The sequence below is a fragment of the Flavobacterium limicola genome, assembly GCF_003634755.1.
In the GTDB taxonomy this organism is placed as follows: Bacteria; Bacteroidota; Bacteroidia; order Flavobacteriales; family Flavobacteriaceae; genus Flavobacterium; species Flavobacterium limicola.
This window is the reverse complement of sequence record NZ_RBXA01000002.1, coordinates 1-461,373: the sequence shown is the minus strand read 5'-3', so window position 1 is coordinate 461,373 and position 461,373 is coordinate 1. Positions and strand designations below refer to the sequence as shown.

Sequence of the window (461,373 nt, the reverse complement as noted above, 5' to 3'; positions counted from 1 at the left end):
AAAAAATCTGCATTTTTTACGATTGAAATATTCTCATTTGAAGTTTCAATTTTGTCCCAAGCCGATGGATAATTGATATCATACGATGCATTTCCTTTTTCATTCAAAATAACGTTAACTAAGCCAGTTGGATAATTATCCTTTACTTGAACAGCATCGGTGTTAATTCCTGAAATATTCAAATACTCTATTAATTCTTTTCCGTTTAAATCGTTCCCTACTCCACTGATAACGGAAACCTCCCCTCCTAGCGAACTTAATCTTGAAGCCACATTTAGCGGAGCTCCACCAATTTTTTTATGCTCCAGAAAAACATCAAAAAGGATTTCTCCAAAACAAACACCGTTTAATTTCTTTTTCATTTGTTGTGATTTTTTGTAAAAAAAGCATTGAATAATTACTTTTTTTAGGTTTTAATTATAGTTAATTCGTATACCATTTTTCGACCATTTTCTTCATAAAAGCTAGACTGCCTTTGGCGAGATCTTCTGAGTTGTATTTAGAAGGTCTCCACAAAGAAGTTGGGCCAACCAATGCTGTGATTTCTGAAGAAAAATTCTCCAAAACCAGCGGACCTTGATAGTTAATGGCTGCTAAAGCTTTAAAAAAATCATCCCAATACACGTTGCCTTCGCCGGTCATACCACGATCACTTTCTGTTATATGTACATGTTTCAAACGGTTTCCTGCACGAATAATGGGATCGTAGAAATTCCGTTCTTCAATATTCATATGAAAAGTATCCAGGTGTAATCCTATGTTAGGTTTTCCTATAGATTCAATCATATCCAAAACTTCATCTGCTGCCGTGAATACATAACTTTCGTACCGATTAATGGGTTCGGGAGCAATTGTGATATTTCTTTTGTTGGCATAATCGGCAACTTCGGTAAATACTTGTTGAATGATGATTTTCTCCTCTTTGGTACAAGGATTTCCCGTAAATGTTCCTATGGCGGAATGCAAAACACCTCCTAAAAAATCACCGTCCATGTCAGCTACTTTGTCAAGAGCTGATTTTATTTGTGAAGCGGCTTGTTCCGGAAAGAAAGGAATGTGACAGTTTGCGGGTAGATTCAACGTGCAACGACCTAAAATGCGATTATCGTCAAGTAGTTTTTTTGTTGTTTTAGCATCGAAATCTAATGAACTTGGTAGGATAATTTCAAGCATATCAAAACCATATTCAGCGGTCTTTTCTATCGCAAAACGACCTCCTTCGGCACTCCATCCGGGGATAAATGATAAAATTGTTGTTCCAAAAATTGGCATATCTATATAATTTAAATTTATTTATTAAAATAACCACCATTCCGTTTTTACTCCAATAAAAGAGCCCCAACGTTTTTGGTTCACTTGTAAAAAAGGTGAATAGTTATTATTGCTAGCGTAATCGTTGTAGTGTGCTAACGTGGCTATAAGTCTGATGTGTGGACGGCTCCAAGGGTCTTTTTTTCCTAATGGTACAATGGTAGGAACAAAAGAAAATTTCCACATATTGGCTTCTGAATTATCACCATCTTTTCTTACGGCATAATGCACTTCTTCAATCAAGTGCAACCACTTCGTTACATAAAAGAAGCTTCTGAAACCAACTACGAAATCTGTTTTTTGATTGTACAACTGATTTCCGTTGAAGTATTCGTCCGTATTTGTACTGGCAGAACCGCCTTTGCTTTTTGTGAAAACGCCATATCCGTTGATACTGAATTTTTGCGAAAGGTTTAACAGAAAATGTTCCACTATGGTAAAGGAATACGCATTTGTATATTTGCCTTCAGAATCTGGGGCTCCGTAAGTTGCCCAGGTAAAAGTGTTTCCATTGTCACCTCCATTTGCAATTCCGGAACCATATCGTAAAGAAAGTTGATTGAATGAACCCGGTAAAGCAGTTTTGAATGGATTATTGTATTTAATTCCAGCTACCCAGCCGTTATCCGATGGATAGTTTTTAGAAGCATTTTTTGAGTTGGCAGCAACATAATGAAACTCCCCCAAAAGTTTAATTACATTATCATTTTTTAAGTGAATACTGTGTTCGCCAATCCAAACCATACGTTGGCGAATAGCAGGATTTGTTGCGCCGGCAACGGTAACTTCATAATTATAAGGATACACATTTGTTGAATCAGCAGAAGCTGGCATCAACATGGTTAGTTCTGTGTTTTTATGGCTTACGCCAAAACCTTGCGCGGAATGATCATCAAAATAAAAGTAATCACTGATATGAATGTCATCATAGCGACGAAAACGGGATCCTGCCCAAGCGGACCATTTACTTCCCATGATATTTCTGGCTTCAATATAAGCTTCGGGAAGAATAAAAGTCAACCCATTATTAGAACGGGAACTTACATTTCCCACAAACTGACCATTGGCAGAATACATTCCCAAACGCATTTGAAACGTTACGTTTGTGCTGTCTTTACCGTCAATTTTTGGAGAAAAGTGTATTGCAGGTAATATATCGATATAGTCCGTTTGTTCTAAACGTCCGCCTAATGATCCTTGGCCGGAAAGATTCAAAGGTTTCCACATATTTCCTTCACCATTTGGCGAAAGCCCAACCCCGATTCGACCCGTTGTGCCTAATGAAAAATTCGAATTAGTTATAACCACCTGTGAATAAATTGGAATGAACAGTATTGAAAATAGGAATATAAAAAGTGCTTTTTGCATAGAAGTTTTATTTTAAAAAATGGCTCAAATAAGTTTTTGGTGGTTTTAAATTTTATGAACGGTAACTATTATATACTTAAATTTTATTTTTTTATGCTCTTAATATATCAAATACTTGAATCTATTTCAGGTCAAAAATTTGATTTTACAATATTATAAAAGCTTTTTAATATTAAGCGTCATTTTGATTATTATTTTTCAAATGTATTATTTTTTTTTAATTAGCAATAAAAAAAACTTAAAAATTATCTATATATGGCAAATATTAGCATAATAATGTACTTTTTTAATAAATATGAATTTTTTTGTTATAAAATACATATAACGTAATAGTGACGTTTTATTACAAAAGTAATTCGTGTTTTAGAAAATATTTAATTATAAATAAATCATTAGTTTTGTAGTAGGAAAAGATGCTGCGTAACATTGCCTCTTTCAAAAATTATTTATATTCTCACTCTTTATTATGTCTAAAATAATTCCAAATATATCTGTAGACTGCGTCGTTTTTGGTTTTGACGGCACTACCAAATCACTTAACGTATTATTGATAAAACGCTATTTAGAATCTAATGAAAATCACGAGCCGTTGGTTAACGATTATGTTCTTACGGGCTACCATACATTTGAGCAGGAAACCATAGATGAAACTGCATCCAGAGTTTTGAAGGAGTTAACAGGACTTGATAATGTTTATAAAAAACAATTTAAAGTTTTTGGAGATCCAAATCGTTTGATGAATGAAAAAGATATTATTTGGGCTCAAAATGAAAATTTTAACCAACGTACCATAACAATTGCGTATTATTTTTTATTGAAAACTCAAGACGTAAATTTAGAAAATAACAAATATGAAGCGCAGTGGTTTCCTGTCAGTAATTTACCGGAATTGGGATTTGATCACAAAGATATTATCAATGAAGCCTATGCTGATTTAAAAGAAAAAGCACTATATAAACCTATTATTTTTGAACTTTTGCCTGATAAATTCACTTTCAATGAATTGCAGGATACGTATGAATCTATACTGGGAAATGAAATGGATAATCGAAATTTCAGAAGAAAACTGCTGACGAAAAAGTATATTATTGCCTTGGATGAAAAGCAAGTAGGTGTTTCAAAAAGACCATCCCAACTGTTTATGTTCAGCAAGGATGTGTATCAAAAAATTTATAAGGAATCTTATTTAATCAATATTTAAATTGCTGTTTTCTTTTTAAAGATTGATTGATTTCAATTTGTTATATAAAGCAGGAAAGTGTCTCGATTCGGATGTTAATTATTTACCTTTGCAAAAAATTAAAAAATCCCAATTTTCATGAGCGATTCCGAAATGACACAAACAAGATATATCAAATTGATCCTGATTTTAGGCTCATTAACAGCTTTAGGTCCTTTTTCAATAGACATGTATTTACCGGGTTTTGCTGGGATTGCAAAGGATTTAAATACTTCGGTTGCTAATGTTTCGATGACTTTATCCAGTTATTTTATCGGAATTTCCGCAGGACAATTGCTTTACGGACCTTTATTAGACCGTTTTGGTCGAAAAAAACCTTTATTTATAGGATTGTTAGTTTACATATTTGCGTCATTAGGTTGCGTTTTTGTAACTGATATTGATACTTTTATTGGATTACGATTTATTCAAGCTGTTGGTAGTTGTGCTGCTACAGTAGCTTCTGTTTCTATGGTTCGGGATTTGTTTCCAGTAAAAGATATTCCAAAAGTGTTTTCTTTATTAATGTTAGTTGTTGGGCTTTCGCCAATGCTGGCGCCGACTATTGGTGGTTACGTTACCGAAGATTATGGTTGGCATACCGTATTTTTTATATTGATGTGTATGGGAATTGTAATTCTAATTGCAGCCCAAATCGTTTTACCAAACAGCTATTTGCCTGATACTTCTATTTCTTTAAAACCAAAACCTATTATCAGCAACTTTATTAGCATTCTCAAAGAGCCTCAATTTTATACGTACGCTTTTGCTGGAGCAATCGCATTTTCTGGATTGTTTACTTACGTAGCAGCCTCTCCTATTTTATTTATGGATATTTTTGAAGTTGATGCAAAAACGTATGGCTGGATATTTGCCTTTATGTCTTTAAGTTTTATAAGTGCCAGCCAATTAAATTCATTGTTATTAAGAAAATTCAATAGTGAACAAATGATTCTAGGGGCTTTAGTTTTACAGGCAGTAATTAGTGTTTTATTTCTGATTTTGGCAATGAATGAGCTTTTGGGTTTATATGAAACTATTGCAATATTGTTTTTATTTCTGGCTTGTTTGGGTATCTCAAATCCCAATACTGCAGGACTTACACTTGCTCCTTTCTCAAGAAACGCCGGAAGTGCCTCCGCATTGATGGGTGCGATTCAGTTAGGTTTAGGTGCTTTAGCATCTTTTGCAGTCGGCGTTTTTGTAAAAAATTCTATGTTACCAATGGTTTGGATTATGACGGTTTCTACAATTCTGGCATTGATCATTTTAATTCTGGGGAAACGAAACATAAAAAAAACTATTACAACTTCTGGTGATGAAGAAATTGTAATAGTTCATTAATTGTTCACAAAAGAGAATGAAATTTGATTAATTCATTCTTTTTTGTTTTTTAATTGGTTTCTCTGTTTTTGAAAGTGCTTCATTTTTTGTCTGAAGTAAATGATTGGCTAACAACTTTTCTATCAATTCATCTTTAGTCAAATGATGAAAAACAGTTTTTATTTTTTCTTTAAATTCTGGAGCAACATCATGATTGGGTTTTGTTTTAAAGATTTGCTTAGCCCATAATAACGTATTGTTTTCTTCGATGCTGGCAACAGTAGGTTTTTTGAATTCTTTAAATTTTATTCCCAACTCTTTTTCAAAATCAGCGATTTCAACTACTTCTTCCGGTTGTAATACCGTCAAAGAAAGCCCCTTTGCTCCTGCTCTAGCTGTTCTACCACTACGATGTACGTAAGCTTCATAAACGTCCGGTAAATGATAATTAACCACATAAGAGATTTCCTTTACGTCAATTCCTCTTGCGGCTAAATCTGTAGCTACTAATATACTGATATGTCCTTTACGGAATTGCTCCATGATTCTATCTCTAATTCCTTGCGATAAACTTCCATGCAATGCACCCGAAGAAAATCGGTTGATAGCTAAGTTTTTAGCTAATTTATTGACTGCAGCTTTCGTTTTACAAAAAATAATTCCGCGTTCTCCTTCTTTAGAATTCAAGAAATGCATTAAAACATCTAGTTTTTCAATGGGATCCACCACAATATATTCATGGTCAATTCCTTGATTTCCTATTGTTTCCATGTTGGCACTAACTTGGATCACATTTTTGTTCAAATAGTTCTGAATCAATTGTTTTATAGTTCCTGGCATGGTTGCCGAGAATAAAAAAGTCTTATGCGCAACAGGTAACTCAGCGATTATTTCGTCTAAGCTTTCTTTTAATATTGTAACCATTTCATCGGCTTCATCGAGCACGAGAAATTTGGTTTCCTTTAAGTTTATTGCTTTGCGCTGAATCAAATCGATTAAACGTCCCGGAGTTGCCACAACAATGTGAGTAGGCAATGAAAGTCGTTCTATTTGTGGTTTGATTGGAATTCCTCCACAAGTTGCCGCAATAGAAACTTCGGGTAAAAATTTAGCAAAAGACTCTAAATTTTTAAATATTTGTTGTCCTAGTTCACGAGTTGGAACCAAAATAACGGCTTGTACAACTGGTTTATCAGTATCTATTAATTGCAAAATAGGCAATCCAAAAGCAGCTGTTTTTCCTGTACCTGTTTTAGCAAGTCCAACCAAATCCGTAGTATTTGATAATAATAACGGAATTGTTTTTTGCTGAATTTCTGTTGGTACAACAATTTTCAATTCGGTAATCGCTTTTAATATGGGTGCTAAAATTCCTAAATCAGAGAATTGTTTTGGCATTTTTTTTGGATTTTATATTTTTATAAAAAATAGTTGTTTTGTAAACGTAATTTTTAGCCCTGATGGAAACGGCATCCTGTTGTGGTCTCGTTTTTTTTTTACGAGACCACAACAGATATAGTGTACAGCGGGATTAGCTCCTTGAAAAAGAATTATTAATCTTCATCCGGTTCGTTCATGATTTTTTCACGATATTTTTTCCCAGTTAACAATACTAACTTTAATTTGTAATCGTCAACAAGCCATTCTCGGTAATTTTTACTGCATTGACTCAAACATTTAGAATAGCGTTTGATGCGACAATCGATATCATCATCTAACAGTTTACCTAATATTTTTGCCTCTTGTAATGTATCTGAATTGTCTACACACATGGCAGCGTGTTGTTCTAGCGATTTGTCAAGCACTTCTTTGGAGCGCAAATTTTGTTTAATAATGAGTTTGTGTTCTTCATCTACATCAAAAGTTACAACTTCCGTTTTGCTGAATTTAGCACGAATATCCGGCGGCATGCTGTATTTAAAATACAATTCAATTTCAGTATCGTCACGTAAATTTTCCAGATAAAACTCTGGTGATTTAAAAATGTGCTGCCAGTTTACAGGCTCGCTCCACAATCCAAATCGGGCTGCATTATTTCCTAAATCGATAACATTAAAGGTATCTTTATTAGGTAATTTTCTGGAACCACGACCAATCATTTGATAGTATAATGTCAACGATTTTGTTGCTCTATTTAAAATTATAGTTTCTACTGTTGGCTCATCAAAACCGGTTGTAAGAATCCCTACTGATGTTAGAATGGCATCAGGCGTATGCTTGAACCAATGTAAAATATCCTTTCTTTCCTCGTTATTACTGGTGTTATCTAAATGGCGAATGGCATAACCAGCTTCTCTAAAAGTTTCATACACATACAAAGAGGTATTGATACCATTATTAAAAATTAAGGTTTTCTTACCCAAAGATTTCTCCGTATAAGCATGCAACAATTTTTCCTGCATGGCCATATTTGTATATAAATCATCAGATGATTTTACCGTATAATCTCCGTTGATTCCCACTTTCAATGACGTTAAACCCACATCATAGCTATACGTAACTGCCTTTGCCAAAAATCCATTTGCAATCAAAGAACTTATGGTGTCTCCTACGATTAATTCATCGTAGCTTTCGTGCATTGGCAATTTAATATTTGAACTTAAAGGTGTTGCGGTAACTCCTAATATAAAGGCATTTTTGAAAGAGCTCAATAATTTGCGGAACGAATTGTAATGCGCCTCATCGATGATTACTAATCCTACATTATCCAAATGAAGTTTTTCATCATTGATACGGTTTTTCAAAGTTTCAACCATGGCTACAAAACAAGAATAATCGTTTTGGTCTGGAAGTTCTTTTACTTTACTGTTTATGATTTTATTTTTCACGTCAAAACCCTTCAACATTTTTGAAGTTTGCTTACACAACTCAATTCGGTGTGTTAGAACAACTACTTTTTTCTCGTGTTGTGATAAATAACGGCGTACTATTTCCGAAAAAACTACTGTTTTTCCACCACCGGTAGGCAATTGGTATAACAAATGGTGTTGTGGTGGTGCATTATCTATGCGTTCAAAGATGGCATCGATATCGCCTTTTTGGTACGCATAAAGTTCTTTTTTGTCTTCGATTTCTATTTCTAAAGTGTTTTGGGACATTGCTTATTGTTGGATTTTTGCAAAAATACACCTAAAAAACAGTTTAATTGTGATTTTTAATTAAAAAAAAAACGATTGATTAAATAAAATTGAATTATGAAACTATTCAATATTCAAATCGCTCAATAATGGCATTGAACTCGGGTTCGTTGTACCATTTCTGCACAATGGTTTCATCGTGTATGGCAATAATTCTTGGCTTGAAATCATTTAGAATTCCGTTTGAAATCAAGAAAATTACTGCTTGTTCAAAAGAATTTAACATACTTTTGAAAAACAAATCTTGTTTTATATCATGTTCGGATGAGAATGTTTGCGCAATTTCAATATTGTACAGCATGACATCAGCAATTACAAAGGGATCCACTCCTAAAACAAGGAAATGCTTGATATATTTTTGAGCAACAGAACGACGCATTTTCGGTTTGCTGCGTCTTCCTGCCTTTTTGAAAGGATAATATTCATTGGAAATTTTGAGTTTGCATTCCTGCAAAAGCGTTTCTTCCTTTGGATTAAAAACAAAATTATAATAGACTTTTACGGGACTGAATTTCTCGTACAATTCGATAATTTGTTCTTCGAGTTGCTCCTTATTTAGTTCAGCTAAGTATTTTTTTAAATCTCGTTTACTCATTATCAAAGTTTAAGGATACAAAAGTAATTTACTTTAGGAATCAATGTGCTAAAAATCAAACTTAATACTTAATTTTGGCACATTAAAACTAAATAAATTCAAATGCTTAAGATTTTTAAAATTACTGCAATAATAGAGGGGATATCTGCTTTACTATTGTTTTTCTTTGCTATGCCAATGAAATATATTTATAATGACCCTTTTTATGTTAAACATATTGGTATGGCGCACGGAATATTATTTACTTTATACATTGTCCTTGCAACAATTTTAAAATTTAAAGAAAAGTGGGATTTTAAAAAATATTTTATAATTTGTATTGCGTCAATTCCTCCATTTGGTACTTTTTACATAGAAAGAAAATACCTGAAAAATGTATAAATACATAGAAAAAATATTCACTTTTCTATACCCTATATTTAGAAAATGGGGATTTGGAAACAGTTTAGCTTCCTATTTTAGTTTAGTGCTGAATATTGTTGTTTTGTGCGTAATGGCGTATATCATATACGTGATTTTTAGACTTGTTCTAGTTACAATCATGGCTGTAATCGCACAGAAAACCAAAACCAAATTTGATGATTTGCTGGTAACCAACAAAACCGCGAAATATATCGCACACTTAATTCCGCTATTGTTTATTTACAAATCAGTACCAATTATTTTAGACCGATTTGAATATTGGGAAGGCTTTTTTGGGAAATTGGTTGGAATCTATATCATCATTCTGGTTTTATGGATTATACGTACGATATTCAATGCTTTACGCGATTATTTAAAACTAAAACCGAGATATAGCGATAAACCAATAGACAGTTTTATTCAGGTAATCATGATAATGCTTTGGGTTATTGGGATAACCTTAATTATTTCAAAATTATTTGATATTGATAAAAAGGAGCTTTTAACCATTTTAGGAGCAGTTTCGGCGGTGATAATCTTGATTTTCAGGGACACTATTTTAGGTTTTGTTTCTAGTGTTCAGGTTTCTATTAATGACATGGTTCGAATTGGTGACTGGATTACGATGGATAAATTTGGAGCTGATGGAGATGTGATTGAAATCAATTTAGCGACTGTAAAAGTTCGAAATTTTGACAATACCACAACCACAATTCCTACGTATAGTTTAAGTTCAGATTCATTTCAAAACTGGCGTGGAATGCTCAATTCTGACGGTCGTCGTATCAAAAGACACATTCTGATCAAAACAAGCAGTATTCGTTTTTTAGAAGAGGCCGAATTAAATGACTTAAAAAAAATTCATCTTATTTCGGATTATATTGACACCCGAAAATTAGAAATAGACGAATATAATTCCAGTAATAAAATTGACAAGTCCATTGCTATAAATGGACGAAATTTGACTAATTTAGGATTGTTTCGAAAATATATAACTGAATATCTTTTCCAATATCCCGGATTAAATCAAGATATGCTTATGCTTTGCCGCCAATTACAATCTACGTCGCATGGTGTTCCGCTTGAAGTTTACGCATTTTCCCATGACAAACGATTTGAAAATTACGAGTACATAATGTCTGATATATTTGATCATATCATTGCTTCAGTGGGATATTTTGACTTAGAAATTTTCGAAACAGCCACTGAGAATGAATTTCCTGGTTGATAGTGTTTTTTTTAATTAAAATTACAAAGACGTTTCTAATCCAATTTTCAAAAACTACAAACGATCTTTTACATATTCAATAGCTGTTTTGCCATGCGCTTTTGGTTTTCCATCGGCATCCAAATTGACCATTGTAGTATGATCTATTGTAATAATTGTTTCGCGGGTCATCATATTTCTTGCCTCGCACTTGAGCGTGAGTGAAGTATTCCCAAATTTTATAACATCAATTCCAATTTCGATAATATCACCCTGTCTTGCCGAACTTCTAAAATTGATCTCAGACATGTACTTGGTGACAATTCTGGTGTTTTCTAATTGAATAATTGTGTACAAAGCCAATTCTTCATCAATCCAAGCTAATAATTTACCTCCAAATAAAGTTCCATTTGGATTTAAGTCTTCTGGTTTTACCCATTTTCTAGTATGAAATCTCATAAATTTTTTATTTATAAATGTAAAAATAAGCTATTCCTATCGCATTTTTTTTTATTTTTAATGAAAAAATAATGAACATGCGGGATACTTTTTTAAAGGAATTTAGAGGACAAACAATAGGATCTGTAACAACTCAATCCTCATCTGATGAATCATTTCAAAATGAGGTACTTCGACCTATTTTGAAACTTCAAAATGACTTGTTTATAGCTTCATTTATTAATTATGTTAGTAAAAACAAAGCTGATTTTTATGGATATACTATCGAAAAAAAATTGTCAGTTATAGAAAATGCAATCCAAAAAGATAGCAAGTTTAGAAATACTATGAAAGGGATAATCATAGGATTATTTACCTCAGGCGAGTATGCAACTTATATAAAAAATTCATCTGGTATCAACAAAAGAATGATGAGCATGTTGGTCGAAAGATTGAAAAGCCAAGTGCAACTATTTGAAATGAAACCTTCGTAAATTAAAAAATTGTTTATTTATAATAAGTTGTTACTTTATAAAATATAAAGGCTGTATTTATAAGATATAAATACAGCCTTTTACTCCACTTATTGGATGGTTTTATTCCGTTATATTAAAACCAGCAACATAAAAGTTTTTATCTATTTCAAATTTTTGATTTTCAACTGTGACAGACATGGTGTTCCATTCCGTTTTTGGTTTGATCCATTCTTCTTTGTCATTCAAAGTCACTTTTACAGCCATATTAAAATCCGGAACACAATTAGTCCAACGATACCCCAGTTTGTTATCCTTAAAATAATATTCTAATGTTGGGATTCGAATATCTCTTAAATACTGATTGAAAAACGGGTTTAAATCTATTCCAACTTGTTGACTTAAATAACCCTCAATTTGTTCTGTTGTTACCGTTTGATGATAAAAAGTACTGTTTAATCCTCTTAATATAGTTCTCCATTTGGCATCGTCATTTACAATTTGGCGCAATGTGTGCAACATATTACCGCCTTTATTGTACATATCGCCAGAACCTTCTTGATTAACACCATATTTACCTATTATTGGAATGTCATTTTGAATGCCTTTTCTTATTCCTCTTACATATTCAAATCCAGCGTCCTTACCATAGTAATATTCTACAAAAAGACTTTCTGAATAGTTAGTAAAACTCTCATGAATCCACATATCAGCAATATCTTTATAGGTGATATTGTTTGCAAACCACTCATGTCCGGATTCATGAATAATGATGAAATCAAATTTCATTCCCCAACCGGTTCCGCTTAGATCTCTGCCTCTATATCCATTTTTGAAATCATTTCCATACGTTACGCAACTTTGATGTTCCATCCCTAAGTAAGGTGCTTCTACCAGTTTATAACTGTCTTCATAAAACGGATACGGCCCAAACCAATGCTCAAAAGCTTTTAACATACGCGGAACTTCTTTAAATTGTATTTTCGCCTTGGCTAAATTCTCTCTTAACACATAATAACTACAATCTAAATCTCCTTTTTCTCCTTTGTATTTTTCCGAAAAAGATACATAATCACCTATGTTTATATTTACACCATAATTATTGATGGGATTTGATACGTACCAATTATATGTTTTTGTACCATCTTTTAGTTGTTTTACGCTTTTCAAACGTCCATTGGATACATTGACCAGGTTTTTCGGAACATTTACGCTGATAAGCATATTGTCCACTTCATCATACATGTGATCTTTGTTAGGCCACCAGACGCTGGCGCCTAATCCTTGACAGGAAGAAGCTATAAATGGATTTCCATTACTATCTTTTTTCCAGGTTATTCCTCCATCCCAAGGCGGATTTACTGCTACCTTAGGTTTTCCTCCATAAAATACAGTTAGCTCTTTTATGAGTCCTGGTTTTTGAGAAGCGACCAATTCAACAAAAAAAGCATTACCTTCTCTTTTGTATTTTAAAACCTTGCCGTCCTGAACTACTTTGTAAATTTCCATTGGATTCTGCAAATCAATCTGCATAGTTTTGTATTCCTGAACAACTTGATATTTTATAGTATTTGAACCTGAAATTGTGCTATCCAAAGGATTTACTTTTATATCAAGATGATAGTTTTTTACGTCCCACCAGGCTCTTTCTTTTGTGATGCTTCCACGCAAAGTATCTTGTCGTGTAAAAGATTGTTCTTGCTTTCTAAGTAAACCTTGTGCATTTGCGCCATTAAAAACAAGAAATGAGAAACAAATAAAATTCAAATATTTTTTCATGATTAATTCATTTTAGACAAAAATAAACTTTATAACTTAAGAAATATAATCCCAAAAAAGTTATTTTTCAGGATAGGTTTGAACATGTTTCTGTAGCAATTTATTTTCTTTTCCACGAATTTCCATAATTAATTTATTCTTTTTAAAATCAAATTTTAAAAGTCCAAAATTTATTTCTTTGACGAATAAATAGAAGTATTTTTTTCATGTGAGGATACTATTGAATTCTTGAGGTTTTAAAATTTTATTTTTGCGAAGATATAAAAAACCACCTGTTAAAGGTTTAAGTAAACTTTAATAAAAAAGCGATTATCCCTTTTGAAATAATCGCTTTTTTAATTAAAATTTTGATACTCTATAAATTTTCAATGAATTTAGTCAATAAGTGTACACCATAGCCAGTTGCATGATTGCTTTTAGCAAATTCATCTTCATTAAATGTCACACCGGCAACATCTAAATGTGCCCAAGCAGTATGTTTCTGAGTAAAAAATTCCAAAAATTTGGCTGCGCTTATGGCTCCGGCTACCGTTTTTCCGTTAAAATTTTTTACATCGGCAATATCGCTTTCAATGTCCTGTTTATAAGCCTCCCAAAGCGGTAATGGCCACAAACGCTCTCCAATTGCATCTCCGTTTTCTTGTAGTTTCTTAGCTATTTCTTCATTATTCGTAAACAAAGCACCACACTCAGAACCAAAGGTACTAATACTGCTTCCAGTAAGTGTTGCTATATCAACAATATATTCTGGTTTAAAATTCTTGATTAAATACGATAATCCATCGGCTAATACAAGTCGCCCTTCTGCATCAGTATCGATTATTTCTATGGAATGTCCGCTGTAACTGTGAATTACTTCACTTGGCAAGAAGGATTTAGCATCAACAGAATTTTCGGCGCAAGGGACAATCGCGGTAACTTTAACGGGTAATTGCAAATCCGCAATCAATTGCATGGCGCCAAGTACTGCCCCGGCTCCTGCCATGTCGCACTTCATGTGAAGCATCCCAGATGTTTTTATATTTATACCACCAGTATCAAAAGTGATTCCCTTCCCAACTAGTCCAATATGTTTCATAGAATCCACTTCCTCTTTTGGGGTGTAATTCATAATTATAAATTGGGGTTCGTTTTCACTTCCTTTTCCAACTGCTAAAAAGGCTCCCAAACCTACTATTTTTGAAGCTTCATAACCCAAAACCTCTACTTCAAATCCATATTTTTCACCGGTATCTTTAGCCCAGGTCGCCAGGTATTTTGGGTTAACCGTGTTAGGCGGCAAATCGACTAAATGATGGGTTGCTAATTGTGCTCGGGCAATTTTGATTCCTTTGTTGGCTGCAGCCAAATAATCCTTTTCAGAAACTAAATTTAAGGTAAAATCAGGATTAAGAAATGGATGTAGCGTTTTATCCGACTTAAAATGACCTAAATCATACGTTCCTAAAAGCAGTCCTGAAATCATAGATTCTACTTGATTATCATCGAATTGTTGGGGTATAATTAAAGCAACATTAGAACTAAAACCTTCTTTTTGGTTTGAAGAAATACGACGAAAAATAGTCTTCAATGCTTTATAATCTATCGTTTTTCCCAGGCCAATAAAAACGTATGTATTGTTATTTTTTTCAGCAAGATAATGTGTGTCTTTTTTACCAAAAAAAACTTTTGATGTTACTTCTACTTCATTATAAATTATAGGAACAATACTTTTTTCATAGGTTTCGAAAACCGGAATCAAAATAGTGCCTGAAAAATTGTCTACGCTTGTTACTGTATTTGTTTTCATTTTTATCGTTATCAAATTGAAAAAAAGATAAATTTCAAAGTTTTATGAAATTTATCAAAATATATAGTAAATATAGTGGATTGCCATTGGAAATAAAAGAAAAAATAAAACCCAATAGCAAATGAATTTCCTATTGGGTTTTTTAAATGAAAATTAAAATAAATTAATTTTTCTTCTGGCGACTTTTCAAAACTTCAACAACATCATCTAATTTAAAACCTTTGGCTTGCAATAAAATAAGGTAATGAAAAAGCAAATCTGCACTTTCGCTCAAAAACAAATCATCATTGTCATCTTTTGATTCGATTACGACTTCTATCGCTTCCTCGCCTACTTTTTGGGCAATTTTGTTTATGCCTAATTTAAATAAGGAAGCCACATAACTTTTCTCAGAATCCGCATTTTCTTTTCGAAGTTGAATGGTATCTTCTAAATCTGAAATAAAACCATATTTTCCTTTATTTTCGCCATTCCAGCAAGTATCAGTTCCTTTGTGACACGTTGGTCCTTCAGGTTTCACCTGAATCAACAACGTATCATCATCGCAGTCGTTTTTAATGTCAATCAGATTCAAAAAGTTGCCGCTTTCCTCGCCTTTTGTCCAAAGTCTTTGTTTGGTGCGACTATAAAAAGTTACTTTTTTAGTATCAACCGTTTTTTGATATGCTTCAGCATTCATGAAGCCCAACATCAAAACCGTTTTGGTTTCGCTGTCTTGAATTATGGCTGGAATTAATCCGTCTGTATTTTTTGAGAAATCTATGTTCATATTTTTAAGTATTAAGTCGTAAATATTAAGTCGTAAGTACTAAGTTGTAAAATATTAAGTAGTTTAACCTTAATAATTCATACTTAAAACTTATTACTTAAATACGTACTTCGATATTGTTATTTTTAAGGGCTGTTTTTAATGTCTTGATTTCAATTTCTTTAAAATGAAATACGCTCGCGGCCAATGCTGCATCTGCTTTTCCATCTAAAAAAGTATCTACAAAATGCTGTATGTTTCCCGCACCACCGGAAGCAATTATGGGAATATTTACTAATTCCGAAAGTCTAGCCAAAGCTTCATTAGCAAATCCGTTTTTAGTTCCGTCATTATCCATTGATGTGAATAAGATCTCGCCTGCTCCACGTTCTTCGACCTCCTTTGCCCAATCAAATAAATTCAATTCGGTTGGCACTTTTCCTCCAACTAAATGAACAATCCATTGACCATCAATTTGTTTGGCATCAATTGCAACAACTACACATTGACTTCCAAATTTCTGTGCCAAATCATTAATCAACTGCGGATTTTTTACTGCTGATGAATTAATCGAAACCTTATCCGCACCGTTTTGCAACAATATTTCAACATCTTTTACAGATGAAATTCCACCGCCAACAGTGAACGGAATATTAATAGTTGAAGCGACTTTACGAACCAAATCAACTAAGGTTTTTCTTCTTTCTTCCGTTGCCGAAATATCCAAAAAAACCAATTCATCAGCACCTTCATCCGAATATATTTTGGCTAATTCTACGGGATCGCCGGCGTCACGCAAATCTACAAAATTTACACCTTTTACTGTTCTTCCGTTTTTTATATCTAGACAGGGAATAATTCTTTTTGTTAACATCTAAATTAAGTATTAAATTGTAAGGATGAATTATTAATTTTTTTTGATATTGTTTTTAGAAGTAATAATTATGCTTTTTATTAATTTTAAAACTTCTACACCATCGTTATTTAAACTTAAAAATTCTTCATTTGAAATATAATTTGTTGCTTGTAAAAGTTCAAGCCAATATAATGTTTCGTCAGCTTCTTTTTGAGAAATACCCATTTTATGAATAAAATCAGCTTTGCTTTCTGCATTTTTAGCCTCTCTAATATTTGCGCCTACAGAAGTGCCTGAACGTAAAATTTGTTTACTCATTACATATTCACTTCTACTATTTAAAATTCTATATAAATTAACAATTCTAATGGCAAAAGAAAAACTTTTGATTTTTATTACGTCTTCACTCATATTTAATACTTAATAATTCATACTTAAAATATAGTTTTTCAATTGTTTCAATGATATTCGTCCTTCGTAAATTGCCTTTCCTATTATTGTTCCTTCACAACCCAATTCAGCAAGCCTCGGTAATTCATCAAAAGTAGAAATTCCTCCTGAAGCGATCAATTTTATTCCTTTAGCTTCCGACAAAATTTTAGCGTACAAATCAAAACTGGGTCCTTCCAGCATACCGTCTTTGGCAATATCCGTACAAATTACATACTTTATTCCTTTGCTTTGGTAGTTTTGTATAAAAGGAATTAAGTCTTCATTAGAATCTTCTAACCAACCTGAAACTGCTACTTTTTCATTGTTAGCATCTGCTCCTAAAATGATTTTATCAGAACCATATTCTGCAATCCATTTCTCAAACAGCTCTCTATTTTTAACGGCGATACTTCCACCGGTAATTTGATTGGCACCACTTTCGAAAGCGATTTTCAAATCGGAATCCGATTTTAATCCACCACCAAAATCAATTTTCAATTTTGTTTGAGTAGCTATTTGCTCCAGTATTTTATAATTCACAATCTGGCTTGATTTGGCTCCGTCTAAATCAACCAAATGCAAATATTCTATTCCATGTGCTTCAAATGATTTTGCTACTTCCAGCGGATTCTCGTTGTAGATGATTTTAGTATTGTAATCGCCTTTTGACAGACGAACACATTTTCCTTCGATGATATCTATTGCGGGTATTATTCTCATTTATTTATAATTTAAAGATTTAAAAATTGAATTATTTAAAGATTTACATTGTTAGTTAAAGAAATTTTTGACTCTCTAATTTTTCAATCTTTGAATTTTTCAATTCTTTAATTTTAAGAAATTTGCCAAAATTTGTTCTCCAACGTCACCACTTTTTTCTGGGTGAAATTGTGTTCCATAGAAATTATCTTTCTGCAAAGCTGAAGCATATTCAACTTCATAATTCGTTGTAGCAATGGCTTCAGAACAATTTGGAGCATAAAAACTATGCACTAAATACATAAATTCATTTTCATTAATTCCAGTAAATAAAGGCGATTTCAAATTGTAAATTTGGTTCCATCCCATCTGTGGCACTTTAACTTTTGGCGTGAATTTGATCACATCAACATCAAAAATTCCTAATCCTATGGTATTCCCTTCCTCTGATTTGTTGCACATCAATTGCATACCCAAACAGATTCCCAAAACGGGTTGTTTCAAGGTTGGAATTAACACATCAAGACCGCTGTCAATAAGCATTTTCATTGCAAAACTAGCTTCGCCAACCCCTGGGAATATCACCCGGTCAGCAGCCTTAATTTCTGTCCAATCGTTACTCAAAACAGCCTCAAAACCTAACCTTTCAATAGCGAATTTTATGCTTTGAATATTTCCTGCGCCGTAATTTATGATTACTATTTTCATTTTAGTTTTGTTTCAAGTTTAATGTTTAAAGTTGCTCGGGTTAACCTGAAACTTTAAACTTTAAACAATTTTACAACATTCCCTTCGTACTTGGCAAAATCATCTTTTCCGTATCACGTTTTACGGCTACTTTTATTGCTTTTGCAAAAGCTTTAAAAATGGCTTCAATCTTGTGATGCTCGTTCGTTCCTTCTGCTTTGATGTTGATGTTAGCTTTAGCACCGTCCGAGAATGATTTGAAAAAATGATAAAACATCTCCGTAGGCATTTTACCCACCATTTCACGTTTGAATTCGGTTTCCCAAACTAACCAGTTTCTACCTCCAAAATCAATCGCAACTTGTGCTAAACAGTCGTCCATTGGCAAACAAAAACCATAACGTTCAATACCCAATTTATTCCCTAATGCTTTCGCAAAAACTTCTCCAAGTGCAATCGCTGTATCTTCAATTGTGTGGTGTTCATCGACTTCTAAATCACCTTTAACAAGGATTTCCAAGTCCATTTGTCCGTGACGTGCAATTTGGTCTAGCATGTGATCAAAGAACGCAATACCTGTTTCAATTTTGCTTTTTCCTGTTCCGTCAAGATTTAAATTAATGAAAATATCCGTTTCATTCGTTTTTCTAGAAATGGTTGCAGAGCGTTCTTCTAATTTCAAAAACTCGTAAATGGTTTTCCAATCAGTAGTTTGCAAGGCAATAACCGAATCCAATTCGTGTCTTTTAGACGATATTTCATCACCTCCCAAAGCTTCATCTTTGTTAATGAAAATCGCTTTTGAACCTAAGTTTTTGGCTAATTCTACATCTGTTATTCGGTCTCCAATGACGAATGAATTCTCTAAATCATATTCTGGATTATTAAGATATTTGGTCAACATAGCAGTACCAGGTTTGCGAGTTGGCACATTTTCGTGTGGAAATGTTTTGTCAATTAAAACTTCTTTGAAAACAACACCTTCATTTTCAAAAGCTTTCATGATCAAATTGTGAACCGGCCAAAAGTTAATTTCCGGGTGAGAATCAGTTCCCAAACCATCTTGATTGGTTACCATTACCAATTCAAAATCCAATTCTTTAGCTATTTTTCCAAGATATTGAAAAGCGTTTGGATAGAATTCTAATTTTTCAAAGCTGTCTAATTGGTAATCATGTGGTTCTAAAACCATGGTTCCGTCACGGTCTATAAAAAGTATTTTTTTCATTAAAAAAAGTTTAAAGTTTAAGGTTTAAAGTTGTTTTAACACCTCAATTAATTTCATATTTTCTTGTTTAGTTCCAACAGTAAAACGCAAACAATTATCGCATAATGGTTGGGTGGTGCGGTTCCGGATTACAATTCCTTTTGCAATCAATTCAGCGTATCTTTTATTAGCATCATCTACTTTTACCAAAATAAAATTAGCTTCGGTTGGATAAATTTTTTCAACAAATTTAACATCAAGTAATACTTTAAGTAATACTTCTCTTTGTGTTATAATAGAGTTAATTTCAGATTTTATTTTTTCCGGATTGTCCAACCGTTCTAAAGCTCTTTTCTGAGTCAATTCATTTACATTATAAGGTGGTTTTATTTTATTTAAAACCGAAATTACTTCCGCAGAGGCATAACAAATTCCCAATCTGATTCCTGCCAAACCATAAGCCTTTGATAATGTTTGGGTAATAACTAAATTTGGATATTCATCCAATTCATTGATCCAACTATCTTTCTTTGAAAAGTCAATATAGGCTTCATCAATCACTACTAATCCTTTGAAATTTTGCAAAAGATACGCTATACTTTCATCCGAAAAGGAGTTCCCGGTCGGGTTATTTGGAGAACACAAAAAGACGATTTTAGTGTTTTCATCAACAGCTTCTATAATTTTTTCAATTTGCGGCTGAAAGTCTTGTGAAAGCAATACTTCTTTGTTTTCTACAGCATTAATATTAGCTAAAACGCCATACATTCCATAGGTTGGTGGCAAAGTAACTACATTGTCCGTTTTTGGTTCGCAAAAAACTCTGAATAACAAATCCAACACTTCATCACTTCCGTTTCCTAGCAAAATTTGATTTGTTTTGACGTTTCTTTGTTTAGCCAAAACTTCTTTCACACTCAATTGTTGTGGATCCGGATACCTGTTCACACCATTTTCAAATGGATTTTCATTGGCATCCAAAAAAATCATGTCAGCCGTATCAAAATCCTCAAATTCATCACGAGCCGAAGAATAGGGTTTCATTTCCTTAACGTTTTCTCTAACCAAATTATTTATGTCGAAATTATTTTCCATCTTCAATCGCTTTTAATCGTAATGTAACTGCATTTTTGTGTGCTTGTAATCCTTCAGCTTCTGCCATAATTTCGATGGCTTTACCGATATTTTGTATGCCTTTTTGAGTTATTTTTTGAAAAGTCATCGCTTTGGTAAAACTATCCAGATTTACTCCGCTGTAATTCTTTGCATAACCATTTGTTGGCAATGTATGATTGGTTCCGGAAGCATAATCACCTGCACTTTCAGGGGTATAATTCCCTATGAATACCGAACCTGCGTTTTGAACACCATTGCTATAAAAATCATCAAATTCTGAGCAAATAATAAAGTGTTCCGGTCCGTATTCATTGATTAATTCTAAGGCAATTTTATCGTTTTCTATAAAAATCAATTTTGAATTCGCAATCGCTTTTTCTGCAATAGATTTTCTTGGTAAAGCTTCCATTTGCATTTGAATTTCAGTCTCTACAGCATCAATTAATTTCTTGGAAGTAGAAACTAAAATTACCTGACTATCCGCTCCGTGTTCTGCTTGGGATAACAAATCTGAAGCTACAAAAGCCGGAACTGCAGTATCGTCAGCAACAATCAGTAATTCCGATGGACCAGCCGGCATATCGATTGCGACACCAAATTGTGTAGCTAATTGTTTTGCCACAGTCACAAATTGATTTCCGGGACCAAAAATTTTATATACTTTAGGAATCGTTTCTGTTCCAAAAGTCATTCCTGCAATAGCTTGAATCCCTCCTACTTTTAATATTTTTGTCACACCACATAAATTTGCAGCATACAAAATCGCAGGATTTACAACTCCCTTTTTATCGGGTGGCGAACATAAAACAATTTCATTGCAACCCGCAATTTCCGCAGGAACAGCAAGCATTAAAACGGTAGAAAATAATGGAGCAGTTCCTCCAGGAATGTACAACCCTATCTTTTGAATAGGTCTTTTTTCCTGCCAGCAGTTCACTCCTTCAATTGTTTCTACAGCAACTCTATCCGTTTTTTGCGCAATATGGAATTTTGAAATATTAGACTTGGCTAATTCGATTGCTTCTTTCAACTCTGGGGAAACGGAAGCAATTGCCAAATCAATTTCAGCTTTAGAAACTTCGATGGTATCGATTTTTGCTCCATCAAAAAGCGATGTGTATTTTGCAACTGCAACATCACCTTTCTTTTGAACTTCACTAAAAATTTCTTTTACAGTGGCTTCAATATCATCAATAGTTTTGGTAGGACGCTCTAAAATTGAGGACCAAGATTCTGCTTTTGGATTGTATATTTTATTCATTTTAATTTTATTCAAAATTTAAAAAATAGAATTATTCAGTTCTTAAACTCATAATTCACAACTTGTAATTTAAAATTCTTACAGTACCATTTTTTCAATTGGACAAACCAAAATTCCTTCGGCACCAGCTTCTTTCAGTTGATCAATAACATCCCAAAAAGTATCTTTGTCGATTACAGAGTGAACGCTGCTCCATCCTTCTTGTGCCAAAGGCAAAACCGTCAAACTTCGCAATACAGGAAGAATTTTACCAACTGCCTCAATTTTGTCATTTGGTACATTCATTAAAATGTACTTCGATTTTCTTGCTCTTAAAACAGATTCGATTCTGAATTTTAACGTATCAATAATTTTTTGAGATTCAGGACTTACTTTTGGAGAAACAGCTAAAACCGCTTCACTTTTAAAAATAACTTCAACCTCTTTTAGATTATTCTTGAATAAAGTACTACCACTGGAAACAATATCAACAATGGCATCAGCTAGACCAATGTTTGGAGCAATTTCTACCGAACCTGAAATTTGGTGAATGTCGACTGTTACGCCTTTAGAATTAAAAAAATCAAGCACTGTTTTAGGGTATGAAGTCGCAATACGCATACCATTTAAATCTTGAACAGATTTGTAATCAAATGCTTTTGGGACAGCAACAGATACTTTACATTTTGAAAAACCTAATTTTTGAATTACTTCAATATCACCACCTTTTTCGACTAATAGATTATCCCCAACGATAGCAATATCTACAACTCCATCAATCAAATATTGAGGAATATCTGAGTTTCTTAAATATAAAACCTCTAACGGGAAGTTGGATGCTTCGGCTTTTAATTGGTCGATTCCGTTATCTATTGAAATACCTGCATCTTTTAAAATTTGAATGCTGTCTTCGTTTAAACGTCCTGATTTTTGAATTGCAATTTTTAATGTACTCATTTTGTTTTTTTTGTTTTTGTTTAAAATATTTTGATTGAGTACAAATATTGGGCAATAAAAAACCCGTTTGATGTACTCAAACGGGTTTTTAGAATATGATGATTTACACACATACCATTAACACATCGCTTGAGAGCAATAATGAAAATGATGATGATGCAATTGATTTGTAAACATGTGTTTTATTTTTCTCTGCAAATATAAAAGCTTTTTTAATTAAAAAGCAATTAATACTTTAACTTAATATAGTTTTTTTGTTAAAATATTTTTTTATTCCTTTTCCTCCTCATTTGTTGGATTGATTTTCTCTTTACTACTACCCACAGCAGTACTATCAGTTCTAATTTCAGTGTGACGAACTTCGCCTCCAGTTGTACCCGTTTGTTGTGCAAAAAACACGGCGATTATTGCAACTACTGTCGCGATATAAGAAACAAGCTTTGCTTTTGGTTTGTTTTTCAAATTAGAATAAAGGCCAAACAATGATGTAATTGCCAACGCATATAATACAATTGCTAATTTTTCAGCCATTTCTTCGTGTTCATGAATAATTGCTTTTCCTATTCCTGGGAAATCTTCCACCATTTCCTCTGCTCCTTCGCCAGTAGACATGCTAAAAAAGCCAAACACAGCTGCAATGACAAATAATACATAAGCTGTATTTTGTACAGACTTGTTCTTGAGCACTAATCCTGCGATTAAAATTCCGAGTCCAAGGATAGTTCCAATAATTGGAAAATGGTTTACAACCAGGTGTAAATGGGCATCATTCATAATTTTTTATTTAAAGTTAAATTGTATTTAATATTCCCTACTATGTTAATTTTTTTATCCTGCTAATGAAACTCCAATCAAGGAACCTATTCCATAAGTTACAGCTGCAGCCAGCAATCCAAAAGAAACTTGTCTAAATCCAGAAAATAAAATGCTTCTTCCTGTCAATAAAGTAATTGCGGCACCTATTCCAAAAAGGCCAACAACACTGCTTCCTACACTTAATAAAATGGCATTTTTTCCATCTAAAAACATAAAGGGATATAATGGAATAATAGCTCCAATGGCAAAAAGCACAAACGAAGCTGTTGCTGCTTCCCAAGCTGACCCTCCTAATTCTTCTTTGTCGATTCCCAATTCCTCTGTAATAATGGCATCAATTGCTGTTTGAGGATTTTCAAAAGCTTTGTCAGCCAGTTTTTGTGCTTCGACAGCATTCATTCCTTTGGCCTGATACAATAAAACTAATTCTTTTTTCTCTTCTTCGGGAGAAGCTTCCAATTCTTCTGTTTCCAAATCAATTTGGCGCTGGTTTAATTCTCTGGAACTTTGTACCGAAAGCCATTCGCCCAAAGCCATTGAAATTGCTCCTGCCAAAAGTCCTGCAATACCGGTTAACAATATCGTATCATTAGAAACGGCTGCTCCGGCAACTCCCATGACCAAACTCATATTAGAAACCAATCCATCATTAGAACCTAAAACGGCGGCACGCAAGGCATTTCCACCTACTGATTTATGCCTGCTTTCAAATTTAGACAATAAGCCTCCGGAAACATTCAAAGCAGCATTATTGTTTACCGCTTCAATAATGTTAAGATGATTGTGCTCAAAGCCTGTTGGTTTCTCTCCGCTTTTAAGTTTATTTTTAATTGAATTTACTGCAAACTGCTTTTCAATACTGGAAAGATTGCTAATAATAGAACTGTAACCAAAGATTTTACCCAACTTCAATTGGAATTTTGCTCTTCCTGAAGGCAAAGGCATTTTATAATTTGGTTCCAAAGTCAACACTTTATCAAACATGTGTTTCGCGTGTCCTTTTTCAATTTCACCCAAACTCAACAATACTCTTGAAAGATTATCATCCGATTGAATAGCAGCAATGCTATCATACAAAAAGGCAGTATCAACCTCTGTTTGCAACTGATCTTTAAGTTTTTTCAAGTCCATTTTATTTACTTTTTAATTAATTAGCCAAATCGAAAACACCTTTTGTCAAAATTCTTGAAGAAGCATTAATTACAGTATTTGGAAGTATTTCGACAAAATTTTCAGACTTCTCGCCTATTGTAACGCTTACTTTCTTGAATGAATACCCGTTTTTTTCATTGTCCAATAAAAGTACGAAATTTTTGTTGTTTTCAGTAACCAATGCTTCAGAAGGAATTGCTAAACCTTTTTTAGAATCAATGATTATTTCAGCTTCAACAAACATTCCTGTCAATAGCTTTTGCTTTATCGCATCGTCTAAATGCCCATGAATATTAATTGTTCTCTCATTCCCTTCTATTGATTTTCCAACCAAATGTACTTCGGCATTAAAAACATCTTTTGAAGCTTCAGGAACTTTAAAATGTATTTTTTGACCAATTTTTACATTCAAAATATCTTTTTCAAAAACGGCCAACTCTAAATGCAAGTGATCCGTATCTACAATTTCAAGAATCACATCCGAAGGTGCTACATACATTCCCACATTGGCATTCATGATTACGATATCACCCGTTATTGGAGAAAAAATAGTGATTGTTGAAGTCAAAATTCCTTTCTCTACATTTCTAGGATTAATGTTCAAAAGCACTAATTTGGCACGTAAACTTTGATGCATTGCTTTGGCTCTTCTGTAGTCGCTTTCGGCTTTTAAGTAGTTTTTTTGCGAAGTTATTTTTTCATCATACAACTTTTTTTGTCGGTCATATTCTGATTTCAAGAAATTTAGTTGCTCAGCCACTTCCATATAATCTTTTTGAATATCAAGAAATTCGGTATTTTGTAGCGTTAACAAAGCCTGTCCTTTTGTGACTTTATTTCCAACCAATAGCGTTGTGGATTTCACATAACCACCCATAAAAGTATTTACCTTCGCTCTGTTTTGTGGTGGTACGTCAATTTTTCCAGATGCTTTTACCGTAACATCAAAATCCTGTTCTGTTGGAGTGGCAATCTCCATTCCTGAAGATTTGAATTGAGCAGAAGTTACAGTTATCAAACCATTGTCTTTTTGTTCCACCTCTTCTGTTTTTGATTCTTTACAAGAAAATAAAACAAGAGATAAAGCTATTATATAGAGAGATTTTTTCATTAGTTGTATTTTAAAAATTTAGGTATTGTAAATCTAATTGGGTTTGGTTGAATTGCAAAATAGTATCTAAATAGTCCACTTGAATTGTTGTGGCATTTTCTAAACTTTGGATGTATTGGAAAAAATCAATTTCACCGTGTTTATAACTGTTGTTCCCTACTTTTATAATCTCATCCGATAATTTTTTTCCGTACAGATTGTAATAGTTTATCGCTTCCTGATGTTTGGCTAATTCGTTCTTTTTTTGATTGATGTACTTCTCTATTTTTACTTCCTCATTTTGCTTTTGTTGTTCCCAACTTTGTAATTCAAGTTGTGCAACTTTACTTTTAGCAACTTGTCCCGAGAATAAAATCGGTACTGCTAAACCAACTTGAAAACCATACAACGACTGTGATAAACCGTTATTTCTTCCTTGAAAATAATCCAAGTTAATATCCGGTAGCCAATGTTGTTTTTGTAACTCTATCTGGCTTTTATAATTTTTAGTAACACTTTCTAAATAAGTAGTATAAAATGATTTACTTGTTGCATCAGTAAAAGTATTTAAAGGTGTAATTGAATTGCTTTTTATTGCGATAATTTCATCGTTTTGAAGCAAGGATTGCAACAGTTCGTATTGTGCTTTTTTGTCATTCTCAATTTGCGAAAGCTTGGTTCTTATTTGTCTAAATTTAGCTTGAGCAGTAATTTTTTCCAGATAATTAGTTTCTCCTAATTCAAAACGTCTGTCGCTTGCTTTGGAGAAATTTTGGTACAAACTATCCAAATATTGATATAGTTTTTCTTGATGTTGCAAATAAACGATATGCTGATACGATTTAGAAACAGCTAAAGAAAGTTTGTTTTTTTGAATATCAAAATTGGCTTTTTCCCTTTCATATTCAGAAGAAAATACTTTTTTCTGCGCTCCGTAAACCGTTGGAAAAGAAAAACGTTGCTGTACACCAAATACTCGTAAAGGCTCGTTATTCAGTGCCAAATTATTTTGATCGTAACTGTAATAAATATTAGTTTTATCAAAAGTATTTGCCGTTTTGATATTGGCTTTTGTTTTATCCACTTGCAATTGAGCCGCTTTAATTCCTTTATTATTTTGAATTGCTTTCGACAATAAACTATCCAATTCCGGATTAGTATTTTGGGAAAAAGCCCACGAAGAACTCAACAATAACAAAATGATATAAGTAGCACTTTGATGCTTCTTAAACTTCGCTTTTTTGAAGGTTTGACTATCAAAAACCTTATATAAAATAGGCAGCACAATCATCGTCAAAATAGTTGCCGTAAACAATCCGCCAATGACTACCGTTGCTAATGGTCGTTGCACTTCGGCTCCAGCCGAAGATGAAATTGCCATAGGTAAAAATCCTAATGCGGCAGCCGAAGCGGTTAATAAAACCGGACGTAATCTATCGGTAGTTCCTTTTAAAATTAATGCATCGATGTCTTTCATGCCTTGGTGTTTGAGTTCTTTAAAATGTTCGATTAGGACAATTCCGTTTAATACTGCAATTCCGAAAAGCGCTATGAAACCAACACCTGCCGAAATACTGAACGGCAAATCACGCATCCACAAAAATAGAACTCCACCAACTGCTGATAAAGGAATCGCTGAATAAACCATTAACGCTTCTTTTACGGAGCCAAAAGCAAAATACAAAAGGATAAAAATCAAAAATAATGCGATAGGAACTGCAATCATCAATCGGGCTTTGGCGCTTTGTAAATTTTCAAATTGTCCGCCATATTTCACGTAATAACCGGCTGGTAATTTAATTTGATTGTCCACAATTTTCTGAATATCGGTCACTACACTTTGCAAATCACGATTTCGAACGTTGATTCCCACTACAATTCTTCTATTAGTATTGTCTCGAGAAATTTTTGCGGGCCCTTCGGTATATTCGATAGAAGCCAATTCACTCAACGGAATTTGTTCTCCGTTTGGCGTTGGAACATATAAATTACGCAAATCTTCAATATCATGGCGGTTTGCTTGATCCAAACGGATTACCATATCAAAACGCTTTTCTCCTTCAAAAACATTTCCAACGGTTTTTCCGGCAAAGCCCAGCGCAATCATTTCGTTCAAATCGGCAATATTTAAACCGTAACGAGCAATTTTCGAACGATCATAAACGACTGACATTTGTGGCAAACCTTCTGTTTTTTCGATAATAATATCCGATGCGCCTTCTACTTTTGCAATAGCATTTTTGATTTCATGCGCTTTCTGTGCCAAAATATTTAAGTCTTCACCAAAAACTTTAACTGCCACATCTGATCGGGTTCCAGAAATTAATTCGTTAAAGCGCATTTCTATCGGTTGCGTAAATTCGATTTCCATATTCGGAATTTGTTTTTCCAATGCTGCTTTTATTTTATCTGCCAATTCATCTTTGGAGGAAGCCGAAGTCCATTCTGATTTGGGTTTCAATTTTACAATAATATCACTTTCTTCCATAGACATTGGATCTGTAGGCACTTCGGCAGCTCCAATTCTGCTGACAACTTGTGTGACTTCCGGGAAGTTATTGAGGATTATTTTTTCTATTTTGGTCGTTATCGCTATTGTTTTTGTTAAAGATGTTCCCGTTTTTAAAACCGGCTGAATCACAAAATCACCTTCGTCAAGCGTAGGAATAAATTCTCCTCCCATGGTTGCAAATAATCCCATGGCCAGCAATAATAATCCTAATGCGCCATACATTACTTTTTTAGTATTGCTTACCGCCCAAGTAATAATAGGCAAATACCAGGAATTCAGTTTATGGATTAATTTACTGGACATTGAATTTGGATTTTCTTCTTTTGGTTTTAAAAATAAAGAAGAAACGACCGGAACATAGGTGAAACAAAAGATCATTGCACCTAATAATGCAAAACTAAACGTCATCGCCATCGGTTTGAACATTTTACCTTCAATTCCAGATAAGGAGAGAATTGGAATAAAAACAATCAGAATAATCAATTGGCCAAAAATAGCTGAATTCATCATTTTGGAAGCACTTTTATAGGTAATTTGATCAATTTCTAACTGACGTTCTTCCTTATTGAGATTCACTAAATGAGTTGATTTACTGGCTATTTGAAATGCAATAAACTCAACAATAATTACAGCACCATCGATGATAATTCCAAAATCAATAGCACCAAGACTCATTAAATTGGCATCAATACCAAAAATATTCATAAACGAAATAGCGAACAATAAACACAACGGAATCACAGACGCCACGACCAATCCGGAACGCCAGTTTCCTAATAACAAAATGACAACAAAAATTACAATTAAGCATCCTAAAATCAAGTTTTCGGCAACGGTAAAAGTTGTTTTCCCTACTAATTCGCTTCGTTCCAAAAATCCATTAATATAAACCCCATCAGGTAATGTTTTTTGGATTTCGGCAACTCTATTCTTAACATCATCAATTACCTGTTTAGAATTTCCGCCTTTAAGCATCATCACTTGTCCCAAGACTTTTTCGCCTTCGCCATTACCTGTAATTGCACCAAAACGGTTGGCATGACCAAAACGAACTTGTGCTAGATTCTTGATATAAACGGGCAATCCATTAGCATTTGCAACAACAATATTCCCAATATCTTCCAGCGAATTTACTTTTCCTTCGCCTCTGATAAAATAACTTTGGTTCACTTTTTCGATGTAAGCGCCACCGGCAATACTATTGTTTTTTTCCAGTGCTGTAAAAACATCAGCTGTTGTGATATTCATCGCTTTCAACCGTGAAGGATTGATGGCAATTTCGTATTGTTTTAAAAAACCGCCCCAAGTATTAATTTCTACAACACCTTTTATTCCCGATAATTGACGTTTTACCACCCAATCCTGTATGGTTCGTAAATCAGTAACGGAATAATTGTTTTTAAATTCTGGTTTAACTTCTAAAGTATATTGATAGATTTCTCCAAGGCCTGTAGTGATTGGACCCATTTCCGGCGTCCCAAAACCTTGTGGAATTTTCTCCGAGGCAGTTTTTATTTTCTCCGCAATAAGTTGTCTTGGAAGATAGGTTCCTAAATTTTCATCAAAAACAATCGTGACAACAGATAAACCAAATTTTGAAATAGAACGGATTTCTTTGACACCAGGCAAATTAGCCATTTCAATTTCAACAGGATAGGTGATAAACTGTTCGATATCTTGCGTAGAAAGGTTACGAGAAGTGGTAATTACCTGAACTTGGTTGTTCGTAACGTCTGGAACTGCTCCAATGGATATTTGGAAAACAGAAAACAAACCAAATCCGAAAACTCCCAAAGTAAAGAGTAAGACAATCAGTTTATTTTTTAAGCTAAAAGCAATAATTTTTTCGAGCATTTTTATCTTATTTATACTTCAAAAGTAAAGTTTAAAGATAAGGATTTCCTTAAGAACTACTTAAGGTCTGCTTCAAATAAACTTAAAATTACAGTGGTTCCAATATTTTCCTTGCTGCTAATTGCAATTTCAATATTGAGTAAAGAACATAATCTTTTTACGATAGACAATCCTAAACCTGTTCCTTTTATTTCTGGATGATTAGTGGATTTTGAGCGGTAAAACTGATTGAATATTTTTTCTAAGTCCTCAACGGGTATTCCAATTCCAGAATCAGTGATCTGACATTCAATTTTAGAATCCATAGTTTTTATTTTAACTTCCAGATTCCCGTTTTGATTCGAATATTTTAATGCATTCGATATCAAATTATTAATCACTATCGAAAACAAATAATTATCGGTTTCCAAATAATAATCCTGCGAAAATTCAGTCGAAACAGTGATTTTTTTGGATTGAATTACAGTAGAATATCGAGCAATTGTATCTAAAAATAAAGCATTTAGATATACTTTCTCCGTTTTTAAGGTTTGCTTTTGGTTTTCAAATCGAGCCAATAAGAGCAACTGATCTACCAAATGATTCAACCGATTAACCTCTGTGACACAAAAATTAATTTTTTCTTCATATTCTGCGTGATCTCTAGGTTTGCGAATCAAGACTTCCAAAGTTCCTTTGATTACCGTTAATGGCGTTCTTAATTCGTGTGAAGCATCTGAAGTGAATTGCTTTTCTCTTTCAACAGCAGTTTCTATCCGGTCTAATAAATTGTTGATGGTTTGTGATAATACAAACAATTCATCTCGATTTTGCGGTAACGGAATTCGGGAAGTAAGATTATCTTTGGTAATAATATTAGAAGTTGTGATAATGGAACTAATCGGTTTTATGCTTCTTCCAGCGAAAAATCGCGCAATAAAAAATAACAATATCAGAATTACAGGATAGGCAATTATCAATACTTCCGATAAATTGTTGAGTACCATCGTAGCATCTTCCAGTGACATGGCAATTATGATGTAGCCAATAATTTTTGTTTTTTGATAAATAGGAACTTGAATTTGACGGATAGCGTTATCGGCTAATTTGGTATCAAAAAGTTTATTTTCCGCATTTTCTTTGTCAAAAGTTAAAGTAGATTTTTTAAGATTAGGTGATTTTTCAATCACATTTTTATTTTGATCTACAAACTGGATAAATACCGGATTTACGTCCAGTGTATTGTGCTCCCGTTCCTTCCATTCTTCCTCATGAATCAAATGAAAACTATCACCAACAATTACAATTTCAGTAAGATGTTTGTCAACTTCACTCGTAATATCGTTATTGACATGGCTGTAAACACTGAATTTAACAATAGAATAAATGATAAAAAAAACCACAAAAATCAATAATGCTGTGGTAACAATATAGTTAGAAGCAATTCTATTTTTAAAGGAAAGTTGTTGCATTTTTATTTAATCGTTAGCAATATACCCTACACCACGAACTGTTTTTATGTAGTCTTGTTCAATTTTTAAATTTAATTTTTTGCGAATCGCATTCATAAAAACATCAATAACGCCGGTGTCATATTCAAAATGAATGTCCCAAACATCCTCAATAATCTGAGTTCTAGTACACACTTTTCCTTTGTTTTTTACCAAATACGTCAATAGTTCAAATTCACGCTGCGTCAATGCCACTTCAATTTCATTTACTAAAACGCGGTGTTGTGGAATATCAATTTTGATGGAACCAAGGGTCAGAATTTCATCTTCATTTTGGTTTCTGAAATGAATTTTGATGCGTTCTACCAATTCATCAAAACTAAAAGGTTTCTTGATGTAGTCATTGGCACCAGCTTTCAATCCTTCAATTGTTTCTTGAACGGTATCTTTTGCTGTCAGAAAAATGATTGGAGTCGAAGTATTTTTTAATCGAATGGATTTACAAAGTTCTAATCCAGTCATTTTTGGCAACATCCAATCCAATAAAATTAGATCAAAATTTTCCTTTTGTGACAACTCAAACCCTTTCAAACCATCCGAAGCGCTAGTAATTGTATAGCCTTCTTCCTCTAATCCTTGTTGCAGAAATTGAACAATTCCAGCTTCGTCTTCTACAATTAATATGTGCATTTTTATCTTTTTGTAAATTTAGGTTTTATTGCATCACAAATTTGAAAGCAATGGAAGCAATATTAGCATTCAGATTATCGCTACGTTTGTAATGGTTGAATCTAAAATCAATGTTTTTCAGACCAAATTTCCAGATTTTACCCGCAGTAAAAATATCGGTGTAATTTACGCCAAAACCATATTGATTTGCATCAAATGTTGCTAAATCAGCATCCGAAGTATAAAATTTTTCTGTTGACAAATGGGTTTCATATGGTGCATAATATTTAGAAGCCGTTTGTGTATAATAACGATACATTGGAAAAACAGTAAATTTTTCCGATAATTTCACAGGAAGTTCAATACTCGCCGTATGCGATTGAATGTTCCAGTTATCAGAATAAAAACGATAATAGGTTCGCACTATAAATCGCTCATTGATGTAATAATTTAAACGTGCTCCAACGGGAAGTTTAAAACGAGAATCCGGTAATCTTTCGATATCGTCTGCTAATTTGTAGACTCCAGCATTACTTGTACTTTCGTAATTGCTTATATATTGCGATTGTCCAATATAAAAATTCGCTTTATCAGCAAAATAAATACGGTGATAAGGAGACGACAATAATCCCTGCTGCTGCAATACATCAAAGAAAACAGAAACTTGTAATTTCTTGGTTAAAACCTGAGAAAGCCCTAAAGAAGCTGAGAACGAATTTCGGTTAACCGCATTTACTGTTTGAAACGCAGACGGCAAATAATTGGTTGTCGAAACTCCGTTTTGATCCAAAACCGATACTCCGCTAAAATAGCCTTGATTTAAAAAATTAGAACCATATTTTGAATATTCGTGCAGTTCAGTAGGATAAATAGGTCTCCATTGGTCCAAATATGCATTTACTTTCAAGCTCAATTCCGTATTTTTTTCATTAAAAAGACTCGCGATTCCTCCGCCAAAACCAACAGAAGTATAATCATATTCATTTGAAAAAGAAACATCTGTATTCCAAATAAAATTCCTGGAATCACTGCTGTGACTGTAATTTGCAACTACAGAAACCAGCTGATCACTTTTTGAAGCACCCGAAGAAGCTTGCCAAGGAGTTCCGTAAGGTCCAGTAGCCACCGCTTTATTTCCTGCTATTCTATCATCGTCACCGTCTTCGCCACCACCAGAAGCTCCAGTGGAATTAAATGGATTTATATTACTGGAAGATGCTGATGAATAGGCTGAAATTCCTAAATCAATAGTCAAAACATCATCATCATTCAAAGGCATTGCAACGACAATATTGGAGGCAACATCGGTAAGTTTCTCCGAACCAATTCCACCTGAAACGGCCGATCTTGATCCGTCTTGATTGTAATAACTGGCTAGAAAGTCAACTTCAGTACTTTCTAGCACTCTTTTTTTGAAAACTGGCTCTTTACCGTTTTCTTGCGAAAAAGCAGTTGCAGTAATTAGGATAAAAAGAGATAAAATTTTTATTTTCATTTTCTAATGGATTGAAATTTACAATCTGAATTGATACTTTAAATTAATTGCAACCGCAACCGCCACCTGATTTTCCCCCATTGGCACCTGCAGCAGCTTCACGATATACTTGAAAAGATGTTTCATACCGTTCTGCCGTTCTTGCGGAAAGCTTCATATCAGGATCATTTATTTTCTCTTTTTCATATTCTTTTACGGAGCTGCACGATTGCAAAATCAAAAGTGTAAAAAACACAAAGGCTATTTTTTCTTTCATAATTGTATTTTTTATTAATTATATTTTTTGATATCAATTCCTTTCGAAGAATGAATTTTGCCTTTATCGTCAACAATAATACATTCAAGCCCTTTAATTTGATTGACAAGATCCAACCCCACTTCAACTCCAAGCACAAAGATTCCAGTTGCCATTGCGTCAGCAATTTCTGTTTGTTTTGCAAAAACAGACACACTCACAATGCCGCTCGCCGGATAACCTGTTCTGGGATCAATAATGTGCGAATATCGGATTCCATTAAAATTTACATACTTTTCATAACTGCCGGAAGTTTCCACTGCACTGTCAACTATTGGAAAAGTGGCAAAAATTTTATTCTTATTCAAAGGATTTACAATTCCAACAGTCCAAGGTTTCCCATCTGGTTGTTTTCCCCAAGCATTAATGTCGCCCGAAACATTTATAATTCCTGAAATACAGCCTTTAGAAAATAATAAATGTTTCACTTTATCAGCAATATATCCTTGTCCAATTCCACCCAAACCTAATTTCATTCCTTCTAATTTCAAAAAAATGGTGTGTTCTTTTGGATTTAGAATAATATTCTTGTATCCAATTTTTGCTACTGATTTCTTTATAGCTTCTTCAGTTGGCATTGCTTTCATCGAACCATCAAACTTCCATATTTTGTCCATCGAAGCATACGAAATATCAAATGCTCCATTAGTAATTTGGGAGATTTTTATCGCTCTTTCGACCAATTCAAAAACTTCGGTATCGACTTTTACGGGTTTTAATCCTGCATTGCGATTGATTTCTGAAATTTGCGTCGTTGGAATCCAATCGGAAATTAAATTTTCAATTCTTTTTACTTCGGCTACAGCCAAATCAATATATTCGTTGGCTTTTATAGTGTCTTTTGCAACAGCAGTAACTTCAAAAGGACTTCCTAACATAAACAACTTTCTCTTGTGCGTAATTTGAGAAGTTGCTACTACCGTTGTAAATAAAAAAACTATGAAGAGTATTTTTTTCATTATTTTTCAAAGGAACGAATTATTTGAATGTATTCTTGCGGAGTTACGTTTTTGTAACCAGTGATTCCTAATATACTTCCCGATTTATCTAGAAGCACCACTAAAGGAAAATTTCCTGATTTGTTGTATTGCTCAGCTAATTTTTTATTGCTGGCAGTTAGTTCTGCTGATAACAAATTTGATTTCTTTTTAGGAAAATCAGCTTTATAGATTACCCATTTTTGCTCAGCCTCCTTTTTAAAATCTTCCGATTTCCAGATTGTATTTTCTAGTTTAATACAAGGTGCGCACCAATCTGATCCTGAAAACACAAGAAGAATATTTTTGTTTTCTTTATTGGCTTGCGCTTTTGCATCATCAAAATTCGTTTTCCAATTTTGAGAATAGCCTAAAGTTCCTATGAAAAGAAACAGAATTATAATATATTTTTTCATTGCATTACCGTTTTATATTTTAAGTAAAATTATTCATTTTGTACCAAATTAAATCTTTATTTCCCTGATTTTAAGCTAATATTAATTTTGATAAAATATTAAGCAATTCTTAAAAAATAGCGACAAAAAATATGCATACTTTTGTTTTTAAATTTATCATTATGAAATTGTTACAAAAAGTCTCTCCATTCTATTACTTATTACTGTTTTACATTAGCATAAGTTTTATTGTAAGAGTTATACTTTTCTTTCATCCCATAACACAAGCATCATTTATTTGGGTTGATACGCTGTCTTTATTTGTATTAGGGTTAATTTCCGATATATTTATATTTGTTTTAGTTAGTGGATTTTTATGGCTGTATCTTATTTTTATATCCAATGCAAAATATTATAAGCCCTACGGATATCTAATTTTTGGATTGTTGATTGCCTTATTGCTTTACGTTGCATTTGGAAACACTATTCTCAACGAATATGGAAGTGCTTTACCTAAAATTGTAATCGCTTTCCTGTCCATAAAAACGATTTTATTCGGGTTATTACTTTTTTTACCAAAATATAGAAACCAAATCAGGTTTTGGTTATTTTCATTCGTCATTTTCCTTTACGTCGTTTTAATTCTGCAAAACGCAATCAGCGAGTATTTCTTTTGGAACGAATTCGGGGTGAGATATAATTTCATCGCAGTAAATTATTTGGTTTACACCAATGAAGTAATTGGAAATATAATGGAATCCTATCCTGTTATTCCGTTGTTTTCAGCGCTGTTTATTATTGCAGGACTTGTTACTTATTTCATTGTAAAAAAATCAAAAAACTATATTGAAAGTATTCCTATTTTTGTGGAAAAAGTCAAAATTTCAGGAGTTTATCTGCTACTTTTTGGATTATCATTATTGGCAATCCCTGCTTTATCCGCCAAAGAAAATTCCCAAAATATATTTGCCAATGAATTGCAAGCAAACGGACTGTATAAGTTTTACATGGCATTTATGAAAAGTGAATTGGATTATTTTAAATTCTATAAAACAGTTCCTAATAACGAAGCGTTTGCGCAATTAAAACAACAAATTCCTTCCATATCAGGGGAAACGACTTTAAGACAAATAAAAAATGAAGCTGTCGAAAATCATAAAAATGTCGTTCTGATAACTATCGAAAGTTACAGCGCTGAATTTATGAAAATGTATGGAAACGAGGGAAATATCACTCCGTTTCTTGATAGTTTAGCAAACAAAAGTTTAGTTTTCACCAACCTTTATGCCGTGGGAAACAGAACGGTTCGCGGTCTTGAAGCCGTAACTTTGTGTTTTCCTCCTACAGCAGGCGAAAGTGTGGTAAAACGAGAAGATAATAAAAATAAATTTTCTACCGGAAGTATCTTTAAGCAAAAAGGCTATGCTGTAAAATTCATGTATGGTGGCGATTCCTTTTTTGATAATATGGGAGATTTCTTTTCAGGAAATGGTTATGAAATTGTAGACAAAAAAACATTTGAACCCAACGAAATCACTTTTGCTAATATTTGGGGCGTTTGCGATGAGGATATGTACAACAAAGCCATCAAGGAGATGAACAAAGAAGCAGCGGCAAATAAGCCGTTCTTCAATCACATTATGACCGTGAGCAATCACAGACCATTTACGTATCCCAATGGGAAAATTGATATTGCAGGTGATGCAAAATCTCGTGATGGCGGTGTAAAGTACACGGATTATGCGATGAAAAAATTCTTTGAAATAGCCAAAAAACAGCATTGGTTTACCAATACCGTTTTTGTAATTCTAGCCGATCATTGTGCTTCGAGTGCAGGAAAAACAGAACTTCCAGCAGATAAATACAGGATTCCAGCAATGATTTATAGTCCTGGTTTTGTTGAACCGAGGAAATATAACAATCTAATGTCGCAAATCGATGTAATGCCAACCGTTTTTGGGCTATTGAATTTTGATTACCAAAGTAAATTCTTTGGTCAGGATGTTTTAAAACCAGATTACAAACCTAGGGCCTTGATAGCTACTTATCAAGATTTAGGATTGATTAAAGACAATGTTCTGACGATTATTTCGCCAAAACAAACCGTAAAACAGTTTCAATTGACTTTGAAACCCAATCAAAAAGTAGCTTCTGATTTTCAAATATTTTACGATGAAACACCACTCACAAAAAAAAGAACGGATTTAGTGAACGAAACGATTTCCTATTATCAAACAGCCTCGGATATGTTGAAGAAAAAGAAATACCAAAAAATTAATTAGCAAAAAAAACGGGTAAAATTGAAGTTTCACCCGTTTTTTATTTGGAAATATAGCGTTACTCTTTTTCGTTTGATAAACCAAAAAGATCTCCTTTAGCATACGTCTTCATATCTTTTTTTAGAAGTTTGCTGTTTCTCTTAGTTAACGCTGGAGTATCAAGACCACTTAAATCGGGTTTACCCGCATTAACCCATGCAGTATACCAAAAACTTGCCGTAACTGTAATGGCTTTTCTCATTTGTTGTTGAACCATTCCGTTCATATCAGCATGCAATTGTTTGGCATACTCATCAGAATACATGGTTCCTCCGTATTTATTTTTTACAATTTCCCCACTAGCATCAGTCACAAATATTTTATTTTCAGGTGTCGCAGTTCTTAATTTTTTATCTATCGCTAATAGAGGCTCTACTAAACTATGAGTATCAAAAATCATGTCCCATGTTGCTTTTTCTACATTTTCAAGATAAACGCCTTGAGGTACGTTGAACTTATAATCCTTTGCAAACAATTCCGGCAAACGGCTTTCCCATAAAGAGTGAATTCCTTTTTGGTTGGTATTTTGCCCGTCGTGATTATCAGATGTGTGCAATGGCATGTGACCATCAGCAATATAATGTCCTAAATCACCTGCAATAAAAAGTATTTCATTTTTCCTTTTTTCCTTAAATGCTTTGGTAAGTTTCACCATTAAATCTTGAATATGCCAAGGTAAAATTCCGTTTTTGGTCAAGAATTTTTCGTCGTATTTTAGCTTCGCTTCGTCCATAGTCTTAGGAAATGTAGCCACATCTCCAAAGTTTTCCATATCAAAATAATGACGTGGTGGTTCCATTTTATCATTCAAAACATTTCTTCTTAAATCCGGAACGGTAGATTCCTGTGTAATGAAATCAATATGATTGTAAAAAAAGGTTTGCAATGGTTTTGGCAATGCCATTACTGCCGCTCTATTGATTCGTTCGTGACCGATAACGCCCCATGACAAAAGAAAAAGTGCAACTCCAAGAGTAGATAAAGTGATTAGTGTAGGTCTAATTTTAAAATTTTTCATTAAATTTATTTTTTTGAAGTACAAATGTATTTCTTTAAATCGTTATTAGAAAAAATTGGGTTTAAGATTCTGTTAATTAAATAAGAAAACTTACAAATATGTTTCGACATCAAGGAAAAAACAGAACTTTTATACACAATCTTCGTTTAGCCACTTTATTATCTTTTGTTGCCGGAATTGTAAATGTTACGGGAGTTTTATCGATACAAACATTAACAACAAATGTTACGGGACATTTCGCCTATTTTGCCGAAGAAATCATGAAGCGGGATTACGCAGCCGCAATCACCTTTTTTGTATTCACTATTTTCTTTTTGTTGGGCGCTTTTACCTCTAATTTTTTAGCCGAATTGATTTCGAAAAAACATCCCAATTTATCTCATGTCATTCCTATTTCATTAGAAATGATTATTTTGATTAGTGTTGGGATTTTCGGAGCACAATCATCATTGTCCAGCACAGAAGGAAAATGGATTGCTTTTTCGATGCTTTTTGCCATGGGAATACAAAACTCTTTGGTAACAAAAATTTCTCAATCTACTGTCCGAACAACCCATTTAACTGGACTTTTTACTGATTTAGGAATAGAGCTGTCGCAATTGTTCTTTTATAAAAAACCCGAAGAAAACAAGAAATTAAAAACCAGTATTTACCTCCGATTATCGATTATTATTTTCTTTTTTTTAGGCTGTATTTTGGGTGGTTTTCTTTATAATTTACTGGAAATGAAAACACTTTTTGTTGCTGCAACCTTTTTGTTGTTTGCGCTTTTGTATGATTATCTCCGATTGCAATTTCATGTGATTAAACGAAAAACCTTTCATCATAAAACTATTTTAGATAAATAATCGAGACTAAAGTTGCAATTGCAATAAATGTCCAGAGCAAGATTCCCTGCGCAAGTGGTTTTAATCCCACTGATTTCAAGACATTCCTATTTAGTCCGGCACCAATCAGAAACATAGTTATTGTTAAACCTATCTTGGCAACTGAAACAAAATGTGGTCCTATAATATCCATTTCTGGCAAATAGATATTGGCAATCATTGCCAGAATAAACAATCCGATAAAGTAAGGAATTTTTATTTTTCCAGATTTATTTTTAAAAATAATTGCCGTAATCAATGCTACAGGAATAATCCATAACGCACGGGCTAATTTTACTGTTGTGGCTATTTGCAAGGCTTCGGGGCCAAATTTACTCGCTGCTCCTACCACAGAACTCGTGTCATGAATAGCAATGGCGCACCATAATCCAAACTCTTTTTGTGTTAAATCCAACCAATGACCCACGGCCGGAAATAAAAACAGCGCTACCGAATTCAGAATAAATATCACTCCCAAAGCAACTGACGTTTGTTTTTCATTCGATTTAATTACGGGAGCAATAGCAGCGATGGCACTTCCTCCACAAATTGCAGTTCCACAAGAAATTAAATGCGATGTTTTAGTATCCGTTTTAAACCATTTTCCTAAAAAAGTTCCTAAAACTAAAGTACTCACAATAGAAATAATTGTAAACAAAAAGCCTTCTTTTCCTGAAGAAACAGCACTGTGAACATTCATTCCAAATCCTAAACCAACTACTGAAAACTGCAATAGATAATTGGTGGCTTTGTGATTTAATTCTAAAAAAGGATGCCCAAAAAGATTGGCTACAATCAATCCTAATACTAAAGCAATCGGCGGAGAAACAAAAATTGTGGTACAAAACAATAGCAAGACAACAAAAATAAGTTGCTGCAAAGGGGCATTTACTTTAAAAAAAATAAAAGATTCTTTTTGAATGACTTTTTGATGCGTTTCCAATGTAAAGTTGTTGAATTATTACAATACAAAGGTCAGTAGATAAATTTATTTATGCCAATCGCAAATTATAATCCGCTATAACTTTAAATTATAATGATTGGAAATGTTTTGGATAAACAAGTCCGATAGCGAATCCGTTTTTCCTTGTAACGTAATGACGTAAAAGAAACGTTCAATTACTAAGTCTTTAATATCTAAAATAGCTAATTCATTGTTTTGAAGTTCTTTTTTTATCGCATGAATCGATATAAAAGCCACGCAATCAGAGTTTATCAAATAGGATTTTATACTTTCGGTACTTCCTAATTGCATTTCAATTTGTAGTTCTGATAGTTTAATTTCAAATGGTTTTAACGCATGTTCAATAACTTCAAGTGTTCCAGAACCTTGTTCCCTCATTAAGAAATGCATCTTTTTAAGATCTTCCTGAGTCACTTCATCAAGACTTACTAACGGATTGGAACTCTTACAAACTAAAACCAATTCGTCTTTTAAAAACTCGGTATATTTAATGGATTTATTTTTTGATTGCCCTTCAACAATTCCTATTTCAATTTCCTGATTTAGTAAAGCATTTTCTATTTGTTCGGTGTTTCCATTAAGTAAACTCACTTTTACATCCTGTAATTTTTGATAGAAACGAGCTAAAAGTGGCGGAATTATATACTGAGAAATCGTTGTACTGGCGCCTAATCGCAACAATCCGGAACGTTGATTAATAAGCGTGCTCATATCAAAATCAATCTCGCGATATACTTCAAAAATGTTTTTGGTGTGTTTTAATAATACTTCACCAGCAATTGTCAATGCGATTTTAGAACCATTCCTGTCAAACAGTTTTATTTTATATTGCTCTTCTAATTCCTGAATATGTTTTGAAATCGCGGGTTGCGTAATGAACAATTCCGTTGCGGCTTTGGTAAAACTCAAACGATTGGCAACAGTATAAAATACTTTCAGTCTAAAATCCATGTTGTTTAATTGTATTACAGTAATCCGTTATATTTTCGAACAAACCATTCGGTTGCCAACAAAATTGAAATTAAAACCAATAACCAAATCCAATCAATTAAAGGAGTTTTAGTAACAATATTCTTCTCTATCGCTTTGTATTCGTCATTTTCTAAAAGCGTTTTAATCAACACATCAACTTGGTCTGGGAAAAAAGCTTTTCCTCGTGTTTGCGTGGCTAATTGTGTCAATTTCTCCACATCGGGATTGACGAATTGCTTTTCGATATCAAAATCAAGAATTTCAAAACTACTGGAATAGGTCGTTTTTGAGTTTAATTCTTTTACAGTAAAAGTATAAGAACCCGCTTTCAATCCGTCAAGATTGACTTTATAGGAATTATTTCCTTTTAGTAAATCGTAATTTTTAGTTTGCTTCGTTTTAGTATTGGTCACCGCAATTGTCAAACGGGCTTTTTCATCAAACTCGTAATTTTTATTGAAAAATTGAGTGGTTATTGCAATGGCTTCACCTGAATTATAGAAGCTTTCATGTTCAACCACCAGTGATTTTTTAGAATTATTAGAAGCCAAAAATTGAATAATCTTATCGATGAAAACATCATATTTTTCAAAGGATTGATTGTTGTCATGGGTTTGCAAACGCCATTTCCAACTGTTTTCTCCTAAAAGATAAGCGGCTCTTTTGCCCTGATTTTCGGCAAAAGCCAACAAAGGTGAATTGGTATCTATAGTTCTGATTTTGGACGAAAGTAAAACAGACACCGCTCCTTTTGTGGTTACGGTTCCAAAAGCATTTTGCAAAGGCGGTAAATTTTCAAACCCGATATTATCAGCTGCAAATAAATTAAACTGCCCATTAAAAACCGACAAATAATCTTCTTTTTGTCCGCTCATTTTAAAGTTCAAATTATCCTGTTGCTGATTCAGAAAATTAAAATCGGTGTTGTTTCCTGTTATGATAAACGTATTGATTCCGGCAGCTCTATTACTCTCAAAAATAGTTTTAAACTCGGTTGTTGGTTGATATAAAATCAAAACATTATAATCTTGCAATGTTTTGATTTCATTTGGTTTAACAATCGTTACTTTACGCTGTACATTCGATTCAATAGCTCTTTTCATCGCGCCTAAATCAGGATGATTTATAGCTGAAATAATAGCAATATTTGTTTTTTGGTCAATGACTTCAACCGCAAAATTCTTAGCGTTATTATACGTGTTTTTTTCTTTTTCTTTTGATGATATTGTAGCTTTAAAAACCTGTAATCCTATTTTATCAGCTGGTAAAAGTATGTTTATAGTTGCTGTTTTTTTGGAAGGTGAAAAGGCAATTGATTGTTTACTTAATACCGAATTACCTTGTGAAATAACAAAATCAGCTGTGATATTTTTAGTTCCTGAATACTGCAAAAAAGCTTCTACAGGAAATTTATTTTTGTGAAAAGCATATTTATTAACGTTCAGTTGATTGATTTTGAAATCTAAAAAAGTTGTCGTATCACCTACAATCACAGGATATACTTTATTTACAGCATCAAAACTGTAGACATAATCATTACCCGAAGTTTGATTTCCATCTGTAATCAAAACCGTTGGATATATTGCATTTTTATAAATGCTTTTAAGATTTTTGGCAACAACATCAACATTCGTTTGGCTTCCTTTGAAATCAAATGTTTCCGTAGGTTCAAAGTCATCAGAAAACTGATACGATTGCACATCAAATTTCTCTTGTAAATCAGAGTTTGATTGTATTCTTTTATACAATTCTGATGCTTTTTCATTGGCATTCAAAAAAGAAATAGAACTCGAATTATCAACAACAATCGGCAAAGGCGTTTTTACCGTTTCAAGCGTATTTTTGGTTATTATTGGATTAATCAACAACAATAAAATTCCAAAAATAGATGAAAAACGCAAAAAAGCCAAAAACCAACCGACTCTCGATTTGTTTTTGGCTTTGTAGATATATTGAAAAAACGACAAACCAGCAGCTATTAGTAAAGAAAGCAGTAATAATAGTAGCGTGTTTGTTGTCATTTATTCTTTATTAAAAGATTGAAGGATTTAATGATTAAAAAATTAATTATGTAGTTCAAAAATCTTTAAATCTTTAAATCTTTAAATCTTTGAATTTTACAATCTTTCAATTAAATTTTAAGTAAGCATTCCTCCACAAACATTCATAACCTGTCCCGTTACATAAGCGCTCATATCCGAAGCAAAGAAAAGACACGCATTAGCAACGTCTTCAGTGGTTCCACCACGTTTCAATGGAATTCCGTCTCTCCATCCTTTTACAACATCTTCGTTTAATTTAGCCGTCATTTCCGTTTCTATAAAACCCGGAGCAATTACATTACAACGAATGTTACGAGATCCTAATTCTAATGCTACTGATTTAGAAAAACCAATAACACCCGCTTTAGAAGCAGCATAATTAGTTTGTCCAGCATTTCCTTTTACTCCCACAACAGAGCTCATATTGATAATTGAACCAGAACGTTGCTTCAAGAACGTACGTTGAATGGCTTTAGTCATATTAAAAACCGATTTCAAGTTAACATCAATTACTTGATCAAAATCGCCTTCAGACATACGCATCAAAAGATTGTCTTTGGTAATTCCGGCATTGTTTATTAGAATATCAACCGTTCCAAATTCAGCTATAACCGCGTCTACAAGAGTTTGCGCTTCATTAAAATCCGCAGCATTCGATTGATAACCTTTGGCTTTAATTCCAAGAGCATTCAATTCATTTTCAAGAGCCAAAGCAGATTCTACTGATGAACTATATGTAAAGGCAACATTTGCACCATGTTTTGCAAAAACTTCAGCAATTCCTTTTCCAATTCCTCGACTCGCACCAGTAATTATGGCAACTTTTCCTTCTAGTAATTTCATATTCAAAAATTAGTTTAAATTTTATTTGGAGCTATTCCTGCTATTCGCTTCAATCTTTTATGACCGCTATCGCTTACATAAAAGGATTTTCACTACTATCAGGGCTATCTTACACTCGTCAAATATATAATAATTCCCTTTTTAAAAAAAATTCAAAAGCAATAACAGTCAAAATTCAACTCTTAAATTTTAAAGAATCGCTTTGTCCATTTGTCCCAAAACGAACTGTAAATAGCCACTAATGTAAAAACTAGTAAAAATAAATGATACCATGCATTACTAATTAAGTCAAAGAAATCTAATTTCCCGTTAGCGTAGCTCAATATAAGCAATACTTGAGCGCCATAAGGTAAAATTCCTTGAATTATACACGAAAAGATATCCAGAATTGCAGCTGTTTTTTTAGGATTTAAATTGTATTCATCGTTAATTTCTTTAGCAATTGGTCCTGTAATTACAATAGAAACCGTATTATTGGCAATAGCTAAATTAGCAAAACCTACAATAGCGCCAATTCCTGCTTGAGCTGATTTTTTACTTTTAATTCTTTTTTTAATCTGAACTAATAAATAGGTTATTCCGCCCGCTTTATCTACCATGGCTGCTAAACCACCTGTAAGCATTGACAATAAGAAAATATCAGTCATACTGGTAAAACCCTCGTATATCTTTTGAGTGAATTCCATAAACGTAAATGAACCACTAAAATATCCAATAATACCTGCTAATAAAGTACCAATAAGCAATGTTGAAAATACATTAACACCCACAACCGCTAATACGATTACTAAAATATAAGGTACAATTGCTATCCAGGAAAAATCACTTTTTGCAATGGCAACAGTCACAATATCCGAGTTCAAACCAAGATAAAAGAAAACCAGAATAGTAAAAACTGCAGCAGGAAAGGCAATGAACAAGTTGATTTTAAACTTATCTTTTAGATCACATCCTAATGATTGCGTTGCTGCGATGGTAGTATCAGAAATCATGGAAAGATTGTCTCCTAACATAGAACCACCTAATAAAGCGCCAGATATAAGCGGTAATGAAGCGCCACTTTTATCAGCTAATGCGACAGCGATTGGACCAATCGCTACAATTGCACCTACTGAAGTTCCTGTAGCAGTTGACAAAAAAGAAGCAATCAAGAAAATCCCTAACGGGAAGTAAGCAACGTCGATAGTATTTATTCCAAGATTCACTACAGCGTCAACTCCGCCCATTGCTTTACTTACCACTGCGAACGCTCCCGCTAGCAAGTAAATTAAACACATGGTCATGATTTTACTTTCGCCACAACCTGCGATTAACGTTTCAACTTTATCCTCAGTTGAGGATTTGAATAATAAAAAAGCGGCGATTATACCAACTAAAACAGCTACTGGAGATGGGAAAGCATAAAAATCATTCAAAATAATTCCCGCTCCCAAAAAAGTAAAAATAAAAACAAATAAAGGAATCAAGGCAAAGGCATTTCCTTTTTCTTTAGAAAATAAAGTCATAAAAATAATTTTAAATTAAAAATTATGACGAAAAACAAAGCTAAATATGGGAATGTAAACAACATTTTTTCCAAAGGATTTGGCTTATCGTTTTAGCACCTTGCTTGTTGTTGCAGGTTGCTATCCTATTGCAGGATTCGTGATAACGGGTGCAAAAGTAAATAATTATTTATGAAATGTTTTGAATTTCACTCAAAAAAATAATAAAACAAAAAAAAGCGCTAAATGGATACATAGCGCTTAATTATAAAATACTGAAAAACAGTTGTTAACTTTTAGAAAGCTACATTCCATTTTGGTAATCTTCCATTTTCATCAAGAAAGTTTTGCAAAACTTGTCCTTCTACGAACGTTGGAATCACTTTAGTTTCATCATTGAATGTTTCATACCAAACCACTTCAAGCGTGCTGATATCTTCAATTTTCATTTGTGCTGGCCAAGAATATTTTCTTCCTGTTTTTGCAAATTGGTGTCCTTCAACGATTTTATCTTTCAAACCACCATTTTTAATTTTCAAAGTTCCATTATTTTGAACAGTTCCAGTGGAACCAACCATAATTAACTCTTTTTCATCCCCAACTGAATACACTAAAAATACTCCAGAACCTTCTGATGCGTTGCAAACTTCTGCTAAACTATCTTCTGTAGTAAATGAAAACTGATTGGTAACTTTGAAATTTTTTAATTCTTTGTACATATTATTTTATTTTTATTTGAACTGGTTTTGACAAAAAAATACCCCACAAAATCGTGAGGTCCATTAGAAACCATTCGTTTATGTTTGTTCTTATTACAATTGAATCTGCAAAAACAGAAATATTTAATAAAGTGCAAAGATATTTCTTTAATTCAATTAATAATAAAAAAGCCCCACAAATTGTGAGGCTTCTAGAAATATTTAATTAGAGCTTTGATTAACCTAAAACTTCTTTTACTTTTTTACCAATTTCAGCTGGAGAATCTACTACGTGAATTCCACATTCTCTCATGATTTGTTTTTTAGCTTCAGCAGTATCATCAGAACCTCCAACGATTGCACCAGCATGTCCCATTGTACGTCCTGGAGGAGCCGTAACTCCTGCGATGAAACCTACAACTGGTTTACGGTTACCATCAGCTTTAATCCAATGAGCAGCATCCGCTTCTAATTGTCCACCAATTTCACCTATCATTACAATACATTCTGTTTCTGGGTCATTCATCAATAATTCAACCGCTTCTTTTGTAGTAGTTCCAATGATTGGGTCTCCACCAATACCAATTGCAGTAGTGATTCCTAATCCTTGTTTTACAACTTGGTCAGCTGCTTCGTACGTTAATGTTCCAGATTTAGAAACAATACCAACAGTTCCTTTTTTGAAAACAAAACCTGGCATAATACCAACTTTAGCTTCACCCGGAGTAATAATTCCAGGACAGTTTGGACCGATTAATCTTGCGTTTCTTTCTTTAACATAACTATTTGCTTTTATCATGTCAGCAACAGGAATTCCTTCGGTAATTGCAATAATTACTTTTATTCCAGCATCTGCAGCTTCCATAATTGCATCTGCAGCAAAAGCCGGCGGTACAAAAATGATAGTTGTATCAGCACCTGCTTGTTCTACAGCATCTTTTACAGTATTGAAAACTGGTCTGTCTAAATGAGTTGTTCCCCCTTTTCCTGGAGTTACACCACCAACAACGTTAGTACCGTACTCAATCATTTGAGAAGCATGGAAAGTTCCTTCGCTTCCTGTAAAACCTTGAACAATTATTTTGGAATCTTTATTAACTAAAACACTCATGATATATTTTTTATGTAGTTTTTAAAATGGTTATGCAAAAGTATAAAATAGTAAGCACTAATCAATCTTCAGCATTCAGTTTTTTGACACTAAATTATGATAATTGACTCATTTGATACCCTCGAAATAATTTATTGTCTTTTATTTGCCAAATAACAATAAAATGTGCCAATAACATCTCTTCTCTTGGATTCTCAATCGTTTTCACAAAATGAGAATACCGAACTGAAATTAAATCATTTTCAGAAATAATATGACTAATACGAACTTTAGAACGCACATACGCCTTGCTCAAATCATTGGATAAACTTACCAAAGAATCATAATTCAATTGAACTAATCCTTTGCTACTGTTCCATTCTACAATAACTTCAGGATGCAAAAAATCTTTTAGGACCTCGCTATCGATGAGAGCATCTGATTTGTAAAATTGCTGAACGATTTCTTTAGCAGACATATTACTTTAGTTTATTAAGAATTTCTGGTATCTTCTTGATATTAGCCAGTTGTTTCAATTTTTCTCTTGATTCTTCTATTGGAGTACCAAAATAGGATTTCCCACCTTCAACAGATTTTGTGACACCAGTTTGTCCCATAATCACTGCCTTCGCTCCTATTGTTATTCCGCTGGTCGTTCCTACTTGTCCCCAAATAGTAACTTCGTCTTCAATAATCACACAGCCTGCAATTCCGGTTTGAGAAGCAATTAAACATTTTCTTCCAATAACAGTGTCGTGTCCAACATGTACCTGATTGTCAATTTTTGTGCCTTCGCCAATAGTGGTATCTCCGGTAACTCCCTTGTCAATAGTACAGAGTGCTCCGATTCCAACATTATCTTTGATGACCACTCTTCCGCCGGAAAGTAGTTGATCATATCCTTCAGGTCGTTTCTTATAATAAAATGCATCAGCACCCAGAATAGTTCCTGCATGAATGATTACATTGTCACCAATAACGGTATAATCATAAATTGAAACATTTGAATGAATCAAACAATTCTTTCCAATAACAACATGATTCCCGATAAATGCATTTGGCTGTATTACAGTTCCTTCACCTATGAAAGCTGAAGTAGCTATTGATACATTCGAAAATTGAAATGGTTTGAAATAGTTTGTCAATTTATTGAAATCACTAAAAGGATCTTCAGAAATTAACAATGCTTTTCCATCCGGACAAGCTACGTTTTTATTAATTAAAACAATAGTTGCTGCAGAATTTAATGCCTTGTCATAATATTTAGGATGATCCACAAAAACAATATCTCCAGCTTCAACAACATGAATTTCATTCATTCCTGAAACAGGGAAATCAGCAGCACCAACATATTCACAGTCGATGATACTTGCAATTTCTTCTAAAGTGTAAACTTTTTGGAATTTCATTTATTTAGTATTCAGTATTCAGTAATCAGTGTCCAGTATATTTGATTACAGAACACTGATTACTGTAAACTATTCTTTAACTCTTTCCATGTAATTACCGGAAGTCGTATCTATTTTTATTTTGTCCCCTTCATTTATAAACAAAGGAACATTTACAGTTGCACCCGTTTCAACAGTTGCTGATTTTGTTGCATTTGTAGCAGTATTTCCTTTGATTCCAGGCTCTGCATAAGTAACTTCAAGAATTACAGATGCCGGCATATCTACAGAAAGAGGCAAATCAGTCTCTGTATTGATACTTACCATTACATTTTCTCCTTCTTTCAATAAATCCGGGGAATCAAGAATGTTTTTGTTTAAAGTAATTTGTTCGAAAGTTTCTGTATTCATAAAATGAAATTGATCACCTTCTGGATATAAAAACTGAAATTTATGATTTTCAACTCGAACTTCTTCGATTTTATGACCTGCTGAAAACGTATTATCCAAAACTTTTCCATTGGTCAAACTTCTTAATTTAGTTCTAACGAAAGCTGGACCTTTTCCTGGTTTTACGTGAAGAAATTCAATGATTTTGTAAATATCGTTGTTGTATTTAATACACAATCCGTTTTTAATATCTGATGTAGATGCCATTATATTGTTTATTTTTTATTACTATTTTTATTTTTTGGTAACTGAAATTACTTTATTTTTAGTAGTTCCCAGAGTATCCTTTCATTACTCCTCTTGATGAATTTCTGATAAAATCAATAATTTCGTCTCTTTCAGGCGTTGCTTCCATTTCTGCTTCAATAATCCCCAAAGCTTGAGTAACGTTATAATTTTTTTGATATAAAATTCTATAAATATCTTGAATTTCCCTGATTTTTTCAGATGTAAAACCTCTTCTTCTCAATCCTACCGAGTTGATTCCAACATACGACAAAGGTTCTTTTGCTGCTTTTGTATATGGCGGAACATCTTTTCTAAGTAAAGAACCGCCTGAAATCATGGCATGGTCTCCAACACTGATAAATTGATGTACAGCTGACAATCCTCCAACAATAGCATAATTACCAATAGTCACATGTCCTCCCAAAAGAACACCATTAACAATAATAGCATTATTTCCTACGTGACAATCATGAGCAATGTGTGCTGTTGCCATAATTAAACAGTTATCACCAATCACAGTTTGTCCCGAAGCGATTGTACCCCTATTAATGGTTACACATTCTCTAATGGTACAATTGTCTCCAATAATCACAAGTGAATCTTCTCCGCCAAACTTTAAATCTTGTGGAACTGCTGAGATAACCGCTCCTGGGAATATATTACAATTTTTTCCAATTCTTGCTCCCTCCATAATCGTAACATTGGATCCTATCCAAGTACCGTCTCCAATAACAACATTGTTATGAATAGTTGTAAACGGCTCAATTACAACGTTTTTGGCGATTTTAGCACCTGGATGAACATAGGCTAGTGGTTGATTCATCAGCTATTTTTTATTTTTATATTTTATCAGAATAAAACCAGAATTTTATCTATTTCAAATGATAAATTCTCGTTTTAAATCTGAATCTATTGTTTTTTTGCAATTTGCGCCATTAATTCCGCTTCAGCAACTAGTTTACCATTTGCATAAGCATTTGCTTGCATGTGACAAATCCCTCTTCTGATTGGCGTTATTAAATCACATTTAAAAATTAAGGTGTCACCAGGCAATACTTTATGTTTGAATTTGACATTATCAATTTTCATAAAATAAGTCAAATAATTTTCTGGATCAGGAACAGTACTTAATACTAGAATTCCTCCTGTTTGTGCCATTGCTTCTACTATCAAAACTCCCGGCATAACTGGTGCTTCTGGAAAATGACCAACAAAGAAATTTTCGTTCATCGTTACATTTTTCATTCCTACCACATGTGTTTCTGACATTTCAATAATTCTGTCAATCAACAAAAATGGTGGTCTATGAGGGAGAACCGCCATGATTTTATGAATATCCATTAATGGTTCCTGGTTCAAATCATAAACAGGAACATAATTTCTTTGTTCAATTTTTATGATTTTTGCCATTTTTTTTGCAAACTGCGTATTCACGAAATGCCCCGGTTTATTGGCAATTACTTTACCCTGAATTCTTGTTCCAATCAAAGCTAAATCACCTACCACATCAAGTAGTTTGTGTCTTGCAGCTTCATTAGGATAATGCAAGGTGAGATTGTCTAAAATACCATTAGGTTTAACTGTTAATTCATCTTTTCCAAATGCAATTTTTAAACTCTCCATAGTAGATTCAGATATTTCCTTATCTACATAGACAATTGCATTATTTAAATCACCACCTTTTATCAAACCGTTTTCTAACAACGATTCTAATTCGTGTAAAAAGCTGAAGGTTCGAGATTCTGATATTTCAGTTTTAAAATCAGCAATACTTTTCATGTTTGCATTTTGGGTTCCTAAAATTTTAGTTCCAAAATCAACCATTGCAGTTACACAATAATGATCGCTTGGCATTACTAAAATTTCGCTTCCTGATGCTTCGTCAGTAAAAGAAATAACTTCTTTGACTACATACACTTTTCTTTTTGCATTTTGTTCTTCGATTTCCGCTTTTTCCAGAGCTTGAACAAAATACTTAGAAGAACCATCCATTATAGGTAATTCAGAAGCATTTAGTTCTATGATAACATTATCCAAATCGCAACCAATCAATGCCGCCAAAACATGTTCCGGCGTTTGAATTTTCACCCCAAGTTTTTCTAAATTGGTACCCCTTTGTGTATTTACAACATAATTTGCATCAGCTTCAACAATAGGTTGCCCCTCCAAATCTACCCGAACAAAAGTAAAACCATTATTTACTGGAGCAGGTTTAAAAGTCATTTTCACTTCTTTACCTGTGTGTAATCCAACTCCGGTTAGTGAGATTTCTGTTTTGATGGTCTTCTGTTTAACCATTTTTTCCATTTTTTTGGTTTAATATTTCTTTTTTTAATTCTTCAATTTCCGCAACAATTTTTGGTAAATTCTTAAAATGAACATACGATTTACTAAAATTATTGTACCCAAATGCAGGACTTCCTTGCAAGATCTCATTATCTTTTATATTCCTTCCCACACCTGATTGCGCTTGAATTCGGACATTATTACCAATTGTCAAATGCCCTGAAATCCCAACCTGACCGCCAATCATTCCGTTTTTTCCAATTTTTGTAGAACCTGCAACACCCGTTTGGGCCGCAATAACAGTATTCTCTCCAATCTCAACATTATGAGCTATCTGAATTTGATTGTCAAGCTTTACTCCTTTTCTAATAATTGTAGATCCCATTGTAGCTCTGTCAACTGTAGTACAGGAACCAATATCTACATTGTCTTCAATGACTACGTTTCCTATTTGTGGAATTTTAGTGAATGTTCCGTCTGGATTTGGTGCAAAACCAAAACCATCTGAACCTATTATTGCTCCAGAATGAATGGTGCAATTATTCCCAATTATAGTTTCCGAATAGATTTTTGCGCCAGCGAATAATACCACATTATCCCCTATTACCACATTATCTCCAACGAAACAATTAGGATATATCTTTACATTTTCACCCAAAACAACATTCTGCCCCACATAACTAAAACTACCAAGATATAAATTATCTCCGTATTTCACACTTTGACAGAGAAAAGAAGGTTGCTCTATTCCACTTTTATTCAATTTCACCTGATTGTAAAATTCCAATAATTTAGAAAATGCCGCATACGCATCTTGTACTTTTATCAGTGTAGTGGTTAATTTTAATTCCGGAACAAAAGTATCATTAACGATTGTTACTGAGGCTTTTGTAGTATATATATAGTTCAGGTATTTAGGATTGGATAGAAAAGTAAGTGATCCCTCAGCACCGTCTTCGATTTTTGATAATCTAAAAACTTCAGCCATGGGATTCCCAACAACTTCTCCTTCTAAAATCCCTGCTATTTGTTCTGCTGTAAATTTCATCGCGACAAAAATATAAAAAAATAGATTTTAAATGGTGTTTTTATAACAGTTGTTTTGGGAAACAGATATAATACTTAGTTACCAATTTAGATAATGATTTCAAATTCAATTGGTCAGAGGCATCTACAACATCTTCAATTGTTTTATCTTTATTCAAAATCCGTATCGGTTCAGCTTCTTTACTATATGCCTGATTTTTTATTTTTCCTTTAAATATAAAGTAATTAGTTTCCAATAAACTAATATGATGCTCTAATGCAAATCGTTCTTTCAGAGGCTGTAATTCTTCTACTGTAACTTTTTCGCTGGTTAATTTTATTTTTAATAAATCTCTATTAACTATCATTTTACTCAGTGAAGACAATATAAAATCATCTTGTTTTTGCCAAGATTTTAAAGCGCTTATAATATCAAAATCATCTAATTGTGCAAAAAGATCCAATGTTGATGTGTCAAAAGTATCTATAGTAACTTTGTTCTCCATAAAAAAAGAGAGCGGTGCACTACATGGCAAATGAACTCCTTTTTGAGTTAATTCCTTAGCTCGTTTTAATATTTTTGTCAAAATAAGTTCAGCTACTAAACTGGTTTTATGCAAATAAACCTGCCAATACATTAAACGTCTTGACATCAAGAACTTCTCAACGGAATAAATTCCTTTTTCCTCAATAACCAAAACATCATCCACAACATTCATCATTTGAATTAACCGCTCTGAATTGACATTACCTTCTGAAACTCCGGAATAAAAACTATCCCGTTTCAAATAATCCATTCGATCCATATCCAATTGGCTGGAAATTAGCTGCAGCATAAATTTTCGGTCATATTCACCCTTAAAAACCTGAATTGCTAAAGTCAGTTGCCCCTTAAATTCTACATTCAATTGGTTCATAAACAATAACGAAATGGCTTCATGGTGCACATCCTCAACAATACTTCTTTCCATGGCATGCGAAAAAGGACCATGACCAATATCGTGTAATAAAATAGCAATGTATAAGGCATTTTCTTCCTCCTGAGATATAAGAATTCCTTTAAATCGCAAAGCATCAACGGCTTTTTGCATTAAATGCATACAACCTAAAGCATGATGAAAACGTGTATGATTGGCTCCGGGATATACTAAATAGGAAAGTCCCATTTGGGAAATACGTCGCAAACGCTGAAAATAGGGATGCTGAATTAAATCATAAATTAAGGCATTAGGAATGGTAATAAACCCATAAATGGGATCATTGAATATTTTTAGCTTATTGATTTGACTCACTATAACTTTATTTTTTGGTCAACAAATATATGCAAATTAGATTTTATAATTAAAGTTTACTGATATGGTAATCATTACTATAAAATAAAATGCATTTTGCCTAAAACAATGTGGTTGTTTGACCTATTCATTGAAAATACTTTCTTATGCATATGCTTGACAATCATTTATTAATCTATTGCTAAAATAGCATAACCGTAATTATCAGACCAGCCGGATGACAATGGTAATAATTTTCGGGTATGGGCTTCTCTTGTCATTCCAGTTTTTTCTAAAACGCTTATGGAACCTATATTTCCCACGGCACAACCCGCTTCAATCCGATGCAGATTAAGTTCACTGAAACCAAAACGGAGAATTTCTTTTAAAGATTCTGTGGCATACCCTTTGTTCCAATGGTCTTTGTGGAATTTAAACCAAACTTCAGCATTTTTATACTTCACTTTCCCCAAATTGATTCCAATTAATCCAATAATTTGGTTTCCGGCATTTAATTCGACCGCAAAAGTGAAATGTGTCGTAAGTGCTTTATTGTTTTCAAAAATCCACTTTTCTAAAACCCGTTTTGTTTCTTCGATATCTGATGGAATTCCTAAAGTATTGAATTTATCTGTTTCTTTCAAAGAATGCAATTCGTGAATATAATCCAAATCCAATAGCGTGATTGGTCTTAGTACTAATCGTTCTGTTTTGAGAATTAGGGTATTCATTTTTTTTTATAATACTAAAACAGCTTATATATTCTGTGAATAGGGATCATAACACCTTGCTTTAAAATAACATTTTTGTCTGTAACAGCCCAAACCGTAGTATCTACAACTTTTTTGGATTCGCTGTCTTCAAAGAAAATTTTAAGTTTTGAATGCTCTAAATTACCTAATGATAATGCTCTGTTAATTTCGCTTATTCTTATTTTTATTTCGTCAATGTCGTTTAGAACATCTGTTTTGGGAAATTTAAGAAGCGCAATATCTTCTTTATCAATGATTTTGAAATCTTCTGTCATAATGGTAAAAATTTAATTAATAATAAATTGCAGTACTGTGGCAATACAAAAACTTGACCAATTTTATTCGCCATAATACTACATTACAAAAATAAAATCTCCACGATTTGTTACTGCCAATTTTATATTAATTTTTTCTCGGCTCAACGTCTTATTTTCTTAATGTTATCAGTGTTAATAAGTCAAAAAATAAAACCCGAATTTAAATAATCCCTATTTTTCGGATGCTCAATAAACTCACCATTTTTTTCCTAAGTAATTCGAATCTAAATTAATTTACTCTAGTTTAAAAAAACCACCATTTCAAGAATGAAATTTATTGCTTATAACATAATTGATTAACAGATTTTTAGAAATGCTGAAACAATACTTTTAACAATATTTTTTGATGATTTTGTCGTTCTCAAAAGTCTCTTGATATTCTATTTGGTCGTTTTTATCATACCGATTAAAAGAACCGCTCGCCTTCCATCAATTCATTGCTAAAAGTGCCATTTGCTTTCACTTTTCGGTTGTCGTGGGATACAAAATTCTTAAAGCGTTAAAAATAGCTTGATGCGTTATCGTGGCGTTGTCCTCCGGTGGCAAGTAGTCAAAATTTACTTGTATTGTCTTAGATTTGTACTTTTTAACTTTTATGTTAATAGATTTGCATCTACTTCCATAACATGCGAAATCTCACTTGGTGCAAGTCCTTCTTTTCCAGCTCCTATGTAAATTTCAATTTTTTTATTGAAGTTTTCTTAATAAATAACTGAATTTTGATTCCTGTTTCTTCAAAACCACTGCTGTTTGTACCGGCAGTGGTTTTGTCTTTTATAATAATTGTTCTTTTGATAATTAATCCAAAACTTTATTTCAGTTGGATTGGAATCCAAATTTCCTCTTCGGAATCTGGATCGTTATTCTTGTATTTTTGTCCTAATAATTCAAAATGCATTCTGTCATCCAGAACATATTCTGAGTTGGGCAACCAAGTTCCGAAAATATACTCAAATGTTTTTGAAGCAGTCGTGACATCTCCTTTATGAATAAAAACTGCGTACAATCCTCCAGGCAAAATAATTGGTTCCATACCTTCTGGAATTTCATCGAAATCCGCTACAGCAATGGCGGCCCATTTTTCGAATTCAGTATTGGGGTTAAAAGCTTTGAAATAGGACGCATCATATTTTTGCATAGAATACAAATCGGTTCCAATACTATTTTGAATTTCCTTTCGTCTGGGCATAAAACTTTTCCACAGTTCAGCTGTTTTATTATTGGATAATGAAAGTGTAATTCGTTTGCCAATTAATTTTTTCTCTGGTAATATTTCAATTCTGGGATTCATATAACGTTGCTTTTTTAGATTGAACAAATGACTAATCAGTTGATAAAATAGCGTAACCGTAATTATCAGACCAGCCGGATGACAATGGTAATAATTTTCGGGTGTGGGCTTCTCTTGTCATTCCGGTTTTTTCCAAAACGTTGATGGAACCTATATTTCCCAAGGCACATCCCGCTTCAATCCGATGCAGATTCAGTTCATTGAAACCAAAACGGAGAATTTCTTTTAAAGATTCTGTAGCGTAGCCTTTGTTCCAATGGTCTTTGTGAAATTTGAACCAAACTTCGGCATTTTTATATTTCACTTTTCCCAAATTGATTCCAATTAATCCTATAATTTGGTTTCCCGTAATTAATTCGACCGCAAAAGTAAAATGGGTCGTAAGTTCTCTATTGTTTTCAGAAATCCACTTTTCTAACAGCTGTTTTGTTTCTTCAATATTTTCTGGAATTCCTAAAGTATTGAATTCATCTGTTTCTTTCAAAGAATGTAATTCATGAATATATTCCAAATCCAATAGTGTGATTGGTCTTAAAACCAATCGTTCTGTTTTGAGAATTACGGTGTTCATTTTTTATTTTTTAAAATTACTACAGTCAGTCCAATTATAAAAGTGCCTTTTACTTTTCCGTGCGCATCGGATACAAAATTCTCAAAGCGTTAAAAATAGCTTGATGTGTTATCGTGGCGTGGTCTTCCTGTGGCAAATAGTCAAAGTTTACTGTAATCGTTTTCGATTTTGTACTTTTTAATTTTTCTGTTAATAGATTTGCATCAACTTCCATAACATGCGGAATCTCAGTTGGTGCAAGTCCTTCTTTACCAACTCCTACGTAAATATCAATTTTTTTATTGAAGTTTTCTTGATAAATAACTGAATTTTGACGCAACAAAGAGCCATTATCCCACCACAAACTGGGACTTATGATGATGTACTTATTGAATAAATTTGGTTTTTGAAGTAAAATTTCGGTGGCCAAAAGTCCGCCTAATGATTGTCCAATAATGGTTTTTGAATCATTTGTTTTGTATTTTTTTTCAATATAGGGCTGTAATTCCTTTTCTAAAAATGAAATAAAATTTGCCGATTTCCCCGCAGTTGCATATCTTTTTTGGTCGGCTTCGATGGTGGTTTGATATGTAAAATCTCTTTTGCGATCCACATTTGCAATTCCAACAACAATTGATTTTGGAACTCTATTGATCCACGAAAAGCTGTTGAATTGAAAAAGCCCAACAACGTGAATAAAATCCTCATCTGCGGAACCATCCAATAAATAGACTACCGGATAAGTGATGGTATCATTTTGTTGATATTCTTCCGGTAAGTAAATATTTAGTATTCTTTTTTCGGATAATACTTTTGAATGTATTTCTTCGATGCTTCCCAGAACAAAAGGTTTACTATTCTCTTTTGGATTGTTATTTTGCGAATTTGAAGCTGTAGTAAAAAAGAGCACTATTAAAATCAGTATTGGTTTCATCCTTTTGTTTTTCTTCGAATATTTTAAAAATGAATGTGTGACATTCATTTATATAGTGCGTTTATTTGTAATTGTATTCAATTTTGTTTGCAGTCACGAGCGCGACGCTGACGCTGATAGGAAAATAAATTGAAGCTGTAAACATTTGTTATTTATAAATAGTTATTAATATCAGACCTAACTTGACTAAGATAAGTTTTTTGTATATTGAATAGTTCTGAATAATTGTCTTTTAATATTTTTGAATATTCTTTAATTTTATTCATTTTAATATCAATCTGTTATTTTGAATCTAATTCCTGTGGAATTAATTCAAATATTTTTTGATTAATTTCAAAAGTATTTTTGTTTATTTCCATTGCACGATTTTCATTAAAATCATAAAATATATTAATGTGATGATGCTCAAAATGAGGAAAAGCTTTTAATTTTTCAGAATAAAATTTAACTTCTTTCTCAATATTTTCAAAAAATTCATTTTGGTTAGCCTTTCCCAATTCATACATTTCAAATTGATGACGAACTAAATTTAAGAAATTCAAATTTTCCAAATAAAATTCAGAAGCTTTTTTTGCAGCATTTAGCTTTTCTTTCCAAAAAAAGGTTTTTAGTTCTTTGCTATATCTTCGATTCTCAATAAATATTTGAAAAATATTTCTACCAACCCAACCTAGCAAAGCAAAAACTGTAGCAATTGCTGTTGCAGATTCTGTAGGATAATCTTTTAGTAGTCTAGTTATATCCACTTTAATTTTAATAAGTTAATATTTAATTTTTTTACCATTTGAATTTTAGCAACTTATAAATCATAATAAAAAAAACCAACCCAATCCACATGAAATTGGCTCTCTTAGTCTAAAAAATATCAGATTATTGTTATTCCCAAATATATAATAAATTCATTACAAATAATATAATCCAAGTTAGTTTCCAGAAAACTCTTCATCTCAAGCGTAGTAATAAACCCCAATCATTCTCGCAAGTGCGTGAGGGATGGAAGCGGCATCCTTTCTTTTTTTCTTTAAAAAGGAAAGATACAGCGTACAGCCCGACCCGGACGGAGTTTACGGAGGATGGGGCACGCCCAGAACCAAACTTAAAACAAAATGAAAGGGAATTGTAATTTTGTAAAATTCAGCGAAAGTGTGTTAAAAAATTATCATAATATTAGCAGGTAGCCGTTGCAAAAAAATGTAATTTGGCGCTTTAATTTAGTACGTTAGAACACTTGTTGATACAATTATGGATAAAATAAAAATACTTTGGGTTGATGATGAAATCGACCTTTTGAAACCACATATATTATTTCTGGAAAAGAAAAATTACGAGGTAACAACCTGTAACAACGGGCTTGATGCCATTGGGATTTTTGAAGAAAATAATTTTGATATTGTTTTCTTGGATGAAAATATGCCCGGAATGAGCGGCTTGGAAACGCTGTCAGAAATGAAGGAGAAAAAATCTTCGGTTCCCATGATTATGATTACGAAAAGCGAGGAAGAATACATTATGGAAGAAGCCATAGGTTCTAAAATTGCTGATTATTTAATCAAACCCGTGAATCCAAACCAGATTTTGTTGAGTTTAAAGAAAAACTTGGATCATTCCCGATTGATTTCGCAAAAAACTACGCTGGATTATCAGAAGGAATTTAGAAAAATCACTATGGAAATGGCTATGGTGAATTCCTATGAAGACTGGATTGAGTTGTACAAGAAATTGATTTTTTGGGAACTGGAATTGGAGAATATCGATGATCAGAGCATGATTGAAATTTTGGAATCCCAAAAAACAGAAGCCAATTCGCAATTTGGAAAATTCATTGAGCGCAATTACGAGGATTGGTTTGCTCCAAAAGCAGATAAACCGGTACAATCGCACACGTTATTCAAAGAATTAGTACTTCCTGAACTCAAGAAAAAAGACAAGCCCATTTTGTTTGTCGTGATTGACAACCTGCGTTACGACCAGTGGAAAACTTTTGAAAGTGTGGTGGGAAATTACTATAAATTGGAAAAAGAGGTGCCTTACTACTCTATTCTTCCTACGGCGACGCAATATGCGAGAAACGCGATTTTCTCTGGTTTAACGCCACTGGAAATGGAAAAACAGTTTCCGCAATACTGGAAAAATGACCCGGAAGAAGGCGGAAAAAACCTTTTTGAAGCAGAATTTTTAACGGCGCAATTGAAACGTTTGGGTTTGAATATCAAGGAAGATTATTTTAAAATTACCAGTCTTGCCGGCGGAAAAAAATTAGCCGAAAGCTTCAAAGCCTTAAAAGATAATGATTTAGTGACCGTGGTATACAACTTTGTAGATATGCTTTCACATGCCAAAACGGAGATGGATGTGGTAAAAGAACTGGCCTCAGATGATAAAGCGTATCGCTCGCTAACGTTGAGTTGGTTTAAGAATTCCCCTCTTTTAGAAATTATTCAACAAGCCCAAAAAATGGGTTTCAAATTGATTTTGACTACCGATCACGGGACGATAAATGTAAAAAATCCATCGAAAGTGGTAGGTGACAAAAATACCAGTTTAAATTTACGTTATAAAACCGGGCGCAGTTTGACGTACGAACACAAAGATGTTTATGCGGTTAAAGAACCAAAAAATATTGGTTTGCCTACCATAAATATGAGTAGTTCTTATATTTTTGCAAAAAATGATTTGTTCTTGGCCTATGTCAACAATTATAATCATTATGTGAGTTATTACAAAAACACGTATCAGCACGGTGGAATTTCATTGGAAGAAATGATTATTCCGTTTTTAGTTTTTAACCCGAAATAAAAAAGTAGTCAGTCTCAGTTTTCAGTGTACGGCAAGAACCTTAAACTTTAAACTTTAAACAATTTTATAAGAATGAATATCATTTTTTCTATTGACCAACTCGAAGAAGTGGCGCAAAAAATAATATCTGAAAATCCCAAAAAAGTGATTCTTTTTCACGGAGAAATGGGTGTTGGAAAAACAACTTTGATTAAGCAATTGTGTAAAACACTTGGTGTAACTGGCGCTACAAGCAGTCCAACCTTTTCTTTAGTTAATGAATATGAAGCCGATGATAATCAGCTAGTTTATCATTTTGATTTTTACAGATTAAACAAAGAGGAAGAAGCTTTGGATATGGGTGTTGATGATTATTTATATTCCGGTAATTGGTGCTTTATAGAATGGGCGGAGAAGATTCCAAATTTGATTCCCGAAGTACATTCGGTTATCACTATTTCGCTGCTCGCTGATGGAAAACGTTCTTTAACTTTAAGTTAAAAGTAATTATGAATGTAGACAATACTATTGAAATCATACCTTTTTCTCCAGCTTATAAAGAAGCTATAAAAACTTTAAATCTGGAATGGTTGCAAAAACACTTTAGGGTTGAACCCAAATATGAAATTGTGCTTTCGGATCCGCAAGGTCAGATAATAGACAAAGGCGGAATGATTTTTTATGCAAAATATAAAGATGAAATCGTAGGAACAGTTTCCTTAATAAAAATTGACGATACGACTTTCGAACTGAGTAAAATGGCAGTTACAGATGGTGTACAAGGATTAGGAATTGGTAAGAAACTAATGTTGCATTGTCTTGCTGTTGCCGAAGCAAAAGGAATGGAAAAACTGATTTTATATTCGAACCGGAAATTACTGTCGGCTATTCATTTGTATGAAAAATTTGGTTTCGTAGAAGTACCATTGGAAGATGGCGTTTACGAACGAGCCGATATTAAAATGGAAAGAATCATTCGGTGAGATTCTGTTACATTACAAATGAATTTAACACGATTGAATTTGTACTGTTTATAAAACTTTTTACGTAAATTGTACCCTTAATTTAACAACATCAATGTCAATAACTATAACGCCATTCACAAAACAACAGCTTTTGCCACAAGAGGAAAAACTGGAGATTGCAAGACAAAAAAGCGAACTTTTTATTGGGATTCCAAAAGAAACGAGTTATCAGGAACGCCGAATTTGTCTTACCCCAGATGCTGTTAACTCGCTTACTTATCATGGCCATCGCGTAATGATTGAAGCGGGAGCGGGATTGAGTTCGAGTTATACCGACAAAGAATATTCTGACGCAGGTGCCGAAATTACTAATGACACAAAAAAAGTATTCAGTTGCCCCATGATTTTGAAAGTGGAACCCGCCACACTTGCCGAAATTGAAATGATGAACCCGCAAACAATTCTGCTGTCCGCCATTCAATTGAAAACGCGCAAGAAAACGTATTTTGAAGCGTTAACGAAAAAGAAAATTACCGCACTAGCTTTTGAATACATCAAGGACGAAGACGGAACGTATCCTGCGGTGAAATCCTTGAGCGAAATTGCCGGAACAGCATCCATTCTTATCGCTGCTGAGTTGATGATTACCAACGAATTTGGAAAAGGATTATTATTCGGGAACATTACCGGCGTCCCTCCTACTGATGTGGTCATTTTGGGCGCAGGAACCGTTGGGGAATTTGCCGCTAAAACCGCAATTGGTTTAGGCGCAAGTGTCAAAGTTTTTGATAATTCTATTACCAAATTGCGACGTTTGCAAAATAATTTAAACCAACGCATTTTCACTTCCACCATACAACCAAAAGCGTTACTAAAAGCGTTAAGACGTTGTGATGTAGCCATTGGCGCCATGCGAGGCAAAGAACGTTGTCCCGTTATCGTTACGGAAACCATGGTAGAACACATGAAAAATGGAGCCGTAATTGTGGATGTAAGTATTGATACCGGCGGTTGTTTTGAGACTTCGGAAGTGACTTCACATGAGAAACCTACGTTTATCAAAAACAATGTTTTGCATTATTGCGTGCCGAATATACCTTCCCGATATTCTAAAACGGCATCGCTTTCCATAAGTAATATTATATCGCCTTACCTGATGAAAATTGCTGAAGATGGTGGCATTGAAAGTGCTATTCGTTGCGATAAAGGATTGAAAAATGGCGTCTACATGTACCACGGAATCCTCACTAATACTTCCATAGGCGAATGGTTTGATTTACCTTATAACGACATCAATTTAATTGTTTTTTAAGAAAACTTTCTTCTACCTTTGCCAAAAATTTAATTCATGAAGTTTATACATCGTTTTGCCTATTATCTAGTAGGTTTAGTAATAGGACTGTTTTTTGTAGCGTTAGTTTTCAGTGGTAAAGATACCCGTTGTAACTATTTTCCAAATGCAAGAGTTTTAAATGATTTGAGAAACAAACCGTTTTATTATTCGGATAAAGCTTCAATGATTTTGGCTGAAAAATGGATTGACACTGCCGATATTAAAAACACATTGCAATTTGGTGACGTAGATTTTGACAACAGTAATATCGAACTTAAAAAAGGAAAGTTATACATCATCGAAGGAAAAACAATCAAAAACCAAGAGGTAACTTTGAAAGTCATTAATTACACTGATAAAGCTGTTTTAGAAGATATTATAAAAAAATAGGCATTTTAATTAGTTCTATTTACGGTTAATTTTTTCAAATAAAACTATTTTAATTTGGGCGTGACCCCTACAGATTACTCCGTCGTTCCTCCTCGCAACTTCGGGTCGTGCTGTACGTTCCCGCTTTTTTTGGAGGCTCAAACGCCTCTCAAAAAAGAGCTCCACTTCCATCACTCACGCAAAGCAGGTAAAATACCAATTTACGCTTTCAAAAAACACAATTAATCTACTGAAATCCAATTAATTAATTGTAATCCGTTTTGTTTTAAATATGCATTCGTTTTACTAAAATGCTTGTTCCCAAACCATTTTCCTTGATTGGCGCTCATTGGCGAAGGATGCCCGGATTCTAAAACCAGATGTTTGTTTCGGTCTATTTTTAGTCCTTTTTTATGGGCGAAATTACCCCAAAGCAAGAAAACAACATGCTCTTTTTCTTCCGAAATTTTCTGGATAACTGCATCCGTAAAAAGATTCCATTTCAAGTGTTTATGACTATTCGCATTGTCTTCTCTCACGGTCAGCGAGGCATTCAACAACAAAACGCCCTGCTTTGCCCAAGCTTCTAAATTACCGGAAGTGGGCATAAAAATAGTTTCCAAATCATCACTCATTTCCCGGAAAATATTGCGTAACGAAGGCGGAATTCGAACACCATCATTCACAGAGAAACACAAACCATTGGCTTCGCCCTTGCCGTGATAAGGATCTTGACCAATAATAACCACTTTTACATCTTTGAAACTGCAATAATTAAACGCAGCAAAAATCAAGTCTTTCGGAGGATAGCACGCATGATTTTTATATTCTTCATCAATAGTTTCCATTAATTCCTGAAAATAGGGTTTCTGGATTTCATCTGATAAAATGGATTGCCAAGTGGGATTGAGATTGATTTGCATAGTTAAATATTAAAAAGCAAAGATACAGAGAGAATATTTTTTTTGAATCATAAAAAGGATAATAAACATTCATTAATTCTTTGTGAAAGTCTATTAAATAGTCTTAACTATTAGCTATTTTTGTGTTGAAAAGAATTATACGATAAATGATATCCATCACTGAAAAAACATTACAAGATTTACAATTTCCAACGGTTCTCGAAACCATTTCGACCATTTGTAATACTGACATTGGAAAACAAAAAGCATTAGAAATAACCCCTTTTAAAGACAAGGAAACATTGATGCAAGCATTAATGCAAACCTCAGAATATGTTTCGTCTTTCCAAAATAACAATGCGATTCCCAATCATGGTTTTGATGCTATCACGCATGAAATAAAATTTCTGGCCATCGAAGACAGTTTCTTGGAAGTGGGCAGTTTTAGAAAAATTGCTACCATTTCTTCAACGGTAAATTTCCTGTTGAGTTTTTTGAGAAAATTCGAGGATTATTATCCAAATATAAACGCAAGAGCAAACCAAGTCGAACTGACCAAAGACATTATCACGATGGTGGACGAGGTAGTCGATAAATATGGCGAAATTAAAGACAATGCATCACCGGATTTATTGAACATCCGTCGCAGTATGAATGCTGTTCGCGGAAAAGTCAATCAAAGTTTTGGTACAGCATTGACTCAATACAATGCTTTAGGATATTTAGACGATATCAAAGAAAGTTTTGTGCAAAACAGGCGAGTTTTAGCAGTTTTAGCAATGTATCGCCGTAAAGTAAAAGGATCCATTTTGGGCAGTTCCAAAACAGGAAGTATAGCCTATATCGAACCCGAAGCTACTTTACAATATTCTCGTGAATTGAGTAATCTTGAATACGAAGAGAAAGAAGAAATTACCCGAATTTTAAAACAGCTATCCAATTATATTCGCCCATATTTGCCGCTCTTAATCAAATATCAGGATTTTCTTAGTGATATTGATGTAATTGCTGCAAAAGCAAAATATGCAAATAAAATCAATGGAATTTTGCCAACAATTACAGAGGAACGCCGCCTTTATTTTAGAGATGCTTTCCATCCAATTCTGTATTTGAACAACAAACAAAAAAACGAAATTACGCATCCGCAAACTATTGAATTAAATCAGGAAAGCAGAATCATAGTGATTTCAGGGCCTAATGCGGGAGGGAAAACTATTTCGCTAAAAACCGTAGGATTACTACAATTAATGCTGCAATCCGGAATGTTGATTCCAGTGCACGAACGCAGTGAAACGTTTTTATTCGATCGAATTTTAACAGATATTGGTGACAATCAATCCATTGAAAATCATCTAAGTACATACAGTTACCGATTAAAGAACATGAACTACTTTCTAAAGAAGTGCAATAGAAAAACCATGTTCCTTATTGATGAATTTGGTACAGGTTCAGATCCAGAATTAGGAGGTGCTTTAGCCGAAATTTTCTTAGAAGAATTCTATCATCGAGAAGCTTTTGGGATTATTACAACGCATTATTCAAATCTAAAAATTCTGGCGAACGAATTGCCTTTTGCCACCAATGCCAACATGCTTTTTGATGAAAAAACATTAGAGCCATTGTATAAATTAGTTTTAGGTCAAGCAGGAAGTTCTTTCACCTTTGAAGTGGCTTTGAAAAACGGAATTCCTTTCAGCTTAATCAATCGAGCGAAAAAGAAAATTGAAGTTGGAAAAGTGCGTTTTGATAAAACCATTGCTACCCTTCAAAAAGAACGTTCTAAAATGGAGAAAACTTCGCAAACGCTTAAAGAAGAAGAAACAAAAGCGCGTGAAGAAGGCAAGAAAATGGAAACTATCAATGTAAAAATCAAGCAAAAACTGGAAAGCTATCAAGAATTGTACGATAGCAACCAGAAAACCATTTACATTGGCCAAAAAATTGAAGACATTTCGGAGAAATATTTCAACAATAAAAACAAAAAAGAGCTCCTTGGCGAATTTTTGAAAATCATTGAAATCGAAAATTCAAAGCGTAAGAAAGCCACAACAAAAGAGACAAAAGCTCTGATTGAAAAGAAAAAAGAAGTCATTCAAGAAGTTACGGTTCAGGTTGAAGAAATAAGAAAAGAAAAGAAAGAAAAGAAATTGAAAGTTGTGGTTGAAAAACCAAAACCAATCCTAAAAGTAGGCGATCGCGTGCGAATGTTTGACGGAAAGGCAGTGGGAACGATAGATTCTATTGAAAAAAATAAAGTAACAGTGAACTACGGCGTATTTACTTCAAAAGTCAGTCTGGAAGCGCTGGAATTTGTGGAAGCCGGGAAGAAGTAAGGAGTGTTCAGACGAAAATAAATTTCAACTCCGTTAATTATTTTAAATGTTAAATTTTAAATTATGCTCAATATTCCTAAAGGCAAAAAAATAATTCTCTTTGACGGCGTTTGCAATCTATGTGATTCCGCGATGCAAACGATTATTAAGCATGATAAAAAAGATGTTTTCCGGTTTGTAGCCTTACAATCTGATTTGGGTCAAAAAATAATCAAACACTTGGGAATTGACACTCAAAAAACAGATAGTATTATTTTGTATCAACCTGGTTTTGCGTACTACTATAAATCTGAAGCTGCCTTAGAAATTGCTAAACATTTGGGAGGAATATTTTATTTTGCTTCATTATTTTCAATATTACCCACTTCTTTCAGTAACTATATTTATGATTATATCGCTAAGAACAGGTACAAATGGTATGGAAAAAAGGAAACTTGTCTGATTCCCACAAAGGACCTACAAGCTAAATTTTTAGATTAAACACCCAATCATGATAATTATCATGCCTTTTATTTTGCAAGAATAATATATTTGAAAAATCTTAAAAATAAATGGATCATGAAAGACACCACACTTTTTTCTTGGGATAACGGAACTTTTATAATGGTTGTCGTATTCGGATTAGTTATCGTAGGAATTATTTCGGCAGTTTTCATTATGATGAATTCCGACAGAAAAAAATAACAGCATAAAAAAGAGGATGCCTTTTTGGACATCCTCTTGCTGCTATTATCTATAATTAGAAAAACTAACTTCTAATTAATTTTCTATATTTCAATCGTTTTGGAGTTAAATCACCACCTAAACGTTTTTTCTTGTTTTCCTCATAATCAGAGAAACCACCTTCAAAATAATATACTTCAGAGTTTCCTTCGAAAGCTAGAATGTGTGTACAAATTCTGTCCAAAAACCATCTGTCGTGAGAAATAACTACCGCACAACCTGCAAAACTCTCCAAACCTTCTTCTAATGCACGAAGTGTATTGATATCCAAATCATTCGTAGGTTCATCCAGTAAAAGTACGTTTCCTTCTTCTTTCAAAGTCATCGCAAGGTGCAAACGATTACGTTCCCCTCCAGAAAGCATAGAAACTTTCTTGTTTTGTTCTCCACCACCAAAATTAAATCGTGACAAATAAGCTCTTGAATTTACTTGCTTTCCGCCCATCATAATCAATTCCTGACCGTCAGCGAAGTTTTCCCAAATTGATTTATCCGGATTTATGTTCGAATGTGCTTGATCTACATAAGCGATTTTTACCGTATCCCCAATTAAAAATTCACCTGAATCTGGTTTTTCTTCGCCCATGATCATTTTGAAAATAGTAGATTTACCAGCACCGTTTGGCCCAATAATCCCAACAATTCCTGCTTGTGGCAACGTGAAATTTAAATTATCATACAGTAATTTATCTCCAAATGCTTTAGCAACATTTTTAGCTTCAATTACATTTGTTCCTAAACGCGGACCATTTGGAATATAAATTTCCAGATTTTCATCCAATTGTTTTTGGTCTTCGTTCAATAATTTATCGTAGTTCTGCAAACGCGCTTTTTGTTTCGTTTGACGTCCTTTGGCACCTTGACGAACCCAGTCCAACTCACGTTCTAAGTTTTTTCTACGTTTTGACGCTACTTTTTCTTCTAATGCCATACGGCTTGATTTTTGGTCTAACCAAGAAGAATAATTCCCTTTCCAAGGAATACCTTCACCTCTGTCTAATTCCAAAATCCAACCAGCAACATTATCCAAGAAGTACCTGTCGTGTGTTACTGCAATTACAGTTCCTGCATATTGTGCTAAATGTTGTTCTAACCAAAGTACACTTTCAGCATCTAAGTGATTCGTAGGCTCATCCAAAAGCAAAACATCGGGTTGTTGCAACAACAAACGACATAAAGCTACACGACGACGTTCTCCACCGGATAAATTCTTAATTGGCGTGTCACCTTCTGGAGTACGTAATGCATCCATGGCGATTTCCAGTTTGGTATCAATTTCCCAAGCTCCCAATGCATCAATTTTATCTTGCAAAAGCGCTTGACGATCCATCAATTGCTCCATTTTATCAGCATTTTCATAGACTTCAGGTAAACCAAAACTATCATTGATTTTATTGAATTCATCTAAAACTGCCATTGTTTCAGCGACACCTTCTCGTACAATTTCAATAACCGTTTTACTATCATCTAAAATAGGTTCTTGTTCTAAATAACCTACTGTATAACCAGGTGCAAATACTACATCACCTTGGTAGTTTTTATCAACACCGGCAATAATTTTTAATAAGGAAGATTTTCCAGAACCATTTAATCCCAAAATACCAATCTTAGCTCCGTAAAAGAAACTCAAATAGATGTTTTTAAGTACTGGTTTATCTGCTCCTTGATAGGTCTTGCTCAGTTTTGACATTGAGAATATCACTTTTTTATCGTCTGCCATTTTTTATAGATTTTCAGATTATTATACTTTTAGATAATTAGTTCTTATCTAATTTTTTCAATTTTAAATTCGTAATTTTTGATAAACTAAAGTCTTCCCTTGAGTGAACTAAACACCCACGCATTAGCTAAAAAGCCAACACCTACTGCTGCGAAGCCCCATCCTGCTACATCATCATATCTAAAAGCACCTAATGCAATAAGCAATAAGCCCATGATTATCATTATCAGAGTGGCCCAACCCAGAATCGTATTTTTATTCATTGACATAATTGTGGAGTTTATTTTAATGATCCAATTCCGAAGCCTCGGAACGGGAGTGCAAATATCGGAAATTTTTGCCCTTTAATTAAATATTTTATAAAGCATTTCTCGTAACAAATCAGATTGGGACATCGCATTTGCGCCAACTCCTTTACTTTTGACATCAATGTCTCTTAAAGCACCTACAATTTGACTGACTTTCTTCATTGGATAATTTTTCAAAGCTACATCATACTCTTTCAAAAAGAATGGATTTACACCAATAACTGCTGCTACATTCTTGGGATTTTTGTCTTTCAAACCATGGTATTTCAATAATTGAATAAAGAAACCAAAAACCAGACTCGTCGTTACCACCATTGGATTATCTTTAGGGTTCTGGGCAAAATTTTCAGCAATCGTATAGGCTTTTAATTGGTTGCGTTCGCCAAGTGCTTTTCGCAATTCAAACACATTGAAATCTTTGCTGAACCCTATATTTTCCTCAATATCCTTTGGAGTTATCGTACTTCCAACTGGCAAAATAATTTGTAATTTTTCGAGTTCATTGTTTATTTTACTCAAATCTGTCCCAAGAAATTCCACCAACATGGCATTTGCTTTTGGCTCAATCGAATATTTTTTGCCTGACAAAACACGTTTGATCCAATCTCCTACTTGATTTTCATATAGTTTTTTACTTTCGTAAACGACACCGTTTTTCGCTAATAACTTGGTTACTTTTTTGCGTTTATCCAATGTTTTGTATTTATAGCAAAAAACCAAAACCGTTGTTGCCATTGGATTATCCGCGTAACTTTCCAGTTTATCTATGCTTCTGATTAAATCTTGGGCTTCTTTTACAATGACCACTTGACGCTCCGCCATCATAGGATAGCGTTTTGCAGTCGAAATAATATCTTCTATAGAAACGTCTCTTCCGTATAAAACCGTTTGATTGAAGCCTTTTTCCTCTTCGGATAAGACTTTTTCTTCAATATAATCTGATAATTTGTCAATATAATACGGTTCTTCACCCATCAAAAAGTAGATGGGTTTGATGTTGCCGCTTTTTATATCATTTACAATTTTTATAACCTCGTCCATTCCTTTTTGTTTAAAGTTTGAAGTTTAAAGTTTGTCGCTTCGAATGAAATTTTAAACTTTAAATTTTAAACTTATTTAATACTTTTGCTTTATGCAAAAACTAAATTTCCAACTTTATAACTTTCGGTTCAAAAATAGCGAAAATAAAGTCTCCATTTTTGATGAAATCAGGAAAAAATTTATCATTCTTACTCCCGAAGAATGGGTTCGTCAGCATGTAGTTCAGTTTTTATTGGAAGAAAAAAAATATCCAAAATCATTGATTAATGTCGAGAAAGTTTTAAAAGTCAATGGCTTGCGCAAAAGATACGATGTCGTGGTTTTCAATCCTGATGGCTCCATTTTTATTTTAATTGAATGCAAAGCGCCTGAAATCAAAATTGCACAAGCTACTTTCGACCAAATTGCCCGTTATAACATGACGATGAAAGCCCAATTCCTAATGGTAACCAATGGATTGAATCATTACTTTTGCCAAATGGATTTTGAAAATGAAAAATATCAATTCCTCCAAGAATTGCCAATGTATAAAATAATCTAAATGAAAATAGCAGTTGTCATCCTGAATTGGAATGGAATCTTATTGCTCGAAAAGTTTCTTCCATCTGTAGTTAATTATTCTCCACAAGCTACAATTTATGTTGCTGATAATGCTTCAACTGATGATTCTATTTCTTATATCAAAGCTTTTTTTCCATCGGTACAAATTGTAAAAAACGAAAGTAACCTTGGTTTTGCAAGTGGCTACAATGAAGCTTTAAAACACATTGATGCTGAAATATATGCACTAGTAAACTCTGATATTGAAGTAACAGAGAATTGGCTACAACCCATTCTTCAGACTTTCGAAAATGAACCAAAAACCGCTATCATCCAACCCAAAATATTAGATTATAAACGTAAAGAATACTTTGAATATGCTGGTGCTGCAGGTGGATTTATTGATCAATACGGATACCCTTATTGTCGTGGTCGAATTTTTGATACTTTAGAAAAAGATACTGGACAATATGATGACAATTGTGAGATATTTTGGGCTTCAGGAGCTTGTTTTTTTATCCGAAGTTCGGTTTATAAAACACTAAATGGTTTTGATGATGATTTTTTTGCGCATCAGGAAGAAATTGATTTGTGTTGGCGTGCCTTTAATAAAGGATATAAAATTAAATACAATTCTGGGTCGGTGGTGTACCATGTAGGCGGTGCCACTTTGCAGCAAGGCCATCCAATGAAAACCTACTTAAATTTTAGAAACTCCCTATTGATGCTTACCAAAAACCTTCCTAAAGAAAAATTATACACGATACTTTTAGGCAGAATGATTTTAGATGGAATTGCAGGAATTCAATTTTTAACTCAAGGTAAGTTCAAGCATTTTTGGGCAATATTAAAAGCTCACGGTGCATTTTACACCCTTTTTTCCATCACTTATAAAAAAAGAAGTAAATTTCAAAATCCTCAATACTATAATACAAAAAGCATCGTTTACTTCTATTTTATTAAGAAAATCAGTGTTTTTAACGATTTATTTGGAATTAAATAAATTTTAAAAAACTAACTTTGTCATTAACATTTTAATCAAATTATTACAACTTATGAAAAAAATAGTTATTGCATTATCAGTATTGGCTTTATTAACTTCGTGTGTCTCTAAAAAGAAGTACACTGATTTAGAAGCCAGAAACAAAGAAACTCAAGATTTATTGAATACAGCTACTGTAAAATTAAATTCTTGCTTAGAAGAAAAAGCAGGATTAACTGCAACTGTTGCTGGTTTGAAAGAACAAAATCAGGGTTTAATCAGTACCTCAAAAGATATGACAATATTGTCTACTAAAGGGGCCGAAAATATTGAGAAAGCTTTAGAATCTATAAAAGAAAAAGATTTAAAAATTAGTAGAATGCAAGATGCATTAACTAAAAAAGACAGTGTAACATTGGCTTTAGTAACTAGTTTGAAAAGTTCAGTAGGAATCTCGGATCCGGATATTGAAATAAATGTTGAAAAAGGAGTTGTATTTATCTCAATTGCTGACAAGTTATTATTCAAAAGCGGAAGCTATGAAGTAACAGACAAAGCAAAAAGTGTTTTAGCCAAAGTTGCAAAAGTAGTAAATGACAAACCTGATTTTGAATGTATGGTTGAAGGACATACCGATAATGTTCCATACAATGGTAAAGGAGTTTTACTAGACAACTGGGATTTAAGTGTAAAACGTTCTACTTCTATTATTCGTGTATTGACAGATCAATTAAGTGTAAATCCAGCACAGTTAATCGCGGCAGGAAGAAGTTCTTATATTCCTTTGGTTGAAAATGATTCTGCTGAAAATAAAGCTCGTAACAGAAGAACGCGTATCGTAGTTTTACCAAAAATAGATCAGTTTTATGATATGATCGAAAAAGAAATGAAAAAACAAAGACCATAATTTTTGTGAAAAATTTTTATTAAAAGAGGTTGTCTAAAAAAGACAACCTCTTTTTTTTTACTAATAAACAGAGTTATGTAGTCTCCTTTTTATCATTAAATAAAAATATCGTAAAATTATTTTACGCACTAAAAAAGAATATTTAATCTTTCTTAATTAGTACATGTTACTATCCATTAATTTATCTAAAATCATTCGATACATTGGAGTTGGAACAGCATACTTCAAACCTTCTTTAACTACAAATTCAGTTAAGGAATTCACTTCTATCTCATGTCCAGCCAACAAATCCCTATGCATAGATGATGTGTTATCTTGTGGTGATTTTTCGAGTTTAATGATCGTTTGAACAATAATATCATTTGGTAACGCTAATCCTTTAGCGAGAGCGACAGCAGTAATTTCATTGAGAAGTGAAATGTAAATTGTTTTGTTATCCGGATTATTCAAAATCCCACCAATATTCTCATTCAAATAAGAAGTTGTCGAAGCCAAAGCAGAAATAAAAATGAATTTTTCCCAAACTGTTTCTTCTATATTTTCAACAAGATAACTTTCGATGCTTGCATTTTCAAAAATAGATTGGAGTTCCTTTAATGAAGAAATTGAAGTATTTTTAGAACCAAAAAAAAGCTTTTCATAATGGCCTATTTTCTTTATTATTCCAGGTGATTCAATCATAGAAACAATATAAACGCAGCCTTGCAAAACTTTATTTTCAGGAAACATATTTAGTATGCGTTCCGTTGCATCAACTCCATTATATAAAGGTAAAATTATAGTTTTCGAAGTAATACAGTCTTTTATAGACTCAAAACTAGTTTCAATATCATAGGTTTTAGTGGCACAAATTAAGTAATCCAGTTTACCAATCTTTTCTACATCATCCGAAAGCAATTTTGGAAAAACAATCATTTCACTTTCATCCAAAATAATTTTTAAACCATTCGCAGCAATGGCCTTTTTAGTTTCGCCACGAGCAATAAAAACAATTTCGATTGTATCTGAGTAAGCATAAGCTTTGGCTAATAATCCCCCAAAAAAACCTCCTACTCCACCCAATCCTAAAATCCCAATTCTTATTTTCATATGTACAAAATTTAATTTTTAGCTGTCATATATGGTATCGCCTTTTATTTATTGGTGTTTGCTTACGCAAACTTGTTGTTATTGGCGATTTCATAACTACTAGTTAAAAATTAAACCATTAAGAAATTTAGAAAATTAAGCCTTTTGACTTAATGAAACTTAATTTCTTAATGGTTTTCTTTTAGATTTTACAATCATTCCTTTTATTAAATTTTTTAATAAAAAAATGCAGACCTATAAGCCGGATTCTGTCTCCAATAAATTAGAGCCTTATCATTTATCTAGATCCCGCATTACTGCGAGACTCAAGCTATCTACCCTTCAGCAACGGACGAGAAGCCCTTAAATGCTGATATACTTGATATTTCACCGCATAGAGTTTACCTGGTTTCACTACAGCATTACCTGTACATACTTTCTGTTGCACTTGTCCTAATCTCGTCCGTAAAGACGAGACCGACGGGTGTTACCCGCTATGCTTCCCTTTGGTGTCCGGACTTTCCTCCCTCTTGATTGCTCAAAACGGCGATAAGGCGGTCTGCAGGGCAAATTTACACTATTTAATTCTTTTTTTCATTTACTGTTGCTTACTTTAACAAGCCTTTTACAATCAATTCATAATAAAATAGTTACCTTTAGTACATAACTAAAAAATCTCTATTATGTCAAATATATATCATTATGCCACCGTTTCTAAAGCCTTAGACGATTTGAATGAGATGGGATTTACCTTTGATTTTAATCTTCATGAGGAAGATATTGTAAAAAATCCAAGCCACTATGAAATTCAACATATTTACCGTTACGAGGGTGACACCAATCCAGATGACGAGGCAACAGTTTATGGCATAAAATCAACTTCTGGCAAAAAAGGAGTATTTGTAGCGGGATATGCTGCAAATTCTGATAACGGTGCAGCAAAAGTATTAATTGATCTAACCATCAAAGGGAGAAACAAATAAATCCTTTTCTAAAAGAACTTAAATCAATTAGTTTTTCAGGAGCAATTTCCAGCTATTCGTTGCAATCTTATACGCCGAACCCCGGCGAATAAGGATTTTCACTACAAACGCAGTTCACTGAACTCCAATAAAATTATAGTACTGTGAAGTAATCTGGGCTAGGAGATTTGGGAAACAAAAACCATTCTGAAAATTATAAAATCTTTCAATCCTTAAATTTTTGCATCTTTAAATTAAAACCTATATTTGCTTTCGAATAAAATTTCTATGGAACAATTTGTTGTATCGGCCCGTAAATATCGTCCTCAAACTTTTAAAGATGTTGTAGGACAAAAAGCCATTACTAATACTTTATTGAACGCCATAGAAAGCAATCACTTAGCATCAGCATTATTATTTACAGGACCTCGTGGCGTTGGAAAAACAACTTGCGCTCGTATTTTGGCTCGTAAAATTAACCAGCCGGGATATGACGATCCCAATGAAGATTTTGCCTTTAATGTTTTTGAATTAGATGCCGCATCCAACAATTCTGTTGATGATATTAGGAATCTTATTGACCAAGTTCGGATCCCACCACAAACAGGACAATACAAAGTATACATTATTGATGAGGTTCACATGTTATCTTCGGCAGCTTTCAATGCTTTCTTGAAGACACTTGAAGAACCACCTAAGCACGCCATTTTTATTTTGGCAACGACCGAAAAACATAAAATTATTCCAACGATACTTTCTCGTTGTCAGACATTTGATTTCAAAAGAATTACCGTAAAAGATGCCAAAGAACATCTTGCCGAAGTAGCCACCAGTCAAGGCGTAGTTTTTGAAGATGACGCTTTGCACATTATTGCTCAAAAAGCAGATGGCGCCATGCGTGACGCTTTGTCTATTTTTGACCGAGTAGTTTCTTTTTGTGGAAAAGATTTAACACGTCAGGCCGTAACGGAAAACTTGAATGTGTTGGATTACGAAACGTATATCAACATCACTGATTTGATTTTGGAAAACAAAATCCCAGATTTATTAATGGCGTTCAACGAAATTCTGGCAAAAGGTTTTGATGCGCATCATTTTGTATCTGGATTGGCTTCCCATTTTAGAGATTTATTAGTTTCTAAAACACCTGCTACTTTAACTTTATTAGAAGTTGGGGAACAAGCACAACAAATGTATGGCATGCAAGCGCAAAAATGCAGTCAAGACTTTCTTTTGAAAGGAATTGACATTGCAAATGATTGTGATTTGAAATACAAAGTAAGTCAAAACCAACGACTTCTTGTTGAACTTTGTCTGATGCAACTTGCCTCTATCACTTTTGATGGAGAAAAAAAAAAGTTGAGCAATATATAATTCCTCCTACTTATTATAGAAAAAATGATTATTCAATAACGGTTCAACCGAAAATTGAAGATTGTAAACCTGCTATGCCAGTTATAGATTCTGTTCCATTAAAAGAACCGGATACTACAAATGCTGTTCAATCAATTCCAGTTCCTACTCCAGCAGCAAAAATAAACATTCCGCAATCCGATGGACCAAAGGTTTCTGCGTTTTCATTAGCCAGTATTCGTGCAAAAAAAGCATTGGAAGAAAGCAGTAAAGGAATCGTCAAAGAAGTGCTTCATTTGCCAACCGAGCCTTTTACAGAGACTGAAATGTTGTTGCAATGGAATAGATACGCACAACGTTTAGGAGATAAAGGCTATAGAATTATGGAATCTTTGTTACTTATTAACGATCCACAATTAAACGGAACCGCCATCACAATTGAATTGCCTAATGAAGGATCAAAATTAGATTTCGAAAAAGAAATACATGGACTTTTAGGACATTTAAAAGGGCACTTACACAATCATGACATTACAATTGAGGTTATTGTAAATGAAAGTATCGAAAACAAAAGAAGTTTTAATGACCAAGACCGCTACAACAGATTATTAGAAATAAATCCAAATATTGAGCTTTTACGCACAACATTTGGATTAGATTTAGACGCATAATCGGAATTAATATTAGATTTTTCCGTAGTACATTGCTTTTACAATTCCATCCGAAAGACCTATTTTAGGTACATAAATATTTCGTGCTCCACTCCACTTCATCGCATTCAGATAAATTCTTGTCGCTGGGATAATTACATCGGCACGATCCGGATTCAGACCTAATTCAGAAATTCTTTGTTCATAAGTAAGAGAATTCAAAAAAGCATATTGCGAATTCATATAAATATAGGAAAGTGGTTTTTCTTGCAATTTTCCAGACATTTTGAAAATTTTATTAATATTTCCACCAGATCCAATCAATGTAACTTCGTCGTATTCTTTAGTATTTACTTTTATCCATTTTTCGATTTCATCCCAGACAACATCGCAAACCATATCATTCAATAAACGAACGGTTCCTGCTTTGAACGATCTTGAATTGATCATTTTACCATTAGAAAACAGTGTAAACTCGGTACTTCCACCACCAACATCCACAAAAAGATAGGTTTGATCTGTTTTTAACAAATGATGTAAATCAGTTGATGCAATTATGGCTGCTTCTTTTTTCCCATCAATAATTTCTATTTTTATGTCTGCTTTTTTCTTAATTAATGCTACAACTTCCTTTCCGTTATAAGCCTCGCGCATCGCTGAGGTAGCAAAAGCCATGTAGCGCTCCACTTTATGAACCTTCATCAACAAGTTGAAAGCCTTCATAGCATCACACATTCTTTCGATATTTTCCTCCGAAATTTCACCAACTGTAAAAGCGTCCTGCCCAAGACGAATGGGTACACGAACCAAGGAACTTTTATTAAACTGAGGCTCTTTGCCCTCTTGTTCCACAATATTAGCAATCAACAAACGCATGGCATTGGAACCAATATCAATTGCTGCATATTTTTTTATTTTAATCATCTTCGTTTTGATTCGTTTTATTTCTTATTTATTGTTTGATTATTTTGTTAAAGTTCCCCTTTAATCATGAACAAACAATTATACTTTTTCTTCTTTATTTAATACTGAATCCAGCTTTTTTTGGTAGTATTTATAAGTCTCTAATTGTGCTCTAAAAATAGGATTATGATTTCTAGGGCGATACTTGTTATCTAATTTATAAGAGTGAAAACGAGCCTTGACATTTCCTTTCCAACCAATATCAAAATTATCAATCAGCTCGTTTTTTATACCTTGATCATAAATAGGACAGGTTACTTCGACCCTTCCGTCCAGATTTCTGGTCATAAAATCAGCTGATGAAATATAAACTTCCGTTTGGCCGGCATTGCCAAAAATATAAATTCTAGAATGCTCCAGATAATTATCTACAATACTAATTGCCTCAATATTATCACTCATTCCGGGGATTCCTGGAATCAACGAACAAATCCCTCTGACTTCAAGTTGAATTTTCACACCTGCTCTACTCGCTTCATATAATTTATCAATCATTGCAAAATCAGATAAGCTATTCATTTTTAGCTTAATATGTGTTTTCCTTCCTGCTAACGCGTGTGTAATTTCTCTGTCTATTAACTTGACAAATCTTGTTCTGGTATAATGTGGAGAAACAATAAGATGTTTGTAGCGATGAACCCTGTAATTGATGTCAAAGAACTCGAATATCCGCATGATATCTTTTAAAATCTGTTGATGACTGGTAAAAAGAGTAACATCGGTATATACTTTGGCAGTAGATTCATTGAAATTTCCTGTTGAAATAAAGCCGTATCTTTTTATTTTCTCATTTTCAATTCTTTCAATAACACAAATTTTGCTGTGCACTTTCAGGCCTTTTATTCCAAAAATAAGTTCAATACCTTCCAATTGCATTTGTTCTGCATAGGAAATATTGGAAGCCTCATCAAAACGAGCTTGCAATTCGATTTGAACGGTAACTTTTTTTCCATTTTTGGCCGCATTTATCAGCGAACTGATAATTTGAGAATTTTTTGCCAATCGATACAACGTAATTTTTATCGAAACTACTTTAGGATCTAACGCCGCTTCCCGCAAAAACTTAGTCAAATAGGAAAAGGATTGATAAGGCGCGTTTAATAAATAATCTTTCTCGCTTATTTTTTCGAGCATGCTTCCTTCAAGACTTAATCCCGGAATAGGAAGTGGATCGTTTGTTTGATATAATAAGTCATATCTACCAAGATTTGGAAAATCCATATAATCCCTTCTGTTGTGGTATCTTCCGCCAGGAATAATGCTGTCAGTAGAAACAATTTTCATTTTGTCCAAGAAAAAATTCAGAGTATCTTCTTCGATTAATTGGTCATAAATAAAACGTACCGGTTCTCCAATTCTTCTGTCTTTTACACTTAATGATATTTTTTCAATCATACTTTTACTTAAATCACTATCGATGTCAAGTTGCGCATCTCTGGTGATTTTTATCATGTGAGCCGAAACACTTTTGTAATCGAAAATATTGAAAATATTGCTCAAATTATGTCTGATTACATCGTCAAGAAGAATAATATACTGTTTTTCGTTTTGGGAAGGTAAGACCACAAAACGGTTAATCGTTTTTGGGATTTCGATAACTGCATAACAAACTTCAGAGTTTTTATTCATTACCAATTTAATAGCTAAATATCCTGAAGTATCTTTTAATACTGGAAATTCAGCTAAATCATTTAAGATAATGGTTACCAATTCAGGACTTACTTTTTGAATAAAAAAATCTTTCAGAAAAATTTCTTGTTCAATAGTAATGTCATTTTCCGTGATGATGAATATATTCTTAGTTTCGAGTTCCGTTTCAATATTGTTTAATATTCGTAAACTCTCTGATTGTTGCTGGATAACAATTTCGGTAATATCTTTTACTAATTGTTGTGCAGAAATTCCACCAAGGTATTTTTCGCCAGATATCCCAGTTAGACTTAATCGTCTGATAGCTGCAAATCTAACCCTAAAAAACTCATCTAAATTATTTGAAAAAATACCTAAAAACCGTAACCTGTCTAATAATGGGACTGAATTGTCACCTGCTTCTTGAAGTACTCGCGCATTAAAAGCCAACCAACTTTTTTCTCTATCAATATATTTATGTTCTACTACTTTATTCATTTTAAATCTTTGGGAAATATTATTTTTTCTATTTTACCTTTTTTAATTTTTTTCCAATCATCAGTATCAAATTTCAATGACACAAAACCAGCTGTAGGAACATTTTCAATAAAAACATCTCCAAATTTATTAACAAAATTTGTAATTGCTCCATTGTGCCCGAAAAGAATAACACTTTCGAAAATATTACTGCATGATTTGATGATTTTTTCTAACTTCTTTTCTTCAAAAGTATAAAGGTCGTCTTTGTAAACGATACATTCAACAGGATATGAAATATTTTGAGCAAAAATTAACGCAGTATGTGTCGCCCTTCTTGCACTACTAGTCCAGATTATATAGGTTTTGGGAATGTAATCACTTATGTGTGAAGAAACAATATGTGCGTCTTGAATTCCTTGAGTTTTTAAAGCGCGATCCTTGTCATGCAAGGGAGATTCCCAACTTGATTTTGCATGCCGTATTAATATTAAGTTTTTCATAATGAAAAATAAATTTGAAATCAATTAGCAAATCGTTCGAAATAATCAGATACAATTTACAAAACAAAAGCTAATCCTTAAACCTTTTATCATTATTTTATGAAAGTAGCACCTAAAAAATTAAAAAGGTATCAACCAAAATTTTAATGAAAATTTTATAGGATTTCAAAACCATAATTTTCAATAACTTACATTTTATTTAAATAAATATTTAAGTAACTAAATTTAAAAAAAATGAAATAATTTTGGAAATAAATGTCCTTATAATTGCTATATATCGGTCTAATTTAAATAAATTGAACAATAAAAAGCTTGAAAATTGATTCTTAAAAATCAGTAGAAAAGAATTCAAAACATGATCGTTTTGATATTCCGAATGTGAGTAGAAGTGTAGTTGATAAACTATAACAAAACAATCTGATAAACATTAAAAATCAGAATTGAATCTATTATAAAATTAAACTAAGACCATGGTAGATCATTTCATAATGTTTAATAGTATAAATAAAAAAGACTATCATTGGGGGATGATAGCCTTTTTCAATTAAAAAAAAATTATATTTTAACAAAAATATTTGTGTAATATTTTCTTCCATTAACTGGGTTTTCTCTTATAGAAATACCAAAATGAGTAAAATTTCCTTCTATATTTTCTTTATGTCCTAAACTTAGCAACCAAGCATCTATAACTGCTTGAGGTGTTCTATAATTATATGCTATATTTTCACTTACACTTTTAGCTCCTAATGCTTTAATAATATTTTGAGACCGATCTGCAAAATTATCGTGATTTACAATGTTATTTTCAATCATATAATCATCATGCTCTTCCGCTTTATAAGACAAGTGATTTATTTTTTGTAGAGCATTTAATCCTACACTTATTCTATATTCGTTAATCAAATTCATTGTTTCCAATTCAGATGTAGTATAAGTATAATTTTCAATTACTTCAGACTTAATTTCTGCTGTAGCTGTATCAGAATCAGACGAACATGAATTCATCATAAATATTACTAAAGAAAGTAATACTACACGGAGTAATTTTGTTTTCATAATTGTAGTAGTTTAAGTTTAAAGTAGATTGTGGGGCAAACTTCTTTAGGATTTAGACTTGTATTTTTTTATTTCACAATTAAAAGTATGAATAATATCGTTTAAGTACCTAATAATATCGATGAAATACATAAAAAAATAATTAATATATGTTTTTTCTTATATAAATATTAATAAAAATAGTGATTAATTGGAAATACTGTTTACAACATTAACTAAATAGAAATGTAAACCGGATTTTTCAAAAATACACTTTGTTAAGGTGCTAAGAAGTAGGTTAAAAGTTTTATAGCTTTGTAAACTTGAAATAAATTTAAAACTAATGTCAAAAGAACCATTACGATCGGAAAGAAATTGTCTTAACTGTAATCACGTGGTTGAACAGCGATATTGCCCTAATTGTGGGCAGGAAAACGCTAAAGTTCGCAAAACTTTTTATCACTTGTTTGTTCATTTTTTTGAAGACTTTACCCATTATGAAAGTAAATTTTGGAGAACCATCATCTATCTCATATTCAAGCCTGCAGCTTTAACTAAAGCTTATGTGTTGGGAAAACGTTTGTCCTTTTTGCCTCCTGTACGGCTGTATATTTTCCTCAGCTTTATTACTTTTTTTCTCATATCGCTGTTTCCGGATGAAAATTCTAAGGAAATAGTGAAAGCCGATAAAATTAAAATAAAAACAGAGAATGTACCTTCTCTTGACTCATTACATATTGATGAAAAAAGTGTCGATGGGCTTACCAAAGTAGGCTTGATTTCACAGAAAAACAACGATACAATTAAAAAGATACTCCAGGATACTAAAGATATTAATCCCAAAGAAATTACAGATTTTGGATATAAAAATACTAATGAACTGGATTCAATACAAATTCATGGTACTGAAAAAGTAAAAGTAAGTCCAACTGAATATTGGTTTCTCAAAAAGTGGCTGGCGGTAAAAGAAGAGAATACAAACGAGGAAATAATAGAAAAGTTCAGTCAGTCCTTTGCTAATAATCTACCTAAAGTATTGTTTTTATATATGCCGGTTTTTGCTCTTATTTTATGGCTTTTTCATGATAAAAAAAAATGGTACTATTATGATCACGGCATCTTTACATTGCATTTCTTTTCGTTTTTGCTGCTATTAATATTATTACTGTTTTTTATAGATAAACTCTTTTCGTTATCTGAAAGTTCAATTATTTTAAGCTGGATTCATCTTGGGATTAAATCCATGGGTATTCTCTGGATGTTCTATTATTTTTTTCCGGCACATCGACTCTTTTATGGTGAAACTTATTTCATTTCTGCTTTTAAAAGTACTTTGGTGTTTGTAATCAATTTAATAATTATCAGTATAATAATGGTTTTATACGCATTGTACACCTATATTAATTTAAACTAAAAAATCTATTTTTATAAAAATAATAAGCTTTGGCAATTAAAAACTATTCTATAAACCACTTTTAAAATCACATAATTACGGTTACTTTTGTAGTATGGATTCTTTTACTCAAATCGCTTTAGGAATTGCGATAGACGAAGTATGCGCTGGCAAAAAACTTAAAAACAAAACGGTTTTATACGGTGCAGTTCTGGGCACAATTCCCGATTTAGATGTTGTAGTAGGAATCTTTTTAAATCCAGTAGATGCAGTCCTGATACACCGTGGTATTAGTCATTCTCTTTTTCTTTTTTTGTTTTTATCGCCTATTCTGGGTTGGATTATTTCAAAAATAGAAAGAGACAAAATTAACTTCATTCAGGCATCAGGCATGGTTTTTTGGTGTTTATTTACCCATGTGATATTGGATCTATTTACTTCTTGGGGCACACAAATATTATGGCCTTTGGACTATCGGTTTGCGTTAAAAACCATTTTTGTAATTGACCCGCTGTACACTATTCCGTTGGTCATTTCGTTGATTACGGTCTGGAAAACAAAAGACACCATACTTCGTAAAAAATACATCATCAGAGGATTATTCATCAGCAGTTCCTATTTGCTTTTATCCTGTTTTATAAAAGTATATGCTTTGAACCAATTTGAAAAAGCGTTATTAAAACAAGGAATCGAGTATTCTGAAATTATTGTAAAACCTACCGCTTTCAACCTCATTTTATGGAATGCGAATGTTGCAACTCAGGAAAATTACTTATTAGGGGACTACTCTCTTTTTGACACACAGCCTATTTCCTTTACTGCTTACAGCAAAAATAAAATTTTAGAATCGCAATTAAATGGTAATTCGGATTTTGAGAAACTGAAAAAAGCCAGTGAAGGCTGGTATATCATTTCTCAAAAAAATCAATCTTTATACTTCAATGATTTGCGCTTTGGATTGTTAAATGACAACCCAAAAAACCCGCAATTTGCTTTCAGTTATCAATTTATTAGAAACAACGATGATTTAAAAGCAGTAGAAGTCCCTAAAAATAAAAGAGACGGAAAGCGACTGCTACAAAAAATAGTGATTCGATTGAAAGGAAACTAGAAGTTTTTTATAAATATCAATCACTCTTCAACCAACCTGTAATGCTCATTCGGGTATTTTGGGTAACCAAAACTTCATGAACTAATTCGTCACTCTTAAAGAAAACGGTTTTACCCTGAGTGGGCGAAATTTTTTGATTGTTATCCAATTGATGAATCAGTAATTCACCGCCGTCACTTTCTTGCCAATTGCTATTCAAATAGCTAATCATCGAATATTTCCGACTGGGATTATTTTTGAATTGATCCAGGTGCTTTAAATAAAAATCACCCGATTCATACAACGAATAATGAAACTCATAACCCGTAATTCCGGCATAACAACTTTGATTCAAATAAATAATAAAGGCTTCTATTTGGGCAAAAAATTCATTTTCGAATGTATTATTGTGTTTTTTATCCAACCAATAAATAGAATCACTACGTATCGCGCCATCATAAGAAACTTTCTCTGAATTGCCAATTCCAGCTTCCATCAATAGACTTTTTTGGTTTAAAACAATCAAATTTTGTTTTAAATTGTTGGCCAAATCGGTACTCAAAAAATGTTCAGATATTCCTACTTTATTTTCAATGTAAGAGGCAATTAAATCCTCAAAGCTATTTTCCATGACTTTTACATTGACTGAAAATACAGCCAACGGGACAAGGTAGACTAATAAAAATCGTTAAAGACTGATTCTGAAATAAATAAAAAATTTAAATGCTAAACTAACAGCTATAGCGAGAAAAATATAAAAATACAGTTTCAATTTTAAACACAAAAGTCACTTAAGAAACTACAAATGTTGATTTCTTAAATGACTTTTATGGTAAAAAATAGTACGTTCTTTATAGTTTACTAATAAAGCTACCGTAAATATCCTTGAACTGATAGCCTTCAGAAAAGCGGTCTTTGCTCAGTTTCTTGTATTCAACCAATCCCCAAAGAATAAATTCCTTCATGAAAAATTTATCTTCTTTTTCCAATTGCGGTTGGTACTTTTTGATTAAAATTTCAAGCGGAACAATACTACCCAAAATCCTTTCGTAATCTTCATCAGAACAATCATCTAATAATTCGAAACCGCTTTCGGCAAAAAACCATTCAATGATATCCGTATAGGCATTTTTGACGCCTTCTTTTTCTAATTTTTCAATTTTTGGAAAATAAGCAGGAAAGAAAGTATGAATCGCATCGCCCAATAAATGTTGCGCTACAGCGGCAGCTCCCTCCTGCTCTCCTTCGTAAACCAACTCTACTTTTCCGGTTATGGCAGGAATAATTCCCATAAAATCGGATAAACGTAGAGTTGTTTTGTCTGCTCCTGATTTCAGTGCTCTTCTTTCTGCGGTACTTAATAAGTTTTCGAAAGCAGTAATGCTCAATCGTGCACTCACACCACTTTTGTTATCAATATATTCGCTTTCTCTAGCTTCAAAACTGATTTGTTCCAATAAATCCCTTGCCAATGAAGGCACGTAAACCATATCATTTTGGGTTGCATCCAGTTTTGCTTCCTGTTCAGTAATAGTTCTGGCGATTTTAATGGTTTCCGGATAATGTGTCAAGATTTGGGAACCTATTCTGTCTTTTAAAGGCGTTACAATACTACCACGATTCGTATAATCCTCTGGATTTGCCGTGAAAACAAATTGCATATCGAGTGGCATTCGCAACTTAAAACCACGAATTTGAATATCGCCTTCCTGCAAAATATTGAATAGCGCTACTTGGATTCGCGCCTGTAAATCAGGTAATTCATTGATTACAAAAATACAACGATTCGCTCTCGGAATCATCCCAAAATGTATCACACGATCATCCGCATAAGACAGTTTTAAATTGGCTGCTTTTATTGGATCGACGTCACCTATTAAATCCGCAACGGTTACATCCGGCGTAGCTAATTTTTCGAAGAAACGGTCGCTTCTGTGCAACCAAGAAATTGGAGTTTCATCGCCTTTGGTTTCAATAATGTCTTTTGCAAAACGGGAAATCGGTTGCAACGGATTATCATTAATTTCGGAACCAGTCACAAACGGAATGTATTCGTCTAATAATTCAATCATTTTGCGCGCCAATCTGGTTTTGGCTTGACCACGAAGACCCAGCAAATTGATGTTGTGACGTGATAAAATAGCTCGCTCTAATTCCGGAATTACGGTGTTTTCAAAACCATGAACGCCATCGAATGTTGGTTTTCCAGATTTTATTTTTTCTCTAAGATTAGAACGCAATTCATCTTTAATGCCTTTGCTTTCATAACCTGATTTTTTTAATTCTCCGAGTGTTTTTATATTTTCTATTTTCATTTTTTTACTTTATTGTTATTTATTGGATCAACTGAACACTCAAATCTGAATACTGACCACTTATTTAATTCTCTTTTTTCGATTAGTTTCATAATCCTCAAAAATCATTTCGCCCAGTCCTTTTAATCCGGTATAAAATGCTTTACCCTGATTTGATTCCGTGAATTTATTTACGAATTTTTGCAGATACGGATCATTTGCAATCATAAAAGTAGTGATTGGAATGTGCAATTTTCGGGCTTGTTGCGCCTGATTGTAGCATTTATCAACGATGTATTCGTCGAGCCCGTTACTGTTCATGTAATAGGAACCGTCTTTTTCGCGAACACAGCTCGGTTTCCCATCGGTAATCATGAAAATTTGCTTGTTGGTATTCCGTTTACGACGCAAAATATCCATGGCTAATTGTAAACCTGCAACCGTATTCGTGTGATAAGGCCCCACTTTTAAATACGGTAAATCCCGAATTGCTATCGTCCAAGCATCATTACCAAAAACTAAAATATCTAACGTATCCTTTGGATAACGGGTCGTAATCAACTCGGCAAGAGCCATTGCTACTTTTTTGGCGGGTGTAATTCTGTCTTCACCATACAAAATCATACTGTGGCTGATGTCAATCATCAAAACGGTACTCATCTGAGATTTATACTGTGTTTCTTCGACAACCAAATCATTTTCGGTCAACATAAAATCCGCTACTCCATTGTTAATTTGGGCATTGCGCAAACTTTCTGTCAGAGAAATTCGTTCGAGTCCGTCACCAAAATGAAACTCCCGAAATTCACCGGTATGTTCGTCACCGTTTCCGGAATGTTTAGTTTTGTGATTCCCGCTTCCGGAACGTTTTAGATTACCAAAAATGTTATCTAAAGCTTGCTGTCGAATTGCGCGCTCCGTCTTAGCAGTAATTCCAATTCCCGAAGTTCCATCTTCTTTGAGTTCGTCGCGGATGTAGCCTTTTTTCTTTAAATCTTCTATAAAATCATCGATTGTGTAGTGTTCATCGGTGAGTTTATATTCTTTATCTAATTCTCGCAACCAATCGATTGCTTCATCAAAATCTCCTGAAGTGTGCGTAATTAACTCTTTGAAAATACCAAAGAGTTTATCAAACGGAGATTGAAATGGGGCTTCGTATTGCTTGAAATAAAATCCTTTTTTATTGTCATTTTTCATAGACAATAAAATTACATTAATAAAAAATGTACTCTGTACAAACGTTTATTAATTTTTAGTTAAAACAATACTGTGAAAAGGATACTGTAAAGCTAATTAAAAAATTGTCCATCTACATAGAACCAACTTCCATTTTCGAGTTTGAAAGTCGAAAGTTCATGATGAATTTGTTTTTGAAGTTTGCTGTCCAAAAAATAAGCTTTGAATTCCACCGTATTTTCTGTAGCATTTATAATCTCTAATTGAAGCCATTGATTTGAAGTTGCCCAATTTAGAATGTCGGATTTCGAATAGTATTTCCGTTCTGAAATATGTGTGGTTTTCAACAAATAATCGGCTTGATGAGTTGCATAAGCCGAATATCGGGAACGCATTAAGGATTCAGCCGTCGGCGCTTTCTGAATGCCTTTTATAATTGGTTCACAACAATCCTGAAAAATTTTATGGGAACCGCAATAACACTTATTTGTCATTATTTTTTGATAATAATCGTTTAAAGAGATTCTGTTACCTGACCATTAAGTCCTACTATTCGTTGATGCAGCTGATTCAATAATACTTGATAGCGGCTTATTTCCATTAAATCTTCATCTTCCTCAGCAAAATCAAGTAATTCATCCAATTCCTCGCTAACTTCAGCTAATTTATTTTTAGCTTCTTTGGCATTTTTCTGTGCAATAAAATCAATTATTTCCTGAACACCACTTTTTACTTCGTCAAATCTATTTTTTTCCATGATATGAGTTTATATTTTATTCTTCTGAAGCCTTATCTTCATTGAATTTTTTAGTGATTTGTTTTAGTTTTTCCTTTCGCAAAAGCACGGCTTGTTTGACTTTATCCTGTGCTTTGTGCAACTTATCATTGTGTTTTTTAATATTTCTTTCGTTATTTCTGCTCATACTTTTTACTTTTAAATAATCAAATCCGTTATATGATTCAATAATTACTGCAAAGTTCGCTTTAATTATTGAAATTAAAATTATTTTTAATTTGATAATTTATTATTTTTCACACTACTCTCTTTAATTGTAAACTTTATTTCTTCAAATCGTATCTAAAATTTCTTGTTTCTAGAGATACTTTCTTTACAATAATCACTATTAATTCAAAAATGAGAATTTAAAAAATTTAGAATATAACTATAATCTTAAAATAGTATGTTTATATGTATATAATTTTTTTATATATTTAATTTTTTTATATATTTATTTTTTGAATAATGAATTTCTAGAGAACGTACCTTATATGTAAATGAAGTCTGATAAAAAATACCCTAAATTCATTAGATGGTTCTTAAAGAGACCAAAAACAACAGGCTTTATAACATTTCTATTCTTAAGTTATGTAGCATGCTTTATAGTTTCGCAGCAATACAAATTAATAAAAGAAGATGAACAACGCGAAATGAATAACATACTTAATGTTGTTCATCAAAATATCGAACAAGCGCTTAAAAACTGCTACACAACCACTTTAACTTTAGCGTTAACTATTAACGACAAAGGCATTCCTGAAAATTTTGATTACGTAAGCGAGAAATTAATGGAATCAAATCACAATATTAATGCTGTTCAATTAGTACCAAATGGAATAATAAAATATATTTATCCATTAAACGGAAATGAAGCGGCCCTAAATTTAAATATTTTAACTACACCCAATCTTAAAAAAGAAGCCTTAAAATCAATTGCTAAAAAAAAGATGTATTTTGCAGGACCTTTTGAATTAAAACAAGGCGGATTAGGAATTGTAGGTAGATTTCCAGTTTTTCAAAATAATAAATTTTGGGGTTTTTCAGCGGTTATCATCAAATTAGAAAATTTTTTAAAAGCTTCGGGAATTAAAAACGTAGATGATTCAAAGTATTACTTCCAATTTTCAAAATATAATATAGAGGAGCAAAAAGAGATTTTCTACCTGACCAACAAAAGTGATTTTTCAAAAAATTATTACATTAGTACGGATATACCAGATGGTGATTGGAAAATCTATTTAATATCAAAAAATAAGAATTATCTTTATTCTCAAATTTTTATTCCTGGAATTATAGGAATCATTCTTGCTGCACTTTTTGGCATTTTAATATATACGCTTTTAAAAATACCGCGGGAATTACAATCGTTAGTAACTACTCAAGCGACTAAACTATTGAATTCTGAAATAAAATTTCAAGCTATTTTTGATCAAGCAGCAGTAGGAATAGCGCACATAGACTCGTTTACAGGCGATTTTATTGAAATCAATAATCAATATTGCCAATTATTAGGATACTCTCAACAAGAGATGAAGGAGAGAAATTTTCAATCCGTAACCCACCCGGAAGAATTAGAAGAAGATTTAATGAACTTAGAAAAACTTCGAAATGGAAAAATCAAAGACTATTCTATGGAGAAGCGGTATTTTACAAAATCAGGTGCTATTGTTTGGGCAAATCTTACCGTATCACCACTATTCAAAAAAAATAAAAAAGTTTCTACTCATATCTCAATTGTGGAAGACATTTCTCTAAAAAAAGAAAGTGAAAAGTTAATTAAAAAAAGTGAAATTCGTTTCAAAAGCTTATTCGAGGACTCACCTATTCCTTTGTGGGAAGAGGATTTCTCTGAAGTAAAAAATTATTTGCAAGAATTAAATCTAATTTATGAAAGTCCGGAGACTGTTGCTATTTATTTCAAAACACACCCTGATGTTGTAGAAAAATGCATTTCCTTAGTAAGAATTATTGATTTAAATGCAATGTGTCTAGACCTTCATAAAGTTAAAACAAAAAAGGAATTAATTTTAGGACTTTCGCAAATCATTGACAAAGATTCTATTCCAGATTTCACTAAACAACTGATTGCCGTAACACAAGGTCAAAAGCAATTGATTATTGATACTAAAATAAAAAACAGTCAAGGAGAATACCGAGATGTAAATTTAAGATGGAATGTCATTCGTGGCTATGAAAAATCATTAGGACGAATCATTATTTCCACTGAAGACATTACAGATCGGAAATACTCTGAAAAAATAATTCTCAATTCGCAAAAAAGAGTTGAATCGCTTATCAATACTATTGACGGGATTGTTTGGGAATGTGATTCTTCTAGTTTTACTTTCAATTTTATTAGTCAAAAAGTAGAAAACATATTGGGATATACTCCTGAAGAATGGTTGGAAAATCCAACTTTTTGGCAGGATCATATTTATTCAGAAGATAGAGAATGGGTGCGAAATTATTGCATGATCAAAACAAATGACAATCTAGACCATGATTTTGAATATAGAATGGTTGCAAAAAACGGTTCGATTGTTTGGCTTAGAGACATTGTAAATATTGTCATTGAAAATGGTAAAGCGGTAAGTTTAAGAGGCATTATGATTGATGTCACCAAAACTAAAGAAGCAGAAAAAGATTTGAATGATTCCTTTAATTTAGTAAAGGAACAAAATAAAAGACTACTAAATTTTTCCTATATAGTTTCTCATAACTTAAGATCACACACCAGTAATATTGCTTCTATTGTGGCTTTGATTGAATCCTCTGAAACTGAAGAAGAAAAAGAACAGCTAATTGAGTTATTAAAAACAGTTTCATGTTCACTCAACGAGACGATGCTTCATTTAAATGAAGTTATCAATATAAGAACAAATATAGGTTTAGTATCGGAACTACTAAACTTAGAGCAATATATCATCACGGTAAAAAATGTACTTTCTGAGCAAATCGCATCCCATGAAGTGATTATTTTAACAGAAATACCAAAAGACACAATGATTAATTATAATCCGGCCTATCTGGAGAGTGTTCTTTATAATATTATCTCTAATTCCATTCGTTACAAACATCCGTCGCGTAAAGCCATTATAACAATTAAATTTTTAATAGAGAATGACATGAAAGTTCTTCAAATTTCGGATAATGGGATTGGGATTGATCTTGTCAGAAATGCAGATAAAATTTTTGGAATGTACAAAACATTCTCTAACAATTTAGATTCAAAGGGAATTGGATTGTTTATCACAAAAAATCAAATTGACGCCATGGGAGGAAATATAACTGTGGAAAGCGAGCCTAACGTTGGAACTACTTTTAAAATCTATATTCAATGACAAAAAAAATAATCTGGGTTATAGACGATGATGCCATTTATCAAATTATTGTTAATAAAATTATTCAAAGATCCGAAATGTTTTCAGCAGTTTTTTCTTTTAAAAACGGAAGAATAGCAATAGACGCTTTACAGGAGACATTAGAAAACGAAACCGCTCTTCCGGATATAATTTTATTGGATATCAATATGCCAATAATGGACGGATGGGAATTTATGGAAGAATTGGCATTGATGAAATCAAAGTTTAATAAACAAATAACCGTATATATTGTGAGTTCGTCTATTTCAATTGAGGATAAAAACAGATCAAAAACCTATGCTGACATTTTAGGTTATTTATCAAAGCCAGTTACTATAAATGATTTAGTATTAATAGCTTCTAATGATTAAATATCTCAACTAAAAAATCATTAATATTTAAAAAAAACTTTTTTGATATCTTCCAAAGGTTTATTGGTAAAGATTAATTGATCAATAATTTTTTGTCTCAAAACATCTAAATCTTCGTAGTCAAAATACTTTGCCCATGAAGTTAAGTTAAATAAATTTCTAGCCTGTTTGATTCGTTTAGTAGTTTCAAAACTGGTTCTCAATATCGCTTTCTTATCATAATTTGGATTATTTTTATGCTGATAATTAACTATTTTCTTTTTGTAATCTGCCTCTAAATAATACAGTTCTTCCAAAGCATTATCAGGATAAAAAGCATCCCAAGAAGCAAAGCCCAATTTAATTTTAGAATCAGTTGCGGATTCTAAAGGTTCTAAACGCCATTTGCTGTTAGCCAATCGGCCCCAATGATTGGAAAATCGATACATTCCTAGTTTAGTATAATAATATTTACTTCCCGATTTACTGTCAAATTGAATTTTCAATCCAGATATTGAATCAATAGAAACTTCATGAAAAACACAGAAAGTATTTTTAAATGAATTTGGATTTGGTCTAAATATTTTTTCCATAGTACAAAAGTAATCAGAAAGCTCAAAACATAGCAAAAGATTCAATAATTGATTAACTTTGCAAAATAGAATTACATAAAACTAAATTGATTATGACAAAGTCTTCACAAGAACAAATGTTACAAAAAGGAGTTTACACTGGAATAATGGAAAAAGATGATAACAATAATTATTTTTGTGGTGAATATCTTTTGGATTATAAAATGGCTACAAAATATGCGGTTGGTGATTGGATTACGATAAAATCAATAATAGAAAATCCTAGCGATATCAGCTATAATAAATATCCGAAAAAATCGAAAAACTTTGATAAAGCGAACAATAAACCCCAACAATAAAACGCTCAAAGGCTATTTTATCTTTAAATAGTTAAACATTGAATACTTTTTTTTGAATATTTTTATGTCTTAAACAAAAAAAATAAAAAAAAGTGTACCTTTGCAAAAAATTTGTCGATTTTAAAATCAAATTACATTGATTTTATATTAGAAGACAAGTAGTTACCTTATTTATGAAAAAAATAGTTGAATACCGCAAACTGCTAAATGTAGACAAAACTGCAGAGCTTAAAGATTTGAAAACAATTTATCGAAATGCGATGAAAGAATCACATCCTGATAAATTTTCAGGTGATGAAGATGGATTGAAAGCTGCAGAAGAGAATAGTAAAAAAATTATTGAAGCGTACCATTTCTTGGTAAGCATCAATCCTGAAACTATAAAAGCAAACTTACCAGAATACACTGAGACAATCTCAACATCTACAATTTCTGATTACAAGTTTGTTGAAGGTAGATTGATTATCAATTTTTCAAATGGAAGTGTTTATGAATACATTAGTGTTCCTAAAGCGACTTATGTAAAAATGGTAAATGCTGATTCTCCTGGAAGATTTGCAAAAAGACATATCTTGAATTCATTTACTTGGAGAAAAACAATCAATCAAGACTAGTTTTTATTTAAGCATCAAACATATTTGAGCACTCTTTTTTAAGAGTGCTTTTTTATTTCTAATCATTTATAATAGGTATTTATACGTAATGATCAAATGCAATAAATGGAATAAAACAGTATTATAATATTACTTATTTTTAGTATTTTAGCATAAATTATATGCTATGAAAGACCTAAGTGTTCTGTATCAATCTCAATATAAGAAAGCAAAGGAAACTCTTGACATTCTTGAAAAACAAAGAGCTCAAATCGATTTTAACTTGCAGTCTAATCCTATTTGCTCCATTTTACACAAAGAATTAAGAACAATAAATTTAGACATAAAGATAACTGCAAATGAACTGGAGCATGCTGAATCCGCTATTGTCAAATACAATTTTTTAATGCAAGACAAGTAATCTCTTTAAATAACTTATTAGACTATCAAGAAATTTCATTTAGTAAGTTGACTAAATAAAACTTTGTAGATAACCTTCACCCCTTTTTTTTATTTATACATCCTTGAAAAAATAAGAATTTATTATTTTGGATTCAATTATATTTTCAAATTGAATCTAATTTCAAAAAAGAACTTTCTAAGCATCCATAAAATTTACACAATAACACTTCCTACTGCTCATTTATTGAAATAATTTCCAATACAACACATATTATACACAAATAATACTAAAATTATAACAAAAATTTAGGTTGCAATTTTATTTGTATTTTATATTTTTTAAATACTTTTGCACACTTAACTCAATTAACTAATTAATAATGAAAAAAATATTTTTTTTACTTTCGGCAGCTGTTGTATTGGTATCATGTACTAAAGATAAATACACTATTTCTGGAATCGCAACTGGAATTGAAAATGGTAAAACCATCATTCTTGAGACTCAAGATGCAAATGGAATGGGTCTAATCGCTGTTGATACTGTAAAAGTTGAAAATGGTAAATTTGAAATTGAAGGAAAAACTACTGAGCCTTCTTTTCATACATTACAAGTTGAAGGTGTTCAAGGTAAAGTGCCTCTTATCTTAGAAAATGGAGATATTGAAGTTGTCATCAACAAAGATAGCATACAAAAATCTAAAGTTTCAGGGACTTACAATAATGACGAATACGTAAAATTCAATGACGAAATCACTAAAGTTCAAAAGAAACTAATGGATTTCCAAAATAGTAACATGCAAGCAATGAATGCTGCGCAACAAACAAAAGACACTGTTGTTATCAACAAGTTGATGCAAGAATTTTCTAAGATACAAGAGGAAGTTGGTGTAGCTTCAAAAGCTAAATATATTTCTTATGCTGAAACACATCCAAAATCATTCATCTCAGCTTTGATTATTCAAGGTATGTTAAATGACCAAAGTGCCGATGTTGCAAAATCTGAAAAGTTATATAATAGCTTAGAGGAATCATTGAAAAAAACAAAACCAGGTTTAGCAATCAAAACTAAACTAGCTGAAATGAAAGCACCAGCTTCTGTTGGAGCTGCTCCTGCTGCATCAGCTCCAGCTGGTGACGCTAAATGAAGATCAGATTTTTCAGGTCCTAATCCTCAAGGGAAAATAATTTCTCTTAAAGAAAATTTAGGAAAGGTTACAATTGTTGATTTCTGGGCATCATGGTGTGGTCCATGTCGTCAAGAGAACCCGAATGTTGTGGCGCTTTACAAAGAGTTACACAGTAAAGGTCTTAACATTGTTGGTGTATCTTTAGATAAAGATGCGAAAGCCTGGAAAGATGCTATTGCAAAAGATAAACTAACTTGGAATCATGTTTCAAATTTAAAATTTTGGGATGAACCAATAGCAACTCAATATAAAGTTCAATCTATCCCTGCCACTTTTATTCTTGATGCATCAGGAAATGTAGTAGCACAAGATTTAAGAGGAGCTGAACTTAGAGCCAAAATTTTAGAGCTTTTGGCAAAATAAAGATCTTCTTTGATAGAAATAAAAAAAATCTCCATAGTGGAGATTTTTTTATTTTATTCAATACCAATACTTTAAAAATAATAGTGAAATTAAGTGCAAATATAGTTTGGAAACTTCAAAACTGTTCCTATATTTGCACCCGGTTAGCAAGATAGGCAATGCTTATTGAGACTTGGGGAGATACTCAAGCGGCCAACGAGGGCAGACTGTAAATCTGCTGTGTAAACTTCGCAGGTTCGAATCCTGCTCTCCCCACTAAAACTCTTCAAGCAATTGAAGAGTTTTTTTTATTCACACTAATTGATATTTTCATCATTTTGTATTTAGGTAATTCAAAAAAAAATTCCATCTTATTTTATCTAAGATGGAATTTTTTTGAATACAATTTTTAGTTTATTTATTCTAAAATAAAACTTACTGTTACATTAGCAGTAATGTTGATTTCTCCTACTGCAAGTGTTTCTCTTGTTGTATCAGCATCACTCCTTTCCATTGTTTTCATAGCAGCATACATTGGTTGCGGATAATACGTTTGTGAATTATCAGATATTGTCATACCGCGTCCTACTTTTTGTCCCAAAACGGAAACATAGTCTTCGGCTTTCAGTTTTGCCTCTTTCATCGCTAATTTTCTAGCCTCAGATTGATATTGCGCTAATTTTGAAGATTGAAAAGTAACATTGTCAATTCTATTAATTCCTTCATTTACCAATCCTTCCATCAGTTCATCATATTTTGATAAATCCCTCAATAGAATTTCTATGGTTTGAGTAGCATTATAGCTGTGTTTCTTTTTTTCATAATCGTATTGTGGATTCAATGAAACACGTTGCGTTTTATAATCTGCCGGTGCCAAGTTCATTTTTTTAATAAACTTTAAAACAGCATCAATCTTTTCATCATTTTGTTTTTTTACATCTTTAGCATTATTCCCTTTTGTCTCAACAGTTACTGCTATAGTAACTTGATCAGGAATAACCTTTACTTTACCTTCTCCGTTAACATTTATTTGAGGAATTTGCTTCACTTCCTGTCCATAAGACATAGAAACAAATAGAATAGTCAGAATCAATAGTGCTTTTTTCATTTTTATATAATTTAATTGTTTGTACTAATTCCTTTTCAAAAGTTATGCCATTATAGTTTTCCCATTTTTTCCATCACGAAAAGAATGATTATTGGAATAGCCAATAATATCACCATCAAAGTATGATCTACTAACAAAGTAGGTTCTTTTAGTAAAGTAATCAAATAACCTCCTACAGCACCTCCAAAATGAGCAGTATGACCAATATTATCATTCTTAGCCTTCATTCCGTAAATAGAATACAATAAGTAAAGGATTCCAAAAATGTAAGCAGGCATTGGAATAATAAAAAAGATGCCCAACATCATGTCCGGCTGTAACAATATTGCTGAATATAAAACGCCCGTTACTGCTCCAGAGGCTCCTACTGCCCTATAACCATAATCATTTTTATGAAAAACCATCGTCAATAAACTTCCAAAAATTAAACTTCCAAAATAGACAAGTATAAAGGAAAAATCACCTAAGTAACTAATAACTACTGGAGCAAAAAACCAAAGTGTCAACATATTAAAAATCAAATGGGCCATGTCAGCATGAAGAAAACCAGATGATAACATTCTAATTTGTTCTCCTGAGCGAATACTTCCAATATGGAATTCGTATTTTCTAAAAAAAGAAAGGTCATTAAACCCTTTGTAACTAATTAAAACATTTACTACAATTATTGCTATTAAAACGGTATTCATAAAGTATATTTATTGTGAATTGTAAAGATAGTCATTCTCAAATACGGATGCAGTAAGCTACCAAAATTTATATCTTTCTACATTTTTGACTTATATTTGCAAGAAAAATAACAGCATGCAATTTCTTGTTTTTATCTTAACCTTTCCGTTTTTATGGATTATTTCCATTCTTCCATTTAGGGTTTTCTATTGGTTCTCTGATTTCATCTATTTAATTGTTTATTATATCATTGGCTATCGCAAAAAAACCGTTAGGGAAAATTTAGCTTTGGCATTACCGCATTTTACGGATGAAGAACGACTCATCATCGAAAAAAAATCATATCATCATTTGTGTGATATGTTTATGGAAATGATTAAAACAATGACAATTTCATCAGAAGAAATGAACAAAAGATTTACAATAACAAATCTGGAAGTCATTCAAGAATATGAAAAAAAAGGAAAAAGCATTATGCTTATTGCCTCTCATTATGCAAGTTGGGAATGGTTGATTACATTGAATCAAAAAATATCTTTTCGAGGAGTAGCGGTTTATAAAAAATTAGCGAATAAATATTTTGATAAGCTCGTAAGAGACATTCGCTCTAAATACAACACGGAATTAGTACCAACCAGTAAAACAATTCCTTTGATTTCCGATAATCAAAAAAAAGGTATTCATTGTGTGTATGGCTTAGCCAGTGATCAATCCCCAAAAGCAGACCGAATATTTCATTGGAAAAGTTTTATGGGTATTGAAGTTCCAGTACACACAGGACCTGAAATGCTGGCCAAAAAATATGACATGACTGTTGTTTTTGCAAAAGTCAAAAAGGTAAAAAGAGGATATTATGAACTTACAATAATCCCAATTAGTGACAATCCAAACTCGATTCCTAATTTTGGTATTACAGATGCGTACATTAAGGAAGTCGAAAAACAAATTCTGGAAGCTCCAGAATATTATTTCTGGACGCACAAAAGATGGAAACACAGGCGATAGTGTTCAGTCGCTGTTTTCAGTTAAAAAAATCACTAATTCAAAAACATACGCTTTTGAATTAGTGATTTTTTTTATTTTTAAAAGTTAAATTCTGTTATAAAGAAAACCAGTTTTTAACCAATTCATCCTCTAAAGGTTGCGCGTTCTTATTTACGAACTCATTTGTAGAAGGATTATATGCGTAATCTAAAGCCCAAGTTTTATTGTTTTCAGCCAATGCTTTTATTCCGTTACAAACAAATTCAATTTCAGCATTTGTAGTTGTAGGATGAATAGACATTCTAATCCAGCCCGGTTTTTTGATTAAATCTCCAAGCGTAATCTCGTCAATTAATTTATGAGAGGTTTCCTGATCTACATGTAATAAAAAGTGTCCGTAGGTTCCCGCGCAACTGCAACCGCCACGAGTTTGAATTCCGAATTTATCATTCAGTAATTTCACACCCAAGTTAAAATGTAAATCTTCCACAAAGAAAGAAATGACCCCTAGCCTATCATGATGCTGTCCTGCAAGAATTTTAATATTGGAAACATTCCCTAATTCCGAGAAAATATAATCTACTATTTCGTGCTCTCTTTTTAAGATATTTTCAATCCCCATTTGCTCTTTCAACTGAATAGCCAATGCGGTTTTTATGACCTGAAGAAAACCAGGAGTACCACCATCTTCCCTATCTTCAATATTATCGATGTATTTGTGTTCTCCCCAAGGATTTGTCCAACTTACGGTTCCTCCACCAGGATTATCCGGAACTAAATTTTGGTATAATTTTTTATTAAATACTAAAATGCCACAAGTTCCTGGTCCGCCAAGGAATTTATGTGGCGAAAAGAAAATAGCATCCAAATAACTTTCAGTATCTTCAGGATGCATATCAATTTTCACGTAAGGACCTGAACAAGCAAAATCAACGAAACAGAGTCCGTTATGTTGATGCATTATTTTTGCCACTTCATGATATGGCGTTCTGATTCCCGTAACATTCGAACATGAAGTAATAGAAGCTATTTTAAAAGGTCGTTCTTTATATTTTTCTAATAAAAGTTCCAGATTTTCTATGCTGAACAATCCATCTTCCGTTGAAGGAATAACTTCAACATCAGCAATTGTCTCCAACCATGATGTTTGATTGGAATGGTGTTCCATGTGCGAAATAAAAACAATTGGTTTCTTTTCGGCTGGAATAGTGATGAAATTTTTTAAATTTTCGGGTACTTTTAAACCTAAGATTCGTTGAAATTTATTGACAACACCCGTCATTCCTGTTCCATCAGTAATCAAAACATCATCAGTACTTGCATTTACATGATGTTTAATAATGTGACGAGCCTGATGATACGCTTTAGTCATGGCAGTTCCTGAAACAGTGGTTTCTGTGTGCGTATTGGCCACAAAAGGACCAAATTGATTCATTAATTTTTCTTCAATAGGACGATACAAACGACCACTCGCCGTCCAATCCGTATAAATAATTTGTTTTTGTCCATAAGGAGATTCAAACTCTTGATCTATTCCGATTATGTTATCGCGAAACTGTTGAAAGTATTGCTCTAATTGTGTTGGCGCTTCTTTGGTAATCATTGTACGTCTAATTTGAGTCCAAAGATATTGATTTTTACTAAATAGTATTTTTCAAATTTTGTTAATACTGATTTTAAAAAAATTTGTAAACATCTCTCAAATGTAAAGTAGCTGACAAAGTGTGATTTTGATTCGTTTTATATTTGATTAACAAATCAAAAAACATTGTCACCATGAAAAAAATTGTTTTTGCACTATCTATTATATTGTTAATACTTTCATGTGAAGTTGAAGGCGATTTGACCCGTGATATTGAGTTAAGCTCTCCAATTACTGAAAATACTCCTCCTATTGCTACCGGTAATTTCATGCCAACCTCAGGAATTAAAGTTAGCGGTTCGGCTAAAATTTATTTGAATGGAAATCAGAATGAAGTGCGTTTAGAAAACTTTAGTATTTCCAGTGGTCCCGACTTAAAAGTATACCTATCAAAAAATGCTACACCTACAAACTTTGTAAATCTGGGCAATTTAACATCTTCTACAGTGTATTCAATTCCAACACAAGTAAATGTTTCTAGCTATAAATATGTGCTTATTCACTGTCAACAGTATAGCCATCTTTTTGCAGTAGCGCAATTGTCTCAAAATTAAAATCTAATTTATGAAAAAACTACTGCTAATAATCGCTCTTGGAATGTTTTCTAATTCCTTTTCACAAGGATGTAGCGATGCTGGAATTTGTTCTATTGGAAACAGTTTTCAAACGACAGATAAAGAATTAAAAAACGGCATTGAAATAGGTAGTATTTTTGGTACAGGCGAAGCAGATGTCACTTATATTTCTCCTTACATCACCTACACCAGAACTATAAACGAACAATTGTCACTAAGTTCTAAAATTACGTATTCTGTTGCAAGGGGCAGTTTTGGTGAACGAGGCGCTTTTGGTGATGCTTATTTGATAGGAAATTACAATTGGAAACCAAAAACGAATACACAATGGAGCTCACTTGTGGGTTTCAAAATCCCTTTTACGAGTTCAAATCTTAAAATAAATGAGTTTTCACTTCCTTTAGACTATCAATCTAGTTTGGGAACTTTTGATTTCATTGCAGGCCTTAATCTTAATTATAAAAAATGGGATTTTAATACGGCCGTTCAAATTCCTGTTTTCAATAACAATAAAAATTCGTATTTCAAGGAATTTTCTAATACAGATGATTTTCCTTCCACTAATTTATTGGAAAGAAAATCAGATGCTTTGTTTCGAACCACATATACGTTTCAAACCGCTAATAAAAAATTCACTTTTAAACCCAATGTTTTATTTATTTATCACTTAGGAGAAGATAGTTTTGAGAATGCTTTTGGACAAAGAGAAACGATAAAAAACTCTGATGGTTTGACCATAAACGGAAACATAATTGGCGCGTATGCAATTAATGTTAAAAACAGCATCGAATTATCTCTGGCCACACCATTTGTAGTTCGAGAGGTTCGCCCTGATGGACTAACTCGGGGATTTACCGCTGGAATAATTTACAAAGTCTCTTTCTGAAAATAGGTTAATCCTCTTTGGAAAAATATAGAAAATGCCCAAGAAATATTCTTGAGCATTCTTTTTAAAAAACAAATCAATTATAATATTACTTTTATTTCCCTCCATTGGCACGAAGATCTGCAATACATTGCGCATCTAATTGTGGAGCTGAACCACCTGAAACCATATTCCCAATTCCTCCTCCAATTTCAGATGACCAATACATTAAACACGTTTTTTCAATACAATGTTTTGGATGTTCTGCGTCTTCGTGATTGCTTTGCAAAGCCGTGCCAAGATTAGTCAATCCTAATATGTGCCCGAACTCATGAGTGATTACGGTGGTTTCTAATAAACTTCTGTTGGGTTCAAATGGGCTGTCACTAAGACCTTGAATGGTTTGCTGGAAAATAACAAAAGAAGTATTTCTATAAGCCGTTCCCAGAATAACTGACGTATCAGTGTCTTTTGAAGATTTTCCATCTGCAAAAAATGCCCAAACCGCTATTTCATCAGTATTATTGTATTTAGTTCTGTTTACATCTTCAATACTTGTAATCTCCTCATTAGTATAAGGTGAATTCCCCGGAGATGCTATAGAACGTTTTATAATACGAATTCCGTTTGGCTTGTATGTTCTTGCTGTAAGAAAGTTTACAAAATTATTAATAGCTGTAGTACTTGGTTCAAAACCGGCTACATAGACTACTTCAATAACCATGCTCTTGAACTTTTTATCAGACAATAAATCGTTGGAAGAACTTCCTGTTTGTTGTTTATTCGTATTAGGATTTATTGCAACTGGATTATTTAAGGGATCATCTTCTTTTGAACAGGATGCTACTGAGAGGAACAAAACAATTGCGAGTAATGTAAATATTTTTTTCAAAGTTTTTTTAAATTAGGAGTATTGATACTATCTTAATATAACATAAATTATATGTTTTTATTCATTTACGAAAACTAACGCCTTTTGGATTAAAATTATTGTCTTCAATAATTTTAATCCAAAAGGCAGACCATCATATCTCAAACGAAAAAACCCTTTCAAATGCTATTCTGAAAGGGTTCTTTTTATATAAAAATGCGTGATTATATTCCAGCCACTGCTTTTATTTCGTCAATGATTCTAAGCGCCAAAGCATCTGCTTTTTCTTGTGAAGCCGCTTCCGTATAAATACGAATAATTGGCTCCGTATTCGATTTTCTCAAGTGAACCCAATTTTCAGCAAAGTCAATTTTCACACCGTCAATTGTGGTAATGTCTTCGTTTTTATATTTTTCCGTCATCGCAACAAGAATAGCATCGACATCAATTTGTGGTGTCAATTCGATTTTGTTTTTGCTCATATAATATTCAGGATAAGAAGCACGCAAAGCAGAAACTGTCATTTTTTTGTTGGCCAAATGCGTTAAAAACAGCGCCACACCCACCAAACTATCACGACCGTAATGCAGCTCAGGATAAATGATTCCGCCGTTTCCTTCACCACCTATTACAGCGTTATTCTTTTTCATCAACTCGACTACATTCACCTCGCCTACGGCACTAGCCTCATAGCTTCCGTTATGAGCATTTGTCACATCACGCAACGCACGAGAAGACGACATATTCGATACCGTATTTCCTGGTGTTTTACTCAATACATAATCGGCGCAAGCCACCAAAGTATATTCTTCACCAAACATTTCACCGTCTTCGCAAATGAAAGCCAAACGATCCACATCAGGATCCACAACAATTCCTAAATCCGCTTTTTCTTTGACAACCAATTCGGATATATCAGTCAAATGTTCTTTCAATGGTTCTGGATTATGAGGAAAATGACCATTAGGTTCACAATATAATTCTACTACTTCAACGCCCATTAATTCCAATAATCTTGGGATAATAATTCCACCCGAAGAATTTACACCATCCACAACCACTTTAAATTTAGCAGCTTTAACGGCATCAACATCTACCAAAGGCAAATTCAAAACCTCGTCAATATGAATGTCCATATAAGCATCGTTAATCATAATTTCACCTAAATCATCCACATCCGAGAAATCGAAAGCTTCCGCTTCAGCAATTTCAAGAATTTTTAGTCCTTCTTCTCCATTCAGGAATTCTCCTTTTTCGTTCAATAATTTCAAGGCATTCCATTGTTTTGGATTGTGAGAAGCGGTAAGGATAATTCCGCCTTCGGCTTTTTCTAAAGGAACAGCCACTTCAACAGTTGGTGTTGTCGAAAGCCCCAAATCAATCACGTCAATTCCTAAACCAATTAAAGTATTTACCACTAAATTGTGAATCATTGGTCCTGAAATACGAGCATCACGACCTACAACAACAGTAATTTTTTCTTTACCAATATATTTTTTCAACCAAGTTCCATAAGCCGAAGCAAATTTAACGGCATCAACAGGCGTCAGATTATCACCTACTTTACCTCCTATTGTTCCACGAATTCCCGATATTGATTTTATTAATGTCATTGATTATTATTTTAATTTTTGAATTATAAATTTTAAATTGCTCACAAATATAATAATTGACGGTTTATAAAAGTCAATAAGAATTCAAAATTCATCATTTAAATTCCTAAATTAGGCGAATGAATTTTCTAGCACACATCTATCTTTCCGGTGACAATGATTTAATCAAAATTGGCAATTTTATGGCCGATGGAATTCGGGGGAAGCATTTTGAAAGTTATCCTTTAGAAATTCAGAAAGGAATTATTCTGCATCGTGCCATTGACACTTTTACTGATGCACATCCCATTTTCAGGCAAAGCACCAAAAAACTACATGAGAAATACCATCATTATGCAGGTGTAATTGTGGATGTTTTTTACGATCATTTTTTAGCTAAAAACTGGAATACATATTCTGATGAAAAGTTAGAAGAATTTGTAGAACGCTTTTACCAATCTTTGCACGACAATCACAGTATTCTTTCGGAGAGAACTAAGGGAATGATGCCTTATATGATTGAACACAATTGGCTGGTGAGTTATCAAACGATTGAAGGAATCCATCGGATTTTAACTCAAATGGACCAACGCACCAAAAACGAATCTAAAATGCGTTTTGCCACTCAGGAACTAACTGAATATTACTCGGAATTCGAAGCTCATTTCAGAGAGTTTTTCGAGGAATTAATCGCACATTCAAATACTAAAATAACCATTTTATGAAAAAAATAATTTTCCTACTTGCCTTAGCTGTTTTGGGTTGTAAATCGAATGAAAAAACGGTAGAACCTACTGGTTTAGTGACTTCAAAAGCTATGGTCGTTTCTGCTCGTGAAGAAGCTTCGCAAATTGGAATGGAAATCATGAAAAAAGGCGGAAACGCTTTTGATGCGATGGTTGCCACAGAATTGGCTTTGGCGGTTTCACATCCACAGGCGGGAAATATTGGCGGTGGTGGTTTCATGGTTTTCAGAAAAGCCAATGGCGAAACGGGTGCTATCGATTATAGAGAAAAAGCACCTTTAGCAGCCTCAAAAGACATGTTTCTTGACGAAAAAGGAAATGTAATTGAAGGAAAAAGCACTGCAACTGCTTTGGCATCGGGAATTCCGGGTACGATTGCCGGAATATTTGAAGTCCACAAAAAATATGGTTCTTTACCCATAAGTGAAATTCTGGAACCTGTAATTGCTTTGGCCGAAAGAGGTGTTATTGTCACTAAATTTCAAGCTGAAAGTTTGGCTTATTATAGAGCTTCCTTTAAAAAAAGTAATGGTAAGAATAGTTTGTTTTCCAAAGCATATAAAGAAAATGATACCATAAAATATACTGCACTAGCAGCAACATTAAAACGAATTGCCCAAAACGGTCGGGATGAGTTTTACAAAGGAGAAACTGCCCAAAAGTTAGTTTCTTTTCTGGCTAAAAAAGGGGGAAATACTACAATTGAAGATTTAAACAGTTATAATGCAAAATGGCGAACTCCAATTACTTTTCAATATAAAAATTTAAAAATCACTTCGATGTCTCCTCCAAGCAGTGGCGGAATTTGTCTTAATCAAATCATGAAAATGATTGAGCCTTTCAACCTTTCGCAAATGGGACACAACAGCGTAAAAACAATTCAAGTAATTACAGAAGCAGAACGACGAGCGTATGCCGACAGGAATTACTTTTTAGGCGATCCTGACTTTGTAAAACTTCCAGTAAAAGAATTGCTAAGTCCATCTTATTTAGAAAAAAGGATGAATGATTTTTCATTCGATCAAGCTTCTAAATCTTCGGATATTGCACATGGAAAAATTAAAGGATACGAAAGCAACCAAACCACGCATTATTCTATTGTGGATTCAAAAGGAAATTCAGTTTCGGCAACGACTACTTTGAATGATAATTATGGTTCCAAAATATATTGCGACGAGTTGGGTTTCTTTTTAAATAATCAAATGGACGATTTCAGCGCCAAACCTGGAGTTCCCAACTTATATGGACTTACTGGAAGTGAAGCTAACAGCATTGCGCCGGGAAAAAGAATGTTGAGTTCCATGACGCCAACGATTGTAGAAAAAGACAACAAACTTTTCATGGTTGTAGGAACCCCGGGAGGTTCCACCATTATCACATCGGTGTTGCAAACGATATTGAATGTGTATGAATTTGATATGAGTATGCAAGAAGCGGTAAATGCACCTCGTTTTCACCATCAATGGATGCCTGATGAAATTACTTTTGAACCCAATTCTTTCGATAAAGAATTATTGAATGGTTTAAAGAAAAAAGGATATATCATTAATGAAAAAAACAAAGAAATCATTGGTGAAGTAGACGCGATTTTGATATTACCAAATGGAAAACTGGAAGGTGGCGCTGACAAAAGAGGCGATAACAAAGCCGTTGGTTTTTAAATTTATACTATTTCGAATGAAAAAAATTATTATTCTATTGAGTGTTTTGTCAATTGGTTGTAAAACCCAAAAAAATATGATTCAGCCCACTGGGGAAGTTGCAAGTCAGGCGATGGTGGTTTCCGCAAGGGAAGAAGCTTCCAAAATTGGAGTTGAAATCATGAAAAAAGGCGGAAATGCTTTTGATGCGATGGTTGCTACCGAATTGGCTTTGGCTGTAGCCTATCCGTTTGCAGGAAATCTGGGAGGTGGCGGTTTTATGGTGTATCGAAAAGCAAACGGAGAAATTGGTTCTTTGGATTATCGAGAAAAAGCGCCATTAGCTGCAACTAAAGATATGTTTCTGGACGAAAAAGGAAATGTCATTAAAGGAAAAAGTACCGAATCTCCTCTTGCCATTGGAGTTCCCGGAACAATTGCCGGCGTTTTTGCAGTTCATAAAAAATTGGGTTCATTACCAATTGAAGAAATTCTAAAACCCGTAATTGCATTAGCCGAAAAAGGAGTTATTGTTACCAAAAAACAAGAAGATAGATTAGCTGCGTATCGAGACAAAATCATAAAAGTAAATGGCGATAAAACATTATTTGCAAATGCTTTCAAAGAAAATGATGTCATTCAATATCCTGCGCTGGCAACTACCTTAAAAAGAATTTCAAAAAATGGCAGAGATGAATTTTACAAAGGAGAAACAGCTAAAATATTAGTCAAATACCTTCAGGAAAAAGGAGCAATAATTACTTTGGAAGATTTGTCCAAATATGAAGCCAAATGGAGAATGCCGCTTACTTTTGATTACAAGGATTTAAAGATAATCTCAATGCCTCCACCCAGCAGCGGCGGAATATGTCTGGCTGAAATATTCAAAATGATTGCGCCTTATGACTTGGCTAAAATGGGTCATAATTCTACCGAAGCCATTCAAGTTATTGTAGAAGCAGAAAGAAGAGCGTATGCCGATAGAAGTTATTATCTGGGTGATCCGGATTTTGTGAAAATTCCTTTAAAAGCTTTAATGGCAGATAAATATTTGAAACAAAGGATGTCGAATTTTAGTTTTGAAAAAGCCACCTTATCATCGGATATTAAAGAAGGAAAAGTAACGTATAATGAAAGTACGGAGACCACCCATTATTCAATTGTAGATCAATTTGGTAATGCGGTTTCATCAACTACAACATTGAACGACGGGTATGGTTCAAAATATTATTGTGATGAATTGGGCTTTTTCCTTAATAATGAAATGGATGATTTCAGTGCCAAACCAGGTGAACCCAATATGTTTGGATTGGTGGGAAATGAAGCTAACAGTATCGCGCCACAAAAAAGAATGTTGAGTTCCATGACGCCAACAATTGTGGAGAAAAAAGGAAAATTATTTATGGTTGTGGGTTCTCCGGGTGGTTCTACAATTATCACATCGGTATTGCAAACGATATTAAATGTTTACGAGTATCGGTTGAGTATGCAGGAAGCTGTGAATGCACCTCGTTTTCACCATCAATGGTTGCCGGATTTAATCACTTTTGAGCCTAATACTTTCGACACTAAAACTTTTGAAACCTTGAAATCTAAAGGATATCTTATCAATGAGAAAACGACTCCCGTAATAGGAAAAGTGGATGCCATTTTGGTTTTACCAAATAAAAAACTCGAAGGTGGTGCTGATTTTAGAGGAGACGATAAAGCAGTTGGATTTTAGAGAATTTATAAGATTTTAGAGAATAGAAAAAAGAAAATTTCAGAAGCAGATTTTATGTTTACTTTTAAATTTTGTTTTTTGACATTGCCATTGAATTTTGCCATTGAAATTTACTATTTATGAACTTTATACTTGCCTTAGAAAACGTTTTTGAAGCAAATCAAAATCCTGAAAATGCTTTTGCCATGACAAAATACATGAAGAACAACTTTCCTTTTTTTGGAATAAAAACCGAGGAACGAAGACGCATTTTTAAGGAAATTTGGAAAGAAAACAAACAAGAAGTTACAGCAAATGCCAGAGCAATTGCATTAGAATTATATAGAAAACAAGAACGGGAATTTCAGTATTGCGCTATTGAAATTTTAATAAAAGAACTCAAAGGGAATTATAAAAAGGAGGACATTCAACTAATTGAAAAACTGATAACCAACAATTCTTGGTGGGACAGCGTGGATACCATTTCAAAGTACATTTTGGGCGAATATCTAAGAGAATTTCCATTGGAAACAGAAAATGTAATAATACGATTTTCAAATTCAACGAATATGTGGTTGAACCGAAGTGCAATTTTATTTCAATTGGGATACAAACAAAAAACCAGCGCTGATTTATTATTTTCCGAATGTTTAAAGCATTCGCATTCTAAAGAATTTTTTATTCAAAAAGCAATAGGTTGGGCGTTACGGGAATATGCAAAATCAAATCCTGAAGATGTTCAAGAATTTGTAAAAACCAATACTTTAAAGCCATTAAGCAAAAAAGAAGCGTTAAAAAATATGTGTTAGGATTAAAATAATAGTAGTTTTGTAGCCCTCTTAAAAAGTATCATGTTCAAAAAAGTAATAGCCAAACTAGAAGTAATAATTGCCGTAGCACAGTCTATATTGACTCCAAAACAGTTTATATTCTTATCTGCCGTTTTGGTTGGAATCTCCTCTGCATTTGCTGTAATAGTTCTGAAAACTTTTGCGCACTGGGTATTTTCTTTTGCTACTTATGTCAGCGGAATTTTAAAATTGGGATTTCTTAATAGTATCCTGCCTATAATTGGTATTTTACTGACTGTTTTAGTAGTTAAAAAAGTTTTGGGAGGAACCATTCAAAAAGGAACTTCACAAATTTTATATGCTGTTGCAAAAAAAGCGAGCATTATTCCAAAAAAACAAATGTACGCTCAAATTGTAACGAGCTCATTAACGGTTGGTTTAGGTGGTTCTGCAGGTTTAGAAAGTCCGATTGTAATTACAGGAGCCGCTTTTGGTTCAAACTATGCACAAAAATATAAATTAAGTTATAAAGACCGAACTCTACTTATAGGTTGTGGAGTTGCAGCCGGAATTGCAGCTGCCTTTAACGCACCAATTGCCGGAGTGTTGTTTGCTATTGAGGTATTATTGGTGGATGTTAGTATTGCTGCATTTACACCGATTATGATAGCGGCAGCTACAGGAGCTTTAGTTTCAGTAATTGCATTAAATGAGGAAATTTTGCTTTCGTTCAAACAGCAACAAAGCTTTGATTATCATAACATTGTTTATTATATTCTTTTAGGTTTATTTACCGGTTTCATCTCTGTATACTACTCTAGAAATTTCCAAAGAGTAGAACATTTTTTTGCAAGACTTAAATTATCACCTTATAAAAAAGCATTATTTGGTGCTTCAATTTTAGCAATACTTATTTTCATTTTTCCGACACTTTTTGGAGAAGGATATGAAAGTATCAAAACTTTATCTGAGAACGATCCCGGAAAATTATTAGAAAATACATTATTCAGTAGTTTTCGCGATAATAGTTGGGCACTTTTACTTTTTGTAGGTTGTACGATGATGATAAAAGTTTTTGCGACAGGAATTACCTTAGGAAGTGGCGGTAATGGTGGAAATTTTGCTCCTTCGCTGTTTTTGGGTTCGTATGTTGGTTTCTTTTTTTCCAAATTTTTAAATCTCACAGGACTTACTAAATTACCCGTTAGTAATTTTACTTTGGTGGGAATGGCAGGTATTTTGAGCGGTTTATTTCATGCTCCATTGACTGCGATATTCTTAATTGCTGAAATTACCGGAGGATATAACTTGATGATTCCGCTTATGATCGTAGCATCAATCAGTTTTGCAATTTCAAAACGTTTTGAAAAACACTCTATGGATGTGAAAAATCTAGTGCAAAAAGGGCATGCCTTTACCAGCAACAAGGACACTAATGTACTTTCTACACTAGAGACAAGTACCATTATACAAACTGATTTCCTAACCGTTACTCCTAATGAGAATTTAGAACGATTAGTTGATTTAATTTCTCATTCTAACCAAGTGATATTTGGAGTAGTTGATTTGGAACAAAATTTATTAGGTATTGTTCATTTTAATGATATCCGAGAAATAATATTCAATAATTACCGCGTTAAATATACATTAGTCAAGGAAATAATGCTGAAACCTGTTGAAACAATTTCACCGGACGACAGCATGGAAATGGTCATGAATAAATTTGAGAAATCTAAAAAAGCATTCTTACCCGTTATTAAAGACGGAAAATATTATGGATTTATTTCTAAATCTGTTGCACTTGAAGCTTACAGAACCAAACTAAAATCCATGACGATTGAATAAATTTTTAATACTTCTTTTAACATAAACTTCTAAACTGTTGTATCGAAAGAATAAATCAAAATGGTAACTTTGCTTTTTTGCAAAAATTATGCTAGACAAAGACAATACCATTGAAGTTCAAGGCGCTCGCGTTCACAACTTAAAAAATATAGATATTTCCATTCCTCGTGAAAAACTGGTTGTAATTACCGGTCTTTCGGGTTCCGGGAAATCCTCCTTAGCTTTTGATACCATTTATGCCGAAGGGCAACGCCGTTATGTAGAAACTTTTTCGGCGTATGCGCGTCAATTTCTGGGTGGTTTAGAACGTCCCGATGTCGATAAAATTGACGGACTTTCTCCAGTAATTGCTATTGAACAAAAAACAACTAGTAAAAGTCCGCGTTCCACCGTCGGAACTATCACTGAAATTTACGATTTTTTGCGTTTATTGTATGCTCGTGGCGCTGATGCATACAGTTACAATACGGGCGAGAAAATGGTTTCCTATTCTGATGAGCAAATCAAAGATTTGATCATTCAGGATTTTACTGGAAAACGCATCAATATTTTGGCACCAGTTATTCGCGCTCGAAAAGGACATTATGCGGAACTTTTTCAACAAATTGCTAAGCAAGGTTTCCTTAAAGTTCGTGTAAACGGTGATGTGCTGGATATTACTTTAGGGATGAAACTCGACCGTTACAAAACACATGATATCGAAATTGTAGTGGACCGAATGGTTATTGAAGATACTCCTGACAATGAAAAACGTTTGGCAGAAAGTATCAATACAGCCATGCATCACGGAGAAAATGTGTTGATGGTTTTAGACCAAGATTCTAATGAAGTTCGTTTTTTCAGCAGAAATTTGATGTGTCCAACTACGGGAATCTCCTATCAGAATCCAGAACCAAACTTATTCTCTTTCAATTCACCAAAAGGGGCTTGCGACCATTGCAACGGTTTGGGAACAGTAAACGAAATCAACCCAAAGAAGATTATTCCAAACCCAAAATTATCAATAAAAGCGGGAGGTTTTGCTCCATTAGGAGAATATAAATCATCCTGGATTTTCAAGCAATTGGAAATTATTGGTGAAAAATATGGCTTCAAATTGACAGATGCAGTTAACAACATTCCTGCTGAGGCGATGGAAATGATTTTGAATGGCGGAAAAGAAAAATTCACCATCAATTCTAAAGATCTTGGCGTTGCCAGAGAATACAAAATTGATTTTGAAGGGATTTCGCATTTCATCAAAAATCAACATGATGAAAGCGGTTCAACAAGCATAAAACGTTGGGCCAAGGAATTCATGGACGAAATAAAATGTCCGGTTTGTGAAGGTTCCCGTTTGAAAAAAGAAGCACAATTCTTTAAAATTAATGGAAAAAATATTACCGAACTGTGCGATATGGACATTTCGGATTTGACCACTTGGTTTCTTGATTTAGACAACCACTTATCTGATAAACAAAAGCGTATCGCTACTGAAGTAATCAAGGAGATTAAAGATCGATTAAACTTTTTGATGAATGTAGGTTTGGATTATTTGGCTTTAAGCCGAAGTTCCAAATCACTTTCCGGTGGCGAGGCCCAACGCATCCGTTTGGCAACACAAATTGGCTCACAGTTGGTTGGTGTTTTGTACATCCTGGATGAGCCAAGTATTGGTTTACACCAAAGAGACAACGAAAAACTAATTCATTCTCTGGAGCAATTACGAGATATTGGAAACTCTGTAATTGTGGTGGAACACGATAAAGACATGATTGAACGCGCGGATTATGTAATTGATATTGGACCAAAAGCAGGAAAATATGGAGGCGAAATCATCAGCAAAGGAACGCCTGCCGAAATCCTGAAACATCATACTATTACCGCCATGTACATGAATGGTGAAATGAAAATCGAGGTTCCAAAAAAGCGTAGAGAAGGAAATGGAAAATTCCTGAAACTGACCGGAGCAACAGGAAATAACTTGAAAAATGTTTCGATAGAATTGCCTTTGGGCAAAATGATTTGTGTGACTGGAGTTTCAGGTAGTGGAAAATCTACTTTGATTAATGAAACGCTCTACCCTATTTTGAATGCGTATTATTTTAATGGAGTCAAAAAACCACAACCGTATAAAAAAATTGAAGGATTGGAGCATATCGATAAAGTGATTGATATAGACCAAAGCCCGATTGGTAGAACGCCCAGAAGTAATCCGGCAACTTATACCGAAGTATTTACCGAAATCAGAAATTTGTTTACGATGACTTCTGAAAGTATGATTCGGGGATACAAAGCAGGCCGATTTAGTTTTAATGTAAAAGGCGGTCGTTGCGAAACCTGCGAAGGATCTGGTGTGCGAACGATTGAAATGAACTTTCTGCCAGACGTCTATGTAGAATGTGAAACCTGTCAAGGGAAACGTTTTAACAGAGAAACACTGGAAATTCGATACAAAGGAAAATCTATTTCAGATGTGTTGAATATGACCGTGGATGAAGCGGTTCCGTTTTTTGAAATGATTCCGAAGATTTATAGAAAAGTAAAAACGATTCAGGATGTTGGTTTGGGTTACATCACATTGGGCCAACAAAGCACAACGCTTTCCGGTGGTGAGGCGCAACGCATCAAACTGGCAGGAGAATTGTCTAAAAAAGATACCGGAAATACGTTTTATATTCTGGACGAACCTACAACCGGATTGCATTTTGAAGACATTCGAGTGTTGATGGAAGTGATTAATAAACTGGTTGATAAAGGAAATACAATTTTGATTATCGAACATAATATGGACGTAATCAAACTTGCAGATTATATTATTGATATTGGTCCTGAAGGTGGAAAAGGCGGCGGACAGCTTATTGCCAAAGGAACTCCTGAGGAAATTATAAAAATTAAGAAGAGTTATACGGCGCAATTCTTGAAAAAAGAATTACTTTAGTATTCCAGAGCCTAGCCCAGATAGAAGTGGAAATCCTTATGAGCCGGGGTTCGGCGATTAAGATTGAAACGAATAGCTGGAAGTAGCTCCAAAAAAAATAAGATTATAAAATAGAGAATATGAGATTAGAAGATTTTGATAATGACGAGGATAAAGTTATCCAAGACCGATTAAAAAGAAAGACGTGGAATGAGATTAGAACCAATGATAGTTGGGCGATTTTTAAAATTATGGCCGAATTTGTAAACGGTTATGAAAGTATGGGACGCATTGGTCCTTGTGTTTCTATTTTTGGTTCCGCACGAACCAAACCTGAAGATCCTAATTATTTATTGGCAGAAAAAATTGCATACAAAATTAGTAAAGCTGGCTATGGCGTGATTACTGGCGGCGGTCCTGGAATTATGGAAGCCGGAAATAAAGGTGCACATCTTGGCGGCGGAACATCAGTGGGATTGAATATTGAATTGCCTTTTGAACAGCATTTTAACCCGTATATCGACAACGACAAGAATTTGAACTTTGATTATTTCTTTGTTCGAAAAGTGATGTTTGTCAAATATTCCCAAGGTTTTGTAGTGATGCCGGGCGGTTTTGGTACTTTGGACGAAATGTTTGAAGCAATGACCTTGATTCAGACAAAAAAAATAGCCAAATTCCCTATCATATTGGTTGGAACCAGTTTTTGGTCGGGCTTGATTGATTGGATTAAAACAGTATTAGTAGAACGAGAAGGCACCGTTCATGCGGAAGATTTGAATTTGTTTAAAATTGTTGACACCGAAGATGAGGTCGTTGATGTTCTGAATACCTTTTATAAGAGATACGATTTATCACCTAATTTTTAAAAAAAAGAAGCTGCCTCAAAAACAGCTTCTTTTTTTTGCTTAACTTTAAGGACATTAGAACAATTATATCTAATTATAAGTATATTTATTTTTTTTTAATAAATTAATACCGAAATTTGAAAGCATACCTTAAAATTACAATTTATTTTCTTGTTTTATTAACTTCAGGAAATCAATATGCGCAACATCAGTCCAAGATTAGAGCAGAGCTTAATGCTGAAAATAAATCATTGATTATTAATCAGGAAATTATTTTCATAAATCAGTCCGATGATACGTTAACATCGATCGTTTTGAATGACTGGAATCATGCATTTTCCAATAAAAACACACCTCTTGCCAAACGATTTTCGGATGAATTTTACAGGGGTTTTCATTTAGCCAAAGATGAAGAACGTGGCAGTACAATAAATTTGATTGTTAATGATGGCACTCAGCAGTTTTTATTTTGGCAAAGAACAGTAAAAAACCCTGATTACATTGTTGTCCAATTAAAAAATCAGTTACTTCCAAACCAGAAAATTACTCTTTACCTTTCGTATATCAGCAAAATTCCCAGTGAAAAATTCACGAAATATGGCTACAATAACAACAGCACATTTAACCTAAAAAACTGGTATCTTACTCCTGCGCGTTATGAAAATCATACTTTTATAAAAAATAGTAATAATAATCTGGATGATATTGCCAATGGAGTTTCTGATTTTGAAATTAATCTTAAAATCTCAAAAAAATTAGAAGTCAGCTCAGACTTAAATAGCGAAAAGACAACTGGAAATAATGACTTTTCACATTACAGATTATCAGGAAATAATAGAACTGATTTCAGTCTTATTATTGAACCTAAATCCAGTTTTGAGAGTTACAAAAATAGCTCTGTTGAAGTGCTGACTGATTTAAAAAACAATAAATTAGATACTACTCAAAAAGCAATTGTAATTGACCGAGTTATAAATTTTACTAACGATTTAATTGGAAAATATCCTCATGAAAAAATCATTGTTTCTCAAACGGATTATGAAAGAAATCCTTTTTATGGATTAAATCAGCTTCCTTCATTTATAAGTCCGTTTCCGGATGAATTTCTTTTTGAAATTAAGTTTCTAAAAACCTATCTAAAAGAATATTTAAAAACGAGTTTGCATCTGGATCCCAGAAAAGACAATTGGATTTATGATGGGATTCAAGTCTATGCGATGATGAAATATATAGATAAAAATCACCCAAAAACTAAAATGGTTGGTAGTCTTTCTAAAATTAAATTATTGAAAAGTTTTAACTTAGCTAATATTGATTTCAATGATCAATACAGCTATTTCTATATGTTGATGGCTCGTAAAAATCTGGACCAACAACTAGGTAGTCCGAAAAATAATTTAATCAAATTTAATGAACAAATCGCCAGTAAATACCGGGCAGGATTAAGCATTCGCTTTCTGGATGATTACTTGCAAAACGATGCAGTTGATACTAGCATTAAAGCATTTTATAAAAAAAATCAGCTGACACAAGTGTCAAAATCCGATTTTGAAATGTTATTAAAATCAAATACAACTAAGGATATCAATTGGTTTTTTAATACCATTATTAATTCAAGAGACATTATTGATTATAAATTTTCGAGTGTAACAAAAACTAAAGACAGCATTACTTTTTCAGTGATAAACAGAACAGGAGCTCCTATTCCTATTCCAGTTTATGGTACAAAAAAAGGTAAAATTGTATTTAAGCAATGGTTGGACATTGAAGAATGTGACAGCACTTTTACATTTGAGAGAAAGGAAGCAGATAAAATTATTTTAAATTTAAAAAATGAAGTTCCGGAATACAATTTAAGGAATAATTGGAAAAAACTTGGCGGTTTTTTTCCAAACAATCGTCCTGTAAAGTTTGTGTTTATGAAAGATTTAGAAGACCCATATTACAACCAAATTTTGTATGTACCCACATTATCTTATAATTTATATGATGGTTTGACTCCTGGAGTTCGATTGCACAATAAAACTATTTTAGACAAACCTTTTATTTTCGACATTAATCCTTCCTATTCTTCTAAATCCAATAATTTATCCGGATCAGCTTCTTTTGTAGTAAATCAAAATTATAGAAACAGTGCCCTTTATAATGCCCGATATTCGATGAGTGGCTCTTACTTTCATTATGCGCAGGATGCCACTTATCTTAAATTAAATCCTACAGTACAATTGCGAATTAGAGAGTCAAACTTTAGAGACAATAGAAAACAATTAATCTTATTCCGCCAAGTAATTGTGAATAAGGAAAAAAGTGCTTTTGTTACTGAGAATTCCCCTCAAAATTATTCCGTTTTTGATGCTAGATATATCAATACAAAAACAGAAGTAACCAATCATTTTAACTTTAGTTCTAATGTCCAAGTTTCAGGGAAATTTGGAAAAGTTACCGGTGAAATTGAATATCGAAAACTATTTGAAGACAATCGCCAAATTAATTTACGCTTATACGCTGGAAGTTTCTTGTATAATAAAACGCAATCGGATTTTTTCAGTTTCGCATTAGACAGACCAACAGACTACCTATTTGATTATAATTATTTTGGAAGGTCTGAGAGCACGGGACTTTTCAGCCAACAATTTATATTGGCAGAAGGAGGCTTTAAATCGAAAATTGTCACACCTTTTGCGAATAGATGGATCACCAGTTTAAATGCAAGTTACAGTATCTGGAATTGGATTGAGGTATATGGCGATGTAGGTTTTATAAAAAATAATAGCCAAAATGAAAAATTTGTATATGATAGCGGAATTCGTCTCAACTTAGTGACTGACTATTTTGAATTGTATTTTCCGATATATTCAAATAATGGATGGGAAATTTCTCAAAACAATTACAATGAAAAAATTCGTTTTATAGTCACTTTCTCACCTAAAACATTAATCAATCTTTTTAATCGAAAATGGTTTTAATCTAATGTAATTATGAATATTAATTGTATTATTCTTATTAAATCATATGTAAAATTACATATAGCAAAAAAATAAAGTTCTTTTTAGTAGAATAAATTGAAATAATTTAATTCTATTTTTATAATCAATTATGAAAATCGCTAGTTTTTAAGTAAATTTGCCTCACAAAGTTATACTTTTCAATTATGATAAAAGAAAAAACCAGTACTGCATTGACATTTGAAGATTTCAAAATCGAAGTTTTGAATGATTATAAGATAGCTATAATAAGTAGGGAATGTAGCTTATTAGGGCGTAAAGAAGTATTGACCGGAAAAGCTAAATTTGGTATTTTTGGTGATGGAAAAGAAGTACCACAACTAGCCATGGCGAAAGCTTTCAAAAATGGTGATTTTCGTTCTGGATATTATCGCGATCAAACTTTTATGATGGCCATTGGAGAATTAACAATCCAACAATTTTTTGCCGGATTATACGGTCACACTGATATTGAACAAGACCCCATGTCAGCCGGAAGACAAATGGGTGGTCACTTTGCCACACATAGTTTAAATGAAGATGGTTCATGGAAAGATTTAACAAAGCAAAAAAATTCTAGTGCTGATATTTCTCCTACAGCAGGACAAATGCCAAGATTATTAGGTCTTGCTCAAGCATCAAAAATATACAGACAAGTTTCAGGAATACCAAATGCTTCCAATTTTTCAATTGAAGGAAATGAAATTGCATGGGGAACTATTGGAAATGCCAGTACATCTGAAGGGTTGTTTTTTGAAACCATAAATGCTGCAGGTGTTTTACAAGTTCCTATGGTAATGAGTGTTTGGGATGATGAATATGGAATTTCTGTTCACGCCAGACACCAAACTACTAAAGAAAATATATCCGAAATATTAAAAGGATACCAAAGAGAACACGATACCAATGGTTTTGAAATTCTAAGAGTAAAAGGCTGGGATTATGCGGACTTGATTGCCACTTATGAAAAAGCGGCCGATATTGCCCGAGAAAATCATATCCCTGTATTGATTCATGTAAACGAATTGACGCAACCTCAAGGACATTCCAGTTCAGGTTCTCACGAAAGATACAAAAACGCAGACCGATTGGCTTGGGAAAGAGATTTTGATTGTATTCGTCAAATGAAATTATGGATGATTGCGATTAATATTGCTTCTCCAGAAGACATTGATGCGATTGATGTACAAGCTAAAAAAGATGTTTTAGAAGGTAAAAAAGCCGCTTGGAATGCCTTTATAGAACCTATCGTTGAAGAGCAAAAAGAACTCGTTGCTTTATTGCAAACAATAGCTGAATCTAGTAATAATAAGGAGACAATATTAAAATTCATTGCTGATTTAAGCGGAATAAAATCTCCTTTGAAGAAAGAAATACTGGTTACTGCCCGTAAAGTATTGCGTTTAATCCTTAATGAAAATGGTAAACAAGAATTATCGCAATGGATTACAGACTATACAATTAAAACCCAAAAGAATTTTAGCAGCAACTTATTTTCAGAAACCGATTTAAATGTGTTTTCTGTTGAAAAAGTTTTACCGGTATATCCTGAAGATGCTAAAGAAGATACTGATGGACGAATGATTTTACGCGATAATTTTGACGCTATTTTCACTAAATATCCTGAAACATTAATTTTTGGAGAAGATGCAGGAGCTATTGGTGATGTAAATCAAGGTTTAGAAGGAATGCAGGAAAAATACGGAGAACTTCGCGTTGCCGATGTTGGAATTCGTGAAGCTACCATTCTAGGTCAAGGAATTGGAATGGCTATGAGAGGCTTACGCCCAATTGCCGAAATTCAATATTTAGATTATTTATTGTATGCCATTCAAATCATGAGTGACGATTTAGCTACATTGCGATACAGAACTGTTGGAAAACAAAAAGCACCACTAATCATACGTACTCGAGGACACCGTTTAGAAGGCATCTGGCACTCTGGCTCCCCTATGGGAATGATCATAAATGCCATACGAGGAATTCACGTTTTGGTTCCTAGAAATATGACACAAGCAGCGGGTTTTTATAACAGTTTGTTAGAATGTGACGAACCAGCTTTAGTGATCGAATGTTTAAATGGGTATCGATTGAAAGAAAAAATGCCGTTGAATTATGGCGAATTCAAAACTCCAATTGGGGTTATAGAAACTTTGAAAGAAGGAACTGATATTACATTAGTTTCTTATGGTTCGACTTTACGATTAGTGCAGCAAGCCGCTAAAGAGCTTCTTGAAGTTGGGATTGATTGCGAAATTATCGACTTACAATCTTTGCTCCCATTTGACATCAATCAAGATGTAGTAAAAAGTATAGCTAAAACAAATCGTTTATTGGTAATTGATGAAGATGTTCCTGGTGGTGCTTCGGCTTATATTTTGCAACAAATAATTGAGCAACAAGATGCCTACAACTATTTAGACAGTAAACCTCAAACGTTAACTGCAAAAGCACACAGACCGGCTTATGGAACAGATGGAGATTATTTCTCTAAGCCATCAACCGAAGATATTTTCGAGAAAGTTTATGCAATGATGAACGAGGTGAATCCCTCAAAATATCCAAATTTATATTAAGAATTAATACTATAAATTGAAATCCCAATCTTTACGATTGGGATTTTTTTTTTAAAATAGTAAAACGTTTTTCTCTTTTAAAGATTTAAAATAGTAAATTGTCAATCAATTAATGGGCTAATAACCTTAAACAAAAATAAATATGAGAAAAACAGCATTACTTTTAGGAATATTGTCAATGATTGTAATCGTTTCTTGCAAGAAAAAAGAAGAAACTCCCATGCCAACACCAACTGAAACATCAAGCGAAACAACAACTACTGAAGCTGCAGCAGTTTCTGGAGAAGCAAAAGATAGTACATCTATAAAAGTTAGTACTGATGGTGTAAATGTAACAACCAAAGATGGAGCCAGTAAAACAACTGTAAATGTTTCCGGTGGTGAAGCAAAAATTGAAGTTAAAAAATAACAGAAACTATTTTCTTAATTAAAAGTTATAATGCCAGCATAAGTTATTTATGTTGGCTTTTTTTATTTTAAATTTAAACTTTATAAAAATAATCGAATATGAAGGTTTTAGAAACAATTTTAAGGAACATACAAAATGTCAAAGTAATAGACAAATCCATTGACTACAGTCAATACATTCCTTTGAATTTATCAATTACAAACGATGTCCTTGCCAAAGAAGAAATTGCTGATTCATCTCATTTTGAAAAATACATTGAAAACTATTTAACCGAAAACAATGCAAAAGTAGCTTTTGGAGGTTATAATGAAATTAGAAATTTATACAAAAGAAGTACTGTTTTTAATGATCCTAAAACAGAAGAACGCAATATTCATATTGGTTTAGATTTATGGATTAAAGCAGGGACTCCTGTTTTGGCAGCACTTGATGGATTTATTCACAGTTTTAATTACAACACCGGCGTGGGTGATTATGGCCCTACTATTATTATAGAACACAAAATAGAAAAACAACGTTTTTATACTTTATACGGGCATCTTTCGTTAGAAAGTATCAGCAATATAGAAATTGGAGATATTGTTGAAAAAGGAATGCAAATTGGGACCTTAGGAGATGCATTAGTTAACGGAGATTATGCCCCACACTTGCATTTTCAAATAATAGAAGAAATTTCAAATACGTTTGGAGATTATCCTGGGGTTTGTAGCAAAAGTGATTTAGATTATTATTTAAAAAACTGTCCGGATCCTAACTTATTATTAAAAATAAAATAGATTATGAAAAAATTAATTATTGTCATGACAATCCTTTTACTCATTGGATGTAAATCAAAAAAAGGCACAACTGCTCCAGAACCAGAAAAAGCAAAAATAGTGAAACTAGCATTATCTGAAATAGATAATAGTCAAAAGAATAAAGCTTACGAATTAGGAAAGAGAGTTTTGATGACTTGTAATACCTCCAAGTTTAAACCTTTTAACGAAAGTGAGGCGACACTATCTGTAATTAAAAATACAACGGAGGAGAGACTGACAAAGACCTGTACTCGATTTCGTCAATATTACGGTACCTTTATTGATCTTCAGTTAATTGAAGTTTATAAAAATAATACCGATGGCACAACTGTTTTTCGTTACAAAGCATTATATACAAAAAAAGTAGCAAATAAAGAACTTCGTGTTTTACTTAATCAAGAAAATAAGGTTTCATCGATTAAATCATTGGATTGGGTTGACTCATTCAATTAATTTTTAATTTTAACTGATGTTTAAAGTTACCCGTTAATCGTATTTTAAATAAACATAAATTTATTTAAAATACGATTTTTTTATACAACTTCCTAACTAATTGCTCTTAATAGAACTCTAATTTCCCATATCTTAAAATCATATTTAGAATTATAATAAACTGCACAAGATATGTTCAAGGGAATATCCTATCAAAGATAAGTAGGTTTTTACATAGTAACAGAAAATATATCCTGAAGAAAAAGAGATTCCTAAAGCGTAATATTGGTATTTTACATAAAAATTGGAGCCTAAAAAATTAAAAAATAATACAAAATCAAAGCAGCAAACATAAGCGTAATATTCTAAAAAACAAATGTTTAAAAATCAATATTCACCAGACAAACAGGCATACTTAGTCAAATACAGTTTTTCTTTAATAACCATTTCTACTTAAAAAAGCAAAGTATTGTGGACTAATTTTTTAATTATATAATTAATTTGTAAAATTATATAATGTATCTTTAAACCGAATAAGTATTTTTGTCCTAACTGTAAAAGAAATATATTTGAAACTATACATAAAATACATGGTAAGTAATCGCTGTAAAATGGCGGTAAAAGAAGAATTAAAAAAGCTCAAATTACACTTTATGGTTGTTGATTTGGGAGAAGTCGAAATCATGGAAAACATTTCTATGGAGCAACGACAAAAATTAAAAGCTGCTCTCTTAGATTCAGGACTTGAATTAATGGATGATAAAAAATCCATGTTAATCGAAAAAATAAAAAATGTAATTATTGATATGGTTCACCATTCAACTGAAAATATTAAAATTAATTTTTCAGATTATTTAAGTCAAAAATTAAATCACGACTACACCTATTTATCAAACTTGTTTTCAGAAGTACAAGGTACTACCATTGAACAATTTATAATTAGCCATAAAACGGAACGCATAAAAGAATTGATTATTTATGGAGAATTGAATATAACTGAAATCGCTTGGAAAATGAATTATAGTAGTGTAGCCCATTTATCCAGTCAGTTTAAAAAAGTTACCGGACTCTCCCCTTCTCATTTTAAACAATTAAAGGATAAAAGACGCAATCCTATTGAAGAAGTTGGAAATTTAATTGAGGAAAAATAAGAGCATTTAATTGACCCATCCGTTTTTAATAAAAAAATAGAAATTATAAATAATCAAGTATCAAAATACGCCAGAAGTCTAATTGAAGCAAGTCTAGACCCTTTAATTACAATAAATACCGCTGGGAAGATTACGGACATGAATGAGGCAACTGTGAATATTACGGGTGTCAATCGAGAAAGATTAATTGGTACTGATTTCTTTGATTATTTTACTGAGCCCCAAAAAGCCAAAGAACTATATCAGGAGGCCTTTACAAAAGGTTCAATAACTGATTCTCCACTTACACTTCTCCATAGAAAAGGAAAACTAACAGATGTCTTATTTAACGGTTCAGTTTATAAAGATGATCACGGAAATGTTTTGGGTGTAGTGATAGTGTCAAGAGATATTGCTGGGCAAAAATGGGCATTAGATCTAAAAATTGCTAACAAAGAATTAGCGTATCAAAACGATGAAAAAGAAAAACGCGCAGCTGAATTAGTCATTGCTAACAAAGAATTGGCATATCAAAACGATGAGAAAGGAAAGCGAGCAGACGAATTAATTATCGCCAATAAAGAACTTCTTTTTCAAAATAAAGAAAAAGAAAATCGTGCTGCAGAGTTAGTTATTGCCAATAAAGAACTTCTTTTTCAAAACAAAGAAAAAGAAAAACGCGCAGACGAATTAATCATTGCCAACAAAGAGCTTCTTTTTCAAAATAAAGAAAAAGAAAAACGGGCAGCTGAATTAGTAATTGCCAACAAAGAACTTCTTTTTCAAAACGATGAAAAAGAAAAACGGGAAATTGTAAATAAAGAACTTAAAGAGCTTAGTAACACCGCAAAATTAGATTCGCAATATACTCTAAGTTTAATCGAAGCAAGTCGAGATCCTTTGGTTACTATAAATACCCAAGGAAAAATTACCGATATGAATGAGGCAACTGTAACTATTACAGGTATGTCTCGTGAAGAACTTAAAGATTCTTATTTCTTCGATTATTTTACAGAACAACAAAAAGCTCGTGAAGTATATCAGGAAGTATTTGAAAAAGGTTCCGTAGCCGATTCACCGCTTACTCTTCGCCATAAAAACGGGAAACTGACTGATGTATTGTTCAACGGTTCTGTTTATAAAAATGAAAAAGGAAATGTGATTGGTGTTGTTGTTGTTGCAAGAGATATTACAGATCAGAAAAAAATCGCTAATGAGTTAATTGAGGCACGGGTTTTTGCTGAGCTAGCCACTGAAATTGCTGAAGGAGCAAAAATAAATGCTGAAAATGCGACTTTTATAGCTGAAAATGCGGTAAAAGCAAAACAGCAATTTTTATCCAATATGAGCCATGAAATACGTACACCGATGAATGCAATCATTGGATTTACCAAAGTGGTTTTGAAAACAGACTTGACAACAAAACAAAAAGAATATTTAGATGCTATTAAAATGAGTGGCGATGCATTAATTGTACTTATTAATGATATTCTTGATTTAGCAAAAGTAGATGCAGGCAAAATGACATTTGAAAAAACACCTTTCAAAATGAAATCTTCTATAGCTGCTATGCTCCATTTATTTGAAACAAAAATTCAGGAAAAAAACTTACGATTGATTCAGGAATATGACAATAAAATTCCAAAAATTCTCATAGGTGACCCCGTTCGTTTGCATCAAATTATTTTAAATTTAGTCAGTAATGCTGTAAAATTTACAACAAAAGGAAAAATTACAGTCAGTGTCGATTTATTGCATGAAGATACTGATAACGTAATTATTCAATTTTCAGTAACGGACACTGGAATTGGTATTCCAGAAGAAAAAATAGGGAAAATATTTGAAAACTTTCAACAAGCATCCAGCGGAACTTCAAGATTGTATGGTGGAACAGGGTTAGGACTCGCTATTGTAAAACAATTAATAGAGCCGCAAGGTGGAACCATTCGTGTAAAAAGTAATCTTAATGAAGGTTCTACCTTTAGTTTTACGTTAGGTTTTCAAAAAACCAATATTGATCCAGAATTAGAAAATGAGATAATGGAATTAGATTCTGAAATAAAAAATATAAAAGTATTGGTAGTTGAAGACATTCCTCTTAATCAATTGCTTATGAAAACACTATTAGATGATTTTGGTTTTGCCAGAGATATTGCCGAAAATGGTAAAATAGCAATCGAAAAACTAAAAGAAAATGATTATGACATTGTACTAATGGATTTACAAATGCCAGAAATGAATGGGTTTGAAGCTACAGAATACATTCGTAATACAATGAATTCAAATATACCAATCATCGCATTAACTGCTGATGTGACAACCGTTGATTTGGCTAAATGCAGAGCTGTAGGAATGAACGATTACCTTGCAAAACCTGTAGATGAAAAAGTATTATACAGCAAAATTGTTGGCGCGTTAAAAAAGCCAAAACTTGCCAAAGTTACTACTGCACTTAATAAAAAAAGAGAAGAGGAAGAGATTGCAAAGAAAAAAATAAAGTACACAGACTTAGTTTATTTAAACCAAAGAACAAAATCGAATCCTACATTAATGATGGAAATGATATCTTTATATTTAGCACAAACGCCTCCTCTAGTTTCAACTATTAAACAAAGTTTAGCAGAAAAAAATTGGACGTTATTGGGTTCGGCAGCACACAAAATAATTCCCTCTTTTGCAATAATGGGGATGAGTCCTGATTTTGAAAACATGGCGAAAAAAATTCAGGATTTCGCAATATCACAAGAAAAAACAGATGAAATAGATGATTTGGTGCTAGAATTGGAAAACATTTGTTTACAAGCATGCATTGAATTACAAGAAGAATTTAACACAATAAAAAATACAATATGATGAATGACAACAACAATAAAGTAAAAATATTTCTGGTAGATGATGATGCATTGTTTTTGAAATCTTTAGAAATTGAATTTATGGAAAATGCTGATTTTACGGTTGAAACCTATTCAACAGGAGAACTCTGTATTGCCAATTTATCCAATAATCCCGATGTAATAATATTAGATTATCAACTTGATGGTATTGTAGCAAATGCGATGAACGGTCTTGAAACATTAGATAAAGTAAAAGCTTTCAATCCAGAAATTCCAGTTGTAATGTTATCTTCTCAAGATAAAATTGAAGTGGCAATAAACTGTATGCATCACAAGGCATTTGATTACGTAGTGAAAAGTGAAACTGCTTTTGTTCGCTTGCAAAAAATAATTACTGCTATTTTTAAATACCAAAAAATGGAAAAGGAACTAAATTGGTACATGGATCGTATGTAATCCATTTTACAATATAATTTTGTTTAAATTGAATCTATACATTTAAATTAATCACCCCTGATTTGGTAAAATTAAAATCAAAATTGTTAAAAAAATATGCGGTATAAAGACACCTCAGATTTAGAAATTTCATTGTTATTGGAGGCTATCTTCAGGAAATACGGGTATGATTTCAGAGAGTATTCCCAAGCCCATATCAGGCGCAGGATTATGAACAGAATGGCGGTATCTGGATTCGAAGATGTTTCTCAAATGCAATCTAAGGTTTTAAATGATGAAACTTTCGCTTCTGAACTCTTACAGGATTTATCAATAACAGTAACTGAAATGTTTCGGGACCCTATTTTTTATAAGTCATTACGAGAAAATGTCATCCCTATTTTGAAGACTTATCCCTTCATAAAAATATGGCATGCAGGCTGTGCTACAGGAGAAGAAGCTTATTCCATGGCTATTCTTTTGCAGGAAGAAGGCTTGTATGACAGAACAACCATTTATGCTACAGATTTTAACCAAATGGCTTTGAACCGGGCAAAAGATGGGATTTTTTCGAATAAAATGATTAAAGAATACACTTCCAATTATCAAATGGCGGGTGGAAAAGAATCCTTTTCGAGTTATTATACTTCCAATTATGATAACGTTATTATGAATCAATCCTTGAAAAAAAATATTGTTTGGGCTAATCATAATCTGGTGACTGATAGTGTTTTTGCAGAAGTAAACTTGATATTATGTCGGAATGTGCTGATTTATTTTGATAAAAATTTACAAAATAAAGTCCAGACTCTTTTTTATAATAGTCTCATTAATGGTGGTGTTCTTTGTTTGGGCTCTAAAGAGAGTTTACGTTTTTCAGATTTGTATGAACAATATTCTGAGTTAGACACAAAACAACGAATATTTAAAAAGAAATATTAAAAATGCAATATGAAGCAATTGTAATAGGGGTTTCTTCCGGAGGAATGAATGTGTTAAAAATTATATCCTCATCCTTACCGTTACATTTCAATATACCAATTATTATAGTGCAGCATTTAAGTGCTCATTCTGATAGCCATTGGATAAAACTTTTAAATGAAAAAAGTCATCTAAATGTAACAGAAGCGGATGAAAAAGAGAAAATTAAAAAGGGCAACATTTATATTGCTCCACCTAATTATCATTTGCTGATTGAAAAGGATAAAACTTTTTCCCTTACTATAGATGAGCGTGTAAATTTTGCAAGACCTTCTATTGATGTTTTATTTGAATCAGCAGCCGAAGCGTATACAAATAAATTAATTGGAATCGTGCTTACAGGTTCTAATAGTGACGGAAGTAAAGGAATTAAGCGTATAAAAGACTGTGGAGGTTTAGTCATTATTCAAGACCCAGAAACAGCCGAATCTGAATACATGCCAAAGTCAGCAATTGCTACAATTGTGCCAGATTATATTTTACCATTGGAGGATATCATCGAATTATTAATACAATTAGATCAACAAGAAAGATAAAAACCTAAACTTTATAAATAATAGCATGAAAATGAACTTAGGAAGAAAAATCGTAATAGGATTTATTGCTTGTGCAGTAGTACTTTTAGGAGTTGCAATGTTTTCTTTTAAAAACAGTGAAAAATTTGTTGCTTCAAATACTTTGGTAAATGTTTCCAATCAGGTATTGTATGAATTCGAACAAATATTATTGTCATCTGTTAATGCAGAAACTGGCGTTCGAGGTTATGTAATTACAGGTGATGAAGATTATTTGAAACCGTACAACACCGCTAATTCTAAAATCAATGAGAAGCTTGAAAAAATAAAGAAAATAACGCAAGACAATCCCATTCAGCAAAATAAAATCGAGAAACTTGCAAAAGTGATTAAATTGCGATTTGACATTTTGAATACATGCGTAAACCTCCGTAAAAATGATTTTGAAAAAGCAAGAGCGTTTATCGCTTCAGGCGAAGGCAAACAAATTCAAGATGAAATAAGAAAAATAATTAGTGAATCACAAGAATTAGAACGTTCGCTTCTTACTCAAAGAACACAAGATAGTAAGGAAGATGCCAGTAAGTTTAATATTGTTTTTGCGGTTTTATTGCTCGTTATTGTATTGATTCTTATTGTTGTCTATTCCATAGTTGCCACAAATTTAAAAGCGCTTAAAAATTCTGAATCGGAAACCGCCAGCAAAAACTGGTTGCTTACCGGTAACTCAGTACTTAGTGAAAAGTTAATAGGAGATCAAAGTATAGAACAGTTGGCAAACAATACCATAAGTTTTCTATGTTCGTATCTGAAAGCTAATATTGGTGCCGTTTATCTATTTAATGAAAACGAAAATGAGCTATTGCTTAGTGGCAAATTTGCTTTTTCATCTGCTAATGACACTAAAGTTAGTTTTAAATTAAATGAAGGATTAATTGGTCAGGCTGCCTGGGAACAAAAACAAATTTCATTAGCGTATATATCTGATGATCAAATTCGGATTACTTCGTCCGTATTAAACGCAAAACCAAAACATTTGCTGATTACCCCTTTTTTGCTTGACGGGAAAACCATAGGCGTAATTGAAATAGGCAAGCTTACCGAATTTAATGAAACCGAAAAAGAATTTGTAAATGTTGCTATGAGCAGCATTGCTATTAGTGTATACACGGTTCAACAAGCTGAAGAAAAAGAAATAAGAGCCGCGGAGTTGGCTGTTGCCAATGGAGAACTCGCCTACCAAAACGAAGAAAAAGAAAAAAGAGCTGCAGAGTTAGCGATTGCAAATGAAGAACTTGCTTATCAAAATGAGGAGAAAGAAAAACGAGCTGTAGAGTTAAGTTTTGCGAACAAAGAGCTTTCAAATCAAGCGGAAGAACTCCAAATACAGCAGGAAGAATTGAGACAGCTGAATGAAGAATTAGAACAACAAGCGCAAAATCTTAAACAACAGCAAGAGGAATTACAAATGACTAATGAAGAATTGGAAGAACAGACTCAATCATTAGAGGAGAAAAATAAAGAAGTTCAAGCTTCCAAAAATGATATTGAACAAAAAACCAAACAACTGGAGATTAGCAGCAAATATAAATCGGAATTCCTCGCAAACATGTCGCATGAATTAAGAACACCGCTTAATAGTTTGCTTATTTTATCCAAAGATTTATCAGAAAACAGAAAGAAAAACCTAGATGAAGTTCAGATTGAAAGTGCGGAAATAATTTATAAAAGTGGTCATGATCTTTTGGTATTAATTAATGAAGTATTAGACCTCTCCAAGATTGAAGCAGGGAAAATGGCTATAAATATTGAAAAAATAGCACTGAAAAATTTTACAGATAATCTTCTTCGCGATTTTAAACATCAGGCGGAACAAAAAGGATTAACGATACTTTGCAAATTGGCAGCTGGTTTACCCGAATTTATCCACACTGATTCACAACGTTTGAACCAGATACTGAAAAATCTTTTATCCAATGCTATAAAATTTACCGAAAAAGGAAGTGTAACTATTAGTATTGACCCAAATACAGAGACTACTTTGAACATTTCTGTTAGGGATACAGGAATTGGAATATCAGAAGACAAACAATCAGCCATATTTGAAGCTTTTCAGCAGGCCGAAGGAGGAACCTCCAGAAAATATGGTGGTACAGGATTAGGACTTTCTATTTCACGGGAACTTGCCAAATTACTGGAAGGAGAAATAATAGTAAAGAGCCATTTAGACAAAGGATCTACTTTTTCACTCATTATCCCCTTGGAAATATACCCTGTACAAGAGCCTGAAACTGAAAATCAGGTGAAACCTATTTCGTATACACCACGCTCACAAAATGATATCAACTATCTGAATCATCCAACCATAGAAGACGATAGAGATACAATGAACATAGATGACAAAATAGTACTCATTATTGAAGATGATCGTAATTTTGCTACTATACTTTTAAAACAAGCCAACAAAAAAGGATTTAAATGTTTGTCGGCTTCTTCTGGAGAAGATGGTTTATTGCTTGCTGCAAAATACAAACCTCAAGCAATCATTCTTGATATGGGTTTACCAGGAATCAATGGAAAACAAGTATTACATGAACTAAAAATAAATCCTTCTGTAAGACATATACCGGTGCATATTATATCGGCAAATGACCGTTCGCTAGAACCTATCAGAGAAGGTGCAGTAGAATATCTTATGAAACCGATATCTAAAGATGGTCTGGAGGAAGCTTTCATCAGGATTGAAAATTTTGTGAATAGAAAAATAAAAAACTTATTGATTATTGAAGATAGTGAAAATTCCAGAAAAGCAATGAAAGTACTCATTGGCAATGGTGATGTAAAATGTTATGAAGCAGGAACAGGAAAAGAGGCTTTAGAATTGTTTGAGCACAATCACATTGATTGTATCATTCTGGACATTGGATTGCCTGATATGACTGGCTTTGAACTGATCCATAAACTGGGAGATGTAAAAGCTCATAACCTACCCCCCATTATTGTTTATACCGGAAAGGAACTTACAAAAGAAGAAAATAATCTGCTTCACAAATATGCGGATAGCATTATTATAAAAGGGATAAAATCCGAAGAACGCTTGCTGGATGAAACTGCTCTCTTCCTCCACCGAACAATCACCAATTTACCAAAATCACAACAAATGATGATTAATAATTTGAATGATAAAGAAGCTATATTTCATTCCAAAAAAATATTATTAGTTGATGATGACATGCGAAATGTTTTTGCCTTATCTAAAATATTACAAGAACGCGGAATGGAAGTCATAAAATCAGAAGACGGCAAGAATGCATTGAATATGCTGGAAGTACATACTGACATTGATCTGGTATTAATGGATATAATGATGCCGGAAATGGACGGTTACGAAGCAATGAAACGAATACGATCTCAGATAAAATTCAGAAACTTACCTATAATTGCCCTTACGGCAAAAGCTATGAAAGACGATAAACAAAAATGTATTGATGCAGGTGCCAACGATTATATCACTAAGCCTATTGATGTAGAACGTCTGTTATCATTGATGCGCGTATGGTTAAGTAAATAATAAAATAACATCAAAAAGGCGGTACATCCCCAATCTCATTTAAGTTATATTTTTTTGTTGGTATTTTAATATTCTTTAGTAGATACTCAACATTCAAACTTTTATTTTACAATTAAAAATGAAAATAAATAGCCCTGTTAAAATTTTATTGGTCGATGATTTGCCTGAAAATTTGTTTGCCTTAGAAGTAATACTTTCTAATGAAAATTATTTATGTGTTAAAGCAAATTCTGGAAATGAGGCCTTAAAAATTCTGTTGCATCAACAAGATTTTGCCATCATATTAATAGATGTGCAAATGCCGATGATGGATGGATTTGAAACCGTAGAATTAATTCGCCAAATCGACAAACTGAAACATGTTCCGATTATTTTTTTAACGGCCAGTATGGATAATTCTCTACAAATTTTCAAAGGGTATCAGGCTGGGGCTGTTGATTATATGATTAAACCGCTTTCGCCTGAAATATTAAAAGCAAAAGTGGCTGTTTTTGTCGATTTACATACTAAAAATCAAGAATTATTAGTTCAGGCAGAACAACTGAAAAAACTGAATACCGATCTTACAGACCAAAAATTACGTTCTGACTATTCTCTTAGCCTTATTGAAGCGAGTCATGACCCTTTATTTGCAATTAGCCCCGAAGGGAAAATCACGGATATGAATAATGCATCGGTAGAGGTAACTGGTATCGCACGTCAGGAATTAATTGGATCCGATTTTTTTGATTATTTCACTGAAACGCAAAAGGCTCGTGAAGTGTATCAAAAAGTGTTTGAAAAAGGATTTATTGCGGATTGTCCGTTAATACTTTGTCATAAAAATGGTAAATTGATTGATGTATTATTCAATGGAGCAATATATAAAGATGATAAAGGGAATGTGCTGGGAGCAGCAATTGTTGCCAGAGATGTGACCAATAAAAAAAGGATTGAAACCGAATTAATTGAAGCTAAAATTTTTGCGGAATTAGCTACGGAAATTGCTGAAGAAGCAAAAATAAATGCTGAAAATGCCATGAAAGCAAAACAGCAATTCTTGTCGAATATGAGTCACGAAATCCGTACGCCGATGAATGCAATCATCGGGTTTACAAAAGTGATTCTGAGAACCGATTTGACAGAGAAACAAAAAGAGTATTTAAATGCAATTAGGACAAGTGGTGATGCATTAATCGTACTCATTAATGATATACTTGATTTAGCAAAAGTAGATGCGGGTAAGATGACATTCGAGAAAAAGCCTTTCAAAATGAAATCTTCCATTGCTGCCATGCTTCATTTATTTGAAAACAAAATTCAGGAAAAAAAATTAAAATTAGTTACGGATTATGACTGTAAAATCCCTGAAGTTTTGGTTGGAGATGCGATTCGTTTGCATCAAATCATTTTAAATTTAGTCAGTAATGCTATAAAATTTACATTTAAAGGAAAAATTACGGTAAGTGTTGATTTATTGCATGAAGATGATGATAAAGTAATACTCAAATTTGCTGTAACAGATACAGGAATTGGAATCTCCGAAGAAAAAATAGGAACAATATTTGAAAATTTTCAACAAGCAACAAGCGAAACGTCCAGATTTTATGGTGGAACTGGGCTAGGTCTTGCTATTGTAAAACAATTAATAGAACCACAAGGTGGTACTATCCGTGTAAAAAGTATTGTTCATGAAGGTTCTACATTTAGTTTTACATTACCATTTCAAAAAACAAATGTTGTTGTAGAATTGGAAAATGAGTTGGCAGAGATCGATTCGGAAATGAAAAACATAAAAGTATTAGTAGTGGAAGATATTGTTCTAAATCAATTGCTCATGAAGACACTTTTAGATGATTTTGGATTTGAGCGAGACATTGCTGAAAATGGGAAAATAGCTATTGAAAAACTCCAAGAAAATGACTATGACATCATACTAATGGACTTGCAAATGCCAGAAATGAATGGGTTTGAAGCTACAAAATATATTAGAAATACAATGCATTCAACAATTCCTATTATTGCATTAACCGCTGATGTTACAACGGTTGACGGAGATAAATGTAAAGCTGTGGGAATGAATGATTACATTGCCAAACCAGTTGATGAAAGAGTGTTATATAATAAAATTATTGGAACATTAAAAAAATATAAACTTGATAAAAAAGAAAAAATTAGTACTAATCAAGTTGAAAAGATAAAATACATTAATTTAGAATATTTACATCACAGAACTAAATCAAATCCAAAATTAATGATGGAAATGATAGCATTGTATTTAGTACAAATTCCACCATTAGTACAAACGATGAAACAAAGTCTGGCGGATCAAAATTGGTCTTTATTAGCAGCTTCGGCACATAAAATGATACCCTCCTTTTCAATTGTTGGAATAAGTTCCGATTATGAAAACATGGCGAAAAAAATTCAAGAATTGGCAACAGCTCCGGAAAAGTCAGAAGAAATACATGAGTTAGTGCAGCAACTTGAAGAAGTTTGCCTCCAAGCCTGTACCGAATTACAGGAGGAATTTGACACAATTAAAAATAGTTTGTTATAAAAGGCAATAATAAAATTTAGGAAATAATTTGTCCCTTTTTAAAATTCTAAAAAAACAATTTCTTGTTCCTTGGAAGTGTTAAGCCTCTTTATATAAAAATAAATATTTAAGATCTTTTTGAAAATACATAATAGTTGTTACCCACGAATTTTTCTATTGACTTTTTGAGAAAATCTTTTAACAAACCTAAATTTACTTAGATATAAAAAAAATTCTGTTCATTATTAGTAACATACAATTGATCACTTCAAATTTTGGATTTAATATTTTTTTCTAAACTGTGAATGATATAACTTTTATTAACAATTGTATAACACTTTGAGCGTACAATCAAAATACATTTGTAGTGTAATTATCACTTCTGCAAAAGGAGCTTTAATTATTTAAAGTGGATATCTTTAAACCAATGTGCGTTTAAAAACATCCGCTAAAAAAAGTATAAACCTTAAAAAAGAAAAATCATGAATCTTAAAAGAATATTTGGAGCATTACTTACTGCTCTTGGAATAGGTGGACTTATTTACACTGCAGTTATATTTGCAAGTACTTCAGGCGAAACAACGGATATTAAAGCGCTAATCATTTACGGAGTATTAGGTATACTATTCTTTGTTTCAGGAATTAGCTTAGTTCGTACAACAAAAGACGAATCATAAATTATATTGCTGCCTGTATGATTCTATTTATTTAAAATCAATTGAAACAAGCAAGCACAATAAATTGATTACAATCTATAACTTCCTTCTTATAATATAAAAGGAAGTTTTTTTATTTCCATAGCAATAGTTTTTTTTGCATTACCGAACTTAAAATACCAAAAAAAACCGCTCCATTTTTTTTACTCACAGCAGTTTGTTTTATAACCTACAAATATTCCTGTTTATTTCCAGAGTCTTTTCTGCTAATACTCTAATTTCATTTCATAATAATCCTGAAATTTATCAGATTAATAGAATTATTTTTATCAAAATCCTTTAAAAACAACTACTTACCTATCACCTATTAGAAGTTGTATCGCTTAAATCGTTCCTTTTTTTTTAGTAAATCTAAATGGCCTGAATACTGTAATCAGCATCGAAATTGTAAAGATTTCCTCCTGATTGATTTCAAAAGCTTAATTTGACAATATGTGAAAGATGTAATACATATGATTAATTGTGTAATACTTTAAAAGTTTTATAATCTCAACTTTACAATATCCAATTAATGTTCTTCAATAAAATAAAAAACAAATGAAAAGTACCATAACCAAAACTGATAAAAATATCACGCTAGAAAAAGGGAAAGGAAATTCAAATGAAACATCTTCCGAAACTAGCGAAGGCTGTCGAAATATTTTTGTAGAGGAATTAAAAGAAATTTACTTTACAGAAAAAGCACTGATAATCTCGATTCCCGTATTGATTAAAAATGCTGTCACTGATGAACTAGCAGAAGCACTCAAAGTGCACATGCAATTTACAATAGACCATATCAAACGCTTGGAAGAATTTTTCAATTCCATTGGCGAAAAAGACATCATTTTGCAATATGAAGCAATGTACGGTTTGGTTACCCCACAAAAAAAACAAGAAATTACAATTAATCCTTCTAAAAAATAAAAAATGGCTATTCAAACTGTTAATCCTTACACCAACAAAGTAGTACGCTCTTTTGAAGAAATGACTGATAAAGCTGTTGATATGTTGGTTGCGCAATCTGCAAAAACATTCAATTCATGGAAAGAAACTAATTACGAGCAACGTGCTCAAATATTGCACAAAGTAGCTTCTTTGATGCGTGAAAAAAAAGAGCATCTAGCTAAAATAATAACACTGGAAATGGGTAAATTAATTGCTCAAGCCGAAGGTGAAATTTTATTGAGTGCGGACATTTTTGACTATTATGCTACTAACGCTGCAGAATTTTTAGCAGATAAAGAGTTAAAACCTGAATTTGGAAGTGCCTACGTTCGTTGTAGCCCCATTGGTGTAATATTAGGCGTTGAACCATGGAATTTTCCGTTTTATCAAGTGGCGCGTTTTGCTGCTCCAAACCTTATGGTTGGAAACACGGTTCTTGTAAAACACGCATCAATGGTTCCTCAATGTGCCATTGCTATTGAAGATTTATTTAATGAAGCCGGAGCACCCAATGGTCTTTACACTAATCTTTTGATTTCTGGAAAAAGAGCATCTTCTTTGGTTGCAGACAAAAGAATAAAAGGAGTCTCTCTTACCGGAAGCGAGGAAGCTGGTGCAAGTATAGCATCAGAAGCTGGAAAATATTTAAAAAAATCAGTACTGGAATTGGGTGGTATCGATGCTTTCATCATTCTTGAAGACGCCGATATTGACAAAGCTGTTGAATGGGCAATTGTAGGCAGAATTAATAATAATGGAGAATGTTGTGTGGCGTCTAAAAGATTTATAGCTGTAGAAGCAATTGCAGATGAATTTATTGAAAAATTCAAAGAAAAAATGTCCAACTTAGTTGTTGGTGACCCGATGAACTCCACGACAGAACTAGGGCCGATGAGCAGCGAAGAAGCTGCCGTACACATTATAGATCAAATTAGGAAATCAGTTGATGCTGGAGCAACCATTTTGCTTGGTGGAACTCGATCTGATCTTCCAGGTGCTTTTGTACAGCCTACTATTTTAACCGATTTGAAGCCAGAAATTCCTGCTTATTATGAAGAAATATTTGGACCTGTAGCTTCTTTCTACAGAGTCAAAGATGAACAAGCGGCAATAACTTTGACAAATGATTCCAGTTTTGGATTAGGATGCTCCATATTTACTCAAGACATAGAACGTGGTAAACGTATCGCTGATAAAATTGATACTGGAATGGTATTTATCAATCACCCAACCTGGACCCAAGCTGATCTGCCTTTTGGAGGAACTAAAAATTCTGGTTACGGCAGAGAATTATCTGAATTAGGAATTCAAGAATTTGTAAACAAGAAACTCATTCGTATTAGCGGGCTTTCGGATCCACTTTAGAATAATTTAGGAACAAGATATTAGCCAAAATTCATATTACGGCATAAAATATATAAATAAAAATGACTACAAATCAAATTGTATTGGCCTCAAGACCAAAAGGGATACCCACTCTGAGTAATTTTAGAAATGAAAATGTAAAAATGCCCGAAATTAAAAATGGAGAAATTTTAGTAAAAGTAATATACTTTTCTGTTGATCCTTATATGCGTGGCCGAATGAATGATATACAATCATATATAGAACCATTTCAAATTGATCAGCCAATAAAAGGTGCCGCCGTTGCAAAAATAATAGAAAGTAAATCTAATAAATATAAACCTGGGGAAGTGATTGTTGGTATGCTGCCTTGGAGCCAGCACTACATTTGTTCCGAAAAAGAAATTAAAAAAATTGATACTTCTATTGCACCGTCAAGTTATTATTTAGGTGTTTTAGGAATGACAGGACTAACCGCTTATTTTGGTTTTATGAAGATTTGTAAACCTAAATCCGGAGAAACAGTTGTAATATCCGGAGCAGCTGGAGCTGTTGGTGTAGTAGTTGGACAGATAGCCAAAATTCAAGGCTGCAGAGTCATTGGAATAACCGGTTCCGATGAGAAAACAAATGTATTAAAGGATGATTTTGGTTTTGATGAAACTATCAATTACAAAACTACGAAAGATATCTCTAAAGCCATTGCTAAAATATGTCCTGATGGAGTTGATATCTATTTTGACAATGTGGGAGGTGACATTTCTGATGCTGTTATTGCAAATATTAATTTTCAAGGACGTATCGCTTTATGTGGACAAATATCGCTATACAATGCTATTAAAAAACCCATAGGACCCCGCCTCCAACCTATATTACTGAACAGAAGTGTACTCATGCAGGGCTTTATTATCAGTAATTATCAAAGTGATTTTCCTGAAGGTATAAAACAGCTGTCTACATGGGTCAAAGAAGGTAAATTGAAATTTACTGAAACTATAGAACTTGGTTTTGACCAATTACCAAAAGCATTATTGGGATTATTTAAAGGAGAAAATACCGGAAAAATGATTGTTGAATCACAAATGCATTAAATTTAAAAGACTTATTTATTGAGAAATACATTATTTTTAGCTATTTTAAATTTAAATAAATTAATTATAATTATCTTTATATCAATACTTTAAGACTATAAAATATGAAAACATTAAAATTATTCTTATCTAAAAAAGTTGGGGATTTAACATTAAAAAACCGAATTGTAATGGCACCAATGACAAGATGCCGAGCTATTGGGAATATTCCTAATGAATTGATGGCCGAATATTACAAACAACGTTCCGATGCCGGATTAATTATTACCGAAGGAACTTCTCCATCACCAAATGGGCTTGGTTATGCCAGAATTCCTGGAATATTTAGTAAGTTACAAGTAGAAGGTTGGAAAAAAACAACCAAGGCCGTTCATGAAAACGGTGGCAAAATAATTGTTCAATTAATGCACTCCGGAAGAATAAGTCATCCATTGAACATGCCTAAAGAATCACAAATTCTTGCTCCTTCTCAAGTGAAAGCCGCTGGACAAATGTGGACCGACTTGAAAGGCTTACAAGATTTTTCAATACCAAAAGAGATGACTGCTCAAGATCTTTTACATGCTAAAACTGAATATGTAGCAGCCGCTGAAAATGCCTTATTTGCAGGATTTGATGGTGTCGAATTGCATGGTGCCAACGGTTATTTGTTAGAAGAGTTTCTTTCCCCCATAAGCAATATCCGTACGGATCAGTATGGTGGAAGTATTGAAAATCGGTGCCGTTTTGTGATTGATGTTGTTGCCGCTGTTGCACAAGCCATTGGAAAAGAAAAAACAGGCATTCGTTTATCACCCTACGGTGTAGCCAGCGATATGCCTCATTATCCAGAAATCCATGAAACATACGATTACCTTACTAAAGAACTAAATAAACTGGACATTGCTTATGTTCATCTTGTGGATCATTCCGCTATGGGAGCACCTGCTGTACCATTGGAAATCAAGAAACTGATTCGTCATAATTTCAAGAATACTTTGATTCTTTGTGGTGGTTATGATAAAGAAAGCGCTGAGGCAGCCATTGAAAGTGGGCTTACTGACCTTGTCGCTTTTGGACGTCCTTTTATTAACAATCCTGATTTGGTGGAACGATTTAAAAATGACTGGCCTTTATCAGAAGATCTTAAAATGGATTTATTTTATTCGGCAGATGAAAAAGGATATACTGATTATCCAATTCATAAAACACAGTAATAGAATTATCACACCTATTAAACGTTGAAATATTTATATCTTACTAAACAAATGGTGTGTGAATAATGCAACTTATTTAATAAATTTTATAATTTTTTTTGGATGAATAAAATGAACTTTGTAATGTAAAATTTTAGTCTTAATTGCATTACACTGTTTTGAAAATTCAAAAAAAAAGAATTAGACAAAATCGTATTTAAGCACAAATAATTAAACAATAATAAAATTCAGAAATTATGAAATTACAAATAGGAATTACGCAAGAACATTTAAAAAACAGCATTTCAATTCTTTCTTCAACTTTAGCGAATGAAATGACTTTATACATCAAATTAAGAAAATTTCATTGGAACGTTTCAGGCGAAAGCTTTATGGAACTTCATAAATTATTTGAAGGTCAGTACACCCAATTAGAAAAATCTATTGATGAAGTAGCGGAACGCATTAGCAAATTAGGCGGGAAAACAATTGGAACAATGAAAGAGTTTTCAGATTTAACAATACTTAAAGAATCACCAAATCATTATCCTTCCCAAAAAGATATGATTAAAGAATTATTAGAAGATCATGAAACTGTTATTGTTCATTTAAGAAAAGATGTTGATGTTTCTGCAGAAGAAAATAAGGATGCTGGAACAGCTGATTTCCTAACTGGCTTGATGGAAGCACACGAAACAATGGCATGGACACTAAGAAGGTATTTAGAATAATTAAGACGAAATAAATAAAATGGAAAAATCAGAAAACGAAGTTTATTTAGCTTCTAAAAGTTATTGTAAAGTAGGTAAAATAACTCCTAGAGTCTATAACGAAGAAGATATAGCAAGTACAGAAACCAGTTTTGAAAGTTTTGACGAAACATTATGTATTAAAATGCTTTAGTTAAATAATTATGCTAGGTAAAATTTCCATTCTTTAAACTAAACTTTAACATGAAAAAATTAGAGAATAAAGTAGCGATTATAACAGGTGGAGCTGGAAGTATTGGTGAAACAACTGCAAAACTTTTCTTAGAAGAAGGTGCAAAAGTGATGTTGGTTGATTTAAATGAAGAAATACTTAAGGAGACTATTGAAAAACTAAAACATAAAAATGTCAAATATTGTGTAGCTGACGTATCAAAATCTATAGACGTAGCGAACTATGTTAATGAGACTGTAAAAGCTTATGGAAAAATAGACTTATTTTTTAACAATGCCGGTATTGAAGGTGTTGTCAAACCTATTACTGATTATCCAGAAGATATTTTTGACAAAGTTATTGCTGTTAATGTAAAAGGAACATGGCTGGGAAACAAATATGTTCTACCACAAATGAATGATGGCGGAAGTATTATCATGACCTCATCAGTAGCGGGAATAAATGGAAGTCCGAATGTAAGTGCTTATATCACCAGTAAACATGCTGTAGTAGGAATTATGCGAGCAACAGCTGTTGAAGCAGCACCGAGAAAAATTCGTGTAAACACTGTTCACCCTTCACCAGTTGATAACCGAATGATGCGTTCTCTGGAAGAAGGTTTTTCTGCAGGAAATGCTGCTGCAGTTAAGAAAAATTTGGAGGCAACGATCCCACTAGGTCGTTATGCTGAAGCAATTGAAATTGCAAAACTAGTCGTTTTTCTAGCCAGTGATGATAGTCAGTTTATTACTGGAACTACCCAAGTAATTGATGGAGGATTAAGTGTACAATAGATTTAGTAATGAAAGTTGGAAAAAATAACGTTTGGAATTAAAAACTCTAAACTGTTCAAAATAAGAATACAGTTCAAAAATGAACTACTAAAAATAATAAGATTAGGTTGGGTTTTTTGGTTAGGAAAAGGCTGTTGGCAACAACAGCCTTTTTTATGGAAATAAACTACTTATTTTTATTCCTTTTTTAACAAAAACCGTTTCAAATTCACCTTCAAATTAAGTACTATTTCAACATTTTTATGAATATATTTTGAATCATCATATCAAGATGGCGTCACTTCAATCTCATTATTGTAAATTCATTTAGTAAAATTCTTTTTAAATATGTGAATTTTATAATTTTTATGTAAATTTATATAAACATTTATTAAAATAAATACCTGAAATTTAGATTATTATAATTTATACTTAAATAAGTAACTAAAAATCTTCAGCTGTATTATCTAAAAAAGTTCATTATGAAAACAACCAAAAAATTAGGTGTCTGGATGGATCATTCCATTGCTTATTTAATGGAATTTACATCAAAACATTTTGAAATAGAAACCATTGAATCAAAGCTAACAAATCAACAGAAAAACATAAGTTTAGCTGAGTACGAAAGTTTAATAAAAAGTAAAGAAAAAAAACAGCTTTCTGATTATTATAAGAAAATAGGAGAAACCATAAAAAATTATAAACGTGTCATTCTCTTCGGCCCCAGTAATGCAAAAGTAGAACTGTTTGATTTTTTGAGTGAAGATGAGCGTTTTTTAAAAATTAAATTTGAGATTAAAAATACCGATAAAATGACGGCAAATCAGCAACATACTTTTGTAAAAGAATATTTTTCATAAGCATAATTCCAACTTTATAAAATAACTTTTAAATAAATAATAATAAACATGAAAACAAAAACCATAGGAATCGTATTGATTATTTTAGGAATAATAATGGTACTATACAATAGCTTCAATTTCACAACCACCGAAAAAGTAGTTGATATAGGTCCAATAGAAATAAATAAAGAAGTGAATCATCCAATGGCCTGGTCACCAGTAATTGGTATTGTACTTGCCGTAGGAGGTGTCGTTTTGATTGTGACGAGCAATAAAAAAAGTGCCTAAATTCAGTAACTGAAGCTCCTATTTTTCATCTGTGAATAATGTAACATTTTAAAATAGTTATATAACTCATTTTACTGCTAATATTATGAATTTTGTATGGTAAATACATTTAAATAAAAACCATAATGACAATTCAATTCAATTCAATTAGTAGCAAATTATTCACGGGTGTTTTAGTACTTATCATGGCGTTATCTTTACATTCTTGCGGAAAAAATGTTTCTTTTCAAACTTCTTCGATAGTTCCAGCAGCAGAGGGTGATGTAAAAGTGAATAAGGATAGCAACAAAAATTATTTGATTAAAATAAAAATATCAAATTTAGCAGAAGTTTCCAGATTAGAGCCTTCAAAAAATGTATATGTAGTTTGGATGGAAACTGATGAATCTCTGATCAAAAATATTGGACAGATAAAAAGCGATACCGGATTTATGTCGTCAAAACTTAAGGCTTCATTTGAAACGGTTACTTCATTTAAACCATCAAAAATATTTATTACCGCTGAAGACCATGCAGATGTTAAATCTCCTGGAATGCAAATGGTTTTATCAACAAACAGATTTTAGATTTTTTACTCAAATTATTAAATCAATTAATAATTTGAGTAATTTTTATAGGCTATTAAAATAATTATAAGTGTCAATTTAATTCAAGTGTAAGATGAATACAGCCAAATCAATTGTAGTATTAAACAATCTTATTGAGATCAATAACGATAGAATTGAAGGTTATGAAATAGCCACAAAAATAACGGAAGAAAATGATTTGAAAAATTTGTTTTCTGAATTTCAAGAAACTAGCATAAAATGCAAATCCGAACTTGTTGAAGAGGTTAAAAAAATGGGAGGAATTCCTATTGAAAAAACTAAAATTACAGCACGTTTATTAAAGTTTTGGCATAATTTCATGGCTACTCTCAACTATAGAGAAAGAGAAGATCTTTTAAATTCATGTGAATATGAAGATTTTGTAATCATAAAAAATTACAGGGATACTGTGTCAAATAATATTGAACATCTTCCCTATGAGTTACAAATAAAACTTAAAGCACACCAACTTTTACTAAAAGCAGACCACGATAAAGTAAAAGAATTAGGAGATTTAATGCTTGTCTAATCGAAAAAAACATCAGTAGACAAAACCTTTAATCCCTTATGAATGAATAATACTACTATTAATTTTATAGTTTTTTGGTATTGTATCTCTGATAAATCATAAAAAAATCAATTGAAATTGTTCTTATGATAGTATGTTTTTGATTCCTGAATTCTACAATAAGAATATAAATAATTTTAGGACTATTTTTTAATTGAATAAAAAGACAAATAGGCTAATACATTATAATCCTTACAAAATAGTAGCATACAATTGACTCGTTAGTTTATTCAAAATCCATAAACATCTAGCATACTCTTTAATTAAAAAACAATATAATGACAAATGAATAATATAGTAGCAGCTAAAAAAGAGAGCGTAATTAATTATATGAAAGATATTTTTAATGATGTAGGAAACGTGACAATATTTGCATTACGTTTTTTTAAAGAAGTCGTTAAGCCTCCTTATGAAATGAAGGAATTCATTAAACAATGTTATGTTATTGGATATAAATCTTTGCCATTAGTTACTATTACAGGTTTTATAATGGGATTAGTACTTACACTTCAATCCAGACCAACATTAGCTAAGTTTGGTGCAGAATCCTGGTTACCAAGTATGGTTGCCCTTTCTCTAATTCGGGAAATAGCTCCCGTAATTACCGCTCTAATCTGTGCAGGTAAAGTTTCTTCCGGTATTGGTGCTGAATTAGGTTCTATGAAAGTGACGGAACAAATAGATGCAATGGAAGTTTCTGCTATAAATCCCTATAAATATTTAGTAGTAACACGGATTTTGGCTACAACACTTATGATCCCACTTTTAGTGATTTATGCCGATGGAATTGGTATTCTTGGAGGATACGTGGGCATAAATATTCATAGTGATGTTAATTTTCATCGTTACCTAGCGCAAGTTTTAGAATCAATTACCTTTTTAGATATCTTTCCAGCGACAATAAAAACTTTTTTCTTTGGCTTTTTCATTGGTATGATAGGCTGTTATAAAGGTTTTAATGCGGCCAACGGGACAGAAAGTGTTGGTAAAGCCGCTAATTCTGCTGTAGTAACTGCTTCGCTAACTATATTTATTATTGATATGCTTGCGGTACAATTAACTGATTTATTTTTCTAATATGATACCAGAAAAAATAATACAAGAAACTACTCCAGTTTCTAAAACGGATACTGCAGTAATAGAAATAAAAGAACTCTATAAATCTTTCGGGAAAAACGAGGTTTTGAAAGGGGTCAATCTTACTGTGAAAAAAGGAGAAAACTTGGTCATTTTGGGAAAATCAGGTTCTGGTAAATCAATTACCATAAAATGCATCGTAGGATTATTGGCTATAGATAAAGGTGAAATAAACGTATTTGGTACTGATATCACTAAACTAGATAATGCCGGACTTAACGAAATTAGGGTCCGAATCGGATTTTTATTTCAAAATGCAGCTTTGTATGATTCTATGAGCGTTCGGGATAATCTTGGCTTTACTTTAAAACGACATGCAAAAGATTTATCTTCAGAAGAAGTAGAGAATCAAATTAAAGAAATTTTGGAAAGCGTTGGTCTGAGTGAAGCCATTGATAAAATGCCTTCGGAATTATCAGGTGGTATGCGCAAAAGAATTGGGCTTGCTAGAACTCTTATTCTAAAACCAGAAATCATATTATATGATGAGCCAACCACTGGATTAGATACTATAACTTCAAGAGAAATCAGTGAATTAGTATTGGAAATTCAGAAAAAATATAAAACATCATCTGTAATAATTACACATGATATGGCTTGTGCAAAACATACCAGTGATCGACTGATGATTTTAAAAGACGGTATCATCCATGCCGAAGGGACTTACGAAGAATTAGAAAAAAGTGACGACGAATGGGTACGTTCTTTTTTCATATAACCAATAAAAAATAAAAAATGAATAAAGAATCTGGATACCAATGGAAATTGGGAATGTTTGTAATTATAGGATTAGTCCTTTTTGTAGGAACCATTTATTTTGTTGGAAAACAAAAAAATTTATTTGGATCCACATTTGAATTGTATTCAAAATTTAACTCGGTCAACGGGCTTGAGATAGGAAACAACGTTCGATTATCAGGTATTAATATTGGTACTGTTGAAGAAATTGAATTTCTAACGGATACCTCTGTGGTTATTAAATTAGTTATAAAAGACGAAGTTCGTCAATACATCAAAAAAGATGCTTTTGCCAGTATTAGTTCGGATGGTTTGATGGGCGACAAAGTCCTCACAATTTCTTCTGGCAAAAATTCTTCGAACATTGTTGTAGAAAACAATGATTATATCGCTTCAAAGAAAGCCGTTGAAATGGATGATTTAATGAATGGGATTAAGAAGAGTGTTGATAATGCAAGCGTTATAACTTCTGAAATTGCCAAATTCAGTTACAGCATGAATAATGGAAATGGTGCTTTGTCTAAATTGGTTTCCGATGAAGAATTTGGTAACAGTATAAAAAACATGATTGGTAATCTTGAAAATAGCTCGACTGAATTCAAAAAATTCACCGTTAAAATGAACGATGGAAAAGGAGCGTTATCAAAACTGGTGAGTGATGAAAGAATGGGAAAAGTTATTGATTCTTCTTTAACGAATGTCAAATCAGCTACAAAAGGACTTAATGAAGTCATAGAGGCTGCCAAACATAATTTTTTGTTGAGAGGTTTTTTTAATAAAAAGAAAAAAGAGGAAGAAAAAAAGGCTGAAGAAGCTTTAGAATTAGAAGAGGCTGAAATGAAGAAAGAATTAAAAATAGATATTGAAAATGATTCTTTAAAATAATTTTTATTCTAAAAAATATTTAAAAATGGATACGTCTTTTTTTAGAACCTTCAAAATGTGAATCCTATAACATAATTCGGAAGTTCTATAATAATTCTAGATAAAGTGGTTAATATCTTTACCTAGTTGAAAAAACTTAAAACTAGAAAAATGAAAAAATTAAAAATTATTCTATCCTTTATCATGCTTGGATTATTAATAACTTCATGTAACAATGATGATGATCAAACCGCCAAGTATCCTTATGCTGTAAGACTAACTGATGCTCCAGGTCCTTATGATGAGGTAAATGTCGACATACAAGGAGTAGAAGTTATGGGTGAGGATGGTAAAACTGTCATACTAAATATAAAGAAAGGTATTTACAACTTACTTGAGCTTTCTAACGGAGTTGATGTGTTAATTGCAACCGACTCATTAGAAATGTCTAAAGTAACTCAAATTAGACTTATTTTAGGAACTGAAAACACGGTAGTCCTTGACAACGTAACATATCCTTTGAGTACTCCAAGTGCACAACAAAGCGGTTTGAAACTTCAAGTGAATCAATCTCTTCAAGAAGGAATATTATATAGTGTTCTTCTTGATTTTGATGCCAACAAATCAATAGTTAATCTAGGAAATGTAGGATATCAATTGAAACCGGTCATCAGAACTATAGAAAAAGCAACTAGTGGTTCTATAAAAGGCATGATTACTCCTGAAGTTATGGCTGTTGTTGAAGCAAAATCAACTACAACCCTACTGTCCTACTCCACTAATGTAAATGAAAATGGTGAATTTATGGTTATGGGACTTCCTCCAGGAGTTTATACCATAACTTTAACTCCCACTTTACCTCTATTACCTGTTATAAAAACTGATGTTGTTGTAACAGCTGGTCTGACAACAGACATCGGAATTTTAGTAGGTCTGTAAAAACAAAATACGGATTACTTTCAAAACGCTCCTTTCTCTAAAGAAAAGGAGCGTTTTCATTAATAGAATATCAATCTAATAAATTAAAATTACTATGAAAACTGAAAAAGAACTCAATGAAGCTATTCTCAAAATTACTTCCAAAATAAATAATGAATATCCTGAATTATCAAAATATTTATTAGAAATCCCAATAACGATTCCGGAGGTGAGTTCTCCAGAAATAAATAATAAAATTCTAACCGATTATTATGAAACCCTAGAGAATATTCTTAAAAAATACATTCCAAACCATAACTAGATTTGGAACTGAAAAAATAAAAGCCTCATTATCTTTATGCATTATTTTAAGCTTCTTCTTTTGAATCCAATAAATTTTTGAAAATTTTTGTTGATTTTAATAAAATCTGTGAATAAAACAAATTTTTTATAAAGTTATACAAGAGATTTTATCTCCAAACTGACCAACTTTGTAAAAGTGAAAATTATTTCACATGCAATGAACAAAAAAAATGAATACAATGGAGCTAGCGGGAAATTGGGGAGAACAAAAGGAAAAACTGAAACAAAAATTTGCAGCTTTGACTGAAAATGATTTATTTTTTTCAGATGGTAAGAAAGAGGAAATGATTGAAAAACTTAAAGTCAAATTGGGTATAACTAAAGAAGAATTACTTAAAATTATAGAAAAACTTTAAACAATCCCCTTTTACCAACAATTTACTAATTTAATAGTAGTTCCAATTAAAAAAAATCTTGGTTAACAATTACAATTTTATTATCTTTAATACATTATAACTAATTAAGCAAAAGCTATTTAAAACAAATTCTCTTACGAATTTTATCAAAAAAAATATAAAAATGAAAAAAATAATTTTTACACTTGCCATCACAACATTTATGGCTGGAACAGTTTTAGTAGGTTGTCAAGATTCCTCAAAAAAAGAAGAAGCTGCTAAAGATAATGTTGAAGAAGCAAGAGATAATCTTAATGATGCAAAAGAAGAATTATCAGATGTAAGAGCCGCTGCTACCGAGAAAGAATGGAATGATTTCAAAGAAAGTACGGATGCTACTATTAAGCAGAATGAAATGCGAATAGCAGAAATGAAAGCTAATATGAAGAATACTGGTAAATCAATTGATGAAGCCTATGCTAAAAAAATTGAAGAGCTAGAAGAAAAAAATAAAGAAATCAAACTTAAAGTTGAGACTTATAAAAATGATGCCAATAGCGATTGGGAATCTTTCAAAGAAGAATATAAACGTGATATGGATGGACTTGGCCAAGCATTAAAAAACTTGACAGTGAACAATAAGTAGTGAATTATAAAGGCGAGTTTTGAACTCGTCTTTTTTATTTTATATTGTTTACTATGGTAACAATCTTTAAAACGAAACAATTACAACACGTTGAGGTGTGAATAATATAAATTTAACTAAAAGTATTGTAACAATGTAGCGCTGTAAGATGTTGATATTTGTATTATAATAATTCAATAAAAAACAAATAAAATGAAAAATTCAAAAAAACTAATTTTCGCTTCATTAGTATTAAGCTTTATGTCTTTTACAGCTGTTCAAGCTCAAGAAAAAACTGCCTCTTTTGGTTTTAAAGGAGGACTAAACTTCTCAAATCTATATACTGATAATGTAGATGATAATAATGTATTAACAGGTTTCAACGCTGGGTTGTATGCTAAATTTCCTATTAGTAATAATATCGCGATTCAACCTGAAATTAGCTATACTACAAAAGGTGCTGAATTAGTTTACAATAATGCATTTGTACAAGGAACTGCTAAATTCAATGTAAACTATATTGAAGTACCAGTTTTATTAGTAATGAATATTACAGATAATTTTAATGTACATGTTGGTCCTTACGCTGCCTATATGGTAAGCGGAAAAACTACAAATGATTCCAATTTTAGTAGTTCCGAAAGCGAATTAGACACTAATGATTTCAATAAGTTTGACGCTGGTCTTGCTGGAGGTTTAGGGATTGATTTAGATGTAGTAAACTTTGGGGTACGTTACAATTATGGATTAACTAAAATTGGAAAAGACGATAGTTTTATTTCTTCAGACGCAAAAAACAGTGTTTTAAGCGCATATATAGGTCTTAGACTAAACTAAAAATTAATCATTAAAACTAAAAATCATGAGCAACCTTCTTTACACCATCGCAGTAATCTTAGTTATTTTTTGGGCAATTGGATTCTTCGCATACAGTGCAGGATCAATTATTCACATCCTTCTAGTCATTGCAGTTATAGCAATTCTATTTAGACTTATCTCAGGTAGAAAAATTTAATTCAATCACAATTGAAAACTTTAATAAAAAAATAATTAAAAATAAAAAATAATGAGCAATCTTCTTTATACCATAGCAGTAATATTAGTCATTTTTTGGGCTATTGGATTTTTTGCATTCAGCTTAGGATCAATAATACATGTTCTACTTGTTATTGCTGTAATAGCAATATTATTTAGACTTATTTCAGGTAGAAATATCTAATAAAATAATCAATTAATAAAATAAATAATTATGAAAGCAGATAAAATAATATTAGGAGTTTTAGGCGGAGTTGCCGTTGGAGCATTATTAGGAGTATTGTTTGCACCTGAAAAAGGCGATAAAACGAGAAAAAAAATAATGGATAAAAGCAATGACTATGCTGATGAGTTGAAAGACAAATTAGATACATTATTAGGTTCAATTACTCAAAAATACGAGAAAATTTGGAAAGAAGGAGAATCTTTAGTTTCTGAAGGAAAATCAAAGTTTTACGATGCAAAAAATGAAGGCGAAGCTTTACTTGCGGAAGGAAAATCAAAATTTTACGATGCAAAAAACGAAATAAAAAATACGAATATCTAATCTGATATTTAATTTTTAAAATTTCAATAAATAAGTACGTTTACAAATTATATCATGGAAAACAACGCAACAACAATAGAGATGCTTTTTAAACGAGCAGAAGATTACACTAGAACAACAGTAGAATTGACAAAGTTACATGCAGTCGATAAAGCTGCTGATGTTATGTCTTCTCTAATATCTCGATTGGCCGTTTCTATTGTTTTTGCAATGTTTGCCTTGTTGGCAAATATTGGTCTTTCCTTATGGATTGGAGAATTAGTTGGAAAACTGTATTATGGTTTTTTTATAGTATCTAGTTTTTATTTACTAATTGCTATTATTCTTTACATATTTAAAAATGAGTGGATTAAAACACCTATTAGCAATTTTATGATTGTTAAAATGCTTAAAAAAAATTAATATGAAAAAGATAAACCAAACAGAAATTCTTAAGGAAACTATCTTATTAATGAAAATGAAACAAGCTGACGAATTAGTACAACTTAAAGATCAGTATCATTATACCATTGAAAGTTTAAAACCTTTGAATTTAATCAAAAATGCTTTTGGTCAAATGGCTACAACTTCTGAATTTAAAGGTAATATCCTCAGTAATGTTATAGGGATATCAACAGGATACTTGGCTAAAAAAGTATTATTAGGATCAACCCATAATCCAATCAAAAGAATATTAGGAACGTTATTGCAATTTGTAATAACAAATGTTGTTACCAAACATTCCGATAAGTCTACAGATGAAAATTCACAAAATATTTAATTCTGATTTTATTTCTGGAATAAAAATGCTAAAATGAATTAAACAATTCATTTTTTTTTCTTTAACTAAAATAAATTCACTTGTAATACTCTTGTAAATTCTTTCGTTTAATAATATCAAATAAAAAATTTAATTTGAAAGTACATGGACAAAAGAATAAAAAAAGAGGCATTACTTATTGTTAATAATGAACTTGTTTTTCAAAACATAGAAAAAGAAAAACGAGCAGCAGAATTATTAATAGCCAACAAGCAACTTGTTTTTCAAAACCTAGAAAAAGAAAAACGAGCCGCTGAACTATTAATTGCCAACAAAGAACTTGCTTTTCAAAACCTAGAAAAAGAAAAACGAGCTGCAGAACTATTAATAGCCAACGAAGAACTTGCTTTTCAAAACCTGGAAAAAGAAAAACGAGCTGCAGAACTAATAATTGCCAACGAAGAACTTGCTTTTCAAAATCAAGAGAAAGAGAAACGAGCTGCAGAACTACTAATTGCGAACGAGGAACTTGCTTTTCAAAACCTAGAAAAAGAAAAACGAGCTGCTGAACTACTAATTGCTAACAAAGAACTTGCTTTTCAAAACCTAGAAAAAGAAAAACGAGCTGCTGAGCTACTAATTGCTAACAGAGAACTTTCTTTTCAAAACCAAGAGAAAGAGAAAAGAACGGCTCAATTAATAAAAGCTAATTTAGAACTCAAAAGAGCTAAAGAATATCAAAGTGAATATACCAATGGATTAGAGGAAATTATGTTCATGACTTCCCATAAAGTAAGACAACCCATTTCTAATATTTTAGGCATTTCTTACCTCCTGAATCAGCCTTCAAATTCACCCGAAGAATTGAAAGAATCCTTATTTTACATGAAACAATCTGCTTTAGCTCTTGATATCTATACTAAAGAACTAACTATTTTTATTTTCAACTTGAAACAAAAAGGAAAAAAAATCAATAAAATTGAGAATTAAAACTTTAATTTTTTTGTTCTATTCCAAAATACAATTCTGTATATTCAATCTTTTATTTTGACTATTTATAGTCTATTTTAATTACCCTCTACATTTTTTCCAATTACACCTTTCTTTCTAAAGTAGTGCTCTAAAATATATTTTTAGAATAATTACTTGCCTAATTTCCCAATTTTTTCAGAAAGTACCTTAACTTTTGTTAATACAATAAAAGAATAAGTTACTGATTTTTAATCAACTACCAACTATTCAATATTTGAAAGGAGTGAATTATACAAGTTATGTTTTTAATTGTATAATACTAACCGACGATAATAAACCAACCTTTGTTTTACAGAATACTTAATCCCCTAAATAAAAAAAAATGAAAACAAAAAAATTACTATTAACCTTTGCAATACTTTTTATTGCACTAGTTACCGGTTGCGCGAAAGATGATTTCCAAGAAATCGATGGCGTATGTCCAGTTGTGACATCGACTAGTCCAAATAATGGAGATATAAATGTACCATTAGACCAAACTATTAGTGTAATCTTTAATGAGGAGATGAATGCATCAACTTTTAACGAAAGTTCTTTCACACTACAAGGAACAACTTTAGTTGATGGAACGGTATCTTTTAATGGAACAACAGCAACATTTGATCCAACATCACCATTGTTAGCCAATACAACCTACACTGGTAAAATTAAAACATCGGTTAAAGATATGATGGGAAATGCATTACAAGTGGACTATGTTTGGACATTTAGTACCGGATCTACAGTTACACCTATGGTAATTGATACAGATCCTTTGAACAATGATACTAATGTGTTCCTTAATAAAGTGGTTTCGGCAGAATTTAATATGCCTATGAATCAAGCTACTGTAAACGCAACCAATTTTACCTTAAAACAAGGAACTACTTCAGTTGCAGGTTCAGTTACTTTCGACGGAACAAAAGCCTATTTTACCCCTAGTAGTCCTTTAACTACTAATACAGTGTATACTGGTACAATCACAACTGGTGTAAAAAATGTACAGGGAACATCACTAGCAAATAACTTTGTATGGACATTTACCACTGGTACTACTACTGGACCTACAGTAATAAACACTAGCCCTACTAATAATGCCTCAGGAGTTGCCCTTAATACTATTGTTACGGCTGAATTTAGTATGCCAATGAATGAAGCGACTATTATTAATAATACTACATTTACTTTAAAAGATGGGACAACAACAATTAATGGGACTGTTACTTATTTAGGTTCAACTGCCACATTTACTCCTAATAATGATTTATCCCCTGGAACTACTTATACTGCTAAAATCAGTACAGAAGCTAAAAATCCAGCTGGTGTATCATTAGCAAATGACTATGTTTGGAACTTTAGTACAAGTTCAGCTTTAGTTGGAAATACTGTAAATCTTGGATCAGCTGAAAGATTTGGAATCTTATCAGGTGTTGGAGTAAGTAATAATGCTGGATTCAGCATTATTAACAATATGGATGTTGGTATCAGCCCAGGAGTTCGTTCTTCAATTACAGGATTTCCTCCTGCAGTTATAGTGAATGGTGCAATTTATGCTTCTGATGATATTGCTCCTGTAGGAATTGCTGCCATGCTAACACAAGCAAAACTAGACCTTACTAATGCTTATCTTTTTGCAGAAGGAGCTTCTTATAGCGCACCAATTACTGTTTCTGGAGATCAAGGTGGAAGAACACTTGTTGCCGGTATTTATAAATCAACATCTACACTTTTAGTACAAAATGGTGATTTAACTCTTAGCGGTAGCGCAACTGATGTTTGGATTTTCCAAGTAGCATCTGCATTCACAACTGTTGGTGGAGCTGGTGGAAATATAAAACTTAGTGGTGGAGCTCTTGCAAAAAATGTCTTTTGGCAAACCGGAAGTTCTGCAACTATTGGAGACTATACTACATTTGAAGGAAACGTATTAGCCTTACAATCCATAACAATGGGCGCATATTCAACTGCAAATGGTAGAATGCTTGCTCGTAATGGAGCTGTAGTAATGACTCACACTAACAAAATTAATAAGCCATAAAAAAATGAAAACTAAAAATAATTTCAAAATAGGATCATGCGTTGCATGGTCCTCTAATAAACTGACTATCAAAAGTGTTGCAATAATTACTTTGACATGGTTAAGTGTTCAAACACCTTTACAAGCGCAAGAAGCACAAGCAGTTAAATATGCGAAACCTTCTTGGTACTTTGGTGTTGCTGGTGGAGCTAATTTTAATTTTTACCGTGGTTCAACAAATCAGTTGAATGCCGGTTTCACACCTCCAGCTACTTTTCATGATGGAGATGGTGTTGGGCTTTTCATTGCGCCACTTTTAGAATATCGTCCAGCTGATTCCAGATGGGGAGTTATGTTACAAGCAGGTTATGATAGTCGTAAAGGATCTTTTGATCAAGTGCTTACCGATTGTGACTGTCCAGCAGATTTATCTACTGATCTTAGTTACATCACTGTGGAACCAAGCGTACGTTTTGCTCCATTCAAATCTAATTTTTATCTTTATGGGGGTCCTCGTTTAGCTTTTAATCTGGATAAATCATTTACCTATCAACTAGGTATTAATCCAGCATTTCCTGATCAAGCGCCTTCTCCTGAAGTAACGGGTGAATTTAGTGACATTGAAAAAACTATTTTATCAATGCAAATTGGTGCAGGATATGATATTCCACTTTCTTCAGATAGTAACAAAACACAATTTGTATTGTCTCCTTTTGTTTCTTTCCAACCCTATTTTGGTCAAAATCCACGCTCAACAGAAACTTGGAATAACACGACCGTAAGAGCTGGTGTTGCGCTTAAATTCGGACAAGGATTAAACGTTCAGGAAGCTACTGATTTGTTAAAAGATCGTGAAGTGCAGTTCTCCGTAAATTCTCCTAGTAATGTTCCTGGAGAGAGAAGAATGACTGAAATTTTTCCGCTTAGAAATTATGTTTTCTTTAATGAAGGATCAACAGAAATTCCAAATCGTTATGTTTTATTAACGAAAAATCAAGTGAAAGACTTCAAAGAAGATCAATTGGAAACATTTGCTCCAAAAAACTTATCAGATCGCTCTAAACGTCAAATGACTGTTTATTATAACGTTCTGAATATTCTTGGAGACCGTATGCAAAAAAATCCTTCAGCGACAATTACTTTGGTGGGTTCCTCTAATAATGGCAATACAGATGGTCTTACTATGGCAGAATCTGTTAAAACCTATTTGGTAAATATATTTGCAATAAATGCAGCTAGAATTACTACAAAAGGTCAAGACAAGCCAAATATCCCATCAGAACAACCAGGAGGGACACAAGAATTAGTGTTGCTACGTGAAGGAGATCGTAGAGTTTCTATCGAAAGTAATTCTCCAGATTTATTGATGGAATTTCAAAGTGGTCCTGATGCTCCATTAAAACCAGTACAAATTATGGCATTGCAAGAAGCGCCTGTTGAAAGTTATGTAACCTTCAATAATAAAGGAGCTGGGGAAGCATTATCATCTTGGTCATTACAAATAGCAGACGAAAAAGGTAAAGTACAATCTTTTGGACCATACACTCAAGAAGAAGTTAAAATTCCTGGAAAATCAATTTTAGGTAGTCGTCCAGAAGGTGATTATAAAGTAAAAATGATTGGCCAGACTAAAAGCGGTAAAATTATAGAGAAAGAAACTCCGGTTCACATGGTGCTTTGGACTCCTGCAAAAATGGAAGAAGGTATGAGATATAGTATCATCTATGAATTTAATACGTCTAAAGCAATTACGATGTATGAAAAATACCTTACTGAAGTAGTTACGCCAAAAATTCCTGTTGGAGCAACCGTAATTATTAAAGGCCATACCGATATTATTGGTGAAGAAGTTTACAATCAGGATTTGTCATTAGCACGTGCAAATGATGTAAAAAACATAATCCAGAACAGTTTAACTAAAGCCGGTAGAAACGATGTTAAATTTGACGTGTCAGGTTATGGTGAAAATGAAAACAAATCTCCTTTTGAGAATAAAACTCCTGAAGAGCGTTTTTATAATCGTACGGTAATAATTGATATTATTCCTGCCACAAAATAAGTTGGAATAACACAGCATACCGTTTGATATGTTATAAAAGAGGATAGAAACTTAAAAGTCTATCCTCTTTTTTATTTAAAATTTAGAATTCAGTGAATATATCACGCTGAAAATCTCTTTTATCTTTCAAAATTAAGAATCAACTAGCATTTTATTTTTCTACATTACCTTTTAAAACCTAAATTTTAACAAAAAAATTATTATTTTTACTATTCACTTTATGTAAATATGAACGCAAACGAAAAAACCATTATTAAGTTCTATACTGCTTTTGCCAATGCTGACGCTTCAACAATGTGTGAATGCTATGATTCCAAAATTGAGTTTCGCGATCCTGCTTTTGGTTTATTAAAAGAAAATGATGTTTGCCAAATGTGGAAAATGTTAATTGAAAAAAGTAAAGGAAATATCAAAATTGAATTCTCAGATATAAAAGCAGATGAATACTTTGGTTCCGCACAATGGATCGCTACTTACAACTTTAGCAAAACCAATAGAAAAGTAGTAAATATTATTCGTGCGCAGTTTCAGTTTAAAGATGGATTAATAAAGAAACATACAGATAATTTCGACATTTGGAAATGGTCCAAACAAGCTTTTGGAATTACAGGATATTTATTAGGCTGGACTGGTTTTTTCCAACAAAAAATACAACAACAAGTACTATTATCATTGAAGAAATACAAAGAATCTAAAAATGCTAATTGAAAGTTTAAAAATACTTTTCAACCGAGATTTGAATAAGTTAAAAACCGAAATTGAGTTGTACCAAAATGAAAGTGATATTTGGAAGATTCAGAAAGGAATAGCTAATTCAGCCGGGAATCTCTGTTTACATTTGATAGGAAATCTTAATATATACATTGGAGCCGAATTTGGAAAAACCGGATATATCAGAAACCGAGCACTCGAATTTTCACTGAAAGATATTCCAAGAGCAGAATTAATACAAAAAATCGAAGAAACCATTGTTGTCGTTAACAATGCACTTAATATCATCTCAGAAGAAGAATTAAAAATGGAATTTCCATTTTTAGTTTTCGAAAATAAGACTTCTACTGAGTTTATGCTGATCCATTTGACCACGCACCTAGCCTATCATCTGGGACAAATCAATTACCACAGACGATTATTGGAATCTTAAAATATTCGTAATATCCGGCAATTTTATACCTTGTTACACGTTTTAAATTTATACTTTAACTAAAATAAAGAAGAGTAAGAAATAACGATTATAATATAAATTTGTATGTTACGATCTTCTAAAACACCAGTTCCATTTCAATCCAGCAGGAGATTTTCTGTTTTAGAAGTACTCCAATTTATAGTCTTGGCTTCTTTAATTCTGTACTTTGGCAAAACACTATTTATTCCGTTAAGTTTTTCGTTACTCATTGGTTTCATTCTATATCCAATCTGTAAATGGATGGAAACTAAAGGAATTAATAAAGGAATTGCAATTGTTATTTCTATTTTAGGTGTCACACTTTTGGTGGGAGCTGTACTTTATCTATTATTTGCACAGTTCTCGGAATTCTTGCAAGAATGGCAATCTTTAAGAACCAAACTAACCGAAACAATAAAACAATTGAGTCTTTTTATTTCAGAGCGATTTGATATTAGTTTGGAAAAACAAAATGATTTCATCAACAATACACTCAACAACTCTGGTTCGCAAGCCCTTTCAATCGTTCGGAACACCGCTTATTCTCTGTCTGAATCAGCATTTTTTCTAATCATGATTCCTGTTTTCTCAGCATTAATACTTTTCCATCGCCAGATGTTATCGAATGCTTTATATGAACTTTTTCCTCCTGAAAGAAAAAATACGATTCATGAAATCCTTGTTGAAACCATTCATGAATATTACAATTTCATCAAAGGAATGTTAGTGGTATATTTAATAGTTGGATTATTAAACAGCATTGGACTTTGGATAATTGGAGTGCCAAATCCCTTTCTATTTGGTTTTATTGCCTCAATCCTCACTTTTATTCCTTATGTGGGCATCATGATATCGTCCTTGTTACCCATTGCCGTTTCCTGGATAACATACAATTCTATTTGGTATCCATTAGCCGTTATAGCAGTTTTTTCTATTGTTCAAGTACTCGAAGCATATATTATATTTCCTTTTGCAGTAGGAAGCCGCTTGAAAATAAACACACTCGTCATTATAATTGTGGTAATTGTAGGAGGTATTATTTGGGGCGCTGCAGGAATGATTCTGTTCATTCCGTTCATAAGCATAATAAAGTTGATTGCGGACCGCACACCAAGTTTAAAAACATTATCCGTTTTATTGGGAGATGGCGAGCAAAAGACAACTAAGAAATAATCTCTTATAATAGGTCAAAATCAAACGCCCAATTCAACTCTTTTTTGTACCATAATTGCCCTTCTGAAACTTCCAGCGGGCAGTCAAAATTATTGGTATAAAGTGCTCCAGTTCCTAATCCCTGAGGCATCAAATTGTGTTGTAAAAAGGTCCATTGTGCAATCGCATTTAACCCAATATTACTCTCTAACGCCGAGGTAATCCACCACCCGATTTCATGCTTTTCAGCCAATGTAATCCATTCCTGTGTGCCTCGAAAACCACCTACAAAACTAGGCTTCAAGATGATGTATTGCGGTCTGATTTTCTCTAATAATTTCTCTTTTTCTTCTAATGCAAACACTCCTATTAGCTCTTCATCCAAAGTAATAGGAAAAGGACTGGTTTTACACAGCTCTGCCATACTGTCAGTATGGTTTTTTTGTATTGGTTGCTCTATACTATGTAGTTTAAATTCAGATAGTTGTATTAATTTATCTAAAGCTATATTTTCATCAAAAGCACCGTTCGCATCAACACGAATTTCGACTTGCTCCGGAGTGAAATGTTCCCGAATAAAGCGCAATAATTGCAATTCTTTATCGAAATCTATCGCTCCTATTTTGAGTTTTATGCATCGAAAACCCTCAGCCAGTTTTTCTTCAATTTGCTCTTTCATAAACGACTCCTCACCCATCCAAACTAAACCATTTATCAGTATCGATTTTGTTCCATTTGTAAAGTCCGAAGGAAACAACAAAAATGGACTTTCACTCACTAAAGATTGGAACGCCATTTCGACTCCAAATTGTATCGAAGGGAACTCCAATAACACTTCCCAAAGCTGATCTTTTCCCAAGTTAATATTGTCGCAAGTCCATCGCAATTTTTCTTCATAATCCGGTCGGTCATCAATACTTAATCCGCGAAGGATTCCGCACTCGCCTATTCCTTTTTTACCTTCTTGTTCCAAGACGATAAACCAAGTTTCCTTTTCATTCATAACCCCGCGGGAAGTTCCTGATGGTCGTTTGAAATTAAGAATGTATTTGTGGTAGGTTGCTTTCAAAAGTTATTAAGTATGAGTTATGAATTGTGAGTTGAAACAAACTCAATCAATTTTAATACGGTTGAATTAAAACATCTGTAGGAATGTTTAATTGCTCGTGCAATTGACGGATCATTTCCAATGAAAGTTTTCGTTTCCGATTTAAGATTTCACTCGCACGACTTTTAAGACCTATAATATTCGCTAAATCATTTTGATTGTATCCCATTTGCTCCATTCTGAATTTTATGGCTTCAATTGGGTCGGGCATGCCTATAGGAAAGTGCTCATTCTCGTATTGGTCAATTAAAATCCCAAGCACTTCTAATTCGTCGCCTTCAGACGAGCCTTTTTTAGCGTCAAAAATAACTTCAAGTCTTTCGAGAGCTTGATTATAATCGTTTTCTGTTTTTATAGGTTTAATTTCCATTGTAATTAAATTTTGTTGGCGTCAATTTTATCATATTCTGCATGCGTTCCAATAAACCGAATCCAAACCATTTGATGATCAAAATTTATTTTAACTATTAATCGGTAATTATTTCCTTTTATATTGAAGACAAACCGATTGTTATTTAAAATACTTGCACTTGGATATTGCTGTTTTATCATATTTGGATTTTCCCATTCTGCTTTGCTAGTTTCCTGAAACCAAGATTTTAATTGCTGTTCACAATCAGTATGCACAAGCCAGAAATCCCTTAATATTTTTTTCGCAATTACTCTCAAATTCTATTTATTTTACAAAGATACACAAAAAGTTCCCGTTTTGGGAATTTATTTTTTTAACAATAGAATTATAAGCTTAAATGTCTGATGTAAAAAATCGCTTCTTTAAAACATATAAGTCATTTAAGTTTTAATCTATTTATCCATCAACTTCAAAACTCTTTCAAAGTTGTTAGAAACTATTCCCGCTTTTTTGAAAGCTGCAAAATCTTGTTTTATTTTTTGAGTCCAACTTAAACTATCCGTTACATTTTGAGATTGATACTTTTTGTAAATAGCTTTCGCCGAAGCATAATTATCATTCAATAAATAGGCGTGCGCCAAATTTAGCTTTATCAGCAACTCCGTATCATCAAGCTTCTCGCCTTCTTTTAGGAATTTAATCGCTTTACCGTATTGCTTCGTCAACACATAACTACTTCCTATCGAGTTGTAATCCAAGGAAGTTGCTTTTCCATCATTGATTATAGTAGTCAGTTTCACAATAGCCTCTCCTTGTTTTGCTTGTTTTGCTAATACAGCGGCTTGTTTGCGCAAATCGTCATACACGCTTTTAGAAAGACTGCTTTCGCCAAAACAACTGTTACCAAAATCCTTGAACGCTTTAGCACGCTCTACAGCCAATAATTTTTGGAATTCCTTAAAGGTATACTTGGATTGAATTTTATCGAGAATACAAACGCAAAAATCATCTGAATTGGTCATTTTTTGAGCCAAATTGGAGGTTTTGCATTGATCGATGATTGCTTTTCTGTTTTCAATTGTCCAGCCACGACTGAGTTTATTATCGACCCATGGCACGACTTCCAAGATGATTTTTTGGTTCATAATCCAGTTTTTACTTTCGAAACCAAACCATAAATTCCCTGAATTGGATTGCATACAAGCCGATTTCTCTGTAGAAAGTCGCTTGGCGTCTTTACTTACTGGTGTGTCCTGAACCAAACACGCATCATCCGTTTTTCCGTTTTCTTTGTATTTTACAGCTAATTCAGCGCTAGAGAAAACAGCATACTTGCATTTGTCATCTCCTGAGATTTTTGACAAGATAAAAACCGCTCCTGCTGAACCTTGACTAATTCCCGTTGGGTCCGGAATTGCTTTTAAAACCGAAACTAAACTGCCCGCCATTTGCTGATTTTTATCCAAAAGCGTTATTCTGTAAACAACTTCTGTAGTTCCTTCGGGGAAATCTTGGGTCTTTATGATGATTCTGTCTCTTGCGGAAACCGATATTTCTTCAGTTGTAGCACGGGTTTTATCCCAATAGCCGTCTTTTTGAGAGAAAACGGTATTTGCAGTAATTAGCAACAAAAATAAAACGATAAAATTCTTTTTATGCATGATTGACTTGGAATTCTTTAAAATTTAAACACAAAGTTTTAGCAAAGTTGATAAAGTGTTACAGCAACGATTAACCTAGCCCTGATAGCAGCGGTATCCTTTACTTGCTTTTTTAAGCAAGTAAAGATACAAGCGAATAGCAGGAGATTGCTTCGAAAAACTCGCAATGACTTTACAAGTCTATGGAACTTCCTATTTCCAGTAGCATCAAATCTTTTCCTTTGTTGAAAAATTTACGAATAGATTCCTCATGGTCAATTTCGATATAACCGAAAGTATCGAAATGGTAACCCAGAATTTTATCGCAGTCCAAGAAATCAGAAGCGATTATGGCATCTTCGACATCCATGGTAAAATTATCGCCTATCGGCAAAATTGCTAAATCAAGTTTAGTGCGCATCGGAATGAGTTTCATATCCATTGTCAGCGCCGTATCACCAGCAATGTAGATGTTTTTATGTTCGCCTTCAATGACAAAACCACCCGGATTCCCCCCATAACTGCCGTCTGGAAACGAACTGGAATGAACGGCATTTACATATTTTAGTTTCCCAAAATCAAAATTCCAACTTCCTCCGTGATTCATGGGATGTGATTGAAACCCTTTTGCACCATAATAACCTGCAATTTCAGCATTGGAAACAATTACCGCATTGGTTCTTTTGGCGATTGCCTCCACATCCAGAATATGGTCTCCGTGAGCGTGGGTAAGCAAAATATAATCTGCTTTTAAAGTGTCAATGTCAATGTGCGCTGCATTTGGATTAGCCGAAATATAAGGATCTACAATAATGTGTTTTCCTCCAACTTCTATACTTAATGACGCATGACCGTAAAATGTTATTTTCATATTTATTGATTTAAAATGGAATAATTCCCTACTTGATTATTAATTTATCTGCCGCCTAAAAAAGTATTTACAATGATATCCGAAAAAAAGTAAATCATACCTAACGACAATAAAACCGAAAGTGCAAAAGTACTCAATGCAAGTTTTTTTAATTCAGGATCTAATTCCTTAGCGTTTTGATTTTTATAGACCGTATTTAAATGCTTTATTAAAGGTATGTAAGCCAATAAAAACAAATATTGATCAAAGTGAAAATCGTCAATAATAGCAAAAATCAAAACCAAAACCATCGCCGTTACAATCAAAATGTAATGGTATATTTTAGCTTTGGCTCCGCCAATTTTTACTACAATCGTATTTTTATTTGATTTTCTATCCGATACTTCGTCTCTCATATTATTCAAATTCAAAACACCCACGCTCAACAATCCAATAGCTATTGCAGGCAAAACCAACAACGCATCCAATTGTTTCGAGTATAAAAAATTCACTCCTAAAGTACTTACCAATCCAAAAAATACAAATACAAATACATCGCCAAATCCACGGTAGCCGTAGGCGGTATTTCCAACCGTGTATCGAATAGCAGATACAATGGAAAGAATTCCCAATACTAAATAGAAAAAGGAATACCATAGATTTGTATCTCTAAACGCATAATAAATCAACAACATCGCCGAAAGCAACGTCAAGGCTGATGTCATTATAATGGCTCGTTTCATGGCTTGTGGAGTAATCACACCGCTTTGTATCGCCCGTTTTGGCCCTACCCGATCTTCATTATCTGTTCCTTTCATGCCATCACCGTAATCATTAGCAAAATTGGACAGTATCTGCAATCCTAATGTTGTCAATATAGCAAATCCAAACAATCGCCAATTAAAGACCTCTGTTGGCGTTAATATACTATCTGTTGGGTGTGCCAAAGCATACATGCTTCCCACTATTATTCCAGAAACAGATAAGGGTAAGGTTCTTAATCGTGCGGCTTCAATCCAATGTTTCATATTTTTTTATTTAAAAATTTGCAGTTTAAAACTTAAGATTTGTTGCACAGACAACTTTAAACCTTACGCTTTAAACCATTTTGTTACATCCAATTGCTATCGGAAGTTTCTATTTCGTACAACCAAAGATTGACTTGTTGTTTTACTATTGAATAATTTGCTAACTGAAAAGCAATATTTCCTCCTGCAGTATGCAATGTTATGGAACCAATATTCAACTTTTTATGCCAGAAAAGCTGCGAAGTTGTAATTGCTTGTATTTTACTGGGCTCAATAATATCATTGCTGATGTCCCAAGCGCCACTTTGCTTTATTATAAAATTCTCGTGAATGAATAATCGGTTATTTTTAAATTTAAAATACTGGATTAATCCAATAACAACTACATACACCGGCACCACATAACTATATTCAAAAATTATAGGCTCAAGCCAATATCCAATCCCTAAAAATCCAAACAAAGTTAATCCTATTGAAAGAAAAACAGAAAAAATAAGTTTACGAAAATTAGGCTGAAGCATTACTCCTTTTTCAGGAATTTGATGAAACAATAATCTCAATATCGAATCTCTCTCTGCTTCACTACATCCCGGAATTTCTATAATCGACTTGCGTTCTTCTGTTTCACCGCTGGTCGCTTGTTTGATTTTCAGTTCTAAAATTCCCATTCTCTTTTGGAAATAATTCCTTTTAACGGTCGTAATCTGCACTTTTTCAGGTTTGATGATAGTACTTTTTGTATTCAACAATCCAAAAGATAATAACAAAGATCCTTTTTGTCGGGTTATTTTGTAATCATAGTATTTGAAAACAGTACGGATTACATTCACAACCAAAACCACTACAAACAATAGTATTATCGATGTTAAAATAGTTTGCAGCACTAAGTTTTTATCGATATATGAACCTACTTTTTCTTCATAAACTTTGCTTTCGTCTCCAAAATTTTGAAAATTCTCATATATTGTACTAAAGAAAATCACCAATAAAGCGATACTTCTCCCGTAATTAGAAGTTATTCCAACTTTCAGTAAACTCAAAAAACTGATTTTAATAAAAGGATGCGCAGCTTCAAATAGTTTTTGCTCAGTTTCCTCCAATGACGTTGTTTCAGTTCCAATTGTAGTCCTTAGTTCTTCATTTTCCAATAAACGAAATTTCAAGTCCAAAGCCAATTCATGCGAAATCGCTTTGATAGCGCCTTCTTTTTTATTGCTTCCGGCTGTATCCACATCCAATTCATAAACCCCAATTAACTTTTGAATAAAAGACTGATTGATATTTACCTGCTGGATTTTACGAAGCTGAATAGCAGTTTTAGTTTTATTGAAAACGCCTTCTGTAATGATAAATTCGTCGTTTTCGGTATCCAAAAAGAAAGTAAAATTCAGGTATTTCAAATAAGAAATAACCCCAATACTTACAAAAACGGTAAGCATTCCAAGGAAAAAATACAACTTATTAACCTCGTCAAACTTAAAAATCCAAATCACAATCATAGGCCACAAAGCTCTGGCGTATTGCTGAAGCGTATAAAAAAACATCACCAAAATCCCTATTGAAGATTGCCTTTGTGGCTGACTAAAATCGGCTCCCATTACAATTGCTTTTGTATTTTGCCCATCAACAATTGTTTGATATTTTCAGCTTGTTCTTTTTCGATTCCCGGAATTTCAATATCACTGGAACTTCCACCGGCAGTAAAAATTTCAATTTTGGTCAGACCAAAATAACGTGAAATTAACCTTTCATGCAAAGCCACGTGCTGTACTCTATTATAAGGAATTACAATTGTATTTGTAGCAATTATTCCGAACCTGAAAAGCACATCATGCTCTCGGAAAGCAAATCCTTTTTTCTTAAATCCAATAATAGAAAATGCTACCAACAAAACTGAGAATACAGGAATTACAATTCCTATAATCAACCAGACTCTTCCTAAAAACAATTCGGGTTTAAACAACGAAATCAATATTGGAACAAGAATAAGTATGCCAATAAATAACGCCAAATTAATCAATACCACCCTAATGTATTTAGGATGCAAATTCGTAAAAGTGACTTCCTCAAATTTTGGAAGTTGGCGCGTATCAATCGTTTCGTTTGTGAAATTTTCCATTTATAAAATTTAGTTTAAAGCGTAAGGTTTAAAAGTTTTAAAGTTCCTTTTCAAAACAACTTTAAACATTAAACATCAAACTTTTTACGGCAACCATTTTTTCTCAAAATTCGGTTTTCTTTTCTCTAGGAATGCATTTCTTCCTTCTTTAGCTTCTTCAGTCATATATGCAAGTCTTGTAGCTTCACCAGCAAAAACTTGTTGACCCACCATTCCATCATCGGTAAGATTCATCGCAAATTTCAGCATTTTAATTGCCATTGGAGATTTTTGCAAAATTTCCTGTGCCCATTCATAAGCGGTATCTTCTAGTTCAGCATGCGGAATCACAGCATTTACCATTCCCATATCCATTGCATCCTGAGCAGAATAATTGCGTCCCAAGAAGAAAATCTCGCGTGCTTTTTTCTGTCCCACCATTTTAGCCAAATAAGCCGAACCGTATCCACCGTCAAAACTCGTTACATCGGCATCCGTTTGTTTGAAAATAGCGTGTTCTTTACTCGCCAAAGTCAAATCGCACACCACATGCAAACTGTGTCCACCACCTACAGCCCAACCTGGAACTACAGCGATAACTACTTTTGGCATGAATCGAATTAAACGTTGTACTTCTAAAATGTTCAAACGATGTTGTCCATCATCGCCTACATAACCTTGATGCCCGCGAGCGTTTTGATCGCCACCGCTGCAAAAAGAATATACGCCGTCTTTAGACGAAGGTCCTTCGGCAGAAAGTAAAACGACACCAATGGACGTATCTTCTTGTGCATCGTAAAAGGCATTATACAATTCAGCAGTTGTTTTCGGACGGAACGCATTGCGCACATCTGGTCTGTTGAACGCAATTCTGGCAACGCCATTGCATTTCTTATAAGTGATATCTTCGTATTCTTTAGCAGTGATCCAATTCATCGTAATCAATTTAAAATATTTCAGTGTAAAAATAAATCATTTTTTACATTTTATCTATTCTATTTGCATAACCTTATGGTAATCCTTCTCTGATTAAAGGCTTTAAAATGTTAAAAAACAATAAAAAAATAGCATTTTAACAGTTGCCAATTCAAATTATTTTTAATTTTAGAACAAGCTAATCAGATGAATACAAATTCTTTATCTTGATTAATTATTGATTCTTCACTGATTTATTAACCTAAAAAAAGAATGTATTGAATGCAATTAAAAATGTTGTCGCTCCTTTTTCTACGGTAATAACTTATAAAAATATTTTCAAAGCCCCGATAAACGAGCTAATGATACTAGCATTTGCCCCAGCAGTAAAAAATAAAAAGTAACACCTACGGTTAAATTAAAGAGTTATTTTCTTGTCCTTGCAAAAGTGAGACATTAATAAACAATTGTTTAGAAAATTATCTTCCAATATATAGAAAACCAACGGCCTTATTGTGAAATTATTTCTTAACTCTTAAGCAAGTGATTGTACATTTAAAGACAAAACTATCTTTTAAAGTACTTACGCTTAAGTTAATATTTTTAAAATAGTATCAAGCATACTATTGCGCTTAGAAGCGGATAAAGCTACTTTGAACTTCAAATTTATTTTAATGTTGCCAGAATTTAATATTCTAAAACAGCATTAAAAAGAGAAAGACTAACCGTTACGATTAGTCTTTCTTTTTTTTATTCCTTAACCAAGTAAATTCCGTCTTCCTTGATTTCGATTAATTTCTCTCGATATAAAGCTCCTATCGCTTTCTTGAAGGTTTTTTTACTCATTTTCAAAACCGTTTTAATGTCTTCCGGATGTGAATTATCAGTCAAACGCAAGAAACCTCTACTCGCTCTTAACTCGTCTAGAATTTTCTCTGCATTTGGCTCAATACTTTGATAGCCTTGAACTTGCAATGCCACATCAATCTTATTATCCGGACGAATTGTCTTGATATACCCTCGCATGCGGTCTCCCGTGCGAATCGCATCATCATAAACTTCATCTTTGTACATCAAACCTTTGTACTTTTCGTTGATGATAACGTTAATTCCTAATTCAGTAATATGAGAAACAATTAAATCTACTTCTTCCCCTTTTTCAACCGTTAGGTGATCATTTTTTAAAAACTGATTCAATTTACTGGAAGCCACCAAACGATTAGTTTTCTCGTCCATATAAAGGTACACCAAGTAGCGTTTTCCTTTTTCCATAGGGCGTGCCTGCTCTTTAAACGGAACCAAAATATCTTTTTCCATTCCCCAATCCATAAAAGCACCAATCTGATTGGTATAATTCACACGCAAAAGTGCAAATTCATTTAATAATATATAGGGTTCTAACGTCGTGGCAACGGGTCTTTCTTCGTGGTCAAGATACACAAAAACAATCAACTCCTCACCTATTTCAAATTCGTTTGGTACGTATTTGTTAGGCAACAGAATGTCATGAATTCCTTCGGGATCTTTTTCTGGATTTCCCAGAAACAAACCCACTTTGGTATCGCGTAGTATGGTAAGCGTATTGTATTTTCCTATTTCAATCATTTTCTTTCAATTTCTAAAGCGCAAAGGTACGAAGTTTGAAAATAGTAAATTAAGAAACCGTCCACAAAAAAACAAAGCCTGAATCCGATGATTATTTTCTTTTTTAGGAGCATAACTTTCCGTTATTTCATCACGAATTGTCCCGCTGTCCGCAGTATCCACGCCCAAAAGCGTGGGATACTTGCTTCTATCGGGGCTAGATAAGGACGTTTTGTTTATTTAAATTTGCATAATCAAAGTTCAAAATTTCAATCCTTTTAATTCCTTTAAATCTGAAATGTCTTTCTTTTCCATCTCTCATAAAGCATTTAGCTTTAATATATTTATTTTTTTTAGAATCTGAATTTTCATCAACTAATCGATGATCTAGAAACTCACATTCTGAAATTGTTCTTGTTGATAAAACACCTTTTTTTGACCTATATTTTATCCTGAATATTTTATTTGATTTTTTTGGAGTTTCAATCTCTTCTTTAAGAAATTGTTTTATTTTTTTTGCAGACTCCAAATTACCATAATAAGGAGCGTAATCTTTAGAATATAAATCTAAAGAGTTTTCTTTTTCAAATTTAAAATCCAACAGCTTTAAAGTTTCATTCTTATTTGTTAAAAAATCAAAATACTCTAACTGATAATAACAATGATTGAAACTGATTTTGATTGGTTGACCAATTGTATTTCCAATATTATAAAATTTTAACTTAGGATTGTTAAATCTCATGAATTTATTATCTCTTATAAAACGTTGAATTACATCAATTAATTCTAAATCATGATCAATAACTAAATCCAAAGATTCGGGTGTAAAAAACTCTTCTGAAAAGGAATTTGTCAAAGGATTAAACCATCTACATTTAATTAAAATTTTAGCAAAAATTCTTTTTGCAGTTCCAGTTTTCTTGTCAAAATTCGATTCTTTTAACTCATCAGCTTTTTTAGCTCCAATAATAACCATAACTGGAGGTAAAAAACTCAAACATGCAGTAATTTTATAATGATTTTTATCTGAATAATTGTCATAGCTAAAACTAGATTTTTTCTTTCCTAATTCAATTTCCCAAGATTTTAAAATAACATTTTTATTAATAAATTCATTTATATCACTTTCTTTGTTTATTACAATAGCTTTTTCCAAAGGCAAACTCTGCACTTCTTCATTACTGTTTATGGGACTTATCTTCTTTATTTGATCTATTAAAAACCAATTACTTTCATATTTATGTGTTTTATTAGAATAAAAAACGCATTTAATTTTACTTGCATTTGATTCTTGAACACCAGACTTTTCATCAAAATCAAGTGTCTTTTTATAATCATTGTACACCTCTATAATCACCATTAATGGTGGAGTCATCGTTGCATCAGCAGTAATAAGTATTTTATTATTTGTAGAATAATAAGGATGATTTTTTAATGTAACTATTTCTCCGAGTGCAAAACTTCCCATAACGAATATTTTTTAGCTAATATAATAAAAAAATACTTACATTTGATGGCCTTGTATGATAAGCTGAAATTTACATTTGGATAGGACTATAAATTTCTAAAGTTTTAATGACTTTATGAAATTACTAGATAAAATTTATTTTATTTAGGAAGTGGATTATAAATTTCTGTGGCCTTCAGAAGAAGAACCAGAATCTCTGCTAATATAAGCAATTTAGAGCTAAATGTCAAGTCTATTGATGTCATGTCTACTATAAAGTTATTATTACAAATTATACAATGACTCATTAATTGGGTACTAGTCTGGCTCGCAAGAGAAGTATGTAAAACTAAATCATTATTGCTAGAGCAAATCATCACAAGGCATTTTTTAATATGAATTCTACAAATAAAGAGACATCAATTCCAATTTGGATAAAAGCAAAAGGATACATGCACCTCACTCCTAATATAAATGTTATCAGTAGTTGGCGTGAAATCAAATCTAAAATTGAAAACCAAAAATTCATTGAAAAATATGCATTTTATCCACTTATTCATTCCATAATAAAAGAAAGAAAATACAAAAAAATTGACACCAAAAAGTTTGAGAAAAAGAACGATAAAATTCGTTCTCATAAATTAAAAAGTATAAAAACAGGAAAAACAGAAAGTGCTGCAAAAAACAGACCTCTGCACTACGCCTCTCATTTCGACGCCCTAATTTACGCATACTATGCTTCATTACTTCAAAAAAAATATGAAGAAAAATTAGACTCCTACTTTGGACTTTCAGAATGTGTTACAGCTTACAGAAAAATAAAAATCAATCCAAATTTGCCTGATGATGCAAAAGGAAATGGAAAAAGCACTATTCATTTTGCAAAAGAAATTTTTGATACGATTACTGAAAGGTCAAAAAAGGAAAATATCGCTGCTTTAGCATTTGATATAAAAAGTTTTTTTCCATCACTTGATCATAAAAGGCTAAAACTTATTTGGGAAACTATTATTGATGTTGAAGAACTGCCAAAACATCATCTTAATGTTTTTAAAGCATGTACTAAATTTAGTTATGTTCTATTAGATGATTTAAGAATTTATCAAAAAAATAAAGGTAAAAAAGCAGGGTTTGACGAAAAAAAATTGTCTAATATCAGAAAAACAAAAGGTTTTAAATGTTTTTTTGAATCAAACCAAGATTTTAGAAATCATATAAAGTCAGGAAAACTAAAAATACATAAATTTCCATTTAGAAATAAAGAAACAAAAGAGATAATGGGTATTCCGCAAGGATTACCCATTAGTGCAGTTTTGGCGAATATGTATCTCTACTATTTCGATTTAAGTATTCTTGAAAACTTAGTAAATAATAAAGGTTGTTATTACCGTAGGTATTCCGATGATATTATTGTAGTTTGTAAAGTTGAACAAATAAATGAGGTAAAAGAATTTGTAGAATTACAAATGAAAGAAAATATAGTAGAAATTAGTAAAGAAAAAACTGAAACTTTCATTTTTAAAAATATTCAATTTAATAAAGCTAAAGAAGTAAGATTAACATCTATAAAAATAAATTCTGATGGTACAGAAACATTAGAAAGCCCATTAACATACTTAGGATTTGAATTTAGAGGATACAATACTTTAATAAAGTCTACTAATATTGCTAAGTTTTATAGAAGAATGAAAAGCATAATACGTAGAAGATCTAGAAGAGCAATATTAGGAATTCAAAAAGATCCTTTTCAACAAAAAGCAATCTATATTAATCAAATAAAAAAATTATTCAAAACTATTCCGAAGAAAAAAGATAGTGATAATGAAAACTCACAGTTAATTCGTTCAAGAAAAATATTAGTACCTAATCATAAGGGAGAATTTAACTTTGAAGAAGTTAGAACAAGTCCTAAGAAACAGAGTAACTATTTTTCTTATTTAAAAAGAGCTTCCAAAATTATGAATGAAGATAAAATCGAAAAGCAATTAAGGAAATCTAAGCATATTTTATATAGTTCTATTGCTAAGTATTTAAATAAATAGCATTTTTTATAAAACATATCAACTATGAAAATGAAAAACTTTAATAAAATGATTTAAACAAATCCTAAAATCCTGTTTCGCTTATACTTTCTTTTTCTTTTTTACTAACTTTGAGAAAACTAAAAAAACAAATTAATGAAACCAACCTCAATTCTCTGTTTGTTCCTACTACTATTCATTTCTCATACCAATTACGCACAAACCACAGTCGATGACCCCGAAATAAAAAAAATGGTTGCCGAAGTAAAATCGGAAAACATGGAAGCTACAGTTCGTAAACTCGTATCTTTTGGAACCCGACATACATTAAGCGATACCAAAAGCAACACCCGCGGCATTGGCGCAGCCCAACGCTGGGTAAAATCAGAATTTGATAAATATGCTTTGGCATCAAATGGAAGACTGACTTCTGTGATTGATTTTTTCACCATCAAAGCCGATGGAAGACGTATTGCCACCGACAGCCAGTTGGGTAATGTGATGGCAACTTTAAAAGGAACTGACCCTACAGATGACCGTGTATTGATTATAAGCGGCCATTTAGATTCCCGTGCTTCAGATGTAATGGATGCTAAATCAGATGCACCAGGTGCTAATGATGATGCTTCCGGAGTTGCAGCGATGATGGAACTTGCCCGAATTATGAGCCAAAGAGAATTTCCTTTTACCTTAATTTTTGTCGCTGTTGTTGGTGAAGAGCAAGGATTGTACGGAGCCAAACATTTAGCCGATGTTGCCAAAGATGGAAAATGGAATGTAATTGCGATGATCAATAATGACATGATTGGAAACAGTTTATCCAGCGGTACTTTATTGCGTGATAATACTAAAGTTCGCGTTTTCAGTGAAACAATTCCATTTTTAGAAACGGAAGCAGAATCAAAAATGCGTAAATCTACCAATCGTGATAATGACAGTCCATCCCGACAATTAGCCCGTTACATCAAAACAGTTACCAATCAATATGTAGAGCAACTGGATATTAATTTAGTGTATCGCAACGACCGTTTCTTGCGTGGAGGCGATCACACTCCTTTCAGTCAAAATGGATTTACAGCTATTCGTTTTTGTGAAATGAATGAAAACTATGACCACCAACACCAAAACGTGCGTAAAGAAAATGACATTCAATACGGTGATTTAGCTGAATTTATGGACTTTGAATACATGAAGAAAGTAACCTGTTCTAACTTGGCTACATTCAGCAATTTGGCTTGGTCCCCAAAAGCACCTACAAACGTAGGAATTGAAGTGAAGGATTTGACTAATTTCTCTACTTTAGTTTGGACCGCTCCTGAAGGAAAATCGGTTTATGGTTATAACATTCTGATTAGAGAAACATCCTCGCAACATTGGGAAAAAACAATTTTTGTCAAAGACACTAAAGCTGAAATCCCTTATTCTAAAGACAATTTTTTCTTTGCTGTACAAGCTGTAGATGCATTAGGACATTCTAGTTTACCGGTTTTTCCAATACCAATTCGCTAAAAAAGCGTTCAATACTAAATAAAAAAAGCGTTTGCCTGAGGCAAACGCTTTTTTTATGGATACTATTTACAAATTAAGTATTAATTGTAAACGCTTTCTTTTTTAAAATGAACAGCCAGTAAATAATAAATTACCACCCTGTATTTATTCCTGTTAGAACGACCGTATTTTTCCATAACGGCATCTATTGCAGCATCTAATTCCGGTCCGTCATTAAGTCCTAATTTCTTGATTAAGAAATTGTTTTTTACCGTATCTAATTCGGATTGCTGACTTCCGGCTACCGTTGCCGAATCAGCATTATAAATTGACGGCCCACAACCAATAGTTACTTTTGTCAACAAATCCATGTCTGGACTTACACCACATTTGTCTTTTAAATCAGCGGCGTACTTTACAATTAATTCTTCTCTTGCACTCATAAATTAAGGTTTTGTTATTGATTAATAGGTTTTTATATAATCAAATTTAAACAATAATTCATCTCATTTTACGAATTTGAAAAAAATATTAGACTAATTCTTTAAAATATTGCAGTAAAATGCTGTCATTTTTTAATGTGGGCGTGAAAACTTCCAAAATACTTGGTTTTTCATTTTGAGCATACAAAGCGGTCAAACTTGTTGCTAAACTCGCTTCGTCGCTGGCAATACTATATTCAAAGCCATACATTTTAGCCAAATGTTCCGCAGTTAAACAATGAGAAGTTTCAAAGAACGTATTAAAAACAGGACTTTCTTCGTGTCCTGGTAAAATCCTAAAAATTCCGCCACCACCATTATTAATTAGAATAATCTTAAAGTTCTTTGGGATATAATTGTTCCATAACGCATTACTGTCATATAAAAACCCAATATCTCCTGTTATAAAAACAGTTTGTTTATCATCTCGTCCTAAAGACGAGACAGCCGCACCAATAGCCGTAGAAGTACTTCCGTCGATTCCGCTGGTACCGCGATTGCAATATACTTCAATGGAAGGATCAATATCTAATAATTGTGCGTAACGGATTGCTGAACTATTGCTGATTTGCAATTGACTGTTAATCGGCAAAGACTGCATCACTTTTTCGAAAACTTTAAAATCCGAAAAAGGAATTTTGTCTAAATAAATATCACTTTTTAGCTTTCGCAATGCTTTTACTGCGTCTAATTGCTCGAAATAATTACTTTGTGTTGATTCCGTAAGTGGCAAGAAAGTGTCAAAAAATACATTTGGGTCAACTTCAAAATGTTTGGTCAAAGCGCCAAATGTATCATACGCTCTCCAAGAATCAATATGCCAATGGTGTTTTGGTTTGTATTTTCTTAAAAAAGCCTTGATTCGTTTTGAAACGACCATACCGCCAAAAGTGACTAAAATTTCCGGACGAAAATTTTCAAAATCTTCATTCGTAAAAGGCGTAATTATCGTGTCTATATTATTGATAAAAGTATCATGATGCAAGTTAGAAGTCGTTTCGGTCAACACTACAACCGACTCATCTTTGGCGAAAGCCTCAATTATTTTTTCATTGATTGCATTTGGATCATTCACCCCAACCAGAATCATTTTTTTGGTTGAATTGTTCCAAATCGTTGCGTATTCTGAAACATCTTCAATGGAAATCGTCTGAGTAGCATTTGCGAAAGCGACAGTATTCACTTCGACTGAAAGCTCCGAAACGGTTTCGTATAAAGGTTCTTCAAAAGGCGCATTGATGTGAACTGGACCTTTTTGAGTGATAGCCATATTGATGGCTTCGTTTATTTTTAAATCATTTTCGATTGAAACATCCTCATGCAAATTAGCATTGTAAAGCGAATGGTTTTCGAAAACATTTTCTTGTCTAATCGTTTGTCCGTCGCCAATATCAATTTTGCTTTGCGGTCTGTCCGCCGAAATCACAATCATAGGAATCTGGCTATAAAATGCTTCCGCATAAGCCGGATAATAATTCAATAATGCAGAACCGGAAGTACAGACCAAAGCCACTGGCTGCTTGGTTTGCTGTGCGATTCCCAATGCAAAAAAAGCGGCCGAACGCTCATCAGCAATACTGTAACATTGAAAGGCGGGATTGTTTACAAAACCAATTGTAAGCGGGGCATTTCGAGAACCCGGAGAAATAATTATGGTAGTGATTCCTTTGGCCAAACAAATTTCAATAATGCTTTGTGCTAAAGGTATTTTGGGGTAAATCATTGTGTAAATTTTCTGAAATACAAAGTTACAAACTTGCAACCCTTTTTCCTTTATTTTTAACGGTTATTTCTTAATTTTGAAGCAAATAATCAACACATGGAAATTAAATTACGAGCTTACAAAACGGAAGACACACAGGCAATTTTGGACATCATTAATTACAATATTTTGCACTCCACAGCGCTGTATGATTACAACCTCCGAACCTTTGATCAACAAAAAGCCATACTCGAAGAAAAAATTGGAAAAAACTTCCCGGTGATTGTAGCGGAATTAGATGGGACAGTTGTTGGTTTTGGAATGTATAGTGAGTTTCGTTTTCGCGAAGCCTATAAATTTACTGTAGAACATTCAGTTTATGTAAATCAAGACCACCATGGAAAAGGTATTGGAAAAATTCTGCTGCAGGAATTAATCCGTCTTGCTAAGAATCAAAAATTACATACGATGATTGCCGTAATTGACGCTGAAAATCAAAGCAGTGTAGAGTTTCATGAAAAATTTGGTTTTAAAACTGTAGGAATCATCAAGGAATCCGGTTATAAATTTGATCGTTGGTTGCACTCTGTGTTCATGCAATTGATTTTAGAATAAAACGAATTTTATCATCATGAAGTTCATTTTGTGCTATGTTTTGACTTTATGAATTTTATAACTTTAAGACTTGCTACTTTTTAGTATATTTGCGCAACTAAAAATTTCATGGATTATACCTTACTTTCATCTCCTTTACAGGGATTTACCGACTTTCGTTTTAGAAATTCCCAAAACAAATTATTTGGAGGAATTGACACTTTTTACTCTCCTTACATTCGCTTAAACGGAAAAATGGTTATCAAACCGTCTTACGAACGCGACCTGCTTCCGGAGAATAATCTTGATTTAGAGGTAATTCCACAAGTGATAACAAACGATGCCGATGAATTTTTATTTGTGGCCAAATATGTTCGAGAATTGGGGTATAAAGAGCTAAACTGGAATTTAGGTTGTCCTTATCCTATGGTGACCAAGTCAGGTATGGGTTCCGGCTTAATAAGTAATCCCGAAAAAATCAACAATATCCTTCACAGAGCACATACTGAATCTGACATTATTGTGTCTATGAAAATGCGTTTGGGTTACGACAACAGTGAAGAAATTCTTGATGTTTTACCTATTTTAGATACCTATCCTATTAAGAATATTGCGATTCATGCACGTATTGGGAAACAACTGTATAAAGGTGGCGTGAACTTAGATGCGTTTCAGCATTGTGTTGATAACACCAAACATAAATTGTATTATAATGGAGATATTACATCGGTGGCTAAATTTCATGAAATGCAACAACGCTTTCCAAGCATTGACCATTGGATGATTGGTAGAGGATTAATTTCGGATCCATTTTTACCAAGCATGATAAAAAACAATACTTCAGAATATCCTGCAAACAAAATAGAATTGTTCAGTGCGTTTCACGATACTTTGTATGCTATTTATAGTGAATCTCTTTCTGGTTCAACCCATATTTTATTGAAGATGTATCATTTATGGGAATATTTTTCAGCTACGTTTTCAAATCCCCATAAGGTTTTAAAGAAAATAAAAAAAGCCCAAAGCATCCGAAATTACGAAGCTGCTGTTGCGGAAATTTTCAAAAATGAAAAGTTTTAATTTGTAGATTTAAAAATAAAAAAAAGCGATTTTCAGTTTCCCGAAAATCGCTTTATTATTTTATTACTTCTTGATTATGCTTTAATCCAATTCAATACTTCTGGATCTGTTACTAAAGTTCTTGGAGCAATTACTTTTTCCAATTCTCCTTTTTCGTTGATTAGATATTTTTGAAAATTCCATTCTACAGTTGAATCTTGTAATCCATTTTTAGATTTCTGAGTCAAAAACTGATAAATAGCAGCCATATCATCGCCTTTTACAGAAACTTTATCCATCATTGGGAAAGTGACTCCATAATTCATTTGGCAAAAAGTTGCAATTTCTTCATTCGTTCCTGGCTCTTGTGACGCAAAATTATTAGCCGGAAAACCTACAATTACTAATCCTTTGTCTTTGTATTCTTTATAAACTGCTTCAAGGTCTTTGTACTGTGGTGTTAATCCACATTTTGAAGCGGTATTCACAATCATGATTTTTTTACCTTTCAAAGAAGCAAAATCAAAACTTTTACCTGATAAATCTTCTACTTTGAACTGATAAATCGTTTCTTTAGCAACTACTGGTGTACCCATTTTATTTTCAGATTTTTGTGGTTGTGCCTGGTTTTCACAACTAAATAACATTAAAGCGCAAGTCGCTATGTATACTAGATTTTTCATGATTGAAATTTTTTATAAAATTAGATAAAAATTTGTTTTATCAAAGCATTTTTTAGTTAAACAGTAGTTAAATAAAAAAGAAAACCTGACACTATGAAAATGCCAGGCTTCTAAACAAATAAACAACAAATCTTAATGTGGTATTTAAAATGTATAGGTAATTTTTCCTTTCATGAAGAAAGGCGTTCCTGGAGTAAAATGAATTTCTTCAACACTTTCAGGCTCATTTTGAAGCCTGGATTCAGTAGCAAATTGTGTTTCGTTCCAAGCCGTATCAAAAATATTCTCTACTGCAATTCCGAAATTGATATTCTTATATTGATAATTAACATTTAAATCGGAAATAAAATAACCTTTGGCAATAATAGAATTATCTTCATTCGCAGGGCGATTTTTTAAGTAACGATAGCGAATTCCTCCTGAGAAACCATTCACTTTTTGGAAACTTAATCCTCCAGTAGTAGTGAAATCTGGCGCTAGCGGAATGTAATCCTGACCTTTTGGTTCATCAATGCTTCTGGCATACGTATAATTTGCATCCGCATCAAAATATAACCAATCATTCAATTGGTAACGCAATCCAAGCTCTGCTCCCATACGTTTTGATTTTCCGCTTGGCTCAATAATTCCGGCATCTCCAACGTAAACAAACTCCTGTTCTAAAAACAAATACCATAAAGCTGAATTCACAATCAACTTAGGAAATGGTTTCCAAATGGTACCAATATCAGTTCCTATTGCCGTTGGTAAAATTTGTTTTCCACTGTTTTGAACAACAACACGAGCATCATTCGAATGGAAACCCATTCCTGATTTTACAAAAAATTGCAAGTTGTTATTTTGCGAGTAAATGAAATTCAATTTTGGAGAAAACTTAACTTTTGATTCAGATTGTGTTTTGTAATTCTCCATCAATTTATCCTGATAATTGAACTTGAAATAATCCAATCTAATGGCTGGATTAATCATTAGTTTTCCAAAATTGAATTCTGAATTCAAATAGGTAAACAAATTTGATTCATCAATATCTCCTAATTTTATATTTTCAAGAACCGTTCTTCTGTTTAAAGTGTGTGAAAGCTCAGTATCTGTTGTCGCATCTGCACGAAAACCAGCTCCAAATTGCAACAAAACATCTGTATCATTTATTTTCGTCTTCTTATTCAACTCCGCATTCATTCCATAGATATCGCGATTTTCTTTCTGTTTAATTTGGTCCCCATTAATAGGATCATCCAAAAAGAACGTAAAATTAGAATACAATTCAAATTGGTAATTCGAATAAAAAGCATTGGCTTTTAAGAATGTATTTTCATCAATTGGTTTGCTCAAACTCGCATTAAAATTAGTTCGTGATGTATTCCCTCCTTCGGTATCATCAACAGCTCCAAATCTCGAAATCGTTCCGTTATCGACCAAACGCTGCGGAATTTGTCCCGAAGCATCCCATTTGCTTGAAAAGCGAGAAGCCAAAATTGAAAACTTGCTGTTATCCTTCAAAATAGCGGAATATTTCCCTAACAAGTTTATTCTATTAAAATTTTGAGGAGAATCAAACGGACCATCTGTCAAGATATATTCTGTGGCAATGTAAGCACTTTGTGTTTTTTGGTTGCCCAAAAGATTAAAAAGTCCTACCGTTCTCAGCGTGTTAAATTGTCCTACTTCTACGCCAATACTACTTTTTTCTATTTTATCTTTAGTTTGGAAGGTAACGTATCCTGCCGTTGCAAAATCCCCTTTGTTAGCATAATACGTTCCTTTTCCAAAATCTATTTTTTCTACCGTTTCCGGAATAACAAAATGCAAATCTGCATAACCTTGACCATGTGCGTGAGACACCATATTTACTGGCATTCCGTCTACTGAAATGGCAATATCAGTTCCGTGATCAATGTCAAATCCTCTCAAAAATATTTGCTCTGCTTTTCCTCCGCCGGCATGTTGCCCGATGAATAATCCAGGAACTTTTCTAAGAATTTCCTGAGACGAATTCACTGGAGTGGTTTCTAAATCTATTTTCGAAATGACATTCATAGCCGATAGTTTCGGTTGAATTACGATTTCATTCAATCTAAAAATATCATCTTCAATGATAATTGTATCATCAGAGGAAACAACAGTATAATTAGTTTTTTTATATCCTAAGGCTGTTATTTTAAGAATATCACCAATATTTGTTTTGTCAATGCTAAAAAATCCAAATTCATTTGTATGTGCATGACTTTCTGAACTTGTGTTGATTAAATAAGCATTCTCAACTGGATTTCCATCCTTATCTAACACTTTTCCTTTTTGGATTTGGCCGAACGCAGCTACTCCAAAAAGAGTAACTAACAATAAAATAATATTTTTCATACGCTATAATTGATTTACCTTTTTCTCGAAATTAGGACCCAATTCATACAAACTGGATAGTAATTCTTCCTTAATAGGTTTCGTTTTGAGCGCTAAATTATTTGATTTGTAAATCATTGCCAAGTGGTATTGTACCTTTGGCTCAAAGGATTTTCCAACCACATGATTTTGAGCAATTTCTAATGCTTTTTTATTTTCTCCCACATTTAAATATGCCCAAGCCAATAAATCATAAGAATCAGCTGTAGGTCTGTGATCAACTTCAATTTTAGCAATTTCTAATGCTTTTTGAGCTGTTTGTTTATCATCAGCATAAATTAGAGCATTGTATTTGTTGTACATTGCACCATAATTATTCTTTTCCATCATAGAAAAATAGGCATTTCTATTTTTCATTTCCTCATTTTTATTTCCTTCAAATTGGGCAATTTGAGATTTTAATAAATAAAAATCAGGTGTATTATGAATTGCTGCAATAGCATCAATAATTCTATTAGCCTCGTTTATATTTCTTTCTTTAGAAAAAACAATCCATGCAATTCCTTTTAAAGCATATGAATAATTAGGATCTAGTGCTAATGTTTTTAAATAACTGTCGTAAGATTCCTTGATTCTTCCAGCATGTCCATAAAAATCACCCAAATTAGAATAGGACCAGATTTTTAGCACTTTATTGTCTTCTTTTTCAGCAATATCTCTTGCCTTTTCCATGAAAGTTATCGCCGTTTCTAAATCGCCTTTGTGATCGTTCCATTTAGCCAAGCGAATCAAATAATCAAAACTATTCATATCTCTTATGGCATTCAAATTTTTAACCGCTTCCGGATAATTTCCCAATTCCATTTGAACATCGAACAGTAATTTTTGAGTTTCTTTTTTTCCTTCGCCTATGGCTAATGCTTTATTGGCTAGTTCAAGTGCTTCCTTAAACCTATGTTGTGAAATATAATTTCTTGCCAATGATCGAACGGTTGAAACCCTTGAATAATTGTATGCTTCATTTGATTTAGTCAATAAATCTTCAGATTTATATAAGTTTTTGATATCTCCAGTATATTCAAAAAGTGTATTATAGTTTGCCGCAAGTTGACTTAAATAACTGATTTGGTTTGGTGCAGCGTTATATTTTTTCTGCCAAAAATCAATTTCTTTATGAGCAAAAGACAACGATTTATTATCTTTTAAACTCAAGTATTTAGAATAGTCTTCTTTGCTGGTAATTTCTTTTGATGTGGTTTCACATCCCAATAAAAAAAGGGTTGTGAGCACCATAAAAGATAAGGTTTTTAAAGTTTTCATACTCTAATTATTTTGTTTGTTTGTTTGTTTGTTTGTTTGTTTGTTTGTTTGTTTGTTTGTTTGTTTGTTTGTTTGTTTGTTTGTTTGTTTGTTTGTTTGTTTGTTTTATTAAAAAAACAGAGCGAATAGTATTGTTGTAAACGCTCTGTTTTTTTTGTAATTCTACCAAGCAGAAGCTAGGTAAGGGAAAGTTGTTCCAAATGCTTTATCATTTGCATTTACATTATCTTTAGTCAGACCTGGATTAGAAGTTCCCATCGGTCCACCGAAAATCAATAATAATTCAACATCTATTACGTCATCTGCCAAAGCTCTTCCTGTCAAAACATTAGTTCCGTCAAAGAAAGTTGTTGGCGCTGTTTTAGATACTCCTAATACATCTGTAGCTAAAAGACCAGTCAACTGAGCAGCAGTTTGTCCTAGAGCATTTGTAGTATACGCAGGATTCAAAGCCAATAATCTGGATTGAAAAATAGATTGGTATTTAGCTCCCATTGCCGATGGAATGGCAGCATTGAAATCATCTTTAGGTTGTCCTGAAGCAACGAATACTGTGTTGATTGCTGGTCTAGCCATTTGATCTTGCTGAACATAAGTTCCTGAAAAATCAAGGCTTACACTAGAATCACCGTTTGAATCGTCATTATCACAATTTACTGAAACAACTGCAGCTACTAGTGCGATTGTTATAATTTTGAATTTATTTGTTTTACTCATGATGTTTATATTTTAAATTTTTTTCGAAATCGAAAATCTTCGATTTCATGTTTTTGCTTTTTTTAATAAAATTAATTATTGTTTTTTCTTAGTTTCAGCCCAAACACCAACAGTACTTGATGAACCCAACATTGATTTTGGAACTTCAACAACTATAGACATTACATTAGTACCTGCAAATGTGTCTGTTCCCGGATTATTAAATCCTGTAGCTGTTCCACCAAGAATTGCTTGAAAGCGACCTAAATCAAAAAAGAAAGGATCGTCTCTTGGTCCTGCGAAAAATTTCATTCCGTTTTGCTCTGCTGTTAAAGCAGCTGTACCATATTTAGATATAGTAACACTTCCTGAGGCAGCAGCAGTTTTAACGGTACTTGAAGTTCCAGTTGTTCCTGGAGCTACAGGTCCAAAGAAATACATTTTGTCGTCTCTCTTAATTGCCTGAATAACTAAATCTTCAACATTGTCACCATTATTGTCAATGTTTATTTCCACCATCACATTATCTTTGAATGTGGCAGCACCAGTAGCATTAGGACTTAACAATCCTTGAGTGTTTACTGCAAATACTAAATTACTTGTGTTTTGCCCTTGAAAAGCATAAACATCTGTAATATCACCTGCGTCTCCTGACATTGTAGCCGGTGCATCAATGTGATCCGCTGCTACTAAAATTAAGCCCGAAACCGCCACTAGCGACAGACCTAAAAGCATTTTTGTTTTTTTCATTTTGTTTTAAATTAAAAGGTTATAAATGCATTTACGGGATTGTTTCCGATTTGGTTTTTTAAATACTAAAAAAAAATTAAAATAATACACAAAAAACTGATTATCAATATTTTAAAAACTTAAAAAAATTCAAATTATTTTTATTTTGATGTTGGCAACTAGATAATCTGTTATTTTTAAATAAGAATGTATAAATTTGTAATAGTTAAATAAATAAACGTATGAGTCAAGAAGAATTATTAGTATTAATTTACAAGAAAGACGAAAGAGCATTTACACATCTCTATGATATGTATTCCAAAAGTTTATTTTCGGTTATTAATGTTCTTGTAAAAAATAGAGAAGAGGCCGAAGATGTGCTTCAGGAAGTATTTGTTAAAATTTGGAAAAACATTGATTCCTACCATGAAAGCAAAGGAAGATTTTATACTTGGATTCTAAATATTGCCCGAAATACTTCTATTGATAAACTACGTTCTAAGAATTTTAATAACAGTCAAAAAAACCTTTCTACTGATAATTTCGTAAATCATTTTGAAGACAGTTCGAAACTGTCGGATAAAGTGGATACTATAGGTTTACAGGAATTTGTAAAAAGACTGAAACCAAAATGTATTCAAATAATTGATTTACTGTTTTTCAAAGGCTATACCCAACAGGAAGCTTCGGACGAATTGGTAATTCCTTTAGGAACGGTAAAAACGCAAAATAGAAATTGTATTAACGATCTACGAAATTATTTGAAAGTATAATGGAAACAAAAGAATATATTGAATCAGGAATTCTGGAACTTTATGTTTACGGTTTATTAAGTGAAACCGAAAACGAGGAAGTTACAGCTATGGCAAAAAATAACCCGGAAATAAATGCTGAAATTATAGCTATTGAAAAAGCGATTGTTGCACTATCATCTAGCTTTTCACCATTTCATTCAGTAGCTAATTTCGAAAAAATTAAAGGGAAATTAGAGCTGAAACATGCCGAAGTCATACAATTAGAACCTCGTAAAAACAGGTCTCAATACATTGGATGGGCAGCAGCTGTGTTATTATTGGTAGGTATTGGATACCAATACAATCAGTTGAACCAAACTAATACTCAAGTGGCGAATACTGAAATTGAAAAAGCAAAACTAGAGAAAGAGTTTAATGTCTTGAAATTAAAAAATGCGGCTAACGAAACAAGTTTAGCGGTTGTCAGAGACATTAAAAATACGGTTGTAGCTCTTGGAGGACAAGCAGTTGCTCCGGAATCTTCGGCTAAAGTGTATTGGAATCAAGATACCAAGGTTGTTTATATTGATGCAACAGGCTTACCAGAACCACCGGAAGGAATGGTGTATCAGGTTTGGGCATTGAAATTAAGCCCGCTGACTCCTACAAGCATTGGATTATTGGAAGACTTTGATGCAAATGAACAAAAATTATTTGCTGTAAATAATGCAAATGAAGCCGAAGCTTTTGGAATTACACTTGAACCGAAAGGTGGAAGTTTGACTCCTACAATGGAACAATTATATACGCTAGGAAAAGTCTAAAACTCTTTTCTTAGATACTAAAAAAGGTTCAACTTTGCGGTTGAACCTTTTTTAGTTTAAAAGTCTCTTATATTAATTAAGTCTTTTATATTTAAAAGTCACTCCACTAGTATCTTCGCTTAGATATTGAACGGCATAATAATTTCCACTATTTGTATGGTATATTCCAACGAAATCTGTTGGAGGTGTATCTACATTAAAACAACTCAAATTTGGATCACCAATATAATCACAATAATAATAATTAGCTATATCTGCTGATGTAAGATTATCAAAAGACTTATCATAGACCATTGCCATATCTGTATATTGATTATTCCACCACATTCTTGCACGTACTGTTCCCCCTCCTGCCGCAAATACAAGATCGTAATTTGAAGTTACAATATCAAAACAAGATCCACCACAAAGAGAACCTGCTTCCAAGTCAAAATATTCCTCAAATGGTATAGTTACTTGTGTAAAAAGAGTGATACTGGATGTTTTTGTTAATTTTATTTCTCCGTTTACACCTACTCCACTACTGGTACCATTAGCCCCATTTTTATTAACATAATTAGGTTTTATATTTGTTATTTCACCATTTTTGGTTACTACTGTAACGGCATTTATATTTAAATCAGCACTTATCGTATTGGATAAATGAGTAGCATCTGCATCCTGAGTAGCTGTTATTGTTGATACACCCGCAGCAACTATCGTAACTGTTGTACCACTAATTCTGGCAACATTGGTATCACTACTTACGTAAGAAAAAGCTCCGGTACTATCGGTATTAGGAGGGGTAATTGTAAATGAACCATCATATAAAGTTTTTGATAGCGGATTAAAACCACTTAACAAAGCTGGAGAATAAGGATTTGGCGTACTTCTTTCGTAACTAAATCCGCCGCCGCCGCCAGCAACCCAAGAAACTAATTTTAAATCAATATAAATATTATCCTCTATTAGGTGAAGTACAAAATCTTGCCCCACATTACAAGGTAGACAGTAATCCATTCCTTCACTAAACATTGCATCTCGCCAATTCGAAAAAGTTAATGAACCAAAATCAGCCATAGTGCCTTTAGACCATTCCGTAGCTAAAGGAGAGATATTATTATTATTATAGTTAGATTCTTGTGTAATATTAAAAAGTCCTCCACTGTAAGCTCTTGTAATTGTGACTTTATCAGTTAAATAATCTTGATTTTCTGGCAACATCCAATCAGATCCGGTACTTTTTTCAAAAGTAATTTTTGGCCCATTCCAAATTACGGGAATTGTGGTAATTTTAATTGCTCCTGATGGATTACTTACTAAAATGGTGTTATTTCCAGAAACCACAACGTAGTAATAACTAGTGCCTAAATCAGTACTTAGAGGTGTATAAGAATTGGTCGTAGCACCATTAATTAGTGTTCCGCCAGTATTGCTATTATTTAAGTTTTTGTACCATTGGTAAGTAATACTACTTCCAGTGGCTGTAACATTTAAACTGTTTGCGGAACTATTTTGAATTACTGTTTGATTACTATTGGAAGGCTGAGAAGTAATTTCAATACCTACACGAACATAGCCAGAAACATTGCTGGCACAAGTGGTTGTAGCGGAAGAAATAACTGCATAGTAATATAAAGTTCCTTCTGCAGCCGTACTTGGTGTATAACTCGTATTCGTTTCCCCTGGAAGAATTGTCCCCCCAGTATTTGACTTTACAGTATTGCTATACCACTGGTATGTTGCATCAGGATCGCTAGACAAAACACCAAGACTGGTAGGCGTACCTCCCAATATAACAGACTGGTTGTTGGAGCTAGGTTGAGTAGCCAATGTACAAACACTGTAGTAAAGTCCTTGTTTGTATTCAATTGTCTGGCGTGGATTGGTTAATACCGTTGGAAATAAGATTAACTCACTCACATTACCATTATAAAATACTTGTCCTCCAGTAAAAGTCTGATTGGCACCAATTGCTACCGATGTCACCGCAGAAAAAGTCCCGGTGTTAAGATTTGCAGTACCATCAATGGCTCCATTGGCATATAAATTTATTTGTCCAGTTATTCTATTTCTAGTCCAGGAATGTAACCGTATTGAATTATCGTTTACGGTTGTATTTCCTGCTATAGAATTATCCGACGGACCGTTACCTGCAGTGAATTTATTATTGTAAATGCCATATGCAAAGTCTGTAGTGCCACCGGGCTGCTCAGAACCAAATATACCATTCATGGTAAACCAGCTTCTAGCAAGGCCACTCCTATTATTAAAACTGGAGGCATTATAAACAAGACAACCTGTTAAATCATTATTAAATACAGTGGAATTAACTACTAAAAATTGCGATCCTGAAAAAATTATTGTTGGAAATCCATTTGATCTTTCAATAACTCCTGTAGTTATAATTTTTGGTTGATTTAAAAGTGCATTTTGAATTGCATTGTTTCCATTACCACTTTGGTCATACCAAATCGTCAAAAATCCATCTCCTGAACCAACGAATGATGTTAATGAATTTGCATCTAAATTTCCATTACTATCAAAACCGATATTTTGAGTAGTATTGTCAGTACTGCGTCTTACTTGTATGGCACTATCAAGGTAAGAGCTGCTCAATTTTCTCAAACTATAAGCTCCGGCGGCAGGTGTAGCACTCGTAAGCCCCAAATTGTCCAACGTGTTTTGAGAATACACATCAAAACTAGCAAAAATCAAAAAAAAGAGAACTATTTTTTTATAAAATCCCATGATATACCTGTATTGAAAGCTATTCATTAATAAAATAATCAAATTGAATTCTGTCATTTGCAGACAAGGAATACGAACCATTATTAGAGGGAATATAAGTTAATGTAGTTCCAATCCAACTATATGCTGAGTTACTAATCCTAATACCATTCACATACATTTTCACTTTACTATTAGGTGATGGAGTTTGAGATAAAGAAAAAGTCTCTACAGATTCAGTTAAATTAAATTCATCGGCAATTTCCATTACTACATCTGCTCCTGTTGAAACACTTCCATTGGCCATCAAATACTGCGAAGCGGTTCCACTTGGTGTTTTGTATCCAGTAGCCGTAATTACAGCACTTGTATTTACATTGGTTACAGCGGTGTAAGAACCACTTCCGTCAGAACCTAATTGAATAGTATTAGAAGCCGTTACTATGGCATTAGCACCGATGGCAACCGAATTTGTAATACCGTCAGAACTTACATCTGCACCATTACCAATAACAGCATTTGAATTTTCGTTAAATTTTCCTCTTCCTACTGTAACTCCATTAATAGTTGCATCTGAAGTAAAAATTTTAGTTCCCGCAATGATTTGATTCGTTGTTAAATCAACAAAATTTGTACTTGTATTTTCACTCATATCGGCAATAGCACTTGTAACAAAATTCGTTGTAGCAATTTGTGTTGTAGCAGTTCCAGCTGCAGGAGTTGGAGCGAAAGGTGTTCCCGTAAATGTTGGTGATTCCAAAGGTGCTTTTGAATCTAATAATGTTTGCGTTATGGAATTCGAAGTTGCAATATTTACATCCACATACGTTTTAGTCGCTTTTTCGGTTGGAAATTTAACATCCGAATTCGAAGTAAAACTTCCATCCGTACTTTTATTTATTGCATCCTCTTTTAAATTCAATGCTAATTTTGAAGCATCACTAATTGGTTTATTCAAATCGGTGGTATTATCTACATTTTCAAGTCCCAAATTAGTTTTAGCACCAAGAACTGTAATTGCATTTGTTCCTCCATTTTCTAAGGCCACAACACCTGTAACATTCAAAGCATTTGTTGACGAATATGCGAAAGGAACTGAGCTAAAAGGTTGATTGCTAATTTCTATAAATGAAGAACAGTCTCCACTAAAACTTATCCCAATCACCAAATTCTTTTCTACTGAATTCCAAGAAATTTTTTCAAAGGAAGTGGCATATCCTGCGGTTTGTGTTCCAGTTCCAATGATTAGATTAACCATTCCGTATGGATCTGTTTTTGTTTTAATAACTTCCTGATATTCAATATTTGAAAACTCATCAACAAATTTAAATAACATACAAATATCCTTACTCACTAAAGGTGAATTTGTGTTAGTTATAGTAGCTGCTTTTCCTTCTGTTGGATTTAGAATTAAAGCTTGGTAGGTAATACCATTGGTTTGCGCAAAACTCTTCGCACATAAGAAAAATATAAAAAGTAAAATTATTTTTTTCATGGTTCAATAATTTTTAGTGAAATGAATTTTAAATTCGATTAGTATAAAATGATAACTTTTCTTTAGCGTTATAAATAATATGTCTGGTTAAAAAAACAATATTATTAAAACCTGAAATGATTTTTAAGCCCTTCTTCCTTTTCTTAAATACGTGGTAGATCCTATGAATTCCAATTGAATTACTTCATTACTGTTTTTTGAGAAATGATTAAAACATAAAAAAAAGGAATGAAATCTAATTTGATTAAATGGATTCGTTAGAGTTAAATAATTAAAATTAATGTAGAAATTAGAGGTAATTAAATTTGCTTTCCCAAATGAAGTTTGACATACATCAGTATTCAAATTATTTTCTAAATTCCGGTAAACTCCTTTAGAAAAAACTTGACAAGTTGCAATAAGAGTAATAAACAAAAAGTATTTTTTTATCATATTTTGATGATTTTAGTGAAATGAGTAAAATTTGAAGTGCTTAATCGTACTAAATATTCTGAGCTTTGCAACAAAGGAAGTGTGATAGTCAGAATCAAACCATCAGGTTTTTTCTTTTGTTGAAATACTAATCGTCCGCCTAAATCAAATACATTTATATTTATTTCTTCCATAATGACTTTTGAAAATTCAAAGTTCACTGTTTGAACAAATGGATTAGGAAAAGTTTTGGTTTTGATTGTTTCAACTGTATTTGAAGCAATATACTTCCCCCAAAAACTTTGTTGAAAACCGTGCATCACAACATAGTTCTTGTTTGAAGTTCCAGTGAGACTTTGCTGACCAATTGTTTGGGATATCACCGTTCCATCTGACAAAATTTTAGAAGTACCTTGTGATGAAACCATTTGATGGTGTAAAACTTGGCCGTGAAAGGTGACCGTGAAAAGTATAAGTAAGTATCTCATGAAATTTATTTTAAACAATATTAATCTAAAATAATGTATTTCATCGATAAAATATGCATTTAAACGACAATTTAATTAATTAGTAAGAACTTTTCAGTTTTTAGTAACTCTAAAACTCTTGTATGAAAAGACGAAATGGCGAAATAATTGTAATCCGATGCATTAATTACGAATTCTAAACTTAAAAAATGCATTCCAAATTGAATGTGAGTAATTTTTCAATTTATAGTAACTTAGTAATTCAACTTTAAAAAAAAAATGTAATTTTAAATTCAGAAAAAATTAACAAAAATGCTTTCAAATTTACTTTTCATTATCACTGGATTAATTGGATTAATAACTACTTTTTTAATTTTTACTAATTATAAATCCAATAGAATAATGAACTTATACATCATTCTATTTATACTTATTATTTCTTTGCGTTTTTTCGTATCCGGTTTGACCAATTTCATTTTTGATTCCAATTTCAGAACAACTTATTTCAAATATTCAAACTTCTCACTGGTAGTAATCCCTATTTGCTATCTGTACTTTAAAAATTTATCTGAAAATAACAGGAAACTAAATTTAAAGGAGCTTTTACATTTTATATTTCCTTTAGCACTATTTTTTGCTATGATTAATCGAGAGCATTTCGATTTTGATGCAAAACAAATAGAAATAATATTATATGGGCTCTTTTTTATTTTTGCTGTAACGTATATTATTTTATGTTTTCAAATGTTAAGGACTACCATTTGGATTAGAAAAGGAGACATAAAAGTGATTCAGCAACAAAATAAATTAATAAATAAATGGACACTTTTTTTATTTATTGGACTAATACTCTCCATATTCAGGCTCTTCATATCAATTTCAATGGAAATCTATTTTGGTGAAAGCATTAAAGGACACAGTTATCAATGGATATCTGCCCTGATTTGGTTAACCATTTTATTTAAAATACTAAGTTCTCCAGAAATTCTTTATGGTTATAATGTGCTGCACCAGAAGATTAATGAGAATAAAAATAATACTTTAGTCTTGCATGATATTTGGAAGAAGAATACTACTATTGAATTGAATAACGAACAGCATTTGGCTCTTAAAGAAAAAATAGATTCAAATATTATTGATTATATCAAGGAAATTGAGTCCATTTCACTGAAATATGAATTGTTTAGAAATTCAAAACTTACAATCTCAGACTTAGCAAATAGTCTAAAAATTCCAAAAAGTCATCTTTCGTATTTATTTAAATACCACTCAACAATCTCGTTTTCTGAATATAAAAAAGTGATTCGAATCCATGACGCCATTAATCAAATTGAACAAAACTACCTAAAAAATAACACTTTAGATTCATTATCAAAAAAGGTTGGATTTACATCCTACAACCCTTTTTTTACAAGTTTTAAAGAAATTGCAGGCGTATCTCCATTAGAATATTTTAAAATGAATAAGGTTGATTTTGACCAATAAAAAAGCAATTTCATAAATCAATATGGTGTTACTTTTATGTGAATTTTATTTCTCTAAAAAAGAATAATAAAATTACAACGAACAAATTTTCTTATAAAACTAAGATTTTTTATTATGTGTCATAAATCTATCACTTTTTATATATTATTTATTCATCACGATTTATAAATCTCTAAGGAAATAACTATTTTTGCAATCTAAAATTTTAGTCATGCCAAACAAAAAATACAAAATAGCGGTCATTCAATTGAATCTTAATGATATTGCCGAAAACAACTTGAAGAAATGTATCAGTTGGGTTCGTGATGCCGCAAACCTTGGTGCCGAAGTGATTTCGTTACCGGAATTATATAGCAGTCATTATTTTTGTCAGAGCGAAGATGTAGATAATTTTGCTTTAGCAGAACCATTGTACAGTACTTCATTTATTGCTTTTAGCGCTTTGGCAAAAGAATTAGGCGTAGTAATTATTGTTCCTTTCTTCGAAAAAAGAATGGCAGGAATCTACCACAATAGCGCGTACATCATTGACACAGACGGTTCAGAAGCTGGATTGTATCGTAAGATGCACATTCCGGATGATCCTCATTTTTATGAAAAATTTTATTTTACTCCCGGTGATTTAGGTTTTAAAACTATTCCAACCAAAAAGGGAAAAATTGGAACACTAATTTGTTGGGATCAATGGTATCCTGAAGCAGCTCGTTTGACAGCTTTGCAAGGTGCTGAGGTGTTGTTTTACCCAACAGCAATTGGATGGCATCCACAAGAAAAAGAGCAATATGGTGAAAACCAACATGGCGCTTGGATGAGTGTTATGAAAGGTCATGCCGTTGCAAATGGTGTTTATGTTGCAGCAGCAAACAGAATTGGTTTAGAACAATACTTGCCAGATACGGCGGGAATTCAGTTTTGGGGATCCTCGTTTATTGCGGGACCACAAGGCGAAATTTTGGCGCAAGCCTCACACGACAAAGAAGAAATCCTGATTGCCGAAGTAGATTTAGACTTACAAGAAAATGTGCGTCAGAACTGGCCTTTCTTTAGAGACAGAAGAATTGATGCTTTTGGTGATATTATAAAAAGAGCAATTGACTAATGATGAATACTACCAAAAATAGAAGATTCCCTGCAGAGTGGGAAAAGCAACAAGGGATTTTATTGTGTTTTCCTCACAACGGTAAGGATTGGCCAGGAAAATACGAAGCAGTTCAATGGGCTTTTCTGGAATTCATTAAGAAAGTAGCCACTTTCGAAACTGTTTTTTTAGTGGTTGCCGATGAAAACCAAAAAGAAAAAGTCAATTCGATGTTGGAAACAGCTCATGTTGAACTAACTAACGTTTCGTACATCATTCATAAAACCAATAGAAGTTGGATGCGTGATTCGGGTCCGATAATAGTAAAAAACGGAACCGAAAGAGAAGCTTTGAACTTTAATTTTAATGGTTGGGCCAAATATAAAAACATTCAATTAGACAAATTTGTTCCTGCCAAAGTGGGTGAATTTCTGAATATTCCTGTTACTCAAGTCATGTACAAAGGAAAACCGGTAATTGTAGAAGGTGGTGCGATTGATACTAACGGAAGAGGAACTTTATTGACTTCAGAAGAATGTCTGATGCATCCTGATATTCAGGTTCGGAATCCAAATTTCACCAAAGCAGATTACGAAGCAGTTTTCAAGGAATACCTTGGAATTACAAATGTGATTTGGCTAGGCGAAGGAATTGAAGGCGATGATACGCACGGTCATATTGATGATTTATGCCGATTTGTAAATGAAGATACGATTGTAACTATTGTAGAAACAGATCCAACGGATCATAACTACAAACCATTACAAGACAATTTAAAACGCTTGCAAAACGCAAAACTGGAAAATGGAAAATCACCTGTAATTGTGGTTTTACCAATGCCAAAACGTTTGGAATTCGATGGCTTGCGATTGCCAGCGAGTTATGCTAATTTCCTCATTTTGAACAATTGTGTTTTGGTTCCTACTTTTAACGATAGTAACGACCGAAAAGCGTTAAACATCCTTGCAGAATGTTTTCCGGACAGAGAAATCATAGGGATTAGCGCTACTGATTTTATTTGGGGTTTTGGCACTTTACATTGCCTAAGCCAACAAATTCCAGAGTAGCTTTAGAAAAAATTGGTACTATAAAAAAAGACTTGTAACATTAATTGCTACAAGTCTTTTTTATTTTAATTGTATTTCTATATACTATTTATCTCTGGTAAAAGGTATTTTTTGTCCTTCAGGAACTGTCATGTCAAATCCATTTAAACTGTCATTAAATTCAAACTTAAGCCCAGCTTGTTTCGATTCGAAAGTGTTTTTCCCAATTGGTTCCACCGTAAAACTTGGATAATTCGTTATCAAAACATTTAACGCACCATTTTTCTCTGAAAATGTAATTTTTAACGGCGCCATTTTTGTAGAAAAAACTCCTAAATAACCATCTAGAATTACATCTTTTTCAATCAAACCTTTATCTGCAGTCCAAGTATTATTTGCTGTATTGGTATCCGGTAAAACATGATCAGGGTCTAATGTAATGCTCTCAATTTCTTCTGTAGAATTGTGTTTGAAAGACCAAGCTTTGTTTCTTTGCCAAACTTCAACTGGTAACTTAACACGCGTTAGTTGCCCGCTTTTCGTTTTCACATCTAAACTTACCGGCATTGCCATTTTTTCTAAGTTTTCAATCGAAATTACAACTCCTTGTTTTGGATCATTTTTAACGTATTTAATCGAATTAATTCCTTGGTCTAATCGCCAATTGTATTGGAACCAACCTCTCCAAAACCAACTCAAATCTTCTCCAGCAACATTTTCTATTGTTCTAAAGAAATCGTCTGGTTGTGGATGTTTGTATGCCCAACGCTCAATATAAGTTTTGAAAGCTAAATCAAAACGCTCTGGTCCAAGAACTTGTTCACGCAAAATCACTAATCCAGAACTTGGTTTAGAATACGCCAAAAGACCTATGTTTTTTTCCTTCATATTATCTGGCGAACTCATTATAGTTTCAAGATTCGGACTTGTATACACTTCCGCTCTTTGATGCATATCAACCGGCTTTTCTTTGTACTCGCCATTATTAAAATCTACAGAACTTAATGAATTAATAAAAGTATTAAAACCTTCATCCATCCAAGCAAACATTCTTTCGTTTGAACCCACAATCATAGGAAACCAAATGTGTCCAAATTCATGATCTGTAACGCCCCATAAATCCTCGCCTTTAGACTCCCAACTACAAAAAACAATTCCTGGATATTCCATTCCACCCTCGTTTCCTGCAACATTTGTAGCCGCTGGATACGGATATTCTAACCATCTTTTAGAGTAATTTTCTATAGAAGCTTTCGTATATTCAGTCGAACGTCCCCAAGCTGCTTCACCTGCACTTTCAACTGGATAAACGGAAACAGCCAATGATTTTTTTCCGCTAGGCAAATTGATTTTTGCTGCGTCTAAAATAAATGCCGCTGAAGATGACCAAGAAAAATCGCGGGCATTTTTAATTTTATAATTCCAAGTTTTAGTAGTTGCTGAAACAATTTTTGATGAATTTTCAACTTCGGCAGCAGTACGGATAAAAACCGTTTTATCACTTTGTTTTGCTTGTGCCAATCTACTTTGCTCCACAGTTGAATACACCGCTGTAGGATTAAGTAATTCACCTGATGCAACCACAATATGATTCGCTGGCGCTGTAATACTCACATCAAATTCACCATATTCTAAGTAAAATTCCGATGCCCCCAGGTAAGGGTTCGTATTCCAACCACGTACATCATCATAGACACACATACGCGGATACCATTGCGCGATGGTGAAAATCTTACCATTTTTAGTTTCTAAAACTCCCATTCTGTCTGATCCTTCAAAAGGTGCTATGAAAGAAAAGTCGATTTTGATTTTAACAGAACCACCTTTTGGGTTTAATCCCTGCGGAAGAAAAACCTGCATTCTAGTATCCGTAATGATGTACTTAGCTTCTTTTTCAGTTGCTACACCTTTTACAGTTGTGATAAGTTTCACCGATTTTATTTTATGACCACCATCAAAAACTTGGCCTTGAGCCCCATTTCGGCTTCCTGTCAAAGGCACAACAGAATTTCCACGAGAATCTGCTTTGAATAAATTCTGGTCTAAATTCATCCAAACAAAAGCCAATTTATCTGGACTGTTATTCGTATAGGTTATGATTCCTGTACCTGAAATTTCGTTGTTTTTTTCATCCAATTTTGCCGTTAATTTATAATCGGCACTGTTTTGCCAATATTCAGCTCCAGGCTGACCACTTGCGGAACGTGTACTTGTTCCATTTTTTGAATAAAAATGTGGAGCAAAAGCATCATGATAATCGTATTTTGAAACTGCATTACCAGATGCATTTGTTGGGGTTTGTTGCGCCCAAACGGACGTAACTCCCAATAATAAAGTCAAATGTAAGATGACTCCGAATCGAATATTTTTCATTTTCTTATGATTTATATCACAAATTAATGAAAAAAAAGAGGATTTTGAACTATTGAAATAGAATTGATTCCATTTAATTTCAATAAAATCAAGCTTAATCTTTATTAGAATCAAAAATTATAAAATATATTTACGCCACAAACCTATTATTAAATTAATCCGAAAAGATAATTTTGACAACTACGATAAAAAACGGTAATCTCTCTGCTGAAATCAAACATTTTGGCGCTGAATTAATTTCATTAAAAACAAATCAAAATAAAGAATACATATGGGAAGGAAATCCGGAATTTTGGGGCAAGCACTCTCCTATTTTGTTTCCAATTGTTGGGACTTTAAAAGATAATTCCTTTTATTACAATGGAATGGAATATCATTTATCGCGACACGGATTTGCAAGAGATATGGAGTTTGAATTAATAGATGTAACGCAAAATAGTGCTACTTTCTCTATACAATCTTCTGAAGAGACCTTAAAAATATATCCTTTTGAATTTGAATTACAGCTGATTTATACATTAGAGGAAAACAATTTATCGATTGCCTATAAAGTTATTAATAAGGGAAAATCAACTATGCCTTTTTCTATTGGAGCACATCCCGCTTTTGCTTTGCCAAATCACTTTGAAAATTATGCAATAGCTTTCGAAAAAGAAGAATCTTTAGAATATTATCTTTTGGAAAATGATTTAATTTCAAATCAAACGAAGAAATTAGAAGTTCAGAATAAACAAATTCCGCTGAATTTCGAATTATTTAAAAACGACGCTTTAATTTTTAAAGCATTACAATCCAAATCATTGACTATTTTAGAAAATAAAAATCCAATCCTAAAAGTCAATTTTGAGGATTTTCCAAGTTTAGGAATTTGGACCAAAATGAATGCGCCATTTCTATGTATCGAACCTTGGTTTGGCTATTCGGATACCAATGAAAATTCTGGTAATCTCTTCGAAAAAGAAGGCATTCAAATTTTAGAATCAAATGCAATTTTCCATTCAAAATTCACTATTGAAATACTTTAATTAAAAAAATTAAATATGTTAATAATAAATTTCAGTCCATTTCCAAATTTAGAAACGGAACGCTTGTTTTTAAGAAGAGTAAATTCTAATGATATAAAGGAGATTTTTGAATTGCGATCTAATCCCGAAACTATGAAATACATCCCAAGACCATTAGTCAAAACGGATGAAGACGCCTTAGAACACATTGCAATGATTGACAGTAAAATAGATAGTAACGAAGGTATCAATTGGGCTATTACGTTGAAAGACAACCCCAAACTTATTGGAGTTATTGGTCACTACAGAATAAAACCCGAAAATTATCGCGCCGAGTTAGGTTATATGTTGCTTCCAGAATATCATGGAAAAGGAATCGTTTCCGAAGCGGTGAAAGAAGCTGTAAAGTATGGATTTCAGGTGATGAAATTAAATTCACTAGAGGCAATTATAGATCCTGATAATTATGCTTCTGCAAAAGTTTTAGAAAAAAATGGGTTTGTCAAAGAAGCGCATTTAAAAGAATATGAATTTTATGAAGGGCGATTTTTGGATACAGTAATTTATTCTATTTTGAACAAATAGTGTCTTTCATAAATACGTATTTTCCTGTTTCTTTTTAAAACATTAAAAATTAAAACGAGAATTTTATAATTCAATTCTATCTATATTTGTCACCGAAAACTACGTTCTGTACTCAAAAAGCAGTTCGCTACTATAATTTTATGAAAAAAATATTTATTCTTACTATCCTTTTCTTTTCTATTCATTCCCAAAGTCAAACTTATGTAAAAGTAAATGCGATGACTACAATCTTTACCATTCCTAATGTCGGTATCGAAACCAGTATTGGGGAAAAATCAACATTTCAATTTGATGTTTTGGCTTCTTTTTGGAAATCAGTAGACGGTAAACCTAGAGAATTTTACACTTTTACACCTGAATATAGATATCATTTTAAAGAAAAACACAATGGATTTTATGCCGGTGCGCATATTGGTGCAAGTATTTTTAATTTTCAAAAATGGAATTACTTGAATACTGATTTGTATGAGAAAGGAATGGGTTATTTTATAGGCTCAACAATAGGATATCAAGTAAAAATCAATGATAAATTCATGCTAGATTGTTTCTTAGGCGGTGGATGGCATCAAGGATTTTATAAAGGATACGATATAAGTACTGGAGAACGTTACGAAAAAGTAAAGAATTATAACAAAAGTGGTGAGTGGCTTCCTTACAGAGGGGGCGTGATGGTTTCTTACAAATTAAATTAAATCAATTTTGTGATTTAGGCAATGATTTTATATACAAATCTTCTACTTGCTTTCTTGCCCAATCCGTTTTTCTTAAAAAAGTCAAACTGGATTTTATACTTGGGTTATCTGTAAAACATTTCACTTTAATGAGTTCTCCCAAAGTATCAAATCCATAATGATCCACTAGCTTTTCAACTATTTTTTGAAGTGTGATTCCGTGAAGCGGATCTTTCGATTTTAAGTTTTCCATTTTGCAAATATATAAAAACGGTAAATACTAATTTTTTAAATTCATTCAAATGAAAAAATTTCTCTTACTACTTGCCTTTTTATTTTTAAATATCAGTTTTGGGCAAAGCAACACTACAACCTATTACTTCATTCGCCATGCGGAGAAAGTTCATAATTCTCAAAATCCAGATTTATCTGAAAAAGGTTTGAAACGAGCGGAACTTTGGAACAAAATATTTTCGGAGATTAATTTTGATGAAATCTACTCAACGGATTACAAAAGAACTCTGCAAACTGCAAGTCCAACAGCAACAACAAAGAAAATTGAGATTAAATTGTATAATCCCAAAACAATAAACATTGAATCTTTCAAAAAAGAAACATTAGGAAAAAAGGTTTTGATTGTGGGACATAGTAATACCACAACAAAATTTGTCAATGATATTATCAATAAGCAATCATTTTCTGATATTGAGGATGAAACTTTTGGGAATTTGTATATTGTTACAATAATTGATGGAGTAATCAGCTCCCAAGTACTGAAATTACATTAAAGTATTGTAAAATCTTTAATTTTTGCTACCTTTGAATTCTATGTTAAAAACAATAAATATATTCAATAAGAGAGCCAGGTTCGACTACGAAATAATCGAAACATTTAATGCTGGAATTGTTTTGGCTGGTACCGAAATCAAATCTATTCGATTAGGAAAAGCAAATATTACCGAGAGCTTTTGTGAATTTAGCAATAATGAACTTTTTGCGATAAATACATATATTGAAGAATACACTTTTGGAAATCAATTCAATCACAAAGCAAGAAGCGAACGTAAATTACTTTTGAAGAAAAAGGAATTAAAAGGTTTGCTAAAAAGTGTTCAAGCCAAAGGACTTACAATAGTTCCTTTGAAGCTTTTTACCAATGAAAAAGGATTAGCTAAACTACAAATTGGCCTTTGTAAAGGTAAGAAAACCTATGACAAACGCGAATCTCTTAAAGAACAAGATACAAAACGCGATCTAGACCGAATCAAAAAATCATTTTAAATTAAAAGAAATTGGGGATTAATATTTTTATTTTAAAAAAAATGACTAAATTTGTCAAGACAATTTAAAACATTTTTAAAATGAAAACACTACTCAAAAATGCAAGAGAACAAAAAGGACTCAAAACTAGAGAAGTGGCGCAACTTTTAGGAATTGATCAAGCCCTAATCAGTAAGTTTGAAAGTGGAACCAGAAAACCCACTAGAGAGCAAGTTATAAAATTAGCATCTCTACTAGAAATACATTTTGAAACAATAATGGTCGCTTGGCTTAAAGAAAAAATTCTTTATGAAATTGGTCAGGATGAATTTGCTCTAAAAGCATTATTAGTTGCGGAGCAAGAAATTAGATATCAAAGTAAAACTTCGAAGAAAAAATTATCTACTACACTTCAAAAAATTTTAGATGAAATAGATACATTGAAGATAAAGCTAGATGGTTTTCGTCAGTATGACAGCTATCGAATTGCTCAAGCTCTAGAGCTAGAATATACTTTTGAAAGTAACCGTATCGAAGGAAATACCATGACGTTGCGTGAAACCGATTTGGTTATCAATGAAGGTTTAACGATATCAGGAAAAAGTATGCGAGAACATCTTGAAGTGATTAATCATCAAGAAGCGATTGCCTACATCAAAGATTTAATGCAAAGGAATAGTTCCATAAATGAACGTGAAATATTATCCATTCATAATCTTATTTTGAGGGGAATTCACCCTGAAGATGCAGGTCGTTATCGAAAAGTACAAGTGATGATTCAAGGAAGTAGCCACATGCCACCACAACCTTTTTTAGTCGCTAAAGAAATGGAAGATTTTTTTATTTGGTACGAAACTAATAAATCAATTCTTCACCCGATAGTTTTAGCTGCAGAAATGCACGAACGTTTAGTGACAATTCACCCATTTATTGATGGAAACGGCAGAACTTCACGTTTGGTAATGAACCTAGTTTTGTTGCAACATGGCTATATAATTGCAAATATCAAAGGAGATTATGAAAATAGAATGCGCTATTATCAATCGCTGGAAACAGCGCAAACTAAAAATAATAAAGAAGATTTTTTGTTATTCATTGCTCAAATAGAAAAAGAAAGCTTAGAACGGTATCTAACTATTGTTGGTCAATAAAAAACCAGTCTCGTTATTTAAACGAGACGGGTTTCTATTTTAATTTTTATCTTCTAATAAAGGAACAAATCGAAATTCTCCAAACTCATGTTTTTCGAATTGTGTTTCATTTTTTCTGATTAGCAAAGTCATAATTTGCACCTCTTCCCCTAACGGAATAACGAGCCTTCCTCCTATTTTTAGTTGTGCCATCAAAGGCTGTGGAATAAATGGTGCACCTGCTGTTACGATAATACTATCAAAAGGAGCATAACTTGGTAATCCTTTATATCCATCTCCAAAAGAAAGATGTTTAGGACGAATGTTAAGCTTTGGAAATAAAACAGAAGTTTGTTTAAACAATTCTTTTTGTCTTTCAACGCTAAATACTTTGGCTCCTAACAAACATAAAACAGCTGTTTGATATCCAGAACCTGTTCCTATTTCTAAAATTTTGTGTTCTTTTTTAACTTCTAATAATTGAGATTGAAAAGCTACAGTGTATGGTTGCGATATCGTTTGACCAGCTCCAATAGGAAATGCTTTATCTTGATAGGCATAATCTTCAAAACTGGAATTCAAAAATAAATGTCTTGGAATCTTTTTTATCGCCTCCAAAACACTTTTATCAGTAATCCCTTTTTGCTCTAAAACGCTTACTAATTGATTCCGAAGTCCTTGATGCTTGGCTGTGTCTTTCAAAGTTTACTATTTTATTTTGGTAAAAATAGAAAACAATTTCTGAATTCAAATGTTGGATTTTAAATTTTAAATTAACTGAAGAATTGTCCTGCATCAATAATAGATTAATCATTTTATTCCTATTTTTGTAAAAATTACATCATTATGCTGAAAATTGGAGTATTAGGTGCTGGTCATCTGGGAAAAATACATTTGCGTTTATTACAACAATCTGATAAATATGAATTAGTTGGTTTTTATGACCCAAATCAAGAGAATGCCGAAAAGGTTTCAAAAGAATTTGGCTATAAACATTTTAGCACAATTGCAACTCTAATTCATGCCGTTGATGTAATCGATATTGTTACTCCAACTCTTTCTCACTACAAATGTGCCAAAGTAGCCATCAAATCCGGCAAGCATGTTTTTATCGAAAAACCCATTTCAAATACGGTGGAAGAAGCCGAAGAAATTATCGCCTTAGCTAAAGAATATAATGTTAAAGGTCAAGTTGGGCATGTGGAACGTTTCAATCCTGCATTCATCGCTACCAAAAACATGATTGAAAACCCTATGTTTATTGAAGCGCATCGTCTTGCTGAATTTAATCCTCGTGGAACCGATGTTCCTGTGGTTTTAGATTTGATGATTCATGATATTGATGCTATTTTGAGCGTGGTAAAATCAAAAGTAAAAAATATTAGTGCAAGTGGTGTTTCAGTTATCAGCGATACACCAGATATTGCCAATGCAAGAATAGAATTCGAAAATGGTTGCGTTGCCAATTTAACCGCAAGCCGAATCTCGATGAAAAATATGCGTAAATCTCGTTTTTTCCAGAAAGACGCGTATATCTCCGTAGATTTTTTAGAAAAGAAATGTGAAGTAGTCAAAATGAAAGATGCTCCTGAAGTACCTGGAGATTTCGATATGATTTTACAAAATGCTGAAGGCGTAAAAAAACAAATCTATTTTTCTAATCCTGATGTAGAACAAAACAACGCAATTCTTGACGAATTAGAATCTTTTGCAGATGCCATAATCAATGATACAGAACCTGTTGTAACATTAGAACAAGCAACTGAAGCACTAAGAGTTGCGTACCAAATTATCGATTGTTTTAAAAAATAAATAAAAATGTACCTAAAGTTTAAAGTAGCTCTCGAAAACTATAGATTTTAAACTTTTAAAATTTAAACTAAAAATATGAAGACAATAGCCGTAATCGGAGCAGGAACAATGGGGAATGGAATCGCCCATACTTTTGCACAAAGTGGTTTCACCGTAAAATTAATAGATGTTTCTGAAAAATCTTTGGATAAAGGAATGGCAACTATCGCTGCAAATTTAGACCGAATGATTGCAAAAGGAAGCATTACTCAAGAAGATAAAGGTAAAACGATTACCAATATCATAACCTATACGGATATTAAAGACGGTGTTGTAGGTGTAGATTTAGTAGTAGAAGCTGCCACAGAAAATGTAGAATTAAAACTAAACATTTTCAAGCAATTGAATGAAGCTTGTTCTCACAATACGATTTTAGCAACCAATACTTCTTCTATTTCTATTACTCAAATTGGAGCGGTTGTGGCGCATCCAGAACGTGTTATCGGAATGCACTTTATGAATCCGGTGCCAATTATGAAATTAGTAGAAATTATTCGAGGATACAACACTTCGGATGAAGTGACGAAAATCATCATGAATCTTTCCGAGAAATTAGGAAAAACGCCTGTTGAAGTAAACGATTATCCTGGTTTTGTTGCCAATAGAATTTTGATGCCAATGATTAACGAAGCTATCGAAACATTATACAACAAAGTGGCCGGTGTTTATGAAATTGATACGGTTATGAAACTTGGAATGGGACACCCAATGGGACCTTTACAACTTGCTGATTTTATTGGTCTTGACGTATGTTTAGCCATTTTAAATGTAATGTACGACGGTTTCAAAAATCCAAAATATGCGCCTTGTCCATTACTTGTAAATATGGTTCGTGCAGGAAAAATGGGCGTGAAATCCGGAGAAGGTTTCTACGATTATTCTGAAAGCAAAAAAGCAGAGAAAATTTCTAAACAATTTATATAGTCTCTATGTTTAAAAGTCGTGAGTTTGAAGTTAGTTACTTTAAATTCTCGGCTTTTGACTTTTGACTTTTGACTTTTGACTTTTGACTTAATTATGGCTAAAATAGTTCCTTTCAAAGCAGTTCGCCCCACTCGTGATAAGGTTTGCCTTGTTACGTGCCGTTCGTATGAAGAATATATAAATGCGGAATTGGCGGCACAATTGGACTTCAATCCATTATCATTTTTACACATTCTAAAACCTGCTTACACCAATCAGGAAACTGTGTCTTTCGAAAAAAGATACCGACAGGTACATCAAAAATATGAGGATTTCAAAAATGAAATAATTCTTGTAAAAGACAAAAAACCTGCAATTTATATTCATAAAATTGTGACCAAAACACATTCTTTTACTGGAATTATTGCTGGAACAAGTGTAGCTGATTATTGTAATAATGTTATCAAAAAACACGAAGATATTATTGCGTTCCGTGTTCGATTACTCAAAGACTACATGAAATATTCTGAGTTCAATACAGAACCGGTTCTGATGACGTATCCGGATAATAAAACGATAGAAAATTGGATTTTTAATTGTACCCAAAAATTAGCTGATTTTGAATTTTCAACTACCAAAAAAGAAATTCATTACTTGTGGAAAATTGAAGATACTTTAGAAATAAATTGGCTTCAAAACATTTTCGAAAAAACAGATAGTCTTTATATTGCTGATGGTCACCATCGCACGGAAGCACTGAAATTATTATCCGAAGAAAATGATGATCCAGAAAATACAGCCAAAAATCATATCCTTAGCTATTTAATTTCTGAAAACAACGTAAAAATATATGAATTCAATCGCTTGGTAAAAGATTTAAACGGTTTTACCAAAGAAGATTTTTTAAAGGAATTAGAAAATAATTTTATTGTTACAAATAAATTTCAGCAACCTTTTCAGCCTTCTCAAAAGCATCAATTCGGAATGTATCTTGACAATACCTTTTATAGCTTGATTTTAAGGAAAGAAAGTGAAGTTTTCGATACCGTTTTGGAATGCTTAGATGCACAAATTTTATACAAAAAAGTATTGTTACCTATTCTTGCCATTGAAGATCTACGTAATGATGAACGAATCGAATATCTTTCAGGAAAACAATCTGTATTAGAAGTAAAAAATAAAATTGACCAAGGAGAATTCGAAATCGGTTTTATATTATTTCCATCCAATATAGGAGAAATAAAAGCTTTGGCTGATGCCAATTTAATAATGCCTCCAAAAAGTACGTACATTGAACCAAAGTTTAGAAGCGGATTAGTCGTTTATGAGCTTTAACACATTAAAATCAAAACATCAAAATGGGAATAGCGAATAATTTACTCCAAATAAAATCCACTTTACCGGAACACGTAACCTTAGTTGCGGTTTCAAAAACTAAACCTGTTTCAGATTTAATGGAAGCCTATGAAGCTGGTCAACGCATTTTTGGAGAAAACAAAATCCAAGAAATGGATGAGAAATGGGAACAAATGCCCAAAGACATTCAATGGCACATGATAGGTCACGTTCAGACGAATAAAGTCAGATTTATGGCACCATTTGTGAGCTTGATTCATGGTGTAGATAGTTTGAAATTATTACAGGAAATCAATAAACAAGCACTAAAAAACAATAGAATTATAGATTGCTTACTACAAATTTATATTGCGGAAGAGGAAACTAAATTTGGATTAGATGAGGAAGAACTTGCTTCACTCCTATCCTCGAGTGAATTTCATGAAATGAAAAACATTAGAATTGTTGGATTAATGGGAATGGCGACTTTCACAGACAATAGAGATCAAATCAAGAAAGAATTCCTGCATTTGAAAACAATTTTCGACAAGACAAAAGAACCAAAAACTGAAAACTGCCAACTGGAAACTATATCTATGGGAATGTCCGGAGATTTTCAACTTGCAATTGAATGCGGAAGCACTATGGTTCGAATAGGAAGTAGTATCTTTGGGGGACGAAATTAATTTTTGATTAACGCTTCTTAACATAGCGAGAGCGGACTGGCGAAGCATTTTAGATGTTTCTTAAATTGAAACATTAAACATTAAACAAAAAATTTGTACGCAATACTCGACATAGAAACCACTGGAGGACAATTCAACGAAGAAGGAATCACTGAAATCGCCATCTATAAATTTGATGGACATGAAATCGTGGATCAATTCATCAGCTTAGTCAATCCGGAAATTCCAATTCAGCCTTTTGTGGTCAAACTCACTGGTATTAATAATGCCATGTTACAATCGGCACCTAAGTTTTTTGAAGTTGCAAAACGCATCATCGAAATGACAAACGATTGTATTGTCGTTGCTCATAATGCCTCTTTTGATTACAGAATCCTTCGAACAGAGTTCAGACGGTTAGGATACGATTTTGAAGCCCAAACCCTTTGTACGGTTGAGTTATCAAAAAAATTATTACCGGAACAGCCATCCCATAGTTTAGGAAAGTTAGTTCGCGCCCTAGGAATCCCAATGGCAGACAGACATCGTGCAAGTGGAGATGCATTAGCAACAGTCAAATTATTTAAAATACTTTTAGAAAAAGATTTAGAGAAAGAAATTGTAAAAGATTTTATAAAGCTGGAAATCGAAAAAGGAATTGCGCCAAAATTACTGGATATTGTAGCAAAATTACCTGCCAAAACTGGTGTTTATTATATCCACAACGAAAAAGGGAATTTGGTTTACATTGGTAAAAGCCGAAACATAAAAAAACGCATCAATCAGCATTTTACAGGAACTTCTACGAAATGTAAAAAGATTCAAGCCGAAGTTTTCACCGTAACGTATGATGAAACCGGAAGTGAATTGATTGCTTTATTGAAAGAAAGTGAAGAAATAAAAATCAATAAACCCATCTATAACAGAGCACAGCGAAAAAGTATTTTTCAATTGGCTTTGTATGCTGAAAAAGATAAAAATGGTTACATCAATCTGAAACTTCAAAAATCAGATGGTCGAAAAAAAGAAATTACCTCTTTTACTTCGCTGCAGGAAGGCAAAAATGCACTGTTCAGAATCACTTCCCATTACAATTTATGTCAGAAACTGACCGGATTATATCATACTAAAACAAATTGTTTTCAATATAGTATAAAAGAGTGCGACGGCGCTTGTATTGGTATGGTTTCACCTAAAGAATACAATGCCAGAGTGCTCAGTTTTATCGAGAAAAACAGTTTCGAAAATCAAAACATGGTCTTGATTGATAAAGGAAGAACCATCAGCGAGCGATCAGCAGTTTTGATAGAAAACGGAATTTACAAAGGGTATGCTTTTTATGATTTAAACTATCAAATCAACAACATCGAAATACTGAGAAACATCATTATTCCGATGCAAAATAATCGTGATACCAAAAATATTATTCAAGGTCACATCCGAAAAAATAAGACCCTAAAAACCTTGAAATTCTAATCGATTGTTAATCGAATAAAAATTATGCAAAGAATAAAGTCGAAATTTGACGCTTTCAGACAAAAAACGAATATCGTAATTTACGGAACCAATACAGCTTCCGGACGATTATTTGATTTGGTACTTTTAGGTGTTATTTTACTCAGCGTTATAATTGTTATGCTGGAAACTGTAAAAGGTTTCGACGCTAAATACCATCTTGAACTTATAATTTTAGAGTGGGTTATCACCATATTTTTCACTTTAGAATATCTGCTTCGAATTATATCCATAAAAAAACCCTGGAAATACATATTTAGTTTCTATGGGATAATTGATTTGATTGCCACAATACCCATGTATTTTTCGCTGTTTTTTGTTGGAACAAGTGTATTAACGGTAGTCAGAGCCCTGAGATTATTGCGATTATTCAAGATTTTAAAACATCCGCAGTTCTCAAGTCAGTCCACACACCTAAAAGAAGCCTTGATTGCAAGCAAAGGAAAGATCTTGATTTTCATTTATTTTATGCTTATCAGCAGTATCATCATCGGCTCCGTAATGTATGTAGTCGAGGGAAAAGAAGGCGGTTTCACTAGTATTCCAATCAGTATTTACTGGACCATCGTCACGCTCACCACCGTTGGATACGGGGATATTTCGCCCATAACACCACTGGGACAAGCCATCGCTTCGGTAGTAATGATCATGGGTTACGGAATAATTGCCGTTCCTACCGGAATAGTTTCAGCTGAATTTGCCAATAGCAACCGCAAAAAACCAAGGTCCGAGAGAACCAATCCTTGTAATGAATGCGGTACTGAGGGACATGAATTTAATGCAAAATACTGTTTCCATTGCGGAGCAGAACTATAATTAATTAATTAATTGGAAGCAATTCCAGCTGTAAACTGCAACTCCTCATTATTTCAGTTGTTTTTCTAAGGCATAAAAGGAGCTTCCTCCAGTCGCTCTTTTACACCAAGAAAAACTAACTTCCATAACTCCGGGGTTTCCGTTTCCATCTGGGCTAAAAAAATATGAAATACTTAATCACTATTGTTGGACCTACAGCTATCGGAAAAACTTCCCTAAGCATTGTTTTAGCCAATTATTTTAACTGCGAAATTCTTTCCTGCGATAGCCGACAGTTTTTCAAGGAAATGACTATTGGAACAGCGGTTCCCAATGAATCAGAATTAGTTGCCGCAACTCATCATTTCATCCAAAACAAATCCATCTTCGAAAATTATACCGTTGGCGATTTCGAGAAAGAAGCTATAGCAAAACTTGACAAATTATTCTTAACCAATGATTACGCGATTTTAGTTGGCGGTTCCGGATTGTATGTTGATGCCATTTTAAAAGGTTTTGATGAATTTCCGGAAATTGACGCATCAGTTCGTACTGAAATAAATACGAATTATGAAAAACTGGGAATTGGATATTTACAGCAAAAACTCGAAGTTTTAGATCCTGATTATTTCAAAACTTTAGCTGCCGAAAATCCTCAAACTTTACAAAACCCGCAACGAATGATGCGTTTTGTAGAAGTCTGTTTGGGTTCCGGAAAACCATATTCTTCTTTTTTAAATCAAAAGCAAAACAGTCGCAACTTCACGCCTATTTTAATTGGTCTGGAAGCCGACAGAAAAGTCATTTACAACCGAATCAATCAACGCGTTGACATTATGATGAACGAAGGTTTACTAGCCGAAGCCAAATCGTTATTTCCAAATAAAGAGTTGAATGCATTACAAACAGTGGGTTATCGCGAGTTATTCAGTTATTTTGATAGAGAAATTTCATTGGAATTTGCCATCGAAGAAATAAAGAAAAACACCCGACGGTTTTCTAAACGCCAACTGACTTGGTTCAAAAGAAATGAAAACACCAAATGGTTTGATTTTGAAACTCCGTATGAAACTATTGTTGAATACATCAATTCAAAAAAGTAAACCAAAAATCAATATTTATAAAATAGAAATTCATAATTCATAATTCATAATTATTTATATGCCTATCTCTCCAAATTTCACTTCCATATTAAGCAAAGATTGGGAAATCAATTTTACACAATGCGCACCAAACGGTTTTTTAAAATATACTGACTTATGTAATATACTGCAATTAACGGCTGCTGCACATTCAGAAGTAGGTGGAATCAGTTTTTCGGATATGCAGGAATATGACCAAGCTTGGGTTTTGAGCAGAATGCGTGTCGAAATAAATAAATTGCCAAAATGGGGAGATATTGTAACTGTAAAAACATGGATCAATTCCCTGGAAAATTCCCGTTCCGTTAGGGCGCTGGAAATGCACGTAAATGGCGAAAAAATTGTGGGTTCTGAGACTTTTTGGGCGGTTTTTAATACTAAAAAGCGTCGGCCGGAAGGATTAGCGTTACCATTTGAACATTTTGAATTGTATCCGGAAAAAAGAGCTACTCTTGAAGGTTTTTCTAAAATAAATTTCAATAATGAAAAGGAAATTGTTTTTGAAAAAAGCGTCTTTTTATCGGATTTAGATATTGTAAATCATGTCAATAATGTCAAATATTTAGAATGGTGTTTGGATTTGGTAGATGAAAAATTAATTCTGAATCAAAAAATCAACAGTTTAGAAATGAATTTCTTAAAAGAATTATCATTAAAAGATAAAGTCATCATTCACGAAAGTATTTCAGAAAAAGAAACCGTTTTTAGTATTACAAAAGAAGATAAAACCAGTTTTGCATTACAATTGAACTGGAAATAAAGCACACTATTTTGCTCCAAAAAAAAAAGCCTCAATTTCTTGAGGCTTAAATCTATTTATTCTGCTACTTTGTTCTTAACCACTAATCTGAATCCTTCTCCGTGGATGTTCAAAATTTCTACATCTTCATCCAGTTTTAAATACTTTCTCAATTTAGCGATGTACACATCCATACTTCTGGAAGTAAAATAGTTGTCATCTCTCCAGATTTTTGTCAAGGCTAATTCTCTTGGCATCAAATCATTTTCGTGAAGAATCAACATTTTCAATAATTCATTCTCTTTTGGAGATAATTTTATTGGTTCTTCATTGTTAAATGTTAAAAAACGAAGTTTTGAATTCAAATGGAATTTTCCAATATTAAATTCAAATTGTACTTGTTCAGCTTTTGTATCCGATGATTTTCTTTGAATAATTGCTTTGATTTTCATCAACAATACTTCAGAATCAAAAGGCTTGTTCAAGTAATCGTCAGCACCTGCTTTATATCCTTTCAACACATCCTCTTTCATTGATTTTGCTGTTAAAAAAATGATTGGCACTTCATTATTTTTTTCTCTGATTTCTTTAGCTAATGTATATCCGTCTTTGTAAGGCATCATTACATCAAGAATACATAAATCATAAGTATCTTTTTTGAATTTTTCGAAGCCTTCCATACCATTTTTGGCCAAAGTAACATCAAAATCATTTAGCATTAAATAATCTTTTAAAACTGCACCAAAATTAAGGTCATCTTCGACTAGAAGTATTTTTTTATTTACATTTTCCATATTCTAATTTATTAATGGTAATTTTATTATGAAGGTACTCCCTTTTCCCTTTTCACTTTCAACATATACTTGACCATTATGGTCGTCAACAATTCTTTTTACGTACGCTAATCCTAAACCGTGTCCTTTCACATTATGAATATCTCCGGTATGTTCTCTGTAAAATTTTTCAAAAATTCTTTTTTGAGCAATTTTACTCATTCCCAAACCTTTATCTTTTACTTTGATAATAATCATGTCTTTGATATTTTCAGTAAAAATCTCAATTTCTGGAACGTTTGGAGAATATTTTATAGCATTCTCCAGAATATTAACAATCACATTGGTAAAATGAACATCATTAATTAATACTGTAGTTCTTACAGCATTGAAATGACAGGTTATTTTTCCTTGTCTATCTTCTAAAATCAAATTCACGTGATCTATTGCATCTTCAATAATTTCATGAATATTATTAGATTCTTTAGTAATATCTAATTCTTTCTTTTCTAATTTAGAAATTCGTAAAACATTTTCAACTTGTGCATGCATACGCTTATTTTCGTCCTTAATCATTTGGAGGTATCGCAGAACTTTCTCTTTATCATCAATTATTTTGGGATTCCTTATAGCATCCAAAGCTAAATTAATCGTTGCAATAGGAGTTTTAAACTCATGCGTCATATTATTAATGAAATCATTCTTGATTTCAGAAATTTGACGTTGCCTGATCAACTGATTCAATGCACTTGAATAGGCAATCAGAATAATAAGCGTAAAAACAATAGAAAGTACGGTTATACTAACCAACTCTGATAGTAAAAATTTCTTTTTAAGTGGAAATGTAACCAACAATTCGTATTTACTACTACCTTCATTATCAATGAAAACTGGAATAGAATAGGTAGCTTCTTTATCATATTTAAACTCATCTGATTTAATTTTAGTAGCTAAATTATTAGTATAAATACCAAATTCAAACTTAGTTTCAATGCCATACTCTTCTAATTCTTTCTTGATAAGTTTCTGTAAAACAGGCACAGAAACACGTTCCTCAAGTGGCATGGCTGACAATACATCTTTAGCTGAAATTTCAAAAAGAGCATTGTCTAAAATATCTAAATTTCCTGATTTTTCAATTCTAACATCTGGAATCAAACTTTGATTTACATCTGATTTATCAATGGAATTATCATTATAAACCTCTGTAGTTCGCTTAGAACTAAAACTTTTAAATTTTTCGGTATCAAATTTTTTATCAAAGAACGTTGGAGAAATATTGTAATCTTCAGAAATTATACTATTAGAATATATGATAGTTTTATTTGTTCTAGGATTTTTTTGAACATAATAAAATTCTAATATATCATCCTTCTTAGGAACTTTTCCAGTACTATCTTTATAATGATTTATTTTATCATAAAAATTATATGCTTCTTGCTTTTGAAGTTTATCGGCCACATTACCAATTACTTGCTTAACATGAAATTTAAATTGCTCATCATTGTTTTTAAATGAAGAATTAAACCAATATACCTGAACAAGAATAATTCCTATCAAGGATAAACTCATCAACAAAACAAGTAATCTAAAAAAAAGTTTATTCATCTAAACAAATTTAGTATTTTAACAATATATTAAATAATAGATTAACCAAACATTAACACCTAAGCTTGTTTTTGTTTAATCTTTAAAATTTTAAGAATTCGATCAACTTCTAACTTTGTAGATTCAATAGCGACATTTTCAATCACGAAATCGCTTTTTGAAATTCGTTTTTCATCGGTCCACTGAGCATTTATTCGTTTCAAAACAAGTTCTCGTGTCGTTTTATCTCGCTTGATAACCCTTTGAATCCTTGATTCTATTGGTGCTGTCACAGTTATAATTATATCACAGTCTTTATAACTCCCACTTTCAAATAATATAGCAGCCTCATAAATAACATAAGGAGCTTCTAGATTTTGTAAAAGCCATTGCTCAAAATGTTTTTTTACAGTAGGGTGAACAATACCATTGAGTTTCTCTAAACTTTCAGGATTATTAAATACAATTTTTGCCAATTTTTCTCTATTTAATATCTCATTTTCAAAAACATCAACACCAAATAAATCTTTTATAGCTTCCATAATATCTGCTGATTGCATGATTTTTCTGGCTTCATCATCAGCAATATAAACTGGAATTCCGTATGATTTAAAAAAATTTGCTACAGTCGTTTTTCCACTGCCAATACCACCGGTTAAACCAATAATTTTTGTCATACTATACTTTAAAAAATAATTCTGGAAAGGCCTCTTGCGGTTTTTGTCTCAAAATAATTACTTTATAATAAGAATACATAAAACCCATTCCATATCCATAGAATTGTTTCCAAATTGCAATTAGTGACAAATAACCTATTTTAATACTTTTATTCTGATAAGATGACACCAAAAACAGTACCAAAAAGTAAATGAAATACAATTGAAGCAGGTAATCAAAATTAAAAATCAATAACAATACAATTGAAGTAAAAAATCCAATAATGAAAACCGAAGGAAAGAAAAAAGTAAGTTTATTATATTTTGGATACCAACTATTTAAAATCGGTCGTGCTTTGCCAAATTTATTTACCTGAGTTGAAAACTTATCCCAATCGATTCTTCGCTTATGATATACAAATGCTTTTGGAAAAAGTTTGGTCTCAAAACCCAAGTTCCACAAACGAATTGACAAATCAGGATCTTCACCCGGATGGATGTTTCCAAAACCTTTGGATGCTTCAAAAGCTTTGCGAGACAATCCCATATTAAAACTCCGAGGTTGAAACTTATCAATTTTTTCAGAACCACCTCTAATTCCGCCAGTGGTTAAAAAAGAAGTCATCACAAAATTAATTGCTTTTTGTATGTCCGAAAAACTATCTAAAGCTCTATCTGGTCCTCCAAAACAATCCACATAATTTTGTTTTAAAGCCTTATCAACTTCTGACAAATACTCCTCCGGAATAATACAATCCGAATCGAAAATAATAAAATAATCTCCTCTTGCATTTTTCATTCCATAATTTCTAGAGTCACCCGGCCCAGAATTTTCCTTGTAATAATAGGAAATATCAAGTCTATCACCGTATTTGCTGGCAACATCCTTACAAATTAAAGTAGATCCATCTTCTACTAATACAATTTCAAAAATTTCTTTGTAAGTTGTATGGGACAAACTTTCTAAAAGTTCATCAACTTCGTCTGGCCTATTATAAACTGGGATTATTAAGGAAAATAACATAAATTAGAATGTGGTATTATTATTATATTTCAAGTGTTGAAAATTTTAACAAATATAATCTTTATCCATAAAAAAACCATCAACTATTAATTGATGGTTCTATAAATATTTTTTAATAAAATAGAGGATTATCCAATACTTTCGATGTTTACCACTTCATTAGTATCTGCTTTATAATCTACTCCCACTACGTCAAAGCCAAATAGATTGTAAAAATCTTTCCTATACCCTTCTAAATCACCTATTTCAGATAAATTTTCAGTTACAGCTTCAATCCACAATTTAGCCACTTTTTCTTGAACGTCAGGGCGCATTTCTAAATCGTCAATACGGATTCTTCCTTTTTCATCAACAGGAACTTCATTTCCAGTATATAATCTTTCTTGGTACAAACGTTGAATTTGCTCAATACAACCTTCATGAATCCCTTCTTCCTTCATTATTTTATACAATAAAGAAATATACAATGGAATAACTGGAATTGCTGAACTTGCTTGTGTTACTAATGCTTTGTTTACTGAAACAAATGCTTTTCCGTCAATCGCAGCAAGGCTGTCAGTGATGGCAAAGGCAGTTGCTTCAAGATGATCTTTGGCACGACCAATAGTTCCTTTTCTATAAACTGCTTCTGTCAATGATGGCCCAATATAAGAATAGGCAACAGTTGTAGCGCCGTGAGCTAATAGATTTTGAGCTTTTAATGCATCAATCCACATTGCCCAATCTTCACCGCCCATAACGGCAACAGTATTTTCAATATCGTCACCACTACAAGGCTCAATTGAGATTTCTGATACTTTACCAGAATGAAAATCAACCGTTTTATTGGTAAAAGTACTTCCGATAGGCTTCAAAACAGAGCGATGTAAAACACCGGTAACCGGATGCATACGAACAGGAGAAGCCAAACTATAGATTACTAAGTCTACTTGCCCTAAATCAGCTTTTATAAGATCTAATGTTTGTTGTTTTACTTCATTCGAAAACGCATCTCCATTGATACTTTTTGCATATAAACCTGCTTTATGCGCTTCCGTTTCGAAAGCAGCAGAATTATACCAACCTGGTGAAGCTGTTTTTCCTTCTGTTGGCGGTTTTTCAAAAAACACACCAATTGTAGCAGCATCAGAACCAAAAGCACTTGTAATTCTGGAAGCCAAACCAAATCCAGTTGAAGCTCCAATTACTAATACTTTTTTAGCCCCGTTTATAGGTCCTTTTGATTTTATGTATTCTATTTGATTTTTAACATTTTGTTCGCATCCTTTTGGGTGAGATGTCGTACAAATAAATCCTCTCATTCTAGGTTCTATAATCATACTCTTGGTTATTCGTTTTTTTATTTATTCGTGTAATCGTCTTATTGTTGATGCAAAAATCTTGTTTTCAAAAGTAAACAAATATAAAGTAAAAAATTAGTTCAGCAAGGCTTTAGCGTGATTTAAGGCCGAGTCCGAAACAATTGTTCCAGATAACATTTGCGCGATTTCGACAACTCTCTCTTCAATACTTAATAACTTCAATTCAGATTGTGTATCGTCCCCAACAGTCGATTTAAATACTTTGAAATGTGCATTTCCTTTAGCTGCAATTTGAGGTAAATGAGTAATGGCAAAAATTTGCATTTCCTGACTCATTTCTTTCATGATTTCACCCATTCTGATGGCGATTTCTCCAGAAACACCAGTATCAATTTCATCAAAAATTAAGGTTGGCAATTTTGAATATTGTGCCAATATCGCCTTAACAGCAAGCATAATCCTTGACATTTCTCCGCCAGAAGCCACTTTTTTTAGTAAACCAAAATCAGTTCCTTTATTGGCAGAAAATAAAAACTGCAGTTCATCTTTTCCATTTTGGAAATAGGTTTCAGTAGTATTTATATCAATATTGAAGCGAACATTTGGCATTCCTAAAGTTTCTAGAATGGTAATCAATTTTTGAGATAAAACCGGAATCGAATCCAACCTATTGTTATGAATTGTAGTCGAAAAAGCATCTAATTCAACTGTTTTTTGTCCAATAGAAATTGTCAGAGCCGCAATTTCTTCTTCCGTGTTACCTAATTCTAAAACTGAATTTTCTAGATTAGCTTGAATTTCCAATAGTTCATCAACAGATAAAACCTGATGTTTCTTTTGCAAAGTAAAAATAACCTGAAGCTTTTGACTGATTAAATCCAATTGTTCCGGATCATTAATCAGTTTTTCGGAACAGCGATTCATTTCATCCGAAATATCATCAAACTCAATTGTCAAGCTTGTAATCCTTTCTAACAAAGAATGATATTCCGTCGAAAAAGAGGCGATTTTTTGTAATGAAACCTTAATTTCATTTAAATTATGTAAAACTCCAATTTGTTCTTCATTGGCTATTGCCAAAGATTTATCAATCGATTCTTTTATAATCTCAACATTATTTAATTTTTCAAAATCAGCCTCAAGAGTTTCTTGCTCACCAGATTTTAATTGTGCTGCGACTAATTCATCCAATAAAAAAGTGTTGTATTCCTGCTCTTTCTTAGATTCACTTTGTCGTTTCAGCAAAGAATTTAATTTGGATTTATCTGATTTGTAGATTTTTAAAACCGATTGATATTCCAGAATTGTTTCTTTATTATTGGCAATTGCGTCAATGATTTCAAACTGTACATTTTCATCTGAAAGTTCTTGGGTTTGCTGTTGCGAATGAATATCAATCAAGAATAAGCTAAGTTCCTGCAATTCCTGAAGATTTACAGGACTGTCATTTATAAAAGCTCTTGATTTTCCTGAAGGAAGAATTTCACGTCTGATTATAGTATCATTTTCATAATCTAAATCATTTTCCTCAAAAAAAGGAAGCAAATTATACTTAGAAATTTCAAAATGAGCTTCAATGATACACTTTTCATCTTTGTTTTTTAAAGAAGTCAAGTCAGCTCTTTTTCCTAAAACCAGTCCTAATGCTCCTAAAATTATTGATTTACCAGCACCGGTTTCACCTGTAATTGTTGAGAAACCTTTTGAAAAATCGATAGTCAATTTTTCTATTAAAGCATAGTTTTTTATCGAAAGTGACGTTATCATTTTTATTTATTTTTTGTGATGATGAGCTGGAATTAAACTAAAAATTGGAAAACAATTAATATTTTATCAACGCCCATTTACTTGAATTTAAAGGAGATATTTTATTCAGATTATCGACTAAATCTGAAATTGTAATACTAGGTCCACCAGAGAATACAGAAACGATTTCATCTGATTTAGCATCGAAAAAGACACGGGTTAAAAAAGCATTGGGTCTTGAAGCATTTAGTTTAGCTAAGTCCATTAATGATCCTTTTATTTTTTCTTTAGAAACTTTTAAATCCTGACTCATTAGATCTAAACCAGTATGGTAATCAAACATGGTTTGTCTGATTTGCTTGAATGGAGGCGATAAAATATCATTTATCAAAAAATACCTAGTTTGGTTCCCATCAGCTTGGCTCCATCCTTTTGATCCACCTTGTTGCGCTACATTCGAAATATTTTGGGCTATTTCAAAACTTGGGGTACCAGATTCAGTAACAAATGTGTCTGCATCCATTCCTAAAATTACATACGTGTAAAATGCAAGTACAGAAACTAAATTAGAATCAAAGGAAGTTGGATTAAATATTAGATTTTCAAACTCTGTATATCTAAAATTAAAGTCTTTATCATTATAATTTAATACGGGAGATGAATAAGAGGAATTAAAAATAGGTCTGGAAGACTGTACTTGAATTGTGGCTGTAAATTGATCCGAACTATTACCAGAAATAGTGATATACATCGAACAATTAATTTTTTCGTTTTGCTTAAGTGTCTGACCTGTCCAATCGGTTTTATTTACAAACTCACTTATAGAAGTTTCTAAAGTTTTAAAAATTTGTTGATTTGTGACACTCAATCGTTGTGAATCAACCGTTACTGTACAATTTAGTTGTTGTGCTTGAGCAAATCCAAAAATAAAAAGCAGCAAAAAAGTAAATATTTTATTCATCTGTAGATTTTTATTATTTTGGTTTTATCTAAATCGCAACTATATGTGAGGTGAAATTACAAAATACTATATTCTTTTATCAAAGTAAACTACTATTTTGTTAAGGATATCGTCTGCTACTGCTTCTTTCGATTTTAATTGCATAGGTTCAATATTGAAAAACTTATCGATAAAAGTAACCTTATTGGTTGGCTTTCCAAAGCCCGCTCCTTGATCTTGTAGCGAATTTAAAACTATCAAATCTAAGTTTTTTTTCTGAATTTTTAGTTTTGCATTTTCAATTTCATTTTCTGTTTCTAACGCAAAACCTATCAAAAACTGATTTTTCTTTTGTTCGCCTAAAGAAGCTAAAATATCTTTCGTTTTTTCGAGTTCTATTGTGAAATTATCAGCGGCTTTTTTTATTTTTTGTTGGGCAACGTTTTTAGGTTTGTAATCTGCAACGGCTGCAGCTGCAATAGCAACATCCACGTCGGAATAAAACTGATGACAAGCCACATACATTTGTTCAGCTGAAACTACTGAGATAACATTAATTAGTGGATTTGAAACTTTACAATTTGTAGGCCCAGAAACCAAAATCACCGAAGCACCTAAATTCGCAGCGCTTAAAGCGATATCAAAACCCATTTTACCTGAAGAATGATTGCCTATAAAACGTACAGGATCTATTGCTTCGTATGTGGGACCGGCAGTAATTAATATTTTTTTTCCTTTAAGAGGTAACTTGCTATTTAAATCTCCTTCAATAAAAGCTACAATGTTTTCAGGTTCTGCCATTCTTCCTTCACCGGATAATCCGCTTGCCAATTCACCGCTTTCAGCAGGAATTATGACATTGCCAAATTGAGTCAGAGAATAAAAATTAGCTATAGTTGAGGGATGCTTATACATGTCCAAATCCATCGCAGGAGCAAAATATACCGGACATTTTGCAGACAAATAAGCTGCGATCAAAAGATTATCACAAATACCATTTGTCATTTTAGACAATGTATTGGCTGTAGCAGGAGCAATAACCATCAAATCAGCCCAAAGTGCTAATTCAACATGATTGTTCCATTTTTCATTCTCGTCGTCTTGATTATAAAAACTGGAATGTACAGGATTTTTGGACAACGTAGATAACGTAAGAGGAGTTACAAAATCCTTAGAAGCAGGTGTCATTATCACTTGGACATGTGCACCTGCTTTTATGAAAAGTCGTACTAATGATGCTGTTTTATAGGCTGCAATTCCACCAGAAATTCCAAGTAGAATTTTCTTACCGCTTAAAACTGACATAGTAACTATTATTTATTTGAATCTCTGTGGTAAATTTTACCATCTAACCATTCCTGAACTGCTAAAGCGTGTGGCTTAGGTAGTTTTTCGTAAAATTTTGAAACCTCAATTTGTTCTTTGTTTTCAAAAACTTCTTCAAGACTGTCATTATATGTAGCAAATTCTTCCAATTTCTCAGTCAATTCTTTTTTAATTTCAGAATTGATTTGGTTTGCTCTTTTAGCCATAATGGTTATCGCTTCATACACATTACCAGTAGGTTCTTCAATAACATTTTTGTTGTATGTTATTGTATTTACTGGAGCATTCGTCTTTTTTAAATCCATGACTTTATTTATTTAGTAAATTTTTGTAAATCTTTATCTATTCGAGCTAACATTTCGTTTGCTACTTTTTTGTATTTAGTTTCAGCATTAAATTTTATCAAATTTGATTGTGCAACTTTAGCTACATTTAATCGCTCTTCCATTTTTGAAGGAATACTATTAATGGCCAATTGATAGGCTGAATCTAATTTATAATACAATGCATCTTCTTTGTAAGGCGTTCCAGGATAATCAGCAACAAAATTATCTAAAGCTACAATAGCCGATTTATAATCTGAAATTGTATTATACCCTTTAGCGTTCTCAAATACTTTTTTCTCAATTTTTTCACTCAGCACTTTTACTGTTGCATTCGCTTCTGCCAAATACTCAGAATTGGGATAATTATCAATAAATGATTGTAATTTATCCAATGCTTTTGTAGTATCCGTTTGATCTAAACTATAAACTGGCGACAACATGGAATAACTTTTTGCTCCAAGATATGCAGCTTCTTGCAGTTTTTCACTTTTTGGATAACCCGAAACAAAACTTTCAAATTGATATCCTGCTAAATAATATTGTTTTGTTTTGTAATAGGATTGAGCAAACATATAAAATAATTTTTCCGCTTGAGGTTTTCCTCTATAAGCAGGAGCAATTTGTTCTAAAATACGAATTGCTTTGGTATATTTACCAGCATCATATAATTTAGTGGCCATTTCAAATTTGACAGCGACATCTTCGGTTTTTAATGCTTTCTGGTATTCGTTACAAGAACTGAAAACAGCAACAAGAAGCAATAGAGATAATATTTTTTTCATTTTTTTACTTTTTTTATGATTTCTTGATTGAAACAACCTACGAAATCATACCGAAGTTTCGGTGGCAAATTTAGTTATTAATTTAGCGACTTCAAAATATATTTTTGTTTAAAAAAAGACTGTTTTTTTACCCTTGTTTATTGACTTTTTTAACAAACTGATCAATCCTGCTTGCTAGCGAATCATCCACTTTTACTAATGGTAAACGCACTGTGTTTTCTGAAATTCCCAGTGATAGAAACACTTGTTTGATTCCAGCTGGATTTCCTTGCTCAAAAATCATATCGATACAATCCGCTAAAAGATATTGAGATTTGAAAGCTTCATCCACTTTGCGATTCAAACCTAATCGAATCATTTCAGAAAATTCTTTAGGAAAACCTTGACCGATTACAGATATTACACCTGATCCACCTGCTAAAACCATTGGTAAAGCAATCATATCATCGCCGGAAATCACAAGAAAATCTTTTGGTTTGTCTTTCAATAATTGCATCGCCTGAACAAGATCTCCTGCAGCTTCCTTAATAGCTACAACATTTTCAAAATCATTTGCCAAACGCAAAACAGTTGTAGGCAGCATATTACTTGCAGTTCTTCCCGGAACATTATATAAAATTACCGGAATTGGGGAGGCTTCAGCAACTGCTTTGAAATGTTGGTAAATCCCTTCCTGAGTTGGTTTGCTATAATATGGAGAAACAGAAAGTATGGCTGTAAATGCAGATAAATCTCTTGTTTTTAACTCTTCAACAACTTTTGATGTATTGTTACCTCCTACTCCCAAAACTAGTGGTAAAGCACCATTATTAGCTTCGATTACAGTACTAATAACTAATTCTTTTTCGTCTAGAGACAAAGTTGCATTTTCTGCAGTTGTTCCCAGTACGACAAGATATTCAATTCCTCCATCGATAGAAAAATTTACTATTCTTTTTAATGCTTCGGTATCAATTGAAAAATCTTCTTTAAATGGAGTTACTAGAGCAACACCAGTTCCTATTAATGATTGCATATTAGATTTATATTTTGTTTAATAATTTTAAATATTTAAATAATTCACTTATGAAAACGCTGTAATTATTGATTTCCGTTTTAATTATAAAATGATTTAATCTTTTGTCTATTGAGGAAAAGCCAACTTTAAATTTTGCTTTTGAATTATTCGTAATTTGCAATAGAATTGCTTTCTCTAAGTTGTAATAACTGATTAATAAATCAAATTTTTCATTGATAAAATCATTTATCTCAACCGATGCAATTTGTCCACTCCATTTAAGTTCTCCTGCACTAAATGTAGTATATTTTATTACTTGATTTTTCTTTACTACATCACAATAAACCATTGTTTTTATATTTTCCGGTAAAATTCCGTGTGCTATTAACGCTGCAATCAATAGTTCCGTTGCTGTAAAATCACTGGCATCAACAAGCAAACCAACTGTTTGTATAGTATCAGCAGAAACATTAGTTTTTAAATTTTGCAAGCTATTTTTTAATGTTTTTTTTACAAAAAAATTCTTTATATAATTTAAAAACATATTACTTTTACTTGATTACAAAATTAATTAATTAAGTCGCATTTAAAATGGTAAATTTAAAAAAGTATAACGACGTTTCTAAACTTTTTGTTATATTCTTAACATTTTTATTTGTTGCCTCTTGCAGCAAACAAAATTACGTCACTAAAATAGAAGGAAAACGAATCCCTATTACTGAAAAGGAAAATCAAGTTCCTGCAATTGAAAATTTTATAAAACCGTATCGTGAACATATCAACAAAGATTTAGATAGCGTTCTGGCGTATTGTCCTGAAACATTGGATAAAAGCACGGGTAAATGGCAAACAACAATTGGTAATTTGATGGCTGATGTTACCTTAATGAGAGGGAATCTTGTATTTCAAGCTAGAGAAAAAAAGAAAATCGATATTTGTTTACTTAACAGCGGCGGAATTCGTTCTATACTTCCAAAAGGAAATGTAACAGCCAGAACTGCTTTTGAAATCATGCCTTTTGAAAATAGTTTAGTGGTTATTGCATTAAAAGGTGAACAAATTTTTGAAATGGTCGACTTTTTTATTGCTGAAAAGAAACCACATCCATTATCAGGTGTAACCTTTACTATTGATAAAAATAATGTTGCCAAAAATATTTTAGTTCAAGGGAAACCTGTTCAAAAAGAGACCATTTATTATGTGGGAACTAATGATTATTTGTCTAATGGTGGAGATAATATGAATTTCTTCAAAAAAGGAGTTCAGAAATTTGATTTAGAATACAAACTACGAAATATCCTTATTGATTATTTTAAAGAAGTGGATACCATTCCTGTGATAAAAGATGTTAGAATCACGGTTGAATAAGTAATTAGAATTTAGTTAACAAAATAGTTTTAGAAAACGGAAAGCCCTAGCCCTGATTGAAGCGGCATCCCACGCTTTTTTTTGCGTGGATACAGCGTAAAGCGGGAAATAGCTCCAAAAAAATATAAAATGAAAAGAAGAGAATTTATAGAGAAAACAGCTGCTGGTTCAGCATTAATAGGTTTAGGTGTGTCATTGAGCAGTTTTGAGTCATCAAAAACCAGACAATTGACGGTTTTACACACGAATGATGTACACAGTTATATTGATCCTTTTCCAGCGGATCATCCCAGAAATGCAAATATGGGTGGCGTGGCGCGAAGAGCAGCCTTGATTGAAACGATCAGGAAAGAAAATCCAAATGTATTATTGCTCGATGCAGGCGATATTTTCCAAGGAACGCCTTATTTTAATTATTACGGGGGAGAATTGGAGTTCAAATTGATGAGTATGATGCAGTATGATGCGTCTACAATAGGAAATCACGATTTTGATAATGGTGTGGAAGGTTTGCATGCGCAGATGCCGCACGCCAAATTTGAGTTCATTTCCGCCAATTACGATTTTAAAAACACCGTAATGGATGGTTTTGTAAAACCGTATAAAATATTTCATAAAAACGGAATAAAAGTTGGTGTTTTTGGACTTGGAATAGAGCTTGCAGGATTAGTTGACAAAGCAATGTACAAGGAAACCGTCTACAATAATCCTGTTGAAACGTCTCAAGATATGGTTCGGATTTTAAAGAAAGAACAGCAATGTGATATCGTAATTTGTTTGTCGCATTTAGGATACAAATATAGAGACGAGCCTACTAAAATTTGTGATTTAAAATTAGCCGAACTGACTCAGGATATTGACTTAATTATTGGTGGTCACACTCATACTTTTCTGGATAAACCTACAGTTGCTAAGAACCTTGTGGGCAAAGAAGTTTTAGTAAATCAAGTAGGTTGCTACGGTATTAACTTAGGTAGAATAGATTTTTATGTAGACAATAATAAAGCTAAAGCTTTTGAAGGAAAATCGATTATAGTGTAGCTATAATCGATTTTTTTATGTTGAAAAAAATCAGCTAATTTGTTCGATACTTTCTTTTTCATTGGCATTCAATTTTTCGGCATCAATGACAAATTTGTAAAAAGCGAAATAACTTGTTACATACAAAATCATTCCCAATGGTCTAAAATAAGTTGGGGGCAGGTTATTTAAAAAAAGTTTCTCGATAAAAACGGTAAAATATAATCCTACCGATAGTACTCCAAAGATTGACAGCCAAGGTGTATTTGTAGTTTCATTCATAAAATAATTTGATAAAATAACTCCTCCAAGAATGGATACTAATATATTTTGGACTAACAAAGCGTAATAACTTCCCTCTGGAATTCCATCCGAAATAGAAAGCAAATAAGAAAAAATAAATATAAAAGGAATTACTGCTATAAGTATTGGTATAAAATCTTTGACCTTATTTAGCTTAACAATATAAACAATCAGTAATGTTCTATGAACTATAATTCCGGCTAACCCCAACACCAAAAAAAGTTGTGATTCTGAAATAATAAATATACTGGTAAGCAATAAAAAAAAGATAGTTATAAAAAAATACTCATTTCTTTCCTTGGAGGTAATCCAATAAAGATAGATTAGGATTGCGGCAACTATTGGTCTAAATGCAAACAAGATTATTTTGAATGAAAACAATTCTGCTAGAACTTCCACTATTGCAAAAGAAAACAAAAAACATACTAATGTGTTTTCCTGTATAAGATTATACTTTTTAGTCAATAGCCTCATCCGTTTCATTTATTAAATTCATAAAATCATCTTCAGAGATTATGGAAATATTTAGTTTATTGGCTTTATCTAATTTAGCAGGCCCCATATTATCGCCCGCTATAAGATAATCCGTTTTTACCGAAATGGAACTCCCCACTTTTCCTCCATTATCTTCAATTGCTTTTTTCAAATCATCTCTAGAAAATTTCTCAAAAACACCTGAAACTACAAAGGTTTTACCGGAAAGTTTATTGGTTGCATTTGGATTTATTTTTTCAATAATTTCAAATTGTATTCCATGTTGTTTAAGTCTTTCAATGATATTCCGATTTTCCTGATTATCAAAAAAATCAAGCACACTTTGCGCAATTCTTTCTCCAATTTCGTCCACTAAAATTAAATCCATCAATGTAGCCTGACTCAATGCATCAATACTTTTATAATGTTTTGCCAATTTTTTAGCTACTGTTTCTCCAACAAAGCGGATTCCAAGTGCAAACAGAACGCGTTCAAAAGGAATATGTTTTGAGTTAGCGACACCGTTTACTAAATTTTCAGCAGATTTTTGAGCCATTCGTTCCAAAGGAAGAATTTGCTCTACTTTTAATTCATATAAATCAGCATAGTTATGAACCAATCCGTTATTGAAAAGCAAAGCTACTGTTTCGCCTCCAAGACCTTCAATATCCATTGCTTTTCTGGAAATAAAATGCTGGATTCTCCCGATGATCTGAGGTGGACAACCATAAAAATTAGGACAATAATGGTTTGCTTCGCCTTCGGTTCTAACCAAAGCCGTATTACATTCTGGGCAATTTGTAATGTATTTTGTTGGCTCTGTATTTTCTGGACGTTTGCTTAAATCAACAGCAATAATCTTAGGGATTATCTCTCCTCCTTTTTCTACAAAAACAGTATCTCCAACCCGAATATCGAGTTTCTCAATTTGATCTGCATTGTGCAAAGAAGCGCGTTTTACAATAGTTCCGGCTAATTGTACAGGCTCTAAATTAGCTACTGGAGTTATAGAACCCGTTCGTCCAACTTGGTATGAAATAGAATTTAATTTTGTAGAAACCTGCTCTGATTTGAATTTATAAGCAATTGCCCAACGAGGTGATTTCGCAGTAAAGCCCAACTCTTCCTGATAATGAAAAGAATTAACTTTTACTACAACTCCATCGGTTTCATAAGGAAGATTATGCCTGTGCGTGTCCCAATAATCAATGTATTGAAAAACTTCATCTAAGTTATGAGCCAGTTTTGCTTCTTTAGGTGCTTTAAATCCCCATTGTCTAGCAGTTTCTAATCCCTCAAATTGCGATTTGAAAGGAAGATTATTTCCAATTAAAAAATACAACAGACAATCCAAAGGCCTTTTTGCAACTTCAGCGCTATCTTGTAATTTCAAACTTCCTGAAGCTGTATTTCTCGGATTCGAATAAGGCGTTTCGCCAATTTCAATTAATTCCTGATTCATTTTTTCAAAACCTGCAAAAGGCAAAATAATCTCACCCCGAACATCAAATTTATCAGGGAAATTCCCTTTTAATTTTAATGGAATAGACTTTATAGTTTTGATATTATTCGTCACATCATCGCCTTGAAAACCATCACCTCGCGTAACTGCACGCTTTAATTTTCCGTTTTCATAGGTAATACTGATAGAAGCTCCATCATATTTTAATTCACAAGTATATTCTAATGGAACATCGCCAAGAACTTTGTGAATGCGTTTTTCCCAATCGATTAATTCTTCTTTGGAATAGGAATTATCAAGAGAATACATTCGGTGTTCATGCGGTACAGTTTGGAAGTTTTTCGTTATCGTTCCTCCTACACGCTGCGTAGGTGAATTTTCGTCAAAGTATTCTGGATATTGACTTTCAAGCTCTTGAAGCTGTTTTAATTTCAAATCAAATTCATAATCAGAAATTATAGGTTTATCTAACACATAGTAATTATAATTGTGCTGATTTAATTCTTCCCTTAATTTTTGAATCGTATTTTGAATATCCATAGAAAATAAAAATTGGCTATTTTAGTTTTGAAAAAGTGTACTAAAATAACCAATTAAAAATAAATAGCAATACAATTATGACGCTATAATAGTATTTATTTGCTGGTACAAAAGGCCGTCACTTAAAAACGAACCTTGTTGTATCAATTCGAAAATTGAAATATTACGCTCTTCGGTAAACTCTTTTTTCCCCACTTTCATTTCAATAGTATCCGTAAACATATTATCGCTAAGCCATTGTAATCCATCCTTTGTTAAAAAATCAACCTCAGGAACTAACGATTTTAAAATTATCGATTGAACATACGTGTCAAAACAATGAAAGAGAAAAATATGGTTTTTAGAAAAATGTTCTAAATACGTTGCTTTAGAAAGAACACCTTCCCAAATCAAGTCTGAAAACACGTCTAGTTCTTGTTCCGCAACTTCTGGTTTCTCAGCTTTTATTTTATCCCACTCGGCTTTATCAATTGCTTGAGTAGCTAAAAAAGTACTGAATTCTTGGTTCAATTCCTCAAATTGCTCTTTTGTTAATCTTGAGTATTTCATTTGTGATGAATTTATTTCAGCATCTTATTATTTAAAATGCTCTTTAATTTATGAATTAACGAATCTGAAACAGGTTCAGTTTAAACAAAAAAAAATCCCGACTTCCATCGGGATTTAATTATATAAATTTAAAAAATTTATGCTTTTTCAGCAACAATTTCGTAATCTAATTCAACGATAACATCTCTGTGTAAACGAACACTAGCATTATATTTACCAGTACGTTTAACGATTCCGCTTGTGATGAATTTTCTTTCGATTTGTTGTCCACCTTTAGCTAAAGCTTCAGCGATATCAATATTCGTGATTGAACCGAATAATTTTTCACCACCTGCTTTTGCAAAGATTTTAATTTCGATAGCTTTCAAAGCTTCAGCTAATGCTTTTGCATCTGCCACCACTTTAGCTTCTTTGTGCGCTCTTTGTTTTAGGTTTTCAGCTAATACTTTCTTTGCAGAAGAAGTAGCTAAATGTGCATGACCTTGTGGGATCAAAAAGTTACGACCGTAACCGTTTTTTACCGTTACAATATCATCTTTAAAGCCTAAATTTTGAACGTCTTGTCTTAATATAAGTTCCATGTTGTTGTCCTTTGTTATAGAAGTTAGGTTTCATGTTTCAGAAAACCAACAACTGAGTTTAATTATTATTTTAGTAAATCCGCCACATATGGCATTAAAGCTAAGTGACGTGCTCTTTTCACAGCAACTGAAACTTTTCTTTGGTATTTTAATGAAGTTCCTGTTAAACGACGAGGAAGAATTTTTCCTTGCTCATTTACGAATTTCAATAAGAAATCAGCATCTTTATAATCAATATATTTGATACCTGATTTTTTGAAACGACAATACTTTTTAGTTTTGTTTGTTTCTATGTTCAAAGGCGTAAGATATCTGATATCCCCGTCTTTTTTTCCTGAAGCCGATTGTTGTAATGTTGCCATGATAATTAAGCTTTTGTAGATTTTAATTTAGTTCTTCTTCTTTCAGCCCAAGAAATAGCGTGTTTGTCAAGACTTACAGTCAAGAAACGCATAACTCTTTCGTCACGTCTAAATTCAGTTTCAAAAGCAATAAGAACTTCTCCAGCTACTTTGAATTCGAAAAGGTGGTAAAAACCACTTTTTTTGTTTTGAATTTCGTAAGCCATTTTTTTAAGGCCCCAGTCTTCTTTCGACACCATTTCTGCTCCTCTACTAGTAAGAAAATCTTCAAATTTGCTTACTGTTTCCTTTACCTGAACTTCAGATAAAACGGGATTTAAAATGAAAACAGTTTCATAATGATTCATAAATGTATATTTATATGTTAATTTGGGTGCAAAAGTAGTTAATTATTTTCAAATTCCAAGCACCAATTGTATAAAAATTATTTTTGAGTAAAAAAACTCAATAAATTTGTTCCGTAAAAAAAATAAAATTATATTTACTTACCCGAATTTAAAATATCAATGTTATGAAACTAAATTGTGTCGTTGTCGATGATAGCTCAATCCAAAGGATGATCATAGCAAAATTAGTGAATAATCATACCAATTTACACCTAATAGGTGATTTTTCCAATGCAATAGAAGCTAAAAATTGCATGTCAATAAATAATGTGGATCTAATTTTTCTAGATATAGAAATGCCTGTAATAAGTGGTTTTGATTTCTTAGATGGTTTAAAAATAAAACCACAAATTATATTTATTACATCAAAAGCAGAGTATGCAATGAAAGCTTTTGATTATGATGCTACTGATTATCTTCAAAAACCTATAGCTGTTGATCGATTCAACGCATCAGTAAAAAGAGCTATAGATTTATTTTCTTTAAGGAAAGAAAATAAAGAAGAAGAAGGCGAACACATCTTTATAAAGAGTAATCTAAAAAAATTAAAAATTTTCACCTCAAAAATAAAATGGATCGAAGCTTTTGGCGACTATGTTAAAGTAGTTACTGAAGATGACAGCAACCTAGTTCTTTCAACCATGAAATCCTTTGAAAATGATCTGTCTAAAGAAAAATTTATTAGAGTACACAAATCGTACATTATAAATATAGACAAAGTAGAACGCTTCAATAGCAAATTTGCTGAAATTGGGATTACTAAAATTCCTTTAAGCAGGAATAAAAAAGAAGATTTAGTAAAAGCGTTGTCTTTTGCTTAAAATTCTGAAATATAAATCTCAGATCTATTACACTCATAATGCCTAACTTTAGACAAATTCTAAAAAAAGTGGCTGAATATATTATACCGATTTTTATAAATAAAAAACCTCTAAAGCCAAAACTTTAGAGGTTTTTTCGTAAGCTTATATTTATACTAGCTCTATAAAATTAGCAAAATTGAGAATTAAAACTTTAGCAAAACTTCGTAGTCATTACTGCAGGAAAAACTTTATTTTCATCAAATAACCTCCAGTGTAAAGCCAAATATCAATTCCATAACCAAAATTAGTTTAATTCATCACGTACAAATTGAAACGTTATATTATCCGTTATTCCGAAAACGTTTGAAACTTCAAACTTTGCCCCTATCACCTTTGCCACCCGAAATAAAATTGATAAATTAGCCCAGTCAAATTTTATATAAAAAAACACAATGAAAAATACTGCGCTTACGCATATACACGAGAGTTTGGGAGCAAAAATGCTTCCGTTTGCCGGATACAATATGCCTATTTTATATGAAGGAGTGAATGCGGAACATGAAACGGTGCGCAATGCCGTGGGTGTTTTTGACGTTTCTCACATGGGTGAATTCTTGATTACCGGGCCAAAGGCATTGGCTTTGATACAAAAAGTAACTTCGAATGATGCTTCAACTTTAACCATTGGAAGGGCACAATATTCTTGTTTGCCAAACAATGAGGGTGGAATTGTAGATGATTTGATCGTTTATAAAATGAAAGATGAGCAGTATTTATTAGTGGTAAATGCTTCAAATATTGACAAGGATTGGGATTGGATTTCGGCTCATAATGATTTGGGTGTGGAGATGAAAAACCTTTCAGATGATTACTCATTACTAGCTATTCAAGGACCGAAAGCGGTTGAAGCCATGCAGTCCTTAACCTCAAAAGATTTATCAATGATTCCATATTACCATTTTGAAGTGGGTGATTTTGCTGGTATCGAAAACGTAATTATTTCGGCTACAGGATATACAGGTTCTGGAGGTTTTGAGATTTATTGTAAAAACTCCGAAGTTGAACAAATTTGGAATAAAGTTTTTGAAGCAGGTGCAGCTTTCGGAATCAAACCAATTGGTCTTGCGGCTCGTGATACGTTGCGATTGGAAATGGGTTTTTGTTTGTACGGAAATGATATCAATGACACCACTTCTCCACTTGAAGCTGGTTTAGGATGGATTACGAAGTTCACTAAAGAATTTACGAATTCTGAAAACCTGAAAAAACAAAAAGAAGCTGGAGTCACTAAAAAATTAGTCGCTTTTGAAATGCAGGAACGTGCAGTACCAAGACATGATTATGAAATCATAGATGCTTCAGGAAATGTAATCGGAATTGTAACTTCGGGAACAATGTCACCATCGATGAATAAAGGAATTGGTATGGGTTATGTAACTACAGAGCACAGCGCTTTAGACCGTGAAATTTACATCCGAATTCGTAAAAATGATGTTCCTGCAAAAGTAGTAAAACCACCTTTTTACAAGAAATAAAACAGATGAAGAAACTATTACTTGTCTTTTTGTTGACTACATTTTCACTTTTAGGTCAAAATGATACAAAGACTTGTGAAATACTTTCTAAAATAAATAATCTTATCCAAAGTGAACATTATCAACCAAAGCCGATAGACGACAGTTTATCGGTTTTCGTTTTTGATCGTTTTATTGACGAACTCGATCCTTCAAGAAATATTTTTCTGAAATCAGAATATGATATTCTTTCCCAAAAATACCGTTTGAATATTGATAATTTGATACAAGATAAAAATTGTACTTTCCTATCTGATATTTCGAAAATTTATAAAAATGACCTTTTAAGAAACAAAGCCATTTTAGAAAAGATTGACAGAGAAATATTTAATTATGAACTAAAAGATACGATTCGGTTTTATAAAAAAGCTTTTCCAATCTACATGTTAGATCCCCAAGTGGAGAAAGTTTGGAGAAAAAAAATAAAATATGAGGTTTTAGATGATATCGCCCAAAAAAGCAAAAATCTAGATTCTATTAGAGCTAATTTCAATAGTTTGGCAACACTTTCTAAAAATACAATAATCCAAAATGAACTTTGTAGAATAAATAGCCTTTTACAAAATGAATCTGGTTTACAAGAAAGTCTTTATAATCATTTTTGCAACTATTTTGATCCACACACTTCCTATTTTAGTGACGATTCAAAATCAAATTTTGTAGCTTCATTATCAAAAGAATATTTATCAATAGGACTAAATATTAGCATAAATGAAAAAAGTGAAATTATTGTAGATGAATTAAATCCAAATGGACCTGCATTTCATAGTGGAAAAATAAAAAAAGGAGATCAAATCATTTCGATTTCAAACCTAAAAGAAACGCTAGTAGTTTCCTGCACAACACTAAAATCTATATCCAACATGATTCTTTCAGAAGTAAATAAAAAAATTGTACTAACGCTAAGACACAGTTCAGGGAAAAACTTCGAAGTACTTATTGAAAAACAAATCATAAAAGACGAAGAAAATACTGTTTACAGTTTTATTATAGAAAAAGAAATCAAAATAGGATACATAAAAATTCCAAGTTTTTATTCCGATTTTGAAGGTAATAGTGGCAAAGGCTGTGCTCAGGATGTTGTCAAGGAAGTGATTAAATTGCAAAAAGACAATATCAAAGGATTAGTAATTGATTTAGTGGACAATGGTGGTGGATCCATGGAAGAAGCTATAAAATTAGCTGGAATGTTTATTGACTATGGTCCAATTTCTTTAGTAATTGATAATAAAAAATCACCTCTTGTAATTGACTATCCTTATAAAGGAATGATTTATAAAGACCCAATTGTAATTCTTATAAACGGAAATTCCGCATCAGCAAGTGAGTTTTTCGCATCGATTCTTCAAGATTACCATCGTGCATTACTGATTGGCAGTACTACTTTAGGTAAAGCTACGATGCAAACCATTGTTCCATTAGAAGAAAATGATACTGAAAATTTTCTGAAAATAACGATTAATAAATTTTACAGAGTGACAGGGAAAAGCCATCAAAGTTTGGGAGTTATTCCAAATGTATTATTACCCGAAATATACGAGACAATCTTCCAAAAAGAAAGTAACTTTTCAACGGCTTTTAAAAATGATAGCATCGAAACTTTTATTAAATTTAAACCTCATGCGAGAAATAATTTGATCCAAAAAATATCAGAAAAAAGCAGACTACGAATAACTAAAAACTCATACTTTAATACTATTCGAACTCTCAATAAAAAAATTGATGATTTAGTCAACGAACAAAAGAAAGAATTACCAATGACAATCGATATGATTTTTGAAGAACAAAATAAGATCAGTGCTTTGTGGGAAGAAATTAATTCTTTTGATTCCGAAAGGATTGATTTGAATGTATACAATTCTAATCTAAATGCATTTCATCTCTCTATCCATCCATCAGAGAATCTCAAAAATCAATTTCAATTGAATGCATTAAAAACAAATCATTATTTGAATGAGGCAATTACAATAATTAAAGATTTTAGCTCTTTAAAATAAATAATAGTATCAATTTATTTTTAATCAGATAAAAGAGTTTAATTTGATTTTGGTAAAATAACTAATAACTGTATTTTTGCAGTTCAAAATAATAAATAGAAATGGGAAGAGCATTTGAGTTTAGAAAAGGCAGAAAAATGAAACGTTGGTCAGCAATGGCCAAAGCATTTACCAGAATTGGTAAAGATATTGTAATGGCTGTTAAAGAAGGTGGACCAAATCCTGATGCCAACTCCAGATTAAGAGCCGTCATCCAGAACTCTAAGGCAGTAAATATGCCAAAAGAAAATGTAGAACGTGCAATTAAAAAAGCAACCGATAAAGATACGGCCAATTATAAAGAAGTTTTATTTGAAGGATATGCACCTCATGGAATCGCAATTCTAGTTGAAACTGCTACTGATAATAATAACAGAACTGTTGCTAATGTTAGAAGTTATTTTAACAAATGTAATGGTACAATGGGAACACAAGGTTCCGTTGAATTCATGTTTGATCACACCTGCAACTTTAGAATTCCTGCAAACGGAATTGATCCTGAAGAACTAGAGTTAGAATTAATCGATTTTGGCGCTGAGGAAGTTTTTGAAGATGAAGACGGTATCTTGATTTATGCTCCTTTTGGCAGTTTTGGAACCATTCAAAAAGAATTAGAAAACAGAGGGCTGGAAATTCTTTCTTCTGGATTTGAAAGAATTCCGCAGATTACAAAGAAATTATCGGAAGCAGAAATGGCGGACATCGAAAAGCTAATTGAAAAACTGGAGGAAGATGATGACGTAATGAACGTGTATCACACGATGGAAGAAGCTTAAACTTCGTTACAATTATACGTAAAACTCTAGCTTTGGCTGGAGTTTTTTTTGTTTCACAATTTATGATCTAACTATATAAATTCTTTCATTTCTTTCATTTCTTTCATTTCACTTTTCTGAAGTTTTTAAGAAACAAATCAATAGTGTATCCATACGATTTTTAATCAGCTTTTGCCTTCAAATTATTGCATAAATACCTTTTAAATAACGACCTTTAACTAAAAATAGAGGATTTAGCAAACGAGTATTTTTTAATATCTTTTTTACTGCTACCAAGTTTCTTATATTTGCTAACTTTTGCGAAATGCAACGCCTCAAAAACAAGCGAAATATAAAACCATTAGAAACACAATTATTTTTTGTGAAGATTTTCTACAAAAGATGATTCTTGATTGAATGAGTTTAGTTAGAAAGCAAATTATTCCCAATACAGAATATCGTTCTAAGGAACGCTTAAAATTATAACATATATGACAAACAATATTCTAATTGAAAATCAATATAAAAGAACCAGTTTATTTGAAAAAGAAAATGTAGACTATTTAGTTCGCATTTTAAAAAGATTTAATACCGTACCTAAGATAAATAATATCAATATTATCACGTCAACTAGTGCGCCCACTATTTTCAAAATTGTTCCTAACAAATCAATTATAATTGGTTCCTCTTTTTTGAATAAACCCATTTTAGCATTAGTCTATTTAAGATATGGAATCGAATGGCAGCTATGGTACAAAGCTTTAAATACCGAAAAACAGGATGTAGTTTTATGTGATAGTGCAGCTCTTGAAGTAACTCGGATATTTTATAATTTACTCCCTAAAGATGATAAAGAAAAATTAGAAAATCTTGATTATATTCTAATTAATTTAATCAAAAATGATATTTCTTTAAATACTGAATCTTCTTTAATAAATGAAAAACTCCAATCTTTTCATGGTTTAAAAAATTCAAACACTGAAATCAAAGAATCTTGGAAACCAATTATCGAAAATCTTGCAAAACCCACAGAATACATGTTGATGTCTGGCGGAGATCTTAGATTGAATATCGATGAAATTCATTTACTAAACAAATACGGATGTCGTCCATTCCCACGACCTGATGCATTTACTTTTGCTTCATCTACGGCTTCCAGCGTTTCTAATTTTGCTTTTGACAAAACAGATAAAGTGAGAAGTATATTAATTAGAAATAGCTTGAAAAAAGGTTTTCAAGATACTACGATCGAGTTTTCTGAATTGCTAAAAAATAACCTGAGACACATATTTAAATTAAATGAGGAATGTGAAATAATTTTTTCACCATCAGGTACTGATTCCTCTCTTCAAATAGCAGCCATAACGCAAATTATTTCCGATAAAGAAATTACACATATTCTGGTTGCCTCTGATGAAACTGGCAGCGGTGTGGCGGCGGCCTTAAAAGGGTATCATTTTGAAAATACTACTGCTTTAAATTATCCAATTAAAAAAGACACTAAAATAGAAGGTTTTAGAGATGTTGATTTAATACAAATCCCTTTTAGAGATCAAAATGGAGCATTAAAATCGTCTAATCAATTAGATGAGGAAGTATTTGATGCCATTATTAGGACCAAAAATCAAGGTAGGCATATAGTATTACATACTATGGACCAGTCAAAATTAGGGTATCAATCTCCCAGCGACGAATTTATTAAAAAACTAAATACACTTGAAGATTTATCAATTCAAATAATTGTAGATGGATCACAGCTAAGATTAGATCCAAAAGACATACAAAATTACTTAAACAAAGGATATATTGTGACCATTACGGGGAGTAAATTCTTCACTGGTCCTCCGTATTGCGGTGCATTAATTTTACCTAAAAATGTCAATAAATTAATTCAATCTGTAAAAAACACATTACCCAAAGGCTTAAACCAATATTATAATCGTTCTGATTGGCCGACTTCCTGGTTTTGTTCCAATGAATTATCTGACGGCTATAACTATGGTTCCTATATGCGCTGGAATGCTGCCGTAGTTGAAATGGACAGATATTATAAAACACCTATTTTATATCGAAATATGGGTATTGAGATGTTTTGCAATTTTGTAGATGACTCCATAAAAGAGGCCACTTTTTTACAGCCTATTTACGGGGACGAAACAAAAACCAAGAGTTACAGCAGTAAAGAATTTGGAATAAGAAATATCCGCACCATTTTTCCTTTCTTTATTTTTAAAAACAATGAAGTCTTAACTGTTGATAAAGTAAAGAAATTATACACTTTATTAAATTCTGATTTATCTGATCAGTTTGAAGGTTCTTCTTTAGAAATCATTCGACTTGCTGCCCAAAAATGTCATATTGGTCAAGCAGTTAATGTAAAATATACTACAGAAATTGAAAGTGCAATATTAAGAATTAGTTTGGGTGCCAGAGTTATTTCTGAAAGTTGGGTCAACAGAGATATTAGCCTATTTTTTAGAAACATAGAATTACAAATGAGTCAGATTACAATCACTATTAAAAAAATTGAATTGATACTTAATAATTCTGAATTATTGGATTAAATAAAATTGTTCTTCTTAATGTCAATAAAAAAGTCCCATTCGTAAAAGCAGATGGGACTTTTTAATTTATAATTTTCAAATTATTTTATCATTTCAATTTTTTGAACTTCTTCTTCGTTGATGCTGTCAAAGAAACCCTGTTCGTTCATCCAATCATCGCTAAATACTTTACTCATATAACGAGAACCGTGATCCGGGAAAATTGCGATTACATTACTGTTGGCGTCAAATTCACCTTCTTCAGCATATTGTCTTATCGCTTGCATTACTGCTCCTGAAGTATATCCAACAAATAAACCTTCTTTTCTGGTGATTTCTCGGGCAGCATGAGCGCTTTCCTCATCCGTCACTTTCATGAACTTATCAATAATATCAAAATCCGTTGCAGATGGAATCAAATTTTTTCCCAGACCTTCTATTCTGTATGGATAAATTTCATCATTATCGAATTCTCTGGTTTCATGATATTTTTTCAATACAGAACCAAAAGCATCCACTCCAAGAATTCTAATATTTGGATTTTGTTCTTTTAGGTATTTTGCAGTACCTGAAATAGTTCCTCCTGTACCACTACAAGCAATTAAGTGTGTAATTGCTCCGTTAGTTTGTTTCCAAATTTCCGGACCGGTAGACTTATAATGCGCATCAATATTCAACTCATTGAAATACTGATTGATATAAACCGAACCTTTCGTTTCTTCGTGCAAACGTTTGGCTACGTTATAATAAGAACGCTCATCATCAGCAGATACATGCGCCGGACAAACATACACTTTAGCACCTAAGCTGCGAAGCATATCTATTTTATCTTTAGATGATTTAGAACTAACAGCAAGAATGCAGTTGTAGCCTTTTATGATACTTACCATTGCTAAACTAAAACCAGTATTACCGGAAGTTGTTTCAATTATGGTATCACCCGGAGATAAAATACCTTTCTTTTCAGCTTCTTCAATTATGTATAATGCTATTCTATCTTTTGAGGAATGTCCTGGATTAAAAGCTTCTACTTTAGCGTAAAAATTTCCTTCTAAATTTTCAGTAACTTTATTTAGCTTAATAAGTGGAGTATTACCTATTAATTCTAAGACATTATTATAAGCTGTTATTTCTTTTTTCATAAAAAAATAGTTAGTCGTGGCAATTTTACATTAAACACGAATGTTGCAAATCTAACAAAAAAAATCTAATTAGTTTTTAATTCCTTCTAAATCTAATAAAAAACTATATTCTTTTGCTAATTCCTTAAGAGCTTCAAATCGTCCTGAAGCACCACCGTGACCGGCATCCATATTCGTATTAAGATATAAAACAGTATCATTTGTTTTTAGGGTTCGTAGCTTTGCAACCCACTTAGCAGGCTCCCAATACTGAACTTGAGAATCATGAAGTCCGGTAGAAACAAACATATTAGGGTATTTTTGAGCCTTTACATTATCATAAGGCGAATACGACAACATATAATCATACGATTTTTTCTCATTTGGGTTTCCCCATTCATCATATTCTCCAGTTGTAAGCGGAATCGTATCATCAAGCATCGTGGTAATTACATCGACAAAAGGCACTTGAGCAATTACTCCATTATATAGTTCCGGCGCCATATTGACTATTGCTCCCATTAACAAACCTCCTGCAGAACCACCTTCGGCGTATAAATGCTTTGGTGAAGTATATTTCTCCTGGATTAAAAATTTAGAACAATCAATAAAATCAGTGAATGTATTTTTCTTTTTCAATAATTTTCCGTCCTCATACCATTGTCTTCCTAAATCTTCGCCACCGCGAATGTGCGCTATTGCAAAAACAAAACCTCTGTCCAAAATTGACAAACGTGTTGATGAAAAATAAGCATCCATTGTCACTCCATACGAACCATAAGCATAAAGCAATACCGGATTATTCCCGTCTTTTTTCAATCCTTTGTGGTAAACCATTGAGATTGGGACTTTGGTTCCATCAGTTGCTGTAGCCCAAACACGCTCTTCGATATAATTATTTTTATCAAATTTGCCTCCTAGAACTTGTTGCTCTTTCTTGATTTCTTTCTCCTTAGTTTTCATATTAAAATCAATAACCGAAGATGGTGTTGCCAAAGATTGGTAACTGTAACGCAAAATATCAGTATCGAAATCCACATTTGTCGTTGTGTAAGCACTATATGTTTCACTCCCAAAAGGCAAATAATACTCTCCTTCTCCACTCCATGGCATGATGCGAATGTGATTCAAACCATTCGAACGTTCTTCTACAACCAAATAATTGCTGAAAATCTCAATATCTTCCAGTAGAACGTCTTTTCTATGGGCGATTACATCTTTCCAATTTTCTTTTGCAGTAGCGTTTTCAGGCGTCTTCATCAACTTGAAGTTAGTCGCTTTGTCCTTGTTGGTCATGATGTAAAAAGAATCCCCAAAATGAGAAATACTGTATTCTAATCCGCGCACCCTTGGTTGAAAAACCACAAATTCTCCGTCTGGATTATCTGAATTTAAAATTCTATATTCAGTAGTTAATGTACTTCCAGAACCTATTACAATGTATTTTTTGGACTTTTCTTTACCTACAGAAACGTTGAATGTATCGTCTTTTTCATTGAAAACCAACACATCATCGGCAGCATCTGTAGCTAATTTATGTTTGAAAACTTTATCAGAACGCAACGTAACTTTGTCTTGTCTGGTGTAAAATATCGTTTTATTATCATTAGCCCAAACTGAACTTCCGGTAGCATTTTCAATCTTATCTAAAAGAATTTCTCCTGTTTCTAAGTTTTTGATTTGTATTGTATAAATACGTCTTCCTACGGTATCGATACCAAAACTTGCAAATTTATTATCCGGACTTACGCTCAAACCTCCCAATTGAAAATAGCTTTGCCCTTTGGCCAAGTCATTACAATTGAATAAAATTTCCTCATTAGCGGTAAGACTTCCTTTTTTTCGAGAATAAATAGGATAATCTTTTCCGGTTTCAAAACGCGTAATATAATAATAACCATTGTATAAATAAGGAACCGATTGGTCGTCTTCCTTGATGCGGGCTTTCATTTCTTCGTATAATTCTTTCTGAAAACCTTTCGTATCCGCAGTCATAGCGTCATAATAAGTATTTTCCTGATTCAAATAATCAATCACTTCCGGGTTCTCTCTGTCGTTTAACCAAAAATAATTATCAATACGTTTTTGATTGTGTTTTTCTAAAGTTTTTGGAATTATTTTAGCTATTGGAGTCGAGATATTTTTTGACATTTGTTGTGCTTTAATTTTAGTAATTGATGCTGCAAAAATAATACAAAGACAACTTAAGACGAGTTTATTTTTCATTAATATTTTATTGATTATGACTATGCAATATAGTAATTTTGTAAATCAATTAATTTAAAAAATTAAAACATGGATTTAATGGGAATGATGGGCAAACTTAAAGAGACCCAACAAAAGATAGAAGACACAAAAAAACGTTTAGATACTGTTCTAATTGACGAGCAAAGTACCGATACTTTATTAAAAGTTACTTTGACTGCCAACAGAACTATAAAATCAATTACTATTGACGACACTTTATTAGAAGATAAAGATCAATTGGAAGATTATTTAATTTTAGTATTGAATAAAGCAATTGAAAAAGCGACTGATGTGAATCAGAGAGAATTGGATGCCGTAACTAAAATGGATATGCCAATGATTCCTGGTATGGAAGATTTGTTTAAATAAAAAAGTTTAACGTTTAAGGTTTAACGTTTTTTGATAGCGATAAAAACTTTAAACCTTAAACGTTAAACAAATTCCCTAAGTAGATTTACACTAACTTTTGTAAAGTTTCCAAAACATAAGTGTGCATCACTTCTTTATAATCAAGATGCGTGACTATTCTCAGTTTTCCATGGCCCATCGAACTAATTAAAATATTTTTTTGTTTCAACAATTCAATTAAATTATTCTCGATACAATTGGGAACCAAAGTGAATATCAAAATATTAGTTTCAACGGGTTCTACTGATGCCACCCAGCTTACGTTTTTCAAAACTTCAGCAATTTCTTTAGCTCTTCTGTGATCATCCGCTAAGCGTTCTATATTATTATCCAAAGCATAAATTCCAGCTGCCGCCAAATAACCTACTTGGCGCATTCCGCCTCCAAATATTTTTCTGACACGCAATGCTCTGTGAATCGTAGCTTTATCACCTAATAATACTGAACCAATAGGCGCTCCCAAACCTTTAGATAAACAAACTGAAATGGTATCGAATAATTTCCCAAATGCTTTTGGGTCTTGATTTTTGGCTACCAAAGCATTCCAGATTCTGGCACCATCCATGTGAAATTTTAAATTATTGGCATCACAAACTATCTTTATTTTTTGCAAATCTTCCAATTCGTAGCATGCGCCGCCGCCTTTATTGGTAGTGTTTTCAACACAAACTAAACTCGTTAACGGACTGTGGTAAAATTCCGGATCATTAATCGCCCCGGCCACTTGTTCCGCAGTTATCATTCCGCGATTTCCATCTAATAAACAACATGAAACACCACTGTTAAAGGAAACTCCACCACCTTCGTAATGATAAACATGGGCATATTTGTCGGCAATCAATTGTTCTCCCGGTTGTGTATGTAATTTTATCGCCGTTTGATTGGCCATAGTTCCGGAAGGAAAAAAAAGTCCCGCTTCCATTCCGAACATTTCTGCAACCTTTGCTTCAAGTTCAATAACCGTAGGATCTTGTTTATAAACATCATCACCTACTACGGCATTCAACATGTGAACCAACATTTCGCGTGAAGGTTTTGTAATCGTATCGCTAACTAAATTTATTTCCATATTATTTTTTTATTTTTGATAAGGAGAAGACACGACTTGTCCCTGCGTAAAATTTTTCTATTTTTGTGCCACAAATTTACACAATACCGTTTGTTAATTCCAACTAGTTCCGTTAAAACTAAACTAATTGTAGTACAGAGCGGCATTTTTGATAAATATTGAAAACAGACCTATTAAATTAATATAATTTTATGACAACTACCGAACAAATTAAAGGTATTGTAGAGCGCCTTGGTGCGTTGAGGAGGTATCTTTGACGTTGATGCCAAGCTAATTGAGATTTCAAACGAGGAAGAAAAAACTTTTGCGCCAGACTTTTGGAACAATGCCAAAGAAGCTGAACTTATTGTAAAAAACCTTCGAAATAAGAAAAAGTGGATTGAAGATTACAATAAAGCGGTCGAAATGACTGAAGAATTGCAACTCGCCTATGATTTTTACAAAGAAGGCGAACTTACCGGAGAAGAATTAGACGAACAATACATCGCTACGCAAGCGCACATTGAAGCCATCGAATTCAAAAACATGCTTTCGGACGAAGGGGATACATTGAGTGCCGTGGTACAAATAACTGCTGGTGCCGGTGGAACTGAAAGTTGCGACTGGGCCGAAATGCTGATGCGTATGTACATGATGTGGGGCGAAAAATATGGCTACAAAATCAAAGAGCTAAATTTCCAAAAAGGAGAAGCTGCCGGTATCAAAACCGTAACACTCGAATTTGAAGGTGATTATTCTTTTGGTTATTTAAAAGGAGAAAATGGCGTACATCGATTGGTTAGAATATCACCTTTTGACAGTAATGCCAAACGTCATACCTCATTTGCGTCAGTATATGTCTATCCACTTGTAGATGACAGTATCGAAATTGAGATAAACCCTGCTGATATCGAGATTACGACTTCGAGATCCAGCGGTGCGGGAGGGCAAAATGTAAATAAAGTAGAAACTAAAGTACAATTGTTTCATAAACCAACCGGAATTCAAATACAATGTTCTGAAACACGTTCGCAGCAAGACAACAGACAACGTGCCATGCAAATGTTACGATCTCAACTATACGAAATTGAGCTAAAAAAGAAACAGGCACAGCGCGCGGATATTGAAGCTGGAAAAATGAAAATAGAATGGGGTTCTCAAATCAGAAATTATGTGATGCAACCCTATAAATTAGTCAAAGATGTTCGTACCGGATATGAAACCAGTAATGTTGATGGCGTTATGAATGGAGAAATTGATGAATTCCTGAAAGCCTATTTAATGATGATGGGACAAAAAGAAGAATAAATTTATCCTACAATTAAAAAATATCCTACAATAAGCAAATCGCTATATTGTAGGATTTTTTTATTACTTTTGCTTTAAAATCACTCTTTATTAAATGAAAAAATTACTTCTTCTATTTGTTTTGTTATCCTCCATAACTTTTTATGCTCAGGAAAAAGTATATTTTACCGAGCACTTTAAAGAATTACCATCTGCGGAGAATGCAACTTATTATACTATTTATGAAGACAGTCCAGAAGAAACATTACGAACAACGTACTACCTAGATAATACCCTTTTTTCTAAAGATCATTTTTCCAATTATAAAAAACGAATTTTAAACGGTACATCTGAAAAATGGTATAAAAACGGCAAAAAAGAAATGCTGGCAATTTATGTTAAAGGCAAACAAGAAGGTATTCAGACTCGTTATTTTGAAAATGGCCAAATAAAACGTACCGAAAATTTTAAAAATGGAAAATTTGTTGACGGGAACTGTTTTAATGAAAATGGAACTGAAATAGAATTTTTTACTTACTATATAAAACCAGAATTTCCGGGAGGAATGAAAGCTTTTTATGATTACATAGCAAAAAATTTTAAATTGCCAAACAACTCCAAAGGCCTAATAAAAATAGCTTTTGTGGTTGAAAGAGATGGAACTTTAAGCGATTTTAAAATCATTGAAGGAATCAATTATGACATGAATGTTGAAGCAGTAAGAGTTTTATTTAATAGTCCCAAATGGATTCCGGGAAAAGTGGACGGTAAGGATGCACGTGTAAAATTTGACTTGCCAATTACCGTAAAATAATTTAGTATCTTGATCGTCTCAATATTTTTTTTAAACCTAAAGCCATTCAATCAAGGAGACTCCTATCCCAACAGTCGTTTGCAAATTATTATAATCAATCAGCGTTTCCCCATATCCATGAGAAACTAATAAATATCCCTTGAGATTATTTTTTATGGGATATGACCAGGAAAATGATGAATTCCCTCTTGCTTTTGAATTAAAATTCAAATTATGACTGCCAATAAAAGAAAATATATTGCCATTTTTGGTATAAATCACATTCACATCACCTCGCCCAACATATTCAGAAATATCCGGATTATCGTCTTTCGCTGCTGGCATACGAAACCAAGGCCTAACATAGATTGTCCAGTTCTTACGTTCCAATCCGGCATGAAGAATAATTCTGTTCCAACTTCTTGAAAATGGTTCACTTTTCCCATTAGATTGGTGATTTAATGCCACTCCAATCATTCGGGCTTTAAAACCCAAAAAATTAAATTTAACAGGAACATTCAGAATCAGTTCTGGTTCGTAATTAACTTCTCTAAAAGGTCGTGAAAGATCATTATTGTATATTTGCCAATGTGATATTTGTGTGTAAGCAACCCATAAATCACCATGGCCCCAAAAAATACCTTGTAAAACTTTGGTCTTAAAACTCAACTGAAATTTAGTCTCAATATTATCATAATCAACCCCCGGTGGAGCTACATAATCAGGATCCACATTTCCTGAAGAAGGTCTCTCATTCGGATTATTTGTCCATCGAATGGGTAGAACATACATAGGCTTGTAAGGAGTTACTAAAAATGTTCCTCTAACAGAAGTGGTATCTAATTCCCAACGTTCAGTCAAATCCCGAAGTTGTGTCTTACTATTGAACAAGGCCTGAAGTTGAGCATTCGCAATGAAACAAGAGCATAAAACTAAAAAGAAAGACAATTTTATTTGAAGCAATTTCATAACAAATACTGTTTGTATTAAGTTGCAAATGTACGCTATGAGTAGTCTATTATGTTATAGAATTGTATTCATAACTTACATAAATACTACTTTTACTCCTGTTAAAGAAATGTGTAGCATTAGGAATTTTAACACTAAATCCTTTTATTTGAAAATTATTAAATAACAAAACCCAATCTATACTTAATGAAATCCTACACAATTCAAGAAATAAATGAGATTCTAAAGGGAATTATTGTCGGGAATACTTCCGAAAATATTACTGCTCCAGAACAATTAGAAATGGCTTGTACTACTGAAATTTCATTTATTGGTAACAAAAAATATGAGAAATTTTGGTCAACATCCAAAGCTTGTGTGGCAGTTGTCAACGAGGATATTGCTATAGAACCCGGGGAAAACAGGGCTTTTATAAAAGTTAAAAATGCCGATTTAGCCATGTCTCAAGTATTGGAACTTTTTGCACCACCAACTCCATTATTTACTATTGACATTCATCCAACCGCTGTAATTGATACAACTGCAACTATTTGCAATGGTGCCCGAGTTGGTGCGGGATGTTATATAGGACCTAAAGTTATTATTGGAGATAATACGACAATTTATCCAAATGTTACTATTCTTGATGAATGTACAATAGGAAAAAACACTGTAATTTGGTCAGGAACTGTTATTAGAGAACGATGTCATATTGGGAATGATTGTATCATACATCCCAATGCTACAATAGGTGCAGATGGTTTTGGTTTTCGACCTGATCCTCAAAGAGGTTTGGTGAAAATTCCACAAATTGGAAATGTAATTATAGGCAATAGTGTCGAAATTGGTGCCAATACCTGCGTTGATAGAGGAAAATTCAGTTCTACCATTTTAGGAGACGGCTGTAAAATTGATAATTTGGTTCAAATTGGTCATAACAGCAAATTGGGGAAATTCTGTATTATGGCTGGAAACAGTGGACTTGCAGGGTCCGTAACTTTAGGTAACGGAGTAATTATTGGCGGAAGCGCTTCTATAAAAGACCACACCACTATTGGCGATGGTGCCATTGTAGGTGCTGGTTCAGGTGTTACAGGAGATATTCCCGCAGGAAAAACCATGTTAGGATATCCGGCTGTAGAAGCTCGAGATGCACTGAAACAATGGGCAATTTTGAAAAGACTTGTAAATGAATCCAAACATAAATAATTATTATTTTTTATTAAATTCATAAAAAAACAGCAGGTAACTTCTGTTTTTTTGTTTTAATATCAAAAAAAATTCCGTATTCTTTCTAAAGCAATCAAATAATAAAATTTATTTAGTTTGATTTTGTATTTTAGCACAAATTTTTTAACACTATTTCATCATGGATTTGAACTTCAACAAAAACGAGGATCACAATAAACTTTTACTTTCCGCATTGCGACAAAAATTAAGCGTAGTTAAATTAGGTGGCGGTGAAAAACGCATCCAAAAATTACATACCGAAGGCAAAATGACGGCACGTGAACGTATCGATTATTTATTGGATCCAAAGGCAAAATGTATAGAAATTGGGGCATTTGTTGGTGAAGGAATGTATGCGGAACATGGTGGTTGTCCCTCCGGTGGAGTTGTTGTAAAAATAGGATACATCAGAGGAAAACAATGTATTGTTGTTGCCAATGATGCTACCGTAAAAGCGGGTGCTTGGTTTCCTATAACCGCAAAGAAAAATTTGCGTGCACAAGAAATCGCAATGGAAAATCGGCTACCAATCATCTATTTGGTAGATAGTGCTGGAGTTTATTTGCCTTTACAAGATGAAATTTTCCCTGATAAAGAACATTTTGGACGTATTTTTAGAAATAATGCCCAAATGAGCAGTATGGGAATTACCCAAATTGCTGCCGTAATGGGAAGCTGTGTTGCCGGTGGTGCCTACTTGCCAATCATGAGTGATGAGGCCATGATCGTAGATAAAACAGGAAGTATTTTCTTAGCGGGAAGTTATTTGGTCAAAGCTGCCATTGGCGAAAGCATCGATAACGAAACTTTAGGCGGTGCAACAACACATTGTGAAATTTCGGGTGTTACAGATTATAAAGCCAAAGATGACAAAGACGCATTAGATAAAATAAAAAATATAGTTGACAAAATAGGTGATTTTGACAAAGCCGGTTACAGCAGAATTAAAGCAGAAAAACCCGCATTAGACGAAAAAGAAATCTACGGCGTTTTACCAAAAGCTAGAAATGAACAGTACGACATGATGGAAATTATCAATCGTCTGGTTGATAATTCTGAATTTGAACCGTATAAAGACGGTTACGGTCAAACCATTATAACCGGTTATGCCAGAATTGACGGATGGGCAGTGGGAATTGTTGCCAACCAACGAAAAGTGGTGAAAACTAAAAATGGTGAAATGCAGTTTGGAGGCGTAATCTACTCCGACAGTGCGGATAAAGCCACTCGTTTTATTGCAAACTGTAATCAGAAAAAAATTCCTTTAGTATTCGTTCAAGATGTTACCGGTTTTATGGTAGGATCTAAATCAGAACATGGAGGAATTATAAAAGACGGTGCAAAAATGGTGAATGCAGTATCTAATTCAGTTGTACCAAAATTCACAGTAATTGTGGGGAATTCATACGGTGCAGGAAATTATGCCATGTGTGGAAAAGCGTATGACCCAAGATTAATTTTTGCCTGGCCAAGTGCTGAATTAGCCGTTATGGGCGGAACACAAGCTGCAAAAGTATTGGCACAAATTGAAGCTTCTTCGCTTAAAGCAAAAGGCGAATTGGTTGATGAAACTAAAGAAAAAGAATTGTTTGATAAAATAAAAGCAAGATATGACGAACAAGTGTCTCCATATTATGCTGCTTCACGATTGTGGACAGATGCGATTATCGATCCTTTAGATACTAGAACTTGGATTTCAATGGGAATCGAAGCGGCGAATCACTCCCCAATTGAGAAAAAATTCAATTTAGGAGTTATTCAAGTTTAACACTGATTATCAAATACTTAAAATATTAATTTGTAAATTTATGGCTGCTGTACAACTCTTTTTTAGTAGTTGTACATCAGCCTCAATTTATTATATTATACTCAATAAATCTTAACCTAATTCATTTTATTAATTTAAAATTATAAAAAAATGAAAAAGATTTTGATTGTACTATTTAGTCTATTGTTACTAGTAAATCCTTTAAACGCACAAACAAAATTAGAGAATGATACTTCTAAAAAGAAAAATAAATCTATTTATCTAGAATCGGGCATCAATCTTTCATTGCCTGTACACATTCAGATGTATCGTTCCCACCGTCTTGCAATTGGATTTAATGTTAGAGCATGGAAAAATATTTCAAAAAAAAGCGAGCTGGGCATTAAAATCGATTATGATTATCGATTTATAAAAAAAAATACTAGAATATTAACCCCTGAAAGCACATTGGAGGAAAGAGCATTGCATAGTAACTTTAGTTTATTTTGTATAAAACCTAACATACAATTTAATTTAAACTCTAATTGGTACTTGGGTGCAGAATCAGGTGTTGGCTATGCGCTTTCGGATGAAGACGGTCAAATAGGACTTGGCTTTGTATCCGAATATTCAAAAAACCAGCAATTTGGAATATGTTCGGGTTTATATCTGGGTAAAAATTTCATCGTTGGCAGCAAAAAAAAAGTATTTGGAGTATCCTTGGATTTCACTCAATTTTTAGCACAATGGCACGCAGAAAATAGTCTTGGTTTAAAAATAAAATATCGCTTCATAAACTAATTCTATCGCAAAAAAGTTAGCTTAAATCAAAAAACCCCAACTAGCGTCTAACTTTTTGGGGGCAGTCTATTCGTTATGAGATGCTTTTAAAGATAAATACGTTAAATGCTTTCCAGAATCTCTTTCCGTTTTATCTTTCCGTTTTCGGTTTCAGTAAATTTTTCTACATAAAAAATTTCTTTTGGTTTTTCATATTTGTCTAAACCATCAAAAATGTTGTCATCTAATGATTGATTTTTACCTTCTATTATCAATACTAATTTTTCGCCAAGATCAGAGTCTTCTACTCCACTTACAAAAAATCTTGAATGAATTTTATGGGATAATTTAGCCTCTATTTTCTCTGGAATTAATTTGATTCCACCACTATTTATCACGTTATCCATCCGTCCTAAAAAGACAAATTGGTTTTCACCTACTAGTTCTACTAAATCATTGGTGACAATAACTTCATCTGAAATTGCTGGTGCATCAATCACCAGACAATTTCTTTGGTCTTTAGCTATTTTAATATTAGGCAAAACTGAGAAAGCCGTCTCACCTATTTCTTTTGCAGCGATATGAGTAATTGTTTCCGTCATCCCGTAGGTTTCATAGACCTTCGTTTTCAATTTAGAAAGCTCATTTTCAAGTAAAGCACTCATTTTAGCTCCTCCGATAATTAGCTTTTTAACATTTTTTAATGCAGTTAAAGAATTTTGAGCTTGTAAAGGTACCATAGCTACAAAATCATATTTAGTGCTATTCTCTACTATAGGATTTGAACTTGGTGCCACAAAATCAATATCAAGACCTAGAATAAAGCTTCTCACAAACATCATTTTTCCAGCTATATATTTTGTTGGCAAACAATGTAATGCTTTGTCTCCCGGATTCAAATCAAAAAAATCACCCGTGGCAATTGCTGAATTGACCATTGCTTGTTTATCTATTCGGATCAATTTTGGAGTTCCTGTTGTACCTGATGTATTCAATTCCAGATATGATTTATTGTCAAACCAATCGAGTATAAAATCACCCACAGCTTTTTCAAACTCTTCACCTTCTTTGATAAAGCTATACGCCACTTCGTATAAATCATTTCGATTCAAATGAAACCCATTAATTTTAAAACGATTATGTATATTTTGGTATGTTACGGTATCAGTCATGATTTAGTTAATTTTAAAATTAGTGAAAGATTATTTTACTTGGATTTTTCCAGTTAATTTTTCTTTCCAGTTGGTCCAGTTGTATTTTTTACTAAAGATAAATAAAAGTATTGGGTAAATTATAACAACTGGAAGAATAACATCTAATCCTGCTGAGGGATCTGAAATATCCTTAAAAATAGAATGAGTCTGAAAAGCGGACCAATCTGAAGTTACTAGCAAAGCTCCAATCAAATTATTAGCGGCATGAAATCCCAAAGCAAGTTCCATTCCCTCATCCATAAGTGTAATGATTCCCAAAAACAATCCAGTTCCGATGTAATAAACCAAAATTATAGGGCCAATTTTAGCAACTTCAGGATTATACCAATGCATTCCACCAAAAATAAGAGAAGTCATTAGTAGCGGAAACCATTTATTTTTAGCAAGATTAGCAAATCCCTGCATCAAATAGCCCCTAAAAATATATTCTTCGGAACTGGTTTGAATAGGAATAAGTATTATGCCGATTAAAGCCAAAATAGCAAATGGAACAGGTTTAAAATTGATCACAAAATCACTTGGGTTGTAATAATAAAATATCAATGTGGATACAATTGTAAATGCGGCCCAAATTAAAAATGAAAATACAATTCGGTTCCAATCAACTTTATTCCGAGAAGTTGTTACGGAAAGAATCGTTTGATGGTGTAAATAACGCACTACCAGAATGATCCCAAGCATAATAAAAACAAACGAAATCATGATCAAAAATAAAGTAAAGTTTGGTTCAAAAAAACGCATGATTGCCTCATTAGATGCAGGATAGGGTTTTCCATTTACAAATGTTTCATAAAGCAAAGTCACAAGAAGCGGAATCTGTCCCAACAATGAAGTGAAAATGATTATTACAGAACCTAAAATATACTTCCAAAACTTATTCTCTGATTTCAAACCTTGTTCTATAAACATGTATTTTTAGTTTAATTTTATACCTGATTAGTTTAACAAGTGTTATTTTTGTTACACTCAAAATAATCCTTTAATCACAATTTGCATTAATCAAAATACAAAAAAAATATGATACAAATATACCATAATTCCCGCTGCGGAAAATCTAGAAATTGTTTAGCACTTTTAGAAAATGCAGAAAAAGAGTTTGAAGTAATCAATTATTTGTCAAAACCTCCTTCTTTTGAAGAATTATCCAATATCATTCAAAAACTAAAAATGAAACCTATTGAATTAGTTCGCCAAAAAGAAAAAATTTGGATAGAAAATTTTAAAGACCAAAAAATGAATGACGAACAAATTATTCAAGCCATGATATCTAATCCTATTTTGATTGAAAGACCTATTGTTATTGTGGGAAATAAAGCAATTATAGGAAGAGATTTAGAAAAAGTAGCCGCTTTTATTTTATAAAAACTTACTTTTTTAATTAACATTAATTTGTGATTTGTAGTATTAAACCAAATCCTACTTTTGCAATCTAAAGGTTGTAACCAAAGTTTTTTTAAAATGAAAAAAATAAAATCTGTTTTAATTCTTGTTATCTTTTTTAATGCCCTATTCAGTTTTGCTCAAGAAGCTCCAAGCCAAAAAATTAAAATTACTGGTAAAGTAATTGAAAAAATTAGCAAACAGCCGCTTGAATATGCAACAATTACTTTTTTGATTCCAAACAATCCAAAACCAGTAGCCGGAGGAATTACAAACCCAAAAGGAGAATTTAGTATTGATATTAAGCCAGGTATTTACGATATTAAAATTGAGTTTATATCTTTTAAAGTGAATGAAATAAAACAAAAAACCTTTCAGGAAAGCACTAGTTTAGGCTTAATTAGTTTAGAAGAAGATGCCAATCAATTGAATGAGGTTATCATTCGTTCCGAAAAAACAACGGTTGAAATCAAATTAGATAAAAAAGTATACAACGTAGGAAATGACCTTATGGTAAAAGGAGGAACCGTAAGCGATGTTTTGGATAATATTCCATCCGTTTCCGTTGATGTTGAAGGAAACGTAAGCCTTCGCGGAAATGAAAACGTAAGAGTACTTATTGACGGAAAACCATCGAATGCGATTAATATTGCTGAAGCATTACGATTAATTCCAGCTGATGCGATTGAAAAAGTAGAAGTAATTACTAATCCGTCTGCGCGTTATGATGCCGAAGGTGGTGGAGGTTTATTGAATATTATATTAAAAAAAGGGAAAAATCAAGGACTTAACGGAACATTTATTGCTTCTGCAGGATACCCTGAAAATTATGGTTTAAGCGGAACCTTAAATTATAAATCAAAGAACTTCAATCTTTTTACAACACAAGGTTACAATGACCGTAGTAATCCTGGAAATGCATTTACAAATTCAAGATATTTAAATAAGGATAATACAACTCGAAATTATGTAAATGAAACGAGAGAAAACGAAAGAGACAATAAAGGGTACAATGGAAACTTTGGAATGGAATGGTATTTAAGCGAAAGCGTTTCATGGACTAATACTTTCAACTACAGAAAAAGTAATGGAATCAACGTGGATAACGTTTTCCAGAATAACTATGATGCAGGTTTTAATTATGACTACACTCGTAACCGTATCAATTTAGAAAATAGCGACAGTGAAAACGTAGAATTTGCAACTAACTTCACTAAGAAATTCAAAAAAGACGGTCATAAATTAACAATTGACGGTTCGTTCTCTACAAATGATGACATCAATGATGCTTTGATTACAGACACAGCAACAAACACAAGTGTAGTAAAATTTGACAATACCATCAACAATCAAACTCAAAGCAGAAATTTACTTCAAATGGACTATGTTTTACCTTTTGGAAAAGGAAGTCAGTTTGAAGCAGGTTACCGTGGTGATTTCTCGGAATTACTTACAGATTACAGAGTTGACAATGATGGCGTAATCAATGAAAACTTCACGAATACATTAGAATATAAAGAAAAAGTAAATGCGATTTACACTCAGTACGGAGTGAAAATCGATAAATTTTCAGCTTTATTTGGATTGCGTTTTGAAGATTCTAATATTGAAATCAATCAATTAGCAACGAACGATTTCAATACTAAAAAGTATAATAACTTTTTTCCAAGTGCGTTTTTCACTTATGAAATCTCAGACAAAAGTAGCGCTTCTGTAAGCTACAGCCGAAGAATTCAAAGACCAAGAGGAAGAATGTTGAATCCGTTCAGCAACTTATCCAGTAACATCAATATTTTTGTTGGAAACCCAGATTTAGATCCAGCATTTTCAGATGCAATTGATTTTGGTTACATTAAAAGATGGGAAAAACTAACTTTCAATACTTCCTTATACGTAAATAAAACAACTGATGTTTTCCAATTTGCAAGAAGAGAATCAGGTGATTTTGTTGTAGATATAATTGACGGTGAAGATACAGTTGTAAATGGAGAAGTAACACAAATTAATGGTGGTCAAGATACTCGTACACCTATTATCATTAGTTCACCTATTAACTTAGCTACAGAATACAGAGTAGGATTTGAATTCACATTAAACTATTCTCCATACAAATGGTGGAAATTAAACAGTAACTTCAATTTCTTCAGAAACGAAACTCAAGGAGATTTTACTTATACTGATTTTAAAAATAATGAAATTGTACAAAATTTTGATAACGTAGCAACTTCATGGTCTACAAGATTGACTTCAAAAATCACATTGCCATACAAAATTGACTGGCAAACTAATGCAACGTATAACGGTCCGCAAAATAATGCACAAGGAAGAAGCTTAGGTATTTTTGCAGCAAACATTGCATTCAGTAAAGACGTATTAAAAGATAAAGGAACACTTTCATTCAACGTGAGTGATGTTTTCAATTCAAGAAAAAGAATGATGGAAACTTTCCTTCCGGGAACTGTTGATTCTTACAGCGAAATGCAATGGAGAGTAAGACAATTTAATTTATCATTCACCTATCGTTTTAACAAACCTAAAAACGAAAGAGAACAACCTAAAAGAAATCAAGGGGATAATGAAGGTGATTATCAAGGATAACAAAATTAAGGACTCATGAAAATGGGTCCTTTTTTTATAAATCATTTAATCCAATAAAATTAAAAAAGTATAAGCATAAAAAAAAAGGGCCCATAAATGAGTCCTTTTTTTATTTAACAAAAAGATTAAACTGATTGTTCTTGCTTCTTTTTTGCTCTTTTCTCCTTGTATGCTTCCCAACTTGCTCCACCTACCCAATAGGATACGAAACCAACTAGAAAAAACATCAACCAAAATCCTATAGTAAGAATGGTTAAGAAAAGTAAAAAGCCTAAGTACTGTGAAAATTCAAACATGTTTTCCGGAATTTTGAATGTAGCCACAAATGTAAGTTTAATTCCTTTTCGTACCAATAAAAAACCATAAAAACTATCAATCAATTTTTATAAAAAAGGAATTATCCGTATTTTTGAACTCAGAATTTGGAGCTGTTTCCCGCTGTTCACTATAATCTTTTCTTTTTTAAAGAAAAAAAGAAAAGGATTTCCGTTGCCATCGGGGCTAAAAAGTAATACACAACATAATTATTCCTAAATAACAACAAAATGAAATTCAGAATAGAAAAAGACACCATGGGTGAAGTGCAGGTTCCAGCTGAAAAATATTGGGGCGCACAAACAGAACGTTCAAGAAATAACTTCAAAATAGGTCCATCAGCATCGATGCCAAAAGAAATTATTGAAGGTTTTGCTTATCTTAAAAAAGCAGCGGCTTACGCTAATTGTGATTTAGGAGTTTTACCAGTCGAAAAACGCGACGCTATTGCTGCAGTTTGTGATGAAATCTTGGCGGGAAAATTAGATAATGAATTCCCATTGGTGATTTGGCAAACTGGTTCAGGAACGCAAAGTAACATGAACGTAAATGAAGTTGTTGCTAATCGTGCACAAGTATTAAAAGGATTCAACATTGGCGAAGGCGAACAATTCATTAAAGCAAATGACGATGTAAATAAATCGCAATCTTCAAATGACACGTTCCCAACAGGAATGCACATTGCGGCTTATAAAGCAGTTGTAGAAGTTACTATTCCCGGAGTTGAAAAATTAAGAGATACACTTCATGCAAAAGCAGTTGAATTCAACAATGTTGTAAAAATAGGTCGTACGCACTTGATGGATGCTACTCCACTTACATTAGGACAGGAAATTTCAGGATATGTAGCGCAATTGAACTACGGCTTGAAAGCGGTTAAAAACACATTGGCACACTTATCAGAAGTGGCTTTAGGAGGAACTGCAGTAGGAACAGGATTAAATACTCCAGAAGGATATGACGTAAAAGTAGCAGAATATATCGCTGAATTTACTGGACATCCATTTGTAACTGCCGAAAATAAATTTGAAGCACTAGCCGCACACGATGCCATTGTAGAAACACACGGTGCCTTAAAACAACTGGCCGTTTCATTGAATAAAATTGCCAATGATGTGCGTATGTTAGCTTCTGGACCACGTTCCGGAATTGGAGAAATCCTTATCCCTGAAAATGAGCCTGGATCTTCTATCATGCCTGGAAAAGTAAACCCAACGCAATGTGAAGCATTGACTATGGTTTGCGCACAAGTGATGGGGAATGACGTAGCAATATCTGTTGGAGGAATGCAAGGACATTATGAATTGAACGTTTTCAAACCATTGATGGCTGCAAATTTCTTACAATCAGCGAGATTGCTTGGTGACGCTTGCATGTCTTTTGACGAACATTGCGCTCAAGGTATCGAACCTAACTACAAACGCATCAAAGAATTGGTTGACAATTCATTAATGTTGGTTACGGCTTTGAATACTAAAATTGGATACTATAAATCAGCTGAAATTGCTCAAACTGCACATAAAAACGGAACAACATTGAAAGAAGAGGCGGTTCGTTTAGGATATGTAACTCCAGAAGATTTTGATGCTTGGGTTAAACCCGAAGATATGGTGGGAAGCTTGAAATAATTATTTTTCAATGATGAATTATTAATTATAAGTATAAACCAAAAAACCCTGCAACTTACATTGCAGGGTTTTTAATTTATTTTAAATAATTGAGCTTCTTAAATGAACTTATATGACTTGTATGGTTTAAATGTATCAAAATACTAAGTTAATTTTAGTTAAAAAAAACATCCGAAATTCTACTACTTATTAATAGCATCCATGACTTCCTTCATGATTCGAATGCTTTTCAATTTGTCTTCATGATTAAAAATTGGGCTGGTAATCATCACTTCATCGATACGGGTATATTCAATAAATTGCTTCAATTCTGTTTCTAATTTCTTTTTACTTCCTACAAATGAACAAGCAGTCATTTGATTGACATGAAAATGTTCTTCTTCGCTCATAATTCCATCTAACGAATCAACTGGCGGCTGCAATGGCTTTCTGTCATTCCGAATCAAATTCAGAAACATTTGAGTCAAACTAGTTGCTAATTTTTCAGCTTCTTCATCGGTTTCGGCAGCTATTGCGTTTACACATGCCATTGTTTTAGGTTGATCTAAATATTCCGAAGGTTCAAAATTATCTCTATAAAACTCAAATGCCTGATGCATTTGTTTTGGTGCAAAATGTCCTGCAAAAGCATATGGCAACCCATTGGCAGCAGCCAAAGCAGCACTATCCATACTGGAACCTAAAATCCAAATGGGAACTTTAATTCCTTCCGCAGGGAAAGCACGCACTTTTGCAGTAGCATTATCCTCTGAGAAAAATTGTTGTAGCGAGGCAACATTTTGAGGAAAGCGTTGTGATTGTTCGAAGAAATCTTTCCGAATCGCTTGCGCGGTTAAACCATCCGTTCCTGGCGCTCTTCCTAATCCTAAATCAATCCGGTTGGGATATAAAGTTTCAAGGGTTCCAAATTGTTCCGCAATTATAAGTGGAGCATGATTGGGTAACATGATTCCGCCTGAACCTACGCGGATATTCTGGGTTTCACTGGCAATATAACCAATCAAAACAACTGTTGCCGTACTGGCTACATGCGCCATATTATGATGTTCGGCTAGCCAAAATCTGTTGTATCCTAAACTGTCAGCTAATTGCGCTAAAGCTTTTGTTTTTTGTAATGTTTCGCTTGCATTACTATTTTCGGTGATTATTGCTAATTCTAATATGGAAATTGGAATATTTTTAGTCATTATAAATTTCTAAATTTTGAACAAAATTAGGCAATTACGGAATCTCATTAAATTTTGAGGTGTTAATTGATTTATAATATTTAAAACCATCCAAAAATTGGAATATAAATTTGATTAAAAAAAGGTTTCCCAAATATCAGGATAAAGCAAAAAAAATCCCGTCTCTATTACAAAATGGAAACGGGATTTTTTTTGCAAAACAGTGAGTATAATTAGTTCTTACTCCACTCTGCAATACTGTCTTTATTCATTTTTACATAGTCTTGGTTTTTAGCAATTTCAGCCGCTGCAAGAGATAATTTTGCAGTTTCGATTGCTCCTTTTTTATCTCCAAGTTTAGCTTGAATCAATGATTTCAATCTGTTGTACCAAAACGGTTTGTCTTTAGACATATCTAACGCTTTATTTACATAAACCAATGCTTTTGCATTATCACCATTCGATTGGAATAAAAATTGAGCTGCTGAAAAATAATCTGCAGCAGTTGGTCCTGCTAATGCTTTCTCAATATTGGCAGTTGCTTTTTGTTGAGTAGGAACTTCAAATTTTACAGCTGCATACGAGTTCTCCCAGTATATTTCTAAAAAGGCAAAATTATTATCTAAACCACTAATTCCGATAGTGAATGTTTCAACGCTCTTATTTAAAGTCTCTGGTTTAACAGTTGCTCTAAGGGCTACATTTTCTTCTTTCCACTCTTCTGGATTCCCCCAGTTATCAGTAGTTTTATAAAATATTATTTCCCAACTTTCTATTTTTGGAACTGTATACAACGAATATTTTCCTTTTTTCAAGGTTTTACCATCAATAATAACATCGTCACTAAAAGATACGGTTGTATTTTCATTAGCTCCGGTTCTCCATACTTTTCCGAAAGGGACTAAATTTCCAAAAACGGCTCTTCCTCTGGCACTTGGTCTTGAATAATTAATTTCTACAGCTGTCAAACCTACTTCTTGTATGATGGTAGATTTTGGACTGGATTGAGGTGTTTTTACTTGTGCCTCAATAGTGAAATTTGCTATAATAATGGCAAATGCAATGATTATTTTTTTCATGTTTTAAATTTTTGTGTCTTCAAATTTACAAATTCAATGGCTTTCAAATGTTAATTATTCCTTAATTTAGAATCAATATTGGTAACAGCTTCAAAACCCAATTCGTTAAAATGATTAATTACAACATCAGCTTCCGATAAATCTTGTGCCTCAGAGTGAATACTGTTGTAACCCACACAGAAAATTCCGGCAGCTTTCGCCGCTTTTATTCCATTTGTACTATCTTCAATAACGATACATTTTTCTTTTGGTGCAATTGATAAACTTGCGGCATGTTCAAAAATTGCAGGATGTGGTTTTGATTTAGGAAAATCTTCACCGCTTACCACATGCGTAAAATACTCATGCAATTTAAACCTGCTAAAAACACGTTCAATAGTAACTTTGGATGCCGAAGAGGCCAAAATCAATTGCATGCCATTTTGATATAATTCTTTAATAAGATTTTCAACACCTTCCAATAATTCCAAATCAGCCTTACTATCAAAAGAATCATTAAATATAGTCCGTTTTCTTTGAATTAAATCCTCTACTTCCTGTTCTATAACAAAAACCTCTTTCAATTTCTGAAACGTATTTCGAGTAGAAAAACCGGTAAATGAAGTATACATATCTTCCGTAACAGTAATATTCAACTCATCAAATTGTTTGAAATAAGCATAACGGTGTACGGGTTCAGTATCGACAATTACACCATCCATGTCAAAAATTACGGTTTGTATCATTTTTTTTTAGATTATTAGACTTTATAGTTTTAAGACTTCTTAGATTTTTAGAACTGAATACTAAAAAACTGAATTCTGAACACTATTTTTTAAGTAAATAGCGAATAACGGTTTCTGCAGCGTACAAACCAAATAATCCCGGCATGTAACTATTTGTTCCGTAAAATGATTTTTTAAAATTAGATCCATCTGTCATTTTCAAACTCGATTCGTCCTGAATCTCAGAAGAAAAAACCACTTTCAGTTTATCAATTTTCACTTCTTTTAATCGTCTTCGGATGGTTTTAGCAAAATAACAATTCACGGTATTCGTGATATCCGTTACTTTCACTTTGGAAGCTTCCATTTTCCCACCAGCGCCCATACTGCTGATAATTTTGACTCTTTTTCGCTTGGCACCAATAATCAAATTCAACTTTGGAGTCACGCTGTCAATGCAATCCAAAACATAATCAAATTCCTCTGAAACAATTTCGAAAGCACGTTCCGGCGAAAGAAATTCCTGCACCCGAGTCAATTTCAATTCCGGATTAATGTCCATTAATCGATCACCAACAACAGTCACCTTAGGTTGTCCCACGGTCGAATGTAAAGCAGGCAATTGTCGGTTTATATTGGTAATATCAACTACGTCACCATCAACAATAGTCATCGTTCCCACTCCTGCTCTTGCCAAAAATTCAGCCGCAAAAGAACCAACGCCACCCAATCCTACGACCAGTACATTTGCATTTTTTAAATTATCTAAACCTTCTTTTTTGAATAAAAGTTCGGCTCTTTCTGTCCACTCTGCCATTGTTTTTTGTTTAAAGTTTAATGTTTTTGAAAAATTTTGAAATCAAAAACTTCATTAAAATTTGCATTCACTATTTCCTGTATTTCTTTAATAGAAATTCCTTTGTATTTTGCTGCCAATTCATAAACTGCTTCAATTCCTTCTTCAACCGTATCCGTTTCCAGAAAAAATCGATTATCAGGAACGCTTTTAAAAACAGCTTCCAGTTCTGAATTGAGTAATAAATATTTTCCAAAGGAAATATAAAATCCATTGTCCAGTAATTGTTTGGCGACTTGTATATTTTTCGAAAATCCATGAATCAATATTGGTACTGAAATATTCATTTTTTTCTTAATTGCAATCAATTCCTGAAAAGCCGCAACGCAATGTATTACCACTGGTTTTTTATGTTTTTGTGCCAAAAGCAATTGCTTTTCAAAAACCATTTGCTGCAATTCCATCGAGATTTCAATGCGTTTGTCTAATCCGCATTCGCCAACAGCGAGACAATTTACCTCTTGTAACTTACTTTCCATTATCGCCAAGTCAGCTTCTATTCGTTCTTCAACGATAAACCACGGATGAATCCCGATCGAATAATACGGAATTGTTGCATCAAATTCCTGAGGATATTGATTCACTAATTCCAACACATTCGGTTGATTAGTCCATTTATGCGTATGCAGATTAAAGAATTCCATTAGTCGTGAAATTTTTTAACTCCTGCTTTTATTTCTATATCCAAATCATTTTCCAAAGGAACTTTTGGACAAGAATATTTATGATTATAGGCACAATACGGATTGTATGATGTATTGAAATCAATCACAATCGTATCTCCTTTTGGAATTCTTAAATCGATATATTTCCCGCCAATGTAGCTTTCCTTGCCTGAAGTCAAATCGGAAAACGGCAGAAATAAATAGTCTTTATACTCCTTCTTTTTGGAAAGTTCAATGTTTTTATAGACATTTAGTTTAAAATCCCGACCATCAATTGTAAAAGAAAGTTCGCCATATTTGACATACAATGGCTTTCTGTCCGTAGACGTTTCCATTTCAAATGGCTTCTCTTTTTGTGTTCTTACAAACTTAGCCACCACAAAAAAAGTTTCGCTTGCAGGATAAAAGTCAAGTGTTTTGAAAACCGCTAAATCTTCCGCAGTCAACGGACTTTTCTTGGCATCCGCATATTCTTCGTTCAATTCGGTTTGGAATTTGGCTACAGCCGAAACATCAAATTTTTCTTGGCCAAAACCTAAATTCAAGTGTATTAAAAACAACAAAGTGAATAGCGTTCTCATGTTCTTATTTTTATGCAAAAATAGTTTAAAAGTTACTAGGACACAAAGGCGCATCGGAACAAAGTTTTCTACCTTTGCAAAATAATAACTCATTGTATGTTTCAAACAGCTTTTCAACGTTACATTAATAATTTCAAAGGCTTCACCAGAGAAATTTGGATACTTACCCTAATTACTTTTATCAATCGGGCTGGTACGATGGTTTTGCCGTTCTTATCAAAATATTTGAAAGAAGATTTAAGTTTTTCCTATGCACAAGTCGGGTGGATTATGGTCGCTTTTGGTTTTGGTTCTATGCTTGGTTCGTGGCTTGGCGGCAAATTATCTGATAAAATAGGTTTCTATAAAATCATGGTTTTCAGTTTGTTCACCAGCGGAATACTGCTATTTTTAGTACAATACATTCGTACATTTTGGGGATTATGCATTGGTATGTTCGTAATTATGACCGTTGCTGATATGTTTCGTCCCGCCATGTTTGTCTCTTTGGCGACCTACGCCAAACCTGAAAATCGCACCAGAGCATTGACTTTAGTTCGACTAGCAGTAAATTTAGGTTTTACTGCAGGACCGGCTTTAGGTGGTTTAATCATTATGAATTTAGGCTACAGCGGATTATTTTGGGTTGATGGAAGCTCGTGTATTATTTCGATATTAATTTTCACGTTATTAGTAAAAGAGCGCAAAAAACCAGCCGATTTAGACTCCGCAAATAGCGAAACCGAAATACCTACTTCCGTTTTCAAAGACAAGATATTCTGGATTTTTCTCTTTATCTGTTTTATTACGGCAATGCTTTTCTTTCAGCTTTTCACCACTTTACCCTTATATCACAATGAAAAATTTGGTTTAACCGAGTTTCAAAGCGGACTTTTATTATCCTTAAATGGGTTGCTGATTTTCTTCCTGGAAATGCCAATTGTGAGTATTAGCCAAAGAAAAAACATCGATAAACTCAAAATTATTCTTTGGGGTTCGTTACTGATGTCTCTAAGTTTCTATGTTTTAATGCTCAATATGTGGGCAGGAATCCTAATCGTCAGCATCCTTTTTATCACTTTTGGAGAAATGTTCATCTTTCCTTTTTCCAATTCTTTCGCTTTAAGCCGAGCACCAAAAGGTCACGAAGGGCGCTACATGGCTTTGTTTACAATGAGTTTCAGCTTAGCGCACATTGCAAGTTCTAAAACTGGACTGGAAATCATTGCGGCATTTGGCTATCAGGCAAACTGGTTTGTCATGGGAACTTTAGGGATTTTATCAGTCGCAGGCTGTATCTGGCTGCAAAAACTCGTTCAAAAAGAACAAAACTAATTCCATTATCATTCTTTGGGCGTGACCCTATAAAAAAAAGGGGCTTAGCAACAACATCGTTACTGGCCCCTTTTCTTTATAGCGTCGGGCTATACGCGCTACTTCGGCAGCTAGCTTTTACCCCTCACGCAACCTCATTTTCATAATTATTTCTCTGATTAAAAGATCTTACAGTTTCCAAAAGCTACTGTTAGAAGTTAAAAAAACTATAAAAATAGTTATTAAACTGCATTTATAGTTGCGTAACTATAAAATTAGTTGTAAATTTGATTTAAATAAAAAAATCATGCAAAAACTGACTAATAAAGAAGAAGAAATCATGCACATTTTATGGAAGCTCAAAAAAGCATTCGTAAAAGAAGTCCTTGCAGAAATAACAGAAGATCAACCGCATTACAACACACTTTCAACCATTGTGCGCAACCTCGAAGAAAAAGGTTTTGTTTCTCACAATGCCTTTGGAAACACGCACCAATATTATCCTATAGTGAGTTTAGAAGATTATAGAAAGCGCTTTATGAGTACGGCAATCGATAATTATTTTGACAGTTCTTATAAAAATATGGTATCGCATTTTGCAAAAGAAGAAAAAATTTCCGCAGCTGAATTACGGGAAATTTTAGCCATGATTGAAAATCAAAAAGAGGAAATATAAACTACATAGTAACAACAATATTTATGGAAGCATTCTATATTTTTCTTATCAAATCCAGTGGATTAATTGCGCTGTTTTATTTGGCTTATCATTTTATGTTGCGAAAAGAAACCTTTTTTACCAGCAATCGTTGGTTTCTGTTACTGGGTTTATTTACTTCCGTTCTTTTGCCGTTAGTCGTTTTTACGAAAATAATCTGGGTCGAACCTACTCCTATAAATTATGATTGGTCATAATTACCTATAACTACAACTGTAAATGAAGACCATACAGAAGAATATATTTATCTTGGATTAGCAACACTCTACTGCGTTGGTGCATTATTTCTATTAACTAAATTTGCTTTTGATTTTTACAGCTTACAAAAAGTATTTAAAGGAAAAATAATAAAACGTCAAGCCGATTTTAAATTTATTGACTTACAAGACAACCTCGCTCCGTTCTCTTTTTTTAACACTATCGTTTACAACTCGTCATTATACAGCATTTCCGAACTAGAAAATATTTTGGAACACGAAAAAGTTCACAGCGAACAAAATCATACTGTTGATGTATTGATTTCAAGACTGTTTTGTATCCTTTTTTGGTTCAATCCATTTATTTGGTTGTACAAAAAAGCGATTTTACAAAACCTGGAATTCATTGCCGATAACGAAGCCACGAAAAAAATATCCGACAAAAAAGCGTATCAGTTAACGCTTTTAAAAATAACAACACACGAAAATTGTGTTGCCATTACTAATCATTTTTATCAATCATTAATCAAAAAACGAATTGTTATGTTAAACAAAAATCAATCAAAAAAATCGAATTCCTGGAAGTACACGCTTGTTCTGCCGGCTTTAGTAGCATTTGTAATGTTTTTCCAAATAAATGTTGTTGCGCAAGAGAAAGCAGAAGAATTTACCGTCGTAGCCAATGGCACAAAGGTAGAACTTCATGTCGCTTCAAATTCAACGGAGGAAGAACTAATTGCTGAAAAAGATTTTTTTAAAGAAGAATATAATTTGGAAATGAATTTTTCAAATATTAAATTAAACAAAAACAAGGAAATTGTTGCCATTAAAGTTGAATTGAAAAACAAAGAAGGAATTAAAAAAGTGAATCAAATTAATGGGAAATCACCTATTAAACCTTTTAATATTTTTGCAGAAAAGGACAATGAAAATAAAATAAACTTCGGTTTTAGTGCTAATTTAAAAGACAATCCACATCTAAAAAATCATTTTAATCATATAAATGCTATAAAAGACTACAAAAAGGAAGTGCCACCAAATCTTGATGTTAAAGAAATTCCAATACCCCCAACGCCACCACACACAAAAGAAGCCAAAATAAATAAAGTCATTTTACCCAGTTTCACAAAGCAGCGTTTGGATTTGGCAAAGGCCAAGAAATGGCAAATGGCAATTATTGGTTTTAGGTACTACGTAACGACGCGTGCGCTAGATTAATACGTAATTGCAGCAAAAATTTCATTTCCTTTGATTTTTACCCTTCCATTTAAGAAAGCTAATTCCATCAGGAAATTGCATTGCACGATTTCACCGCCCAATCGTTCCACCAATTCACAAACTGCTTTAGCCGTTCCTCCGGTTGCCAAAACATCATCGTGAATTAGGATTCGGTCCCCTTTTTGAATTGCATCGGTATGAATTTCTAAAGTATCGGTTCCATATTCCAAATCATACGTCGCCGAAATCGTTTCGTAAGGCAACTTGTTCGGTTTTCGAACTGGAATAAAACCAACATTCAATTCTTGTGCAATCAACATTCCAAAGAAAAATCCACGACTCTCTACTCCTATTACCTTGTCAATTTTCTTATTTTTTAAGGATGAGAGCAATATTTCAAGGCATTTATTCCTTGCTTCGGGATCAATTAGCAACGGAGTTATGTCTTTAAATAAAATTCCTTCTTTGGGAAATCCCTGAATATCACGTATATGATTCTTTATCGGCATATTTTTTTGTTTTTTTATAAATTTAGACTTGCAAATTACACATTTATACTTATATTTGCACCCGCAATAAGGCGCTTAATAAGCACTCCAATTGTAAAAAATGGCCTTGTGGCGCAACTGAATAGCGCACTTGATTACGGCTCAAGAGGTTACTGGTTTGAATCCAGTCAAGGTCACAAAAAACCCTAAACATTATCAAAATGTTTAGGGTTTTTACATTTATAATTTATTTACAACGTCGCCATATCGATAACAAAACGGTAACGGACGTCGCCTTTTGTCATTCGATCATACGCTTCGTGCACATTTTTTATATCAATCATTTCAATTTCAGAAACAATTCCGTGTTCCGCACAGTAATCTAACATTTCCTGAGTTTCAGGCAAACCGCCTATTAATGAACCTGCAAGACTTCTACGTCCTCCAATAAGACTAAAAGCATGGATTTCATAAGGCGTTGGTGGTACTCCAACACAAATATGCACTCCGTTTACTCTTAATAAAGATAAATACAAATTCAAATCATGCGGAGCAGAAACCGTATCTAAAATAAAGTCAAAAGAACCCGCAACACTTGCCAGTTGCTTTTCATCTTTGGTAACTATAAAATTATGAGCCCCTAATTTTCTGGCATCTGCTTCTTTGTTTGCTGATGTACTCAAGACGGTAACCTCAGCACCAAAAGCAACGCCAAATTTTACTGCCATGTGACCCAACCCGCCAAGTCCTAAAACAGCTAATTTGTGTCCTTTTCCTACTTTCCAATGTCTCAATGGTGAATATGTAGTGATTCCGGCACATAATAAAGGCGCTACAGCAGCTAAAGGCAATTTATCTGAAATATGTAAAACAAAATCTTCATGTACTACGATAGTATCCGAATACCCGCCGTAAGTAGGAGTTACCCCGTCTTGTCCCAAAGCATTATAGGTATCTGTTCTTCCTTTTAAACAAAACTGCTCTAAACCCTCTTTACAATTTTCACAAGTTCTGCAGGAATCGACCAAACAACCTGTTCCTGCTAAATCACCTACCTTAAATTTCTTTACGTGACTTCCTACTTTGACTACCTTCCCTACAATTTCATGTCCGGGAACCATCGGGTATATTGCTCCTCCCCAATCATCTTTTATTTGATGAAGATCACTATGACAAACTCCGCAAAACTGAATATCAAATTGCACATCATGCGGTCCTAATTCTCTTCTTTCGAAATTCCATGGAGCTAAATCCGACTTAGCATCCTGTACTGCATATCCCTTCGTTGGTATCATATTTTATAATTTTTTTATAAAATTATGAAATTTATTCCAGCTTGCATTTTAAACCTATTGCATAATTCCCACTTCTTATTATTTTTCTCCAAGTTCAAATAGTGAATACATTTACCATTAATTATAAGTGGTTCCAAATCAATATTAATTCATACTTCGCAGTATTCCGCCACTGGCCTCTTTGATATACTGAATAAACATAAATGCCTTAGGATCTAGTTTTCGGATTTCTTCTTTAATTCGGAGTAATTCTAGTCTGGTTACCACGGTGACAATGATATCACAATCTAATTTCACGTCAAATTTATCCGGCAAATAACCTCTTTCACCTTTAATGATGGTGATTCCTTTTCCAAATTTTTGGACAATTAATGATTTAATCAAATCGCTTTTAGAAGAAATGATATGCAACGAAGTATATTGTTCTAAACCATGGGATATATAATCTAAAGATTTTACAGCTGAAAAATAAGTGACAATAGAGTACAAAGCAGTAGAAATTCCAAAAGACCATGCAGCTGCAAGAAATAATAACGTATTCAAGGCAAAAATGACTTCTGAGACATTAAGTCCAATTTTTTTGGTAGTCAATAACGCCAGAATCTCAACTCCATCTGCTGTAGAACCGCTTCGGATACACAAACCCATCCCTACACCAATAAGACAGCCACCAAACAATGCAATTAAAAGCGGATCTGAAGTCACGGGATCCACATCTAAAAAAGTCATACTGACAGCAATTAACAAGAACGTCAAAAAACTTTGTAATGCAAATGTTTTACCTAACATTCGGTTTCCAATGACTAAAAAAGGAATATTAAACATTAATACCAAAACTCCAAAAGGCCATTTTGTAATTTCATGAACCAATATTGAAATGCCGATAATTCCACCATCTAAAAATTTATTAGGTATCATAAAACCTTTTAAAGCAAGGGTTATCAAGGCTACTCCTACTAAATTTAAACTAATATTTTTAAAACAAAATATTTTTTTCCAATTGATTGAATTTTGATCAGTAATCATAATGATCTATTTTAATTACTATTCTTTGGTTCTACTAAAGTAACAAATAAACTTCAATTTACTGACTAGTAATAACTTAGATATTTATTTGATTTGGTTTTTTGTACATGTATTCTTAATTTTCTATTTTGGTCTTTCTAAGATAGTTTCGGTCACTATTTTATTCCTGTCGGATTTCCATTTCATAATTATATAAAAATGGATAATTACAGTAGTGATGCATGCATAGTAAACTGATGTTGATCTTGAAAAAAATATTAAATTTGATATTAAAATAAGCCCCTTAACTACTAAATATCAATATATTAATTAAGCTGCCTCATTCTATAATGGTCTATTTAAGTTACTATTTAATAAATTTTAAATATAATAATCATGGGCAAAAAAGTAGTAATCGCATTGACTGTTCAAGCCAGCAGTCTTTACGCAATGAGCAATCCATCACAGGAGGATATTGATAACGCTTGTTCCTTAACTGACGATAATGCAGGAAGATCTCCAAACGGAACTTTGAAAGACTTTTTATCTAACGTATACCTCAACCAAGATGTCAGATGGATTGGTGTGACAAATGACAAAGGCTATTCCGTTGCCATTGATAGTATTTTTAACGAACCGGAATCCCGAGATTTGAATTTCTTTGATGTCACGACCATTTACGGTATCGGAGGAAGATCTGGAAACGCAACTGCTAAGATTAAAAATGATTCAAATTTGGTTCATAAACTCGACAAATACACTATCAATTTTAGTGTGTATGCCGATGGAAATTCTTCTAAATCATTTCACATCGATCCAAAATTAGCTGCAAACCCATGATACTTTTAAGAGATTTTAAATATTTTGTCAAAATCTTATTTTCTGTATTTTTTATATTTTTCCAGTTTCTAAGTTTATTTGCACAAAATCAAAAAGTGGCTGATAGTCTTGTGAAGATCTATCATAAAAATAGCCTGGTGAATTCTGAGAAATTAGAATTACTGAGAAATTTATCTTTTAATGAAGTCAATAATCTCGAATTGTCACTAAAATATGCCGATGAACTTATTGCGCTGTCCCAGTTAGAAAAAAACTATTTGTACCTCCATCGCGGATATTACCAAAAAGGGAATAAAAATAGACTCAGAGGCGATTTAGACAAAGCCTTAAATGCTTTTTTCAAAAGTGTTGAAGCAGCAATCAAAGCTAAATTTATTATTGGCGAAGGTGTAGCTTATATGGCTATAGCTGATGTGTATTCGATTATGGGAAATGCTGATAATGCCGAAATTTATTATAACAAATCAATCCATTTATTAAGGAAGACCGATGATTCTATATCTTTAGCCAGTGCATTATTAAACGCTGGTGACGAATATTCGAAAAACAAAAAATACAATTTAGCTTTAAAATATTTCAAAGAATCAAGTATCATTTTCGATAATGCCGATTATTTAATTGGCACTGCTTATAGTCTGGGTAATATTGGAATGATACATGCAAAACTCGGCAACAATAATCTTGCGAAAACCTATATTAGTAAAGCCATAAAAATTCTGGAAGAACTAAAAGATTATTATGCCATTTCAGAATACCTGACCTACATGTCCGACATTTATTTAGCTTTAAATGATTGGAAAACTTCTCTCAGCTATGCCAAACGAAGTCTGGATTTAGCTCAAAAATATGGACTCAAAGAACAAATCAGCAATGCTAACCTGAAACTGTCACAATTGCATCAGAAAACCGGAAACATGGCTGCATCATTCGCATATTACAAGAATCATATTGCATATAGGGACAGTTTAACGAACTTAAAATCAATGCAACAAATGGCAGATATACGAACGAATTATGAAGTTTCACAAAAGCAAACTGAAGTCGATTTACTCGAAAAAGATTCGGAAATCCAGAAATTAAAAGATAAAAGACAACAAAACATCATATACATAACAGCAATTTCTTTATTCTTAGTTTTGGTAATCACAATTGGTTTTTACCGACGCTATAAATTTGTAAAAAAAACGAACAGCATTATTGAAGAAGAAAAAAATCGTTCTAATAATTTATTGCTGAATATTTTGCCGGAAGAAACGGCTCTTGAATTAAAGAAAAATGGAAAAGTACAAGCTAAAAAATTCGAATCGGTGACGGTTTTATTTACTGACTTTGAGGGATTCACACACTATGCAGAAAAACTGCCTCCTGAAAAACTAGTAGAAAGCATCGATTACTATTTTTCGAAATTTGATACCATTATGGAAAAATACAATCTTGAAAAGATAAAAACCGTTGGTGATGCTTATATGTGCGCGGGTGGTTTACCATTTCCAACTGGAGATCATGCTTATAAAATGACACTCGCAGCACTCGAAATTGCCCGGTTTGTGAATATATCCGAAGAATTAATCACACAAAACCAAACTCATTTTAAAATCAGAATCGGTATTAACACAGGCCCTTTAGTAGCCGGAGTGGTTGGTATCAAGAAATTTTCGTATGACATTTGGGGCGATACCGTAAATATTGCTTCTCGTATGGAATCGAATTCGGAGCCAGGAAGAATTAATATATCGGAACATACCTATCAGATTATCAAAAATGACTTTGATTGTGAATATAGAGGTGAAATTGAAGTCAAAAATAAAGGAATGATGAAAATGTATTTCGTCAACGATCCTATTGCGCAGTAAAATTAAACCTTGGAAATGAAACACTTTTAGTAAATCTCAAAAGTATTTTTATCTTCTAAAGAAGTAAAATTCCATAAATTGGGGGTTTTTACTATCTTTAAAAAAAATATAATGAAATCACAATCCTATAAAAATCACATTCGCTATTATCCACCGCATCATTTTGTTTATTATCCAATAATCATGACATTGCTGGCTTTCAGCATTTATTTTAGTTGCACAACTGAAGATTCTTTAATTTGGATATTTATCAGCGCTGTTTTTGTGGTGCTTTTTTGTCTGGCTTTCATGCTGCGCCAGCATTATGCGTTGACTTTGCAAAACCGAATCGTACGTTTAGAGCTTCGATATCGCTATTTTTCCATTACAGGAAAAAGACTGGAAGAATTTGAACATCAATTAAATGACGACCAACTATTTGCGTTGCGGTTTGTCCCAGACGATGAGCTTCCGTTACTTACGCAAAGAGCGCTGAATGAAAATCTCTCGGGAAAGGAAATTAAAAAAGCGATTCAGCATTGGAAAGGCGACTATGAAAGAGTTTAAATCTAAAATAATACTCTAATTTATCCTAGATAACGATTGAGATTTTTGTTTCTTTGTTCCGAAAAACAGCACTAAAAGCTGAATTTAAACCCCATAAATGGCAGAATATTTTTTAGATATTGAATACCAAAACATAACGTACCTAGAGGAGGAAGTCAATTTCAAGGAATTCGAATGCTGTACGTTTACTAACTGTAATTTTTCTCAATGTACCTTTGTAGCAGTTACTTTTATTGACTGTACTTTCAATGATTGTATTTTTAGCAATGCCAAAATAAATTATGTCGCCTTTAGAACTGTAACTTTCAATCGCTGTGAAATCAAAGACGTGAATTTTGCCATGTGCGATAAATTAATTTTTGAAATTTCTTTTAACGATTGTGTTTTGGATTTCTCCAAATTTTACACCTTAAAAATAAAAGGAACATCATTTACCAATTGCAGTATTATTGCTGTAGATTTTGTGAGCACTGATTTGACCGAAGTCGCTTTTGAAAACTGCGATTTATACCGTTCTGAATTTGCAAAAGCAATTGCCAACAAAGCTGATTTTAGAACCAGCTATAATTATACAATTGATCCCAAAACAACAAAATTAAAAAAAGCCGTTTTTGCTTTAGAAGGTTTGAAAGGATTGCTATACAAACATGAAATCATAGTAAAATAATACTTTAAGAAATTATTTTCCCATCTTCCATAGTAATAATTCTATTGGTTTTTTGGGCAAAATCGTTGTCGTGGGTAACTACCAGCAAAGTCTGATTTTTCTCTTGAGTCAACTTATTAAAAATATCAAAAACCAAATCACTGTTTCTCTTATCTAAATTCCCTGTAGGCTCATCCCCCATTATAATCAATGGATCGTTTATCAAAGCACGTGCAATTGCAACCCGCTGTTTTTGTCCTCCACTCAATTGATTGGGCATTTTCAGCGCCTGATCTTCCATGTCCAGTGTCTTCAAATGTTCCATGGCGCGATGCTCTAATTCTTTATCTGAATATTTAGCTAACTTCATTCCCGGAAGCATTACATTTTTCAGCACATTATATTCAGCCAGTAAATAATGGAACTGAAACACAAAACCTATTTTTTCATTTCTGATTAAAGCTAATTCTTTGTCTGTTTTCCCCGTAACAAGTTCGTTGTGAATAAATATCTGACCGTCGTAATCTGTGTCCATCGTAGAAAGTAAATACAACAACGTCGATTTTCCACAGCCGGATTTGCCTACGATAGAAACAAACTCACCGTGATTAATACGCATTTCAATTTCTTTCAACACCTGAAATCTTACAGGGTCGTAAAAATATTTACTTAGTCCAATTGTCTCTAAAACAGCATTATTTTCCATCTTTATTTTCCTCTGATGATTTCTACCGGATCTACTTTACTGGCTTTTAAAGCAGGGAAAAGTCCGGCAATGGTCGTTGTAAACAATGCAAAAGTAATCCCGATAATATAAAATAATGGATTGTAATTTATAGGATAGGTTTTCACCGTAGGTAACGAAGCGGTTTCAAACGGAATAACATCAATAATTGATGAGAAAACATAGCCAAACAGCAAACCAAACAATCCTCCGGCAAGTCCAATAATTACAGAAAGCGAAACAAAAATCCATTTCACATCATTCCCGGAAAATCCCGTGGCTTTCAAAATCGCAATGCTGTCCATTTTTTCATAAATCATCATATTCAGAATATTATAAATTCCAAAACCGGCAACAATCAGCAACACCACTCCAACGGAATAGGAAATGATACTTCGAACCGTACTTCCGGTTTCAAACTGAGAATTTGCAGTTTGATAATCTATCGTATCCAGATTAAAGGTATTCTGAAACTCTTTTGCAACAGCAGGAGCAGCAGTCATATCATACAAGTTAAGCTGAATGTCCGTGATGTAATTTGTGGGTTCACCCAGATTTTTTTGGGCTGTCGCCAAAGAGGTATAACTCATCACATTATCGATTTCAGCAATTCCAATTTCGGAAATACCCACAATTTTAAGCGAAGCCAAATTTCCTTTAGAAGTAGTAATCTTGATGATATCTCCTTTGGTAAGCAACATTTTGTCTGACAAACCTTTCCCGATAATAATACTGTTATTCTGAAGCAAATCAGCTACTTTCCCCTCAATGATATAATCGCTGATTTTAAATAATTTATCTTCGGACAAAACATCAATTCCATTAATTATTCCTGAGATTTCAATCGTCCCCGAATTAAAAAAAACGGGCGAGGTCACTTTTGGCGCAACATCAATAACACGCGGATCTTGTTTTAAAACTGCCAAAATTGTTTTACTGTTGTAAATGGATTTTCCTCGGTCTTTCGGTTTAATGGAGCGAACAAAATTGGTCTTTTTCTGGAATTCGTCTGATATAGAAACCGGTTGGTTTTCTGAAGGTTTAATTTCATTGTAAAGCAACACATGAGGCGTTCTATTGAGCATTAAGCCATCCAACAAATCATTCAAACCATTCATAAAACTAACCAAAGCAATGAACATAGCAATACTAAACGTTACTCCAATGGCAGCGACAATCGTTTGCTTCAATCGTGCTCGAAGCAAATGCAAAGCAATGTTTAATATGAGTTTAAAGTTCATTATTTGGGTTTATAAATCGTTTCTTCGGCCGCTAAACCTGACAGTATTTCTACTTTTTGATAATCGCTTAAACCGGTTTTCACTTCCCGCTTTTCGTCATTATTTACTAAGACATATTTGCCTTCCATTAAATATGTTTTTGGAATCGTGATCACGTTCTTCTTAATCTGAATGATAATATTGGCTTCGGCAGTAAGATTTGGGTAGAGTTTTTCGGGTGGTTTTATAAAATGCGCTTCGATTTTAAATGTTCGGGAACGTTCGTTCATTATCGGGTAAATTTTATCAATAACGGCATCAAAAACCTGTCCTTTGTAACTATCCATGGTAACCAAAACTCGTTGTCCCGTTCGCACGCGAACCATATCATTTTCGTCCACTTCCAGTTCCAATAAAAATGAATTTTCCTGACCAATTATTGCCAAAGGAGTTTGAGGCGTAATTAACGTTCCTTCTTTTACCAGGACATCAAATAATTTTCCTGAGAAGGCGCTTTTGACACTAAAATCACTCTGGGATTTCTGATTGATTTTTAGATTTACAGAATTTCTGCTTTGATCATTCTTCAATTGGGCTTTGAGTTGTGCCAATTGTTTTTTAGCCGATTCGTAATTAATTTTGGAACTTTTAAACGCTAATTCGACTCTTTCAAAATCAACTTCCGAAATTCCACCTTGATTCCTGATGTTTTTATTTCGGTTGTAAATGGATTCGTCCAAAGTCAATTTGTCTCTGCTTGATTGGACTTTCATTTCCATTTCAGCAATTTTATCCTGAATATAACGACTACTTTCCAGACTTAATTGATACGCTAATCGAGCATTCTCCGTATTCAGTTCCGCTTTATCACTTTCCAATTCAAATAATGATTGGCCTTTACGGATTGATTGACCAGCGATAACATTTACTTTTTGCAGTGTACCATTTACGGTGGCAAAAACCGTGTACTGCCCATCCGCTTTTATAACTCCGGAAGCATATACCGTTTCAGTAACTTCTCCTACTGTTGGTTTAATTCCTTCTGCTTCTTTTTTAGAACAAGAAAGCAAACTAAGGACCAATAAACAAAATAGGGATCGTAATTTCAAACTCATTTCACTTCTTATTTAACTTTATAGTTATTGAAAATTCTTTCTATAAATATACGACAATATCCATTTTGAAGCTACTTTACGCACTGCAAAATTTGACTCTAAAACATATTTCAAAGTAAATAAAAATTTGAATTTCAATATTTTAAATAAAAAAAAACTTTAAATCAAAGAGAATTTAAATATTTTTTTTAGATGAAGTATTATATGGGATTTAAGTTATGGATTGTATTTTACCCGTGGATCGTTTCATTTTTACCATAATTAGCAATAACCGATTCTTCAAATTCTAACCATTCTCTCCAACGTTTTTCTACATCAATTCCTACACCATATTTCCTCGCATAGGTTATAAAAGTGGTATAATGTCCCGCTTCACTTTCCATCAGATCTCTATAAAAAACCGATAATTCCTCATCGTTGATATTCTCCGAAAGCACTTTGAAACGTTCACAACTTCTAGCTTCTATCATTGCAGAAAACAATAACCGTTCCACTAAACTGGATACTCTGCTTCCGTCGCTGCTTTTTTTCATGTACAAATACAATTCGTTTACATAGTCATCTTTGCGTTCTCGACCTAATTTCAATCCGCGCTTGATGATTATATTATGAACTTGCTCAAAATGATCGATTTCTTCTTTGGCCAAAGCCAATAAATCCTTCACTAAATCCTGGTACTCTGAATTATTTGTAATAATGGTAATCGCATTTGTAGCTGCTTTTTGTTCGCACCAAGCATGATCCGTCAAGATTTCCTCGATATTTTTTTCTACAATATTCACCCATCTGGGATCGGTTGGTAATTTTAATCTTAGTACAGACATTGATAAATTTTGTTTAAAGTTTGAAAAAAGTTTAAGGTTTAAAGAAAAAGGTTTAAAATTAAAATTGAGAAACCAATGTAACATTCAAATACCTAATAGTATTTAATAACTGTTGATTCCAAAACTTTAAACTTTAAACCTTAAACCTTAAAACAAAAAAATTAATATACGAAAATAGCTCTTTCGCTCATCATTTCGTTTACTTCATTAGCAACCTCTTCGATAATATCTTCATCAGTATGGTTCATTAATACTCTGTCAATTAATGCAACAATAGTTTCCATATCTTCCTCCACAAGACCACGAGTGGTAATTGCAGGAGTTCCTACACGGATTCCTGAAGTGACAAATGGTGATTTATCATCAAAAGGAACCATGTTTTTATTTACTGTAATTTCTGCTTTTACCAATGCATTTTCAGCATCTTTTCCAGAAATATTCTTATTTCTTAAATCAATCAACATCATGTGATTATCCGTTCCGCCAGAAATGATTTCATAGCCTCTTTTTACAAAAGCATCCGCCATAGCGTTAGCATTTTTTTGTACTTGTAAAGCATACGTGAAAAATTCATCTTTCAAAGCTTCACCAAAAGCAACTGCTTTTGCCGCAATAATATGCATTAATGGACCACCTTGATTTCCTGGGAAAACAGCCAAGTCTAATAAAGAAGACATCATTCTGATTTCTCCTTTTGGCGTGGTTAAACCAAATGGATTTTCAAAATCTTTACCCATCAAGATTAATCCTCCACGAGGACCACGTAATGTTTTGTGAGTTGTAGTAGTTACAATATGGCAATGAGGCAATGGATCATTCATCAACCCTTTTGCAATAAGACCTGCAGGATGTGAAATATCAGCCAATAAAATAGCGCCAACACTATCAGCAATTACTCTAAAACGCTCAAAATCCATGTCACGGGAATAAGCCGAAGCTCCAGCGATGATTAATTTTGGTTGTTCTCTAGTAGCTATTTCTTGAATTTTATCATAATTTAATCTTCCTGTTTCCTTATCTACACCATAAAATGAAGGAGTATACAAACGTCCCGAAAAATTAACTGGTGAACCATGCGTTAAGTGTCCTCCATGAGACAAATCAAAACCCAAAATTTTATCTCCAGGTTTAATACATGCATGATAAACTGCAGTATTTGCTTGTGAACCAGAGTGTGGTTGCACATTTGCATAAGCAGCACCAAATAATTCTTTGGCCCTGTCAATTGCAATTTGTTCGATAACATCAACTACTTCGCAACCGCCGTAGTATCTTTTGCCAGGATATCCTTCAGCATATTTATTAGTTAGAACAGAACCCGCAGCTTCCATTACTTCATCACTTACGAAATTTTCCGAAGCGATAAGTTCTAATCCGTGTATTTGTCTTTCTTGTTCTTCTAGAATAAGGTCAAAAATTTGTTCGTCGCGTTGCATTTTTTTGATTTTCGTTAATTTGATGCAAAAATACAAAAAAACGTTTGGTTAATAGTTAGATTATAATATATTTGATGAGTAATTTTTTAACAAAATAATTAACATCAATATGCCAATAACAGCCAACGATATTAAAAGAAAATCATGGTTAGAAGTCTCTTCTGATAGCGATTTTCCTATTCAAAACATTCCTTTCGGTGTTTTTCTTACAAAAGAAAACATAGTAACGGTAGGTACTAGAATTGGAGATTTCGCAATCGATTTGGGAGCTTTGCAACAATTAAATTATTTTGAAGGCATTGAACTGACGGATGACATGTTCATGCAGGATACTTTGAATGATTTTATTTCTGACGGTCAAAAAACATGGCGCTTGGTTAGAAATAGAATTGCCGAAATTTTTGATGAACAAAATTCAAAATTACGCGACAACACTAAAGACAAAGATATTATTATATTCAAAATGGAAGATGTAGAAATGCAACTACCCGTTTTAATAGGTGATTATACAGACTTTTACTCCAGTAAAGAGCACGCTACTAATGTAGGAAAAATGTTCCGTGACCCTGAAAATGCATTGTTACCAAACTGGCTTCACATCCCTGTAGGATATCATGGCAGAAGTTCTACCATAGTTCCATCAGGAATTCCAGTTCACAGACCCATGGGACAAACGTTACCAAATGGAGAAACTACGCCGGTTTTTGGGCCTTCTCGTTCAGTCGACTTTGAACTGGAAACAGCCTTTATCACTACGGATGTCAATATTATGGGTGAAAATATTCATGTGACTGAAGCCGAAGATTACATTTTCGGAATGGTTTTGTTGAATGACTGGAGTGCTCGTGATATTCAAAAATGGGAATATGTACCACTAGGACCATTCTTGGCAAAGAATTTTGCAACTTCAATTTCACCTTGGATCGTAACTATGGATGCTTTAGAACCCTTTAGAACCAAAGGTCCTAAACAAGAACCAACCCCACTTCCCTATTTACAGCAAAAAGGAAAGCATTCATTTGACATTAATTTAGAAGTTGCTATTCAGCCTGAAAATTCAGAAGCAACGGTTATTTCTCATTCGAATTTCAAATATATGTATTGGACTATGAGTCAACAATTGACACATCATACCTCTAACGGTTGTCGTGTGAATTCTGGTGATATGATGGGATCAGGTACAATTTCAGGTCCTACTCCAGACAGTTTTGGTTCGATGTTAGAATTAACTTGGGGTGGAAAAAATCCAATAAAATTGAAAGACGGTACGGAACGTAAATTTATCAACGATAACGATACTGTAATCATGAAAGGACACTGCCAAAATGGTCATGTTCGCATTGGTTTTGGTGAAGTTTCCAGTAAGTTACTGCCACCTTTCGTTAGAAAATGAAAAGAATAAACATAAAGTCTCAAAACCTAACAATTGTATTATTTTTGTTAGGTTTTTTTATGGGATTATTTTTTAAATTCCAAGATTAAAGCCAATTATCCTGTTTAAAACAGATGAAGTAGACTCAACAAAAATTATTTATTTAATAGTAACGCTTATGAAAAAAATTACTTTTTTATTATCCCTGTTTGTATTGATTTCCTCTTGCGGTGTGAAACAAACCAGAAATTCATTAACCTCAGGCAATTACGATCAGGCAATTGATAACGCCGTATCCAATTTGCGAACCAATAAAGATAAAAAAGGCAAACAGGATTATGTTTACATACTCGAAGAGGCTTTCGCCAAAGCAAAAGATCGGGATTTGAATGCCATTAATTTATTAGCAAAAGATGCTAATCCCGCACAATTGGAAAAATTGTATAATACCTATTTACAATTGAATTCCCGTCAGGAAAAAATTAAACCTTTACTTCCTTTGAAACTAATTAAAGAAGGACGAAATGCAATTTTCCCATTTGACAATTATAATGATCAAATCATTAACAGCAAGAATGCTCTGTCTGCTTATTTATATACCAATGCCAAAAAATTAATGGCTACTTCTGATAAAATGAATTTCAGAAAAGCATATGATGATATGGACTATTTAAATCAAATAAATCCAAATTACAAAGATGTTTTGCGATTGATGGATGATGCAAAATTCAAAGGTTCTGACTATGTTTCGGTTTACACCAAAAATGAAACGAACATGATCATTCCGGCTCGTCTTCAAAATGATTTATTGGATTTTAGCACGTATGGACTCAATGACAAATGGACTGTGTACCACAGCAACAAACAAAAAGGAATCAGCTATGATTATGGAATGGTAATCAATTTTAGACAAATTTATATTTCGCCAGAGCAAATAAAAGAAAGAGAATTTGTAAAAGAACGTATCATTAAAGACGGTGTCAAAAAACTAATTGATGCAAACGGAAAAGAAGTGCTGGACGAAAAAGGAAAGGTAGTTATGGTCGATAATCTTAAAACTGTAACGGCCCGAATTTACGAATTCAGACAATTTAAGTCTTGCCAAATTACAGCTAAAATTGACTATATTAATTTTAGAAGCAATCAATTATTACAATCTTTCCCAATAAGCAGCGAATTCATTTTCGAAAATATTTATGCCACTTACAAAGGAGATCGACGTGCTTCTGACGATAATTATTACTCTTATTTTGACAGAAAACCAGTAGCTTTTCCTAACAGTGAACAAATGGTTTATGATACTGGAGAAGACTTAAAAGCTAAAATTAAAGATATCATTAGTCGAAATAAATTTAGAAACTAATACCTTAAACCTAACTACATTATACAAAACTCCTTGATAATCAAACTATCAAGGAGTTTTTTATTTGTAATAAAACACACAATACATTAAAATTTTGTTAGAAAATACAAAAGTTGCATTGTGTTATAAAAATAAGTGTACTTTTGCACCAATGAATAAAACAAGTGTACATATAACTTCTTTGTCACGGACAAACAGACCTACTACTTCTCCCGAAGTACGGATGCTATCTCTATAGTACCCAAAAGCTGTTTCGTTTTATTATTCATTTTTCATTTTTCCGTTTTGAAATCAACCTTATTTCCTATTGGATTTTCATATCCAAAAACAACTATATATTCATCACTATCACATTGTAGTTCAATTTATTGCACAACAATTAACTGGTTTGATATTATAGCCGATTTTGGCATAGAGTTATTTCAATTACAAAATTACAAATCATTTTATAACTCAAAAACTCAGCTTTTGAAATGAATATTTCTATTATAACAACTCAGGAAGAACATTATAAGTATTCGCAGGAAATATGCGATACTATTGAATTATCAGCCTTGTTGAGAGGAACTGGTATTGCCAAAAGAACTCCTGAATACATTCAGAAAAAAATGGAAAGCAAAGATGCCGTTATCGCATTAGACAACGGAAAATTTGCTGGTTTTTGTTATATCGAAAGTTGGGAACACGGTAAATATGTGGCGCACTCAGGATTGATTGTTCATCCTGATTACAGAAATTTAGGTTTGGCAAAACAAATCAAGTCTAAAGTATTTGACTATTCTTTGGAAAAATACCCTGATGCTAAAATATTCGGAATCACAACTGGATTGGCAGTAATGAAAATTAACTCTGATTTAGGTTATAAACCAGTTCCTTTTTCGGAATTGACTACAGATCCTACCTTTTGGGCAGGCTGTAAAACCTGTACCAATTTTGAAATTTTGCAAAGCAAAGAAAACAAGATGTGTTTGTGTACCGGAATGTTATATGACCCAAAAGAAAAACCGAAAGATCCGCCAGAACATCCATTTAACATAAGAGTTCTCAATAGATTAAAATCAATTAAACAAGCCCTGTTCTTAAAAAAATAATATCCTTTTTATTCTTTCTTTATCGAAAATAGAGTTAGGACGAGAAAAAAAACAATGATCATGAAAAAAGTAGTATTAGCATACAGCGGAGGATTAGATACCTCATATTGCCTAAAATATTTAAAAAACGAAAAAGGATATGAAGTCCATACTGTTCTTATAAATACTGGAGGATTTGATGAAGCTGAACTAGCCGCTATTGAAGAAAGAGCTTACGAATTAGGAAGTGCGCAACATGCAAATCTTACAATCGTTGATAAATATTATGATAAAGCCATAAAATATTTGATTTACGGAAATGTATTAAAAAACAATACCTACCCATTATCCGTAAGTGCAGAACGAGTTTTTCAAGCTATTGAAGCGATTAAATATGCAAAATCTGTTGGCGCTGAAGCAATCGCTCACGGAAGTACTGGTGCAGGAAATGACCAAATTCGTTTTGATTTAATTTTCCAAACCATTGCTCCCGAAATTGAAATTATCACTCCTATCAGAGATTTGAAATTATCAAGACAGGAAGAAGTTGATTATTTATCTAAAAACGGAGTTCATTATTCTTGGGAAAAAGCACAATATTCCATTAATAGAGGATTGTGGGGGACCAGTGTTGGAGGAAAAGAAACATTGACCTCAAATCAAGCTTTGCCAAGTGAAGCCTACCCTTCTCAATTGCAAAAAGATGGTGAAGAGAAAGTTACACTGCAATTTGAAAAAGGTCAATTAGTAGGAATCAACGGGACATTCGATACACCGACAAAAAACATTGTTGCTCTTGAAAAATTAGCCAGTGCGTATGCAATTGGTAGAGATATCCATGTTGGTGATACGATAATCGGAATTAAAGGAAGAGTTGGTTTTGAAGCTGCTGCGCCTTTAATCATTATTAAAGCACACCATTTATTAGAGAAACATACGCTTGGTAAATGGCAACAATACTGGAAAGAACAACTAGGAAACTGGTACGGAATGTTGTTTCATGAAGGACAATTCTTGGATCCTGTAATGAGAAACATCGAGGCTTTCCTAGAAGACACCCAAACGACTGTGAACGGGACTGTTATTGTTTCGCTAAAACCATATCACTTTACATTGGACGGAATTGAATCAGAGAATGATTTGATGAATACCGGTTTTGGACAATACGGAGAAATGAACAACGCTTGGACATCAGATGATGCCAAAGGATTTATCAAAATTCTTGGAAATGCACAAAATATATTTTCATCTGTAAACAAACTGACACATGATTAATATTGGAATAATTGGTGGTTCAGGTTACACTGCGGGAGAACTCATCAGAATATTGATGTTCCATCCCAATGCTTCACTTGATTTTGTTTACAGCACAACAAATGCTGGAAAACCGCTTCATGTTGCGCATCATGATTTGATGGGCGATATCGAAATGAATTTTACCGATACTGTAAATTCAAATGTGAATGTTGTTTTCTTGTGTTTGGGTCATGGAAAATCAAAATCGTTTTTAGAGCAAAATCAATTTGCGAGTCATACCAAAATCATCGATTTAGGAAATGATTTCAGATTGACCAAAGACAAAGAGTTCGATAATAAAACTTTCGTTTACGGTTTACCCGAATTGAATAAAGCGGCAATCAAAAACGCTCAATTTATCGCTAATCCAGGTTGTTTTGCAACAGCGATTCAACTCGCATTACTGCCTTTGGCGAAAGCCAAAATATTGACTACTGACGTTCATATTAATGCCACAACAGGAAGCACTGGAGCTGGAGTTTCACCTTCGGAAACGACGCATTTTAGTTGGAGATCGAACAATATGTCGCATTACAAAGCTTTTGAGCATCAACATTTGGGCGAAATAAACCAAAGTGTCAACCAATTACAAGCGGATTATAATAATGAATTGATTTTTGTACCCAACAGAGGAGATTTTGCCAGAGGAATTTTTGCAACATTATACACAACAATTGAAGAAAATTTGGAAGATGTAGTGGCCAAATATGAAGCTTTTTATAAAGACCAACCTTTCGTAACTATTACCACCACCGGAATCAATATGAAACAAGTGGTTCAAACGAATAAATGTATTATTAGTTTAATGAAAAAAGGAAATCGGTTATTGATTACTTCAGTAATTGATAATTTAGTAAAAGGCGCTTCTGGACAAGCTATTCAAAACATGAATTTAATGTTTGGATTGGATGAAACCAAAGGATTGCATTTGAAACCAAGCGGATTCTAAAAATTTGGTTCAAGTTTAAAGTTTAAGGTTGCACACGTAACTTGAAACTTGAAACCTTAAACCATTTAAACAAAAAAAGAAAATGAACTTATTTGACGTTTACCCATTATACAACATCACTCCTGTAAAAGCACTGGATTGTACTATTACAGATGAAAAAGGAGTAGAATATTTAGATTTATACGGTGGTCATGGAGTAATTTCCATTGGACACACACAACCGGATTATGTTGCCAAATTAAAAAATCAATTGGATAATATTGGTTTTTATTCGAATGCGATTCAGAATCCATTGCAAGTAGAATTAGCAGAAAAATTAGGGAAACTTTCAGGATTGGAAGATTACACGCTATTCTTATGTAGTTCTGGAGCTGAAGCCAATGAAAACGCCTTGAAATTAGCCTCTTTTCACAACAATAAATCGCGTGTAATTGCTTTTGATAATTCCTTTCACGGAAGAACTTCGGCGGCAGTTGCGGTTACAGATAACAAAAAAATTGTTGCGCCAATCAATGCTCAACAAATCGTTACTTTTTTACCATTAAATAATATCGAGTTGGTAGAAAACGAACTAAAAAAAGGAGATGTTTCTTCTGTTATAATTGAGGGAATTCAAGGAGTTGGTGGTTTAGACCAAGGAACAACTGAATTTTTTCAGGCATTAGAAAAACTATGTGCCGCTTATGATGTTGTATTGATTTTGGACGAAGTACAATCCGGATATGGAAGAAGCGGAAAGTTTTTCGCACACCAACACCATAACATCAAAGCAGATATTATTTGTCTGGCAAAAGGAATGGGTAACGGATTTCCTATTGGGGGAATCATGATTTCTCCAAAATTCACAGCGAGTTATGGATTATTAGGAACTACTTTTGGAGGAAACCATTTGGCTTGTGCCGCTGGAATTGCTGTTTTGAATGTGATTGAAAGCCAAAAATTAATGGATAACGTAAATGACGTTTACGCTTATTTTTTAGAAGCAATCAAACAAGTTCCTGAAGTGATTCAAGTAAAAGGAAGAGGATTAATGTTAGGTGTAGAATTTGATTTTGACGTAAGTACACTTCGTAAAAAAATGATTATCGACAAGCATATTTTTACAGGAAATGCAAATAATAAAAACTTATTAAGAATTCTTCCACCATTGACAATCAAGAAAGAAGCAATCGATACCTTTATCATAGCTTTAAAAGAAGCATTGGCAGAATTGAAATGATTTTTTTTAAACATGTAAGTCATTTAAGTTTTAAAAAATGAATAATATCATTTATAAATTCTCTGATTTTTTTATTTTAAGCAAATAAATATTAACCTAGAACTAAAAATTTACATGACTTATATGTTTAGATTTTCCTTCTAAAATAGTAAACCAAAAACTAATGAACTACTTATTACCAATAGAAAAGCGAAATGCAGTTTTAAGTCGCATGGCCGAACTTCTTGAAGAAGAAAGAGCCAATCTTAAGACTATAAATCAACAGGATATCAATAATTATTCTGGAGATGATTTGGCCATGGAAAAACGTTTATTGGTTGATGATGCCAAAATTGACGGGATGATTTTATCCATGCAACAATTAGCAAGTCAAGAAGATCCTATTGGTGTGGAGCGATTTAATTTCGACCATGAAAACGGAATGAAAATCATCAATAAAACAGCAGCTTTTGGAACCATAATGATTATTTATGAATCCAGACCTGATGTTACCGTTGAAGCTGGTGGAATCGCTTTTAAATCCGGAAATAAAATTCTATTGAAAGGCGGAAAAGAATCCTTACTATCCAATTTAAAAATTGTGGAATTGTGGCATCAGGCTTTAACAGCAAATAATGTTGCAACAGAATGGGTAGAATACTTGAATTACAATCGGGAAGAAACACAGGCATTTTTAGAGAAGCCAACACAAAAAGTAGATTTAATCGTTCCTCGTGGTGGTGAAAAATTGATTGCTTTTGTAAAAAAACACGCCACTTGCCCAGTGATTATAAGTGGTCGAGGAAATAATTTTGTGTATGTAAATAAGGAAGCCGATTTAGACCAAGCACTTGATGTTATTATTAACGGAAAAACCTCAAACATATCAGTTTGTAATGCTTTAGATAAAGTTTTAATTGATACTAATCTTGAAAATTGGGAAACTTTTGCTATCAAAATAGTTGAGGAATTACAACAAAGAAACGTTACGGTTTTGGGAGACGAAAGTATTTCAAAAGCAACAAATATTCCTCAGATTGAATCGGATTTAATTTGGTACGAAGAGTTTTTAGATTATAAAATTGTTATTGGAACAACCAATTCGAATCAAGAAGCAATTGACAAAATAAATAAATATTGTGGCGGACATTCGGCTTCGATAATCACAAAGAATGATGCAATTGCTCAGGAATTCATGGGAAATGTTGATACGGCAGCCGTTTATCAAAATGCCTCTACCCGATTCACTGATGGAGGACAATTTGGTTTAGGAGGAGAATTGGCGATAAGCACGGACAAATTACACCAACGTGGACCAATTGGTTTGCAACATTTAGTTACTAATAAGTGGTATATTTACGGAAATGGACAAATCAGGTAAGAAAAGAATTTTATTAAAGTTAGGAAGTAACACGTTAACCAAAGAAACAAATCACATTTCGAGAGGAAAGATTGAGGATATTGGGATGCAAATAGCCGCTTTACAAGATGATTACGAGTTTATAATTGTAAGTTCCGGTGCGATTGCTGCAGCTAAACAATTTGTAAAACTGGAAAATCAAGACAAAGATGTTTTTGTGAAACAAGCATTAGCTTCTATTGGTCAGCCTCATTTGATGCGGATTTATCATGAAAACTTCAGCGATTTAGGATTACTGATTTCGCAGTGTTTGCTTTCTTATTCTGATTTCGAAAAAGAACAGTCCAAAGTAAATATCGTGAACACCATCAATGTGTTGGTCAAAAATAATTACATACCGATTATCAATGAAAATGATACCGTGGCTACGGATGAGATTCGGTTTGGTGATAACGATAAATTAGCCGCTTTAACGGCCGTTTTATTAAATGTTGACATTCTGATCATCGCTACCAATACAAACGGGATTTACACCAAAGCATCCATTAATGATGCCGTTCCCGAAACCATTTCTTTGGTAACCGATTTGAAAGTATTGGAAAAAGAGATTGGTGATTCAAAATCCTCGCATGGAACCGGTGGAATGCAATCTAAAATTGAAGCAACAGCAATCGCTAAAGCCGCGAATATTGAAACCTGGATTGTCAATGGGTTGGAAGACAATTTTATTTTGAAAGCTTTAAAAAACGAAATACCTTTTACTAAAATTCTATAAAGAAGGGACACAGATAAAACGGATTCGCATTGCGAAGACGCTGATTAATACAGATTTTTAAAATGGATTTAAAACATAAAGAATTAACGGATGGAATTTTAAAAACTTTTTATGAAGTGTATAATGAATTGGGCTATGGCTTTTTAGAAAAAGTATATCAAAATTCAATGTATATAGAATTGAAAAATAAAGGATACCAAGTTGAAGCTCAGAATAAAATTAAAGTTTACTATAAAGGAACTGAAGTTGGAGAATATTATGCAGATTTAATAGTAGAAAATCTAGTGATATTGGAACTAAAAGCAGTTGATTATATTGTAAAAGATTTTGAAAACCAAATTTTAAATTATTTAAGAAGCAGCGATTGTGAAGTAGGTCTACTTTTAAACTTTGGAAAGAAACCTGAATTCAGAAGGAAAATTTTTGAAAACAACAGAAAATAAGAAATAATAAAAATTCGTTTTTATCCGTATCTTCGCGATAGCGAATCCGTTTAATCCGCGTCCAAAAACCTAAAATATAATTACAATGAACTACATCTCCATACAAAACATAGATTCGCTCGATAAATGGGTGAAACAAGCATTGAAAATCAAGAAAAAACCACTAAAAAACAAAAAACTGGGTAAAAACAAAACCTTAGGAATGTTGTTTTTTAATTCCAGTTTGAGAACGCGTTTGAGCACGCAGAAAGCAGCTTTGAATTTAGGAATGAACGTCATGGTAATGAATTTTACCAATGAAGGTTGGACACTTGAATTTGAAGATGGAGCCATCATGAACTCCGGTGCTTCGGAACACATTAAAGAGGCGGCAGCAGTGGTTTCTCAATATTGCGATATTGTTGCTATCAGAGCTTTTGCCGAATTGGTAGACAAAGAAAAAGACAATGCCGAAATCGTACTTTCAGGTTTCTTAAAATATGCTACCGTTCCAGTAGTAAATATGGAAAGTGCCACGGGACACCCGTTGCAATCTCTTGCAGATGCCATTACTATGGCAGAATACAAAACAAAACACAGGCCAAAAGTAGTTTTGACTTGGGCACCACATCCTAAAGCTTTGCCTCAAGCTGTGCCTAATTCTTTTGTGGAAATGATGCAGTTACAAGATGCTGATTTTGTTATTACGCACCCGGAAGGCTATGAATTGAATCCTGAAATTACTAAAGATTCCAAGATTGAATACGACCAAAACAAAGCTTTCGAAAATGCCGATTTTATCTATGCAAAAAACTGGAGCAACTATAAGGAGTATGGTCAGATTACAAATTCCGACCCAAACTGGACTGTAACTGCCGATAAAATGAAACTGACCAACAATGCTAAGTTCATGCACTGTTTGCCGGTAAGACGTAACGTAATTGTAACCGACGAAGTGATTGACAGCGAAAATTCAATTGTTATCGAACAAGCCAACAATAGAACCTATGCCGCACAATTAGTTTTGCAAAAAATATTGGAAAATGGAAAATAAAAAACCGGTAACGATAATAAAAATTGGAGGGAACATCATCGATAATCCAACGGAATTATCACAATTTCTATCTGATTTTTCTAGGATTGAAGGCTATAAAGTACTCGTTCATGGCGGCGGAAAATCAGCTTCCAAAATGGCGGAAAGCATTGGTTTAGTACCTCAAATGATTGATGGAAGACGCATTACCGATGCCGCTATGCTTGATGTAGTTGTGATGATTTATGCAGGTCAAATCAACAAAAATATCGTTGCTCAATTACAAGCAAATTCCACCAATGCAATGGGTTTTTCCGGTGCTGATGGGAATTTAATTCAATCCGATAAAAGAAACCACCCAACAATCAATTATGGATTTGTGGGCGATGTAAAAAAAGTGAATACACAATTATTAGAAACGTTACTTTCAAATGATATCGTTCCCGTATTTTGCGCTATCACACACGATGGAAAAGGACAATTATTAAATACCAATGCGGATACGAATGCCAGTGAATTGGCGATTGCTTTATCAGAAGTTTTTGATGTCACTTTGAATTACTGTTTCGAAAAACCCGGTGTTTTATATGATGCAGAAGATGATTCTTCCGTAATTGAAAACATCAATCAAGAATTATATACCAAATTAAAAGCCGAAAAAGCGATACATTCAGGCATGATTCCTAAATTAGACAACTGTTTCAATAGTTTATCTAAAGGAGTTCAAAAAATAAAAATTGGTCATCACAGAATGTTACAAGACAAGACCGCATTGTACACTACAATTACACTATGAAGAGTATAGAAATCCTTACACAAGAAGCCATTGCGCTATTAAAATTGCTGATTGAAACGCCTTCCTTTTCAAGTGAAGAAGACCAAACAGCGCTTTTAATCGAAAATTGGTTTAAACAAAATAATATCCCTTTCGAAAGAGAGAATAATAATATTTGGGCTTTCAATAAACATTTTGATAAAGCCAAACCAACACTTTTACTCAATTCGCACCACGATACCGTAAAACCGAACCAAGGTTATACCAATGATCCTTTTGAAGCCATAGTGAAAGACGGTAAATTATTTGGATTGGGAAGCAATGATGCGGGTGGTTGTCTGGTTTCGCTTTTAGCCACTTTTGTACATTTTTATTCGAATGAAAATCTGCCTTACAACATTGTGATGGTCGCTTCAGCCGAGGAAGAAAGCAGCGGAAAAAATGGATTAAACAGCGTATTGAAACATTTACCGGAATTGGAGTGTGCCATTGTTGGTGAACCAACCCTGATGCAATTGGCCGTAGCCGAAAAAGGTTTATTGGTACTCGATGTCATCGTAAAAGGTACAGCCAGTCACGCCGCACACAACAATCCAGACAATCCTATTTACAATTCGATACCCGCTATTGAATGGTTTAACAGCTATCAATTCGAAAAAATATCGGAGGTTTTAGGTCCCGTAAAAATGACCGTAACACAAGTCACAGCCGGAAAACAACACAACGTAGTTCCCGCGGAATGTCATTTGGTTGTCGATATCAGGGTGAATGATCGCTATAACAATCAGGAAATTTTAGATACCGTAAGAAAACATTTAACTGCTGAAATTAATCCGCGTTCGATGCATTTAAACGCATCTTCGATTCCTGTTGCACACGGATTAGTACAGGCCGGAATTGCCCTGGGAAGAACCACGTATGGTTCGCCTACCCTTTCAGATCAATCGGTTTTGAGTTGTCAATCCTTGAAATTAGGACCGGGAGAAACCCTGCGGTCACACTCGGCAGACGAATTTATATTTATAAACGAAATAGAAGAAGGAATCCAGTTGTATATCAAAATACTAACTGATTTTTTCAAACAATAAAAGCCATCCTGAGCGCAGTCGAAGGAGGAGCTAATCCCGCTATACGTTGCAATCTTTTATTTTTTAAAGAAAAAAATAAAAGGATTTCCACTGCTATCGGGGCTAAAAATCTAACAGTCTAAAAATCTAATTATCCACAATATGAAACTTTGGGAAAAAGGAATACCAACCGATAAGCAAATTGAACATTTTACCGTTGGAAACGACAGAGAACTGGATTTAGTTCTGGCAAAATATGATGCATTAGGTTCTATCGCACATGCAAAAATGCTGGGACAAATTGGTCTTTTAACAGACTCTGAAACCGTTTCTTTGGTTTTGGCTTTGGAAGAAATAATAAAAGATGCTGAAAACGGTAATTTCGAAATCGAAGACAGCTTTGAAGACGTGCATTCCAAAATTGAATATTTACTAACAGTAAAACTTGGGGACGCCGGAAAAAAAATTCATACCGCCCGTTCTCGTAACGACCAAGTTTTAGTAGACGTTAATTTATATCTGAAAGATGTCGTTAAAGAACTAAAAGAGCAAGTAAAAAGCCTTTTTGATTTACTGATGGAATCAGCTGAAAAACACCAAAATGTTTTGTTACCCGGTTATACGCATCTTCAAATTGCGATGCCCTCTTCTTTCGGAATGTGGTTTTCTGCTTACGCCGAAACTTTGATTGATGATATTACGATGTTGAATGCCGCTTTGAAAATTGTGGACCAAAATCCATTAGGTTCAGCCGCTGGTTACGGAAGTTCGTTTCCTATCAACAGAACATTCACCACTCAGGAATTGGGTTTTGAAACTTTAAAATTCAATTCGGTAGCGGCACAAATGAGCCGTGGAAAATCAGAGAAAACAGTCGCTTTTGCTATGAGCAGCGTGGCAGCAACTTTGGCAAAGTTTTCTATGGATGTTTGTTTGTATATGAGCCAGAATTTTGATTTTATCACTTTGCCTTCGCATCTTACAACAGGTTCGAGCATTATGCCGCACAAGAAAAACCCAGATGTTTTTGAATTGATTCGTGGGAAATGCAACAAAATTCAAGCGTTGCCATACGAAATAACATTAATCACCAACAACCTCCCAAGTGGCTATCACAGGGATTTGCAATTGTTGAAAGAAGGATTGTTTCCAGCCATTCAAAACCTGAAAGCCTGTTTGGATATCGCAATTTTTGCAATTAAAGATATTAAAGTAAAAGACAATATTCTTGCGGATCCAAAATACAATTATTTGTTTACCGTTGATACTTTAAATGAAATGGTAGTTGCAGGAATGCCTTTTAGAGATGCATATAAAGCCGTTGCCGAACAACTTGAAAATGGTACTTTTCAATCTCCAAAAGAAACTAAACATACACACGAAGGAAGTATCAACAACCTTTGTTTGGATGCCATAAAAAAGAAAATGGACGATTCTTATTAATTCAAGACCAAAATAGTTGTTACAAAAAAATCCATTCGCTTCAACGAATGGATTTTTTTATATTTTAAATTTAGGTTAATTATTTTAAACCTTTTTACCTAATTCTTCCGCATCAATATCACTGTGCGAAACATTATAAATAGCTTTTCCTTCTTTAATTAAAATCAATTGCGGGGATTGATGCGTCACTCCAAAACGATGCGCTATTTCATTAGAAATATCACGATGTGCTATTAAATCTAAAAAATAAGGCGTAACTTTATCTGAGATATTAAACTCATTTTCAAACTGTTTCAGCGCCATCCTACTTACACTGCATCGGGTACTGTGTTTAAAAATAGCTACAGGCTTTTCATTCGAAATAGCAATAATTTCATTCAGTTGCCCTAAATCAGTTAGTTCATTCCAGCTGATTTTGTTTTCGTTTAAATCCTTGTCGTCTGAACTATTAAACATATTTTTAAAAAAACTCATAATTGTCTTGTTTTAAGACATTTTGACTTTCAAACATGATAAAAATCATGAAATTTCTGTCAATTTGTCTGTATTATTGTATTGGAATATAAATTGAATATTGATTCGCAAAGTTAATCAAATAACCACAAAACAATAAAACATCATGAACATAAATAAATTCACAATCAAATCGCAGGAGGCCATACAGCTTTCGCAACAATTGGCACAAAGCCAAGGACAGCAACAAATTGAAAACGAACATATTTTCAAAGCAATTTTTGAAGTCGATGAAAATGTGGCGCCTTTCATCTTGAAAAAATTAAACGTGAATGTTCCTTTATTTCTTCAAATATTAGACAGCACGATTCAGAGTTTCCCGAAAGTTTCCGGTGGCGAAATAATGCTATCCCGAACCGCTAACACAACTTTGAACGAAGCCGAAATTATCGCTAAAAAAATGAATGATGAATTCGTTTCTGTAGAGCATTTAATTTTGGCGATTTTTGATTCTAAAACTAAAGCTGCCCAAATATTAAAAGATCAGGGCGTAACCGGAAAAGGCCTGAAAGCCGCAATAGAAGAATTGCGAAAAGGAGAAAGAGTAACTTCGGCATCTGCTGAAGAGACCTATAATTCATTAAATAAATACGCCAAAAACCTCAACGAACTAGCTCGATCCGGAAAACTGGATCCTGTTATTGGTCGTGACGAGGAAATTCGCAGAGTATTGCAAATTCTGAGCCGTCGAACTAAAAACAACCCAATGCTAGTGGGAGAACCTGGAGTGGGGAAAACTGCTATCGCTGAAGGTTTAGCACATAGAATCGTAGATGGAGACGTTCCTGAAAACCTAAAAGATAAAATTGTGTATTCTCTTGATATGGGAGCATTGATCGCCGGTGCCAAATACAAAGGAGAATTTGAAGAGCGATTGAAATCTGTGGTGAAAGAAGTTACTTCTGCCGAAGGTGATATTGTTTTATTCATTGACGAAATTCATACTCTAGTGGGTGCCGGAGGTGGTGAAGGCGCTATGGATGCGGCAAATATCTTAAAGCCTGCGTTGGCTCGTGGAGAACTTCGCGCTATTGGAGCAACTACGTTAGATGAATATCAAAAATACTTTGAGAAAGACAAAGCACTCGAAAGACGTTTCCAAAAAATAATGATTGAAGAACCAGATACTGAAAGCGCCATTTCTATTTTACGTGGAATCAAAGAAAAATATGAAACGCACCATAAAGTCCAAATAAAAGATGAAGCTATTATCGCTGCTGTCGAATTGTCGCAACGCTATATCACCAATCGTTTTCTTCCGGATAAAGCCATTGATTTAATGGACGAAGCAGCTTCAAAAATACGCATGGAAATCAATTCAAAACCCGAAGAATTGGATGTTTTAGATCGAAAAGTAATGCAGTTGGAAATTGAAATCGAAGCCATTAAAAGAGAAAAAGACGAAAGCAAACTGAAAATTCTAGGTATGGATTTGGCTAACCTCAAAGAAGACCGCAACGAAATCTTTGCCAAATGGAAATCAGAAAAAGATGTTGTCGATAATATTCAAGCGGTAAAAACCGAAATTGAGGATTTCAAATACGAAGCCGAACGCGCCGAACGTGATGGTGATTATGGAAAAGTAGCCGAAATTCGTTATGGAAAAATCAAAGAAGCACAGGAACGTCTTGACATTTTACTGAAAGAATTACAGGAAAACCAATCCGGAACTTCGTTGATAAAAGAAGAAGTAACCCGAGAAGATATTGCCGAAGTCGTAGCCAAATGGACTGGAATTCCGGTTATGAAAATGCTTCAGGGCGAAAGAGAAAAACTGCTGAAACTGGAAGATGAATTGCATCACAGAGTTGTAGGACAGGAAGAAGCCATTCAGGCGGTAAGTGATGCCGTACGCAGAAGCCGTGCCGGATTGCAGGATATGAAAAAACCGGTTGGTACGTTTCTTTTCCTTGGAACAACCGGAGTTGGTAAAACCGAATTGGCGAAGGCCTTAGCCGAATACCTATTTGACGATGAAAATGCGATGACGCGTATCGATATGAGTGAATACCAAGAACGCCACAGCGTAAGCCGATTGGTAGGTGCACCTCCGGGATATGTGGGTTACGAAGAAGGCGGACAATTGACGGAAGCCGTTCGTAGAAAACCATATTCTGTGATATTATTGGATGAGATTGAAAAAGCGCATCCGGACACGTTTAATATCTTGCTACAAGTCTTGGACGAAGGACGTTTGACAGATAACAAAGGACGTCTGGCCGATTTTAAAAATACAATTATCATCATGACTTCTAATATGGGAAGCCCGATTATTCAGGAAAAATTTGAAAATCTAAAAGGAAGTGTAGAAGCTGCAACCGAAGCTGCAAAAGTTGAGGTTCTTGGATTATTGAAACAAACGGTGCGTCCGGAATTCATCAATCGTATAGATGAAATTGTGATGTTCACGCCATTGACCACTGAAAATATTTCTCAAATTGTAGGCTTACAACTAAAAAGTGTTATTAAAATACTCGCACTTCAAGGCATCACCATGGACGCAACTCCAGAAGCTATTGCTTATTTATCTGAGAAAGGATATGACCCACAATTTGGCGCCAGACCGGTGAAAAGAGTCATTCAAAGAGATGTCCTCAATGAATTATCCAAAGAAATTCTGTCAGGTAAAATATCAACAGACAGCATTGTTTTGATAGATGCTTTTGATGGAAAACTGGTTTTTAGAAATCAAACGGAGTTAGTTTCTTAATCGGAATAATTTAAAATTAATGAAAACATCAGTCAAAAGGCTGGTGTTTTTTTATGCCATCCTGTTTTTTAGAATTAACCCGCCAGATTAAATTGCTGTTTTATAATCAGTATCCAAAAAAATAAAAATGCGTTCCAACATTAATTTGTAGCTGCAATTTCACAAGTAGGAAAATGCAGAATTGGAAAATTACACGAATTGGCTATAAAACAGAGTTCATTCGCTTTTTTGTGCAAGCCAATCGCCTCCTCTATTTTATCTTTGTTAGTAATACCAACTTTAGGATTGAGTTTAATGGCAATAAAACGACCGCTTCCGTCAGCCGAAACTTCCAGAGTTGCCTCCGCTTCGTCTGTATATGACACTACATCGATATCATTTTGTTTACAAACATATAAGTAAGACATCATGTGACAAGAAACCACACTGCTCAATAACAGGTCTTCAGGGTTATACAAAGCGGAATCTCCTTTGAAAGCTTTGGCAGCCGAAACATGAAGAACAGCCTTGCCATCAATGGATATAGAATGACTTTTAGTATATTTCGACGTTTCCTTTTTAGAAAAAAGCCAATCTAATTTAGCTTTAAATACATGGTTAAAACCCATAATTATTTTTATTTCAAAAGTAAATAAAAACAGTATACTACTGCAGAAAGGTTTGGATGAATATTAACTAAAAATTCACCTCTTTTATAAATAGAGTAAATAAAAAAAGTTTTAGATTCGCAGGAATAAACAAACAAAGCGCCAAAACGGAATTTCGTTCATAAAAAATAGTTCAGCGCAGTTACTAAAACAATCAAAATGGCATCAGGTTTTTTCGCATTATTAGATGATATCGCAGCAATTATGGATGATGTTGCAGTAATGAGTAAAGTGGCAGCTAAGAAAACGGCTGGTATTTTAGGTGATGATTTAGCTGTAAATGCAGAGAAAGCCTCTGGATTTATCTCCTCAAGAGAACTACCAGTATTGTGGGCAATTGCAAAAGGCTCCCTGCTCAATAAAGTAATCATTTTGCCTATCGCCTTTCTGTTGAGTGCATTTTTACCGGTGGCTGTTATCATAATCTTAGTACTTGGAGGACTTTATTTGGCCTACGAAGGTGCCGAAAAAATATACGAATACTTCTTTCCGCACGAGCATGCAAAACACGAAATTTCGTTGGAACCGTTGACTGAAGCACAAATTCTAGCTTTTGAGAAAGAAAAAATAAAATCAGCCATAGTAACTGATTTTATTTTATCCGTAGAAATCGTAATTATTGCATTGGGAACTGTAATTGGCAAACCCATTTCATCACAAATAATGGTTGTTTCCATCATTGCACTCATAGCAACCGTGGGCGTTTATGGGATTGTAGCACTAATTGTACGTATGGATGAAGCGGGTTTAAAACTGATTCAACTGAGTTCTAAGGAAGGAAGTTTCACAAAAAAAGTAGGTACAATTCTGGTACAAGCCTTACCAAAAGTCATCAAGAGTTTATCTGTTATAGGAACTATCGCTTTATTATTAGTGGCAGGCGGAATATTTGTACATGAAATTCCGTTCCTACACGACTTACTACCCCAAATACCGTCCATCATAACCGAATTTTTAATAGGACTTATATTTGGTGCTGTTGTTTTAGGAATTGTAACACTATTCAAAAAAATCATTGGCAAAAAGTAAACCAATCAAAAGGAAGATATTCAAGCTTCCTAAAACTTTCAAATAGTAAGAGAACATCAGTCGCAAAGCTGGTGTTTTTTTATGCGCATTGTTTTTCTATGAGCAGATAATTTACAAGGTTTCCAGTACGAGTTGTCCCGCTGTCCGCAGTATCCACGCCCAAAAGCGTGGGATACTTGCTCCCATCGGGGCTAATTTAGTACTATTTGATTTCCTAAATTCTATAGAAAAAACAGAAATGACTACAACTGAACTAGGAAATATATACCCTTCATAATTGTAAAGGCATTCAATAAAGAATCCTTTTGATAATTTGTAAGAAAATTTTAATATATTTGAGAAAACATAAATCGAAACAAACTTTCGCCAATCTACCCGTATTTAGGTGTATATACGAAGGTTTGTAGCGCTTATACATTAGTTGGCAGTAATGTTAGCACAGACAGAGAAATAATACTTTATTAATAGAACAATATCTTAATGATTAAAGACTACTTTGATTTAAAAAACGAGTATTTTCTAGACTTTCTAAATGATTTATTTGGAATTAGAAAAACAAAGAATTGGGATGAAATTGCTAAAAATGTAACTTTAGAAAAAGTAAAAAGAACATACAAAGTTTTTGCAGAAGTATTTCCTAGAAACTATGACTATTTAGGAGAGCTTGAAAAAACGAAAGATACTTTCTCAACTATTCACTTCGGTAATATTAAAGCAAGTAAGATAATTGATGAAGTAGTACGATTTTCATTGTATTCGGATAAAATAATTGTGTTTCATCCTCTCCAAAACCCATCAATAACAAATCAAAAATTTGATCCGCGAAAAAACCCAAAATTATGGCTTCAAGATTTTTTAGAGGCTTTGTATTTTTATATTATTATTCAAAAATGGGTAAAAGCAGGAGTTGTAAAATTAATTATAAATCCTTGCGATTATGATACGGAGTTAAGTGAAATAATTAGAAGTCAAGCTACAAAAAGAGTATCAAATTTAGAGGATCAACTATTATATGGTAATTTTGACAAGCAGATAATGTATGAAACTCTAGCAGAGATATTAGGGGGTAATTTTGTAAATAAAAGCAAAACTCACATTGTTGAATCTCTAATAAAAATGCAACAACCAACATTTACAGAAGATGAGGCAATTGAATTTGCCGAATTTATAATTAATTGGAAAAAAAATATAAATCCCCTTTATAATAAATTAAACATTCCACTCGAGGGAGATATGCTAAAGGCAACAAGAGGTGGTGGATCCCTTGAATCTATAATTAAAATATCAGAAATTACAAATGCAAATATTTATACTGCATCAGAATCTAATTGGAATCAAATAAAAGATTTTGGAAAAGATGATTTCTGGTTAAAAGCCAATAAATTATACTCGAATATGCCATTAACTTTTTTAAATAATGTTGATACAAATTTTGCTCTTGAATTAAGGAAAGAAGAAAAATTATCAGGTGTAAGACGCCAATTAAAAAAAATTTATTCAGAACTAAATGATATTAGTATTGAAAACTTAAATGAGCAAAAGGTTAAAGAATTGCAAGAAGAATTTATTGATGAAGTAAAAATAGCTGAAGCAGAATGGATGGATATAAGAAAACAAGCTGAAAATTCAAGAAGATATTAGCTTATAGCTAGCTTAGGGACTCCGCTTATAGAAAATAATTTATCGATGATTCCTTTAGCTTTTGGTTCAATTGCTTGGCTTTATAGAACTGAAAAAGAAATGATGCAAAAAGAAAAAATACAAAGGCAAAAAAACTCTGTTTCGGTATTTGTTGATTTAAAAAATCAGAAGCAAAGTTTTTTTACAACATTTAAAAATTCAATATTATAATAAAACACAACTGCCAACAGCCATTTTGAGCTAGCTGGAGTTTAGTGGAATTACCGTTTCGCATCAAGTTTAGAATAAGCCGAAAATTGAGCGTTTACGAACTTCCAGCCATCTCAAAGTGGCATAACGTTATGCTGTAATTGCATCACTAAATAATCAAATTATCTAACTCGAATTACCAGAAAAAAAGATTTCATGAACACAATTCATAACACAACTGTTGATGATTTTGAATTTATTTGTCAACTTTTTGATGAAGCAATACTTTATCAAAAGAACAAGGGTTTTCCTGTTTGGAATGGATATGACAAAAATGTATTAAAAGCTGACGCTAAAAATAAACTTCAATTCAAAATTGTTGAAGAGGATACAATTTTATGCGTTTTTAGTATTTGTTTCAATGACCGAATTATATGGCGTGAAAAAGAGAAAGAAGACGCTATTTATTTACATAGAATTGTGGTTAATCCAAAATATAAAGGACAAAAACAATTTGAAAAAATCCTTTCTTGGGCTAAAGAGTTTGGAAAACAGAAAAACTTAAAATATGTAAGAATGGATACTTGGGGTGATAATCAAAGTATTTTGAATTACTATCAAAGTTATGGTTTTAAGTTTATTGAAAACTATACAACGCCCACAACAGAAAACTTGCCAATTCAACATAGGAATTTATATTTGGCATTACTTGAATACTGCATTTAAAAATAAAAGCAATAATACACCAACAACTATCAAAATGGATTTGGCAATAGACTAAAGGGAAAGATGATTTTGTATTTGGGATGATTTGGCAAATCCGCTTTGGTACCAGAACCTTAGCTGTAAGTATAAAACGATATTCAAACAAAAAACGAACAAACAAAATATTGACAGGAAAAATGACAACCGAAAACACTTTAACACTTTTAAAATCAATTCATAGCGACCTAAAAGTTGTAAAAGAATTGGTTTATGACAAATGTGGGTTTGATTTCACAAACTTGAAACAGAACACAGAAAGTAAACAATACGGCGCATGCACTTTTGAACTTAACGGAAGAAAAATTCAACAACGAATTTCTAAAATTACACCTAAAAAAGCAGGTCAATTTGTAACGGTGTGGAAACGAAACAAAGATGGAATTACTGAACCTTTAGACAATTTTGATTTTGTAATTATCACAGCAAGAAATAACGATAATTTCGGACAATTTATTTTTCCGAAATCGGTGTTGGCTGACAAAGGAATAATAACACGAAACGGAAAAACTGGAAAACGTGGAATTAGAATTTATCCAACTTGGGATTTTGCAATAAATGAACAAGCGAAAAAAACACAAACTTGGCAGACAAAATATTTTATGATAATTAAAAGTGACAACGCAACTGACTTTGATTTAGTAAAGAGATTATTATCACAAACAAACGAAAATAATTAACGAATAATAACAACGAACTGCTAATAAGGGTTTGGCAAAAGTGAGGCTTTAGTTACTAGGCTGAACATTTGTACTTTCTAAAGCCCACCTTCGCTGAGCTCAAAAACGTTAGCTTATGTTATGCTGACGACTGCATAATTAACAACATGAAACAAAATAAACAATGACAAACAAAGACTTTTCAGAATTCACTGACCAAGAATTATTAGACGAAGCAAAAAAAATGAAATCATTTTCGATTACTAATGCCTTGATTATTGGATTTTTAGTGGGAATAATATTTTACAGTATTGTTAAAAACAGTTGGGGGATACTTACATTAATTCCTTTGTATTTTATCTACAAAATGATTAATGACCCTAGAAATAAAAAAAGAAAAGACTTGGAAGAACTTTTGAAAGTAAGAAATTTGAAATAATCAATAATTAAGGTTGAATACGTTTTAAATTGATTTTAGCCAGATTAAAATATAACTATTTAGTGTTTTTTTTTGAATTAGTTATGAACTTATATAAAAGCTGAACTCCAATCAAAATGAATCGCTTATCACGGAAACCCATCCAAGCAAATGCATTCCACTTGTGAACACTAAAAAATTGAACAACAATTAATTTTAATAATCACGAACGTGACAATTGCACTAAAACTTGGAGTGATGGAAAAGCGCTCCAAATAAAAAAATTAGTAGCCATTAAAACAATTTATAAATCCTGTGAATTGGAATCATCACACCTTGTTTCAACAGCACGTTTTTGTCTGTAACAGCCCAAGCGGTAGTGTCTACAAATTTTTTGGATTCGGTATACTCAAAGAAAATTTTAATTTTAGAATGCTCTAAATTCCCAAGCGATAACGCTCTATTGATTTCACTTGTTCCAATTTTTATTTCGTTAACATCATCAAGAACCTCTGTTGTTGGAAATTTAAGAAGAGCGATATCTTCTTAATCAATGCTTTTGAATTCGTCTGTCATAATTGTAAAAATTAAATTAATTATAAAACATAGTAATTTAGCAACGCAAAACTTAACTCATTTATCAGCTATACTACTATATATACATTACTTAGAAGCTCGTGAACATGAAAAAAGCAAACAAATATAATTTTTTTATAAGCGCAAGCAGGCTTATTACTTAAAGAAATCGTTTTAGACTCCCTTTTATTGTGGCGCTTAATTTCCACCACCAAAGGAAATCCATCTTCAATCTCTTTCCGTGAAGTCACCAGTTTAATTTCTATTTTCATGTTTGTGATTTGTTCGTGAAAATGTCGCAAAATGTTGCTTTTTGTTGTGGTAAATGTAGGAAATTATAAAATACAAAAATCACTAAACGCAAAAAACCCACTGAATCCAGTGGGTTTTGTTGTGAAGGCAGAAGGATTCGAACCTTCGACCGCCTGCTTAGAAGGGAGGATAAATTTAGTTTCCTATGCTTTCTTATGTGTTCTTTTCCTTGATATACAACGCATTACAACTTATTTTGTTTGCCTATTTCTTTCTTTTATTGTAGTTTTGAGTGCAAATGTTCGACAAATGTTCGACAAAAACTTAAACTAATATGACATCCAGTAAATTCACAATCAGGAAAAAACCTAACAAAGACGGTAAAAACACAATTGTTTTAACTTTGGTAAAAGACAGAAAAAACACTTTGATTTCAACAAAATACTCTTGTGATCTTGAAGATTGGAGTTTTGAATCTGACAGATTAAAAACTTCAAACAAAAAGCATAAAATTATTAATGGCTTTATTGAAAAAACCAATAAAAAAGTTGAAGATTTCATTGACGAAAGAATAAAACTTGATGAAGATTATTTATTAAGCGAACTTGTAAATGAAATAAAAAGAGATGATCCAAAGTCCAACACTTCCGATTACTTTGGCTTTCATCAAGAAATTACGGATGAATTTTATGCCTCTGAAAAAATTGGCACTGCGGATATATACAAAGAAACCTTAAAGTCATTGCAAAAATTTTCGAAAAGCAATACTTTAAAATTTACTCAACTGAATTTTGAGTATTTACAAAAATACGAATCCTTTTTAAGAAGTAACGGTGGAACTGATAGTGGAATAAGTATCAGAATGAGGACAATCAGGGCAGTTTTGAATAAAGCAATTATGAGAAAACAGATTCCTGAACGGATTTATCCATTTAAAGACTATAAAATTTCAAAATTAAAAAATGAGGCTAAACGAGATTATTTATCAGAAATGGAAATTGGGCTACTTCTAAAAATAGACGTTTCAAATAATGCAAAACAACAATTTGCAAAGGATATGTACCTTCTTAGTTTTTATTGTAGAGGTATGAATTTTATAGACATTACTTGTTTGAACACCTCAAATATCTTTGATACTCAAATGTCATATACTCGAATAAAAACAGGCGTCCATTTGGAATTTGAATTACCTCCCCTTCCAACAGAAACTCTTGATTTTTACAAAAGTAAATCTTACGGAGATTATTTGCTACCTATCTTAAGGGAAAAAGGTTTAACAAAAAAGCAAATTAAATATAGAGAAGAAAAAATATTAAAAGAAGTCAATAAATCGTTGAAAGAAATTGCCAACCTCGTAGGTGTGAATAAGAATATTACTTTTTATACCGCAAGACATTCCTTTGCAACCTATTTAAAATTTAATGATATACCAATTGACGCTATTAGTGAAATGCTTGGGCATACCGATATAAAAACAACACAAGCATATCTGAATAAATTACCCAATAAAAAATTAGATAAAATAGCTAATGATGTTTTTAAAAATTCAAAAATTTTGTAAATAAAAAAACTTATTTTTATACTATAACCTTTAAAAAGAAAAAATGATAACACAAGAACAAATTAACATTTCAATTCAAGTAGTAACTGAAATCGAAAAATACCCAGAAAGTGTGCTTTTTTTATTAGATAATATCGCTGATGATAATTGTCAATGCAATGCCGATTTGCAATTCGTAAATGAAACCTTAAAAAGACACAAAAATCTTCTGTTAATGCTTGATATTGCAGAAAGTCGCTATGATTTTATTGTAAACGCTGTTTTTCATTACAGGATCTTATTACTCGAAAACAAATTAAATCAGGTAAATGATTATATTAGTCGAGAATTGGCCCAAAGAGACATAATAGACCTTTTCAAATACTATAATAGTATTAAAATTGAAATACCGGAATCGTATGTATTCTAAAACTTGTATTTATTGCTAATACAGCCTTTTTCCAAAAAATAATTTATATAGGACAACAAATTATTTTTTTATTTTCCTAGCTATTGAACCTCCGCCCCAAATATTTCTGCCGCCAATGTGATTTATTGTATTATGTTTATCATATGCAACTAAGTCAATAATACCAACTTCTTCATTATGATGCCAAACAAATCCAAATATTCTTCCTTGTTGTTTGCCTGAATTCTTTTGAAGAATATCGTTTTTTTGTTTTTCTAACATTTCTAAAGGATCAATTATATTTCTTCCCTCAGAAATAATACCACCATTTTCAGCAAATCTTCTATTTTGAATCATCAATATTTCCTCTATTTTTTTTGGGTTTTTTAAATATTCCTTTCTCAAATTTGCTCTACAAATTTCAAATTGAACCTTATCAGGACTTTTAAAAAATACAGATTCTAGAGAAGGAGCTCTAAAAGCTCTATATTTACTGAAATCAGGAACAATGGCCGATAAATTTAAACCTTCAAAATGGATGTTCTTTTTGATATATGGGATATCATTTTTTACTGTTCCAAGAAGTTTTTTTTCAACATTACTGCTTTGAACATTAAGTATTAGTTCTCCTTTGGAACCGTTTTTTATCCAGTTTTCTGCTTGATTTAAATAGATTAAATTGGTTCTATGAGATTCCGAGTTAATTATTTTTTTATAAGCTATAACTAAATCAGGATTATTATTGAATTTTAGAATATTTGATTTGAAAAATTTTGATTCATTTACAAATAGCGAAGCTTCATGATTTGAAAGGTTATTTAAAACGTTTTTTAAAATAGCTTTATTAAAACCATTTTCTATTACTGCATATTCAATTTCTTTTTTTGTTAAAGATTTAATTACTGCTTTTGTTCCAGTTTCTACAGATGTTTCAATAGTTTCTTTAGCAATTGTTTTACCAACAGTTTCTATTACTTCTTCACCTGCCTTTTTACAGCTAGAAAAGATAATTAAAAATAAAAGAAAGAATGCTAGTTTTTGTGATTGTAATAATTTCATACTATTCAAATTGAAGTGAAAAATAATTCGGTATTTAAGTTTAGGTCATCTAAAATCATAATTGATGTTTTATCAAAATGGGATGAAAAGTTTGCTTCAAGATTTGTATTTATTTCATTTTCAAGTTTTATTTGTTTTTTTGGAAAATACCAAATAGAGACGGCTAACAACACAACACCAAGAAATGTTTTTAAATTCTTTGCAATATTGCCTGATTCATCATAAATTTCATTATCTCTTTTTTCATAGAACAAATAGCTTCCCAATGCCCCAACAATAGATAATCCTGCTGTAATTGGTGATTTCGCAGTATGTATTAAATCAAAGAAAAAAACAACTCGCTCTTCATGTGCTCTTAGTTCATCCGCATAAAATAATTTTATAAGAATATGTCTTACCAAAGCGAACGTAAATAAACCTAACAATATTTCAAAAAACCAAAGTCCAAAATTATCGACTAATGTCAAATTAAATTGACTGATGATAGGTTCAATGTTGATGTTATTTTTTGGTTTAAATTTAAATTGGTTTAAAGATATATCTTGAGATCTATCGGTCTTTATTTTTTCAAGTTTCGCTATATAATCATGTTTTAAAACTAAAAGAGCTTGATAATTTTTAGCTATGTTTTTAATTTCATTTTCAGCTTTTTTGATTGAAAAATAAGAATTATAAATTCCTTCCCATTTTTGTTGAAGATCTTTTTTATAAACAGGTTTTATGTAACTAATATCCCAGTTAGAGAATTTTCCCCAAAAAGTACTTTTAGTATGTATCCAAGATATTTGACCTAAATTTTTCCAAAATCCTTTCGAGAAGAAACTAAATTGATAACTTGACAACTCTTCTGTTTGTCTTTCTATATAGTAAGGAATATAGCTTTTTAACTTGTTTTGAATAATTTCATTGTTATTAAACTCATGCTTTTTTATGTCATTAAGTTTTAAGTTAGAAATTTTTTTGGTTTCACTTTTAATCCAATCACCTTTAACAAAATCGCTCCTTTTTTTTTGATTGTTATCTTTGATAAAATCATCTTTGCCATCTTGTGAATAATCTTCAAAAATATCTTTAAGCCTTTCTTCACCATCTTCATTGAGTTTTATCAAACCTAAATCTACACCTAATATTACTTCTTCAGGCCATTCTAAAGCATTTGAAAGCGTTTTAATTGGTAATTGTTCATTTACTAAAAGAAAGCTTGTGGTTTCGGAAGGAGCTGTTTCTTTTTTTTTTTCATTTTTTGAACATGAAAACGAAGTAATTAGAAGAACTAATAGAGATAAGCTTGGAAGTATTTTTTTTGTCATTTGTGGATATTCTTTAAGAAATAAATGTAAGATTGTTTTGTAATGTTTTAGGATTATGATAAATATCAAATACCTTTTGCGCTTTCTATTTTAAAACCAGGAATATAAAAACAGTAGCGGTTTTACGATTTTTATAACTTGATTGAATTTATTATTGCTTCAAAATATTGATTGATGTCATTTCTCCACAAATAGTTGGGATGATAAGTTCTAAAAATATTTTTACGCTTATTATACTGTAGTTCTGCAATTTGCCTGGTAGAAAAACCTTCGTTTAAATGTGAAAATTGAACACCTTTTAATATTTTCGAAATATTGGTGTCATAATTTGGTCCCGATATGAATAAAATAATATCTGGATTAAGAATTTCTATTTCCTTTTCTAGAACCTTAAAGTTACTTAGTTCCGTACTGTAAATATGGTTTTGAGGATGATTTTGGTCTCTACCGGAAGCCCCAATTTTCACTACATTATTCCATACGTAAGATATTTTTTTATCAGGAAATTTATTCTCAAGTAATGAACTAAATCTATTTATACCATTCCAAAAATGACCTCCATAAGTATTTACAGCATATCCTGAATTGTAGAAGTCATCGTATATTTCTAGAATTTCATCAATGTTTCCTGTAAAGTTGTTTCCCCAGTCATTAGTTTCTTGACCAAGAATCATAACTTTCACATCAGATTCTAAGTACTTTGTTTCATCAATACTAAGTAAAAGTGGGTTTGTGGGTTTTTGATTTAAATCTTCATTATTCAAAATTTCATTTAATTCTTTTGTTAAATTCGGCCAGTGAATTGCATACAATTCTTGCAAACGTTTATTCATGATATATTGTTTAGTTAAAATATTACACAACATGTATAAACCCGGTATAAGTAGTGTGCATACCAATAATTTGTAAAGCTTAGTACTAATTTGTGACGGGTTTCTCCTTTTCAAATACATGCAAAAACCACTACAAAAAATAAAAATAGTCATACTGTTGTGGACTAGTTGTGCAAATTTATATTTTTATATTTTTATTAGTTTACGGTTTCCCGTAATTGATTTTTTTATTACGAAATAACTTTAAAGCATTTGTTATGATTTCTTATTTTAGTTTTACTGCCAGATTTTTTATAGCTTCACTTACTTTCTTTTGTACTACTTTTCCATAGCTTTCTTGAGTGATTGTCATGCTGGAATGTCCCAATAATTCTGAAACGATTTCCATTGGAACATCATTATAAAGTAAAACAGTAGAGGCAAATGTTTTTCTGGCCGTATGGTGTGTAATTCTTTTATCGATTTCTGTAATAATTGCAATTTCTTTAAGGTAGGCATTGAATTTTTGATTGCTTAAAGCTGGGAATACGAAATTACTCTCTATTAAATATTTGTCGATAATTTCTTGTGCTTTTGGAAGTAACGGAATGGAGATTTGACGTTGTGTTTTTTCTCGCTTCATCTTGATCCAATTCATGTTGTCGAAACCTATCTGGATATTTTTTATTTTAAGATGTGCCATTTCATTATAGGCTAATCCTGTGTAACAACAAAAAATGAATAAGTCCTGGATTATGCTTAATCTTTTTAATTGGAAAGTGGAATCTTCGATGATTTTGAGTTCTTCATTAGTGAGGAAAATAACTTCTTTGTGTACCTTTTTTGATTTATATAATATAAATGGATCTCTGTCTAAATAACCTTCTGAAATAGCTTGTTTGATAGGTGTTCTAAGCCTTTGAATGATTTTGTTAATCGTGATTTGCTTTATGCTTTTCACGGTTTTTAAATAGTAGTCAAAATCATCCAGAAACCGTAAGCTTAATTCTTTTAAAGGAAAGTCAGCTTTTTTAAATTGCCATTTTATGAATGCTTCTAAATGGTTTCCAACATAAACGAATTTTTCGTAGGTGTTTTGTTTTATTTCTATGCCTACCAGTTTGTGGATCCGCGATACATATTTCCTGTAACAAGATAATATGTACTCTTCCTTTCTAATTGGTATGCCTTTGTATTCATTAAAGATATTATCTAGTTTGCATGGAATTCCCTGAAGTTGAAATACCAAAACAATATTGCAAATCTTGACTTGAATACGCTCTAATTGAGCATTTATATATTTGTGGTTTGGCTCTAGGATTGTTACTTTTTGAAGTTTGCTTTCCCAATATTTTGGGTTTACAAGAAGCCCAGTATTAAATTGCTTTCGTTCTTTGTTTAATGTTATTCTACAATTTACTGTACATAAGCCTCGTTGATTGGTTCTGGCTGCATTTATTATAAATAGAATTGTGATTTTTTCGTTGTGCATTTTATTTCGGATTTTATTTTATTAATTGTTGCAGATTTTTTTTAGGAAATATCTTTCTATTGATTAATGAGTATATTCGTGAAGCCTTTTAGGACGATATAGAGCTTCGAGTGTTCAAGATAAATATAGAAAGTATTAAATCCATTTACCTATTGGTAACATAATTAACCAATAGAAACTGTTCAAAATAATTACAATCCAATATGGAAATCAATTTAGAAAATAAAGAATTTCAAAATGCTCTGGAATTAATTGAAAATACCAACCAAACTTTTTTTTTAACTGGAAAAGCGGGAACCGGAAAATCTACTTTTTTAAAGCATATTATTAAAACAGTATCTAAAAATTTTGTAGTAATAGCCCCAACTGGAATAGCAGCTGTAAACGTAAATGGCGTTACAATTCATTCTTTTTTTTCTTTTCCTTTAAGGCCAATATTACCTGATGATGATGACATTAAAACATTTTCAAAAGGTTCTGAAAAAAGATCTGTAATAGAAGCTATGGATACTCTTATTATTGATGAAATATCTATGGTTAGGGTAGATATAATTGACGCTATTGATTGCTCATTAAGAAGAAATAGTGGTAATCCAAATTTGCCTTTTGGTGGCAAACAAGTTGTTTTCGTTGGTGACGTTTTTCAGCTCGAACCTGTAACGTCAAGTAAAACAGGTGAGTATGAAATAATAAAAGAAATATATGGGAATCCTTATTTTTTTAGTGCCAAAGTTTTTAAAAAAATAAACTTCTGTACCGTAGAACTTTTAAAAGTTTACAGACAAACAGATCTGGATTTTATAAACCTTTTGGACAAAGTCAGAATCAAAGAAATATCGCAAATAGATTTAGATAAAATAAATACTCGATTAATTTCTGATAAGGAATTGATTAATAATGAATTTACAATAATGCTCTCCACGACTAACGATATAGCCAATAGAGTTAATCAACAAAAATTGATTGAAATCAGCAGCAAGTTATTTAATTATAATGCAGAAATATCGGGTGTCTTCGATGAAAGTAAATATCCTACAGATATAGAATTAAACTTAAAAGTTGGTGCCCAAGTAGTTTTTATAAAAAATGATTCTGAAAAAAAATGGTTTAATGGTACAATAGGTAAAATAGAGAAACTTGAAGACAAGAAAATAATTGTTAAACTCGAAGATGGAAACACACATGATGTAGAGCCCGTGGTTTGGGATAACATAAAATTCCAGTATAATAGAATACTAAATAAAATTGAATCTGAAGTTATTGGTACTTTTCAGCAATATCCTTTAAAACTGGCCTGGGCTATAACAATCCACAAAAGTCAGGGTTTAACATTTGATAAAATAATCATAGATTTAGGTCGGGGGGCTTTTGCAAGTGGTCAAGCTTATGTTGCATTAAGCAGGGCAAGAACAATCAAAGGTTTATTCTTAAAAAGAAGAATATTTACTACAGACATTATAGTTCACAACGAAGTGAAAAAGTTTGCAAAATCATATAATGATGAAACAGTAATTGTAGAGAGTATTAAACAGGGTAAAGAGCTTGCGGAAAATAAAGATATAGTAAAAGAAATTTTTTTAAAAAACCCAAAGTTATTTGTTGATTTGATTTCAAGATATTATTCTTTAAATGATAAACTAATTGAAAAATATAAAGATGTTTGGAGTTGGCATAGTTTAGCTATCTTTAATAATCAGCCTTTGAGTGTTGAATCGATTGAAAAGTTTAAAGATAGTTGGGAATGGGATACTTTAAGTGAAAATAAAGCACTTCCTTGGTCGCCTGAATTAATCGAAAAATTTTCAGATAAATGGAATTGGAACAGATTAAGTTTCAATGAGGCACTTCCTTGGTCCATCGAATTTATTGAACGATTTTCAGATAAATGGGATTGGGAAGGATTAAGTAGCAATGAGGCTCTCACCCGGTCACTTAAAGTTATTTTAAGTTATGAAGACAAGTGGACTTGGGAACGATTAAGTTATAATGAAGGTCTACCCTGGAGTTATTTTATTATTTTACTATATTCACAAAAATTAGATTGGAAAAAACTAAGTGAAAATAAAGCTATTCCTTGGGATTGTAAATTAATTGAGGAATTTAAGGATAATTGGGATTGGAGCGAATTAAGCAGCAACAAAGCTCTCCCATGGTCTATTGAATTAATTGAAAAATTTAAAGATAATTGGAACTGGAATAAATTAAGCAGCAATTCTGCTCTTCCATGGAATAATAAATTCTTTGAAAAATACTTAAACGAATGGGACTGGAGCGGATTAAGTAATAATGTTAATATTTTGTGGACAGAACAATTCATTAGAGAGTATGAAGAAAAATGGGATTGGAGACTTCTGAGTTTTAACAAATCGTTTCCGTGGAATATAGAATTTATTGAACAATATATAGATAAATGGAATTGGCTTGGATTTAGCAGTAATGAGAATCTTCCGTGGTCTATTGGTTTCTTTGAAAAACATGAGGATAAATGGCTTACTGATGAAAAAGATTGGCGTAATAAAAGAATTTTTATGTTTTTAAGCAAAAACACTTCACTACCATGGTCAGTGAAATTTATAAATAAATTTCCAGAAAAATGGAAACCTTCTGAACCTATATGGAAAACTTTACAGCCTTATGTTGATGACAAAATGATAGAACTAATTTGTAATGAAAAAGAAAAAAAATGCACAAGATAGCACTGGACTAAAATTACATAAACGTTGGTATAAATATTAGCAAAGTGCGAACACTCTTTTTTAATTAGATCTATTCAATACATAATCTACTAATCTAAAATATCATCCGGTTTATTGATTAAGGGATCAACCCAATCTGCTTTGTTAGTTGCCCAATCTATCCATTCTAATTTTTCAGGAGTTAGATTATTGATATTGATTGCCTTTTGTTTTACAGCTTCAATATATTGTCTAATTATGAGGGTTTTGTTATATTGTTCTGAAAGTTTAACTAATCTATTAAATTTATCAACTTCTTCGTCCCTGCGTTTTTTAATTTCTGCTTTACGTTTTTCCTCTTCTTCTCGTTTTAAATTCACTATTCGAGAGTGCTCTTTCCATTCTTTCTCTTTTTGGGCTTCGATTTCAAGTTTTGCGACAATTCTTGCCAAGTATTCTTCAATTTTCACTTTGCCATCTCTCCATTCTTTTTCACAAGAGTATTTCCCTATTTTGAAAATAAATTCGCCTATCGGTTCTAATGCTGTACCGCTATAAGGAGGTTTTGCTGGGACTCTTTTAGATGCTTCTCTTAAATCTATTTCAATAAAAATCCCATCTATAAGTACTCCGGTATCACTATATTCTTTAGAAATTGTATGTCCTCTATATCTAATTAATTTCGTAAAAGTATCCATAAATCGTAATGCTCTTTCCCGATTACTTTTTTCAACCCTGATAGGATATTTAATTCTATTGTCTTCTCGATATGAAGTGAATGAAATTTTACCTTTCCAATATTGTTTGGTTTGAATGGTAAGAATATCTGGTTTTGTTATTTCATCAGGAACAATTAATGGAGCATTAGGATCATTCTCAATTTCTTTGGTTCTTATAGTTAACGGTGCTTGATCAACGTTTATAGAATTGCCTTCTTTCCTTATCGTTAAAACGATTTTATCAACCCCACCAAAGACTGGATTCAGTTTTTCTTTTGTGAACTTTTTATTGAATTTTAGTTTTGACCAATAACTACCATCAGGCATTGGGATTTCAAATTGTTTACACAATTTTTTTATTCCGTCATTCGTGTATGCATATTGCTGTGTCAACTTTGAAAGTGTTGTTGACCATACAATGTCATATAATTCTTTTCTAGTTAATTCGATGGTTTCCATAAAATACCTCTTTAAAAAAGACAATTAAAGGTACAATATGTTGATTAAAAAATGAAATTAGCGAAATGAAACAAACAAAGATGTCAGTTTAGTAATACTTAAAATAAATGAGGATTTCGTTCAGATAAATGAGCTAATGATAGCATATATTAGAGGAAAAATTAAAAGAAAATTGGTTGACTACCAATGAACACTTCTACAAACCCAAAAACATTTCTTTCTTCGTCATTTACTCCTAAAGGCGTTTCAAGATTAACTAATTTGCTCTTATAAAAATTTGCGATTTTTGAAAAACCATATGTTTTACTAAAAATAATATTATTCTCACTCAAATTATTTAACTCTCTTTTTAAAACTTTCACATCTGAATTATACTGATTTAACCATTTTAAATATTGTTTATATAAATAAATAACATCAATAAAATTTTCAGATTTTACAAATGAATTCAAGTTTAACTTTTCGATGTAATTTTCTAAATCCTTTACGAGCGTTTCAAAATCTTCATTGTTTCCTAGATAATGAAATATATTTAAGAGTAATAACTTTTTAGTGTTTTGGTGACTTGTCGTCCAATTGTAGTTTAAAATAGCAGCAATACTTAATAATTTCAATCTTCTTTTTTTCTCAATCCAAACTGAATTTTCTTTATCGTCTTTGATTTCAATTTGCTTTGTAAGTAGTAATAAATACGAGGCTAAACCATCTTTTAGATAATCATTTATACAAAGATAATTACTTTCGTTACTCCAAAATCTATGTGAAAAATATGAATGTGTCAGTGTTTGACTTGCAGTTTCATCAATATATTTAATTTTTACCGAAATATTGTTTTTCAGAAAATCCTTGATTGGATTTACGCTATTTTCATTTATTGTAAAACTAACCTCGTTTTTAAGATTCCCTACTTGCTTTTCAAGTCTTTGAATTGTAAATTGTTTTTCAATTTTGGATAAAGCATCAATATCTGAATACTGTAATTTTAATAATGATCTATTCTCAAAATAGCTTTCACTTCTCTTTTTCAAAATAATATGAAACCCAATTAAAAGTGCATTTAATTGATGTAATGTAGCTAAACTGTTTGCCTCTGGAAACTTTATAATTTTTAAATGATTTGACTTTTGAGGGTATAATGCATTTGTAATTTTTTCTACTGTTTTTTCAATTTTACATCGAATTCTAACACCGTCATCAAATGGAACATCAATTCTTTTACTTGAAATACTTTTATCTTCATCGTCTAAGCCATCTACACCAGCAGCTAACGCAGCATCTTCTATACTTTCAGAAACATCATCAACTGCATTTGTTTCAAAATTTAAACTATTAAGAAACTCCTCAATCCTAGAAGTTGTATAATTATTAAAACTTTCGTTCCCAATTAAATTAGCACTGTTTTTATTGAATTCTTCTTCTGATATTGCTTCTACATCTTCAATAGCTTCTTCTTCTATTTGATTGCTTTTAACCTGTCTTAAACTTCTGTTTTCACTGAAATCTGACTTTAAAGAAATGAAATCGATCAATTCTTCTAATTCAAAATCTCCGAAAAAGTCAGAATTTAATAATGAATTGAAATGAGCAATTCTAGCATCAGGATTGGTATTTAATAGAAATGCTTTTTGATGAATTAAGGCATAATTAGATATTCTTTCAGATGTACTAAAAACTGCTAATCTAAATGGCTTAACAAGATTATTGTTTTCAATATTTATGATGTTTTTTTCATTTAAACAATCAATATCTTGATTAAAAATATTTAATCCGTTAGCATCTTCAACACAAACATTTACTTTGTAATTAAGTTTATTTTCTGCGTATATAGTTATCTCATTTCCATCAACTTCAACATTCTTTATAAAAGCTAAAAAATTAAATTTTTCATTTTCATTTGATGCAATTTGACCTTTGAAATCATAATCTTGAATTAAATAATTTCCCTTGTTTGGGAAATTTACACCCAATTCTTTAAAGTAATCCTTGGGCTTTTTACTATGTGACAGAATAGATGTTTCGGCATTAATTGAAATATTACCATTTGCACCGAAAGCTTCACTTGTTGCGTTAGCACTACCAAAAACAAAATAGGTTTCGGTTTCATATTCGAATTGAATTGCTTTAGCATGCAATCTATTTTTACTATACTTTTCAACTCTTTTTAAATCATTCCAATCTGAAAACTCAATTTTATATTTATTGTCATATTTATATGGAACAGAACCATACAAAGGATCTACAATACAATGAATTTTATCCGGTTGAACATCTTGAATTAATTTATTTAAAAATGAACCATTTGTATTGTAGTATGGCGATAGTATTTTTATGAATTTTGGTTTCTTTGGTAACCTCTCAACTATTGATTTATAAATACTTTCTTCTTGATATGTAAATAGCATTTCGAAAGTTTCGTCTTTATTTACAACCGTTTTGCTACTATTATCATTATCTAATAAATTATTAAACCAATTTGAATTTTCTTTTATCCAGTTTAATTTTAACAAGTTCGTTCCAAATACAAATGATTCGAGTTTCTTTAAATATGATGCTGTTTCTTTAAAAAATGGCTCTGTTGTTTTATCCGTTTCTGTAATATGAAAACTTCCCCAAATTTCTTCGTTTGAACTTAGCCCGGAACTTGTCAGATTTCCTGAGCCAATTGCTAAAAACCCTTTTGTTTTACCTACTGCTACTAATACTTTTGGGTGAAATGCTCCAATCATTTTGACTGGTGTAATACTATATCCTGCTTTGGCATCTAATAATTCGCTACCTACAAAACTATTTATTTGATTTTCAAATTGGAATGCATCGACATAAATATTAATATTTGTTATACCTGCTTGTCGCAATTTGGGTAAAACTCTTTGCTCAAAAAATATAAAATCGAATGAAAAGCAAGTAATAATACAGCTATGGTATTTTCTTTTATCCCCTCCTAATAAGTCTAAAATATTATGTCTATTAATCATCATTAAAGCGAATTGAAAAGTTCTAAGCCGATTGTTGTTAAGTTTTTTTTATCTTCTTTTATGAGCTGCAATTCCCTTAAAAAATCAATCAATGTATTTAATCTTGGGGAAGAATAAGCATAATCAACATCATCAATAAAACGTATTAAACCATCTTCTCTAATGAATTTTTCTGTTGATTGTGTGTTATTCATTTTCTTAAGTGAAACCCATTGATGCCTAATTATTACATACTTCTTTAAAAAATATTTCACATACTCTTTTAATAATAATCCATCATTACTCTGTAATGTAACTATTGCTGAAAGGAAACTACTATTTGAATTTAAGTTATACTTTTTAGTTAATCGTAAAAGTCTTTCAATGTCCTCATTATTATTGATTATCAACTTTTTAACTAACAAAATATTATACCCTATTTTTTCAATATTATCATTAGTTCGTTTTGTTTCATAGACAACTTCTTCCTCCAATAAATCAATATCAATTAGTTCTTTGAAAGTTTGGTTATTATCAATATAACTTTCACTTTTAAGAAACTCTACTACTTGATTTGCAATTTTATCAATTAGCATTTCTTCGTCAATCCAATTGCCATTACTTTCCTTATTCAGAATTTTTAAAAATGTTGATAAGGAACCGGTACACGCCATATGCCAGAATTGCTCTAACTGATAAAAGTACCATAATGAGAATGTTTCATCAATTTCATCATCAATCAACCCTAGTGAATGATAAGCATCTAATGGTAAAACGTTATCTAAAATAATTTCTTCATCAAGAGTTACCGTTTCCAGTAAAAGTTGAATTGTCTTCTTTCTGAATAAATTAGAATTTTCTAGTTTTGGTTCGTCATTCCCTGTGATTAACTGCCAAATTAAATTATGCTCAACTGTATTTGTTGGGATTTTAAGCATATTGAAAGGAATTGTAAGCTTTTCTAGTTCGGATTGATTAATAACTCCTTTTTTCATTATCTCAACAAACAACAAAGCTATTTCTGAACCTAAATTTTCTTCAAATGCTACTGCTAATTGATGCCCTGATATTTTGTTTTCTATATCAAATTCCGTTCTAATAAAAAATTCACTATTAACATCAAACTCTCGAATTAAATTGAGTTGTTTTAACGAACTGACATAATTTTGTCCAAAAATACCTCTTGGGTTTTTCCAATAGGTACCATCTTTAGAAACCTTATCTTCACCTGTTCCTTCAGTTAAATCAAAAGATTGTTGTGATTTATTATACATTGCCTGCGCTTTAGTAATACCACCAATACCTTGTACACCATTTCTGGCTGCTAATAATGATAAAATAAATTCGGCTCTACGCAAATGGTCAAACTGTTCTTTCTTGCTTGGCTTACTGATGTACTTTGCATAACAATGGAAAAACCAACAGTAAAAAGAATAATATCTAATACGGTCGGTTACATTGTTTAATCCTGGTAATAATAAATCAAAAGTTTTACCACCAGTATTTAAAAGTCCCAAAGGATCCTGCCCAACAATATGAACTAATGGTTCTCCCAAAAATGGTGCTGCTATTTTAACTTTCTCGAATTGTTGAACACTCATATTATTAGTTTATTTTTCATTTCCTATTACATTACAACTCTTTTTTAAAATTAATTAAATTTATGAAAGAGCGTGTTCTAGTTTTTCTTTCCATTTTTCCCAATTAGGAGATAAGAGGTTTTGCAAATCAAAAAAGTTTTTGTTGTGATTATGATGAATCAAATGACATAATTCGTGAATAACAACGTATTCTATGCTTCCTTTCGGAGCTTTTATCAATTCTGTATTTAGTATTATTTTGCCTGATTTAGTGCAACTGCCCCAACGTTTTTGCATTAATCTTATGTCTAAAAAAGGTTTTTCAATTTTAAACTTATTGAATTTTTCTAAAGAACTATCTAACAATTCTTCGAAATGAATGATAGCTTTTTCCTTGTACCATTCGTTTAGTTTTTTTTCTAAATATTCTGGATTGGTTTTTTTAGTTTTCATAATCATTGAACCTCTATAAATCTTTATTTCATTTATTGTATCTTCAATGATTTGCAACTTATATTGTCTTCCTAAATACAAATGTGTTTCACCATTAACATATTTACGTTCTGGCGTATTTGGTCTATAACTACAAAAAAATGCTTGTTGCTTTAATATCCAATTGGCTTTGGATTTTACTTTTGCATTGATGTCAACTAAGCTACTTTCATTAGGCGCAATGACAGTTACCACACCAGTAGGCAATACTTTTATCCCTAATGATTTTCTTGCAGCAAAAGATAGATTATATTCAATGCTTTTGCTGCCATAGTTGACTTGCTGAACAGAATGTAACATTATACGTATTTTAATTTTGCAATTTTAATGACTTCCTCTATTAACTCATCAATTTTCTCAAAGGAGAATTGTGTGTCGTATTGCCGTTGTTTTTCGAAAAGTAAATCATCTAATTTATTTTTCAAATCTTTCTCAATCTCCGTATTGGTTTGCCAATCGATAATTAGGGTGCCGTTTTCATACACAATATTCTTGATGCAATCTTCTACTTCTAGTGCTGTACTTGCCTGTACTTCTTTGGGTTCAGGAGTATTACTGAAACTGTTTTCTAAAATATCAGTTATCAGATTATAAAATGCCACTGCATTTGGTTTTTCACGAATACTTGATGGAACATTATTTTGTTTTCCGGTAAGAAATTGGTTTTCGTATTCTTTGGCTTTTTTCAAGTATAGCGCTTCATCAATGCGGTGCTGATGGTAATCATTTATGGCTTCCCTTATTAGAACCGATAAATTTTTATAGAAGATGGGATCTTCATTCATCTTAACGTTAATGGCTTTTTCTGTACGTGTTGCAATATGATCCGCTTTAGCCGCTTTGCTCGTCATTTTTTCTAATTCGGCTTCTCTTTTTTCTCTATCAAAAATATTTACCAGTTCCGTTATTTTTAACACTTCGCCTTCTGTTGTAATGTGCTTGTCTATTAACTTTTGCACTTGTGGTTCAAAAGCTGCGAAATCCAAATCGTCAAAATATCTTCGCTTCACGTCAACTCTTAATTGCAAGAAAAATTTAGCGTCTTTTTTGTATTTGTCAATGGTTTTTTCGTTTTCAATATCGTTAAATTCAATTGATGCCATTGCTAATTTGAACAAACGTACAAAAGCTGACAGCTTTTCATAAAAAGGATGTCTGATACTCTCATCACTTAATAATTCGGAATAGGCTTCGGCATCGTATTTGTTCTTGATGGTTTTAAAGATGTCCCATAACTCGCTGTGCGCTTGTGGCAACTTCTCTATTTCCTTATTGATATTTATCAGCGTTCCTGTTAATTCTTCGTGTTCAAAGTCACTCAATCCACTATAGGTTTCCAGCGCTTTATCCAGATTTTCCAGATTACCGAAGTAATCAATAATGAATCCATATTCTTTTCCTTCTGACACTCGATTTACCCTAGCAATAGCTTGAAGCAAGGTGTGTTCTTTTAAGCTTCGCGTAATGTATAATACTTGATTATTTGGAGCGTCAAAGCCCGTTAAAAGTTTATCCACCACAATAATTATTTCCGGGTTTTCCTGTTTCTTGAAAGCATTGATTACTGATTTCTCATATACTTTTTGCTTTCCATATTTATCCATCATTGCTTTGTAAAACTTCAACACTACATCTTCATTTTCTTCAAAAGCATCTTCGTAATTTTCTCTTGTATCGGGTGGAGAAATTAATACTTCACAACTTACTTTGCCAATTTCTTTTATGTATTCTCGGTATTTTATAGCTGTAGTTTTATTGGGAGCCACTAATTGTCCTTTAAATCCAGTTCCTTGAATGTTGTCGACAAAATGTTCGCTAATATTCCAAGCTCTAGCATAAATCACCTGATCGGCTTTGTTGAGTTGATTGGTAGAACTGTATTTTCTTTTAAGTGCTGCTTTTCCATAAGGGGTGAGTGGTTCTGAAATCTTGTCGAAGAAAGTATCCAACGGTTTTTCGTTTACATCGATTAAATTGTGTCTTCCTTCGTACAGCAATGGCACCACTGCTTTGTCTTCTACGGCATCTGTAATAGAATAGACATCAATAATGCCGCCGAATTTATTAGCAGTACTTTTTTCTCTCTTCATTAATGGTGTTCCCGTGAACGCAACAAAACAAGCATTCGGGAAAACCTTTTGCATTTTCACATTAAACGTACCATATTGGCTGCGGTGTCCTTCGTCAATCAAGACGAAAATATTAGGAGAAGTAAACCCTTCTTTAGCCTGGTTTATGGCTGCTTCAAATTTGTGAATCAGGGTTGTGATTACGGCATCTTTCGGGCTATTGATAAGATCTACTAAATCTTTTCCTGTAACAGCTTCTATGACATCGACGTGGCATTTTTGGAATGTTTCCGTGATTTGAGTATTTAAATCAATCCTGTCGGTAACCAGAATGATTTTCGGGTTTTTTATTGTTTTTTGGGTTGCAATTAGTTGTGCCAACATTACCATTGTCAGTGATTTTCCACTTCCTTGGGTGTGCCAAATCACACCACCTGTTCGTTTGCCATTAGCATCAGGAGCACTGATTCTTTTGAGTGTTTCCTTGATGGCAAAATATTGTTGGTATCGCGTTATTTTTTTGATTCCATCATCATAGACGATATAATTGAAAATTAAGTCTAACAGTCTTGATTTTTGACATAAACTGAATGTTAATTTATCCTGTTCAGTTATGATTATTTCTTCTTTTTCCAGTTGATTAAAATACTGCAACACATTGCTGAATCGTTGTTTGAAAATGGCAGTTCGTTCCGTATTGGGTAGTTCACTATTTTTTAGTTGTCTTATCGCATCGCCATATTGGATTCCTTCTTCTTTGGTTCTAAAGATCTCTTTCCACACGCTCCAAAACTCTTTTTGTGTAGCTGTGGTGGCAAATCTTGCTTCGTTTACCGCTAATGACATTACGAGGTTGGAATATTGGTATAATGCTCTTATTCCATCTTCTTGTTGGTTGCGCAAATGTTGTGATATGGCTTCATCCACCGGTTTTTTTATCACATTGCTTTTGCATTCTATTACCACCATTGGAATACCATTTACGAACAAAACAATATCCGGGCGATAGGTGTCGTTTCTTTCGCTGCGCAAAACTGCATACTCCTCTGTAACGTGAAAGCTATTATTTTCAATATTTTTCCAATCGATGTACTGAAAAGAGAAACTTTTTTTATCGTTTTGAATTGTTTGTTCCAGGCTTTTACCCAAAGTAATTAAGTCATAAAATGCTTGATTTGCTTTTATAAATCCATCTTGAATTGGTAATTCTCGCAAGGCAATAATTGCCGCATTGATGTTACTTTCTGAAAAAGCAAACTCTTTGTCCTTGTATTGAATGCTGTTTATTTTTTGCAGTTGCTCTTTTAAAATTGGTTCAAGCAATACATTACTGGTTCTGCCTCCCCGTAGTTCCATTGCTTCGTCTGGTGATAAATATTGATACCCCATTTTTATGAGTAATTGCAATGCCGGGATTTGACTGATGTGGTCTTCTATGTAGGATGGTAGCATAACAGTTTTTTTTTATTTTACTTTTTTGGATTATTGAGGGCTACTTGATTTAGAATAGGTTCTTTCTTCTTGAATTCTAATTTTGAGTGAACCTACTTGACTTCTTTTTAGTTTGCATTATCAATAACCCAACTAATGAATTCGTTTTTTAATTTTTCCGTTTCCTTTTGATTAAGATTTTTTTTAGTGAAATCTATTACTTTAGTTATGTTTCCAGATTGATTATTTTTTTTAGTTGAAATCAAATTAAAAGTAGAAGCAGTTGTAGCTACTATCTCAAAATGATATGTATATTTTTTACCTATACCAATTAAATCAGAACGACTATCTGTTGTCCAATATCCTGAAAAATGTAATTTTTCAAGTTTCCTTCTCATTTCAAGAGCAGAAGAATAACGTAAAGATGGGTCTGTATTTAAAGCTTTATTAATAATTGTTTTTAATCGAGAAGGCACGAAAGGTTGGTACTTATTACTATCCGGAATTTTTCCTTGAGCTTTTTTATCATCATAAATAATTTCCCCAAGAGAAATAAATTCATTTTTCAAACTGCTAATACCATTAAGCAACCTATATGCCGTACATCCAACTTGATAAATATCCGAATGAATACTTATTACTGGTGAAGTTCCTGTACTTTCTGGTGCTCTATGAACTATGTATGAGTTTTTTGGAGTAACTGGCAAAACACTAGCGGAAAAACCAGCAATACCATAATCAGCAAGGACAGCATTCGATTGGTCATCCATTAAAATATTCCCTGGCTTAATATCATTGTGATAAAAACCATTGTTGTGTAAGTATTCTAATCCAAATAAAATATCCTGCAAAACTTTTAAAGTTTGAGGTAAAGGAAGAAAATTATGATTGTTCAAATAATTAGTTACATCGCCATTTTTATAATATTCCTGCGAAATAAGAGTAAAAGTTATACCTCCAACTGAAGTTACATCAGCATAATGTATAGGTAACAAGTTTTTATGATTAAATTTATTTCCTATTCTTGCTTCGTCGAGAAGTTTAGCAATTGGCTCATATTTTGGTTCTAAAATTTTCAAGGCAATTTCTTTACTAATGGAATTATCAAACGCTTGCCAAACATCACCAAAATTACCACCTAACTTTTTTATTAGTGTAAACTTATAAATATCATCCCCTATATTGAAAGTCATTATTTTAAATTTTTAATAGAAGCCGCCAACGCATCAGCAATCTGACTATCCCAGTTAACACTTGTTTTTGAAACTTTTGTTTCTACAAAGCCAACGACTTCTTTACCTTTTGTGCCAAGCGATGTATATAAATGTGATGAAAATGGAGTGTTATTCGCTATTGAAACTATTGAAGCTATACAATCCATAAACATAACAGGTTTTACACTACTATATCTTGTCGGAACATTTTCATTTTGCTTAATCGCAAAATGGTCGAATGGTCCATATTTATCAAAAAGTCTTTCGTATTCACTTTTTATCCATTGATAAATCTCAAACTCTGTTTTAAGTGATTTTGGCAAATCTATTTTATTTTCATCATTACAATTAGTAAAAACATAATTTGATTTGTCTCCTTCTAAAATGCAAAATCTAATTTTTGTTGGCGTGTTTCTAATTCCTAATACTTTCATACGTTATTTTTTTTATTGGACAAAAATTGGAAATGTTACTTTTTCAGTTGTCAAATGTCCTCTTAAAATTTTACACTCAATATAATGATGTCCTAAATATGTTGCATCTACAATACATTCTGTTTTATTATCAAAATACTTGTCAAAATCAAGGTTTAAATGTTCAAGATCCTCTGCTTCTTTACCAGAATTTCTTCCGAACCATTCTATACTTTCAAAAGGTGTTTTTATAAATGTTCTATTATCTCTTAAAAGTTTAAAATATATTTTCTTGTCTTTTGGAATTGACTTAGAATTAGGAAAATATCTTTCTCTATTTGTTCCATCTTCGTTAGAGATAAAACATTCAATAACGATTGATTTTTCTTTGATTTCTAATATTTCAGAACCGCTTGTTTTCCATACAAATGGCAATGATGTTAAAAACTCGTTCCAATTAAAAACAAAAAATGGATAAGTAAATTGAGTAGAAATATTATAAACTTTTTCTTTGCTTTCTTGATTTTCAAAATAGGTATAAAAGTCTGATTTTAGATCTAACAGCTTCTTTACATTACCGCCAATTAATATTGAATTATCATACGCTTTGGCTTGTAGTTTAGCAGCCATATCTGTATGCAAACTGGTTGTTGTAAGTTCCTCACAACCTGCTATTCCATAATAAGACCAAAGTACATTGTCATTATCACCATAATCAATACCTGCTCTAATTTTTATTGGTTTTAAATCATATTGTTTCATAATATTAGCTAAATCAACAGATACAAATTGAGTTAAAATTGAAACAGCATTTAAAGCGTTAATTGCAGCATCATTTGGAGTTTTATCTTTTCTAACAAATTGAATAAAAATACCATCACCTTGTAGTCTGTGAATATGTCCGCCAAATTGATTGGCAACTTCAATAGCCAAAGTCAAAAGACTATCTTTAATCAACCGCACTTCAAGTAATGAATATTTTTCAATCAATCTTGTAGATCCTTTTATATCAACAAAAACTGAAACACAATGATGATGAATATAATCTGTTGATTGTAAAGCATCAAAATCGGGATGAGGACCAATTGTGATTTTATCAAACGAATCATTATTATTACCAAAATGTTTTGTCAAAAATGCTTTATCATATTTGAATAATACTTTTGGACCTTCAATTGTGGCAGGCAAATTTGGCATTCCTAATCCAACATGATTTTCAGCAGAAAAATTTTGAGCTTTAAGTAAATTCGAACTAAATGTTCTTTGTTCTTTGATATAATCTGGAGTTACTCTAACTTTTTTAGAAAGAATGTCATCAAAATCCGATAAATAATTTTCAAATAATTTCATAATTAAAAAATTAAAATTGTTGCTAATAAAATTAATAGGACTACAAGTTCGGCATAAACAAATTTCATTGCTATTTCTAAAAACCAATATTTACTTTTTAATCCTTTTGCTAAATAAAAAGCTTGGATTGCCATATCTTCTTCAACGTTTTCATCAGTTTGCTTTAATACAGATTTATGATATTCTTTACCATCTGTAAATTCTGCCACCGAATTAAAGAAAATGTGAGAATGATAGCTATCCTTACTTGAATTTCCTGATAATACAAAAGGATAAACAGCTCTTAAAACAAAAAATGTTGTGCAAATACTTAATATTACTAAAATGATTAAAATAACATTGAGATAAACCATATCACTTTCACAAACAATAAGTTCTTTGAATTTACTGTAATTAGCTATAATTATTCCGCATAAAAATGTATTTATAGCCAATAGAAAATTTCCTTTCGTATTTGCTCCAGTAATGTAATTATCAAATCTTTGAATAATTAATTTAGTTTGATCTCGTTCGTTTGTCATATATTGTTATTTTAAATTTTTACTCTCACTTTCCCCGTCAACAACTGTTGCATTAATCCCTTTTTTTGTAATTGCAAGGTTTGTAGTTTTTGTTGGTATTGGTTGAGTTCTTCTGTTGCTTTGTCGAGAATTATTGCTATTTCATTTTGCTCTTCAATAGATGGATACGGAATATTTAAAGTCGCGAAATCACTAAAACTAATTTGTTTACCGTCACGAATACCATAAATAATAGTATTTAATCGATTGATAAAAGTTTCTGTTTTGAAGTAAACTTTATAGAATTTTTTTGAAATAGGAATGATTTCTTTTAAAATAGTGTACGCTGGACTTACTATCCCTTCATATTCTGAATATTCTATCCCCCCTTGAAACGAACGTAAGCTTATTACATAATCACCAACTTCAACTTTCTTATATGTACCTAATGAATTTTTATCATATTTAATATCAATATTATTCATACTTCTAGGAATTACACCTCTTTCCTGCGTAGCTGAAAGAATTTCCAAATCTCCGTTATGGGTTTTATCTGTATTGTTTCTAAAGATTTTATTTCCTTTCTTTTCGACCCACTTACTTCCCTCAAACCCTTTAACTCTCATTTTACCTGTAAGTAACTTTTGAGTCAGTCCTTTATTTCTAACTTTCAACTCCTCAATAATCTCTTTACAATTATCAATCGCTTCATCCCACGTTGATAATATTGACGCTATTTTTTGTTGTTCTGGGAGTGGAGGGAGTGGGATTTTGAGTTTTTTTAATTCCGAAGGATAAATATGTACAACCGAATTTCCTTGTCCAAAAGTTCGCTTTTGTTTTCTAGAACTATCCATTTCTAAAATATAAGAAATCGTTTCAGAGTTGTTATTATTAGGTTTGAAAATTATTGTATCACCACCAGCATAAGCTATTTCATTACCAATATACACAACCGCTTTTCCAATATCATCAATAGTTTCTCCCGAACCTGCAAATAAAATATCTCCTTTTGAAATTTCTTGGCTTTCATTTGCAACCTCTTCACTTATATATGATTTGAACTCTTTAATTACAAAATGATGTGTTGTATAAATTTCTCCATATCTAATACACGGCAAACCGTTTTCTAAAACTTGTGCCTTTAGTATTCCTTTGCCTTTTGAAAAACTTCCTATTTCCCCCAATTTCTTAACCTCCCAATCACTTGGAATTAAACCAATGGCAGTTTGTTTAAAACCGTTTGGTATTTCAATATTTTGTGCTTGTATTGGCATTGTAACGGTATCGTTCATATTAGTTTAACTTTTTATTAAAAAATTATTGATTTTTCACCGAAGCTTTAATTCTTTCGAATAATCTTGATATCATAGTTGATGTAATGGTGTCAATTTCAGTATCTGTCAATGGTTCGGAGTATAATTTTTTGACAAAATCATTCTGATCGGTATTGTTACCATGATCGTTTATTACATAATTATATTCATTGAAAGTGACGTATAAATCACAATACGAACTAAATGTATTTAAGCCATCATTTTTGAAACCGCTGTAATGCACACTAAGTTTAATGTCATTAACCCTTTCAATATTGCCAGCTACCATTACCTCTAAATCGTCTTTGCGTTTTGTGTGGTCAATTATTTTTTCAAATAAACTGTCAAAATTTTCTAGATGGTCTGCTTTTGGATTCCTTGAATTAATTCCATTTGTTATTCGCTTTTTGGTAAACAAATCGTCAAACTGTCTCACCTGAACTAGTATCTTTTCAAATAATTTTTTAAGACCTCTCTGATAGATTTCAGCAATGGCATAATTCGAAACAGGAAACACTTCGTCACTTTTAACCAATTGTTTTTTCCAAAGTGAGATTTCTTTGTTTATATCGTCAGCTTCGGTAATATCGATACCCTCAACGACATCCAGAACAATTTGTTCAGAACGTTCAATAAGCTTGGCACAATATTCGTAAAACAAGTCTTTTGAGCCACCATAACCCTGAATGTCACTAATGTAATTGTAATAGATTTTGCGGTCGTTTTCATTAATCCAAAAAGGGTTGTATCCTAAAGAAATTAAAATAAGGTTTGTCAGGATACGTGCTGTTCTTCCATTGCCATCATAAAACGGGTGAATGTTTAGATACTCCAAATGAAACTGTAAGGCCACATCGATTGGATGTGGTGCATTTTTCTTATTAGCCTTAATCGCATCGATATCAGCATTGGTTCGGTTTAAAAGGTCATGCATTTTATCCGGTACTTCCGTTGGAGCCACAAAATCATATCTTTCCCCTTTTGTATTGTAAATCATATTAGCATCCTGTTTCCACCGCCCGATTTTATCCTTTTTTGATTCATCCTCCTCGTGCATGATTGCTTTGTGGATATCGCAAATTCTTTTTTCGGAAAGTCTTAATTCTCCTTTGCCAATGCGTAAAATTTCGACAATTACTTGGTCGTGACCTTGCATTTCCAAGATGTCTTTTAGTGGCTTATCATTAACCGTAAGATTACCTACCATTACACTGCGTGTTTCTTCAATGGTAAGTGTATTACCTTCCATACTATTAGAATTAAAATTCCATTCTAGTCTGAATTTGTAATTGATTTTCTTTTTTTGCTCAATAGTCAATTCTCCAAAGGCTGCAACTCTTGCTTTTATAGTATCGATTGTAGCTTTTATGTTTTTATAACTCATATTTTTAATAGTTTAGAGATTGGTTTTCTTTTTTTAATATTCGATAGGTATCAAAAAGACTAGATTAAATTCAACTCTTTCAAGTAGTTTTCCATTTGATTTTCTACTTCGGTTAGTTGTTTTTTTAGTTCGGTAATATTGGTATGCGTGGCTTTGATATCTACTTCTTCCTCTTCCTCAAATGTATCTACATAACGTGGAATATTCAAGTTGTAATCATTTTCTATAATATCAGCAATAGAAGCACGGTAACTGTATTTGTCTTCTGTAACAGTCCCTTTTTCAGTAGATAGCGGTGTAGCAGCTTTGAATGCTTTGAAAGCTCTTACAATATGCTTAATGTCAATTTCTCTTAATTTATTTTGATTTTTTCCACTCTCAAATTCTCTACTGGCATCAATAAACAAAACATCTTTATTTCCTCCTTTTCCTCTGTTGAAAATTAATATGGCTGCTGGAATTCCAGTGCCAAAAAACAGATTTGCAGGTAAACCAATAACGGCTTCCAACAAATTTTCATCAATTAATTTTTTACGAATTTGTCCTTCGCTACTACTACGGAACAATACACCGTGTGGCACAATTACTCCCACTTTACCCACATCTTCATAGGTGGTTTCTATCATGTGACTGATAAAAGCATAATCGCCTTTGCTTTTTGGAGGAACGCCTCTATGGAAACGGTTAAACTGGTCTGATGCTGCAGTATCGGCACCCCATTTGTCAAGCGAAAAAGGGGGATTTGCCACCACAATATTGAACTTCATTAAGTTGTCTTTCTCCAATAGTTTAGGATTGTTGATGGTATCACCCCATTCTATTGTGGCACTGTCCTGTTCGTGCAAAAACATATTCATACGACATAAGGCCCAAGTGCTTCCATTGTTTTCCTGACCATAGAGTGAATAGTTTTTACCTTCTACTTCATTGGCTACCTTTATCAATAAAGATCCCGACCCTGCAGTGGGATCGCATATTCTGTTTCCGGGTTGAGGATCAACTAATTTGGCTAATAAGGTACTTACTTCACCTGGCGTGTAGAACTCGCCTGACTTCTTACCACTTTCCCCAGCAAATTTTGAAATTAGAAACTCGTAGCTATCGCCGATGATATCGTTTCCTTCTAAATGGGAGGGTTGCAAATCAAGAGCGGAAAAATCAACCAGCAAGTTTTTCATAATGGCGTTACGCTGTTTGGTTTGACCAAACACCGTTTCGGAATTAAAAGATATGCTACGGAACACCATAGCTAATTTGGAACGGTTTGCATCCTCTAAAGCCGTTAATCCAATATCGATAATTTCACCGATATTTGGCTCATTACGGTTTTGATACAGGTAATCGAAATTGCTTATTTCAGGCAATATAAAACGCTCTCTTTGTAATTGGCGTTGCACCATTTCTTCATTATCAGGATATTTAAGGCGGTATTGCTCCACTTTGTCTTTCCAAACATCGGAGAGGTATTTAATAAACAATAATGTAAGGATATAATCTTTGTATTGCTCACTTCCCATTACCGGCCGTAAAGTATCACAGGCTTTCCAAACTATATTGTTGATGTCTCTTTGTGTAATTATATTCTCTGCCATAGTCTCTGTTTTTAAAACCTTTACTTTTTATTATTATTTACTAAATCATTTAATGATGCAATATCATTTTTTTCTAAATATGTGCCTAAATGCATATCACTCCTTACATTTAAATCAATGTTATACTTCTGTTCGATAGTCCCGATATGTGTATCGCTTCTTTTTTGTCTTAATTGTCCATCGTCGTTTCTACTTCTTTCCCCTTTCATTCCAGGAGCATCATTTTTTACTTTAGCCATTTTAAATCTATTTTATGATTTTTGAAATTGTTGTTTGAAAAAGTTTTTGTTTTTCTCTGATTAATGCATCTGTAATTTGAATATCCTTAAAATATAATTCTTGTAACGCTACCACTTTTTGTTGTTGTTCCAGTGACAATAAATTTAATGTAAAATCTGCCAGTTCATTTTTGCGAATGGAGGGAATTGTACTTCCGGCACCTGACTGTTGAAAGTGCAATAAATTTTTAGGAAGATTTAAAACCGAAACCAAGTAGGCTGGGATAATTCTAGTTTTATCAGGTCTTAAAACAAAAAAGATAGAAGATGCAATAGCATTTCCAAAATCTTCTTTGTATAATGTGGCAAAAAAACGAAACCCTTTTGCCACAAAAAGCACATCTCCATCTTGTAATATATTAGCCATTGATTTTGGATCTTCTTCTAAAAAGGTATCATTCTCCCCAATATATTGACCAAATTCATTGAAATGTTTGGCTTGAAAATATGGAATAGTCCCGTATTTACTAGGTTGCCCGTAATAACCGAACTGAATATTTGCTATTTCTTTTATCTTAACCTGCATTTGATTATATTTGTAATATTATTCATTTCTGACACAAATGTAAGCAAAATAATGAAATATGAAAATTTATTTAATTGTATAATTATTCAAAAATAATTTTTTTTTATAAAAATGATATAATTTTAGATATTATATTGCTGGTTTTAATAAGGTATTTCACTTCTATACTGTTGCAGTAATTTTGCATTTTGAATAAATTTTAATAAATCTTGGTATTTAGTACCACTAATACCCGTTATCATAGTTATGCCTTCACTATTGAGTTTCTATATACAGAATTATAATTATTATTGAATAGTTTTTTTTAAATACTATATACAATAGTACAAAAAATCAATAGAAGACAATTGAGGAAAACCATAAACGGATGAGTTATTATCTATAAATTATAAGAAAAGAAATAAAAAAGTATAGGGTAAGCAAGAGAAGATCTATATAAAATTATTGGATTGGTGCAATTTCAAAAGTAATTACAGACAAAATTTAATTATATAGCAAAAAAAAGGGGTTCACTTTTATTAAAAAGTCAAACCCTATTATTTTTAACTTAAACACTTTATGAAGAGTGTCTCATAATTTATAACCTCCTTTTCCTTCTAATAAAAGGATTATTTTTTTTGTTCTTTTTATCAACGTCACTAATAGAATCATCATTATAAGTAATTTCAGTTTCTTGGGTTACTATAACATCCGTAAACAGGTCCTTAATTTCATTTGGAATTTGTTTTTCTGGAATACTATCTTTTATGGTATTTAGGTTCACTATTTCAAATTTTAATTTTTCAATTCTAGGAAAATTATTAATAGCGATTGCTCTACAGTATTCAAATTTTAATGTATCCGATTTTGATAAATCATTGAAATTCAAATCTAAAGATTTCTTAATTAATTGTATGGTTTCAGGTTCTAGATAATCAACATTTTTTCTGAACAATACAAAATCTTTTGGTGAACTATTTTTATAATCAGAAATATATAAATTATTGTTGTCCAATAATACATTAAACCCCAACTCTATTAAATTACTTATTTCATCAACTTTTTTTGCAGGATTTAAAATATTGTTTCTATATTTTTTATAAAGTGTTACAGTACTATTTTTTTGTTTTTTTTTAGTATTAATACCAAATAATGCAGTTAGATTTTTTGCATTATAATTTTCACCAATGTTCTCTCCAGAATATTTATACCCTGTTTCTATATTAGTAAAAGAAACACCAACTAAATTATTATTACTGTCTTTTTGATAGTTAAACTGAAATCCTTTTTCATTTAAATTTTCAGCAAAATCTTCGACTGTAATTTTGTCATAATTAGTAAAAACTTTATTAATGACATCCTGAATAATTCTTTTTTTCAATTTATGATATTCTTTATTACTTTTAAAAAACACTTCCAAATTTTGGACTGTTGGTTTTAAATACAACGAACTTGCTTTTATACCTTTTTGTTGTTGTTTAAAGTCTTTATTTAAATCATTAAAAATTATTCCTTCATAGGTAACAGGTTTCCCTTCTATTTCATTTATTCCAGAAATATGACTAATATCTAAACTGTTTAGATTTAAATAATCTTGAAATTCTTTATACGTTTGCACCCTGTAGGTCTTTAACGCAAATTTCAAATGAAAATTTAATTTATCTTTTAAATTTGTATTAATCTGTATTTTTTCATCAATTACAGTTTTTGCAATATTTTTCGTTGAGCTAATTTGAGTTAAATTATATTTTATTTCCAATCCTCTAGTTATTTCCTGGCTTTGTCTATAATCGTTAGCTTTTGAAACGCATTTTCCATTTACGTCTATTTTACTAGTTACTACGTGCACGTGAGGGTGCAGTGTGTCTTCATGCTTGTAAACTATATAAGGGTGATCTTCATCAAATCCTACTCCTAATAAATATTCTTTCGCTATGTTTCTTAATAAATCATCGTCGATAACATTAATATCGTTTTGTGTAAAATTCAAAGAAACGTGAAAAAATTTATCTTTTCTATTACTATTATTTCCATAAATTGATATCATAGATTCTGCTATTTTTACATTGTCCATGAAAATATTTCCTACTGCTAAAACAGACGCTTCTCCTTTATCAATTTTTTTTTGATTATATTCTAGTAATTGTTTTAAAAAACTTCCTTGAGTTATATTAGCTATCATGTAATATTTTTTTTTGAATTACATCCATTAAATAAATCATTTTTTGAATATCACTATTAGATAATTCCTTAATCGAATTTGCTTTTTTTACTATCTGATTCAAATTAATTCCAATTTTATTTAATTCCTGGTTATATTTTGGATCTTTATCAGTACTAATATTTATGGAATTATTTAAAATCGCCTGTAAAATAATGTCCTTTAAAATCTTATTTGAATACAAAGACTTGCTTTTTATCAAATTAAATTCTTCTAAATTGAAGTTTAATTTCATTCTGTACTTTAATTTTAGATCTTCTTCTTTCCTGGGTGCTCCTCCTTTAAATGTCATATAAATATAGTTTAGTGTTAAAAAAATTCGAGTTTACGTGGGATTTTAAATTCTTGGCTTCTTAAAGGCCCAAAAAAAGTACCTTGCTATGTTTTTTTTTTGAACATAATTATTTTGAAATTATTTATTTGTATTTGTATAAATGTAAATGTGTAAATGTGTAAATGTGTAAATGTGTAAATGTGTAAATGTGTAAATGTGTAAATGTGTAAATGTGTAAATGTGTAAATGTGTAAATGTGTAAATGTGTAAATGTGTAAATGTGTAAATGTGTAAATAAGTTAATTAATAAATTAATTAACTTATTTACACATTTAATAAATAACTAATTATTTAATTATTTATTAAATGTGCTTTTTAAAACACACTTCTTCTATCACAAGAAAATCAAGGTCAATTTTCTTAAAGGAAAAAAAGAATAGTTAATTGTTCTTTTAATGATTAATAGGAACTTTACTTTTGTGATTGCAAATGATTCGTCGTTAATAATAGTATGGGCATTATATAGGCTTAGCTGTTTCGAAATAATCTCATTTAACTTTTTCATTGTTTTTAATTTTGTGGGGTTAACTTTTAATTTAACTTCAGAAGTAAAAAATTAATTTGTTTTTTTATATTTCTTCATACCTAGTTACCTGGCCTAGTAATAGCAAGGGAAGTAAGTTATTTTCATGTTTTTTTTTATCTTACCTAACTTACCTAACAAAATATTTATAGTTTCTATTATTTTTACTTTAACTCTTTAGGTAAGTTAGGTAACTATAGGTAAGAACATTTTTATATTAAGTTACCTAGAAAAATCCTAGTATTTGAAGGACTTCAGAATATTCAAGGTAACTATGTAAGAAGGAATCATCTTTTTCTATTTTTTTAATTTGAATCGTATAATGGCAAAGAAGTAACCATATAACCATATACTTGCCTTTCCTTATCTTTAATTCGCTCAAATCCTAGTGAAATCATTGCTTTACCAATAGAAATATGATTTAATCGCTGGTATTTAACTGATAAATGATGCATTATATCACTTGATGTCATAAATTGGTTATTGGTGTCATTTTCAGGAATTTTTAAATACTTACTTATTACTTCATGTTCCACAGAAAGTGTTGTGTATTTTGAGTTGCGTTTTTCGTTTTCCTGAACATCTTTAAAAGACAATTCACAATCGAAATCACTATTCGCTAAAGCGTATGCTTGTGCCCAAACTTTATTAATGTCAATTTCTGTTTTATAAGCAAAATTTATGGGAGAGGTTAATTCGAAACACAACCACCTTACAGATCCTGTTTCATCGTTGAGGAACGTAGCCATATTTGTGCTTCCAATAAATGAGCATACACGAGGCAAAATACTGTTTTTACGGTCATAAGGAAGGCGCTCGTTTATTGACGTTTTTGAAAAATATGATTTTAACTGATTAATCTCTTTTTTTGAAAGTACGGCGAGTTCGTCTAGGTTTATCAAAAAATTCTTTGCTAATAAAATACGTGCATCTTTATCATTAGAGAGATCTTCCGCAATGTAGTTTGCTAAAGCCGGAGGACACATAAAACGGCAAAACGTACTTTTTCCGCTACTTTGCCCTTTATGAACGAGTACAAAAGCTTGTTTATTGAAATAATCATCTTTAAAAACGCATTTTACGGTTCTAACACACCATTTTAAAAAATGATACTCAAACTGATTTTTATCATAAATAGAAACATAACTTGCCAACTTTTGTATATGATTTTGACCATCCCAAGGTGACAAAGACAGGAAAAAATCTTTAATAGGGTTGTAATCATTTACATATCCACTTCGCAATATCGCCAGCAAATTATTTATAGATATCTTAATACCTCTTTTTTGCAACTCAATATATAATGAACTTTCATTAAATGATTTATATTGAATTTCTTTTTTTGATTTACACTCAATCTCGAGAGCAATTTCATTATATCGAAAGTCATATCTTTTAGACAAATAATTTTCGGTTAAATCAAAGATATTTGGTACAAATTCCTTTTTTTCTTCTTCTGGATTTTCCATGTTTACACAATAGGTATTAATTGTGTATATTTGCGTACACAATAGATTAAATGAATAAATAGCACACAATAATCATAGTCGTTATCTATGTTTATTGTGTTTATTTTTTCCAATGGTTTTGTTGTGTTGAATTTTCGTCCAAATTAGTTTCACTAGGATTGCGTAGTAAGAAAGCTTCAAGATCTTCTTTTTTGAAGTAAATCAATTTTCCTAGAGGTTTAAAGAACCTAATTTTTTTATCGGAAGTTAATTTATAAAGGTATGAGGGCTTTAACCCTAAAAATTCAGCAGCTTCTTCTGTAGAAAGAATAGTCTTTACTGCAAGACTTAATTTTGAAATACTATTCTCTATATTGAATAGTTTTTCTTCGATTTGTAAATTACTCATAAACATTATTTTTTATGCATTCCTTTACTTAGGAATGCACTACAAAGGAATGTATAAGAAATGCGGGGTGAAATAAGACGTAAAGACTTACGGCTTTAAAACGACTTTAGTTATTTTTCATCCAAGCCCCAATGTTATCAGGTTTTAAAGGATTTTCTTTTATATCGTGATCAAATTCATTGAAGTCAAAATATTTGTTTACAAATAGACAAACTTCTTTTCTTTCAATTTTTATTAATTGATTTTGGAATAATCTATTTAGAAAAGTCAAAAGCATTTGTCTATCTTTTTTTTTTGTTTTTACGACTGGTTTCCAAATAATTTTTTGAGTTGGTTCTTTCAATTGCAATAAGTCTTTGAATTGTGATAATTCAATTTCAAAATAATTCGATTTCAAAGCAAAGTCAAATTCTTTTGAAATTAAATTATCATCCTTTATGGAACTTGCTTGAAGCTCATTTAAAATCTTCTCGTAAGTAGGTATGATGTTTAAGTCTTTATAATAATCGTTTTTAATAGCTTTATTAGGAAGTAAGCGAAGCAAAAGCATAAGAATTATACCAGTAATAAAAAAAAAACTATTAATATAATAATCTGCATTAGCAAAAAAAAAGTATTCTTTATTATATGATTTAATACTAGTAATTGAGAAAATGTATGAAATTACAAAAAATGCAAAATACCAAGTTTTCATTACAGCTATTCTATTAATAGATTTTGAGTTTATTTCTGTTTTGTCTCCAAAAGATTTCTCAATTATTACATCAGTAATTTTAGAAGTATTCAAATATATTACTGTTTCATAAAGTAGAAACATACTAAGCACTATTTTATAAATAAGATTTATATCCATATTTGAGATTTTAAAACTCAAACATAAGAAAAAATAATTATAATTAATGTTCTTTTTATTTCCCTTAACTGTCGAAAGATGTTCGGCAAATGTTCGACACAGGACACAAAAAAAGCCCTTACATAAATGCAAGGACTTGATTATCAAAGTGAAGGCAGAAGGATTCGAACCTTCGACCGCCTGCTTAGAAGGCAGGTGCTCTATCCAGCTGAGCTATGCCTCCATTGCTCATGAAAAAAATATAGTCGGGGTGGCAGGATTCGAACCTGCGGCCTCCTGCTCCCAAAGCAGGCGCGATAACCGAGCTACGCTACACCCCGAGAAACAAAATATAAAGCGGAGGGACAGGGACTCGAACCCTGGCACCGATTACTCGATGACAGTTTAGCAAACTGCTCCATTACCACTCTGGCACCCCTCCAAGCTCAAGGAAACGTGTCCTGTTTTGCGGTTGCAAATTTAAGACATCTTTAGACTTCTCACAAGTATTTGAGGGCTTTTTTTTAATATTTTTTATCATTTATATAAAAACACTTCACAATCAAACATATAGATTAAAAATAAATTTTAAAAAAGATAATCTCAACATCAAAATATGAAATTGTATAAAAAAGATTAAATTTGCTACATAAACCAACATTATGAAAGTCATGAACAAAAGAGTTGTTATCGTTTCTGCCGTTAGAACACCTATCGGAAGTTTTATGGGGGGATTATCTACAGTTACTGCTCCAAAATTGGGTGCAGTAGCTATAAAAGGTGCTTTGGACAAAATAAAATTAGATCCAAATTTAATTGATGAAGTATATATGGGTAACGTAGTTCAAGCTGGCGTAGGACAAGCTCCTGCTCGTCAAGCAGCTATATTTGCAGGTTTACCTAATACAGTTGCTTGCACCACAATAAATAAAGTTTGTGCTTCAGGAATGAAAGCTGTTATGTTGGGGGCGCAAGCTATTCAATGTGGCGATGCCGAAATTGTAGTTGCTGGTGGAATGGAAAACATGAGTTTGATTCCACATTACATGAACTTAAGAAATGGAACAAAATTTGGTCCAGCAACCATGATAGACGGAATGCAGAAAGACGGACTGACTGATGCTTACGATAACAGCGCTATGGGAGTGTGTGCTGATCTATGTGCTGCAGAATACAACTTTACTCGTGAAGACCAAGATAACTACGCAATTCAATCCTATGAGCGTAGCGCGAAAGCTTGGGATGCTGGAAAATTTGACAATGAAATTGTTGCTGTTCCTGTTCCACAAAGAAAAGGAGATCCCATCATAGTTTCTAAAGACGAAGAATTTACAAACGTAAAATTGGATAAAATACCAGCATTGAATGCTGTATTCACAAAAGACGGTACTGTAACTGCCGCCAACGCATCTACAATAAATGATGGCGCAGCAGCCGTGGTATTAATGAGCGAAGAAAAAGCTTTAGCTCTAGGCCTAAAACCGCTGGCATACATTAAAGGTTATGCTGATGCAGCACAAGAACCAAAATGGTTTACTACAAGCCCTTCAAAAGCAATTCCAAAAGCATTAGAAAAAGCAGGAATAGCAATTAGTGATGTTGATTATTTTGAATTCAATGAAGCTTTTGCAGTAGTAGGCTTGGCTAATTCTAAAATTTTAGGTTTAGATGACAGGAAAGTAAATGTAAATGGTGGCGCAGTATCTTTAGGGCATCCCCTTGGTTGTTCCGGAGTAAGAATTATTGTTACATTAATCAACGTTTTAGAACAAAATAACGGAACTATCGGTGCAGCTGCAATTTGCAATGGTGGTGGTGGTGCCTCGGCAATTGTTATTGAAAAAGCATAACTAATACTAAATTTAATGAGTTATAGGTTTTCGAACTTATAACTCATTTTTCTTAACTCCTAAATCAACCTAAATGTTTGGAATTTGTAATCTAGCAATGATCCCACTCCGCTTTGAACCTAGTGACAAAAGTGAAATTGTTTCTCAAGTTTTATTTGGGGAACATTTTGAAATTTTAGAACAACTCAAGCAATGGTCATACATCAGAATGCAATATGATGATTATGAAGGCTGGATAGACTCTAAACAATTACAACCGATTTCAGAGTCCAGCTTTAAGCAATTGTCGTCAGAAGCTATCATTTTAAATTCAGATTTGATTGAATATGTTACTGCTCCAAACAACTTATTGATACCTATTCCTCTTGGGTCTTCATTAGCATTTATCAATCACAATGAGATAAATATTGCTAATTTTGATTTTGAAGGAATTAAAACCAGTGGTGAAAAAGCTAAAACCAACTTAATCAATACAGCCTTTATGTATCTAAATGCTCCTTATTTGTGGGGAGGAAAAACACCTTTTGGTATTGATTGTTCCGGATTCACTCAAATGGTATATAAGCTAAATGGCTATAAATTACTCAGAGATGCTTCGCAGCAGTCAACACAAGGAGAAGCATTAAGTTTTATAGAAGAAAGCGAACCTGGAGACTTAGCTTTTTTTGACAATGACGAAGGTAGCATTATACATGTAGGAATTATAATGGCCGACAATTATATCATTCATGCCAGTGGAAAGGTTCGAATTGACAGATTAGATCATCTTGGGATTTACAATGCCGAAATAAACAAACACACTCATAAACTCAGAGTGATAAAAAAAATTATTTAAATCGGCATCGTTATTATTAATATCTCCAAATTATATGCGTGCTTTTAAAGCATTATACTCAGCAGTCATATCCAGTGCTCTATATAAATTTAATAGTAATTTAGAAATATCTTGATCCTTAGGGATTTCTGCATTACCTTTTTCTAGATAAGAAATAGCCTTTTTAATTAAATTATCTTTTTTAATTATCAACTCATCATAAATTTTCATATCACTAGCTGATGTACCTAGATTACTCATCTGATCCATTATCGCTTTTTTCTCATCAATTTTCAGATAGGCCAAGTTTAAATAGGAATCAGGATTTTTGGGGTCAATCTCTAATATTTTACTATTAAACTTCTCTGACTTATCTAAATCTCCTTTTTCAAGATACATATAAGCCATATTTGTGTATATCTCAACTTTCTTAGATGGAGATTTTTGCATTCTTGGCTTTATATGAGTTCCTGCTTTTACACTCAAATCTCTTGATGCTCCAGAACTAAACAATTCTTCTTCATTAGTTTGCTTATTAACAGCATAATAATCTAAACCCTTCCCTGAGTATTTGAGAACATCTAATTCTTCATAAAGCTTTAAAGCTTGATTATAATCTTTCGCATCTCTGTAATAAGATGCTGCATAATATAAATTTATAGTATCTCTTTTATTAGTCAAATAAATAGTATGCATTTTACTTGCCCCTTCTGAAAATCTTTTCGCCTTAGCATCAGCAATAGCACTATTTAGTAGATCTTCTTTTATTTTTTTTATAGACTCTAATGCAGTAACTGAATATTTAAATTTACCCGATGCCTTTTCAGCTGCAATCAACTCTTGATAAGCTGTAACTGTTAGAGCAACATTTTTAGTTGGTTCAATATTTTTTTCTACTAAACCAGTCAAAACTTTAGCTTTTAAGTTATAAAATTCAGACTGATCAGATGCTTCTGCATTAAAAATTAAATACTCAGCACTATTCAATATGCCTATCGCCTGCTGAAATTTACCACTATTAAACTCTGTTTCAGCTGCTTTTATTTGATTTTTTTGAGCAAAAGAAGCTATTGAAAAAAATAAAAAATAGATAATCGTTAAGTAGTTCTTTTTCATATTAATATAGTTTTTGGTTTTAAGGTTAGAATATTGGTTCTTTATTAAGAGTATTAATGTCTAAAAGCTCTATTTTATATTAAAAATTAAATATTTTACATTTCTAAAAATATAATTTAATTTCTATTTTACAAAAAAAATAGTAACAATTATTTAATTTAACAGTATCAGATATATAAAATACTAATTACCAATGTTTTAAAAAATCGTATTATTACATTGTGTTAATTATTATTCTTACTAAATAATAAAAAAGTTATAATTCAAAAAATAAAAAACCCTCCCAAAGTAAAAACTTTTGAAAGGGTGAATCAATATTTTAATTTAACAGTTATGTTACTTTTGAAAACTATATTATAACTTTGCTTTTAAAGCTTTATATTCTGCTGTCATTTCTAAAGCACTATAAACTCCTAATAGTGTTTTAGAAACATCCACGTTTTTAGGATCTAGTTCAACTGCTTTTTCAAGATAAGGAATTGTTGCTTTAAAGAGTTCTTCTCTTTTCTTTTTCAATTCATCATAACGCTTCATGTCTTTAGCAGAAGTCCCCAATTTATTCATTTCATCAATAATTACTTTTTCATTCTCTAACTTCATTGCAGCAAGATTGATGTAAGCATTTGTATATTTTGGGTTAATTTCAATAACTTTTTTGTAATATTTTTCAGCATCTGCTACATTCTTAGCATTTGCACTTATTACTCCCAAGTTAAAAATCAAATCAGCATCATTTGGATTTTTTTGTAATACTTCAGCGATTAGCTTTTTGTACATTTCAAAATCCTTTGTTTCTAAATAAAGATTAGCCTCGGTCAAAGTCAAAGAAGTGTCTTCAGGATTTGCCATTCTAGCTTCAGCAATTGCTTTTTTTGCCTCTTCAGTTTTTCCTTTTTCAACTAAAATCAAAGCCATGTTTTTGTAGATTTCTCCTCTTTTTGAAGGAACAACCTCAGTTCTTGGTTTTTCGTGAGTTCCTAATTTAACCATTTTGTCTCTTTCTTGAAGTGTATTAAAAAAGTCTTCCTGACTAGTTAATTTGTTCACTGCAAAATAACTAGTTCCTTTTCCAGAATAGTTCAACGTTTTCAAATTATCATACAATTCAAGCGCTTTGTCATATTCTTTTGCATTTACATAAGTAGACGCTGCATAATATAAATTTATGGTGTCTTTTTTATCTAACAAATAAGCATCATATAATTTTTTAGCACTATCAGAGTGTTTATCAATTTTTGAATCTGCAATTGCACCGTTTATCAATTTGAATTTAATATCTGTAATTGAAGCTGCTGCCTGAGTTGAGAATTTAGATTTTCCAGAAGCTTTCTCAGCACCAATTAAATCTTGATATGCTTTTGCAGCAAGAGAAAGATTCGTATCAGTATCAACATTTTTATTTGCCAAATCCAATAAAGCATTTCCTTTTACAAAGAAAAACTGTGCTTTCTCAGCATCTGTTGCATTAGTTATTAAAGACTCCGCTTCCATCAAAATGGTCACTGCTTCTTGAGATTTACCACCTTTCAACGCTTTTTCAGCCGCTTTTATTTGATCTTTTTGAGCAAAAGTAGCTACTGATATCAATAATACTGATGCTAGTAATACATATTTACTTTTCATAATATTCTATGTTTGTTTAATAATTATTCTTGTTCTCTTTTTTATTTATGCTTCATCATCAGAATCATCCTCTTCAGTGTCCTCGTCAATTTCATCCTCTTCAGAATCGTCTTCATCCTCTTCCGTACCTTCGTCCTCAAGAACTTCTAAGACTGGCTTCACTCTTTCAATAGCTTCCGTTTCGATAACATTTCCATCTTCGTCAACAACTACTTCTGCTACATCGTCTTTCATTACTTTGGTAACTGCTGCAATTGAATCTTTACCTTTCAGATTTATCAATTTAACCCCTTGGGTAGCACGTCCCATTACACGTAAATCTTCAATAGCCATTCTGATTGTTAATCCAGATTTATTAATAATCATTAAATCATCAGCATCAGTAACTGCATTTATCGAAATAAGTTTTCCGGTTTTTTCTGTTATATTAAGTGTTTTTACACCCTTTCCTCCACGATTAGTAATTCTATAAACATCTTCACCATCTTCATCAACTAATTTGGTACGTTTACCATATCCATTTTCAGTTACTACTAAAATTTGTGAATCATTAATATTTTCCTTATCAACAGTAACCATGCCAATTACTTCATCACTATCATCCTTAAGTGTAATTCCACGAACTCCGGAAGCTGTTCTTCCCATCGGACGGGTTTTAGTTTCTTCAAAACGAACTAGTTTTCCAGATTTTACGGCCAAAATAATTTGACTTTCCCCATTAGTTAATTTCGCTTCCAATAATTCATCGCCTTCCTTAATAGTGATTGCAGCAACTCCATTTACTCTAGGTTTAGAATATTTCTCTAAAGATGTTTTCTTAACCTGACCTTTTTTAGTTACCATAATAAGGTTATGGCTTTTTATGTAATCTTGATCTTTTAAATCTTGCGTACAGATAAATGCTTTTACTTTATCATCACTTTCAATATTTACCAAGTTTTGAATTGCTCTTCCTTTGGCTGTTTTACTTCCCTCTGGTATTTCATAAACACGCATCCAGAAACATTTTCCTTTTTGGGTAAAGAACATCATATATTGATGATTCGTTGCCACAAACATGTGCTCTAAGAAATCTTGATCTCTTGTTCCTGCACTTTTTTGTCCAACTCCACCTCTATTCTGAGTTTTGTATTCCGTAAGATTAGTACGTTTGATATAACCAGCATGTGAAATAGTAATTACTACATTTTCATCGGCAATCAAATCTTCGATACTTACATCACCACCAGAATATTCAATTTGAGAACGACGCTCATCACCGTATTTATCACGAATTTCAGTCAATTCTTCCTTAATTAAAGCAATTCTCAAGTTTACATCCGCTAATAAAGCTTTCAAATGCTCTATTAACTTCATGATTTCGTCGTATTCTGTTCTTAACTTATCTTGTTCAAGACCTGTTAATTGACGCAAACGCATTTCTACAATAGCACGAGATTGAATATCTGATAATTTGAATCTTTCGATTAATTTTTCTCTTGCCTCTTCAGTACTTTTCGAAGCTTTTATTAAAGCAATTACTTCATCAATATTATCCGAAGCAATGATCAAACCTTCTAATATATGTGCTCTTGCTTCCGCTTTTTTCAATTCAAATTGCGTTCTGCGAGTCACTACATCGTGACGGTGTTCGATAAAATAATGAATCAAATCTTTCAGATTCAACATTTGCGGACGCCCTTTTACGATGGCAATATTATTTACACTAAACGAAGATTGTAATTGTGTAAATTTATAAAGTGTATTCAAAACTACGTTTGGCGTAGCATCACGTTTTAAAATATAAACGATACGCATCCCGTTTCTATCCGATTCATCACGAATATTCGCAATTCCATCAATTTTTTTGTCATTTACTAAATCAGCTGTACGCTTGATCATGTCAGCTTTATTGACTTGATACGGAATTTCGGTAACAATGATGCACTCACGACCATCAACTTCTTCAAAACCAACTTTGGCACGCATCACAATACGCCCTCTACCTGTTTTGAATGCTTCACGAACGCCTTCATATCCATATATTATTCCACCAGTAGGAAAATCCGGGGCTTTAATATGCGTCATCAACTCGTCAACCTCAATATCATTATTATCCATGAAAGCTAACGTACCGTTGATTACCTCAGTTAAATTGTGAGGTGGCATATTAGTCGCCATACCTACTGCAATTCCCGTTGCCCCATTTATTAATAAGGTAGGAACACGCGTTGGCATAACAGTTGGCTCTTCTAACGTATCATCAAAATTTAATTTAAAATCAACCGTTTCTTTATCTATATCTGCCAATATTTCTTCCGAAATCTTACGCATTCTAGCCTCTGTATAACGCATTGCTGCAGGACTATCGCCATCCACAGAACCAAAGTTACCCTGACCATCTATTAATAAATAACGCATACTCCATTCCTGAGCCATACGAACCATGGCATCATAAACTGAGGTGTCACCGTGAGGGTGATATTTACCAAGAACTTCCCCAACAATTCTTGCGGACTTTTTGTGGGCTGATCTAGAGTTAACTCCTAAATCATGCATTCCAAATAGTACTCTTCGATGTACTGGTTTCAAGCCATCTCTAACATCTGGAAGCGCTCTTGATACAATTACTGACATCGAATAATCAATGTAAGCCGTTTTCATTTCATCTTCAATGTTAATAGGAATTAACTTTTCTCCTTCAGACATAAGTTGTTATATTAAATAATTATATTAGTTTCAAAACGTGCCAATATACGCTTTTTTGAAATTTTAAAACCAATTTTAAAACACTTATTTCAATGATTTATTAACAAATTAAACTTAGTTTTTCGTTAATAATTTAAGGTAAATTTAACTTTAATATTATGATTATTTTTGTCTCTTAGCTGACACGACTTCTTATAGGAATGGTTTTTGTTTTTCTATCACTAATTCACTAAATTTACGATATCAAATATATATTATGGATGATAATTTTTCACCAAGAGTAAAAGACGTTATTACTTACAGCAAGGAAGAAGCTTTGCGATTAGGGCATGACTTTATAGGAACAGAACACTTAATGTTGGGTATTTTAAGAGACGGAAATGGTAAAGCAATTCAAATATTGAATAATCTGGATGTTGATTTAGACCACTTACGTAGAAAAGTGGAAATCCTAAGCCCTGCCAGTCCAAGCTTAGAAGTAAATATCGAAAAGAAAAACCTACACTTGACAAGACAAGCAGAAAGAGCCTTGAAAACTACTTTCCTGGAAGCTAAAGTATTTCAAAGTTCTTCCATCAGTACTGCACATCTATTGTTGTGCATATTAAGAAACGAAAACGATCCAACAACCAAGCTATTGAATAAACTTAAAATTGATTACGACGTAGCCAAAGAACAATATCTAAACATGACTCCAAACGAAGAAGATTTTATAGAAAACTTGCCACGAAACGAATCGTATAATGACGATTCAGGACAAGATGACAGTCTCAAAGAAGGAACTTTTAACAATCCAGCCAATAAATCAAATAAAAAATCTAAAACACCAGTTTTAGATAATTTTGGTAGAGATTTAACAGAAATGGCCGAAGAAGGAAAACTAGACCCTGTTGTAGGACGCGAGAAAGAAATTGAACGCGTTTCTCAAATTTTGAGCCGTAGAAAAAAGAACAATCCATTACTTATTGGAGAACCTGGAGTGGGAAAATCAGCTATTGCCGAAGGTTTAGCGTTACGAATTATTCAGAAGAAAGTATCTCGTACTTTATTCAATAAACGTGTCGTAACTTTGGATTTGGCGAGTCTGGTTGCCGGTACAAAATACCGCGGACAATTTGAAGAACGCATGAAGGCAGTTATGAACGAATTAGAAAAAAATGATGATATCATTCTTTTCATAGACGAAATTCACACTATTGTTGGTGCCGGTGGCGCAACAGGTTCTCTTGATGCTTCTAATATGTTTAAACCAGCATTAGCTCGTGGAGAGATTCAATGTATTGGTGCAACTACATTAGACGAATACAGACAATACATAGAAAAAGATGGTGCATTAGAAAGACGTTTTCAAAAAATAATTGTGGAACCTACATCAGTTTCCGAAACAATTACAATTTTGAATAATATCAAAAACAAATACGAAGACCATCATAATGTTACCTATTCACAAGAAGCAATTGAGGCTTGTGTAAAATTAACGGATAGATATATGTCTGAACGTTTCTTGCCGGACAAAGCTATTGATGCGTTAGACGAAGCAGGTTCAAGAGTTCACATTACCAATATTGAAGTTCCTAAACAAATTTTAGATCTCGAACGTCAACTAGAGGATGTACGGGAATTGAAAAATGTTGTAGTGAAAAAACAAAAATACGAAGAGGCTGCCAAACTTCGTGATGACGAAAAGCGTATTGAAAAAGACTTAGCTATCGCCCAAGAACAATGGGAAGAAGACGCTAAAAATAACCGAATTGAAGTTACCGAGGATAATGTTGCTGATGTTGTTTCTATGATGAGCGGAATTCCTGTTAATCGTATTGCGCAAACAGAAAGCAACAAACTGGCTAAACTTCCAGAACTAATTGAAGGAAAAGTTATTGGACAAAAAGAAGCGGTAATGAAAATTGCTCGTTCTATCCAAAGAAATCGTGCCGGATTAAAAGATCCGAATCGTCCAATTGGTTCTTTTATATTCTTAGGACAAACTGGTGTTGGTAAAACCCAATTGGCTAAAGTTTTGGCTAAAGAATTATTCGATTCTGAAGATGCATTGATTCGTATTGACATGAGTGAGTACATGGAGAAATTTGCGATTTCTCGTTTAGTTGGAGCTCCTCCGGGATATGTAGGATATGAAGAAGGTGGTCAATTAACAGAAAAAGTTCGTAGAAAACCATATTGTGTTGTTTTATTGGATGAGATTGAAAAAGCGCATCCTGATGTTTTCAATATGCTATTGCAAGTTTTGGATGACGGTTATTTGACAGACAGTTTAGGTCGAAAAATTGATTTCAAAAACACTATAATTATCATGACTTCAAATGTTGGAGCCAGACAATTAAAAGATTTTGGACAAGGTGTTGGTTTTGGAACTGCTGCCAAAGTAGCTCAAGCTGACGATAATTCGAAAAGCATCATTGAAAACGCATTGAAAAAAACTTTTGCTCCTGAATTCTTAAATAGAATTGATGATGTAATTGTTTTCAATGCTTTAGAAAAACATGATATCGATTTGATTATCGAAATCGAATTGAAAAAATTATTTGCACGTGTTGCTGAATTAGGCTACCAATTGAATCTTTCTGATAAAGCAAAAGCTTTTATTGCAGAGAAAGGTTTCGATAGACAATTTGGCGCAAGACCACTAAAAAGAGCCATTCAGAAATATGTTGAAGATGCGCTTGCCGAAGAAATCATCACTTCGAAAATTAGTTCTGGAGATGAGATTTTCATGGATATTGAAGATGGCGCTCAAGAATTAACTGTGCAAGTTCATAAGGCAGGAGAACCAACAAACCTATAATTATTAAGCAATTATCGTGTAATAAACCCGTTACGTTTTTATAACATAACGGGTTTATTCTTTACAGCAAATACCCTTTTTTTAAAAACAAATATTTACATTTGAGTTTTAAAAAAAAGATTTAATAAAATTAATTTATGTCAGATAACAAAGTTATTCTAGGTAGTGAAGAATGGTGTTCTTTTCCAGAATTAGGAATTCCTACTATTAAAGCCCGAGTGGATTCGGGTGCAAAAACATCTGCTCTACATGCTATAAACATTGCTCCATTCATTAAAAATGAAAGCAATTGGGTAAAATTTGACATTAACCCGATTCAAAATAATTTAAAAACGGTAATTCATTGTGAAGCGCCTTTAATTGATAAACGAATTGTTAAAAGTTCCAGTGGTTTTAGAGAACAACGCTATGTAATTCAAACAAATCTACAAATTGGAAGTTCTCAGTGGCCAATAGAAATGACATTGACCAATCGAGATTCTATGGGTTTCAGAATGCTTTTAGGTCGTGAAGCTATGAGTGGAAGAGTTCTAGTTGATCCCGAACAAAAATATCTTTTGGGGCAACCTACAACTGACACATTAAAAGAATTATATAAAAATTCGGAAAAAGCGAGTTCTGGTTTACGAATCGGACTTTTAGCCAGTAATCCTGAATTATACAGCAACAAGCGTATCATGGAAGCTGGTGAAATGCGTGGTCACGAAATGCACTTCCTGAACATCAAGGAATGCTACATGAAACTGGATGCAAAAACACCAGAAATTCATTATCGTGGCGGAAAAATACTAAATCAATTTGACGCCATCATACCTAGAATAAGGCCTAGCATCACTTTTTACGGATGCGCATTGACACGACAATTTGAAGCCTTAAAAGTGTATTGTTTGAATTCATCGAATGCCATTACACAATCACGCGATAAATTGTATTCATTGCAATTGTTATTAAACCACGGTGTAGAAATTCCTACGACTGGTTTCGCTAATTCTCCTTTAGATACTGATGACTTGATAAAAATGGTTGGAGGTTCTCCTTTAATCGTAAAATTACTCGAAGGAACCCAGGGAAAAGGAGTCGTATTAGCTGAAACGAAAAAGGCAGCAGAAAGTGTAATAAATGCTTTCAAAAGCTTAAATGCCAATATATTAGTTCAAGAATTTATCAAAGAAGCTAACGGAAAAGACATTCGTTGTTTTGTAATTGATGGAAAAGTTGTTGCCGCTATTCAGCGTGAAGCAATGCCAGGCGAATTTAGAGCCAACATCCATCTTGGAGGTACTGCATCAGTTATAAAAGTAACCGCAGAGGAAAAACGTATTGCCATAAAAGCTACGAAAGCTATGGATTTGAAAGTAGCAGGTGTTGACATCATTCGTTCTTCTAAAGGGCCATTATTGCTTGAAGTAAATTCATCACCAGGATTAGAAGGAATTGAAGGAGCTACCAATAAAGATATTGCCGGCGAAATGATCAAAGCAATTGAAAAAAACTTCAAACAAAAAACAGATTTAAAATAGCATTATGCTAACCTTTAATTTGTAAAAAACTTACCGAAGTTTTGGTTATTGTTGAATTTAAAAACAAAATAGTAAACCTAAAAAAATGAACGAGTACTTTGCTATAATTCTTCGCAGTAGTGCCGTTTATTTTTTTATGGTTATCGCTTTGCGACTTTTTGGCAAGAAAGAATTGTCTCAACTGAACACTGCTGATGTAATATTAATTCTGCTCATCAGCAACTCCGTTCAAAATGCAATGGTAGGAAATGATACCAGTTTATGGGGAGGCTTAGCGGCGGCTTCAGTCCTTTTTACTATTAATTTTATTTTAAAAAAATTAATGTTTAAATATCCTAAATTTAGCGATTTCATGCAAGAAAAACCAGAAATCCTGATACACGATGGAAATCTTGATTTTAAAACTTTAAGCAAATTAAATATCACATCTGATGAATTGAAAGAAGCCATGCGCGAACATGGAATCGAATATTTTAAAGATGTAAAACTCGCAATGTTAGAAATTGATGGAAATATCAGCATCATTTCGGGCAATCAAAATTTAAAACAAACCTATCACAAGCGCAAACACATCCACAAAAGTTTAAGCGGGATAAACTAAAGGAAATAGTGATCTCAGATCAATTTTCGTTATTTTTAGATTTAAAAACACTTAATATGTCGAATATAAAACTAATAATAGAAGAGCGCCCGAGTAATATTGGCAACTTTATGGTTGGGCGATTGCTTCCCTTTCGAGAAAAAAGAATGGTTGGGCCATTTGCCTTTATTGATCACATGGGACCTTCTTGCATGAGCGAATACGAAAATTTAGATGTTCCGCCGCATCCGCACATTGGGCTTTCCACGTTGACATATCTGTTTGAAGGAAGCATTATGCACCGAGATAGTTTGGGAACGGAAATGGAAATTAAACCCGGACAAATCAATTGGATGACTGCAGGAAAAGGAATCGTCCACTCAGAACGAACTCCGGAGTATTTGCGAAGTTCTGATAAAATGTTGCACGGACTTCAAATTTGGGTGGCATTACCAAAAGAGCTGGAAGAAATGGAACCTTCGTTTTTTCACGTTCCTGAAAACCAAATTCCAGAATGGGAAATAGACAACATCGCTTGTAAACTGATTGCGGGAGAAATACTTAGCAAAAAATCTCCTGTCCCTGTTTACAGTCCGCTTTACCTCTTAGAATTAAAAAGCACCACGCCACAAACGGTAATAATTGGCGAACATTTATATGGCGAAAGCGCTTTGTATATTTTAGAAGGCAGCATCGAAAGTGAAGGAAATGTTTTTGGTCCAAAGCAAATTCTGATTGCCAAAGACAGTAAACTCTGTACTTTTGACATGGCAGCAAACACCACAATTTATATTTTTGGAGGAGAACCCTTTCCAGAAGAACGAATTATCTATTGGAATTTTGTCGCTTCAACCAAAGAATTGATTGAACAAGCCAAAGAAAAATGGTTGTTACAAACGTTTGATAAAGTTCCTGGCGAAACTGAATTTGTTCCACTTCCGGAGCAAAATAAAAAATATAAATAATGGGTAAGATAACAGCAAGCATTGGTACTGAACTTTACAAAACGGAAATAGAATCCGAAACAAATTTGATCATTTCTGATGAACCTGAAAGTAGCGGAGGAAAAGATTTAGGCTTTGAGCCAAAAGAACTACTGGCTTCTTCCCTAGCCGCTTGCACGTATATTACTTTGCGCATGTATGCCAACTGAAAAGGATGGAATTTAACCGATGTAAAAGTTGAAGTCACTTTTGATACTGATTCAGTGGAAAACAAATTCAAAATAATTCACAACATTCAATTAGTCGGAGCTTTAGACACTTATCAAAAAGCCCGATTAGTAAACATTGCAGATAAATGTCCGATACACAAAATTTTAACCAATCCTATCGAAATAACAACCGCAATAAACTAGAAAGCTATGACAATTGAACATTTCAACGAAACAAAAAAAGGTCATTTTAAAGCAATTGCTAATGAAATTGAAGCCGGAAGAATGACCTACACTTGGGCAGGAACTGATAAATTTATTATTGACCATACCGAAGTAAACCCTGATTTTGCCGGACAAAGCGTGGGCAAAAAAATGGTCTTGGAAGCCGTACAATATGCAAGAGAAAACAATCTTAAAATTTTACCTTTATGTCCTTTTGCGAAAAGCGTATTTGATAAAACTAAAGAAACACAAGATTTATTGTTTTAAATAAATAGAAATTTTGGAGCATAAAAAAAACCATTCTTACAATGGTTTTTTTATGATTTTGATTTTAGCATTAAATAAAAATACTAAAGAAATAGTAAATGATTGCTGCTAATATTGCTGAAATTGGAATGGTTAAAACCCAAGCCCATAATAAACTTACGGTCATTCCCCATCGTACGGCTGAAACTCTTTTAGTAAGTCCAACTCCAATGATAGATCCAGTAATTGTATGCGTTGTACTTACAGGCACTTTAAAATGCTCTGTAAAATATAATGTCAATGCTCCAGCAGTTTCTGCGGCAACACCTTCAAAAGAAGTCACTTTCGTGATTTTTGATCCCATTGTTTTTACGATTTTCCATCCTCCGCTTAAGGTTCCAGCTGCAATAGCAGAATAACATGCTAAAGGAATCCAAGCCGGCATTTTGAATGCACCTTCATCATTAGGTAACACTACATCTAACCAAGCCGGTAAAGATTCTTGAGCTACACCACTAGTGTTAATATAAACTGCAACAGCTGCTGCAATAATACCCATAACTTTTTGAGAGTCGTTTCCACCGTGTCCTAAACTAAAGGCTGCAGAAGATAATAATTGCATTTTTTTCAACCATGCCGTAGCTTGATTTAAATTTAAACTACTAAATATCAAACAGAATGTGCTTATGGAAAGAACAATGAATGCTACCAAAAACCATTTAATATTGTGTGCTTCAAAAGCAACACTCCAAAAATGGGAGTCAAAACGTGGTTTTTCAATTTGATCGTAATAAATCATTTGGCTTTCTACAAACCAAACAGTCAATACCATCAAAGAAGCAGTAAAAATCTTTGGATAAATACTCTTTTTAGAGGCATTAAGAAGCCATATCGACATCAAGTAAGATATCAAAGCTCCTAACAATGGTGCCAATATAATAAAAGCAACAATGATTAAAACCCCTGAAGGCATTCCACCATCTTTTCCTGCTTTATACCAAGAAACTACGCCAAAACCTGCATGAGCAATTGCTGCTCCGGCAAAACCACCAATTAAGGTATGAGAGGAACTGGAAGGAATTCCTTGCCACCAAGTAAATAAATTCCAAATAATTGCAGCGATTACACCTGCAAGGATTACAACTAAATTAATATCCATTGTGTTAGCCGTTTTTGCAACAGTATCTGCCACACCAAAACCAAAAACCCAATAGGCCAAAAAGTTAAAAAACGCTGCCCAAACTACTGCTTGAAAAGGACTTAATACTTTTGTGGCAACAACGGTTGCTATAGCATTGGCTGCATCATGAAAACCATTAATGTAATCAAAAATTAAGGCTAGAACTATAATAACTATAAGCAGAGTAAATTCCATAAATTATAATTTCAGAATGAAATGGATTAAATTAAGAGTGTTTTACAGAAATTGATTCTAAAACACTGGCCACACTTTTACATTTATCCGTTGCAGTTTCTAAAACTGACAATACTTCTTTGTATTTGATAATGTTTTTGGCATCCGTTTCATTTTCAAATAAATCAAGAACTGCTTTATCATAAACATTATCTGATTTATTTTCTAACTTATTAATTCGAAGACAAGCATCTGTGATGTTCTTCATTTTTTTCAAATCTCTCAATTCTCTTACCGCAACATCAATGTTCTGGCAAGCTTCAAGATTAATTTCGGTCAGTTTTCTGATAGATTTTGTAATTTTATCCACTTGATACAATCTCATTCTACTCGCAGCACCATGAAGATTACCGGCAACATTATCTATTGACGTTATTAATGAGTAAATATCTTCTCTATCAAACGGAGTAATAAAATTTCTACTCAATTCAAGATTAGTCTGACGAGCTATATCCTCCCCTTTTTGTTCTAAGACATCAATTTTTTGAAAAAGAGCCTCACGTTCCTTTAAAGGAAGATTTACAGCTTCGTGCAAATTTGTTGCAATATCAATTAAGTTGCTTGATGCTTCTTCAAAAAGTGGAAAGAACTTTTTGTCTTTAGGAACCAAAAATTGGAAAAAATTATTTATGTTCATTTTATTTTAAATTTAGAAGTGCAAAATTAGTTCATTATTTTACGCTAATGTTAAGCTATTGTTAACAAATCGTCTTCGATTTGAAAACTGTTTAAAAAAGAAACTGTCTTTTCAATATCATAATGCAAAATTCGGTCCTCTTTAATCAAAGGAACTTCTTTTCGATACGCATTTAAAAACATTTCAATAAAATCACTGGACTGCAATGGTCGTCTGTATTCAATGGCTTGAGAAGCATTCATTAATTCGATTGCTAAAATTCGTTCCAAATTATCCAAAACACGTAATGCTTTCGTAGCGGCATTTGCGCCCATACTTACATGATCTTCCTGCCCGTTACTGGAAACAATACTATCAACGCTGGCGGGAGTTGCCAGTTGTTTATTTTGGCTGGCAATACTAGCAGCTGTGTATTGTGGAATCATCAAACCAGAATTCAATCCTGGATTATCTACTAAAAATGCCGGAAGATTTCTTGTTCCTGAAATCAATTGATAGGTTCTTCGCTCCGAAATACTTCCCAATTCAGCTAAAGCAATGGCCATAAAATCTAAGGCTAAAGCCAAAGGTTGTCCGTGAAAATTCCCTCCGGAAATGATTTGGTCACTTTCAATAAAAATATTAGGATTATCTGTAACTGAATTGATTTCAGTCTTAAACACTTTTTTGACATAATCAATCGCATCTTTTGAGGCGCCATGTACTTGTGGCATACATCGGAACGAATACGGATCCTGAACGTGGTTTTTTGGCTGTTCGATAATTTCACTACCTTCCAAAAATCCTTTTATGCGGTTGGCTGTTACAATTTGTCCTTTGTGAGGTCGTATAAAATGGATCAATTCATTGAAAGGTTCAATTCTTCCATCAAAACCTTCAAGTGAAATTGTTCCTATCAAATCAGCCAAATAAGAAAATTTGCTGACTTTCATCAAAATATGCGCTCCATAAGCACTCATAAACTGCGTTCCGTTCAACAAAGCCAATCCTTCTTTTGACTGCAAAACAATCGGTTCCCAATCAAAATGTTTCAAAATTTCGCTGGAATGCACTTTTTTCCCTTCAAAATACACCTCGCCTTCTCCTAATAAAGGTAATGATAAATGTGCCAAAGGTGCTAAATCTCCCGAAGCTCCCAGTGAACCTTGCGTGTAAATTACCGGCAGAATGTCATTATTATAAAATGCAATCAAACGTTCCACTGTTTGCAATTGAATTCCGGAATGTCCATAACTGAGTGACTGGATTTTAAGCAACAACATCAGTTTCACAATTTCGATTGGTACTTCCTCTCCCGTACCGCAAGAATGCGATTTCACTAAATTTTCCTGAAGTTTTGATAGATTCTCGTTGGATATTTTTACATTACAAAGTGATCCGAAACCTGTATTTATACCATAAATAGGATCCGAATGCGAAGCCATTTTTTTGTCTAAATAATCACGACATTTTTGAATATTTATTTTCGCCTCATCAGACAAAGCCAATGATTTATTATGAGAAACAATTTCCTCCAGTATTTCCAGACTAAGTAATTCAGTACTAATATAATGCGTATTATCCATTTTGATAGTGTTTAAAAGGTAAAATTGAATAAATCTTTATAATTACACAACATTTATTGCTAATAATTTAAACTTACTCGTTAAACAAAACCAAAAATTAGATTTCATGCAAATATTCTTATACGCTTACAATACTTTATTTGTAATTATCATATTTGTTCTCTTTATAAGTAAACAAATCTTTTACGTACCAAAACAAACTTATTCTACACAATTTTAATTTGATTATTAACGAATTACATCATTCATACCTGCTAAAATTATACTTCAATACTTATAATTATTTGAAAAATTTAGCGAATATTACGAATAGCTTTATTAGAGACTTGATATACCATACAATATTTCATAATCCGCAAATAGCCTCTACTATTTTCAAATATTCGTAAAAACGCTATTGAACGCTTTATTTTTTTATAAAAAACTGTACTTTTGGAATATCAAAATGGTAAACAATAAAGCTACATATCACTCTTCGATAACAACTCAAATCTGGGTTGGCACTGCTGTTACGTTTACTACAACAACTACAACTACCCCTTTGGGGTAAACATTCTACATATAATCCTATTTATTATATTTTTTTCTCAAGAAAAGAAAGTACTTGGGTATATAATAAACATTACATTTTTCAAAAAAACAGCACACATCATTACATCGCCCACATTCCATTAATCTAGAAAATGGCAATTTCCTATTACATTAAAACAAATAACTTCGTTATGAAAGTATTAAAATTTGGCGGAACTTCCGTTGCCAATGCACAAAATATAAAACTGGTTTTAGCAATCGTTAGCGATAAAGCAAGAGAAGAAAAATTAATCGTTGTGGTTTCCGCTTTTAGCAAAATTACTGATTTGCTTCAACTTGCTTCGCAAAAAGCGGCTGCCGGAGACGAAAGCTTCAAAGATATTCTTGCCGAAATCGAGAAAAAACACCTAGATGCCTTAAAAGAACTAATTCCTGTAAGCGAACAAAGCAGTCTTTTGAGCCACATCAAAAGAATCGTCAATCACCTGGAAACCTTATTGGATGGATGTTATCTTTTGGGTGAGTTATCTTCCAGAACTTCAGACACAATTTTGAGTTTTGGCGAATTACTGTCTTCGTATATCATCGCAGAAGCTTTAAAACAAAATCTAAAAAACAGCAGTTATAAAGACAGTCGTGAATTGATCAAAACCAATAATCATTTTGGAAAAGCTATCGTGAATTTTGATGTTTCCAATGAATTAATTGTAGACTTTTTTGCTTCGAATGAGAATCAGGTGGTAGTGATGCCGGGATTTATTGCTGCTTCGCTTGACGGTATCAATACTACTTTAGGTCGCGGTGGATCGGATTACACAGCCGCTATTATTGCAGGCGCTCTTGATGCAAATGACTTGGAAATCTGGACTGATGTCAACGGAATGTTTACTGCAAATCCAAAAATTGTAAAACAAGCGCAGCCTATCGCTTACATTTCCTATCAGGAAGCGATGGAGTTGTCTCATTTTGGTGCCAAAGTTTTATATCCGCCAACAATCCAACCAGTATTGAGAAAAAATATTCCAATTCTGATCAAAAATACTTTTGAACCAGCAGCTGAAGGAACGTATATTTCCAATGAGGTTTTTGCGCAATCTAATCCCGTAAAAGGAATTACACATATTGATGCAATCACATTGATTACGCTTGAAGGCTCTGGAATGATTGGTGTTTCCGGTTCTTCCAAAAGGCTTTTTGAAGTTTTATCCAACAAAAACATCAACGTAATTTTCATCACTCAAGCCTCATCAGAGCATTCTATTTGTATTGGAATTCTAAATTCTGATGCTGATGTGGCGGAAGAGGCCATCAACAAAGCTTTTGAAGTGGAAATTTCACAAAATAAAATAGAACCTTGTATTGTTGAAAAAAACTTATGCATTATTGCTTTGGTAGGCGAAAATATGAAAAATCATCAAGGTTTGAGCGGTAGAATGTTCAGCACTTTAGGTAAAAACAACGTCAACATCCGAGCGATTGCACAAGGTGCTTCCGAAAGAAATATTTCGGCAGTAATCAACGAAAGAGATGTTAAAAAAGCATTAAACACTTTACACGAAAACTTCTTTGAAGAAAATACCAAACAGTTGAACTTATATGTGATGGGCGTTGGAAATGTGGGAGAGAAATTCATCGAGCAAATTCACCAACAAAAGAAATTCCTAAAAGAAAATCTAAAAATAAACCTGCGCGTTATTGCATTGTCCAATTCCAGAAAAATGTACTTTGATGAAGATGGAATCGCTTTAAAAGAATGGCAGTTCTTATTAGAAACTGGAGAGCCAGCTGACAAAGAAAAGTTTATTTCTAATGTAAAAGAACTCAATTTACGCAACAGTATTTTTGTGGATATCACTGCAAATGAAAGCATCTCTAAAACCTACGAACAGTATTTGAAACGCAATATTGCCGTAGTAACTTGTAATAAAATTGCTTGTGCTTCTGAGTACGACAATTACAAAAAACTAAAAAAATTATCCAGACAGTTCAATGCACCTTTCCTATTTGAAACTAATGTGGGTGCGGGATTACCAATTATTGATACCGTAAAAAACCTAATTGCCTCAGGTGATAAAGTGAATAAAATTCAAGCGGTTTTATCCGGAAGTTTGAACTTTATCTTCAATAATTTTGACGAAAAAAATACTTTTCATGATGTCGTAAAAGAAGCAGGAGTACAAGGATTTACAGAACCGGATCCTAAGATTGATTTAAGCGGAATTGACGTTGCCAGAAAGATATTAATCTTGATTCGTGAAAGTGGCTATAAAATGGAAATTGACGAAATTACAAACGAATCGTTTATGCCTGCAGAGTGTTTGAATACGACTTCAAATGAAGCATTTTTCGAATCTTTACAGACACATGCCGCTCATTTTGAAACTATTTATAAAGAAGCGTTAAGCAAAGAATCTCGTTTGAAATACGTAGCGCAATTCGAAAACGGAAAAGCAAATGTTGGTTTAAGATTCATTCCTAAAGATCATCCTTTTTACAATTTGGAAGGAAAAGACAATATCGTATTATTCTTCACAGATCGTTATGTAGACCAACCTCTATTAATAAAAGGTGCCGGTGCCGGAGCTGCGGTTACCGCTTCAGGAATATTTGCTGATGTAATTAGAATTGGAAACGTATAAAAATAGTTTAAAGTTTTAAGTTCTACAACTGGAAACAACTTTAAACCTGAAACTTCAAACCTGAAACAAAAAAAATGAACGAAATAAAAATATTTTGCCCCGCCACAATCGCTAATCTTTCCTGCGGATTTGATGTACTTGGACTGTGTTTAGAAACTGCTGGTGACGAAATGATTATTCGGAAATCAGATGTGAAAGGGATTCGCATCACTAAAATTGTGGGTGCCGACTTGCCTTTGGAAACCGAAAAAAATGTGGCTGGAGTATCAGCTTTGGCGATGTTGGAAGCCATTGAAACGGAATTTGGATTCGAAATCGAAATCTACAAACACATCAAAGCCGGAAGCGGAATTGGAAGCAGTGCCGCAAGTTCAGCGGGAGCTGTTTTTGGAATCAATGAATTACTCGGACGACCATTTACACGAAAAGAATTGGTTTTATTTGCTATGCAAGGCGAAAAATTAGCCAGTGGAAACGCTCATGCCGATAACGTTGCTCCTGCCCTTTTGGGTGGATTTACGTTGGTGAGAAGTTCGAATCCTTTGGACATTATCAAAATAGAAAGTCCATCTGAATTGTATGCTACGGTGGTTCATCCTCAAATTGAGTTGAAAACTTCGGATGCACGTTCGGTGTTGAAGCAAACAGTTTCCTTGAAAAGTGCGATTACGCAATGGGGAAATGTGGCCGGACTAATTGCCGGATTGTATACCAAAGATTATGACTTAATCGGGCGTTCATTACATGATGAAATTGTGGAACCGTTGCGAAGTGTTTTGATTCCCGGATTTGATTTAATCAAGCAAACGGCTTTAGAAAACGGGGCTTTAGGTTCCGGGATTTCGGGCTCAGGTCCTTCTATTTTTGCCTTAAGCAAAGGAAAGGAAACCGCTGATAAAATTGCAAAAGCCATGAGCGTCGTGTACGACGAAATGAATTTACCCTATGAAATTCACGTTTCAAAAGTGAATGATGAAGGGATGAAAATTATTTAAGAATTATGATTAATGATTTTTGACCCGAGCGTCAGCGAACTGGCGTAGCATTTCTAATGTAACTTCTGTTGCGGAAATCTTAAATCAAAAATCGTTAATCTTTAATCAAAAATCATAATGAAATATTACAGTTTAAACCATAACGCACCCAAAGTTTCTTTTAAAGAAGCCGTAATACAGGGATTAGCTACTGATAAAGGTTTGTATTTTCCGGAAACCATAACGCCTTTACCTCCTGCTTTTTTTGACAACATCGAAAATTTAAACAACGAAGAAATTGCTTTTGAGGCGATTCAACAATTTGTGGGAGACAAAATTCCAGCAGACACTTTAAAACAAATCATTGCCGAAACGTTATGTTTTGATTTTCCTGTCGTGGAAGTCGAAAAGGACATTTATTCCCTTGAATTGTTTCATGGCCCAACGATGGCTTTCAAGGACGTAGGCGCGCGATTCATGTCGCGTTGTTTGGGTTACTTTAATAAAGATAACGCCAATAGTAAAAACACGGTTTTGGTAGCGACTTCCGGCGATACTGGCGGTGCTGTAGCCAGCGGTTTCCTTGGTGTAAAAGGCGTGGAAGTGATAATCCTATATCCATCCGGAAAAGTGAGCGATATTCAGGAACGACAATTGACCACTTTAGGTCAGAATATTAAAGCGCTTGAAGTAGACGGCGTTTTTGATGATTGTCAGGATATGGTCAAAAAAGCGTTCTTGGACGAAAGTTTAAAACATAAAAACCTGACTTCGGCGAATTCGATAAATATTGCGCGTTGGTTGCCACAAATGTTTTATTTCTTCTTTGCGTACAAAGCATTAAAGAAACAAAACAAACTGTTAGTTTTCTCTTGCCCGAGTGGGAATTTTGGAAATATTTGCGCGGGTATCATTGCCAAAAAGATGGGATTGCCAATCGAACATTTTGTAGCTTCCACAAATGTGAATGATACAGTTCCACGGTTTTTAGAAAACGGAATTTATGACCCAAAACCTTCCAAAGCGACAATTTCGAATGCGATGGATGTGGGAAATCCAAGTAATTTTATCCGAATTCAGGAAATGTACCACAATGATTTAGAGCAATTCAAAAAAGATTTTTCTTCGTTTACGTTCTCTGATGCAGAAACGATTGAAGCCATGAAAACCATTTACAATACCGATGGCTACATTGCTGAACCTCACGGAGCAGTTGGATATCTGGGTTTGAAAAAAGAATTGCAAAACCATACAAATGCGATTGGTATTTTCTTGGAAACTGCCCACCCAATAAAGTTTTTGGATACGGTTGAACCAACATTAAACGTAAAACTGCCGATTCCAACACAAATTGAAAGCGTATTAGGAAAGGAAAAAGTAAGAGTAAAAATTAAAACGTATGAGGATTTGAAAGCGTATTTAGCATAAAAATTAACTGCATTTTTTAATATACAAACCGACTGAGAAGTGATTTTTAGTCGGTTTTTTGTGAGTAATTAGTCTATTTATAAAGTAGTTCTAAACTTGTATTTTGGAACAAAAAAACAATTCTACGCATTTTAGACTTCCATTTTAAATATATAATTATGAGTATTTTACAGAGAAGCAAAACAATAAATTCTATCACAAAAAAATAAAATTCCATATCTGAAAATATAGCTTGAATATGATTTAAATTATACCTAGTTTTGCAAAAAAATTGAGTTATCTCTATTCAGGTCTTTTGCGAGTGAAAAAACAAACCTGAACCCCATTAAAAAAACAACTAAGTATTTAAGAAACTGTTTGAATCTTAACTAAAATCAACAGATTAAAAAATACTTCAAAAAAACTACCTGATAAAGTAGCTTCCCATATCAACATAATTTATTAAAAGAAGGAGAAAAAAGTTTATGACGGATCATAGCATGAATGCTGTTAGTTTTGAAATTGAATTGTTAGATAAGCACAAAGATTACAGGAATCAATATAAGTCAAATGATTTGTATTGGGGCGTAGGAATCGAGAATGAATGTTATTTAGAGTTTGAAAACCATCGTGTGGTAGACAAAGATTTTTTGCTGACTAAAGGACTTCATGAAAAGTATAGTGTCAATCATTTTAAGAATTACAAAGAAAACATATATCAGAATTCATTACTAAAAATATTATCCGATAAAGAATATTATTTGCCGGTATTGATGAACTCCCATTCGTTTACAAAAACGGACATCAACAACCAGCACAAGACTTTTGACCCGATAGACAATGAGCCAAATCCTGAATATTCAGGGGAAAGTATCTTTGAAATATTACAAAAAAACAATCCTTATTTTATAGACGAGCTTCAAAAAGAATTCATTTTTGACGGTGACACAGTTGAATTTGTTACGCAAAAATTTTACAAAACAGATATTGACTCGGCCATTGCTGAACTAGCAACAATAAAACAAGGTTTCATAAACAACTTACAAAGCGCCTTTGATAAAGATAAAATCTTTACGGAATATGGCGCCATAAAAATATGTTCTAAAAACCATCCTTTTGCCATATTTATTTCAAACAACACTAACTATTCTGTTTTTAATAATATGACCTATCACTTCAATTTAACTATTCCTACTGAGTTAAATAAGGAAGGTGAAATTAAGGACAAAATAGGTTTTATAAAAAAACACCAGAGAGCCATTCGATTATTCCAATGGTTGAGTCCATTATTTATGATAAAATTCGGTTCTTCTGATTATTTATCGCATAATGACAGCAGCGTCAATTTAACAAAAGCATCACAACGATGTGCCATGTCAAGATACATTGGGGTAGGAACGTATGACACCAATGTGATGAAAACCGGAAAAATCGTCCAGATGAATTTTGACGAACATCCGATGCATGAGAATCCAATGTGGTGGGTGAACCGTTATTCTGAAATATCGGATTATGAAAAAATTGATAAAATTGGGCTTGACATCAATTTTCACAAGCACAAAAATCATGGCATTGAGTTTCGAATATTTGATTATTTCGACGAAAAATACCTGCAAGAGGTTTTAAATTTTCTCGTTTTTATTATGGATCATGCCTTATTAAACGAAATCGAAAATCCGATTTGCGATTTGGAATGGAATAATTTTGTGTACGAATCTATTATCCACGGCAAAGAAACGCAGGTACCATCAAAATTCATCAGCCTTTTAGAAAACATATTGTCTATTACGATAGAATCAAATGATCCTTTAGAAATTTACGATCAAATATTCAGCAGTTTACACGCTACCTATTATGAAAAAGGCTTTTGTAGTTCTTTACTAATTAAAAAATAAGCATGCATCACAAATGCAAGGTGTCTTTTTAGAATAACCGCTATATAATTACCCTTCTTGTTGACAGTAGCCCGCAAGAAGGGTATTTATTTATATGTTTTTTTACTACTCATGGTAATAAAAGATAGCAGCCGCATATCCTTTTTCCGGATCTTTATTGTCCCACCAATCTTTTCTGATTTCTGAGAAATAATTATAATTATCCGCTCCTGCTTGGGACTGCAACGGATAAATGACTTTGCCGTCTTTCCTGAAGGCTTTATCAGTATCCGTTTCCGGAACAACCACTACAATATGTCCTGATTTATTCAGGATAAATCTTTTGGCACAGATGATTCCTACCCCTCCAGTAGCATTTACTTTCTTTTGAAGTTCATCAACATCCTCGATTCTTTCCCAACCAAAATCACTCCCCGATTGTAAAAACCAATCATAGATATAATTGGAATAAAAAGGCCTTACCGTTTCATCAAAAACCAATGCTACTTCGTTCCCTTTCTCCAGTTGCTCGATTGCGGTATCAGTCCATCTCAATCTGGGGATATAGACCTTGGCAAAAAAACAATAATCAAAAGTATAAATATTACAGTAGGTATCCGACGCGTCTTTCTGATATCGGAAACTTTTTGAAACATCTAGCGCCTTGATGATGTTTTGAATTGACGTAAGTTTAGACTCCAGACTCGTTAAATCTCTAAACGGAATTGAAGGATCGCCAATAGGTTTGTATGTTTCCTCTTTACTGTCCAGACTTGCTTTTGTACCCGGTTCAAAATTGGGCACTTCAATATCCATATTTTTTTGATTCGTTTCATCAACAAGCTCGATATCTTTTGAAAACACAAAACCCTCTTTTTCAGTGTTTAAAAGTTTTACTTTCCACCAATCTGAGGCTGTTTTCTCAATTAATTTAACGGTATGTCTAAAAGGTATTTGTATTAAAATTTTGGAATTATCCTGCGTTGCCGGAAAATCTCTGAGATTTAATGACGGAGTAGCGACTCTATATTTCATACTAATCAGTTAATTATACATGATTCTACTGCCAAAATACTAAAAAACAACCAAGAAAGCATCACAGTAAACCATTATTTTTTAGATTTTTTTTAAACTAATTCTAGCAAACAATAGCACCAAACAGCAATAAGGAGTACTATTTAGCCTTAGGATAAAGGGAGTGTAGAAGTTAAGATTTAGAAGGAATTGAAAGTGTTTTTGGTATTGGATTTAAAGGTATATTCTAGAACACAAATCCTCTTATGGCTTGGAAATATGTATTCAAAAAATACATTTTATTCGAAACTAAGAAGAAATCATTGTAGCATTTCAATATACCTATTAAAAACCAAAACGGCTGAAAAAATTTTTCAGCCGTTTTGGTTTTTATCACAATTTATTAAACTTAAACTTTTGTCCGCCAACTGATGCCTCGTACATGAGTCCGCCTTTTTGCATGGTAAACACCATCACGCCATCCGTGTATTTTACATTTGCGGAGGCGCCCTCGGTTACCGCTACTGCGGAAGCTTGTGCGGAAAACTCGAATCGGCTTTCTTTAAACCGGTCCATTTCATTTTTTGTTTCAAAAAATATGACCTCCCGATACGCTTGTCCACCGGCCTGAAATCCTATACTCACTTGCGACAACTTGGCCATGCCCACTCTCTTGTTCTGTTCGTAGGCTACTCCGTTACCAGCCGCTCCTCCAATACCCAATCCTCCCTTGCCTACATTAGGAAAAATAACATAACCGTAGGCCTTATCAAAAAGTGCTTTCATCAGCGGGTCACTTTTAATGAACTCAGCCTTTGCAGTCTGGCTGTCCGCAATAATTTTATTCTTTTTGGCAGTCGATTGCCCATACATTGGCGCTATGCTTAATAAACAAGCCAAAACTATTACCCAAATATTATTTAAATTTTTCATAATTATACCTATTAAATTGTTTGTTTAATTTCTATATCCAAAGTTAAAAAAAATTATCATTAAAACCATATAATATTGATTATCAGTATTTTATTTATAATTAAAATTAAATCCTAACGCAAACGCTACTTGTTTCTATGACAATTTAGACCGAAACAAGAACCAGATAGAAATGCTATGGTGTATTCCTTTTTTCTACCTTTGAAAAAGACAAAAACACAAGACAAATTCGCATGATTACAAAAGCAATACTGGAGAACATTTCACAATTAAACACCTTAATCAATTCAGCCTACCGCGGGGAATCTTCTAAAAAAGGATGGACTACTGAGGCGAACATTTTGGAAGGACTCCGAACTACTGAACAAGAACTGACTGAAGTTCTTCAAGACCCTAAAAATACGATTCTAAAATTTACGGACAATAACCGCATTATAGGTTGCGTATTATTGGTAGAAAAAGAGCAGCAATTATACCTTGGCATGCTGACCGTTTCCCCGGAATTGCAAAACAGTGGCGTAGGGAAACAATTATTGCAACAGGCAGAACTTCATGCTCAAGCATTAGGATTACCAAAAATTGTTATGACTGTAATTTCCGTTCGGGAGGAATTAATTGCTTGGTACAAACGCAACGGTTATATCGATACTGGCGCAAGAGAACCCTTTCCGGCAAGTGATGTTCATATTCCAATTACGGAAGAGTCTTTGGAATTTATTGTTATGGAAAAAGTATTTATTGATTTTAAATAATTGATTTATAGTCGATTATGTTTTTTGAAATAAAATTAATTAACTTTATTAATTCATTTTCGTTCCCAACAAAAAAACAATAATAACTTCAATCTATTAGTATTCCTATTATCAATTTATAAATCTTAAATCAAAATAAGATGGCAACTACTCCCAAAACACTTGTTATAAAAGATTTAGAAGAAAAATCAATTTTGGTTTCCAGAACATTTTCTGCACCGCTAGAAAAAGTTTGGCGTGCCTATACGGAAAGTGAATTATTAGAACAATGGTGGGCACCAAAACCTTGGAAAGCTGAAACCAAAACGATGCAATTTTCGGTTGGCGGTCATTGGCTGTATGCCATGGTGGGTCCTGAAAATGAAAAACATTGGGGACGCATGGACTACACTGCCATAACACCGCATTTGAGTTTTGAAATTAAAGATAGTTTTTGTGATGAAGAAGGAAACGTAAATTCTTCGTTGCCGGTTGCTACAGGAACTATTGTTTTTACACCAACAGCATCGGGCACTTTGGTGGAATTCAAGATGTTTTATTCCAATGAAAAAGAGATTGAAACCATGATTGAAATGGGTTTTGAACAAGGTATTACCGCTTGTCTTGAGCAATTGGAAACGTTATTTCTAGAAAATAAAATATAACAATCTTCTATGAGAAGATATAGATTTCTAAGTTTCTTCGGGCGGCTCGCGTAAGGGATTGTGGCGGCATCCTTTATTTTTTTTCTTTAAAAAAATAAAGATACAGCCAAAAGCCCGACCCCAAAGCTGCAGATACGTAAATGGAAAAAGGAATTTTCTGCTTTGGGGTTACGCCCAATCCCTAATATAAAATCCAATATCAGGGAATATGGGTAAAACAAAACCTATTTTTGTGCTGTGAAAAAATCAGTTTCAATTATTGGAGGAGGACCCGCAGCACTTATACTTGCTGCATTATTGGATTGTAATAAATTCAAGGTTACCATCTACGAGAAAAACAAAACACTGGGGAGAAAATTTCTGGTGGCCGGAAAAGGAGGATTTAATCTAACGCATTCAGAACCAATTAGAGAACTGATTGCACGCTATACACCACCTCATTTTCTGGAAAAAGCACTCCTTGATTTTGACAACGAAGACTTTAGACAGTGGATTGATTCGATTGGTATTCCAACCTACATCGGCAGTAGCAAACGCGTGTATCCTGAAAGTGGTATCAAACCTATTACTGTTCTCAACGCAATTCTAAATGTTCTGGATAAGCAAGGTGTCGCGATTGAATACCAACAGACTTGGAAAGGTTGGACGAATGAAAATGACATTGTTTTCAATACCGATACAACAATAAAATCCGACTACACCATTTTTGCGATGGGCGGCGGGAGCTGGAAAGTCACCGGTTCAGACGGTTCTTGGCTTAATTTATTCGAAAGCGAAAGTATTCCTATATTTCCTTTTCAATCTTCGAATTGTGCGTATCGCGTGAACTGGCCGGAAGATTTTATCTTGGAACATGAAGGCAGTCCGCTTAAAAACATTGCGATTAGCTGTTTGAATAAAAAGCAAAAAGGCGAAGCGGTCATCACACGTTTCGGTTTAGAAGGCAATGCTATTTATGCGCTTAGTCCACAAATTCGTCAAGAATTGGAGAGCCAGCAAAAAGCTACAATTTTCCTAGACCTGAAACCAACCTTGCGTTATGAAGATTTGCTTCAAAAGATTAAAAAATCAACTTTTAAAAAGACCAGTGAAACATTACAGAAAGAAGTAAAATTGAGTCCTGCACAGATTGGACTTTTGAAAAAATACCTTTCCAAAGAAACTTATTTGAATCCGCAGTTATTGGCTCAAAACATAAAAAAACTACCTATTGAAATTACCGATACTAGCCTTTTGAACGATGCCATATCCACAACAGGCGGTATTCAACTGAGTGCTGTGGATGAAAATTTCCAACTAAAAAATAAAAAAAGTAATTATTGTATTGGTGAAATGCTTGACTGGGATGCGCCTACCGGTGGTTATTTGCTGCAGGCTTGCTTTAGTATGGGCATGCATCTTGCGCGTCACCTGAATAAAGTTCCTTAATTTTTTATATTCTATTGTCGACTGCAAAAAAGTATTCTGTTTTTGAGAAATGACTTTCCAACAGTTTTTAAAATTTATTTACAATACCATTTCTTCAAACAAGCGTTGTGTGGTTTGTTCCAGATCATCACACAATCCCGGATGTGGTCTTGAGGTTTGAATGGCAGAGCTGCGAAGCGCTGTCAACCAACGGAAACGCGATGGAATGTCAAATTGCCCTATGGGTCCACCAGATTTTTCTCCATGCGCCACTTTTGCAAATGCCTGTACATTTAAATGCAGTTGTTCCACATCCAAATCATCAGAAAAAAGTTGGAGTTTGGAATCATTAACCGAATGTAAAACCTTAATAAACTTTGCTTTTTTACAAAAAAGAATAATACCCACATTGAGGAATTCTTCGCGTTCCACCCTTGGCACAACACGGATTACGGCATACTCATATAAGTGCTTCTCTTGCATTTTGTGCTTCGTTTATAAAAATTTCGGAATGATTTAAACGTGTGGATAAAAACTGAAAATAGACTTCCCGAATGGCTTCGGGAGTTTCATCGGTATCTTCCCAATGAAGCCATACTTCCGGAATCAGATTTACGATATTCTGCAATATATCCTCAGATAATATTTTTTTGAAATTTGCGTCTGTTTCTGGCAACAAAGAAGCTTGAGGCAACAATACATGGTCTTTTATCAATGCAAAAGGGCTTTGTGCGTGCTTTTCCCAATTGGTCCAAGAATGATGAAAATAAAAACTTGCTCCATGATCGATAAGCCATAATTCTTTATGCCAAATCAACATATTGGTGTTTCTAAACGTTCTGTCCACGTTTGTAATAAAAGCATCTAACCAAACAATTTGGGAAGCCAATTTTGGATCAACCACAGTAACAACTGGATCAAAATTGATAGCTCCCGATAAATAATGTAAAGCCAAATTCAGTCCTTGACTCCCTTGAAGCAAGTCCTGAATTTCTTCGTCGGCTTCACTGCGTCCAAAAGCTTCGTCAAGATTCGCAAAAACGAGTTCGGGCATTTTCAGATTTAAAACACGGGCAATTTCTCCGCCTATTAATTCTGCAATTAAGGCTTTTACACCGTGTCCGGCACCTTTGAATTTCAAGACATATTTAAAATCATCATCGGCTTCAGCGAGCGCAGGCAAAGAACCGCCTTCCCGCAAAGGAGTGATGTATCGCGTAACATTTACGGTTCTAAGATGGGGTGTTTTTTCCATAATCGAATTGGATAAAGCAATTTTGCTTGGATACAAACTTACAAATAAGTGGTGTAAAATTCATTTAGGAGCGCTATTTACTCCAATTTTTCTAAACTCAGAAAGGCTTTCCCAATATTCGCAATCACATCTGAAGCGATGAACGATTGATAACCAGTTTCCGGTAGCGCGATATCAGCGGTTAATCCGTGAAGATACATGCCAAGAATTGCAGCGCTGATGGGTTCATAGGATTGCGCTAACAAACTCGTAATCATTCCAGTCAAAACATCGCCAGTTCCCGCAGTAGCAAGCGCAGCGTTTCCGGTGGCGTTTTCATAAACGGTTTCGCCATCGATGATTCGGGTGGGTGCGCCTTTCATTACTATTATAATTTCATACTGTTTGGAGAAAGAGATTGCTTTACTCATTTTCTCTTCTTCGGAATCCCATTTTCCTATTAATCGTTCCAGTTCTTTAGGATGTGGCGTGATAATCGTTTTGGGTTGTACTAAAGCTAATAATTTTTTATTTTTAGAGATTATATTCAATGCATCAGCATCTATTACTAAAGGAATTCTATTCCTTTTCAAAAATTGATACAAAGCATTTTGGGTTTCTACTGCCTGACCTAGTCCAGGACCAATTCCGATAGCTTGCGGTGTAATGTCGAAAGTAATATTGGAGATTATTCCCTCATTGACATCCGTGAAAACCATGACTTCAGGAATCGCGGTTTGCAGTATACTGTACCCACATCTTGGAATAAAAACAGTGACCAATCCGCAACCAGTTTTCAAACAAGCTTTGGAAGATAAACTTACTGCTCCTATTTTGCCATAACTTCCGCCAATGATTAAAGCATGTCCTTGAATTCCTTTATGCGTATGTTTATCAGGTTGTTTATAGCGTTTCAGGATTTCGTTTTGGTCAATGTAAATTGGATTTGTCATGGAAATTTGTTTGTTTAAAATTACGAATTTAAAATCTCAAATAGAAATTCCGTTTGATTCTTTTCTTATCCAAGACATAATTTCTCAATAGAAATCTACATTCAAAGTAACTTTTATAGCTCTGTACTTAGCAACCGCTTCAAAACTATTCAGCATTTTCTGAATAGTTTTTTTTGTGTTTCCAATAGACACATTTTGAGGAATTTTGATAATAATCGTACGGATATATTCATTTCTAATTCTGCTGATTGCCGGTTCTTCAGGTCCTAAAACTGGCATATCCAAGTTCTGGCTCATCACTTGGTACAACCACATGGAACCTTCTTTCAACTTATCATAATCACGCTGTTTCAAAGTCAGCTTTATGATTCTGAAATACGGAGGGTATTTATATATTTGTCGGTCATACAATTGTTCCTTATACATTCCTAAATAATCATTATTAGTGACTTGTTGTATGGTATTGTGATTCGGATTATAGGTTTGTATGATTACTTTTCCTTGTTTTTCTGAACGCCCCGCTCTTCCGGCAACTTGAGTCATCATTTGGAAACTTCTCTCAAAAGCCCTGAAATCAGGATGGTACAACATATTATCCGCATTCATAATTCCTACTAAACTCACATTATCAAAGTCTAATCCTTTAGCAAGCATTTGAGTACCCACGAGAATATCCATTACTCTGTTTTTGAAACTATCAATGATTTTTTCGAAACCAAATTTTCCTCGTGTCGTATCCTGATCCATTCTCCCTATTTTTGAATTTGGAAAAATAGAAATCAATTCTTGTTCGATTTGTTCCGTTCCAAAGCCTTTGGTAGTCAAATCAATACTCGAACACGCGTGACAATGCGTAGGTTTTGCCATGGTGTACCCACAATAATGACAACGCAACTGGTTTTTATGTTTGTGATACGTCAAACTTACATCGCATTGCTGGCATTGTGGTATGTGACCGCAAGTGATACACTCTACAACTGGTGAATATCCTCTACGGTTTTGAAATAAAATTACTTGTTCTCCTAAAGACAATGCGTTTGTAATTTCTTCGATTAAAACATCGCTGAAATGTCCGGTCATTTTTTTACGGAAGTATTTGTCTTTCAAATCCACCAATTCGATATTGGGCATCATTACGTTACCAAAACGCTTGGAAATTTCCACCAGACCAAATTTATCAGATTTGGCATTAAAATACGTTTCTATACTTGGCGTAGCTGAACCCAAAAGCACTTTTGCCTTGTGCGAATGTGCCAAAACTATAGCCGCATCTCGTGCATGATATCTTGGAGCCGGATCTACTTGCTTGAAGGTTTGTTCGTGCTCTTCGTCTATAATTATGAATCCCAAATCATGAAATGGCAAAAATAAAGCGGACCTCGCTCCTATTACCACTTGTGCTTTCTCCGATTTTTGCAAGACTTGATTCCAAACCTCGATACGTTCATTATTATTGTATTTCGAATGAAAAACAGCCACTTTATTTCCAAAATACGCCCTTAAACGCCCCACTAATTGAGTCGTCAAAGCGATTTCAGGTAGTAAATACAGGATTTGTTTTCCTGTTTCCAAATATTCTTCAATGAGTTTGATATAAATCTCGGTCTTTCCGCTGGAAGTTACGCCATGCAACAAACACACTTCTTTTTGAGCGAAACTTTCTTTAATCTCGTCAAAAGCGTTTTGCTGATCCGGGCTTAATCGCAGTTCACCTTCGATAATTTTCCCATTGAAATTTACTCGGTCTTCCTGAAGAAAATAATCCTCGAATATTTCTTTTTCGATTAACGCTTTTACAATCGCAGCAGAAGAATTAGCTTCCTCAATTAGTTTTTTTACGGTTATGGGTTTAGCTACGCCTTGAGTCTTTTCTGTAGCGCACAATTGGAAATAACGCATTACGATTTCCTTTTGCTTAGTAGCATTTTTTAATATTTCCAATAACTCGCCTAAGCCTTGATTGGATTCATATTTAGGATGTAACCTTACGTATCGAACTAACTTAGGTTTATAGCTTTCTTGTATTTCCTCCTGAAGTACCAAAATATTCTTATCGACCAGTTTTTGAATAACAGGAAAGATATTTTTCTTGTTTAAAATAGCAATAATATCTTGGACTTTTAGAGAACTTTGCTGCTGCAAGGCTTCATAAACCAGAAACTCATCATCAGAAAGAATACTGGTATCAATAAATGAATCGGTTTTTTGAGAAATAAGGGTTTCGCTTTCCAGCAAAAGTGTACTTGGCATGGCGCCACGATACACATCCCCAATGGCACACATATAATAAGAAGCAATCCATTGCCAATGTGCAATTTGGATTTCAGTTACAATGGGTCTTTCATCCAGAATTTGATGAATTTCCTTGGCTTCGTATAATGCGGGTTTGTTTTGATGAATTTCAATAACTAAAGCCGTATAAATTTTACTTTTCCCAAAAGGAACCGCCACCCGCATTCCTTTTTTGATGTAATGAAATTCCGTTTCGGAAACACTATAGGTAAAGGTTTTGGCTAGGGAAAGTGGTAAAATTACTTCGACGAAATACATTTAATCGTAATTAAGAGTTATGAGTTGTGAGCTATGCTTAGTTTTTTACTTTGAACTCATAACTCTTAATTTATAATTATTTTACTCTATTCCAGGTTTGAGTTCTTCCAAATAAAGCTACGCCAATATACCCTCGAACATTGAGTTTGTCATTTCCGTCCAAAGCTAAAAAGCATTTGTATTGTTTCCCCGTAGTTGGGTCAAGAATTTTTCCTGAGTTGTACTCTTTACCATCTTTTTTTAATCCTTTGATGATAACAAGTCCCATAACCGGTTTGTTTTTTTCCTCACCTGAACATGCAGTACACAAGCTTTTTTTCTTTTCAACATCTATTATGTCAATTATTTTTCCATAAACTTTTCCGGAACGCTCATAAATTTCAACAATTGATTTGGCTTTGCCTGTCTCATCGTCAATCGTTTTCCACTTCCCGAAAACAGTTTGATTTTGACCATAAAAAGCCATTGAAATAAATAAGGACAGAATAGTAATACTTTTTTTCATAGTTTTTGTTTTAGCCCTGATAGTAGTGGAAATCCTTTTCTTTATTTCTTTAAAAAAGAAAAGATTGTAACGAATAGCAGGAAATAGCTCCTAATTCTGAAACTATTTTAATTTAATAATTTACTCTTTTTTAATTTTTAGTTTATTTACAGTGGCGTTCAATTCAAACCCCAACAGCAATATCATACAGTTGATCCAAATGTAAAACATCAGAATCAATAATGTGCCTATTGATCCATATAATTCATTGTATTGTGAAAATTTTGTGACCCAAATACCAAAAAAATATGAATCCAAAATAATCAAAATGGTTGTGAAAACTGAACCTATCGAGATAAATGCGCGGTTTTTGTCGTGTTTTGTACCAAATTTGAAAAGTATCGAAGTGGTCATCAGAATCATCAAAATAACAAAAGCATAACGGCCAATTACGATTAATTGAATTTGATCACTAAAAACTGTTTTTTGAATCAAAACCTCAAAAACTACGATTATTGCCACTGTCACTAATAACAGTAAGGACAGTAATAACGACATTCCCAAGGCAACTACATATTGACGCACAAAACCTCTTTTGATAAGCACATGACGAGAGGTTTCAAAACCTCCTAAAATTCCATTTAAACCATTAGCCATCAGGAAAATCGATAATATAAATCCCGAGGACAATAATCCGGAATCACTATTATTCAGAATATCACTGATGATTTTGTAAATAGCATCGTAGGTATTTGGCGGCACTCCGTCCTTGACAAATAACAAAAAATCTTCTTGAAAACCTTCAATAGGGATGAATGGAATTAAATTTAGAATGAATAAGGCAAATGGAAATAATGCCATGAAAAAACTAAATGCTATAGCACTGGCGTGATAGGTTAAGGCGCTTTCTACTATTCCTAAGCCATATATTTCAATTAAATCATACAAAGACAAGCCTTGTAACCAAGGTAGTTTTATCTTTTTTAAACCAAACATAAGATTCCGTATAATTGGAATTCTTCGTAGTTTCAATTCAATTTCTTTACTCATAATGCTTTCAAGCTCAAATCCATGTTGTATACGGAATGCGTCAACGCGCCCGAAGAAATATAATTTACACCACATTCCGCGTAGTTCCGAATCGTATTTTCGTTAATATTTCCGGAGGATTCTGTCAAGCATTTTGTACCAATTAAAGCTACTGCTTTTTTAGTATCCTCAAAATTGAAGTTGTCTATTAAAATTCTGAAAACGCCTTCGCTCTTCAGAATTTCTTCAATCTCATGCAAATTTCTGGCCTCGACAATGATTTTTAAATCCAGATTATTTTCTTTAAGATATGCTTTTGTTTTGGCTATCGCCAAAGTGATTCCGCCGGCAAAATCATTATGGTTGTCCTTGAGCATTATCATGTCATACAACGCAAACCTATGGTTTTCGCCTCCGCCAATTTTGACTGCCCATTTCTCACAAGCTCTAAATCCTGGTGTTGTTTTGCGTGTGTCTAGAATTTTAGTAGTTGTTCCCTCTAATAAACGAACATATTCCTTAGTTTTAGTTGCAATCGCTGACATTCTTTGCATTGAATTCAAAACTACACGTTCTGATTTCAAAATGGATTGTGAACTTCCTGATACATGAAAAACGATGTCACCTTTTTTTACCGGAGTTCCATCCTGAATAAAAGTTTCAATTTGCAAATTAGGATCTACATATTCAAAAACCATTTTAGCGAAAGCTACACCAGCAATAATACCGTCTTCCTTGACCAATAATTTTGCTTTTCCTGATGCAGATACCGGAATGCAAGCTAATGAACTGTAATCGCCTGGTCCAACATCTTCTCGTATCGCGTTTTGTATTAGTATATCTAACTCGTTTTTAAACTGTATATCGCTGATCATTTTTATAGGAAATTTATAGGATGCTAAAGTAAGATATATTTTGTGTAATTGAAAATTTGTAGGCTTGGTTCTTTGGAAAAAAGAAGCAAACAAATCTATTTCATTAAAAAAAAACTGCAACTGAAAGATCAAAGTCCAGAGAATTATTCAGTTCTTAAATACAATTTTAACTTTAAACATTGACTACATACTATCCGGAAATCTATATTTAAAAATCAATTGTTTTATTTAGGGCATTATTATTTAAAATCTTATATTTGAATTTAGTAATTAAAAACACTTTTTATGAAATCTTTTTTAGGTCTACTTTTTATATCATCATTACTTTTGACTTCCTGTAAAAAAGAAGTAGAAACACCAAATAACACTACACCAACAAATATCGTTCCTTTCACGGAAGTTGGTAAACAGATGCAGAATCAACAAGCTCTGACCGCTACTCAGTCTCAGCAAAATGCAAATATTACAAATCAGAACACTGCAGTAACAACCTCAGGTGCAATTGCAAAAGGAACGAATCCTGCTCATGGTCAATCTGGGCATCGTTGTGATATCCCAGTTGGAGCACCATTAAATTCTCCGGCGGCTACTACTCCAGCAACTCCACAACAAAACAAACCTGTCCCCGCTGCTACTGTTACAACGACTACTGCCTCAACTGTTGCAACTACTGCTCCAACAACTCCTACTCCAGAAGGGATGAATCCGCCACATGGTCAAGAAAATCATCGATGTGATATAGCCGTGGGTGCGCCATTACCGAAATAGAAATTGAAATGATTCATCAAAATAAAAACTGGCGTAAATTCTAAAGAGTTTACGCCAGTTTTAGTTTTTTGGACTAATGCTATTTTAAAAATAAAACAAAAACTTTCTAGAAAAAAAATAATTTACAAACCCTACAAAAATGAATGCCATAAAAATTTTTGATTTTAATTTAAATAGCGACTTAAGCAAGTGGAAAGTTGTAAATGACGCTGTAATGGGCGGAATATCCGAAAGTAAATTTTATCTCAATACAAATGGAATTGGGACTTTTGAAGGCAAAGTTTCTTTAGAAAATAATGGTGGATTTTGTGCTGTAAAATATGTTTTTGCTCCATTGATTTTAAAAGATGCTACACATTTTTGCATTCGGCTTAAAGGAGATGGTAAACAATATCAATTTAGAGTCAAGACCCATCGAACTGATTCCCATTCGTATGTGTTTCCTTTTCAAACTACCACAGATTGGCAAACGATTGAAATTCCAATCACGGAATTGTATCCTGCATTCAGAGGACAAAAATTAAATCTGCCTAATTATGACGGTTCTCATTTAGAAGAAATCACTTTTCTGATAGGTAATAAAAAAGAAGAGACATTTCGATTGCTAATTGATAATATTGAGGTAAAATAAATTATTATTCTAGCTTTTTCTTTACAAACTTAAAGTCATTTTATTAATTTCTACCAAAGAAAAAGACACATTAAAACTGTTAATTTCTCTATCTTTGCGCCTCTGAAATCCAACAAAAATGAACATCAAATTAATTGCTATCGGTAAAACTGATAACAAAGCCTTACAATCTTTAATAGACGATTATACCAAACGTTTGTCTTTTTATATCAAGTTCGATTTAGATATTATTCCTGATATCAAAAACGTAAAAAACTTATCGGAAAGCCAACAAAAAGAAAAAGAAGGCGAATTGATTTTAGCAAAAATTACGCCGACAGACCAGCTTATTTTGTTGGACGAAAATGGAAAAAACTTTTCAAGTGTAGGCTTTTCAGAAGAATTACAAAAGAAAATGAACTCCGGAGTAAAGACTTTAGTTTTCGTTATTGGCGGTCCTTACGGATTTTCGGATACTGTTTATGCTAAAGCACAAGGAAAAATATCGCTGTCTTTAATGACTTTTTCGCATCAAATGGTTCGATTGTTTTTTATCGAACAATTGTATCGCGGCTTTACCATTTTAAGAAACGAACCGTATCATCACCAGTAATTATTTTGTTTAAAGTTTTCTTTGTTTAAAGTTTAGTAAATAAATTCTTCTTGTTTTATATTAAATTCCGAAGATGGCAACTTTAAACTATTTATAAAAATTTTATCTTGAATGTAACTTCCAAAAGTTGTGTTTTTATCAAAGCAAAAAACATACTGGTTTGATGTACTACTCGGAAGTTTATTCAAATAGGTTTGCAACTCTTCTTGTTTTACCAAAGTATCATCCACTAAAACTTCATTGTTTTTGGTAAAAAATACAACAACTCCTGACTTTGGTTTTTCTAGTTTGTAATACACATTAGTAAAAGGAATAAAGGCTAAGTTTTTCCCAATCGTATCAGCGTACGAATAATAATTTTCGGCTTTTTCATTCTTGTGTGCTTTTTCTTCGCGCTTCTTTTGTTGCAACTTAATAATTTCTGGAATTGCAAGTCGTAATTGCAAACGTTTATCAACATTTAGAATCCAATTGGTAGAAATAATACTGTTTTTCCGGTTTACTTCAGCCACAGTATCCTTCCCTTTTGTTCTGAAAAAAATATAGATTGGTGAAAGATCATTTACATTTTTGACAATTGAAATATTGGCTTTTGGTAATAAAATGTCTTCCTTGTTACCACAAGAAAACAAAGCAAAAAGAACAATCAGAGTAAAATATTTCATCTTTATAAATTGATTTTATTGAATAATGTAACGCATTCCATAGCTTCTTTTACATCGTGAACACGAAGGATTTTTGCTCCTTTGGTCAATGCCAAAGTATTCAAAACTGTAGTTCCGTTTAATGCATTTTCTATTGTAGTATCAAGCGTTTTATAAATCATGGATTTTCTGGAAATTCCAACAAGAAGCGGGAGTTCTAATATATTAAATAATTCCATTTTTTGAAAAACTTCATAATTTTGAGTTATTGTTTTGGCAAAGCCAAAACCCGGATCGATAATCAAATCATTTATTCCAAAACTTCTGGCCATAGCCACTTTCTCCGAAAAATAGAACAACATTTCTTTTACAATATCATCATAATCCGTGAGTGTTTGCATCGTTTGCGGATTACCTCGCATGTGCATCATAATATAAGGAACATTGTATTTTGCAATTATCTCCAGCATTTTATCATCCAAATTTCCGGCTGAAATATCATTGATTATAGCCGCGCCGCTTTCAATCGAAGCTTTGGCTACTTGACTTCTAAAGGTGTCAATTGAGATTATGGTTTCTGGAAAATGTTTTAAAATCAAATTTACAACTGGAACAATTCTCGAAATTTCTTCTTGTTCCGAGACAAATTCTGCATTTGGTTTACTGGAATAAGCGCCAATATCAATAAAAGTTGCTCCATCAAGGAGCATTTTTTCGACTTGAGAAAGTATTTCTATTTCATTTTTATACTTTCCTCCATCAAAAAAAGAGTTGGGAGTCACATTCAAAATCCCCATTACTTTAGGAGTTGATAAGTCAACAAGTATTCCTTTGCAGTTAATAGTCATTCGTTTACAGTTTTAAAGACTTCAAAATTCGACATTCAAAAAAATTATCTTATTTTTGAAAAAATTTCAAGACAAATATACACCAATAATGAAGAATACTTCAAAGGAATATGATACGGTGATTGCGACTTGTCGTGCACTGTTTATCAACAAAATGAAAGATTACGGATGTGCTTGGCGCATTTTAAGATTGCCTTCATTGACGGATCAAATCTACATTAAAGCCCAAAGAATAAGAAGCTTACAAGAAAATGAAGTTCGCAAAATTGATGAAGATGAAACGGGCGAATTCATCGGGATCATCAATTATTCTATTATGGCATTGATTCAATTGGAATTAGGCGTTGTGGATCAACCTGATTTAAGTGTCGAAAAAGCAACTGAATTATACGATGCCAAAGTTAAATTGACCAAAGATTTAATGGAAGATAAAAATCATGATTATGGGGAAGCTTGGCGCGAAATGCGCGTGAGCTCACTAACCGATTTGATTTTACAAAAACTACTTCGTGTCAAACAAATTGAAGACAATAAAGGAAAAACATTAGTTTCTGAAGGAATCGACGCTAATTATCAGGACATGATAAATTACTCGGTTTTTGCTTTAATTTTGATGGGTTTTGGAAATAAACAATAAAAGCAATAACTAAATATGAAATCGCTAGGATTCCAAAATCACAAAATGGAATCAAGAATGGTGATACCATATTCCATTAAAAAACAAATATTATCTTCATATGAAAAATATAATTACTCAATTTTCTAGAATTTTCGTTGGAATCCTATTCATTATCTCCGGATTAATCAAGCTGAATGACCCAATTGGGTTCTCTTATAAATTAGCGGAGTATTTCAGTGAACCCGTTTTTAACATGCCGTTTTTTATTCCATTTGCATTGGGAATCGCTTTGTTTTTAGTAATTCTGGAAGTGGTTCTGGGTATCATGTTACTCATTGGTTACAAAACCAAATTCACTATTTGGAGTTTATTAATCCTGATTGTATTATTTACTTTCCTGACTTTTTATTCCGCTTATTACAATGTGGTAAAAGATTGTGGTTGTTTTGGAGACGCTTTAAAACTTACGCCTTGGCAATCGTTTACTAAGGATATCGTTTTACTTTTCTTTATTCTGATATTATTTTTCAATCAAAAACTAGTAAAACCGTTGTTTAGCAGTAACGTACAAAACATAGTTATTTACGCCAGTATCGTTTTATCCTCGCTTATGGGAGTTTGGGTTTTAAACCATTTACCAATAATAGATTTTAGACCGTTCAAAGTTGGAAATAACATTCAAAAAGGAATGCGAATTCCTGATGGAGCAGAAAAATCTGTGGTGGAAATGGTCTTTATTTACAAAGTGGGCGGTGTCGATAAAGAATTTACTGAAAAAGATTTGATGGCAATTCCGGAAGGCGCTGTATTTGTGGACCGAAAAGACAAAGTCATTACAGAAGGTTACGTTCCTCCTATTCATGATTTTACAATGGAAAAAGACGGTTCTGAATATAAAGATGAATTTTTAGAAGCGTCTAAAGTAATGTTGATTGTAGCATACGATTTAGTAAATGCAGATAAAGATGGTTTAGCTAAAATGGAAAAACTGAGTCTGGAAGCTAAAGCAAAAGGATATAAAGTAATTGGAATGACCTCTTCTACTCCAGAACAAATAGTTGCAGCTAAAAAACAATTTGGGATGACATTTGATTTCTACTTCTGTGACGCCATCACTTTAAAAACGATTGAAAGAGCCAATCCAAGTATTGTAATACTTGAAAAAGGAACTGTAATTCAAAAAGTACATCACAATGACATTGCAGATTTAAAATTTTAAATAAATCATACTGTTCAAAGTCGTAAAGTCTCACAGGAAAACTTTACGACTTAATACTTAACAAGAACAACAAATACATTCTAAATAATCTGGTGAATCCAAATCATTCGATTATTTTCAAACTATAACGATATTGCTTTGTCATTTTCGAATTAAGCTTTCAAAATTTCCTATTCTACATACCTCATTCGAATTGTTTGCTTAACTTTGTTATAAAAACAACTCAAAAATGAAAAGAATAATACTGCTCCTAATTGCTTTTGCAACATTTTCTTGTACAAAAGCACAAAAAACTGAATTCTCCAAAGAAGCTTTATCCGAAACCCTTTTAGCCACTGATGGAAGTCAAGTTGCTTTTCAGGATATTTTAAAAAAACACCAAGGAAAAACATTGGTAATCGAAGTTTGGGCTTCATGGTGTGGTGATTGTGTAAAAGCAATGCCCAAACTAAAAGAATTACAAGCTAATAATCCCGATGTCGCTTACTTGTTTATTTCTATGGATAAAACCGCCGATAAATGGAAAGCCGGAATTGAAAAACACGAATTGAAAGGGGACCATTTCATGGCAAATGACCAAATGAAAGGTGTATTTGCAAAAGCCGTTGATGTCGATTGGATTCCAAGATACATCATCGTAGACAAAACTGGAAAAATAGCATTATACCGCGCTATTGAAACTGATTTTGATAAAATTAACGATACCTTAAAAAGTTTGAAATAATCATTCGCTATATCATTTACGACTGATTCAAAAAAAAAAATTAAAACCAAAAACTAAATATACACAACTAAAATGAGAAAGAAGATTGTTGCCGGAAACTGGAAAATGCATAAAAATGCAGAGCAAACAGAGGATTTATTAAATGAATTAATAGCAAAAATTCCAACAGACACAACTGTTCAAGTTATTGTAGCTCCTACTTTTGTGAACTTAGCTTCCGCTGTAGATCATTTAGAATTTACTAATATTGATGTTGCTGCACAAAACGTTCATGAAGCAGAAGGTGGTGCTTTTACAGGTGAAATCTCTGCAGATATGCTAAAAAGTATTGGTGTAGATATTGTAATTTTAGGTCACTCAGAACGCAGAGCTATTTTTCATGAAACGGATGCTTTGATTGCCAATAAAGTAAATACAGCTTTAGAACATGATATGAGAGTTATTTTTTGCTTTGGAGAAGAATTAAAAGATCGCCAATCAAAAAATCATTTTAATGTGGTAGAAAACCAATTACGAGATGGTTTATTTCATATTGAAGCGAAAGACTGGGAAAATATTGTTTTGGCCTATGAGCCAGTTTGGGCAATAGGAACTGGAGAAACAGCTTCTCCGGAACAAGCCCAGGAAATGCATGAATTTATCAGAGAAACCGTTCGAAAAGCATATGGAAATGATATCGCTGACAATGTATCCATCCTTTATGGCGGAAGCGTAAAACCTGATAATGCAAAAGAAATATTCTCTAAACCAGATGTAGATGGTGGTCTTATTGGAGGAGCAGCACTAAAAGCCGATGATTTTGTAGCAATTATAAATGCTATATAAATTCAAGTTTAGATTATAAAAAAAGCGATGATTGATTTCATCGCTTTTTTTATATGCTAAATTTATCATGAGAATAAAGAGAAATAGTACCTTTGCAAAAAAAATAAGCATGTCAAACATTTATATTGGGTATCATTTTACTATTGAGCCTAAAGACTCGAGCAATAGCGAACAAGCGAAGCAATTAGGTTCTGAAATATTAATAGCAGAATTAGGAGAAAAAGCATTCGAGAGTTTCACAGAAACTGAAACAGGTGTTTCGGCTTTTGTTCAAAAGGATTTATGGGATGAAACTATTTTAGAAGATATTCATATTTTACAATCTGAAGAGTTTACAATCAATTATACATTTGAAGAAATCGAACAAGTAAACTGGAATGAAGAATGGGAAAAGAATTTTGAAGCAATTGATGTTGATGGAAATTGTCATGTACGTGCGCCTTTTCACCCAAAAACGGATGCCGAATTTGATATTGTAATTGAACCAAAAATGAGTTTTGGAACGGGGCATCACGAAACGACACACATGATGATCCAGCATTTATTGGAAATGGATGTTACCGGGATGAAAACATTGGATATGGGCTGCGGAACTGCCATTTTAGCAATACTTGCCGAGATGAAAGGAGCCCAACCAATTGACGCCATTGATATTGATAACTGGTGTTATTTAAATTCTATAGAAAATGCACAACGCAATAATTGCAAACACATTACGGTTTATGAAGGTGAAGCAGCATTACTAGAAGGTAAAAAATACGATTTGATTATTGCTAATATCAATAGAAACATTTTGTTGAACGATATGCAAAGTTATGTAGACAGTTTAAATCCTAATGGAACGCTACTTCTAAGCGGTTTTTATCAGGAAGATATACCATTTATAGATGCTTCTTGTACTGAAAAAGGATTAACGTATGTTAAAAAATTTGAAAGAAACAATTGGGTGTCTTTAAAATATGTAAATTAGTGGTACTGTTTTTTTATTAATTACGAAAGTACAAAAACCTACAAAATGAGTACTAAAGAAAAAGTAAGAGAAAGAGTTAGTGTTAAGGAAGCTATAAGTTTAGACAATGAAATAGTCGTTTACAATGATGATGTAAACACTTTTGATCATGTCATTGAAACTTTGATTCGCGTATGTAATCACACTCCGGAACAAGCAGAACAATGTTCGTTAATCGTACATTATAATGGAAAGTGTACCGTGAAAACAGGTCCTTACGAAAAATTAAAACCTCAATGCAATCAATTATTAGAAGCAGGATTAAATGCAGAGATAATTTAAAAATAATCAGAACTTCCCTTTAAAAAATAAATTACTGTGAATAATTCAAAAACATTCTCTTTTATTCTATATTTGAATAAAAAAAAGTGTTTTTATGGAAGAATACGGTAAAATTTTAGTTTTTGTAATGCCCGTTTTTTTAATATTGATTATCATCGAGAAAATTTATGGGCATTATAAAGGGGAAGATACATCACCTAACATGGATTCCGTTTCGAGTGTAAGCTCCGGAATGGTAAACTCCCTAAAAGATGTTTTGGGACTCAGCATTACGCTGGTTTCCTACGATTGGATCGTATCTAAAATAGCTTTATTCGATCTTCAAGCAACCTTTTTCACCTATTTTATTGGCTTTATTGCTATTGATTTTTACGGATATTGGAGCCATCGTTTGTCTCATCAAATTAATTTTTTATGGAACAAACATGCCATTCATCACAGTAGTGAGGAATTCAATTTGGCTTGTGCCCTACGCCAACCCGTTTCCAGTTTTGTCAATTTGTTTACCTTTTTATTGATTCCGGCGGCTCTTTTAGGAGTTCCCTCCAAAGTAATTGCAATAACTTTACCGATTCATTTATTCCTCCAATTCTGGTATCATACCAAGCACATTAAGAAAATTGGTTTTCTGGAAAACATACTGGTTTCTCCTTCTCACCATAGGGTTCATCACGCCATAAATCCAGAATATATGGACAAGAATCATTCACAAATATTCATTATTTGGGATAAATTGTTTGGTACTTTTCAAGCAGAATTAGAAACTGTTCCGCCTGTTTTTGGAATCACACGACCAGCTAGAACCTGGAATCCCATTCGGATAAATTTTCAGCATTTATGGTTGCTGATTACAGATGCTTGGCGTTCCGAAAACTGGAAAGATAAGTTTACCATTTGGTTTAAACCAACAGGCTGGCGTCCAGAAAATTTTGAAGAAAAATATCCCGTTACCAAAATCACCGATGTCTATAATTTTGAAAAATATGGCGTTCAATATTCTAAAAAACTGATGTACTGGTCCTTATTTCAAGCTATTATTACATTGTTACTTATTAGTTATATGTATAATTCCATAGCAATAATAGGTTTGCCAAATGTATTTATTTACGGCGCATTCATTTTCCTGACCGTTTACAGTTACACGGAATTAATGGATACTCGGAAAATTTCTGTATTCTGGGAAAGTATTCGCTTTGCATTTGGAATTGGGCTAATTCTCTATTTTGGAGATTGGTTTGGAATGGATCAACTCTTTCCTTTTGCAAGTTATGTTGTTGCAGGATATCTTATTTTGTCATTGATAGTAACCATTTATTTTGTCAACAGTAATTTTGAAAAAGAAACAATGATTGTAGCTCAATCTTAAAAATAACGTATGAAAAGCAACATAATATTAAATAGTTTTATCGGATTTAGTCTTGTTTATCTTTCGTTTCTATTTTTTGGGAATGAAAATACAGTTTGGTTTTTGAAACCCTTTTTATTGCCATTTTTACTTTTAGCTGTTTATTTTCACGAAAGATTCACTACCAAAAAAATTCTTTTAACCGCTTTGACTTTGTCTTGGATAGGTGATATTATTTTGATATTTGCTGACAAAGGAGAATTGTATTTTATAGCAGGGTTGATTGCTTTTCTTCTTTCGCACATTTCTTATATCATCCTTTTTAGCAAACAATTGAAGATTTATTTAAAGAAAAGTAAAATCATTTTCTGGATAGGAGTTACAGCAATTGCCTTTTATTTAATTGTAATGATGCTGATTTTGTTACCAAGTTTGGGTGACCTAAAAATTCCAGTTTTTGTTTACGCGCTCACAATTTCAATTATGCTATTATTTGCACTGAAAGGTTTTTTAAATTGGCAAAAACCAGCTAACATATTCATTCTAATTGGCGCTATTGTTTTTGTAGCATCTGACAGTATTTTGGCCTTTGATAAATTCTATGCGACGTTGCAATACGGTTCCTTCTTGATCATGACAACCTATTTACTTGCGCAATACTTGATTGTCATTGGCATTTTAAAATTAAACAAAAAAAAGTAGCATTTTCATACGAGAATGCTATTTTAATGCAAGCTATTTGTCGATTAATGAGGTAATTTATTTTTCAATAATCCATATAAATAAGTTCCCAACAGCGCTCCAAAAAGAACTATCAAAATAGTCCAAAAACCCGCTCCAAGCAAAATAAATATTGGACCCGGACAAGAACCTACCAATGCCCAACCCAATCCAAAAAATAAACCGCCAATCCAGTAGCGAGCAGATCCTTTTTCTTTATCCAGAATTTCTATAGATTCTCCTTTGATATCTTTGATGTTATTTCTTTTTATGATTTGAATCCCAATAATTCCTGTCAAGATAGCCACAGAAATAATTCCGTACATGTGAAACGACTGAAATTGAAACATTTCATAAATGCGATACCAAGAAACGGCTTCTGATTTAGTCAAGACAATTCCGAAAACAAATCCAACTAATAGATATTTTAGTATATTTTTCATGATTTTAATTTTAAATGAGATTGCTTATTTCTTTTTTACTTAACAATTAATGGCAATAAAAAATGCGCCATTATTAATCCACCAATGAAGAATCCAATTACCGCTTTCAACGAAGGAATTTGTAAATTACTCAAACCTGAAATGGCATGTCCAGAAGTACAACCACCTGCGTAACGAGAACCAAAACCAATCAAAACACCACCAATAAGCAGTATAAAAATACTTTTTGGAGATTCTAAAATAGAGATTCCAAAAAGTGCATCCGGCACTAATTTTCCGTTTGGAGCTTCGATACCCAATTGTGCTAATTGCGCAATTGTTTTGGGATTAATAGCCACATTTGAAGGATCACTCATAAAATGAACGGCAACAAAACCTCCTAACATAGCTCCAAGAACGACAACTAAATTCCATCGTTGTGCTTTCCAATCAAAATCAAAAAAAGCGACTCGTTTTCCTAAACCAGCCATCGAACAAAGCGAACGCAAATTAGAAGACATTCCGAAAGACTTTCCAAAATATATAAGTGCTAACATAATCAATCCGATTAAAAACCCAGAAAAATACCAGGACCATGTTTGAGAAATAATATCCATATTGTTTTTTTGTGCAAAGATAAGAAGCATTTTACGAGATTTTGGAAGAAATGATTAATTCGGTAAAAAAGTACGAATCCAAATTATTGCAGGAACACGCAATAAGGTCTAAAGTTCTGTTTATATTTGTATTATTTAAATTGCATGGTATTATAATTGCTATTTAAATTTCACTGCCATGTCCTAAAATGAAAAGCATTTAATTTTAAACATATAAGTCATGAAAGCTAAAAAAATTTGTTTGTCAAATTAGGGTTAAAAAGTAAATATAAGTTAAAAATATTCTTTGTAAGATAAAGAGACTTTGCTTAAATGAACTACTAACTTGACTCGATTTTATTCAAATTAAAAAACTTATTTGTCTTATATGTTTAAAAATATGTATTCAACACAATGCTGTTATTTTAAGACTTAAGCGAATTTAAACTATAAATTTATTTTAAAACATGAACAAATCAATCCTCCTTATTGCTTTACTTATTAGTTTAGCTTCTTGCTCCAGTACGCAATCTACTTTGAAAAACACCGATGATAATGCTCCAAACCTTACCCTTTCAAAAGACAATACTTTTGTGATTACTGCATACAGCAAAGACAAAAAATATGGTTATGATAAAGATTATCCCATCAATATTTTCTTTAACAACACTAAAAACGAAACAATCAATCAAAGTCGGTTTTTGAATGCATTAGCAGGACCAAGTGGCGAAAAGATCACTTACACAAAATTAGAAAGCTGTTGTCCTTTTCCAACAAAAAGAAGCGAAATGGGTGCCGGGTTTCTTGACGTTTATGAATTAAAATGGGTGGGTCAGAAAAAACCAGTTATACTTTATTTAAACATCTATGAAAAAGGAGTTTTGATGGTTCCTGTAGGACTTGCATTGAAAAAATAATATTTTTCGAATCCCAAAATGTCCTTGCAAACCAATTCCCTAGCCCTGATGCTAGTGAAAATCCTCCCGTTTTTCAGGGAGATTGCAATCTCGTCCTAATGACGAGACAGGAAACAGCTCCTAAAAAAAAGTTAATGTCCTAAATTATTTGGAAATCGTAAATCGTAAATCGTAAATCATAACTACCTTTGCACCTTTAAAAAATCATACTATGAACCTACAACATATTCCACAAATCAAATATACTGATAGTGGCAATTTCTTCCTATTAGCTGGGCCTTGTGCCATTGAAGGGGAAGAAATGGCGATGCGAATTGCCGAAAAACTAGTTGGTATTACTGATAATTTACAAATCCCTTTCGTTTTTAAGGGTTCGTTCAAGAAAGCAAACCGTTCTAGAATTGACAGTTTTTCAGGAATTGGAGATGAAAAAGCATTGAAAATTTTAAGAAAAGTTTCAGAGACTTTTCACGTTCCAACTGTTACGGATATTCATACGAATGAAGATGCTGATATGGCGGCTCAATATGTTGATGTATTGCAAATCCCTGCTTTTTTAGTGCGTCAAACTGATTTAGTCGTTGCTGCAGCGAATACCGGGAAAGTGGTCAACTTGAAAAAAGGACAATTTATGAGTCCGGAAAGCATGAAACATGCAGTTCAAAAAGTATTGGATTGTCACAATGAAAACGTGATGATTACAGATAGAGGAACCATGTTTGGTTACCAAGATATGATTGTTGATTTCAGAGGAATTCCTACGATGCAACAATACGCTACTACTGTTCTTGATGTTACGCACTCGCTGCAACAACCCAACCAAACAGCAGGTGTAACTGGCGGAAGACCTGATATGATTGAAACAATTGCCAAAGCTGGTATTGCTGTAGGTGTAGATGGAATTTTTATTGAAACCCATTTTGATCCTGCTAATGCAAAAAGCGATGGTGCAAATATGTTGCATTTGGATTATTTCGAATCCTTAATGACCAAGTTAGTCGCTATCAGAAAAACAATTAATACATTTTAAATTTAGGCCCCAAATTCATTGAAACATTTTTTATTATATTCCGCATTCCTTACTATTTTATTTACCAATAACACAATTGCACAGGAAACTACAGAAATTCAAAATAAATATACCACTCATAATAAAGGAAAATTTTTTATTTCATGGGGAGGAAACAGAGAGAGTTACTCCAAATCAGACATTACTTTTCGAGGTAAAGATTACAATTTTACTTTAGAAAATGTTCAAGCGCATGACAAACCAAAAGGTTGGCATGTAGACTATATTAATCCCGCCAGAATGACTATTCCTCAAACTAATTTTAGAATGGGGTATTTCATAAGTGACCATTATAGTGTTGCAATAGGTGTGGATCACATGAAATATGTGATGTCGCAAAATAAGGCTGTTGACATCAATGGGTATTATCCAAATCCGGGATCTTATGATGAATTGTTGGCGAATAACCGAGTGCTTTTGACTGAAGAATTTCTAAAGTATGAGCATACCGATGGTTTGAATTATGTGAATACAGAGTTTTCTCGACATGATGATATTTCATCTATTTTCAAAATTGAAAATACCGATAAAATTCAAATCAATTTAACTGAAGGAGTTGGTTTTGGACTTTTATATCCAAAAACGAACACAACCTTATTAGGAAAAGAACGTCATGATGATTTTCATGTTTCGGGTTTTGGAACTTCTTTGAAAGCTGGATTGAATGTTACTTTTTTCAAACACTTTTATATTCAAGGAGAGCTTAAAGGTGGCTATATTAATATGCAAGACATTCGAACTACACAAAGTACAGATGACAGTGCTTCACAAGATTTTTTCTTTTTTCAGAGAATCATTGCCTTGGGTGGAATTTTTAGAATTTAATTCATCCTCAATCAAAAATTATCAAAGCTATCATTTATGATGGCTTTTTTTTATGAATTTATATTTAAAATAATCAAAATCTACAGAATCAATAACAGTAGAATTGTTTTTCTTTTTTTTCTTTTTTTTAATTATAATTAGCTAAATTTATCCATCAGACTTTTTTATTTAAAGTCGGATTTCTTTAGCACTAAATAATTTTTTAAAATTATAAATGACCGAAAATAACGCCTCAATTTCTTCTTTAAAAACGGACTATCACTTTGATAATTTCTTTAATATATCAGCAGATTTTATTTGCATTGCAGGATTTGATGGCTATTTCAAAAGAATAAATCCCGCTGTCTCAAAATTATTGGGATATACTGATGAAGAATTGTATGCAAAACCCATAAGCAGTTTTGTTTATGCTCCAGATCTTAAAATTACTATCGAAACTAGGGAACAAGTATATAAAAATAAGCCTCTTTTGAATTTTGAAAATCGGTATTTGACTAAAAGCGGCGAAATTGTTTGGTTATCTTGGACATCAATGCCTGTCGAGTCCGAAAAATTAGTGTACGCAATTGCAAAAAATATCACCCATAAAAAAAAAATCGAAGAAGAACGTAATCTACTCCTTGCAAATTTGACCCAAATCAATAAAGAACTTACCGTTTTATCTCATAAAACATCCCATGATTTAAAGTCACCTATTAACAACTTACTTTCTGTTTTCAGTCTTATTGATGTTTCAAAAATCAATGATCCTGAAACATTAGAACTGATAAACATTCTTAAATTAACCAGTGAAAATTTAAAACAAACATTAAGTAATTCCATTGATGAATTAGTAGAAAATGAGAGTATCAATACTCAAATAGAAGAAATAAATTTAAATGAATCACTGAAAGAAGTCCTAATTTCTATAAGTTCTTTAGTCCAAGATTCAAAAGCCGTAATTAATGTTGACTTTTCAGCTTTTGAAAATGTTACTTTTAACAAAGCATATATCAAAAGTATTTTTTTGAATTTAGTAACCAATTCTATTAAATATGCAAAACCACATCATGTACCAGTTATAACTATCCACTCAAAAAAAGTCAATGGAGTAAATCAATTAATTTTTTCTGATAATGGACTTGGTTTCGATATGGATAAAGTGCGGGATAAGATTTTTGGATTGTACGAAAAATTTCATAGCAATAGCGACAGTAACGGCATAGGACTCTATTTAGTTTATAATCATATTACTAGCCTAGGCGGCAGAATTGCGGTGGAGAGTAAAATAAATGAAGGTGCTAAATTCACTATTTCTTTCAAATATTGAAAAAACTGAATTTAGCAACTTCAAATTAAAGTTTTTTTATTTTACTACATCATTCTGATCCATAAGATAAAGTAAAGAAGTCATTGCTGCCGCTCCAAGTTCCAACTCTCTTTTATTGACAGCATCAAAAGTGTCATTTGCAGCATGATGATAATCAAAATAACGCTGAGAATCCGGCTGTAATCCCACTTTTACGATGTGATTGGATTGTAAAGGACCAATATCAACTCCGGAATGTCCTTTTACAAATTTGTGAATTAAATAGGGTTCAAATAATGTTGCCCAACTACTGATTTTATTAAAATTAGCTTCATCAGCTTCAATTGAAAAACCTCTTGGAGAAAATCCACCCGAATCACTTTCTAAAGCAAAAATGTGATTTTCATTGTTTTTATTGGACTGTTTTTCATATTCTTTTCCGCCTCGAACACCGTTTTCCTCGTTCATAAACAAAACCACACGCAACGTATTTTTAGGCTTGTATCCAATATTTTTGAAGATATTCAACACTTCCATACTTTGGACACATCCTGCGCCATCATCGTGAGAACCATCTCCAAGATCCCAAGAATCAAGATGCCCACCAACGACCATTATTCTTTCAGGATGCTCAGAACCGGTCATTTCGCCAACAACATTATAGGATAAAACATCAGCAAATGTTTCACAAGATTGTTTCAAGTAAAAAGTTGCATTGGGATTGGTTCTCAAACTTTTACTTAAGAGTTCGGCACCATTGGTACTAATAGCAGTTGCTGGAATGCGTTGTTCTTTTGCAATGTCGCCATAATTAGTTGCACCTGTATGCGGGAAATCATCTAATCTTAAGTTCATTGAACGAACAATCACTGCCAAAGCGCCCAGTTTCCCAGCTTCTCTGGCTCCTGATGATCTCTGATCCACGCAACCACTGTAAGCCTTAAATGTTTCTACAAATTCAGGATTCATGGGTCTGTTAAAAAAAACTATTTTCCCTTTTACTTTTGCTTCGCCAAGAGCGGCTAATTCTTCTAAACTTTTTACTTCTATCACATTGGCATTCAATCCAGCTTTTGGTGTTGCTACAGAACCTCCTAAGGCACAAATTGGGAAATCAATCTTTTGTTTTCCCAGTTGTAAATACCCGATTTCCTTTTCGCCACGAACCCATTTTGGCACCATTACTTCCTGAAGGTAGACTTTGTTTAAACCCAGTGTTTCCAATTGTGCTTTGGCATACAAAACCGCTTTTTCAGCTCCTGCGGAACCTGATAATCGGGATCCGATTGTATTCGACAAATGGTCCAGCCAAGGATAACATTTGGCATTGGTCAGGGATGATTTGTAAATATCTTTTAACGCTTGTTCGTCTTTAGTTTGCGCGAATACGGTGATTCCACCAAATAAAAGTGCTGCTAAAACAATTGATTTTTTCATAATAAATTGAGGTCTTTTTTGATATTCTTCTTTATAATTTTGGTTTTGGTTGCTGTCGCAATTTCGTAATTCTTAACGAATATTTTATGTTAGATTCAAAAAAAAAATCCTGCAAGTTTAAAGCTCTTGCAGGATATCCTTATTAATTTATTGGTTCAAAACTAATTGCCGTTCCTCCACCCGGAGCCAAATTCAATTTGATTTTTGATTTGCTCGTCACTGTCATTGTTCTTATTTTATAAGCAATTGGATTGTTCTTCCAATCGGCATCTTTCGCATCTTCATAAATAATAGCTTTATATTTTTTTCCTTTGGTCAGGAAGTCTAATTTTATTTCTGATGTTCTGGCATTCTCATCTGTGATTGCTCCTAAAAACCAAGTTTCTTTTCCTTTGGTTTTTCGGGCAACCGTAAGATAATCGCCTGGTTCCGCTTCTAAATATTTGCTTTCATCCCAATCCATTTCAACGTCTTTGATAAACTGAAACGCATCTGGGTATTTCTCGTAATTTTCTAATAAATCGGCCGCCATTTGCAACGGAGAATACATTGTAACGTACAAAGCCAGTTGTTTGGCTAAAGTGGTATGAACCTGCTCCGTTTTATTTTTATCATAATAACTCATTTTGATTTCGAAAATTCCCGGCGTATAATCCATAGGCCCACCCAGTTGTCTTGTAAAAGGCAAAATAGTTTCGTGCATCGGTGGATTTCCAACGCTCCATGCATTGAATTCATTCCCACGAGCTGCTTCGGCAGCGATATAATTAGGATACGTTCTTCCAAAACCGGTTGGTCTTGACGATTCATGAGAGTTAATCATGATCTTGTAATCCGCAGCGCGTTTTACCACAAAATTGAAATGATTCACCATTGATTGTCCGTCATGAAATTCGCCACGCGGAATGATTTTACCCACATATCCAGACTTTACTGCTGGATATTCGTATTTTTTCATCAAATCAAAAGCGCGATCCAAGTGCCTTTCATAATTACTGACAGAACCTGATGTTTCATGATGCATAATCATTTTGACATTTTTTTCTTTGGCATAAGCCGAAAGAGCTGCAATATCAAAATCCGGATATGGTGTTGTAAAGTCAAAAACTTCCTCTTTCCAGTTTCCATTCCAATCCTCCCAACCTACATTCCAACCCTCTACCAATACGCCATCAAAACCATTTTTTGCAGCAAAATCAATGTATCGTTTGGTATTTTCGGTAGTAGCACCGTGTTTCCCCGATGCTTTTGGTGCATCTGCAAAATTAGTGGCGTTTTGAGAACCGGCATAATCCCAAGTAGATTTCCCTACGTGCATTTCCCACCAAATTCCAACATATTTCATGGGTTTTATCCAAGAAGTATCTTCTAATTTTGACGGTTCGTTTAGGTTCAAAATCATTTTGGAAGCCACAATATCTCTGGCATCATCACTAATCATAATAGTTCTCCAAGGCGATACGCAGGGTGTTTGCAAATAAGCTTTGTCACCAATACCGTTCGGAACTAATTCGGCTTTTAATTTATAATTTGTGACATCAGCATTCAAATGCATGACTGGATAATTGACAACTGCAGCCTCAAAAATATTGAGATACAAACCTGATGGCGCTTTCATCATTAACGGCGTTTGAACCATGTATTTCCCTGGAATTGATTTTACTCCAATTCCGTTGTTCATATTGATTTTGCTGTTATCAATATCAGAAAATTTAGTTTCATTGTATTCGTACTCATTACTGTCGAAATCTCCTGGAATCCAGAATACTTTATTGTTTTCGGTTAAATTGAATTGTGTAACCTCATCAGAAATGATGAAATAATTCAACTCCGCTTGTTTTGGAAAATCGTATCTGAACGCAACTCCTTCATCAAAAACTCTAAAAATGATATTCATTTTTACCTTAGTTTCCTTGTTGATAAGCGAAATATTAAGTTCATTATAGTGATTTTTAATACTGGATTGCTCCCCTAAAACTGGTTTCCAAGAGTCGTTGAAACTAGAAGTTTTTGAAGTCAGTATTTCAAAATTTGCGTCTAAAGCTAGTTTTTCCTTTAATTTAATACCTAAAGCGCTTTCTAAAACGACTGCTTTGTTTTTATAATTTACCGTATATGCAGGTTTCCCATTTCCTAATAATTTAAAATTGACCGCAATTTTATTCGAGGGAGATTGTACGTTTTGTGCATGAAGTAATCCCGTTGCAAAAACGAAAAAAACAGAAAATAAATATCTCATCTGGTTATTTGTTAATTTATTAAATCAAAACTAATTATTAATCTAATACTATTTTATTAAAAAAAAACTACAACCTTGTAGTGGTAATAAATTGTTTTTAATTTTAAGAATTAACTTAATAAAAATTAAATTTAACCCATTGATATCTATTTAAAATATAATTTAACTGTATATAAAAAGTCTAAATCAAGGAGATCTTATTATATTGCTTTTGTTTTAATTCAACAGCAAATGGTGAACCTGATTGGCAATTTCGATTTCCTCATTGGTAGGAATTACCAATATTTTAGTCTTGGATTCTGCTGTGTTGATTTCTCTAATTTCTTTCGAGCGAATTTCATTTTTGGAAGCATCCAATGCTATTCCAAAATAATCCATATCCGTACACACTAATTTCCGGATATAAGAAGAGTTTTCTCCAATCCCAGCCGTAAAAATAATGGCGTCGAGTCCATTTAAAACGGCTGAATAAGAACCAATATATTTCTTAATTCGATACGCATTCATGGCTAAAGCCAATTGACAATCCGCATTTCCATTCTCCGCATTGGCTTCAATATCTCGTAAATCGCTGTAACCGGTAAGCCCCAGCATTCCGCTTTGTTTTTGCAACATTGTATTCACGGCTTCAAGCGAATAACCCAAAGTATTTACCAAATAAAATATTACGGATTGATCCACATCTCCGCTTCGGGTACCCATAATTAATCCGTTCATTGGACCAAAACCCAATGTATGATCAATACTTTTCCCATCTTTTATTGCGGTCATACTGCAACCGTTCCCTAAATGTATCGTGATAATTTTAGACCCTTTATTCTTCGTGTTATGTTCTAAATAACGAATCGCATTTTCCGAAACGTATTTGTGACTTGTACCGTGAAATCCGTAAACACGAATCTTATTTTCCGTCAAAAGATAATTTGGTACCGCATATTTATGCGCTACAACAGGAATTGTTTGATGAAAAGCAGTATCAAAAACGGCCACTTGTTGTGCTAAACTAAAAATTTCTTCCGCCACATTTATCCCTTCTAAATTGGCAGGATTATGCAGAGGCGCTAAATCAAAAAGCTGCCTGATTTTGTCTTTTACTTCAGTTGTAATAACTACCGTATTGGAAAAAGCGCTTCCGCCATGTACCACACGATGTCCGACCGCCTCTATTTCTTCTGTGCTTTTAATCACCCCCACTTTTTCATCCATCAGCAACTTAGCGATCTTTTCTAATCCTATTTTATGGTTTGCAATAGGCAACGTTTCTTCTAATTTAGTCGTATCCGTTACGTAAGTAAGGTTTGAAGTTTCCAATCCTATTCTATCAATCATCCCCGAACAAATCACTTCATTCGCCGGCATGTTAATTAATTGGTATTTTATGGAGGAACTCCCTGAGTTTATAATTACTATTTTCATTTTATAATCCTTGTGCTTGAATCGCCGTAATCACGACTGTATTTATAATATCATCTACCGTACAACCACGGCTTAAATCATTAACCGGCTTGTTCAATCCTTGTAACATCGGACCAATTGCTAATGCACCAGTTTCCCTTTGCACTGCTTTATAAGTATTATTTCCTGTATTTAAATCCGGAAAAATTAGAACGCTGGCTTGCCCTGCCACTTCTGAATTTGGCATTTTACTTTTCCCAACAGCCATATCAACCGCAGCATCATACTGAATAGGACCTTCAATCTTTAAATCAGGGCGTTTTTTTCTCACTATTTCAGTTGCAGTCCGCACTTTATCTACTTCATCTCCTTTTCCTGAAGAACCGGATGAGTAGGAAAGCATGGCGATTTTTGGTTCAATTCCAAAAGCCAAACTAGAATCCGCAGATGAAATGGCAATTTCTGCCAACTGTTCCGCAGTAGGATTTGGGTTAATGGCGCAATCTCCAAAAACTGAAACTCTGTCCTCTAAACACATGAAAAATACCGATGAAACTACTGATGAATTTGGTTTTGTTTTAATGAATTGCAACGCCGGTAAAATGGTATGTTGCGTAGTATGCGCTGCACCGGAAACCATACCGTCAGCGTGACCTTTGTACACCATCATCGTACCAAAATACGAAACATCTTCCATCAAATCTTTTGCCATTCCTAACGTTACATTTTTCGCTTTACGCAACTCGTAATACGTGTTTACATAATCATCATAATGCTCAGATTCTATCGGATTAATGATTTGTACTTTGGAAAAATCAAAAAACAAACCCAATTCCGCAACTTTACTTTCTATTTGTTTCTTGTTGCCAATAATCGAAATATCCACCACATCCATTTCTAATAAACGGGATGCCGCCATAATAATTCTATCATCATTCCCTTCCGGCAGGACAATGTGTTTCCTGTGTTGTCTGGCTCTTTTTACTAAATTATACTGAAACATTTTTGGGGTCATTCCTTCTGCTTCAAAAGTAATTAGCTTTTCAGCCAAGTTGTCTAAGTCTACATATTTTTCGAAAGTCGTAATCGAAATTTCAATCTTCTGCTTGTTGTTTGCGTAAATTTTAGATTTAATAGAACCTATTTTATTGGTAATAAAATAAGTCCCTTCTTCCACGGCAATAATCGGAACAATTGTCGAAAGTCCTTCTATCAATTTCAAAATACTGATCTCCGGCAAAATATTTCCTGTCAAAACAATGCCTGAAATTGTTGGATAATTCACGGATTCATTAGCTTGTAAGGCTCCTAAAATAATATCGGCACGATCTCCAGGAGTAATCACTAGGCTATTCTCTTTCAAGTGCAACAAATAATTACACAATTGCATGGCGCCAACGCTAAAATTTCCGGTTTGGTTGTTTAAGTGTGCCGAGCCAAATAAAACTTTAGCATCCAACTCGTTTACGATTTCCTGAACTGTTGGATTATTCAAATTATGGATTAACGGAATCGCGTTTACCATTACGCTTTCAGGCAAACTTTTTCTTAAACCAGTAGTTACTATGTCAATATTTTCGTGTTGCACTTTGTTGGCAATTACGGCCAATACCTCTACATCCTTCACTTTGAACGAATCATAAGCGAGATACAAACTGTCTAATAATTCTTCCAGTGTTTTGCCTACTCCGGAACCTACAATAATCGTTGGGATTCCCAGATTTTTAGCAATCAGAACATTCATGTCTAATTCTATCACCGTTCCTTCCCCACTGAATCCCGTTCCTTCGACCAAAACAAAATCAAAACGTTCCTCTAATTTCTTATATTTTTCAATAATTAAATCGAGAACTTCCCCTATTTTCCCTTTATTCTTTTTCTTGATTAATTTACTTTTTGTAATGGCAAACGCATCTTCAAACTCGATATCCAAACCAAAATGACCAATAACCGTTTCGATATGATTGTCAAATCCTCCTTCTTCAGTGTCCTCAATAATTGGCCTGAAATACCCCACTTTGGCAGTTTTGCCAATAAGCATACTCATCAGTCCTAATGTGATGATCGACTTACCGCTATTTTCTTCGCTTGTCGCTATATAAATGGCTTTGTTCATTTTTCATTTTTTATTTAATTCCAAAAAAAATTGGATGTATTGCTTTTTATGTATTAAAACCAACGACGTTTTTTAAAATAGACAATCATTCCTATTCCTATCAAAAACATAATAGCCATTACCGTATGGTAGCCATATTCGCGCCTAAGTTCTGGCATATTCTCAAAATTCATTCCGTAAATCCCAACAATAAAGGTTAACGGAATAAATATTGCCGACACAATGGTCAGCGTTTTCATTATCTCATTCATCTTATGGGTTTGTGCCGAAAAAAAGAAATTAGAAGCACTTTCCAATGACCCCATATCCGATTCAATTTGTTCCAAAAGCTCCAAACTCTTTTGATGTAATCGTGCAAAAAAGCTAAAATTTTCACTTTCTATCGCATTAAAAACATTGTCATCTTTAATACTTTTTATGTTGTACAAAGATTCCCTTAACGGAATTATGGAACGCTTCAAAAAGTTAAAATTATCCCTGTGTTTTTCAATTTTTTCCAAAATTATTGGGTCAGCACTTTTCTTGGAAAGATTAATCAATTCCTCTACTTTGTCTTCTTCATTTTCCAAGGTAATATAAAAATTTTCCATAATGGCATCCAAAAGAATATACAAAAGATAGTCGGCTTTTTTGGTTCTTACAATACCAGAATGTGTTCTTAATCGTTCTCGAATGTGAGTAAAAAAGTCACTCCTTTTTTCCTGAAAAGAAATTAGAACCCCATCTTTTATCAAAAAACTTATTTGCTCGACTGTTATATTATCTGAATCTCCTAAAGGCAAAAGTGATTTTATATTGAAAAATAAAACATCTGATAACTCCTCCACTTTAGTTCTTCTTGTAGTATTCAAAATATCGGCCAACATGAAATTGTCGATTTTGAAATAACTTCCAATAGACTTCATCAATTCTATATTATTTAAACCATGAATATTAAGCCAATTATTCCTATGGAAATTCATATATTTATCTAATTCTGAAACCATAAAACCTTCATACTCTGTCAGATTTAAATCATCATATACAAATAACTGCATCTCCGATTCGTTTTCTTTATGAATTCCCGTGTATTCCAGATTATTGGGTTGGAGTTTTCTTCCTTTTTTGTATTTAATTTTTCTCATTCAAAAATCATTTATAGAGTAATATTACGAAAAAGTTTTACAAAAGCACCGCACCTTCTGCCTTTTGACATTTCGAAAAACAAAAATAGGTAGAAATAACAATCCCTTTTATGAGAAAAATCATGTAAGGATTATAAATCTGTAATTAATGAACGATTGTTAATTATTGTTAATTATTTAAAATCGTTTTTTGAAATAATATGTTTTTAAAAATATATCAATAGATTTGAAAATTAATAGTGAATAAATGGAAGATTCTTCTATTTATTTACTAAAAACTTAGTATTAACTATTATATGTTTAACCAAATGATCAAAAAAAAACTAACCTTATTTATTGTATTGCTGTTGATTTTTTCTGCCCAAGACACATTCGCACAAAGCCGAAAAAAAAGAAAAGCAGATAAAGATGCTATTGCCAAAGTGGATGCTAAAGCCACTGATGCCAAAAAAGAACCCAAACCTTACAAAAAAGTAATTGATTCGAGTGCTGTTACACAAAGAGGATTAATCGATGTTCATAAAATAGACAACAAATACCTTTTTGAAATTCCGGATTCTATTTTAGGAAGTGAAATGATGACCATCACCCGATATTCTAAAACTCCGGCCGGAGGAGGAATTTTTGGTGGAGAAGAAATCAACAGACAAGTCGTTCGTTGGGAAAAAGGTTTGAATAATAATATCTTATTGAGATCTATTACCTACGTTATTATGTCTCCGGATGAAGACAAACCAATGGCTCAAGCAGTTAAAAATTCAACTTCAGATCCAATTATTGGAAATTATGATGTTCTGGCGTACAAAAAAGATGATGCTGGAAAAATCACAGGTTATGTAGTTGATTTATCTACTACTTTCGATGCTGATGTTCAAACTTTTTCTTTGGATCCAATTAAAAAACAACTGTTAAACATTCAGACGTTTCAAAAAGACAGATCTTTTATCTCTAAAGTAAGTAGTTTTCCAATAAACACTGAAATTAGAAGTGTAAAAACCTTTACGACAACACCACCAAAAATCAATACTTCACCTACACCAAAAATTGGAGTTGATTTACCTTCAGCTTTAGATGCAGGAGTAATCACAGTGGAAATGAATACTTCTATGATTTTATTGCCAAAAAATCCGATGCGCAAAAGAGAATTTGATGCGCGTGTAGGTTATTTTGCAAATCAGTATGGTGTATTTGAAGAGGAATCTCAAAAATCAGACACCAAAGTATTTGCGGTAAGATGGCGTTTAGAACCTAAATCTCCTGAAGATGCTCAAAAACAAAAAAAGGGAGAATTGATTGAGCCTTTGAAACCAATTGTATATTACATTGACCCGGCGACTCCTGAAAAATGGAAAAAATTCATCAAACAAGGTATTGACGATTGGCAAATCGCTTTTGAAGCAGCGGGTTGGAAAAATGCAATTCGTGGTGAATATTGGCCAGAAAATGATCCAACAATGAGTTTGGAAGATGCTCGTTTTTCTGTTTTAAGATACTTCGCAGCTGAGATTCAAAATGCTTATGGTCCTAATGTTCACGATCCAAGAAGTGGTGAAATATTAGAAAGCCACATTGGTTGGTATCACAATATCATGAGTCTTTTAAGAAACTGGTATTTGATTCAAACTGCAGCGGTTGATCCTGCGGCAAGATCTAAAAAGTTTGATGACAAATTAATGGGAGAATTAATTCGTTTTGTTTCTTCTCATGAAGTTGGACACACGTTAGGATTGCGTCACAATATGGGTGCAAGTTCTGCAACTCCGGTTGAAAAACTAAGAGATAAGGACTACCAAGAGAAAAACGGACACACTTCATCTATCATGGATTATGCGCGTTTCAACTACGTTGCACAACCAGAAGATGGTGTTACGGCTTTGTTTCCAAGAATTGGAGATTATGACAAGTGGGCTATCAAATGGGGATATTCTTATTTTGAAGACACTAAAAATGAAGCACAGGAAAAAGCTTTGTTGAATGAAATGACTAAGGAAGCATACAAAAACAATCGCTTGTGGTTTGGTTCTGAAACAAGTCCTTATGACCCAAGATATCAAACGGAAGACATTGGTGATAATGCAATGAGAGCTTCTGAATACGGAATTAAAAACCTGAAAAGAATACTTCCTAATTTATTAGAATGGACTAAAGAAGATGGTCAAAGTTATACTGAATTAGATGAGCTTTACAGCGCACTTACAGGACAATTTAGAAGATATATGGGACACGTAACTAAAAACGTGGGTGGAATTTATGATTCTCCAAAAACCTATGACATGGCTGGAAATCAATTTCAAGTGGTACCAAAAAGTATCCAAAAAGATGCTGTAGCGTTCTTGAATACACAATTATTCACTACACCAAAATGGTTATTGGATCAAAATGTTCTTTCAAAAATAAACCCGGAAAGTGGTGTTGAAGCTATCAAAGGAATGCAGGATGCAACTTTGTCCAGTCTTATGGCAGGTGACAGAATGGTTCGCCTTTTAGAAACCTCAACAGCAAGTAAAGACAATTATTCCGTAGACGAATTAATGACTGATTTGAACAAAGGAATTTTCTCTGAATTGAAAAGCAATAGTTCTATTGATATGTACCGCAGAAATGTTCAAAAATTGTATGTAGACAAATTGATTGAATTGCTTAAACCAGGTACTGCAACTGTAAGATCTGTTCCTGTTGGAGTAACGTATGGTTTCAATACCAGAAGAGTAAACTTAGCACAAACTGATTTACCTTCTATTGCAAGAGGCCAATTGAATGCACTAAAAAACGATTTAAAAATGTCTTCCGCCAGGATGTCAGACCGAATGAGTAAATATCATGTACTCGATTTGATTTCTAGAATTGGTGAAGCTTTAGATCCAAAATAATAAATTAAAAGGGAAAATGTTGTTTGAACATTTTCCCTTTTTTTTTGTGATGTGTTTGATGTGATTGCAACCATAGTAAAAAAATTTATAGAATACACATTGTTCTATAAATGCACATTGTAGAAACACATATTATAAAGACGCACTACAGCACATCTCTACGTGATAAATTAGTAATAACAAAACCCGACTTATTTCAAAAAAAGGTTGGGTATTTTGTTTCCTATAATTCCATAAAAAAACCGAACTATCACTAGTCCGGTTTTTAAAATCAAATATTAAAAAAAATAATAAAAGTAATTAATCTTTAGACGATTTTACAGCTAAACTGTAGATTACCAATCCAAAACCAATTTTGTTAATCGCATCTGCAATATTGTAGGCCACGTCAATATTACCAGCTGGTATAAATCCGTTGTACCATCCTGATGTGCCCATCATATATCCTAATGGATAGATTGACCATCCAACAAGAACAAACCAACATAAGATTTTGTGTGCTTTTTGCACTTCGCCACCAGCTGATGCAGCTAATTTTGCAGCTTCACCTAACCAAATCTCGTATACAATTGCAAAGTAAGCTAATCCGGAAATGAATCCCCATAAAGCAGCGCTTTCTGGTGCAATAACTTCACCAATGTAACCTGTTACTAACATGATTACAGAATAAATAATCATTTTCCACAGTAATGATTGTTTTGCTCCTGCTACTTTAAGTATCAGGTAAAATTCTAAACACATCAACGGCACTGTAAGTACCCAATCTACATAACGAAAGAATGTAGGTGACTCACCAAATGAAGCCCAATAATCTCTCATGTAGAAATAATGTACAGCAGCAATAAAAGTGATTAATCCTGACACCAACACTGAGGTACGCCACTTTTTATCAAACTGGCTTAAGGATAAAAAGAAAAATGCTGAAGCGGCCATCATAGCCATACAGCCTACAAAAAAAGTAAACCCTACGTAATCAGTTGGCAACATTTTCCCAACTAATCCTGAAATAAACATAAAATTTGTCATAAATAATTATTTTAATGGTTTTTTGTTCAATCAAATATAGTAAAAGTTAAACAATAAAAAATCATTTTTGTTTAATATTTTTTAACTAATTTTAAACGATAATTAAAATTCATGAAAAATTATTTAAATATTGTAATTGTAGCAAGCTTTTTCGGACTTTGGATGGATTCCTTTCTATCGACAAAAATCCAAATAATATTGGGTTTCTTCTTGATTTTCACTTTTGGAATATTACATGGTGCAAACGATTTACTTCTAATCAAAAATATTAAAACCACAAAACAGTCCAATTCTTGGTTTAAAATACTAGGATATTATGTAGTAATGGTTTTAACAGGCGCCTTATTGTTCTATACAATTCCTCAAATTGCACTGCTACTGTTCATTATTGTAAGCGCCTATCATTTTGGCGAACAGCAATGGCAAGATTTATTGGACAACTTTCCGAAATGGATCCAAATGGCATTTCAATTTTTATACGGATTCATTGTCTTACAATTACTATTTGTGTTTCACTCCGATGAAGTACAAAGTATTATTTTAAACATCGCCAATATCAATATTCCAGGTCAATACTTTGTTTTGCTTTTGCAAATTTCATCAATTACTTTTATTGGTTTAAGTACCTATTTGTATTGGAAATCAAAAAATATCAGAAAAAAACTAATTTTAGAATTCTTTTATTTAATGCTCTTTGCAATCCTCTTTAAGTCTTCCAGTCTGATTTGGGGATTTGCCATTTATTTTGTTTTATGGCACAGCATTCCTTCAATAATTGACCAGATTAAATTTTTGAATGGTTCGTTTTCAATAAAATATTTTGTTGACTATTGTAAAGCGGCAGGGATTTATTGGTTGATATCTATAATAGGAATTACACTGATCTATTATATGTGTAAAGAGGAACAACTTTTTAATGCTTTGTTTTTCTCCTTTTTGGCCGCCATAACGTTTCCGCATGCGGTAGTGATTACAAATATGTTTGACAAAAAACTAAGAAATAGAGAAGCATAAAAAAACCGTTCACCTGTGGTGAACGGTTTTCTAAATCAATAGTAGAGATGCACCGCAGTGCATCTCTACAAAGAATTATTATTTTACTTCTTCAAATTTAACGTCTTCAAAATTGTCAACTTGACCTTGTTCACCTTGAGCATACATTGCTTCGGTTGCTTTTTTCCAAGCAGCGTTGATGTTGTCAAGAGCAGTTTGAATTGCAGAAATGTCTTGAGATTGGTGCGCCATTCTCAATTCAGTCAATGCATATGCTACAGCAACTTTGTTTTCATCAGATAATTTAGAACCTACTTCTTTCAATTGAGTTTCAGTTTGGAAGATCATTCCGTCAGCTTCGTTCCATTTTTCTGCTCTATCTCTTAAAAGTTTGTCAGAATCAGCATTAGCTTCTGCATCTTTTTTCATTCTTACGATTTCTTTAGCTGGTAATCAAGAAGAAGTTTCGATACGAACAGGCTAAATTTTAAAACTAACTTATTATTTTTTCTTAGATGGTCCGGCAGAAGCGAATACAAACTTTTTATCCGCAGGAACGTAAATCATTTTATTTTCCTTTGCTTTATTTTTCAATACCACATCTCCTGCTTTGTTTACAATACATTCAAAACCTTCATTTCTAATTCGGTCTATTGTTTCAGAAACCGTTTGTTTGTCATCCAAAAAATGTATTTCAGTTATTTTTGTAGTTGTTTGTTCATTCGTCAGCACTTTCATTTTAGAAGCTATGTCACAAATTACAGAAATGGTAGTCACTGCAACCTCAGTTTTTAATTTGCTTTGCGCAGTCTTCTTTTCCTGCCACGTTATTTTATGCAAAGTAGTTCCTTTGGTCGTAAAGGGCTCAATTTTACATTCTAATGGCAACTTATCTACCTCAAAAATTTTCAATAAAATCGTGTCTTTTTTGGCTCCTTTATTCGTGATAAACAAATAAAATTTATTCTTAATCAATTCTGCAGAAACATTGTCTGATTTTGCAAAAATGGATGAAGCTGTTGATTTTTTGGCTTTATTGGTCTGACTGAAAAGAGCCGTACAACAAAATGCCATAACAAGAAGTAAGATTGTTTTTTTCATAATTGCTTTCGATTTCAAAGGAATTGAAAAGTACAATAATATTTGATACAAATAGGCGCATCCCTATTTAAACAAAAATAAATTCCACAAAAAAAACCGTTCACCAATGGCGAACGGTTTTCTAAATCAATAGTAGGGATGCATCGTAATGCATCTCTACTGATAATTATTTTACTTCTTCGAATTCAACGTCTTCAACATTGTCTCCTTGAGCAGCATCCCCTTGAGGTTGTGCTTCACCTTGACCTTGTTCACCTTGAGCATACATCGCTTCAGTTGCTTTTTTCCAAGCAGCGTTGATGTTGTCAAGAGCTGTTTGAATTGCAGGAATGTCTTGAGATTGGTGCGCCATTCTCAATTCAGTTAATGCATATTCTACAGCAACTTTGTTTTCATCAGATAATTTAGAACCTAATTCTTTCAATTGAGTTTCAGTTTGGAAGATCATTCCGTCAGCTTCGTTCAATTTTTCTGCTCTTTCTCTTAAAAGTTTGTCAGAATCAGCATTAGCTTCTGCATCTTTTTTCATTCTTTCGATTTCTTCAGCTGTTAATCCAGAAGAAGCTTCGATACGAATATCGTGAGATTTTCCAGTTCCTTTGTCAGTTGCAGAAACTTTGATGATACCATTAGCATCAATATCAAAAGTTACTTCAATTTGTGGAACACCTCTTGGAGCTGGTGGAATACCATCTAAATGGAAACGACCGATAGTTTTGTTGTCAACTGCCATAGCTCTGTCTCCTTGTAAAACGTGGATTTCAACTGTTGGTTGAGAATCTGCAGCTGTAGAGAAAACTTGAGATTTTTTAGTTGGAATAGTTGTGTTAGACTCAATTAATTTAGTCAAAACACCACCCATAGTTTCGATACCTAAAGATAAAGGTGTAACGTCAAGTAACAATACATCTTTTACATCTCCAGAAAGAACTCCACCTTGAATAGCTGCTCCAATTGCAACAACCTCATCAGGGTTAACTCCTTTAGACGCTTTTTTACCAAAGAATTTTTCAACCTCTTCAGCAATTCTTGGCATACGAGTAGAACCACCTACTAAGATAACTTCGTCAATATCAGAAACAGTTAAACCTGCATCTTTCAACGCTTTAGCAACTGGTGCCATAGAACGTTTTACTAATGAATCAGTTAATTGCTCAAATTTAGCTCTAGTTAATTTTTTAACTAAGTGTTTTGGTCCTGAAGCCGTAGCAGTTACGTATGGCAAGTTGATTTCAGTTTCAGCAGAAGAAGACAATTCAATTTTTGCTTTCTCAGCAGCTTCTTTCAAACGTTGCAATGACATTGGATCAAGACGTAAGTCAATACCTTCTTCAGCTTTAAATTCGTCAGCTAACCAGTCAATAATTTCGTGGTCAAAATCATCTCCACCTAAGTGAGTATCTCCGTTTGTAGACAATACTTCAAAAACTCCGTCTCCTAATTCAAGAACAGAAATATCAAATGTACCTCCACCTAAATCGTAAACAGCAATTTTTTGATCTTTACCTTTTTTATCTAAACCGTAAGCAAGTGCAGCTGCAGTTGGTTCGTTGATAATACGCATTACTTTAAGACCTGCAATTTCACCCGCTTCTTTCGTAGCTTGACGTTGTGCATCATTAAAGTAAGCTGGAACAGTAATAACTGCTTCAGTAACAGTTTGACCTAAATAGTCTTCAGCTGTTTTTTTCATTTTTTGAAGTGTCATAGCTGACAATTCTTGAGCAGTGTATAAACGACCATCAATATCCACACGTGGAGTATTGTTGTCCCCTTTTACTACTTTGTAAGAAACTCTTTTTGCTTCAGCTGTAATTTCTGAAAAAGAGTGACCCATAAAACGTTTGATAGAAGCAATAGTCTTAGTTGGATTAGTTACCGCTTGTCTTTTAGCAGGATCTCCTACTTTAATCTCTCCACCTTCAACAAAAGCGATGATAGATGGTGTTGTTCTTTTTCCTTCTGCATTAGGAATAACAACTGCTTCATTACCTTCCATTACAGAAACACAAGAGTTGGTCGTACCTAAATCAATTCCGATTATTTTACCCATTTTTAATATATTTAATTTTATTGTATACTTGTTTTAATGACTCGAAGTCGATAAGTCAATCTTTGTGCCAATACAAAATGGCCTATTAAATTGTCAGTTTATGTTAAAATTGGCGTAAAAAAATCTGACAAGATGACATTTCAGAGGGTTTGTCATTCTGGCGGAAGTCGGAATCTGGAGCTCTCTCCCGCTCTCCGCTGTATCTTTATGTTCTTAAAGAAAGAACATAAAGGATGCCGCTGCTATCGGGGCTAGGGCATTTGATATTTCAATGCAATCTTTTGAAATTAGGAATTTCCACTAATATTTTGATGAAAATCTAATTTGATTAACTCCCAAGATTTATTCAATAAACACATCGGGTCAAAATCAGGATCAGCTAATTCAAAATTTACAAATTGACTTTTAATAGCGGAACAATCAGTGTAGGGATAACGCTTTTCATAGAACGAAATCATTTCATCAATAGAAACCTTGTCAAGATAATAATGTAAGTCCCAAAAATCTTTTTTTCGGCCACCCCTTAGAACAACATCTAATTTCATGGCAATAATTTCATTTTCAGAAGCCATTCTAATATCGTCTTTGGAAACTAAATCAAAAATAAATTCATCCGTGTAATACAAATCAATTTTTACAAAATCCTTTTTTGAATTTCCTACTTCAAAATAAGTTCCAAACGCAACATTATCAAGATTTCTAGAGCTACAATACGGGTATTTATTCTCTAAAAAACTTCTTATCTCCTTAAAATCAATTGAACCATAATCCGCAGCTGTGAACAAATCAATATCAACAGACACTCTATGTCCGATTTGCAAACTCAAAGACGTACCACCAACTAATCTGAAAGGAGCAAATAATTGTTCTTGCATCAAATCAATCAGAACTTGTTTAAGCAATGGGGAAACCGTATTCCAATACATAAGCTATCTTGTTAGTAGTTCAGGATGCAATAAATTAATTTTAGAAACTTCATCTTTTCCATAAAAACGAGTAATTTCATCTTGTTCCGACTTAGTACCATAAGCAAAAACTCTTTTCACTATTGAAATTTTCATTAATTTCCAATCTATTTTATCAAAATCAGTATCCCAAAATATCCCTTTTCTTAATTTGGAAAGATCGGGTTTATAAGTACTGTCTTTCTTTGCTTCCTTTATGTCATAAAAAACCTGTAGCGTCATCAGGAAACCTTCTTCTAATTCCAGTTGTTCTTCTATCTTGAGAGACAAAGCAACATTCATCCGCCTGTTGCCCTTTATGATGGCGCTCAAAGTTTGAGCATGTTCACCAATAGAAAGCGCAAATTGCCTTTGATTAAGGTTCCTTTTCTTTAATTCCCACTCAACAAACTTACCGGGATGAATTCCTTTTATAATGTCAATTGTTTTCATAGTACAAATGTAAACAAAATTGTTTACATTTTTTAAGTTTAAAATTTCGAGGAAAATAAATGCACTCGTGGCTGAGGATTATGATTGTTCATTTATATTAATTCTATTCGATAAATTTAAAAATTACAATACCAAAAATTCGTAATAAATGAACTACATTAGCAGAACTGTAAATTGCTTTTTGTAGCGCAAAGCAACCTGATTTTGGGTGAATATGCGCTAGTTTGTAGCGTGTATATACAAGTTATGGGCAATGCCTCAGCAGAAACAAGAACCTAACTGAATTTTTAATCAAAAAATGACTTAAAAATTGTTAACCAAATATTTTATTAAATAAAACAAAACATTACCTAGTTAATATGAAAAAAAAATTACAAATATTCATTTCATCAACATTTACGGATTTAATAGAAGAAAGGCAAGCAGCGGTCGAAGCCGTTTTGCGCGCAGGGAATATCCCAGCAGGTATGGAATTATTTTCAGCGGGAAACAAAAGTCAGCTTGATACTATAAAGAAATGGATTGGGGAATCGGACATTTATATTCTAATTCTAGGTGGACGATACGGCTCATTAGAAAATGAATCTCAAATTTCATATACTGAAATTGAATATAGATATGCACTTGAGTTGGACAAGCCTTTTTTTGCAATCGTTGTTAATGATGAAATGATGAAGCAAAAGGTGCACAGCCAAGGACAAAATGTTCTAGAACTTGAGAATCAAGACAAATATAAAAAATTCAAGGAAGCTGTTTTATCAAAAGTATGTCGATTGTGTAAAGACAGCAGTGAAATCAAACTTGCAATTTTGGAGTCCATAATTGATATACAAAATCAATTTGACTTAACTGGATGGATTAAAGGTGATGAAATCCCTGATAATACAATAATTTTGAATGAACTAGAAATTATCAGGAGTGAACGAGACGTATTGCAAAAAAAGGTTTTAAGCTTGGAAACCTTGACTAAAAAGGCTAGCAGAAATCATTCTATAGGTGATTATACATATGAAGAAATTTCAAAAGTATTAGAAGCAAAGACTATTGTTGTGCCAAGTGCAATAATTAATCAAGATGAAGACTGGGAAACAAATGCTCTATTAGCAATGGTTGGATTTTCTGCCTCTTTTACTACTGGAGTTACAGCTACGATGTCAACTGATATTCAAAGATTTATCACTAATAAACTTGTACCTACTCTTTTAAACTTTGGATTGGTTGAAAGACAAAAAGTTCGAAATACGGGAATGAAAATGGAATATGATAAATTTGTATTATCAGCGTTAGGAAATAAATTTTTGTCTTTATATCAACTAGAAAAGGCCGATAAAAAATAGCACAGCCCATAACCGCCGTTTGGCAATATGGCGGGTTTAGGCTTAATTTGAAGTTGGTTTTGTACTTGTAAAATTAGTCATTAACCGAAAATTTAGGCTTCCTTAATCCGCCACATCGCCAAGCGGCCAAACGTTGGGTGTAATGCGCCCATCGATCGTAAAAAAACTGAAAAATATAACAATATGATTAGAAAAATAAATACTCTTAAAAATTTTGGAGTATTCCAAAATTTTACTTCGGATATACTTCCAGAATTTAATGAAAAGAATATATTTTACGGTTGGAATTATTCAGGTAAAACTACAATTTCAAGGTTATTATCTTCCCTAAAAAATAAACAATTAAACAAATCTTATTCAGAAGCTGAGTTTGAAATAACATTAGATGACAAAAGTAAAATAACCCACAAAAACATTGAGAACAACAATTTAAATTTACTAATATTTAATTCAGATTATATTCGAGAAAATTTAAAATGGGACTTAAATAGCCAATTTAATGGAATAACTTTTGATGTTGGAGAAACAATTGGTTTAAGAGAAAAAATTGAAAAACTTGAAGAACAAATACTAAAAGTTAACGGTTCTAACGAAATTATAAGTAAAAAATCACCTTTTGAATTATTAAAAACAGAGTTTGATTCATTTGAAGATAATAAATACACTCAAGAATCAAGAACAATTAAAAACGACATTTTCAATAGCCTAATTGAATTCAACAAAAGTCATTTAAAATCAATTATTCCACAAGTAGTTAATGACTTAGAAAGTAATTTAATAACTGATCTTGATGAATTAAATAGGATAAAAAAATTATCGTTATCAACAAACGATAAAGAGGAAATCCAAATTATTCATAATGATGTAAATTTAAAAAGTTTATATGATTCTGTTGTAATACTTTTAAATCAAGAACCTAAAAAAAACAATATAATACAGATACTCGAAGAAAATCCGTATGTGTCAAATTGGGTGAAATCAGGAATTCCATTACATAAAGGAAAAGAAAAATGTTTTTTTTTGTGAAAATGATTTAAGTAAAGAAAGATTAAATAATTTACTATTATATTTTAATAATGAATCTTCGAATCTAAGAAATGAGATAATTACAAAGATTGAGCAAATTAAACGCAAAATAGATGAACTAAACAATGTCGAATTACCAAAAAGTAAATTTGAATTCTTTGATAATTTTCAAAATGATTTTCAAGCGCAATTAGATTCATTCATATTAATCAAAGACAAAATATTTTTATTCTATAATAATCTAATTAATGAATTAGAAATTAAGAACAATGAATCAATATTCATTAGTAAAAGAATTGCTGATTATGATAATGCATTACAATTAGATATTGATAAATGGACTGAAATAACAAATAAGCTGATTAATAATCATAATCAATTATTTACTGATTTTGATACAAAACAAATTGAAGCCAGAAATCTTCTAAAAAAGCATCAAGTATCCTTATTTTTAACCATAGAAGAATATATTAAAAAGAAAAAGGAAAGTGAATTTGGAATCAGATGTATCTCAAAATTTGATAGCTATATAAAAAAAGTAAAAATTGAAATAGCAAAACTAGAAGGTGAATTAAAAAGCATTGTAAAAGGAAAAGATGAGCTTAATAGTTTTATTCAGAAATTTTTAAACCGTTCGGATATATTTATAGAAGTTATTGAGGATGATAAATTTATTTTAAAAAGAAATGGACAAATAGCTGATAATTTAAGTGAAGGAGAAAAAACAGCAATTTCGTTTTCATACTTTTTAGTTTCTTTAGAAAGTTTATTTCAAGATAAAAAGATCTTTGACTATATTATCTGTATTGACGACCCTATTTCAAGTTTAGATGGAAATCATATTGCTCAAATTTATTCATTGATAAATTCTTTCTTTTTTAGACAAAATATTAATCCTGCTGTTCCTGAACAATATGTAAACTGTTTTAAACAACTATTTATATCTACACATAATTTTGAATTTTTTTCTTTTATCAAAGATTCCAATAGAATAAATAAAAAAAACACAAAAGAATACTATTTCATAAAAAGAATTTCAAATACTGAATCTAACATTCAAGAATTACCAAAATCATTACGAGATTACAAATCCGAATATATTTATTTATTCGATTTAATTTTTAAGTTCTTTATAAATGGTTGTCAAGAAACAGATGAAAAATTAATATTAATGCCTAACGCAGTAAGGCGATTTTTAGAAATTTATACATTAATGAAACTTCCAGATTCAACCGATCAAGTTGACGAAAGGATAAGAATTTTGATGCCGGAACATATGGAATTAAAAACCTTACATCATTTTTCACATTTTACAACCTTCGAAAAGGTGATGAAGCACGATGAAATCATATTAAATCTATCTCAGGCAATTGGAGAATTAATGACATTATTAGGGAAAGACGAATTACATTTTGAATCCTTAAAAAGAGCTGTAACAAGATAAAAGCACTACACCCAACGCACGCTACACGCAATTTTGGTTTTAGGCTTAATTTGAAGATTGTTTTGTATTTATGAATATTTGGCAAATCCGAATAATGATCTTAATTTAGTCCCAAACTCGCTGTAGTAACAGAACGTTAGCAAATATTATACTTTACGAAGAAACTTTATAAATGAAAACAACATCTAAATTCGCAATCATAATTCTTTTATTATTAGGCATAAAAGGAATAAGCCAAACAAACAGTAAATTACTTAAGCAGATTGATTCCTTATTGACGAATAATAACCAAGATAACACTATAAATGGTAACATATTAGTAATTCAAAATAGTGAAATTTTATATGAAAAATCATTTGGTTTTGCGGAACCAAATCGAAAAATAAAATTGAATAAAGACTTTAAATTTTTAATCGGTTCTATATATAAAGAGTTTCCAGCAGTAGCTATAATGCAATTAAGTGAAAAAGGATTAATCAATTTAGAAGACAACATTGACAAATACATTTCTGAATTGCCTTCTTGGTCAAAGGATATATCGATAAAAAATTTACTCCAATATTCAGCTGGTCTACCAGATATTCAAACTAAAAAATATCCACAGGATAAAATTATTACCACTAAAGATATCTTTAATGATCTTTTAAATATTCCAAACTTAATATACAAACCTGGAACTGATTATTTATACACCAATTACAGCCCACTTTTACTAATGAAAATTGTAGAAAATGTTAGTGGTAAAACATTTAATGAGTATTCGAAAACTTTTCTTTTTAACTCAGAAAATATAAACATAAAAACACAATATCCATATATTGAAAAGGAAAATTTAGCATTTTCCTTTAATAATGAATTTGTCCCTGACAATTTTAAATTAGAAATTCCATTTTTGTTTATTAGCAATTCTTATGGTCTGTACGATTGGTTTAAAAGAATTGATGAAAATTCTTTAATTAGTGAAAAATCAAAATTATTTCTCGGAAAAACCGCAAATATTTTATCTGATAAATCTATGCAAAGTCCTTTTGGTAAACTATATACAACAAAACAATCAACATCAAGAGAAATTTCAGTTACAGAACATACTCACGATGGAAGTTTTGGAAATTTTAAATGTATTGCAAGAAGGTTTAATTTGGAAAATATTACAATAATAATCTTGACTAATCAGAATACAAATAATGTTTACGAAATATCAGAGGAAGTTTATAAATTAGTAATTAAAAAGAAAAAATAACAACTGCTGCCAACACACGCTACGAGCAATTTGCGCTTTTGGCTTAATGGGAAAATTGGTTTTGTAATAATAAAATTAGTCATTAACTAAAAATTATTATCACTTAAAACGCCACATCGACAATCGGATAAATATTACAGACAATTAAAAAAAGAACTATGAAACAAAAATTACTATTAGCATTATTATTAATCTTATCAATCAAATCATTTTCACAAGATTCAAAATTTAGTATTGAAGCTAATTACCCAATTCCAATTGGAGATAATTTTATCGCAGAAAACTATACCGGAATTGTTGACATTGGAGCAAAATATAGATTTTTGGAAATGACAAATATCAATATTGGAGCATCTATCAATGGTGGAATTTTAGTAAACAACACAAATGACAATGATGGGAATCAAGACTTTAAAGTCAAATCATATCTTATTCAACCAAAATTTTTTGCTGAACTTACAATAGAATCAATTTCTAAATTACACCCATTTATAGGATTTGGATATACTTTTATGGTTTTCGATGCTTCAGGAACAAATAACGGATTTGATGTTTCAGGATCCAGTAAAACAGACAGTGGAATTAATGCAAATTTTGGAGTTGCTTATGATTTAACTACTAAAATATTCATAGGTATTCAATATGACTATGTGAAGTTGAAAGTTGACAAAGAAACCCCAAATACAACATTTAACACAAACGTAAATCTATTAAAAATTGGATTAGGTCTCCGAATATAAAAAACTCTACCGCGATAATATCCTACAATCGTTAGCGCAGTTTTGCAAACTGTGCTAATAATAGTAAGGAAACAGTATTTATTTCATCAGTACTTATACTTTTATATTCTTTAAAGGAAAACTATCAGATTTATTTAGTTGCTAAATTTTATAAGCAAATTTTATAAAACCATAGTAACTTTTCGCGCTTTCCTGAACGCAACATTATAAAATACAATCACTTAACGCACCGCCTTAGTTGACTTACCAACGGTCAAATAAACATGCGTATTGGGATACAGGAATTCAATTTTAGTATTTTGTGTATTTATCCGCATTTCTACCTGACCTTTCTCGTTTTCTAAAGTGTAAAACGCATAATTTTTATCTGGAGCAAAAACACCGGAGTCTACAATTTTATATTTCATTTTTGTAGCCGTGAGAAAGAAAACCACAGTACGCTTTTGAGTGTCAAGGAACACAAATGAATATTCATTTCCTACCGTATCGCATTCCCCTTTTTTGAAAGGTTGCTCGTCAATGCAATAGCGTTGCACATTAAACACTTGTTCCTGAGCATACAAACTACCCGACAGCAACAACAAAAACATTATTTTTTTCATAAAAAGTACTTGATATTAGGATCCGGAATTGGACACAACTTTTTACCAATACAAAAGACAAGCCACATTTCTTTTTTGAAGAAAAAAGAATTCATAAATCCCCAATTACTTTTGGTAGCATAACCTTAAAATAGAATTAAAAGGTTCATGAGTTCCTTTTCATTCCACATATTATTCGTAGTTTTGGCCATAAGAGCAAGTCTTAATTTTGTTTTATAACAATTGAAAAGAACAGCGCAAAAAACTTAAAATAAAACAATAATGACTTCATTTAGTAAAGAATTATCCTTTCGTTGGTCTGATCTTGACCCAAATTTTCATGTTCGACACAGTGCTTATTATGATTTTGGCGCACAACATCGTATTGAAATTCTGGAAAATCTTGGATTAACTATGAAGGTTTTGCGTTCACAAAATTTTGGTCCAATCTTATTCCGGGAGGAATGTGTTTTCAGAAAAGAAATACTGCTTGCGGATAAAATAGTTATGCATACCAAAATTTCTAAAATGAGACCAGATGCTTCACGCTGGTCAATAGTCCACGAATTTATGAATGACGACAATAAACTTTGTGCCACAATAACCGTGGATGGAGCCTGGATGGACACAAAACTGCGCAAAATAGCCGACCCAACACCCGAAATAGCGATGGACGCTATTCGTAATTTTCCAAAAACTAATGATTTTCTAGAACTTTAAATTTATGAAACAATTTTTAAAAATTGCCAGCTGCTTACTAATTGTAATCGCACTGGCTGTAAGCTGCAGTCCGTTGCTAAACGCAAACACCACTGAATTCACTACTGGAAAAGTGCAGGAAATCGTTCTGGGCAAAGATGGCTATACCGCCAAATTAGCAACCACCGAAAATTCAATTTATCTGGTGACTATCAGTCGAGCCAATTTATTAGAACCAACACAATATAGACAAGTTTCAACTGGAGAAACCATACAAGTGAAAGGAGATATTTTTAAAATTTCAGGCGTTAATCACATGACCGTGCGAGTTCTGAAATAGCAAAGAGCTATTCTTTAGTTACACTGGAAGCCTTAATTATTTTTCCAATGAGCAAAGGTTTTGTCAGTCTTTAAAGAAACCTCAAGCTATTAGATTCATTTTCTCATTTTAATCAAATAAGAATAAAAAGCGTAACCTTATTATCATTCAAAAATCATGAAAAAGAGAGAATACTCCGCCATTTACAGAATAATGCATTGGTCAATCGCCATTTGCATGACTTTATTACTTGTCACGATTTTTCTACGTTTGACGTGGATGAATAAAAATAATGTTGCGCTAATTATTCAAGATTATTTAGCAACTACAGACCAGAAGTTGACGCAAGACCAACTCATTACACTTGCCAAAAAAATTAGAAAACCCATGTGGGACTGGCATATTTATATTGGTTATGCTTTGGTAGGTTTGTATAGTATTCGGATTGCGCTTCCATTTTTTGGACAAATGAAATTCTCTAATCCGTTCAATAAAGATTTGGGAATTAAAGAAAAATTTCAATATTGGACGTATTTAGTTTTTTACGTTTGTGTCGCAATTTCCCTTATTACCGGTTTAATTATCGTTTTAGGTCCAAAAAATCTAAAAGAACCGATGGAAGAAATACACGTACTTTCGATTTATTATTTATTGGCTTTTATCGTGATTCACTTATCGGGTGTTTTCTTCTCTGAATTAACGACCCAAAAAGGATTAATTTCCAGAGTTATAAGTGGACCAACGAAGTCAGAAGAGAATTAAAAACAGAAAGTTTTTAGTAGTGAATTTTAACGCAAGCTGAATCACATAAAGAGTAAATTGGTTGCAAACTGTTAATCCAAAATAATTAAAGTAAAAAATTGGTTTATGAAAATCTATGTCAAAAACATGGCTTGCGAAAGTTGTAAAATCTTTGTAAAAGAAGCTTTGGAAGAGCTCGATATCTCACCAATAAAAATAGAACTTGGCGAGGTTGAAGTTAAGGAAGTGCTTACAGAAAGCCAAAAAAAGAAACTGAACAGCAAAATCAAAAAAGCAGGATTAGAATTATTAGAAAAAAAACAAGGCATTCTGATTGAGAAAATCCGAACTGTAATTATTGATTACGTTTACAACTCCGATGAAAAACCAGTCATCAAATTCTCCGTTTTATTAAGCGAAAAATTAAATCATAGTTATACTTATCTGGCCAATTTTTTCTCTGAAGTAGAAGCCAGTACAATCGAACAATATGTCATTTCGCTGAAAGTAGAACGAATAAAAGAACTGATTCTTCTGGAAGAACTTACTCTTTCTGCCATAGCTTTCAAACTTCATTACAGCAGTGTTTCCCATTTGTCAAATCAGTTTAAAAAAGCAACCGGATTGACTCCTTCGCATTTTAAACGATTAAAAGAAAAAAGAAGAATAACCATTCAAAACATTTAATAAAAGACATTTCAGCATCTCTTAAACCAAATGCGATCTTACTATTGCATTTCCTTTAACAAAAAAGATTCTAAAAAATGCATCCTAATTCTGAAATAAAAGAAATTGCCAAGGTGTTCCTAAAGTTAGGATTTACTGCTTTTGGTGGTCCTGCGGCACATATTACAATGATGCAGCAAGAGGTAGTTTCCAAACGAAAATGGCTCTCCGAACAACATTTTTTAGATCTTATTGGTGCAACTAATTTAATTCCGGGACCCAACAGCACTGAAATGGCAATCCATATTGGTCATGAAAGGGCCGGTTGGAAAGGTTTGGTTGTCGCCGGTCTTTGTTTTATTTTGCCAGCGGTTTTCATCACCGGATTTTTTGCCTGGGGTTACAAACAATATGGACAGTTACCGGAAATTCAACCTTTTATTTATGGCATAAAACCTGCAATTATTGCCATCATTCTGGCTGCCGTTTATCCTTTGGCCAAGAAATCCCTGAAATCAATACCATTAGCCGGAATCGGAATTGCTGTCTTAATCTTGTCCTTACTCGACTTCAATGAAATCTATTTGATGTTTGGAGCGGGATTATTTTCCTTGTTCTGGTATTTCCTCCGAAACCAAAGAATAAAAAATACGACTGTTTTTCTCCCCATAACCGTTCTACAAGTTTCAAGTACAACCGTTCTGACAGCAACCAACATGAATCTGTTTTGGATTTTCTTGAAAATTGGCGCAATCCTTTATGGCAGCGGTTATGTACTTTTTGCTTTTCTTGATGCTGAACTGGTGGCGACGGGACTGCTGACTCGACAACAATTAATCGATGCTATTGCAGTAGGACAATTTACACCTGGTCCCGTTTTTTCATCGGTAACTTTTATAGGATATCAAATTAATGGTTTCTCCGGTGCTGTAGTTTCTACAATTGCAATTTTTCTGCCTTCCTTTATTTTTGTGGCACTTCTCAATCCATTAGTTAAGAAAATGAGAAACTCAAAACCTTTTTCGGCATTCCTCGATGCGGTAAATATTGCTTCGGTAGCCATTATAATTTCGGTATGTTACGCCATGGGAAAAGATACCGTTACGGATTGGCGCACAATTCTAATTGCAATAATTAGCCTCGCTATTACCTTTGGTTACAAAAAAATAAATAGTGCATTTATCGTTTTAGGTGGCTCAATAATTGGATATGTTTTGACTCTTATTTAAAAAATAGAAACGTTTCGCATTCCCAATAATCCAATACGTTTTCATCTTATTTGTATTACTGCATAGCGATTTTATTATTACTAATAAATTTAAGTATCTTTAATACTATTTATAACTATGGAGACGTTAAATTCAATACTAAAACTGGCTGCTGGCATAGGCTTATTCCTTTTTGCCATGTATCTGGTGGAGGAATCCCTAAAGAATCTTTCCGGCAGAAGTTTCAAACTATTTTTGCAGCGCATTACAAAAAATAATATCGGTGCTGTAGCTGGTGGGACAATCGTTACTGGTGTCCTTCAGAGCAGTTCCATGGTTTCATTGATGGTTTTAGCTTTCGTAGGTGCCGGTGTTTTTACGATGAAAAATGCGATGGCTGTTATTCTGGGTGCCAATCTAGGAACAACAATAGCCAGTTGGCTGGTGGCCACTATTGGCTTTAAAACAGACATTGAAGTGATTGCTTATCCAGCCGTTTGTTTAGGTGGTTTTCTTCTTATTCTGCTTGGAAATCGTAAGAAAATCAAGTACGCATCTTATTTTCTTCTCGGTTTTGGCTTAATTTTTATAGGACTTTCTTTCATGAAAACGGCGATGGAATCTCAGGCACAGTATTTTGATCTTTCGAAATATGCATCCATGCCAATGATTATTTTCCTGCTCATTGGCTTCTTAATTACGTTGATTGTTCAATCAAGTTCCGTAACCATGGCGCTGACGTTGAGTGCGCTCAACGCTGGAGCTATAGGTTTTCCAATGGCTGCTGCAATTGTACTGGGCAGCGAAACCGGAACTATAATTAAGATTTTGGTAAGTGCCATAGGTGGAAATGCATCCAAAAAACGAGTGGCATTGGGTAATCTGTTATTCAATATCTTCATTACTGCCATTGCTTTTGCTTTGCTGAAACCCATTCTGCTACTGATCACTGATGTCATAAAAATCAAAGATCCACTCATTGGCATAGTTACCTTTTCCAGTTTGATTAACTTACTGGCAATTGTATTGTTTCTTCCTGTTTTAGATTTATTCACAAAATTTTTAGAGCGTTTTTTTAAAAATACCGATAGTTCTGCTGCGGCATTTATAGGGCATGCTTCAATCGCTGAAACTGAGACCGCTTTAGATTTATTTCAAAGAGAAACAAAATATTTTATTCATAATTCGATGCTCTTTAATTTGGAATTATTTGCAATTAATACATTGTCTTTTAGAGAAAATAGTGCTTTCAAGGATATTGATGAGGAAAAAAAATTCTACTCAAAAACTGAAGAAGAAAAATATCAATTTCTCAAACAATTGCAAGGCGAGATTCATGCCTTTTATTTGAAACTGAGAACAAAATTACAAGATGAAGAGCAAGTAGAACTCAACCAAATGATTTCAGCTGTACGAAGTTCTATGCATGCCGTAAAAAGTGTCAAAGACATTGGAACCAACATTATGGACCTCAGAAATTCCTCAAAAGACATTAAATATAATTTTTTTATGCACCACAAAAAAGAAACTGAAAATTTATACCTTCAACTGAATGCTTTCCTGCTGCAGGATAAAAAAGCAAACTTTGAAGAACTGCAAAATATATTTAATTCCATTCAGAACAACTACAGTTCCGCTCTGAATAATTTTTACACTGAAGCCCAACAAACAGCAATAGAAAATATTGATATTACAACTGTAATTAACTTTAATCGAGAACTTTTTACTTCAAATAAAGCAATGCTTATGGCCATTAAAGAAATTGTATTGGATGAAAAACTAGCAGAGAATTTCAATGAAATTCCTACGTATAAAACATAAATTAAGCATTCAAAACAGTAATTGCAATCCAAAAATTTTACAACACTATTTTGAAATTTTGTAAAATATTTCATTAAAAAAATCAAACCTTTGTTGCAAATTCTGTTTGGGAGTAAAATTGCAATTTTGATTTAAATTGGTTATTTTTAACCAAAAAATACATCATTTGAAAAAATATTTAAAGAAAAGTTTACACGTTTTCCTTTGGATAATGGGATCAATACTCCTATTGTTCCTAATACTACTTGTGGCTATTCAAATTCCCTCCGTTCAGAATTATGCCAAAGATAAAGCAGTAACGTATCTGGAAGGGAAAATCAAAACCAAAGTGAGGGTTGATAGTCTTGCAATTGAGTTTCCTAAAAAAGTAATTCTCCAAGGTGTCTATTTTGAAGACCAAAAAAAAGACACTCTTTTTGCAGGTGAAAAATTAGCTGCTGACATCAGTTTGTTTCAATTGATAAATAATAAAGTCGAAATCAATTCCTTAGAATTAGTAGGGATTTCAGCTAATTTAAATAGAGATTCCAAAGCTATTTTTAATTTTGATTACATCATAAAAGCATTTGCTTCGCCAGAAAAACAAAAGAGTGATTCGCCACCCATGCAGTTTTCTGTAGAAGAAATAATGCTTGACCGCATCCAATTTAAGTATACTGATGCCGTCACAAAAAATGATATTTATGCCAATCTAAAGCATTTTGAAACGAAAATTAAAACTTTCGATTTAAATGAAATGAACTTTGAAATTCCAAAAGCAAAAATCAATGGATTAAAGTTCAAATTAAAGCAAGGTTTGGTTCAAATATCCAATGCGACTAAAGTGGCAGCAATAAAAAATGAACCGGAATCCATCTTAAAATTAAAATTAGGTGAAATTGATTTAGCAAAAATTGATTTCGATTATAAAAGTGAGGAAACTAAACTTTCCACAAATTTTTATTTAAAAAAACTGCTCGCCAAAATTGATAAAATTGACCTTAACAATCAATTCGCAATTATAGAAAGTCTTGATTTAACGGGTGTAGAAGGTGCTTTAACTTTTGATAAATTAGATATAATCAAACCTAAAAAAGAAGCTGTAAATGCCGAATCGAACAATTGGGATGTCAAAATAAACAAAACGGAATTCAAACGGGTAAATTTCCGTTATGACAATAATACTATTGCAACAGTTCAAAAAGGAATCGATTACAACCATTTGAATATTACCAATTTAAATTTGCAAGTAGATTTATTGAATTACAATCCCGAAAACATTTCAGGAATTGCCAATTCATTAACCGTCAAAGACAAAAGCGGTTTGAACATTCAATCCTTTAATGCAGAATTTTTCTATGGTAAAAAGAATGCTTTTCTTAAAAAATTATATTTAAAAACACCTCAAACGGAACTGAAAGATGAAATTAGAATTGGATATCCTTCCATTGCATCTTTAGCCAAAAATCCGGGAGAATTAGGACTTATTGCTAATTTGAAAAAAAGCAAATTGGGAATTAAAGATATTATGCTTTTTGCTCCAACGCTAGTCAATGTAAATCCATTTATGAGCAATCCAAATGCAATATTGCTGGTTAATGGAACTGTAAAAGGAAAATTAAAAAACATTGAATTCCCATCTATCGAGATTAGCGGCATTGGAACTACAAAAGTAGCGGCAAGCGGCAGAATCATAGGTTTGCCAGATGTAAACAAAGCTTATTTTGATTTGAATATTAAAGATTTACAATCCGGTTCGAAAGATTTTGTTGGCTTTTTGCCCAAAGGAACCATTCCTAATTCGATTCAGTTGCCGGCAAAATTCAGTGCCAAAGGAATTTTTAAGGGAACCATTGCTAATTTCAATACTAATCTGAATATTGCAAGTAGTTTTGGAAATGCAAAAATCAAAGCTACATTCGACCAAAGCAGAAAAAATTACGAGAAATACGATGCTCAAACGGAACTTACTAATTTTGATTTAGGGAAATTTATCAAAAACGACTCCATTGGAAAAGTAACTTTAAAAGCCAACATAAAAGGAACTGGATTTGATCCAAAAACAGCAACCGCATCATTAAATGGAACTATTCTAAAAGCGTATTATAATAAATATACGTACCAAAATGTAGCTGTAAAAGGAACTATTCGCAACGGAAATTTCAATGCAACTGCTTTGGCAAAAGATCCTAATCTGACTTTTGACTTAGTGAGCAGTGGCAGTTTTAAAGACAAATATCCTACCGGAAAACTAAAACTGAATGTGGATATCGCTGATTTGGAAAAACTGAATCTCCACGCTGGCCCGTTAAAAATAAGAGGTGTTGTAGATGCTGATATTCAATCGGCAAATCTCGATTACCTCAACGGAACGGTATATGCGCACAACATTACCATCGTAAATGCAAAAGAAGAATTTGTAATTGATTCCATTAGTGCAGTGGCAACATCTACTTCTGAAAAGAATACATTCGTGTTGAAATCTCCGTTTTTGGATGTGGATGCAAACGGAAAATACAAGTTATCAAAAATAGCGACTGCTTTGTCAAATTCTATTTCCAAGTATTATGACAGTAAACCAAATTCAAGAAAAACAGCTGTGGAAAAACAAGAATTTGTTTTTAAAATTGGCGTAAAAGACAGTCCAATTCTATTAAAACTGATTCCTGAATTGAAAAGTCTGGAACCTATTAATATACAAGGAAGATACAACTCTGTTAACGATTCTATTGTTTTGAATGGTACAATTCCAAAATTAATTTATGGTGAAAACATCATTACAAACGCTGTTCTCAAAGTAGATACCAAAGACAATTCCCTTGTTTACAATTTTGTTGTTGATGACATTCAAAACAAACAAATTCAATTGCCCCACACCAGCATTTCTGGCAAAGTGCAAAATAATATTGTGGATTATACGGTGCAATTAAAAGATTCAAAAGACAAAGAAAGATACTTAATTGCAGGAACATTAAAAGCTAGCAACGGAAACAACGATATCAATCTTGATCCAAATAATTTGTTGCTGAACTATGAATCTTGGAAAATAACACAAGATAATTTAATTCGCTTTGGCAAAAAAGGAATCTATGCTGATAATTTCGAATTGAGTAAAGACGGAAGTAAAATTCTGATACAATCACAATCTCAGGGAGCAAATGCACCTATCGCGATTGATTTCAAAGATTTTGACATAAAAACAATTACCAGCATCGTTGAAAAAGATGATTTGCAAATGAGTGGTAAAATCAATGGAAACGCATTGGTCAAAAATATAAGTACCACTCCTCTTTTTACTTCAGATTTGAATATTGAAAATTTTACTTTCAAAAAAGATACAATCGGAAACATCAGTATCAAAGTAAATAATGCGATTGCGAGTCAATATGATGCCGTAATTGCCATTACAGGTCAGGGAAATCAAGTCAATTTAGAAGGAAATTACAAGACGACTAACAGCAGTTTTGATATGAATCTCGACATTGATAAATTGAACTTAAAAAGTATTCAGGGCTTTACATTAGATAACATTACTGAAAGCACGGGATTCTTGACAGGGAATTTTAAAATAACAGGAAATACGACCCAACCCAAAGTAGTTGGCGAATTACAGTTCAATGAAATTGGTTTCAAAGTGAAGCAGCTTAATGCAAAATTCAAGTCTTTAAACGATAAAATTGTATTTACGCCAAATGCCATTCTTTTTGACAATTTCATTATAAAGGATGAAAAAGACAATGATTTAGCCATCAACGGAAAGATTGACAGTGCCAATTTCAGCAATTTTGGTTTTGATTTAGCCATCGATGCTGATAATTTCAAAGCCGTCAATTCTAAAGCAAAAGACAATGATTTGTATTATGGTGAATTGTACTTGGACAATCATTTGCAACTATCCGGAAATTTAGACAATCCTATTGTAGAAGGAAATATCAAAATTAATAAAGACACTAAATTCACTATTGTTTTACCACAATCAGATCCGTCAATTGCTGACAGAGAAGGAATTGTAGAATTCATTGACCAAGACAATCCAAAATTAGTCGAGACCATCGTGATGGATGAATTAAATAGTGAAATGGATATCAAAGGAATCAATGCTTCGGTAAATATTGAGATTGATAAAGACGCCGAATTATCATTGGTTATTGATAAAGCTAACGGGGATTTCCTAAAATTAAAAGGAGAAGCGCAGTTAAACGGCGGTATTGATCCATCAGGAAAAACAACTTTGACCGGAAGATATGAATTATCTGAAGGAAGCTATGAAATGAATTTTAATGCGATCAAAAGAAAATTCGACATCAAAAAAGGAAGTTATATCCTGTGGACTGGAGAGCCTACAACTGCTGATGTTAATGTTACCGCGATTTATAAAACAGAAGCCGCGCCAATTGACTTAGTTAATGACCAATTAGGAGATGTAACTGCCGAAGTGAGAAATACCTACAAACAAAAGCTACCTTTTGAAACCGTATTGAAAATGACTGGCGAATTAATGAAACCAACCATTGCTTTTGATATTGTTATGCCTGATGGGAATAATAGCGTTTCAACAGAAATTATCAACACTACACAAGCAAAATTGACCCAATTACGTCAGCAACCGGATGAATTGAACAAACAGGTTTTTGCTTTACTGCTGTTGAATCGTTTTATTGGAGAAAACCCATTTGCCAGTGAAACCGGAAGAACAAGCGTTTCGTCACTAGCAAGAGAAAGTGCCAGTAAAATTTTGTCGCAACAACTCAATAATTTGGCGGGTGATTTAATTGAAGGGGTAGAACTGAATTTTGATTTGAATACTTCCGATGATTATACCACTGGTCAACGAGAAAATAAAACCGATTTAAGCGTAGGAATTTCAAAGAAATTATTGAATGACCGATTGAAAGTAACTGTAGGAAGCAGCTTTGGAATTGAAGGTCCGCAACAAGTGAATCAAAACGCTAATAATATTGCAGGCGATGTTTCACTAGATTACCAACTATCAAAAGATGGAAGGTATAAAATGAGAGTATACCGAGTGAACAAATACCAAGTGGCACTGCAAGGCGAAGTGGTTGAAACCGGAATCGCTTTCATCATTACTTTGGATTACAACAAATTCAGTGAATTGTTTCGCAAAAGTGAAGCAAAAAAAGCAAAGCAAAAAAATAAATAAAAGTTTTTAAACCATTAAGAAATTAAGAAAATAGAACAATTTATTTTTCCTTAATGGTTTAATTTTTTTAATAAATACTAAAATTGATGAACAAGAGCCATTTACTATATTTTATTTTTTTAGGATTGTTCATTTCCTCGTGCAGCAATACCAGATTTTTGCCTGAAGGAGAACTGTTATACACTGGTGCAAAAGTAACCGTAGAAGGAAAAGAAGTCTCTAAAAAAGAAAAAAAGGCATTAAAAACGGCATTAAAAGAAGTGGTTAGACCAAAACCTAATTCCTCGATTTTGGGATTAAGACCTAAACTATATATTTACAATCTGGCTGGGACGCCAAAGAAAGAAAAAGGATGGCGCTACTGGTTGAGAACTAAAGTCGGCGAAGCACCCGTTTTATACAGTCAAGTGGACTTAGAATACAACAAAAGTGTTTTGCAAAATTTTGCTGAAAACAGTGGCTATTTCAACACAAAAACATCGGCAGATTCAACCCGACATGGTAAAAAAGCAACCGCAGAATATAATGTCAAACCCGGAAAACAATATAAAATTAAAGAAGTAAAATTCCCTACGGATTCCTCCATAATTTCGACTGCAGTTCGCAATACCAGACGTAGAAGTTTGTTAAAAAAAGAAGAAGGCTACAGTCTTGATGTCATCAAAGAAGAAAGAATTCGCATCGACGCCAGACTGAAGGAAAAAGGATTCTTCTATTTCAATCCGGATTATCTTAAAGTACAAGTGGACACAACTGTTGCAGATCATCAGGTGGATCTTATTGTAAAAGTAAAAGAGGAAGCTCCAAAACTGGCAGAGACGCCCTATAAAATTAATAAAATAATCGTTTATCCAAACTATTCTATTGGCGCTGACAGTGTGAAAACCAATATGGATTCCATCAAAAAATACAATGATTTAACCATTATAGACCATGAGAATTTATTTAAACCACGAATTTTTGATCGAGCGCTATATTTCAAAAAGGAAGATTTATACAACCGTACCGATCATAATTTGTCTTTGAATAGATTAGTAAATCTGGGAACTTTCAAATTCGTGAAAAATCAATTCAGGGTTTCTGATACTACAGGAAATTATCTGGATGCTTATTATTATCTGACGCCATTACCCAAAAAATCGCTTCGTATGGAAGTATTGGCAAAAACCAATTCTGCCAATTACACAGGAACCGAACTGAATGTAAACTGGAGCAATAGAAATGCATTTAGAGGAGCCGAATTGCTAACTATTTCTGCTTTTGGAGGTGTTGAGGTACAAGTTTCCGGGCAAAATAATGGATTTAACGTATACCGCATTGGAACCGAAGCAAATTTAGTTTGGCCAAGATTAGTAGCGCCTTTTAAACTAAATTCTCCAAGTGGTTTTGTTCCAAAAACGAAGGCAACATTAGGATATGAGTTCCAAAACAGAACCAAGTTATACTCGCTGCAAACCTTCAAAGGTTCGTTTGGTTATTTATGGAAAGAAAATGAACGAAAAGAGCATTTATTCAATGTTACTGAGATTACCTACGCCAGTCCGCAAAATGTAACTCCGTTGTATCAAGAGCAAATTTTGGCCAATAAATCTTTAGAAAAGGTGATTGAAAAGCAATTAATATTTGGACCAACTTACTCCTACACCTACACAAATACTTTAGAGAGAAGAAAGAAAAACACATTCTACTATAAGGGAACCATCGATTTAGCAGGAAACATTGCCGGATTAACTTCCGGAGCAAATATTCAAAAAGGAGATACCATCAAACTATTTGATGTTCCATTTAGCCAATTTATAAAAATAGAAAACGATTTCAGACATTATTATAAATTGGGCCCCGATTCCCAACTGGCCAGCCGAATTATTGTAGGTGCCGGATTTGCTTACGGAAACTCAGCTGAAATGCCATTTATCAAGCAGTTTTTTATTGGTGGGACTAATAGTTTAAGAGCCTTTCGTGCACGTTCCATTGGCCCTGGAAGTTTTGATAGTGCTTCTTCAAATACCAATACTTTTTTACCAGATCAATCAGGTGACTTCAAACTAGAATTCAATACTGAATACCGTGCAAAAATATATGGTTTAGTAAAAGGCGCTTTATTCCTGGATGCAGGAAATATATGGTTACTAAAAGAAAATACCGATAAACCCGGTGCAAAATTATCAAAAAAATTCCTGAATGAAATTGCCGTTGGAGCCGGAGCAGGATTACGTTTCGATTTCTCATTTCTGATTTTGAGAACAGATCTTGCCTTCCCAATCCGGAAACCGTATTTGCCCGATGGCGACCGTTGGGTATTAGATCAAATCAATTTTGGAAGTGGTTCTTGGCGCAAAGAAAATTTGATTTTCAACTTGGCCATTGGTTATCCTTTTTAAAACAACAGATACAGTAATAACAAAAAAAGAGCACGAATCATCGTGCTCTTTTTTTATGATAAATAATCGATCTTTAATCTACCAAAAATAATGCATTGCTAAACAATAAATTTCCATTTTCCCAAAATCCTCTGAATAATGGATTGTCTACCATATAAATTACAGAACCATCGCCTTTTGATTCTACTGCAAAACTTACTGTATTATTCAATTTCTTTTTGATTTCATTACCAACAAAACCATAGCTTTTATAATCTTTAGGAACATAAACAACATTAGTTGCTTTCTTCAACAAAGAATAATGTCTGTCATCTGTTTTTAGACTAAAATATTTATCGCCTAAACCAAACGACATTGGATGTGTTTTATTCAGAAGATTTTCGATGATGGCACCCGGAATCGATTTAGAAATATACCTACGCTCTGAATCCTGAAAATCCAGAAAACGTTCTTTCAATTCTTCTTCTTCGGCCTCTTTCTCGGAACTTAATTTATCTTCTTCAGTTGCAAAAGGACTCAACGCATATCCTTCTTTAGCCTCAAAAAGAGTAAGCGCACTATTCATTGCAATTACTTTTCCGCCATTTTTAATCCATTCTCCTATTTTCTTTTGTTGGTCTTCTGAAAAATCGTAATATCCATCAGCCATAATAAGCGTGTTATAATTGAAAAGGTTTAATCTGTTAAAATTACTTACCTCAACCACGCTCACCGGATATCCAATAGTTTCTTCCATATAATACCAAGCAGCGCCAAACTCTGTAGAACCAACTCCTTTTCCTGATAATAAGACGACTTTTGGTGCATTTAATAAATTGAAATTTTCACCACCAACATCTTTAGAATTAGATGAAAATCCCGTAGCTATATAATTATAATCGGTTTTTATTTTAACCATTTCGCCAATCGTTTTTTCAAAATCTACTACTTTTGGATTATCGGCTTTGGTTACAATTAAACCACCCGGCTCCACTATTACATCGCCAAAAACAGCTTTTTTCATTGCCGACCTAACTTTGATATTATTTTGGTGCAACAATGACAAAACCTGAGCTGAGATTCTGTTATTCCAAGGAATATGAAATGCATATACATTTTGAAGAATTCCTTTTTCTTGCACTTCAATTGATGCTTTTGTTTTGATAGCCAAACTGTTTTTCAATGCATAACCTTCAACTCCATACGCCAATGGCAAAGCCCAAGACGTAATATCATATGATAAACTGTCATTCAACTTTTGATTTGGTTCAAAAAGTACTTGAGCGAAAACAGCTTTTTGTTGGTCTACTTTTACAATTAAATCATTCGGTTCAATCGTAAAAGCTTTCTCAGTTTTGGTATTATAATTAAATCCAGATGCTTTTTGACTGGCATCAGCATAACTGAATTCTACATTGTTTTTTTTCAACAAATCCGCCATTTGAATCAGCTTCGGATTGTTTTTCATCACGTAAATTTTATAATTTCCCTTCACTGTTTTTCGGGAATTATTCATAAAACCTCTGAATCCTTTCAGCAAAACATCCGCTTGTGCCGCCGCAGATTCAACCACGGTCAAAACTGCCGTTGCATGATGTGTTAATCGGTCTTGTATTGTAAGGGTTATTCCGTTACTCATTGTAACTGCTCTCCCCGCGCCTATTCCTCCTTGTTCCATCGTCATTCCTACAGCACCATTATACGTAGGATACGTGTCGCCATAACTTGGATAAAACAAATCAAAACGTTCGCCGGTATTGTACATCCAGTTTTGAGCATCAAATTTTTTGGAAATATTTTTACCTAAAGTGTAATGAAAATCTTTCTGGTATTTCTCGATATATTCGTGCAAAGGTTCCGCTGATGGTGGAAAAAAATACGGAGAATCGTATCCCATTTCGTGTACATCAGTATGAACTTGCGGCATCCATTGGTTGTACAACGCTATACGCTGCTGGGTTTCCGGTTGCGTTTGCCAAGCCCAATCTCTATTTAAATCAAAAATATAATGGTTGTATCTTCCGCCTGGCCAAACTTCCATGTGCTCTCTGTCTGATAAATCCGGATGCGTTTTTTTTCCTGAAATTTCTCGTAACCAATTCCCGTATCTGGAATATCCGTCTGGGTTGATACACGGATCAAGGATTACAATCGTGTTCTCTAACCACTTTTTGGTTTCAGCATTCGAAGGATTTACCAATTCGTAAGCTACAGTCATCGCACTTTCGGTTCCTGCAAATTCATTTCCGTGAACATTAAAACTCAACCATACAATTAACTTATCACCAATCATTTGAGATTTATTTTGGGACAAACCAATTGCTGCTAAATTGTTATTTCTAATTTGTTCTAAATTAGCTAAATTATCTGGACTGGAAATAAAATATACATTCAAATCTCTTTGTTCCGGAGTCACTCCATATTTTTGGTGTTTGATTAAATTCGATTTTTCCGTAAGGTGCTTAAAATAATTTTCAGCCTGATGGTAGTAGGTTATTTGTTTTCCGTAATTAGGCAAAAACTGCGAAGGACTTTGCACTTGTGAATGAACACTGAGCACCAAAGTCAGCATTAGATAAAAAGAAAAAACAGTCTTTTTCATATTTTTTTGGAGTTAGTTATGCTTCAAAAATAGCCATTTACGAAGTATTGCACAAGCTAAATTCAGGGTTAGTGAAATATTGATTTTACTAATCCTCGAGTTTTTATTAATTCATTTTTTATTGAGGAATACTAATAATAAGGCAACTTTCGTTATTAAAAAAACAATATTATTCTGTTTTGAAGTAGTATCATTGCTACATTCTATTATATTTGCAGACAACAAAATTCATACAACAAATGGAAGAATGTATCTCAGTTTTTGATATGCTAAAAATTGGTGTCGGACCTTCAAGTTCGCACACACTTGGACCTTGGAGAGCAGCCGAACGCTTTCTTAGTGAATTGAGAAATGAAAATTTACTTCCTGTTGTAAATCGGGTAAAAATAGATTTATATGGTTCACTTTCCCTGACCGGAAAAGGCCACGCCACAGATTTAGCCGTAATGTTAGGTTTAAGCGGACAAGATCCGGAATACATTCCCGTTGAAAATATTGATGCGATTATAAAATCCATTGAATCAAAAAACGAAATCAATTTAGGAAACGAAAAACCAATTCCTTTTTATTTCCTTCAAGACATTGTTTTCAATAAAAACTTCCTTCCTTTTCATGCCAATGGAATGACTTTTACGGCGTATATGACGGATGACAGCGAATACGTTTCCACCTTTTATTCTATTGGTGGCGGATTTGTGGTCAAAGAAGAACGCATTAACGCCAAGAAGAAAACACAAATAAAATGTGCTTTTCCTTATCCAATTGAGAAAGCAGCTGAACTGTTAGATTTTTGCAAAAAAGAGAATAAATCCATATCAGAAATCGTTTATGAAAACGAAAAATCAATGCGCACCGAAGCGGTTATCGATTATGAATTGATGCGCATCTGGAAAACCATGCTCGAATGCATGTACATTGGCTGCCATTCCGAAGGGATTCTTCCCGGCGGATTAAACGTGCGTCGCCGCGCTTTTGATATGCACCAAAACCTGATTGGTTTAGCCAATTATGATTCGCCACAAACCTGGCTTGAAGAAATCAGAAAAACGGAAGTAAAATTTCGCCAAATCCTGAAATGGGTTTCTTGTTTTGCCCTTGCGATAAATGAAGTAAACGCAGCCTTAGGACGTGTAGTTACGGCTCCAACAAACGGAAGTGCGGGAGTAATTCCTGCCGTTTTGATGTATTATTTAGTAATTGAAAACCACAATGCCGGAGAAAAAGAAATCAAACAATTCCTGATGGTTGCCGGTGAAATAGGAAGTATTTTCAAGAAAGGTTCTACAATCTCTGCAGCAATGGGCGGTTGTCAGGCTGAAATAGGCGTTTCTTCCTCGATGGCGGCGGCTGCTTTATGCGAATTGATGGGCGGAACTCCTGAACAGGTTTTAATGGCTGCCGAAATTGCTATGGAACATCACTTGGGATTAACCTGTGATCCTATTGGTGGTTTAGTTCAGATTCCGTGTATTGAACGAAATACGATGGGCGCCATAAAAGCGATTAATGCCGCTGAACTAGCCTTAGAAACTGATCCAAAAAACGCAAAAGTACCTTTGGACAAAGTAGTCGACACGATGTGGCAAACGGCTAAAGACATGAACAACAAGTACAAAGAAACTTCCGAAGGAGGATTAGCGATTGCAGTGAATATGGCGGATTGTTAAATTTATTTATTTAAAATCGCTTTTTTTTATAGGTATAAAATGACGTCTTTGGTTTAAAGAAAATCTTTTATATCCAAAAATAAAATTGATAATACCAAAATTCAGATGCTTTTTTTGCGTGCTTTTTAAGATGTAAAAAATTATAAATCAATAGATTATTTGAATTTTAAATTTTTAACTATACTTGCTTTATCAATTGTGTGCTATACTATCAAAAATCGTAAATAGAAAAAATGAATACAATAATTAATTGGAATGTTGACTCTGAGATTTTTTGGATCACTAATAGTTTTCCTGTAAAATATTACGGATTATTTTTTGCCTGCGGATTACTTTTAGGGTTTTATATTGTTAAGCGTATTTATATTAAAGAAGATATGCCTGTTCAAGATTTAGATAACCTTTTAGTCTATATTGTATTTGGAACTCTTTTAGGAGCAAGACTTGGACATTGCTTTTTTTATGAGCCTGATTATTTCTTAAAAAACCCAATAGAAATACTTTTACCAATCAAAAAAGTTGGCGAAACCTATAAATTTATTGGATACGCTGGTTTAGCAAGTCACGGTGGAACAATTGGAGTATTTATTGCAATCCTAATGTATTGCAAAAAGTTCAAAGTAAATATGCTATGGATTTTGGACCGAATTGCAATTGGAGTTCCAGTGACAGCTGCATTTATAAGATTTGGAAATTTTATGAATTCTGAAATCTATGGAAAACCAACAAATGGAAATTGGGGTGTAATTTTTCAAAAGGACGATTTAATTCCTAGACATCCAACGCAACTCTACGAAGCATTTTCCTATTTACTAATTTTTACAATTCTATTTATAATTTACAAATCGAAAATTGCAGCGAAAAATAATGGAATACTATTTGGTGTTTTTCTAACATTATTATTTTTAGCGCGATTTATAATTGAATTCTTTAAAGAAAATCAAGTCGATTTTGAAAATGGAATGGCATTGAATATGGGTCAAATCTTAAGTATTCCATTTATAATTATTGGATTGATAATTATCATATGGAAATCAAGTACGGTGCGCAAGAATTTTGCATGATTGCGGTTTAGATTTGAAAAATAAAATTAACTAATTGTTACCCAATTTTTAAACAAAATTTGCCAAACATCATAAATAGTTCTTTTATATACATAACACAAATTTAAAATACATTCACTCTAAAATCCAACTATTAATAGTAGATTTAATCTTTATTCTTAAATCAAAAATAATGGAAATCAATTGGATAGTAGTTAGTATTGTAATTATTTGTGTACTTATTTTGATTGTATTTCTTATTAGAAAAAATCAAAAAGATAAAAAAGAGTATACTCATTTTTTAAATAATGATTTCAAAAAAGCAAAGGAAGAAGAATCAGATTTGAATGACGACGCGTATTAATTAGTCTTGTTAAATTATCTTCAGATTTTACAATTTAAATTTATCTTCCTTTAAATCCTACTTTTAATTTCACTAAAGATGAAATTATATTAATTATTTCACTATTTTTGAAATAAAATACATAATTTCATTTTTTATGAAACATTACATTTTAATGGCGGATATTATTGATAGTGGTAAAAAAGAGCAAAAACCACTAATGGAAGATTTCAAAAATCTAATAGAAGAGATAAATGAAATCTATAAAGCGGATATATTATCCCCCTTGACTATTACTTTGGGTGATGAATTTCAAGGCGTCATAAAAAACTTAGCCACATCAATTCAAATTATTCTTACTTTAGAGGAAAATTGTATTCACAAAAAATTAAATTTTAAATTAAGGTATGTTTTGAATCAAGGTGAAATAGAAACACCAGTAAATGAAAAGATTGCTTATGAAATGTTGGGAAGCGGTTTAACGGAAGCAAGATTAAAACTGAATGATTCGAAATATAAAAAATTTAGATTTAACATTACTATAGACAATTTATTACAGCGAAGTATTTTGAATGATGCTTTCACAATTTTTGAAAATATTAAAGACAAATGGTCTTTAGAAAAGGACTATGAATTAGTATCAAATTTTATACAATTAAAAGACTATAAAATCGTTTCTGAAAAAATGAATAAAACTCGCTCCTTAATATGGAAAAGAGAAAAAACATTACAGATGGAAAGTTATAATGCTACAAAAAATATAATTCATACAATTACCTCAATAAAATAAGCGCATGGATATATTTCGATTTATGGTTTTCATTCTTTCTACAGAAATACTTTTAGGCATATTTTATTATGTTATCACGCCAAAAACAATTCGGAAAAATAAACTTATAGATTATAAATCAATTCTTAAAGGAATCGTTGAACGAATCTTTTTATTAGTTTCAATGATCAATGATTACCCACATGCACTAACTTTATTTGGTGCCTTAAAATTGGCCACAAGATTAAAAAGGGACGATGAACAAGATAAAATAAAGCAGTCTTTATACAATGATTTTTATTTAGTGGGCAATTTTATTTCGGTTATGATAGCCATTTTCTATGTTTTTCTTTATAAAAAATATATTGGATAAAACGGTTATGTATATCTGCTAAAACATTTTAAAAGAGCAAACCATAGCTACTTTCTTCTCGTATCAATAAGATGAACAATTTTCCATCCCGAAGTTTCGGGAGTATCTTTTTTGAAGAGCGTAAAGGCATTCACTCCTTTATGACTTAATTTACCATTCACATAAAACTCATACGGCGTCCAAGCGTGCGCCATGCTTCCATCAATTTGGATGGAGTAACTCAGTATTTTTTCCTGAAAATTGACTTCCGCAGGGATAGAAGCTACCGATTTAAAAAATGCTGCTGGTTTTTCATTGGATAATTTGGTGCCTTTCGTATTTTCACTAATGGATTGTAAAATCATTGTTTCGTCACAAAGCACCTTTAATTTCAGAGTGTCTTTGGCATGAAAAGCCTCAAAAAAAGTTTCAATTACTTTTTGAATTTCTTGATTTTGAGCCTGAGCATTGGCCGATATGAACAATACTATCAATACTACTATTTTACGCATAATTACTTTTTTTAAATTAATTGGTACATAAAAAACATTACTGTTACATTTTTGAGTTAAAAATATACATTTTATTACCTTTACAATCTTAAAACAACAAATATGTCTGTCGCTAAAAAAGATTATAAAAGGATTACTACAAAATCACTGATTGAAATGAAAGCCAATGGGGAGAAAATTTCCATGCTTACCGCATACGATTACACCATGGCAAAAATCGTTGATACAGCCGGAATTGATGTAATCTTGGTGGGCGATTCCGCTTCGAATGTAATGGCTGGTCATGAAACCACCTTACCAATTACGTTGGACCAAATGATTTATCACGCTTCCTCTGTGGTGAGAGCGATCGAAAGAGCATTGGTTGTCGTAGATTTACCTTTTGGAAGTTACCAATCAGATCCTAAAGAAGCGTTGCGTTCTGCTATCCGAATTATGAAAGAAAGCGGTGGTCATGCCGTGAAACTGGAAGGCGGAAAAGAAATTAAAGATTCAATCAAAAAAATACTAAACGCAGGAATTCCAGTGATGGGACATTTGGGTTTAACCCCACAATCTATTTATAAATTTGGAACCTATACCGTTCGTGCCAAAGAAGAAGAAGAAGCGCATAAACTAATAGAAGACGCTAAATTGTTGGAAAGATTAGGTTGTTTCGCTTTGGTTTTGGAAAAAATTCCGGCACATTTAGCCGAAAAAGTAGCCCAAAGTATTTCGATTCCAGTAATTGGAATTGGTGCTGGTGGCGGTGTTGACGGTCAAGTTTTGGTCATTCACGACATGTTAGGAATGAATAATGAATTTAGTCCGCGTTTCTTGAGAAGATACATGAATTTATACGAAGGAATGACAACGGCCATCGGTCAATATGTTGCCGATGTAAAATCAAGTGATTTCCCTAATTTCAGCGAACAATATTAAGCCCCTAAACCCGAAAGGGGAATTGAAAAATGAAAATAGTTTCGAATAAAAATAACCTGCAAATTCTTCATGAAGATAATCATCTTATTGTGATTAATAAACGTGTAGGCGATATTGTGCAAGGTGATAAAACAGGTGATAAACCATTGTCTGATGTGGTGAAAGAATACATCAAAAACAAATACAACAAACCCGGAGAAGTATTTCTGGGCGTTGTACACCGTTTAGACCGACCAACAACCGGAATAGTCGTTTTTGCCCGAACCAGTAAAGCGTTGACCAGAATGAATGAGTTGTTCAGTAACCGTGAAACTCAAAAAACGTATTGGTGTATTGTCAAAAATAAACCTGCAAATTCCGAGGATAAGTTGGTTCATTATATAAAAAGAAACGAAAAAAACAACACTTCAAAAGCGCATTTAAAAGAAGTTCCTGACAGCAAATTAGCCAGTTTAGATTATAAAATCATTAAGGAATTGAACAATTATTTCGCTCTGGAGGTTAATCTACATACCGGGAGACACCATCAAATTCGGGCACAGCTTTCAGCTATTGGTTCACCCATAAAAGGTGATTTAAAATACGGTTTTGACCGAAGCAATCATGATGGAGGAATCCATTTGCATGCTAGAAAATTAGTGTTCATTCATCCTGTGACTAAAGAAAATATAGAAATTACAGCACCAACTCCAGATGATGTGATTTGGAATGCAGTTTAATACTTTCCTGTTTTTTAATTAAATAGTAACAAAAACAATACTTTACATACTTATACCAGATAAAACAGGAATAATAGCCTGTTTTTTTTATTCTTTACTGTGGTCAGAAATTTGGAATCAAATAATAATTATGTAATTTTAATTTAAAATCATCTTATGAATTACAAAACTGATATTAAATCAAGGAAAGAATCCCTGAACAAATTACTGCACAATCTTATCAAATATGAAGATGCAATCATTAAGGCATTATACGATGATTTTAAAAAACCTGCCTTTGAAGCTGTTTTAACCGAAACCAATTATGTAATCAGTGATTTAAAAGAAACAATCAAAAACATTGATTCTTGGGCGAAGCCAAAGAGAGTTTCTGCTTCTTTTTTAAATTTTCCATCATCTGATTTCATTTATAGCGAGCCTTATGGAAATGTACTGATTCTTTCTCCTTGGAATTATCCCTTTCAATTAGCCATGTGTCCATTAGTTGCAGCAGTTGCAGCAGGAAATACTGTCACATTAAAACCATCAGAACTAACTCCAAACACTGCTGCTATACTCTCAAAAATAATTCGTGAAACTTTTGATATCAAACATGTCGTAGCTATTACAGGAGATGCCACTATAGCACAAAATTTACTGAGCAAACGTTGGGATTATATCTTCTTTACAGGAAGCGTAGCAGTTGGAAAAATAGTGGCGAAGGCTGCTGCCGAAAATCTAACACCGGTTACACTGGAATTGGGCGGAAAAAGTCCTTGCATTGTTGATGAAACCGCTAATTTAGAATTAAGTGCCCGACGAATTGTATGGGGAAAAATTCTAAATGCAGGACAAACATGCGTTGCACCTGATTATATTTTGATACACCATAAAATAAAAGATACTTTAGTGAAATTCCTTATTCAGGAAATTGAAAAAGCACTTGGGACAAATCCGGAAGTATCCCCTGATTATGCACGAATTATTAATCTGAAAAACTGGCAACGACAATTAAGTTTATTGGAAAATCAAAAAATACTTTTTGGAGGACAATCCAACAGAGATTCACTGTACCTCGCTCCTACTCTGCTAGACGAACCTGAGATGGATAGCTTAGTCATGCAAGAAGAAATTTTTGGACCAATTCTCCCATTAATTTCCTACCAATCAAAAGCGGATGTTGAAAAAATAATTTTAAGCTTTGAAAAACCATTGTCCTTGTATTTATTCTCCCAAAACAAATCCTTTATTGAAGAAGTTTTGCAAAAATATTCCTTTGGTGGCGGTTGCATCAATGACACCGTAATTCATCTAGCCAACAATCGCCTGCCTTTTGGCGGTGTAGGGAATTCCGGAATGGGAGCCTATCACGGAAAATTAAGTTTTGATATTTTTTCCCATAAAAAAGCTATTGTAAAGAAAGGGACTTGGCTGGATTTACCGATGCGTTATGCCCCCTACAAAGACAAATTAAAATCCATTAAAAAATTATTAAAATGGTTGTAACCAATGAAAAATCAGTTAGTGAAGCCATCAAATACAGACGATCTGTCCGAGTTTTCAAAAACGTGCCTATTGATGAACAAAAAGTAAAAGAATGCATTCAGCTTGCAGCACTTGCGCCTACCAGCAGTAACATGCAGCTTTGGGAATTTTATCATGTTGTTTCTCCCGAAATGATAAGACAAATAGCTACCGCGAGTTTTAATCAGAATGCAGCTAAAACAGCACAACAATTGGTCGTTGTTGTCGCAAGAAAAGATTTATGGCGCAAAAGAGTGCAATCGAATATTGATTATTTAAAAAATCAGTACGGTAATAAACCGGAATCTGATTATTCGAAGAGAGAGAAATTTGCTTTAAACTATTACCAAAAAATTATTCCTTCTCTTTACTTTGATTTTTTGGGAATTATTGGAATGATAAAGTTTATTACTTTTCAAATTATTGGACTTTTTAGACCGATATACAGACAGGCTCGTCAAAGCGATATGCGCATTGTAGCACAAAAAAGTGCCGGCCTGGCCGCACAAAATTTTATGATCAGCATGGCAGCTATAAACTACGATACCTGTCCAATGGAAGGTTTTGATTCGCTGAGGATAAAAAAATTATTACATTTACCGGCTCGTTCAGAAATAAACATGATTTTAGGCTGTGGAATCAGAGACGAAAATGGCGTATATGGAGAACGATTCCGAATCCCTTTTGAAGAAATCTATTTTAAAAAATAATAACTAACAAACCAAATTTACCAACCAAATGAATAAAAATACACAATACCGAATTGACGAAATAAGAAAGAACGGATACGCATTAGATTTTGGAAATGTTTTCAACCATGCCTTCGAGAATTATAAAAAAATTGCACTGTATGCCGGTTTAATGTTATTTGTTTTTATGATTCTGATGAGTATTTTTGCTATTGTAGCACTCTTCACATTTTTTGATCCCGAAACTGTTTTAGAAAAATTAAAAGCTGAAAATTTACAACCCGAAAATTTAACTTTAAACTCTATATTAATATTCTCAGGAGTCTCAATTTTACTATCGAGCTTGCTCAGTCCATTTTCAGCAGGATTAATAAAAATGGCGTATTGCGCCGAAATAGATGAAGAATTTCATGTATCAACCATGTTTGAGTATTACAAAGCTCGTTATTTTAAAGAACTATTTATAGCAACATTTTTAATTACTTTATTAAGTACAGGCCTTCCCAAATTATTTGACTATGCTCAAATACCGTTTGTTGGATTTATAATTACAGTACTAGTAACCTTATTTACGCTAATAACAATCCCGCTTATTATTTTTGGTAATCTAAAAGCTGTTGAAGCTATCCAAGCCAGTATTTTAATAGTTTCTAAACAACCTGTAGTCCTGTTAGGACTACTTGTCATTGGAATCATAGCCACTTTGGTTGGATTAATTGGTTGCTGTATTGGAATCGTTTTTACAATTCCTTTCATGTATTCATTATATTATGCTACTTATAGTGAAATAATTGGATTTGAAAAGGAAGATAAACTTGAGGAAATGAAATAAAGGGCTAAATCATTTATTTTTTAATACAAATCAAAAATTTATTTTTAAAATTTTGATTTGTATTAAAAAATAAATCTTATATTGATTGTGATACAAAGATTGAATCCTAAATTTAATCTTTTAAACCTAATTAAAATATCCCTATGGTTTTATGCTATAGCCTATTGACTATATTTAACTCAAAATTAATTTTATTTTGGGTTTCCGTTTTTTTTACAGTAAATGCCTTTTTATGGTTGGTGAATGCTACTTTATTTATTTTTCTGGCCTATAACATATATACTATAAAATCAACGTTAAAAAGCAAATTGTTAGAAAAAGGAGTAGAAACTAGCACTAAAAATAAAGAATACCAACTGTATTTACTCTTCTTAGGGATTATACTCCCTTCAATAGAAGTCATTTTTGAAATTTTTAAAATCAGGCCTGTCAGTCTATTAATACCCAATTGCATTATTGGATTTTCTTTAATTTTATTATACTTCATAAGTACCATATCTGCTATTGTATTCAAAAATATTAAAGACGTTTTCATTGCGCTTTTCTTACTCTATTTCTGCTTTATAATCCGGAATTTAATTTATTCTCCAACTGATTTCATACCCATAACCGCTTTTGTAGTTTGTTTTTACTTTGCTTATAATGTGTTACGACCAATAAAAACATACTGGTTCTTTGTCTCTTCCATTTATATCTTCTTCGGTATTGCTCATTTTTTAGAAATAATACCGTTAAAAACTAACATTGCATTATTTATTTATTCATCCATAATTCTCATTATAAATTATATTCATCACATATCATTATTAAACATTGATATCGAGTTTCGCTTTAACAATCAAATCATTAACAAAGGAAATTCCCTTATTCTGGCAACAAATAAAAAAGGTGAAATTGTTTTTTGCAGTGAAAATGTAGAAACTATTTTAGGATATACGGTTGATCAAGTTATGGGATTGGGATACTGGAAAGTAACTGAAGATCCAGAATTCTACGGGGAAGATTATCATACTAAATTTAAGGTTGATCGGATATTTATCCGTAAAATTAAATGTAAAAATGGAGAATACAAACACATACAATGGAACGATAAAAAATTTTCTGAAGATTTAATTATAGGAATTGGTCAAGATGTAACTAATGCTATAAATGTACAAAACCAATATAAAAACTTAATTCAAAATGCAACTGATATCATATTTGAAGTAGATGACAATGGTAACTTTACTTTTGTAAATGACTTCACTATGATGATTTTAGGTTATGAAGAGCAGGAAATCTTATTTAGAAATTATTCTGAATTTATAAGAACGGATTACATCGATGAGATGATGCGTTTTTATAGAAATTTAGAAGAAAATAAAAATGATTTTCCAACTATTGAAATTCCTATATTCAAAAAGAACGGAGAAATTGTATGGATTTCTCAAAAGGTAATTATCCGTAGAAATGATTCTTACAAAGTAATTGGCTACTCTGGAATTGCCAGAGACATTACAAAATTAAAAAACATCGAAGCTGAAAATAAAATACGTCAGCAAAAAGTTGAAAAATACGATAAAACAATTAAAAAACTATCAACTACTAACTTTAGTAATTATAAAAACATAGATAGCAGTGTGATGCAAATCATTGAATCAGCAGCGAAAGTTTCTAAATGCAATCGGGTAAGTTATTGGAGATATACGGAAGATCGTATTATTTGCGAAAATTTATATGATTTAGATAACAATGTGTTTAGTAAAGGATATGTTTTAGAAAAGGAAAAATATCCCATCTATTTTGAATCTATAAAAAGTAAAAAACAAATTAGTGCACCAGATGTTTTCAACAAGTTTGGATTGTCGGAGTTCACTAAAAATTATTTTTTAGAATATGACGTTAAGTCAATGCTGGATATTCCATTTTTCATTAATGGAGAGCTTATTGGAGTATTGTGCCTTGAATCTACTAAATCAAAAATAAATTGGGACAACGAAGACATTAATTTTGCTAGAGCCATTTCGGATATCATTTCTTTGAACATAATTTCACACAGCAGATATGAAACTGAGAAGAAATTAGAATACAAGAGTGAACTGCTGTCTGCAATGACACTTTGTACAGAAAAATTTTTAAACAGCAATGATATTAATGCTATTTTCTCTGATGTCCTTATTATAATGGGTAAGGCAACCAAATCCCACAGAGCGTATTACTATGAAAATGATGCAAACACTGGATTAATAAGTCAAAAATACAGGTGGTTAATCCATAATATAAAACTAACGGAAAACAATGTAAAACTTCAGAATTTACCCCACGAGTACTTTGAAGAATTATTAACTCCGCTTTTGAATAATAAAATTTATGAAGCAGTAATTCCAAAAATTGAAAATGTTTCTTTGAGAAATAAATTAGCTCATGTTGATGTAGTTTCTCTAATCCTTTTTCCAATTTTTGTAAAAAACAAATTTCATGGATTCTTAGGATTTGACGATACAAAAAATGAAAGGCTCTGGTCAGAAGATGAAGTCAATATTTTACAAACATTAGCGCGTAATATTGCCTCTTCGATTGAGCGTATTAAAAATGAAAACAATATTTATGAAAGTGAAGAGAAATTTAGACTCTTAGCAAATAATATACCCGGTACCGTCTATCTATCAAATTATGATGAAAGAAACACAAAGATTTATATTAATGATGAAATTGAAAAACTGACTGGGTATCCAAAATCCGATTTCCTTGATAATAAACTATCCTTCATTGATTTAATTCATCCAGAAGATAAAATAAGTACTATTGCAGCACAAAAAAATGCAACAGATAATAAAATAGCTATTCATTTAACCTATCGAATTATACACAAAAACAACCATGTTGTTTGGGTGGAAGAATTTGGAGATGTGATTTATAAAGAAGGAAAGATTGCATTTATTGAAGGCATTTTTATAGATATTACAGAAAGAAAACAAACTGAAACTGTAATTCAAGAAAAAGAATTAGCAGAAGCGGCGAACAAAGCAAAATCTGAATTTCTGGCTAATATGAGCCATGAGATTAGGACTCCTTTAAATGGAATCATTGGTTTTACTGATTTATTGCTAAAAACAAATCTTGGAAAAACGCAAGAAAAATATTTAACAACCGTTAATCAATCCGCGCATTCATTATTAGACATTATTAATGACATTTTAGATTTCTCAAAAATTGAAGCCGGAAAACTGGACTTATATATTGAAAAATATGACATTAATGAAATGCTAAGCCAAGTTATTGATTTGATATTGTATGAATCAAACCATAAAAAATTGATTTTAGAACTTAATATTGCGCCAGATATACCCAACTATTTTTGGGTGGATAGTGTACGTTTAAAACAAATATTGATCAATTTATTGGCAAATGCTGTAAAATTCACCAAAAAAGGCTCTATAAAATTAGAAGTTTCCGTTATTGAAAAAATAGATGAGGTGAATGCTACAATTCGCTTCGCAGTTATAGATACCGGAATCGGAATATTGGAAGAAAATAAAAAGAAAATATTTCAGGCTTTTTCTCAAGAAGATAGCTCAACAACGCGAAAATTTGGTGGTACAGGTCTGGGGTTAACAATTTCAAATAAATTGTTAGGCCTTATGAATAGTCATTTACAATTGAAAAGCACTATAGAATTAGGCAGCACTTTTTATTTTGATTTAGATTTAAAAACTAGTAATCAACCAACAGTAAACAGTACAATAGTTGGTACTAAAAATGATGCTGTTAAAAATATTGAAAGTGAGATTATCAAAAATATAAAAGGAACTACTGTAATGATTGTCGAGGATAATAAAGTAAATATGTTATTACTCAAAACCATTATCAAAAAACTACTGATAAATCCTGCTATTTTTGAAATTATAAACGGTAAAGAAGCTGTCGAACAATTTGAAGCCATAAATCCAGATATTATTTTCATGGATATCCAAATGCCAATCATGAATGGATATGAAGCCACAAAATTGATTCGGAATTTGAAATCAGGACAGAACGTACCTATTATCGCTATCACTGCGGGTACAGAAAAAGAAGAAAAAGAAAAATGTCTTAATGCAGGAATGAATGATTACATTCCAAAACCAATAATCAAAGGAATTATTGAAGAGACATTTTTGAAATGGGTACAATGACCTAAATTTAAAAAGAAGAATTATATTTAAAATGACGTAATTTTGTATCACGAAGGTTTACTAACAATTAAAAAATAACAGATTATGAAATGGAGTGGCAGACGTCAAAGTGATAATGTAGAAGACCGAAGAGGGATGTCCTCTGGTGGAAAAACAATTGTAGGAGGTGGAATTATTGGGATAATTATCTTGTTACTAAACACTTTTGGTGGAGAAAATGTCCAAATGCTTACACCGATTTTGGAACAAATGGGTCAAGGTCAAAGTGCTCCTACTGAACAAAGAGCTTTAACATCTGAAGAAATTGAAGAAGGTAAATTTATAAAAACCATTGTTGCAGATAATGAGGATGTTTGGTCAAAAATTTTTCAGGAAAACAATATGGATTATACAAATCCTAAATTAGTACTGTTTAGCGAAGCTGTGGAAACAAAGTGCGGTAATGCTACTTCGGCTTCAGGACCTTTTTATTGTCCTGCTGACCAAAAGGTATATATGGATTTAACATTTTTTGAAGAACTGAAAACAAAATTTGGAGCTGAAGGTGGTGATTTTGCAACAGCCTATGTAATTGCTCATGAAATTGGTCATCACGTACAAACTCTATTAGGAACTTCCGCTAAAATGAGACAGATGCAAGAAGGTAAAAGCCAGGCCGAAGCCAATAAATTATCGGTTGCTCTGGAACTGCAAGCTGATTTTTATGCGGGTGTTTGGACGCATTACAATCAAAAAATGAACAATTTCTTGGAAGAAGGTGATATTGATGAAGCATTAAGCGCGGCTCATGCTGTTGGTGATGATGCCATTCAAGCTAAAATTCAAGGACATATTGTTCCGGAGTCCTTTACACACGGAACTTCGGCACAACGAAAAGCATGGTTTATGAAAGGGTATAAATCAGGAGACATCAATCAAGGCGATACTTTTGCAGAAATAAGATAAATTTCAAATCAATAAGAATTTAAAAAATCGGGATACAGTCCCGATTTTTTTTGTGCTTACATTTAAACAAATCAAGGCAATCAAAAGCACATCGGAAAATTAACTGTACCTTTGCGCCCAATTAAAAAAGTAACCTAAATAATAGTGTTTACTTTATAAACACCATTTATGTCATTTAACTCATTAGGTTTATCTGATGCTTTACTTAAAGCCATCAGCAAAAAAGGGTACACAACTCCCTCTCCAATACAACAAAAAGCAATTCCCCCAATATTAGAAGGTAAAGATGTTTTAGCATCTGCGCAAACAGGAACAGGAAAAACAGCCGGTTTTACATTACCTATTTTACAACTATTATCACAGGGTCAACAATTGCGACAAAGACCTATTCGTGCCTTAATATTGACACCAACAAGAGAATTAGCCGCACAAATATTAGCCAACATCAAGGAATACAGTGTATTTTTAGACTTAAAAAGCACCGTAATTTTTGGAGGTGTAAACCAGAATCCCCAGGTAACTCAATTGCGTCAGGGTGTCGATATTTTAGTAGCCACTCCAGGTCGATTAATCGATTTGCAAAACCAAGGTTTAATATCACTTGCCAAAGTGGAAATCTTAGTTTTAGACGAGGCTGACCGTATGTTGGACATGGGATTTTTACGAGACATCGAACGAATCTTGAAAGTATTGCCTTCAAAAAGACAAAACTTACTATTTTCGGCAACTTTTTCAAAAGACATCAAGAAATTGGCGATGGGCATTTTGCACCATCCCGTTCACGTAGAAGCAACTCCGGAAAACACAACCGTGGATGCTATTACTCAAATAGTATATCCTGTTGCCAAAGAGAAAAAAACAGAACTGATCATTAAATTGATTACGGAAGGAAACTGGAAGCAAATTTTGGTTTTTACCCGTACTAAGCAAGGTGCTAATAAACTGACTGAAAGCATGATTAGTGCCGGAATCAAAGCAGCTGCCATTCACGGAAATAAAGGTCAGGGCGCACGAACCAAAGCTTTAGCAGGTTTCAAAGACGGAAGCCTGACCGCTTTAGTCGCTACCGATATTGCGGCCAGAGGTCTGGATATTCCATTGTTACCGCATGTGGTCAATTTTGAATTGCCTAACATTCCTGAAGATTACGTTCACCGAATTGGTCGTACAGGAAGAGCTGGAGCAAATGGTGAAGCTATTTCGTTATTCAGTCCAGACGAAACGGTCTTTTTGCGTGATATCGAAAAATTAGTGGGTTTGAATTTGCCTAAAGAAAACATCAAAGGTTTCGAACCCGATCCTAACGCTTCCAAAGAACCTATCAAACAAGGACAAGGAAGACAACAACGCGATTCAACTCCGCGAAAACCAAAAACAGACACTACAAACCGAAGCAGCAATAACAGTTTTGGTCCAAGACGTCCGAGTCAAAATAATGACCGACGTTCTAATAGATAATTAATTTTTATTTTTTTTTAGGAGCAGAATGAGTTCACTTTTTTAGAACGTATTTCCCGCTATACATTACAAACCTTCTTAGGGCTGAACACCAGCTCTAAGAAGGTTTTTCATTTCTATCGGGGCTATTTATATCGTTTTTTACTTTCATAATACCATTTTGAAAATTCATTCGACAAACCTAAAAGAGCTAGATGAATTGTAAGAAAAAATCAATATATTTGAAGTAAATAGTATGAACGTTTTCATACCCATCTATCCTAAATTGGGTGGGTTGGTATGATTTTGCCATACATTATCCTAGTTGAAGGTAATATCAACTAACTATATTAATATCTAAAAGTTGTATTATAATATAACCGCCCATAGATTTTAAAAGCCTTGCGTCTTCAATTACAAAACCCAAAGGTTTAAGACCAACTTGTTCATTAAACTCTGTTATTACATCATTAATTTCGTCAGTATCTTTTATTTTAACTGTATTATTATCGGTTTCGTGTTGATGTGTTGTAATTACAAACCTGACTCTCGAAAGAGATTTAGAAAGTATATTTTTATCAAAAGTGCTGTATATTTTAACTAGTGTGTTTACTTTGTCTTGAGTAGTCATAATTTAAAAATTTTTCCCTAAAGTAGGGAAAAATAACTACATTTAACAAACAAAAACTAGAAAAATAATTTAAATTTATACTTAAATATAATGAAATACCTAAACTTTACAGATAAAGAAAAGAAGATAATATTAATCTTAATGCTAATTAATTGTTTCGCACTTTTTGTAAATTATTTTGGACTGTCTCCAAAAATAAAAAACACTGATAATGATTACTATGTATGCCTATTTACAAATTCTGTAAAAACTGAGGGATATTATGGCACTGCGTATGGTACAAATCTTGTTCAATATAGTCCTTATAAATCTGAAAGTAGTTTTTATCCATTTGTTGATTTTTATAAAAGTTGGTATGATGGTTTCTATTTTAATGGTTTATTTCCGTCTTATGATTCAACCGAGTTTTTTATATACACGCTTTTAATTTTTGGTTTTTTCATTGTAAAGAAAGTTATATCTAATAAAAATGAAGAAGAGATAATCCCAATTAAAACAGAAACGCTTATAGCAAAAAAACAAGTTAAGTTTAATAAATCCAAGGAGTACAAACAATTAAAAAATTTATATGATTTGGAAATTATTAATGATGAAGAGTTTAAGAATAAAGTAAAGCTTTTAAAAAAGAAAATGAAAAATGATTTGGAATAGAATTTGTTGTAACTTCAAGTAAAATTTAAAATATGTTTGCCCCCGCTAGCGAGAGCGTCCCGCTCGTGAACACTTACAAAAGTAAATCATTATAAATTTATAATGGGCACGAGCGGGACGCTCTCGCTAGCAATCGCATCATCGATTTTGAAGAGGTTAAAAATCGTTGATCAAAAATCTGAAATCTGTTCCTCTTTATACTGAAAACTATTGTTTCCAAATACAACAATAATTTAAAGCACTACTTTACAAATCAGTATTCTATTCATACTTCTTCAAATCTAGCTTAAGAATAGTACCTACTCTGCTAAACTCTTCATTAATCTTTGCATTCAAGATGAGTGGTTCATTTGTTATGGGATGATTAAAAATCAACTGATGTGCATGAAGCATCATTCCTTTCAGTTCAAAATGCTCCAACCATAATTTATTTTGTTTGTTACAACCATGTGGTCGACTTCCTAAAATGGGATGAAAAATATGTTTGAAATGTTTTCGTAATTGATGCATACGTCCCGTTTCAGGAATCGCTTCTACCAAACAATATCGTGAGGTTGGTTTATTGTTAAATTCTAACTCAATTTCGGTAGTTTGCAATCGATGAAAGTAGGTTATTGCATTTTGTATGATGCCATCATCATTGGTTAAATCATAATCAATCGTTAGTTCATCAGGTGACCAGCCACGCAAAATTGCTAAATACTTTTTTTCGACTTCGCGTGTGGCAAAACGATCATTCATAATTTTTAAAACTTCTTTATCCAAAGCAAATAACAAGACACCAGATGTTTTGCGATCTAACCGATGAACAGGATAAACGTGTTGCCCTCCTATTTGATTTCTCAATTCTTGAATCGCATAAACTTTTGCATCGCGCGCGTAAAACGATTTGTGAACTAACAATCCACTTGGTTTATTAATTGCAATAATATATTCGTCTTGGTACAGAATTTCTAACATTTGGCAAAAATAAAAGAGATTTCTCTCGAAATCTCTTTTTTGACGTATTTATTTCTATACTTTTCTTTTTCACCGCTAACGCGTGCGTATTCTCAATTTTGCAGCCGTGAAACATCTAAAATCAAAAATCGTTAATCAAAAATCTGAAATCTAATTTACCCCAGCCAACCATCACGATCCAAACTTCTATATTGAATGGCTTCAGCAATATGGCTGGAAACCACTATTGGTGCGGCATCAAGATCAGCGATCGTGCGTGCTACTTTTAAAATCCTGTCATATGCCCGAGCAGAAAGATTCAATCGTTCCATTGCCGTTTTCAATAATTGCTTGGAAACATCATCCAAAGCGCAATACTCCCGAATGTGTTTGGTATTCATTTGAGCATTGTAATGGATATTTTCCATTTGCTCAAAGCGTTCCGTTTGGATTTCTCTTGCCGCAGTCACTCTTTTCCGAATATCAACACTACTTTCTGCCTTTTGATCTTCGGATAATTTGTCGAAGGGAACTGGAGTCACTTCAATATGAATATCAATTCTATCTAATAATGGTCCTGAAATTTTACTCAAATATCGTTGCATTTCATGTGGCGAAGAAGTTTGTGGCGAATCCGGATCGTTGAAAAAACCACTTGGACTTGGATTCATACTCGCCACCAACATAAAAGAAGACGGATAAGTAACCGTAAATTTAGCTCTGGAAATTGTTACTTCTCGATCTTCCAGCGGTTGACGCATCACTTCCAAAACGTCTCTCTTAAATTCCGGCAATTCATCCAGAAACAAAACGCCGTTGTGCGCCATAGAAATTTCGCCCGGTTGCGGATAACTTCCGCCGCCCACTAATGCGACATTCGAAATTGTATGGTGTGGACTTCGAAACGGCCGTTGATTCATCAATCCTACTTCCTTCAATTTTCCGGCAACGCTATGAATTTTGGTGGTTTCTAGTGCTTCACGCAACGTCATGGGCGGCAAGATACTCGGTAAACGTTTGGCAAGCATGGTCTTCCCTGCTCCCGGCGGTCCAATCAAGATAATATTATGTCCTCCGGCTGCGGCAATTTCCATGCAACGCTTGATGCTTTCTTGTCCCTTAACATCACTAAAATCAAATTCTGGAAAGTCTAATGTTTTATAAAATTCAGCTCGCGTGTCTATTGTTGTTGGTTCCAGCGTTCCTTTTCCTTCGAGGAAATCAATTACTTCCTGAACATTTTCGATTCCATACACATCTAATCCTGCAACAATCGCGGCTTCTTTTACATTTTGCTTTGGAAGAAAAAAACCTTTAAAACCCTCTTCTTTGGCTTTAATGGCAATGGGTAAAGCACCTCTTATTGGTTGAAGGCTGCCATCAAGGGAAAGTTCCCCCATAATGATGTATTTATCAACGTCCTCTGCATTGATTTGCCTGGATGCCACCAAAATTCCAATCGTTAAAGTCAAATCATAGGCAGAGCCTTCTTTGCGCAAATCAGCAGGAGCCATATTGATGGTGATTTTTTTACCTGGCATGGCGTAGCCGTTATTTTTGAGTGCTGCTGCAATACGGTAACTGCTTTCTTTGATAGCATTGTCTGGCAAGCCAACTAAATGATAACCAATCCCTTTATCAATATTTACCTCAACAGTAATCGTTGTGGCTTCGACTCCAAAAACTGCACTTCCAAAAACTTTAACTAGCATCTGTTTTTATTTGATTCTAAAATTAGAGAAAACTTTTCTTATTATTATTATAAATCCTACACAAATTCCAATAAAATAGTGAATAACTAAAATTTCATCAAAAAATACTTCAAATATTACATATTACAGTCCGATATGATACATTTTTCGCAAAAACAAAATGTTAAAATTAAAAAAATTGAAGGTATACTATTAGCATTTTTCTACTTTTAGAAAATAATTAGAAACCTTACTATGAAAAAAATCTTACTTCTGTTATTTTTCAGTTTTTTACTGCCAAAAACTTATGCACAAGAATACTTTCCTAACAATGAAAGTGTTCAAAACAAAACCAGCAATTTTACCGCATTTACCAATGCAAAAATCTATGTGACACCAACACAAGTTGTTGAAAAAGGTACTTTACTGATACAAAACGGAAAAGTAATTGGCGTTGGAACTAACATTTCCATTCCAAAAAATTGTACCACAATCAACTTAGAAGGAAGATCCATTTATCCTTCTTTTATTGATATTTACACGAGTTTTGGAATCGAAAAACCAAAAGGAACAACTGAAAGAAACCCTTTGTATGATACAAAAAGATCCGGTTTTTATTGGAATGAGAGCATTCGTTCAGAATTGAATGCATACGAAGCATTTAAATACGACCAACCTAAAGCCGAAGAATTATTGAAAGCTGGATTTGGTGTTGTCGGAACGCACATACCAGACGGAATTGCTCGCGGATCAGGAACTTTAATCGCTTTGAATAACTTTGAAAAAAAGAATCAATTGCTATCTGATAAAGTGACCAATCATTTTGCTTTTACTAAAAGTGTAACCACAAATCAATCGTATCCAAGCTCATTAATGGGAATGATGGCATTGTTACGCCAAATGTATTATGATTTAGACTGGTACAAAAAAGGAAATTCAACAACCAAAGATTTATCATTGGAGGCCATGGCAAATAATGAAAAATTAGTTCAAATATTTGCTTCTGAAGACAAATTAAACAGTTTAAGAGCGTCCAAAATTGCGAAGGAATTTGGTTTAAATTACGTTTTAAAAGGAAACGGAAATGAATTTGAACGTATTGAGGAAATCAAAAAAACAAATTCGAAATTTATTATTCCAATCAATTTCCCTGAAGCCTATGATGTTTCTGATCCGAACCAAGCGAACCAAATGGAATTGAAAGATTTACGATTTTGGAACCAAGCGCCTACCAACCTTAAAGTTTTATCTGATAATGGAATTGTTTTCGCATTGACGACAGACAAATTAAAAAAGATGGAGGATTTCAGACCCAATCTTTTGAGAGCCATAAAATATGGTTTTGATAAAACCAAAGCATTAGAAGCATTGACTACAATTCCTGCTGCGCTTTTAGGAAAAAGCAACGAAATGGGAACTTTGAAAGCAGGAAGCTTAGCCAACTTTGTGATTACATCCGGAGAAATTTTCGAAGAAAAAACAGTGCTCTATGAAAACTGGGTTCAAGGAAACAAATTTGTTGTCAACGACATTGCTACGAAAGACATTCGTGGAAATTATGATTTAACTATTAACGCTGAAAAATACAAATGGAAAATTGATGGGGAGATTACTGCACCAAAATCAGAAATCACTACAGTAGATTCTAAAAAAATCAAGTCAAAACTGACGATGACCAATAATTGGATTTCTACGGTAATCAAACCTAATGATTCTACTAAAACGAGCTTCACAAGATTAATTGGATACATCGAAGACACACAAAATTTATCTGGAAAAGCAGTTTTATTCAATGGTACTGAAGTGAAATGGTCAGCAGTGAAAACGGCTCCATTTGTAAAAGCGATTGATTCTTCTAAAATTGAAAAAAACAACATGATTATCCCAACAACATTTCCAAATGTTGCTTATGGTAACCTAAAGAAACCTACCGCAGAAACAATACTTTTTAAAAATGCTACCGTTTGGACCAATGAAAAAGACGGTATTTTAGAAGAAACAGACGTATTGGTGAAAAACGGAAAAATAGCTTCTGTTGGGAAAAATATTGCTGATGCATCCGCAACAATTGTTGATGCAAAAGGAAAACATTTAACCAGCGGAATCATTGATGAACATTCACACATTGCCATTTCAAACGGTGTCAATGAAGGCGGACACAATTCCAGTGCCGAAGTAACGATACAAGATGTAGTGAATTCTGAAGACATTAATATCTATAGAGATTTAGCTGGTGGGGTTACAACATCTCAATTATTGCACGGTTCAGCTAATCCTATTGGTGGACGTTCTGCAATTGTAAAATGGAAATGGGGAGCACCTGCAGAAGAAATGCTATATAAAAACCAACCCGGATTCATCAAATTCGCTTTAGGTGAAAATGTTAAACAATCTAATTGGGGTAACGTAAACCCTACTCGTTTTCCACAAACCAGGATGGGAGTCGAACAAGTTTTTACTGATTATTTCCAACGTGCAAAAGAATATGACTTAGCTTGGAAAGCATACAAAGCTAGTGGTAAAAAAGCAAAAGGAAATGCGCCAAGAGTAGACTTAGAGCTACAAACATTAGCCGAAATATTAAACAAAGAACGTTTCATTTCGTGCCATTCTTATGTTCAATCTGAAATTTTGATGTTAATGAATGTAGCTGAAAAATTTGATTTCAGAGTTAATACATACACTCATATTCTTGAAGGTTACAAAGTTGCCGATAAAATGAAAGAACATGGCGTAGGAGCTTCTACTTTCTCAGATTGGTGGGCTTATAAATTTGAAGTGAATGATGCCATTCCTTTCAACGGACCAATTATGCACAATGCAGGAATTGTAGTTGCCTACAACTCTGATGATGCTGAAATGTCCCGAAGATTGAATCAAGAAGCAGCAAAAGCAGTAAAATACGGTAATGTTTCAGAAGAAGATGCATGGAAATTTGTGACATTGAATCCTGCTAAATTATTGCATATAGATGATAAAGTAGGAAGTATAAAGGTGGGCAAAGATGCTGACATTGTACTATGGAATGCCAATCCATTATCTATTTATGCTAAAGCTGAAAAAACATTAATTGAAGGTGTTGTTTATTATGATGCTAAAAAAGATGAAGCGCAAAGAGTAGCAATTGCTAAAGAAAGAAGTGAACTAATAGGTCAGTTATTACAAGAAAAAAATAAAGGGATGACTACGCAGGAACCTAAAAAGAAAGAAAAGACAGAATATCACTGTGATTCTATGGAAGAATAACGGAATAATTTGAATTTCAAAAAAACCGAGCTTTTATAAAAAACAAAGCAATTTTAAAAAAACATACAAATATGATTAGTAAAAAAATATATCTTTTAGTGTTGGTCTGCAGCATCTCAATACTTGCAAAAGCACAACAAACACCAGCCGCTAAGCAATCAAAATCTGTTTTGATTCTTAATGCCACAGCACACTTGGGTAACGGTGAAATAATTGAGAATAGTGCCATAGGATTTGTGGACGGAAAAATTACTTTGGTTGCGGATGCCAGAGTAATCCGATTAGCCGCAGGAGCATTCGATGTGACAATTGATGGTAGCGGAAAACACGTGTATCCGGGATTTATTGCTCCAAATTCCACCTTGGGACTTGTTGAAATTGATGCCGTAAAATCCTCTGACGATGAAGATGAAATTGGAGTAATGAATCCAAATGTAAGAAGTATTATAGCGTACACTGCCGATTCTAAAGTTATAGAAACGGTACGACCAAACGGTATTTTGATGGCTCAAATAACGCCTCGCGGCGGAACAATCTCTGGTTCTTCGTCAATTGTTCAATTGGATGCATGGCATTGGAAAGATGCAATTATAAAAGAAAATGACGGAATTCATGTAAATTTCCCTACTACTTTTAGAAGAGGTGGATCACGATTTGAACCTGGAAATATTGAAGCCAATAAAGATTATTCGAAACAAATTTTAGAATTATCTGGATTTTTATCTAATGCAAAAGCGTATTTAGGCGATAGTTCGAAAGAAAGAAATTTAGTTTTAGAATCTACAAAAGGTTTGTATGATGGAAGTCAAACGCTGTTTGTTCATGCCAATGAGGAAAAACAAATTATAGATGCGGTACAATTTGCCAAAGAAAATGGTATTAAAAAAATGGTCATTGTTGGCGGATATGAAGCTTATAAAGCTGCTGAATTATTACAAAAAAATAATATTGGCGTCTTGCTAAGAAGAGTTCATGATATGCCCGAAAATGATGACCATGATATTGATTTACCATACAAAGCAGCAAAATTATTAACCGATAAAGGTGTTCTGGTAGGATTAGAAAATAGCGGTGCCCATGAAAGAATGAATACCAGAAATTTACCTTTTTTAGCAGGAACATGTGCTGCTTACGGATTGGACAAAGAAAAAGCGTTGCAACTAATTACATCAAATACTGCTAAAATATTAGGAATTGATGCGCAATGTGGTACCTTAGAGCAAGGAAAAGATGCTACATTATTCATTTCCGAAGGCGATGCTTTAGATATGAGAACCAATAAACTGACTAATGCCTTTATCCAAGGCAGGATGATAAGTTTGGAAACACATCAAACAAAGCTGAATGACCGATATAAAACAAAATACAATCAAAAATAAATTAATATAATGGGACTATTTAACGCCATTTTAGGCAATGCATCTGAAGTTAACATTGAAAATGTTTCGAATGAATTTGAGCCAATCTTAATTGATGGAGAAAAAATTGAAAAAGCGTATAAGCTTATTCGGGATATGTTTATTTTCACCAACAAAAGGCTGATTTTAGTCGAAAAACAATTGGTTGGAAGCAAAGTTGATTATATGTCAATTCCATATTCCAGTATTAAGAAATTCTCTAAAGAAAGTGCCGGAATATTAGATTTGGATGCCGAATTAAAAATTTGGTTAAACCACGATAATAATCCAATTGTGAAACAATTTGGTAAAGGCGGAAATAACATCAATGAGGTTTATAAAATTTTAAGCATGCATACGCTAAAATAAGCATATCATTTATAATTTAAAGGCACTAATTGCAATCTATGCAATTAGTGCCTTTTTTAGTTTAATCTCTTTTGTCATTACAAAAGACGGCGACAAATCAGAATAGGATTCTTAATTTTTTGTACAAAAGGCGGTTTTAGGTATCAAAACATAATATTCCTTTAACCTAACTTTAACAAATTATAAATTTTAACTTCATATTATATTATACCCACAATAAAAAGGGGTACACATTGTTTAAATCGTAAAAATAAAACATTCAATTGCTTTTATAAAGGGGGTTGTTAAGGTTTTTTATATTTTTATCGAAATTTAAAACTAAAAAACAATGAGAAAAATTATTTTAAGTGTGATATTAATCACAATCTTGGTATTTACCCTTTTTTCAAATTATTTTCTAACAGATAGCCCTGCTCCGGCAGAAGCTGTAAAATTTGACACTGGCGATACCGCTTGGATGATTGTTGCTACAGCACTTGTATTAATCATGACTCCTGGTTTAGGTTTCTTTTATGGTGGAATGGTAGGTAAAAAAAATGTCATCAGTACCATGCTTCAAAGTTTTATGGCCATGATAATTGTAACTGTTTTATGGGTTGTTATCGCTTTTGGATTATCATTTGGACCAACAGTTGGAGGCGTTATAGGAAATCCTATCCCGAATTTATTCTTTCAAGGTGTAGGTACAAATACAGCATGGAGTCTTGCTCCTACAATCCCTTTTATGTTATTTGCTTTGTTTCAAGCAAAATTCGCTATAATTACCCCTGCTTTAATTACTGGAGCTTTTGCTGAAAGAATTCGTTTTTGGGCTTACTTGCTATTTATGGTTTTATTTATATTACTTATTTATACACCATTAGCTCATATGACTTGGCACCCAGATGGTATTTTCTTTAAAATGGGAGTATTAGATTTCGCCGGTGGAACAGTCGTTCACATGAGTGCTGGATGGGCTGCATTAGCAGGAGCCATTTTTTTAGGAAAAAGAAAAGCACAAAAACCTAATCCTGCACGTATCACTTATGTATTATTAGGAACTGGTTTATTATGGTTTGGATGGTTTGGGTTCAATGCCGGATCGGCTTTAGGATCAAACGGTTTAGCTGTACAAGCGCTTGGTACTACAACTGTTGCTGCTGCTGCAGCTGGAATGGCTTGGGTATTTCTTGACAAAATTCTTGGTCACAAACTTTCTGCAATGGGAGCTTGTATCGGTGTAGTTGTAGGTTTAGTGGCTATAACTCCTGCTGCAGGATTTGTGAGTATTCCACACGGAATGTTTATAGGAGCTTTTGCCAGTATCGTTAGTAATTTAGTGGTTAGAAGTTTCCACAAAGGAAAAATTGATGATGCTTTAGACGTGTTCGCTTGTCACGGTGTAGGTGGAATGGTTGGAATGCTTCTAACTGGAGTTTTTGCTTCAAAATCAATCAACTCCGTTGTTGGTGATAATCAAGGTCTAATTTTTGGAGACGCTACATTATTTATCAATCAATTAACTGCTTTAGTAGTTGTTTCCATATTTGCTTTTGTAGGTTCCTATTTCCTTTTCTTTATCGTAAATAAAATTACTCCACTTCGTGTAAGTGAAGAAAAAGAAGAATTAGGTTTAGATATTTCTCAACATGGTGAATTTTTGTAAATCATCTTAAGATAAATTAACTCTCTGAATTCAGAGAGTTTTTTTTTGCTCTAAAGTAACTTAAAGAAAGATGATTTTTGCAGTCTGTCCAATTTCTTTAGACAAGAATTAACATCTATAAGAAACATTTTTTGCAGACTAGTTTTAGTTAATATTATTTAAAAACAAAATCCCAATCTTTTTTAAAGATTGGGATTTTGTTTTTAAATATAATCGAATGCTTTTTCTAAGTAAACGGATTATCTATTTTAAGACAGTAAACTCAATTTTTGAATCATTATAAATTCTATGAGTTTGCTTTTGAAAATCTTCTGGTTTAGCATAAAAGATATTATCGACAAATGTTTGTGGATTCAAATCAATAAACGGAAACCAAGTACTTTGAACCTGAATTTGGATTTTATGTCCTTTTTTAAAGGTATGAAAAACATCTTGCAAATTAATATTCACTGGTGTTTTCTCATTAGCAACAAATGCTTCCGGTTTTGAAAAACTGTTTCTGAAACGTCCTCTCATAACCTCACTGCGCACCATCATATGATAATTACTCATCTTCAAATAAGGAGCAACATCTTTAGTCTCTGGCTCGTCATTTGGGAAAACATCAACCACTTTTACAATCCAGTCCGCATCTGTTCCTGTAGTAGAGACTTGTAATTTAGCCAATATATCTCCTGCTAATGTGGTATCATCACTCAATACTTCTGTTTCAAAAACTATCACATCTGGACGTCTCGCAGCAAAACGCTGATCATCCGTCATATATTTCCTTGGTGTAAGCCCTGCTTGTTTGATATCTTCAGAATAAGGAACCGGTTTTTTTGGGTCACTGATGAATTCTTCAAAAGAAATATTTCTTTTGGCCATTTTTGTTAATTGACTTCCTTGCAAAAAGAAATCTTGTTTTTCGGTATTTTGAGGAGGCCAAGTTTCATAGGTCTTCCACTCTTTTCTTCCGGTATCAAAAACATAAGCTTCTGGTAATTTATTTTCACCTTTACCGTTATTTTTTAAGAAATGACGGAAGAAATTAGCTTCTATGTTTTTTTGATAATAACCGGAAATACTGTCTCCAAAATTAATATTACCAATCACTTGTTTTGCTGAATTTCTAGCCCAATCACCATGACTCCAAGGTCCCATAACGATAGTGTTATAGTTCTTGCTGCTTTTTTCAATCGTGCTGTAGGTATTCAAAGGACCATATAAATCTTCGGCATCAAACCAACCTCCAACGGTCATTACCGCTGGTTTAATATTTTTTAAATGTTGTAAAATCCCACGTTTTTGCCAAAAATCATCATAACTGGAATGATCTTTCAGCTGTTGCCAAAACTCATTGTCTTTACCATAATATTTATCTAGATTCGATAATGGTCCTGCATCCAAGAAAAACTGATAATCGTCATTTGATCCTGTATTCGTGAATTTATACCAAGGTTCTGTAGTACGCTTTGTTTTTTGTGGGCCAAATAATGGCGTCACTTTCCAATAACTCAATAAGTATGCTCCATTGTGATGAAAATCATCAAAAAAGAAATCGGCAATACACGCTTGAGGTGAAACCGCTTTCAAAGCTGGATGATTGCTTAACAAAGAATATGTAGCGTAAAAACCAGGATATGAAATTCCCCAAGTTCCAACATTTCCGTTGTTATTAGGCACATTCTTAACCAACCAATCTATCGTATCATAGGTATCAGAAGCTTCATCGGTATCTTTTTTTCCTTTTTTATTTGGAATAAAAGCGCGCATATTATCGTATAATCCATCACTCATGAACCTTCCACGAACATCTTGATAGACTACGATATATCCTTCTTTCATCATCGTTTCGCTTGGAGAAATACTTCTTTTGAGCTGACCTTCTCCATAAGGACCGGAATTATAAGGCGTTCTTTGCATTATAATCGGATATTTTTTAGAAACGTCTTTGGGAGTGTAAATTGATGTAAATAATTCTGCACCATCGCGCATCTTTATATGCACTTCTTTTTTTGTGTAATTTTCCGAAACATAATTGACTTTATTGTCTTGGGCAAATAATACCGCACCAATAAAAAAAAGCGAAACACTGAGTAGTTTTTTCATGAATTTTTTAGTTAAAAATAGTTTTTAAAGGTAAAAAATCTCACTGAATATAATATCGTTATTTCAACTTTTTTAAAATTCACAGATTGACTTTAATGAGATGAAAAGTAGAAATTTACGCTCTTTATAATAGCTCATTATTCAACGCTTTCACAACAATAATTTATTCATTTATGTATTCAAATTAGTTATTTTTTTCTGTCAGATATTCCTTTGTCTTTGCCTTAAATTATTTACAAAAGAAACCCACAAATGGATCGTTTTTCCTTATAAAAAGCACATTTTATCCATTTTAAGAGCTGTTTTCAGTTAATTCACCTTATATTTGTAAAATATCAAATTATTATTTGGGATTAATAAAGTCTCTTTTTACGAAGTTTTAATCCGAAATATGATTCCTTTATTTCAGAAATCATTCTGAAAAAATCATCTTTTTTTTTGCAGTTTTCTGCATCTCTTGCCTTTTGGAAGAATTCCATTTACAGGCTAATAAATAACCGAAAAAACAATACTATTTGATTTTCTATTTAGAAAAATCAATAGCTTAATTATTGCTCATATTTAACAATAAATTACTTTAAAAATGATATTTAAACAAATTAATAACAGAACCGGAGAAGATAAAATCTACACCAATCAAATTATAACTCTATTCCTTCATACCCATTTAGAGCATTACGGCGATACCATTGAAGACATTCAAAAATGTATTGATTATGTTATGAATCCCAATAAAGGAGGAAATATTGTAGTGGGAATAGAGGATCAAAAAATCGTAGGCGTTGTTATTTTAAACAACACTGGAATGAAAGATTACATTCCAGAAAATATTTTGGTTTATATCGCTGTAGACAACAGCCAGCGTGGTAAAGGTTTTGGAAAACAATTGATGCAAAAAGCCATATCCATTACCGAAGGAAATATTGCATTGCACGTTGAACCTCATAATCCTGCCAAAAAATTATACGAAAGTTTAGGTTTTACTAATAAATACCTAGAAATGAGACTTACTAAATAGTTCCGTCTTAAACAACTTGTTTTAAATTATCAGAAATGGCCTTTATCAAATTATATCGCAAAAAATTACAGCAAAACTATCAGTTTTTAGATGAAACATTTAAATCCAGAAATATTGAATGGGGTGTAGTTTCCAAACTGTTGTGCGGAAATAAAATTTACCTTCAAGAAATCATTGCTTTAGGAGTGCGTGAAATTCATGATTCCAGAGTGAGTAATTTGAAAAAAATTAAAGCACTAGATCCTGAAATTCAAACTGTCTATATAAAACCACCTGCAAAACGAAGTATTGAAAGTATTGTTAAGTATGCAGATATAAGTTTTAATACTGAAATCTATACCATACAACTACTTTCAGGTGAAGCGGTGAAGCAAAATAAGACCCACAAAATCATCATCATGATTGAAATGGGCGACCTTCGTGAAGGTGTTATGGGGGAAGAATTAATATCCTTTTATGGTACAATTCTAAAAATGCCAAATATCGAAATCTCTGGAATTGGTACCAATTTTAATTGTCTCAGCGGTGTAATGCCAACACAGGACAAGCTTATTCAATTGAGTTTATACAAACAATTAATCGAAGCTAAATTCAATATCAGTATTCCGTTCGTTTCCGGAGGAACTTCGGTTACAATACCGTTGCTCCTAAAAAATGCCCGGCCAATGGCCGTAAATCACTTCCGAATAGGAGAAGTGCTCTTCTTTGGGAAAGACTTGTTTACTGGAAATACAATTGAAGGAATGCACCATGATGTTTTCAAATTATATGCTGAAATCATCGAAATTACTGAAAAGCCGAATACGCCAACAGGTGAATTAGGAGAGAATGTAGCCGGAAATTCGTTTTCAATGGACGATGTCACTGATCTGGGAATTACTTCCCTGAGAGCCATTCTAGATATTGGTTTGCTAGATATGCAGCCACAATACATTGAATCTGATGACACGGATATTACTATTGTAGATGCAAGTTCTGATATGTTAGTTATCGATATTTCTAATTCTAAAAAGACGTATAGAATTGGAGACTTAGTCGCTTTTCAAATACGATATATGGGCGCTTTATACCTTTTAAATTCTGATTATATCGAGAAAATAATCGAATAAAAAAATTTCCTGTCTACAGTTAAAATATAACAAGTACATTTAGTAAAAAATACTAAATTCAAAAACAAATTGCACTAATTTCCAAAGATTACTTCTTAGAAATTAGTGCAATTTACGTTTGCTATTTTGTCCAAATGCTACGCTTTATTTAGCCTTTTTAAAGCGATCAATTCCTTCTCTCAACCAGCCTTTATATGAGTTGATATCTGAGTTATAACTTTCTGGTTTATCAGATAACATAGTACCTTCTGCGTCTAAAATGATATAATACGGTTGTGCGTTAGCTTTAAACTTTGTGATTTGAAAATCACTCCATTTGTTCCCCACACTTACAATTTCTTTCCCTGTTTCTTTAGATATATATTGCTCGCTTTTTGGTAATTCTCTTTTGTCATCCACATACAAAGAGATTAAAACCACTTCGTCTTGTAATATTTTTAGAATCGCAGGATCAGACCAAACATAATCTTCCATTTTTCTGCAATTCACACAAGCATATCCTGTGAAATCAAGTAAAATGGGTTTGTTTACTGATTTGGCATAAGCCAATCCCTTTTCATAATCCTCAAAAGCGATAAGATCATGTGGTCCTAAATGTGCGCCTTCAGGCAAAATTTGAGCTGATGCATTCGAACCACCTTTTGAATTTCCTACTCCGTATGGACTTTCACTATACGTCATTGGAGGCGGGAAACCAGAAATTAATTTTAATGGTGCTCCCCAAATTCCGGGAATCAAATAGATGGTAAAAGCCAAAACTACTAATCCTAATGACAATCTTCCTACCGAAATATGACTCATTGGGCTATCATGTGGGAGCGTAATTTTCCCGAATAAATAAAAGGCCAATGTTCCAAAAATAGCAATCCAAATTGCCAAAAACACTTCTCTTTCCAAGAAATGCAATTGTAAAACCAAATCCGCATTCGACAAAAATTTGAATGCCAAAGCTAATTCTAAAAACCCTAAAACGACTTTAACCGTATTCAACCAACCGCCAGATTTTGGCAACGAATTCAACCAACCCGGGAACATGGCAAATAACATAAATGGTAAGGCTAAAGCCAATGAAAATCCGAACATTCCAACAATTGGGGCAATTCCACCTTTAGACGCAGCTTCGACTAAAAGTGTTCCTACGATAGGTCCGGTACACGAAAAAGAGACAATCGCTAATGCCAAAGCCATGAATAAAATTCCAATTATTCCGCCTCTATCTGCTTGATTATCGACTTTATTTGCCCAAGAATTTGGTAACATAATCTCAAAAGCTCCTAAAAATGACGCCGCAAAAGTGACTAACAAAACAAAGAAAATAATATTAAACCAAACATTTGTAGATAACGCATTCAGTGCATCTGCTCCAAATATCCAGGTCACTAAGAATCCTAAAACAACATATATGAAGATGATTGCAATTCCATAAATAATGGCATTTCTAATTCCTTTTGCTTTTGTTTTGCTTTGTTTGGTAAAAAAACTGACCGTCATAGGAATCATCGGGAAGACGCAAGGCGTAAGCAACGCAGCAAATCCAGATAAAAAAGCGATAAAGAAAATAGACCATAATCCTCTTTGTTTAGAAGGTTTGGTATCCAGAACGGGAACTTTTTCAGCCGTAACAACTTGTTCTTTATTTACATCCGCAATGGCAACTGAAGTATCAACTTTAGCTGAATCTATTGTAGTCAAATCTGATGCTACAGTAGGTAATTCCGCTGTTTTTGCAGTGGCAGGAATGGTAAACGTAAAACTCTTCTCTAAATTGATACATGCTTCTTTACAAACCTGATAATTCAAATTGACTTCAATTTTTGTAATCTTTGGGTTTGTAATCGTGATTTCTTGTTGAATTTGAGCTTTTTTCTCAAAGTACGTTTCGTTCACTTCAAAAACATCATTGAAAGCAGTTGTGGTTTTACTTTCTTTGGCTTTGCCCACTAAATTAAAGTTACCTTTTTGATTTTTGAAAATAATTTCCAAAGGCAAAGATCCGCCGTCAGCCGTAAATTGGGAATACAGATGCCAATCTTTTTCTATGATAGCATTAAAAGTAAGGATGTAATTATTCTCAGATTTCTTTTCTATTTTGGTAGTCCATTTTGCAGGATCAAGAATTTGGGCATATCCATTAGCAAAAGCCAAAAAAGCAATAAGTATAAATAGTATTTTCTTCATTATTCTAATTGTATTTTAAATATATTCTTTGTTGTGTTCTCTATTCTAAAACGTTCATCCTGACGAAGACCAATAATCCAAACTATGTCTTCATTCGAACATAAAAGCCACGAATTTTCTTTTTCCAGCAAGGATAATTTTTCATCTTTAAAAAGCTTGCTCACTTTTTTCGATTTACCATTCATCCCAAAAGGTTGAAAACTGTCGCCCTCATTCCAATGGCGCAAAACTAAAGGAAATTGAAGTTTATCAGCGTCAACAAAGATAGCTGAGTTCGTTGTTAAACTAATGTCCGCTACTTTACAAAACGTAAGATTTAAGGGAATATTAACTTCTTTTTGATTTTCATTAATTGCATATTCCTCCTTTTCATTTACGAAATTTATCGGACTCAGGATTAAAGAATCTCTGTCTTTCAATAATCTATATTCTGGCGAAAAAACGTATTTCCCAGATTGGCTTTCGACCAAATCATAAATATCTTCCCAAGCCGAAAACCCAAATTCTTTAAGCCATTGATGTAAATACGATTTGTAATTGGGTAATTTTTTTAATTTTTTTAAATCAAAATAAATAGTATCATCCTCTTGTTTAGCCACTTGCTGATAAATCATAATTGATGCATCTTCAACCATCACTTGCGCTTCTTGCAAATAAGTTTGCGTTTTATGAAATGATGACAGAAAATTGTGATTCAATTCCTTTAACATCGGAACGAGATGATGGCGAATTTTATTCCGAAGGTATTTATCAGATGCATTGCTGCTGTCTTCACGCCATTGAATGTCATTTATTATGGCATATTCTTCCATTTCTTCTTGGCTAAATGCCAAAAGCGGACGAATTACTCTATCGTTTTGCTCTGGAATTCCAGTTAAACCTTCTAATCCAGTTCCACGACTCAAATTGATTAGGAACGTTTCCAGATTATCATCGGCATGATGTGCCGTGAGAATATAATCGAATTTTTCAGTTTCTAATAATTCATAAAACCAATTGTAACGCAACTCACGCGCGGCAACTTGCGTAGAAACTTTATAATCTTCTGCGAAAGCTTTAGTATCAAATTGTGTTATAAATGCCGGAATACCATTTGCGGAAGCATATTCCTTGACAAAATTTTGGTCTTCAAAACTTTCCATCCCACGCAATTGAAAATTACAATGTGCAATTCCTATTTCATAATCTAATTGCTGAAACAAATGAACCATTACCATACTGTCTTTCCCGCCGCTTGTGGCCAGAAGTATTTTTTTTCCGCTCAAGAACTGGAAATTATGAAGAAGATGGTTTTGGAATTTCTGTAGCATATTCAAATTTAATTAATTCGTTTGGATTTAACTTAAAACTTCTCGCATCGCTTTTGCTTTAAGCAAACATTCCTCATACTCCTTTTCAGGAATGGATTGCGAAGTGATGGCGCTTCCAACTGAAAAAGAAACGTATTGTTTTTCTTGATTGTATAAAATGCTTCGGATAACAACATTGAAATCAAAATCACCATCTGGTGTAAAATAACCAGCGGCACCGCTATACAATCCGCGTTTGGTTTCTTCCAACTGCTCAATGATTTTCATCACTGAAATCTTTGGTGCTCCAGTCATACTTCCCATCGGGAAAGTGGTTTTTAATACATCAACAACAGAATATTGCGTATCTAATTTTGATGTCACTGTAGAAATCATTTGATGCACTTGTAAAAAAGAATAAATTTTGCACAACTCCTGCACTTCAACGGATCCTTTTTGTGCCGTTCGAGATAAATCATTACGCACTAAATCTGTAATCATAATATTTTCAGATCGCTCTTTTGGATCTAAAGCCAATTGTGTTTTTGATTGCTCATCTTCAACTGTATCTAAAAATCGCTTCGCCGTTCCTTTAATCGGTTGCGAAATAATCAGTTCTCCCTCTTTCCTTAAATAACGTTCCGGCGTTGCAGACAGTAAAAAATGGTTGTTATTTTTAAAAAAAACTGCGAATGGAGGCTGAGAAATTTCGTTGAGTTTTATAAATTTATCAATTGGATTAATCGTTGCGTTTTCAGCAAAAAATTCCATACAAAAATTAGCTTCATAAATATCGCCCTGATGAATGTGTTCCAAGACTTTTGAAACCTTCTCAAGATAACTCTCTTTCGGAATCCGTTGTTGGATCGTTACCAATGCCTCTATTTCGACTCTTGACTTTCGAATTTTGACAATTTCTTCAAAATCTAACTCCACTTCATCATCACACATATTGAGATATTGAATTTCAACTTGATTCCCACTCAATAAAAACAATTTCTTCGGTTGAAAGAAATACAAATCCGGAAATTCTAATCCGTCAAAATTGGCAGATTGTAAGTGTTCAATATCATTTTTTAAATCATAGGATAAATAACCAAAAAGCCAATCTTTGGTACTTTGCTGGTATTGTTTTAAATCCTCAAAAGCATTGTGACAATCCGTTTTTATTGAAGTAAATGCATCAACGGCAAGAACACAATCATAACTGGAATATTTTTGTGGATAATAATTGCTGTCCAAATAAATGATTTCTCGAAACTGTTGAGACCAAAATAAAAGCTGTTCTTTAAACAGTTTTGGATCAGAAATAGACTTGTAAATAGAAGTTCTCAAAAAGTATTGGTATTTAAAGTTCAAAATTACAACAAAAAATAAACCTTCAATAACCGATTTTACTAAAATTAGCTTATTTTTTTGTAAATTTGATAGTGCGTGATCCGTTTTAGATTTTGTAAATCATTAAATCATTCCCGTTATGGCTTCCAAAATTTTCCTTAATTTAGCTGTTAAAGACCTTAAAAAATCGATTGATTTTTTTACTACACTTGGATTTTCTTTCAACCCACAATTTACTGATGAACATGCCACTTGCATGATTATTGGAGAAAATATTTTTGTGATGCTAGTTACTGAGCAACGATTTAAAGACTTCACCAAAAAAGAAATTTGCAACGCCCATAAAAATACCGAAGTATTAATTGCAATTGATGTTGATAGTAGAGAAAAAGTAGACGAAATGGTAAAAACTGCAGTAGATGCCGGTGGTTCAATTTATATGGAGCCGCAAGATCATGGATGGATGTATGGACATGGTTTTGCCGATTTAGACGGGCATCAGTGGGAAATTTTCTATATGGATGAAAGTGCTATTCCCAAATAATAATTCTCAAATGTGTAACCTCTAAAAAACCATATACTATGAAAATTGCAATTATTATTATCCGGACTTTAATTGGGCTTATATTACTTTATGCTTCTGTTAGCTTTTTTCTAAAACTAGCACCAGAGCCGGAAGTTACAGGAAATTTCAAAGCTTTCAATATAGGTTTAGTCGCCTCTACTTACATCTTGCCACTAGCAAAATCAATAGAATTCCTTTGTGGACTATCATTCCTAACTGGGCGATACGTTACATTGGCCAATATCCTAATCCTACCAATCACTTTGAACATTTTATTTATTAATTTTTTCTTGTCCCCTCAAGGAATACCAATCGCTGTGTTCTTATTTTTAGGGAATCTGTTTTTAATTTACAGTCATTGGGAAAACTATAAAGGTTTATTTGTAGCAAAAGGCTAAAAAAGAATCCTATACACTAAAAAACCCGCTCAATTGAACGGGTTTTCTTTATTTTATAGAAAATGTAATTAACTAATTACACATGTAAAGCTCTATTATCAGTTGCTGCTAAAGCTGCTTCTTTTATTGCTTCCGCAAAAGTTGGATGGGCATGAGACATTCTTGAGATATCTTCAGCAGATGCTTTGAATTCCATTGCAGTGACAGCTTCAGCAATTAAATCCGCACAACGAGCACCAATCATGTGAACGCCTAAAACTTCATCTGTTTTTGCATCAGCAAGAATTTTTACAAATCCGTCTAAATCTCCACCTGCACGAGCACGACCTAAAGCTTTGAAAGGAAAACTTCCTGATTTATAATCAACACCAGCTGCTTTCAATTGCTCTTCCGTTTGTCCAACAGCAGCCACTTCTGGCCAAGTATAAACAACACCCGGAATTAAGTTATAATCAATATGCGGTTTTTGACCTGCTAATATTTCGGCAACCATAGCTCCTTCTTCTTCGGCTTTGTGCGCTAACATTGCTCCACGAACTACATCTCCAATTGCATAAATATTTGGAATATTAGTTTGCAAATGATCGTTGACTTCAACCATTCCTCTATCTGAGATTTTCACTCCTGCTTTATCAGCATTTAATCCATCAGTGTATGGACGACGTCCTACAGAAACTAATGAATAATCTCCTTCCAGTGTAATGGTTTCTCCTTTTGCATTTTCCGCTTGAACTACAACTCCTTCGCCATTTCTTTCCACTGATTTCACTTTGTGCGAAACGTAGAATTTCATGCCTTGTTTTTTCAATACTTTAGTCAATTCTTTAGACAATGAAGCATCCATTCCAGGAATGATTCTGTCTAAATATTCTACAACAGAAACTTGTGCTCCCAATCGTAAATATACCTGACCTAATTCAATTCCGATAACTCCACCACCAATAATTACCAAATGTTTTGGCACTTCTTTAAGTTTCAAAGCTTCTGTAGAAGTAATGATTCTTTCTTTATCGATTTTGATAAATGGCAAAGAAGATGGTTTTGAACCTGTAGCAATAATGATATTTTTAGCTTCAATAGTTTCAGAAGTTCCATCTGCTTTTGCAACAGCAACATGCGTAGCATCCACAAATGAACCCAATCCTTCCAGAACTGTAATTTTATTTTTGTCCATTAAAAATTTTACACCACCCGAAGTTTGATCAACAACAGCTTGTTTGCGCGCAATCATTTTTTCAAGGTTTACTTTTACTTCTCCAGAAAGTTCAATACCGTGATCTGCAAAATGAGCAATTTCACTGTAATGATGAGAAGAAGCAAGCAATGCTTTTGAAGGAATACAACCTACATTCAAGCAAGTTCCTCCAAGAGTGGAATATTTTTCTATAATTGCTGTTTTGAAACCCAATTGTGCACAACGAATTGCTGACACATATCCGCCTGGTCCAGAACCTATAATGACCACGTCAAATGAACTCATAGTATATTTTTTTATTGTGTTTTTATAAAATGTTGCACAAAATTAAGGAATTAAGTTTTGTTTAAAGTTTAATTCAGAAGGTTTTTGATATTAAAAATGAATTATCTGAAAAAATTAATTTCTCACGACAAAATTCTCAAAATATGAATGTCTAAAAGCGACAATTACGCTATAAAAAAAACCTTATCATACACAAAAAATCCTGATCAGATTCATGATTAGAGGATGTAAAAGAATCTTAAATGCGTTTAGATTAAATAAGGGCGAACAGCCTAGGCGTTTTCCGAACACTTCGCATCTATAAAAACAAACAATCCTAATCAAATTCATGTTGAGGATTCTTTAAAGAAAGACGACCAGCCGAGAGGTTGTTCAAATACTTCGGAGAGTTGTAAAACAAAAAAGCCTATCTTTTCAGATAGGCTTTTCAAAGAAAGGCGACGACATACTCTCCCACATAACTGCAGTACCATCTGCGCAGGCGGGCTTAACT

Annotated in this window: 416 protein-coding genes, 5 tRNA genes, 1 other RNA gene, 4 pseudogenes and 1 riboswitch (1 of these 427 only partly in view); of the genes and pseudogenes, 222 read left to right on the top strand and 204 right to left on the bottom strand. The window is 32.9% G+C overall.

What is annotated here, in order from left to right; genetic code table 11:
* From BC952_RS09455 to BC952_RS09445, 3 genes are all read right to left on the bottom strand, one after another.
* Positions 1-362 carry the 5' portion of a carbohydrate kinase family protein gene (locus BC952_RS09455; RefSeq protein ID WP_121365386.1) on the bottom strand. It extends 577 nt beyond the left edge of the window, so only the first 362 of its 939 coding nucleotides appear in the window; the start codon lies at positions 360-362; its stop codon lies off the left edge, out of view.
* Positions 363-423: 61 nt separating this feature from the next.
* Positions 424-1,272, bottom strand: a complete 849-nt coding sequence (locus BC952_RS09450; RefSeq protein ID WP_121365384.1) for a sugar phosphate isomerase/epimerase family protein — start codon at positions 1,270-1,272, stop codon at positions 424-426.
* Positions 1,273-1,296: 24 nt separating this feature from the next.
* Positions 1,297-2,679, bottom strand: coding sequence for a carbohydrate porin (locus BC952_RS09445; protein WP_121365382.1), 1,383 nt, complete (start codon positions 2,677-2,679; stop codon positions 1,297-1,299).
* 466 nt (positions 2,680-3,145) lie between these two features.
* On the opposite strand from BC952_RS09445, the gene BC952_RS09440 reads away from it, so the two are divergent.
* Together BC952_RS09440 and BC952_RS09435 are read left to right on the top strand one after the other, a co-directional pair.
* The gene (locus BC952_RS09440; RefSeq protein ID WP_244200130.1) at positions 3,146-3,880 is read left to right on the top strand and encodes an NUDIX hydrolase; all 735 of its coding nucleotides are present in this window, start codon (positions 3,146-3,148) and stop codon (positions 3,878-3,880) included.
* A 132-nt stretch (positions 3,881-4,012) separates the two neighbouring features.
* Positions 4,013-5,242 carry a multidrug effflux MFS transporter gene (locus tag BC952_RS09435; RefSeq protein ID WP_121365541.1) on the top strand — a complete coding sequence of 410 codons (1,230 nt, stop codon included), beginning with the start codon at positions 4,013-4,015 and terminating at the stop codon, positions 5,240-5,242.
* A gap of 27 nt (positions 5,243-5,269) precedes the next feature.
* On the opposite strand, the gene BC952_RS09430 is transcribed toward BC952_RS09435, so the two are convergent.
* The 3 genes from BC952_RS09430 to BC952_RS09420 all read right to left on the bottom strand — a co-directional run bounded on the left by BC952_RS09430 (position 5,270) and on the right by BC952_RS09420 (position 8,953).
* Positions 5,270-6,619, bottom strand: a complete 1,350-nt coding sequence (locus BC952_RS09430; RefSeq protein WP_121365378.1) for a DEAD/DEAH box helicase — start codon at positions 6,617-6,619, stop codon at positions 5,270-5,272.
* A 155-nt stretch (positions 6,620-6,774) separates the two neighbouring features.
* Positions 6,775-8,319 (bottom strand): DEAD/DEAH box helicase, encoded by a 1,545-nt coding sequence (locus BC952_RS09425; RefSeq protein WP_121365377.1) that lies wholly within the window; start codon positions 8,317-8,319, stop codon positions 6,775-6,777.
* Positions 8,320-8,425: 106 nt separating this feature from the next.
* Entirely contained in the window at positions 8,426-8,953 is a 528-nt protein-coding gene (locus tag BC952_RS09420) for a DUF6155 family protein (RefSeq protein ID WP_121365375.1), read from the bottom strand.
* 102 nt (positions 8,954-9,055) lie between these two features.
* Here BC952_RS09420 and BC952_RS09415 point away from each other — a divergent pair, with 102 nt between their 5' ends.
* Together BC952_RS09415 and BC952_RS09410 are read left to right on the top strand one after the other, a co-directional pair.
* Entirely contained in the window at positions 9,056-9,334 is a 279-nt protein-coding gene (locus BC952_RS09415; RefSeq protein ID WP_091169746.1) for a DUF3817 domain-containing protein, read from the top strand.
* Positions 9,327-10,583 (top strand): mechanosensitive ion channel family protein, encoded by a 1,257-nt coding sequence (locus BC952_RS09410; RefSeq protein ID WP_121365374.1) that lies wholly within the window; start codon positions 9,327-9,329, stop codon positions 10,581-10,583. The genes BC952_RS09415 and BC952_RS09410 overlap by 8 nt, the downstream gene beginning before the upstream one ends.
* Positions 10,584-10,637: 54 nt before the next feature.
* Here the strand turns inward: BC952_RS09410 and BC952_RS09405 are convergent, their stop codons facing one another.
* Entirely contained in the window at positions 10,638-11,021 is a 384-nt protein-coding gene (locus BC952_RS09405) for an acyl-CoA thioesterase (protein ID WP_091169740.1), read from the bottom strand.
* Positions 11,022-11,092: 71 nt separating this feature from the next.
* Here BC952_RS09405 and BC952_RS09400 point away from each other — a divergent pair, with 71 nt between their 5' ends.
* Complete coding sequence (locus BC952_RS09400; RefSeq protein WP_121365372.1) at positions 11,093-11,494, top strand: glyoxalase; 402 nt, start codon at positions 11,093-11,095, stop codon at positions 11,492-11,494.
* 102 nt (positions 11,495-11,596) lie between these two features.
* Here BC952_RS09400 and BC952_RS09395 read toward each other — a convergent pair whose 3' ends face one another.
* The 21 genes from BC952_RS09395 to BC952_RS09295 form a co-directional block, all read right to left on the bottom strand.
* Positions 11,597-13,252, bottom strand: a complete 1,656-nt coding sequence (locus BC952_RS09395; protein WP_121365371.1) for a M1 family metallopeptidase — start codon at positions 13,250-13,252, stop codon at positions 11,597-11,599.
* Positions 13,253-13,607: 355 nt separating this feature from the next.
* Positions 13,608-15,041: a leucyl aminopeptidase family protein gene (locus BC952_RS09390; protein WP_121365369.1), complete on the bottom strand. Its 1,434-nt coding sequence runs from the start codon at positions 15,039-15,041 to the stop codon at positions 13,608-13,610.
* Between the two features lie 163 nt (positions 15,042-15,204).
* Positions 15,205-15,810, bottom strand: coding sequence for a bifunctional phosphoribosyl-AMP cyclohydrolase/phosphoribosyl-ATP diphosphatase HisIE (gene hisIE / locus BC952_RS09385; protein WP_121365367.1), 606 nt, complete (start codon positions 15,808-15,810; stop codon positions 15,205-15,207).
* 97 nt (positions 15,811-15,907) lie between these two features.
* The gene (gene hisF / locus BC952_RS09380) at positions 15,908-16,663 is read right to left on the bottom strand and encodes an imidazole glycerol phosphate synthase subunit HisF (RefSeq protein ID WP_121365365.1); all 756 of its coding nucleotides are present in this window, start codon (positions 16,661-16,663) and stop codon (positions 15,908-15,910) included.
* 33 nt (positions 16,664-16,696) lie between these two features.
* On the bottom strand, positions 16,697-17,056 hold the full coding sequence (locus BC952_RS09375) for a four helix bundle protein (protein ID WP_121365363.1): 360 nt from the start codon (positions 17,054-17,056) through the stop codon (positions 16,697-16,699).
* A gap of 9 nt (positions 17,057-17,065) precedes the next feature.
* On the bottom strand, positions 17,066-17,797 hold the full coding sequence (gene hisA, locus BC952_RS09370) for a 1-(5-phosphoribosyl)-5-[(5-phosphoribosylamino)methylideneamino]imidazole-4-carboxamide isomerase (protein ID WP_121365362.1): 732 nt from the start codon (positions 17,795-17,797) through the stop codon (positions 17,066-17,068).
* Between the two features lie 99 nt (positions 17,798-17,896).
* Positions 17,897-18,484 carry an imidazole glycerol phosphate synthase subunit HisH gene (gene hisH / locus BC952_RS09365; protein ID WP_121365360.1) on the bottom strand — a complete coding sequence of 196 codons (588 nt, stop codon included), beginning with the start codon at positions 18,482-18,484 and terminating at the stop codon, positions 17,897-17,899.
* A gap of 70 nt (positions 18,485-18,554) precedes the next feature.
* Positions 18,555-19,691 (bottom strand): bifunctional histidinol-phosphatase/imidazoleglycerol-phosphate dehydratase HisB, encoded by a 1,137-nt coding sequence (hisB, locus tag BC952_RS09360; RefSeq protein WP_121365359.1) that lies wholly within the window; start codon positions 19,689-19,691, stop codon positions 18,555-18,557.
* 24 nt (positions 19,692-19,715) lie between these two features.
* On the bottom strand, positions 19,716-20,765 hold the full coding sequence (gene hisC / locus BC952_RS09355; protein ID WP_121365357.1) for a histidinol-phosphate transaminase: 1,050 nt from the start codon (positions 20,763-20,765) through the stop codon (positions 19,716-19,718).
* On the bottom strand, positions 20,755-22,047 hold the full coding sequence (hisD, locus tag BC952_RS09350; protein ID WP_121365355.1) for a histidinol dehydrogenase: 1,293 nt from the start codon (positions 22,045-22,047) through the stop codon (positions 20,755-20,757). The genes hisC and hisD overlap by 11 nt, the downstream gene beginning before the upstream one ends.
* A gap of 78 nt (positions 22,048-22,125) precedes the next feature.
* Positions 22,126-22,983 carry an ATP phosphoribosyltransferase gene (gene hisG / locus BC952_RS09345; protein ID WP_121365354.1) on the bottom strand — a complete coding sequence of 286 codons (858 nt, stop codon included), beginning with the start codon at positions 22,981-22,983 and terminating at the stop codon, positions 22,126-22,128.
* Between the two features lie 270 nt (positions 22,984-23,253).
* Positions 23,254-23,757, bottom strand: coding sequence for a DUF2231 domain-containing protein (locus BC952_RS09340; RefSeq protein ID WP_121365352.1), 504 nt, complete (start codon positions 23,755-23,757; stop codon positions 23,254-23,256).
* 54 nt (positions 23,758-23,811) lie between these two features.
* Positions 23,812-24,930, bottom strand: a complete 1,119-nt coding sequence (locus BC952_RS09335) for a VIT1/CCC1 transporter family protein (protein WP_121365351.1) — start codon at positions 24,928-24,930, stop codon at positions 23,812-23,814.
* Between the two features lie 16 nt (positions 24,931-24,946).
* Positions 24,947-26,062, bottom strand: coding sequence for an efflux RND transporter periplasmic adaptor subunit (locus BC952_RS09330; protein ID WP_121365349.1), 1,116 nt, complete (start codon positions 26,060-26,062; stop codon positions 24,947-24,949).
* A gap of 10 nt (positions 26,063-26,072) precedes the next feature.
* A complete protein-coding gene (locus BC952_RS09325) occupies positions 26,073-30,407 on the bottom strand; it encodes a CusA/CzcA family heavy metal efflux RND transporter (protein WP_121365347.1) in 4,335 nt (1,444 codons plus the stop codon).
* Positions 30,408-30,463: 56 nt separating this feature from the next.
* Positions 30,464-31,858, bottom strand: a complete 1,395-nt coding sequence (locus tag BC952_RS09320; RefSeq protein WP_121365346.1) for a HAMP domain-containing sensor histidine kinase — start codon at positions 31,856-31,858, stop codon at positions 30,464-30,466.
* A 6-nt stretch (positions 31,859-31,864) separates the two neighbouring features.
* Entirely contained in the window at positions 31,865-32,527 is a 663-nt protein-coding gene (locus BC952_RS09315; RefSeq protein ID WP_121365344.1) for a response regulator transcription factor, read from the bottom strand.
* Between the two features lie 25 nt (positions 32,528-32,552).
* Positions 32,553-34,001 (bottom strand): DUF3570 domain-containing protein, encoded by a 1,449-nt coding sequence (locus BC952_RS09310; RefSeq protein ID WP_121365342.1) that lies wholly within the window; start codon positions 33,999-34,001, stop codon positions 32,553-32,555.
* A gap of 43 nt (positions 34,002-34,044) precedes the next feature.
* Complete coding sequence (locus BC952_RS09305; protein ID WP_206531523.1) at positions 34,045-34,257, bottom strand: DUF4266 domain-containing protein; 213 nt, start codon at positions 34,255-34,257, stop codon at positions 34,045-34,047.
* Between the two features lie 14 nt (positions 34,258-34,271).
* Entirely contained in the window at positions 34,272-35,255 is a 984-nt protein-coding gene (locus BC952_RS09300; protein ID WP_121365341.1) for an FAD:protein FMN transferase, read from the bottom strand.
* A complete protein-coding gene (locus tag BC952_RS09295) occupies positions 35,255-35,689 on the bottom strand; it encodes a thioredoxin family protein (RefSeq protein WP_121365339.1) in 435 nt (144 codons plus the stop codon). Before BC952_RS09295 ends, BC952_RS09300 begins: the two co-directional genes overlap by 1 nt.
* Before the next feature lie 161 nt (positions 35,690-35,850).
* On the opposite strand from BC952_RS09295, the gene BC952_RS09290 reads away from it, so the two are divergent.
* Positions 35,851-37,950, top strand: coding sequence for an LTA synthase family protein (locus BC952_RS09290; RefSeq protein ID WP_121365337.1), 2,100 nt, complete (start codon positions 35,851-35,853; stop codon positions 37,948-37,950).
* A gap of 55 nt (positions 37,951-38,005) precedes the next feature.
* On the opposite strand, the gene BC952_RS09285 is transcribed toward BC952_RS09290, so the two are convergent.
* Complete coding sequence (locus BC952_RS09285; protein WP_121365336.1) at positions 38,006-39,004, bottom strand: zinc dependent phospholipase C family protein; 999 nt, start codon at positions 39,002-39,004, stop codon at positions 38,006-38,008.
* A 98-nt stretch (positions 39,005-39,102) separates the two neighbouring features.
* On the opposite strand from BC952_RS09285, the gene BC952_RS09280 reads away from it, so the two are divergent.
* Positions 39,103-39,852: a YoaK family protein gene (locus BC952_RS09280; protein ID WP_121365334.1), complete on the top strand. Its 750-nt coding sequence runs from the start codon at positions 39,103-39,105 to the stop codon at positions 39,850-39,852.
* Here the strand turns inward: BC952_RS09280 and BC952_RS09275 are convergent.
* From BC952_RS09275 to BC952_RS09180, 20 genes are all read right to left on the bottom strand, one after another.
* On the bottom strand, positions 39,836-40,792 hold the full coding sequence (locus BC952_RS09275) for a YeiH family protein (protein WP_482788924.1): 957 nt from the start codon (positions 40,790-40,792) through the stop codon (positions 39,836-39,838). The genes BC952_RS09280 and BC952_RS09275 overlap by 17 nt on opposite strands.
* 96 nt (positions 40,793-40,888) lie before the next feature.
* Positions 40,889-41,785: a LysR family transcriptional regulator gene (locus BC952_RS09270; protein WP_121365331.1), complete on the bottom strand. Its 897-nt coding sequence runs from the start codon at positions 41,783-41,785 to the stop codon at positions 40,889-40,891.
* Between the two features lie 14 nt (positions 41,786-41,799).
* On the bottom strand, positions 41,800-43,827 hold the full coding sequence (locus BC952_RS09265) for a hypothetical protein (RefSeq protein WP_121365329.1): 2,028 nt from the start codon (positions 43,825-43,827) through the stop codon (positions 41,800-41,802).
* Positions 43,828-43,944: 117 nt separating this feature from the next.
* On the bottom strand, positions 43,945-44,691 hold the full coding sequence (gene fabG, locus BC952_RS09260; RefSeq protein ID WP_113633871.1) for a 3-oxoacyl-[acyl-carrier-protein] reductase: 747 nt from the start codon (positions 44,689-44,691) through the stop codon (positions 43,945-43,947).
* A 182-nt stretch (positions 44,692-44,873) separates the two neighbouring features.
* A complete protein-coding gene (locus BC952_RS09255; protein ID WP_121365328.1) occupies positions 44,874-46,196 on the bottom strand; it encodes a Na+/H+ antiporter NhaC family protein in 1,323 nt (440 codons plus the stop codon).
* A 54-nt stretch (positions 46,197-46,250) separates the two neighbouring features.
* Positions 46,251-46,347, bottom strand: a riboswitch (SAM-I-IV-variant riboswitch).
* A 124-nt stretch (positions 46,348-46,471) separates the two neighbouring features.
* The gene (locus BC952_RS09250) at positions 46,472-46,894 is read right to left on the bottom strand and encodes a hypothetical protein (RefSeq protein ID WP_121365326.1); all 423 of its coding nucleotides are present in this window, start codon (positions 46,892-46,894) and stop codon (positions 46,472-46,474) included.
* 217 nt (positions 46,895-47,111) lie between these two features.
* Entirely contained in the window at positions 47,112-47,984 is an 873-nt protein-coding gene (sucD, locus tag BC952_RS09245) for a succinate--CoA ligase subunit alpha (protein WP_035672307.1), read from the bottom strand.
* A gap of 94 nt (positions 47,985-48,078) precedes the next feature.
* The gene (locus tag BC952_RS09240; protein ID WP_121365324.1) at positions 48,079-48,441 is read right to left on the bottom strand and encodes a nuclear transport factor 2 family protein; all 363 of its coding nucleotides are present in this window, start codon (positions 48,439-48,441) and stop codon (positions 48,079-48,081) included.
* A gap of 1 nt (position 48,442) precedes the next feature.
* Positions 48,443-49,372 carry a UDP-3-O-(3-hydroxymyristoyl)glucosamine N-acyltransferase gene (locus BC952_RS09235; protein ID WP_121365323.1) on the bottom strand — a complete coding sequence of 310 codons (930 nt, stop codon included), beginning with the start codon at positions 49,370-49,372 and terminating at the stop codon, positions 48,443-48,445.
* A 69-nt stretch (positions 49,373-49,441) separates the two neighbouring features.
* The gene (efp, locus tag BC952_RS09230; RefSeq protein WP_114754535.1) at positions 49,442-50,008 is read right to left on the bottom strand and encodes an elongation factor P; all 567 of its coding nucleotides are present in this window, start codon (positions 50,006-50,008) and stop codon (positions 49,442-49,444) included.
* 58 nt (positions 50,009-50,066) lie between these two features.
* Positions 50,067-50,852 carry an acyl-ACP--UDP-N-acetylglucosamine O-acyltransferase gene (lpxA, locus tag BC952_RS09225; RefSeq protein ID WP_073351284.1) on the bottom strand — a complete coding sequence of 262 codons (786 nt, stop codon included), beginning with the start codon at positions 50,850-50,852 and terminating at the stop codon, positions 50,067-50,069.
* An 86-nt stretch (positions 50,853-50,938) separates the two neighbouring features.
* A complete protein-coding gene (locus BC952_RS09220) occupies positions 50,939-52,327 on the bottom strand; it encodes a bifunctional UDP-3-O-[3-hydroxymyristoyl] N-acetylglucosamine deacetylase/3-hydroxyacyl-ACP dehydratase (protein ID WP_121365540.1) in 1,389 nt (462 codons plus the stop codon).
* Positions 52,320-53,363 (bottom strand): UDP-3-O-(3-hydroxymyristoyl)glucosamine N-acyltransferase, encoded by a 1,044-nt coding sequence (gene lpxD / locus BC952_RS09215; RefSeq protein WP_121365321.1) that lies wholly within the window; start codon positions 53,361-53,363, stop codon positions 52,320-52,322. Before lpxD (BC952_RS09215) ends, BC952_RS09220 begins: the two co-directional genes overlap by 8 nt.
* A gap of 40 nt (positions 53,364-53,403) precedes the next feature.
* Complete coding sequence (locus BC952_RS09210; protein WP_121365319.1) at positions 53,404-54,633, bottom strand: HD domain-containing protein; 1,230 nt, start codon at positions 54,631-54,633, stop codon at positions 53,404-53,406.
* Between the two features lie 170 nt (positions 54,634-54,803).
* Positions 54,804-55,343, bottom strand: a complete 540-nt coding sequence (locus tag BC952_RS09205; RefSeq protein ID WP_121365318.1) for a GNAT family N-acetyltransferase — start codon at positions 55,341-55,343, stop codon at positions 54,804-54,806.
* A 14-nt stretch (positions 55,344-55,357) separates the two neighbouring features.
* The gene (locus BC952_RS09200; protein WP_121365316.1) at positions 55,358-55,639 is read right to left on the bottom strand and encodes a hypothetical protein; all 282 of its coding nucleotides are present in this window, start codon (positions 55,637-55,639) and stop codon (positions 55,358-55,360) included.
* Between the two features lie 853 nt (positions 55,640-56,492).
* Positions 56,493-56,972, bottom strand: coding sequence for a GyrI-like domain-containing protein (locus BC952_RS09195; RefSeq protein WP_121365315.1), 480 nt, complete (start codon positions 56,970-56,972; stop codon positions 56,493-56,495).
* Between the two features lie 31 nt (positions 56,973-57,003).
* On the bottom strand, positions 57,004-57,543 hold the full coding sequence (locus BC952_RS09190) for a GNAT family N-acetyltransferase (RefSeq protein ID WP_121365313.1): 540 nt from the start codon (positions 57,541-57,543) through the stop codon (positions 57,004-57,006).
* 49 nt (positions 57,544-57,592) lie between these two features.
* The gene (locus BC952_RS09185) at positions 57,593-58,456 is read right to left on the bottom strand and encodes an alpha/beta hydrolase (RefSeq protein WP_121365311.1); all 864 of its coding nucleotides are present in this window, start codon (positions 58,454-58,456) and stop codon (positions 57,593-57,595) included.
* A gap of 281 nt (positions 58,457-58,737) precedes the next feature.
* Positions 58,738-59,202: a hypothetical protein gene (locus BC952_RS09180; protein WP_121365310.1), complete on the bottom strand. Its 465-nt coding sequence runs from the start codon at positions 59,200-59,202 to the stop codon at positions 58,738-58,740.
* Between the two features lie 496 nt (positions 59,203-59,698).
* Here BC952_RS09180 and porX point away from each other — a divergent pair, with 496 nt between their 5' ends.
* The 5 genes from porX (at position 59,699) to BC952_RS09155 (ending at position 63,919) form a co-directional block, all read left to right on the top strand.
* Complete coding sequence (gene porX, locus BC952_RS09175; RefSeq protein WP_113633886.1) at positions 59,699-61,252, top strand: T9SS response regulator signal transducer PorX; 1,554 nt, start codon at positions 59,699-59,701, stop codon at positions 61,250-61,252.
* A gap of 72 nt (positions 61,253-61,324) precedes the next feature.
* Positions 61,325-61,732 (top strand): tRNA (adenosine(37)-N6)-threonylcarbamoyltransferase complex ATPase subunit type 1 TsaE, encoded by a 408-nt coding sequence (tsaE, locus tag BC952_RS09170; RefSeq protein WP_121365308.1) that lies wholly within the window; start codon positions 61,325-61,327, stop codon positions 61,730-61,732.
* Between the two features lie 8 nt (positions 61,733-61,740).
* Positions 61,741-62,214 carry a GNAT family N-acetyltransferase gene (locus BC952_RS09165; RefSeq protein WP_121365306.1) on the top strand — a complete coding sequence of 158 codons (474 nt, stop codon included), beginning with the start codon at positions 61,741-61,743 and terminating at the stop codon, positions 62,212-62,214.
* Between the two features lie 94 nt (positions 62,215-62,308).
* Entirely contained in the window at positions 62,309-63,508 is a 1,200-nt protein-coding gene (locus BC952_RS09160; RefSeq protein ID WP_165151261.1) for an alanine dehydrogenase, read from the top strand.
* Positions 63,509-63,544: 36 nt separating this feature from the next.
* A complete protein-coding gene (locus BC952_RS09155) occupies positions 63,545-63,919 on the top strand; it encodes a DUF4258 domain-containing protein (RefSeq protein ID WP_121365305.1) in 375 nt (124 codons plus the stop codon).
* 221 nt (positions 63,920-64,140) lie between these two features.
* On the opposite strand, the gene ung is transcribed toward BC952_RS09155, so the two are convergent.
* On the bottom strand, positions 64,141-64,821 hold the full coding sequence (ung, locus tag BC952_RS09150) for a uracil-DNA glycosylase (RefSeq protein ID WP_121365303.1): 681 nt from the start codon (positions 64,819-64,821) through the stop codon (positions 64,141-64,143).
* A 146-nt stretch (positions 64,822-64,967) separates the two neighbouring features.
* Between ung and BC952_RS09145 the strand changes: the two genes are divergently transcribed.
* From BC952_RS09145 to BC952_RS15135, 3 genes are all read left to right on the top strand, one after another.
* The gene (locus tag BC952_RS09145; protein ID WP_121365302.1) at positions 64,968-67,133 is read left to right on the top strand and encodes an endonuclease MutS2; all 2,166 of its coding nucleotides are present in this window, start codon (positions 64,968-64,970) and stop codon (positions 67,131-67,133) included.
* Positions 67,134-67,196: 63 nt separating this feature from the next.
* Positions 67,197-67,613 carry a thiol-disulfide oxidoreductase DCC family protein gene (locus tag BC952_RS09140; protein WP_121365301.1) on the top strand — a complete coding sequence of 139 codons (417 nt, stop codon included), beginning with the start codon at positions 67,197-67,199 and terminating at the stop codon, positions 67,611-67,613.
* A gap of 78 nt (positions 67,614-67,691) precedes the next feature.
* Entirely contained in the window at positions 67,692-67,817 is a 126-nt protein-coding gene (locus BC952_RS15135; RefSeq protein ID WP_256371164.1) for a hypothetical protein, read from the top strand.
* Between the two features lie 64 nt (positions 67,818-67,881).
* Here the strand turns inward: BC952_RS15135 and ettA are convergent, their stop codons facing one another.
* From ettA to holA, 3 genes are all read right to left on the bottom strand, one after another.
* The gene (gene ettA / locus BC952_RS09135) at positions 67,882-69,576 is read right to left on the bottom strand and encodes an energy-dependent translational throttle protein EttA (RefSeq protein WP_121365299.1); all 1,695 of its coding nucleotides are present in this window, start codon (positions 69,574-69,576) and stop codon (positions 67,882-67,884) included.
* Between the two features lie 86 nt (positions 69,577-69,662).
* The gene (locus tag BC952_RS09130) at positions 69,663-69,845 is read right to left on the bottom strand and encodes a CAL67264 family membrane protein (RefSeq protein ID WP_113665712.1); all 183 of its coding nucleotides are present in this window, start codon (positions 69,843-69,845) and stop codon (positions 69,663-69,665) included.
* Between the two features lie 75 nt (positions 69,846-69,920).
* A complete protein-coding gene (gene holA, locus BC952_RS09125) occupies positions 69,921-70,925 on the bottom strand; it encodes a DNA polymerase III subunit delta (RefSeq protein ID WP_121365297.1) in 1,005 nt (334 codons plus the stop codon).
* Positions 70,926-71,016: 91 nt separating this feature from the next.
* On the opposite strand from holA, the gene BC952_RS09120 reads away from it, so the two are divergent.
* Genes BC952_RS09120 through BC952_RS09110 form a run of 3 tightly spaced genes read left to right on the top strand, consistent with a single transcriptional unit; the run spans position 71,017 to position 73,354 of the window.
* Positions 71,017-71,466 (top strand): type I restriction enzyme HsdR N-terminal domain-containing protein, encoded by a 450-nt coding sequence (locus tag BC952_RS09120; RefSeq protein ID WP_121365296.1) that lies wholly within the window; start codon positions 71,017-71,019, stop codon positions 71,464-71,466.
* Complete coding sequence (locus tag BC952_RS09115; RefSeq protein WP_121365294.1) at positions 71,467-72,468, top strand: glycosyltransferase family 2 protein; 1,002 nt, start codon at positions 71,467-71,469, stop codon at positions 72,466-72,468. It begins immediately after the preceding gene.
* Positions 72,469-72,520: 52 nt separating this feature from the next.
* On the top strand, positions 72,521-73,354 hold the full coding sequence (locus BC952_RS09110) for an OmpA/MotB family protein (RefSeq protein WP_121365292.1): 834 nt from the start codon (positions 72,521-72,523) through the stop codon (positions 73,352-73,354).
* Between the two features lie 156 nt (positions 73,355-73,510).
* On the opposite strand, the gene BC952_RS09105 is transcribed toward BC952_RS09110, so the two are convergent.
* Positions 73,511-74,443: a ketopantoate reductase family protein gene (locus tag BC952_RS09105; protein WP_121365291.1), complete on the bottom strand. Its 933-nt coding sequence runs from the start codon at positions 74,441-74,443 to the stop codon at positions 73,511-73,513.
* A gap of 221 nt (positions 74,444-74,664) precedes the next feature.
* An RNA gene (gene rnpB / locus BC952_RS09100) (RNase P RNA component class A) lies at positions 74,665-74,988 on the bottom strand.
* A gap of 117 nt (positions 74,989-75,105) precedes the next feature.
* Between rnpB and BC952_RS09095 the strand changes: the two genes are divergently transcribed.
* From BC952_RS09095 to BC952_RS15040, 3 genes are all read left to right on the top strand, one after another.
* Positions 75,106-75,405, top strand: coding sequence for a hypothetical protein (locus BC952_RS09095; protein WP_121365289.1), 300 nt, complete (start codon positions 75,106-75,108; stop codon positions 75,403-75,405).
* A gap of 267 nt (positions 75,406-75,672) precedes the next feature.
* A complete protein-coding gene (gene dnaX / locus BC952_RS09090; protein WP_121365288.1) occupies positions 75,673-76,758 on the top strand; it encodes a DNA polymerase III subunit gamma/tau in 1,086 nt (361 codons plus the stop codon).
* Between the two features lie 74 nt (positions 76,759-76,832).
* On the top strand, positions 76,833-77,408 hold the full coding sequence (locus BC952_RS15040; protein WP_244200129.1) for a DNA polymerase III subunit gamma/tau: 576 nt from the start codon (positions 76,833-76,835) through the stop codon (positions 77,406-77,408).
* 12 nt (positions 77,409-77,420) lie between these two features.
* On the opposite strand, the gene BC952_RS09080 is transcribed toward BC952_RS15040, so the two are convergent.
* The 4 genes from BC952_RS09080 to BC952_RS09065 all read right to left on the bottom strand — a co-directional run bounded on the left by BC952_RS09080 (position 77,421) and on the right by BC952_RS09065 (position 82,015).
* Positions 77,421-78,311, bottom strand: a complete 891-nt coding sequence (locus BC952_RS09080) for a Ppx/GppA phosphatase family protein (RefSeq protein ID WP_113637458.1) — start codon at positions 78,309-78,311, stop codon at positions 77,421-77,423.
* A gap of 78 nt (positions 78,312-78,389) precedes the next feature.
* Positions 78,390-80,477, bottom strand: coding sequence for a polyphosphate kinase 1 (ppk1, locus tag BC952_RS09075; RefSeq protein WP_121365286.1), 2,088 nt, complete (start codon positions 80,475-80,477; stop codon positions 78,390-78,392).
* A complete protein-coding gene (locus BC952_RS09070; RefSeq protein WP_121365284.1) occupies positions 80,474-80,959 on the bottom strand; it encodes a SixA phosphatase family protein in 486 nt (161 codons plus the stop codon). The genes ppk1 and BC952_RS09070 overlap by 4 nt, the downstream gene beginning before the upstream one ends.
* A gap of 555 nt (positions 80,960-81,514) precedes the next feature.
* Positions 81,515-82,015, bottom strand: a complete 501-nt coding sequence (locus BC952_RS09065) for a CAP domain-containing protein (RefSeq protein WP_121365282.1) — start codon at positions 82,013-82,015, stop codon at positions 81,515-81,517.
* Positions 82,016-82,337: 322 nt separating this feature from the next.
* Here BC952_RS09065 and BC952_RS09060 point away from each other — a divergent pair, with 322 nt between their 5' ends.
* A complete protein-coding gene (locus BC952_RS09060; protein ID WP_121365280.1) occupies positions 82,338-83,408 on the top strand; it encodes a DUF3667 domain-containing protein in 1,071 nt (356 codons plus the stop codon).
* 94 nt (positions 83,409-83,502) lie between these two features.
* A complete protein-coding gene (locus BC952_RS09055; RefSeq protein WP_121365279.1) occupies positions 83,503-84,498 on the top strand; it encodes a metal-dependent hydrolase in 996 nt (331 codons plus the stop codon).
* 16 nt (positions 84,499-84,514) lie between these two features.
* On the opposite strand, the gene BC952_RS09050 is transcribed toward BC952_RS09055, so the two are convergent.
* The 6 genes from BC952_RS09050 to BC952_RS14870 all read right to left on the bottom strand — a co-directional run bounded on the left by BC952_RS09050 (position 84,515) and on the right by BC952_RS14870 (position 88,873).
* The gene (locus BC952_RS09050; protein WP_121365278.1) at positions 84,515-85,108 is read right to left on the bottom strand and encodes a 2OG-Fe(II) oxygenase; all 594 of its coding nucleotides are present in this window, start codon (positions 85,106-85,108) and stop codon (positions 84,515-84,517) included.
* Between the two features lie 220 nt (positions 85,109-85,328).
* The gene (locus BC952_RS09045; protein ID WP_121365277.1) at positions 85,329-86,792 is read right to left on the bottom strand and encodes an AAA family ATPase; all 1,464 of its coding nucleotides are present in this window, start codon (positions 86,790-86,792) and stop codon (positions 85,329-85,331) included.
* A gap of 60 nt (positions 86,793-86,852) precedes the next feature.
* A complete protein-coding gene (locus tag BC952_RS09040) occupies positions 86,853-87,971 on the bottom strand; it encodes a vWA domain-containing protein (protein ID WP_113637414.1) in 1,119 nt (372 codons plus the stop codon).
* 92 nt (positions 87,972-88,063) lie between these two features.
* The gene (locus BC952_RS09035) at positions 88,064-88,444 is read right to left on the bottom strand and encodes a YchJ family protein (protein ID WP_121365276.1); all 381 of its coding nucleotides are present in this window, start codon (positions 88,442-88,444) and stop codon (positions 88,064-88,066) included.
* Between the two features lie 20 nt (positions 88,445-88,464).
* Positions 88,465-88,707, bottom strand: a complete 243-nt coding sequence (locus BC952_RS09030) for a hypothetical protein (protein ID WP_121365275.1) — start codon at positions 88,705-88,707, stop codon at positions 88,465-88,467.
* A 16-nt stretch (positions 88,708-88,723) separates the two neighbouring features.
* On the bottom strand, positions 88,724-88,873 hold the full coding sequence (locus tag BC952_RS14870) for a hypothetical protein (protein WP_167445743.1): 150 nt from the start codon (positions 88,871-88,873) through the stop codon (positions 88,724-88,726).
* Between the two features lie 505 nt (positions 88,874-89,378).
* On the opposite strand from BC952_RS14870, the gene BC952_RS09025 reads away from it, so the two are divergent.
* Positions 89,379-92,069, top strand: coding sequence for a PAS domain S-box protein (locus tag BC952_RS09025; protein ID WP_167445740.1), 2,691 nt, complete (start codon positions 89,379-89,381; stop codon positions 92,067-92,069).
* Positions 92,066-92,461 carry a response regulator gene (locus BC952_RS09020; RefSeq protein ID WP_121365273.1) on the top strand — a complete coding sequence of 132 codons (396 nt, stop codon included), beginning with the start codon at positions 92,066-92,068 and terminating at the stop codon, positions 92,459-92,461. The genes BC952_RS09025 and BC952_RS09020 overlap by 4 nt, the downstream gene beginning before the upstream one ends.
* Positions 92,462-92,481: 20 nt before the next feature.
* Here the strand turns inward: BC952_RS09020 and BC952_RS09015 are convergent, their stop codons facing one another.
* Positions 92,482-93,033 carry a hypothetical protein gene (locus tag BC952_RS09015; protein WP_121365272.1) on the bottom strand — a complete coding sequence of 184 codons (552 nt, stop codon included), beginning with the start codon at positions 93,031-93,033 and terminating at the stop codon, positions 92,482-92,484.
* A 92-nt stretch (positions 93,034-93,125) separates the two neighbouring features.
* Here BC952_RS09015 and BC952_RS09010 point away from each other — a divergent pair, with 92 nt between their 5' ends.
* From BC952_RS09010 to BC952_RS08985, 6 genes and pseudogenes are all read left to right on the top strand, one after another.
* A complete protein-coding gene (locus tag BC952_RS09010) occupies positions 93,126-93,371 on the top strand; it encodes a hypothetical protein (protein ID WP_121365271.1) in 246 nt (81 codons plus the stop codon).
* Between the two features lie 173 nt (positions 93,372-93,544).
* Positions 93,545-93,985 carry a KTSC domain-containing protein gene (locus BC952_RS09005; protein WP_121365270.1) on the top strand — a complete coding sequence of 147 codons (441 nt, stop codon included), beginning with the start codon at positions 93,545-93,547 and terminating at the stop codon, positions 93,983-93,985.
* Between the two features lie 166 nt (positions 93,986-94,151).
* A complete protein-coding gene (locus BC952_RS09000) occupies positions 94,152-94,385 on the top strand; it encodes a hypothetical protein (protein WP_121365269.1) in 234 nt (77 codons plus the stop codon).
* A 361-nt stretch (positions 94,386-94,746) separates the two neighbouring features.
* Positions 94,747-95,511, top strand: a complete 765-nt coding sequence (locus BC952_RS08995) for a DUF4369 domain-containing protein (RefSeq protein WP_121365268.1) — start codon at positions 94,747-94,749, stop codon at positions 95,509-95,511.
* An 18-nt stretch (positions 95,512-95,529) separates the two neighbouring features.
* Positions 95,530-95,916 (top strand): annotated as a pseudogene (locus BC952_RS08990) (TlpA family protein disulfide reductase); the annotation flags it as partial.
* A 174-nt stretch (positions 95,917-96,090) separates the two neighbouring features.
* Positions 96,091-96,171: transfer RNA gene (locus BC952_RS08985), tRNA-Tyr, on the top strand.
* 142 nt (positions 96,172-96,313) lie between these two features.
* Here BC952_RS08985 and BC952_RS08980 read toward each other — a convergent pair.
* Positions 96,314-97,003 (bottom strand): SIMPL domain-containing protein, encoded by a 690-nt coding sequence (locus tag BC952_RS08980; protein WP_121365266.1) that lies wholly within the window; start codon positions 97,001-97,003, stop codon positions 96,314-96,316.
* Between the two features lie 50 nt (positions 97,004-97,053).
* Positions 97,054-97,692, bottom strand: a complete 639-nt coding sequence (locus tag BC952_RS08975; protein WP_121365265.1) for a rhomboid family intramembrane serine protease — start codon at positions 97,690-97,692, stop codon at positions 97,054-97,056.
* A gap of 115 nt (positions 97,693-97,807) precedes the next feature.
* Between BC952_RS08975 and BC952_RS08970 the strand changes: the two genes are divergently transcribed.
* Positions 97,808-98,677, top strand: a complete 870-nt coding sequence (locus BC952_RS08970; RefSeq protein ID WP_121365264.1) for a lysophospholipid acyltransferase family protein — start codon at positions 97,808-97,810, stop codon at positions 98,675-98,677.
* 94 nt (positions 98,678-98,771) lie between these two features.
* Here BC952_RS08970 and BC952_RS08965 read toward each other — a convergent pair whose 3' ends face one another.
* Positions 98,772-100,259, bottom strand: coding sequence for an aminotransferase class V-fold PLP-dependent enzyme (locus BC952_RS08965; RefSeq protein WP_121365263.1), 1,488 nt, complete (start codon positions 100,257-100,259; stop codon positions 98,772-98,774).
* Positions 100,260-100,432: 173 nt separating this feature from the next.
* Between BC952_RS08965 and BC952_RS08960 the strand changes: the two genes are divergently transcribed.
* Together BC952_RS08960 and BC952_RS08955 are read left to right on the top strand one after the other, a co-directional pair.
* The gene (locus BC952_RS08960; RefSeq protein ID WP_121365262.1) at positions 100,433-100,852 is read left to right on the top strand and encodes a DM13 domain-containing protein; all 420 of its coding nucleotides are present in this window, start codon (positions 100,433-100,435) and stop codon (positions 100,850-100,852) included.
* A 10-nt stretch (positions 100,853-100,862) separates the two neighbouring features.
* Positions 100,863-101,759 (top strand): hypothetical protein, encoded by an 897-nt coding sequence (locus BC952_RS08955; RefSeq protein WP_121365261.1) that lies wholly within the window; start codon positions 100,863-100,865, stop codon positions 101,757-101,759.
* Positions 101,760-101,853: 94 nt separating this feature from the next.
* Here the strand turns inward: BC952_RS08955 and BC952_RS08950 are convergent, their stop codons facing one another.
* On the bottom strand, positions 101,854-102,630 hold the full coding sequence (locus tag BC952_RS08950) for a membrane metalloprotease (RefSeq protein ID WP_121365260.1): 777 nt from the start codon (positions 102,628-102,630) through the stop codon (positions 101,854-101,856).
* 203 nt (positions 102,631-102,833) lie between these two features.
* Positions 102,834-104,222, bottom strand: coding sequence for a phosphoglucosamine mutase (gene glmM / locus BC952_RS08945; RefSeq protein ID WP_121365259.1), 1,389 nt, complete (start codon positions 104,220-104,222; stop codon positions 102,834-102,836).
* Positions 104,223-104,341: 119 nt separating this feature from the next.
* On the opposite strand from glmM, the gene BC952_RS08940 reads away from it, so the two are divergent.
* From BC952_RS08940 to BC952_RS08700, 50 genes are all read left to right on the top strand, one after another.
* Positions 104,342-104,926, top strand: a complete 585-nt coding sequence (locus BC952_RS08940; protein ID WP_121365258.1) for an acyl carrier protein phosphodiesterase — start codon at positions 104,342-104,344, stop codon at positions 104,924-104,926.
* Positions 104,923-106,608, top strand: a complete 1,686-nt coding sequence (gene ggt, locus BC952_RS08935; RefSeq protein WP_121365257.1) for a gamma-glutamyltransferase — start codon at positions 104,923-104,925, stop codon at positions 106,606-106,608. Before BC952_RS08940 ends, ggt (BC952_RS08935) begins: the two co-directional genes overlap by 4 nt.
* A 16-nt stretch (positions 106,609-106,624) precedes the next feature.
* Positions 106,625-108,310 (top strand): gamma-glutamyltransferase, encoded by a 1,686-nt coding sequence (gene ggt / locus BC952_RS08930; RefSeq protein WP_121365256.1) that lies wholly within the window; start codon positions 106,625-106,627, stop codon positions 108,308-108,310.
* Between the two features lie 119 nt (positions 108,311-108,429).
* Entirely contained in the window at positions 108,430-109,098 is a 669-nt protein-coding gene (locus BC952_RS08925) for a DNA alkylation repair protein (RefSeq protein WP_121365255.1), read from the top strand.
* Between the two features lie 42 nt (positions 109,099-109,140).
* Positions 109,141-110,925 (top strand): chloride channel protein, encoded by a 1,785-nt coding sequence (locus BC952_RS08920; protein WP_121365254.1) that lies wholly within the window; start codon positions 109,141-109,143, stop codon positions 110,923-110,925.
* Positions 110,926-111,013: 88 nt separating this feature from the next.
* Positions 111,014-113,845, top strand: a complete 2,832-nt coding sequence (gene uvrA, locus BC952_RS08915) for an excinuclease ABC subunit UvrA (protein WP_121365253.1) — start codon at positions 111,014-111,016, stop codon at positions 113,843-113,845.
* A gap of 119 nt (positions 113,846-113,964) precedes the next feature.
* The gene (locus BC952_RS08910) at positions 113,965-114,693 is read left to right on the top strand and encodes an LOG family protein (protein WP_121365252.1); all 729 of its coding nucleotides are present in this window, start codon (positions 113,965-113,967) and stop codon (positions 114,691-114,693) included.
* A gap of 197 nt (positions 114,694-114,890) precedes the next feature.
* Positions 114,891-117,638 (top strand): gluzincin family metallopeptidase, encoded by a 2,748-nt coding sequence (locus tag BC952_RS08905; protein ID WP_121365538.1) that lies wholly within the window; start codon positions 114,891-114,893, stop codon positions 117,636-117,638.
* 185 nt (positions 117,639-117,823) lie between these two features.
* Positions 117,824-120,232 carry an alpha-ketoacid dehydrogenase subunit alpha/beta gene (locus tag BC952_RS08900; protein WP_121365251.1) on the top strand — a complete coding sequence of 803 codons (2,409 nt, stop codon included), beginning with the start codon at positions 117,824-117,826 and terminating at the stop codon, positions 120,230-120,232.
* A gap of 142 nt (positions 120,233-120,374) precedes the next feature.
* Complete coding sequence (locus BC952_RS08895; RefSeq protein WP_121365250.1) at positions 120,375-120,641, top strand: hypothetical protein; 267 nt, start codon at positions 120,375-120,377, stop codon at positions 120,639-120,641.
* A 98-nt stretch (positions 120,642-120,739) separates the two neighbouring features.
* Positions 120,740-121,417 (top strand): peptidoglycan DD-metalloendopeptidase family protein, encoded by a 678-nt coding sequence (locus tag BC952_RS08890; protein ID WP_121365249.1) that lies wholly within the window; start codon positions 120,740-120,742, stop codon positions 121,415-121,417.
* Between the two features lie 3 nt (positions 121,418-121,420).
* Positions 121,421-121,891: a hypothetical protein gene (locus BC952_RS08885; protein WP_121365248.1), complete on the top strand. Its 471-nt coding sequence runs from the start codon at positions 121,421-121,423 to the stop codon at positions 121,889-121,891.
* A 569-nt stretch (positions 121,892-122,460) separates the two neighbouring features.
* Positions 122,461-123,021, top strand: a complete 561-nt coding sequence (locus BC952_RS08880) for a helix-turn-helix domain-containing protein (RefSeq protein ID WP_091169109.1) — start codon at positions 122,461-122,463, stop codon at positions 123,019-123,021.
* Positions 123,022-123,030: 9 nt separating this feature from the next.
* Positions 123,031-125,853: a PAS domain-containing hybrid sensor histidine kinase/response regulator gene (locus BC952_RS08875; protein WP_341866841.1), complete on the top strand. Its 2,823-nt coding sequence runs from the start codon at positions 123,031-123,033 to the stop codon at positions 125,851-125,853.
* A complete protein-coding gene (locus BC952_RS08870; RefSeq protein ID WP_121365247.1) occupies positions 125,850-126,290 on the top strand; it encodes a response regulator in 441 nt (146 codons plus the stop codon). Before BC952_RS08875 ends, BC952_RS08870 begins: the two co-directional genes overlap by 4 nt.
* Positions 126,291-126,386: 96 nt before the next feature.
* The gene (locus BC952_RS08865; protein ID WP_121365246.1) at positions 126,387-127,211 is read left to right on the top strand and encodes a CheR family methyltransferase; all 825 of its coding nucleotides are present in this window, start codon (positions 126,387-126,389) and stop codon (positions 127,209-127,211) included.
* 2 nt (positions 127,212-127,213) lie between these two features.
* Positions 127,214-127,786 carry a chemotaxis protein CheB gene (locus BC952_RS08860; RefSeq protein ID WP_121365245.1) on the top strand — a complete coding sequence of 191 codons (573 nt, stop codon included), beginning with the start codon at positions 127,214-127,216 and terminating at the stop codon, positions 127,784-127,786.
* Between the two features lie 25 nt (positions 127,787-127,811).
* Entirely contained in the window at positions 127,812-131,336 is a 3,525-nt protein-coding gene (locus BC952_RS08855; protein WP_208639980.1) for a response regulator, read from the top strand.
* A 118-nt stretch (positions 131,337-131,454) separates the two neighbouring features.
* Positions 131,455-133,875, top strand: a complete 2,421-nt coding sequence (locus BC952_RS08850; RefSeq protein ID WP_121365244.1) for a response regulator — start codon at positions 131,455-131,457, stop codon at positions 133,873-133,875.
* A 461-nt stretch (positions 133,876-134,336) separates the two neighbouring features.
* Positions 134,337-134,531, top strand: coding sequence for a hypothetical protein (locus tag BC952_RS08845; RefSeq protein WP_091170203.1), 195 nt, complete (start codon positions 134,337-134,339; stop codon positions 134,529-134,531).
* A gap of 576 nt (positions 134,532-135,107) precedes the next feature.
* Positions 135,108-135,476: a DUF892 family protein gene (locus tag BC952_RS08840; protein WP_121365243.1), complete on the top strand. Its 369-nt coding sequence runs from the start codon at positions 135,108-135,110 to the stop codon at positions 135,474-135,476.
* Positions 135,477-135,479: 3 nt separating this feature from the next.
* Positions 135,480-136,862 carry an NAD-dependent succinate-semialdehyde dehydrogenase gene (locus tag BC952_RS08835; RefSeq protein ID WP_121365242.1) on the top strand — a complete coding sequence of 461 codons (1,383 nt, stop codon included), beginning with the start codon at positions 135,480-135,482 and terminating at the stop codon, positions 136,860-136,862.
* A gap of 62 nt (positions 136,863-136,924) precedes the next feature.
* Positions 136,925-137,932: an NADP-dependent oxidoreductase gene (locus BC952_RS08830; RefSeq protein ID WP_121365241.1), complete on the top strand. Its 1,008-nt coding sequence runs from the start codon at positions 136,925-136,927 to the stop codon at positions 137,930-137,932.
* Between the two features lie 104 nt (positions 137,933-138,036).
* A complete protein-coding gene (locus BC952_RS08825; RefSeq protein ID WP_121365240.1) occupies positions 138,037-139,128 on the top strand; it encodes an alkene reductase in 1,092 nt (363 codons plus the stop codon).
* 236 nt (positions 139,129-139,364) lie between these two features.
* Positions 139,365-139,838: a Dps family protein gene (locus BC952_RS08820; protein WP_091170225.1), complete on the top strand. Its 474-nt coding sequence runs from the start codon at positions 139,365-139,367 to the stop codon at positions 139,836-139,838.
* Between the two features lie 19 nt (positions 139,839-139,857).
* Entirely contained in the window at positions 139,858-140,010 is a 153-nt protein-coding gene (locus tag BC952_RS14865) for a hypothetical protein (protein WP_167445738.1), read from the top strand.
* Between the two features lie 50 nt (positions 140,011-140,060).
* On the top strand, positions 140,061-140,822 hold the full coding sequence (locus BC952_RS08815; protein ID WP_121365239.1) for an SDR family NAD(P)-dependent oxidoreductase: 762 nt from the start codon (positions 140,061-140,063) through the stop codon (positions 140,820-140,822).
* A gap of 461 nt (positions 140,823-141,283) precedes the next feature.
* Positions 141,284-141,661 carry a hypothetical protein gene (locus tag BC952_RS08810; protein WP_121365238.1) on the top strand — a complete coding sequence of 126 codons (378 nt, stop codon included), beginning with the start codon at positions 141,284-141,286 and terminating at the stop codon, positions 141,659-141,661.
* Positions 141,662-141,709: 48 nt separating this feature from the next.
* On the top strand, positions 141,710-141,931 hold the full coding sequence (locus tag BC952_RS08805) for a hypothetical protein (protein WP_091170235.1): 222 nt from the start codon (positions 141,710-141,712) through the stop codon (positions 141,929-141,931).
* Positions 141,932-142,056: 125 nt separating this feature from the next.
* Positions 142,057-142,497, top strand: coding sequence for a hypothetical protein (locus BC952_RS08800; protein WP_121365237.1), 441 nt, complete (start codon positions 142,057-142,059; stop codon positions 142,495-142,497).
* Between the two features lie 94 nt (positions 142,498-142,591).
* Positions 142,592-143,047: a PA2169 family four-helix-bundle protein gene (locus BC952_RS08795; RefSeq protein WP_121365236.1), complete on the top strand. Its 456-nt coding sequence runs from the start codon at positions 142,592-142,594 to the stop codon at positions 143,045-143,047.
* 369 nt (positions 143,048-143,416) lie between these two features.
* A complete protein-coding gene (locus BC952_RS08790) occupies positions 143,417-144,163 on the top strand; it encodes an MlaE family ABC transporter permease (RefSeq protein ID WP_396180372.1) in 747 nt (248 codons plus the stop codon).
* Between the two features lies 1 nt (position 144,164).
* The gene (locus tag BC952_RS08785) at positions 144,165-144,941 is read left to right on the top strand and encodes an ABC transporter ATP-binding protein (protein WP_121365235.1); all 777 of its coding nucleotides are present in this window, start codon (positions 144,165-144,167) and stop codon (positions 144,939-144,941) included.
* A 17-nt stretch (positions 144,942-144,958) separates the two neighbouring features.
* Complete coding sequence (locus BC952_RS08780) at positions 144,959-145,846, top strand: MlaD family protein (protein ID WP_121365234.1); 888 nt, start codon at positions 144,959-144,961, stop codon at positions 145,844-145,846.
* Positions 145,847-146,029: 183 nt separating this feature from the next.
* Complete coding sequence (locus tag BC952_RS08775) at positions 146,030-146,764, top strand: DUF4382 domain-containing protein (protein WP_121365536.1); 735 nt, start codon at positions 146,030-146,032, stop codon at positions 146,762-146,764.
* A 94-nt stretch (positions 146,765-146,858) separates the two neighbouring features.
* Complete coding sequence (locus BC952_RS08770; RefSeq protein ID WP_121365233.1) at positions 146,859-147,065, top strand: hypothetical protein; 207 nt, start codon at positions 146,859-146,861, stop codon at positions 147,063-147,065.
* A 211-nt stretch (positions 147,066-147,276) separates the two neighbouring features.
* Entirely contained in the window at positions 147,277-147,462 is a 186-nt protein-coding gene (locus tag BC952_RS08765; protein WP_121365232.1) for a CsbD family protein, read from the top strand.
* A 163-nt stretch (positions 147,463-147,625) separates the two neighbouring features.
* Complete coding sequence (locus BC952_RS08760; protein WP_091170266.1) at positions 147,626-148,087, top strand: sll1863 family stress response protein; 462 nt, start codon at positions 147,626-147,628, stop codon at positions 148,085-148,087.
* 192 nt (positions 148,088-148,279) lie between these two features.
* The gene (locus tag BC952_RS08755; protein ID WP_121365231.1) at positions 148,280-148,903 is read left to right on the top strand and encodes a porin family protein; all 624 of its coding nucleotides are present in this window, start codon (positions 148,280-148,282) and stop codon (positions 148,901-148,903) included.
* Positions 148,904-148,928: 25 nt separating this feature from the next.
* On the top strand, positions 148,929-149,081 hold the full coding sequence (locus tag BC952_RS08750; protein ID WP_121365230.1) for a lmo0937 family membrane protein: 153 nt from the start codon (positions 148,929-148,931) through the stop codon (positions 149,079-149,081).
* 51 nt (positions 149,082-149,132) lie between these two features.
* On the top strand, positions 149,133-149,285 hold the full coding sequence (locus BC952_RS08745; RefSeq protein ID WP_121365229.1) for a lmo0937 family membrane protein: 153 nt from the start codon (positions 149,133-149,135) through the stop codon (positions 149,283-149,285).
* A gap of 30 nt (positions 149,286-149,315) precedes the next feature.
* A complete protein-coding gene (locus BC952_RS08740) occupies positions 149,316-149,648 on the top strand; it encodes a YtxH domain-containing protein (protein WP_091170274.1) in 333 nt (110 codons plus the stop codon).
* A gap of 54 nt (positions 149,649-149,702) precedes the next feature.
* A complete protein-coding gene (locus BC952_RS08735; RefSeq protein WP_121365228.1) occupies positions 149,703-150,050 on the top strand; it encodes a hypothetical protein in 348 nt (115 codons plus the stop codon).
* Between the two features lies 1 nt (position 150,051).
* Complete coding sequence (locus BC952_RS08730) at positions 150,052-150,408, top strand: hypothetical protein (RefSeq protein WP_121365227.1); 357 nt, start codon at positions 150,052-150,054, stop codon at positions 150,406-150,408.
* Positions 150,409-150,552: 144 nt separating this feature from the next.
* Positions 150,553-151,377 (top strand): diguanylate cyclase, encoded by an 825-nt coding sequence (locus tag BC952_RS15035; RefSeq protein WP_121365226.1) that lies wholly within the window; start codon positions 150,553-150,555, stop codon positions 151,375-151,377.
* A 364-nt stretch (positions 151,378-151,741) separates the two neighbouring features.
* Complete coding sequence (locus BC952_RS08720; protein WP_121365225.1) at positions 151,742-153,436, top strand: Ig-like domain-containing protein; 1,695 nt, start codon at positions 151,742-151,744, stop codon at positions 153,434-153,436.
* Between the two features lie 4 nt (positions 153,437-153,440).
* Entirely contained in the window at positions 153,441-155,474 is a 2,034-nt protein-coding gene (locus tag BC952_RS08715; RefSeq protein WP_121365224.1) for an OmpA family protein, read from the top strand.
* A gap of 228 nt (positions 155,475-155,702) precedes the next feature.
* Entirely contained in the window at positions 155,703-156,182 is a 480-nt protein-coding gene (locus BC952_RS08710) for a nuclear transport factor 2 family protein (RefSeq protein WP_121365223.1), read from the top strand.
* The gene (locus BC952_RS08705) at positions 156,172-156,618 is read left to right on the top strand and encodes a DUF1572 family protein (RefSeq protein WP_121365222.1); all 447 of its coding nucleotides are present in this window, start codon (positions 156,172-156,174) and stop codon (positions 156,616-156,618) included. Before BC952_RS08710 ends, BC952_RS08705 begins: the two co-directional genes overlap by 11 nt.
* 105 nt (positions 156,619-156,723) lie before the next feature.
* The gene (locus tag BC952_RS08700; protein WP_121365221.1) at positions 156,724-157,812 is read left to right on the top strand and encodes an AI-2E family transporter; all 1,089 of its coding nucleotides are present in this window, start codon (positions 156,724-156,726) and stop codon (positions 157,810-157,812) included.
* Between the two features lie 4 nt (positions 157,813-157,816).
* On the opposite strand, the gene BC952_RS08695 is transcribed toward BC952_RS08700, so the two are convergent.
* The 11 genes from BC952_RS08695 to BC952_RS08645 all read right to left on the bottom strand — a co-directional run bounded on the left by BC952_RS08695 (position 157,817) and on the right by BC952_RS08645 (position 168,834).
* Entirely contained in the window at positions 157,817-158,860 is a 1,044-nt protein-coding gene (locus tag BC952_RS08695) for an o-succinylbenzoate synthase (RefSeq protein ID WP_121365220.1), read from the bottom strand.
* 52 nt (positions 158,861-158,912) lie between these two features.
* Positions 158,913-159,269 carry a helix-turn-helix domain-containing protein gene (locus BC952_RS08690; RefSeq protein ID WP_121365219.1) on the bottom strand — a complete coding sequence of 119 codons (357 nt, stop codon included), beginning with the start codon at positions 159,267-159,269 and terminating at the stop codon, positions 158,913-158,915.
* A 5-nt stretch (positions 159,270-159,274) separates the two neighbouring features.
* Positions 159,275-159,568, bottom strand: a complete 294-nt coding sequence (locus tag BC952_RS08685; RefSeq protein WP_121365218.1) for a type II toxin-antitoxin system HigB family toxin — start codon at positions 159,566-159,568, stop codon at positions 159,275-159,277.
* Between the two features lie 135 nt (positions 159,569-159,703).
* Entirely contained in the window at positions 159,704-160,912 is a 1,209-nt protein-coding gene (locus tag BC952_RS08680) for a tetratricopeptide repeat protein (protein WP_121365217.1), read from the bottom strand.
* A gap of 172 nt (positions 160,913-161,084) precedes the next feature.
* Positions 161,085-161,762 carry a metal-dependent hydrolase gene (locus BC952_RS08675; protein WP_121365216.1) on the bottom strand — a complete coding sequence of 226 codons (678 nt, stop codon included), beginning with the start codon at positions 161,760-161,762 and terminating at the stop codon, positions 161,085-161,087.
* A 44-nt stretch (positions 161,763-161,806) separates the two neighbouring features.
* Positions 161,807-162,769 (bottom strand): 1,4-dihydroxy-2-naphthoate octaprenyltransferase, encoded by a 963-nt coding sequence (gene menA, locus BC952_RS08670; protein WP_121365215.1) that lies wholly within the window; start codon positions 162,767-162,769, stop codon positions 161,807-161,809.
* A gap of 83 nt (positions 162,770-162,852) precedes the next feature.
* Positions 162,853-164,367, bottom strand: coding sequence for a PH domain-containing protein (locus tag BC952_RS08665; RefSeq protein WP_121365214.1), 1,515 nt, complete (start codon positions 164,365-164,367; stop codon positions 162,853-162,855).
* Positions 164,367-164,888, bottom strand: a complete 522-nt coding sequence (locus BC952_RS08660; protein WP_121365213.1) for a PH domain-containing protein — start codon at positions 164,886-164,888, stop codon at positions 164,367-164,369. The genes BC952_RS08665 and BC952_RS08660 overlap by 1 nt, the downstream gene beginning before the upstream one ends.
* 84 nt (positions 164,889-164,972) lie before the next feature.
* On the bottom strand, positions 164,973-165,803 hold the full coding sequence (locus tag BC952_RS08655; RefSeq protein WP_121365212.1) for a 1,4-dihydroxy-2-naphthoyl-CoA synthase: 831 nt from the start codon (positions 165,801-165,803) through the stop codon (positions 164,973-164,975).
* Between the two features lie 729 nt (positions 165,804-166,532).
* Positions 166,533-167,387, bottom strand: coding sequence for a CvfB family protein (locus BC952_RS08650; RefSeq protein WP_121365211.1), 855 nt, complete (start codon positions 167,385-167,387; stop codon positions 166,533-166,535).
* Positions 167,388-167,583: 196 nt separating this feature from the next.
* Positions 167,584-168,834: a hypothetical protein gene (locus tag BC952_RS08645; protein WP_121365210.1), complete on the bottom strand. Its 1,251-nt coding sequence runs from the start codon at positions 168,832-168,834 to the stop codon at positions 167,584-167,586.
* A 374-nt stretch (positions 168,835-169,208) separates the two neighbouring features.
* On the opposite strand from BC952_RS08645, the gene BC952_RS08640 reads away from it, so the two are divergent.
* Positions 169,209-170,855: a reverse transcriptase domain-containing protein gene (locus BC952_RS08640; RefSeq protein ID WP_121365209.1), complete on the top strand. Its 1,647-nt coding sequence runs from the start codon at positions 169,209-169,211 to the stop codon at positions 170,853-170,855.
* 135 nt (positions 170,856-170,990) lie between these two features.
* Positions 170,991-172,343, top strand: coding sequence for a M28 family metallopeptidase (locus BC952_RS08635; RefSeq protein WP_121365208.1), 1,353 nt, complete (start codon positions 170,991-170,993; stop codon positions 172,341-172,343).
* An 80-nt stretch (positions 172,344-172,423) separates the two neighbouring features.
* Here BC952_RS08635 and BC952_RS08630 read toward each other — a convergent pair whose 3' ends face one another.
* Together BC952_RS08630 and menD are read right to left on the bottom strand one after the other, a co-directional pair.
* The gene (locus BC952_RS08630) at positions 172,424-172,765 is read right to left on the bottom strand and encodes a DUF2853 family protein (protein WP_121365207.1); all 342 of its coding nucleotides are present in this window, start codon (positions 172,763-172,765) and stop codon (positions 172,424-172,426) included.
* Positions 172,766-172,853: 88 nt separating this feature from the next.
* On the bottom strand, positions 172,854-174,527 hold the full coding sequence (menD, locus tag BC952_RS08625; RefSeq protein WP_121365206.1) for a 2-succinyl-5-enolpyruvyl-6-hydroxy-3-cyclohexene-1-carboxylic-acid synthase: 1,674 nt from the start codon (positions 174,525-174,527) through the stop codon (positions 172,854-172,856).
* 96 nt (positions 174,528-174,623) lie between these two features.
* Here menD and BC952_RS08620 point away from each other — a divergent pair, with 96 nt between their 5' ends.
* Positions 174,624-175,121, top strand: coding sequence for a GNAT family N-acetyltransferase (locus tag BC952_RS08620; RefSeq protein WP_121365205.1), 498 nt, complete (start codon positions 174,624-174,626; stop codon positions 175,119-175,121).
* A 108-nt stretch (positions 175,122-175,229) separates the two neighbouring features.
* Entirely contained in the window at positions 175,230-176,180 is a 951-nt protein-coding gene (locus tag BC952_RS08615) for a tRNA dihydrouridine synthase (RefSeq protein WP_121365204.1), read from the top strand.
* A 74-nt stretch (positions 176,181-176,254) separates the two neighbouring features.
* Here the strand turns inward: BC952_RS08615 and BC952_RS08610 are convergent, their stop codons facing one another.
* From BC952_RS08610 to BC952_RS08590, 5 genes are all read right to left on the bottom strand, one after another.
* Positions 176,255-176,842, bottom strand: coding sequence for a glutathione peroxidase (locus BC952_RS08610; RefSeq protein WP_121365203.1), 588 nt, complete (start codon positions 176,840-176,842; stop codon positions 176,255-176,257).
* Between the two features lie 144 nt (positions 176,843-176,986).
* On the bottom strand, positions 176,987-179,200 hold the full coding sequence (locus BC952_RS08605; protein ID WP_121365202.1) for a TonB-dependent receptor: 2,214 nt from the start codon (positions 179,198-179,200) through the stop codon (positions 176,987-176,989).
* A 3-nt stretch (positions 179,201-179,203) separates the two neighbouring features.
* On the bottom strand, positions 179,204-180,499 hold the full coding sequence (locus BC952_RS08600) for a tetratricopeptide repeat protein (RefSeq protein ID WP_121365201.1): 1,296 nt from the start codon (positions 180,497-180,499) through the stop codon (positions 179,204-179,206).
* 162 nt (positions 180,500-180,661) lie between these two features.
* The gene (locus tag BC952_RS08595; RefSeq protein ID WP_113633683.1) at positions 180,662-181,216 is read right to left on the bottom strand and encodes a DUF4331 family protein; all 555 of its coding nucleotides are present in this window, start codon (positions 181,214-181,216) and stop codon (positions 180,662-180,664) included.
* A 75-nt stretch (positions 181,217-181,291) separates the two neighbouring features.
* Positions 181,292-181,945 (bottom strand): DUF4331 family protein, encoded by a 654-nt coding sequence (locus BC952_RS08590; RefSeq protein WP_113633682.1) that lies wholly within the window; start codon positions 181,943-181,945, stop codon positions 181,292-181,294.
* Positions 181,946-182,166: 221 nt separating this feature from the next.
* On the opposite strand from BC952_RS08590, the gene BC952_RS08585 reads away from it, so the two are divergent.
* Together BC952_RS08585 and BC952_RS08580 are read left to right on the top strand one after the other, a co-directional pair.
* On the top strand, positions 182,167-182,697 hold the full coding sequence (locus BC952_RS08585) for an RNA polymerase sigma factor (RefSeq protein ID WP_121365200.1): 531 nt from the start codon (positions 182,167-182,169) through the stop codon (positions 182,695-182,697).
* Positions 182,697-183,482 (top strand): anti-sigma factor, encoded by a 786-nt coding sequence (locus BC952_RS08580; RefSeq protein ID WP_121365199.1) that lies wholly within the window; start codon positions 182,697-182,699, stop codon positions 183,480-183,482. The genes BC952_RS08585 and BC952_RS08580 overlap by 1 nt, the downstream gene beginning before the upstream one ends.
* A gap of 72 nt (positions 183,483-183,554) precedes the next feature.
* Here BC952_RS08580 and BC952_RS08575 read toward each other — a convergent pair whose 3' ends face one another.
* The 3 genes from BC952_RS08575 to BC952_RS08560 all read right to left on the bottom strand — a co-directional run bounded on the left by BC952_RS08575 (position 183,555) and on the right by BC952_RS08560 (position 188,585).
* On the bottom strand, positions 183,555-186,212 hold the full coding sequence (locus BC952_RS08575) for a hypothetical protein (RefSeq protein WP_147405271.1): 2,658 nt from the start codon (positions 186,210-186,212) through the stop codon (positions 183,555-183,557).
* Between the two features lie 19 nt (positions 186,213-186,231).
* Positions 186,232-187,686, bottom strand: a complete 1,455-nt coding sequence (locus BC952_RS08570; protein ID WP_121365197.1) for a hypothetical protein — start codon at positions 187,684-187,686, stop codon at positions 186,232-186,234.
* A gap of 428 nt (positions 187,687-188,114) precedes the next feature.
* Positions 188,115-188,585, bottom strand: a complete 471-nt coding sequence (locus BC952_RS08560; RefSeq protein ID WP_121365195.1) for a T9SS type A sorting domain-containing protein — start codon at positions 188,583-188,585, stop codon at positions 188,115-188,117.
* Positions 188,586-189,446: 861 nt separating this feature from the next.
* Between BC952_RS08560 and BC952_RS14860 the strand changes: the two genes are divergently transcribed.
* The 3 genes from BC952_RS14860 (at position 189,447) to BC952_RS08545 (ending at position 192,194) form a co-directional block, all read left to right on the top strand.
* On the top strand, positions 189,447-190,049 hold the full coding sequence (locus BC952_RS14860; RefSeq protein ID WP_167445736.1) for a helix-turn-helix domain-containing protein: 603 nt from the start codon (positions 189,447-189,449) through the stop codon (positions 190,047-190,049).
* Between the two features lie 211 nt (positions 190,050-190,260).
* On the top strand, positions 190,261-191,148 hold the full coding sequence (locus tag BC952_RS08550) for a carbon-nitrogen hydrolase (protein WP_121365193.1): 888 nt from the start codon (positions 190,261-190,263) through the stop codon (positions 191,146-191,148).
* A complete protein-coding gene (locus BC952_RS08545) occupies positions 191,148-192,194 on the top strand; it encodes an agmatine deiminase family protein (protein ID WP_244200127.1) in 1,047 nt (348 codons plus the stop codon). Before BC952_RS08550 ends, BC952_RS08545 begins: the two co-directional genes overlap by 1 nt.
* 84 nt (positions 192,195-192,278) lie before the next feature.
* On the opposite strand, the gene BC952_RS08540 is transcribed toward BC952_RS08545, so the two are convergent.
* Positions 192,279-194,546, bottom strand: a complete 2,268-nt coding sequence (locus BC952_RS08540; protein WP_121365192.1) for a M1 family metallopeptidase — start codon at positions 194,544-194,546, stop codon at positions 192,279-192,281.
* 173 nt (positions 194,547-194,719) lie between these two features.
* On the opposite strand from BC952_RS08540, the gene BC952_RS08535 reads away from it, so the two are divergent.
* The 3 genes from BC952_RS08535 to BC952_RS08525 all read left to right on the top strand — a co-directional run bounded on the left by BC952_RS08535 (position 194,720) and on the right by BC952_RS08525 (position 196,827).
* The gene (locus BC952_RS08535) at positions 194,720-195,571 is read left to right on the top strand and encodes an aldose 1-epimerase family protein (RefSeq protein WP_121365191.1); all 852 of its coding nucleotides are present in this window, start codon (positions 194,720-194,722) and stop codon (positions 195,569-195,571) included.
* A gap of 15 nt (positions 195,572-195,586) precedes the next feature.
* Positions 195,587-196,135: a GNAT family N-acetyltransferase gene (locus BC952_RS08530; RefSeq protein WP_121365190.1), complete on the top strand. Its 549-nt coding sequence runs from the start codon at positions 195,587-195,589 to the stop codon at positions 196,133-196,135.
* 140 nt (positions 196,136-196,275) lie between these two features.
* A complete protein-coding gene (locus tag BC952_RS08525; RefSeq protein WP_121365189.1) occupies positions 196,276-196,827 on the top strand; it encodes a DUF3575 domain-containing protein in 552 nt (183 codons plus the stop codon).
* A 1-nt stretch (position 196,828) separates the two neighbouring features.
* Here BC952_RS08525 and BC952_RS08520 read toward each other — a convergent pair whose 3' ends face one another.
* Positions 196,829-197,059, bottom strand: coding sequence for a VF530 family protein (locus BC952_RS08520; RefSeq protein ID WP_121365188.1), 231 nt, complete (start codon positions 197,057-197,059; stop codon positions 196,829-196,831).
* Positions 197,060-197,108: 49 nt separating this feature from the next.
* Between BC952_RS08520 and BC952_RS08515 the strand changes: the two genes are divergently transcribed.
* From BC952_RS08515 to BC952_RS08505, 3 genes are all read left to right on the top strand, one after another.
* On the top strand, positions 197,109-197,594 hold the full coding sequence (locus BC952_RS08515; RefSeq protein ID WP_121365187.1) for a phosphoglycerate mutase family protein: 486 nt from the start codon (positions 197,109-197,111) through the stop codon (positions 197,592-197,594).
* A 40-nt stretch (positions 197,595-197,634) separates the two neighbouring features.
* A complete protein-coding gene (gene smpB / locus BC952_RS08510) occupies positions 197,635-198,087 on the top strand; it encodes an SsrA-binding protein SmpB (RefSeq protein ID WP_091204586.1) in 453 nt (150 codons plus the stop codon).
* An 80-nt stretch (positions 198,088-198,167) separates the two neighbouring features.
* A complete protein-coding gene (locus BC952_RS08505) occupies positions 198,168-199,217 on the top strand; it encodes a Fic family protein (protein ID WP_121365186.1) in 1,050 nt (349 codons plus the stop codon).
* A 39-nt stretch (positions 199,218-199,256) separates the two neighbouring features.
* On the opposite strand, the gene BC952_RS08500 is transcribed toward BC952_RS08505, so the two are convergent.
* Complete coding sequence (locus tag BC952_RS08500; RefSeq protein WP_121365185.1) at positions 199,257-199,898, bottom strand: protein-L-isoaspartate(D-aspartate) O-methyltransferase; 642 nt, start codon at positions 199,896-199,898, stop codon at positions 199,257-199,259.
* Between the two features lie 144 nt (positions 199,899-200,042).
* On the opposite strand from BC952_RS08500, the gene BC952_RS08495 reads away from it, so the two are divergent.
* The 8 genes from BC952_RS08495 to BC952_RS08460 all read left to right on the top strand — a co-directional run bounded on the left by BC952_RS08495 (position 200,043) and on the right by BC952_RS08460 (position 208,162).
* Positions 200,043-201,008: a Gfo/Idh/MocA family protein gene (locus BC952_RS08495; RefSeq protein WP_121365184.1), complete on the top strand. Its 966-nt coding sequence runs from the start codon at positions 200,043-200,045 to the stop codon at positions 201,006-201,008.
* A 75-nt stretch (positions 201,009-201,083) separates the two neighbouring features.
* The gene (locus BC952_RS08490; RefSeq protein WP_121365183.1) at positions 201,084-201,971 is read left to right on the top strand and encodes a 3-hydroxyacyl-CoA dehydrogenase family protein; all 888 of its coding nucleotides are present in this window, start codon (positions 201,084-201,086) and stop codon (positions 201,969-201,971) included.
* 93 nt (positions 201,972-202,064) lie between these two features.
* Entirely contained in the window at positions 202,065-203,285 is a 1,221-nt protein-coding gene (locus BC952_RS08485; protein ID WP_121365182.1) for a DUF1015 domain-containing protein, read from the top strand.
* A gap of 23 nt (positions 203,286-203,308) precedes the next feature.
* Complete coding sequence (locus BC952_RS08480; RefSeq protein WP_121365181.1) at positions 203,309-203,971, top strand: YggS family pyridoxal phosphate-dependent enzyme; 663 nt, start codon at positions 203,309-203,311, stop codon at positions 203,969-203,971.
* A 93-nt stretch (positions 203,972-204,064) separates the two neighbouring features.
* On the top strand, positions 204,065-205,426 hold the full coding sequence (locus BC952_RS08475; RefSeq protein ID WP_121365180.1) for an exonuclease domain-containing protein: 1,362 nt from the start codon (positions 204,065-204,067) through the stop codon (positions 205,424-205,426).
* Positions 205,427-205,450: 24 nt separating this feature from the next.
* A complete protein-coding gene (locus BC952_RS08470; RefSeq protein ID WP_121365179.1) occupies positions 205,451-206,281 on the top strand; it encodes an ion transporter in 831 nt (276 codons plus the stop codon).
* A gap of 164 nt (positions 206,282-206,445) precedes the next feature.
* Entirely contained in the window at positions 206,446-207,363 is a 918-nt protein-coding gene (miaA, locus tag BC952_RS08465; protein WP_121365178.1) for a tRNA (adenosine(37)-N6)-dimethylallyltransferase MiaA, read from the top strand.
* Between the two features lie 58 nt (positions 207,364-207,421).
* Positions 207,422-208,162 (top strand): acyl-[acyl-carrier-protein] thioesterase, encoded by a 741-nt coding sequence (locus tag BC952_RS08460; RefSeq protein WP_121365177.1) that lies wholly within the window; start codon positions 207,422-207,424, stop codon positions 208,160-208,162.
* A 56-nt stretch (positions 208,163-208,218) separates the two neighbouring features.
* Here the strand turns inward: BC952_RS08460 and BC952_RS08455 are convergent, their stop codons facing one another.
* The 12 genes from BC952_RS08455 to BC952_RS08400 form a co-directional block, all read right to left on the bottom strand.
* Positions 208,219-208,935, bottom strand: coding sequence for a response regulator transcription factor (locus BC952_RS08455; RefSeq protein WP_091170468.1), 717 nt, complete (start codon positions 208,933-208,935; stop codon positions 208,219-208,221).
* Between the two features lie 3 nt (positions 208,936-208,938).
* Positions 208,939-210,522, bottom strand: coding sequence for a sensor histidine kinase (locus tag BC952_RS08450; protein ID WP_121365176.1), 1,584 nt, complete (start codon positions 210,520-210,522; stop codon positions 208,939-208,941).
* A gap of 59 nt (positions 210,523-210,581) precedes the next feature.
* The gene (gene coaE, locus BC952_RS08445; protein WP_121365175.1) at positions 210,582-211,178 is read right to left on the bottom strand and encodes a dephospho-CoA kinase; all 597 of its coding nucleotides are present in this window, start codon (positions 211,176-211,178) and stop codon (positions 210,582-210,584) included.
* A gap of 1 nt (position 211,179) precedes the next feature.
* Positions 211,180-212,181 (bottom strand): glycosyltransferase family 2 protein, encoded by a 1,002-nt coding sequence (locus BC952_RS08440; RefSeq protein WP_121365174.1) that lies wholly within the window; start codon positions 212,179-212,181, stop codon positions 211,180-211,182.
* Positions 212,182-212,309: 128 nt separating this feature from the next.
* Positions 212,310-213,500 (bottom strand): enoyl-ACP reductase FabV, encoded by a 1,191-nt coding sequence (fabV, locus tag BC952_RS08435; protein WP_121365173.1) that lies wholly within the window; start codon positions 213,498-213,500, stop codon positions 212,310-212,312.
* 96 nt (positions 213,501-213,596) lie between these two features.
* Complete coding sequence (gene recN / locus BC952_RS08430; protein WP_121365172.1) at positions 213,597-215,249, bottom strand: DNA repair protein RecN; 1,653 nt, start codon at positions 215,247-215,249, stop codon at positions 213,597-213,599.
* A 55-nt stretch (positions 215,250-215,304) separates the two neighbouring features.
* Entirely contained in the window at positions 215,305-216,189 is an 885-nt protein-coding gene (gene porD / locus BC952_RS08425; protein ID WP_121365171.1) for a type IX secretion system protein PorD, read from the bottom strand.
* Positions 216,190-216,255: 66 nt separating this feature from the next.
* Entirely contained in the window at positions 216,256-217,473 is a 1,218-nt protein-coding gene (gene coaBC, locus BC952_RS08420) for a bifunctional phosphopantothenoylcysteine decarboxylase/phosphopantothenate--cysteine ligase CoaBC (RefSeq protein WP_121365170.1), read from the bottom strand.
* 8 nt (positions 217,474-217,481) lie between these two features.
* Positions 217,482-217,799: a DNA-directed RNA polymerase subunit omega gene (locus tag BC952_RS08415; RefSeq protein ID WP_035671643.1), complete on the bottom strand. Its 318-nt coding sequence runs from the start codon at positions 217,797-217,799 to the stop codon at positions 217,482-217,484.
* Positions 217,800-217,807: 8 nt separating this feature from the next.
* A complete protein-coding gene (locus BC952_RS08410; RefSeq protein ID WP_091171137.1) occupies positions 217,808-218,602 on the bottom strand; it encodes an outer membrane protein assembly factor BamD in 795 nt (264 codons plus the stop codon).
* A 127-nt stretch (positions 218,603-218,729) separates the two neighbouring features.
* Positions 218,730-219,617, bottom strand: coding sequence for a 4-hydroxy-tetrahydrodipicolinate synthase (gene dapA / locus BC952_RS08405; protein ID WP_121365169.1), 888 nt, complete (start codon positions 219,615-219,617; stop codon positions 218,730-218,732).
* Positions 219,618-219,624: 7 nt separating this feature from the next.
* Positions 219,625-220,143, bottom strand: a complete 519-nt coding sequence (locus tag BC952_RS08400) for a DUF6913 domain-containing protein (protein ID WP_121365168.1) — start codon at positions 220,141-220,143, stop codon at positions 219,625-219,627.
* 47 nt (positions 220,144-220,190) lie between these two features.
* Here BC952_RS08400 and BC952_RS08395 point away from each other — a divergent pair, with 47 nt between their 5' ends.
* Both BC952_RS08395 and BC952_RS08390 read left to right on the top strand, forming a co-directional pair.
* On the top strand, positions 220,191-220,967 hold the full coding sequence (locus BC952_RS08395) for a 5'-nucleotidase C-terminal domain-containing protein (RefSeq protein WP_121365167.1): 777 nt from the start codon (positions 220,191-220,193) through the stop codon (positions 220,965-220,967).
* 129 nt (positions 220,968-221,096) lie between these two features.
* Positions 221,097-222,008 carry a bifunctional metallophosphatase/5'-nucleotidase gene (locus tag BC952_RS08390; RefSeq protein ID WP_121365534.1) on the top strand — a complete coding sequence of 304 codons (912 nt, stop codon included), beginning with the start codon at positions 221,097-221,099 and terminating at the stop codon, positions 222,006-222,008.
* A 30-nt stretch (positions 222,009-222,038) separates the two neighbouring features.
* On the opposite strand, the gene BC952_RS08385 is transcribed toward BC952_RS08390, so the two are convergent.
* From BC952_RS08385 to rpsF, 6 genes are all read right to left on the bottom strand, one after another.
* Positions 222,039-222,689 (bottom strand): hypothetical protein, encoded by a 651-nt coding sequence (locus BC952_RS08385; RefSeq protein ID WP_167445734.1) that lies wholly within the window; start codon positions 222,687-222,689, stop codon positions 222,039-222,041.
* Positions 222,690-222,747: 58 nt separating this feature from the next.
* The gene (ligA, locus tag BC952_RS08380) at positions 222,748-224,766 is read right to left on the bottom strand and encodes an NAD-dependent DNA ligase LigA (protein ID WP_121365165.1); all 2,019 of its coding nucleotides are present in this window, start codon (positions 224,764-224,766) and stop codon (positions 222,748-222,750) included.
* Between the two features lie 75 nt (positions 224,767-224,841).
* The gene (locus tag BC952_RS08375; RefSeq protein WP_121365164.1) at positions 224,842-225,315 is read right to left on the bottom strand and encodes a DUF6495 family protein; all 474 of its coding nucleotides are present in this window, start codon (positions 225,313-225,315) and stop codon (positions 224,842-224,844) included.
* A gap of 137 nt (positions 225,316-225,452) precedes the next feature.
* Positions 225,453-225,896: a 50S ribosomal protein L9 gene (gene rplI, locus BC952_RS08370; RefSeq protein WP_113634537.1), complete on the bottom strand. Its 444-nt coding sequence runs from the start codon at positions 225,894-225,896 to the stop codon at positions 225,453-225,455.
* Between the two features lie 65 nt (positions 225,897-225,961).
* On the bottom strand, positions 225,962-226,258 hold the full coding sequence (gene rpsR / locus BC952_RS08365; protein ID WP_007138295.1) for a 30S ribosomal protein S18: 297 nt from the start codon (positions 226,256-226,258) through the stop codon (positions 225,962-225,964).
* Between the two features lie 5 nt (positions 226,259-226,263).
* Entirely contained in the window at positions 226,264-226,605 is a 342-nt protein-coding gene (gene rpsF / locus BC952_RS08360) for a 30S ribosomal protein S6 (protein ID WP_035671622.1), read from the bottom strand.
* Positions 226,606-226,769: 164 nt separating this feature from the next.
* Between rpsF and BC952_RS08355 the strand changes: the two genes are divergently transcribed.
* From BC952_RS08355 to BC952_RS08335, 5 genes are all read left to right on the top strand, one after another.
* Positions 226,770-227,465, top strand: a complete 696-nt coding sequence (locus BC952_RS08355; protein WP_121365163.1) for a LytR/AlgR family response regulator transcription factor — start codon at positions 226,770-226,772, stop codon at positions 227,463-227,465.
* 434 nt (positions 227,466-227,899) lie between these two features.
* Positions 227,900-228,982, top strand: a complete 1,083-nt coding sequence (gene gcvT / locus BC952_RS08350; RefSeq protein ID WP_121365162.1) for a glycine cleavage system aminomethyltransferase GcvT — start codon at positions 227,900-227,902, stop codon at positions 228,980-228,982.
* A 5-nt stretch (positions 228,983-228,987) separates the two neighbouring features.
* Complete coding sequence (locus BC952_RS08345) at positions 228,988-231,018, top strand: S41 family peptidase (RefSeq protein ID WP_121365161.1); 2,031 nt, start codon at positions 228,988-228,990, stop codon at positions 231,016-231,018.
* Between the two features lie 101 nt (positions 231,019-231,119).
* Positions 231,120-231,833: a YebC/PmpR family DNA-binding transcriptional regulator gene (locus BC952_RS08340; RefSeq protein ID WP_113635578.1), complete on the top strand. Its 714-nt coding sequence runs from the start codon at positions 231,120-231,122 to the stop codon at positions 231,831-231,833.
* Positions 231,834-232,303: 470 nt separating this feature from the next.
* Positions 232,304-234,376 (top strand): hypothetical protein, encoded by a 2,073-nt coding sequence (locus tag BC952_RS08335; protein WP_121365160.1) that lies wholly within the window; start codon positions 232,304-232,306, stop codon positions 234,374-234,376.
* Between the two features lie 80 nt (positions 234,377-234,456).
* On the opposite strand, the gene capA is transcribed toward BC952_RS08335, so the two are convergent.
* Together capA and BC952_RS08325 are read right to left on the bottom strand one after the other, a co-directional pair.
* The gene (capA, locus tag BC952_RS08330; RefSeq protein ID WP_121365159.1) at positions 234,457-235,497 is read right to left on the bottom strand and encodes a cysteate synthase; all 1,041 of its coding nucleotides are present in this window, start codon (positions 235,495-235,497) and stop codon (positions 234,457-234,459) included.
* 69 nt (positions 235,498-235,566) lie between these two features.
* Positions 235,567-237,702 carry a S9 family peptidase gene (locus BC952_RS08325; protein ID WP_208639979.1) on the bottom strand — a complete coding sequence of 712 codons (2,136 nt, stop codon included), beginning with the start codon at positions 237,700-237,702 and terminating at the stop codon, positions 235,567-235,569.
* Positions 237,703-237,771: 69 nt separating this feature from the next.
* Here BC952_RS08325 and BC952_RS08320 point away from each other — a divergent pair, with 69 nt between their 5' ends.
* Entirely contained in the window at positions 237,772-238,092 is a 321-nt protein-coding gene (locus tag BC952_RS08320; RefSeq protein ID WP_091170546.1) for a YbaB/EbfC family nucleoid-associated protein, read from the top strand.
* Positions 238,093-238,177: 85 nt separating this feature from the next.
* Here the strand turns inward: BC952_RS08320 and BC952_RS08315 are convergent, their stop codons facing one another.
* Positions 238,178-239,200 carry a threonine aldolase family protein gene (locus BC952_RS08315; RefSeq protein ID WP_121365157.1) on the bottom strand — a complete coding sequence of 341 codons (1,023 nt, stop codon included), beginning with the start codon at positions 239,198-239,200 and terminating at the stop codon, positions 238,178-238,180.
* Between the two features lie 191 nt (positions 239,201-239,391).
* Here BC952_RS08315 and prfB point away from each other — a divergent pair.
* Together prfB and BC952_RS08305 are read left to right on the top strand one after the other, a co-directional pair.
* Positions 239,392-240,487, top strand: a protein-coding gene (gene prfB, locus BC952_RS08310; protein ID WP_121365156.1) for a peptide chain release factor 2 whose coding sequence is annotated in 2 segments (ribosomal slippage) — positions 239,392-239,454 and positions 239,456-240,487 — 1,095 coding nt in all. Because the reading frame shifts where the segments join, the coding sequence is not laid out codon by codon here.
* Between the two features lie 94 nt (positions 240,488-240,581).
* Positions 240,582-241,280 carry an energy transducer TonB gene (locus BC952_RS08305; protein WP_121365155.1) on the top strand — a complete coding sequence of 233 codons (699 nt, stop codon included), beginning with the start codon at positions 240,582-240,584 and terminating at the stop codon, positions 241,278-241,280.
* A gap of 36 nt (positions 241,281-241,316) precedes the next feature.
* On the opposite strand, the gene BC952_RS08300 is transcribed toward BC952_RS08305, so the two are convergent.
* Positions 241,317-242,228, bottom strand: coding sequence for a phospholipase A (locus tag BC952_RS08300; RefSeq protein ID WP_121365154.1), 912 nt, complete (start codon positions 242,226-242,228; stop codon positions 241,317-241,319).
* A gap of 186 nt (positions 242,229-242,414) precedes the next feature.
* On the opposite strand from BC952_RS08300, the gene lpxD (BC952_RS08295) reads away from it, so the two are divergent.
* The 3 genes from lpxD (BC952_RS08295) to BC952_RS08285 all read left to right on the top strand — a co-directional run bounded on the left by lpxD (BC952_RS08295) (position 242,415) and on the right by BC952_RS08285 (position 245,985).
* Positions 242,415-243,416 carry a UDP-3-O-(3-hydroxymyristoyl)glucosamine N-acyltransferase gene (gene lpxD, locus BC952_RS08295; protein WP_121365153.1) on the top strand — a complete coding sequence of 334 codons (1,002 nt, stop codon included), beginning with the start codon at positions 242,415-242,417 and terminating at the stop codon, positions 243,414-243,416.
* 160 nt (positions 243,417-243,576) lie between these two features.
* Positions 243,577-245,205: an acyl-CoA carboxylase subunit beta gene (locus BC952_RS08290; RefSeq protein ID WP_121365152.1), complete on the top strand. Its 1,629-nt coding sequence runs from the start codon at positions 243,577-243,579 to the stop codon at positions 245,203-245,205.
* 150 nt (positions 245,206-245,355) lie between these two features.
* On the top strand, positions 245,356-245,985 hold the full coding sequence (locus BC952_RS08285; RefSeq protein WP_121365151.1) for a hypothetical protein: 630 nt from the start codon (positions 245,356-245,358) through the stop codon (positions 245,983-245,985).
* A 101-nt stretch (positions 245,986-246,086) separates the two neighbouring features.
* On the opposite strand, the gene BC952_RS08280 is transcribed toward BC952_RS08285, so the two are convergent.
* On the bottom strand, positions 246,087-247,136 hold the full coding sequence (locus BC952_RS08280) for an AMP-binding protein (RefSeq protein ID WP_121365150.1): 1,050 nt from the start codon (positions 247,134-247,136) through the stop codon (positions 246,087-246,089).
* A 30-nt stretch (positions 247,137-247,166) separates the two neighbouring features.
* Positions 247,167-248,087, bottom strand: a complete 921-nt coding sequence (locus BC952_RS08275) for a CPBP family intramembrane glutamic endopeptidase (protein WP_121365149.1) — start codon at positions 248,085-248,087, stop codon at positions 247,167-247,169.
* A gap of 108 nt (positions 248,088-248,195) precedes the next feature.
* Between BC952_RS08275 and arsC the strand changes: the two genes are divergently transcribed.
* A complete protein-coding gene (gene arsC, locus BC952_RS08270) occupies positions 248,196-248,540 on the top strand; it encodes an arsenate reductase (glutaredoxin) (RefSeq protein ID WP_121365148.1) in 345 nt (114 codons plus the stop codon).
* Positions 248,541-248,636: 96 nt separating this feature from the next.
* Positions 248,637-251,156, top strand: a complete 2,520-nt coding sequence (locus BC952_RS08265) for a TonB-dependent receptor (protein ID WP_121365147.1) — start codon at positions 248,637-248,639, stop codon at positions 251,154-251,156.
* A gap of 125 nt (positions 251,157-251,281) precedes the next feature.
* Here the strand turns inward: BC952_RS08265 and BC952_RS08260 are convergent, their stop codons facing one another.
* The gene (locus BC952_RS08260; protein WP_165150931.1) at positions 251,282-251,479 is read right to left on the bottom strand and encodes a hypothetical protein; all 198 of its coding nucleotides are present in this window, start codon (positions 251,477-251,479) and stop codon (positions 251,282-251,284) included.
* A 222-nt stretch (positions 251,480-251,701) separates the two neighbouring features.
* On the opposite strand from BC952_RS08260, the gene fumC reads away from it, so the two are divergent.
* Complete coding sequence (gene fumC / locus BC952_RS08255; RefSeq protein WP_113635550.1) at positions 251,702-253,099, top strand: class II fumarate hydratase; 1,398 nt, start codon at positions 251,702-251,704, stop codon at positions 253,097-253,099.
* 182 nt (positions 253,100-253,281) lie between these two features.
* Here the strand turns inward: fumC and BC952_RS08250 are convergent, their stop codons facing one another.
* The 6 genes from BC952_RS08250 to BC952_RS08225 all read right to left on the bottom strand — a co-directional run bounded on the left by BC952_RS08250 (position 253,282) and on the right by BC952_RS08225 (position 258,150).
* The gene (locus tag BC952_RS08250; RefSeq protein WP_121365146.1) at positions 253,282-254,286 is read right to left on the bottom strand and encodes an LLM class flavin-dependent oxidoreductase; all 1,005 of its coding nucleotides are present in this window, start codon (positions 254,284-254,286) and stop codon (positions 253,282-253,284) included.
* Positions 254,287-254,498: 212 nt separating this feature from the next.
* Complete coding sequence (locus BC952_RS08245) at positions 254,499-255,344, bottom strand: DUF2911 domain-containing protein (RefSeq protein WP_121365145.1); 846 nt, start codon at positions 255,342-255,344, stop codon at positions 254,499-254,501.
* Positions 255,345-255,394: 50 nt separating this feature from the next.
* Positions 255,395-256,069: an HAD family hydrolase gene (locus BC952_RS08240; RefSeq protein ID WP_121365144.1), complete on the bottom strand. Its 675-nt coding sequence runs from the start codon at positions 256,067-256,069 to the stop codon at positions 255,395-255,397.
* An 82-nt stretch (positions 256,070-256,151) separates the two neighbouring features.
* Entirely contained in the window at positions 256,152-256,865 is a 714-nt protein-coding gene (locus BC952_RS08235; protein WP_121365143.1) for a tRNA threonylcarbamoyladenosine dehydratase, read from the bottom strand.
* Between the two features lie 17 nt (positions 256,866-256,882).
* Positions 256,883-257,548, bottom strand: coding sequence for a TatD family hydrolase (locus tag BC952_RS08230; protein ID WP_121365142.1), 666 nt, complete (start codon positions 257,546-257,548; stop codon positions 256,883-256,885).
* A complete protein-coding gene (locus tag BC952_RS08225; RefSeq protein WP_121365141.1) occupies positions 257,548-258,150 on the bottom strand; it encodes a DUF1684 domain-containing protein in 603 nt (200 codons plus the stop codon). The genes BC952_RS08230 and BC952_RS08225 overlap by 1 nt, the downstream gene beginning before the upstream one ends.
* 96 nt (positions 258,151-258,246) lie before the next feature.
* Between BC952_RS08225 and BC952_RS08220 the strand changes: the two genes are divergently transcribed.
* The 3 genes and pseudogenes from BC952_RS08220 to BC952_RS15220 form a co-directional block, all read left to right on the top strand.
* Positions 258,247-259,464 (top strand): MDR family MFS transporter, encoded by a 1,218-nt coding sequence (locus tag BC952_RS08220; protein WP_121365140.1) that lies wholly within the window; start codon positions 258,247-258,249, stop codon positions 259,462-259,464.
* A gap of 286 nt (positions 259,465-259,750) precedes the next feature.
* Positions 259,751-260,119, top strand: coding sequence for a BlaI/MecI/CopY family transcriptional regulator (locus tag BC952_RS08215; protein WP_113633657.1), 369 nt, complete (start codon positions 259,751-259,753; stop codon positions 260,117-260,119).
* A gap of 23 nt (positions 260,120-260,142) precedes the next feature.
* A pseudogene (locus tag BC952_RS15220) lies at positions 260,143-261,021 on the top strand (M56 family metallopeptidase); the annotation flags it as partial.
* A gap of 548 nt (positions 261,022-261,569) precedes the next feature.
* On the opposite strand, the gene BC952_RS08205 reads toward BC952_RS15220, so the two are convergent.
* Positions 261,570-262,082: an adenine phosphoribosyltransferase gene (locus tag BC952_RS08205; protein ID WP_121365139.1), complete on the bottom strand. Its 513-nt coding sequence runs from the start codon at positions 262,080-262,082 to the stop codon at positions 261,570-261,572.
* A gap of 102 nt (positions 262,083-262,184) precedes the next feature.
* On the opposite strand from BC952_RS08205, the gene BC952_RS08200 reads away from it, so the two are divergent.
* Positions 262,185-262,258, top strand: a tRNA-Arg gene (locus BC952_RS08200).
* Between the two features lie 54 nt (positions 262,259-262,312).
* On the opposite strand, the gene BC952_RS08195 is transcribed toward BC952_RS08200, so the two are convergent.
* Positions 262,313-263,356 (bottom strand): NAD(P)-dependent alcohol dehydrogenase, encoded by a 1,044-nt coding sequence (locus BC952_RS08195; RefSeq protein ID WP_121365138.1) that lies wholly within the window; start codon positions 263,354-263,356, stop codon positions 262,313-262,315.
* A 144-nt stretch (positions 263,357-263,500) separates the two neighbouring features.
* Entirely contained in the window at positions 263,501-264,382 is an 882-nt protein-coding gene (locus BC952_RS08190) for a YitT family protein (RefSeq protein WP_121365137.1), read from the bottom strand.
* A 375-nt stretch (positions 264,383-264,757) separates the two neighbouring features.
* On the opposite strand from BC952_RS08190, the gene BC952_RS08185 reads away from it, so the two are divergent.
* The 4 genes from BC952_RS08185 (at position 264,758) to BC952_RS08170 (ending at position 268,267) form a co-directional block, all read left to right on the top strand.
* On the top strand, positions 264,758-265,201 hold the full coding sequence (locus BC952_RS08185; RefSeq protein ID WP_121365136.1) for a hypothetical protein: 444 nt from the start codon (positions 264,758-264,760) through the stop codon (positions 265,199-265,201).
* 95 nt (positions 265,202-265,296) lie between these two features.
* Positions 265,297-267,054 (top strand): adenylate/guanylate cyclase domain-containing protein, encoded by a 1,758-nt coding sequence (locus tag BC952_RS08180; protein ID WP_244200123.1) that lies wholly within the window; start codon positions 265,297-265,299, stop codon positions 267,052-267,054.
* A 111-nt stretch (positions 267,055-267,165) separates the two neighbouring features.
* A complete protein-coding gene (locus BC952_RS08175; RefSeq protein ID WP_121365134.1) occupies positions 267,166-267,600 on the top strand; it encodes a DUF6526 family protein in 435 nt (144 codons plus the stop codon).
* A gap of 97 nt (positions 267,601-267,697) precedes the next feature.
* A complete protein-coding gene (locus tag BC952_RS08170) occupies positions 267,698-268,267 on the top strand; it encodes a pentapeptide repeat-containing protein (RefSeq protein WP_121365133.1) in 570 nt (189 codons plus the stop codon).
* Between the two features lie 4 nt (positions 268,268-268,271).
* On the opposite strand, the gene BC952_RS08165 is transcribed toward BC952_RS08170, so the two are convergent.
* From BC952_RS08165 to glyA, 5 genes are all read right to left on the bottom strand, one after another.
* Positions 268,272-268,952 carry an ABC transporter ATP-binding protein gene (locus BC952_RS08165; RefSeq protein ID WP_121365132.1) on the bottom strand — a complete coding sequence of 227 codons (681 nt, stop codon included), beginning with the start codon at positions 268,950-268,952 and terminating at the stop codon, positions 268,272-268,274.
* A gap of 2 nt (positions 268,953-268,954) precedes the next feature.
* Entirely contained in the window at positions 268,955-270,211 is a 1,257-nt protein-coding gene (locus BC952_RS08160) for an ABC transporter permease (protein ID WP_121365131.1), read from the bottom strand.
* Complete coding sequence (locus tag BC952_RS08155; protein WP_121365130.1) at positions 270,211-271,305, bottom strand: efflux RND transporter periplasmic adaptor subunit; 1,095 nt, start codon at positions 271,303-271,305, stop codon at positions 270,211-270,213. Before BC952_RS08155 ends, BC952_RS08160 begins: the two co-directional genes overlap by 1 nt.
* A gap of 230 nt (positions 271,306-271,535) precedes the next feature.
* Positions 271,536-272,129: a MiaE family protein gene (locus BC952_RS08150; RefSeq protein WP_121365533.1), complete on the bottom strand. Its 594-nt coding sequence runs from the start codon at positions 272,127-272,129 to the stop codon at positions 271,536-271,538.
* 161 nt (positions 272,130-272,290) lie between these two features.
* Entirely contained in the window at positions 272,291-273,565 is a 1,275-nt protein-coding gene (gene glyA, locus BC952_RS08145; protein ID WP_121365129.1) for a serine hydroxymethyltransferase, read from the bottom strand.
* A 109-nt stretch (positions 273,566-273,674) separates the two neighbouring features.
* On the opposite strand from glyA, the gene fahA reads away from it, so the two are divergent.
* From fahA to argH, 13 genes are all read left to right on the top strand, one after another.
* Positions 273,675-274,958: a fumarylacetoacetase gene (gene fahA, locus BC952_RS08140; RefSeq protein ID WP_121365128.1), complete on the top strand. Its 1,284-nt coding sequence runs from the start codon at positions 273,675-273,677 to the stop codon at positions 274,956-274,958.
* Between the two features lie 157 nt (positions 274,959-275,115).
* Complete coding sequence (locus BC952_RS08135) at positions 275,116-276,300, top strand: hypothetical protein (protein WP_121365127.1); 1,185 nt, start codon at positions 275,116-275,118, stop codon at positions 276,298-276,300.
* 473 nt (positions 276,301-276,773) lie between these two features.
* A complete protein-coding gene (locus BC952_RS08130) occupies positions 276,774-277,391 on the top strand; it encodes a GNAT family N-acetyltransferase (protein WP_121365126.1) in 618 nt (205 codons plus the stop codon).
* Positions 277,392-277,451: 60 nt separating this feature from the next.
* Positions 277,452-278,645 (top strand): argininosuccinate synthase, encoded by a 1,194-nt coding sequence (locus BC952_RS08125; protein WP_121365532.1) that lies wholly within the window; start codon positions 277,452-277,454, stop codon positions 278,643-278,645.
* A complete protein-coding gene (gene argC / locus BC952_RS08120) occupies positions 278,638-279,615 on the top strand; it encodes an N-acetyl-gamma-glutamyl-phosphate reductase (protein WP_121365125.1) in 978 nt (325 codons plus the stop codon). Before BC952_RS08125 ends, argC begins: the two co-directional genes overlap by 8 nt.
* 82 nt (positions 279,616-279,697) lie before the next feature.
* Positions 279,698-280,834, top strand: a complete 1,137-nt coding sequence (locus BC952_RS08115; RefSeq protein ID WP_121365124.1) for an aspartate aminotransferase family protein — start codon at positions 279,698-279,700, stop codon at positions 280,832-280,834.
* Between the two features lie 163 nt (positions 280,835-280,997).
* Positions 280,998-282,194 (top strand): glutamate-5-semialdehyde dehydrogenase, encoded by a 1,197-nt coding sequence (locus tag BC952_RS08110; RefSeq protein ID WP_121365123.1) that lies wholly within the window; start codon positions 280,998-281,000, stop codon positions 282,192-282,194.
* Positions 282,178-282,948 (top strand): glutamate 5-kinase, encoded by a 771-nt coding sequence (gene proB, locus BC952_RS08105; RefSeq protein ID WP_121365122.1) that lies wholly within the window; start codon positions 282,178-282,180, stop codon positions 282,946-282,948. The genes BC952_RS08110 and proB overlap by 17 nt, the downstream gene beginning before the upstream one ends.
* Positions 282,949-283,010: 62 nt before the next feature.
* Positions 283,011-283,391 (top strand): GxxExxY protein, encoded by a 381-nt coding sequence (locus BC952_RS08100; RefSeq protein WP_121365121.1) that lies wholly within the window; start codon positions 283,011-283,013, stop codon positions 283,389-283,391.
* An 85-nt stretch (positions 283,392-283,476) separates the two neighbouring features.
* A complete protein-coding gene (locus BC952_RS08095) occupies positions 283,477-284,424 on the top strand; it encodes an N-acetylornithine carbamoyltransferase (RefSeq protein ID WP_121365120.1) in 948 nt (315 codons plus the stop codon).
* Entirely contained in the window at positions 284,414-285,199 is a 786-nt protein-coding gene (gene argB, locus BC952_RS08090; protein ID WP_121365119.1) for an acetylglutamate kinase, read from the top strand. Before BC952_RS08095 ends, argB begins: the two co-directional genes overlap by 11 nt.
* Positions 285,196-286,266, top strand: coding sequence for a M20 family metallo-hydrolase (locus BC952_RS08085; protein WP_121365118.1), 1,071 nt, complete (start codon positions 285,196-285,198; stop codon positions 286,264-286,266). The genes argB and BC952_RS08085 overlap by 4 nt, the downstream gene beginning before the upstream one ends.
* Positions 286,267-286,407: 141 nt before the next feature.
* Entirely contained in the window at positions 286,408-287,688 is a 1,281-nt protein-coding gene (gene argH / locus BC952_RS08080; protein WP_121365117.1) for an argininosuccinate lyase, read from the top strand.
* Positions 287,689-287,772: 84 nt separating this feature from the next.
* Here argH and ytxJ read toward each other — a convergent pair whose 3' ends face one another.
* On the bottom strand, positions 287,773-288,162 hold the full coding sequence (ytxJ, locus tag BC952_RS08075; RefSeq protein WP_121365116.1) for a bacillithiol system redox-active protein YtxJ: 390 nt from the start codon (positions 288,160-288,162) through the stop codon (positions 287,773-287,775).
* 145 nt (positions 288,163-288,307) lie between these two features.
* On the opposite strand from ytxJ, the gene clpB reads away from it, so the two are divergent.
* Positions 288,308-290,911: an ATP-dependent chaperone ClpB gene (clpB, locus tag BC952_RS08070; protein WP_121365115.1), complete on the top strand. Its 2,604-nt coding sequence runs from the start codon at positions 288,308-288,310 to the stop codon at positions 290,909-290,911.
* A 140-nt stretch (positions 290,912-291,051) separates the two neighbouring features.
* Here the strand turns inward: clpB and BC952_RS08065 are convergent, their stop codons facing one another.
* Positions 291,052-291,519 carry an OsmC family protein gene (locus BC952_RS08065; RefSeq protein ID WP_121365114.1) on the bottom strand — a complete coding sequence of 156 codons (468 nt, stop codon included), beginning with the start codon at positions 291,517-291,519 and terminating at the stop codon, positions 291,052-291,054.
* Positions 291,520-291,717: 198 nt separating this feature from the next.
* Here BC952_RS08065 and BC952_RS08060 point away from each other — a divergent pair, with 198 nt between their 5' ends.
* From BC952_RS08060 to BC952_RS08040, 6 genes are all read left to right on the top strand, one after another.
* The gene (locus tag BC952_RS08060; RefSeq protein WP_121365113.1) at positions 291,718-292,587 is read left to right on the top strand and encodes a DUF808 domain-containing protein; all 870 of its coding nucleotides are present in this window, start codon (positions 291,718-291,720) and stop codon (positions 292,585-292,587) included.
* Positions 292,588-293,067: 480 nt separating this feature from the next.
* Positions 293,068-294,228 carry a hypothetical protein gene (locus tag BC952_RS08055; RefSeq protein ID WP_121365112.1) on the top strand — a complete coding sequence of 387 codons (1,161 nt, stop codon included), beginning with the start codon at positions 293,068-293,070 and terminating at the stop codon, positions 294,226-294,228.
* A 45-nt stretch (positions 294,229-294,273) separates the two neighbouring features.
* Complete coding sequence (locus tag BC952_RS14850; RefSeq protein WP_167445732.1) at positions 294,274-294,438, top strand: hypothetical protein; 165 nt, start codon at positions 294,274-294,276, stop codon at positions 294,436-294,438.
* Positions 294,439-294,633: 195 nt separating this feature from the next.
* On the top strand, positions 294,634-295,143 hold the full coding sequence (locus tag BC952_RS08050) for a GNAT family N-acetyltransferase (RefSeq protein WP_121365111.1): 510 nt from the start codon (positions 294,634-294,636) through the stop codon (positions 295,141-295,143).
* Between the two features lie 176 nt (positions 295,144-295,319).
* The gene (locus BC952_RS08045) at positions 295,320-295,859 is read left to right on the top strand and encodes a MepB family protein (protein WP_121365531.1); all 540 of its coding nucleotides are present in this window, start codon (positions 295,320-295,322) and stop codon (positions 295,857-295,859) included.
* A 163-nt stretch (positions 295,860-296,022) separates the two neighbouring features.
* Positions 296,023-296,277 carry an FUSC family protein gene (locus BC952_RS08040; RefSeq protein ID WP_121365110.1) on the top strand — a complete coding sequence of 85 codons (255 nt, stop codon included), beginning with the start codon at positions 296,023-296,025 and terminating at the stop codon, positions 296,275-296,277.
* 623 nt (positions 296,278-296,900) lie between these two features.
* On the opposite strand, the gene BC952_RS08030 is transcribed toward BC952_RS08040, so the two are convergent.
* On the bottom strand, positions 296,901-297,104 hold the full coding sequence (locus tag BC952_RS08030; RefSeq protein WP_121365109.1) for a hypothetical protein: 204 nt from the start codon (positions 297,102-297,104) through the stop codon (positions 296,901-296,903).
* 314 nt (positions 297,105-297,418) lie between these two features.
* Here BC952_RS08030 and BC952_RS08020 point away from each other — a divergent pair, with 314 nt between their 5' ends.
* On the top strand, positions 297,419-298,645 hold the full coding sequence (locus BC952_RS08020) for a site-specific integrase (RefSeq protein WP_121365107.1): 1,227 nt from the start codon (positions 297,419-297,421) through the stop codon (positions 298,643-298,645).
* 43 nt (positions 298,646-298,688) lie between these two features.
* Entirely contained in the window at positions 298,689-299,054 is a 366-nt protein-coding gene (locus tag BC952_RS08015) for a hypothetical protein (RefSeq protein ID WP_121365106.1), read from the top strand.
* 60 nt (positions 299,055-299,114) lie between these two features.
* On the opposite strand, the gene BC952_RS08010 is transcribed toward BC952_RS08015, so the two are convergent.
* From BC952_RS08010 to BC952_RS07995, 4 genes are all read right to left on the bottom strand, one after another.
* Positions 299,115-300,092 (bottom strand): HNH endonuclease, encoded by a 978-nt coding sequence (locus BC952_RS08010; RefSeq protein ID WP_121365105.1) that lies wholly within the window; start codon positions 300,090-300,092, stop codon positions 299,115-299,117.
* Positions 300,093-300,097: 5 nt separating this feature from the next.
* On the bottom strand, positions 300,098-301,402 hold the full coding sequence (locus BC952_RS08005; RefSeq protein WP_121365104.1) for a hypothetical protein: 1,305 nt from the start codon (positions 301,400-301,402) through the stop codon (positions 300,098-300,100).
* A gap of 131 nt (positions 301,403-301,533) precedes the next feature.
* Positions 301,534-302,235: a uracil-DNA glycosylase family protein gene (locus tag BC952_RS08000; RefSeq protein ID WP_167445730.1), complete on the bottom strand. Its 702-nt coding sequence runs from the start codon at positions 302,233-302,235 to the stop codon at positions 301,534-301,536.
* Between the two features lie 265 nt (positions 302,236-302,500).
* Positions 302,501-303,706: a site-specific integrase gene (locus BC952_RS07995; protein ID WP_121365102.1), complete on the bottom strand. Its 1,206-nt coding sequence runs from the start codon at positions 303,704-303,706 to the stop codon at positions 302,501-302,503.
* A 203-nt stretch (positions 303,707-303,909) separates the two neighbouring features.
* On the opposite strand from BC952_RS07995, the gene BC952_RS07990 reads away from it, so the two are divergent.
* Positions 303,910-306,402, top strand: coding sequence for an ATP-dependent DNA helicase (locus tag BC952_RS07990; protein ID WP_121365101.1), 2,493 nt, complete (start codon positions 303,910-303,912; stop codon positions 306,400-306,402).
* Positions 306,403-306,491: 89 nt separating this feature from the next.
* Here the strand turns inward: BC952_RS07990 and BC952_RS07985 are convergent, their stop codons facing one another.
* The 22 genes from BC952_RS07985 to BC952_RS07880 all read right to left on the bottom strand — a co-directional run bounded on the left by BC952_RS07985 (position 306,492) and on the right by BC952_RS07880 (position 330,846).
* Positions 306,492-307,559, bottom strand: coding sequence for a hypothetical protein (locus BC952_RS07985; RefSeq protein ID WP_121365100.1), 1,068 nt, complete (start codon positions 307,557-307,559; stop codon positions 306,492-306,494).
* Positions 307,560-307,720: 161 nt separating this feature from the next.
* Positions 307,721-310,537 carry a phospholipase D-like domain-containing protein gene (locus tag BC952_RS07980; RefSeq protein ID WP_121365099.1) on the bottom strand — a complete coding sequence of 939 codons (2,817 nt, stop codon included), beginning with the start codon at positions 310,535-310,537 and terminating at the stop codon, positions 307,721-307,723.
* Positions 310,537-312,114 (bottom strand): hypothetical protein, encoded by a 1,578-nt coding sequence (locus tag BC952_RS07975; protein ID WP_121365098.1) that lies wholly within the window; start codon positions 312,112-312,114, stop codon positions 310,537-310,539. The genes BC952_RS07980 and BC952_RS07975 overlap by 1 nt, the downstream gene beginning before the upstream one ends.
* A gap of 60 nt (positions 312,115-312,174) precedes the next feature.
* Positions 312,175-312,885 (bottom strand): M48 family metallopeptidase, encoded by a 711-nt coding sequence (locus tag BC952_RS07970; RefSeq protein ID WP_121365097.1) that lies wholly within the window; start codon positions 312,883-312,885, stop codon positions 312,175-312,177.
* On the bottom strand, positions 312,885-316,106 hold the full coding sequence (locus tag BC952_RS07965) for a type I restriction endonuclease subunit R (protein ID WP_121365096.1): 3,222 nt from the start codon (positions 316,104-316,106) through the stop codon (positions 312,885-312,887). Before BC952_RS07965 ends, BC952_RS07970 begins: the two co-directional genes overlap by 1 nt.
* Before the next feature lie 107 nt (positions 316,107-316,213).
* Entirely contained in the window at positions 316,214-317,278 is a 1,065-nt protein-coding gene (locus tag BC952_RS07960) for a serine/threonine-protein kinase (RefSeq protein ID WP_121365095.1), read from the bottom strand.
* Positions 317,278-317,733, bottom strand: coding sequence for a hypothetical protein (locus BC952_RS07955; protein WP_121365094.1), 456 nt, complete (start codon positions 317,731-317,733; stop codon positions 317,278-317,280). The genes BC952_RS07960 and BC952_RS07955 overlap by 1 nt, the downstream gene beginning before the upstream one ends.
* Positions 317,734-317,745: 12 nt before the next feature.
* Entirely contained in the window at positions 317,746-319,062 is a 1,317-nt protein-coding gene (locus tag BC952_RS07950) for a nucleotide-binding domain-containing protein (RefSeq protein WP_121365093.1), read from the bottom strand.
* Positions 319,063-319,064: 2 nt separating this feature from the next.
* Positions 319,065-319,583: a Pycsar system effector family protein gene (locus BC952_RS07945; protein WP_121365092.1), complete on the bottom strand. Its 519-nt coding sequence runs from the start codon at positions 319,581-319,583 to the stop codon at positions 319,065-319,067.
* A gap of 11 nt (positions 319,584-319,594) precedes the next feature.
* Positions 319,595-320,857, bottom strand: a complete 1,263-nt coding sequence (locus tag BC952_RS07940; RefSeq protein WP_121365091.1) for a restriction endonuclease subunit S — start codon at positions 320,855-320,857, stop codon at positions 319,595-319,597.
* 25 nt (positions 320,858-320,882) lie between these two features.
* A complete protein-coding gene (locus BC952_RS07935) occupies positions 320,883-322,262 on the bottom strand; it encodes a Fic family protein (protein ID WP_121365090.1) in 1,380 nt (459 codons plus the stop codon).
* A gap of 59 nt (positions 322,263-322,321) precedes the next feature.
* Positions 322,322-323,854, bottom strand: coding sequence for a type I restriction-modification system subunit M (locus tag BC952_RS07930; protein WP_121365089.1), 1,533 nt, complete (start codon positions 323,852-323,854; stop codon positions 322,322-322,324).
* 20 nt (positions 323,855-323,874) lie between these two features.
* Positions 323,875-324,093 (bottom strand): hypothetical protein, encoded by a 219-nt coding sequence (locus BC952_RS07925; RefSeq protein WP_208639978.1) that lies wholly within the window; start codon positions 324,091-324,093, stop codon positions 323,875-323,877.
* Positions 324,094-324,100: 7 nt separating this feature from the next.
* Positions 324,101-324,658, bottom strand: coding sequence for a restriction endonuclease subunit S (locus BC952_RS07920; RefSeq protein ID WP_121365088.1), 558 nt, complete (start codon positions 324,656-324,658; stop codon positions 324,101-324,103).
* A 577-nt stretch (positions 324,659-325,235) separates the two neighbouring features.
* Positions 325,236-326,819 carry a relaxase/mobilization nuclease domain-containing protein gene (locus BC952_RS07915; RefSeq protein ID WP_121365087.1) on the bottom strand — a complete coding sequence of 528 codons (1,584 nt, stop codon included), beginning with the start codon at positions 326,817-326,819 and terminating at the stop codon, positions 325,236-325,238.
* Positions 326,809-327,150, bottom strand: coding sequence for a plasmid mobilization relaxosome protein MobC (locus BC952_RS07910; protein ID WP_121365086.1), 342 nt, complete (start codon positions 327,148-327,150; stop codon positions 326,809-326,811). The genes BC952_RS07915 and BC952_RS07910 overlap by 11 nt, the downstream gene beginning before the upstream one ends.
* An 870-nt stretch (positions 327,151-328,020) precedes the next feature.
* Positions 328,021-329,184, bottom strand: coding sequence for a VapE domain-containing protein (locus BC952_RS07905; protein WP_121365085.1), 1,164 nt, complete (start codon positions 329,182-329,184; stop codon positions 328,021-328,023).
* 100 nt (positions 329,185-329,284) lie between these two features.
* Positions 329,285-329,572: a helix-turn-helix domain-containing protein gene (locus BC952_RS07900; RefSeq protein ID WP_121365529.1), complete on the bottom strand. Its 288-nt coding sequence runs from the start codon at positions 329,570-329,572 to the stop codon at positions 329,285-329,287.
* Between the two features lie 106 nt (positions 329,573-329,678).
* Complete coding sequence (locus BC952_RS07895; RefSeq protein ID WP_147405269.1) at positions 329,679-330,425, bottom strand: hypothetical protein; 747 nt, start codon at positions 330,423-330,425, stop codon at positions 329,679-329,681.
* A gap of 149 nt (positions 330,426-330,574) precedes the next feature.
* A tRNA-Arg gene (locus BC952_RS07890) sits at positions 330,575-330,648 on the bottom strand.
* Between the two features lie 22 nt (positions 330,649-330,670).
* Positions 330,671-330,745: transfer RNA gene (locus BC952_RS07885), tRNA-Pro, on the bottom strand.
* Between the two features lie 17 nt (positions 330,746-330,762).
* A tRNA-Ser gene (locus tag BC952_RS07880) sits at positions 330,763-330,846 on the bottom strand.
* A gap of 229 nt (positions 330,847-331,075) precedes the next feature.
* Between BC952_RS07880 and BC952_RS07875 the strand changes: the two genes are divergently transcribed.
* Positions 331,076-332,254 carry an acetyl-CoA C-acyltransferase gene (locus tag BC952_RS07875; protein WP_121365528.1) on the top strand — a complete coding sequence of 393 codons (1,179 nt, stop codon included), beginning with the start codon at positions 331,076-331,078 and terminating at the stop codon, positions 332,252-332,254.
* Between the two features lie 73 nt (positions 332,255-332,327).
* A complete protein-coding gene (locus tag BC952_RS07870) occupies positions 332,328-333,089 on the top strand; it encodes a C40 family peptidase (RefSeq protein WP_121365083.1) in 762 nt (253 codons plus the stop codon).
* Positions 333,090-333,119: 30 nt separating this feature from the next.
* On the opposite strand, the gene BC952_RS07865 is transcribed toward BC952_RS07870, so the two are convergent.
* From BC952_RS07865 to gyrA, 3 genes are all read right to left on the bottom strand, one after another.
* Positions 333,120-334,184 (bottom strand): tetratricopeptide repeat protein, encoded by a 1,065-nt coding sequence (locus tag BC952_RS07865; RefSeq protein WP_121365082.1) that lies wholly within the window; start codon positions 334,182-334,184, stop codon positions 333,120-333,122.
* A 354-nt stretch (positions 334,185-334,538) separates the two neighbouring features.
* Complete coding sequence (locus BC952_RS07860) at positions 334,539-335,807, bottom strand: tetratricopeptide repeat protein (RefSeq protein WP_121365081.1); 1,269 nt, start codon at positions 335,805-335,807, stop codon at positions 334,539-334,541.
* A gap of 45 nt (positions 335,808-335,852) precedes the next feature.
* Entirely contained in the window at positions 335,853-338,495 is a 2,643-nt protein-coding gene (gene gyrA, locus BC952_RS07855; RefSeq protein WP_121365080.1) for a DNA gyrase subunit A, read from the bottom strand.
* A gap of 256 nt (positions 338,496-338,751) precedes the next feature.
* Between gyrA and BC952_RS07850 the strand changes: the two genes are divergently transcribed.
* The 7 genes and pseudogenes from BC952_RS07850 to BC952_RS07825 all read left to right on the top strand — a co-directional run bounded on the left by BC952_RS07850 (position 338,752) and on the right by BC952_RS07825 (position 345,043).
* Positions 338,752-341,298: an ATP-dependent Clp protease ATP-binding subunit gene (locus tag BC952_RS07850; RefSeq protein ID WP_121365079.1), complete on the top strand. Its 2,547-nt coding sequence runs from the start codon at positions 338,752-338,754 to the stop codon at positions 341,296-341,298.
* A 137-nt stretch (positions 341,299-341,435) separates the two neighbouring features.
* Positions 341,436-342,818: a 30S ribosomal protein S6--L-glutamate ligase gene (gene rimK, locus BC952_RS07845; RefSeq protein WP_121365078.1), complete on the top strand. Its 1,383-nt coding sequence runs from the start codon at positions 341,436-341,438 to the stop codon at positions 342,816-342,818.
* A gap of 85 nt (positions 342,819-342,903) precedes the next feature.
* Positions 342,904-343,419, top strand: a complete 516-nt coding sequence (locus tag BC952_RS07840; protein WP_113635623.1) for a DUF421 domain-containing protein — start codon at positions 342,904-342,906, stop codon at positions 343,417-343,419.
* Between the two features lie 56 nt (positions 343,420-343,475).
* Positions 343,476-344,363, top strand: coding sequence for a pirin family protein (locus BC952_RS07835; RefSeq protein WP_121365077.1), 888 nt, complete (start codon positions 343,476-343,478; stop codon positions 344,361-344,363).
* Positions 344,363-344,551: an OsmC family protein gene (locus BC952_RS15025; protein ID WP_244200121.1), complete on the top strand. Its 189-nt coding sequence runs from the start codon at positions 344,363-344,365 to the stop codon at positions 344,549-344,551. The genes BC952_RS07835 and BC952_RS15025 overlap by 1 nt, the downstream gene beginning before the upstream one ends.
* A 12-nt stretch (positions 344,552-344,563) precedes the next feature.
* Positions 344,564-344,755 (top strand): annotated as a pseudogene (locus BC952_RS15020) (OsmC family protein); the annotation flags it as partial.
* A 6-nt stretch (positions 344,756-344,761) separates the two neighbouring features.
* Positions 344,762-345,043: a GNAT family N-acetyltransferase gene (locus tag BC952_RS07825; RefSeq protein ID WP_121365076.1), complete on the top strand. Its 282-nt coding sequence runs from the start codon at positions 344,762-344,764 to the stop codon at positions 345,041-345,043.
* A 70-nt stretch (positions 345,044-345,113) separates the two neighbouring features.
* Here BC952_RS07825 and BC952_RS07820 read toward each other — a convergent pair whose 3' ends face one another.
* Genes BC952_RS07820 through hutH form a run of 3 tightly spaced genes read right to left on the bottom strand, consistent with a single transcriptional unit; the run spans position 345,114 to position 348,638 of the window.
* A complete protein-coding gene (locus BC952_RS07820; protein ID WP_121365075.1) occupies positions 345,114-346,397 on the bottom strand; it encodes an inorganic phosphate transporter in 1,284 nt (427 codons plus the stop codon).
* Positions 346,398-346,428: 31 nt separating this feature from the next.
* The gene (locus BC952_RS07815) at positions 346,429-347,073 is read right to left on the bottom strand and encodes a DUF47 domain-containing protein (protein WP_091170799.1); all 645 of its coding nucleotides are present in this window, start codon (positions 347,071-347,073) and stop codon (positions 346,429-346,431) included.
* Between the two features lie 50 nt (positions 347,074-347,123).
* Positions 347,124-348,638 carry a histidine ammonia-lyase gene (gene hutH, locus BC952_RS07810; protein WP_121365074.1) on the bottom strand — a complete coding sequence of 505 codons (1,515 nt, stop codon included), beginning with the start codon at positions 348,636-348,638 and terminating at the stop codon, positions 347,124-347,126.
* Positions 348,639-349,360: 722 nt separating this feature from the next.
* Here hutH and thrA point away from each other — a divergent pair.
* The 4 genes from thrA to BC952_RS07790 all read left to right on the top strand — a co-directional run bounded on the left by thrA (position 349,361) and on the right by BC952_RS07790 (position 356,084).
* On the top strand, positions 349,361-351,808 hold the full coding sequence (gene thrA / locus BC952_RS07805) for a bifunctional aspartate kinase/homoserine dehydrogenase I (RefSeq protein WP_121365527.1): 2,448 nt from the start codon (positions 349,361-349,363) through the stop codon (positions 351,806-351,808).
* Between the two features lie 74 nt (positions 351,809-351,882).
* On the top strand, positions 351,883-352,803 hold the full coding sequence (locus BC952_RS07800; RefSeq protein WP_121365073.1) for a homoserine kinase: 921 nt from the start codon (positions 351,883-351,885) through the stop codon (positions 352,801-352,803).
* A gap of 117 nt (positions 352,804-352,920) precedes the next feature.
* Complete coding sequence (gene thrC / locus BC952_RS07795; protein WP_121365072.1) at positions 352,921-354,210, top strand: threonine synthase; 1,290 nt, start codon at positions 352,921-352,923, stop codon at positions 354,208-354,210.
* 464 nt (positions 354,211-354,674) lie between these two features.
* Positions 354,675-356,084: a hypothetical protein gene (locus BC952_RS07790; RefSeq protein WP_121365071.1), complete on the top strand. Its 1,410-nt coding sequence runs from the start codon at positions 354,675-354,677 to the stop codon at positions 356,082-356,084.
* Between the two features lie 105 nt (positions 356,085-356,189).
* Here the strand turns inward: BC952_RS07790 and BC952_RS07785 are convergent, their stop codons facing one another.
* On the bottom strand, positions 356,190-357,098 hold the full coding sequence (locus tag BC952_RS07785; protein ID WP_121365070.1) for an SH3 domain-containing protein: 909 nt from the start codon (positions 357,096-357,098) through the stop codon (positions 356,190-356,192).
* A gap of 372 nt (positions 357,099-357,470) precedes the next feature.
* Positions 357,471-358,010 (bottom strand): lipid-binding SYLF domain-containing protein, encoded by a 540-nt coding sequence (locus BC952_RS07780; RefSeq protein ID WP_091170831.1) that lies wholly within the window; start codon positions 358,008-358,010, stop codon positions 357,471-357,473.
* A gap of 233 nt (positions 358,011-358,243) precedes the next feature.
* On the opposite strand from BC952_RS07780, the gene BC952_RS07775 reads away from it, so the two are divergent.
* The 3 genes from BC952_RS07775 to BC952_RS07765 all read left to right on the top strand — a co-directional run bounded on the left by BC952_RS07775 (position 358,244) and on the right by BC952_RS07765 (position 360,834).
* Positions 358,244-358,762, top strand: coding sequence for a GNAT family N-acetyltransferase (locus BC952_RS07775; RefSeq protein WP_121365069.1), 519 nt, complete (start codon positions 358,244-358,246; stop codon positions 358,760-358,762).
* A gap of 140 nt (positions 358,763-358,902) precedes the next feature.
* Positions 358,903-359,406 (top strand): SRPBCC family protein, encoded by a 504-nt coding sequence (locus BC952_RS07770; protein ID WP_091170838.1) that lies wholly within the window; start codon positions 358,903-358,905, stop codon positions 359,404-359,406.
* A gap of 237 nt (positions 359,407-359,643) precedes the next feature.
* Positions 359,644-360,834 (top strand): BaiN/RdsA family NAD(P)/FAD-dependent oxidoreductase, encoded by a 1,191-nt coding sequence (locus tag BC952_RS07765; protein WP_121365068.1) that lies wholly within the window; start codon positions 359,644-359,646, stop codon positions 360,832-360,834.
* Between the two features lie 78 nt (positions 360,835-360,912).
* On the opposite strand, the gene BC952_RS07760 is transcribed toward BC952_RS07765, so the two are convergent.
* From BC952_RS07760 to nadC, 7 genes are all read right to left on the bottom strand, one after another.
* Positions 360,913-361,296: a DUF3037 domain-containing protein gene (locus tag BC952_RS07760; RefSeq protein WP_121365067.1), complete on the bottom strand. Its 384-nt coding sequence runs from the start codon at positions 361,294-361,296 to the stop codon at positions 360,913-360,915.
* The gene (locus tag BC952_RS07755) at positions 361,274-362,068 is read right to left on the bottom strand and encodes a HipA family kinase (RefSeq protein ID WP_121365066.1); all 795 of its coding nucleotides are present in this window, start codon (positions 362,066-362,068) and stop codon (positions 361,274-361,276) included. Before BC952_RS07755 ends, BC952_RS07760 begins: the two co-directional genes overlap by 23 nt.
* A gap of 77 nt (positions 362,069-362,145) precedes the next feature.
* A complete protein-coding gene (locus BC952_RS07750; protein WP_121365065.1) occupies positions 362,146-363,000 on the bottom strand; it encodes an NAD(P)H-hydrate dehydratase in 855 nt (284 codons plus the stop codon).
* Between the two features lie 84 nt (positions 363,001-363,084).
* The gene (gene priA, locus BC952_RS07745; RefSeq protein WP_121365064.1) at positions 363,085-365,550 is read right to left on the bottom strand and encodes a replication restart helicase PriA; all 2,466 of its coding nucleotides are present in this window, start codon (positions 365,548-365,550) and stop codon (positions 363,085-363,087) included.
* Positions 365,551-365,626: 76 nt separating this feature from the next.
* Entirely contained in the window at positions 365,627-366,055 is a 429-nt protein-coding gene (locus tag BC952_RS07740) for a DUF2147 domain-containing protein (protein WP_121365063.1), read from the bottom strand.
* Between the two features lie 120 nt (positions 366,056-366,175).
* Entirely contained in the window at positions 366,176-367,084 is a 909-nt protein-coding gene (locus tag BC952_RS07735; RefSeq protein WP_121365062.1) for a YihY/virulence factor BrkB family protein, read from the bottom strand.
* Positions 367,081-367,938 (bottom strand): carboxylating nicotinate-nucleotide diphosphorylase, encoded by an 858-nt coding sequence (gene nadC / locus BC952_RS07730; RefSeq protein ID WP_121365526.1) that lies wholly within the window; start codon positions 367,936-367,938, stop codon positions 367,081-367,083. The genes BC952_RS07735 and nadC overlap by 4 nt, the downstream gene beginning before the upstream one ends.
* Before the next feature lie 285 nt (positions 367,939-368,223).
* Between nadC and BC952_RS07725 the strand changes: the two genes are divergently transcribed.
* The 3 genes from BC952_RS07725 to rlmH all read left to right on the top strand — a co-directional run bounded on the left by BC952_RS07725 (position 368,224) and on the right by rlmH (position 369,929).
* Positions 368,224-368,706, top strand: coding sequence for a hypothetical protein (locus BC952_RS07725; RefSeq protein WP_121365061.1), 483 nt, complete (start codon positions 368,224-368,226; stop codon positions 368,704-368,706).
* Positions 368,707-368,845: 139 nt separating this feature from the next.
* Positions 368,846-369,337 (top strand): CIA30 family protein, encoded by a 492-nt coding sequence (locus BC952_RS07720; protein ID WP_121365060.1) that lies wholly within the window; start codon positions 368,846-368,848, stop codon positions 369,335-369,337.
* A gap of 118 nt (positions 369,338-369,455) precedes the next feature.
* Positions 369,456-369,929 carry a 23S rRNA (pseudouridine(1915)-N(3))-methyltransferase RlmH gene (gene rlmH, locus BC952_RS07715; RefSeq protein WP_114753979.1) on the top strand — a complete coding sequence of 158 codons (474 nt, stop codon included), beginning with the start codon at positions 369,456-369,458 and terminating at the stop codon, positions 369,927-369,929.
* A 32-nt stretch (positions 369,930-369,961) separates the two neighbouring features.
* Here the strand turns inward: rlmH and BC952_RS07710 are convergent, their stop codons facing one another.
* Positions 369,962-370,594, bottom strand: coding sequence for a hypothetical protein (locus tag BC952_RS07710; RefSeq protein ID WP_121365059.1), 633 nt, complete (start codon positions 370,592-370,594; stop codon positions 369,962-369,964).
* Between the two features lie 2 nt (positions 370,595-370,596).
* The gene (gene folP, locus BC952_RS07705) at positions 370,597-371,421 is read right to left on the bottom strand and encodes a dihydropteroate synthase (RefSeq protein WP_121365058.1); all 825 of its coding nucleotides are present in this window, start codon (positions 371,419-371,421) and stop codon (positions 370,597-370,599) included.
* Positions 371,422-371,509: 88 nt separating this feature from the next.
* On the opposite strand from folP, the gene BC952_RS07700 reads away from it, so the two are divergent.
* The 8 genes from BC952_RS07700 to BC952_RS07665 all read left to right on the top strand — a co-directional run bounded on the left by BC952_RS07700 (position 371,510) and on the right by BC952_RS07665 (position 378,146).
* Positions 371,510-372,058, top strand: coding sequence for a DUF1599 domain-containing protein (locus BC952_RS07700; RefSeq protein WP_121365057.1), 549 nt, complete (start codon positions 371,510-371,512; stop codon positions 372,056-372,058).
* 100 nt (positions 372,059-372,158) lie between these two features.
* The gene (locus BC952_RS07695; protein ID WP_121365056.1) at positions 372,159-373,259 is read left to right on the top strand and encodes a BT_3928 family protein; all 1,101 of its coding nucleotides are present in this window, start codon (positions 372,159-372,161) and stop codon (positions 373,257-373,259) included.
* Between the two features lie 229 nt (positions 373,260-373,488).
* Positions 373,489-373,983, top strand: coding sequence for a TlpA family protein disulfide reductase (locus BC952_RS07690; RefSeq protein WP_121365055.1), 495 nt, complete (start codon positions 373,489-373,491; stop codon positions 373,981-373,983).
* A gap of 72 nt (positions 373,984-374,055) precedes the next feature.
* Positions 374,056-374,808, top strand: coding sequence for a triose-phosphate isomerase (tpiA, locus tag BC952_RS07685; protein ID WP_121365054.1), 753 nt, complete (start codon positions 374,056-374,058; stop codon positions 374,806-374,808).
* Between the two features lie 109 nt (positions 374,809-374,917).
* Positions 374,918-375,778, top strand: coding sequence for a 50S ribosomal protein L11 methyltransferase (gene prmA, locus BC952_RS07680; RefSeq protein WP_121365053.1), 861 nt, complete (start codon positions 374,918-374,920; stop codon positions 375,776-375,778).
* 45 nt (positions 375,779-375,823) lie between these two features.
* Entirely contained in the window at positions 375,824-376,099 is a 276-nt protein-coding gene (locus BC952_RS07675; RefSeq protein ID WP_121365052.1) for an ATP-dependent Clp protease adaptor ClpS, read from the top strand.
* A gap of 94 nt (positions 376,100-376,193) precedes the next feature.
* Positions 376,194-377,465 (top strand): sterol desaturase family protein, encoded by a 1,272-nt coding sequence (locus BC952_RS07670; protein WP_121365051.1) that lies wholly within the window; start codon positions 376,194-376,196, stop codon positions 377,463-377,465.
* Positions 377,466-377,474: 9 nt separating this feature from the next.
* Positions 377,475-378,146 carry a lysoplasmalogenase gene (locus tag BC952_RS07665; RefSeq protein WP_121365050.1) on the top strand — a complete coding sequence of 224 codons (672 nt, stop codon included), beginning with the start codon at positions 377,475-377,477 and terminating at the stop codon, positions 378,144-378,146.
* A 44-nt stretch (positions 378,147-378,190) separates the two neighbouring features.
* Here BC952_RS07665 and BC952_RS07660 read toward each other — a convergent pair whose 3' ends face one another.
* Together BC952_RS07660 and BC952_RS07655 are read right to left on the bottom strand one after the other, a co-directional pair.
* Complete coding sequence (locus BC952_RS07660) at positions 378,191-378,607, bottom strand: DUF6691 family protein (RefSeq protein WP_121365049.1); 417 nt, start codon at positions 378,605-378,607, stop codon at positions 378,191-378,193.
* Between the two features lie 35 nt (positions 378,608-378,642).
* Positions 378,643-379,203, bottom strand: coding sequence for a YeeE/YedE family protein (locus BC952_RS07655; RefSeq protein ID WP_121365525.1), 561 nt, complete (start codon positions 379,201-379,203; stop codon positions 378,643-378,645).
* 446 nt (positions 379,204-379,649) lie between these two features.
* Here BC952_RS07655 and BC952_RS07650 point away from each other — a divergent pair, with 446 nt between their 5' ends.
* The 4 genes from BC952_RS07650 (at position 379,650) to BC952_RS07635 (ending at position 383,302) form a co-directional block, all read left to right on the top strand.
* Positions 379,650-380,099: a 2-dehydro-3-deoxyphosphooctonate aldolase gene (locus BC952_RS07650; RefSeq protein WP_121365048.1), complete on the top strand. Its 450-nt coding sequence runs from the start codon at positions 379,650-379,652 to the stop codon at positions 380,097-380,099.
* Positions 380,100-380,310: 211 nt separating this feature from the next.
* Entirely contained in the window at positions 380,311-381,129 is an 819-nt protein-coding gene (kdsA, locus tag BC952_RS07645; RefSeq protein ID WP_121365047.1) for a 3-deoxy-8-phosphooctulonate synthase, read from the top strand.
* Between the two features lie 18 nt (positions 381,130-381,147).
* Complete coding sequence (locus BC952_RS07640; protein ID WP_121365046.1) at positions 381,148-381,993, top strand: hypothetical protein; 846 nt, start codon at positions 381,148-381,150, stop codon at positions 381,991-381,993.
* 214 nt (positions 381,994-382,207) lie between these two features.
* Positions 382,208-383,302 (top strand): PAS domain-containing sensor histidine kinase, encoded by a 1,095-nt coding sequence (locus tag BC952_RS07635; RefSeq protein WP_121365045.1) that lies wholly within the window; start codon positions 382,208-382,210, stop codon positions 383,300-383,302.
* A gap of 36 nt (positions 383,303-383,338) precedes the next feature.
* Here the strand turns inward: BC952_RS07635 and BC952_RS07630 are convergent, their stop codons facing one another.
* From BC952_RS07630 to corA, 5 genes are all read right to left on the bottom strand, one after another.
* A complete protein-coding gene (locus tag BC952_RS07630; protein ID WP_121365044.1) occupies positions 383,339-384,718 on the bottom strand; it encodes a M28 family peptidase in 1,380 nt (459 codons plus the stop codon).
* Positions 384,719-384,860: 142 nt separating this feature from the next.
* Positions 384,861-386,957: a glycoside hydrolase family 97 protein gene (locus BC952_RS07625; protein ID WP_121365043.1), complete on the bottom strand. Its 2,097-nt coding sequence runs from the start codon at positions 386,955-386,957 to the stop codon at positions 384,861-384,863.
* Between the two features lie 216 nt (positions 386,958-387,173).
* A complete protein-coding gene (locus tag BC952_RS07620; RefSeq protein WP_121365042.1) occupies positions 387,174-388,373 on the bottom strand; it encodes an acetate/propionate family kinase in 1,200 nt (399 codons plus the stop codon).
* Between the two features lies 1 nt (position 388,374).
* A complete protein-coding gene (pta, locus tag BC952_RS07615; protein WP_121365041.1) occupies positions 388,375-390,468 on the bottom strand; it encodes a phosphate acetyltransferase in 2,094 nt (697 codons plus the stop codon).
* Positions 390,469-390,521: 53 nt separating this feature from the next.
* Positions 390,522-391,592 (bottom strand): magnesium/cobalt transporter CorA, encoded by a 1,071-nt coding sequence (gene corA, locus BC952_RS07610; RefSeq protein ID WP_121365040.1) that lies wholly within the window; start codon positions 391,590-391,592, stop codon positions 390,522-390,524.
* A 308-nt stretch (positions 391,593-391,900) separates the two neighbouring features.
* Between corA and BC952_RS07605 the strand changes: the two genes are divergently transcribed.
* Entirely contained in the window at positions 391,901-394,462 is a 2,562-nt protein-coding gene (locus BC952_RS07605; protein ID WP_208639977.1) for a zinc-dependent metalloprotease, read from the top strand.
* 300 nt (positions 394,463-394,762) lie between these two features.
* On the opposite strand, the gene BC952_RS07600 is transcribed toward BC952_RS07605, so the two are convergent.
* Complete coding sequence (locus tag BC952_RS07600; protein WP_121365039.1) at positions 394,763-395,488, bottom strand: bacteriorhodopsin-like; 726 nt, start codon at positions 395,486-395,488, stop codon at positions 394,763-394,765.
* A 111-nt stretch (positions 395,489-395,599) separates the two neighbouring features.
* Here BC952_RS07600 and BC952_RS07595 point away from each other — a divergent pair, with 111 nt between their 5' ends.
* A complete protein-coding gene (locus BC952_RS07595; RefSeq protein WP_121365038.1) occupies positions 395,600-396,502 on the top strand; it encodes a Brp/Blh family beta-carotene 15,15'-dioxygenase in 903 nt (300 codons plus the stop codon).
* A gap of 78 nt (positions 396,503-396,580) precedes the next feature.
* Here BC952_RS07595 and BC952_RS07590 read toward each other — a convergent pair.
* From BC952_RS07590 to BC952_RS07570, 5 genes and pseudogenes are all read right to left on the bottom strand, one after another.
* Positions 396,581-396,958 (bottom strand): annotated as a pseudogene (locus BC952_RS07590) (Hsp70 family protein); the annotation flags it as partial.
* Positions 396,959-396,982: 24 nt separating this feature from the next.
* The gene (locus tag BC952_RS07585) at positions 396,983-397,582 is read right to left on the bottom strand and encodes a hypothetical protein (protein ID WP_147405268.1); all 600 of its coding nucleotides are present in this window, start codon (positions 397,580-397,582) and stop codon (positions 396,983-396,985) included.
* A 166-nt stretch (positions 397,583-397,748) separates the two neighbouring features.
* Entirely contained in the window at positions 397,749-399,635 is a 1,887-nt protein-coding gene (dnaK, locus tag BC952_RS07580) for a molecular chaperone DnaK (RefSeq protein ID WP_121365035.1), read from the bottom strand.
* A 287-nt stretch (positions 399,636-399,922) separates the two neighbouring features.
* The gene (locus tag BC952_RS07575; protein ID WP_121365034.1) at positions 399,923-400,561 is read right to left on the bottom strand and encodes a nucleotidyl transferase AbiEii/AbiGii toxin family protein; all 639 of its coding nucleotides are present in this window, start codon (positions 400,559-400,561) and stop codon (positions 399,923-399,925) included.
* Between the two features lie 3 nt (positions 400,562-400,564).
* Positions 400,565-401,032, bottom strand: coding sequence for a helix-turn-helix transcriptional regulator (locus BC952_RS07570; protein WP_121365033.1), 468 nt, complete (start codon positions 401,030-401,032; stop codon positions 400,565-400,567).
* A 359-nt stretch (positions 401,033-401,391) separates the two neighbouring features.
* Here BC952_RS07570 and BC952_RS07565 point away from each other — a divergent pair, with 359 nt between their 5' ends.
* The 5 genes from BC952_RS07565 (at position 401,392) to BC952_RS07545 (ending at position 406,819) form a co-directional block, all read left to right on the top strand.
* Positions 401,392-402,369, top strand: coding sequence for a DUF4062 domain-containing protein (locus BC952_RS07565; protein WP_121365032.1), 978 nt, complete (start codon positions 401,392-401,394; stop codon positions 402,367-402,369).
* 183 nt (positions 402,370-402,552) lie between these two features.
* A complete protein-coding gene (locus tag BC952_RS07560; RefSeq protein ID WP_121365031.1) occupies positions 402,553-403,395 on the top strand; it encodes an AAA family ATPase in 843 nt (280 codons plus the stop codon).
* On the top strand, positions 403,364-404,839 hold the full coding sequence (locus BC952_RS07555) for an AAA family ATPase (protein WP_121365030.1): 1,476 nt from the start codon (positions 403,364-403,366) through the stop codon (positions 404,837-404,839). The genes BC952_RS07560 and BC952_RS07555 overlap by 32 nt, the downstream gene beginning before the upstream one ends.
* 172 nt (positions 404,840-405,011) lie before the next feature.
* Positions 405,012-406,079, top strand: coding sequence for a serine hydrolase domain-containing protein (locus tag BC952_RS07550; RefSeq protein WP_121365029.1), 1,068 nt, complete (start codon positions 405,012-405,014; stop codon positions 406,077-406,079).
* A 158-nt stretch (positions 406,080-406,237) separates the two neighbouring features.
* Complete coding sequence (locus tag BC952_RS07545) at positions 406,238-406,819, top strand: outer membrane protein (protein ID WP_121365028.1); 582 nt, start codon at positions 406,238-406,240, stop codon at positions 406,817-406,819.
* A gap of 221 nt (positions 406,820-407,040) precedes the next feature.
* Here the strand turns inward: BC952_RS07545 and BC952_RS07540 are convergent, their stop codons facing one another.
* Positions 407,041-407,421, bottom strand: coding sequence for a hypothetical protein (locus BC952_RS07540; protein ID WP_121365027.1), 381 nt, complete (start codon positions 407,419-407,421; stop codon positions 407,041-407,043).
* 261 nt (positions 407,422-407,682) lie between these two features.
* Between BC952_RS07540 and BC952_RS07535 the strand changes: the two genes are divergently transcribed.
* The 8 genes from BC952_RS07535 to tamL all read left to right on the top strand — a co-directional run bounded on the left by BC952_RS07535 (position 407,683) and on the right by tamL (position 420,378).
* The gene (locus tag BC952_RS07535) at positions 407,683-408,120 is read left to right on the top strand and encodes an acyl-CoA thioesterase (RefSeq protein ID WP_121365026.1); all 438 of its coding nucleotides are present in this window, start codon (positions 407,683-407,685) and stop codon (positions 408,118-408,120) included.
* A gap of 4 nt (positions 408,121-408,124) precedes the next feature.
* Positions 408,125-408,439, top strand: coding sequence for a hypothetical protein (locus tag BC952_RS07530; RefSeq protein WP_121365025.1), 315 nt, complete (start codon positions 408,125-408,127; stop codon positions 408,437-408,439).
* Positions 408,440-408,595: 156 nt separating this feature from the next.
* Positions 408,596-409,180 carry a cytochrome b/b6 domain-containing protein gene (locus BC952_RS07525; protein ID WP_121365024.1) on the top strand — a complete coding sequence of 195 codons (585 nt, stop codon included), beginning with the start codon at positions 408,596-408,598 and terminating at the stop codon, positions 409,178-409,180.
* Between the two features lie 105 nt (positions 409,181-409,285).
* Entirely contained in the window at positions 409,286-409,846 is a 561-nt protein-coding gene (locus tag BC952_RS07520; protein WP_121365023.1) for a helix-turn-helix domain-containing protein, read from the top strand.
* A 77-nt stretch (positions 409,847-409,923) separates the two neighbouring features.
* Positions 409,924-411,054 (top strand): chromate efflux transporter, encoded by a 1,131-nt coding sequence (gene chrA, locus BC952_RS07515; protein WP_121365022.1) that lies wholly within the window; start codon positions 409,924-409,926, stop codon positions 411,052-411,054.
* 117 nt (positions 411,055-411,171) lie between these two features.
* Positions 411,172-412,854, top strand: coding sequence for a Na/Pi cotransporter family protein (locus tag BC952_RS07510; RefSeq protein WP_121365021.1), 1,683 nt, complete (start codon positions 411,172-411,174; stop codon positions 412,852-412,854).
* A 166-nt stretch (positions 412,855-413,020) separates the two neighbouring features.
* Positions 413,021-417,997 (top strand): translocation/assembly module TamB domain-containing protein, encoded by a 4,977-nt coding sequence (locus BC952_RS07505; protein ID WP_121365523.1) that lies wholly within the window; start codon positions 413,021-413,023, stop codon positions 417,995-417,997.
* A gap of 86 nt (positions 417,998-418,083) precedes the next feature.
* Positions 418,084-420,378 (top strand): translocation and assembly module lipoprotein TamL, encoded by a 2,295-nt coding sequence (tamL, locus tag BC952_RS07500; RefSeq protein WP_121365020.1) that lies wholly within the window; start codon positions 418,084-418,086, stop codon positions 420,376-420,378.
* Between the two features lie 73 nt (positions 420,379-420,451).
* On the opposite strand, the gene BC952_RS07495 is transcribed toward tamL, so the two are convergent.
* Positions 420,452-422,959 (bottom strand): M14 family metallopeptidase, encoded by a 2,508-nt coding sequence (locus BC952_RS07495; protein WP_121365019.1) that lies wholly within the window; start codon positions 422,957-422,959, stop codon positions 420,452-420,454.
* Between the two features lie 239 nt (positions 422,960-423,198).
* Between BC952_RS07495 and BC952_RS07490 the strand changes: the two genes are divergently transcribed.
* The 5 genes from BC952_RS07490 (at position 423,199) to BC952_RS07475 (ending at position 427,154) form a co-directional block, all read left to right on the top strand.
* A complete protein-coding gene (locus BC952_RS07490) occupies positions 423,199-424,626 on the top strand; it encodes an L-serine ammonia-lyase (RefSeq protein WP_121365018.1) in 1,428 nt (475 codons plus the stop codon).
* Between the two features lie 233 nt (positions 424,627-424,859).
* Positions 424,860-425,690, top strand: a complete 831-nt coding sequence (lgt, locus tag BC952_RS07485) for a prolipoprotein diacylglyceryl transferase (RefSeq protein ID WP_121365017.1) — start codon at positions 424,860-424,862, stop codon at positions 425,688-425,690.
* 172 nt (positions 425,691-425,862) lie between these two features.
* Positions 425,863-426,033, top strand: coding sequence for a hypothetical protein (locus BC952_RS14845; protein WP_167445726.1), 171 nt, complete (start codon positions 425,863-425,865; stop codon positions 426,031-426,033).
* A 136-nt stretch (positions 426,034-426,169) separates the two neighbouring features.
* The gene (locus BC952_RS07480; RefSeq protein WP_121365016.1) at positions 426,170-426,802 is read left to right on the top strand and encodes a SatD family protein; all 633 of its coding nucleotides are present in this window, start codon (positions 426,170-426,172) and stop codon (positions 426,800-426,802) included.
* Between the two features lie 4 nt (positions 426,803-426,806).
* Positions 426,807-427,154, top strand: a complete 348-nt coding sequence (locus tag BC952_RS07475; RefSeq protein ID WP_147405267.1) for a hypothetical protein — start codon at positions 426,807-426,809, stop codon at positions 427,152-427,154.
* 47 nt (positions 427,155-427,201) lie between these two features.
* On the opposite strand, the gene BC952_RS07470 is transcribed toward BC952_RS07475, so the two are convergent.
* Positions 427,202-427,645 (bottom strand): nuclear transport factor 2 family protein, encoded by a 444-nt coding sequence (locus BC952_RS07470; RefSeq protein ID WP_121365014.1) that lies wholly within the window; start codon positions 427,643-427,645, stop codon positions 427,202-427,204.
* A 102-nt stretch (positions 427,646-427,747) separates the two neighbouring features.
* Between BC952_RS07470 and panB the strand changes: the two genes are divergently transcribed.
* The 8 genes from panB to BC952_RS07430 all read left to right on the top strand — a co-directional run bounded on the left by panB (position 427,748) and on the right by BC952_RS07430 (position 438,866).
* On the top strand, positions 427,748-428,566 hold the full coding sequence (gene panB, locus BC952_RS07465) for a 3-methyl-2-oxobutanoate hydroxymethyltransferase (RefSeq protein WP_121365013.1): 819 nt from the start codon (positions 427,748-427,750) through the stop codon (positions 428,564-428,566).
* 29 nt (positions 428,567-428,595) lie between these two features.
* Positions 428,596-429,285, top strand: coding sequence for an RluA family pseudouridine synthase (locus BC952_RS07460; protein ID WP_121365012.1), 690 nt, complete (start codon positions 428,596-428,598; stop codon positions 429,283-429,285).
* Between the two features lie 156 nt (positions 429,286-429,441).
* Complete coding sequence (locus BC952_RS07455) at positions 429,442-430,770, top strand: aldehyde dehydrogenase (RefSeq protein WP_121365011.1); 1,329 nt, start codon at positions 429,442-429,444, stop codon at positions 430,768-430,770.
* The gene (locus BC952_RS07450; protein ID WP_121365010.1) at positions 430,761-431,498 is read left to right on the top strand and encodes a nitroreductase family protein; all 738 of its coding nucleotides are present in this window, start codon (positions 430,761-430,763) and stop codon (positions 431,496-431,498) included. Before BC952_RS07455 ends, BC952_RS07450 begins: the two co-directional genes overlap by 10 nt.
* Before the next feature lie 28 nt (positions 431,499-431,526).
* Entirely contained in the window at positions 431,527-432,309 is a 783-nt protein-coding gene (locus BC952_RS07445) for a DUF2189 domain-containing protein (RefSeq protein WP_121365009.1), read from the top strand.
* A gap of 644 nt (positions 432,310-432,953) precedes the next feature.
* A complete protein-coding gene (locus tag BC952_RS07440; protein ID WP_244200119.1) occupies positions 432,954-436,463 on the top strand; it encodes a PAS domain S-box protein in 3,510 nt (1,169 codons plus the stop codon).
* Between the two features lie 84 nt (positions 436,464-436,547).
* Positions 436,548-437,408: a KPN_02809 family neutral zinc metallopeptidase gene (gene ypfJ / locus BC952_RS07435; RefSeq protein ID WP_121365007.1), complete on the top strand. Its 861-nt coding sequence runs from the start codon at positions 436,548-436,550 to the stop codon at positions 437,406-437,408.
* A 168-nt stretch (positions 437,409-437,576) separates the two neighbouring features.
* Positions 437,577-438,866: a DEAD/DEAH box helicase gene (locus tag BC952_RS07430; protein ID WP_121365006.1), complete on the top strand. Its 1,290-nt coding sequence runs from the start codon at positions 437,577-437,579 to the stop codon at positions 438,864-438,866.
* 316 nt (positions 438,867-439,182) lie between these two features.
* Here BC952_RS07430 and BC952_RS07425 read toward each other — a convergent pair whose 3' ends face one another.
* Complete coding sequence (locus BC952_RS07425; RefSeq protein ID WP_121365005.1) at positions 439,183-439,476, bottom strand: hypothetical protein; 294 nt, start codon at positions 439,474-439,476, stop codon at positions 439,183-439,185.
* 90 nt (positions 439,477-439,566) lie between these two features.
* On the opposite strand from BC952_RS07425, the gene BC952_RS07420 reads away from it, so the two are divergent.
* Positions 439,567-440,127, top strand: coding sequence for a hypothetical protein (locus BC952_RS07420; protein ID WP_121365004.1), 561 nt, complete (start codon positions 439,567-439,569; stop codon positions 440,125-440,127).
* A 261-nt stretch (positions 440,128-440,388) separates the two neighbouring features.
* Here the strand turns inward: BC952_RS07420 and BC952_RS07415 are convergent, their stop codons facing one another.
* Together BC952_RS07415 and BC952_RS07410 are read right to left on the bottom strand one after the other, a co-directional pair.
* Positions 440,389-441,087, bottom strand: coding sequence for a pseudouridine synthase (locus BC952_RS07415; RefSeq protein ID WP_121365003.1), 699 nt, complete (start codon positions 441,085-441,087; stop codon positions 440,389-440,391).
* A gap of 155 nt (positions 441,088-441,242) precedes the next feature.
* Complete coding sequence (locus BC952_RS07410) at positions 441,243-442,778, bottom strand: YifB family Mg chelatase-like AAA ATPase (RefSeq protein WP_121365002.1); 1,536 nt, start codon at positions 442,776-442,778, stop codon at positions 441,243-441,245.
* Positions 442,779-443,012: 234 nt separating this feature from the next.
* Between BC952_RS07410 and BC952_RS07405 the strand changes: the two genes are divergently transcribed.
* From BC952_RS07405 to BC952_RS07390, 4 genes are all read left to right on the top strand, one after another.
* Positions 443,013-446,003, top strand: a complete 2,991-nt coding sequence (locus BC952_RS07405) for an amidohydrolase family protein (protein ID WP_121365001.1) — start codon at positions 443,013-443,015, stop codon at positions 446,001-446,003.
* 71 nt (positions 446,004-446,074) lie between these two features.
* Entirely contained in the window at positions 446,075-447,382 is a 1,308-nt protein-coding gene (locus BC952_RS07400) for an amidohydrolase family protein (protein ID WP_121365000.1), read from the top strand.
* A gap of 9 nt (positions 447,383-447,391) precedes the next feature.
* Positions 447,392-447,769: a PH domain-containing protein gene (locus BC952_RS07395; RefSeq protein WP_091171087.1), complete on the top strand. Its 378-nt coding sequence runs from the start codon at positions 447,392-447,394 to the stop codon at positions 447,767-447,769.
* Between the two features lie 328 nt (positions 447,770-448,097).
* Positions 448,098-449,414, top strand: coding sequence for an ammonium transporter (locus BC952_RS07390; RefSeq protein WP_121364999.1), 1,317 nt, complete (start codon positions 448,098-448,100; stop codon positions 449,412-449,414).
* A gap of 243 nt (positions 449,415-449,657) precedes the next feature.
* Here the strand turns inward: BC952_RS07390 and BC952_RS07385 are convergent, their stop codons facing one another.
* The gene (locus BC952_RS07385; RefSeq protein ID WP_121364998.1) at positions 449,658-451,505 is read right to left on the bottom strand and encodes a CocE/NonD family hydrolase; all 1,848 of its coding nucleotides are present in this window, start codon (positions 451,503-451,505) and stop codon (positions 449,658-449,660) included.
* A gap of 583 nt (positions 451,506-452,088) precedes the next feature.
* On the opposite strand from BC952_RS07385, the gene BC952_RS07380 reads away from it, so the two are divergent.
* Both BC952_RS07380 and BC952_RS07375 read left to right on the top strand, forming a co-directional pair.
* Entirely contained in the window at positions 452,089-452,523 is a 435-nt protein-coding gene (locus BC952_RS07380) for a GNAT family N-acetyltransferase (RefSeq protein WP_121364997.1), read from the top strand.
* A gap of 35 nt (positions 452,524-452,558) precedes the next feature.
* Positions 452,559-453,632: an alanine/ornithine racemase family PLP-dependent enzyme gene (locus tag BC952_RS07375; RefSeq protein ID WP_121364996.1), complete on the top strand. Its 1,074-nt coding sequence runs from the start codon at positions 452,559-452,561 to the stop codon at positions 453,630-453,632.
* A gap of 144 nt (positions 453,633-453,776) precedes the next feature.
* Here BC952_RS07375 and BC952_RS07370 read toward each other — a convergent pair whose 3' ends face one another.
* The 3 genes from BC952_RS07370 to BC952_RS07360 are packed head-to-tail and all read right to left on the bottom strand — an operon-like array spanning position 453,777 to position 458,434.
* Positions 453,777-455,810 carry a protein-disulfide reductase DsbD family protein gene (locus BC952_RS07370; RefSeq protein ID WP_121364995.1) on the bottom strand — a complete coding sequence of 678 codons (2,034 nt, stop codon included), beginning with the start codon at positions 455,808-455,810 and terminating at the stop codon, positions 453,777-453,779.
* Positions 455,810-457,120 carry a tRNA lysidine(34) synthetase TilS gene (tilS, locus tag BC952_RS07365; protein ID WP_121364994.1) on the bottom strand — a complete coding sequence of 437 codons (1,311 nt, stop codon included), beginning with the start codon at positions 457,118-457,120 and terminating at the stop codon, positions 455,810-455,812. Before tilS ends, BC952_RS07370 begins: the two co-directional genes overlap by 1 nt.
* Positions 457,121-457,147: 27 nt before the next feature.
* The gene (locus BC952_RS07360; RefSeq protein ID WP_121364993.1) at positions 457,148-458,434 is read right to left on the bottom strand and encodes an anthranilate synthase component I family protein; all 1,287 of its coding nucleotides are present in this window, start codon (positions 458,432-458,434) and stop codon (positions 457,148-457,150) included.
* 142 nt (positions 458,435-458,576) lie between these two features.
* On the opposite strand from BC952_RS07360, the gene BC952_RS07355 reads away from it, so the two are divergent.
* Together BC952_RS07355 and BC952_RS07350 are read left to right on the top strand one after the other, a co-directional pair.
* Complete coding sequence (locus BC952_RS07355) at positions 458,577-458,981, top strand: VOC family protein (protein WP_121364992.1); 405 nt, start codon at positions 458,577-458,579, stop codon at positions 458,979-458,981.
* Positions 458,982-459,019: 38 nt separating this feature from the next.
* Entirely contained in the window at positions 459,020-459,400 is a 381-nt protein-coding gene (locus tag BC952_RS07350) for a DoxX family protein (RefSeq protein WP_121364991.1), read from the top strand.
* Positions 459,401-459,476: 76 nt separating this feature from the next.
* Here the strand turns inward: BC952_RS07350 and lpdA are convergent, their stop codons facing one another.
* The gene (gene lpdA / locus BC952_RS07345) at positions 459,477-460,880 is read right to left on the bottom strand and encodes a dihydrolipoyl dehydrogenase (RefSeq protein ID WP_113665525.1); all 1,404 of its coding nucleotides are present in this window, start codon (positions 460,878-460,880) and stop codon (positions 459,477-459,479) included.
* Positions 460,881-461,373 lie beyond the last annotated feature (493 nt).

What these genes read in the sequence shown, in the direction of transcription:
- BC952_RS09450 (WP_121365384.1), bottom strand. Translation starts at nt 1,272, where the DNA reads ATGCCAATTTTTGGAACAACAATTTTATCATTTATCCCCGGATGGAGT.
- BC952_RS09445 (WP_121365382.1), bottom strand. Translation starts at nt 2,679, where the DNA reads ATGCAAAAAGCACTTTTTATATTCCTATTTTCAATACTGTTCATTCCA.
- BC952_RS09440 (WP_244200130.1), top strand. Translation starts at nt 3,146, where the DNA reads ATGTCTAAAATAATTCCAAATATATCTGTAGACTGCGTCGTTTTTGGT.
- BC952_RS09435 (WP_121365541.1), top strand. Translation starts at nt 4,013, where the DNA reads ATGACACAAACAAGATATATCAAATTGATCCTGATTTTAGGCTCATTA.
- BC952_RS09430 (WP_121365378.1), bottom strand. Translation starts at nt 6,619, where the DNA reads ATGCCAAAACAATTCTCTGATTTAGGAATTTTAGCACCCATATTAAAA.
- BC952_RS09425 (WP_121365377.1), bottom strand. Translation starts at nt 8,319, where the DNA reads ATGTCCCAAAACACTTTAGAAATAGAAATCGAAGACAAAAAAGAACTT.
- BC952_RS09420 (WP_121365375.1), bottom strand. Translation starts at nt 8,953, where the DNA reads ATGAGTAAACGAGATTTAAAAAAATACTTAGCTGAACTAAATAAGGAG.
- BC952_RS09415 (WP_091169746.1), top strand. Translation starts at nt 9,056, where the DNA reads ATGCTTAAGATTTTTAAAATTACTGCAATAATAGAGGGGATATCTGCT.
- BC952_RS09410 (WP_121365374.1), top strand. Translation starts at nt 9,327, where the DNA reads ATGTATAAATACATAGAAAAAATATTCACTTTTCTATACCCTATATTT.
- BC952_RS09405 (WP_091169740.1), bottom strand. Translation starts at nt 11,021, where the DNA reads ATGAGATTTCATACTAGAAAATGGGTAAAACCAGAAGACTTAAATCCA.
- BC952_RS09400 (WP_121365372.1), top strand. Translation starts at nt 11,093, where the DNA reads ATGAACATGCGGGATACTTTTTTAAAGGAATTTAGAGGACAAACAATA.
- BC952_RS09395 (WP_121365371.1), bottom strand. Translation starts at nt 13,252, where the DNA reads ATGAAAAAATATTTGAATTTTATTTGTTTCTCATTTCTTGTTTTTAAT.
- BC952_RS09390 (WP_121365369.1), bottom strand. Translation starts at nt 15,041, where the DNA reads ATGAAAACAAATACAGTAACAAGCGTAGACAATTTTTCAGGCACTATT.
- hisIE (WP_121365367.1), bottom strand. Translation starts at nt 15,810, where the DNA reads ATGAACATAGATTTCTCAAAAAATACAGACGGATTAATTCCAGCCATA.
- hisF (WP_121365365.1), bottom strand. Translation starts at nt 16,663, where the DNA reads ATGTTAACAAAAAGAATTATTCCCTGTCTAGATATAAAAAACGGAAGA.
- BC952_RS09375 (WP_121365363.1), bottom strand. Translation starts at nt 17,056, where the DNA reads ATGAGTGAAGACGTAATAAAAATCAAAAGTTTTTCTTTTGCCATTAGA.
- hisA (WP_121365362.1), bottom strand. Translation starts at nt 17,797, where the DNA reads ATGAGAATAATACCCGCAATAGATATCATCGAAGGAAAATGTGTTCGT.
- hisH (WP_121365360.1), bottom strand. Translation starts at nt 18,484, where the DNA reads ATGAAAATAGTAATCATAAATTACGGCGCAGGAAATATTCAAAGCATA.
- hisB (WP_121365359.1), bottom strand. Translation starts at nt 19,691, where the DNA reads ATGAAAAAAATACTTTTTATAGACCGTGACGGAACCATGGTTTTAGAA.
- hisC (WP_121365357.1), bottom strand. Translation starts at nt 20,765, where the DNA reads ATGGAAAATAATTTCGACATAAATAATTTGGTTAGAGAAAACGTTAAG.
- hisD (WP_121365355.1), bottom strand. Translation starts at nt 22,047, where the DNA reads ATGAATAAAATATACAATCCAAAAGCAGAATCTTGGTCCTCAATTTTA.
- hisG (WP_121365354.1), bottom strand. Translation starts at nt 22,983, where the DNA reads ATGAGTACATTAAAAATTGCAATTCAAAAATCAGGACGTTTAAACGAA.
- BC952_RS09340 (WP_121365352.1), bottom strand. Translation starts at nt 23,757, where the DNA reads ATGAATGATGCCCATTTACACCTGGTTGTAAACCATTTTCCAATTATT.
- BC952_RS09335 (WP_121365351.1), bottom strand. Translation starts at nt 24,930, where the DNA reads ATGGACTTGAAAAAACTTAAAGATCAGTTGCAAACAGAGGTTGATACT.
- BC952_RS09330 (WP_121365349.1), bottom strand. Translation starts at nt 26,062, where the DNA reads ATGAAAAAATCTCTCTATATAATAGCTTTATCTCTTGTTTTATTTTCT.
- BC952_RS09325 (WP_121365347.1), bottom strand. Translation starts at nt 30,407, where the DNA reads ATGCTCGAAAAAATTATTGCTTTTAGCTTAAAAAATAAACTGATTGTC.
- BC952_RS09320 (WP_121365346.1), bottom strand. Translation starts at nt 31,858, where the DNA reads ATGCAACAACTTTCCTTTAAAAATAGAATTGCTTCTAACTATATTGTT.
- BC952_RS09315 (WP_121365344.1), bottom strand. Translation starts at nt 32,527, where the DNA reads ATGCACATATTAATTGTAGAAGACGAAGCTGGAATTGTTCAATTTCTG.
- BC952_RS09310 (WP_121365342.1), bottom strand. Translation starts at nt 34,001, where the DNA reads ATGAAAATAAAAATTTTATCTCTTTTTATCCTAATTACTGCAACTGCT.
- BC952_RS09305 (WP_206531523.1), bottom strand. Translation starts at nt 34,257, where the DNA reads ATGAAAGAAAAAATAGCCTTTGTGTTTTTTACACTTTTGATTTTGCAA.
- BC952_RS09300 (WP_121365341.1), bottom strand. Translation starts at nt 35,255, where the DNA reads ATGAAAAAAATACTCTTCATAGTTTTTTTATTTACAACGGTAGTAGCA.
- BC952_RS09295 (WP_121365339.1), bottom strand. Translation starts at nt 35,689, where the DNA reads ATGAAAAAATATATTATAATTCTGTTTCTTTTCATAGGAACTTTAGGC.
- BC952_RS09290 (WP_121365337.1), top strand. Translation starts at nt 35,851, where the DNA reads ATGAAATTGTTACAAAAAGTCTCTCCATTCTATTACTTATTACTGTTT.
- BC952_RS09285 (WP_121365336.1), bottom strand. Translation starts at nt 39,004, where the DNA reads ATGAAAAATTTTAAAATTAGACCTACACTAATCACTTTATCTACTCTT.
- BC952_RS09280 (WP_121365334.1), top strand. Translation starts at nt 39,103, where the DNA reads ATGTTTCGACATCAAGGAAAAAACAGAACTTTTATACACAATCTTCGT.
- BC952_RS09270 (WP_121365331.1), bottom strand. Translation starts at nt 41,785, where the DNA reads ATGGATTTTAGACTGAAAGTATTTTATACTGTTGCCAATCGTTTGAGT.
- BC952_RS09265 (WP_121365329.1), bottom strand. Translation starts at nt 43,827, where the DNA reads ATGACAACAAACACGCTACTATTATTACTGCTTTCTTTACTAATAGCT.
- fabG (WP_113633871.1), bottom strand. Translation starts at nt 44,691, where the DNA reads ATGAAATTACTAGAAGGAAAAGTTGCCATAATTACTGGTGCGAGTCGA.
- BC952_RS09255 (WP_121365328.1), bottom strand. Translation starts at nt 46,196, where the DNA reads ATGACTTTATTTTCTAAAGAAAAAGGAAATGCCTTTGCCTTGATTCCT.
- BC952_RS09250 (WP_121365326.1), bottom strand. Translation starts at nt 46,894, where the DNA reads ATGTACAAAGAATTAAAAAATTTCAAAGTTACCAATCAGTTTTCATTT.
- sucD (WP_035672307.1), bottom strand. Translation starts at nt 47,984, where the DNA reads ATGAGTGTTTTAGTTAATAAAGATTCCAAAATAATTGTTCAAGGTTTT.
- BC952_RS09240 (WP_121365324.1), bottom strand. Translation starts at nt 48,441, where the DNA reads ATGTCTGCTAAAGAAATCGTTCAGCAATTTTACAAATCAGATGCTCTC.
- BC952_RS09235 (WP_121365323.1), bottom strand. Translation starts at nt 49,372, where the DNA reads ATGAAATTCCAAAAAGTTTACACTTTAGAAGAAATTGCAAGTATCATC.
- efp (WP_114754535.1), bottom strand. Translation starts at nt 50,008, where the DNA reads ATGGCATCTACATCAGATATTAAAAACGGATTGTGTATTAAATACAAC.
- lpxA (WP_073351284.1), bottom strand. Translation starts at nt 50,852, where the DNA reads ATGAATCAACCACTAGCCTATGTTCATCCAGGTGCTAAAATCGCCAAA.
- BC952_RS09220 (WP_121365540.1), bottom strand. Translation starts at nt 52,327, where the DNA reads ATGGTTAAACAGAAGACCATCAAAACAGAAATCTCACTAACCGGAGTT.
- lpxD (WP_121365321.1), bottom strand. Translation starts at nt 53,363, where the DNA reads ATGAAATTTACAGCAGAACAAATAGCAGGGATTTTAGAAGGAGAAGTT.
- BC952_RS09205 (WP_121365318.1), bottom strand. Translation starts at nt 55,343, where the DNA reads ATGAATACCCTAATTCTCAAAACAGAACGATTAGTACTAAGACCAATC.
- BC952_RS09200 (WP_121365316.1), bottom strand. Translation starts at nt 55,639, where the DNA reads ATGACAGAAGATTTCAAAATCATTGATAAAGAAGATATTGCGCTTCTT.
- BC952_RS09195 (WP_121365315.1), bottom strand. Translation starts at nt 56,972, where the DNA reads ATGAATCCCAGAATTGAAATATTACCAGAGAAAAAATTAATTGGCAAA.
- BC952_RS09190 (WP_121365313.1), bottom strand. Translation starts at nt 57,543, where the DNA reads ATGAACACCGTAATTCTCAAAACAGAACGATTGGTTTTAAGACCAATC.
- BC952_RS09185 (WP_121365311.1), bottom strand. Translation starts at nt 58,456, where the DNA reads ATGAAACCAATACTGATTTTAATAGTGCTCTTTTTTACTACAGCTTCA.
- porX (WP_113633886.1), top strand. Translation starts at nt 59,699, where the DNA reads ATGGATAAAATAAAAATACTTTGGGTTGATGATGAAATCGACCTTTTG.
- tsaE (WP_121365308.1), top strand. Translation starts at nt 61,325, where the DNA reads ATGAATATCATTTTTTCTATTGACCAACTCGAAGAAGTGGCGCAAAAA.
- BC952_RS09165 (WP_121365306.1), top strand. Translation starts at nt 61,741, where the DNA reads ATGAATGTAGACAATACTATTGAAATCATACCTTTTTCTCCAGCTTAT.
- BC952_RS09160 (WP_165151261.1), top strand. Translation starts at nt 62,309, where the DNA reads ATGTCAATAACTATAACGCCATTCACAAAACAACAGCTTTTGCCACAA.
- BC952_RS09155 (WP_121365305.1), top strand. Translation starts at nt 63,545, where the DNA reads ATGAAGTTTATACATCGTTTTGCCTATTATCTAGTAGGTTTAGTAATA.
- ung (WP_121365303.1), bottom strand. Translation starts at nt 64,821, where the DNA reads ATGCAAATCAATCTCAATCCCACTTGGCAATCCATTTTATCAGATGAA.
- BC952_RS09145 (WP_121365302.1), top strand. Translation starts at nt 64,968, where the DNA reads ATGATATCCATCACTGAAAAAACATTACAAGATTTACAATTTCCAACG.
- BC952_RS09140 (WP_121365301.1), top strand. Translation starts at nt 67,197, where the DNA reads ATGCTCAATATTCCTAAAGGCAAAAAAATAATTCTCTTTGACGGCGTT.
- BC952_RS15135 (WP_256371164.1), top strand. Translation starts at nt 67,692, where the DNA reads ATGAAAGACACCACACTTTTTTCTTGGGATAACGGAACTTTTATAATG.
- ettA (WP_121365299.1), bottom strand. Translation starts at nt 69,576, where the DNA reads ATGGCAGACGATAAAAAAGTGATATTCTCAATGTCAAAACTGAGCAAG.
- BC952_RS09130 (WP_113665712.1), bottom strand. Translation starts at nt 69,845, where the DNA reads ATGTCAATGAATAAAAATACGATTCTGGGTTGGGCCACTCTGATAATG.
- holA (WP_121365297.1), bottom strand. Translation starts at nt 70,925, where the DNA reads ATGGACGAGGTTATAAAAATTGTAAATGATATAAAAAGCGGCAACATC.
- BC952_RS09120 (WP_121365296.1), top strand. Translation starts at nt 71,017, where the DNA reads ATGCAAAAACTAAATTTCCAACTTTATAACTTTCGGTTCAAAAATAGC.
- BC952_RS09115 (WP_121365294.1), top strand. Translation starts at nt 71,467, where the DNA reads ATGAAAATAGCAGTTGTCATCCTGAATTGGAATGGAATCTTATTGCTC.
- BC952_RS09110 (WP_121365292.1), top strand. Translation starts at nt 72,521, where the DNA reads ATGAAAAAAATAGTTATTGCATTATCAGTATTGGCTTTATTAACTTCG.
- BC952_RS09105 (WP_121365291.1), bottom strand. Translation starts at nt 74,443, where the DNA reads ATGAAAATAAGAATTGGGATTTTAGGATTGGGTGGAGTAGGAGGTTTT.
- BC952_RS09095 (WP_121365289.1), top strand. Translation starts at nt 75,106, where the DNA reads ATGTCAAATATATATCATTATGCCACCGTTTCTAAAGCCTTAGACGAT.
- dnaX (WP_121365288.1), top strand. Translation starts at nt 75,673, where the DNA reads ATGGAACAATTTGTTGTATCGGCCCGTAAATATCGTCCTCAAACTTTT.
- BC952_RS15040 (WP_244200129.1), top strand. Translation starts at nt 76,833, where the DNA reads ATGCCAGTTATAGATTCTGTTCCATTAAAAGAACCGGATACTACAAAT.
- BC952_RS09080 (WP_113637458.1), bottom strand. Translation starts at nt 78,311, where the DNA reads ATGATTAAAATAAAAAAATATGCAGCAATTGATATTGGTTCCAATGCC.
- ppk1 (WP_121365286.1), bottom strand. Translation starts at nt 80,477, where the DNA reads ATGAATAAAGTAGTAGAACATAAATATATTGATAGAGAAAAAAGTTGG.
- BC952_RS09070 (WP_121365284.1), bottom strand. Translation starts at nt 80,959, where the DNA reads ATGAAAAACTTAATATTAATACGGCATGCAAAATCAAGTTGGGAATCT.
- BC952_RS09065 (WP_121365282.1), bottom strand. Translation starts at nt 82,015, where the DNA reads ATGAAAACAAAATTACTCCGTGTAGTATTACTTTCTTTAGTAATATTT.
- BC952_RS09060 (WP_121365280.1), top strand. Translation starts at nt 82,338, where the DNA reads ATGTCAAAAGAACCATTACGATCGGAAAGAAATTGTCTTAACTGTAAT.
- BC952_RS09055 (WP_121365279.1), top strand. Translation starts at nt 83,503, where the DNA reads ATGGATTCTTTTACTCAAATCGCTTTAGGAATTGCGATAGACGAAGTA.
- BC952_RS09050 (WP_121365278.1), bottom strand. Translation starts at nt 85,108, where the DNA reads ATGGAAAATAGCTTTGAGGATTTAATTGCCTCTTACATTGAAAATAAA.
- BC952_RS09045 (WP_121365277.1), bottom strand. Translation starts at nt 86,792, where the DNA reads ATGAAAATAGAAAATATAAAAACACTCGGAGAATTAAAAAAATCAGGT.
- BC952_RS09040 (WP_113637414.1), bottom strand. Translation starts at nt 87,971, where the DNA reads ATGAAAAATGACAATAAAAAAGGATTTTATTTCAAGCAATACGAAGCC.
- BC952_RS09035 (WP_121365276.1), bottom strand. Translation starts at nt 88,444, where the DNA reads ATGACAAATAAGTGTTATTGCGGTTCCCATAAAATTTTTCAGGATTGT.
- BC952_RS09030 (WP_121365275.1), bottom strand. Translation starts at nt 88,707, where the DNA reads ATGGAAAAAAATAGATTTGACGAAGTAAAAAGTGGTGTTCAGGAAATA.
- BC952_RS14870 (WP_167445743.1), bottom strand. Translation starts at nt 88,873, where the DNA reads ATGAGCAGAAATAACGAAAGAAATATTAAAAAACACAATGATAAGTTG.
- BC952_RS09025 (WP_167445740.1), top strand. Translation starts at nt 89,379, where the DNA reads ATGAATAACATACTTAATGTTGTTCATCAAAATATCGAACAAGCGCTT.
- BC952_RS09020 (WP_121365273.1), top strand. Translation starts at nt 92,066, where the DNA reads ATGACAAAAAAAATAATCTGGGTTATAGACGATGATGCCATTTATCAA.
- BC952_RS09015 (WP_121365272.1), bottom strand. Translation starts at nt 93,033, where the DNA reads ATGGAAAAAATATTTAGACCAAATCCAAATTCATTTAAAAATACTTTC.
- BC952_RS09010 (WP_121365271.1), top strand. Translation starts at nt 93,126, where the DNA reads ATGACAAAGTCTTCACAAGAACAAATGTTACAAAAAGGAGTTTACACT.
- BC952_RS09005 (WP_121365270.1), top strand. Translation starts at nt 93,545, where the DNA reads ATGAAAAAAATAGTTGAATACCGCAAACTGCTAAATGTAGACAAAACT.
- BC952_RS09000 (WP_121365269.1), top strand. Translation starts at nt 94,152, where the DNA reads ATGAAAGACCTAAGTGTTCTGTATCAATCTCAATATAAGAAAGCAAAG.
- BC952_RS08995 (WP_121365268.1), top strand. Translation starts at nt 94,747, where the DNA reads ATGAAAAAAATATTTTTTTTACTTTCGGCAGCTGTTGTATTGGTATCA.
- BC952_RS08980 (WP_121365266.1), bottom strand. Translation starts at nt 97,003, where the DNA reads ATGAAAAAAGCACTATTGATTCTGACTATTCTATTTGTTTCTATGTCT.
- BC952_RS08975 (WP_121365265.1), bottom strand. Translation starts at nt 97,692, where the DNA reads ATGAATACCGTTTTAATAGCAATAATTGTAGTAAATGTTTTAATTAGT.
- BC952_RS08970 (WP_121365264.1), top strand. Translation starts at nt 97,808, where the DNA reads ATGCAATTTCTTGTTTTTATCTTAACCTTTCCGTTTTTATGGATTATT.
- BC952_RS08965 (WP_121365263.1), bottom strand. Translation starts at nt 100,259, where the DNA reads ATGATTACCAAAGAAGCGCCAACACAATTAGAGCAATACTTTCAACAG.
- BC952_RS08960 (WP_121365262.1), top strand. Translation starts at nt 100,433, where the DNA reads ATGAAAAAAATTGTTTTTGCACTATCTATTATATTGTTAATACTTTCA.
- BC952_RS08955 (WP_121365261.1), top strand. Translation starts at nt 100,863, where the DNA reads ATGAAAAAACTACTGCTAATAATCGCTCTTGGAATGTTTTCTAATTCC.
- glmM (WP_121365259.1), bottom strand. Translation starts at nt 104,222, where the DNA reads ATGACATTAATAAAATCAATATCGGGAATTCGTGGAACAATAGGAGGT.
- BC952_RS08940 (WP_121365258.1), top strand. Translation starts at nt 104,342, where the DNA reads ATGAATTTTCTAGCACACATCTATCTTTCCGGTGACAATGATTTAATC.
- ggt (WP_121365257.1), top strand. Translation starts at nt 104,923, where the DNA reads ATGAAAAAAATAATTTTCCTACTTGCCTTAGCTGTTTTGGGTTGTAAA.
- ggt (WP_121365256.1), top strand. Translation starts at nt 106,625, where the DNA reads ATGAAAAAAATTATTATTCTATTGAGTGTTTTGTCAATTGGTTGTAAA.
- BC952_RS08925 (WP_121365255.1), top strand. Translation starts at nt 108,430, where the DNA reads ATGAACTTTATACTTGCCTTAGAAAACGTTTTTGAAGCAAATCAAAAT.
- BC952_RS08920 (WP_121365254.1), top strand. Translation starts at nt 109,141, where the DNA reads ATGTTCAAAAAAGTAATAGCCAAACTAGAAGTAATAATTGCCGTAGCA.
- uvrA (WP_121365253.1), top strand. Translation starts at nt 111,014, where the DNA reads ATGCTAGACAAAGACAATACCATTGAAGTTCAAGGCGCTCGCGTTCAC.
- BC952_RS08910 (WP_121365252.1), top strand. Translation starts at nt 113,965, where the DNA reads ATGAGATTAGAAGATTTTGATAATGACGAGGATAAAGTTATCCAAGAC.
- BC952_RS08900 (WP_121365251.1), top strand. Translation starts at nt 117,824, where the DNA reads ATGATAAAAGAAAAAACCAGTACTGCATTGACATTTGAAGATTTCAAA.
- BC952_RS08895 (WP_121365250.1), top strand. Translation starts at nt 120,375, where the DNA reads ATGAGAAAAACAGCATTACTTTTAGGAATATTGTCAATGATTGTAATC.
- BC952_RS08890 (WP_121365249.1), top strand. Translation starts at nt 120,740, where the DNA reads ATGAAGGTTTTAGAAACAATTTTAAGGAACATACAAAATGTCAAAGTA.
- BC952_RS08885 (WP_121365248.1), top strand. Translation starts at nt 121,421, where the DNA reads ATGAAAAAATTAATTATTGTCATGACAATCCTTTTACTCATTGGATGT.
- BC952_RS08880 (WP_091169109.1), top strand. Translation starts at nt 122,461, where the DNA reads ATGGTAAGTAATCGCTGTAAAATGGCGGTAAAAGAAGAATTAAAAAAG.
- BC952_RS08870 (WP_121365247.1), top strand. Translation starts at nt 125,850, where the DNA reads ATGATGAATGACAACAACAATAAAGTAAAAATATTTCTGGTAGATGAT.
- BC952_RS08865 (WP_121365246.1), top strand. Translation starts at nt 126,387, where the DNA reads ATGCGGTATAAAGACACCTCAGATTTAGAAATTTCATTGTTATTGGAG.
- BC952_RS08860 (WP_121365245.1), top strand. Translation starts at nt 127,214, where the DNA reads ATGCAATATGAAGCAATTGTAATAGGGGTTTCTTCCGGAGGAATGAAT.
- BC952_RS08855 (WP_208639980.1), top strand. Translation starts at nt 127,812, where the DNA reads ATGAAAATGAACTTAGGAAGAAAAATCGTAATAGGATTTATTGCTTGT.
- BC952_RS08850 (WP_121365244.1), top strand. Translation starts at nt 131,455, where the DNA reads ATGAAAATAAATAGCCCTGTTAAAATTTTATTGGTCGATGATTTGCCT.
- BC952_RS08845 (WP_091170203.1), top strand. Translation starts at nt 134,337, where the DNA reads ATGAATCTTAAAAGAATATTTGGAGCATTACTTACTGCTCTTGGAATA.
- BC952_RS08840 (WP_121365243.1), top strand. Translation starts at nt 135,108, where the DNA reads ATGAAAAGTACCATAACCAAAACTGATAAAAATATCACGCTAGAAAAA.
- BC952_RS08835 (WP_121365242.1), top strand. Translation starts at nt 135,480, where the DNA reads ATGGCTATTCAAACTGTTAATCCTTACACCAACAAAGTAGTACGCTCT.
- BC952_RS08830 (WP_121365241.1), top strand. Translation starts at nt 136,925, where the DNA reads ATGACTACAAATCAAATTGTATTGGCCTCAAGACCAAAAGGGATACCC.
- BC952_RS08825 (WP_121365240.1), top strand. Translation starts at nt 138,037, where the DNA reads ATGAAAACATTAAAATTATTCTTATCTAAAAAAGTTGGGGATTTAACA.
- BC952_RS08820 (WP_091170225.1), top strand. Translation starts at nt 139,365, where the DNA reads ATGAAATTACAAATAGGAATTACGCAAGAACATTTAAAAAACAGCATT.
- BC952_RS14865 (WP_167445738.1), top strand. Translation starts at nt 139,858, where the DNA reads ATGGAAAAATCAGAAAACGAAGTTTATTTAGCTTCTAAAAGTTATTGT.
- BC952_RS08815 (WP_121365239.1), top strand. Translation starts at nt 140,061, where the DNA reads ATGAAAAAATTAGAGAATAAAGTAGCGATTATAACAGGTGGAGCTGGA.
- BC952_RS08810 (WP_121365238.1), top strand. Translation starts at nt 141,284, where the DNA reads ATGAAAACAACCAAAAAATTAGGTGTCTGGATGGATCATTCCATTGCT.
- BC952_RS08805 (WP_091170235.1), top strand. Translation starts at nt 141,710, where the DNA reads ATGAAAACAAAAACCATAGGAATCGTATTGATTATTTTAGGAATAATA.
- BC952_RS08800 (WP_121365237.1), top strand. Translation starts at nt 142,057, where the DNA reads ATGACAATTCAATTCAATTCAATTAGTAGCAAATTATTCACGGGTGTT.
- BC952_RS08795 (WP_121365236.1), top strand. Translation starts at nt 142,592, where the DNA reads ATGAATACAGCCAAATCAATTGTAGTATTAAACAATCTTATTGAGATC.
- BC952_RS08790 (WP_396180372.1), top strand. Translation starts at nt 143,417, where the DNA reads ATGAAAGATATTTTTAATGATGTAGGAAACGTGACAATATTTGCATTA.
- BC952_RS08785 (WP_121365235.1), top strand. Translation starts at nt 144,165, where the DNA reads ATGATACCAGAAAAAATAATACAAGAAACTACTCCAGTTTCTAAAACG.
- BC952_RS08780 (WP_121365234.1), top strand. Translation starts at nt 144,959, where the DNA reads ATGAATAAAGAATCTGGATACCAATGGAAATTGGGAATGTTTGTAATT.
- BC952_RS08775 (WP_121365536.1), top strand. Translation starts at nt 146,030, where the DNA reads ATGCTTGGATTATTAATAACTTCATGTAACAATGATGATGATCAAACC.
- BC952_RS08770 (WP_121365233.1), top strand. Translation starts at nt 146,859, where the DNA reads ATGAAAACTGAAAAAGAACTCAATGAAGCTATTCTCAAAATTACTTCC.
- BC952_RS08765 (WP_121365232.1), top strand. Translation starts at nt 147,277, where the DNA reads ATGAATACAATGGAGCTAGCGGGAAATTGGGGAGAACAAAAGGAAAAA.
- BC952_RS08760 (WP_091170266.1), top strand. Translation starts at nt 147,626, where the DNA reads ATGAAAAAAATAATTTTTACACTTGCCATCACAACATTTATGGCTGGA.
- BC952_RS08755 (WP_121365231.1), top strand. Translation starts at nt 148,280, where the DNA reads ATGAAAAATTCAAAAAAACTAATTTTCGCTTCATTAGTATTAAGCTTT.
- BC952_RS08750 (WP_121365230.1), top strand. Translation starts at nt 148,929, where the DNA reads ATGAGCAACCTTCTTTACACCATCGCAGTAATCTTAGTTATTTTTTGG.
- BC952_RS08745 (WP_121365229.1), top strand. Translation starts at nt 149,133, where the DNA reads ATGAGCAATCTTCTTTATACCATAGCAGTAATATTAGTCATTTTTTGG.
- BC952_RS08740 (WP_091170274.1), top strand. Translation starts at nt 149,316, where the DNA reads ATGAAAGCAGATAAAATAATATTAGGAGTTTTAGGCGGAGTTGCCGTT.
- BC952_RS08735 (WP_121365228.1), top strand. Translation starts at nt 149,703, where the DNA reads ATGGAAAACAACGCAACAACAATAGAGATGCTTTTTAAACGAGCAGAA.
- BC952_RS08730 (WP_121365227.1), top strand. Translation starts at nt 150,052, where the DNA reads ATGAAAAAGATAAACCAAACAGAAATTCTTAAGGAAACTATCTTATTA.
- BC952_RS15035 (WP_121365226.1), top strand. Translation starts at nt 150,553, where the DNA reads ATGGACAAAAGAATAAAAAAAGAGGCATTACTTATTGTTAATAATGAA.
- BC952_RS08720 (WP_121365225.1), top strand. Translation starts at nt 151,742, where the DNA reads ATGAAAACAAAAAAATTACTATTAACCTTTGCAATACTTTTTATTGCA.
- BC952_RS08715 (WP_121365224.1), top strand. Translation starts at nt 153,441, where the DNA reads ATGAAAACTAAAAATAATTTCAAAATAGGATCATGCGTTGCATGGTCC.
- BC952_RS08710 (WP_121365223.1), top strand. Translation starts at nt 155,703, where the DNA reads ATGAACGCAAACGAAAAAACCATTATTAAGTTCTATACTGCTTTTGCC.
- BC952_RS08705 (WP_121365222.1), top strand. Translation starts at nt 156,172, where the DNA reads ATGCTAATTGAAAGTTTAAAAATACTTTTCAACCGAGATTTGAATAAG.
- BC952_RS08700 (WP_121365221.1), top strand. Translation starts at nt 156,724, where the DNA reads ATGTTACGATCTTCTAAAACACCAGTTCCATTTCAATCCAGCAGGAGA.
- BC952_RS08690 (WP_121365219.1), bottom strand. Translation starts at nt 159,269, where the DNA reads ATGGAAATTAAACCTATAAAAACAGAAAACGATTATAATCAAGCTCTC.
- BC952_RS08680 (WP_121365217.1), bottom strand. Translation starts at nt 160,912, where the DNA reads ATGCATAAAAAGAATTTTATCGTTTTATTTTTGTTGCTAATTACTGCA.
- BC952_RS08675 (WP_121365216.1), bottom strand. Translation starts at nt 161,762, where the DNA reads ATGAAAATAACATTTTACGGTCATGCGTCATTAAGTATAGAAGTTGGA.
- menA (WP_121365215.1), bottom strand. Translation starts at nt 162,769, where the DNA reads ATGAAACATTGGATTGAAGCCGCACGATTAAGAACCTTACCCTTATCT.
- BC952_RS08665 (WP_121365214.1), bottom strand. Translation starts at nt 164,367, where the DNA reads ATGGGAGCCGATTTTAGTCAGCCACAAAGGCAATCTTCAATAGGGATT.
- BC952_RS08660 (WP_121365213.1), bottom strand. Translation starts at nt 164,888, where the DNA reads ATGGAAAATTTCACAAACGAAACGATTGATACGCGCCAACTTCCAAAA.
- BC952_RS08655 (WP_121365212.1), bottom strand. Translation starts at nt 165,803, where the DNA reads ATGAATTGGATCACTGCTAAAGAATACGAAGATATCACTTATAAGAAA.
- BC952_RS08650 (WP_121365211.1), bottom strand. Translation starts at nt 167,387, where the DNA reads ATGATTGAAATAGGAAAATACAATACGCTTACCATACTACGCGATACC.
- BC952_RS08645 (WP_121365210.1), bottom strand. Translation starts at nt 168,834, where the DNA reads ATGGGAAGTTTTGCACTCGGAGAAATAGTTACATTAAAAAATCATCCT.
- BC952_RS08640 (WP_121365209.1), top strand. Translation starts at nt 169,209, where the DNA reads ATGAATTCTACAAATAAAGAGACATCAATTCCAATTTGGATAAAAGCA.
- BC952_RS08635 (WP_121365208.1), top strand. Translation starts at nt 170,991, where the DNA reads ATGAAACCAACCTCAATTCTCTGTTTGTTCCTACTACTATTCATTTCT.
- BC952_RS08630 (WP_121365207.1), bottom strand. Translation starts at nt 172,765, where the DNA reads ATGAGTGCAAGAGAAGAATTAATTGTAAAGTACGCCGCTGATTTAAAA.
- menD (WP_121365206.1), bottom strand. Translation starts at nt 174,527, where the DNA reads ATGATTTACCCCAAAATACCTTTAGCACAAAGCATTATTGAAATTTGT.
- BC952_RS08620 (WP_121365205.1), top strand. Translation starts at nt 174,624, where the DNA reads ATGGAAATTAAATTACGAGCTTACAAAACGGAAGACACACAGGCAATT.
- BC952_RS08615 (WP_121365204.1), top strand. Translation starts at nt 175,230, where the DNA reads ATGGATTATACCTTACTTTCATCTCCTTTACAGGGATTTACCGACTTT.
- BC952_RS08610 (WP_121365203.1), bottom strand. Translation starts at nt 176,842, where the DNA reads ATGAAAAATCTAGTATACATAGCGACTTGCGCTTTAATGTTATTTAGT.
- BC952_RS08605 (WP_121365202.1), bottom strand. Translation starts at nt 179,200, where the DNA reads ATGAAAAATATTATTTTATTGTTAGTTACTCTTTTTGGAGTAGCTGCG.
- BC952_RS08600 (WP_121365201.1), bottom strand. Translation starts at nt 180,499, where the DNA reads ATGAAAACTTTAAAAACCTTATCTTTTATGGTGCTCACAACCCTTTTT.
- BC952_RS08595 (WP_113633683.1), bottom strand. Translation starts at nt 181,216, where the DNA reads ATGAGTAAAACAAATAAATTCAAAATTATAACAATCGCACTAGTAGCT.
- BC952_RS08590 (WP_113633682.1), bottom strand. Translation starts at nt 181,945, where the DNA reads ATGAAAAAAACAAAAATGCTTTTAGGTCTGTCGCTAGTGGCGGTTTCG.
- BC952_RS08585 (WP_121365200.1), top strand. Translation starts at nt 182,167, where the DNA reads ATGAGTCAAGAAGAATTATTAGTATTAATTTACAAGAAAGACGAAAGA.
- BC952_RS08580 (WP_121365199.1), top strand. Translation starts at nt 182,697, where the DNA reads ATGGAAACAAAAGAATATATTGAATCAGGAATTCTGGAACTTTATGTT.
- BC952_RS08575 (WP_147405271.1), bottom strand. Translation starts at nt 186,212, where the DNA reads ATGGGATTTTATAAAAAAATAGTTCTCTTTTTTTTGATTTTTGCTAGT.
- BC952_RS08570 (WP_121365197.1), bottom strand. Translation starts at nt 187,686, where the DNA reads ATGAAAAAAATAATTTTACTTTTTATATTTTTCTTATGTGCGAAGAGT.
- BC952_RS08560 (WP_121365195.1), bottom strand. Translation starts at nt 188,585, where the DNA reads ATGAGATACTTACTTATACTTTTCACGGTCACCTTTCACGGCCAAGTT.
- BC952_RS14860 (WP_167445736.1), top strand. Translation starts at nt 189,447, where the DNA reads ATGGAAATCTATTTTGGTGAAAGCATTAAAGGACACAGTTATCAATGG.
- BC952_RS08550 (WP_121365193.1), top strand. Translation starts at nt 190,261, where the DNA reads ATGCCAAACAAAAAATACAAAATAGCGGTCATTCAATTGAATCTTAAT.
- BC952_RS08545 (WP_244200127.1), top strand. Translation starts at nt 191,148, where the DNA reads ATGATGAATACTACCAAAAATAGAAGATTCCCTGCAGAGTGGGAAAAG.
- BC952_RS08540 (WP_121365192.1), bottom strand. Translation starts at nt 194,546, where the DNA reads ATGAAAAATATTCGATTCGGAGTCATCTTACATTTGACTTTATTATTG.
- BC952_RS08530 (WP_121365190.1), top strand. Translation starts at nt 195,587, where the DNA reads ATGTTAATAATAAATTTCAGTCCATTTCCAAATTTAGAAACGGAACGC.
- BC952_RS08525 (WP_121365189.1), top strand. Translation starts at nt 196,276, where the DNA reads ATGAAAAAAATATTTATTCTTACTATCCTTTTCTTTTCTATTCATTCC.
- BC952_RS08520 (WP_121365188.1), bottom strand. Translation starts at nt 197,059, where the DNA reads ATGGAAAACTTAAAATCGAAAGATCCGCTTCACGGAATCACACTTCAA.
- BC952_RS08515 (WP_121365187.1), top strand. Translation starts at nt 197,109, where the DNA reads ATGAAAAAATTTCTCTTACTACTTGCCTTTTTATTTTTAAATATCAGT.
- smpB (WP_091204586.1), top strand. Translation starts at nt 197,635, where the DNA reads ATGTTAAAAACAATAAATATATTCAATAAGAGAGCCAGGTTCGACTAC.
- BC952_RS08505 (WP_121365186.1), top strand. Translation starts at nt 198,168, where the DNA reads ATGAAAACACTACTCAAAAATGCAAGAGAACAAAAAGGACTCAAAACT.
- BC952_RS08495 (WP_121365184.1), top strand. Translation starts at nt 200,043, where the DNA reads ATGCTGAAAATTGGAGTATTAGGTGCTGGTCATCTGGGAAAAATACAT.
- BC952_RS08490 (WP_121365183.1), top strand. Translation starts at nt 201,084, where the DNA reads ATGAAGACAATAGCCGTAATCGGAGCAGGAACAATGGGGAATGGAATC.
- BC952_RS08485 (WP_121365182.1), top strand. Translation starts at nt 202,065, where the DNA reads ATGGCTAAAATAGTTCCTTTCAAAGCAGTTCGCCCCACTCGTGATAAG.
- BC952_RS08480 (WP_121365181.1), top strand. Translation starts at nt 203,309, where the DNA reads ATGGGAATAGCGAATAATTTACTCCAAATAAAATCCACTTTACCGGAA.
- BC952_RS08470 (WP_121365179.1), top strand. Translation starts at nt 205,451, where the DNA reads ATGCAAAGAATAAAGTCGAAATTTGACGCTTTCAGACAAAAAACGAAT.
- miaA (WP_121365178.1), top strand. Translation starts at nt 206,446, where the DNA reads ATGAAATACTTAATCACTATTGTTGGACCTACAGCTATCGGAAAAACT.
- BC952_RS08460 (WP_121365177.1), top strand. Translation starts at nt 207,422, where the DNA reads ATGCCTATCTCTCCAAATTTCACTTCCATATTAAGCAAAGATTGGGAA.
- BC952_RS08455 (WP_091170468.1), bottom strand. Translation starts at nt 208,935, where the DNA reads ATGGAAAATGTAAATAAAAAAATACTTCTAGTCGAAGATGACCTTAAT.
- BC952_RS08450 (WP_121365176.1), bottom strand. Translation starts at nt 210,522, where the DNA reads ATGAATAAACTTTTTTTTAGATTACTTGTTTTGTTGATGAGTTTATCC.
- coaE (WP_121365175.1), bottom strand. Translation starts at nt 211,178, where the DNA reads ATGACAAAAATTATTGGTTTAACCGGTGGTATTGGCAGTGGAAAAACG.
- BC952_RS08440 (WP_121365174.1), bottom strand. Translation starts at nt 212,181, where the DNA reads ATGTTATTTTCCTTAATAATCCCAGTTTATAATAGGCCAGACGAAGTT.
- fabV (WP_121365173.1), bottom strand. Translation starts at nt 213,500, where the DNA reads ATGATTATAGAACCTAGAATGAGAGGATTTATTTGTACGACATCTCAC.
- recN (WP_121365172.1), bottom strand. Translation starts at nt 215,249, where the DNA reads ATGATAACGTCACTTTCGATAAAAAACTATGCTTTAATAGAAAAATTG.
- porD (WP_121365171.1), bottom strand. Translation starts at nt 216,189, where the DNA reads ATGAATAAAATATTTACTTTTTTGCTGCTTTTTATTTTTGGATTTGCT.
- coaBC (WP_121365170.1), bottom strand. Translation starts at nt 217,473, where the DNA reads ATGTCAGTTTTAAGCGGTAAGAAAATTCTACTTGGAATTTCTGGTGGA.
- BC952_RS08415 (WP_035671643.1), bottom strand. Translation starts at nt 217,799, where the DNA reads ATGGATTTAAAAAAGACGAATGCTCCAGTAAATACAATAACATACAAC.
- BC952_RS08410 (WP_091171137.1), bottom strand. Translation starts at nt 218,602, where the DNA reads ATGAAAAAAATATTATCTCTATTGCTTCTTGTTGCTGTTTTCAGTTCT.
- dapA (WP_121365169.1), bottom strand. Translation starts at nt 219,617, where the DNA reads ATGCAATCATTAATAGGAACTGGTGTTGCTCTAGTAACTCCATTTAAA.
- BC952_RS08400 (WP_121365168.1), bottom strand. Translation starts at nt 220,143, where the DNA reads ATGTTTTTAAATTATATAAAGAATTTTTTTGTAAAAAAAACATTAAAA.
- BC952_RS08395 (WP_121365167.1), top strand. Translation starts at nt 220,191, where the DNA reads ATGGTAAATTTAAAAAAGTATAACGACGTTTCTAAACTTTTTGTTATA.
- BC952_RS08390 (WP_121365534.1), top strand. Translation starts at nt 221,097, where the DNA reads ATGAAAAGAAGAGAATTTATAGAGAAAACAGCTGCTGGTTCAGCATTA.
- ligA (WP_121365165.1), bottom strand. Translation starts at nt 224,766, where the DNA reads ATGGATATTCAAAATACGATTCAAAAATTAAGGGAAGAATTAAATCAG.
- BC952_RS08375 (WP_121365164.1), bottom strand. Translation starts at nt 225,315, where the DNA reads ATGAAATACTCAAGATTAACAAAAGAGCAATTTGAGGAATTGAACCAA.
- rplI (WP_113634537.1), bottom strand. Translation starts at nt 225,896, where the DNA reads ATGGAACTTATATTAAGACAAGACGTTCAAAATTTAGGCTTTAAAGAT.
- rpsR (WP_007138295.1), bottom strand. Translation starts at nt 226,258, where the DNA reads ATGGCAACATTACAACAATCGGCTTCAGGAAAAAAAGACGGGGATATC.
- rpsF (WP_035671622.1), bottom strand. Translation starts at nt 226,605, where the DNA reads ATGAATCATTATGAAACTGTTTTCATTTTAAATCCCGTTTTATCTGAA.
- BC952_RS08355 (WP_121365163.1), top strand. Translation starts at nt 226,770, where the DNA reads ATGAAACTAAATTGTGTCGTTGTCGATGATAGCTCAATCCAAAGGATG.
- gcvT (WP_121365162.1), top strand. Translation starts at nt 227,900, where the DNA reads ATGAAAAATACTGCGCTTACGCATATACACGAGAGTTTGGGAGCAAAA.
- BC952_RS08345 (WP_121365161.1), top strand. Translation starts at nt 228,988, where the DNA reads ATGAAGAAACTATTACTTGTCTTTTTGTTGACTACATTTTCACTTTTA.
- BC952_RS08340 (WP_113635578.1), top strand. Translation starts at nt 231,120, where the DNA reads ATGGGAAGAGCATTTGAGTTTAGAAAAGGCAGAAAAATGAAACGTTGG.
- BC952_RS08335 (WP_121365160.1), top strand. Translation starts at nt 232,304, where the DNA reads ATGACAAACAATATTCTAATTGAAAATCAATATAAAAGAACCAGTTTA.
- capA (WP_121365159.1), bottom strand. Translation starts at nt 235,497, where the DNA reads ATGAAAAAAGAAATAACAGCTTATAATAATGTCTTAGAATTAATAGGT.
- BC952_RS08325 (WP_208639979.1), bottom strand. Translation starts at nt 237,702, where the DNA reads ATGAAAAATAAACTCGTCTTAAGTTGTCTTTGTATTATTTTTGCAGCA.
- BC952_RS08320 (WP_091170546.1), top strand. Translation starts at nt 237,772, where the DNA reads ATGGATTTAATGGGAATGATGGGCAAACTTAAAGAGACCCAACAAAAG.
- BC952_RS08315 (WP_121365157.1), bottom strand. Translation starts at nt 239,200, where the DNA reads ATGGAAATAAATTTAGTTAGCGATACGATTACAAAACCTTCACGCGAA.
- BC952_RS08305 (WP_121365155.1), top strand. Translation starts at nt 240,582, where the DNA reads ATGAAAAAATTACTTCTTCTATTTGTTTTGTTATCCTCCATAACTTTT.
- BC952_RS08300 (WP_121365154.1), bottom strand. Translation starts at nt 242,228, where the DNA reads ATGAAATTGCTTCAAATAAAATTGTCTTTCTTTTTAGTTTTATGCTCT.
- lpxD (WP_121365153.1), top strand. Translation starts at nt 242,415, where the DNA reads ATGAAATCCTACACAATTCAAGAAATAAATGAGATTCTAAAGGGAATT.
- BC952_RS08290 (WP_121365152.1), top strand. Translation starts at nt 243,577, where the DNA reads ATGGATTTGAACTTCAACAAAAACGAGGATCACAATAAACTTTTACTT.
- BC952_RS08285 (WP_121365151.1), top strand. Translation starts at nt 245,356, where the DNA reads ATGAAAAAGATTTTGATTGTACTATTTAGTCTATTGTTACTAGTAAAT.
- BC952_RS08280 (WP_121365150.1), bottom strand. Translation starts at nt 247,136, where the DNA reads ATGACTGATACCGTAACATACCAAAATATACATAATCGTTTTAAAATT.
- BC952_RS08275 (WP_121365149.1), bottom strand. Translation starts at nt 248,087, where the DNA reads ATGTTTATAGAACAAGGTTTGAAATCAGAGAATAAGTTTTGGAAGTAT.
- arsC (WP_121365148.1), top strand. Translation starts at nt 248,196, where the DNA reads ATGATACAAATATACCATAATTCCCGCTGCGGAAAATCTAGAAATTGT.
- BC952_RS08265 (WP_121365147.1), top strand. Translation starts at nt 248,637, where the DNA reads ATGAAAAAAATAAAATCTGTTTTAATTCTTGTTATCTTTTTTAATGCC.
- fumC (WP_113635550.1), top strand. Translation starts at nt 251,702, where the DNA reads ATGAAATTCAGAATAGAAAAAGACACCATGGGTGAAGTGCAGGTTCCA.
- BC952_RS08250 (WP_121365146.1), bottom strand. Translation starts at nt 254,286, where the DNA reads ATGACTAAAAATATTCCAATTTCCATATTAGAATTAGCAATAATCACC.
- BC952_RS08245 (WP_121365145.1), bottom strand. Translation starts at nt 255,344, where the DNA reads ATGAAAAAAATAATCATTGCATTTGCCATTATTATAGCAAATTTCACT.
- BC952_RS08240 (WP_121365144.1), bottom strand. Translation starts at nt 256,069, where the DNA reads ATGATACAAACCGTAATTTTTGACATGGATGGTGTAATTGTCGATACT.
- BC952_RS08235 (WP_121365143.1), bottom strand. Translation starts at nt 256,865, where the DNA reads ATGGCAGAGTGGACAGAAAGAGCCGAACTTTTATTCAAAAAAGAAGGT.
- BC952_RS08230 (WP_121365142.1), bottom strand. Translation starts at nt 257,548, where the DNA reads ATGGAATTCTTTAATCTGCATACGCATAAATGGACTAATCAACCGAAT.
- BC952_RS08225 (WP_121365141.1), bottom strand. Translation starts at nt 258,150, where the DNA reads ATGAGAACGCTATTCACTTTGTTGTTTTTAATACACTTGAATTTAGGT.
- BC952_RS08220 (WP_121365140.1), top strand. Translation starts at nt 258,247, where the DNA reads ATGTTTCAAACAGCTTTTCAACGTTACATTAATAATTTCAAAGGCTTC.
- BC952_RS08215 (WP_113633657.1), top strand. Translation starts at nt 259,751, where the DNA reads ATGCAAAAACTGACTAATAAAGAAGAAGAAATCATGCACATTTTATGG.
- BC952_RS08205 (WP_121365139.1), bottom strand. Translation starts at nt 262,082, where the DNA reads ATGCCGATAAAGAATCATATACGTGATATTCAGGGATTTCCCAAAGAA.
- BC952_RS08195 (WP_121365138.1), bottom strand. Translation starts at nt 263,356, where the DNA reads ATGATACCAACGAAGGGATATGCAGTACAGGATGCTAAGTCGGATTTA.
- BC952_RS08190 (WP_121365137.1), bottom strand. Translation starts at nt 264,382, where the DNA reads ATGATTACTGATCAAAATTCAATCAATTGGAAAAAAATATTTTGTTTT.
- BC952_RS08185 (WP_121365136.1), top strand. Translation starts at nt 264,758, where the DNA reads ATGGGCAAAAAAGTAGTAATCGCATTGACTGTTCAAGCCAGCAGTCTT.
- BC952_RS08175 (WP_121365134.1), top strand. Translation starts at nt 267,166, where the DNA reads ATGAAATCACAATCCTATAAAAATCACATTCGCTATTATCCACCGCAT.
- BC952_RS08170 (WP_121365133.1), top strand. Translation starts at nt 267,698, where the DNA reads ATGGCAGAATATTTTTTAGATATTGAATACCAAAACATAACGTACCTA.
- BC952_RS08165 (WP_121365132.1), bottom strand. Translation starts at nt 268,952, where the DNA reads ATGGAAAATAATGCTGTTTTAGAGACAATTGGACTAAGTAAATATTTT.
- BC952_RS08160 (WP_121365131.1), bottom strand. Translation starts at nt 270,211, where the DNA reads ATGAACTTTAAACTCATATTAAACATTGCTTTGCATTTGCTTCGAGCA.
- BC952_RS08155 (WP_121365130.1), bottom strand. Translation starts at nt 271,305, where the DNA reads ATGAGTTTGAAATTACGATCCCTATTTTGTTTATTGGTCCTTAGTTTG.
- BC952_RS08150 (WP_121365533.1), bottom strand. Translation starts at nt 272,129, where the DNA reads ATGTCTGTACTAAGATTAAAATTACCAACCGATCCCAGATGGGTGAAT.
- glyA (WP_121365129.1), bottom strand. Translation starts at nt 273,565, where the DNA reads ATGCAACGCGACGAACAAATTTTTGACCTTATTCTAGAAGAACAAGAA.
- fahA (WP_121365128.1), top strand. Translation starts at nt 273,675, where the DNA reads ATGCCAATAACAGCCAACGATATTAAAAGAAAATCATGGTTAGAAGTC.
- BC952_RS08135 (WP_121365127.1), top strand. Translation starts at nt 275,116, where the DNA reads ATGAAAAAAATTACTTTTTTATTATCCCTGTTTGTATTGATTTCCTCT.
- BC952_RS08130 (WP_121365126.1), top strand. Translation starts at nt 276,774, where the DNA reads ATGAATATTTCTATTATAACAACTCAGGAAGAACATTATAAGTATTCG.
- BC952_RS08125 (WP_121365532.1), top strand. Translation starts at nt 277,452, where the DNA reads ATGAAAAAAGTAGTATTAGCATACAGCGGAGGATTAGATACCTCATAT.
- argC (WP_121365125.1), top strand. Translation starts at nt 278,638, where the DNA reads ATGATTAATATTGGAATAATTGGTGGTTCAGGTTACACTGCGGGAGAA.
- BC952_RS08115 (WP_121365124.1), top strand. Translation starts at nt 279,698, where the DNA reads ATGAACTTATTTGACGTTTACCCATTATACAACATCACTCCTGTAAAA.
- BC952_RS08110 (WP_121365123.1), top strand. Translation starts at nt 280,998, where the DNA reads ATGAACTACTTATTACCAATAGAAAAGCGAAATGCAGTTTTAAGTCGC.
- proB (WP_121365122.1), top strand. Translation starts at nt 282,178, where the DNA reads ATGGACAAATCAGGTAAGAAAAGAATTTTATTAAAGTTAGGAAGTAAC.
- BC952_RS08100 (WP_121365121.1), top strand. Translation starts at nt 283,011, where the DNA reads ATGGATTTAAAACATAAAGAATTAACGGATGGAATTTTAAAAACTTTT.
- BC952_RS08095 (WP_121365120.1), top strand. Translation starts at nt 283,477, where the DNA reads ATGAACTACATCTCCATACAAAACATAGATTCGCTCGATAAATGGGTG.
- argB (WP_121365119.1), top strand. Translation starts at nt 284,414, where the DNA reads ATGGAAAATAAAAAACCGGTAACGATAATAAAAATTGGAGGGAACATC.
- BC952_RS08085 (WP_121365118.1), top strand. Translation starts at nt 285,196, where the DNA reads ATGAAGAGTATAGAAATCCTTACACAAGAAGCCATTGCGCTATTAAAA.
- argH (WP_121365117.1), top strand. Translation starts at nt 286,408, where the DNA reads ATGAAACTTTGGGAAAAAGGAATACCAACCGATAAGCAAATTGAACAT.
- ytxJ (WP_121365116.1), bottom strand. Translation starts at nt 288,162, where the DNA reads ATGAGTTTTTTTAAAAATATGTTTAATAGTTCAGACGACAAGGATTTA.
- clpB (WP_121365115.1), top strand. Translation starts at nt 288,308, where the DNA reads ATGAACATAAATAAATTCACAATCAAATCGCAGGAGGCCATACAGCTT.
- BC952_RS08065 (WP_121365114.1), bottom strand. Translation starts at nt 291,519, where the DNA reads ATGGGTTTTAACCATGTATTTAAAGCTAAATTAGATTGGCTTTTTTCT.
- BC952_RS08060 (WP_121365113.1), top strand. Translation starts at nt 291,718, where the DNA reads ATGGCATCAGGTTTTTTCGCATTATTAGATGATATCGCAGCAATTATG.
- BC952_RS08055 (WP_121365112.1), top strand. Translation starts at nt 293,068, where the DNA reads ATGATTAAAGACTACTTTGATTTAAAAAACGAGTATTTTCTAGACTTT.
- BC952_RS14850 (WP_167445732.1), top strand. Translation starts at nt 294,274, where the DNA reads ATGATTCCTTTAGCTTTTGGTTCAATTGCTTGGCTTTATAGAACTGAA.
- BC952_RS08050 (WP_121365111.1), top strand. Translation starts at nt 294,634, where the DNA reads ATGAACACAATTCATAACACAACTGTTGATGATTTTGAATTTATTTGT.
- BC952_RS08045 (WP_121365531.1), top strand. Translation starts at nt 295,320, where the DNA reads ATGACAACCGAAAACACTTTAACACTTTTAAAATCAATTCATAGCGAC.
- BC952_RS08040 (WP_121365110.1), top strand. Translation starts at nt 296,023, where the DNA reads ATGACAAACAAAGACTTTTCAGAATTCACTGACCAAGAATTATTAGAC.
- BC952_RS08030 (WP_121365109.1), bottom strand. Translation starts at nt 297,104, where the DNA reads ATGAAAATAGAAATTAAACTGGTGACTTCACGGAAAGAGATTGAAGAT.
- BC952_RS08020 (WP_121365107.1), top strand. Translation starts at nt 297,419, where the DNA reads ATGACATCCAGTAAATTCACAATCAGGAAAAAACCTAACAAAGACGGT.
- BC952_RS08015 (WP_121365106.1), top strand. Translation starts at nt 298,689, where the DNA reads ATGATAACACAAGAACAAATTAACATTTCAATTCAAGTAGTAACTGAA.
- BC952_RS08010 (WP_121365105.1), bottom strand. Translation starts at nt 300,092, where the DNA reads ATGAAATTATTACAATCACAAAAACTAGCATTCTTTCTTTTATTTTTA.
- BC952_RS08005 (WP_121365104.1), bottom strand. Translation starts at nt 301,402, where the DNA reads ATGACAAAAAAAATACTTCCAAGCTTATCTCTATTAGTTCTTCTAATT.
- BC952_RS08000 (WP_167445730.1), bottom strand. Translation starts at nt 302,235, where the DNA reads ATGAATAAACGTTTGCAAGAATTGTATGCAATTCACTGGCCGAATTTA.
- BC952_RS07995 (WP_121365102.1), bottom strand. Translation starts at nt 303,706, where the DNA reads ATGCACAACGAAAAAATCACAATTCTATTTATAATAAATGCAGCCAGA.
- BC952_RS07990 (WP_121365101.1), top strand. Translation starts at nt 303,910, where the DNA reads ATGGAAATCAATTTAGAAAATAAAGAATTTCAAAATGCTCTGGAATTA.
- BC952_RS07985 (WP_121365100.1), bottom strand. Translation starts at nt 307,559, where the DNA reads ATGGAAACCATCGAATTAACTAGAAAAGAATTATATGACATTGTATGG.
- BC952_RS07980 (WP_121365099.1), bottom strand. Translation starts at nt 310,537, where the DNA reads ATGATGATTAATAGACATAATATTTTAGACTTATTAGGAGGGGATAAA.
- BC952_RS07975 (WP_121365098.1), bottom strand. Translation starts at nt 312,114, where the DNA reads ATGAGTGTTCAACAATTCGAGAAAGTTAAAATAGCAGCACCATTTTTG.
- BC952_RS07970 (WP_121365097.1), bottom strand. Translation starts at nt 312,885, where the DNA reads ATGTTACATTCTGTTCAGCAAGTCAACTATGGCAGCAAAAGCATTGAA.
- BC952_RS07965 (WP_121365096.1), bottom strand. Translation starts at nt 316,106, where the DNA reads ATGCTACCATCCTACATAGAAGACCACATCAGTCAAATCCCGGCATTG.
- BC952_RS07960 (WP_121365095.1), bottom strand. Translation starts at nt 317,278, where the DNA reads ATGACTTTCAATATAGGGGATGATATTTATAAGTTTACACTAATAAAA.
- BC952_RS07955 (WP_121365094.1), bottom strand. Translation starts at nt 317,733, where the DNA reads ATGAAAGTATTAGGAATTAGAAACACGCCAACAAAAATTAGATTTTGC.
- BC952_RS07950 (WP_121365093.1), bottom strand. Translation starts at nt 319,062, where the DNA reads ATGAAATTATTTGAAAATTATTTATCGGATTTTGATGACATTCTTTCT.
- BC952_RS07945 (WP_121365092.1), bottom strand. Translation starts at nt 319,583, where the DNA reads ATGACAAACGAACGAGATCAAACTAAATTAATTATTCAAAGATTTGAT.
- BC952_RS07940 (WP_121365091.1), bottom strand. Translation starts at nt 320,857, where the DNA reads ATGAACGATACCGTTACAATGCCAATACAAGCACAAAATATTGAAATA.
- BC952_RS07935 (WP_121365090.1), bottom strand. Translation starts at nt 322,262, where the DNA reads ATGAGTTATAAAAACATAAAAGCTACAATCGATACTATAAAAGCAAGA.
- BC952_RS07930 (WP_121365089.1), bottom strand. Translation starts at nt 323,854, where the DNA reads ATGGCAGAGAATATAATTACACAAAGAGACATCAACAATATAGTTTGG.
- BC952_RS07925 (WP_208639978.1), bottom strand. Translation starts at nt 324,093, where the DNA reads ATGGCTAAAGTAAAAAATGATGCTCCTGGAATGAAAGGGGAAAGAAGT.
- BC952_RS07920 (WP_121365088.1), bottom strand. Translation starts at nt 324,658, where the DNA reads ATGCAGGTTAAGATAAAAGAAATAGCAAATATTCAGTTCGGTTATTAC.
- BC952_RS07915 (WP_121365087.1), bottom strand. Translation starts at nt 326,819, where the DNA reads ATGATAGCTAATATAACTCAAGGAAGTTTTTTAAAACAATTACTAGAA.
- BC952_RS07910 (WP_121365086.1), bottom strand. Translation starts at nt 327,150, where the DNA reads ATGACATTTAAAGGAGGAGCACCCAGGAAAGAAGAAGATCTAAAATTA.
- BC952_RS07905 (WP_121365085.1), bottom strand. Translation starts at nt 329,184, where the DNA reads ATGGAAAATCCAGAAGAAGAAAAAAAGGAATTTGTACCAAATATCTTT.
- BC952_RS07900 (WP_121365529.1), bottom strand. Translation starts at nt 329,572, where the DNA reads ATGAGTAATTTACAAATCGAAGAAAAACTATTCAATATAGAGAATAGT.
- BC952_RS07895 (WP_147405269.1), bottom strand. Translation starts at nt 330,425, where the DNA reads ATGGATATAAATCTTATTTATAAAATAGTGCTTAGTATGTTTCTACTT.
- BC952_RS07875 (WP_121365528.1), top strand. Translation starts at nt 331,076, where the DNA reads ATGAACAAAAGAGTTGTTATCGTTTCTGCCGTTAGAACACCTATCGGA.
- BC952_RS07870 (WP_121365083.1), top strand. Translation starts at nt 332,328, where the DNA reads ATGTTTGGAATTTGTAATCTAGCAATGATCCCACTCCGCTTTGAACCT.
- BC952_RS07865 (WP_121365082.1), bottom strand. Translation starts at nt 334,184, where the DNA reads ATGAAAAAGAACTACTTAACGATTATCTATTTTTTATTTTTTTCAATA.
- BC952_RS07860 (WP_121365081.1), bottom strand. Translation starts at nt 335,807, where the DNA reads ATGAAAAGTAAATATGTATTACTAGCATCAGTATTATTGATATCAGTA.
- gyrA (WP_121365080.1), bottom strand. Translation starts at nt 338,495, where the DNA reads ATGTCTGAAGGAGAAAAGTTAATTCCTATTAACATTGAAGATGAAATG.
- BC952_RS07850 (WP_121365079.1), top strand. Translation starts at nt 338,752, where the DNA reads ATGGATGATAATTTTTCACCAAGAGTAAAAGACGTTATTACTTACAGC.
- rimK (WP_121365078.1), top strand. Translation starts at nt 341,436, where the DNA reads ATGTCAGATAACAAAGTTATTCTAGGTAGTGAAGAATGGTGTTCTTTT.
- BC952_RS07840 (WP_113635623.1), top strand. Translation starts at nt 342,904, where the DNA reads ATGAACGAGTACTTTGCTATAATTCTTCGCAGTAGTGCCGTTTATTTT.
- BC952_RS07835 (WP_121365077.1), top strand. Translation starts at nt 343,476, where the DNA reads ATGTCGAATATAAAACTAATAATAGAAGAGCGCCCGAGTAATATTGGC.
- BC952_RS15025 (WP_244200121.1), top strand. Translation starts at nt 344,363, where the DNA reads ATGGGTAAGATAACAGCAAGCATTGGTACTGAACTTTACAAAACGGAA.
- BC952_RS07825 (WP_121365076.1), top strand. Translation starts at nt 344,762, where the DNA reads ATGACAATTGAACATTTCAACGAAACAAAAAAAGGTCATTTTAAAGCA.
- BC952_RS07820 (WP_121365075.1), bottom strand. Translation starts at nt 346,397, where the DNA reads ATGGAATTTACTCTGCTTATAGTTATTATAGTTCTAGCCTTAATTTTT.
- BC952_RS07815 (WP_091170799.1), bottom strand. Translation starts at nt 347,073, where the DNA reads ATGAACATAAATAATTTTTTCCAATTTTTGGTTCCTAAAGACAAAAAG.
- hutH (WP_121365074.1), bottom strand. Translation starts at nt 348,638, where the DNA reads ATGGATAATACGCATTATATTAGTACTGAATTACTTAGTCTGGAAATA.
- thrA (WP_121365527.1), top strand. Translation starts at nt 349,361, where the DNA reads ATGAAAGTATTAAAATTTGGCGGAACTTCCGTTGCCAATGCACAAAAT.
- BC952_RS07800 (WP_121365073.1), top strand. Translation starts at nt 351,883, where the DNA reads ATGAACGAAATAAAAATATTTTGCCCCGCCACAATCGCTAATCTTTCC.
- thrC (WP_121365072.1), top strand. Translation starts at nt 352,921, where the DNA reads ATGAAATATTACAGTTTAAACCATAACGCACCCAAAGTTTCTTTTAAA.
- BC952_RS07790 (WP_121365071.1), top strand. Translation starts at nt 354,675, where the DNA reads ATGACGGATCATAGCATGAATGCTGTTAGTTTTGAAATTGAATTGTTA.
- BC952_RS07785 (WP_121365070.1), bottom strand. Translation starts at nt 357,098, where the DNA reads ATGAAATATAGAGTCGCTACTCCGTCATTAAATCTCAGAGATTTTCCG.
- BC952_RS07780 (WP_091170831.1), bottom strand. Translation starts at nt 358,010, where the DNA reads ATGAAAAATTTAAATAATATTTGGGTAATAGTTTTGGCTTGTTTATTA.
- BC952_RS07775 (WP_121365069.1), top strand. Translation starts at nt 358,244, where the DNA reads ATGATTACAAAAGCAATACTGGAGAACATTTCACAATTAAACACCTTA.
- BC952_RS07770 (WP_091170838.1), top strand. Translation starts at nt 358,903, where the DNA reads ATGGCAACTACTCCCAAAACACTTGTTATAAAAGATTTAGAAGAAAAA.
- BC952_RS07760 (WP_121365067.1), bottom strand. Translation starts at nt 361,296, where the DNA reads ATGCAAGAGAAGCACTTATATGAGTATGCCGTAATCCGTGTTGTGCCA.
- BC952_RS07755 (WP_121365066.1), bottom strand. Translation starts at nt 362,068, where the DNA reads ATGGAAAAAACACCCCATCTTAGAACCGTAAATGTTACGCGATACATC.
- BC952_RS07750 (WP_121365065.1), bottom strand. Translation starts at nt 363,000, where the DNA reads ATGACAAATCCAATTTACATTGACCAAAACGAAATCCTGAAACGCTAT.
- priA (WP_121365064.1), bottom strand. Translation starts at nt 365,550, where the DNA reads ATGTATTTCGTCGAAGTAATTTTACCACTTTCCCTAGCCAAAACCTTT.
- BC952_RS07740 (WP_121365063.1), bottom strand. Translation starts at nt 366,055, where the DNA reads ATGAAAAAAAGTATTACTATTCTGTCCTTATTTATTTCAATGGCTTTT.
- BC952_RS07735 (WP_121365062.1), bottom strand. Translation starts at nt 367,084, where the DNA reads ATGAGTAAAGAAATTGAATTGAAACTACGAAGAATTCCAATTATACGG.
- nadC (WP_121365526.1), bottom strand. Translation starts at nt 367,938, where the DNA reads ATGATCAGCGATATACAGTTTAAAAACGAGTTAGATATACTAATACAA.
- BC952_RS07725 (WP_121365061.1), top strand. Translation starts at nt 368,224, where the DNA reads ATGAAATCTTTTTTAGGTCTACTTTTTATATCATCATTACTTTTGACT.
- BC952_RS07720 (WP_121365060.1), top strand. Translation starts at nt 368,846, where the DNA reads ATGAATGCCATAAAAATTTTTGATTTTAATTTAAATAGCGACTTAAGC.
- rlmH (WP_114753979.1), top strand. Translation starts at nt 369,456, where the DNA reads ATGAACATCAAATTAATTGCTATCGGTAAAACTGATAACAAAGCCTTA.
- BC952_RS07710 (WP_121365059.1), bottom strand. Translation starts at nt 370,594, where the DNA reads ATGAAATATTTTACTCTGATTGTTCTTTTTGCTTTGTTTTCTTGTGGT.
- folP (WP_121365058.1), bottom strand. Translation starts at nt 371,421, where the DNA reads ATGACTATTAACTGCAAAGGAATACTTGTTGACTTATCAACTCCTAAA.
- BC952_RS07700 (WP_121365057.1), top strand. Translation starts at nt 371,510, where the DNA reads ATGAAGAATACTTCAAAGGAATATGATACGGTGATTGCGACTTGTCGT.
- BC952_RS07695 (WP_121365056.1), top strand. Translation starts at nt 372,159, where the DNA reads ATGAAAAATATAATTACTCAATTTTCTAGAATTTTCGTTGGAATCCTA.
- BC952_RS07690 (WP_121365055.1), top strand. Translation starts at nt 373,489, where the DNA reads ATGAAAAGAATAATACTGCTCCTAATTGCTTTTGCAACATTTTCTTGT.
- tpiA (WP_121365054.1), top strand. Translation starts at nt 374,056, where the DNA reads ATGAGAAAGAAGATTGTTGCCGGAAACTGGAAAATGCATAAAAATGCA.
- prmA (WP_121365053.1), top strand. Translation starts at nt 374,918, where the DNA reads ATGTCAAACATTTATATTGGGTATCATTTTACTATTGAGCCTAAAGAC.
- BC952_RS07675 (WP_121365052.1), top strand. Translation starts at nt 375,824, where the DNA reads ATGAGTACTAAAGAAAAAGTAAGAGAAAGAGTTAGTGTTAAGGAAGCT.
- BC952_RS07670 (WP_121365051.1), top strand. Translation starts at nt 376,194, where the DNA reads ATGGAAGAATACGGTAAAATTTTAGTTTTTGTAATGCCCGTTTTTTTA.
- BC952_RS07665 (WP_121365050.1), top strand. Translation starts at nt 377,475, where the DNA reads ATGAAAAGCAACATAATATTAAATAGTTTTATCGGATTTAGTCTTGTT.
- BC952_RS07660 (WP_121365049.1), bottom strand. Translation starts at nt 378,607, where the DNA reads ATGAAAAATATACTAAAATATCTATTAGTTGGATTTGTTTTCGGAATT.
- BC952_RS07655 (WP_121365525.1), bottom strand. Translation starts at nt 379,203, where the DNA reads ATGGATATTATTTCTCAAACATGGTCCTGGTATTTTTCTGGGTTTTTA.
- BC952_RS07650 (WP_121365048.1), top strand. Translation starts at nt 379,650, where the DNA reads ATGAACAAATCAATCCTCCTTATTGCTTTACTTATTAGTTTAGCTTCT.
- kdsA (WP_121365047.1), top strand. Translation starts at nt 380,311, where the DNA reads ATGAACCTACAACATATTCCACAAATCAAATATACTGATAGTGGCAAT.
- BC952_RS07635 (WP_121365045.1), top strand. Translation starts at nt 382,208, where the DNA reads ATGACCGAAAATAACGCCTCAATTTCTTCTTTAAAAACGGACTATCAC.
- BC952_RS07630 (WP_121365044.1), bottom strand. Translation starts at nt 384,718, where the DNA reads ATGAAAAAATCAATTGTTTTAGCAGCACTTTTATTTGGTGGAATCACC.
- BC952_RS07625 (WP_121365043.1), bottom strand. Translation starts at nt 386,957, where the DNA reads ATGAGATATTTATTTTCTGTTTTTTTCGTTTTTGCAACGGGATTACTT.
- BC952_RS07620 (WP_121365042.1), bottom strand. Translation starts at nt 388,373, where the DNA reads ATGAAAATAGTAATTATAAACTCAGGGAGTTCCTCCATAAAATACCAA.
- pta (WP_121365041.1), bottom strand. Translation starts at nt 390,468, where the DNA reads ATGAACAAAGCCATTTATATAGCGACAAGCGAAGAAAATAGCGGTAAG.
- corA (WP_121365040.1), bottom strand. Translation starts at nt 391,592, where the DNA reads ATGAGAAAAATTAAATACAAAAAAGGAAGAAAACTCCAACCCAATAAT.
- BC952_RS07605 (WP_208639977.1), top strand. Translation starts at nt 391,901, where the DNA reads ATGATCAAAAAAAAACTAACCTTATTTATTGTATTGCTGTTGATTTTT.
- BC952_RS07600 (WP_121365039.1), bottom strand. Translation starts at nt 395,488, where the DNA reads ATGACAAATTTTATGTTTATTTCAGGATTAGTTGGGAAAATGTTGCCA.
- BC952_RS07595 (WP_121365038.1), top strand. Translation starts at nt 395,600, where the DNA reads ATGAAAAATTATTTAAATATTGTAATTGTAGCAAGCTTTTTCGGACTT.
- BC952_RS07585 (WP_147405268.1), bottom strand. Translation starts at nt 397,582, where the DNA reads ATGAAAAAAACAATCTTACTTCTTGTTATGGCATTTTGTTGTACGGCT.
- dnaK (WP_121365035.1), bottom strand. Translation starts at nt 399,635, where the DNA reads ATGGGTAAAATAATCGGAATTGATTTAGGTACGACCAACTCTTGTGTT.
- BC952_RS07575 (WP_121365034.1), bottom strand. Translation starts at nt 400,561, where the DNA reads ATGTATTGGAATACGGTTTCCCCATTGCTTAAACAAGTTCTGATTGAT.
- BC952_RS07570 (WP_121365033.1), bottom strand. Translation starts at nt 401,032, where the DNA reads ATGAAAACAATTGACATTATAAAAGGAATTCATCCCGGTAAGTTTGTT.
- BC952_RS07565 (WP_121365032.1), top strand. Translation starts at nt 401,392, where the DNA reads ATGAAAAAAAAATTACAAATATTCATTTCATCAACATTTACGGATTTA.
- BC952_RS07560 (WP_121365031.1), top strand. Translation starts at nt 402,553, where the DNA reads ATGATTAGAAAAATAAATACTCTTAAAAATTTTGGAGTATTCCAAAAT.
- BC952_RS07550 (WP_121365029.1), top strand. Translation starts at nt 405,012, where the DNA reads ATGAAAACAACATCTAAATTCGCAATCATAATTCTTTTATTATTAGGC.
- BC952_RS07545 (WP_121365028.1), top strand. Translation starts at nt 406,238, where the DNA reads ATGAAACAAAAATTACTATTAGCATTATTATTAATCTTATCAATCAAA.
- BC952_RS07540 (WP_121365027.1), bottom strand. Translation starts at nt 407,421, where the DNA reads ATGAAAAAAATAATGTTTTTGTTGTTGCTGTCGGGTAGTTTGTATGCT.
- BC952_RS07535 (WP_121365026.1), top strand. Translation starts at nt 407,683, where the DNA reads ATGACTTCATTTAGTAAAGAATTATCCTTTCGTTGGTCTGATCTTGAC.
- BC952_RS07530 (WP_121365025.1), top strand. Translation starts at nt 408,125, where the DNA reads ATGAAACAATTTTTAAAAATTGCCAGCTGCTTACTAATTGTAATCGCA.
- BC952_RS07525 (WP_121365024.1), top strand. Translation starts at nt 408,596, where the DNA reads ATGAAAAAGAGAGAATACTCCGCCATTTACAGAATAATGCATTGGTCA.
- BC952_RS07520 (WP_121365023.1), top strand. Translation starts at nt 409,286, where the DNA reads ATGAAAATCTATGTCAAAAACATGGCTTGCGAAAGTTGTAAAATCTTT.
- chrA (WP_121365022.1), top strand. Translation starts at nt 409,924, where the DNA reads ATGCATCCTAATTCTGAAATAAAAGAAATTGCCAAGGTGTTCCTAAAG.
- BC952_RS07510 (WP_121365021.1), top strand. Translation starts at nt 411,172, where the DNA reads ATGGAGACGTTAAATTCAATACTAAAACTGGCTGCTGGCATAGGCTTA.
- tamL (WP_121365020.1), top strand. Translation starts at nt 418,084, where the DNA reads ATGAACAAGAGCCATTTACTATATTTTATTTTTTTAGGATTGTTCATT.
- BC952_RS07495 (WP_121365019.1), bottom strand. Translation starts at nt 422,959, where the DNA reads ATGAAAAAGACTGTTTTTTCTTTTTATCTAATGCTGACTTTGGTGCTC.
- BC952_RS07490 (WP_121365018.1), top strand. Translation starts at nt 423,199, where the DNA reads ATGGAAGAATGTATCTCAGTTTTTGATATGCTAAAAATTGGTGTCGGA.
- lgt (WP_121365017.1), top strand. Translation starts at nt 424,860, where the DNA reads ATGAATACAATAATTAATTGGAATGTTGACTCTGAGATTTTTTGGATC.
- BC952_RS14845 (WP_167445726.1), top strand. Translation starts at nt 425,863, where the DNA reads ATGGAAATCAATTGGATAGTAGTTAGTATTGTAATTATTTGTGTACTT.
- BC952_RS07480 (WP_121365016.1), top strand. Translation starts at nt 426,170, where the DNA reads ATGAAACATTACATTTTAATGGCGGATATTATTGATAGTGGTAAAAAA.
- BC952_RS07475 (WP_147405267.1), top strand. Translation starts at nt 426,807, where the DNA reads ATGGATATATTTCGATTTATGGTTTTCATTCTTTCTACAGAAATACTT.
- BC952_RS07470 (WP_121365014.1), bottom strand. Translation starts at nt 427,645, where the DNA reads ATGCGTAAAATAGTAGTATTGATAGTATTGTTCATATCGGCCAATGCT.
- panB (WP_121365013.1), top strand. Translation starts at nt 427,748, where the DNA reads ATGTCTGTCGCTAAAAAAGATTATAAAAGGATTACTACAAAATCACTG.
- BC952_RS07460 (WP_121365012.1), top strand. Translation starts at nt 428,596, where the DNA reads ATGAAAATAGTTTCGAATAAAAATAACCTGCAAATTCTTCATGAAGAT.
- BC952_RS07455 (WP_121365011.1), top strand. Translation starts at nt 429,442, where the DNA reads ATGAATTACAAAACTGATATTAAATCAAGGAAAGAATCCCTGAACAAA.
- BC952_RS07450 (WP_121365010.1), top strand. Translation starts at nt 430,761, where the DNA reads ATGGTTGTAACCAATGAAAAATCAGTTAGTGAAGCCATCAAATACAGA.
- BC952_RS07445 (WP_121365009.1), top strand. Translation starts at nt 431,527, where the DNA reads ATGAATAAAAATACACAATACCGAATTGACGAAATAAGAAAGAACGGA.
- ypfJ (WP_121365007.1), top strand. Translation starts at nt 436,548, where the DNA reads ATGAAATGGAGTGGCAGACGTCAAAGTGATAATGTAGAAGACCGAAGA.
- BC952_RS07430 (WP_121365006.1), top strand. Translation starts at nt 437,577, where the DNA reads ATGTCATTTAACTCATTAGGTTTATCTGATGCTTTACTTAAAGCCATC.
- BC952_RS07425 (WP_121365005.1), bottom strand. Translation starts at nt 439,476, where the DNA reads ATGACTACTCAAGACAAAGTAAACACACTAGTTAAAATATACAGCACT.
- BC952_RS07420 (WP_121365004.1), top strand. Translation starts at nt 439,567, where the DNA reads ATGAAATACCTAAACTTTACAGATAAAGAAAAGAAGATAATATTAATC.
- BC952_RS07415 (WP_121365003.1), bottom strand. Translation starts at nt 441,087, where the DNA reads ATGTTAGAAATTCTGTACCAAGACGAATATATTATTGCAATTAATAAA.
- BC952_RS07410 (WP_121365002.1), bottom strand. Translation starts at nt 442,778, where the DNA reads ATGCTAGTTAAAGTTTTTGGAAGTGCAGTTTTTGGAGTCGAAGCCACA.
- BC952_RS07405 (WP_121365001.1), top strand. Translation starts at nt 443,013, where the DNA reads ATGAAAAAAATCTTACTTCTGTTATTTTTCAGTTTTTTACTGCCAAAA.
- BC952_RS07400 (WP_121365000.1), top strand. Translation starts at nt 446,075, where the DNA reads ATGATTAGTAAAAAAATATATCTTTTAGTGTTGGTCTGCAGCATCTCA.
- BC952_RS07395 (WP_091171087.1), top strand. Translation starts at nt 447,392, where the DNA reads ATGGGACTATTTAACGCCATTTTAGGCAATGCATCTGAAGTTAACATT.
- BC952_RS07390 (WP_121364999.1), top strand. Translation starts at nt 448,098, where the DNA reads ATGAGAAAAATTATTTTAAGTGTGATATTAATCACAATCTTGGTATTT.
- BC952_RS07385 (WP_121364998.1), bottom strand. Translation starts at nt 451,505, where the DNA reads ATGAAAAAACTACTCAGTGTTTCGCTTTTTTTTATTGGTGCGGTATTA.
- BC952_RS07380 (WP_121364997.1), top strand. Translation starts at nt 452,089, where the DNA reads ATGATATTTAAACAAATTAATAACAGAACCGGAGAAGATAAAATCTAC.
- BC952_RS07375 (WP_121364996.1), top strand. Translation starts at nt 452,559, where the DNA reads ATGGCCTTTATCAAATTATATCGCAAAAAATTACAGCAAAACTATCAG.
- BC952_RS07370 (WP_121364995.1), bottom strand. Translation starts at nt 455,810, where the DNA reads ATGAAGAAAATACTATTTATACTTATTGCTTTTTTGGCTTTTGCTAAT.
- tilS (WP_121364994.1), bottom strand. Translation starts at nt 457,120, where the DNA reads ATGCTACAGAAATTCCAAAACCATCTTCTTCATAATTTCCAGTTCTTG.
- BC952_RS07355 (WP_121364992.1), top strand. Translation starts at nt 458,577, where the DNA reads ATGGCTTCCAAAATTTTCCTTAATTTAGCTGTTAAAGACCTTAAAAAA.
- BC952_RS07350 (WP_121364991.1), top strand. Translation starts at nt 459,020, where the DNA reads ATGAAAATTGCAATTATTATTATCCGGACTTTAATTGGGCTTATATTA.
- lpdA (WP_113665525.1), bottom strand. Translation starts at nt 460,880, where the DNA reads ATGAGTTCATTTGACGTGGTCATTATAGGTTCTGGACCAGGCGGATAT.